The sequence below is a fragment of the Paraburkholderia sabiae genome (genome assembly GCF_030412785.1).
In the GTDB taxonomy this organism is placed as follows: domain Bacteria; phylum Pseudomonadota; class Gammaproteobacteria; order Burkholderiales; family Burkholderiaceae; genus Paraburkholderia; species Paraburkholderia sabiae.
In genome coordinates this window covers 5454545-5915917 of the sequence record NZ_CP125295.1, presented here as the reverse complement: position 1 = coordinate 5915917, position 461373 = coordinate 5454545, and the positions used below count along the sequence as shown (strand labels likewise).

The window sequence follows — 461373 nt, the reverse complement described above, 5'->3', positions numbered from 1 at the left end:
CCCGTCGGCGTCGCGACGATCAGCCCGTCCGAACGCTGGTTGTACATGAAGCGCCCGTCCACGGACACGCGCAGTTCCGCCATGCCCGAAAAGCCCGAACGGTTCACGACGACGTCGTTGAACGCGAGCGCGTGGTAAATGGGCTGGCCGTCACGCATGATCCGCGATTCGAGCAGCGTGCGTTCTTCCAGTTCGAAGCTGCCCGACAACATCTGCGGAATGATCTCGCGCATGTCGGAGAACGGGATGTCGGTGATGAAGCCAAGCCGCCCGTGGTTGATGCCGATCAGCGGCGTCTTGTACGGCGCCAGCTGGCGGCCGATGCCGAGCATCGTGCCGTCGCCGCCGAGCACGATCGCCACGTCCGCGCGCGCGCCGATTTCCGCCGGCCGCAGCGCGGGCCATTGCGTCACGCCGATTTCCTGCGCCGTTTCCGCCTCGAACGCGATCTCGTAGCCGTGCTTTTCGAGGCACGTGGCGAGCGCCGTCAGCGGCTCCCCGATGCCCGGCGTATTGCTGCGCCCGACGAGCGCAACGGTCTTGAACTGGCTGTTAGCTTGCATGCCGGCATTACACCATAGGTGCGACCTGAAAAGAACCGTCGACGGCGGCGGCGCGCCGGCCGGGGCGGAAGCCCGCGCGCCGCGTGACGCCGGACAGCCATCGTCCGATTATCGTTAGAATGGTGAAGTCCTCATGACAGACGTGACGACTGCATAGACCCAAGCGATGCGGTTCATGCGCGCAGCGGGTGTCACGGCGGGCGGGTCGGGCGGCAAAGCCGCTGCGCCGCATGCCGCCGGGCGCTCGCCGCGATGCGGTGGTTACGCTAAAATTTTTCGCCATGCTAGATCCTCGCGCACAAACCCTCCTTAAAACGCTGATCGAGCGGTATATCGCCGAAGGTCAGCCGGTCGGCTCGCGCACGTTGTCGCGGTACTCCGGGCTCGAACTCAGCCCGGCGACGATCCGCAACGTGATGTCCGATCTGGAGGAGCTGGGGCTCGTTATCAGTCCGCATACGTCGGCAGGGCGGATTCCCACGCCGCGCGGCTACCGGCTGTTCGTCGACACGATGCTGACCGTCGAGCCTTCCGCCGACGAGGACGCCGTGATGCGCGCGGTCAAGACCACGCTGCAGCCGGGCGAGCCGCAGAAGGTGGTGGCGGCCGCCGCGAGCGTGCTGTCCAATCTGTCGCAGTTCGCCGGCGTGATCCTGACGCCCCGCCGCAGCCACGTGTTCAAGCAGATCGAGTTCCTGCGCCTGTCCGACAAGCGCATCCTGCTGATCATCGTGACGCCGGAAGGCGACGTGCAAAACCGGATCATGGCGACGCAGCGCGACTTCACGCCGTCGCAACTGGTCGAGGCATCCAACTACATCAACGCGCACTTCGCGGGCCTGTCGTTCGACGAGGTGCGCCGGCGTCTGCGCGAGGAAATCGACGAATTGCGCGGCGATATGACGACGCTGATGCACGCGGCAGTCACGGCGAGCACGGACGTCACGGACACGGGCGAAACCGTGCTGATTTCCGGCGAGCGCAATCTGCTCGAAGTGGCCGACCTTTCGTCGGACATGGCGCGCCTGCGCAAGCTTTTCGATGTATTCGATCAAAAGACCAGCCTCCTACAGTTGCTCGACGTGTCGAGTCACGCGCAAGGCGTGCAGATATTCATTGGCGGCGAGTCGAACCTCGTTCCCATCGAGGAAATGAGCGTGGTGACGGCGCCGTACGAAGTCAACGGCAAGATCGTCGGCACGCTCGGCGTGATCGGACCGACGCGCATGGCATACAACCGCGTGATTCCTATCGTCGACATCACCGCGCGCCTGCTTTCCATGACCCTCAGCCAGCAGTAGTCAGTAAGGCCGCGCCAGCGCCGCAATGACGTTCATCATGCGCGGCGTTTTTCGCCGTGCCAATTGGCCGAACGGCCAGGTATCGCCGTCGGACCGCGCCGCTATAATGAGCTTTCAGTCCATTACGTGCCGCGCGCCCGCGCGGCTCTTGTCTCTTGCCTATGCGCTTCGACCTCGAGCGGCCCTTGCAGTCTGCCACGGCACATCGCGTCGCCGTGTTGCTGATCAACCTCGGCACGCCCGATGCGCCGACGCCTCGCGCCGTGCGCCGCTATCTCGCGCAGTTCCTGTCGGATCCGCGCGTGGTCGAGATTCCGGCGCTGCTGTGGCAAATCATCCTGCGCCTTTTCATCCTTCCGTCGCGCGGCGTGGCGTCGGCGAAGAAGTACGCGTCGGTGTGGATGCCGGAAGGTTCACCGTTGCGCGTGCATACGCAAAAGCAGGTCGAAGGGCTGCGGCATCTGCTGCATCTGAACGACTACACGGTGATCGTCGACTACGCGATGCGCTACGGCACGCCCGACATCCCCGCCATGCTGAACCAGCTGAAGCTCGCGGGCGCCGATCGCATCTTGCTGATGCCGATGTACCCGCAGTATTCGTCGTCGACCACGGCAACCGCGTTCGACGACGCGTTCGCGGCGCTCAAGCGGATGCGCAATCAACCGGAAATCCGCACGGTGCGGCAGTACGCGGATCATCCCGCGTATATCGCGGCGCTCGCGGCGCAGGTGAACCACTATTGGCACGCGCACGGCCGTCCTGACTTCGCGGCGGGCGACAAGCTCGTGCTGAGTTTCCACGGTGTGCCGAAGCGCACGCTCGATCTCGGCGATCCGTATCACGATCAATGTCAACAGACGGCGTCGCTGTTGATGCATGCGCTCGGGCTCACGTCCGTCGAATGCCGCGTCACGTTCCAGTCGCGCTTCGGCAAGGCCGAATGGCTTCAGCCCTATACGGCGCCGACGTTGAAGGAGCTGGGCGCGGCGGGCGTGCATCGCGCGGACGTGTTCTGTCCGGGCTTCACGGCAGATTGCCTGGAGACGATCGAGGAAATCGGCATGGAAGTGCGCGACGAGTTCGTTCACGCCGGCGGGAAAGTTTTTCACGCCATTCCGTGCCTGAACGCGTCGCCCGCATGGATTGCGGCGCTCGGCGAGATCGTCGCGCAGCATCTGCAGGGCTGGCCGGTTCAGGCGACTACGCCGCAAAGCGCGTCGGTGGCTTGAATTTGTGCATCCGGCATGCAATCTGCAACCGTCTGAAGGCTCTTGCCGTCTCAAATGGCATGAAGAAGGACTGATGAACTACAAGATTTCTACCGAACCGGGCGCTCGTTTGCGCATCGACAAATGGCTCTGGGCGGCGCGCTTCTTCAAGACGCGCTCGCTGGCGGCGGATGCCGTCGAGAAGGGTCGGGTGCGGATCGGCGGCGCGACTGTGAAGCCGGCCAAGGAAGTGCGGATCGGCGATCTCGTCGAGATCGACATCGAGCGGATCGTGTGGCAGGTCGAGGTGCTCGGCGTGTGCGACGTGCGCGGGCCGGCGAGCGTCGCGCAGACGCTTTACGCGGAAACGGAAGAAGGCAGACAGAAGCGCCTGCAGGAGAATGAGCGGCGCAGGACCTATCGCGAACCGGCCGCCAACATGCATGGACGGCCGACCAAGCGCGACAGGCGCGTCATCGACAAAATTTCCAGTGGGGGTTGAACAGCTGCTCGATGGTCGCGTGAACGCCGCCGTATTCGGTCGTGTGTTCGTTGACTACGCCGGACATGCAGATGGTCGTGGTGCCTGCAATGAGTACCAATGCGACCACCGATATTGCGAAGGTCAGTTTCACGGTACTCCCTCTGGAGAATGCAAGCGGAAACGGGCGAGCAAGCTGGTGGTAAGGCAGGCGTCAGGTTAGGGTTAACGTGCCTTTTCGGACGCTCAAGTTGAGTTTAGGACACTCGCGCGGCGCGCTCAATCTCAATATGATGTCGCGCGCGAAATGCTTGTTACGCCAGATTTCCGGGCCCCTGCGAGGTGCAAAAAGCATCGGCGGAAGCCTTGAAATACGGCGTGTGCATCCTTACTTGCACCGTTAGTGCGCGGCCGGCATGTTGTATCGGCACCACGCCCATCGGGCGAGTCCCAGTAAACTGCCGCCGTTTCTTGGCCTTCATTTTTTGAAATTCAGCGACATGGAAAACACGCAAGAGAATCCGACGAGCCAGAACCCCACGCCCGCCGACGACGCCGCGCGCCAGGCCGCGGAGGCCGCATCGGGCGAGGCGCAGGCTCAGCAGCCGGCAGCGGCTGCTGGCGAACAGCCGGCGCAAGCTCAACCGCAGGGTCAACCGTCAGGCGCGGAAGCCGCACTGGCAGAAGCTCAGGCCAAGGTGGCCGAGCTGCAGGAGAGCTTCCTGCGCGCCAAGGCTGAGACGGAAAACGTCCGCCGCCGCGGTCAGGAAGACGTCGCGAAGGCGCACAAGTTCGCGATCGAAAGTTTTGCCGAACATCTGCTGCCCGTTGTCGACAGCCTCGAAGCGGCTGTCACGCACTCCTCCGACGACCTCGCCAAGGTTCGCGAAGGCGTCGAGCTCACGCTGCGCCAGCTGACGGGCGCGCTGGAGAAGGGCAAGGTGGTCGCACTGAATCCGGTCGGCGAAAAGTTCGATCCGCACCGCCATCAGGCCATTTCGATGGTCCCGGCGGATCAGGAGCCGAACACCGTCGTCTCCGTGCTGCAAAAGGGCTATGTGATCGCCGACCGCGTTTTGCGTCCGGCGCTCGTCACGGTCGCGGCGCCGAAGTAAGCAGCGCCTCACGGTCATGGCCGGCATCCCCGTCGACAGTACCGCGTTCGCGGCCTTCGACATGCAGGAACTCACCGCCGATACCTTCGACGCCGGCATCCAGTCGGCGGCCGACGATCTGGCCGTGGTGTTTTTCTGGGGACTCGACTGCTTCAACTGTGAGATCGCGAAGAAGGCGATGCTCGCGCAGCCGGACGCGATCCGTGCGCTCGGCCTGCGCTGGTTTCACAGCAACGTCTACGAACATCGCGATCTCGGCCGGCGGTTCATGCTGCACGGCGTACCGACGTGGTTCTTCTTCTACCGGGGCAAGCGCCTCGGGCGGGCGACGGGCTGGCACGGACTGGCGCAATTCGAGGCGGCCGTGTCTGCGGCTCGTGAGAAAATCCGTGCGCCCGGCTTAGGGGCGGCCGGTTCAGGGGCGCCCGGCTCAGGAACGGCTGGATCGGGCGGCGAAAGTTCGGGCGACGGCAAAACCGATTGAAAAAATTTAATGACCGCATCGCATAAGGGGTCTTGAAAACGATGCGGCTGCACTCATGTTGGGTGCAGGATGAAATTCAGGGGCGGGGCGCCCGGCGGCCGGAAGGGCCAGCCAGCGATGCCCGCAGCGATCAAAGTCAGGAGATTAGTAAAAATGGGCAAAATCATCGGCATCGACCTCGGCACCACCAACTCGTGCGTGGCGCTGATGGAAGGCAACCAGGTCAAGGTGATCGAGAACTCGGAAGGTGCTCGCACCACGCCGTCGATCATCGCCTACATGGACGACAACGAAGTCCTCGTCGGCGCGCCCGCGAAGCGTCAGTCGGTCACGAACCCGAAGAACACGCTGTACGCGGTCAAGCGCCTGATCGGCCGCCGCTTCGAAGAAAAGGAAGTGCAGAAGGACATCGGCCTGATGCCGTACAAGATCGTCAAGCACGATAACGGCGACGCATGGGTCGAAGCGCATGGCAACAAGCTCGCGCCGTCGCAGGTGTCGGCGGAAGTGCTGCGCAAGATGAAGAAGACGGCTGAAGACTATCTCGGCGAACCGGTCACGGAAGCTGTGATCACGGTGCCGGCGTACTTCAACGACAGCCAGCGTCAGGCTACGAAGGACGCAGGCCGCATCGCCGGTCTGGAAGTCAAGCGCATCATCAACGAACCGACGGCGGCAGCCCTCGCGTTCGGTCTGGACAAGGCTGAGAAGGGCGACCGCAAGATCGCGGTGTTCGACCTGGGCGGCGGCACGTTCGACATTTCGATCATCGAAATCGCGGACGTGGACGGCGAAATGCAGTTCGAAGTGCTGTCGACCAACGGCGACACGTTCCTCGGCGGTGAAGACTTCGACCAGCGCATCATCGACTACATCATCGGCGAGTTCAAGAAAGAGCAGGGCGTCGATCTGTCGAAGGACGTGCTTGCGCTGCAACGCCTGAAGGAAGCGGCTGAGAAGGCGAAGATCGAACTGTCGTCGGGCCAGCAGACGGAAATCAACCTGCCGTACATCACGGCTGACGCATCGGGCCCGAAACACTTGAACCTGAAGATCACGCGCGCCAAGCTGGAAGCGCTGGTCGAAGACCTGATCGAGCGCACTATCGAGCCGTGCCGCGTCGCGATCAAGGATGCAGGCGTGAAGGTCGGTGAAATCGACGACGTGATTCTCGTCGGCGGCCAGACGCGTATGCCGAAGGTGCAGGAAAAGGTGAAGGAGTTCTTCGGCAAGGATCCGCGCCGTGACGTGAACCCGGACGAAGCCGTTGCTGTCGGCGCGGCCATTCAGGGCCAGGTGCTGTCGGGTGACCGCAAGGACGTGCTGCTGCTGGACGTGACGCCGCTGTCGCTGGGCATCGAAACGCTCGGCGGCGTGATGACGAAGATGATCAACAAGAACACCACGATCCCGACGAAGCACGCTCAGGTGTATTCGACGGCGGACGACAACCAGGGCGCCGTGACGATCAAGGTGTTCCAGGGTGAGCGCGAAATGGCAGCGGGCAACAAGCTGCTGGGCGAGTTCAACCTGGAAGGCATTCCGCCCGCACCGCGCGGCGTGCCGCAGATCGAAGTGAGCTTCGACATCGACGCGAACGGCATTCTGCACGTCGGCGCGAAGGACAAGGCGACGGGCAAGGAAAACCGCATCACGATCAAGGCGAACTCAGGTCTGTCGGAAGCCGAAATCGAGAAGATGGTGAAGGACGCCGAAGCGAACGCGGAAGAAGATCACAAGCTGCGTGAACTGGCCGATGCCCGCAATCAGGGCGACGCGCTGGTCCACAGCACGAAGAAGGCGCTCACCGAATACGGCGACAAGCTGGACGCGGGCGAGAAGGAAAAGATCGAAGCTGCGTTGAAGGATCTCGAAGAAACGCTGAAGAGCGGCTCGAGCGACAAGGCTGCCATCGAAGCGAAGATCGAGACGGTTGCAACGGCGTCGCAGAAGCTCGGCGAAAAGATGTACGCCGACATGCAGGCGCAAGGTGCAGCGGGCGCGGCTGGCGCAGCGGGTGCAGCAGGCGCCGAAGCAGCTGGCGCGAGCCAGCAGGCCGACGACGTCGTCGACGCCGAGTTCAAGGAAGTGAAGAAGGACTAAGCCGGGTTCTGTTCGACCGCAAGGCTGCGCATGTATGTGCGCAGCCCGGCTGAAAAGGTTGGCGCCTGAAATCCTCGGGCGATTGAACCGATCACGCGCCTGGCGAGCCTTTTTGGCTCTCCGGGCACATTTGTTTTATGGAGGGCAGGGCTTTTGACCCGTAATTGCGGGCGAGGTCCGGGCCTTACGAGTCGCGAGACTCCAGCATTCAAGAGGAGCCGCCGCGCCGCATCGCGCGGATGGCGTTGAACCGATATGGCGAAACGGGATTACTACGAGGTTCTGGGCGTCGCGAAGAACGCGAGCGACGACGAAATCAAGAAGGCTTATCGCAAGCTCGCGATGAAGCATCACCCCGACCGCAATCCGGGCAACAAGGATGCGGAAGAGCATTTCAAAGAGGGGAAAGAAGCCTACGAAATGCTCTCGGACTCGCAAAAGCGCGCGGCGTACGACCAGTACGGTCACGCGGGCGTTGATCCGAACATGGCGGGCGCGGGCGCGCAGGGTTTCGGCGGTTTTGCCGACGCATTCGGCGATATCTTCGGCGACATCTTCGGCCAGGCGGCTGCAGGTGGACGCGGCGGCCGCGGTGGTCCGCAGGTCTATCGCGGCGCCGATCTGCGCTACAGCATGGAAATCACGCTCGAGCAGGCCGCACATGGCTACGACACGCAGATCCGCGTGCCGAGCTGGGTCTCGTGCGAAATCTGTCACGGCTCGGGTGCGAAGCCGGGCACGAAGCCGGAAACCTGCCCGACCTGTAACGGTTCGGGTGCCGTGCGCATGTCGCAAGGCTTCTTCAGCATCCAGCAGACGTGTCCGAAGTGCCACGGCACGGGCACCTACATTCCCGAGCCTTGCACGCACTGCCACGGCGCAGGCAAGACCAAGGAAACCAAGACGCTGGAAGTGAAGATTCCGGCAGGTATCGACGACGGCATGCGCATCCGTTCGGCTGGCAACGGCGAACCGGGCATCAACGGCGGTCCGTCGGGCGACCTGTACGTCGAGATTCACATCAAGGCGCACGCCGTGTTCGAGCGGGACGGCGACGATCTGCATTGCCAGATGCCCATTCCGTTCACGAAGGCGGCGCTCGGCGGCGAGATCGAAGTGCCGACGCTGGCGGGTCGCGCGAGCTTCACCGTGCCGGAAGGCACGCAGTCGGGCAAGACGTTCCGTCTGCGCGGCAAGGGCATCAAGGGGCTGCGTTCGAGCATCGCCGGCGATCTGTACGTGCATGTGCAGGTGGAAACGCCCGTCAAGCTCACGGATGCGCAACGTGATCTGCTGCAGCAATTCGAAAAGTCGCTGGTCGAAGGCGGCGCGCGTCATAGCCCGCAGAGCAAGAGCTGGTTCGACCGCGTCAAGAGCTTTTTCGACTAACGCGTTCTGAAGTTGGCGGTATGCATGGCGGCTCAAGCAACAGGCACCGTGTTCGCGTTGCTGGACGACTGCGACTCGACCGCGAGTCGCCGGTCGAGCCGGCTCTATACGGGCTTTCGGCACGAGCACGTCTGTACTGATCGCGCGCAGCTCGATGCCGTCTGCGACGCGGCTTCGGCCGATGTCGACGGCGGTCTCTTCGCGGTCGTGCTCGCCGATTACGAGTTTGGACAGGCTTTGCAGCAGAAGACGCAGCGCGCCACGGGCACGCTGCGTTTTTTATTGTTCGAACGGTGCCAGAAAATGTCGCGCGACGAGGTCGACACGTGGCTCGCGCTTTATGACAGCGCGGCGGTCGAGCCTTCCGTGGCGGGCATCGGCGGCGTTCACGCTAGCGTCGACGAAAGGGCGTTCACACAGGCCATCGACGCCGTCCACGAAGCCTTGCGCGCGGGTGACTCGTATCAGATCAACTACACCTATCGGCTGTACTTCGACGTGTTCGGCACGCCGGCCGCGCTTTTCAGGCGGCTGCGCGCGCGGCAGTCGGTTCATTACGGCGCGCTGATCGCGTTGCCTGGCGACCGCTGGGTCGTGTCGTGCTCACCGGAACTGTTCGTCGAGAAGAAGGGCGCCGCATTGCGCACGCGGCCGATGAAGGGCACGGCGCCACGTTCGTCGAACGCCGAACAGGACCGCGCGGCGGCCGAATTCCTCTCTCACGATCCGAAGAATCGCGCGGAAAACGTGATGATCGTCGATCTTCTGCGCAATGACCTGTCGCGGATCGCCGAAACGGGCACGGTGAAAACGCCGGCGCTTTTTTCCGTCGAACCGTATCAGTCGGTGTGGCAGATGACGTCGACGGTAACGGCGACGTTGCGTCCGCGCACCTCGTTCGCAGATATTTTGCGCGCGCTCTTTCCCTGCGGTTCGATCACGGGCGCGCCCAAGCACAAGACGATGCAGCTGATCGAGCAGCTCGAATCGACGCCACGCGGTCTGTACACGGGCGCGATCGGCTGGTTCGACGCGAAGACCGATCTCGGTGAAGCCGCCGGAAAACAGTGCGGCGATTTCTGTCTGTCGGTGGCGATCCGTACGCTGTCGCTCGGCGCCGCGACGTCGTTCGGTCCGCGGCGCGGCGAAATGGGCATCGGCGCGGGCATCGTGCTCGACAGCGTCGCGCAGGACGAATATGCGGAGTGCAAATTGAAAGCACGTTTCCTGACGGAAGCCGATCCGGGTTTTCAGCTGTTTGAAACCATCTACGCGACGCGCGAAGGCGGCGTGCGGCATCTAGAACGCCATCTCGCGCGGCTTGGCAACAGCGCGCGCTGGCTGGGTTTCGGCTTCGATGAAAACAGCGTGCGCGCGCAACTCGTCGCGCAATGCGCGGCGCTACGCAACGACACGCCGCACCGGATGCGGCTTACGCTTGACAAGGCCGGTGCAACGGAAATCACGTTCGCGCCGCTCGTGCCGCTGACGGACGAAGTGGTCGGTGTGTTGCTGGGCCCGGATCACGGATTCGCGACGACGCAGGCCGCCGATCCGCTGCTGCTGCACAAGACGACGCGTCGCGCGAATTACGATCGCGGGTGGCGCGAAGCCGAGTCGCACGATGCGTTCGATACGTTGTTCTTCAACGAGCGCGGCGAGTTGACCGAGGGCGGTCGGTCGAACGTTTTCGTGAAGCTGGAGGGGCGCTGGTGGACGCCACCGTTGGAGTCGGGCGTGTTGCCGGGCGTGATGCGTGGTGTGCTGCTCGACGATCCCGACATGCAGGCGGGCGAACGGGTGTTGACGCGGGAAGAGGTAATGAACGCAGAAGCGCTGATGCTGTGCAATGCGCTGCGTGGCGCGTTGCCGGCGCGAATTATTGCTTGAATGCCTAGGCCGGCAGCGCGGAAGAGACTGGCATCAAGCGTGATGCCGATGCAGCAGGCGCCCGATCCACGCGCTAAGTCGCGCATGCCAGGTAACGTCGTATTCGTGGGCGTGGTGGGCATGGTCACGAATGCTCGTGACGTCGATCAGACAAAAGGGGCTCATGGTCGGTTCTCCGTCGATGCGCGGCTCGCGCGCTGAAAAGAGAACGAAGATAGTTGAGACCGATTGCAGACCGAATCGGACCCGTCTTAAAGATATGTGACCGACCGAACGAAGCCTGAGGCTCGATAGACACAATGAAAAGCGGCGCCCGAAAGCGCCGCCTGGCTTGGATCAGAACGTATGCTCCGGCCCGGGGAAAGTACCGTCCTTGACGGCGCGCACATACGCCTCGACAGCAGCAAGAATGCTCGGCTGTCCCTGCATGAAATCCTTCACGAAGCGCGGACGCTTGCCAGGGAAAATGCCCAGCATGTCGTGCAGTACCAGCACCTGACCCGAGCAGTCGACACCCGCACCGATGCCGATCGTCGGAATGCGCAGTTGCTTCGTGACTTCGGCGGCGAGCAGCGTCGGCATCGCTTCCATCACCAGCAGTTGCGCGCCCGCGTCCTGCATCGCGAGCGAATCGCGCAGCAGTTGGGCCGCGCCCGATTCCGTCTTTCCTTGCACCTTGAAGCCGCCGAACGCGTGCACCGATTGCGGCGTCAGCCCGACGTGCGCACAAACGGGCACCGAGCGCTCGACCAGAAAGCGCACCGTATCCGCCAGCCATTCGCCGCCTTCGAGCTTGATCATCTGCGCGCCCGCCTGCATCAGCTTGACGGCGTTCGAGTACGCATCGGCGGGCGTGCCGTAGGTGCCGAACGGCATGTCGGACACGATCAGCGCCGACGGCTTCGCGCGCGCCACACAGGCCGTGTGATAGGCGATTTCGTCGAGCGTGACGGGCAGCGTGGTGCTCTGTCCTTGCAGCACGTTGCCGAGCGAATCGCCGATCAGCAGCGAATCGACGCCCGCGCGATCGAGCAGCGCCGCGAAGCTCGCGTCGTAGCACGTGAGCATCGCGATCTTTTCGCCGGCTTCGCGCATCGCGAGCAGCTTCGGGACGGTGACGGCGCTGCGGCTCGTCTCCTGCAAATAGGTCATGGGGAGTCCGTTGGTGAAGCGGCTACACGCTGCAGCCGGAGGCTATAGCGTGCCGCCTTTGACAAAGAATTCCTTGCGCCCGCGCATCGTTTCGATGCGTTCGACAAGCAAAGCAAGGTCCGCGTCGGATTCGAGCGGGTTCAGGTGTTCGGCGCTGACCGTGAGCACGGACGCGCCGTCGTAGTGATAGAAGAAGTCGTTGTACGCGTCGCACAGCGAGCGCAGGTACGCATCCGAAATCTGCAATTCCATCGGCACCGCGCGCTTCTGGATGCGCGAGAACAGCACTTCGGGGCTCGCCTGCAGATAGATGATCAGATCGGGCGCGGGACCGGGCGTATCGAGTTTCGTAGCGAGCGCGCGATACAGCTGGTACTCGTCGTCCTGCAGCGTCAGACGCGCAAAGATGTCGTTCTTCTGCGTCATGAAATCGGTGATGAGCGGCGTGCCCGCCGTGCGCAGCGCGGCGATGTCCTGCGTCTGCTGCGCGCGTTGCAATGCGAAGCTCAGTTGCGCCTGCAACGCATAGCGCGACGTGTCGCGATAGAAGCGTTCGAGAAACGGATTGTCCTGCGGACGTTCGAGCAACTCGTGCATCGACCAGCGCTGCGCGAGCCGGCGCGCGAGCGACGTCTTGCCGACGCCGATCGGCCCTTCGATCGTCAGATAGCCGTGCGGCGGACGCAGGTCGGGCGCCGTCACGGTGAGCGGCGGAGCGGTCATCGGCAGGGAATTCATCGGCAGCCGCCTTTCGGTTCGGTGTTTGCGGCGCTGACGCCGTCAGACACACCGGGCGCGAGACATTGACACGCAGACTTCATCTTCTCGATACGCTGATCGGCGACGGCTGCGAGAAACGCATCGGCGCGGCCGCGTTGCGGAATGATCAGAGTGGGTTCGATTTCGAGGAGCGGCACGAGCACGAACGCGCGCTCCGTCATGCGCGGATGCGGCACGATCAGATCGGGTTCGTCGATGGCGTGTTCGCCGTACAGCAGAATGTCGAGATCGAGCGTGCGCGGCGCGTTGCGAAAGGGACGCTCCCGGCCGAAGTGATGCTCGATCGTGTGACACAGCGCGAGCAGATGCCGCACGGGCATCGAGGTGTCGAGCTTGACGACGAGATTCAGATAGTCGTCGCCGCCCGCGTCGATCGGGGCAGTTCGATAAAGGCTCGATTTCGCGAGCACGGTGATGGTGTGCTGTTGTGCGAGACACACCACCGCGTCTTTCAGGGTCTGGCGCGCGTCCCCGAGATTCGCGCCGAGGCCGAGATAGGCAACCGTCATGGCATAACTTCCTGCAACTTGCGTTCGACGGCGCGCGCCGGAAATGCGTCAGTCCTCATGCGGGCCGTCTTGGCTCGCATCGTCTGCTGCTTGGTTTCCTGAAGCCGTGCCGCCCTCCATTCCGTCGCCCTGTTTGCTGCGGTTTCGGCCGCTGCTGCGCCGCCGTCGTTTTCTGGGCGTCCGGTCCTTCCCGCCTTGCGAAAGCAATGCTTCGCGCGCGGCGGCGTCTCCTTCGATGAACTCCGTCCACCACGAACCGACCGCTTCATCCAGTTCGCCCGATTCGCAGCGCAACAGGAGGAAATCATACCCCGCTCTAAATCTTTGGTGTTCCAGCAGCTTCAGCGCGCTGCGGCCCGAGCGTTTTTCGAGGCGATGTTGCAGGCCCCAGATCTCGCGCATGTCCGACGAGAAGCGCTTGTGGATCGCGAGCTTCTCGGTCTGCATGTCGAGCACGTCGTCCATCGCGCGATGCAGTGCGGGCACGGGATATTCGCCGTTCGCCTCGTACTGCTGCCAGCGCTGCTGCATGTCGTGCCACAGCAGCGTGGCGAACAGGAAGCCCGGCGACACCGGCTTGCCCGCGCGCACGCGCGCGTCGGTGTTGTTCAGCGCGAGCGTGATGAATTTCTCGCCGTGCGGCTGTTCGAGCACGACGTCGAGCAGCGGCAGCAGCCCGTGATGCAGCCCTTCCTTGCGCAGACGCTGCAGGCACGCGAGCGCGTGGCCCGACAGCAGCAGCTTGAGCATCTCGTCGAACAGACGCGCGGCGGGCACGTTGTTGATCAGATCGGCGAGTTCGGTGATGGGCGCGCGGGTCGCTTCGTCGATTTCGAAGTCGAGCTTCGCCGCGAAGCGCACGACGCGCAGCATCCGCACGGGGTCTTCACGATAGCGCGTGGCGGGATCGCCGATCATGCGCAACAGACGCGCGCGCACATCGGCCATCCCGTTGTGATAGTCGAGCACCGTCTGCGTCGCGGGATCGTAGTACATCGCGTTGACGGTGAAGTCGCGGCGCGTGGCGTCCTCGTGCTGTTCGCCCCAGACGTTGTCGCGCAGCACTCGGCCGCTCGCATCGACAGCATGCGTGCGCCGGTCCAGTTCGTCGCGCTTCAGGCGGCGCGGCGGCGGGGAATCGGCGGGCGGCGCGTCCACGAGTGCGCGGAACGTCGACGTTTCGATGATTTCCTGGCCGAACTGCACGTGCACGATCTGGAAGCGCCGTCCGATGATGCGCGCGCGGCGGAACAGCTTCTGCACCTGTTCGGGCGTGGCGTCGGTGGCAACGTCGAAGTCTTTCGGCGCGATGCCGAGCAGCAGATCGCGCACCGCGCCGCCGACGATGAACGCGCGGAAGCCCGCCTGCTGCAAACCTTCCGTCACGCGAATGGCGTTGCGCGAAATCAGCGACGGGTCGATGCCGTGAATATCGGACGAGATGATGACGGGCGCGTCGGGCTCCGACGCAGCGACTGCGGCAGCGGCCTTGCGGCGCGAGCCGCCTTTCGATGACGACCGCGGCGTGCGGGCGTTGCGTGCGGGCTCGTCGAAAGACGAGTCGTCGGATTCTGCGGACGGCACGGCTTCGTCAGCGGGCTCCTCGTCCTGTCCGAACAGCTTGCGAATGAGTTTCTTGATCACGTGGGTTGAAAGAGTTCGAGGATGCGCCAGCCTTGCTTTTCCGCGTGAGCGCGCAGCGTGTCGTCGGGGTTGGTCGCGATCGGGTCGGTGACCTTTTCGAGCAGCGGAATGTCGTTATGCGAATCGCTGTAGAAATAGCTGCGCTCGAAATCCGACCAGGTTTTGCCCAGCGAAGCGAGCCATTCTTCCGTGCGCACGATCTTGCCTTCACGGTAGCTCGGCGTGCCCTTCGGGAAACCGGTGTAGTCCGACGCCGGATGGCCGTCGACCGTTTCGACTTCACACGCGATCAGCTTCTCGATGCCGAACACTTCGGCGATGGGCGCGGTGATGAACTCGTTGGTCGCGGTGACCATGCAGCACAGGTCGCCTGCGTCGAGGTGTTTTTGCACGAGTTCCATCGCGGCGGGCACGATGGCCGGCTTGATGACTTCGTGCATGTACTGGTCATGCCACGTCTTCAGCTGCGTGCGCGGATATTTCGCGAGCGGCGTCAGCATCGCGACGAGATACGCATGAATGTCGAGCTTGCCGGCCTTGTAGTCGGCAAAGAAGCGATCGTTTTCACGCGCGAAACTTTCGGCTTCGACAATGCCGAGTTTCACCATGAAGCGGCCCCATTCGTGGTCGCTGTCGGTGGGGATGAGCGTGTGATCGAGGTCGAAGAGAGCGAGGTTAGCCATGGGGGACTATTTTACTTGAAGCGGATGACGAGGCTTGCAGCGCCGCGCGCCGCGGACTGTCGGCGCTGCCGCCAGCATTATCGGGCGAAGCGAGCATCGTGCGCAGCAACGGGAGCGTGACGGCGCGTTTCTGTTCGAGCGAGAAGCGGTCGAGCGCGTCGAGCAGCGCCATCAGGCTCGGCATGTCGCGGCGGAAATGCGTGAGCAGATAGGCGGGCACGTCGTCGGCGAGATTGATTCCGCGTTCGCGTGCGGCGCGCTTGAGCACGGCCGCCTTGCCTTCGTCGGCGAGCGGCGCGACATGGAACACGAGACCCCAGCCCATGCGCGTGCGCAGGTCTTCGCGCACTTCCAGGCCCATCGGCGAGGCGTTGCCCGTGACGACGAGCGCGCTGGTCGGATGTGCGCGCACTTCGTTGACGAGATTGAATAGCGCGATCTGCTGCGCGCCGTTCAGGCGCTCGCAATCGTCGATTGCATACAGCGCGACGGCGGGATCGAACGTGAACGCCGCGAGACTGCTCTGCGGGCCGGCGTAGCGCGCGTGGCCCGGCGGCGCGTCGTGTACGAGCGCTTCCAGCAGATGCGTGCGGCCGCTGCCCGTTTCGCCCCAGACGTAGAACGTTCGGTCCGCGACCGGGCCGGCCGCGAGCGCCGCGTCCAGCTCGCGCAGACGCGTGACCAGCTCGGCGTTGGCGCCGGCGAAGAAGTTGTCGAATGTCGATGGCGGCGGGGTGCCGAGATCGAGCGTCAGTTGGCGCGACACGATAGATAAGCCGTAAGTAAGCCCTAATGACCCGTTAAGTAATCCGCCTGGCGATCAGTTCTTGTAAAGCGAACTCGACAGATAGCTCTGCCGCAGCTCGCGAAACGCGACCGAGAGTATCGCGCTGACGGGCAGCGCGATCAGCACGCCGAAAAAGCCGAACAGCTGGCCGAACGCAAGCAGGGCAAAGATCACTGCCAGCGGATGCAGGCCGATCCGTTCGCCGACGAGCCGCGGCGTCAGGAAGAAGCTTTCGAGTATCTGTCCGACCCCGTAGATGATCGCGACGGCGCCGAAGCCGTACCAGTTGCCGAACTGGAGCAGCGCGGCGACGAGCGCGAGCCCGAGGCCCGTCGCGAAGCCGATATACGGGATGAACACCGCAAGCCCCGTAAAGATGCCCACGGGCAGCGCGATTTCAAATCCGGCGATATACAGCGCGACCGCATAGAAGACGGCTAGCACGCCCATCACGAGCAGCTGGCCGCGCAGGTATTGCGAGAGCATGTGATCCATGTCGCGCGCCAGATGGATCGTCTTCGCGAACCAGCGGCGCGGGATGAAGCCGCGCACGCGCGCGAGCATCGCGTTCCAGTCGTAGAGCAGATAGAACAGCACGAGCGGCACCATCACCACGTTGCCGATCAGCGTGATCATCACGTTCGAACTGGTGCGGATCGACGTCCACGCGTACAGCGCGACCGTCTGCGCGCTGCCTTCGAGCTGGCCCATCACCATGTCGCGGATACTGGCGAAGTCGAGGGCGTCGTTCACGCCCAGTATGGCGAGCTTCGGCGTGAGCCAGCCATGCAGATGCGAGAAGAACACGGGCACCTGCTGCTTGAGCTGCGGCACTTCCTTCTGGATGACGCCCAGCACCAGCAGCACGAGCAGCGTGACGATCGCGACGAAGAACAGGATCATCAGCATGGCGGCGAGGCCGCGCGGCACGCGGCGGCGCGTCATCCACGCGACGCCCGGCTGCAGGATATAGGCGAGGATTGCGCCGAGCAGGAAAGGCGTGAGCACGGGGCTCAATAGCCAGAGCAGAATGCCCACGGCAAGCGCAATGGCAAGCCAGATAAAGGCGCGGCGCTGGTACGGCGTGAGGATCGGACTGTTTTGCTGCAAAGCGGGTTTCCCAGGTGTCGTGTCGGCGTCTCAAATTCCAGCTACGCGGCCGGCATCGGGTAAAATCGCATTTTACCGACCTTCGAGCGCTCGCCCCATGAATCAACCGAAATCCGCCCCGAATTCCCCTGATTCGGCCCAAGGTTTGTCGTATCGCGACGCAGGCGTGGACATCGACGCCGGCGACGCCCTCGTCGACGCGATCAAGCCCTTTGCCAAGAAAACGTTGCGCGACGGCGTGCTGGGCGGCATCGGCGGTTTTGGCGCGCTGTTCGAGGTGCCGAAGAAGTACAAGGAGCCGGTTCTGGTGTCCGGCACGGACGGCGTCGGCACGAAGCTGAGGCTCGCGTTCCAGCTTAACCGACACGACACCGTCGGCCAGGATCTCGTCGCGATGAGCGTCAACGACATTCTGGTGCAGGGCGCCGAGCCGCTGTTCTTCCTCGACTATTTCGCGTGCGGCAAGCTGGACGTCCGCACGGCGGCGACGGTCGTGAAGGGCATCGCGCAGGGTTGCGAGCTGGCCGGCTGCGCGCTGATCGGCGGCGAAACGGCCGAAATGCCGGGCATGTATCCGGACGGCGAATACGATCTGGCGGGTTTTGCGGTCGGCGCGGTCGAGAAGAGCAAGATCATCGATGGCAGCAAGATCATGCCGGGCGACGTCGTGCTGGGTCTTGCGTCGAGCGGGATTCATTCGAATGGTTTCTCGCTGGTGCGCAAGATCATCGAGCGTGCGCAGCCTGATCTCGACGCCGACTTCGACGGCCGCTCGCTGGCCGAAGCGCTGATGGCGCCGACGCATATTTACGTGAAGCCTCTCCTGGCGCTGATGCAGCAGCTTGAAGTGAAGGGCATGGCGCATATCACGGGCGGCGGTCTCGTCGAGAATATTCCGCGCGTTCTGCGCGAGGGTCTGACGGCTGAACTCGATCATCGTGCGTGGCCGCTGCCGCCGCTGTTCGCATGGCTGCAGAAGCATGGCGGTGTTGCCGATGCTGAGATGCATCGGGTGTTCAATTGCGGTATTGGGATGGCCGTTATTGTTTCTGCTGCTGACGCGGAAGCCGCGACTGGGCTTTTGTCTGCTGCTGGTGAGCAGGTCTGGAAGATCGGTACTGTTCGTCAAAGCAAGGAAGGTGAGGCGCAGACTGTTGTGGTCTGATTTTGCCTGCGGCGGCTTTTTTGGTCCGCCGATTTGAATTGCCTGCGGCGGCCTTTTTGGTCGCCGTTTTTGTTTTTGTTTTTTGCTTTTTGGCTGGCATTTGCGTTCGCTGGCATCCGCGAATTCGTATCGGTTTGCTAGCGTTGCCCCTGTGCGGGGCGGCAGTTACTTTCTTTGCCGCCGCAAAGAAAGTAACCAAAGAAAGCGGCTTCTAACCTCCGGTGCCGGCCAGGATACCGCTACGGCACAGGTTCCTTGAGCTGTCGCGCAGCGACGCAAACACTCCGTAGAAAGCCCACAATCAAGAGCGCGCAGCGCGAAAGATGACATCCATGGGGCACATTCGGTCGGCTTGTTTTTGCGCGTTTGCCGTCGGTTTGATTGCGGCGGTAGGTGCTAGAGACTGTGTGTGGGGTTTTCGCGCCGTGCACGCCTGACTGCGGGCTTTCTACAGAGTGCGGACGTCGCTGCGCGACAGCTCAACTGTGGCATGCCGCAGTGCTATCCTGGCAGGCACCGTAGGTTCAAAAGCGGCTTTCTTTTGCCTACTTTTCTTTGCCACCGCTGCAAAGAAAAGTAGGTGCCGCCCCGCACAGGGGCAACGCATCAAGCACCGCTACGAAACCGCGGATGCCAGCGAAAAAAAACCTACCCAACCAAGACCTTTTCAATAGCCCGAACGGCCAACCCACTAACATCGCCTGCGCAGCAATCAACCACAACACGCTCGGGCATAGCCCGCAACCAGGTGAGTTGACGTTTGCAAAGCTGCCGCGTCGCAAAGACGCCTTTATCCCGCATGGTGTCGTAGTCCACAAAACCGTCGAGATACTCCCAGGCCTGCCGATACCCGACGCACCGCATGGACGGCAGCCCAGGATGCAAATCGCCGCGAGCGCGCAGCCGCCGCACTTCATCGATAAACCCGTTAGCAAGCATGGCATCGAAGCGCCGCTCGATACGCGCATGCAGCACACTCCGGTCGGAAGGCTCCAGCGCAACAGGAACGAAGCGATACAAGGCCGCCGCATCATCGCGAACCGCCGGCGCGGCCAGTAAGGCAGACATCGGCTGCCCCGTCAGCATAAACACCTCGAGCGCCCGCTGAATCCGCTGCGAATCGTTCGGCGCGAGGCGCGCAGCCGTAACAGGATCAACAACGGCAAGCCGCGCATGCAACGCGGGCCAGCCTTCGCGCGTAGCGTCGGCATCGAGCGTCGCGCGCACGTCGGCATCGGCGGCGGGAAGATCGTTCAAACCTTGCGTCAACGCCCTGTAGTACAACATCGTGCCGCCCACCAGCAACGGCACATTGCCACGCGCCGTGATCTCGCTGACGAGCCGCAGCGTGTCGGCGCGGAAATCGGCAGCGGAGTAGGCATCGACGGGATCGACGATGTCGATCAGATGATGAGGCGCGATCGCGCGTTCTTCCGCCGACGGCTTCGCGGTGCCGATGTCCATCTCGCGATAAACGAGCGCCGAATCGACGCTGACGATCTCGACGGGCGCGCGCTCGGCGAACGCAAGAGCGGCCGCTGTCTTGCCAGAAGCGGTCGGGCCCAACAGACAGGCGATATTTTGTGGTGCGTGCTGCGTCATGAGAAGCGTGAGCGGAAAGGAAGGACCGAAAAGCTCACTGGCCGCGCATGAACAGCCGGTCGAGATCGGCGAGCGTCAGCTGATACCACGTCGGGCGCCCGTGATTGCATTGATCGGCGCGCTCCGTGGCTTCCATCTGGCGCAACAGCGCGTTCATTTCATCGAGCGTCAGACGCCGGTTCGCGCGCACCGCGTGATGGCACGCGAGCGTGCCGAGCAGTTCGTGCTGGCGCTCGGTCAGCACGCGCGAGCCGCCGTATGCCTGCAGATCGGACAACACCGCGCGCGCCAGCGCCTGCAAGTCGGCGTCCTTCAGCAGCGCGGGCACGGCGCGGATCGCGATGCTCGTCGGCGACAGCACGGCGAGATCGAAACCGAGCGCATCGAGCGTCTCGCGCTCTTCCTCGACGACACCAATCTCGACGGCATCGGCGGTCATCGAGACAGGGATCAGCAGCGGCTGCACGGCAATCGCGCGATCGGCGAGCGCGTTCTTGAACTGCTCGTACAGGATGCGCTCGTGCGCCGCATGCATATCGACGATCACGAGGCCGCGCGCGTTCTGCGCGAGCACGTAGATGCCGTGAATCTGGCCGAGCGCGAAGCCGAGCGGCTGTTCGTCGTTCGGATTCAAGCTTTGCGGCGCGATGGAGCCGAACGAAGAAGGCGCGTAGCTCGCGAAAGGCGAGGGCGCAACGGCGCCGTCGGCCGTGTCCGCGGCATCGCGCAGTTCCAGCGAAGTCGTGCCCTGCGACGTGCCCGCGCCCGTGTCCTTGCGGCCGAACAGCGCGTCGTACAGTGCGAGCGGCTGCGCGACGGGCAGCGTGCCTTGCGTCATACGCGCCTGGCGCATCCACGTGTTGCCCGGCTGCGAACTGCCGCCGTCGCTGACCCGGAAGCCGCCGCCGAGCGGCGTCGAGCCGAACGATGCCGGCGTGCCGGGAGAAGCAAATGAGCCCGCAGAAGCGGAAGGCATCGGTTCGATACGCGCGGCGTGTCCGCCCGACGTCGTTTCCGGCGACGCGCCCGCGTGTCTCGCCAGCGCACGCTGCACGGCATGGAACACGAACTGGTGAATCGAGCGCGAATCTCGGAAACGCACTTCGATTTTCGACGGATGCACGTTCACGTCGACGGCCTCGGGCGGCAGATCGAGGAACAGCACATACGACGGATAGCGGTCGCCATGCAGCACGTCTTCATACGCGGCGCGCACGGCATGCGTGAGCAGCTTGTCGCGCACGAAGCGGCCGTTGACGAAGAAATACTGCTGGTCGGCACGTCCACGGCTCGCGGTCGGCAGGCCGGCGCAACCGTACACGGCGAGCGGTCCCGCCGATTCGTCGAGGGGCAGATGCGCGGTGGCGAACGTCTCGCCGAGAATTTTCGCCACGCGCGTCGCGGGATCGCTCGCGTTCCAGTGCTCGACGGCGCGCCCGTTGTGCAGCACCGAAATCGCGACATCGGGCCGCGCGAGCGCCGCGCGGCGGATCATCTCGAGGCAATGGCCGAGTTCCGTCTGCTCGCTCTTCAGGAATTTGCGGCGCGCGGGCGTGTTGAAGTACAGCTCGCGCACTTCGATCGTCGTGCCGCGTGTACCTGCCGCGGGCGACAATGCACCGGTTTGTGCATCGATTCGCGTTGCGTGCGAAACGTTCTCAGTGCGGCTCGTGATGTGCATCTCCGACACCGACGCGATCGACGCCAGCGCTTCGCCGCGAAACCCGAGCGTCGCGACGGCTTCGAGTTCGGCGAGCGAGCGGATCTTGCTCGTCGCGTGACGCATCAGCGCGAGCGCGAGTTCGCTTTCGGGAATGCCGCAGCCGTCGTCGGTGATCGAGATGCGCTTGACGCCGCCTTCGTCGAGCAGGATGCGGAGCGTTTTGGCACCCGCGTCGAGCGCATTCTCCAGCAGTTCTTTCACGACGGACGCCGGCCGTTCGACTACTTCGCCCGCCGCAATCTGGCTGATCAGCTGGTCGGGCAGTGGCTGAATGGCGCGCAACGGACGCGGCGAGAGGGCGCCTTCTGCTGCGGCGCTCGCATCCGGCGAGGCGGCAGGCGCATCAGCGCGCGGTTCGGAAGATTCGGGGATCGCGGACATGGCGAAATTATAGCGATTCGTCGCAAGCCGTCTGAACGAGCAGATAGCGCACGACTTTTTTTCAAGACGTCATGGCACTTTCGGTATCATGGCGCGGTCAATTTTCTGCCGGGACGCGATTCGTAGCGTCATATCAAGCGCCAACAGCGCGGCGGGTCACGATGCCCGTCACGTCAGCTATCTGCTCATAAAGGACGACCTTTGGACACGCTGCTGCAATTCGTCAATCTTGTCCTTCATATCGACAAGTTTCTCGGAGTCTTCATTCACCAGTACGGCGCGTGGGTCTACGCGGTGCTGTTTCTGATCGTTTTCTGCGAGACGGGTTTGGTGGTGCTGCCGTTCCTGCCTGGCGATTCGCTGCTGTTCATCGGCGGCGCGTTTTGCGCGACGGGCGAAATGAACATCGAACTGCTGATCGTGCTGCTGCTCGCGGCCGCTGTGCTCGGCAACACGGTCAACTACATGATCGGTCGCGCGATCGGACCGAGAGTCTTCAATTCGCACATCCCGTTGCTCGAAAAGTTTCTCGATCGCGAAGCGCTGCGCAAGACGCACGATTTCTACGAGCGTCACGGCGGCAAGACGATCGTGCTCGCGCGTTTCATTCCTGTCGTCCGGACCTTTGCGCCGTTCGTGGCGGGCGCGTCGGAGATGACCGTCAAGCGCTTTCAGCTGTTCAATATCGCGGGTGCGCTGTTCTGGGTGCTGCTGCTCACGCTGCTCGGTTTCTTCTTCGGCAATATCCCGTTCATCCGCCAGTACCTGAATGTGATCGTGCTGGTCGGTATCGGCGCGGCCATCGTGCCCGTGGTGCTCGGCGCGCTGTGGAAAATGTTTCGCAGCAAGCGTCAGCCGTCCGGCTCGGCCAGCAATCGCACGGGACATTGACGGACGCGAGCCGCAGGCATCCGTTCATGCGGACGCCTGCATAACCCAGCTCGCGTTAGAAACTCTAGGTAGCCGCGCGCCGTACGACGGGCGTTTCCGGCGTCGGATATCCCGCTTCTCGGAAGGTATCGATGATCGCGCGGTTCGTATCGAAGTACACCTGCCAGTAGTTGTCGTTATGCGTATAGGGCCGCACGCACAGCAGCGGTCCTTCCGGCGTGAACGACAACACCTCGATATCCGGCGGCGGATTCTCAGAAACATTCGGAATCTTCGTGACGGCGGCACGTAGCCGATTCGCCGCATCGAGGGGATCCACGCCGTTCGCAACCTTCGCCGTCAGTTCGACGCGCCGCACCGGTTGCGCGCTGTAGTTCGAAATCACACCCGAAAAAATCGTGTTGTTGCCGATGATGGTCAGCACGTTGTCGGGCGTGATGATCGTCGTGCCGAACAGACCGAGTTCCTGGACCGTGCCTGTCACGCCGCCCGCCGTGACGAAATCCCCCACTTTGAACGGCCGAAGCACCTGCATGAAGATGCCCGCCGCGAAGTGCGCGAGCAGGCCGCCCCAGGCTGTACCGATCGCGAGACCGACGCCCGCGAGCAACGCCGCGAACGACGTCGTCTGCACGCCGAACACCTGCAGGATCGCGAGGACCAGCAGCAGGTTCAGGATGCCGGCGAGAATCGAGCCGAGATAGTGCGCGAGGGTCGGGTCGACCTTGCTGTTGCGCGCGAGTACCTTGCGCAACAGGCCGATGATGAGCCCGATCACCCATCGCCCGATGATCCACAGAACGATTGCACCGAGTACCTTGGTCCCGAAGTCGATGCCCCGGGTCATCAGAAAGACGCGTACGGATTCGATATCCACGATTCCCTCGCTTGAGTCGGTTGCGTATGACTGACTCGTGCATGCGACGACGCGGCGGACGGGAAGCGGAGCAGCAGGGCGGACGCCGCGTCCATCGCGTGTGGTGCACGATGTTGTTTTCCGGTACGGCGTACGGCTTGAACGGGCTGGGTTGCCCGGGATGCGAGAAACGGCGGCGCAGTTGCCGCCGCCTGCAATCATCGAGAGTTATAGGCGATGGCGCGGCCGTGAGCAAGCCGTATTCCCGCCCGATCAGGGTCGGCGTTCGCCATGCGTCAGGCCGACGTGCCGACGACGGCACGCGCTCCGGTGCGTTCGGCGGCTTTGCGGCTGCGTATGCGCGACAGGCCGACGGCGATTCCGCATGCCGTCAGATAGGCGGCGAGACGCGCCACGAACGCGTCCGTCGTGCTGAACTTGCCGTAGCGCGCCTGCGAATCGGCGAAGACGAGAAAGGTCAACACCGCATCGAACAGCAGCGCGACCCCGGCGAAGACGACGAACATCAGGTAGCCGTTCGCACAGGCATCGGGCCTCATGCGGTTGACGATGCAACATCCGGCGAGCAGCACGGCCAGAATGGCCAGGTTCGAAATCAGATCGAGCAGGAAATTGATCATGACGTTGAGATGAAAGCGATCGTTGACGATGCCGCTCGCGCTGTTAGATCGATGCGTGAAAGCCGACCCGGCGAGTAGCCGCGGGATCATTGCACGCCTTTTCATCTCGATAAATGCAAATATAGGGACTCCGGAATAACGCGTTGGAAGGGTGCGACACGACGCGATGGTTTGTGACGCTTGCGTCGTTGGCGTGGCGGCCGAATGTTAAAAAGGGTCTCCGGTTGCCCGGAGACCCTTTTCGATTTCATGACATCGACGAAGCCGCGTTACGGTTTGACAGTCGCGTCGGGGGCGAAGTCTTCCGCATCGACGTCGTAGCCCGACGGCTCCCAGCGGATCGCCAGCAGCGCGACGAGGCCGCACAGCGGCGCGACCGCGATGATCCAGAACACGCGCGTATGCAGCGCGGCGGCGAGCACAGGGAAGAGGAACAGCGAGACCGTCGAACTCGCGCGCATCAGCGTCTGGTTGAAGCCGACGCCGACGCCGCGCAGCGAGGTCGGGTAGCTCAGCGACGCGAACGTCATGCTGTGCGAGCCCGGACCGAAGCCTTGGCCGAACAGGAACAGCGCGAGCATCGCGATCGCAATCGCCACTTGTGCGCCGCCCGCCGGTTTGCCGACGACGGCGAGGCCGACTAGCGCCACGAGTTGGCACGCGTAGCCGAGCACGGTCAGCTTCCACGCGCCGACCTTCGGCACCGTGCGCACCGCGATGATCCCGCCGACGAATGCAAACGCGAGATTGAGCACGAGCGACGCGAGGATCGTCGTGAGCATCGACTGCGCGAGGAAGCTCGAGATGATGACGGGCAAGCCGAACGCGACCGCGTTATACGCAAACGACGACGCGATCGCGATGACCGTCGTGAGCACCGTGCGCTTCAAATAGACGCCTTTGAGCAGCGTGCCGTAGTTCTTCCACGATGCCTGGCGGACATGGCTGCGCTTTGCGGTGGCAGCGGCATCGGGCGCAACGTCGGCGTCGATCCCATACGAGCGCTTGAGAATCTGCGCAGCGCCTTTAAGATCACCCTGATTCGCGGCCCAAACAGGCGATTCGCTGATATAGCGGCTGCGGATCGCGATGATGACGATGGCGGGCACGGCGCCAAAGCCGAGAATCAGACGCCATAGCAGAGGCTGGTGGCTCTCCGGCAGCGTGGAGTAAAACGCGAGCACGAGCAGATACGACACGCTGATGGCCGCGTACCAGACGGGGCACCACATCGCGACGCGCGCGGCCTTGTTGCCCTTGCCTTGCAAACGCGAGAACTCGGCGAGAAACGCCATCGCGACGGGCAGGTCGATGCCGACGCCGAGTCCCATCACGAAGCGCGCGCCGCCGAGCACCCACGCGTTCGGCGCGAACGCACAGGCGAGCGCGGCGATCACGAAGAAGAACATGTCGGCCATGAACACGCGATATCGGCCGATGCGGTCCGTCAGAAAGCCGCCTAGAAACGCGCCGACGATCGCGCCGAACGTGATCGCGGAAGCGACGAAGCCGGTGCCTGCCGGCGTCAGCGAAAATTCGCGCGCGACGTCCTTGAGACCGAACGCGAGCGCGCCGAGATCGTAGGCATCGAGAAATACGCCGCCAAGTGCGATTGCGACGACGATCCGCGCGTCGGCGCCGACGGCGGCGCCCTGGTTGACGAGTGCCGACACGTCGGCGGCGGAGCGGATGACAGGCTTGTTATCGGCGCGGGACGTTGCCTGCGCGACGCCTGCTTCGGGCGCGAGAAGAGTGGACATGCGGCGAGTGCGCGCAACGACGCGCAAAAGAGCGAATCGTACTGGCGCTCATTTGCCGCCACCAACGTTATTTTTGTTATTAGCTCATGCCGGCCGTCATGCAGGACGCATGACGGCGCGGCGAGGGCGAGTTGCGCGCGATCAGTTCTTCGTGATGCTGTGCCGATGCGCCGCGCGGTAGTCGGTAGGCGAAATCGACAGGCGCTTGCGGAAGATCTTCGCGAGTCCGTCGCCGCTGCGCACACCACAACGCCGCGCGATGCCGTCGATCGACATGTCGGTTTCCGCCAGCAGCAGGCAACTCGCATCGAGCCGCGCGCGCAGCAGATATTCCGACGGCGTCAGCCCGACTTGCGCCTTGAAGCGCCGCAGGAAGTTGCGTTCGCTCATCTTGGCGACTTCGGCCGCTTCCGCCACCGAGATATGCCGCGTGTAGTTCTCGCGGATCCAGTGCGCGGCCGTCGTGATCTTGCGGCTGATGCCCTTTTTTTCGTCGTCGTCGAGAATCGCGTCGAGGCGTCGCGAGGCGCCCGAGAGCGCGCGCTCCGACACGATCCGCGCGATCGGCGTGCCGTGATCGCGTTTGATGACGGTGAGCGCGGCGGCAATCGAACGCACGGGCGCGTCGACGTCGATCGAAGCGCCTGCCTCGATCTGCCATTGAGTTTCGTTGGCGACGGGCGCGACGGGTTTGCCCATGGCGTCGGTTGCGCCCGGCATGCTGCGCCAGCCGCGCCGCTCGAAGGCGATATCGGCGGCGGCGAGGACGCCGAGCCCTTCGTCGAGCGCCTTGACGACGCGGATCTTCGGCGCGATCGCGCGTAGCCGCCGGATCAGCCGCTCGTTCGCTTTCGCGCGGGACGCGCCCGGACCGCCGACGATGAACAGCGTGTCGAAGCCGTTCAGCAGCGGTCCATTGAGGCTCTCCGTCCACACGCGCAGCGCGCAGCTGCTCACGACGCTGCCGCCCATCTCGGACAGCATGACGATCGAATAGGAGGGTTCGACACCCGAACCCTCGTCGCCGGATTGATCGGCCTGTGCTTCGTTGGCGAGTCGGAATGCGTCAGCGAGCAGACAAACGTCGCTTAGCGGAAATCGTTCAAAAACGAGAATGCCGATACGTTTGACCATGTGCCCGACATTGACGACTGCGCTCGACGTGGGTGAATCCATCCAACGACTCACCGCGTGCTCATATCGCATCGTCTGTCTCCAGTGCCGAGGACGGCGAAAGAATAAAGGTCTGCGTGCCTTGGCTCCATCATAGGCCTACGTTTTTGCGCGCTGATCGTTTGAGTCGGAAAAAAACGAGAAGTTGGCAGATCGGCTCGATATTCGCGGAATACGCTGGCGTATCGATGCTTATCAATCAACTCAACCAGGAGGCGCGAGCATGCTCAGCATACGCAAGGCGGTCTTCCCCGTGGCCGGTCTCGGCACCCGATTCCTTCCCGCGACGAAGGCCAGCCCCAAGGAAATGCTGCCGGTGGTGGACAAGCCGCTCATTCAATATGCGGTCGAAGAGGCGATCGCCGCGGGCATCACCGAGATGATCTTCGTCACGGGGCGCAGCAAGCGCGCGATCGAAGACCATTTCGACAAGTCGTATGAAGTCGAATGCGAACTGCTCGCACGCGGAAAGCTCGCGCTGCTCGAACTGGTGCAGAACATCAAGCCGAGCCACGTCGAATGCTGTTACGTTCGCCAGCCGGAGCCGCTCGGGCTCGGCCACGCGGTGCTGTGCGCGGAAAAGCTGGTCGGCGACGAACCGTTCGCGGTGATCCTCGCCGACGATCTGCTCGACGGCGAACCGCCCGTGCTGTCCCAGATGGTGAGCCTCTTCAATCACTATCACTGCTCGATCGTCGGCGTCGAGGAGATCGCGAAGCACGAATCGCGTTCGTATGGCGTGATCGACGGCAAGCGTTGGGACGATCGGCTCTTCAAGATGTCCGGCATCGTCGAGAAGCCCGCGCCGGAAGAAGCGCCGTCGAATCTCGGCGTAGTGGGCCGCTATGTGCTGATGCCCGCGATCTTCGACCGTCTGCGCCGTCAGCAGGCGGGCACGGGCGGCGAGATCCAGTTGACGGATGCCATCCAGGCGCTGCTCGGCAGCGAACAGGCGCTCGCTTATCAATATCAGGGCCGGCGTTTCGACTGCGGCAGCAAGCTCGGCTATCTGAAGGCGACCGTCGAGTTCGCGCTGCGTCATCCTGAAGTCAAGGACGCGTTCGATACGTTTCTGCGCGAGCGCATGCAAAGCGGCCACGCCGTTGATGGCGAAGTCGCGAAGGAAGAACTGGCCGAACTGCTGAGCCGGGTCTGAGCGCGCGGTAGATTAGAAAAAGCGCGGCGGCGAAGGCCGCCGCGCTTTTTTTGTCTGACGCTGCCGCGTGCGGAGGGAGGCTCAGCGGAAATATGCCTTCGTATTCTCGTGCACGTCGTCACGCGCGAGGAGCGCTTCGGGTGGCAGCCAGATATAGCGACTATGCTGGTCGAAGCGGCCCACGGACGCCGTATTCTCCAGCGTCAGGAAATAGGCAAGCACGACGTAGTGCGTCGAAATTGCGTCCGCGCCGGCGAAGTTGTCGTCGTAAAGGTGTTCGAACAAACCGCCAAAGCGCGCAGCCGAGCGCTCCATGCCCGCAATACCGAGTTCCGCATCGACGATACGCGTGAACGCGGCATCGAGCCGCTCGTTCTTGCAAATACGTCCGCCCGGCACGAACCACGTTCCCAGCGCAGGCCGGTTGCGTCGGTGTCCGACGAGCACACGGCCTGCGTAGTCGGACACGATCAGGTCGATCGACACGAGCGGCGTCATCCGCACGACCTGAAGAAAATCATCTGCTTCGAGAAAATCCGCGCAAGTAGCGGCCATGTTTCTGTCTCGCCATGTTGTCTTGTTTAATGGGTGCAGCACAGTGCCGCTTCATGCGCCCCTTCACAGGCCCCTACGCAGCCGGGCGCACGCGAATCGGATACGCAACCGGCATGCCCCGTCTATTGATCGCGATCGTGGGTGAACAGACGCGACGAGGTGCCGAACAGGAAAGCGATGACGACGGCGATCCCCACGCAAAGGAACAGCGCGGAGGCCAGTATTGCGACCAAAATCACCATGATCCAGCCCAAACCGGTCATCCCGACTGCTCCGTCGTCGTGGCCTCGCGTGCTCGCGCTATCTGCGCATGTCGCGAGGCTTGCGGCATTGCAGAGAGTCTAGTCGTAGCAATAAATGGCGGTTCTGTCGTCTGACGCCTAAATCCCGTCTCGTATGGCCAATTCGTGAGAGCCGCGTGCACCGCTTCAACACGGCTTCGTCATGGCGCGACATAGCCCGCAGGTGTCGTCACGTTGGCCTTCATCACGGCCACATTCGACGACACCACATAGACGGGCGTCTCCGTCAGCGCGAGCGTCACGTGGCCGTCTTCGTAGGGCACGCTCGATGGATTGCCCATCATGTCGAACACCGTCACCTTGCCCGACGTGCCCGGCGCATCCACCTGCAGACGCCATGTCACGCCGGCTGTCGGATCGAAGCGGGTCGACTTGTTCCATCTGGCGTTGTCGTGCGTCCAGGCGGCGGTGATCACCTTGCCGTTGTTCAGGCGCTGGAACGCATACGCGTAGACGCCTGCGGGCGTGCGCTTGACGGGGCCGAGCGTCGCCGTGCCGTCGATCAGCCGCGTCATCGCGACGATCGCCGATGCAGCGGGCTTCGGGCTCACCGTATTCGGACCGTACGCGCCCTTCGGATGATCGAGATCGAAGAACACGCCATAGCCCGGCGTCGCGGCGGGCGAATCGTTCGAATAGAAGATGTAGGTCATGTCCGCGCCTTCGCCGAGCAGAATCAGATGCGTGCGCGCGACGACGGCGCCTTGCGCGTACAGCACATCGTTGGGCGGATAGTGCGGACCGTATTGCTCGCCGACGTCATAGCTGATGCCCGTTTCCGTCGCGAACAGCTTGGCGCCGGGCTTGTACTGTTCGGCCATCACACGGCGCAGTGCGCGCATCGCGGTCGGCAGCGCGTATTGCGCCTGTTGCGGATCGCTCGCGTTCATCAGACGTTCGGGCGGATGCGACGGACTGTTGCCGCCCGGATCGTAGTAGCCATGGATCGCAATCCCGTCGACGTACTTCGGCAGTCCGAGCGGCGCGAGGCGCTTGAGCCATTCGACATTGCCGACCACCGAGCCATAAGTCGGTCCCATCACGACAGCATTCGGATCGGTCGCATGAATGCCCTCGTGCACGGCCTTGTACAGCTCGACGAAATTCGCGTCGGTATCGCGCCAGGGCAGACCGCCTGCGGCATCCGGTTCCCACGTGACCTGGTAGTAGTTGCTCTGCTGCGTCGGAAAGATCGCGCTGCGTACGCGACTCGATTCAGTGCCGACACGCTGCATGTATTCGCGCAGCGCGCTCGTCGATTTCGGCAGATAGCTGTGCGTCTGCTTGCCCGTGGGACTGGCCCAGCCAGGAATGCCGTCGAGTTGAATGAGCCGCAGCAGGTCGCCTTTGCGGAACCACGAAGCGAGCTGCTGCGAGGCGGGATTGAAGGTGTCCGCGCGATCGGGTTCTTCCTTGTACCAGTTGCGGTTGTCGTTGACCCACGTCAGACCGAGTTGCGTATAGAGCGGCCGATAGCCGTCGCCGTCGCAGCAATGCTCGCCCGGTGCGACGAACGCGCCGCCCTGGCCGCCGAAGCGATGCAGGTCCGCATGCGCGAAATGCACGGGCGGCACGCTCGCGGATACATCGGGCAGCACGCCGAACGTCGCGATGCCTTGCGGACGCGTGCCGCGCGTGGGCAACTGCGCATGCGCTTCTTCGAGCGACGCCGACAACGCGAAGTAGCCCGCTAACGAGGACTCGCAAGTCAGCTTCACCTGACGCGCGCCTTGCGTGACGCCATACGTGCCGCTTGCCTGCACGGTGCCCCACGCATCGCGGATCTTCCAGGCGAGCTTGTCGTCGCGCGTCGTGTGCGTCGTGATGACAATCTGGAACGAACGGTCGCGCGGAAAGAGGCGCGTGCCGTCGCTGCCTGGCGTGTCGGCTTCGATGGGATCGCCTTGCTGGTTCGCTGCTGCCGTCTCTACCGATTTGTTACAACGGAGTCCTTGTGAATCGTTCGCACGTGGCGGCGCTTTGGTCGGCCAGTCGTCGTCGGAAGACGTGCTCGTGGCCTTGGCGGCCGTCGTAGTCGTGACCTTGGCAGAAGCCGAAGGGGTGCTGCCGCTCGCGCCGGCAATCCAGCACTGCTTCAATTCACCCGGCGCGGGATCGCCGAAGATGCCGTTGTCGCAGGGCGTGCCGTTCGTCAGCGATTTGACCGTGTTGTGCGACTCGCTGCCGTAACGCACGTCGCGCGTACCGCTGAAGCTGCACGTGCCGCGTTCGTCTGCACATTTCGTCCAGCTATCGATCTGCTTCGCGGTCTGTTCGTTATCGGCCGAGGCGTTGTCACAGCCGCTCGCTATCAGGATGCAAAGCGCGACGCATGGCGCGAGCATCGCAGCTCGCAAGTTGAGCGAAGCATTACGCGAAAGATGTAACCGTACGCGATATGCGCATGTCTTACCGAGACCACTGTCGCCATCAGTCATTCTTTCTCCCGTACGGTATGGATGACCGGGTTAGCGCATTTCGCGCGTCCAAGATTACACCGTCGAGTTAGCAGGAATTCGACGTTTCCTAGTGCTTGCCCGCAACTTCGCTGGCGGATCGATACGAATGTTGCGTCGTCGCGACGCTGGTTCGTGGCGAATAGAGGCTAATGCATGAGAAGCGCTTCGTGTAACGCTTCGCGACCGTACGACAAGGCGTTTGAATGTATGAAGAGGACCGATTGGTACCCGCCAGGGACGCTTCGACTGCACCTCGATAGCGCCGCTACGCCTCGCGACAGGGCCCGATGTTTCGCGTTTGAAACATTAATTGATTTATTTATGGCGACATTAAAAAAGCGAGAGAAGAAAATATTCTGGATGGCTATTCCGTTCTTATAATTCTAATTCGTGCTTTTGTGCGCACGATTTCCTCATATCAATAAGTCTTTCATTTCATATTATCAAACCGGCATTTTGATCGGGAATTGGGATAAGAGGAATGCGATTGGGTAAGTATTGCGGACCCCAAATTCCAATCCGAAAAATTTGCAGTGTCTTTGGTGTGAGGAAAAGTGAATTGCAACAATTTGTAAGCCTTTGTGTCAAGCCTGGCGCGGTGTTTGGCGAGTCGGTTTCTTCGTCTTATGAAATGGCGAATTAGTACGAAATCGGGCTGTGTTAATCGTCTTTATGAGACTGTTAAATACGGGCTGAAAGCCGGTTATCATCCACCGGACCGAATACGCCAATACATCGTCAGTTTCAGTCAGTAGCCGCCGGGATTGTTTTTTTAATGCGTATGATGCACTGCACATCGCATGCATTTATCTAGTTCTTTCCACGCCGGAATGGTCAAGGGGGAAGAGTCATGGCGTATGCAAGTCTGGAATCTCCAATGGTTGGCTGGGTACGAGCGCCTGAGCGCAGCGCGCACTACGCAGCCGCCACTCGCCACATTGCAATTCTGTTGTTCGACGGTTGCTCGCTCCTTGGCGCGGGCATCGTCGCCGAAGTTTTTCATGCTGCTAACGAACTGTCCTCATCCGCCAGTCACAGCTGGACATACGACGTGAGCTTCCTGTCGGCAGCGGGCGGCAACATCACGTGCTCGTCGTCGATCCGCGTCTGGACCGACGGACTCGATGCCCGTCATTACATGGGTTTCGATGCACTGTTCGTCGCGGGCGGTAAAGGCGCGCATTCGGCGGCCCGCGACGAACGGCTCATCGCCTGGCTGCGTCGCGTGCATGCGAACACGAGCACCGTGCGTCCTATCGGCGAAGGACGCTCGCTGCTCGAAGCGGCCTGCATCAACGGCATCCAGCAGCAACGCGACTTCGGCAGCTACACGGTGCGCGAAGAGCGCGACGAACGCAGCACGGGCGAAGCGAACGATCGCCTCGAATCGATGAAGAGCGCGCTGATGCTGATCAAGCGCGATCTCGGCATCGACGTCGCGCGCAACGTGGCCGAACGCCTGATGCCCGACGCCGGCGACAGCCTGATGTCGCTGCTCGGCGACAGCACAGGCAAGAGTCCCGCAGACAAGGTGCGCGCCGCGGCGCGCTGGTTACAGGAAAACTGCCAGCGGTCGATCTCGATCGCGGATGCGGCCCAGGTGGCCGCAATGAGCGAACGCAACTTTCTGCGTCGCTTCAAGATGGAAGTCGGCGTCACTCCTTCCGACTACCTGCTGCACGCACGGCTCGCGATTACCTGCAGCCTGCTGACCGATTCCGAGCTGCCCGTCGACAAGATCGCGCGGCGCACGGGAATGGGCAACGGCGATCGTCTCGCCAAGATCTTCCGCAAGCGGATGAAAGTCTCGCCGACGGAATACCGGATGAAAACCCGGCGCGAAGCCGGCATCTAGCCGGCCTTCACGATCTGCAGTGGGTTTCGGACCTTCATGCCAGGGGTTCAGTGGCGGACATTAAGGAGTGCGTAAATGCTGATCGACCAGAACAATCCGACGAATGCGGGAGAGCCGGCCGGCGCGTTGCCTGCCTGCACGCATATCGTGCCCGTGATTCTGGCTGGCGGATCGGGCACGCGTCTGTGGCCGATGTCGCGCGAAAACTTTCCGAAGCAGCTGATCGGCGTAGTCGGTTCGGAATCGCTGTTGCAGGACACCGTGCACCGGATGGAAGGCTTTCCGGCGGAATGGGACGTATCGAAGGCGCCCATCATCGTATGCGGTGAAGAACATCGCTTCGTGATCGCCGAGCAGCTGACGGGCAATGGCTGCACGCCGCGTCTCGTGGTCGAACCCGCGCGGCGCGACACGGCGCCTGCGCTGACGCTGGCCGCCGCGCTCGCCTGCGCAAACGGCGACGACGCGATTCTCGTCGTGATGCCGTCCGATCACGCCATCGCCGATGTGCCTGCCTTGCAGCGCGCAATCGAAGTCGCCGCGCGCCACGCGCAGCGCGGCTCGATCGCCACGCTCGGCGTGCCGCCGAGCGCGCCGGAAACGGGCTTCGGCTATATCCGCATCGGCAGGAAGCTCGACGACGAAGCGCGCGAGATCGACGGTTTCGTCGAAAAGCCGGCCGCCGAACTCGCGAAGCAGTACCTCGCGCAAGGCACGTACTGGTGGAACAGCGGCATCTTCATCGTGCGTGCAAGCGTGTGGCTCGCGACGCTGCAATCGCTGCAGCCCGACATGCACGCGGCCTGTCTCGCGTCGTTCGTGCAGGGACAGTCGGACGGCACCACGCTGCGGCCCGCGGCCGACGCGTTCACGCGTTCGCCCGCCGATTCGATCGACTACGCAGTGATGGAGCGGCTGAATGCATCGGCTGGCTGGACGTCGGCGGGCGTGGTCGTGCCGCTCGACGCAGGCTGGTCCGATCTCGGTTCGTGGGATGCAGTATGGGCCGCACAGCCGAAGGACGAAAACGGCAACGTCGCGCGTGGCCGCGTGATGTTCGAAGGCGCGGTGTCGAGCTACGCGCATTCGGAAGGGCGCCTCGTCGCCTGTGTCGGCACGACGAACGTCGTCGTCGTCGAAACGGCGGATGCCGTGCTCGTCGCCGACCGCTCGCGTGTGCAGGACGTGAAGGGGCTGGTCGCGCGCATCAAGGCGCAGAAGGCGCCCGAGGCCGACGCGCATCGCAAGGTGCGCCGCCCGTGGGGCTTCTACGACTCGATCGATCAGGGCGACCGCTTCCAGGTGAAGCGCATCGTCGTGACGCCGGGCGCGAAGCTGTCGCTGCAACTGCATCACCATCGCGCGGAGCACTGGATCGTCGTGCGCGGCACGGCGATGGTTACACGCGGCGACGAGCAGTTCCTGCTGAGCGAAAACGAATCGACGTATATCCCGCTCGGCGTGCGGCATCGGCTGGAGAACCCGGGCAAGGTGCCGCTCGAAATCATCGAGGTGCAGTCGGGCTCGTATCTCGGCGAAGACGACATCGTGCGCTTCGACGACACCTACGGACGCTGCGGGCCGACGAACTAGCAAGCGCGGCGGCGAAATACGCACCACCCGTAGAGGCAGGTAACGAACGACGAATGGCAGGGTGAACGACATGCGGGACATACAGGACTTTTTCGCGCGGGTCGCAGACGTGGCGCTGATACTGCTTGGCGCCGTCGTCGCCTCGCAGATCCGCTTCGACGAATTTTCGCAGCGCGGTTTCTATGACGCGTTCGTGCTCTTTTCCGCGGCTTTTGCGCTGGCGATGTTCCCGGCGTTCGGCGTCTATGTATCGTGGCGCGGCCGCTCGAAGCTCGCGCTCGCCGGACAGGTCGCGCTTGCCTGGCTCGTCGTGCAGGGCTGCGCGCTCGCGCTGATGTATTCGCTGCACCGCATCGATATTGTGTCGCGCCTGTGGTTCGCGTACTGGACGGCGATGGCGGGCGGCCTGCTGATCGCGTGGCGGCTGATTGCGCATGCCGCGCTGGCGCGTGCGCGCCGCGCCGGCTGGAATTTGCATCAGGTGGCGATCGTCGGAAGCGGCGGACATTGCGACCAGATCCTGCGTCGCATCGAACTGCAGCCGGCCACGGGCTTTCGCGCAACGGCTGTGTTGAACACGCATCCGGAAGATTCGCCGCTGACCAACCAGCGCGTGAACTGCTTCGATTCGCTGCAGGCGTTTGCCGACTACGTGCGGACCAACGACGTGCATGAACTGTGGCTCGCGCTGTCGCTCACCGACGAGCGCACGATCTTTCGTCTCGTCACCGAATTCCGCAACGACCTCGTGAACATCCGCTTCATGCCGGACGTGCGCAGTCTCGCGTTGTTCGATACCAGTAGCGTGATCGAGCTGCTGGGCGTGCCCGCGATCAATCTCGTTGCGTCGCCGCTGTCGTCGCGTGCGCTGTTCAAGAAGGATCTGTTCGACCGCGTGTTCGCCGCGGCCGCGATCATGGGCCTTGCGCCGCTGCTGATCGCGATCTCGATTGCCGTGAAGCTGTCGTCGCCCGGTCCGGTGCTGTTCCGTCAGAAGCGCAAGGGCGCCGACGGCCGCGTCTTCACGATCTACAAGTTCCGCTCGATGCGCGTGCATACCGAGGAAGCCGGCAAGGTCAGCCAGGCGACCAAGGGCGATCCGCGCATCACGAGAGTCGGCGCATTTCTGCGCCGCACGAGTCTCGACGAGTTGCCGCAGTTCTTCAATGTGCTGCGCGGCGACATGTCCGTGGTCGGGCCACGCCCCCACGCACTCGAACACGACGATCTGTATCAGAAAGTCGTGGCCGGCTATATCCATCGCTACAGGATTAAGCCGGGCATCACAGGCTGGGCGCAAATCAACGGTTTTCGCGGCGAAACCGATCGCATCGAAAAGATGGAACGACGCGTCGCGCACGATCTGTATTACCTGGGGCACTGGACGTTCTGGCTCGACATGCGAATCATCGGCGCCACGATCGTCAAGGGCTTCATCCATACCAACGCGTATTAAGACGGGAAGCAAGCCAGTGAACAAGGACCAAGCTCCCCTGTTAGGAGGAACTGCCATGAAGCAGCGATTTGGATTGGGTGTAGGTGCACCGCTACTGTTGTCGATCTCGGTGCTGCTCTCCGCATGCAGCATCGTACCTGGACAACGGATGGTGTCACCGCCCACGCTGCCCGAAACGGGCGGCGAGTACAGCAGTGATCCTGAGCAGAATGTTCAGATCCCTGTTACCGACATCAATCTGAAGCTGGTGCGCGACATGAAGGGCCAGACGACGGAACTGAACCAGCAGATCGCGGGCCTCTTCAGCACGAAGCCGCCGGCCTACAAGCTCGGGCCGGGCGACGTGCTGCAGATTACCGTGTGGGATCACCCTGAACTCGCCGCGGCGCTCGGTCAGCCGGCGCAGAACGTGAACAAGGGCGACCCTGGTCTCGGCTTCCTCGTGGATGCGGACGGCAATATCCAGTTTCCGTATGCGGGCACGGTCCACGTGGGCGGCAAGGATGCGACGACGGTGCAGAAAGAGCTGTATCGCAAGCTGAGCAACGTCTATTCGAAGCCCGAAGTGACGGTGCGCGTCTCGTCGTTCCGTTCGTCGCAGGTGTATGTGGACGGCGAAGTGCGTGCGCCCGGACCCGCACAGGTCAACGACATTCCGATGTCGCTGACGGAGGCGATCAACCGCACGGGCGGCTTCACGCCGAACGCCGATCAGAGCCACGTCGAACTCACGCGCGACGGTCGCACGTACAACATCAACGTGCCTGACCTGATCCGTCGCGGCAAGGCGCCGACGTCGATCTACCTGCAGCCGGGCGACCTGCTGCGCGTCGGCGGCCGGGACGAATACGGCGTCTATCTGATGGGCGAAGTCAACCGTCCGGCGACGATCCTGCCGATGCGCGACGGCCGTCTCTCGCTGGCCGAAGCGCTGTCGCAGGCGGGCAGCGTGAATCCGAACACGGCTTACGCGAAGCAGCTCTTCGTCATCCGCAACTCGATGGGCGACAAGCCGGAGATTTATCACCTCGATGCCACGTCGCCGACTTCGATGCTCCTCGCGAACCAGTTCAACCTGGAGCCGAAGGATGTCGTCTACGTCGACAACAACGGTCTCGTGAAATTCAACCGCGTGCTGTCCCTGCTGTTGCCGGCGATCAACGCTGGCGTGACGGCAGCCCTGCTCGCGAAGTAAGCCGGAGGCATGCGTTGCGCGCACCGCGGCTACGGGGTCCGGACGCGCAACGCTTTCGAATGTGTCGGTCTTTGATGGATCACGCAAATGGCTATCAACTTTGACAATCGTTATTCGGACGTCAGTTCGGACGAGATGCACCTGACGGATTATCTGCAGGCCATCATCGCGAACTGGCGGTCCATTCTGCTGATCACGCTGGCCGTCACGGCACTGGGCGCGGCGTACGCCTTCGTGGCGACGCCTGTCTACCGCGCGGATGTGCTGTTCCACGTGGTCGACAAGTCCGAGAACAACAACAAGCAGGACGGTCTTCAGCCGCTGACGGGCATGTTCGACACGAAGCCGTCGACGGCCGCCGAAATCGAGTTGATGAAGTCACGCCTCGTGACGGAAGAGACGGTCAAGCAGCTGCACCTCGACATCGCCGCGCGGGCGCACACGCTGCCTTTCGTCGGCGGGCTGCTCGCGCCGCTGATGAACGGCAAGTGGGGCATCAAGCTGCCGCCGTCGCTGCAACTGCCGAGCTATGCGTGGGGCGACGAAACCATCAAGGTGTCGCGCTTCGACACGGCGAAGGACATGTATGACAAGGACTTCACGCTGATCGCTGGCCAGAACGGCGACTTCGTGCTGAACAACCCGGACGGCGTCGCGATTCTCGAAGGCAAGGTCGGCGAAAACGTCGTGCGCGAAACGCCGGCGGGTCCGATCTCGCTGCGCGTCGATGAAATCGTCGGCGCGCCCGGCACGCGCTACGACCTGACGCGCGCGTCCACGCTGACGACCGTCGAGCGTCTGCAGAAGTCGATGGATATCGGCGAATCGACGCTGCAGTCGGGCGTGATCCGCGCGAGTCTCGAAGGCCAGAATCCGAAGCTCACGGCCGACATCATGAACAGCATGGCGCGCGAGTTCATCCGCCAGGACGTCGAAAGCCGTTCGTCGGAAGCCGAGCACATGCTGGCGTTCCTCGACCAGCAGTTGCCGCAGCTGCGCAAGGAACTCGACGCCGCCGAGCAGCGCTACAACACGTTCCGCAACCAGCACGGCACCGTCGATCTGAGCGAAGAAAGCCGTCTGCTGCTGCAACAGATCGTCGACAACAAGACCAAGCTCGTCGACCTGCAGACGCAGCGCGCCGAGATGTCGCAGCGCTTCACCGCGAATCACCCGGCCGTGGCCGCGCTCGATGCGCAGATCGCTTCGCTGCAGGGCAATCTTGGGAAGATGGGCAAGAGCGTGCAGACGCTGCCCGACACCGAGCAGACGGCGCTGCGCCTGCTGCGCGACGTGCACGTCGACACCGAGCTGTACACGAACCTGCTCAACAGCGCGCAGCAGTTGCGCATTGCGAAGGCGGGCCAGGTGGGCGACGTGCGGATCGTCGACTTCGCAGAAGCCGCCGACGACCCCGTGCGTCCGAAACGCCTCGTCGTGATCCTGATCAGCTTCGGCGCGGGTCTGTTCATCGGCATCGTGTTCGCCTTCGTGCGCAAGACGCTGTATGGCGGCGTCGAACGTCCGGACGAACTGGAAGCCGCACTCGGCGTGCCGGTCTTCGCCGTGGTGCCGCGTAGCGAACAGCAGATCCGTCTGCAGCAGGACGTGATGATGCGCCGGCGCGGCCTGCACGTGCTCGCCGAACAGGCGCCGCAGGACATCGCCGTGGAAGGCGTGCGCAACCTGCGCACCTCGCTGCAGCTGAGCGTCGACGACAAGCAGAACAACGTCGTGATGCTGACGGGCTCGCGTCCGGATGCGGGCAAGTCGTTCCTGTCGGTGAACCTGTCCGCGCTCGTCGCATCGACGGCCAAGCGCACGCTGGTGATCGACGGCGACATGCGGCGCGGCGACGTCCACTCGCACTTCGGCCTGCAGCATCAGCCGGGTCTGTCCGACGTACTGCGCGGCGGCGATCTGCAATCGTCGATCCAGCGCGAAGTACTGCCGGGCCTCGACGTGCTCACCAAGGGCTCGCTGCCCTCGCATCCTTCGGAGCTGCTGATGAGCAAGCGCTTCGAAACGATGCTCGAAGAACTCAAGAACCAGTACGACCTGATCATCATCGATACGCCGCCCGTGCTCGCCGTCACCGATTCGACCGTGATCGGCAAGCACGTGGGGACGACGTTGCTTGTGATCCGGCACGGTCGCCATCCTGTGAGCGAGCTCGCGGAAACCGCGAAGCGTCTGCGCAATGGCGGCGTGAATTTGCAAGGGGTGTTGTTGACCGACGTACCGCAGGCGGGCGCGTTCATCGGCTCGGGTTATCGAGGCGGCTACTACGGCTACGAGAGTATCGCAGGCTAAGGAGCAGCGCATGTCCGTCCGGGTGGCAAGGGTGGGCCGGCGGACATCTGAACAAACTGGTGCAAGGGACGGGGCAGCGCACAGGCGACAACCCGGCCGCCACAGGAGAATACGATGACTCAGAAGGTTGCCTTGATTACCGGGATCACCGGTCAGGACGGCTCATACCTGGCCGAGCTGTTGATCGAAAAAGGGTACGAGGTGCACGGCATCAAGCGTCGTTCGTCGTTGTTCAACACCGACCGGATCGATCATCTTTACCGCGATGTACACGACCCGGACCAGCGTCTGCAATTGCATCACGGCGATCTGACGGACGCGACGAGCCTGCTGCGAATCATGCAGCGCGTCGAGCCGGACGAAGTCTATAACCTCGCGGCGCAAAGCCATGTCGCCGTGTCGTTCGAGGAACCGGAATATACGGCCAACGCCGACGGACTCGGCACGCTGCGGCTGCTCGAAGCGATCCGTATCTGCGGCTTCGAGAAGAAGACGCGCTTTTATCAGGCCTCGACTTCCGAACTCTACGGTCTCGTGCAGGAAGTGCCTCAGCGCGAAACCACGCCGTTCTATCCGCGCAGCCCGTACGCCGTCGCGAAGCTGTTCGCGTACTGGACGACCGTCAATTACCGCGAAGCGTACGGCATCTACGCGTGCAACGGCATTCTGTTCAATCACGAATCGCCTGTGCGCGGCGAGACGTTCGTCACGCGCAAGATCACGCGCGCGATCGCGCGCATCGCGGTCGGCCTGCAAGACCAGCTCTATCTGGGCAACATGTCCGCGCTGCGCGACTGGGGCCATGCGCGCGACTACGTCGACATGCAATGGATGATGCTGCAGCAGGAACAGCCCGAAGACTTCGTGATCGCGACGGGTGTGCAGTACAGCGTGCGCGAATTCGTGCAGCGCGCGGCCGCCGAACTGGGCATCACGGTGCGCTTCGAAGGCAGCGGCGTGCATGAAGTGGGCATCGTCGAACATGTCGAGCGTCGCCAGCGCGCCGAAATGCGCGTGCAACCCGGCGACGTGATCGTGCGCGTCGATCCGCGCTACTTCCGCCCGACGGAAGTGGAAACGCTGCTCGGCGACCCGTCGAAAGCACAGCAGAAGCTCGGCTGGACGCCGACGACGTCGTTCGAATCGCTCGTCAAGGAAATGGTGCTGTCGGACTACCAGATCGCGCGGCGCGATGCGCTCGTCACGCTGGCAGGCTTCAAGGCGCTGGAACATCACGAGTGACGCCATGGACAAGAACGCACGCATTTTTGTCGCGGGGCATCGGGGGATGGTCGGCTCGGCGCTCGTGCGCAAGCTCGAGACGAACGGCTATCGCAATCTCGTCACGCGCACGCATGCCGAACTCGATCTGACCGATCAGGCCGCGGTGAACGCTTTCTTCGAACGCGAACGCATCGACGTCGTGCTGCTGGCAGCGGCGCGCGTCGGCGGCATTCTCGCGAACGCGACGCAGCCGGGCGAGTTTCTCTACGAGAACCTCGTGATCGAAACCAACGTGATTCACGCGGCGTATCGCGCGAACGTCGACCGGCTGGTGTTTTTCGGCTCGTCGTGCATCTATCCGAAGCTGTGTCCGCAGCCGATCCGCGAATCGTACCTGCTGACTTCGGAACTCGAGCCGACCAACGACGCCTACGCGATTGCGAAGATTGCCGGGCTGAAGCTCTGCGACGCGTACAACCGCGAGTACGGCACGCGTTACGTCGCGCTGATGCCGACCAACCTGTACGGCCCGAACGACAACTATGACCTGAAGAGCAGCCACGTGCTGCCCGCGCTGATCCGCAAGGCGCACGAGGCGCGTCTGCACGGCGATCCGACCTTGACCGTGTGGGGCAGCGGCACACCGCGCCGCGAATTCCTGCATGTCGACGATCTCGCCGCGGCCACGCTCTTCGTGCTCGAGCACGACATCAACACGGGCGTCTTCAACGTCGGCGTCGGCGAAGACCTGAGCATCCGCGAACTCGCCGAAACGATCTGCGACGTCGTGGGCTACGAAGGCGAGCTGCAGTTCGATGCGAGCAAACCGGACGGCACGCCGCGCAAGCTGCTCGACGTGTCGCGCCTCGCGGAGATGGGCTGGCGCGCGAGCATCGGGCTGGAACAGGGGGTCGCGGACACCTATCGCGAGTTCGCCGCGACGTACGACGCGAAGTTCGGGGACAAGCTCGTCGAAGCGCACACGGGACGGCATGGGGAGAACCGCACGCCGTCGTTCGCGATGGCTGCGCGGGCCTGAATGAACCGCTCCTGGTGACGGACGTTGCCCGGGACCGGGATAGGGCGACGTCCGTTCTTTTTGCTGGGGCAATCGACAGATTCGACAGAATGAGGACTGTAAGAACATGAGCGCGTCAGTCACGATCTTCCACAACGTAGTGTGGTCACGGCACAAGGGCGCCGTGTTCTCTGCGCTGCACAACATCTCGGCATCGGGGGCGATCAGCTACTCGATGGTGCAGATCGCGGACACGGAACATGATCGTATCGGTTTCTCGGACGTCGACTATTCGTTTCATCGCTATCCGATGCACAAGCTGTTCGACGGCTGCTACGAGGACGTGCCGCGCGGGCGTCTGACGATGCGCCTCGTGTGGGAAGTCCTCAAGGCGAAGTCGGATCTGATCGTGCTGCCCGGCTATCACCGACCCGAGTACTGGGCGATGCTCGCCGCGTGCATCGTGACGGGCAAGCGCCGCGCCGTGTTCTGCGATTCGACGGCGCGCGACCGGCCGAAGCGTCTCATCACGTCGATTCCCAAGCGCGTGTTCTTCTCGCTGTGCGACGGCTACTTCGGTTTCGGCGAGCGCAGCCGCGACTATCTGGTGTCGCTCGGCGCGAAGCGCGAGAAGATTTTCATTCCTTGTCAGGCGGCCGCGCTGCCCGTCACGTTCTCGCCCGAGCGCGCGCTCGCCGAGCGCATGCACTATCGCGCGGGCAATCCGACCGTGTTTCTGTACGTCGGGCGGCTGTCGGAAGAGAAGGGCATCACGACGCTGATCGACGCGTTCGCCGGCATTGCGAAGCGGCTGCCCGATCCGCAGCTGCGTATCGTCGGCACGGGGCCGCTCGAAGGCGAGTTGCGCAAGCGCGTGAAGGAGCTGGGGCTCGACGGGGCGATCACCTTCGTCGGCAGTCTGCAGGACGAGCCGCTCTCGCGCGAATACTACGGTGCGACCTGCATGGTGCTGCCGAGCCGCAGCGAACCGTGGGGCCTCGTCGTCAACGAATCGCTCGCGCATGGCTGTCCTGTCATCGTCAGCGAGAGCTGCGGCTGCGTGCCCGAACTCGTGCACGAAGGCGAGAGCGGCTATGCATTCACTGCGGGCGACGTGGCCGGCCTGCAGCGCACGCTGCTGAAGGCCACGGAAGCATTCGCCGATGCCGAAGCGTCGGCGCATCGTTGCATGGACGTGATACGGCGTTTCGATCCGCCGTCAGCGGCGGCCAACATCGCGCGCGGCTGCGCGCTGATGCTGGGCGCGTGAGATCGAAGGCAGGCACGCGCGGCTCCGCGTCAGGCGGGGAGCCGTGTCGGTACGGGGAAGGCGTAGCGCTGTCCGCTGCCGCATGACGGACACACGTCGTGGAAATCGACTATGAAGATCCTGATCTATGGCCTCAACTACGCGCCCGAGTTGTCGGGCGCGGGTAAATATACGGCTGAGATGGCACAGATGCTGACGGAGTGCGGTCATGAGGTGCGGGTCGTTTGCGCGCCGCCGTACTACCCGGACTGGAAAGTCGCGGACGGCTACTCGATGTGGCGCTATCGGCGCGACGTCATGCACGGGGTGCAGATCTGGCGCGCACCATTGTGGGTGCCACCGCGTCCGGGCGGCCTCAAGCGCATGATGCACCTCGCGTCTTTCGCGCTGGCGTCGTTACCGTTGCTCGCGAGACAGGCCGCATGGCGGCCGGGCGCCGTGATGCTGATCGCGCCGACGATGGCCTGCGCGCCGGGCGCGCTGGCACTCGCGCGCGTGACGGGCGCGAAGGCGTGGCTGCATATCCAGGACTACGAAGTCGACGCCGCCTTCGATCTGGGCCTGCTAAAAAGCGCGCGTGCCGCGCGCATCGCCTACTGGATAGAGCGGCTCGTGCTGAAGCGCTTCGACGTGGTCTCGTCGATCTCGAACCAGATGGTGCAGCGCGCCGTCGGCAAGGGCGTCGATGCCGGGAAAACCGAGTTCCTCCCGAACTGGGTCGACACTCGCGACATCTTTCCGCTTGGTCGCGTGAGCGAGTATCGCGAAACGCTCGGCATTCCGGCGGGCAATACAGTCGTGCTGTACTCGGGCAACATCGGCGCGAAGCAGGGCATCGAAACGCTCGCCGAGGCGGCGGCTGCCATGGTCGCGCGCGAGGACATCAGCTTCGTTTTTTGCGGCAACGGCGCGGCGCGGGACGATCTCGTCAAGCGTTGCGAGGGCTTGTCCAACTGTCGCTTCCTGCCGTTGCAGCCGGCGTCGTCGCTGAACGAACTGCTGAATGTTGCGGATATTCACGTGCTGCCGCAGCGTAGTGACGCGGCCGACCTCGTGATGCCGTCGAAGCTGACGGGCATGCTGGCGAGCGGAGGCGCGGTCATCGCGATGGCGCGGCCCGGCACCGGCCTCCACGAGGCCGTCGTGAACAATGGCGTGGCGGTGCCGCCCGAGGACACAAAGGCGCTCGTCGACGCCATCGTGGCACTGGCTGCCGATCACGAGCAGCGCGCCGCGATGGGTGCGGCCGGGCGGCGCTATGCCGAGACGATGCTGTCGCCGCTCTCGACGCTGCTCACGCTCGATACGCGGCTCGCCATGCTGATCGACGGCGATGCGTCGGGGGCGAAGCAGGCCGCGGCGCCGCTGGCGAACGCGCCGATCATGCCGGCGCGCGTCGAGGAATCGGAAGTGGAGTGATGGAGCGCCGTCCGCGCGGCGCGCGGACAGCGGAAAGAGAGAAGGCCGCAGACGAACCGCAATCGGGCGGTTTGCATGCGGCCTTCGGTTTTTGTGCTTCGCTTTCGCGTTCGACGGTGCTGCTTACCAGGGCGACTTGAAGATTTCGCGTCCCGCGCGCTGGCTATACGGACTGCCGTACACGCCGTTTGCGCCGCCCACATCGGCGGCATTCACCGCGCCGCCGCGCTGTGCAGCGCCACCTGCGCCACCCGCTCCCGCTGCGCCGCCGCCGTTCGCTGCCGCGCCACCGCGAGCGGGCCGCCGCATCGCCGCGCCGGCAGGCGCTGCCGCCGGGCCGTCGCCGCCTGCTGCCAGCGGGCCGCCTCCCGCCTGCGTATTCGGCTTCGCGGCGCGCATGCGTTCGTTGTTGAGCAGCGAATCGCGCTGCGAGTCGGGCGTCGCGCCTTGCATGTCGTAGCCGCCGAGCGCCATCGACGGTCCGCCGAGCAAGCGCTGCGCGTCGTCCTGCGTGCGCTGCGCGGCCGTCTTGCGCGCCGGCGCGTTGTTGCCGGCGTTGCCATTTCCATTGGCGTTGCCGCCGTTGTTATTGGCGGCGTTCTGTCCGTTACCCTGCGCGGCGTTGTTCTGCGCATGCGCGTGCGGCATCAGCGCGAGCGCCGACACGAGTGCCGCGCTCAACAGCAGTACGCGCGAACGCAGCCCGCCACGCCGGAGCAGAGCGGGCGACGCGCGCTGCCGCGAGCGAAGATGAGCAGCCATTGTCCTCTTCCTCCTGCAAACGTCATGAAGCCGGTGCTGTCATGTTGATACGGACACTCTGCATCGATCCGCCAAAGTTCCGCACGAGGCGGACAGCCGTCGTCCATAGTCTCGCGCGGGCCAGATAATCAAACGACAGGGCGCGCGGGTTCCGGCGATGGCCAACCAGTCGGACGACAGTCAGATGCGCTTCCATCGAATGGAGAAGACTATGGATAACACGTTCGGTCCGACCCTCGGTCGGGCAGCGGACGGCCAGGACGCGCGGATGAAAGACCAGCATGCCGCGCGCGCATCCGAGGCCGCAGCGCCCCCTGACCCTCCACCCTACGTTGCAGGTGCGACGCAGCCGCCTGGCCGCGTGATCGATCTGAGCAAAGCGGGCAAGGGCAACTATGTCGCGTCGCGTGGGTTTCTGACCGAGCTGGCCTGGTTCTTCGTCGAAGCGTGCGTGATCAATAACAAGCTGCTGCCTGTGTCGTCGGTGCGCGTCGCGTTGCTGAGGCTGTTCGGCGCGAAGATCGGCGCGAACTGCCGCTTCGTGCATCCCGTGCGCGTGAAGGCGCCGTGGAACCTGACGGTCGGCGACAACTGCTGGTTCGGCGTCGACGTGTGGCTCTACAACCAGGCGCCCATCCAAATCGGCTCGAATGTCTGCATCTCGCAGGGCAGTTTTCTGAGCGCGGGCTCGCATGACATGCGAACAAACATGGATCTGCGCGTGGCGCCCATCGTCATCGAGGACGGCGCGTGGATCTCGTCGAAGTGCGTCGTGCAGATGGGCGTGACGATCGGGCGGTCGGCTGTCGTGACGCCGCTGTCGGTCGTGCACCGCTCGCTCGAGGCGGAAGGCGTCTACGGGGGCAATCCATGTCGCTTCATCCGCAAGCGTTTCGATGCGGAGGTGCCCCGTCCCTCATAACGGTCACGCGATGCACGCTTCTGTCTGCCGGAAGCGCGAAGTTGGCGGATACGCTGCCTTACGCAGAGCCATCATCCTACGTAAGCACTGGCTGGCGCAGGAATACAGTATGCGTGCGCCGCCGTTCCGCTCGTGCAGACCCACAGGGCGTTGCCGCATGCCGAGCCCGGCTCGCATGCGCGGCGGGGGGCCAGAACGGACGATGCTTCACGCGGCCGTACAAGGTTCGAACAGAACACAAGCTGGGAGCAGGGGATGTTGATCGATACCCGCAGTGTCGAACAGGGCGTCGCTGTGTCGACGACGGTATGCATCATCGGGGCAGGCGTCGCGGGTATCACGCTCGCGATGGAGCTGGATCGCGCGGGCATCGATTGCTGCCTGCTCGAAAGCGGCGGCTACAAGGCCGACGACGAAACGCGCGATCTCTATCGTGGCGAGAACGTCGGCATCCCGTATACCTTCGCTGACGGCTGCAGGAGCCGCTATCTCGGCGGCAGCAGCAATTGCTGGGGCGGCTGGTGCCGGCCCCTCGACCCGTGGGACTTCGACAAGAAGGACTGGGTCGCGCACAGCGGCTGGCCGTTCGGCCTGGAAGAACTCGCGCCGTACTATCTGCGCACGCATGCGCTGCTCAAGCTCGGCCCGCACAATTTCGATCCCGCGTGGTGGGAGCAGCAGATCAACCGGCACGATGTGCGCCGCTATCCGCTGAGTTCGGGCAACGTGCGCGACACCGTTTCGCAGTTCAGTCCGCCCGTGCGTTTCGGCAAGGTGTATCGCGAGGTGTTGCGGCGCTCGGATCGCGTGCGGGTGTTCCTGTACGCGAACGTCGTCAATATCGACACCGATGCGCAAGCGACGGAAGTGACGGGCGTCGAGGTCGCGACGCTCACGGGCAAGCGCTTTCGCGTGAACGCGAAGGTCTTCGTGCTCGCTACAGGCGGCATCGAAAACGCGCGGCTGCTGCTGGCGTCGAACAAGGTGCAGGCAGCGGGCCTCGGCAACGGCAACGATCTGGTGGGCCGCTTCTTCATGGATCACCCGCGTCTGATGACGGGTACGGTGAAGTTCACGAAGGCGTGGTCGCGCAACAAGCTATACGACATCAAGTATCACTACCAGAACCCGGTGGTGGCCGCGCACGGCACGCATATTTCGTCGCAGTTCGCGCTGACGCACGATGTGATCAAGCGCGAGAAGCTGCTCAACTCGCGCGTCTGGTTCTTCTCGCGTTTCTTCGGCGAGGGCAGCGCGGGATCGGAGGCGCTGATCCGTTGCCGCGAGGCGCTGCATCGCAAGGAACAGCCGGGCCGGCGCGCGCGCGACGACTATCTGACGATGGCCGCGCATCCCGTCGATACCGTCGGCTTCGGGCTCACGCGTCTGTTGCAACTGCGTGCGCTGATTTCGGACGTGAAGCTGCAAGCGATCGTCGAAGCGGAGCCGAATCGCGACAGCCGCGTGATGCTGTCGGATCGCAAGGACAGTCTCGGCCTGCCGCGCGTGAAAGTGGACTGGCGGCTCACGGAACTCGTGCAGCGCACGTTCGACCGCACGTTCCAGCTGCTCGCGGAAGAACTGAAAATGATGGGCGTCGCCGATGTCGAACTCGACGCACCGCTCGAGGGCCGCGCGTGGCCGGCGAAACTCGAAGGCACGTGGCATCACATGGGCACGACCCGGATGCACGATTCGCCGCGCGAAGGTGTCGTCGATCGCGACTGCAAGATGCATGGCATGAGCAATCTGTATGTCGCGGGCAGTTCGGTGTTCCCGACCGTCGGCGCGAACTTCCCGACGATCACGATTTCGGCGCTCGCGCTGCGGCTGGGGGAGCATATCGCGCAGCGGCTCGGCAAGCCCGATACGGCGACCATCGTGCCGATCGGCGAGGCGGCGGGGATGCGCTACGGCGGCTCGGGCGCGGAACTCGGCAAGCTGCCGATCGCCGCGCAATCGCTGGTCAGGGCCGGAGGGAATGAGGCGATGTGATTCACGTTTGCCCGGGCACCGGCTGCTGATAAAAAATCCCGCGATAGATGTCGCGGGATTTTTTTATCGCAGAGGCAGGCGCGCGAAAAAATAACGGCCAGGACCGCGTCGCGAATCCTGGCCGCTGGAACGACATTCGCAAAGGATCAATTCACCGACGGCTCCCTCTGCGCGGGCGCCTTCGCCACCTTCGACACCATAGCGGCACCGCCGCCCGGCGTATTCTGCGGCGTCTGCTGATCGCCAGCGCGCGCTGCGGCCGCAGTCGCTGTCACGGGCGCAGCAGCCCCGGCAACCTGTGGCTGCAAAAGTGCCGTCAGCGAGTCCACCATGCTCGCAATCCCGAAGCGCGCATCGAACGTCCTGCGCGCCTGCTCGCGCATGTTCGCCTTCGCGACGGCGTCGAGCGAATGCCAGTTCAGCAGATTGCGCTGCGTGCCGTTGATGGTATCGCTGGAAACGAAGCCCGCATGATCGTTTTCGACTTCACGCCACACGCCGACCTTGTCCGACAGCAGCACGGGCAGTCCGCACGCCAGCGCTTCAGCGACGGCCACGCCGAAATTCTCCTGATGCGACGGCAGCGCGAACACATCGCTTGCATAGAAGGCGCCCCATTTCATATCGCCTTGTAACATGCCCGGCCACGTAAGCCGCTCTTCGATTCCGCACGAGCGCGCGAGCGCCTGCAACGGACGCTGCCAGCCCGTCGCATCGGGTCCGGCGATCACGAGATGCGCGTCGAGATCGCGCTGCGCGTGATCGGCGAATGCGTGAATCAGCAGATCGCAGCCCTTCTTCTCGTGAATGCGCCCGAGAAACAGCACGATCCGCTTGCCGCGCAGCTTCGGATGCGCGCTCAGGAACGCTTCACGCAGTGCCTGCGCATGCGGCGGCGGCGCGTTGGTGCCGAACGGCACGACGCGCTCGTTCGCGCGATACAGCCAGAACGACTGCCGCGCGAGCAGGCGCTCTTCTTCCGTCGTGAAGATCACGGCAGCCGCGTCGCGCAGCACGCGATATTCGGCCCACGGCCAGTACGCCCATTTCTTCAGATGCTTGAGCGGATACGTGCGCTTGAAATACGGATCGAGCATGCCGTGCGTGTACACGTAATACGGCACCTTCGCCGCGCGCAGCGCGCGCCACGCGCCGAAGCCGTGGTACTGCCACAGGCCGTGCACGATCACGGCATCGAAACGCTGCGCTTCGCGCGCGAGCCACGGCACGTAGTCCGGTGTGAAGCCATAGACGTTGCGGCCCGGACCGAGCGCATGCACGGGCAGCGGAAAATCGCGCACATGCGGCGCATCGGCGGCATCGAGCGACGCGACCTCGATCTCGTGGCCCAGCGACGCCATCGCGACGCCGCTCTGTCGTACACCTTCAGTCGGCCCGCCTGCCTGCGGGTCGACTGTCGAAAGCAGATGAAGAATTTTCATTGGCGGATAACACGGCGTAATGCGAAAAGGACCGGCGCAGCCGGGCGATGAAGCGAGACCATCCGCGTGATGCGCGTCGTTTGCACCTTGGTGCCTTCACGCGGACGCCGGCATGCCTCGTTGATGCAGATCGCCCGCGCGGCCTGCATCGTAGGGTTCGGAGCCCGACGCGTCCTGCAGCGTGCCGCGCGTCGAAGCTGCGGCGAACGGGGCAGGGCGCGGCGGCTGCGCGGGCGGCTGAGGACGATGCCGCGCGACCGCGGCCGTCGCCGGCTGCGGCGCCACAGGCTCGACGCGCGAGCGTGCCTTCGAATCCAGTTGCCGATGCAGCCGGCAATACGTGGCGACCGTGAGGCCGAGCGCCACGCCAAATACGAGTCCCGAGAAACGCGGGCCGAGCGGATTGCCGCCGATCGACGTCGCGGGCAGCGCGGCCAGCAGCAGGATCGCACGACCGAATACGGGCAGGAGCGGCGCGCCGGGACTTTTGCCGCGCCAGCGACGGTACGCGATCGCGCAATGCCACAACGTCACCAGCACCGCGAGCGGCAACCCGATGCCGAACAGCAGGCCGCCCGCGAACAGCTGATAGATCCAGAAGTTATGACCCGCCGCCCATTCGTGGATCGCGTAGAAGTCCTTTTCGCTGATCGTGCCGGCGAGATCGGGCAGATACTGCGGCGAATAGCGATAGTAGTGACCGTAGCCTTCGCCGAGCAGCAGCGATTGCGTCGACGACGTGACCTGATCGAACTGGTCCTTGATTTCGGCGAGGCGCGTGATCGTCGTCGGATCCTTGCCGGTGCGCGTATTCTCCGCCACCGTGAAGCGCTGCATCCAGTGCTCGCTGACGGACGGCATGCTCCAGATCGCAGCTGCCGCCATCGCGCCGAGCACGATGCTCACGATGAAAACCCGGAACGCCGAGCGCAGCAGATAACGCAGCGACGGTGCGCTCATCCACGCGGCCATCAGGAACAGCAGCACGGTGCCGACCAGCAGACTGCGTGTCACGCTCAGCAGTTCGACGAGCACCGTGCCGAGAAACACGGCGAGCATGAACGGTGAAAAGCGCCGCGCGAGCACGAACTCGTGCAGCAGCACGCCTTGCAGTCCGAGTATCGTCACGGAAACGATGCGAAAGCGCACATCGGCGATTCCGCCCAGGCCGCCGCCCGTCGCGATGCCGAAAATGAAGGTGAAGACGAGGCAGATGAGGTTCGCCCAGAACAGCGCCTTTTCGATCTGTCCGATGCGGTTTTCGTGCCAGGGATGGCAGGCCAGTGCGTAGCCGAGCAGAAAAAGCAGAAACGGCAACACCACACGCAGATAGTTGCCGAAATCGTTGCCCTGCACGAATTGCGAAATCAGGCTGCCAGGGACGCTGAGCACGAGGCAGAGCGTCACGAAGCGGCGCAGCGGCGAGGCCTGGCGAAAGCGCGGCGCGATGAAGATCAGCGCAAGCGCGGCGGCGAGCGTCGGAGCGACGAGCAGTATCTGCGCGGCGTGGCCCGAATCGGCGTCCGGTGCCTTGTAGTCGAGCGCGAGTGGGCACAAGCACATCCAGATCCACAACGTAGCGTACTTGTTGCGCATCGACGATTCTCCCCTTCCCGGTGCGGTGCGTTCATCGTGTGTCAGCGGCGCGCGCCACTGTTCAGTCTGAATATAAATGGATGGCCTGGCGTCAAGTCCGGGGCAGGCGTAATACGCCTGGGTTCTGGCGGGGTCGCACGATGCGGGCAAAAGCCCGTAGTCAGACGGTTTACCGGGGTCCGCCACGCTGTCCGACAAGGACAGCAACTTGGCGCACGAGTACGCAATCAAGCAAGCAACATGGCTGAAATAGCGTGTCAAAAAAGTGCCATGCCGACGATGCCGCCCGCAGCGCGCAGCCGGTCGCGATCAGGCACCGGACCGGTACGCGCGCAGGTCAAAAGCAGGCACGAAATTGCAGTCGATCTCCGCATGGCGGCTCACAAAGGCGCACATACAAAGACCAGCAAACGACGTCGAAGGGGAACAGGCATGAAGCTATTCGGCAGCACGCAATCGATGATGCGGGGCAGGTCGGTCGAGCTCGACTTCGTGCGCGGCATCGCGATTCTCGCGGTGATGGGCTACCACTTTCATGTGAATCACACGGGCAGCGCGCTGATTTCTATCATCGAATATCCGCTGAAGAACTTCGGCCGTGAGGGCGTGAACCTGTTCTTCACGCTGAGCGGCTTTCTCGTCGGCGGGCTGCTGCTGCGTCAATACGCGGAAACGGGTCACGTCGACGCGCGCCGCTTCATCGTGCGGCGGATGTTCAAGATCTGGCCCGCGTATTACGTGCTGATTCTTTTTCATTCGCTCGTCGGCCGCCATCCGCTCGATTCGTTCCTCTGGCAGAACCTGACGCATTTGCAGAACTACTTCGGCTCGTCGATTTCGCAGACGTGGAGTCTCGCCGTCGAAGAACATTTCTATCTGTTCCTGCCCGCCGTGCTGCTGCTGTTCGCGCGCTGGAAAATGCGCGCGGGTTCGATCATCGGTGTGCTCGGCGGCATCTGCGTGGTTGTGCTGATCGCGCGCTGCCTCGAAGTGGCGGGCGGCGACCTGCAGGCCGCGTTCTTCTACACGCAGTACCGGATCGACAGCCTGCTGTACGGCGTGATTCTCGCGGCGATCTACTGGATGAAGCCCGACGTGTATCAGGGCATCGCGAAGCGCACGGGCTTGCTGCTCGTCGTCGTGGCCGTGCTGGTCGCGTGGCTGGTGCTCGCCACCAAGCACGAACCGCTCGACGAAAGCATCGGCTACACGATTCAGGCGCTCGGCTTTTGCGCGTTCATCGTGCTGATGCTGGAGCACTCGGGCAAGGTGCGCGATTCGTTCGCGTATCGCGCGGTCGCGTGGCTCGGCGTGTACTCGTACGGTATCTATCTGTGGCACTCGCTCGCGCTCGCACCCGGCGACATCGTGATCCGCAAGACGACGGCGCTCGGTCTGCCGCCCGTGGCGATCTGGTTCGTCGCGCTGGCCGCGCAGTTCGCCGTCGCGATCATTGCTGGCTACGTGATGACGCGTGCTGTCGAGTACCCGTTCCTGCGGTTGCGCAATGCGCTGTTCCCGGCAAAACGCAATGCATCGGTGCGCGAGGAAATGCCCGTCGGCGGGCAGCTGTCCTGATTCGAACAAAACCAATGCTGCACAGTGCCGCACGCAACGCGTGCGCGCAGGCGGGCGAATAATGGGCCCGCAAGGGGAGAACTTGCGTGAGCTCCACAGGAACGCTGACGTGGCTTGACCGTATCGGCAGCCGCTGCGTGCTGCGCGCGAGCGCAAGCGCGTCGGGCGCCCCGGTCGCGAAACTGGCGGCACACGACGACGCGCGCGTCGCCGCACTCGATGCCGGCCGCGCACTCGCGATCGTCGGCGTGATTCTCGTGCACCTCGCGCTCTTCATGCCCGCGTTGCCTGCGTGGTTGCAGGCGTTCGCGGACATGGGGCAATACGGCGTGCAGCTGTTCTTCGTGATCAGCGCCGTGACGATCATGCTCACGCTCGAAGAAGAAACGAAGCGCTTCGGCGACGACCGCTCGCTGATTTCGCGGCGCTTCTACGTCAAGCGCTTCTTTCGGATCGCGCCGCTGTATTACGTTGCGATTGCCGTCTATTCGCTCGGCAATCTGCTCGCCGCTCATTTCAACACGCAGATCACGGCGCCGCACGACACGGCCGATGTGCTCGCGAACCTCATCTTCATTCATGCGTGGGTGCCGAGCGCCGTCAATACGGTGGTGCCGGGCGGCTGGTCGATCGGTGTGGAGGTGTGCTTCTATCTGTTCGCACCGCTCATCTTCATCGCGACGCGCACGCGCCGCGGGTTGTGGCGCACGTCGCTGGCGCTGCTGGTGTCCAGCGCGTTCGTGCTGGTGGCAGGCGCGTGCGCCGGCGACGTCTGCATCGTCGAGAACAATTCGTTCCTCTACTACTGGCCGCCGACGCAACTGCCGTGCTTCGTCGTGGGCTTCATCCTCGCGCGATACGGCAAGCGGCTGCTGCTGCGCGACGGCATGAAGCTGTCGAGGTTCGGCATTGCGTGTGCGCTGGCCGCGTGCGCCGGATGTCTCGTGCTGCTGTACGCGACGGGTTCCGGACTCGGCCTCGCGCACTGGCTCGCGCCGACGCTCGCCGCGTGCGCGGCGGCTGCGCTGTTGCTGCTGCTCGCACAGTTGCCGCGTCGCTATCCGGGCGCGCGGATGGTCGCCGCGTTCGGGCAGAACAGCTATGGGCTGTACATCTGGAGCTTCGTGATGATCTTGATGGTGCGCGTCGCGCTGAAGACGCCGCTCGATGCGCTCGATCATCGTGTGCCTGTGCTCGGGTTTGCGATTGCCGCGCTGTTCGCGTGCTGCGCGAGCTACGTGGCCGCGCGGATCAGCGCGACGCGCATCGAGCGGCCTTGTGCGCAATGGGCGCGGCAAGTGCTGCTGCCGCGCGCGGCGCCTGCAAAGCGGATCGAAGTGAGTGGGGAAACGCCGGAATGAGCGGTCAGGCTGTACGCTGACGACGCGCCAAACAGGCGCCGTGCGCCGTGAATCACGTCAGACGCGCGTGCCGATGGCAGCCGTAATCGCCTGGCGCAGCGTTTCCTTGAATTGACCGAGCGTGTTGCGCGCGAGCAGATGATCGAGCGGACGTTGATGCTTTTCGCCGCGTCGCCATTGGTCGGCGATTTCATCGAGCGCGCGCGTGATCGACGCCGCCGACAGATCGTCGAGACACGGCCCGAGCTGGCCGCCGCGGCAGAACCAGCCGATCAACCCATCGCTCGTCGCGACGACGGGCTTGTCGAAGCGATACGCCTGCACCAGCACGCCGCTCATTCCATAGTGGCCCTTGTAGCCGAGCCAGACGACGTCGCACGCGGAGAACAGGTCGCGCTCCATCTCGTTCGAAATGAAGCGGTCGAGTATCACGGGCGCGGGCTTGAGAATCGGAATGAACGCGCGCATGAAGCCGCGAATCTCCTGGTCCTGTTCGCCCGCGAGCAGCAGCGTCGGCGCGTCCTTCATCCCGGCGAGCGCTTCGACGAGTTCGCAGATGCCCTTGCGCTCGCTGATCGAGCCGTAGACGAGCAGATAGCGGCCGGCGGGATCGAGATCGAGACGCTCGCGTGCGACGAAGGGATCTTCGGCCTTCGCATCGGGAAACGGATCAGCGACATATTCGACCGATGCGCCGTGCTTCGGCTTCGTGCGGCCGATCCATTCGGACAGCGTCGGGTCGATCGACAGCAGCGTGCGCAGTCCTTTCGTATGCACGGCGCGACGGAACAGCAGCGACTTCACCAGATTGACGAGCGGCCGTCCCGGCGTGCGCACGCCGACCTTGCGATGATGAAACGTCGCGCGCATCGTGATCGCGATCCACGGCGCGCGGCCGAACGGCGTGCCGAGCAGCGGCAGCGCATGGAAGAAGTAATCGACGTACGGCACGACCACGAGACGCACGCGTTCGACGTGTTTGATCGAGTCGTAAGCGAGCTTGAAATACGCGTGAAAGCGCGCGTAGCTGATGCGCCTGAGTCCGCGGCTCTGGCGCTGGCTTTCCGAATCGACGAAGGCGATCTGCAGGTCTTCGCGCCGCGCGGCCATGATTTCGCGCGCGAGCCGGTGATCTTCGTTCGAGTTCTCGGTCACGACGAGAACGGGATAGCCTGCTTCGAGGCAGGTCTGCGCGATCCATTCGACATAGCGCCACCGATGCCCGGTGAAGTTCGGCTCGATGATGACGACGTAGCCGAGTCTCGCGGCATCGGCGATGGGTGCTTCAGCGGGCACTAGATGGGTTGCGCGTTCCATAGGGATCGTAGGGAGCAGCCTTGGGTCCACCTTAGCATCTGGCCTACGGCGCGAACCGACAATTTCGCCAGTTCTTTGGCGAGAACAGACAGCCACCAGGGTGCCGTTGCCGAATCTGACTGACTGATGGCGTCCGTGCGCGTGTGCGTCGGGGTACCTTGAGGGACGGCTTGCGTGAGCCGGCGGAGGGGCTGTGTCCGCCACGGAAGCAGGCGCTCGGGCGCATGCTCCGATCGACAGCATGGGACAGGAGAAAAAGATTGCGGACGATGAGGCTACCGGCGTTTTCGTTCAGGGCAGGCCTGGGTTCGAGCGCAGCGACATGGGTGCTGTTGCAGCAGGTGTTGATGCGCGGGCTCGTGGCCATCAAGTTTCTCGCGATCGGCCGCATTCTCGGGCCGGAGGCGATCGGCAGCGTGAGCGTCGCACTGCTCGCCGTCGCGATTGCGGAAGCGCTGTCGGACACGGGGTTATCGCAGGCGGTGATCCAGGGGCAGGCTGCGCCGACGCGCGATGAACTGGGCGCCGTCTGGACCACGCTCGCGACGCGCGGCGTGGTGATCGGCGCCGCGCTCGTCGCGATTGCGCCGTTGATGAACAACCAGTTTCATCTGGGCGGCGCGCTGCTGCTGCTGCAGCTCGCGGCGCTGTTGCCGCTGCTGCGCGGCGTCGCGTCGCCGGCCTATTACGTCGTACAACGCGAGCGGCGCTTCCAGCATGTCGCGCTCGTCGAGGTATCGGCGGCGTTCGTCGACTGCTGCTTTGGGCTCGCGCTGGCGCTCGCAGGGGCGGGCGCGTACTCGGTGCTGATCGGGATGATCGTCGGTGAATCGCTGAAGACGGCGCTCACGTGGATCACGATGAATCCGCGTCCGCCCATCCGCCTGCGCTGGTCGGGCATCGGTCATTACATCGGTTTCAGCCGGTGGATCTGGGCGGGCAGCGTCGTCAATCTCGTGCTCAACCAGTTCGACAAGGTCGTGGTCGGCAAGCTGCTCGGGCCGGCGCAACTGGGCGCGTACCAGATGTCCTCGCGGCTCGCGCAGATGCTGCTCGCCGATGCCGCGATCGCGATGTCTCAGTACCTGTTCCCGACGTTCGCTGCGCGTCATCGCACCGATCCTCACGCGGCCGCTCGGCTCTTCAAGCGTTATATCGGCGTGATCGCGCTGGGGCTGGTGGTCGTCGTGATCGTGCTGCGGCTCGCGGCGCAGCCGCTGTTCTCGCTGATTCTCGGACCTGCCTGGCTGCCCGCCGTGCCGCTCTTCAAGATCTTCGTGATCAACATGGCGATCGGCGCGCTGATCGCGGTGCTGGTGTCGTATCTGCGGGCTGTCGGCGATGCGAAAGCGACGACGCAGGCTTCCGTCATCCAGGTGCTCGTGCTGCTCGCGTGCGTGCCGCCCGCGACGCACTACTGGGGCGTGACGGGTATTGCGTGGGCGATGACGGTCGGCCTGAGTTCGGCGGCTGCATGGATGACGTACCGGACCGCGAGGGTCATGTGATGCGGATACTTCATCTCGTGCTGGAGCCGCGTCTGTCGGGCGCGGAAGTGCTGGCGAAGGATCTCGCGATTCATCAGCAGCGCGACGGCAGCGTGGTCGGCGTGACGGCGCTGCTGCCCGAGAAGCCCGACTTCGCGCCGTTGACGCGCGAGCTGGAAAGCCACGGCGTCGAATGTGTGTTTCCGGCGAAGCGTTCGAACCTGCCCGGCAAGCTGATTCACCTGGCCGCCGTGCTGCGGCGCTTCAGGCCCGACGTGCTGTTCGCGCACGCGACGATCCCCGCGTTCTACGCGCGCGCATTGCCGACGCGCGTGCCCGTGGTCTACGTGATGCATTCCGCCGTCAACGATTTCGAGCGCAAGCTGTTTCGCAATGTCGAGCGTCTGCTGTCGTCGCGGGCGCGCGCGGTGATCGGCGTGTCTCCCGCGAACGTGCGGGACTACAACGACTGCGTCGGCTCGCATCCGCTCGTGACGTTGATTCCGAATGGCGTCGACACGTCGCGCTTCACATTCGACGATCGCCCGTGCTCGGGCGATGCGCCGCCGCAGATCGTGCAGATTGGCCGTTATACGTCGGTGAAGAACCAGTTGCAGACGGTGCACGCGTTTCGCGAAGTTGCCACGCAAGTGCCGGACGTGCGGCTGCAACTGTACGGCGTGGTCGAAGATCCGGCCTATCTCGCGGCCATCGAAGATCTCGTCAAGAAGCTCGGCCTCGAAGATCGCGTGAGGGTCGATGGTCCGCATTCGGACGTCAGCGGCGTGCTGCGCGCGTCGAATGTGTTCGCGATGCCTTCGCGTTCGGAAGGGCACAGCATCGCGTTTCTGGAGGCGCTGGCGTCGGGGATTCCTGTCGTCGCGAGCACGATTGTGCCGTTTCAGTTCGCGAAGACGCTGCCGGGCGTGCAACTCGTCGATACCGACGAAACGTCTGCATATGCCGCGGCGCTGCTTCACGCGCTTGCACAGCCCAAAGTGCCGCGGTCGCTGGCGGGTTTGACGTTGCAGGATACGGCGCAGCGATATCTGGCCGTGGCGCAGCAGGTGATCGGCGCGCGGGCTTGAACTCTATAGCGTTTGCGCGCGATGAGGCGATGGTGACGCGTGAGGTGACGCGTGGGATGAAACGCGCCCGTCAGGGCTTCAGCGATGCGCGGACGATCTCCGCCAGCTTTCTGCCGAGCGTCGGCGAATTCAGCTGCTGATACTTCGAGTGGGCCGCAGCGGCGGCGGCGCGCATCGTGTCGGGCGGCATCGTCCAGACGCGGCGCAACGTGTCCGCGAGCGCCTCGACGCCGCCTTCGCGTGGATAGAAGAAGCCCGTGCTGCCTTCTTCGACATAGCCGGGCTCCGGGCCCATGTGGCGCTGCATTTCGTCGTGGACGAGGGGCGGCAGGCTCAGGCCGAACATGTGCACGACGCTCAGACCCGCCGCGCCCGGATAGCAGCCGATACGGCATTGCCGGCTGATCGCCGCGATGCGGCTTTCGTCGAACACGGGACCGTACCAGACCACATAGTCGCGCTCGCCGTACAGCCGCTTGAGCTGCGCGCTGTGCTTGCCGCCGCCGACCAGATGCAGCGTGATCTGATGATCCTCGTTGCGCAGACGGCCGACGGCTTCGATCAGCGCGTCGACGTTCGAGTCGTCGCGTAGCCGTCCAAGGAACAGGATGCCCGTCTCCTTGCCCGTTTTCTCGGCGGGATCGACGGTATGTTCGACGGTCAGCGAGTTATCGGCCACGATCAGTTTCCCGGAAGGACAACCGACGCTCTCCAGCGAACGCTTGGACGCGTCGGTATAGCAGATGTACTGCGTCGACAGCGCGACGGCGATCCGGTAGCACAGCCCGCGGATCAGGCCGACGTCTTCTTCGTGCCGGTACAGCCCCTGTCCGTGGATCAGGACGGGAATTCGCATCGCGCGGCCGGCCATCAGCGCGAGCCACAGCGACAGATAGCGGATATCGGCGAACATCAGGACGGCGGCGGGGCGCTCGCGCACGATTCGCCCGACGACTTCGCGCTGCATGTTGATGCCTGGCGCAAACACGTGGCTGATCTGTGTTTCGACGAATTCGGCGCACGCGGGTTTCTCGCGCGAAAACCCGTTCGATTCCATGCCTGCGGAACTGGCGAAGAGCTTGACGGAAAAGAGCCGGTTCAGCGACTCGATGACCTCCATCCGGTAGTGGGCGATCAACGGCTGCACGTAGAAAACGGTCCGCTTGTTGTCGGCCGTCGTGCTTTTGCCCAACGATGCAGTACTCCAATCGGTAAGCAGTTTGTCGGTCACCGGATCGAGCCTTTACAGGTTAGTGCTGCGCTGTTGTTTGAAGGTCGCTTGAATTATGCAGTAGACAATTCCCTTACGTAGTTTGATTGGCTGAAATTGACTACGGCGAAGGGCTTATTGTCGGGAAAACACTATTTTTTCTGAAGGCGGAATGGAATTGGGCTTCGAAACGGCTTCCGTTTCAGACGATGCATGCGTCTGGTGCAAGCCAGGTAAGGGTTTGGACAATTATCGACAGTGTTGGGCGGCGTGCAACGTTTGCCCCGGAAAACCCATTCTTTGGTGCTGCCATTTCAATTTAATTGCGGCTTTTTAAAAGCGCCGATCGCGATTTTACAATTGAATAAGTCCAGTAATTTTGGCGTAGCGTAATTGAAAAAGAATGGGTGCGAGTAATTTTTTCGCCGACAGCGATAGTGCCTGAGATGGGGATTGGGCGGTCGATATGCGTTGTGCAGAAAGCGCGACGCGAAATAAAAAGGGCCCGGCTTTCGCCGGGCCCTTCGAATCTTTTGGTAGGCCGTACGGGATTCGAACCTGTGACCAACGGATTAAAAGTCCGCTGCTCTACCAGCTGAGCTAACGACCCAAAAGAGAAGCGAGATTATATCGGCGATACGCCTGGCTGTCAATAAACCGGCCAGCAATCGGCGTCTGCGCGCGTCCAAAAGAAAAGCCCGGAACGTTGGCGTTCCGGGCTTTCCGGCGAGAGGCGCGCGTATCGGTTCTTAAAGCGTCGACACTGCGCGTTTTACTGCATCACAACAAACGGGCGCGCGCACGAAGCGTACGCCACGAATCATTTGATCTGCGAAAGTTTGCTTTGTGCCGACTGCGCGACATCCGAACCGCCGTACTGCGCGACGATCTGTTCGAGCGTCTTCTTGGCGGCGGCCTTCTGGCCTTGTTCGAGCTGGTTGTTCGCGATAGCCAGCAGCGCCTCCGGCGCGCGCGGATGCTGCGGATACTTCTGCGCGACGTTTTGCCATACCGACGTCGAGCCCTTGTAGTCGCGCAGCGCATACAGCGCGTTGCCGAGCCAGTATTGCGCGGTAGGCTGATACGGGCTTTGCGGATACTTCGCGATGAAGCTGCGGAACGAGGTCGCCGCGTTCTTGAAGTCACCGCTGCGGAACTGCTGCGAAGCCGCGTTGAACGCCTCCGTTTCGCCTGGCTGCACGGTGCCCTCGACGCCATCGACCGTCTGTTGCTGCGGCTCGAACTTCTTCAGTCGACCGTCGAGGTCGGTGTAGTAGTCCTTTTGCTGCTTCTGCAACGTCGCGACCTGATTGGTGAGGTCCTCGTTCTGACCGCGCAGCGTCGCGACCTGCTGATTGAGCTGGTCGAGACGGTTCTGCTGGTCGAGGATCGTGCGTTGAGCCGCCGACAGCTGGCTCGACAGACTATCAGTCTTGGTGCGCAGATCGAGGATCGCCTGGCGAGCCTGATCGTCGTCGAACATGCCGGCGTGGGCGGGAAGGGCCATTACGGCCGTCCCCGCGACGCAGGCGGCTGCGGCCATGCGCAGCCAGGAAAAACGGTGCGTCATACGGCTTGTCACCTATTACTGTTGATAGACGAGGTCCGCGCGGCGGTTTTGCGCCCACGACGCTTCATCGTGACCCGTTGCCTGCGGCTTTTCCTTGCCGAGGCTCACGGCTTCCATTTCCGAATCCGGCACGCCCAGCAGCGACAGCGAACGGCGCACGGCTTCAGCACGCTTCTGGCCGAGTGCCAGGTTGTACTCGCTCGTGCCACGCTCGTCGGTGTTGCCCTGGATCAGGACGTGACGTTGCGGGTGGCTCTTCAGGTACTGAGCGTGTTGCTGCAGCAGCGGCTGGTAGTCGTCCTTGACCGAGTAGCTGTCGAAGTCGAAATAGATGCTGCGCTTTGCCAGCGGGCTGTTCGGATCGTTCAACGGATCGACGTTCACCGTGGCGACATCGTTCGGGTTCGGTTGCGCGCCAGTCGCGCCGCCCTTGCCGGCGTTTTCGTCGAGCTTAACGCCCGAATGACATGCAGCGAGCGTGCCGACCATTGCCACGGCAAGCGCGATACGAAGTTTGGACATCATGCTTCACTCTCCTTGTGTGTTATTGCATAAACGGGCCCCAGGAAGGCTCGCGTACGCTGCCCCCCTGAACGGACAGGACCTGCCGCGTCCGACCGTCGGTCGATACTGCGGCCAACACGCCACGGCCGTTCACCTGAGTGGCGTAAAGAATGTACTGACCATTCGCCGCGAAGCTCGGCGATTCGTCATGTGTTGTATCGGTGAGCGCCGTCGCGACGCCCGACTGCAGATCCTGGATATACAGCTTGAAGCCCCCGCCCGTACGCGAGATATATGCGAGCTGCTTGCCGTCCGGGCTCACGCGCGGACTCGTATTGTAGTTACCCGTGAACGTCACGCGCTGCGCGCCGCCCGATGACTCGCCGCTGGCGGACATCTTGTAGACCTGCGGCTGGCCGCCTCGATCGCTCGTGAAGTAGATCGACTGGCCATCCGGCGAATACGACGGCTCGGTATCGATCGAGCTGCCTTGCGTCAGGCGGCGCAGACCGCTGCCATCGGCGTTGACGGCGAAGATCTGCGTGTTGCCGGTGCGCGACAGCGCGACGGCGAGCGTGCGGCCGTCAGGCGACCAGGCGGGCGCGCTGTTGTTGCCCTTCTGGTCGGACACGACCACGCGGCGGCCCGTCGGCAGGTCATGGATGTAGACGATCGGCTTCTTCTTTTCGAACGAAACGTACGCGACCTTCGTGCCGTCCGGCGACCATGCCGGCGAGATGATCGGCTCCGGGCTGGACAGGGCGATGTGCGCGTCCTGGCCGTCCGAATCCGAAATCTGCAGCTGATAGCGGTTGCCCGTCTTGATCACGTACGACAGACGCGTCGCGAACACGCCGCGGCCGCCCATCAGCTTTGCGTAGATGTAGTCAGCCACCTTGTGCGCGCTCATGCGCAGCCCGCTTTCCGGGCTGACCAGCTCGAGGCCGCCGAGGCTTTGCTGGTTGACAGTGTCGTACAGCTTGAAGCGCACCTGATACTGGCCGTTCGGCAGTTTCGTGACGCTACCCGCGACGAACGCGTTCGCGCCCTTTGCCTTCCATGCGCCGAGATCGACGGAATCACCTTCCGAAACGGGCGCACTGCCTGCGTCGATGTTGGTGAATTTACCGCTACGTTGAAGATCCTGGCGGACGATCGTGCTGATCTGCTGGGGAGAATTTGCCTCGTTGGCAAAATTTGCCGTGGCAATCGGGAACTGCGTAGAACCGACGCCCGTCACGAGCACGTTGAGTTGTGCATGGGCGGCACCGCCCGCGGCGATCAGACACGACGCTACGAGTGCTCGCAGGCCTAGCTTGGTCATCAAACTCATTGTTTATAAATTCCCCATAAAACGAATTTCTAACACTCCACAACTGCAAACAGACCGGCTTGAGCAGAAATCGTTCCCGCTCCGCGCGCAACAGCGTGCGAATCGGAAACGACATGTCAGGCGGCCGGACGCAGTGTGATCTTGAAGCTTTCAGGCGTCTTGCCGTTGACGTCCTGTGGCATCGGATCCGAGCGCTGGACCGCACGCAGCGCGGCGGCGTCCCATGCGTCGTTCCCGCTGCTGCGCGTAACCGTCGCGCTCAGCAGCGTGCCCGTCGGCGAGCAACGCACGGAAACGACGGTCTCGAGACCCGACGTATCACCCGACCAGACGATGTTCGGCTGCACGCGGCGCTTGACCTTATCCGCGTAGCCGGGCGATGTCGCCGTGCCACCGGAACCCGTGCCCGTGCCGCTCTTCGCGAGACCGTTGCCCGTCGAACCTTCGCCGCCCGCCATACCCTGCAGCGCGGCGAGACGCTGACGGCGCTCCGCGTCGAGCTTCTTCGCGGCATCGGCCTGTGCCTGCGCCTGGGCTTTGGCCTTCGCGGCCTTCGCCGCGTCAGCCTTGGCCTGCGCTTCGGCTTGAGCCTGCTTCGCTTCCTGTTCCTTCTGCTCCTTCTGCTTTTGCTGCTCTTCCTGCTGCTTCTTCAGCTGATCCTGCTTCTGCTGGGCGAGTTGCTGCTGCTTGAGCTTTTCAGCCTGCTGTTGCTGTTGCTGCTGCTTGAGCTTCGCGGCGGCGGCAGCCGCGGCCTGGTCGGCCGCGAGTTGCTGCTGGCGTTTCGCCTCGGCTTCCTGCTGGGCCTGCAGCTTCTGCTGACGCTGCTGCTCGGCGAGTTCGGCCTGACGCTGCGCTTCCTGCTGCTGCTTGCGCTTCTTCTCCTGCAGCGCGATGTCGGCTTCTTCGTCGTTGACCTGCGGCGCCGGCTTGACGGGCGCAGGTGCGGGCGGCGGCGGAACGGGGCGGGGCGTCGGCACGTCGGGCACTTCCGTCCACAGTTCGGCTTCGGCGCCAGCCGGCGTGCTGTTCTGCCAGTGGATGCCGTGATACAGGAAGAACCCGAGCAACACGTGCATCACCACGGCCAGCGCGACGGCGCGGCCGGTACCGCGCTCGCGCGGCGGCTGTAACGGGTAGACGTTTTTCTCTCGGCGGGTCATTGCGATTTGACGAGCAATCCAACGCGCTTGACGCCGCGAGCCTTCAGGTCGGACATCACGTTCATCACGACTTCATACTTGACCGTCTTGTCGGCGGCGATCACGACGGGCTGATCGGGGTGCGAAGCCTGACGGTCAGTGACGAAGCTGCGCAGATCGGCCTGCGTCATCGTCTCCTGCTGGGTCGCGCCCGCGTCGTCCTTGTACTTCACATTCATGTTGCCGTCGGCCTTGATGTTGACGACGACGGGCGGCGTCTGCTGTTGCGGCGCGGCGCCGCCGACCGTCGGCAGATTCACGATGGACGGCGCCACGAGCGGCGCCGTCACCATGAAAATCACGAGCAGCACGAGCATCACGTCGATGTACGGCACGACGTTGATGTCGGCCATCGCGCGGCGCGAGCGGCTGCCGCGCATGCTGGAACGAACTGAACCGGCCATCGTGGACTCCTTAATGGGCCTGACGCTGCAGGATGTTCGAGAACTCTTCGATGAAGGTTTCGAAGCGGATCGCGAGGCGATCGATGTCGTGCGCGTAACGGTTATAGGCGACCACGGCGGGGATCGCGGCGAAGAGGCCGATGGCCGTTGCCGTCAGTGCCTCGGCGATGCCGGGCGCGACGTTCGCGAGCGTGGCCTGCTGGACGTTGGCGAGGCCGCGGAACGCATTCATGATGCCCCACACCGTGCCGAACAGACCGATATACGGGCTGACCGAACCAACGGAAGCGAGGAACGCGAGGTTGGCTTCGAGCACGTCCATTTCACGCTGGAACGCAGCGCGCATGGCGCGGCGTGCGCCGTCGAGAATCGCGCCCGGATCGTTGATCCGCTTTTCCTTGCCCTTCAGGAACTCGCGCATGCCCGACTCGAAAATACGTTCGAGCGCGCCGATCGTGTGACGGTTGTTCGCGGCGCTCTGGTACAGCGCCTGCAGGTCGCCGCCCGACCAGAAATCGCGTTCGAAACGCTCAGTCTGCGCCCGCGCACGGCGAATCGCAAACCACTTGCGGAAGATGAAAGTCCACGACATCAGCGACAGCAACAACAGCAGCGCCATCACTGCCTGCGCCAGCAGGCTCGCATTGAGAACGAGGGAAATGATCGACAGATCTTGTGTAGTGTTCATATAGGTTCGATGTAACGTCCCGGGTGGGGCGTCCGGCTGCAAGGTGGGTCGAAGCGTTCGGTTGGCATTCAGTTGGCAAACCGGAAGCTTCGGCGGGTCCTTCGCCGAACCATGCTTGGTCTTGTTGTGACCGTTACGAGTTCACTGTCCAGCCATTAACGGCGCTTATTAAGCAGCCGTTGACATGCTGGCGCCGTTTGAGTCCGGTTCGCGCTGCAAAGCGGCGTGAACCGGCGGAGGAATGGCTGCCGGTTTCATCGATTTCGAATCGACGCAACCGACGCGGATCGTGCCCGTCGCCAGCAGCGTGTCGCCGCGCCAGGCTTCCTGGGCGAAATCCACCGACGCGCGGCCAAGCTTCTCGATCCGGCTGACGATGCGCAGCATGTCGTCGAGCCGGGCGGGCGCGCGATAGTCGAGGGCAGTGCTGCGCACGACGAAGAGCGCTCCCGTTTCATCCGCGAGCTTGCGTTGATCGACGCCGCACGCGCGCAGCCATTCGGTGCGCGCGCGCTCGAAAAATTTCAGGTAGTTCGCGTAAAACACGATGCCGCCGGCGTCGGTGTCTTCGTAATACACGCGAATCGGCCAGATAAAGCCGCCGACTTCCGCGCCGGACTGACTGTCAGACATATTCATGGCGCGCATTTTACCGGAACGCAAAAGGGCGCCGCATTTTTGGGCACTTCTGTAGCGGAATGTGTTTTACCGGCGCGACAGGCGCTGCATCGACGCCGCTGCATGTGACTGATACATGCGGCCCGACGCAGCGCCTTCGTGACCTCAGCCGCGATGAATGTTCAGACCAGCGAACGACTGCGCGACGGGCATCAGTTCGATCGTATTGATGTTGACGTGCGCGGGGCGCGTCGCGATCCAGTAGATCGAATCGGCGATGTCTTCGGCCGTGAGCGGCTGGACGTTCTGATAGACGTTCGCAGCCTTCTCGTCGTCGCCGCGGAAACGCACGTTCGAAAACTCGGTGCCGCCGCACAGCCCCGGCTCGATGTCCGTCACGCGGATGGGCGTGCCGTGCAGATCCGCGCGCAGATTCAGACTGAACTGGCGCACGAACGCCTTGGTCGCGCCGTACACGTTGCCGCCCGGATACGGCCACGAGGCCGCTACCGAGCCCAGATTGAACACATGCCCGCGATTGCGCTCGATCATGCCCGGCAGAAACGCGCGCGTGACCTGCACGAGACCCGTACAGTTGGTCTCGATCATCGTGGTCCAGTCATCGAGCACGGCACGCTGCGCGGGCTCGAGCCCGAGCGCGAGGCCGGCGTTGTTGACGAGCACGTCGACGGCGGCAAAGTCGGCGGGCAGCGCGGTGGGGACGGCTTCGACGGCGGCGCGGTCGCGCACGTCGAGCTCGAACGGCAGCAGGTTGTCGCCGAGTTCGTCGGCGAGCGCCTGCAGACGATCCTTGCGGCGCGCGGTGGCGACGACGCGATGGCCGCCTTTGACGAAAGCCCGGGCGATAGCGGCGCCGAACCCTGCGGACGCGCCGGTGACGAACACGATCATTGCTGTTCCCTGGTCGGTGAAGAAAGGCCACAAGCCTACTTCCAATGGGGCGATGCGGCAAGAATGACCCCGCCGCGCGAAGGCACGTTCGAGCGGGCCTCCCGGTGGCCTCTGCAACGGCACGACGGGGCTTCGGACGGCCTACGCGGGGCGCTTGCCGGCTTGGTTGCCTATTCGACACGGTTCCAATAAACTAACGCGCTCATCCCTGCGTGACTGGCGATAGAACCCAACGCTGTCAAGCGTGACGGGTTCAAGGTGGAGCGTCCCACCGTGAAGCGCAGGGTGCCGTTTTGCCGTTCGCCTGGGCAGCCATGTTTCGCGCGCGCCGTCGTTTGCGCTGCCGGTGGTTGTCCTGACTCGCGTGTGCGGCACCTCCTTCATACGCCACGTCAAGGCTCCCACCATCAGCAGTGGCCAGCAGTGCTGCGTACCTACTACGCTCTCGGCACACGACCTGCGCACGATCCGGTCAACCTGAACACACTTAACGGAACCAGCATGTTTGACAGAGCCCAAAGCACCATCGCCAACGTCGATCCGGAAATCTGGAACGCCATCCAGGACGAAAACCGCCGTCAGGAAGAGCACATCGAACTGATCGCGTCGGAAAACTACACGAGCCCGGCCGTGATGGCCGCACAGGGCTCGCAGCTCACCAACAAGTACGCCGAAGGCTATCCCGGCAAGCGCTACTACGGCGGCTGCGAATACGTTGACGTCGTCGAGCAGCTCGCGATCGACCGCGTGAAGCAGCTGTTCGGCGCCGAAGCTGCGAACGTCCAGCCGAACTCGGGTTCGCAGGCCAACCAGGGCGTGTTCTTCGCGATGCTCAAGCCGGGCGACACGATCATGGGCATGAGCCTCGCGCACGGCGGCCACCTGACGCACGGCTCGCCCGTCAACATGTCGGGCAAGTGGTTCAACGTGATCAGCTACGGCCTGAACGAAGCCGAAGACATCGACTACGACGCGGCTGAAAAGCTCGCGCAGGAACACAAGCCGAAGATCATCGTCGCGGGCGCATCGGCGTTCGCGCTGCGCATCGACTTCGAACGTCTGTCGAAGATCGCGAAGTCGGTCGGCGCGTATCTGATGGTCGACATGGCGCACTACGCCGGCCTGATCGCCGCGGGCGTCTATCCGAACCCGGTGCCGTTCGCCGACTTCGTCACGACGACCACGCACAAGAGCCTGCGCGGCCCGCGCGGCGGCGTGATCCTGATGAAGGCCGAATTCGAGAAGCAGATCAACTCGGCGATTTTCCCGGGCATCCAGGGCGGTCCGCTGATGCACGTGATCGCCGGCAAGGCTGTCGCGTTCAAGGAAGCGCTGGCGCCCGAGTTCAAGGAATATCAGCAGCGCGTGGTCGAGAACGCACGCGTGCTGGCTGAGACGCTCGTCAAGCGCGGTCTGCGCATCGTGTCGGGCCGCACGGAAAGCCACGTGATGTTGGTCGACCTGCGCGCGAAGAAGATCACGGGCAAGGCTGCGGAAGCGGCGCTCGGCGCGGCGCACATCACCGTCAACAAGAACGCGATTCCGAACGATCCGGAAAAGCCGTTCGTGACGAGCGGTGTCCGTCTGGGCTCGCCTGCAATGACGACGCGCGGTTTCGGCACGAAGGAAGCCGAGCAGGTCGGCAACCTGATCGCTGACGTGCTGGACAACCCGGAAGACACGGCGACGATCGAGCGCGTTCGCGCGCAGGTCGCCGAGCTGACGAAGCGTTTTCCGGTTTACCGCTAAGCCACCATGCGCTGCCCCTTCTGCCGGCATGAGGACACACAGGTCGTCGACTCGCGTGTGTCGGAAGACGGCGCCGCGATCCGGCGCCGCCGCCGTTGCCCGGCCTGCGACAAGCGTTTCACGACGTACGAGCGGGTCGAGCTGGCGTTGCCCTCGGTCGTGAAGAAGGACGGCAGCCGCACGGAATTCGATCGCCGCAAGATCGTCGCGAGCATGCAACTGGCGCTGCGCAAGCGTCCAGTTGCTGCCGACGCCGTCGATGCCGCCGCATCGCGCATCGAGTATCAACTGCTCGGCAGCGGCGAGCGCGAAGTGCGCAGCGAGCGTCTTGGCGAACTCGTGATGAACGAACTGCGTGCGCTCGACACCATCGCGTACGTGCGCTTCGCTTCCGTGTACCGGCGTTTCGAAGATGTCTCCGAATTCGAAGACGTCATTGAAGAGTTTCGCCGGATGAACGCTCCGGCCGCGCCCGCGAAGCCTTCGCGCAAGCGCTGATTTCTCGCGTATCCGCATTTTCTCTCCCTGAAGTTCTTCCACGAATTCACCTGATGCACGGACATTCTCGTGCAGGGATTCGTGCGTCCGCCACCTGGCCATCCGGCTAATTGTGGGCGTTCCTACGTGCCGATAGAGTCATCGCGTTCTTGGCGAAATCAAGGAATGCTGATGAAACAGGATGCTCAAATCCGGCGCGCGCGCCGTGGGTTCACGCTGTTCGAAACACTCGTAGTGATCGCGCTGCTGGCGATCCTCGCAACGTTGACGGTGCCTTCGTTCGTTGCATGGCATGCGCGAGATCAGGTCGACGCACGCGCACGCGCGCTGTTGTCCACACTCAGTTATGCGCGCGGCGAGGCATTACGTCGTGGTGCCCGGGTCACCGTGTGCCGCGTCGATGCCGCGCGCCACTGTCTCACGGCGGCACAGCCGTACAAGACGGGTGTGGTCGACTGGTCGTGTGGATGGGCCGTGATGATCGAGCGTGCGAGCGGCTTCTATCCGTTGCGCGTGCAGCCTGACGTTGCGTCAGTGAGCATCGTGGGAGCGCTCACCAATCTGACGTTCACGCCGCCCGCGGGCCAGGTCAATGGCAGCTTCCGAAGCTTCGATATCGGGCCGCGCGCCGATTCGAAGGCGACACAAGGCAAGGACTGGCGGCGCTGCATTCGCATCGCGGCGGGCGGACGCGCCCGCATCGCCGACGGTGCTTGCGGAGCGGCAGCATGATGCACGCACATGTCTCGTCGCAACGCGGTCAGACGCTGATGGAAGTGCTGGTCGCCGTGGCTGTAACGGCTGTGACCGTACTTGGCCTGATCGCCGTGCAGCTCGCGATTGCCCGCGATGCGCGTGGGATGTCTTATCGCGTGCAGGCCGCACTTGTCGCCGATGCAATCGCAGAGGCGGCGCGTGCGCCGAACGCTAACGTGGCGGCAGCCAATCAATGGAAGACACGCGCGGCGAGCCTGCTGCCGAAAGGCGATGCCGGCATTGTCGGCGGGAGCGATCCTGCATACGCACGCGCGACATGGGCGTGGCAGGCAAGTTTGTCGTACGACATCATCGACGCGCCCGTATCGTGCGGCGATGGCGATGTGCCGCAAGGCATGCAGTGTGTCGCGATTGCGTTTTCACGATGAAAGCGCTCGTCTCTTCTACGCGTGCATGTGGTAAGCCGCGGCGTTACGTTCATACATACGGTCACACGCTTCTCGAAATGACGATAGCGTTGGCGCTTGGACTGATCGTGACAGCGGGCGCGGTCTCGCTGTACCGCTCGCAGCGAATTGCATTTGCGCAGGCGGCCGATGCAGCGCAGATCCACGACGCGGCGATAACCGCGTTGACGCTGATCGGCGAGCAGTTGCAGATGGCAGGATTCGTTTCCGCCGACATGCCGCGCACGTTCGCCGCGCGGCCCGCGCTGTTCGGCTGTACAGGCGGACGGCCGGTTGGCACGGATGACAATCCGACCTGCGAGACGCTCGCCACGCATTCGGACGGGGTGGCGGTGCGCTATGTCGCTGACGCTGTTTCGACGTGGCCGTCCACGGCGGGTCTCGCGACCGACTGCCTCGGCCAGGGTGTCGCGAAGACGGATGCCGACGCGCCGGGCGTGCCCATCGTCAACCGCTTCTATGCAAAGACGAGTAGTTCGACGGGGGAGCCTGAGCTGTATTGCGAAGGAACGGGAGGCAACTCTTCGCAGCCGCTTGTCGAAGGCGTCGAGCGCGTGCGCTTGCGGTATTGGCTCGCGGGCGCATCGTCGGCGATGGACGCGGCGGCGTTGACACCCGCGCAATGGACCAATGTCGTCGCCGTCGATCTCTGCGTGCTCGTTCGAGGCACGCCGCAGGTCGCGCGGACGAGTTATGTCGATTGCGACGGTATATCGGCCGTCGGTTCGGATCTGCGTGTGAGGCGTGCATTCTGGCGGCGCGTCGCGATTCGAAACAACGAGGGAGCTATTACATGATCCCTCCACGAAGCAGGTCGCAGCGACGGCGCGCGCGAAGCCGGGGCATTGCGCTACCCGTCGTGCTGCTGATTGCCGCGATGATGCTGACGACTTCGGCCGCGTGGTTCGAGCAAACAGTGGCGGCTGCGCGAAACGCGTCAGCCATCTACGACCATCTGATCGCGATGCATGCCGCGGATTCGGCGTTGACCGCATGCGCGCGCAATCTCCTCAACGGATCGCTTTCGGGCGTACCGGGCGCCAGCGGCGAGCCCGCCGGCTGGAAGTCGCAGGCAATGTTCGAATCCAATTCGATCGCGCCATTCGCCTCATGGCCTATATCGCTGTCGTTTCGCGCTCCGCAATGCCTGGCCGAAACGTGGCGATTGACGAATCGCGCAAACGCGCAGGCTTATCTCCTCACCGCGAGAGGCTATGGACGCAATCAGGATTCGCAGGCGTGGCTGCAATTGCAATTGGTGATCGACGGCGGCGCAGTCGAAAAACATTGGCGCCGTATCGCTGCGCGCCCCTTCTGAGTGCACACCTTATGAACGTCGACATGAAGTCGAATACGCAGGCATTCTCACTACTCGAACTGGTGATAGCGCTGGCAATTGCAGCAACGCTCGCCGCGTTTGCCATACCGTCCTATCGCGACCACATCGCGAAGGCGCACCGGACGGATGCGGCGTCCGCGCTCTTTCGCGCGGCGCAGTTCGCCGAATCGGCCGTGCATGTGGATGGTGCGCCGTTGCCGTCCGGTCTCGACCACGCGCCGCAAGGTGGAAGGGCGATCTACCGGTTGCGCATCCTGCCCGCCGACGATACGAACGGCGGCTATGCGCTCGAAGCGCAGCCGCTAGACAACGGCCCGATGGCCGACGACATGTGCGGCGTTCATACTCGACGCAACGGGCCTGAAGACCAACCGGGGCACAGCAGGCGCATCCCCCGACGACTGCTGGAGCGCGCGTTAGATGTCAAAGGATTCGACACGCGCCCGTTCAGGGCGGGTTCATATCGGCGTCAGTCGCAGCGGCGGACGTAGCCGTTTTGCGCGACTCGCGCTTCACCTGCTGATAGATGCGGAACGCTTCCCACGCGGCAAGGCCGACGCTGCCCCACTTGAGGGCAGGCTTTGCCGCGCCCAGCACGCTGTTGCGAATGGGCTTCGCGAGCACCAGCGAAACGATCGAGCTGATCAGCGGATATTCCTTCAGCAGCGCACCGATCCCGCCCGCTGCGCCACCGCGCCGGCGGCTCCACGGCATACCGCCCATCGCGCTGAAGCCCGGCACGATGAACTTGAGCCAGCTGAAGTGCGTGACGGCGTGACGCAGTTCAAGGGTTGCCTGCGCGAGTTCCATGCGCTCGACGTCCGCACGCACGATCAGCAGTTCCTTGCGCAGCGCGCGCAGATGCGGTGCGCTCAGGTCTTTGGCGGTCGGTCGGCGGCTGCGAAATGCGTTATCGGAGTGGACCTGGCTCATGGGCTTGATCGATGGCGATGGACAGAAAAGAGAATGACGCGAAGTTCAGCGTTTGCGGAAAATGTCGCGGTCTTTTTCGAACTCGTGGAGCGTGGCTTCGAAGATCATCGGGGCATTGTGCAAGCCGCTGCGAGCCCGCAATGCGCACGCGATCGCCGCCACCGCATAGACGATCGTGATGCCCGCGAGCGCCTGCCACCGGTAGGTGTCCCAGAACGCGATCGCGATCAGCGCGGTCAGCGCGATCAATGCCATCGTCGCGAGCATCATGGCCGCGAGGCCCATGAACAGGACCATCAGCAGCCGGTCTTTTTCTTCGGCCAGTTCGATGCCGATCAGTTCGAGCCGTGTCTGCAGGATCGAAAAGAACGAACTGAGAATGCGCCGCAATGGCCCGCGGTCCCCGCTCTGCGATTGTGTATCGATCATGGCGTCAGCGTATTGCGCGCGAGGATGCGCGAAGAGTATGCGGACAGGGCGCGCGCGCCCGTCCGCCTGTCAGCGAAGCATCCCGACCGCGGAGTGCGCGGCCGGGATGCTTCACGCGCGTTACTTGCGATTGATCAGCAGGCCAACCACCACGCCGACACCGGCTGCAATGCCGATCGACGCCCACGGATGCTCGTGGACATAGTCGTCCGTGGCGCGAGCGGCTTTCTTGCCTTTCTCGACGACCACGACCTGCACGTCGGCTGCCTTTTCCTTCGCCTGCTTGAGACGCGAGAGCGCCGTCTCGCGCAGTTCAGAAGCGCGTTCGCCAGTGGCGCTCGCGGCCTGCTTCAGCAGATCTTCCGCGTCTGCGAGTACGGTTTTGATATCCGACATCAATCTCTCCTTGTTGACTTCCGACATTGACTGCTCCCTTCGTGCACGCTACGCGTGAATCGTAACCAAAGAAACGGCCGCTGGCGAGCCAGCGGACCGTGCGCATGGGTTACGCGCAAATCGCGCGCAATTTCCCGAACGCGGTCGCATGAAGCGTTCCCGAACGTCACGCGCGTTTCTTACCGCGCGCTTCGAACGTTGCGCTCATGACCGTGCAGAGCACACCATCGCTTGATGGAGTTGATCTGTCCCGTTAAGTTTCGTACATCGGCGAGAAAATTACAAAAACTGATAAGCGTTTTAGCGAATGTTCGTTAGAAGTGCATGGTCCCGTCCCGTATGCTCTAATTTGTACCCTTCGTCCGGACCAGTCCCGGCGGAACATTCGAACACTTCATTGATTTCATCAAGGAGCTGCACTATGAGTCTACGTCTTGGCGACGTCGCACCCGATTTCGAGCAGGAGTCGAGCATTGGCCGCATCAGTTTCCATGAATGGCTGGGTGACAGCTGGGGCGTTCTGTTTTCGCATCCGGCCGACTTCACGCCTGTCTGCACGACGGAACTCGGCCTGACCGCGAAGCTCGCCAGCGAATTCGAGAAGCGTAACGTGAAGACGATCGCGCTGTCCGTCGACAACGCGGAATCGCATAAGGAGTGGATCAAGGACATCAACGAGACGCAAGCCGCCAGCGTTGGCTTCCCGATCCTCGCTGACGGCGATCGCAAGGTCTCGCAGCTGTACGACATGATTCATCCGAACGCGAACGAAACGCTGACGGTGCGCTCGCTGTTCGTCATCGACCCGAAGAAGAAGGTGCGCCTGATCATCACGTACCCGGCCAGCACGGGCCGCAACTTCGACGAAGTGCTGCGCGTGATCGACTCGCTGCAGCTCACGGACAACTATCAGGTCGCGACGCCCGGCAACTGGAAGCATGGCGACGACGTCGTGATCGTGCCGTCGCTGAAGGACGAGGAAGAGATCAAGCGCAAGTTCCCGAAGGGCTACAAGGCGCTGCGTCCGTATCTGCGGATGACGCCGCAGCCGAACAAGTAAGCATCGGCTTCTTACGCCGACGTAAAAAAGCCCGCGTTCTTTAAGAACCCGGGCTTTTTGTTTCAGTGCTTTCTCAGGTAACCGGCAGCGTCAGAAGAACGCCTGAATGCCCGTCTGTGCGCGTCCGAGAATCAGCGCGTGGATATCGTGCGTGCCTTCGTACGTGTTCACCACTTCCAGATTCACCAGATGCCGTGCCACGCCGAATTCGTCCGAAATGCCGTTGCCGCCGAGCATGTCACGCGCCATGCGCGCGATGTCGAGCGACTTGCCGCATGAATTGCGCTTCATGATCGACGTGATTTCGACGGCCGCCGTGCCTTCGTCCTTCATCCGTCCGAGGCGCAGCACGCCTTGCAGACCGAGCGTGATTTCGGTTTGCATGTCGGCGAGCTTCTTCTGGATCAGCTGGTTCGCGGCGAGCGGACGACCGAACTGCTTGCGGTCGAGCGTGTACTGACGCGCCGTGTGCCAGCACGATTCCGCCGCGCCGAGTGCGCCCCACGCGATGCCATAACGCGCCGAGTTCAGACACGTGAACGGTCCGCGCAGGCCTTTCACGCCCGGCATCAGATTTTCTTCCGGCACGAAGACTTCATCGAGAACGATCTCACCCGTGATCGACGCACGCAGACCGACCTTGCCGTGAACTGCCGGCGCGCTCAAACCCTTCCAGCCTTTCTCAAGAATGAAGCCGCGAATCTCGTCCTTGCCGTCGGTTTCGAGCTGCGCCCAGACGACGAACACGTCCGCGATCGGCGAATTGGTGATCCACATCTTCGAACCGGACAGCGAATAGCCGCCGTCGACCTTCTTCGCGCGCGTGACCATGCTGCCCGGATCGGAGCCGTGATTCGGCTCGGTCAGCCCGAAGCAGCCGATCCATTCGCCCGAAGCGAGCTTCGGCAGGTATTTGTCTTTCTGCGCGTCGGAGCCGAATTCGAAGATGGGGACCATCACCAGCGACGACTGCACTGACATCATCGAGCGATAGCCCGAATCCACGCGCTCGACCTCACGCGCGATCAGTCCGTAGCTCACGTAGTTCAGGCCCGGGCCGCCGTACTGCTCGGGAATGGTCGGGCCGAGCAGGCCGAGTTCGCCCATTTCGCGGAAGATCGCGACGTCCGTCTTCTCGTGGCGGAACGCTTCGAGCACGCGCGGCGCGAGCTTGTCCTGCGCATAAGCGTACGCGGCGTCGCGCACCATGCGTTCTTCTTCCGTGAGCTGCTGGTTCAGGAGCAGCGGGTCTTCCCAATTGAACTGCGCGGCGGCTGCCATGACGTATCTCCTTGTCGACGGAAGCGGGCCGCGTGGCGCCTTTCTTCCATCCGAATGCTTGACTTGAGTTCCGCTCTGCGAAACAATGTTTTGCAAAACGACGATTGAGTGTAGCACCCGATGTCAAAATCTGCATCCACAACATCCCCAACGTCGGCCATGTCCGTGTCGGCACGCATGTCCGATCCCGTCGACGAGCGCAAGTTCGTCGTCGCGCTCGCGCGCGGGCTCGATCTGCTGCGCGCGTTCAGGCCGGGCGAAACGCTGCTCGGCAATCGCGACTTCGTCGAGCGCACGGGCTTGCCGAAGGCGACGGTGAACCGGCTCGCGTACACGCTGACGGTGCTCGGCTATCTGCGCTTCGACGAGGCGCTCGGCAAGTACGCGCTCGACGCCGGCGTGCTGTCGCTCGGTTTCGCGCTGCTGTCGGGCACCGACACGCTCGAACTGGCGCGCCCGCATATGCGCAATTTCGCGCGCGAGGTCGGCGCGGCGGTGTCGCTCGGCTGTCGCGACGGCCTCGATATGACGTATCTGGAGACGATCCGCAGCGAGACGGCGCTGACGCTCGGCCTCGCATCGGGCTCGAAACTGTCGATGCTGACGAGTTCGATGGGCCGCGCGTATCTCGCCGTTCAGCCCGCCGACGCGCGCGCTGCGCTGCTCGCGGAGCTGCAACGAGGAGCAGGCGACGAAGGCGCGGCATTGGTCGAGCAGGCGCAAAAGGAAATCGACGCGTACGCGCGCGAGGGCTGCTGCTATTCGTTCCGCGACTGGCACGACGACGTGAACGCGGTGGCCGTGCCGTTCAGCGATCCACGCGACGGCCGGCTGCTCGTGCTGAGTTGCAGCGGACCGGCGTCGTCGATGGGGGAGAGCGTGTTCCGGGAGATGGTCGCGCCGCGTCTCAAAGCGCTCGCGCGACGTCTGGGCGACAGCCCTTGAACAATCTCAAGCTGTCTTGTTCTCATGCACAACGAATAGCGGTCCCTGCACGAACCGCACGTCATACTGCTGCAGAAGATCGAACTGCGTTTCCGTTGCCACGCGATTGAAGATCAACGGAATTTTCAGCCGGTTCGCATAGCTGACCAGCGGCTTCACCATCGAATCGCGCAACGCCGCCGCAGCGTCCATTTTCACGAAATCCAGTCTCGCCATGTCCGACACGGACAGGATCTGCCCTGCGTTCGGCAGATTGCCGGCCACCTTGAATCCGTAGTGCTGATAGCTCTTGGTCAGATAACCAAGAAACGTCCGATGCGCGACCGCAGCGGGCGGCAATTCGATCACCACTCTCGACGGATTCAACCCAAACGACATCAGCACCGTCGAGAAATGTCGGCCGTGGTCGTAGCGCACACTTTTCAACAGCCGTTCATGCACGCGCAGAAATAGCAGCCCGTGCCGCTGAGGACCGAAGAAGTTGATCGCATGCATCGCGCGCGACATGCGGTCGAGCGCGACGAGCTGCTGGTCGTCAGGAACGTGATCGAACGGATCGAAGGCGTCGAGCGGCGTGCCGTCAGCGAGTTGCGTGACCGCCTGGACGCCGAGTTCGTCGCCGAAACGGTCCGCGCTATCCGGCGACGACGACAGCGATTGCGCGAGCGCATGCACGCTGATGTCGAAGATCGGCTCGTAGCTGCTGCCAATTTCAACGTCGCCGTAAGTCGCGATGGCCTCGCCGCTGCGCGGGGCGGCGCCCATTCGCAGGTGCTCGCCGAGAAACGGATGAGTGGAGGCGCGGTCGACGAGTTCGGGGATGGTCAGCGGAATCATTGAATACGTGGGGAGCGGACGGGTATCGCGGCAAAAGCCGCATGTTTCGATGGTAGCAGCGCCAGCCGCTCTGTCATGCACCAAATACTGATATGGATTTCGCCGTTCGTGTGGGGCTCGCGGCTCAACCGAGGGTTTACGTTAATTTCACTAATCATAATCTGTTTTACTATTCGTAAATTCATGAAGTAGCCGATCATTCGTCACCGCAGGAAGCCAAGATGAGCGACACCTCCCGTTCTGCCCATATCGTCGAAGTCGAGCAGGCGCTGGCCGCTGCGCACCGGCCGGCGTTTCAGCTGATGCTGCTCGTGCTGTGCGCGCTGTGCCTTGTGATCGACGGCTTCGACGCGCAGGCGATGGGCTACGTTGCGCCGAGCGTGATCGGCGAATGGCATGTGTCGAAGGCAGCGCTCGGCCCGGTGTTCAGCGCGAGCCTGTTCGGCATGCTGCTGGGCGCGCTCGGCCTGTCGGTGCTGGCGGACCGGATCGGGCGGCGTCCCGTGCTGATCGGCGCGACGTTCTTCTTCGCGCTGGCGATGCTGGCCACGCCCTTCGTTTCGGACATTCCCGCGCTGATTGCGCTGCGCTTCATCACCGGGCTCGGCCTCGGCTGCATCATGCCGAACGCGATGGCGCTGGTCGGCGAGTTCTCGACGCCGGAACACCGAGTCAAGCGCATGATGCTGGTGTCGTGCGGCTTCACGCTGGGCGCGGCGATCGGCGGCTTCATCAGCGCGGCGCTGATTCCCGCGTATGGCTGGCGCGCGGTATTCTGGGTCGGCGGCGCGGTGCCGCTCGTGCTCGGCGTCGCGATGCTCGCCGCACTGCCCGAATCGCTGCAATTCCTCGTGCTCAAAGGTCGCGACGACCGCGCGCGGCAGTGGCTGGCGAAGTTCGATCCGTCGCTGAACGTCGGTCCCGACACGCGTCTCGTCGTGCGCGAGAAAGCCGATGGCGGCGCACCCGTCGCCGAACTGTTCCGGGCAGGGCGCGCGCCCGTCACGCTGATCCTGTGGGGCATCAGCTTCATGAACCTGATCGATCTGTACTTCCTGTCGAACTGGCTGCCGACCGTGATGCGCGACGCCGGCTATTCGCCGTCGACGGCCGTGATCGTCGGCACCGTGCTGCAGACGGGCGGCGTGATCGGCACGCTGCTGCTCGGCTGGTTCATCGAACGCTTTGGCTTCGTGCGCGTGCTGTTCGCCTGCTTCGCGCTGGGCGCGGTCAGCGTCGGCGCGATCGGCGCGGTATCGCATGCGCTCGCGTGGCTGCTGGTTGTCGTGTTTGCGGGCGGCTTCTGCATCGTCGGCGGACAGCCGGCCGTGAACGCGCTCGCCGGACACTTCTATCCCACCACATTGCGCTCGACGGGCATCGGCTGGAGCCTCGGCATTGGCCGGATCGGCTCGGTGATCGGACCGCTCGTCGGCGGACAACTGATTGCGCTGAACTGGAGCAACGCGCAGCTGTTCCACGCTGCCGCCTTGCCCGTACTGTGCTCGGCCGCGCTGGTGCTGACGCTCGCCGTCGCACGTCGCCGCGGCGGCCCGGCCAAAGCGCAGACCGTTTGAGATTTATCGGAGACTTTGCATGGAATCATCCACACGACGCGAAATCCAGCCGGGCTACCAGTCCGGTTTCGCCAACGAATTCGCCACGGAGGCGTTGCCCGGCGCGCTGCCTCATGGCCGCAACTCGCCGCAGCGCGCGCCGTACGGGCTGTATGCGGAGCAGCTGTCGGGCACCGCGTTCACGGCGCCGCGCGGCCATAACCGGCGCTCGTGGCTGTACCGCATCCGCCCGGCGGCCGTGCATCAGCCGTTCACGGCACTGCCGTCACATCGTCTGGTCGCGAACTTCGCCGAAGTGCCGCCGACGCCGCCCAACCAGCTTCGCTGGGATCCGCTGCCGATGCCCGCCGAGCCGACCGATTTCATCGACGGCTGGGTGACGATGGCGGGCAACGGGTCGGCGGAATCGATGAACGGCTGCGCGATCCACGTGTACGCGGCCAATCAGTCGATGCAGGACCGCTTCTTCTACAACGCCGACGGCGAACTGCTGATCGTCCCGCAGGCCGGGCGTCTGTCGATCTTCACGGAACTGGGCAAGCTCGAGGTCGAACCGTTCGAAATCGCGGTGATTCCGCGCGGCGTGCGGTTTTCGGTGGCGCTGCCGGACGGCCGCGCGAGCGGCTATATCTGCGAGAACTTCGGCGCGCAGCTGCGTCTGCCGGATCTCGGGCCGATCGGCTCGAACGGCCTTGCGAATCCGCGCGACTTCCTCACGCCGCAGGCCGCCTATGAAGACCGCGAAGGCGATTTCGAACTCGTCGCGAAGATGAACGGTCATCTGTGGCGCGCGGATATCGGCCATTCGCCGCTCGACGTGGTCGCGTGGCACGGCAACTACGCGCCGTACAAATACGATCTGCGCCACTTCAACACGATCGGCTCGATCAGCTACGACCATCCGGACCCGTCGATCTTCCTCGTGCTGCAATCGCAGAGCGACACGCCGGGCGTCGATACGATCGACTTCGTGATCTTCCCACCGCGCTGGCTCGCCGCCGAAGATACGTTCCGCCCGCCCTGGTTCCATCGCAACGTCGCAAGCGAGTTCATGGGTCTCGTGCACGGCGCATACGACGCGAAGGCGGAAGGCTTCGTGCCGGGCGGCGCGAGCCTGCACAACTGCATGTCGGGCCACGGCCCGGACGCGGACACGTTCGAGAAAGCGTCGAGCAGCGATACGTCGAAGCCGAACAAGGTCGACAACACGATGGCCTTCATGTTCGAAACGCGCACGCTGATCAAGCCGACGCGTTTCGCGCTCGAAACGGCGCAGCTTCAGGCGCATTACTTCGAATGCTGGCAAGGTCTCAAGAAACACTTCAATCCGGAGCAACAATGAACGCATTGAGCGATCTTCAGGCGACGCTCGACGCGTCGCGCAAGAGTTGGGTCGAATCGGCGAACGAGCCGTCCTGTGATTTTTCGATCCAGAATCTGCCGTTCGGCATTTTCACCAACGGGCTGAACGCGACGCGCCGCGCGGGCGTCGCGATTGGCGATGACATTGTCGATCTGGCCGTGCTCGAAAGCGCGGGGCTGCTGACGGTGCCGTCGTCGAGCAAGGGCGACAGCGTGTTCGTGCGCGATTCGCTGAACGACTTCATCGCGCTGGGCCGCGATACGTGGCGCAGCGTGCGTATTCAGTTGAGCAAGCTGCTGTCGCGCGATAACGCGACGCTGCGCGACGACGCCGAGTTGCGTAACCGTGCGCTGATCCGCCAGGCCGACGCCACACTGCATCTTCCCGTGCAGATCCCCGGCTACACGGACTTCTACTCATCAAAGGAGCACGCGACGAACGTCGGCTCGATGTTCCGCGATCCGAAGAATGCGCTGCTGCCGAACTGGTCGGAGATTCCGATCGGGTACAACGGACGGGCCTCGTCGGTGGTGGTGAGCGGCACGCCCGTGCGTCGTCCGAACGGGCAGTTGAAGTTGCCCGATCAGGAGCGGCCCATTTTCGGCGCGTGCCGCAAGCTGGATATCGAACTGGAGACGGGTTTTATCGTCGGACACGGCAACAAGCTCGGTGAACCGATTGCCTGTGACGAAGCAGAAGATCACATCTTCGGCATGGTGCTGCTGAACGACTGGAGCGCGCGCGATATCCAGCAATGGGAATACGTGCCGCTGGGACCGTTCAACTCGAAAGGATTCGCGACGACGATTTCGCCGTGGATCGTCACGCTCGATGCGCTCGAACCGTTCCGCGTTGCGCAGCCGGTTCAGGATCCGCAGCCGCTCGAGTATCTGCGGCACGCGGGCGAGCATGGCTTCGACATCTCGCTCGAAGTGCTGCTGAAGCCGCAAGGCGCAAGTGAACCGACCACGATCTCGCGCACGAACTTCCGACACATGTACTGGACGATGGCGCAGCAGCTCGCGCATCACACGGTGTCGGGCTGCAATACGCGCGTCGGCGACATGATGGGTTCGGGCACGATCAGCGGACCGACGCCCGATTCGTTCGGCAGCCTGCTCGAACTGACGTGGAACGGCAAGAATCCGCTGCAACTGAAGGACGGCGGCACGCGCGCGTTCATCGAAGACGGCGACGAACTCACGCTCGCCGGATGGTGCCAGGGCGACGGCTATCGCGTCGGCTTCGGCACGTGCGTCGGCGAGATTGTGCCGGCGCATAAGTGATTCGACAGCGTTAAGAAATCCGCGCGTGGCGACGAGCCCGCGCGGATTTTTTTTGCCTCGTCAGGACGCGGCGTTCACCACGCTGCGCCGCTTTTCCCACAGCGCGGCGGCCAGAAACGCGAGCGCGCTGACCAGCACCACGCCGATCATCGAATCGTTGCCGACGCTCTTCATCAGCGCACCCGCAATCAGCGGACCGCCGAAACTCGCGATGCTCCACGATGCGCCGACGAGCGAACTCGCCGACACCAGCGCCACGCCACGAAAGCGTTCGCCGCACGCAACCAGCGACAGCGTATAGATTGCACCCGCCGCCGCGCCGAGCACGTAAAGCAGCGGCCAGCACAGCCACGGCGATTGCACGGCCCACGGCAAAAGCGGCAGCAACAGAACAACCAGCACCGCGCAGCCGATATGCACGCGCTCGCGCCCGAGCCGGTCCGCGAGCCAGCCGATCGGGAACTGCATCGTCGTATCGCCGAGCAGCAGCGCCGACGCGAACAGCACGGCCACTTCGCTGGCGACGCCATGCGCCATCGCAAAGAGCGGCATCAGCGACAGCGCGATCGTATCGAACAGCGCGAAAAAGCCTGTGCCGATCACGAGCGCAGGCATCTGCGGCAAGACGTGGCGCCAGCTGCCGTGCGGCTCGTGTTCGTCGGATGCGTGGGGCGCGGAACGGATCACCGACAGTACCGGCAGCGCGATCAGAAAAATTGCGCCGCAGATCAGAAAGCGCCAATGATCGAACTGCGCGATCTGACTGACGAGCACGGGCCCCGCCATCTGGAACAGCGTGAAGTTGGTCGCATAGATGGCGACGACGCGGCCGCGCGAGGCATCGTCGGCGAGCTGGTTGACCCATGCTTCGCCGATCGTGAAGAGCAGCATCAGTGCCGCGCCGCACATCACGCGCAGCACGGCCCAGGCGAACGGATTCGACGTGAGCTGCATCAGCGCGGTGGCGATCGCGACGATCAGCACCGCGCCGATGATCGCGTGACGCCCGCCGCAGCGCGCGGCGATCCGGCCGGCGATGGGCACGACGAGCAGGCCGCCGCCCGCCTGCGCGGCCGTCAGCAGGCCGACGACGTCGGTGCCGTAGCCCGCTTGCGTCAGCGCGAGGGCAGTGAGGGGAAGCGTTGCGCCGCTGCCGAGGCCGACGACGGCCACGCTCAGGATCAGCGCAAGGAAATCACGGGAGAAGACGACTTTCATCGGGCGAGATGCTACACCGCCCGTGTGTCGGTTGCATCGTGTGATGGCGGGTATGTCGCGCGAAGATTCAGCTCGGGGCGCGCTAGCCCGCGACGGCTCAGCCCGCGACAGGCAAGCGCCGGTCGAGCGATACCGACCACCACGTCAGCGCCACCGCGCCCACCGCCGTCGCCACGCCGACCCACGGCAGCGACGTGAGCGGCGCGCCCGCGCCGATCGCCATGCCGCCGAGCCACGCGCCCGTCGCGTTGCCGAGGTTGAAAGCGCCCTGGTTGAGGGTCGATGCCAGATTCGGCGCGCTGCTCGCACGGTCGACGATCAGCATCTGCAGCGGCGGTACGATCGCGAACGCGAGCACGCCCCACAGGAAGATCGTGATCATCGCGGGAATCTCGCTGTGCATCGTCATCGCGAAGATCGAGAGGATGGCGACGATGGCGAGCAGGAACGACATCAGCGACTGCACCGGGCGCCAGTCCGCGAGCTTGCCGCCGAGCGTGCTGCCCACCGTCAGACCGAGGCCGAACAGCAGCAGCACCATCGTCACCGCGTGCGGCGTGAAGCCCGTCACGTCTTCGAGAATCGGCGTGATGTAGGTGAAGGTCGAGAACAGGCTCGCCGACGCGAGCACGCTCGTGCCGAGCACCATCAGCACCTGCGGGTTCTTCAGCACCGTGAATTCGTGGACGAGGCTCGCCTTCTGCATCTCGATCTTCGACGGCAGACACAGCGCCAGCGCAACGGCCGCGATCACGCCGATGCCCGTCACCGCCCAAAAAGTTGCGCGCCAGCCGACGGCCTGGCCGAGCGCCGTGCCGAGCGGCACGCCGAGCACGTTGGCCAGCGTGAGGCCCGTGAACATCAGCGCGATGGCCTGCGCGCGGCGGTTCGGCGCGACGAGCCCGGCAGCGACGACTGAACCGATGCCAAAGAACGCGCCGTGACAGAAGGCCGTCACGATGCGCGCGGCCATCAGCACCGCATAACCCGGCGCGATCGCGCACAGCAGATTGCCGAGAATGAAGATGCCGATCAGGCTCATCAGCGCTTTCTTGCGCGGCATGTTCGCGACCGCGATCGCCACGATCGGCGCACCGATCGTCACGCCGAGCGCATACGCCGACACGAGCATGCCCGCTGCCGGAATCGACACGCTCAGGTCGCGCGCGACATCGGGCAGCAGCCCCATGATGACGAACTCGGTGGTACCGATTCCAAATGCGGCGACGGCAAGAGCAAGCAGGGGCAAAGGCATGATGGGACTTTCACGGGAGGGTCGCGGCGGCGGACGGAAGCGCCGTGCGCGTTGCCGTCGCGCGCGTTCGGGACGAGTGCGCAGACGTCGGCAGGGGTAAATCAGTAGGGGATTGTACCTAAGCCAATTCGGCTGTGCCGTCTGCTTCGCGCACTGTTGTATTTCGTCGATCCCGACACGATTGCGCAGCAAAAAGCCCTTCTTTCAAGGGACTTTTTTGTCGATCGCGCCGCCGTGACGGCCCGCGCCCGAGGCGAACTCGGCCGCGCCCGCCAGCCCTTGCGCGAACACCGCTGCGTAGCCGCCCGCACCCTCGCGGCGCAGCGCTTCGGGCAGATCGTCGAGCGGCGAATTCTCGTAGACGGAGCGGCGGTCCGCGAGCAGCGCTGCTTGAGGAAACGCTGCCAGTTCGGCGGCCAACTGTTCGGCGGCGGCGCGTGCGTGACCCTTCGGCACGACGCGATTCGCGAGACCGATCGCGAGCGCTTCGTCGGCGGTGACGGCGCGGCCGGTCAGAATCAGATCGAGCGCACGTGACTGGCCGATCAGCCGAGGCAGCCGGATCGTCCCGCCATCGATCAGCGGAATGCCGACGCGCCGGCAGAACACGCCCAGCACGGCATCTTCCTCGACCACACGCAGGTCACACATCGCGGCCAGTTCCAGACCGCCCGCTACCGCATGACCCGCAATCGCCGCGATCACGGGCTTCGTGAACATCATGCGCGTCGGTCCCATCGGTCCGGGACCGCTGCCGTCGGCGTGCAATTCATTGCGCCGCGCGTCGTCTTGCAGAGCAGTGAGGTCTGCGCCCGCGCAGAACGTGCCGCCCGCGCCCGTCAGCACTGCCACGCGCCACGCGTCATTCGCTTCGAAGTGTTGGAACGCGGCAAACAGTGCTTCCGCCGTCGGGCGGTCGATAGCATTGCGGCGCGCCGGCCGGTCAATGACGATGGTTGCGACGGCATCGAGCGGGCCCGCAACTTGCTGTTTCTGTGCAGTTGGGTTTTTTTGTGCAGTTTCGATTCGCACGTGGTCGCCGAACTGTTCGCCAGGCATCGTTCGCTCCGTTGAGAAGCTTTCGCAAAGACCTACACTGAATGAAAAGCACCATTTAAATGCGGTTGCACGCGCGCGGGCACCCTAAAGAAGCGCGCAAAACAACCGCTAAACGGAAAAGCAAAGCTCGAGCAGCGATGCGTAACGGACGGCCGGCGATGCAGCGCGAATCGCTTGTCCGCACGTCACGCGGTTTTAACAATCGACTCGTAGCTTAGGCGAATTTTGAACAGCCAGGGCGCGCGCACGCACCGGCGCAAGGAGTACGCCCGATGTCCACCTTGATGGAATTACCGACTACGTCACCTGCGGCTCCGCCGTCGCCCGGCAGCGAACCCGTCTGGATCGTTCCGTTGCACGAACACCCGCCGTACGGACATGTGCGCCTGAAACGCGTCTTCACGACGGACGGCACGCGGCATCAGGTCGTGCTCGTCGATGCACGCAAGCTGATCGCGTGCGCCGATCGCGACGACACCGATTACGTGCTGCGTCCCGTACAGGAATGGCATGGAGGGAAACTGCGCGGCATCCGCGAATTTCTCGATCCTTCGAATACGCGCATTCCGCAGATGCCCTACGTGACGATCAGCACGCGTCGCGCGCCGGGCCTGCTCGGCATGCTCAGGCTGGAGCACGAAGGCGTGGTCGCGTTTCGCAACGGGCAGCATCGCGCGCGCTACATGATGGCGGCGGGCGCCGTGTGGTTCCCCGTCGAAGTGCACGAGCGCGAGGCCGCGCTGCTGCGTCAGTACTGCGGCGCGTCCGACGATGCACGCACGGCGTTGCGGCCCACTTCAGCCGAAGCGAGCGCCGGGTCGCGCCCGAAGCCTTGAACCATTGATAGGAATGCGCCGCCCCGACGCTTCAACCTGCACGTCAACCGTTAGCGGGCGGCGCCTCGACGACATTGCGTGGCGTGCCATCGCGCCACGCCTCGACATTGCCGAGCGTCGTCTGTGCGATCTCCGTCATCGCCTCGCGCGTGAAAAACGCCTGGTGCGCGGTGACGATCACATTGGGAAACATCAGCAGACGCGCGAGCACGTCGTCCTGCAGCGGCAGATTCGAGTGATCCTCGAAGAAGATGCCGCCTTCCTCCTCGTACACGTCCAGTCCCAGATGCCCTAGCTGGCCGCTCTTGAGCGCGCCGACCAGCGCATTGCTTTCGACCAGCCCGCCGCGTCCCGTGTTGATCAGCATCGCGCCGCGCTTCATCTTCGCGAGCGCGTGGCGGTCGATCAGGTGATAGGTGGACGGCAGCAGCGGGCAATGCAGGCTGACGATGTCCGAGTCCGCGAGCAGCGTGTCGAGCGGCACGTAGCGTCCGCCGAGCGCGAGCAGTTCGGTGGCGGGCGGGCCGGGATCGTGCGCGAGCACCTGCATGCCGAAGCCCGCCATGATGCGCGCGAAGCATCGGCCGATGATGCCCGTGCCGATCACGCCGACCGTCTTGCCGTGCAGGTCGAAACCGAGCAGTCCGTTCAGCGAGAAGTCGCCTTCGCGCGTGCGGGCGACGGCGCGCGCGAGCTTGCGGTTCAACGCGAGGATCATCCCGACCGCGTGCTCGGCGACTGCGTAGGGCGAATACGCGGGCACCCGTACGACGCCGATGCCAAGGCGCTGTGCGGCCGCCAGATCGACGTGATTGAAGCCCGCCGAGCGCAGCGCGATGAGCCGCGTGCCGCCCGCGTGCAGGCGTTCGAGCGTCGCGGCGTCGACGCTGTCGTTGACGAATGGACACACGACCTCATAGCCCTCCGCGAGAATCGCCGTGTCCGCTTCGAGATGCGACTCCTGGAAGTGCAACTCGTAGCGGAACGCGGCATTCGCGTCGGTGAACGTGTCGATGTCGTACTGGCGGCTGCTGAACAGAATCATGCGCATGTCACGGATCTCCTCATGGTCCTCCTGTACGGAGTCGTCGGGCCGGGGAAGGCGCTGCGCGGCTCACGACGCGTGCCGCGCGAGATGCAGGTCGTGCGCCACGATGGCATGCGCGACGGCGGGCAGGACGGCTGCCGGACTGCCCGCATGCTCGATCGTGTAATCGACGAACGCGCGCGTCTTCGCGGGCAAATGACGGCGGCGCGGATACACGAGCGACACCCTAGCCTGCGATTCGTCGACGGTATAACCCTGCATGATGCGCTTCAACGTGCCCGTTGCGAAGTCGTCGGCGACCAGCGACTCGGGCAGCACGGCGATGCCCATGCCGGCGATCGCCGCGAGCCGCACCAGCAGCGGACTGTTGACCGTGTACGACGGATCGAGCGTGACGGGTTGCGGGTCGCCGTCACTGTCGATGAAATGCCAGACGGCCGGGCCGCGCTGCTCCGAGGGCGTCGCGATGCACGAATGCAGCGCCAGATGCTCGGGGTGATGCGGTTCCTCGCGCGCCGCCAGGTAGGACGGCGCCGCGCACGCCACGAGGCGCTGCGTCGCGAACGCCAGTTCGATGCTGTCGATCTCGGCGGCTGCGCCCGCTGTGATCAGCGGTCCCGCGACGAAGAGGCCGACGTCGTAGCCGTCTTCGATCAGGTGCGGCATGCGCTCGGCGAGCGTGAGCCGGATGCGCACCTTCGGATAATGCCGCCGGTAGCCGTCGAGCAGTTGAGTGAGCGCCTGTGGCGACAGCGCGCCCGTCGCGACGACGCGCAGCGTGCCGCCCGGTTCGCGCTCGGTGCCCGCGACGGAACCTTCCAGATGATCGAGTTCTTCCAGCAGCCCGCGACAGCCTTCCAGATAGTGCGTGCCCGCTTCCGTCAGCGACAGGTTGCGCGTGGTGCGGTTGATGAGGCGCGCGTGAAGATGCGCCTCGAGTGTGGCGATCGAGCGCGTGACCAGCGCGTTCGACACTTTCAGTTGCTGGGCCGCGCGCCTGAAGCTCTGTGTTTCGGCGACCCGGACAAAGACCCGCATTGCGTAGATCTGATTCATGGTGGCGCCCTCGAAAAGCGCGAAACTGCCGCGCGTTGTTGACCCGGTGGGTGGCGTGCGGCAGGCATGTCTGCGTCGGCCTTTGGCGGGTGTCATACGGGCATATTGCATGCAATTTGCCCGTACAGGATTTTGGAGATCCGGCTTAAAAATAATATTGACAGTCGCTGGGGATTACAATATTTATAAAAACGATGAAGCTATTTCGCAATTGTAAAAGGATAGTTTCCTGTCATTTTTGCCATTTTCGCGGAAAACGGTCTATACGATTTCCGCAGGCTTCAAATGCCGACATAAAAAAGGCCGCCTGGCCCCACAACGATGTTCCGGTTGTTCGACAACTTTGCGAGGGAACAATGCCTGTCAATGGAAGCAACACAAGCTGATCGCGGCTTGTAGTCAACGCGCCTTCACGTTCCGACGCCAATCACGCCGGGGTGGCGCATTGCATTTACGCTTCGAAAAATCCGGTTAATTCCGGCGAATACTCGTGCGCATTTTCATTAACCGCGACTTAAATGTCGCGTGGATTATCGCGCCCGCAATTTTTAAAAAGATTCATACAACGATCCGCTTTGCCGGGAAATCCGAACATGGTCGCCGAATTGCTTAAGTCTCAGCCGGAGATAGCGCTGTTCGCGAGTCTTGCACTCGGATATCTGATTGGTTCGTTCAGATTTGGCCCGATTCAGTTAGGAGGCGTCTGCGGCACGCTGATCGTGTCGCTGCTGCTCGGACAGACGGGCGCGCGCCTCTCGCCCGATCTTAAGAACATCGCGTTCGCGCTGTTCATCTTCGCGCTCGGTTTCACGGGCGGTCCGCAATTCTTCGCCAATGTCGGGCGCGGCTGGCGCTACGGGCTGCTGTCCGTCATCGAGATCGTCTCCGTGCTCGCGCTCGTGATGCTCGCCGTCGCGCTGCTGCATCTCGATCCGGGCACGGCGGCCGGTCTGCTGGCGGGCGCGGCGACGGAATCGGCGGTGATCGGCACGGCGTCGGAGGCCGTCGCGAAGCTCGGTTTGTCCGACGCCGGCACGCTGCACCTGCAGGCGAACATCGTCACCGCGTACAGCGTCAGCTACCTGTTCGGGCTTATCACGATCGTGCTGTTCACCAGCCAGTTCGCCGCGCTGCTGTTGCGCGTGAATCTGCGCGAGGAAGCGGAACGCCTGTGGCGGAAACTCGGCGGCGGCGATTCGCTCGGCGATGGCGAGCGGCTCGCCGCGCCCGCGCTGGTCGGGCGCGCGTTCCGGATCGGCCCGGCGGCGGGCGTCGCCGTCGGCGCGTTCGAAGCCCAATACGGCCACAACCTGACCATCGAGCAGATCGAGCGCCGCGGCGCACGCATGGCCGTCGCGCCCGATGTCGCGCTCGCTCCCGACGACCTCGTGCTGGTCAACGGCCGGCGCGAGGCGCTCGTGGCCGCCGCGCCGACGCTCGGCGACGAAATCGCGGCAGGCCACCATTTTTCGACGGCGCTCGCCGACACCGTCGATGTCGTGCTCACGCGCAAGGACGCGCACGGCGCGACGATCCGACAACTGCGCGAACGTGCCGACCCGACGCAGGGCCGCGGCATCTACATCGCGGCCGTGACGCGGCTGGAGACGCGCATTCCCGCGCTGCCCGGCACCGAACTGAATCGCGGCGACGTGCTGACGCTGGTCGGCATGAAGCAGGACGTGATACGCGGCGCGCAGCGGCTCGGCTACATGCTGCCCGCGACGCTCAAGACCGACTTCGTTTATCTCGGCCTCGGCGTGCTGATCGGCATGGCGATCGGGCGGCTGTCGGGCACCTTCGGCGGCGTCACGCTCGCGCTCGGTACGGGCGGCGGCTGTCTGCTGTCGGGGCTGCTGTTCGGCTGGATCCGCTCGCGGCATCCCCACGTCGGCTCGCTGCCGCCCGCTGCTGCGCAGATTCTCAAGGACTTCGGACTCGCCACTTTCATTGCCGCCGTCGGACTGTCGGCCGGACCGGATGCCATCAAGCTCGTGCGCGAATACGGGCTCGCGCTGCCCGTCGCGGGAATTCTGATGGTGCTGGTGCCGGGGCTGCTGTCGCTGTGGATCGGCCGGATGTTCCTCAAGCTCGACGCGCCGATGCTGCTCGGCGCGATTGCCGGCCAGCAGTGCAGCACGCCCGCGATCAGCGCGCTCGTCGGCGTGACGGGCAATTCGACGCCTGTCATCGGCTACACGATCACCTACGCGCTTTCGAACATCCTGCTGCCGCTGATGGGGCCCGTCGTCGTCGGGCTCGCGGCGCAGTTCGGCCACTGACGCGCCGATGACGGTCAAGCAAACAACTTCGAAGTCCGCGCAGCCGAAACAGGTCGCGCGGGCAGGGGCAACGGACGGGAGTGCCACGTCGTCCGCTGCATTACGTTGCGGGTCGCGGAAGACGCGCCCGTCTTTTCACTGAGAGGGCACGATGGACTGGATACACAACATCTTTCACAAATCACCGGAGATAGCGCTGTTCCTGTCGCTGGCCGTGGGCTACTACATCGGCCAGATCAACTTCGGCAAATTCCAGCTGGGCGGCGTCGGCGGCTCGCTGCTGGCGGCCGTCGTGATCAGTCAGGCGGGCGTGTCGATCGACAACGGCGTGAAGGCGGTGATGTTCGCCGTTTTCATCTACGCGGTCGGCTACGACTCGGGACCGGGCTTCTTCAACTCGCTCAACCGGCGGACGCTGCGCGAGATCGCGATGGCGCTGTTTCTCGCCGTGTCGGCGCTGATCACGGTCATCATCTGCGCGAAGATTTTCCACCTGAACAAGGGGCTCGCCGCCGGGCTCGCGGGCGGTGCGCTGACGCAGTCGGCCATCATCGGCACGGCGGGCGATGCGATCGCGCGTCTCGGCCTGCCGCCCGAAGAGGTGAAGTCGCTGCAGTCGGACGTCGCGATTGCGTACGCGGTGACCTACGTGTTCGGCTCGCTCGGCGCGATCATCGTGTGCGTCAACATCCTGCCGAAGTTCATGGGTCGCGACCTGCGCTCGGCCGCGCTCGACGCCGAAGCGAAACTCGCGGGCGGCACGCCGTCGCGCGCGCCCGGGCAATTGCCCGCGCTGCCGGAGCTGGTGGGCCGCGCGTTCAAGGTCGGGCCGGCGGCGGGACGCCAGGTGTCCGACATCGAGAAAGCGGGGCAGGACTTCATTTCGATCGAGAAGATCAGGCGCGGCGGCAAGGAAGTCGAGCCTGCGCCGAACGTCGTGCTCAATGCCGACGACATCGTCCTGCTCGTCGGACGGCGCGAGGGCATGGTGCCCGTCGCGCCGATGATCGGCCCCGAGGTGTCGGACGTGACCGACGTCAGCGCCGTCATGCAGACGCGCCAGGCCGTGTTCACCGCGAAAGGCCTGAATCACACGACGATCCGCGCGGTGCGCGAAACCGTCGATCGCGATCTGCGCCACGGCGTGTACCTCGAAAGCATCACGCGCGTCGGCCAGCCTGTGCCGATCCTGCCCGAGACGCAACTCGAACACGGCGACGTGCTCACGTACTTCGGCTCCGCCAAGGACACGAAGCGCGCGGTGCAGGCGACGGGCTACGAGTTGCCGTATTCGATCAAGACCGACTTCATCTATATGGGGATCGGCCTCGTGATCGGCCTGTTGATCGGGCTGATCGTGGTCAATGTCGGCGGCGTGCCGCTCACGCTCGGCTCGGGCGGCGGCTGTCTGCTCGCGGGTCTCGTGTTCGGCTGGATGCGCGGCAAGCATCCGATGTACGGCGTAATGCCGCCCGCTGCATCGCGACTGCTGCAGGACTTCGGCCTTGCCGCGTTCGTCGCCGTGGTCGGGCTGAATTCGGGCCTGCAGGCCGTCACGACGGTCAAGCAGCTCGGCGTCACGATCTTCCTGCTCGGCGTACTCGTCACGCTGCTGCCGCTGCTTCTCACGATGCTGTTCGGCCGCTATGTGCTGCGCTACGACAACGCGGCGATTCTCGCGGGCGCGCTGTCCGGCTCGCGCAGCGCGAACCCCGCGTTCGGCGGCGTGCTGGACAAGGCCGAAAGCGCCGTGCCGACCGTGCCGTTCGCCATCACCTACGCGATTGCGAATGTGCTGCTGACGTTGCTTGGACCGCTCGTCGTCGGGCTGGTGTGAATACCGGGGCCGACGAGACGTGCGCGCCGTCGGCTCTCTCGCTTATCAGGACAGTAGCCGGTGCAGGGAGCGGGCCGATGCCCGCATGCGCGCCGGCGCATTTCCTCTTTCACTGGAGAACGCATCATGGCAAAGGACAAGGGCAACGATAAAGCTGCGCTGCAAGCACTCAGTCCGTTCGAACTGAAGGACGAGCTGATCAAGGCGGCCGGCGGCGGCGCCGTCGAGCGCCCGGCCAATCTCTCGATGCTCAACGCGGGCCGCGGCAATCCGAACTTTCTCGCGACCGTTCCGCGCTACGGCTTCTGGCAACTCGGCCTCTTCGCGATGCGCGAGTCGGAGCGTTCGTTCGCGTATCTGCCCGAGGGCGTCGGCGGCTTTCCGAAACGCGAAGGGCTCGCCGAGCGATTCGAACTTTTCCTGCGCGAGAACAAGGGGTCGCCGGGCATTTCGTTTCTCGCGGGCTGCGTGTCATACGTGCGCGATCAGCTGGGTCTGTCGGGCACCGACTTCCTCTATGAGATGTGCGAAGGCATTCTCGCGTCGAATTACCCGGTGCCCGACCGCATGCTGAAGCTGTCGGAAGTGATCGTCGGGCAATATTTGCGGCGCGAGATGATCGGCAAGTATCCGTTCGTCGGCGAGTTCGACATCTTCGCCGTCGAAGGCGGCACGGCCGCGATGACGTACATCTTCAACACGATGAAGCAGAACCATCTGATCAAGGCTGGCGACACGATCGCGCTTGGCCGGCCGATCTTCACGCCGTACATCGAGATTCCGACGCTCAACGACTACGAACTGAACGTCGTCAATCTGGATGCCGACGTCGAGAATAACTGGCAGTACTCGAATGCGGAACTCGACAAACTGCGCGATCCTAAAGTGAAGGCGTTCTTCCTCGTGAATCCGAGCAATCCGCCGTCGGTGCGGATTAGCGACGAGAGCCTCGAATACATCGCGCAGATCGTCAAGGAGCGCCCGGACCTGATCCTGCTGACGGACGACGTGTACGGCACCTTCGCCGACGACTTCGTGTCGCTGTTCGCGCTCGCGCCGAAGAACACGATTCTTGTGTACTCGTATTCGAAGTATTTCGGCGCGACGGGCTGGCGTCTCGGCACGATCGCGACGCACAAGGACAACATTCTCGACAAGCTGATTTCCGAGCTGCCGAAGGACACGAAGAAGATCCTGCACAAGCGCTACGAGTCGATCACGACGGAGCCGGACAAGCTCAAGTTCATCGACCGGCTGGTTGCCGACAGCCGCACCGTCGCGCTGAATCACACGGCGGGGCTGTCGACGCCGCAGCAGGTGCAGATGGTGCTGTTCTCGCTGTTTTCTCTGATGGACACGCCGGACGCCTACAAGAATGCGCTCAAGCGCCTGATCCGCAGCCGCAAGCGCGCGCTCTACGAAGAGATCGGCATTGCCTTCGACGAGAAGGACGCGAACCAGGTCGACTACTACACGATCCTCGACATGGAGTACTTCGGCGAGCGCGCATATGGCCGCGAGTTCGTCGACTGGCTGCTGAAGAACACCGAGGCGTCGGAGATGCTGTTCCGTCTCGCGACCGAGGCGCGCGTCGTGCTGCTGCCGGGCATGGGCTTTGGGACGAAGCATCCGTCGGGACGCGTGTCGCTGGCGAATCTCAACGAATCCGACTATCGCAAGATCGGGCGCGCGATACGCAAGCTGACGGATGATTATGTCGAACGCTATCGCAAGGAGACGGGCAAGAACCTCGTGCGCAAAGAGGTTAAATGAGAGGTCAAGTGCGAGGTCAAGTGACAATCCGGCGCGCAAAGACCGGGATGCGTCTCTTGCGCAAACGGACAGATGGGTGAATGATCGAACGATGGCCCGCCGCCCGCAGGTGCTGCTGCGCGCGGCGGGCCATTTTTCCTGCAACGTTCACTTCCGTTTCATGCGCACCGATCATGACCATTACAACGTCCAACGTCGTTCCTTGTCCTGAAGTCGAATCGCTCGATGCGATTCTTCCCGAAGAACCGCTCCTGATGATGGGTGCCGGCCCCGTGCCGATTCCCGCCGCCGTCGCGAAGGCGAATGCGATCGTCATCAACCATCTGGGCAACACGATGGCCAAGGTGGTCGGACAGGTGAAGACGATGGCCCGCTACGTGTTCCAGACGAACTCGAAGTGGGTGTTGGGCGTCGCCGGCCCGGGCTCGGCGGCGATGGAAATGGCGATCTCCAATCTCGCGTGGACGGGCACGCGCGTGCTGAGCATCAAGAACGGCTTCTTCAGCGCGCGGATGGCGGAGATGGGACGACGCGTTGGCGCGGACGTGTCGCTGCTCGAAGTCGGCGACCGCGCGGTCGCGACGCTAGAGGAGGTAGAAGAAGCGATCCGCCGCACGCGTCCCGAGATCGTGACGATCGTGCAGGGCGAGACGTCGAACACCGTCTGGAACTATCACCTGAAGGACATTGCTGCGCTGGCGAAGAAGGCGGGCGCGCTGGTCGTCGTGGATGCCGTGTGCACGCTGTCGACGATGCCGCTCGACATGGACGCGTGGGGCATCGATGCCGTGATCACGGGCGGGCAGAAGGGATTGTCGTCGATTCCGGGCGTGTCGCTGATTGCGTTTTCGGATGCGGCTTGGGAGCGCGTGAAGGGGCGCAAGGATGCGAGTCCGCACTGGTGCCTGGATGCGTCACTTGCCGAGAACTTCTGGCACAACGCGGGGTATCACTACACGGCGCCCGTGTCGGGCGTGCTCGCGTTGCACGAGGCGCTGCGGCTCGTGTGCGCGGAGACGCTGGAGAAGCGCTTCGCGCGGCATCTGAAGTGCTCGCTTGCGTTGCAGGCTGGGATCAGTGCGATGGGGTTGCAGTTGTATGCGCCTGAGGCGTGTCGGTTGAATTCCGTTGTGGGGATCGAGGTGCCTACGGGATCTGGTTCTGCGCTGACGCCTGCGGATATCTGCGGGCATATCTCGCGGTATCACCAGGTCGAGATTTCAGGATCGTTCGGGCTGCCGATCGTGCGTATCGGGCAGATGGGCGAGCAGGCTCGCGCTCATAATCTTTTTCGTACGCTGCATGCGTTTGGGCGGACTATGTCTGAGCTTGGGGTAGGGGTGGATTTGCCAGCTGGCGTGGCGGCTTTGGAGCGGGCTTTGGCCGCTGGTAGAGAGTAGGTTTTTTGTTTGTCTGCGACGCTTGTCGCGGGTTTTCGTTTTTGCTTTTTGCTGCGGTGGCATCCGCGAATTCGTATCGGTGCTTCATGCGTTGCCCCTGTGCGGGGTGGCACCTACTTTTCTTTGCAGCGGCAAAGAAAAGTAGGCAAAAGAAAGCCGCTTCAAACCTCCGGTGCCGGCAAGGATGACGCTGCGGCACGGGTTCTTTGAGCTGTCGCGCAGCGACGCAAACACTCCGTAGAAAGCCCGTAGTCAGGCGCGCGCGGCGCGAAAGGTGACATCCACTTGGGGCACATTCGGTTGGCTTGGTCTTGTCCGTTTGCCGTCGGCCCAATTGCGACGTTATGTGCTTCAGACTGTGTGTGGGGTTTTCGCGCCGTGCGCGGTTGACTGCGGGCTTTCTACAGAGTGCCAACGTTGCTGCGCGATAGCTCAACTGCGGCATGCCGAAGCGTTATCGTGGCCGACACCGGAGGTTCAAAAGCGGCTTTCTTTGGTTACTTTCTTTGCCGCGGCAAAGAAAGTAACTGCCGCCCCGCACAGGGGCAACGCGTGAAGCACGGATACGAAATCGCGGATGCCAGCTACGAAATCATGAAGGGGGCCAAGCGCAGCAAATAACCTTAAGCCGCCGCAGGCGCATTAGGCGTCCGCGCATTGCGCAAATAAAGCATGGTCGACAGAGCAACAGCAGCGGCAGCAGCAACAGCGGCAAACAGGAACACCGACCCGTAACCAAACTCACCGGCAATATAACCGGCCAGCGGCCCGGTAATCCCGAGCGACAGATCGAGAAAAACGGAATAGGCGGACAAAGCCGCGCCACGGCTAGCAGGCGGCACAAGCCCAACAGCCTCAACGCCAAGTGCAGGAAACACCAAAGCAAACCCAAACCCGGTCAACGCAGCGCCAGCAAGCGCAACATGAGGCTCAGGCGCAAGCCACAACAACAGCAACCCGAAACATTCGAAAGAGAACGAAGCAATCGCGACGCGAAACCCACCATACGTCTTGATCGTGTTAGCAAACAGCAGCCGCGCACCGATAAACAGCGTACCGAACACCGTCAACGACAACGCCGCATTGGGCCAATGCCGCGCCGCATAAAACAGCGTGATGAACGTCGCGATCGAGCCGAAGCCCGCCGAGCCGAGCGCCAGCCCGATGCCATGCGGCAACACGCGCGTGAACACGCTGCGATACGACATCCGCTCACCGTGCACGACAGGCACTGCTCCGATCCGCTGAGCAAGCGTGTAACCGAGAGCCGCCAGCGCAATCACAACAACCCCAAGCGCGAAAAAACCAACGCTATGCGAAATCCATACACCGACAGGCGCGCCGATCGCAAGCGCGCCATACGTCGCGATGCCGTTCCACGAGATCACCCGCGCATTGTTCGATGTGCCGACGCGCCCGATGCCCCACAGGATCGCCCCCGTGCCGCACAGGCTTTCGCCGAAGCCGAGCACGAGACGGCTCACCACCAGCAGACTCAGACTCAACGTCGCCCAGCGGCCAAGCAACACGGCCAGCAGCAACAGCACGCCACTCACGCCGCAGCCGATGAGGCCAATCGTCACTGTCTTCTTCGGCCCGAGCGTGTCCGCTGAACGGCCCGCGAGCGGGCGCGATGCCAGCGTCGCGAAATACTGGACGCTGATCGCGAGACCCGCGATCACGGCGCTGTAGCCCAGGTCGTCGTGGACGTAACCCGGCAGCACGGCAAGCGGAATGCCGATCGTCAGGTAACAAAGAAACGTGAAGAAAACGACCGGAATGATCTGCAAAGTGGTCGCAAATTCGCTGCGCGGCGTAGCGGAGTCGGCGGACATGGGGAAAACGAGACTTGAATTTGGCGGGGACCCATGATTTTCACATGGAACCGATTCCCTTGCAGCCTTCGCTTAATAATTTTCTTACCCAAATATCGGGCTTTTCAGCCGATCTGACGGGTTTCCATCAATTTCCCCGATGTTCGCGTCCCGTCTTTTCGTGGCGTCGAGTCAATCTTCATGTCTGATTCACGTCAAAATCAATGAAGAAAGCTCATAAGCGACATGAGCGGTATAAGCCTGGGCATGCGCGGCTGTCTCAATTTATCGCTCCAGCTGTATGTCCCCCATGCGATCGGGCCTATGGGTTGTGAATATTGATGATGCTACTTTTCGAACCATCAGCCGCACCGTCCGCATTCCCCACGCGGACGCGAACAACCGAAACGAGCACGAGACATGAGCCAGCCGATCCGCTTCTACCATCGCAACGCGATCCGTGAAATCACCGACGCGCCCGTCACCCGCACCGTTCTCCAATACCTGCGCGAAGACGCGCGCTGCACAGGCACCAAGGAAGGCTGCGCTGAAGGCGACTGCGGCGCGTGCACGGTCGTGGTCGGCGAGCGCAACGACAATGGCGGCGTCAGCTTCAAGGCGGTCAACGCGTGCATCCAGTTTCTGCCGACGCTCGACGGCAAGGCGCTCTTCACCGTCGAAGACCTGCGCCAGCCGGACGGCAGCCTCCATCCCGTGCAGGAAGCGATGGTCGAGTGCCACGGCTCGCAATGCGGCTTCTGCACGCCGGGCTTCGTGATGTCGATGTGGTCGATGTACGAGAAGCACGGCCACGAGCATGCGTGCGCGAACAAGACTGTGCCGAACCGCGCCGACATCGCCAACGCGCTGACGGGCAATCTGTGCCGCTGCACGGGCTATCGGCCGATCATCGAGGCGGCCGAGCGCATGTTCCAGCTGCCCGCGCCGAAAGCGCCCGTCGACGTGAAGGCGCTCGCGCAGAAACTCGCGACGCTCGAACGCGGCGACACCTTCCACTACGAACACAACGGCCAGCAGTTCGACGCGCCGCGCACCGTCGCCGCGCTCGCGCAGATCAAGGCCGCGGCGCCGAACACGCGGATTCTCGCGGGCAGCACCGACATCGGCCTGTGGGTCACGAAGATGATGCGCGACCTCGGTCATATCGTGTACGTCGGCCAGATCGCCGAGATGCAGAAGATCGACGTCACGGAAGACTGGATCTCGATTGGCGCGGGCGTGACCGTCGAGCGCGCGTACGCCGAACTGGCGAAGCAATATCCCGAACTGACCGAGATGTGGCAGCGCTTCGCATCGCTGCCGATCCGCAACGCAGGCACGCTCGGCGGCAATGTCGCGAACGGCTCGCCGATCGGCGATTCGATGCCGGGCCTGATCGCGCTTGGCGCACGCGTCGTGTTGCGCGGCAAGGACGTCGAACGCGAGCTGCCGCTCGAAGACCTGTACCTCGCGTATCAGAAGAAGGACATGGCCGAGCACGAGTTCGTCGTCGGCCTGAAGGTGCCCGCGCGCAACGCAGCGCGCAAGAACTTCCAGTTCCGCACATACAAGATTTCGAAGCGCTTCGACTCGGATATTTCGGCCGTGTGCGCCGCGTTCTCGTTCATCGCCGATGGCGAAGCGATCCGCGAGCCGCGCATCGCGTTCGGCGGGATGGCCGCGACGCCGAAGCGCGCGACGCATGCCGAAGCCGCGCTCGCCGACAACGACTGGCACGAAGCCACCGCGCAGATCGCGATGCTCGCGCTCGCGAAGGACTATCAGCCGCTGTCCGACATGCGCGCCACCAGCGACTACCGCCTCGAAACCGCGAAGAACACGCTGTATCGCTTCTGGCTCGAAACGCGCCCGAACAATCCGCTGCAAAAGGGCGCGCTCGATGTGCGCGCCGTGCTGGCAGCGGGCGCGGAAGCGTCGGAAGCCTGATCGCGAACGGATCGAATACGGAGAACCAGCAGAATGAACCAGCAAGCCGAACCGTTCCTCAAAGACGCGAAGGAACTCGCCGACTTCACGCAAGTGCACGTGTCGCGTCCGCACGAATCCGCGCATCTGCATGTGAGCGGCCGCGCCACTTACACCGACGACATCCCCGAACTCGCGGGCACGCTGCACGCGGCGCTCGGCCTGTCGCCGAAAGCGCACGCAAAGATCGTGTCGATGTCGTTCGACAAGGTGCGCGCGACGCCCGGCGTCGTCGCCGTCTTCACCGCGGACGACATTCCCGGCCACAACGACTGCGCGCCCATCGTCAAAGGCGACGATCCGATTCTCGCCGACGGCATCGTCCAGTATGTCGGCCAGCCGATGTTCATCGTCGTCGCGACGTCGCACGATGCAGCGCGTCTCGGCGCGCGTCGCGCGGACATCGAATTCGAGGAACTGCCTGCCGTGCTGACGGCGCAGCAGGCGCGTGCCGCGAACCAGAGCGTCATCCCGCCGATGAAGCTCGCGCGCGGCGATGCCGCGTCGAAACTGCAGCACGCGGCGCATCGCGAAGCGGGCGAAATGCTGCTTGGCGGCCAGGAGCAGTTCTATCTGGAAGGACAGATTTCGTACGCGGTGCCGAAGGACGACGACGGCATGCACGTCTGGTGCTCGACGCAGCACCCGACTGAAATGCAGCATCTCGTTTCGCACATGCTGGGCGTGCATTCGCACAACGTGCTGGTCGAATGCCGGCGGATGGGCGGCGGCTTCGGCGGCAAAGAATCGCAATCGGGCCTGTTCGCATGCTGCGCGTCGCTGGCCGCGTGGAAGCTGCTGTGTCCCGTGAAGCTGCGCCCGGACCGCGACGACGACATGATGGTCACCGGCAAGCGCCACGATTTCCACTACACGTACGACGTCGGCTACGACGACGAAGGTTTGATCGAAGGCGTGTCCGTCGACATGACCTCGCGCTGCGGCTTTTCCGCCGACCTGTCCGGTCCCGTGTTGACGCGCGCCGTGTGCCACTTCGATAACGCGTACTTCCTGTCGGACGTGGCGATCGACGGCTTCTGCGGCAAGACGAATACGCAGTCGAACACGGCGTTTCGCGGTTTCGGCGGCCCGCAAGGCGCGTTCGCGATCGAGTACATCATGGACGACGTCGCGCGTTCGCTCGGCAAGGATTCGCTCGACGTGCGCCGCCGCAACCTGTACGGCAAGACGGAACGCAACCAGACGCCGTATGGTCAGGTCGTCGAAGACAACGTGATTCACGAACTGATCGACGAACTCGAAGCGACGAGCGATTACCGCAAGCGCCGCGCCGAAGTGCTCGAATTCAACCGCAACAACCAGGTGCTGAAAAAGGGTCTCGCGCTCACGCCCGTCAAGTTCGGCATCGCGTTCAACGTCACGCACTTCAATCAGGCAGGCGCGCTCGTTCATATCTATACCGATGGCTCAGTGCTCGTGAATCACGGCGGCACGGAAATGGGCCAGGGCTTGAACACGAAGGTCGCGCAGGTCGTTGCGCATGAACTCGGCGTGAGCTTCAGCCGCGTACGCGTGACGGCGACGGATACGTCGAAGGTCGCGAATACGTCGGCGACGGCGGCATCGACGGGTTCGGACCTGAACGGCAAGGCCGCGCAGGACGCCGCGCGTCAGTTGCGCGAGCGCCTCGCCGCGTTCGCCGCCGACAAGTTCGGCGCAGGTGAAGTCGCGCCGACACAGGTGCGCTTCGCGGGCGACTGCGTGCTGGTCGGCGATGCCATCGTGCCGTTCGAGGAAGTGATCGCGAAGGCGTATCTCGCGCGCGTGCAGTTGTGGTCCGATGGTTTTTACGCGACGCCGAAGCTCTACTGGGATCAGGCGAAGCTGCAGGGCCGGCCGTTCTTCTACTACTCGTACGGCGCGGCTGTGTCGGAAGTCGTGATCGATACGTTGACGGGCGAAATGCGCGTGCTGCGCGCGGATGCGCTGCATGACGTGGGCGCGTCGCTGAATCCTGCCATTGACGTCGGTCAGGTCGAAGGCGGTTTCATTCAGGGCATGGGCTGGCTGACGACGGAAGAGCTGTGGTGGAACGCGGGCGGCAAGCTGATGACGCACGCGCCGTCCACCTACAAGATTCCGACCGTCAACGACACGCCGCCCGATTTCCGCGTGCGCCTGTTCAAGAACCGCAACGCGGAAGACAGCATCCATCGCTCGAAGGCGACGGGCGAGCCGCCGCTGTTGCTGCCGTTCTCGGTGTTCTTCGCGATCCGCGACGCAGTAGCTGCCGTCGGCGATTACAAGGTGAATCCGCCGCTGAACGCGCCCGCGACGGGCGAAGAAATTCTCAAGGCGATTCGCGCGGTGCGCGCCGCCGCCTGAACGTTGTATGAGCGCGTGGACCTTCTTTACGAAAGGACGCTTGACATGATGCACGTTCCGACTTTCGCCGACATGCCCGTTCAGGTCGGGCGACGCAGTGGTCACGCGACGAAGCTGCCGCCGCCGATGCACGTCGTCCTGTTTGGCGCGGGCCATGTTGGCCATGCGCTGGTTTCGCTGCTCGGCCGCTTGCCGTGCGTGGTGCAATGGGTCGACGAGCGCGACGAGCTGTTTCCCGACGAAGTGCCCGCGAACGTGCAGGTCGAGGCCACCGATACGCCCGATGCGATCGTCGACGAAGCGCCAGCCGGCACCTACTTTCTCGTGATGACGCACAACCACGCGCTCGATTTCGCGCTTGCCGAGCGCATCATGCGGCGGCGCGATTTCACGTACTTCGGGATGATCGGCTCGAAGACGAAACGGGTGAAGTTCGAGCGTCGTCTGATCGATCGCGGTGTGGATCCGCAGCGTCTGTTCGAGATGACGTGTCCGATTGGCGTGCCGGGTATCGTCGACAAGGCGCCGCCGTCGATTGCCGTCGCCGTGTGCGCCGAACTGCTGCAAGTGCGTTCGCAGCAGATTTCGCTCGCCGATTTTGCGTCTGCTCAGGAGGCGGACTGCGTCGACGTTTGATCTACTGACCGATTTCTCCAACGGGCGCAGCGGGCAGACTCGCGGCGCCTGTTTTTTTCTGCGCGCCTGCTTCCTTCGCCGCGCCCCGCGCGCGCTTCGGCTTCTTCGCCACCAGCATCTCCGACACCTGCGCCATCAAGCCGCGCAGCCACGCGATATCGCTTGGCCGGTCCGGCTGCGGATGCCACATCTGATAGCACTTGATACGCGGAAACGGAATCGGCACATCGACGACGGCAAGCGGCAACATCTCCGCATAGTGCAGCGCGAAGCGGCGCGTCGTCGTGAAGATCAGGTCCGATTGCAGCAGCACTTGCGGCACGAGGCCGAAGTACGGCAGCGTCGCGACGATCCGGCGCGCCGCGTGTGCGCGCGCAAAGCCCGTGTCGATGGCGCCGCCGCGCGCGCCGCTGTAGTGCGCGGGCGCAAGATGCGGCGCGGCGAGATACGCGTCGCGCGTGAGCGGCGCCTTCGCCAGCGGATGATCGGCGCGCATCATGCACACGACGGTATCGGAGAACAGATCGCTGCGCTCGAAGCGCACATCGGGCTTCGGCCAGTTGCCGATCACGAGATCGAGTTCGCCCGTATCGAGTGCCGACGTGTGATCGAACAGCGGTCCAAGCGACTCGATTTCGAGCCGCGCATGCGGCGCCGCCTCGCGAAACTGCGCGATCACGGTCGGCATGAAAAAGTCGTTCAGATAATCCGGCGCGGCGATGCGGAACGTGCGGCGCGAGCGCGCCGGATCGAAATCGCCATGCGGCGTCGCGACGAAATCGACATCGCGCAGTACCTTTTGCGCGGCCGCAAGCAGCGATTCGCCGTATTCCGTCGGCACCATGCCCGACTTGCCGCGTACAAGAATCGGATCGTTCAGCGTTTCGCGCAGCTTGCGCAGCGCAGTGCTGATGGCGGGCTGCGTCTGGTTCAGCCGCAGCGCCGTCTGCGTGACGCTGCGCTCGACGAGCAGCGTGCGCAGCACGCGCACGAGCCAGATATCGAGTGAAGCGGCGGTGTCGTCGTCCATGAATCGGCGGGGCGGGGGAGGCCCGTTGAAGGCTTTCGGATACTTGTATCAGGCGATGCTCGCGTGGGCGGCGGCGTCTTCGGCGGACGCCGCGCCGCACGCGCGTACGAAGCTATAACCTTATGCCCGTTTGCCCTGCTCGGGCCATAGTGCGTGCCCTATGCCGGGCATCAGGGCCGCTGGTCCGACAACATCATTGAGTTGAGCAGCCGTTTGCCGAAGCCGGTTCAGGCCTGCGCCAGACCTTTCGGCAGCGACGTAATCCGCTTCACTTCCTTCGATTCGAGCCAGTTCGGCGTGCGCGCGCAATAGAGCACCATCGGCAGCGCGTCTTCGCCCCAGAACAGCTGCTTGTTCAGCCAGAACGTCGGCACGCCGAACACACCGATCGCAATTGCGTCGGCGCTGTTGCGCATCATCTGCGCGCGCGTCGCTTCGCGTTCGATCAGTTCCTGTCCGTTGGGCACATGCAGCCGTTCGCACAGTGCCGCGAAGCCCTCGGGAGTCGACGGATCGCGGCCGTCGCGCCAGATGAAGCGGAAAATCTCGCGCACTGTTTGCAGGTCGGAGCCGAGCGCGACGGACAGCAGCATCGGCTTCAGTGAATCGAACGGATGCGACGGAGGCATGCGGAACGGTATGCCCAGCTGCTCCGCGCGAAACAGCGCGTACCGGTACGTGAAAATGCGTTTCGCGGGCACGTCGTAGGCGACCCGCTGGCCCCAGTGGCGATACAGCTCGTTCAGGAACACGGGCGTCAGCACGAACGGCAGTTCAGGCCATTTGTCGTGCTGTTCCAGCAGCAGATACGAGAACGGTGAGACAAAGTCGTAAAACCACAGTGGCTGCGTGGCGTCGATGCCATCGGTCATGATGTCTCCCGGTTGCCGGAATTGGCGGGCTGTCGGCGATGCCGCGCGTCAGCCCGTTCTGGTTGTTTCGATCTTACGCGGAGCAAGCCCCGTGCGCATCATTTGACGAAATGCCGTTGCGGCAGCGTCTCTCCGTCGTTTGTCCGTGTGCGCGGACGATGCGCCGCTAGCGGTTCTCGCCGCCTTCGCGGCCTTCGTCGTCGCGGCCGATGGGCGCGGCGTGGCCTTCGTGCATGGCCGCGCGCGCTTCGGCGCGGCTCACACCGCCTGCGTCGGACGAATCCGCCGATTCCGCCGCACCCGCTGCGCCGCCCGCGTCGCGCGCCGCGGCCGCTTCCGAATCGCGCGTGAGGCGCGCCCGCACGAAGCCGATATGCTCGCGCAACACGTAGAACTGATCGGCATACGCGAGCGGCATCTTCAGCCCGTTGACCGATTCCTCGATCTTGTCGAGCCTCACGATCAGCGCCTCGCGCTCGGCCGCCGACGTGTCGCTGAGCGCTTCGCGCTCGATCGCGATCAGCGCGCCGTACCAGCGGTAGATGCGCGATTTCACACGCCACGCATACAGCGACGGCACGAGCCGCAGGCCCGGAATCAGCACGACGATGATCGGAACCAGCACCACCAGCAGCCGGTCCGCGAGACTCGCGAGCCAGAACGGCAGCATCCGGTAGAGAAAGCCCTTGCCCGACTTGTAGTAGCGCGCGGCGTCGTCGCTGATCGGGAAATCATGCGCGAGCGGGGCGGGGAATTCGCCCGCCTTCTGGAGCGCCGTCGCCTTGCCGTGCACCTCGCGCGCGGCTTCGATCAGCAGATCCGACAACGCGGGATGCAGCGAGTCGCGCGCGACCAGTTCGGCCGTCGGCGCGATCATGTGCAGCGTGGTCGACGGCAGGTTCTTGCCGAGATCGAACGAGCCCATCGGCATGTCGAGCGTCGTCAGATACGGAAAGCGCTTCGCATACGCGTTCGCCTGCGTGAAGTCGTAGAACTGCACGCCCGCCGTGCGATACAGCTTGCCCATCACGGGCGGCTGCGCGGAATCGCCCGTCAGGATCGCCGCGTCGATCTTGCCTTCCGTCAACGCGCGGGCGGCATCGTCGCCGGAGAGCGGCAGCAGTTTCGTCGGGCCGTCGGGCGTGATGCCGTTCGCCTTCAGCAACTGCAGGGCGAGTTCGCGGGTACCACTGCCTTCGACGCCGATCGCGATGCGCTTGCCCTTGAACTCGGACAGCAGCGTGACCATCGGCCCGCGATAGAAGATCGCGACGGGCACGTACGCGACGCTGCCGAGCGACATCAGATCGTCGGTCGATTTGGACGGCGCGATGCCGTCCTGCACGAAGCCGACATCGACGTTCGCGTGCGAGTCGGTCAGACGCCGGTAGTTGTCGAGCGAGCCTTCCGTCTCCAGCACGTTGAGCGTGATCCGGTTGCGCGCGAGGACTTCCTTGTACTTCTGCGCGGCGACCCAGAAGGTGCTGCCTTTCGGGCCGGCCGCCATCGTCAGCGTATCCGGCGGCGCAGGCTGGATCAGGCGCACGGCGACATAGATCGCGATGGCGCTGATGATCAGGATCGGGCCGAACGAGACGGCGAGATCGCGCCACGAAATCGCCACGAAACGGGCGACGAGCTTGGGCGGCTTGCGTTCGGCGGTGCGTTCCGGGCGACGTCCGTCGGAAGGCTTCATGGGAATGCTGGGCGGTCGGGTGGATGATTTCGCGCCGATGGTACATGAGATTGACGGCGCGGCGGCGCGTCGGGCGGGCTGGGCGGGCTGTAAACGCGTAACAAAAAGTGACCTGCGAGTGACCTGCGAGTGACCTGCGAGTGACCCGCCTTGCGATCCGGAAAGCTGCGACAGCTTGCAGACTGTGGGAATCAGGTGCCGAGCGCTGCTCACGAAATCCGCATAAGTGTCAACAGAAACCGTGCGTCACGCGCGATATCCTTTGCAGAACTTGCGCGGCTAGATTACATTGGCATCGCTGCCGCGAATCGACGTTGGCGCAGCGCGACCCGGCCGACTCAAGAGACCAGGGCACGCTGCCAACCGCGCGGCGCACGGCGGGTGTCATGCATCGTCGCGCAAGATGGATCGCGCCAGCCGTCACCACTTCCAATGCCTCTCGCAGACCGTGACAACGCTCCAGGCTCGCCATTGCCTCGTTGCGCCTTCGTGCGCGCGCGCAAGCGGGCCGTCCGTAGTCGTAACCAAGCCGCAACTGAAACGCGGTCCAAACCAAGCAAAAGGAGAAGTTATGAAATCGGTCGATTTTCTGAAGGCAGTGGGTGGTGTTGTCGCAATGGTCGTCGCATGCCACACGTATGCCCAGGCAAGCGACTCCACGGCAACGGGCACGACGGCGACTGCACCCGCCGCGAACTCGAAGGCCGTCAAGAAGCAGGACCGCGCGCTCGGCAAGAAGGTCCGTTCGGCTCTCGCCAAGACGCAAGGCCTCGACGTGTCGGCGATCAACGTTCGCGCCCGTAGCGGCGCAGTCACGCTGACGGGCACGGCGCCCGACAACGACCAGATCCAGAAGGCCGGCGACGTCGCGAAGGGCGTGGCAGGCGTGACGTCGGTGTCGAACAAGATCAACGTCCAGCAGCAGTAAGCGGCGCGGGCCGCGCCAGCGCGCGGCAGATTGCGGCGTGCTTACCGGTCAGAATGACAAGCGGGCTCCCGTTCGAAACGGGAGCCCGTTTTGTTTTGTACGGCGTCGCTCGTCGTCGTGCCGCACGTGCTCTACGAAACGGGACGCGCTCCAACGCCGTCTCTTCGCATGGACGTCGCCTGCCTCGGACGGCAAAGCCGCGCGCAGCGGGCATCGGCAGTCGATTGCGGGTTGCGCCGCGCGCTTTGCTGACTATTGTTTGTCTCCAGATCGGGACGCCGCCTGCGGACCCGGCGCGCGTCTGCATGTCGGTAAATCCGCGCCGCGAAAGGCCAGAAAGGGCGTCGCCGCGAAGTGCGACAAATCGGCCCAAAACTTGCATTGGAGCAGCCGCCGCAACCGCGCCCCGGACGCCAGTTGGATGAAGTCGCAACTAATTGGTAATCGCTGAAGGGCGCGACGCGGCGTCGACAACAAGACACAAGACAATGGAGACGACTATGACAGGGAAACTGTTGTTCGGACGTACTGCCACTGCCCTTTGCATCGCCACGACCTCGATCCTGCTCGCCGCGTGTGGCCACGGCGACGATCACAACAACCCCACGACCAACGCGCTGCCAGCGTTCATCGTATCGGGCAGCGTCACCACGACGAGCTACGACGGCAACAGCGACGACCTGCTGACGGGCGGCCTCGGCAAGTCAGGCATCGGTTCCGCGACGGCGCCCGCGTTCGCCAACGCCGCGAGTCCGACACCCGCCGAACTGCGGCGGCTTGCGATCTGGTCGAACTATCGGGCGCTGGTCGACATGTCGGCGAATGGCGGATACGGGCGCTTCTGGGGGCCCAACGTCGATCTGAACGGCAACGACACGCTCGGCGAAGGCAAGATCGCGGGCACCGAGTATCTCGCCTACGCCGACAACGGCAGCGGCAAGCAGAACGTGACCTTGATGGTCCAGGTGCCCAACACGTTCGATCCGAACAATCCGTGCATCGTCACGGCGACATCGTCCGGTTCGCGCGGCGTGTACGGCGCGATTTCGGCTGCGGGCGAGTGGGGCCTCAAGCGCGGCTGCGCCGTCGCCTACACCGACAAGGGCAGCGGCAACGGCGCCGAAGAGATGGAGACGGGCCTCGTCACGCTGATGAACGGCACGCTGTCGGCGGCTGCGGGCGCGGGCAGCAAAAGTCTCTTCACGGCGGACGTGACATCGAGCGCACTGGCGTCGTTCAACACCGGCTTTCCGAACCGCTACGCGTTCAAGCACGCGCACTCGCAGCAGAACCCGGAGCAGGACTGGGGCCGCGACACGCTCGAAGCAATCCAGTTCGCGTACTGGGCGATCAACCAGCAGTTCGCGCCGACGATCAACAACAACGCGCAGCAGCATGGCGTGCGCTACAGCGCGGGCAGCATCACGACGATCGCGGCGTCCGTCAGCAACGGCGGCGGCGCGTCGCTCGCCGCTGCCGAGCAGGACACGCAAGGCTGGATCACGGCCGTCGTGGTCGGCGAGCCGCAGATCAATCTGAACATGGCGTCGTCGGCGAAGGTGTTCGAAGGCGGCGTGGCGATTCCCGCAGCGGGCGCGCCGCTCGCCGACTACATGACTTACGCGAATCTGCTGCAGCCGTGCGCGGCGGACGCGACGGCAGCGACAGGCGCACCGTATCTGACCGCGTTGCCGCTCGCGACCACGCAGGCGATCCGCTCGGCGCGCTGCGCATCGCTGGCGGCGAGTGGCGTCGTCAGCGGCGCGGACGTGACGAGCCAGGCCAACGACGCCCTCGCGAAGCTGCACGCCGCCGGCTACGAAGCCGACTCGGACGTGCTACATGCGCCAATGTGGGATTCGCAGGCCGTGCCCGCCGTCGCCGTCACGTATGCGAACGCGTACACGAAGTCGAGCGTGACCGACAACCTGTGCGACTTCAGCTTCGGCACGACGAACGCGACGACGGGCGCAGCGGGTGCCACGCCCGCCGCGTCGCCGATGCTCGCCGTGTTCGGTCTCGGCAACGGCGTGCCGCCCACCAACGGCATCAACCTCGTCTACAACGTTTCGCCCGCGGGCGGCGCGGATCACCGCCTCGCGACAGCCGACGCCGCCTTCACGGGCGCCGCGTGTCTGCGCGCGTTGTGGACATCGGGCGACACCCGCATGCAGCAGAACGTCAATGCGATCCGCGTGAACGCGAACCTGCATGGCAAGCCCGCCATCATCGTCCAGGGACGCAGCGATGCGCTCGTGCCCGTGAACCACGCATCGCGCGCGTATCTGGCGATGAACAACATCACGGAAGGTTCAAAGAGCCAGCTGTCGTTCTATGAGGTGATGAACGGCCAGCACTTCGATGCTTTCCTGAGCGTGGCCGGCTTCGATACGCGCTTCATCCCCGTGCACTACTACAACGTGCAGGCGTTGAACCTGATGTGGAATCACCTGAAGAGCGGTGCGGCGCTGCCGCCTTCGCAGGTGATCCGCACGGTGCCGCGCGGCGGCACGGCGGGTTCCGCGCCCGCGCTCACGACGGCCAATCTGCCGGCGATTTCGATGAGCCCGGGAGCGAATGCGATTCAGGTGGCAGCGGGCGCAGTGAACGTGCCCAAGTGATTCGCGCCGGCCTGTGAGTGCCCGGCGCAGCGTCGCGCGGACCGCCGTTTGTTGCAGCAGGAGACGGCGGTGCGTGTGACGCGCGCATGACACCCGCGCGGACGGAATGCGCCATGAGGGGCGCGTCTCGTCCATAGGCGACGGACCTTCGGTTTTGTGCGCCGTGACACACTTTTTACCCGTCGGGTACGGTACTGTGAAGCTATCGATGTTTGCCCGAGACGGCTATGAACACGACCCGCTTCATATACACCGATCTTCCCATCGGCGAACGCGCGGCGTTCGAATTGGTGTGTGCGCGTCACGGTTTCGCACCCACCCATTTCGACATCAGCGCAAGCGACGATCCCGACGACAGATCACATCACTCGCGTCTTCTGACGATACGGCGCGGCGGCTGGGCGCAGTCGTATCACGAGGATACGGCAGGGCACTGGGTGCGCCAGTTCGAGACCGACCTGAACTGCCGCTTCTTCAAATGATCCGCCGCACGCGGCCGGCGTAAGCGCTGGCCGTCTTCAGGCAATCACGAGCCTCACGCCGACGAGCGTCAGCGTGGCGGCGAGCAGATTGCGCAGCAGTTTTTCGGGCGCCTTCGACGACAGGTAGCTTCCGATCACGATGCCCGGCAGCGAGCCGACCAGAAGCGACAGCAGCATCGACCAGTCGATCGAACCGAGCAGCCAGTGGCCTGCGCCCGCCAGCAGCGTGAGCGGCACGGCATGCGCGATATCGGAGCCGACGATGCGCGTGGTCGGCAGCATCGGATAGAGCAGCAGGAGCACCGTGACGCCGATCGCGCCTGCGCCGACCGACGTCAGCGACACCAGCACACCGAGCACGGCGCCCGTCAGCATCGTCAGCCCGAGCGTGCTGCCCTGGCCCGTCGCGCGCTTGCGCGCAGCCGCGAATGCCGTCAACTGCGGACGGAACACCAGCGCGACGGCCGTGATGAGCAGCGCCACGCCGAGCACGACCGAAATCAGATGGCCACCGCGCGCCGAACCCATCCCGTAGCGATGCAGCAGGATCAGCGTGATCGTGGCGGCGGGGACGCTGCCCGCGGCAAGACGCAAGGTCACCTGCCAGTCGATCGAACCCTTCACCCCATGCACGAGCGTGCCCGTCGCCTTGGTAGCGGCGGCGTACAGCAGATCCGTGCCGACGGCCGTCGCGGGATGGACGTTGAAGAGCAGCACGAGGATCGGCGTCATCAGCGAGCCGCCGCCGACGCCCGTCAGCCCGACCAGAAAGCCGACAAAGAGGCCGGATGCGGAAAACAGGAGATCGATGTGGGGAAGTGCCATTGCGCGGACCGCGGACGGTCGTAAAAGGTTGCGGGCAAGCTTGCCGGTACTGTCGCCAGAGCGCCGCGCCTCGGGGCTCCGTTCGTCAGTCGAGTCGGTTGGAGTCGGTCGAAACGACGGTCGGCGGCGCGGCGAAAGTCCGCTATTGTCGCAAAACCGGCGCCGCCGCGTACGATTGCGAGCCGATGCCCGATATCAGGGTTGTCCCGACAGTCGGCTTACAATAACCGTTTCGAGCGCCAGGGTGTGCCGCGCGGTGCGCCCGCTGCCCGTCCGTCGCGCGCGCTTTCTCGCGTTTTTCCATCCGCAGACCGATAAAAATGAATCCCGGCGTCGCCTACGCATTGCTCGCGTTCACTCTGTGGGGACTGTTTCCCGTCTACTTCAAGTCGCTGCATCAGATTTCGCCGGTGGAGATGCTCGCCCACCGGATGGTGTGGTCGATGCTGTTCCTCTTTATCGTCCTCACCGTGCGCCAGCAGTGGCGGTGGCTCGCGCCTGTGCTGCGCGATCACCGGCTGCTCGGGCGCTTCGCCGCGAGTGCGCTGTTGCTGTCGACGAACTGGGGCATCTATATCTGGGCCGTCAACGCGGGGCATATCGTCGAGGCGAGCCTTGGGTATTTCATCAATCCGCTGATCAACGTGCTGTTCGGCCTCGCGTTTCTCGGCGAGCGGCTGCGGCGCGTGCAGTGGTTTTCCGTGGCGATCGCAGCGTGCGGCGTGCTGTACCTCACGTGGCAGAACGGCCATCCGCCGTGGATCAGCCTTGCGCTGGCATTCAGCTTCGCGGGCTATGGGCTGTTGCGCAAGACGGCGCAACTGGGCGCGCTCGAAGGACTGACGCTCGAAACGGTGCTGCTGTTTCCCGTTGCTGTGCTGTATCTGTTCTTCGCGTCGTCGCATGGGGAGAGCGGGTTCGGCGCGGCGACCGTCGGCGTGAAGGTGTTGCTGGCGCTCGCCGGACCGATCACGGCTGTGCCGCTGCTGCTGTTCGCGGCGGGCGCGCGGCGCATCCCGCTGTCGATGCTCGGCCTGATCCAGTACGTGACGCCGTCGCTGCAACTGCTGATTGGCGTGCTGATTTATCGCGAGCCGTTCGGGCAGACTCAGCTGATCGGCTATGGCGCGATCTGGGTTGCGCTGGCGCTGTATTCGCTCGAAGGATTGTGGCGCGCGCGGTTTGCGCGCGCCTGATGGATGGCGTCAGATGGATGGCGTCAGATCGCGCGTTTGATTTCGACGACGCCGAATGCGGCGAGCGCGAGGCCCGCGATGCGGTCGATGATCACACGCAGCTTGTGACCGATCGCATGCCGCGCGAGCGACACGGCCGTCACGAGGAAGCACCACCACGCGATCGATCCGCAGAACACGCCGAACACCGTCGTGAGCGCGACGCTCGATGAAAACGGTCCGCGCGGCGCGAGCGTCGTGAAGAGGGCGGCGAACATGATGACCGTTTGCGGATTGGTGAGGGTGAGCAGCAATGCGCTGGCGAAGGCTTTTAATGCGCCTGCGTGGCCGATGTTGGCGAGTTTGCCGTTCTCGTTGTTCTTGCTGCTGTCCTCGGGGACTTTTTGCAGCATCGTGCGGACGCCGAGGTAGAGCAGGAAGAGTCCTGCAATGATGTGCAGCGGTTTGTCGTAGGCCAGCATGAAGTGCGATACCGACACGAGCCCTAGCGCTGCGATCAGGCCGTAGAAGGCGTCGCCGGATGCTATGCCGAAGCCGATTGCCAGGCCCGCGCGGGGGCCGTCCGTTAGCGTCCGGCGGATGCAGAGCATGCCCATCGGGCCGACTGGGGCGGCTACTGCCAGGCCGACTCCGGCGGCGGTTAGAAATAGTGCTGTGCTGAACATGTTTGTGCTCCGTTTGGTTTTTTTGTCTGCGACGCTTTGGCGGTATTTTGCCTCTTTACGATGGCATCCGCTTTATGTCTTTGGTTCGCTAGCGTTGCCCCTGTGCGGGGCGGCAGTTACTTTCTTTGCCGCGGCAAAGAAAGTAACCAAAGAAAGCCGCTTTTGAACCTCCGGTGCCTGCCAGGATAGCGCTGCGGCACACCGCAGCTGAGCTGTCGCGTAGCGACGCAAACACTCCGTAGAACGCCCGTAGTCAACTGCGCGCGGCGCGAAAGATGACATCCACCTGGGGCACATTCGGTCGGCTTGTTTTTGTGTGTTGCCGTCGGTTTGATTGCGGCGGTATGTGCTCCAGACGGTGTGTGGGGTTTTCGCGCCGTGCGCAGTTGACTACGGGCGTTCTACAGAGTGCGGCCATCGCTGCGCAATTGCTCAACTGCGGCATGCCGAAGCGCCATCCTGGCTGGCACCGGAGGTTTGAAGCGGCTTTCTTTTGCCTACTTTTCTTTGCCGCTGCAAAGAAAAGTAGGTGCCGCCCCGCACAGGGGCAACGCATGAAGCACCGATACGAATTCGCGGATGCCAACGCCAGGCAAATCAAACCGCAACCGAACCGGAACCCTCTCGATCCCGATGATGATCCGCAGCCAAAAACATATACATAGCGGGCACAACAAAAAGAGTGAAAAGAGTCCCAATAGAAAGCCCAGAAAAAATCACAAGTCCCATGGCATTCCGCCCGGCCGCGCCGGCCCCAGAGGCGATAACGAGAGGCAAAACCCCGAGCACCATAGCCGCAGTAGTCATCAAAATAGGCCGCAACCGCACAGCGGCAGCTTCCTCGAGAGCCTCGCGCTTAGCGCGCCCAGCCCGCTGCAACTCATTGGCAAACTGCACGATCAAAATGCCATGCTTGCTAACAAGCCCCATCAAGGTAACAAGCCCGACCTGCGTATAAATATTGAGCGTCGAAATCCCGACGTTAATAAAAATCAGCGCACCGAACAAAGCCATAGGCACAGACACAAGAATCACAACAGGATCACGAAAGCTCTCGAACTGCGCGGCAAGCGCGAGAAACACGATGATCGTTGCGAACATCAACGTGATGACGAAGCCGCCCGACTCCTGCACGAACTGCCGCGACAACCCCGAATAATCCGCGCTATAACCGGTCGGCGCCGCATCCGTCGTAGCCTTGCGCAGAAAATCGAGCACCTCGCCCTGCGAAATCCCCGGCGCAATCACGCCGGAAATCGTCGCCGAGTTCAACTGCTGAAAGTGATTGATCGATTCAGGCACAACGTTCTGCTTCAGATGCGTAACCGTCGATGCAGGAATCACGCTGCCATCCGGCGTGCGCAAATAATAGTCGAGCACCTGCGACGGATTCAGCCGGTCCGTTTGCAACACCTGCGGAATCACCTTGTACGAGCGCCCCGCAATCGAAAAGTAGTTCACATAGTTGCCGCCAAGCGCCGCGCCCAGTGTCTGCCCGACATCGCTCTGTGTAAGCCCGAGCGACGCCACCTTGTCGCGATCCACCACCAGCACGCTCTCCGGCTTGTCGATCTTCAGATCGCTATCGACGAAGAAGAACATGCCGCTTTCGCGCGCTTTTTGCAGCACCGTCTGCGAGACTTCGTTGAGGTTTTCGAACGGTTCCGTCGTGCTGATCACGAACTGCACGGGCAAGCCCTGCGCACCCGGCAACGGCGGAAACTGGAACGCCGCGACGCGCGCGCCCGCAATGCCGTTCCACTTCTGCTGCAATTCCTGCTGCAGTTGCGTCGCGTTTTTCTTGCGCTTGTCCCACGTCTTGAACAGCACGCCGCCGATACCCTGATTCAACGTCGGTGCGCCCGTCAGCTGAAACATCTGCGAATACTCGGGCAAGCCCTTCGAGATATCGAACACCTGGTCCGCGTATGTCTGCATCTGCTGGATCGTCGCGTTCGGCGGACCCTGTATCTGCGAGAGCACGATGCCCTGATCCTCCTGTGGCGCGAGTTCCGATTGCGACGTCATGAACAGATAGACCGTGCCGCACAACAGCAGCGCGCCCATTACGATGAACACGGGCCACGTGTCGAGCATCGAATGCAACAGACGCGCATAGCCGTGATGCACACGCTCGAATTGCCGGTCGACGAAACGCGCGAAGCGTCCTGACTCCTGATCCATGCGGAAAAAGCGCGAGCACATCATCGGTGAGAGACTCAGCGCAATCACGCCTGAAACCGCAACGGCACCCGCCAGCGTGAACGCGAATTCGGTGAAGAGCGCGCCCGTCAATCCGCCCTGAAAACCAATGGGCAGATACACGGCGATCAGCACGACCGTCATCGCGAGAATCGGTCCGCCGAGTTCGCGCGCGGCGATCAACGCGGCTTCGAATGGCTGCTTGCCTTCCTCCTTCATATGCCGGTCGACGTTCTCGACCACGATGATCGCATCGTCGACGACGAGCCCGATCGCGAGCACGAGCGCAAGCAGCGTCAGCAGATTGATCGAGTAGCCGAGCAGTTGCATCACGAAGAACGTGCCGATCAGCGACAGCGGCATCGCGATCACCGGCACGATCACTGCGCGGAAGCTGCCGAGGAACAGGAAGATCACGACTGTCACGATCAGCAGCGCTTCGACGAGCGTCTTCACCACTTCTTCGATGGCCGTGTTGATGAAGTCCGTCGCGTCGTAGACGATGTCGCCCGTCATGCCCGTCGGAAACTGCTTCTGCAGATCGGGAAAGATCGTCTTCACGCGCTTCGCGACATCGAGCACGTTCGCGTCCGGCGCGACCTTGATGCCGATGAACACCGAGCGCTTGCCGCTGAACGCGACGTTGAAGTCGTAGCTGTCCGCGCCGAGCACGACGTTGCCGACATCTTCGAGTCGCACGATCGCGCCGTTTTTCTGTTTGACGACGAGCTTCCTGAAGTCTTCGACGGAATGCAGATCGGTGCCCGCATTCAGATCGACGCTGATCATCTGGCCTTTGGTCGTGCCGAGTGTCGCCAGATAGTTGTTGCTGCCGAGCGCTGTGAAAACATCCGAAGCGGTGACGTTGTGCGCGGCGAGCTTTGCCGAATCGAGCCACGCGCGCAACGCGAACTGACGGCCGCCGAGAATTTCCGCGGTCTGTACGCCCTGAATCGAATCGAGCTTCGGCTTCACGACGCGCAGCAGATAGTCGGTGACGTTGTTGCTCGGCAGCACGTCGCTGTAGAAGCCCATGTACATCGCGTCCGTGGTCTGCCCGGTTTGCACGGTCAGCACGGGCTGTTGCGCCTGCGGCGGCAGCTGGTTGCGCACCGATGCGATCTGCGTGTTGATCTCCGTCAGCGCGCGGTTCGAGTCGTAGTTCAGGCGCAGCGTTGCCGTGATCGTCGACACACCCGTCGTGCTCGTCGACGACATGTAGTCGATGCCCTGCGCCTGCGCAATCGCCGATTCGAGCGGCTGCGTGATGAAGCCCGCCATCGTGTCCGCGCTCGCGCCGTAGTACGAGGTCATGATCGTGACGACGCCGTTTTCCGTCTGCGGATACTCGCTGACCTTGAGCGTCGACAGCGCGCGCAAGCCGAGCACGAGAATCAGCAGGCTCACAACCGATGCAAGTACGGGACGTTCGATAAAGATATCGGTGAATTTCATCGGCGGCCCCTTATTGTTCCTGAGGCGTCGGATTCGGACTGTCCGCGGGCTGCACGCGATTGTCGATCACAAGCGGCGTCCCGTTCTTCAGTTTCAGCTGGCCGCTCGTGACCACCTGCGTGCCTTCCGCGATGCCCTTGAGAATCGCGACCTGATCGCCGCGCGTGGGCCCCGGCGTGACGAACACCTGTTGTGCGATGGGCATGACCTTGCCTTGCGCGTCCTTGTGCTCGCCCGGCTTGACGACGAACACGGTCGCGCCGTACGGGTTGTACGTGATGGCCGTTTGCGGCAGCGTCAGATATCGCTCGACGTTGCCCGCGTCGATCTTCACGTTCGCGTACATGCCGGGCAGCAGCTTGCGCTCGCGATTGTCGACGGTCGCTTCGATCTGCACGTTGCGCGTCGTGTTGTCGACGCGCGGATTGATCGAACGGATCTTGCCGTCGAAAGTACGGCTGCTATACGCATTCGTATCCACGACGATGCTTTGTCCCACCTGCAATTGCCCAAGCTGCTGTTGCGGCAGATAGAAATCGGCGTAGATGGGATCGATGGCCTGCAGCGTGACGATGGCATCGCCGGGATTGATGTACTGACCGGGATTCACCGTCGTGATGCCGACGCGTCCCGCGAACGGCGCGCGGATCGTTTTCTTGTCGACCAGCGCGGCCTGCTGATCGACCTGTGCGCGCTTGCTTTTGAGGTCGGCGGCATCGGCGTCGAGTTGCGCCTTTGCGATCGCCTGAATGTCGAACTGCGCCTTGTCGCGCTTGTAGACGGTTTGCGCGAGTTCCGCCGACGCTTGCAGCGACGCGAGTTGCGCACGGTCCGAATCGTCGTTCAGGCGCACGAGCACCTGTCCCGCCTTCACTTCCTGTCCCGAGTTGAATGGAATCTCGCGCACGAGTCCTGCGACTTCCGTCGTCACGTCGACGCCGCGCACCGCGCGCAGGCTGCCCACCGCCGACAGCTGCGGCTGCCATTGCTGATAACTCGCGACGGCGGACGTGACGGTGGCGGAGGGCACCGCGTTGCTCGCCATGAACTTCTTGATCATGTGCGCCTTGAACAGATTGAAGCCGATCAGTCCGCCGAGCAGCACGCCCACGCAGATCAGCATGATGATCATCCGTTTTGTCATCCGTCTTTTCGTCGTCATCGTCATGTCCTTGCACGGCAAACTGATGCACAAACCTGTCCGGCTGCGCTGCGTTTCATCGCAGGCGCTATGCAGTTACTGCGCGGTTACTGCGTGAAGAATCACTGCGGCGTCGCGACGGGCGCGGCCTGGCTCGTCGTCGTGTCGTTCCACCAGCCGCCACCGAGCGCCTGGAACAGCGCAGCCGTGTCCGCGTAGCGCGCGGCCTGCGCCTGCGCGAGATTCACGACGGTCTGCTGGTATTGGCGCTGCGCATCGAGCAGCGCCAGATAGCTGACGCCGCCGACACGAAACTGGCCGCGCGTCAGATCGAGCGAATCGCTGGCCGAGTGCCATGCGTCCGTTTGCGCGGCGAGACCTGTCGCATCGTGTTCGAGCGCGCGCAACGTATCGGCGACGTTCTGGAACGCGAGCAATACGGTTTGCCGATACTGCGCGTTGGCCTGATCGAAGGCGGCTTCGGCTGCGCGCTTTTGCGCGCTCAATTGACCGCCGTGAAAGATCGGCTGCGTGATACCCGCGCCGATACTCCAGATCATGTCCGCATACTTGAGCAGACCGGCGGGCGTCAGCGCTTGCGGGCCGTAACTCGCGGACAGCGTGATCTGCGGATACATGTTCGCCGTCGCCACGCCGACCTGGGCGCTTGCCTGATGCAGCGTGGCGTCGGCGGCGAGTATGTCGGGGCGCTGCCGCACGAGCGAAGAAGGCAAACTCACCGGCAAGCTTTGCGGCAGCGTGAACATCGACAGCCTGAATTCAGGCACGCCCGTATCGCTCGGCGGCTTGCCCGCGAGCACAGCAAGCTGATGCCGCGTCTGATCGAGCGATTGACGCAGCGGCGGCAGCGTCGCGCGTGTTTGCGCGAGCAAGGTCTCCTGCGAGAGCACTGACGTGCGGCTCACGCCGCCCAGATCGAATTGCTTGCGCAACACCTCGAGTTGCGACGACTGGTCGGAGGCGATGCGTTCGGTGGCGTCGATCTGCTCGCGCAGCGACGCTTCCTTGACGGCGGCAGTGACGATGTTCGCCGACAGCGCGAGATACGCAGCCTGCAACTGATAGCCCTGGTAATCGATCTGCGAGCGTAGCGATTCGAGTTCGCGACGCGAGCCGCCGAACACGTCGAGGTTGTACGAGACATTCACCGACGCGTTATACAGATTCAACTCTTCTGTCAGCCCAGGCTGGCCGAACGTGACGCCGTTGAACTTCTCGCGCGTCGCATTGAGCTTTGCATCGACGGACGGATAGAGCGCGCTGCCTACTTCCGCGCGGTAGTTCTCGCCGGCTTGTCGCAACGCGGCCTGCGCCGCCGCGACGTTCGGACTGTTGGCGAGCGCTTCGCGGATCAGCGCGTCGAGCGGCTCGCAATGAAAGAGCGTCCACCATTGCGCGGGAATATCCTGCCCGGCGACGAACTGCTGGGTCACGCCCGATGCGCCCGGCGACGATGCCGTCTGATCGGGTAACGGTGTGGGCGTATAGGTTTCGGTGGCGGGCGGGGCAGGCGTGCGGTAATCGGGGCCGACCATGCAGCCGGACAGCGACATCAACGCCGCGCCCAGAATGGCGACAGAAGAGGTGATCGAAAGGGAATGGGCGCCGGACTCGCGAACGGAAGAACGGCGTAACGCCAGGCATGAAAGTCTGTGCGAACGACTGCGACTGAAACTGCCATTGACGTCATCGATCATCTATCCACCCTATGTTGCCTGCGCGGACTACGAACGAAACAGCGGATGCAGAATTCAACAGCTTGATGCCGCGCATAGCCTAGCATGGGTAGTTGCAAACGCGATCATGCTTGCAGAAGCTTTAGGGGAATAGACGTGCGTCGCTATCGGTAAACGTTAAATGCCGCGTGCGTGCTGAATGTCAAAAGCGCCGCATGCATCACGTTCTGATACACGCGACGCTTGTGGAAGCAGAGATAGATGAACGATTCGGTGAGCGATCGAATATGGTCGCGGTGGATGATTTGACAATTGAGCGCGGCACCTGGGTGTGCGATCGCGCCCTTACAGCATGACTTCGCTAATGCCCTAATGCGCTGCGCCGCGCTCGCCGGAAGTCGCCACTGTGCCTGGCTTGCGCAGCATCTTGTCGACTTCGCCCGCATGCATTTCTTCCGTGGCGATCATCTGCCGCGCATATTCTTCGAGCGCGACCGAGCGGTCCTTCACCAGCGCGAGCAGATCGCGATAGAGACCGAGCGCGACCTCTTCCGCCGTCAGCGATTCGCGCAGGATCGACGCGATATCCGTCGTATGCGAATCGAGCAGCGGCCCGATGCCCAGCGACGGATACTCACCGAGCGTCGTGATCCATTCGCCTGCCAGATGCGCATGCGTGAGCGATTCGTCAGCCTGCTGACGCAGCCACGACACGATGGGAATACGGCCAAAGCCGAACACGAGAAAAGAGTAGTGCGTATAGCGAACCACGCCTGCCAGCTCGGATTCGAGAATCTGGTTCAGCACGGCGATGACCTTGTCTTTTTCGATCTCCGGCATATGGCCCTCCGTGATGCGAGTCGAAAGTCGGTGAATGTTGCGACGACAGAGGTTTTATTGTTGGACGCACCTCTGCAAAGATCAAGTGAATCGCCGCATGAATGGCTTCACGTTCTTATCGCGTGATGACGACGGGAGCGACTGCGACCGGTTGCGCATACACGACGTTCCTTGGCGGCACGACGGCCCAGGCGGGCGCCGCGACGATGGGCACGGCGACCGTCGCATAGGGCAATGGCTTCGCGGGCGCGGGTGGCGGCACCACGGCGACATACGGCACGACAGGCGCGGCGGGTACGACGGGCACCACGTAATGCGGTTGTGGCGGCACGTAATAGAGCGTGCGCGCCGGCACATAGAGCGCGGCGGGCACATAGGCGGCATGAACGAAGACGGTGCCGGCGAAGGCGCTGGTCGAGCAGGCGATCCCCATTGCGGCGATCGCGGACGTATAAGCAGAGCGAATGTTCACATGAAACTCCTGAAGCGGACATCGGCGGATGCGGGTGAAGTCCATAACGTTGCCGCCGACGTGCAAACGATACGCATCGCATCCTTCGAAGGGCAGCGATAACTTGTTTCATTCGATGTCGGAAAAAGCACGCTCATATGTGTAGCGGATGCTGCAGAACGCACAATGCATCGTCAGTGAACATGCGGCGAATGACGCTCAACGGGATGACATATCGCGACATAACTTTGAAATTGCCTTCTCCGGGTCCGGCAACCAGAATTCGCTTCGCCAACGACGAATCGCAACACCACGTAGCGAAGAAGTTGAATGAAACGATGGAGATGGGAAATGAAAAAGCTGATCGCTATTCTTGCTTTGTGCATTGCATCGACGGGCGCGATGGCCCAGACGGCGCCGCAACCGATGTCCAGCTCGCCGCGTATGGAACGCATGATGTCGCAGCTGCAGGAACGCTTTTCGGCTGCCAACACGACGCACGACGGCAAGCTGACGCTGGCCCAGGCGCAGACGGGCATGCCACGCGTCGCGCAGTACTTCGCCGAGATCGACACGCAGAAGCAGGGCTATGTAACGCTCGCGCAGATCGAGGAATTCATGGCGCAGCGAGCGGGTTCGCATTGACATAAAAACGGGTCGGCATGAAGCTACACTGTTTGCAGTATGGCCAGTCGCATGAGCGACGAAGGAGTCTTGCATGGACCGACCCGCCCGCATCATCGTGCTCGACGACGAAGCGGAACTCCGCAACATGCTGCAGCGCTTTCTGAGCGGCCATGGCTTCGAAGTCCGTGCCGTCGAGAACAGCAAGCGGCTCGAACGCTATCTGCAGCGCGAGCCCTACGATCTGCTCGTGCTCGATCTGATGATCGGCGAAGAAGACGGCCTGCAGATCTGCGCGAAACTGCGGGCGGAAGGGCACACGCTGCCCATTCTGATGCTCACGGCCAAGGGCGATCCGCTCGATCGCGTGATCGGACTCGAAACTGGCGCCGACGATTACCTCGCGAAACCCTTCCTGCCGCGTGAACTCGTCGCGCGTATCAATTCGCTGCTGCGCCGCCAGAAAATCGCATCGAACGATCCGACCGTCACGACACAATCGCTGCGCTTCGGCGACTTCCGGCTCGATGTCGGCAAGCAGTGTCTGTATCGTCAGGAAGACCTCATGGAACTGCATTCGGCGCAGATGTTGCTGCTTACCGCGCTTGCTGCATCGCCGAATCGTGCGGTGAGCCGCGACAACCTGATCGCGCGTGCGCGCGGGCGCGATCACGATGCGCTCGATCGCAGTATCGACGTGCAGATTTTGCGGCTGCGGCAGGCGATCGAACACGATCCGTCGAAGCCGCGTTTCATCAAGACCGTGTGGGGCGTCGGCTATATGCTCGTCGCCGACGTCGAAGTATGAGCGCGCGCGCATTGCGGTATGTGCTGCCCCGCAGCGTGCTGGGACGCAACATCGCGCTGCTGATCGTGCTGGTGGCGTTCAGCCAGGTTTGCGCGCTGACCGTGCTGATTCACTATGTGCAGAAGCCGCGCGTCGAACGTGCGGCTGCCGTGTTCGGCACATACATCAAGACATTGGACAACGCGCTGACGGCTTCGCCTGAAAATGCGCGCGAAACGCTCGTCGCGCGTCTCGATGCACGCAGCGAACCGCCCGCCGAAGCCGTTTCCGAGCCGCATGTTCGCGTGCTGGCGTTCTACCGCACGTATCAGCTGGTGACCTTTCTGGAGACGCTGCATCGCTATCTGCCGCCGGGCACGGAAGTGCGCTGGCAAGGCGCGCCGCATCCGCGCATGTGGATACGCATGCACGTGGCCGCTACGCCATACTGGATCGGCTTGCAGGTGCCCGAGGAAGCGCAGGGCGGCGGCATGCTGACGGCGGTGCTGCTGTCGATCGGACTCGGCATGCTCGCCGCGCTGACGGGTTTTGCATTGCAGGCTTATCTGAACCGGCCGCTGCGCGAACTGGCGCATGCGGCGCGGCGCGTGAGCGCGGGCGAGACGCCGCCGCCGCTGCCCGTCGACGGACCGACGGAAATCGCGCAGGTGAGCGGCGCATTCAACCAGATGACGCAGGCGCTTCAGCAGGCGGAAGCGACGCGCGCGCTGATGCTTGCGGGCATTTCGCACGATATCCGCACGCCGTTGACGAAGCTGCGTCTCGCGATGGCGATGGCCAACGACACCAATGGCGACGAAACATTCGTCGTCGCAGCGGAGTCGTATCTCGACACGATCGATACGATCCTGCAGCAGTTCATGGACTATGCGGGCAGCGGCGAACGCGAGACGCCGCAGCGGGGCGATTTGAACGGCTTGATCAGCCAGCTGGCCGCGGACTTCGCGGGGCTCGGGCATGAATTCGATTTGCAACTGGGCGAGTTGCCCGAGCACGCGTTCAGGCCGATCACGATGATGCGGCTCGTGATGAACCTGATGCAGAACGCCGTCGTCTATGGGCAGACGGGACTCTCGGTCAGAACGTGGGCGGATGCGAACGCGATTGTTGTGGCTGTCGGCGATCGCGGTAAAGGGCTGAGCGCGGAAGAACTCGAACGGCTGAAGGCGCCGTTTCAGCGCGGCAAGAACGCGCATGGAAAAACGGGCGGCACGGGGCTGGGGCTGGCGATCGTCGAGCGCATTGCGCGTTTGCATGGCGGCACGCTGGAGTTTCATGCGCGCGAAGGTGGAGGCCTTGAGGTGTGGGCCGTGCTGCCGATCCGGCTCGATACGCATGCAGCGGGTACGGCCCCCGCTTCAGGCGAGACATCGACGGCGCAGCCTGCCCTCTGAACGGTTTTGGCGCGCAAGACAATTCACGTGCGAGCCGCTAATCTGTCGGCTGTCCTGATTCCGGCCGCCGGCGCACGGCGGCACCAGCGATGACACGCGTCGACTCTCCCTTTGATATCGAACGTCTGGAAGACGAGTGGCTCGAAGCCGATGGCTTTGGCGGCTTCGCGTCGGGCACCGTCGGCATGCTGCGCACGCGCCGCTATCACGCACTGCTGCTGACGGCGACGCGGCCTCCGTCGGGACGCGTGGTGCTCGTCAACGGCATCGAGGCGTGGCTCGAAGCGAACGGGGCGCGCTATCCATTGACGATGCAGCGCTATGCGCCCGATATCGTCTATCCCGACATCGCCGCGAGTCTGATCTCATTCGATACGACGCCGTGGCCGACATGGCGTTTCCGTATCGATGATGAAACCCGCGTGATCGCCGAGACGTTCGTCGCGAAGGAAACATGCGAAACGGTGCTGCGCTGGCACGTCGAATTCGCTGGCGATGCGCATCGCGTTGCCGCTTTCACGTTACATGTCCGTCCGTTGCTGTCGGGCCGCGACTATCACGCGCTGCATCACGAGAACGGTGCATTTGATTTTTCTGCTGCGATCGATGGCGCATACGTGCAGTGGCAGCCGTATCACGATTTGCCTGTCGTTCGCTTCTTGACCAACGGCATATACGAACACGCGCCCGACTGGTATCGCAACTTCTGTTATGTGCGCGAACGTGAGCGCGGCCTCGACTTTACGGAAGACCTCGCAACGCCAGGTGTTTTCACATTCGATCTGCGTGCCGAAGACGCGGTGGTGATATTGAGCGCCGGTGTATCGAACGATGTTGTACAACACGCGCTTGATCGTGCGAACGCGCTGGCAGAGACTGAAGCAAAGCGCAGAGCGAGCTTCGCCTCACGTTTGCATCGTTCCGCCGATGCATATGTCGTCGCGCGCTCGACGGGCCGTACGATCGTCGCGGGCTTTCCGTGGTTCACCGATTGGGGCCGCGATACGTTCATCGCAATGCGCGGCCTGCTGATCGCGACGGGGCGGCACGCGGAAGCCGAAGCGATTCTGCTCGCATGGGCAAGCACGATTTCGCAGGGCATGTGCCCGAACCGCTTTCCCGACTACGGCGACGAGCCGGAGTACAACTCGGTCGATGCGTCGCTCTGGTTCGTGATCGCCGTGCACGACTATCTGGCGACGGGACATGCGTCGAACGCGACGGTAGAACGTCTGCATGAAGCCGTTGAGACGATTCTGTCCGGCTATACGCAGGGCACGCGCTACGGCATTCGCGCCGACGCCGACGGCCTGCTGCGCGCGGGCGTACCCGGCGTGCAGCTGACGTGGATGGACGCGAAGGTCGGCGACTGGGTCGTGACGCCGCGTATCGGCAAGCCTGTCGAAGTGCAGGCGTTGTGGTTCAACGCATTGCGAATTGCATCGCAATGGAACGCGCGCTGGAAAGAAGCTGCTGAGCGCACGGCGGCATCCTTCGCGCAGCGCTTCGTCGATCCGCAATCAGGCGCACTGTTCGACAACGTCGATGTCGATCATGTGCAAGGTGCCGTCGATCGTTCGATCCGGCCCAATCAGATTTTTGCGGTGGGCGGGTTGCCGTACGCGCTGCTCGAAGGCGAAACGGCGCGCGCCGTCGTTGCACAAGTCGAAGCACATCTGCTGACGCCGCTCGGGTTGCGCACGTTGTCGCCAGAAGATCCTGCGTATCGCGGGCGTTATGGAGGCGCGCCGCTGGAGCGCGATGGCGCGTATCACCAGGGGACGGTGTGGCCGTGGCTGCTCGGGCCGTTCGTCGAAGCATGGCTGCGCGTGCAACCTCGCGACGATGCCGCGCGCAGTGCGGCGCGCACGCGCTTTCTCGCGCCGCTCGATGCGCATCTGGATCGGGCGGGCCTCGATCATCTGTCGGAAGTCGCGGACGGTGATGCGCCGCATGCGCCGGGCGGGACGCCGTTTCAGGCGTGGTCGCTGGGGGAGCGGTTGCGGATGGCGGCGTTGCTGGGCGAAGTGCACCAGGAAGGCCAGCCACCTTCCCGACCCGACTAACCCATTCCGCGCTACGATGTGACTCCCACCGTCACCCGAGAGACGAGGACGCTGCCATGCCTCCGCTGCGCGCTGGAAATCTGCTTGCCACGGTCGAAGGGAGCCGCCTGCATTCCGGCGAATGCTCGCGATGGCAGCGTTGGGGCCCGTATCTGAGCGAGCGTCAGTGGGGCACGGTGCGCGAAGATTACAGTCCCGACGGCACCGCGTGGGACTACTTCCCGCACGATCACGCACGCAGCCGCGCTTATCGCTGGGGCGAGGACGGCATCGCGGGATTCGGCGACGACACGTTGAACTGGTGCGTGTCGATCGCGATGTGGAATCGCGCCGATCCCATCCTCAAGGAACGTCTGTTCGGTCTCACGAACCAGGAAGGCAACCACGGCGAAGACGTCAAGGAACTGTACTTCTATCTCGACGGCACGCCAACGCATTCGTATATGCGGATGCTCTACAAGTACCCGCATGCCGCGTATCCCTATCAGGATCTCGTCGAAGAGAACGGGCGTCGCGGCGCGGACCTGCCCGAATACGAAGTGCTCGATACGGGCGTGTTCGACGACCTCTGTTATTTCGACGTCACGGTCGAGTACGCGAAGAACACGCCCGAAGACATCGTGATGCGCGTCACCGTCGAGAATCGCGCGGACGAATCGGCGTCGCTCGATCTGCTGCCGCAAATCTGGGCGCGCAACAAGTGGTCGTGGAAAGAGACGCCCGAGCGTCCCAGGCTCACGAAGGAAACCGTGCATGACGTCACGCGTCTGCTCGGCACGCATCCGGGTCATGAGCCGATCATCGTGACGGCATGGTCGCCCGATACGACCGTGCTCGAATGGCTCTTCTGCGAGAACGATACGAACGTCAGGCGCCATTTCAACATGGATGCCGAAGGCCCCTTCAAGGACGGCTTCAACGATTACCTCGTGCACGGCGATGCCGATGCGATCCGGCGCGACGGCGGCACGAAAGCAGCCGCACATGTGCCGCTGAATCTGCCGCCGCACGGCACGGCCGTCGTCTATCTGCGCTGGCGGCCCGAGTTCGCCGTCGACGAAACGCCGTTTTGCGCAGACGATCTGTTCGCGCAACGCATCGCCGAAGCGGACGCGTTCTATGCGGCGTTGCAACACGATATCGAAGGCGCCGACGAGCGGCTCGTGCAACGTCAGGCGCTGGCGGGCATGCTGTGGTCAAAGCAGTACTATCAGTTCGACGTGCAGCGCTGGATGGACGGCGATCCCTTGCAGCCGACACCGCCCGCGTCGCGCAAGAACGGACGCAATCGCGATTGGCGGCATCTGTGCAATGCGGACATCGTGTCGATGCCCGACAAGTGGGAGTACCCGTGGTACGCGTCGTGGGACCTTGCGTTTCATGCGGCGGCGTTCGCATTGATCGATCCTGCGTTTGCGAAGCGTCAGTTGCTGCTGCTGGTCAAGGATCGCTACATGCATCCGAACGGACAGATTCCCGCATACGAATGGGCCTTCAGCGACGCGAATCCGCCCGTGCATGCGTGGGCCGCGTGGCGTGTGTATGAGATCGATCGCGCGTTGATGGGCAAGGGCGATCGCGACTTTCTCGAACTCGTTTTTCACAAGCTGCTGCTCAACTTCGCGTGGTGGGTGAATCGCAAGGATGCGGACGGCCGCAACATTTTCCAGGGCGGTTTTCTCGGGCTCGATAACGTCGGCATTTTCGACCGCTCGTCGCCGCTGCCGACAGGCGGTCATATCGATCAGGCCGACGGTACTGCATGGATGGCGGCGTATGCGCTGGATCTCATGCGTATCGCGCTGGAACTCGCGTTTGCGAATCATGTATTCGTCGATATCGGCGTGAAGTTCTTCGAGCACTTTCTGTACATCGCACAGGCGGTGAGTTGCGAAGACGGCTGCGAAACGGGCCTGTGGGACACGGAAGACGAGTTCTTCTATGACAAGCTGCGCCTGCCCGACGGCACCAATGTGCCGATGCGCGTGCGCTCGATTGTCGGTCTGATTCCGCTGCTCGCCGTCCATGTGCTCGAAGAGCGTCTGCATGGCTCGCTGCCCGGTTTGCGCGATCGGCTGGTCTGGTTCCTGCGCAACCGTCCCGATCTCGCGAGCCTCGTGTCGCGATGGAACGAGCCGGGGCGCGGCAATGCGCTGCTGCTTTCGCTTCTGCGTGGGCATCGGATGAAAGCGCTGCTCAAGCGCGCGCTCGACGAAGCCGAATTTCTGTCCGATCACGGCGTGCGCGCACTGTCGCGCGTGCATCGCGATCAGCCATATGTGTATCAGCACAATGGACAGAGCTTCTGCGTGAAGTATCTGCCCGCTGAATCGGATTCACGCGTATTCGGCGGCAATTCGAACTGGCGCGGGCCCGTATGGATGCCCGTGAACTATCTGCTGATCGAATCGCTGTACGAGTTTCATCGCTATTACGGCGACGATTTTCGTGTCGAGTATCCGACAGGTTCGGGCAACAAGTTGTCTTTGTCCGAAATCGCCGATGCGCTCGCAAAGCGCACCACGACGCTGTTCCTGAAGGACAAGAATAACGAGCGCCCTGTGATGGCCGCGTATCCGTTGTTGCAGGCAGATCCGCGTTCGCAGGATCTCGTGCTCTTTCATGAATACTTTCACGGCGATAACGGGCGCGGTGTGGGTGCGTCGCATCAGACGGGATGGACGGGCCTCGTCGCGTTGCTGCTGCAACCGCGCGAACGCACGAGTTCGGGAATTTTGCCCGCGACGGGCGAGGTGCCGGAATCCGAACAGGTGACGGCTTCTGCAAAGTAGAACGCACTGCATGCTAACGACGCTGCCGTCAGATTGAACCACGCGGCGTCGTGGCTGGTCTTTCAGATATCGCCATTCGTGGCTCATCGACGGAAAGCGTGCCATGTCCAACGACGCGAAACACACCGACGCTTCATCTACCCAGCTCGCCAGCTGCAAGATCGGCGCGGGGCCGCATGCGGCTGCGGCCAGTCCCGCAGGCAAGCGGCCTGCGCCGCCATGCACGCTCGTCATTTTCGGTGCGGGCGGCGATCTCACCAAACGGCTCCTGACGCCGTCGCTCTATAACCTCACCGTCGACGGCCTGCTCGACGACGGCATGAATATCATCGGCGTCAATCACGGCGAGCGCGAAACGAAGGCGTGGGTCGACGATCTCGGCCAGTCGTTGCAGCAGTTCGCCGCGGACAAGGCCAGCGAGTCTCACACCGGCAAGGTCGACGAGAAAGCATGGAAGTGGCTGTCGTCGCGCATGGAGTACATGGCGGGCGAATTCGAAGCCGACGACGTGTTCGAAACGCTCAAGCAACGCATCGAGAAAACGTCGCATGGCAACGCGATTTTCTACCTCGCGGTCGGCGCGCGCTTTTTCAGGCCGATCGTCGAGCGGCTCGGCAAGCATGGCCTGCTCAAGGAAGACGAGAAAAGCGATGGCCGCTTCCGGCGTCTCGTGATCGAGAAGCCGTTCGGCACGGACCTCGCTTCCGCACGCGATCTGAACGCGCACATTCTGCAATTCGCGAGCGAATCGCAGGTGTATCGCATCGATCACTTTCTCGGCAAGGACACGGTGCAAAGCATTCTCGCCGTGCGCTTCGCGAATGCGATGTTCGAGCCGGTGTGGCGGCGCGAGTATATCGACAGCGTGCAGATCACGGCGGCCGAAACGCTCGGCGTGGAAGGGCGCGGCAAGTTCTACGAGCAGACGGGCGCGTTCCGCGACATGGTGCCGAACCATCTGTTCCAGCTGCTCGCGATGGTCGCGCTGGAGCCGCCCAATTCGTTCGATGCCGAAGCCGTGCGCGACAAGAAGGCCGAACTGTTCGATGCGATCGAGCCGCTCACGCCGAAGGACGTCGTGTTCGGCCAGTACGAGAAAGGCGGAGCGGGCGTGGGCTATCGCGACGAACCGGATGTCGCGCGAGACAGCACGACGGAGACCTACGCAGCCGCGCGCGTATTCATCGACAACTGGCGCTGGGCAGGCGTGCCGTTCTATCTGCGCACGGGCAAACGCATGGCTGCGCGCCGCACGGAGATCGCCGTGCAACTGAAGCGCGTGCCGTTCCTGATGTTCCGCGACACACCCGTCGAATCGTTGACGCCGAATGTTTTCACCCTGCGCATCGATCCCGCGCACGGTACGCGCTTCGACTTCAATGTGAAGATCCCCGGACCGACGATGCAGATGGGCGCGGTGCGTTCCGCGTTCAACTACAACGACTTCTTCGACGAACGCGCGAACGTCGGCTATGAGACGCTGCTGTACGACTGCATGCTCGGCGACGAGACGCTGTTTCAGCGCGCCGACAGTATCGAGTCGAGCTGGTGTTCAGTAGACCGCGTGCTGCATCCCGAAGGCGGCGCGATGCAAGTGCATGGCTATCCTGCGGGCGGCAACGGGCCGGCGCAGGCCGACGAACTGCTTGCGCGCGACGGCCGCGCATGGCGGCCGCTGCAAGGCGCGGAGTAGACATCGCAGTAGACCTGTCAACACGAAAACGAATGGAGGCGACGACTTGGCCAACGGTAAAGAAGCGAAGCAACGCAAAGCTGCCAGCACTGAAGAACGCATCCTCGCGATCGACGTCGGCGGTACGGGATTGAAGGCCGCTGTGATCGACGCGGGTGGCGAGATGAAAAGCGAGCGCGTGCGCGTGGCGACACCGCATCCGTGCAAGCCGGAACAACTCGTCGATACGCTCGCGACGCTCGTGCAGCCGCTCGTCGATGCACATCATCCGACGCTGATGTCGATCGGATTCCCCGGCGTCGTGCGCGACAACTGTGTCATCACCGCGCCCAATATCGGCGATGCGAGCTGGCGTGGCTTTCCGCTCGCGGATCAGCTTGCGGCGCGCGTGGGCGGCTTGCCCGTGCGCATGATCAACGATGCCGAAATGCAGGGTTTCGCCGCGATCGAAGGACACGGCATCGAATTCGTACTGACGCTGGGGACGGGCGCGGGCACGGCGCTCTTTCGTGACGGCGAGCTGATGCCGCATCTCGAACTCGCGCATCATCCCGTCAGCAAGGGACGCACGTATGACGAGTACATCGGCAACGCAGCGCGCGAAAAGGCCGGTACGAAGCGCTGGAACAAGCGCGTCGAAAAGGTGATCGCGATTCTGGCTACGCTTGTCAATTACGACAAGCTGTGGATCGGCGGTGGCAATGCGGAGCGCCTGACATTCGAGCTGCCGCATGATGCAGCCATCGTGTCGAATGCGGCTGGTATCGAAGGCGGTGCGAAGTTGTGGCATCCGAAGTCGGTGCGCGAAACGCGGCAGTTGCCGGAAGCGAATCAGAAGGCGGGTGCATTCCGCTAAGGGCAGGTGCGGAATAAAACGGTATGCCCGTTCGTTTCGTCCAGCGCGGCCCTGCGCGGCTGCTTACCTTTCGACGGAGCCCGCCATGAAAACTTTTCCGCACTACGTCCGGCTCGCGGCATTTGCCCTATCGATCGCGTGCTCGACGGGCTTCACGCATGCTGCTGTCGCGGCGGACGCTTTCGAGGTCACGTCGCCGGGTACGGCCGATGGCGGCACGATCGATTCGAGCCACGCCGCAAGCGCGAACAATTGCGGCGGCGGCAATCAGTCGCCTGCCGTGCAGTGGCGCAATGCCCCTTCGGGCACGCGCAGCTTCGCGGTGACGCTCTTCGATCCAGACGGTGCGAAGGGCATCGGCGTGATTCATTGGGTGTTGTACGGCATACCCGCGTCGATGAATGCGATGGCGCACGGCGCGTCGGCGCCTGAGGGCAGTGAGAGCGGGGTCAATCGAACGGGCAAGCCAGGGTACTACGGACCGTGCCCGCCCGTAGGCGATGTGCCGCATCACTACGTGTTGCAGGTCTATGCGCTCGATCTCGCGCCCGATGCGCTCCCAGCCAACCTCAATCACGACGCGTTTCTCGCGGCCGTCACGAATCACGTGCTGGCCGCGAGCAGTACGGTGCTGCGCTATGGGCGTTAGCGCGGCGCATCGCCCCAGCGATACTCGACGGTCGCTTCGTCGAGCTGCTTCCTGACCTCGGGATCGAGTGCATAGTCGACGGCGGCAAGCGAGTCGTCCAATTGTTCGACGCGGCTCGCACCGATGATCGCCGACGTGATGGTCGGATTCGCGAGCACCCAGGCGATCGCCGTCTTCGTCATCGGCTCGCCCGTTTTCGCGTTGATGTCGCGCAGCGTGTCGATGGTCTTGAACTCGCGCTCGTGCCAGTAGCGCTCCGAGTACATCGCGCCTGCCTTGCCGACCGTTTCGGTGAAGCGTCCGTCCGTCGGCTTTGCGTCGTGACGATGTTTGCCCGTCAGCAGTCCGCCCGCGAGCGGGTTGTACGGAATCACCGCGAGGCCTTCTTCGTCGGCGAGCGGCAGCAGTTCGCGTTCGATCTGCCGGAACAGCAGGTTGTAGCGCGGCTGCACCGATACGAAGCGCGCGGCACGCAACACGTCTGCGCGCCCCAGCATGCGCGCGAGCCGATAGGCCAGATAGTTCGACACACCGATATAACGCGCCTTGCCCGAACGCACGATCACGTCGAGTGCTTCGAGCGTTTCGTCGAGCGGCGTGTCGCGGTCGTCTGAATGCAGTTGATACAGGTCGACGTAATCGGTATTCAGGCGGCGCAGCGAATCGTCGATGGCGTCGAGCAGATGCTTGCGCGATGCGCCCTGATTCCACGGATGCGGGCCGACCTTGCCGACCGCTTTCGTCGCGAGTATGAAGCGCTCGCGCTTACCTTTGAGCCAGCGTCCGATGATCTCCTCGGTGCGCCCCGCGAGATCTTCGCTGCCACCGAGCGGATAGACATCGGCGGTATCGATGAAATTGACGCCGGCGTCCGCAGCCTTGTCGAGAATGCCACGCGACACGTCTTCTTCGGTTTGCAAACCGAACGTCATCGTTCCGAGACACAAACGCGAGACAGTCAGGCCCGTACGGCCGAATTTGCGGTATTGCATGATCGACTCCGCGAGAAGGTTGAGTGCAGCATTGAATTGGAGAAGAGAGAGCATAGCGGCTATTGCGAGCCGGTGCCGCGGCGCTGCCATGACGCATACATTGTGCTGACAGCACATCGGGTCGCGCAGCGAAAACTTTTTAAGTGCGTAAGGTCTAAACGGTTTTGTCGCCCGTCGAGGTCTATCTCCGATGAGTGTCGAAAGAAGTGCAAGTGAGCAACGGGAACACAGCGCGTCGCGTGGGCGCGCATTACTTGTGGGCGCGGCTGTCGTCGCTGCTGGAGTGCTGGTCGCGTGCGCCGTCGTCATCAAAAGAAAACGCGGCATTGCGCGTGTGCCCGAGCCTGCAAAGCGCGTCGATCTGAATCGCTACCTGGGGCGCTGGTACGAATTCGCGCGCTACGACAACCGCTTCGAACGCGGCCGCGATTTCGTCACGGCCGACTACGCGATGCGCGACGACGGTGTGATCAGCGTGATCAACAGCGGTCGCGAAGGTAGCGCAGATGGACCGCGCCGGATCGCGCGCGGCAAGGCGCGCGTGTCGCCCGATTCGAACAACGCAAAGCTGAAGGTGTCGTTCTTCGGGCCGTTCTATGTCGGCGACTACTGGGTGCTGGATCATGACGACGACTATGGATGGTCGATCGTCGGCGAACCGGGCGGAACGTATCTGTGGATACTCACGCGTGACGCGAAACCGTCGCTCGAATTGCAACGTGCGCTGCTGGAACGCGTGCGTTCGTTGGGCTATGACGTGTCGATGTTGCGGCGTACGCAGCAGTGACGCGCGTGAGAAGAGTCTGATTGAAAATATTGCTATCGCTCTTTCCTTTTGCGTAATTGGGCACTGACGATCCTTCAATTGCAGCCAGGCGCTGCACTTCAACGCGGTAACTCTTCCCTTTGTTTTTCGCGTTTTCGCGCAATTACTTCCGCTTTCCTGCGTCGGCATGGATTTCGCATTGAAGCACGTATTGCACGTATCGCAGGTATTGCGACTCCGCATCGGTCTGCGCAGATCGGTGCGGCATTCCCAACCGGAGTGTGACATGCCCACGTAAAGCGTCGAGTGAAGGAACCGTGGCTTGTCGCACCACACTGCGTCAAAGGCCATGGATACGAACCCTACAGTCACGACCATCCGGAGCGGCGCGCATCGAATCAGCGATCATCGGGACGATATCTTCTTCGCCGCCGTATCGACGACATGCATGCCGATGATCGTCACCGATCCCAATCTGCCCGACAACCCCGTGATCTTCGCGAACCACGCGTTCCTGCGCATGACGGGTTACGAGTTGCCGGAGATCATCGGCAGCAACTGCCGCTTTCTGCAAGGGCCGGAAACGGATCGCGCGACCATCGACGAAGTGCGCGACGCAGTCGCGGATCGCCGCGAACTCGCGACGGAAATACTCAACTATCGCAAGGATGGTTCGACGTTCTGGAACGCGCTGTTCATTTCGCCCGTGTTCAACGAGCGGGGCGAACTCGTGTACTTCTTCGGTTCGCAGCTGGACGTCAGCCGCCGTCGCGACGCGGAAGATGCGCTGCATCAGGCGCAAAAGATGGAGGCGCTCGGCCAGTTGACGGGCGGCATTGCGCACGACTTCAACAATCTGCTGCAGGTGATGGCGGGTTATGTCGATGTGCTGCAAATGGGCATCGAAGACAATGCGCAAAGCGCGATGATGCTGCAAAGCCTCGATCGCATACGCGGCGCGGTCGCCAGAGCGACGACGCTGACCCAGCAACTGCTCGCATTCGCGCGCAAGCAGAAGCTCGTGGGACGCACCGTCAATCTGAACACGCTGGCCGACAGCATGGTCGAACTCGCGCGGCGCACGCTCGGTGGAAACATTTCGCTGAAGACGGAATATGAGCAAGGGCTCGGCAATTGCCGCGTCGACTCCACCCAGCTCGAAGTCGCGTTGCTCAACGTGCTGCTGAATGCGCGCGATGCGCTCACGTCGCGGCGCGATGGCGTGGTGACGGTACGCACCGAGACCGTCGAACTGGAACAGCAGGAGATGGTCGGATTCGCCGACCTGCGCCCGGGTTGCTATGTGACCATCGCGATTTCGGACAACGGATGCGGTATTCCGCCTGAAATACTCGACCGCGTGATGGATCCGTTCTTCACGACGAAGGACGAAGGCAAGGGCACAGGGCTCGGGCTGTCGATGGTCTATGGCTTCGCAAAGCAGTCGGGCGGCGCGGTGAATCTGTATTCGGAGCCCGACGTCGGCACGACGCTGCGGCTCTATTTCCCCGCTGTCGGAGGCAATGCTCAGCGTCGGCCATCTGCTCCGAAAGCGATCGAAAAGGCAGGCAACGAAACGATCCTGATCGTCGACGATCGCGTGGAAGTGGCAGAGGTTGCGCAGGCGATGCTCGAACAGATCGGCTATCGCACACGCGTCGTGCTGAACACGAAAGAGGCGATGGACATCCTGGAGGACGGCGCCACCGTCGACCTGCTGTTCACCGATCTCATCATGCCCGGCAACATGAACGGCGTGATGCTCGCGCGCGAGGCGCGGCGGCTGCATCCGAAGATCAAGGTGCTGCTGACGACAGGTTATGCCGATGCATCGCTCGAACGGACGGACGCGAACGGCAGTGAGTTCGACATCATTCACAAGCCCTACAGGCGTGCCGAACTGGCGCGCAAGGTGAGGATCGTTCTCAACGGGCCGACGGGCGTCGGATAAGTTTCATAAAGCAGCAGGGTCGGTGTGGATATCGAAAGAACGCATGGTCGTTCTTTCCATTTGATGCCACTCCTGGATAAAATTTATATTCGGCTCCGTTCAACCTGCGGCGACTTGCGTGGTGCTAAAGGAGTACTGCGCATTCTCGTTTTAACCGGACCTCGAATGTTACGACCTCCGACACCAGAAAACGAAAGCGAACGCGTGGAGACCTTGCGCTCGCTCCATATACTCGATACACCGCCCGAAGAAAGGTTCGACCGTCTGACCCGCCTCGCGCGTCGCCTGTTCGGCGTGCCCATTGCGGCCGTCACGCTGGTCGACAGTCATCGCCAGTGGTTCAAGTCCCATCCGGGCCTCGACGCTTCCGAAACGCCGCGCGACGTCTCGTTCTGCGGCCATGCCATTCTCGACGATGATCTGTTTCTCGTGAACGACGCGTCGGTCGATGTGCGCTTCGCGGACAACCCGCTCGTCACGGGCGACCCGAACATCCGCTTCTATGCGGGCTATCCGCTGACGGTCGACAACGGCAGCCGGCTCGGCACACTGTGCCTGATCGATTCGAAGCCGCGTGCGCTCGACGACGAAGAGCGCGTGCTGTTGCGCGATCTCGCGCGCATGGCCGAGCAGGAAATCGCCGCCGTGCAGCTTGCGACCACCGACGAGCTAACGGGCCTGTCGAATCGCCGCGGCTTCGAAGCACTCGCGCAGCATGCGATCAAACTCTGCAAGCGCGCGCAAACGCCGGCCTCATTGCTGTTCTTCGATCTGAACGGTTTCAAGCAGATCAACGACGTGTACGGTCACGCAGAAGGCGACCGCGCGTTGATTGCCTTTGCGACGGTGTTGCGTACGGCGCTGCGCGACAGCGATGTGATTGGCCGGCTAGGCGGTGACGAGTTCGTCGTGCTGCTGACCGATTCGGACGAGGACGGCACGCTGCAAACCATCGAGCGGCTCAGGCATCAGCTGGAGCTTCAGAACCAGACGGCGCGTACGCCTTATCAGTTGCATTGCAGCGTGGGCACAGCGACATACACGCCCGACAGTCCGCAGTCCATCGACGACCTGCTGGCGCAAGCCGACGTCGCGATGTACGCGAACAAGCGCGCACAACGCTAAAACGTGAGCGACTGCGCAAACGTTTAGCGCAGTCGCTCAACTATGCCGCAAGCGCTCAGCGGTTCTCTAACGCCCATCGTTCTTCACGCTCGAGCCTGAGTAACGCATGCTCGAACATCGCGCGCGCACGGCCCGAGATGTTCGCCAGATACACGTGCAGTAACGCATCAGCGGGCGTGCGCGAAGCGCAACTCACGCTGTACTGCTCGAACGCACTCAGCTGCATGATGATGTTCGCCAGATGCTTCGGGCACTCGCATGCGATCGTCGTGGACGCATGCGCCATCGCCATCAATGCTTCATCGGTGTAGTGACGTTGCGGCGCGGGCTCGCGCATGTCAGGCTGTGCCGCGACCGTTCCCGACTTGCGCTGGAAGTCGCCCAGCATCTGAGAGATCGACGGCTGGTCGAGCGGTTCGCGTATCGTGCGCACGCCGACGCGTTCCAGCAGATTGATCGTGTTCGCAGCCGCGAACGAATACACGACGACAATGTTTTCCGCGTGCGTCGACGCGCTCAACGCGAGCACGCGTTCGACGTCGTCCGTGTGCAGCGACGGCAGATGAATGATCAGCACGTCGGCCGGCTGATTCATGCGTTCGGTGAACGCGGCCGTCATGTTCTCGAAGACCTTCGGCTCGCTGGCGAGTTCGGCCTGCATCGCGTGCAGATGCTGGCGGATCGTGTTGGCGAGCGCCGTGCCGACGATGCGTAATCGCAAGCCCGGCCTTCCCTCTGTGAGCGGCGACACGGGCGTCTTGTCGACATGCATGAACGCGAGGCGTTCGAGTTCGCCCGTCTGCAACGTGGCGATCGAGCCGATCGAATAGCCGCGATCGACGAGCCCCTTGATCATCGCCACGCGCCGCACGTCGGCTTCGCTATAGAGACGATGACCGGACTGCGTGGTAGGCGGCGCGACGACGCCATAGCGGCGCTCCCAGATGCGCAACGTGCCCACGGGCAGATTCGCCATGCGCGCGACGGCTCCGATGCGATAGCGCGGAACGACTTCCGGATCATCCACTGTGTTGTTCATGAATCGAAAACCCCTGGAGAAGTCGATTCGAGTCTAACAAGCGCGACGATGTTTTGAAGCGGATTTTTTTGTTCAATGACGGCGCAAACGCGCGTATTCAAACGCTGTGCGGGGCGCGACCCTTTGAATCGCAAGCGTTTTGAGGGTTCTTGCACGCATTCTGTTCAGCGTCGGACGTTTGCGACCCGAACAGACGCTTGTACCGGTTTTGACCAGGATTGATCGAGGCGATATAGGGAAAGCCCTCGCATCGAACGCATCTAGCGCGGGTGTCTGCGCGTCGAGCCGCGCACGATCAGCTTCGGCTCCGACGTCACGCAGATGCGCGGCGCTTTCTGATGCGAGCCATGCGCGCGCGTCGGACGTTCGATCAGTTCGCGCAGCAGCGACACCGCGAGTTCGGCGGCTTCGACAGTCGGGACCGCGACAGTCGTGAGCGGCGGACGCGATTGCTGCGCAAGCTGAATGTCGGTGATGCCGATCACGGAGAGATCGTTCGGCACATCGCGGCCGAGATCGGCTGCTGCGTGAATCGCGCCGAGCGCGGGCAGGTCGTTGGACGCGAAGATCGCCGTTATCTTCGCGTCGCGCTCCAGCAGATCGCGTGCCGCCGAATAGCCGCCCTCCATCGTATCGGGCGCATAACGCACGTTTTTCGCAGGCACTTTCAGGCCTGCCTCGCGGATCGCATCGACGAAGCCTTCGTAGCGCGATGCATGAATGCCCGACTGCTTGCTGCCGACCACTGCGCCGATCCGCGTGTGCCCCAGTTCGATCAGATGCTGCGCGGCGAGCCGTCCCGCGAGCCTGAAGTCGACGGCAACGCACGGCAAGCCGGGCGGATCGTCGGGACGTTCCCACATGCACAGCACCACGGGCGTACCGCGCGCTTCGGCTTTGCGCAGATCGTCGAAGTCGAGATTGGCGTTCATCACGAGCACGCCTTCGGAGAGCGAGCCGGCGAGCTGATCGAGATACGTGCGGCCCGCATGCGGATCTTCGTTCGTGTTGCAGATGATGACGAAGTGGCCGCTCGTACGTGCAGCGCGTTCGGCAGCGAGCGCGAACTCCGGATAGAACGGGTTCGCGATACTCGACACCATCAATGCAATGGTCGGCGCGCGGCCTTCGGCGAGTGCGCGCGCGGCAAGATGCGGTCGATAGTTGAGCGCCTCGACGGCTTCGAGTACGCGTTGGCGCGTCTGCTCGCCGACGCGTCCGCGATTGCGCAGCACGTTCGAAACAGTCGCCGACGTGACGCCGGCGCGTCGCGCGACTTCGCTCAATGTGGACATGATCTGCAACGTCTATTCAATATGTGGGACATGCGTTCATCATTTGCATTGGCTACGAAGGCGGGGCACCATGCGCAAAACGACAGAACGATTATCGGAGACAAGCCTTGCTGCCTTGCAGAAGGCATTCAGAAAGACCAGCGATCGCTTAGCGGTCGTTTTTTCGGTCATTCAGATTAAGCGCTTAATCTCCGCTTCGGGCTGATTAAATCACGGAGTCGAAGCGATGGCGAGCATTTCGTTGAAGGGCGTGCAAAAAGCGTATGGAGACAACGCGCCCGTGATCCGCAACGTCGATCTGGAGATCGGCGAAAACGAGTTTTGCGTATTCCTTGGTCCGTCGGGCTGCGGCAAGTCCACGCTGCTGCGCATGATCGCGGGGCTGGAGGACGTGACGGATGGCGATCTGTCGATCGGCGGTCGCATCGTCAATGACGTGCCCGCGGCCGAGCGCGGCGTCGCGATGGTGTTCCAGAGCTACGCGCTCTTTCCGCACATGAGCGTGTACGAGAACATGGCCTTCGGTCTCAAGCTCGCGAAGAAACCCAAAGCGGAAATCGACCGCAAGGTGCAGGAAGCCGCGCGCATCCTGCAGCTTGAAGCGCTGCTCGATCGCAAGCCGCGTGCGTTGTCGGGCGGGCAGCGGCAGCGCGTCGCGATTGGCCGCGCGATCGTGCGCGAGCCCGGCGTGTTTCTGTTCGACGAACCCTTGTCCAATCTCGACGCAACGCTGCGCGGCCAGACGCGTATCGAGATCGCGCGTCTGCACAAGCAGTTCGCGACTGCGAGCGTCGTCTATGTGACGCACGATCAGACGGAAGCGATGACGCTCGCTGACAAGATCGTGCTGCTGCATTCGGGCAAGGACACGGAACGCTACGGCAGCATCGCGCAGATCGGCGCGCCGCTCGAGTTGTATCACCGGCCCGCTAGCCGGTTCGTCGCGGGTTTCATCGGCTCGCCGCGCATGAATTTTCTGCCGGGCAGAGTGACGGCGCTCGACGCGCAAGGCGTCGACGTCATGCTCGATCAGACGAACGAAACGATGCGCGTCGCCGTCGACGGGAGCACGCTGCAAGGCGGACAACCCGTCACGCTCGGCGTGCGTCCCGAACATCTCGAACTCGTGACAGGCGATATGTCACGAGATGATGCAACGCTCACGCGCACCATTTCACTGATCGAACATCTCGGCGAGCACAGCTACGTGCATCTCGACCAGCCGGGCGGCGGCGTGCTGATCGCCAAAGTGCCCGGCAATGCGCGCATCGAACAGGGCGAGCGTGCGGTATTCGCGGCACCCGTTCGTGCCTGCCATCTTTTCACCGAAGACGGATTCGCCGTGCCGGCGCTCAATACCGTCGACTACTACATTTAAGGGACACGCGCATGCGCCTAGGAGTCTGTTATTACCCGGAGCACTGGCCGGAATCGATGTGGGAAGACGACGCGCGCCGCATGAAGGCGCTCGGCATCGAGCAGGTGCGAATCGCGGAATTCGCGTGGAGCCGCATGGAGCCCACGCCCGGCGAATACGACTGGGGTTGGCTCGATCGTTCGATCGACGTGCTCGGCAAAGCGGGCCTGCAAGTGGTGATGTGCACGCCGACGGCGACGCCGCCGAAGTGGCTGATCGACCGTCATCCCGACATTCTGCCCGTGGGTGCCGATGGACGTCCGCGCGCGTTCGGCTCGCGTCGTCATTACGATTTTTCGTCACCGTCGTATTTCGAAGCGTCGCGCAAGATCTGCACGGCAGTGGCCGAGCGCTACGGCAAGCATCCTGCCGTGGCGTACTGGCAGACGGATAACGAGTTCGGTTGCCACAACACGGTGGTCAGCTATTCGCCCGCGGCTGTTGCGCGTTTTCGCGTGTGGCTGAAGGAGCGTTATCAAACCATCGACGCGTTGAATCGCGCATGGGGCACCGTGTTCTGGAGCATGGAATATCGCAGCTTCGACGAGATCGATGCGCCCGTTGCGACCGTGACGGAAGCGCATCCTTCGCATCGGCTCGACTATCGTCGCTTTGCTTCCGATGAAGTCGCGCGCTACAACCGCATGCAGGTCGAGATCATCCGCGCGCATTCGCCGGGCCGTCCTGTCGCGCACAACTTCATGCAGCTCTTCACCGAGTTCGATCACTACAAGGTCGCGCGCGATCTCGACGTGGCGACGTGGGACAGCTATCCGCTCGGCGCGCTCGAAGAGCAGTGGTATGCGCCCGAGATCAAGGCAAAGTTCTTGCGTACGGGGCATCCCGATTTCGCGTCGTTCAATCACGACGTGTATCGCGGCATGTCGAAGCTGCCGTTCTGGGTGATGGAGCAGCAGCCGGGTCCCGTGAACTGGGCGCACTGGAATCCGTCGCCGCTGCCGGGCATGGTGCGTCTGTGGAGCTGGGAAGCGTTCGCGCACGGCGCGGGCTGCGTGTCGTATTTCCGGTGGCGTCAGGCGCCGTTCGCGCAGGAGCAGATGCACGCGGGCCTGAACACGCCCGACAATCGCCTCGATATCGGCGGCAGCGAAGCGGAGCACGTTGCGCGTGAAATCGCACAGGTGTCGTCCGCGAATGCCGATGCGGATGCGAATATCCGCAGCAAGATCGCGCTGATCTACGACTACGAAGCGAAGTGGCTCTTCGAAATTCATCCGCAAGGCGCGGACTTCCACTATCCGCGTTTCGCGTTCGAGTACTACTCGGCGTTGCGTGCGCTTGGCTTCGACGTCGACGTGATTTCCGCCGATGCGCCGCTCGATGGTTACAAGATGATCGTCGTGCCGCCGCTGCCCGTCGTGCCTGGCGATTTCGCCGTGCGGCTCGCGGCATCGGGCGCGCAGATCGTGCTCGGTCCGCGTACGGGTTCGAAAACATCCGATCTGCAAATCCCCGCGAATCTGCCGCCCGGCGCGCTCGCGTCGCTGCTGCCGATCCGCGTATGGCGCGTCGAATCGATGCGGCCGAACGTGACGGAAGCCGTGCACATCAACGGCTCGGGCGACGGACTGCGCGAAGGCCAGGCGCGTCACTGGCGCGATCTGATCGACGCCGCCGACGAACGCAGCTTCGGCGTGCGCGCGCGTTTCGCCGACGGCCATCCGGCGTATGTGCAGCACGGCTCCGTGCACTACTTCGCGAGCCTGTTCGACGATGCACTCACGCAGTCGCTGTTCGCGCGCATCGCAACGGAAGCCGGTCTCACGCCGACGCCGCTCGGCGACAGCTTGCGTATCAGCCGGCGCGGCAAGCTCACGTACGTGTTCAACTACGCGAACGCGCGGCATGTGATCGAAGGTGTCGATGCGTCGCGCTTCGTGATCGGCACGCGTGAAGTGGAACCACAAGGCGTGTCGGCGTATCGGACGGAGTAGTGATTCACGCAGTTATTCACGCAGTGATTCAACAACGCAGCAGTGATCCAGCATGTAAGAACCAGGACGCAAAGGAGACAGGAGAATGACAGCACGACAATTCAACGCGCGTACCGTGATTGCAGCGGCAGCGCTTGCAGTGGCCGCCGCCGTTGCGCCGTTCGCGGCGAGCACGGCGGAAGCGGGCACGCTGACGATGAACATCGCGTTCAAGGGCGCAAGCCAGCGCGCGGTGTGGCAATCGGTGATCGACGACTTCAAGAAAGCGCATCCCGACATCGACGTGAAGGCATCGTTTATCGATGAAGAAGCGTACAAGGTGCAGTTGCCGGGCTGGCTGTCGACGGTCCCGCCCGATGTGCTCAACTGGCACAACGGCGAGCGCATGGCGTACTACGCGCGTCGCGGCCTGTTCGAAGACCTGAGCGGCGACTGGAAGAAGAACGGCTGGGACAACATGTATGCATCGACGAAGGAATCGTCGACGTACAACGGCAAGCAGTACGCGGCGCCGACCGTGTATTACTCGTGGGGCCTGTTCTATCGCAAGGATCTGTTCCAGAAGGCAGGCATCACGTCGGAGCCGAAGACGTGGGACCAGCTGATGGACGCGTGCAAGAAGCTGAAGGCAGCGGGCATTACGCCGTTCGCCGTCGGTGGCCGCGATGCATGGACGCTGGCGGGCTGGTTCGATTATCTCGACCTGCGCATCAACGGCAACGCGTTCCACCAGAAGCTGATGGCAGGCGAAGTGCCGTACACCGATCCGCGCGTGAAGAAGGTCTACACGACGTGGAAGCAGTTGCTCGACGACAAGGATTTCATCGACAACTCGCTCTCGTACGATCTCGACGCGGCGCAGCCGTTCCTGTTCCAGGGCAAGGCGGCGATGATGCTGATGGGCACGTTCATCACGGGCGGCTTCCCGCCGAACGTGAAGCCGAACATGAGCTACTTCCAGTTCCCGATCATCGATTCGAACGTGCCGACGGCGGAAGACGGTCCCGTCGAATCGCTTCACATCCCCGCGAAGGCGAAGAACAAGGCTGACGCGCACACGTTCCTCGCGTTCGTCGAAACGCCGGAGCAGGGCGCGAAGCTCGCAACGGGTCTCGGCTCGCTGTCGGCGAACAGCAAGTCGCCGGAACCGGAAGATCCCATTTCGAAGATCGGTTTCCAGATCCTGTCGAACACGAAGGGCGGCATTGCGCAGTTCTACGATCGCGACATGACGAAGGAAATGGCCGACGAAGGGATGAAGGGCATGCAGCAGTTCGTCTCCGATCCGACGAAGCTCGATGCGATCCTCGCGCAACTCGAGCAGACGCGTAAGCGCATCTACAAGAAGTAATGTTGTGAAGTAACGGCGCCGGGCCGTTTCGATGATGGTCCGGCGCAGCACAACTTGGAGAATCGTCGTGTCGCACTCCGTCACACGTCAGGACATTAACGGCACGCCGCCGTCGCAGCCGCAGGCGTCGCCTTCGCCGCGCGCAGCGGGCCAGAAGCGCGGGCCGTCGCCTACCGCGCGCCGGCAACGCAAGGCCGCGCTGCTGTTTCTCGCGCCCGCGTGCTTCATGGTCGCGGTGTATGTGGTCTGGCCAATCCTCTCGTCGATCTGGCTGAGCTTCTACAGCTGGGACGGCATGACCGACAAGGTCTTCGTTGGCCTCACGAACTACATCGAACTGTTTCAGGCGCCGACCTTCTATACCGCGCTGAAGAACAACCTCATCTGGCTCGTGCTGTTCCTGCTCGCACCGCCGATGGGCCTCGCCGTCGCGCTCTATCTGAACCAGGCGGTAGCGGGCATTCGCGTGGTGAAGTCACTGTTCTTTGCGCCGTTCGTGCTGTCGGGTGTCGTCGTCGGTCTGATCTTCTCGTGGTTCTACGATCCGACCTTCGGCCTGTTCGCCGTGATACTCGGGCATGGCGTGCCCGTACTCGGCGATGCGCACTATGCGACCTTCGGCATTATTTTCGCCGCGCTCTGGCCGCAGACTGCGTACTGCATGATTCTTTATCTGACAGGTCTGACATCGCTCAACAGCGAACAGCTCGAAGCCGCGCGCATGGAAGGCGCGAAGGGCTGGTCGATGCTGTGGCATGTCGTGCTGCCGCAGTTGCGGCCCGTCACGTTCATGGCGATCGTCGTGACGGTGATTGGCGCGCTGCGCAGTTTCGATCTGATTTCGGTGATGACGGGCGGCGGTCCGTTCGAAAGCTCGACGGTGCTCGCGTATTACATGTACGACCAGGCGATCAAGTACTACCGCATCGGCTATTCGGCGTCGATTGCCGTCGTGCTGTTCGCGATCATGCTCGTGTACATCGTCTATCACCTGCGGCGCATGCTGCGTCACGAACAGTAAGGAGCAGACGATCATGTATCCGATGCCTGTTGCCAAATGGAAGCCGATCAACCGGCGGCTCTACAAACTGACGTTGCCCGTCGCATTGCTGATCTGGCTGCTGCCGATGATCGCCGTGCTCGTCACATCGGTGCGCTCGACGGAAGAGTTGAGTGAAGGCAATTATTGGGGCTGGCCGAAGCACATCGCGTTCATCGACAACTACCGCGAAGCGCTCACCACGTCGCCGATGCTGCATTACTTCTGGAACAGCGTGCTGATCACGGTGCCGTCCGTGATCGGTTCGATTGCGCTCGCGGCGATGGCGGGCTTCGCACTCGCGATCTACAAGTTTCGCGGCAACACGACGCTGTTCGCGACGTTCGTCGCGGGCAACTTCGTGCCGATCCAGATCCTGATGATTCCCGTGCGCGATCTGTCGCTGAGCCTTGGCATCTTCAATACGCTCAGCGCGCTGATTCTCTTTCACGTGTCGTTTCAGACGGGCTTTTGCGCGCTCTTTCTGCGCAACTTCATCAAGCAGCTGCCGTATGAACTCGTCGAAGCCGCGCGTATCGAAGGGGCGGGCGAGTGGACGGTGTTCTTCAAGATCGTGTTGCCGCTGATTCGCCCGGCGCTTGCCGCGCTCGCCATTCTCGTTTTCACGTTCGTGTGGAATGACTATTTCTGGGCGCTGTGTCTGACACAAGGCGACGAGGCCGCGCCGATCACGGTCGGTGTCGCGGCACTCAAGGGGCAATGGACGACGGCGTGGAATCTCGTGTCGGCGGGATCAATTCTCGCTGCGCTGCCTTCCGTCGCGATGTTCTTCGCGATGCAAAAGCACTTCGTCGCAGGGCTTACGTTCGGCGCGACGAAAGGCTGATTACGTTTTATCGATGTCTCCTCGTAGAAGGTTGCCCGCGCAAGCGGGCTTTTTTCTTTGTGCGATTCGTCATTGACCCGGTGGCACAGCGCTATGCACACCCGCGAGCGGCGACCCATATCCGCCCGACTGCGCGTTGTTCGGCGTGCCATTGACGAGCTGCGCACGCGGATCGGTCGGATTCAGATTGAGTTCGCCCGCCTGCTGGTTGCCGTGCGTCGGATATTCGCTGCCGCGCGGCGCATTGGGCATCAGGCGCGTGCTGTTGACGGGCGCGTGGACGTCGTCATAGGTGGACAGCCCTTGTGCATGGGATAGCGCCGCGCTCATCGACAGCGCGAGGGCAGCAGTGAGTTGAAGAGAAACGATGGTCTTGCGCACGATGCACTCCTTGCTCGAAGAAATGGTGCGCCCTTCGCGAGTCGGTGGAAGGCGCACGCCGCTCTAACGCTTCAACTATTGGCCATCGCTTTCGCGAGTTCAAGGCGCAGCGCGTGCGATTGAGCGGTGCGCGCCGGGTGCGTCGAGCTTTTGTTGCAGTTCTTCGTTAAACCGGCTCAGCGCCCGGCTTATTCCCCGCGCTCATTCCCCCGCTATTTCGCCGACCGTGCGACGCACCGCGCGCAGGATGTCGTTCGCGAGTTCCGGCTGCGCTTTGAGCACCGCGCGCGACGCGGCGATCGCGCCGATCAGCGCGACGGCTATCGCCATCGCCTTTTCGCGCTGGTTGCCTTTCACCTTGTGCGCGTGCAGGTGCTTCTCGAACACGGCCGCCATCTTCTCCAGGCCGTCGCTGTAGCGCGCGCTGATCGTCTCGTCCAGTCGGCCGATATCGCTTGCCGAAGCCGCCAGCGCGCAGCCGTTCGCGATGTCGTCGCGTTTTTCTTCCGACAAATAGCTGTCGAGCAGTTCGGTGAGGGTCGGCAAACGGCCCTCGTGCGCCGCCGTCATCCGCGCGTGGCTGATCTGCAGCCCGTGTTCGAGCGCTTCGGCAGCGAGCGCTTCTTTCGACGGGAAATGCGCGTACAGCGCGCCATGCGTGAGGCCCGCCGCCTTGCCGATCTCGGCCACGCCGACGCCGTCGATGCCGCGCTCCCGGAAAAGGCGCGCGGCCGTTTCGACGAGGGCCGCGCGGTTTTGCGCCGCCTTTTCCTTGCTGACTTTCATCGCTGATCCACCTTGTCCGACTTTTGCCAATGAAGCGAACGCGAAAAAACGCTTGACACGCATTGATTGCGATCACTATCATTAATTTAAGATTGCAGTTGCAATTATAAAGCAGCTGCCGGCGGATGTCCGCCTCTTACCCTCAACTTTTGGAGAAGTGATCATGTCATTCGCAAACAAGACGGCCCTCATCACGGGCGGCAACGGCGGCATCGGCTTCGCGGCGGCGCGCATCCTGATCTCGCAGGGCGCGCGGGTTGCCATCACGGGCCGCGACCAGAAGAAGCTCGACGAAGCGGTGGCCGAACTCGGCCCGAACGCGCTCGCGATTCGCGCGGACATCAACGATCCCGCCGCCATCGACGACGTGATGAAAGTGATCGCCGACAAGTTCGGCAAGCTCGACGTCGTTTTCGCGAACGCGGGCGTGAGCGGCGCGACGCCCGTCGGCGAGACGACGGCGGAGAAGTTCGAATCGATCATGCGGACCAACGTGACGTCCGTGTTCCTGACCGTGCAGGCGGCCGTGCCGCTGATGGGCGAGGGCGGCGCGATCGTGCTGAACGGCTCGGTGATGCGTCAGTTGGGCGCGCCGGGTTCGTCGGCGTATTCGGCGTCGAAGGCGGCGATTTCCGGCATGGCGCGTGTTCTGGCGTCGGAACTGGTGACGCGCGGTATCCGCGTGAACACGGTGATTCCGGGCGGCACGCGCACGTCGATCTGGACGCGCGGCGACCGCGAAGGCGCGACGCTCGACGCGACGGAAACGGCACTCAAGCCAATGATCCCGATGAACCGTTTCGCACTGGCTGAGGAAGTCGCGCAGGCAGCCGTGTTCCTCGCGTCGGATGCGGCGTCGGGCATGACGGCGGCTGAGATTGTCGTCGACGGCGGCAACACGGGTGCGCCGATGGGTGCGCCGGCTTTCCGCCGCTAAGCGTTACGCGCAAGACGTGCAATGAAAAAGGGCGAAGCGCGGTGGCGCATCGCCCTTTGGTACTTTTCAGAAGCGGCGTCAGGCCATGCCCGCAACGATCGCGGCAACGATCGACCCAAGCACCAGCACCGCGCCGATCGTCCGACGCTTGTTCAGCTGCGTCCACAGCAGCACGCCCGTCAGCGACAGCAGGATCACGCCACCCGCGAACGTGTCGATCAGCAGCACCCAGCCGACGCTCAGTCCCACGCCCTTGTGCAGATTCGTCAGCGCCGCGAGGAAGGTGTTGGCGCTGCGCTTGACGGTCACATAGTCATTGCCGACCCAGTATTCCGCCTGCGTGTTCTCGTTCGGCGTCGCGAACGAGACCTGCCAGTGTTCCGGTTGCACAGCCGTGCGGTCGCCCCACGCGACGGCATGCGATGGCTCCTTCTGCATGCGTCCCGGCTTCCCCTGCACCTTGAGTTCCTGCTTCAGCCATCTGGCGAGATCGCGCGGCGATTCGGGCGCGGGCTGCGGCAGCTTCACCTGCAGCGACTCGACTTGCGGCTCACCCGTCGAAACGCGCAGCGGCCCGCCGCGATGATTCAGCAGAAAGCCGCTCGTGCCCATCAGCAGACCGAGCGCGGCGCCCCACAGGCCGATCCAGCTATGCACCTTGCGCAGCCATCGGATGAACGTGATACGGCGCGAGCCGGCGGGCGGTGCGCTATTGCCGGTATTGCCGGCGCTTTTGTTCTTGACGTCGACGCGCGAGGTGCGATCGACGGCAACGGTTTCGGGTGTGTTCACAGGTCGCTCCAGGTTGCACTGACCTCAACCGTCGACGAATGGCGTGCACGCGCGTCGAGTCGCAGAGACTTGCGACGCGTGTGATGCTTCGAGACGGAATGACCATCGGCCGGGGGATGCGATGGCGTTGGCTGGCTGGCCGCGTTGCCCGTGAATGGGGCGCGCAGTGGGCTGGCTTTGCGATCAGATAAGGCTGCCTATGATTTCACGGTGTAGTGAATGCCGCAATCGCCGGGCGCGATTTACAACAACGGCAATGTTTCGACAGATTACGTAAGGGCTATGCAAGCTCAGCGCACGCCGAGCCGGTAGACGGTGGTATGGCGATAGCGCTCGCCGGGCCGCAGCACGACGTCTTCTGCGTCGGGCATGTTGACCTGATCCGGAAACGCGCCTGTTTCGAGGCACAGCGCCGCGTGCTTGCCGTACGTCTTGCCGTTGCGTCCGTTGACGCCCGCGAGAAAGTTGCCCGTGTAGAACTGCATGCCTTTCGCGTCCGTCGATACCGTCAGTTCGCGTCCGCTCGCGGGATCGTAGAGCGCGGCGGCCTTGCGTATCGCCGTGGTGCCATTGCGCAGCACGTAGCAATGATCGAAGCCGCCCGCGCGCGCGAGTTGCGCATCCGGCCAGTCGAGACGCGCGCCGATAGGTGCGCCCGCGCGAAAGTCGAACACGCTGCCCGCGACATCTTTCCGTTCGATGGGAATCATCGTTTCGTCGACGGCGAAAAACGCGTCGGCATCGATCGAAATCACATGACCGCGAATTTCAGGCGCATCGGCGAGTGCGTCGCCGGAGAGGTTGAAATACGCGTGATTCGTCAGGCTGATTGGCGTGGGTGCGTCGGCCGTGGCGTCGTAGTCGATTGTCAGCGCGCCGTTGTCGTCGAGCGCATAGCGCACCGTGGCCGTCACCGCGCCGGGAAAGCCAGCGTCGCCTTCGGGCGATTCATGCGACAGCACGAGCGCGCCGTCGACTTCGCGCGCCTGCCACAACGCTTTATGAAAACCGCTCGAACCGCCGTGCAGCAGATTGTCGCCGTCATTGCGATCGAGTTGATACGTGACGCCGTCGAGCGTGAAGCGCGCCTGCGCGATGCGGTTCGCCCAGCGGCCGATCGTCGAGCCGAAGTACCAGCGGCTCGCGAGGTAGTCGGCGGGCGTGTCGTGGCCGAGCAGCACATCGGCGACGCGTCCTGCGCGGTCGGGTGCATGCCACGAGACGAGCGTCGCACCGAGATCGCTGATGCTCGCGCGCATGCCGTGCGCGTTACGCAGCGTGAACAGACGAATGTCGCCGAGCCCCGGCAACGTGCCCCAACGTTCGACCTGGATGCTGGATGAGAAAGAAGTGTCGGTGCTGTGCATGTCGGCGAAATTCATGTCGGTCGCGGATCGAACCAGATTAAGGCATTTAGGCGGATGGCGCATCAGGTGCCGGATTTAACTGTGTTGCCTGCATGCGCTCCTGATACTCGCGCGGCGTGCAATCGAGTTCGCGCCGGAACACGGCATACATGTACTGCAGCGAAGTGAAGCCGCAGCGTATTGCGACCTCGGCACTCGACATGTCCTGCTGCGCGAGCAGCTGCTTCGCGACATCGAGTTTGTGCTTGAGGATTTCCTGATGCACGGTGCAGCCGAGTTCGCGCCGGAAATAATCTTCGAGCGACGACCGCGACACGCCCACGTAATCGGCGACCTGTTCCGTCTTGATGCCCTGACACGCGTACTGGCGAATGTAGTGACGCGCGCGCATCACATACGGACTCGCGAGCGGCTCATGTTTAGTCGATTCGCAGACGTTGATGCCGACGGGCGGCACGAGAATGCGGCGGCCCGCAAAACGCGCACCGCCGAGCATCTGATGCAGCAGGTGCGCCGCCGTGCGGCCCATTTCCTCCGTGCCCTGAATCACCGACGAAAGCGGAATGCGCGTGAGCGAACGCGTCAACGGATCGTTGTCGATGCCGATGATGGCGACTTGCTCGGGCACGGGAATACCGCTGATCAGACACGCCTGCAGCACCTGACGCGCACGCGCGTCCGTCACCGCGATGATGCCGACGGGCTTCGGCAGGCTTTGCAGCCATTCGGTCAGTTGCACGCTCGCCTGGTGCCATACAGGCGCGCTGGTCGGAAGCCCGCGATGCACGTCGCCTTCGAGTCCATCCGCCTTCAGCAGCGAATTAAATGCGAGTTCGCGTTCCTGTGCCCAGCGGTTGGTCGGCGATTCGGGCAGGCTGTACAGCGCAAAGCGTTGCAGCCCCGCGCCGATCAGGTGCTTGTACGCGAGCGACACGAGCTGCATGTTGTCCGTCGCGATGTACGGCAGATTCGGCGGATACGCGGACGCGTCTTCATACGAGCCGCCCACGGCGACGACAGGCAAAGGCGAATCGGCGAGCGCTTCGCACACGGCGGGATCGTCGAAATCGGCGATAAAGCCATCGCCTTCGAAACGCGCGATACCGTTGAGTCGCGCGCGGAAATCTTCTTCGAGAAACAGATCCCACGCGACGCGCGTCGACAGCAGGTAATTGCCGATACCCGTGATGATCTCGCGGTCGTACACCTTGTTCGCATTAAAGAGCAGTGCGATCCGATGCGTGCGTTGAGCAGTGTGCTGCCGTGTCATCGACTCTCCCGGCGCAGCGCGCTGGCGCCGCGTTGTCTCCGTATTGTCCCCAGGTGCTGCGTCGCCATGCAGCCGCACATTTAAGTGTTCTGCTTATTCTAGGCGTCACTCGACCTTGCCCGCCAATGGATTTTTCCGGGTAACAAGAATCAACAGGCGCGCTGGCGGATTTCGCAATTGCCGCGCAAACCCGCAAGCGGCAGCATGGCGTCACATCATGAACGGATCGATGCGCGTGCATCGGCCGACACTACCAGGAGACGCGCATGTCTTACTTCGAACATTTGCCCGCTGTGCGCTATGAAGGCCCGCAGACGGACAACCCGTTCGCTTATCGCCATTACGACAAGGACAAGCTGGTGCTCGGCAAACGCATGGAAGATCATCTGCGCGTTGCTGTGTGCTACTGGCACACGTTCGTATGGCCGGGTGCGGACATGTTCGGCGGAGGTACGTTCGAGCGTCCGTGGCATCGTTCCGGCGATGCGCTTGAAATGGCGCATGCAAAGGCCGATCACGCGTTCGAACTGTTCTCGAAGCTCGGCACGCCGTTCTACACGTTCCACGACACCGACGTCGCGCCCGAAGGCGACAGCATCAAGAGCTACGTGAACAACTTCAAGGCGATGACGGACGTGCTCGCGCGCAAGCAGGAGCAGACGGGTATCAAGCTGCTGTGGGGCACGGCGAATCTGTTCTCGCATTCGCGCTACGCGGCGGGCGCGGCGACCAATCCGAATCCCGACGTGTTCGCTTATGCCGCCACACAGGTTTTCAATGCACTCGAAGCGACGCATCGCCTTGGCGGCGCGAACTACGTGCTATGGGGCGGACGTGAAGGCTACGACACGCTGCTCAACACCGACCTGAAGCGCGAACGCGAGCAGCTTGGCCGCTTCCTGAGCATGGTCGTCGAACACAAGCACAAGACAGGGTTTAAGGGCGCACTGCTGATCGAGCCGAAGCCGCAGGAGCCGACGAAGCATCAATACGATTACGACGTCGCGACGGTTCACGGCTTTCTGACGCAATTCGACTTGCAGGACGATATTCGCGTGAATATCGAAGCGAATCACGCGACGCTTGCCGGTCACTCGTTCCACCATGAAATCGCGAATGCGTTTGCACTCGGCATCTTCGGCAGCGTCGATGCGAATCGCGGCGATGCGCAAAACGGCTGGGATACGGACCAGTTCCCAAATAGTGTGGAAGAGCTGACGCTCGCGTTCTACGAGATCTTGCGCAATGGCGGCTTCACGACGGGCGGCATGAACTTCGATGCGAAGGTGCGGCGTCAGAGCATCGACGCCGAAGACATCGTGCATGGCCATATCGGTGCGATCGATGTACTCGCCGTTGCGCTGGAGCGCGCCGCGCATCTGATCGAAAACGATCGTCTGGCCGAATTCAAGCAGCAGCGCTACGCAGGCTGGGACAGCGACTTCGGACGCAAGGTGCTGGCGGGCGGCTATACGCTCGAGTCGCTGGCGAGCGATGCCGTGCAACGGAACATCGCGCCGCGCCATGTGAGCGGACAGCAGGAGCGTCTTGAGAACATCGTCAACCAGGCGATCTACTCATCCGCGAAATAGCGCACTCAAGCAACACACCACAGCAGCACGAAAAATCGTTAGCAGCGCCGGTAGATTTCGCAATTGCTCCGCCGGCGCGCACGGCACACGCTGTCGTGCGAATAAAAATGGGGCAGCTTTCGACAATCGACGCTCGCGAACAGGTATTCGCGGCGCATCCTGAGGTTAAGACGGCGGTTCGACTTCTCGCATTCGAAACTGCACGCAACCCTAAATGGAGTGAGACATGAAATCTGCAATGCGTCGTTCCGTATTGAGTTCCCTCGTTTGCGCCGCGATGGCCGCCGGCCTGACGATGGTTGCGCCGCTCGCGCATGCGAGCAAGGACAAGCCGGAAATCGGCTTCTGCATCGACGATCTGCGCGTCGAGCGCTGGTCGCGCGATCGCGACTATTTCGTTGCCGCAGCGACGAAGCTCGGTGCGAAAGTGTCCGTGCAATCCGCCGATGCCAGCGAAGCCCGTCAGATCTCGCAGATCGAGAATCTGATTTCGCGCGGGGTCGATGTGATCGTGATCGTGCCGTTCAATTCGAAGACGCTCGGCAACGTCGTCGCCGAAGCGCACAAGGCGGGCATCAAGGTCGTGTCGTATGACCGGCTGATTCTCGATGCCGATGTCGACGCGTATATCTCGTTCGACAACGAGAAGGTGGGCGAACTGCAGGCACAAGGCGTCTTCAATGCGCAACCGAAGGGCAACTACTTCCTGCTGGGCGGCGCACCGACGGACAACAACGCAAAGATGCTGCGCGAAGGGCAGATGAAGGTGCTCAAGCCCGCGATCGATCGCGGCGACGTGAAGATCGTCGGCCAGCAGTGGGTGCCTGAGTGGAGCGCGGCAACGGCGCTGCGCATCACGGAAGATGCGCTGACGGCGAACAACAACAAGATCGATGCGATCGTCGCGTCGAACGACGGCACGGCAGGCGGCGCGATCCAGGCGCTAGCCGCACAGAAGATGGCGGGCAAGGTGCCCGTGTCCGGCCAGGACGCGGACCTTGCCGCCGTCAAACGCGTGATCGCGGGCACGCAGACGATGACCGTCTACAAGCCGCTGAAGCTGATCGCAGGCGAAGCGGCCAAGCTCGCCGTCGATCTCGCGAAGGGCGACAAGCCCGCGTTCAACGCGAAATACGACAACGGCAAGAAGCAGGTCGATACCGTGCTGCTGCAACCGACGCTGCTCACGAAAAGCAATGTCGATGTCGTGATCAAGGACGGCTTCTACACGCAGTCGCAACTGGCTGGCAACTGATAGCGGGCGCGGGCGCTTTGTCGTCTTGATGGCAGACGTCAGGACGGCAAGCGCCCGCGCATCTTTCATCCATCCAGGACACCTCGCAGGACACTACGCATGGCACAAGCGCTTCTGGAGTTGCGCGGCATCGCCAAATCGTTTGCCGGGGTGAAGGCGCTCGACGGTATCGATCTCGTCGTCGCGCCCGGCGAATGCGTCGGACTGTGCGGCGAAAACGGCGCAGGCAAATCGACGCTGATGAAGATCGTCTCCGGCGTCTATCCGCACGGCGACTGGTCGGGCGAAATCATGTGGGACGGCAAGCCGCTCGTCGCACAGAACATCCGCGATACCGAACGCGCGGGTATCGTCATCATTCACCAGGAACTGATGCTGGTGCCGCAGCTGTCGGTGGCTGAGAACATTTTTCTCGGCAATGAAATCACGTTGCCCGGCGGCCGCATGAATTATGCGGCGATGTATCAGCGCGCCGACGAACTGCTGCGCGAATTGAACATCACGGGCATCAACGTCGCGCAGCCGGTGATGAACTATGGCGGCGGGCATCAGCAACTGATCGAAATTGCGAAGGCGCTGAACAAGCAGGCCAGGCTGCTGATACTCGACGAGCCTTCCTCGTCGCTGACGGCAGCGGAAACGAAAATCCTGCTCGATATCGTGCGCGATCTGAAGAAGCGCGGCGTCGCGTGCGTGTACATCTCGCACAAACTCGATGAAGTGGAAGCCGTGTGCGACACGATCACCGTGATACGCGACGGAAAGCATGTCGGCACGCAGCCGATGAAGCAGCTCACCACCGATCGCATCATCGCGATGATGGTCGGCCGCGAGATCGCGAATCTCTTTCCGCGTGAGCAGCATGACATCGGCGACGTCGTGTTCGAAGCACGCAACGTGACGTGCTACGACGTGACGAACACGAACCGCAAGCGCGTCGACAACGTGTCGTTCGTGTTGCGCAAGGGCGAGATACTCGGCGTTGCGGGTCTGGTCGGCGCGGGCCGTACGGAACTGATGCAGGCGATCTTCGGCGCGTATCCGGGCATGAGCGAAGCCGAAGTGTGGATGGACGGCAGGCGCCTGAAAATCCGCGCACCCGCCGATGCAATTTCAGCGGGCATTGCGATGGTGCCCGAAGATCGCAAGCGTCACGGCATCGTGCCGCAACTCGGCGTGGGTCACAACATCACGCTCGCGGTGCTGCAACGCTTCGCGAAAGGCGGGCGCATCGACACGGCTTCCGAACTCGACACGATCAACTCGGAGATGAAGCGCCTGTCGGTGCGCGCAGCGTCGCCGATGCTGTCGATCGCGAGTCTGTCGGGCGGCAACCAGCAGAAGGCGGTGCTCACGCGCATGCTGCTCACCGATCCGTCCGTGCTGATACTCGACGAGCCGACGCGCGGCGTCGATGTCGGCGCGAAGTACGAAATCTACAAGCTGATGTTCGCGCTCGCGAAGCGCGGCGTGTCGATCATCATGGTGTCGTCGGAGTTGCCGGAAGTGCTCGGTGTGAGCGATCGCGTGCTCGTGATCGGCGAAGGCGAATTGCGCGGCGATTTCGTCAACGATGGGCTCACGCAGGAACACATCCTCACGGCTGCCATCACGGCGAACGCTGCAACCGGCATTCACGGCACGGACACGAAAGGCCCCACTCAACTGGCGAGCGTCGCATGACTCCTGATCTCACTTCTTCCGATAGCCAAGGCAAGCACGGCACCTCGCTAGCATCCGGGCAACGCATCAAGCTGCTGTTCGCACGCTACAAGCTGCTCGCGTTGCTGCTGGCCGTCGCCGTCATCTGGGTGTTCTTTTCGTTCCTCACGGAAGGCGCCTTCGTCACGCCGCGCAATCTGTCGAACCTGCTGCGGCAGATGTCGATTACGGGCATGCTCGCGTGCGGGATGGTGTTCGTCATCATCTCGGGCGAGATCGATCTGTCCGTCGGTTCGCTGCTCGGTTTGCTCGGCGGCGTTGCGGCGATACTCGATGTGACGTTTCACTGGCCGCTCGCTGCGACGCTGCCTGTGGTGATGCTGCTCGGCGTGATCGTCGGTCTTTTCAACGGCTGGTGGTCGACGTATCTGCGTGTGCCGTCGTTCATCGTCGGGCTGGGCGGCATGCTCGCGTATCGCGGCGTGCTGCTCGGCATCACAGGCGGTTCGACGATCGCACCCGTGTCCGACAACCTCGTTTTTATCGGCCAGGGCTACTTGCCGCGCATCGCGGGCGACACGCTCGCCGTCGTGCTGTTCGTATTGCTCGCGGCGCTGACCGTGCGGCAACGTCAGAAGCGTCAGCACTACAACCTGAGCGTCGTGCCGATGTGGCAAGACGCGGTGAAGATCGTCGCGTCCGGGCTGATCCTGCTCGCGTTCGTCGCGACGCTCAACCGTTACGGCGGCATTCCCGTGCCCGTGTTGCTGCTGCTCGCGCTGCTCGGCATCTTCACGTACATCGCGACGCAGACCGTGTTCGGACGACGCATCTATGCAGTCGGCTCGAATCTCGAAGCGACGCGTCTGTCGGGTGTCAACACGAACCGCGTGAAGCTCGCGATCTTCGCGCTGATGGGGCTGATGTGCGCGTTCGGTGGTCTGATCAACACGGCGCGGCTGGCGGCCGGTTCGCCGTCGGCGGGATCGATGGGCGAACTCGATGCGATCGCGGCGTGCTTTATCGGCGGCACGTCGATGCGCGGCGGCTCGGGCACCGTCTACGGCGCGCTGATCGGCGCGCTCGTGATGGCGAGCCTCGACAACGGCATGTCGATGCTCGACGTCGACTCGTACTGGCAGATGATCGTGAAGGGCGGCATTCTCGTGCTGGCTGTGTGGATCGACGTGATCTCGGGGTCCGAGCGGCGCTAGCGAAGAGCGCACGGACGTGGTGCGCTGCACCACGTCACAGCATCCGCGCGCTTCGTTGAGGCGCGCGGAGTAGGTCTCAAGCGCCCTGAAAAGGGCGCTTTTTGTTGGTTGATCACGTAGCTGGAACGTAGCGCGTCAAAAAAATAGTAGAGCCGCGCGAGTCCTGTCCATCAAGCGATTGCGCGGTTTTCACGCGCGCGATCAACGCGCTTTCGACACGCATCCAGCGGCGCAAAACAGGCCGATGGCATACCTATTGCGTTAATCCGCTGCGAAGCCAACGGCGGCTTCGACGTATCGACAATTTTTCAGGCGCGCTCGCGATGCGGGCGCACCGATGGGGCAACGGCGTCCCGAAACGCAACGCGCGACGAGCGTTCGATCCATGAGATCGGGCGACGCGCGAGCGTTTCGGGACGCTTTTTTTTGCGCAACCGAAACCCGCGCACCGACGCGATCCAGCGCTATGAACGAGCAGATCACCACGCAACGCATCGAAGTCTCCGGCCAGACGATCGGCGAACTGATCAATCTGTCCGGCCGTCAGCGGATGCTGTCGCAACGCATCGTGCTGCATGTGGTGCTCGCATCGCACGGCGATGCAGCGGCGCTTGCCGTCGTGCGCGAATGTCTCGTGACGTTCGCGTCGACGCATCGCGTGCTCGTGCACGGCGACGATCATCTGCCCGGCGTGTTTTCCGAAGCATTGCAACAGCTCTATTTCGGCACGCGCAAGGCAGACGAGCGCGTGCAGCGCTTCGTCGCGATGACGGACGAAACGGTTGCCCGTGTCGAGGCGCGTGACGACGCAGCCAGCACGCACGTCGATGCGCTCGTCGCACAGGCAACACCGCTGCTCGAACTGTTGCAGGAGATCACGCTCGCGTACCAGCACGAAATGCGAGGCATCGAAGCGGCGACGCAGCGCCGTCAGGCCGCGATTGCGGAACAGCTGTCGGGCATTTCGATGCAGGCGAACATCGTCGCGCTGAATGCGCGCATTTCTGCGGCGCGTGCAGGTTCTTTCGGCCGTGAGTTCGCCGTCATCACGCAAGTGCTCGCCGACATCATCAAGGAGATGGACGCGCTGATTTATAGCGTCGTTGATCGCGACGCGGATGCGCCTTCTTCTGGGAAGGATTTATCGCGGAAGCGGCCGCGTCGCGTAGTGCAGCTGTCCGCTAGTCCTCGCGTCACGCAGTAACACCTTTACTCAATGAGAGAGACCCTTGACATCCCCTGGCTGAAAGAAAGGGGTTCCCACTTCATAGAACGCAACCCAACATCATCTCAAAGAGATATGGGACTTACGCTTTCTCCATGGGCTGACACCGCCAGCCCGGCGGCCAAAACATTACGCGCGGCGTTGACGTCGCGATCGTGGACTGCCCTGCACTCTAGGCACGTCCATTCGCGGATATTCAGCGGCATCCTGACGCGGGTATGGCCGCACTCACTGCACCGCTTGCTAGACGGATACCAGCGTTCGATATCGATCAGTGTTCGCCCATACCACTTCGCTTTGTACTCCAGTTGCCGTGTGAACTCGTGCCAGCCTGCATCGCTGATGGACTTCGACAGAAAACGGTTCTTCAGCATGTTCTTGACAGACAGACTTTCGATGGCGATCACTTGGTTTTCGTTTATCAGCCGGGTTGAAAGTTTATGCAGGAAATCACAACGTGAGTTTGCCACCTTGGCATGCATGCGTGCGACCTTCAGCCTCGCTTTCCTCCGATTGGCCGAGTCCTTTTGCTTCTTAGCCAGACGACGCGACAATTTTGCGAGTTTCGCCTCGTACTTGCGAAACGCATTCGGCGCGGCAATCTTTTCGCCTGTAGAAAGGACGGCGAAATGGGCAAGTCCTAGATCGACTCCGATCTTTCCTTCAGCGAGCGGACGCTTGGTTACCACGTCGTCGCATAGGATTGAAATGTGGTATCGGGCCGCAGTGTCTCGAGACACGGTAACCGTCGTTACCTTTGCGCCCTTAGGGATTGTGCGAGACCAGCGAATCGCTAGCGGCTCGTCCATCTTTGCCAATTTGAGCGTCGTGCCGTCCCACCTGAAAGCGCTGGCGGTGTATTCGGCTGACTGCGGACCATCCTTTCGCCTGAAAGTCGGGTGCTTCGCGCGCGCCGCGAAAAAATTAGCGAACGCTGTCTGCAAATGTCGGAGCGCCTGCTGCACCGGAACTGCGCTTACCTCTTTTAGCCAGCTGTGCTCCTCAGACTTTTTTAGCTTTGTCAACGCGGCGGAGGTTTCGTGGTAGCCCATGCGCTCTTGCCGCTCGGTCCACGCCTCCATCCGTTCTCGGAGCATGTGGTTATAGATGAAGCGTGCGCATCCGAACGTCCGTGCAAGAGTCGCTTCCTGCTCGGGTGTGGGGTAGAACCGGAATCGGTAAGCACGCTTAACGTTCATAGCTCACACAATACCATCGATCCGTGTGAGGTCACTAGCTGGAGTACGGGTGCAACATCAGAACCGTCTCCTTTGTCCCCGCGCCAAAACGCTGAAGTCCTTCGGAGAAACTGATGAAAAACCTGTTGAATTCGCTTGCGAGCGGTAACTGGCGCCCGCTGCTCGCGTGCTTCCTCTACTTCGATACCGGCTTCACGGTCTGGGTCATGTTCGGGCCGCTCGCGCCGTTCATCAACAAGAGCATCGCGATGTCGCCCGCGGAACTGGGCTTTCTCGTCGCGGTGCCCGTGCTCGGTGCGGCGATTTTGCGCGTGACGCTCGGCAATCTCTATCAGGCTTGCGACGGACGGCGCGTGGCGTTGATGGGCGTCGCGCTGTCGGCGATTCCGTCGATCGTGCTGCTGCTGATGCCCGGCACGCCGTCGTACACGCTGCTGCTGATTCTCGGCGTTTTCCTCGGTGTCGGCGGCGCGAGCTTCGCCGTTGCGCTGCCGATGGCAGGTAGCAACTATCCGCCGAAAGTGCAGGGTCTCGTGCTCGGGCTCGCGGCTGCCGGCAACATCGGCGCGGTGCTGGACGGCTTCATGTTTCCGGCGCTCGCCGATCATTTCGGCTGGGCGAAAGCGGCGGGCGCCGCGCTGCCGTTGCTGGGTCTCGCCGCCGTCGGGCTGTTCTTCTGGGCGAAGGATCTCGGACAAAAGACGGGCAGCGGCGCGCAGGCGCTGCGCAGCTTCATCGTAACGCTCGTGGGTCTCGTCGCGCTCGTCGTCGCCGTGCATGCTGGCGTGTTCGGCGCGGGCAAGACGGGCGTGCTGCTGCTGCCCGTGCTCGGTGCGCTGCTCGCGATTGCCGTGCTGCCGAAGCACTATCGCAGCGTGCTCGTCGAGGGCGATACGTGGGTCGTGATGCTCGTCTATAGCATCACGTTCGGCGGCTTTGTCGGCATGTCGTCGTATGTGACGACGCTGCTGATTTCGCTGTATCAGATGCCGCGTCTCGAAGCGGGTCTCTTCATGTCGCTGCTGGCGTGTATCGGTGCGCTGGTGCGGCCTGTGGGCGGGCTGGTCGCGGATCGTATTTCGGGCGTGCGCGCGCTGGTGATTCTGCTCGCGGCGATCTCGCTGTGCGACTTCCTGTTCGCCGCGTGGATGCCGCCGGTGTCGGCGGGTATCGCGTTGCTGATTGCGATGTATGTGTGCTTCGGTCTGGGCAACGGCGCAACGTTCCAGCTCGTGCCGCAACGCTGGAAGGGCAAGACGGGTCTGATGTCGGGCATCGTCGGCGCGGCGGGGGGTATCGGCGGCTTCTATCTGCCTGTGATCATGGGCATCGCGAAGGAAGGCACGGGCAGCTATCAGATGGGCTTCGCGACGTTCGGCGTGCTGTCGGCGCTCGCGTTCGGCCTGGTGGTGCTGCATCGCGCGCGGTGGCTCGAATGGGCGCTGCCGAAGGAAAGCGCTGTCATCGTCGAGCCGATCCGTGCGGGCGTGAGGGTCGACAGCGGGGCTTGATGTCTTTCGGTCGTGCGATTGTCGATCATCGCCAGTACCTTGCGTGCTGGCGATTTTTTTGAGGGGCTGAAGGAAAGTTGCAGATCGTGCTGTCCAGCACACCGTGATGTGTCACGCCGATGCCCGGCATCGTCGTTTTTCCGGCGCAATCGCGATACATGTGTGCGACAGGCAACACACGTGTATACGGGTGGCGTGCGAAAAATCCTATATTGCACTCACTGCGGCCCACGACGAAAGGACTGGGCGAACCGCTTGCCAGCGGGTTTGGATCGCGAGTTCCGCCAACTCGATCGTTTGCATCAACTTCGATCCTGAGCATGTGGATGGCATTACACCCAACAGCTTGGGGTTCTGGCATGTCTGCTGAAATGAGATCCGTCCAACGGTTCCCGACACCGTGTACCCGTTGCGGTGGTGTTTTATACCACCACGTAGCGTTCTGTCCGTATTGCGGCGTGAACCAGCCGATCGGCAGCGATCAGCGCAAGCGTGCCGAGGCCCCGTTACGGGCGGTCGCGAAGCAAGCCCCGCATCCGGCCGTTGCTGCCAACGACGCAGACGAATCGCCTTCGCCCGAAATCATCTGGTCGAGCTTCGCCGCCGTGCCGGCCGCTCCGGGGAAACGCTTCTTTCAATGGCCGTTGCCGCGAGTGGTAACGGGCAGTGCGATCGCGATGGCGCTGATGCTTGCACTGGGCGGTGCCGCCTATCTGCGCCTCAATGCGCTTCACCGCAACGCCAACGTCATTGAGCCGACTGCAACAGCGATGAAGCGCGCGGACGTCTTGTCGTCGTCCAGCGTGCCGCCTGGCGCAAACGCTCAGCCTTCGAACGCTGGCGCAAACGCGCCTGGCACCAGCACGCCCCTTGCCGCGAGCGCGGTCCCTGTGTCTGCGCAGTACGGTAAGGGCGTTCCTGCTGCACTGAACGACGCGCATGCAAGTCTCGCCCAAAAGAATCTGACGGCGGCAAAGGCGGCAATTTCAGAAGTCCTGTTGGTTGCTCCTCGAAATGACGAAGCGTTGCGTCTGCAAGGCGATATCGCGGAACGCGAGAGCGAGCGCGACGTGGCGTTGCGAGTGGCAGCGACCTGCGCGAACGACGGACTGTGGAGTTGCGTGGTTAAACAGGCGAATCAGGCGTTGGCCATCGATTCGAGCAGCAAGGATGCGCAGATTCTGCTGGAGCGCGCGATCGTGTCGACGGGCTGGCGGCCGCTTTCAACCCGTGCAACAGCCGCTGCACCCAAGCCTGCGAGGCGCGATCCGCCACGGCCAGTCGCGAAGAGCGTGCCGCCCATACCGACACTCCCGACACTCTCGCCGCCGCTGCCGCCTGGCATACCGGCGGACAACGCGACACCCGGAAACGGGTGATGCGTTCGACGCGAGTGGCCTTCCTTCTCCCAGTGTTCTTGCAAGCGGAGACACACGGAACGGAGAAACACGCCGGTCAGATATCCCAATCCCACTGCTGTTTGCGTTGCTGCTCCGCGGACAGGCGCCGGCTTGCTTCCTGTGAAATGACCACATGGCTCGATGGCTCGATCGGCATCAGAACAGCTTTCTCGATACGCGGGTTCGGACGAGATTTGCACTGTTCTTCTTTCACGTAGTCCGGGAAAGATTGAAACTGGCGGACGGCATGGATGGCGTTGGTCATGGCGCAAATCCGGAATCGGCATGGTAGACATATCGTCGCGATCCGACGATGTTGTGGGCAGTCTATTTGCGCGATGGCCGTCGGGCTGTACGCCTTCGCACAGAACGCAACGAAGCGTGTGATGACATTGAAGAGAGGGATGACGAAGGGCGAGATACGCTGCCGCTATCTCTACAGCTCGCTCGACACTTCGTAGTCGCGGGGAAACGATTCGTCGATCGCGTAGGGAAGTACTCCGCTGTCGTGCGTGCTATTGATCTCAGCGCGGTGGTGACGTGAATTCTTATGTTTGCGCACGCTATTACTCAGTTCGGAAATGATCTCCGACGCTGCGTGAATGATCTGATTGAAGTTGAACCCGGCATTGGTCATCTCACGATAAAACGACTTCGCGAGGATTCTGGCAATCTGATTCGTGTTCTGGGCTGACCCTGCAATGATCTCTTTGACGGTCCGTTCCGAAGAGCGCGTGAGCGCCGCCTGCGTGAAGCGTGATTTCATCAGGTGCTGGATCTGGTTCGCGTGAATCGCCTTGACAATCAGAGGGGCGAGATTGTCGAGCAGCCTGAGATCTTCCTTTTCGAAGTACGGCTTTTCCAGCGGGTGATGCGCATGGACGATACCCATCGTCTTTCCTTGCAGCACCAACGCCGAGGACATGCTGCTCCTGACGTGGACCTCCGGGTCTGCCTCCCTTGGACTTGCCACGACGAGCGCGCCGACGCCTTCGGAACCCATGGTGTAGAGGTCGCGCGTTTCGCACCGGCGCATGCTTACCATGTCATAGCGGGAAATGGCGGGGCCGCCGAATTCAGCCCGCTGACGGGGCCCGATTTCAGCGACCTGTCGTTCGCTGAGCAGATGAATCGTGCAACGGCTCGCGTTGAGTACTTTCGCAACCATCGAAGACAGTTCGGAAAGCAGTTCTTCCGGGCTGCGCGTGTACTCGATGTCGCTGGCGCAAACGCCGATTTTCCCCTTTTCTGCTCGATGCATCGCTCTTCTCCAGGGTTCCAATCGGAGCGCCACGGGCGAAAGCCGAAACATGGAAAGCGCCTTCGCGCTCCTCCATTTGATTGCGGTTCTCAGTGACTCGAGATCGATGCTATCCGCTGCGATTCGATGTGCGTGTTCGTCATCGCACAGTATCGGATACGCGAAAAAGCCGCCGTAGTCCGACGCCCGGTTTTTCGTCCGTCGCGGTGCTCGAACGCGTGAGTTCGGGAATTCCCTGGATACGGGAAGGGTATCGGGAAGCGCCGTGGGACAGCGCCGTCATGATATGTTCGATTCCTTGCCTGCCCGGCTAAATCCTTGATTCGTAAGGGTGAGCGGCCGAGCGGACTGCCTTTCCCCCGATTTTTCACGTCCGCGCAGCGGTTCGTGCCCCTCTCTTCTTGAATTTGTAATTCCCCGTCCATATAATTAGCACTCACCGCACGAGAGTGCTAACAACATCGCCGGTTGGCTCGCCAGCCGGTATACCTCAGCGTTCTTCAGTCCCAATCAAGAGAGGATCTATCCATGAACCTTCGTCCTTTGCATGATCGCGTGATCGTCAAGCGTCTGGATCAGGAAACCAAGACCGCATCGGGCATCGTGATCCCCGACGCAGCCGCAGAAAAGCCGGATCAAGGCGAAGTGCTGGCTATCGGCCCGGGCAAGCGTGACGACAAGGGCGCTCCCATTGCGCTCGACGTGAAGGTCGGCGACCGCGTCCTGTTCGGCAAGTACGCTGGTCAGACCGTCAAGGTCGACGGCAACGAACTGCTGGTGATGCGCGAAGAAGACATCATGGCCGTTGTCAACAAGTAAGCACTTGTCCCGGTTCATTCTCAAGAATTCAAGGAGTTAGAAGATGGCAGCTAAAGACGTCGTGTTCGGCGATTCCGCCCGTGCCAAGATGGTTGAAGGCGTGAACATTCTCGCCAATGCAGTGAAGGTCACGCTGGGTCCGAAGGGCCGCAACGTCGTCCTCGAGCGCTCGTTCGGCGGCCCGACGGTCACCAAGGACGGTGTCTCGGTCGCGAAGGAAATCGAGCTGAAGGACAAGCTCCAGAACATGGGCGCGCAAATGGTCAAGGAAGTCGCTTCCAAGACCAGCGACAACGCCGGCGACGGCACGACGACGGCAACGGTTCTGGCCCAGTCGATCGTTCGCGAAGGCATGAAGTACGTCGCATCGGGCATGAACCCGATGGACCTGAAGCGCGGTATCGACCGTGCCGTTGCAGCAGCAATCGAAGAGCTGCGCAAGATCAGCAAGCCCTGCACGACCAACAAGGAAATCGCACAGGTTGGCGCGATCTCGGCGAACAGCGACACGTCGATCGGCGATCGCATCGCTGAAGCCATGGACAAGGTCGGCAAGGAAGGCGTCATCACCGTCGAAGACGGCAAGTCGCTGCAAGACGAGCTGGACGTCGTCGAAGGTATGCAATTCGACCGCGGCTACCTGTCGCCGTACTTCATCAACAACCCGGACAAGCAAGTCGCCGTTCTGGACAACCCGTTCGTGCTGCTGCACGACAAGAAGGTGTCGAACATCCGTGATCTGCTGCCGGTTCTGGAACAAGTCGCAAAGGCTGGCCGTCCGCTGCTGATCATCGCTGAAGACGTCGAAGGCGAAGCGCTGGCTACGCTGGTCGTCAACAACATCCGCGGCATCCTGAAGACGGTTGCTGTCAAGGCTCCGGGCTTCGGCGACCGCCGCAAGGCAATGCTCGAAGACATCGCTATCCTGACGGGTGGCCAGGTCATCGCCGAAGAAACCGGCCTGACGCTGGAAAAGGCGACGCTGCAAGAGCTGGGTCAAGCGAAGCGTATCGAAGTGGGCAAGGAAAACACGACGATCATCGACGGCGCTGGCGAAGCAGCAAGCATCGAAGCGCGCGTCAAGCAAGTGCGCACGCAGATCGAAGAAGCGACGTCGGACTACGACCGTGAAAAGCTGCAAGAGCGCGTGGCCAAGCTGGCTGGCGGCGTTGCAGTGATCAAGGTCGGTGCTGCGACCGAAGTCGAAATGAAGGAAAAGAAGGCACGTGTCGAAGACGCACTGCACGCAACGCGCGCAGCTGTGGAAGAAGGCATCGTGGCTGGCGGCGGCGTCGCGCTGATCCGCGCACGCAGCGCGATCGCTGGCGTGAAGGGCGACAACGCTGACCAGGACGCAGGTATCAAGATCGTTCTGCGCGCAATGGAAGAGCCGCTGCGCCAGATCGTCACGAACGGCGGCGAAGAAGCCAGCGTCGTGGTGGCAGCAGTTGCCGGCGGCACGGGCAACTACGGCTACAACGCAGCGACGGGCGAGTACGGTGACCTGGTGGAAGCCGGTGTCGTCGACCCGACGAAGGTGACGCGTACGGCACTGCAGAACGCAGCTTCGGTTGCTGGTCTGCTGCTGACGACGGACGCCGCTGTCTGCGAACTGCCGAAGGAAGATGCACCGATGCCTGGCGGCATGCCCGGCGGCATGGGCGGCATGGGCATGGACATGTAATTTCCGGGCAACTGGAATGCATGTGGGAGGCGCGCTGAGAGGCGTGCTTCTCTTGCCAAAAGAAAAACCCGCAGCGATGCGGGTTTTTCTTTTGGTGCTCCGGTTTCACTCGGGTATGAAGTTCGCGCCTGGCGACCTCAGCGTTGCAGCACGAGGAAGCGCTCGCGCAAATGATCGAGCACGCACGATACGCTTGACTCTTCCGTCAGCGCCGCCGTATCGACGAGCAGTTCGGGATTCGTTGGCGCTTCATACGGCGCTGACACGCCCGTGAACGACTTGATCACACCGGTTTGCGCCTTCGCATAGAGCCCTTTGGGGTCACGCCTCGCGCAATCGTTTGCTGAAGCGGACACATAAGTCTCGACAAAATTGCCGTTTCCGACGATGGCGCGCGCCATGTCCCGGTCTTCGCGCATCGGCGAAATCAGGGCGGCGATGACGATCAGGCCGGCGTCGTTCATCAGTCGTGCGACGTGGGCGACCCGGCGGATGTTTTCCCGGCGGTCTTCCTTTGAAAAGCCAAGGTCGCTCGTCAGGCCATGACGGATGTTGTCGCCATCGAGCACATAGCACGCGTGTCCCATCGACATCAGTTCGCGCTCCAGATGAAACGCGATGGTCGATTTGCCCGCTCCGGATAAGCCGGTGAGCCAGACGGTGACGGGCTTGTGGCCGAGCAGCACAGCGCGGTCGCGGCCCGTGATCGTGCCGTTGAAGCGTTGGACATTAGGCTGAATGCGCTCGACGGGCGCGCGGCCTTCGGGCTCTTCACGTGCCACGCGACTGTTCGGTGCGCTGCTCTGGTTGCAGCGTGCGCGCGGCTCGGGAACGGCGGCGGCAGCCGCAGCGGCAGCGGCAGCGCTGGGGCGAAGTTCTTCCAATTCGGTTTTCCGTTCGTTCTCCGCCGTAGAAACCGGCGGTCTGCCGTTGGCTGGCTTGGCCTAAATTGTGGCGCGCGTCGCGTTGGTCATACGCACGCCGCAGGCGTCAAACGAGGTGTCAACCGGACAGCAGGGCGGGGAATATTACAGTTCGTAATTGTACTATCTAAGCGGTCGCCCTGCTGTAACAGATAATTACCGCTGTAATGCATGGCTTGCGAATTGACACTTGACTGGAGCCATTCTCATCGTTCCATCGGGAGCTGGCCCAGCCGCGACAACTCAATGGCGCGCCTCACCCGGCGACGCATCCGTCCCGCCTGCGAGCGGCACTTCATCATCGCTGCTCCGTGCCCAGAAGAAACGATCGGGAAGATAAGCGCCCATGCCCGGCCGGAAGGCCGCCTGGGTCGCCTGAAACAGATACTCCTGCGCTTCGCGCACGGCCTCGGCCGGTTCCTGGCCATTCGCCAGCAGCGCGGCGATCGCGGCGCCGAGCGTATCGGTGACGCCCATGATCCGCTGCTGCGTGCGATCCCACATGTCCTGCCTCAGCTGGCCATCTTCGCTGAACAGCGTATTGACGAGCCGATGCGTGCCCGTTTCCGTCGACAGGATGTATTCGCAACCTTGCGACAGCAAATGTGAGATCGCGGCATCGAGTGTCGGTGCTTCGGCGTCGCCGTCCGGTTGCGCCAGCGCGAGCAGAGCCGCTGTATCTGCGACCAGCAAGGTGGTTTGAGGGGCGAGCAGATCGGCCATTGCTTCGCGCAGTTCGTCGGCGGCGAGCACGTGTTCGTCGTCGAGCGTGAAATCAGGCGCGAGAATCAACGGGATATCGTCGTAATCGGCGACCACTTCTGCAATCGCGCTGACCACTTCCGCGCGCGTCGCTGCGCCGACCTTGAAGGCGGCGATCGGCATGTCTTCCAGCAGCATCCGCGCTTGCGTCGCGACGACTTCCGGGTCGAGCCCGGTCACTTCGTCGCAACTCGCCGAATCGCGCACCGTGTAGCCCGTCAGCACGGAAACGCCGTGGCAGCCCATGCTGGCAAGCGTCATCAGGTCGGCTTGCAGCCCGCCGCCGCCTGTCGGGTCGGACAGGCCGAAGGTGAGAACGATCGGAGGGGTGTCGCTGGCCATGAAATTGTGGTGGGGTCGTTGAGCGGAACACTGGCAGGCCGGAGAGAGCGCACGCGCGCCCGTGCGGCCCGCACGGACAGCTCAATTATGCGGCCTTATACGTTCCCAGGGCATTTTTTCGCATCTGTCGGCGTGCCGCGTCACACATAACGTCGCAAAATGTCGCGTCGGATCGCTCGGACCCCGCATCCGCTAGGCATGGGGGCGGCAACACGGTACCATCATGGCTCCCGTTTCCACGGACTTTTCGACGCGACTCAAGAATGGAATATAAGAGCTGGATGTGCCTGATCTGCGGCTGGATCTATGACGAAGAAGCCGGTCTGCCAGAGGAAGGAATCGCGCCGGGCACGCGCTGGGAAGATGTTCCCATCAATTGGACCTGTCCCGAGTGCGGCGCGCGCAAGGAAGACTTCGAGATGGTGCAGATCTGATCGATCCGCCGTGACGGTGGCGGGGCGTTTTTTGCCTGCCATGCAAGGTTGACCGATCCGGAATGAATCGATTTCGCGCGGGATGGAACATCCGCGCGCACGCGATGTCGCAAGATAACTCGTCACTGAGCTTTCCTTGCGGTTGATCGCGTTTTAGTCCAGCAGGTGCCGTTTCGTAAGCGTGGCGCGTTTGTCGCGCCGATGTCGCCGTGAGCGGCCGCTCTCAGCCATGTTGCCGTCGGGCGAGTTTCGTCTGCGCGGCAGTCTGAGCCGGCGGCGCTGCTTCGGAGCCATGCAGTCGGTGGCCCGGCAATTGCATTACTTTCGCCATACCGGCAGTTCCGGTGGCGCAGTATCGATGCCGCCTGACAGTGCCGGCGTTCATGCAGCCTGCTCATGACTCTTCGATCCGCATCGCCCGATACGCTCGACGCTCTACCCAATCGCCGCGGCGGCACCGTCCGCACGGCGGAGCAGGCCATTGCCGACGCGCTCGACGCGTTCGAGCAGCGTCGCGACATGAATGCGCAATTGCTCGTCGCGGGCCGCGCGCTGCGCGAGGCGGGCTGGATTGCCGCTCAACGTTTCACCGACGCGCTGCTTCTCGTTTCGCCGATGGCCGCAAGCGGCCTGGCCGACGAGGCCGCCGCGCGCGCCACCTTCGGCGCGGCGCTGCGCGCGTTCCGTACGGCGCTTGAGCGGCGCAATCTGCGTGAACTCGGTTGCTCGGCGGCGCTTTTCGAGCACTATCGCGCGCTCAGCACGCATATCGCCCAGCACACGCCGGGTTACAGCGTGACTTTCGAAGACGTCGCGCTGACCGGGCGGCCCATTCCCCCTGTTTCGCTGCGTTCGCAATCGGCGGCGCGGCTCGCGCAGCTGCGTGCGCGCTACGAGCGGGCGCTGCTGCCCGTGCTGCGCTCGAAAGGGCATGTAAGCACGAGCGCGGTGGCGGGCGTCGTGAATGCCGCGCTCGACGATCTCGACGCCTGTCTCGTCGAACTGGCCGGTCCCGATCCCTATGACTTCTGGCGGTTGGCGCTGGCGTGCACGCGAGCGATGCGCGCGAACGGCCACACGGTAGAAGACATCGACACGCGGCGTTTCTATGCCCGTTGCAACATGGCGCTCGCCGACGAGCAGCGCGGCATACCGCTCGCGCCGCGCTCGCTGGTTCGCGCGACGCTCGCGCTGCTCTGGCGCGACTACGCGCTGTTCGGCGCGGCCGCCGAAGACACCGAGAACGTCGAACTGCTGCGTGACTACGGCTTGACGGTCGACTGGCATATCGCGGGCACGCAGGCATCGGAAGCACTGTGGGAAGCTGGCGCGCATCAGGCCGAGACGCTCGCGGCGCACGTCGGCATGTCGCGCGAACTCGGCGTGCTGACCGTCAACGCGAACGCGTACGAAGACTTTTTGCAAACCGCCGATGCCGCGATTTCCGCGCTGACGGATCACGCGCGTGCCGCCGACAATCCGCAGAAGGCGGACCCCAGCGCCGCGTTGCAGGCCGGCGACGCGGCTTACCGTCTGGGCGCGGCGGCGTCGGCGCTCGGCCTCGGCCACGTGGCGCTGCTGGCCGACGCGCTGGGTCTCGCGTGGCGACGCCGTGCGCATGCGGGCGTATCGACGCCGGCCGTGCGCGCGCATGTCGTCGTCGATGCGCCCGACGCACGTTCGCTCGAAGCCGCGGCGGAAGCATTGCGCGCGATGCTGCACAAGGTCGCCGCGGGCGTCGCGCCGCAGTCGGCGGCGAACGTGCTGGCTGCGCTGACGCGAGCGATCGAGCAGGGCGGCGCATAAGATAACTAGCAAGACCGGTCGAAAACAGGCGCTGCATCCACAGGATGCGGACAGTCGTTCGTCCTATGCCATCCGCCGCGCGATAGCGCACGCGAGTCGTTCCCGGCAAGGTAGAGGCGCGTGATAGAGTGCAGTTTCATGGACTGCGATTTTCCGTGCGGCGCCATTGCAAACTGCCTGCCAGCACGGCTGGCCAGCCGCCCGTTGCACGATTCTGGCGCACGGCGCCGGCCCCGCAGTCGCGCATCGTCTTTGCTAAACTTCGACCTATGCCCAAGAGTAACGATCGCATCAATCTGACCAACCAGTTCCTGATCGCCATGCCGAACATGGCGGACCCTACGTTTTCAGGAACGGTGGTCTACCTTTGCGATCACAGCGAGCGCGGCGCACTCGGCCTCGTCATCAACCGGCCGACGGATATCGACCTTCAGGCGCTCTTCAATCGCATCGATCTCAAGCTCGAGATCGAACCGCTGCTGCATGTCCCCGTGTACTTTGGCGGCCCGGTGCAAACCGAGCGCGGCTTCGTGCTGCACGACGCATCGGAAAGCTCGTATACGTCGTCGATGCAGGTGCCCGGCGGCCTCGAAATGACCACGTCGAAAGACGTGCTCGAAGCCGTCGCGAGCGGCAAGGGCCCGGAGCGTTTTCTGCTGACGCTCGGCCACGCCGGTTGGGGCGCGGGTCAGCTTGAGGACGAGATTTCGAAGAACGGCTGGCTTACGGTCCAGGCCGACCCGAAGATCGTTTTCGACGTTCCCGCCGAAGACCGCTTCGAAGCGGCGCTCGCGCTGCTCGGCATCTCGTCTTCGATGCTTTCGGGCGAAGCAGGTCACGCATGAGCGGTGCGGCCGGACGTGAAGCGACGCTGCTTGCGTTCGACTACGGCGAAAAACGTATCGGCGTCGCCGTCGGCAATTCGCTCACTCGCAGCGCTCGGCCGCTCGTCGTTCTGCAGAACCGCAATCGCGAATATCGCTTCGAAGCCGTCGGCAAGCTGATCGACGAATGGAAGCCCGACATGCTCGTTGTCGGTCTGCCCATGCATCCCGACGGCACCCCGCACGAAAGAACCCAACTCGCCAAACGCTTCGGCAACCAGCTGAACGGACGCTTCAATCTGCCCGTCTCGTGGGTCGACGAACGTTATACGTCGGTGGAAGCAGAGGCGGGCATCCGCAGCGGATCGCGGCAGGCGGGCATGCTCGACGCCGAAGCCGCGAGCATCATTCTTCAGCAATATCTGGACGGACTAAGTCTGGATGGACCAAGCGACGATCATGAGTTCCATTGACGCCGAAGCGCTTTATCGCGCCGTGCTCGAACAGATTCGCGACGCATACGGCGACGCGCTGGGTGGCGCCGATGGCGCGGTGCTCGCCGGCATCTACAGCGGCGGCGCGTGGCTCGCCGAGCGTCTCGCGAAAGACCTGAACGTGTCGACGTTCGGCGTCGTTAACGTCGCGCTGCATCGCGACGACTACGCGAAGAAAGGCTTGCACACGCAGGCCAGTCCCACGTCATTGCCGTTCGCAGTCGAAGGCCGCCGCATCGTGCTCGTCGACGACGTGCTGTACACGGGCCGCACCGTGCGCGCCGCACTGAACGAACTCTATGACTACGGGCGTCCCGCATCGGTCGAACTCGCAGTGCTGGCCGATCGCGGCGGGCGCGAGTTGCCGGTGGCGGCGCGCTTCGTCGGTGGCACGATCGACGTGCCGGCCGATGCGACGCTCGTGCTGTCGCGCGACGGCGAGCGCTTCGCGTTTCACACCGAGCCGCGCGCGGATTGAGCGCGGCGCGTCGGCATCGAAAGCAATACGGGCAACACACGTAGTCCCCAGTCTGATTCAGGAACACCATGAATACGCCCAACCCGGTTTCCCAAGGTTCCAGCCAACCGAACGACGGTGCTGCTTCAGCGGACCGTTTTCGCTACGGTTTCCTGAAGGGCAATCCGCAGCTCACGAAGAACGGCGAGCTGAAGCATCTGCTGACCATCGAAGGCCTGCCGCGCGCGATCGTCACGCATATTCTCGATACGGCCGAACAGTTCGTCAGCGTGACGGACCGCGAAGTGAAGAAGGTGCCGCTGCTGCGCGGCAAATCGGTGTTCAACCTGTTTTTCGAGAACTCGACGCGCACGCGCACCACGTTCGAAATCGCGGCAAAGCGGCTGTCGGCGGACGTGATCAACCTGAACATCAACGCGTCGTCGACGAGCAAGGGCGAGTCGCTGCTCGACACGATCAATAATCTGTCGGCGATGCATGCCGACATGTTCGTCGTGCGCCACGCGTCGAGCGGCGCGCCGTATCTGATCGCCGAGCACTGCGCGCCGCACGTCCATGTGATCAATGCCGGCGACGGCCGTCATGCGCATCCGACGCAGGGTCTGCTCGACATGTACACGATCCGCCATTACAAGCGCGATTTCACGAATCTGCGTGTGGCGATTGTCGGCGACATTCTGCATTCGCGCGTCGCGCGCTCCGACATTCACGCGCTCACCACGCTCGGCGTGCCGGAAGTGCGCGCGATCGGTCCGCGCACGCTGCTGCCGGGCGGCCTCGAGCAAATGGGCGTGCGCGTGTTCCACAACCTCGACGAAGGGCTGAAGGACGTCGACGTGATCATCATGCTGCGTCTTCAGAACGAGCGGATGAGCGGTGCGTTGCTGCCGTCAGCGCAGGAATACTTCAAGAGCTGGGGATTGACGCCGGAGCGCCTCGCTCTCGCGAAGCCCGACGCGATCGTGATGCATCCGGGGCCGATGAACCGCGGCGTCGAGATCGATTCGCAAGTCGCGGACGGTCCGCAATCGGTGATTCTCAATCAGGTGACGTTCGGCATCGCGGTGCGTATGGCGGTGATGGGCATCGTCGCGGGCAATAACGACTGACCCGCGTATCCGTCACAGAATCCGTCTTAGATAGAGCAGGCAAAAAGGCAGCGCATGAAGATTCATATCGCAGGCGGTACGCTGATCAATCCGGCAGCCGGCACCGAACAGCAGCAGGATGTTTTCATCGCGGACGGAAAAATCGTCGCGCTCGGCAACGCGCCCGCCGAGTTCAACGCGGAACGAACCATCGACGCGCAGGGCCTGTTCGTGGCGCCGGGCTTCGTCGATCTGTCTGCGCGGTTGCGCGAACCCGGCTACGAGCACAAGGCGACGCTCGAATCGGAAATGGCGGCGGCGCTCGCGGGCGGCGTGACGAGTCTCGTGTGCCCGCCCGACACCGACCCCGTGCTCGACGAGCCGGGTCTCATCGAAATGCTCAAATTCCGTGCGCGCAATCTGAACCGCGCGCATGTGTATCCGCTCGGCGCGCTGACCGTTGGCCTCAAGGGGCAGGTCATTACCGAAATGGTCGCGTTGACGGAGTCGGGCTGCATCGGTTTTTCACAAGCCGATACGCCGATCGTCGATACACAGGTGTTGCTGCGCGCACTGCAATACGCGAACACATACGGCTATACCGTGTGGCTGCGTCCGCAGGATGCGTATCTCGCAAAGGGCGGCGTCGCGGCGAGCGGTCCGCTTGCATCGCGGCTGGGTCTGTCGGGCGTGCCCGTTTCGGCGGAAACGATCGCGCTGCATACGATCTTCGAACTCGTGCGCGTGACGGGTGCGCGCGTGCATCTGTCGCATGTGTCGTCGGCGGCGGGCGTCGAACTGATGCGCGCCGCGAAGGCGGAAGGCCTGCCCGTTTCGTGCGACGTGACGATCAACCACGTGCATCTGATCGACATCGACATCGGCTACTTCGATGCGCAGTTCCGGCTCGATCCGCCGCTGCGTTCGCAGCGCGATCGCGAGGCGATTCGCGCGGGGCTGCTGGACGGTACGATCGATGCGATCTGCTCGGACCACACGCCCGTCGACGACGACGAGAAGCTGCTGCCATTCGCCGAAGCGACGCCCGGGGCGACGGGGCTGGAGCTGCTGCTGTCGCTCACGGTGAAATGGGCCGACGAGGCGAACGTCCCGCTCGCGAAAGCGCTGAACCGCATCACGGCCGCGCCTGCTAACGTGTTGAAGTTGCCGGCAGGCCGCGTCGAAGCGGGCGCTACGGCCGACCTGTGCGTCTTCGACCGCAACGGCCACTGGCGCATCGAACCGCGCGCGTTGAAGAGCCAGGGGCACAACACGCCGTTCCTCGGCTACGAACTGCCGGCGCGCGTGCGCGCGACAGTCGTGTCGGGGCAGATCGCGTTCGAGCAGCGCTGAGCGCATCGCGCATCGGCAGAGATTGGAAAGATAAGCGGAAGACTCGCAACATGAAGCTCGCGTTTCGCAAGGTTCGATTGGTCGTGCATCTGGTGTACGGCATGTGGCAGCTCTGGACGCGTTTTCCGCGCGCGAGCGCGCAACAGCATCTGGAACTGAACCGCGCCTGGTCGCTGCGCATGCTGCAGCTGTGCGGCATGCGCCTCGTCGTGCACAACGACGGCGCGCGGCTCGACGAAGGCGTGCTTGTTGTCGCGAACCACATTTCGTGGATCGACATTTACGTGATCAACGCCTGGCGTCCGACGCCGTTTCTGTCGAAAGCCGAGATCCGCAAGTGGCCGGTGGTCGGCTGGTGCGCCGAACAGCTCGGCACGGTGTTCATCCAGCGCGAGAAGCGCAGCGACGCGAAGCGCATCATGCATGACCTTGCCGAGCGGCTGAACGCTGGCGAGCGGATGTGCGTGTTCCCGGAAGGCACGACGTCGGATGGCGTTCAACTGCTGCCGTTTCACGCGAACATGTTTCAGGCGGCCGTGTCCGCATCGCGGCCGGTTCAACCGGTGTGCATGATGTACGAGGATGCGCAGGGGCGGCAGTCGACGGCGCCTGCCTATATCGGTGACCTGACGCTAGGCCAGTCGCTCGATGCGTTGTTGCGCGGCGGGCCGCTGACGGCGCATGTGTATGTCGGCGCGCCGATTGCGCCGGGTGCCGACCGGCGTTTGCTGGCGGCTGAGGCGGAGGCTTCTGTTGGTGCGGCGCTTGCCGAACTGCAGAATCGGCACGCGCCGCGCAGCGCGATAGAAACCGTCGAGGAGCCCAAGAGTGAAGGCCTTATCGGCGATATGACGCCGGACATGCCCCGACCAGCCGATTAAGGCTGAAGCACGTCAGTCAGTCGACGACCGCGCGGCATCCCTCGCATTCGACCTGTACGACGGTGCGCTCGGAAGCTTTTTTCGCCAGCCGTACGGCCGACAGCTGCTCGCCCCAGACGCAGCCGGAGTCAAGTCCGATCAGGTTGTCGCGCATCGTCAGGCCGAGCGCCGCCCAGTGTCCGAAGACAACGGTGATGTCTTCCGTCTTCCGCGACGGCACGTCGAACCAGGGCATGCAGCCTTTGGGCGCGGTGTCCAGTCCGCCGCTCGTCGAAAAGTCCATCGTGCCGTCCGCGCTGCAAAAGCGCATGCGGGTGAGCGCCGTGCAGGTCACGCGCAACCGGTCGATCCCTTTCAGGTTCTTCGTCCAGCGGTCGGGCTTGTTCCCATAGAGACCGGCGAGCGTCTCCTTCCAGTCCGGCGCGATGAGCGCGCGATGCAGTCCATCGGCGAGTTCCATCGTCAGCGTCGCATCCCACTGGGGCAACACGCCAGCATGCACCAGAAGCATGTCGTTTTCGAAATGCGCGAGCGGGCGATGACGCACCCAGTCGACCAGATCGTCCGCGTCCGGCGCGGCCAGGATGTCCTCGATCGTGTCGCCCTTTTTGCATTTGCGGATGCCCGCGTGGACCGCGAGCAGATGCAGGTCGTGATTGCCCAGCACGGGAACCGCGCGCTCGCCCATGCTGATGATGTCGCGCAGCGTCGCGAGCGACTCTGCGCCGCGGTTGATCAGATCGCCAGCGAACCACAACGGTGTGTCAGCGGGCGGCGCGGCCTTCGCGAGCAGCTGCTGGAACTGGGTGCGGCAACCTTGAAGATCGCCGAACGCGAGGGGGGCGGGAGCGGTGGAAGCTGTCATCGGCAAGAAATGGTGGTCCGAAGGGGCGTGGTCGCGCATCGTTCGCAGGGTCGCGATTCATCCGGCATGGAATTCAACACACGGGCAGCCAGGCTGCATTGCGCAACGCGACATGATAGCGCGCGTGCCCCGTGGCGTCCGGCGACGAAACCCGGTCTCTCCGACGGCTGCGCCGTATCGCCGCCGCCCGTACGCAAGCACGGAATTATTTTGATTTTTTTCCGATTTTTGGAGGATTTTCTAGCGGCCAGACTAACCTCCCGCGCCCTTTGTGCATAAAAGCGATCGATTCATTCGTCCGATATGATAGGCGCGCTTCGCATCCGGGCACATCCAGATCAGGGAGGAAATGATTTGCGGCATCCGTCTACACCAGTCGTCCATCGCGTTCTCATCACGGGAGCGAGCGGTTTCACTGGTGCCTACGTGCGCGAGGAACTCGCCGACGCGGGCTACGAGGTCATCGGTACGACGGCAGGCGAGCCGCAGGCCGGTGAACGGACGCTCGATATCACGTCGCTGTCGGACTGCCGCCGCCTGATCGGCGAACTGAAGCCGGCGTTCATCGTGCATCTGGCCGCCATCAGCTTCGTCGCGCACGACGATCCGTTGGAAATGTACAACGTCAACGTGATTGGGACGACGAATTTGCTGCAGGCGTGTGTCGACGTCGGACACGAGCCGCGCAAGATCCTGATTGCGAGCAGCGCGAACATCTACGGGAACGCGGAAGGTGTCGTCGACGAGGACACGCCTGCTGCGCCCGTCAATCACTACGCGGCGAGCAAGCTGGCGATGGAGCATCTGGCGCGGACATGGTTCGACCGGCTGCCGATCGTTGTCACGCGGCCGTTCAATTACACGGGGCGCGGGCAATCCGAGCGTTTCCTGGTTCCGAAAATCGTTTCCCATTTCGTCCGCCGACGGCCGTTTATCGAATTGGGAAATATCAATGTCGCGCGCGATTTTTCTGACGTGCGGATGGTTTCTCGCGCTTATCGCGCATTACTGGAATCGCCTGTCGCGGGAGAGACGCTCAATGTCTGCAGCGGCAGCCCGCGCACGCTGACCGATATCATCGACCTCGTCCGCGAGGCGTCCGGCCATGATCTCGAAATTCGCGTAAATCCCGCCTTCGTTCGCGAAAATGAAGTCAAAGTGCTGGTTGGATCGGCCGAACGGCTGAATCGCGTTGTGCCCGACATGCCCGCTATCGGGCTCGAAGACACCATCGACTGGATGCTTGCCTTGGCCTGATTTGCAAACTGCATCAGTTTGTTAGTGCGCTGGTGTTTCTCTTCGACACCTTTATAATGGCCGGTTACGTACCCACGTGCGCTCGTGTGACGTCCGGTCATTTTTGCCGGCGGTATCGACCAGTCAGGTAAAATTGCCGGACGACTGCCGCCCCCGGTGCCCGGATCACTCGGCCAAGAAAATCTCAAGAAGGAATCCCATGATCCTGGTAACGGGCGGTGCCGGCTTTATCGGCGCCAATTTCGTGCTTGAATGGTTGAACGCCTCGGAAGAGCCGGTCCTGAATCTGGACAAGCTCACCTATGCCGGCAATCTGGGCACGTTGAAATCGCAACAGGACAACCCCCGTCACGTGTTTGTGCGCGCCGACATCTGCGACCGCGAGACACTCGACAAACTCTTCGCCGAACACAAGCCGCGCGCGGTGCTGCACTTCGCTGCTGAAAGCCACGTCGATCGTTCGATCCACGGTCCCGCCGACTTCGTGCAGACCAACGTGGTCGGCACCTTCACGCTGCTCGAAGCAGCCCGATCGTACTGGAACACGCTGGATACTGCAGACAAGACAGCCTTCCGCTTTCTGCACGTGTCGACTGACGAAGTGTTCGGCTCGCTGTCCGCGACCGATCCGCAATTCTCCGAAACGACGCCGTACGCACCGAACAGTCCTTATTCGGCCACCAAGGCGGGCTCCGACCATCTTGTGCGTGCGTATCACCACACGTACGGGCTGCCCGTGCTGACGACCAACTGCTCGAACAACTACGGTCCGTATCAGTTCCCCGAAAAGCTCATCCCGCTGATGATCGCGAACGCGCTCGGCGGCAAGCCGCTGCCTGTCTATGGCGACGGTCAGAATGTGCGCGACTGGCTGTACGTCGGCGACCATTGCAGCGCGATCCGCGAAGTGCTCGCACGCGGCGTGCCGGGCGAGACGTACAACGTCGGCGGCTGGAACGAGAAAAAGAATCTCGAAGTCGTGCATACGCTGTGCGATCTGCTGGACCAGAAGCGTCCGAAGGCACAAGGCTCGTATCGCGATCAGATCACGTATGTGACGGATCGTCCCGGCCACGACCGTCGCTATGCGATCGATGCGCGCAAGCTCGAGCGCGAGCTTGGCTGGACGCCGGCGGAAACGTTTGAAACGGGTCTCGCGAAGACGGTGCAGTGGTATCTCGACAACCAGGAATGGGCGGACGAAGTGGCTTCGGGCGAGTACCGCAAGTGGGTCGAAACGAACTACGCGCAACGCGCGTAAGGGCGGAACGATGGCGCGCAAGGGCATTATTCTGGCGGGCGGCTCGGGCACCCGGCTGTATCCTATAACGCATGTCGTTTCGAAGCAGCTGCTTCCCGTCTACGACAAGCCGATGATCTACTACCCGCTGTCGACGCTGATGATTGCGGGCATCCGCGATGTGCTGATCATCTCGACGCCGCAAGATACGCCGCGATTCGAAGCGATGCTCGGCGACGGCAGTCAGTGGGGGATGAACATTCAGTACGCGGTGCAGCCGTCGCCGGATGGCCTCGCGCAGGCGTTCATCATAGGCAAGGAATTCGTCGGCAACGATCCGTCGGCGCTGATTCTCGGCGACAACATTTTCTATGGTCACGATCTCGCCAAGCAACTCGAGCGCGCGAATGCGCGTGCGGATGGCGCGACGGTGTTCGCGTATCACGTGCACGATCCGGAGCGTTACGGCGTGGTCGAGTTCGACAAGGACTTCCGCGCGCTGTCGATCGAAGAAAAGCCCGCGAAGCCGCGTTCGAACTACGCCGTCACGGGCCTGTACTTCTACGACAATCAAGTTTGCGATATTGCTGCCGATATCAAGCCTTCGGCTCTTGGCGAGCTTGAGATCACCGACGTGAACTCGCGCTACCTCTCGCAGAAGAAGCTCGACGTCGAGATTATGGGCCGCGGCTATGCGTGGCTCGATACGGGTACGCACGATTCGCTGATCGAAGCGGCGACGTTCATCGCGACGCTGCAGAAGCGGCAGGGGCTTGTGGTTGCATGCCCTGAAGAGATTGCGTATCGGCGCAAGTGGATCAATGCCGAGCAATTGCTTGCGCTCGCCGGGCCGCTGTCAAAGAACGCGTACGGGCAGTATCTGCAGAACCTTCTTACGGACCAAGTCGCATGGCCATCAGCGTAACTGCAACGGCGCTTCCTGAAGTCAAGATCATCGAGCCGAAGGTATTCGGTGATGCGCGCGGGTTTTTCCTGGAAAGCTTTAACGCGCGGGAATTTGCAGAGAAGGTCGAAGCGGGCGTCGAGTTCGTGCAGGACAACCATTCGCGTTCTGCGAAGGGCGTGCTACGCGGGCTGCACTATCAAATCGAGCGTGCGCAAGGAAAACTCGTGCGCGTGGTCGAAGGTGAAGTGTTCGACGTCGCAGTCGACATCCGCAAAAGCTCGCCGAATTTCGGCAAGTGGGAAGGCGTGCTGCTGTCGGGCGACAACCACAGGCAGCTTTGGATTCCACCCGGGTTCGCGCATGGTTTCGTCGTGTTGTCGGAGGTGGCGCAATTTCTCTACAAGACGACCGAATACTGGTTTCCGGAGCACGAGCGCAGCATCGTCTGGAGCGATCCCGAGATCGGCATCGAATGGCCCATCGATTTCGAGCCGGTGCTGGCCGCCAAAGACGCAGCCGGAAAGCGCCTGAGCGAAGCCGAATGCTTTGCGTGAGGGTTATATGAAGGCGTCTGTGCAACGGACCATCCTGCTGACTGGTGTCAATGGCCAGGTTGGATTCGAACTGGCTCGCAGCCTTCAGGGGCTCGGCACCGTCGTCGCGCCGCGCCGCAGCGAACTCGATCTTTCCGACCTCGAGCGGGTTCGCCGTGTCGTGCGCGAAGTGAAGCCCGCGCTTATCGTGAACCCTGCGGCTTACACGGCTGTCGACAAGGCGGAAACAGACGTCGACGCTGCGATGCGGATCAACGCCGAAGCGCCCGCCGTGCTCGCGGAAGAGGCGAAGCGCCTTGGCGCGGCCCTCGTCCACTATTCGACGGACTACGTTTTCGACGGCACGAACGACGGTGCGTATGTCGAAAGCGATGCAGTCAATCCCATCAATGTCTACGGGCGCAGCAAGCTCGCCGGCGAGCAGGCCATCGCCGCCGTCGGCGGTGCGCACCTGATCTTCCGCACCAGCTGGGTGTACGGCACGCGTGGCAAGAACTTTCTTCTGACTATGTTGCGCGTTGGCGCAGAGCGCGAGGAACTGAGCGTCGTGTCCAATCAGTTCGGCGCGCCGACGTGGTCGAACACGATTGCGACGTCGACGGCACACGTGCTGGCCCAGGCCGCTGCCGCCGATGGCGAGCAGTGGTGGCGCGAGTATTCGGGCGTCTACCATCTGACGGCCGGCGGCGTCACGTCGTGGCATGGCTTCGCCGAGGCGATCTTCGAGTTATCGAGCCTGCAGAAAAAACCGGCCGTGAAGCCCATTCCCGCCTCCGCGTATCCGACACCGGCAAGCCGACCGACCAACTCGTCGATGTCGAACGACAAGCTGGCCGCTGCATTCGGTGTGCGTGCTCCCGACTGGCGTGAAGCATTGCAGCTATGCATGGCGGCACCTTGACGCAGACATCGGCTGCGCCCCGTGCCGGTGCGGTGGTCGTTTTCTTCAACCCGGACGCAGCGTGTGTCGAACGAGCCAACCGGCTCGCGTCGACGATGCCCTGCGTCGTGGTCGACAACACGCCAGCCATTCGCCCAGCCGCCAGTCTTGGCCTGTCGGAGGCGGTCGAGTATCTTCCGAACGGCGAGAACGTGGGTATTGCGACCGCGCTCAATCAGGGCATCGAAGTGCTCAGGTGCAATGGCATCGAGATGGCGCTGTTGTTCGACCAGGACAGCGATCCCCCCGCTGCGCTCCTATCGGATCTTCCGGCCGAAGTCGCCCGGTCGAACGAAGCAGGTGAACGGGTTGCGCTCGTCGGCCCCGCCTATGACGATCCGCGTCTTGGCGGCGTCGCGCCGTTCGTGCGGTTTCGTCACTGGAAACTCGAACGGCTGGTGCCGGAGGGGAATGAGCCCATCGACGTCGACTTTCTGATTACATCCGGTTCCTGCATCAATCTGCGCTACTGGTCCGAAGTGGGACCGATGGACGACGCGCTGTTTATCGATTTCGTCGATCTGGAGTGGTGTGTGCGGGCGAAGCAGAAGGGCTATCGTATTCTGGGGCTGCCCTGGATCCGGATGAGCCACGAACTCGGCGCCGAGCCCGTGCGAATCTTTGGCCGCCCCTACCCGATGCACGGGCCGTTGCGCCATTATTATCAGTTCCGGAACGTCATCGCTTTGCTCAAGCGCCCGTACATGCCGTGGAGCTGGAAGACCACGGAGCTGGTCAAGCTGCCCGTCCGTCTCGTGGTCTATTCGTTTTTCCCCGACCAGCGCTCGCAGCACATCATGATGGCCCTGCGGGGTCTGCGAGACGGCTGGGCTGGCCGCCTGGGGCGCCACTGAGGCGACGGCGCCCGGCCATTCGATTGCGACGTGGCTTGCGAGCGGTGGGCTGCGCGACTTTATGACTACGTGAGTGTGAGTGTAATTGGGCGGTGCAGGCAAAGCGGCCGCGCTACCCGCGATCACGGATTGAAGGAGCTTATTTTGGAGTGTTACGCATGAACGTACCGACCCGGGCGTTCGACCCGCACGCGGCGACGCCTTGCGGCCCTGTTTCCCTGGTGGCGGGGTTGTGGCGCAACCGCCAGCTGATCGCACAGATGACGCGGCGCGAGGTGCTCGGCCGCTATAAGGGTTCCGCGATGGGACTCGCGTGGTCTTTTGTCCAGCCGCTGTTCATGCTGACCGTCTACACCTTCGTGTTTTCCGAGGTGTTCAAGGCGCGCTGGGGCGGTGCGGGCGCCGTGCAAAGCAAGACCGAGTTCGCCGTGCTGCTGTTCGTCGGGCTGATCGTGCTGAACCTGTTTTCGGAAGTAATCAATCGCTCGCCCACGCTGGTGATCTCGAACGTCAATTTCGTGAAGAAAGTCGTGTTTCCGATCGAAGTGCTGCCCGTTTCCACGATGGGTGCGGCGTTGTTCCACGGTTGCGTTAGTGTGGCCGTGCTGTTGTGCGCGATCCTCGTTTTCAACGGTAGTCTGCCCTGGACGGTGGTGTTCTTCCCACTCGTGCTGCTGCCGCTCGTCATCGTCACGCTGGGGCTGGCGTGGATTTTCGCTTCGCTCGGCGTTTTCCTGCGCGATGTGGGGCAAACCATCTCGCTGTTGACCACCGTGCTGATGTTCGTCTCGCCTGTGTTTTATCCCGTGGACGCCGTGCCGCCGCGTTTTCAGCCGATCATCATGGCCAACCCGCTGACCTTCATCATTGAGCAGGCGCGCGACGTGCTGGTTTGGGGAAAACAGCCCAACTGGCTGGGGCTGGCCGTATACCTGATCGCGGCGTGTGTCGTCGCGTGGGCCGGGTATGCGTGGTTCCAGAAGACAAGAAAGGGGTTCGCCGATGTCCTCTGACGATATCGCTATCGGCGTACACCAGCTCGCCAAACGCTACCAGATCTACGAAACGCCGCGCGACCGGCTGAAGCAGTTCGTGCTGCCGCGCGTTCAGCGGTTGGTTGGCGGGCAGCCGAAGCACTACTTCAGCGAGTTCTGGGCGCTCAACGACGTGTCCTTCGAGGTGAGGAAGGGAGAGACGGTCGGTATCATCGGTCGCAACGGGAGTGGCAAGTCCACGTTGCTGCAGATGATCTGCGGCACTTTGAGCCCGACGCAGGGCCATGTCGAGGTGAACGGCCGCGTGGCTGCGTTGCTCGAACTGGGCGCGGGCTTCAACCCGGAATTCACCGGGCGCGAGAACATTTTCATGAACGGGACGCTGCTTGGTCTCAGCAAGCAGGAAATCGAAGCGCGCTACGACGATATCGTCGCGTTCGCCGACGTCGGCATGTTCATCGATCAGCCCGTCAAAATGTATTCGTCGGGGATGTATGTCCGCGTGGCGTTTGCGATTGCCGCGAGCATGGATCCGAGCATTCTGATCGTCGACGAAGCGTTGGCTGTTGGCGATCTCGCGTTCCAGGCAAAGTGCATGGTCCGGCTTCGCGAACTGATGGACCGCGGCACGACAGTGCTGTTCGTGAGCCACGATATGAGCAGCGTGCGCAATATCTGCAGCAAGGTGCTCTGGCTGAAGCAGGGACGCGCAGTCGCGTATGGCGATCCGAAGCAGGTGGTGGGGTCTTACGTCAGCGAGATGAACCTCGACATCAACCGGATTACGACAAAGAAAGTGTCCGAAGCCGAGCCGCCGCAGCCGTTGCCGGATCCGGTCGAGCAAGTCGTCCCGCATGAGCCGGTGGCGTTCCTCGACGGTCACAGTCGCTACGGTGACGGCCGCGCGACCATTCTGGACGTCACGCTGATGGATCAGCAAGGACATGGAACGGAATTGCTCGAGTTGCACGAGCCGTACAAGCTGAGAGTGATCGTCAGGGCGAACACCGACGTCGAGAACCCGGCCATTGGATATTCGCTGCGGGACTTCAAGGGGAACCAGATCGTTGGGGCGATGAACTCCAACTTCCCCCAGGTCAACATGCCGTCGTTCGAAGCGGGTAAGACTTATTGTGTCGATATCACCGGGGTCAACATGCTGGCTCAAGGCGGATATACCGTGAATGTCGGCGTCGAGAACATCGTTCAGCAGAACAAGGTGCATCAATATCTGGACGTGCTCGAAAACGCGCGGGTATTCCAGAGCACCTTCGGCTCGCAGGCCGAGAACATTTTCCCGGCGATGGTCTGGCAGGACGTCGAGTTCCAGATCAGGGAAATCAGTGCGGGCGTTGCGGCGTAAAGAGAATGTGTTGGTGGAGGAATGAGCATGGCGTCACCCAACCGGTTTGAACATATCGGCTTCGACGATTTCCGGCGCTTCGCGCAGGACGAGTCGATGTCCAAATACGAGCGTATCGGGTTTCCCGACTCGTACCGTCAGGGCCACGAAGCGGCTATCTTCGCGGACATCTGCGCCAAGCTGACCAACCTGAACAAGGACGGCCGCAAGGTCGTCGATATCGGCCCGGGCTGCAGCGACTTGCCCAAGATGTTGGTCGATCTTTGCGCGTCGAAAGGTCATCCGTTGACGCTGATTGACAGCCAGGAAATGCTGAATCTACTCGACGATGCGCCTTTCATCGAAAAGGTCGATGCGATGTACCCGCAATGCCCGGACTGGATTGCCGGGCAGGCTGGCAAGGTCGATGTGATCCTGTGCTACAGCGTGCTGCACTACGTGTTCGTCGACGTGAGCTTCTTCCGTTTTCTCGACGCGTCGCTGTCGTTGCTGGCGCCGGGAGGTCAGATGCTGATCGGTGACATACCCAACATCTCGAAGCGCAAGCGCTTCTTCGCCAGCGAGACGGGCGTGCGCTTCCACAAGGATTACATGAAGACGGACGACGCGCCCGTCGTCGAATTCAACAAGGTCGAGTTCGACCAGATCGACGATGCCGTCTTGATGTCGCTCGTCCAACGGGCGCGCGCGCAGGGGTTCGACGCTTACGTGGTGCCCCAGGATCCGGCGCTTCCAATGGCCAACCGGCGCGAGGACATCCTCATCGTCAGACCTTGAGGGCACGATATGACAAAGACGAAAAAGCTGGTCATTCTCGGCGACAGCGCCTTCGCGGAAGTCGCGTACGAGTGCTTCACGCACGACTCGGAATATGAGGTCGTCGGTTTCTCCGTCGACTCGGCCTTCCTTGGTCGCGATCAGTTGTTTGGCTTGCCCGTCGTGCCGTTCGAGGAGATCGAGCGTTTTTTCGATCCCGCCGAGGTCGAATTCTATGCCGCGCTCGTCTATTCCCAACTCAACCGGCTGAGGACGCGCTTTTACGATCTAGCCAAAGGCAGGGGCTATCGGGCCGCCAGTTACGTCAGCAGCCGGGCGTTCGTATGGCCCAATGCCGTGATCGGCGAACACTGCTTTATCTTCGAAGACAACACCATCCAGCCTTTCGTGAAGATCGGCAACAACGTGGTGTTGTGGAGCGGCAATCACGTCGGCCATCATTCGACGATCGAGGACAACTGCTTCATCTCGTCTCACGCCGTGATCTCCGGGTTTTGCACGGTCGGAGCGAACACGTTCATCGGCGTCAATTCGGCGATCGCCAATAACGTCGTCATTGGCGCGGACAACTGGCTGGGCGTGGGCGTCAACATCCTCGGCAATACCGAGCCGGATTGCATTTTCAAGGGCGAGCAGCCTCAGGCCGCGAAGGTGTCGGCGCGCCGGTTTTTCAAGGTAAAGGCATAGAAGTGACCGTCGACGTCATTCCTTTTCAACCGGCATCGATGGACGCGTGGGACACCTTCTGCGCGGACGCGGTCAACAGTACGTTCCTTCATACGCGCCGTTTTCTCGGTTACCACGGTGACCGGTTTAAGGACATCTCGGCCCTGCTCATGCAGGGTGGCGTCATCGTTGGCGTATTTGCTGCGGCGGAGGCGCCCGCCGATCGCGCGATGGTCGTCAGCCATCCGGGCATTACTTATGGCGGTATCGTCCATGACGGCGCCTTGTCCGGAGGCAAAATGATCGAGGCGATGGAGCAGTTGCGCGCGCATTATCGGGCGATGGGATATGAACGTCTGAGGTACAAGGCAGTTCCTCACGTGTATCAGGCCAGGCCGTCGCAGGACGACCTGTATGCGTTGTTCCGGATCGGTGCGCGTCGAACTCGCTGTGACCTGTCATGCGCAATCGATCTGTACGATCGCGCCAAGCCTTCCGAGCGGCGTCGGCGCGGGCTCAAAAAGGCGCTCAAATCGGTGACGGTGCAGGCAGGTAGGGCGCAACTGCGGCCGCTGTGGGGCGTGCTAATGGACAACCTGGCTCGCAAGCACGACGCTGCTCCCGTCCATAGCGCGCAGGAGATGGAACAATTAGCCGGGCTATTCCCCGAAGCGATTGAGTTTTTTTGCGCCACGATGGATGGGCGGGTCGAGGCAGGTGTCGTGGTGTTCAAGACGCGTACTGTGTGGCACGCGCAGTATATTGCTGCAAGCGAGGCGGCCTATTCGGTTTCCGCGCTCGATGCCGTATTCGACCATGCAATTGCCGGGGCTAAAGCCGCCGGAGTCAGGTATTTCGACTTCGGTACGAGCAACGAGAGTGAGGGCACGGTTCTGAATGAAAGCCTCTACCAGTACAAGCATGAGTACGGAGGTGGAGGCGCCGTGCACGAGTTTTACGACGTCGATTTATTAGGTGCTCAGAATGCCGGTGTCTGATTGCAAGATTATTGAATTCCCCAAGATCGCAGACCCGAGGGGAAACCTGACCTTTCTCGAAGGTAGCCGCCATGTGCCCTTCGATATCAAGCGAATCTTCTACCTGTACGATATTCCGACGGGAGCGGCTCGCGGCGCGCATGCGCACAAGCAATTGCATCAGTTGTTGATCTGCCTGTCCGGCAGCTTCGATGTTGCGCTCGACGATGGGTCGGAAAAGAAGATGGTTCACCTGAATCGTCCGTGGCAAGGACTGCATATCCCACCCATGATCTGGGCGGCCGAATTGAATTTCGATCCGGGTTCGGTTTGCCTGGTTTTGGCGTCGATGGAATTCAACGAGTCTGACTATTATCGCGACTACGACGACTATCTGGCTGCGGTCCGTTCACGTTGAACTGTCTTGCGAGAGGAGTGAGCGACGTCTGTTGCCAAGACGTTGCTGTCGGAATGAGTCTATTCGAGAGTAAGGAACACAATTGTGAAAGTGCCATTCCTTGATGTCCGCAGCGCCTATATTGAACTCAAGTCCGAGATCGATGAGGCCGTTTCTCGAGCGCTAGATTCCGGCTGGTATATCTTCGGGGAAGAGGTCGCGCGATTTGAAAGGTCGTTTGCCGACTACACCGGTACCCGCTTTGCGATCGGCGTAGGCAACGGCCTCGATGCGCTGCGTATCGCCCTGATGGCGATGGGTGTGTCGGAAGGAGATGAAGTCATCGTTCCTTCCAACACCTATATCGCGACGTGGCTGGCCGTTACGCAGTGCGGTGCACATCCGGTACCTGTCGAGCCCGACGCAAACACGCTCAATATCGATCCGCAGCGCATCGAGCAGGCCATGACCAGCAAGACCAAGGTCATTCTGCCCGTGCATCTGTACGGACTGCCAGCTCAAATGGGTCCGATCCTCGAACTGGCGCGTCGCAAGGGTGTTCGCGTCCTCGAAGATGGAGCGCAGGCACACGGTGCTCGCTACCGTGGAGAACTCATTGGCGGCCACGGCGATGCCGTCACCTGGAGTTTCTATCCCGGCAAGAATCTCGGTGCATTCGGCGACGCGGGCGGTGTGACGACCAACGACGCAGAACTCGCTGAGCAAATCCGGACCATTGCGAACTACGGCTCGAAGGTGAAATACGTCAACGAGGTGTGCGGTGTGAATAGCCGGCTCGATCCGCTTCACGCCGCAGCACTGAGTGTCAAGCTGCCGCATCTGGAGGAGTGGAACACGCGTCGCGTGCAAATCGCGGAGTACTACCAGCGTCACTTGCAAAACACGAGCGTGCGGGTGCCTGTTTCGCCTCCAGATTGCGTGTCGTCATGGCATCTGTTTCCCGTCTTTTCGCGGCGACGCGATGCGTTGCAGGCGAGGCTGAAAGAGGCTGGAATCGAGACGCTGATTCACTACCCGATTCCGCCTCATCTGCAACAGGCGTACCGGTTCCTCGGGTACGAAAAGGGCGCCTTTCCCATTGCCGAAGCGATGGCCGAGACAGAGCTGAGTCTGCCCATCGGCCCTCATATGACGCTCGAGCAAGCAGCTTATGTTTGTGAAATTATCGCGGGTTTCGAGTAATGCAAGATTTTGATCTCGACCGATTGCATGAATCGGTCGTGAAATGTATTTCCCTGTCGCACTACGACGATGCGATGGTGCGCATCAAATCGTTCGTGGAGCAGATCATCAACGATCCGGAGTCTATTGCTGTAGTTTTCGCGAGCCGTGAGCTCGATGACTTGTGCCGTACGCTGGCCGACGCCTATTACGGCGATCAGCATGTAACCGAAGGGCGGGGCACTGTCATTCTGGCATCCGAACTGGTCAGGGCAGGTGGGCATGTCGAACTGATCAAGGACTATCTCGCCCTTGGGCTGTTCGAAAGCCCAGTGCGCGTGGCTCTGACGGACCTGTTCAATCGGATCGATCACGATACCATCCGGGACTGGGAGAGCGTGCTCGGATGCGAGGTGTTCGTTGCGATGGAAACCGGCTTGGAGGACAAGTTAGACGCACTGTCTGCAAAGCTTGGCGAATGGAATCCGTCGACCATTTTGACGCTGGGTCACAACCAGGACGTTGTATCCATCGTGGCGGCGCACTTTCCTGGCGCAACGAACAGGTACTACATCCACCACGGCGACCACCATCTTTCCCTCGGTGTGACGTGCGAAGCTTTTCAGCATGTCGACTTGCACAACATGTCGTATGAACTGTGCAGACACGAGATCGGCGTGTCGCAACAACGCTACTGGCCGCTCAGTGCTGTCAGGCCGTCGGAGCGCAAGACCAGCTTCCTGAATAGAGGCGTCTTGACGAGTGGTTCATGCGGGCGAGAATCCAAGTTCGAGTCGGGATCGTATGCGCTATGCTATGAGCGCGCTGTCGCCTGTATCCTGAAAGCTTCGCGTGGTTATCACGTGCACATCGGCGAGTTGTCCGACGCTTTTTTGCAAAGGATTTACGCGGAACTCGACGCTGGAGAGGTTAGCCGTAATCGCTTCATTCACATTGAGTGGGTGCCTTCGCTGTCGAAGGCGCTGATCGAGCATTCGGTGGACGTGTATGTCGGTTCGTTCCCGCTGGGTGGGGGAAAAGCGCTGATTGAGGCGATGTCTGTCGGCGTGCCTGTTGTCACGCATGAGTCGTATCGCTCCCGCTATCATGGGGGATGTGAACTTACCTATCCTGACAGTAAGATCTGGCGCGGATACGACGAGCTTTCCCGCATTTTCGAGCAATGGAATCAGGCGTTGCTGGAGCAGCACGGCGAATTGGCCCTACAGCACTTCGAGCGTTACTACTCGAAGGAAGCCTTTTTGAGTGCCTTCGCACGCGATCCGAACAGCACTCCAGATGTTCCGCCATTGCGCGCCTATCGTGGGAACCCGCTGCAAAGCTACCTCGATACGAGGCGGCAGCGGGAGGCGCTGCGGTTGCGAAACGAAACAGAAAGGAACAGGATATTCGGCGAATGGGAAAAACTTCGCAATGCGTATGAAGAGCACACTAAAACGATCCTGAATCAACAGGTGCTCATCGAGCGGCTGACGGAGCGAAAGCATCAGTTGGAGATGTCGCTGGTCGAACAGGAAGTGATCTCGCAGCAACTTGAAGATGATCGCGTTCGACGATCATGGAAATGGAAGACCAGAAAGTTGATCGACGTGATGCTGAACAAGCAAGGCTAAATCCGATCACGGTATCCTAAACTTCGTTACCTATTGCTTTGGTGTGAATCAGTGAAAACCTTTAAGAATCTATTTCAGAAGAGTAGTAAGAAGATTGGGCAGCGAATAGAAGACTTTAAGGATTTCGACCCTGAAGCCTACTTGAAGCTGAATCCCGACGTTCGCGAAGCGGGTGTCGATCCGTTGCTGCACTATATCAATCACGGCCGGTCCGAGAAAAGAACGTTTCGTTTCCCGCCGTTCGAATGTTTCGAGAACAAGGCTTTCGATCCGGCGCGCGACACCGTGTTGCTCGTCACTCACGAGTGTTCGTTGACGGGTGCCCCCGTACTTGTCTACAACATAGCCGAGGTATTGTCCCGCAGCAGGAACGTAGTCGTTCTGTCACTGGGGCCGGGCATGCTCGAGCCGTTGTTCAAGGAACTCGATATTGCGTATGTGCCTGCACACCATGCGCGTTTTAGCAGCGTGCATACTGAGTACGTCGTCGAGAAGATCGCGAAGCGCTTCAAGGTTGATTTTGCGATTGTGAATAGCATCGAATCGCAACTGGTCGTCGAGCCATTGAAGCGGACCGGTATTCCCTCGGTGAGTCTGATTCACGAGTTCGCGTCGTGCTACCCCGATCCTCCGGCGCGTTTCAAGGCCATGATGACAGTGCCGCAGCAGGTCGTCTTTTCCTCGGAGATCACGTACAAGGACGCAGTTCGCTTTGTCGACGAATTCGAGCCGGAAAAGATACACATCTTGCCTCAGGGACGTTCCAGCATACCTGGCAAACGTGTCAAGGACGAATCGACGGAAAAGGAACAACAACGGTTGCGGTCGATCTTGCGGCCTGATACCGAGGGCGCGAGAAAGTATGTGGTCCTCGGCGCCGGGTCAGTCAATTTTCGCAAGGGTGTCGACCTTTTCTTGCAGTGCGCCCGTCAGATCTTGTCTAAGGTGGGCGAGGATCAATGCCGGTTCGTCTGGATTGGCCAAGGGTATGAGCCGAGAAAGGATGCTGCGTATTCGGTGTATCTCGAAGACCAGATCATGCGCGCTGGTTTAACGGAAGCCGTCGAAATCATTGATGAGACGACGGAGATCGAGACCGCATACGAGCTGTCGGATCTTTTCCTGTTGAGTTCGAGACTTGACCCGTTGCCGAATGTCGCGATCGACGCGATGTCCTTTAGCAAGCCGCTGCTTTGCTTCGACAAGACGACAGGTATCGTGTCGTTCCTAGAGGGAGCCGGCTTGAAAGAGCTCTGTATTGCGGCTTATCTCGATGTCGAGGATATGGCTGACAAGGCGAGCCGCCTGCTTCTTTCGGCCGACCTGCGGGCGCAGGTGGCGTCCCAGCTTTCCGCACACGTTGCCGATAGTTTCGACATGGAGCGATACGTCGACGAGATCGTCGCGCTGGTCAAACCCGTTGCGCAGATGAACTGATGCGGCTTAGCCGTCCGGTAGCCGGCTAGCACACAGGTCACCGCCATTTGCAGGCGTGAAGAACGTCGACTCCGATATTGCTTCTGGCCCACATTTCCGGGCAGAAGCAATATGTCATTCTCGTAATTGATCACTTAAGAGACTACGCTATGAGCCACGATGTTGACGCGTATGCGGCCCTCCAACACTACGTGTCGCCAGACGATCATTCGCGTCTTGTCATCCAGGCAGACGGCCTCGCTGGCGCGGGCCGTACCTATCGTTATCTTGCGGGCCTGGACGCAAACGTCCGGATTCCCGATTTCCGTGATATCGGGGCTCTTGAAGAAGGGGGACAGACGTCCCTTGCGATGTACGATTTCGAAGGGGCCCGGCAGGTGTACAGGAACTTTCTCTCGTGGATGTTTCGCACGTTCCGTGTGGACGAGACTGAGTTTCGAAACGATCTGATTCGTCGTCTGCGCGTCTTGGATGGCGCACGTGTGCTCATCACTGGCTGTGGAAACGGCGACGACGTATTGGCGGCACTAAAGGTGGTCGGGCCCACCGGGCGCGTCTACGCGTCTGATCTCGCGCCCGAAATGGTCGTTGCGACCCATGCCGCACTTGCGGAGAAGGGCCCCGATGCACTTGCGCGCACGAGTCTCTCGGTTTGCAATGCAAGTAGTTTGCCCTTCGAAACGGGTTTCTTCGATGCTGCTTTCCACTTCGGCGGAATCAATCTGTTCGATGATGTGAAAGGCGCCATTCACGAAATGACGCGGGTGACCAAAGAAGCTGGGCGCGTCGTGTTCGGCGACGAAGGGGTTGCGCCGTGGTTGGCAAACACCGAATACGGCCGCATGGTGATTGCAAACAACTATCTTTGGGCGCATCGGGCGCCGATCGACTTGCTTCCTCACGAGGCAGTCGATCCAAGCCTGAGCTGGGTACTCGGAAACTGCTTCTATCTGATCGACTTCGAGAAGCGCTCCTCAGGGCCGTTCATCGATCCTGACGTGCCTCATGTGGGTCGGCGCGGTGGCACGATGCGTTCGCGCTACTACGGGCAATTGGAGGGTGTGGCGCCTGAGCTTAAAGAGGCCGTGCTCGCGATCGCATCCGAACAGAAAACGAGTGTGGCGGAGTGGCTCGAGCGCGCAATTCGCGAAGCGATCGACCGTAGCCCAAACTGAGCGGGGCATGTCCGCGCTAACCAGGCCGCATTGCGCGGCCTGGAATCTCGCCCGAGGGCGGACGCATCGCGATCGAAGTTATCGCGAGGGCATGCGGCGTTCCCGCCAGTCCCTGGCGTTCGCCGCCGGTGACCAGCGGAAGCCCAGATACTTTCGCACGTTTGGATCGGTGGGTGCCGACATGCCCGTGCTTTCGAATGCGGTTTCGAAATTCACTTGTTGCGCGAGAAACGGCAGGCCAATGAGGTGATTGACGGCCCGACGAACGTCGTTCGATACATTAATTCCACCCCGGTGATACAGCATCGCGTCCAGCACAATGAACGATCCAGCTGGCGCCGCAATTTGTCTTTCATGCTGGCGCACGAACTGGTCGGTGGGGAATGCCTCGATATGATGTGTTGCAGGCAGAACGAAGGACGCGCCGTTCTCGAGGGTAAACTCATCTACGCATAACAACGCGTTGAACGCGATTGTTTTCGAACTCGTCCAGTGTTGATAGCTGAGGTCACGATGCCACTTCACCTGATAGTTCTGGCGGTCAGGTCGGTTGATGATGCCATTCTGTTGCATCAACACGAATTCTGTTCCCAGCAGCCTGGTCGCAAGCTTCATCAGATTTGGAGCCGTTGCGACGCTTAGAAAGTCGGCGTCATAAGTCAGAACACAACGAGCGATGTCCGTGTCGCTGATGCTCGCGAGTGCCTGCTCATCGCCAAGCTCGCGAATCTGAGTCTGATAAATCCGGTCGATTCCCGATTTGAGTTTTTCAATCAACTCGGCAGGTAGGCCACTGTCTATTACCGTATATCCGTTGATACGGAGTTCAGCAACCGCCTCGTCGATGACATCTTCGCACGCGAGTCGTTGCGATACTCCGTGCGTCAGTACTGCCGTTTCAGAGTCTTTCATGTCGGAGGTTTGCGAGCGCAATCTAAGGGGCAATGAGTTCTGCAACCGCGAATCCATCGCGACCGAACCCGTTACCGTTGTAGAAACAGTAAGTCTTGTCGCCAGCGCTGATCAACGCTGTGTACGACATCCCATCGGAGTCGAACGACCCGGGAGAAACGTCTAATCCGAGTTGATTGTCCATCCGACTCCAGTCGAGACCATTGTCGGACTCGGCGTAACCGAGACGATATGCAGCGAGCGAAATACGGCGGACGGAGTAGTAGAGCTGGTATTTGCCCTCTGCCGACTTCGTGATCCACGGACGGCCAATGCCATGTTCATCGGGTCCAAAGCGCATGCAGGGAACACCTTCACTTCCCCAGTCGATTCCGTCGGTCGATTCTAGGTATTTCAGCGAGTAGCGCGGGACTTCTTTGCCGCTGACGATTTCCCAGCTTGACCCGGCGGTGTACCACATTTGATAGCCGCGTTCGGTCGCTATGACGAACGGTGCGCAGCGAAACATCGATTCCGCCTCGGTGGGCCCGAGGATGGGTGCATCATATACACGTATGAAGTTCTCGCCGTTATCGACGCTTTTTGCGAGGCCCATGAATATCTTGTATCGGACGGAGTCGGACCGTTCAAAACCGGAGTAGTACATCATCAAGGCGCCATCCGGATTTCGGAGCACTTGCGCACAGACGATGCCCCGCTCGTCGAATGCTCCTGGAGCACCCGTTTGCATCAGAGGGCCGGTCGATTTCCCAACGATTTTCGTGGGATCGGACGCGTCGACGTCGACGAAATACGGTCGTCCGACATTGTCCGCATCGCAAACGGTGAGGAAAATGCGGATGGTGCGATCGTCGACGAGCAAAGGGGTCGGAACCATGGCGCGCACGGTCCCAGCTGGAGCATCCTGATCGGTGCGATAGACAAGCCCGCGTTTAAGCCATTGCATATTCAGGAAATTCCCCGAACTGAAACTGCCATTATAGCGACCGGGTGTTGGGTTTAATACGGGGCTCGGGATTACGAAAAACAGCTTACCCGGCCTTACCGCCGAACCAAACCGGCTTTGCTGCGCCTATACAAGGGCGGTCAGACGGGGTCTAATACGGGTTTGCCAGCACACGTTGGCTGCGAAGTTGTCGGCGTCCAGTGTCTGTCGGCTGTCATTCCCACTTCCAGCGCGTACTCAACCGCGCGTACACGATGGTGAGTGCTTTCCGTGTCACGGATCTCGTGGTGTCGCGGTTGGCGTCGAGGTTATGTGGACGAAAGCGAAGGACACCGATGCGAGCAATGAGTCCGGCGACTAATGCAATATCAGGAAAAGCGAAATGATTAACGATTTGTTCGACCTCGGCGCCGAGGCATTTATTCTTCGTAGTCTCGATGACAGAGAAGAGCAAGCGAAGCCGATCATTTTTCTCCATGTCGCCAAAACTGCGGGTTCGTCTTTCCGCGAAGAACTCGCGGAAAGATTTCAGCCGTCCGAGAATGTGTTTGTCGATTTTTCAAAAATCGAATTGCCCATCGATTTAAAAAAGTATGCGGCAATAATGGATGGCAATCTTCTGGAAGTGAATGGACGCCGTATGACTCGTTGCCGGATGGTGTCCGGGCATTTTACATATGGTCAGATTTCTGGAAAGAAAAATCTGGTTCAGGGCAGGTTGGTGACTTTCATCAGACACCCCATTTCTAGACTCGTCTCTTTTTATAAGTATCATTGCTCGAGTGCGCATCCGGATAATGCTTCGTTCAAAAGGGATTATCCGACATTTCGTGATTTTGTTCGGGCTCCAGAAAACATCAATGCAATCTGTCGCCAGCTGACACCAGATTTGGTCAGCAATGGTGCCGACGCGGCAGAGTGGATCAAGCGAAATTACTATTGGGTGGGGATCCAGGAGAATTATGTCGCCTCCGTCAAGTTGCTGTTCGCAATGACCGGTATGAGATTTTCCCCGCGCCACAATATCAGGATCTCGGATTCGAGCTATGCCGATGTCGATCCCGAAGATATCCGGCTGGCGGAACAATTGAATGCTGTCGATATGCAAATGTATGCTGTTCTGGCTGAGAGTTTTTCACCGCGATGGGCAGAGATCTATTACCAGACTGATTACGATCGGGTTTTCAGGACTTATCTTGAACATCAAGATTAGCCGCGAGAATGTGTCGCCAGATTCTCGATTCGAATTAAGCTGGAGCGAGTCGTGAGAAGCCAGCTGCAACCCAGGAATTTGCGGCTGACGCGACAGCCGTGTTTAAGACTTCAACGCTGGATGTGGTAATGACGAAACATAAAATTCTTAATTCTCGTCGCACTGACGCAGTTATATACATTCTGTTCGCCGCGCTGCTGGCATTGTTCATTTATCAGTCGGTGCACTGGCTAATCGAATATCGGTTCGGTCAATCACTGGATATCGACGAGTCTGGATATCTGGCGCTCTCGGTCGCTTTTGCAAAGGCGAAAATATACGGTGGTTGGACCGGCTGGTTGCGAGCGCTTTCTGCGCCGCTTGGATTCGCACCGATGGCGCCTATAGTGGCATCATTGGCGATGATTGGCTTTGGCGTTAACGAGAACTATGGATTTCTTTGCAACGTGGGGTTTGCTGTTGGCACGTTGGTATTGATGTTTGTCGTACTCAGACGCTCGTCTTTGCTGCATGCATTGCTGGCATGTATTCTCCTCGCTTCGCTGTCGGATTTCGTGGTGTTCAGCCGCGGCTTTCAATTTGTCACACCTACAACGTTTTTCTTCTTTGCCAGCTTCGCCTGTTTCGTTCTTTCTGATGGCTTCCGGCTTAGCTCCTATTCCGCGCTGGTAGGTGCGGCTCTCGGATGCATGATCTTGTCGAGGACAATGGCTGTTGCCTTCCTACCAGCATTTGCTTTTTCGTTTCTTCTTTACCTTTACTTGGCACGCGGTTTTTCGCGAGAAACACTGAAAAATATTTTGCTGTCGGTAATCGTGTTTCTCATAGTCGCACTCCCTTGGTATATAAGGAATTTTGCGAGCGTCTTCGGCTATCTGTTTTCGTTTGGCTATGGCGCGCACGCGGCAGAATATGGGCACTCACAGGGAATATTTACTTGGGCGAATTTGAGCTTGCGCTTTCGCTGGATTTTTGTCCAGATGCGTTTGCCGCATTTCTTTTTTGTCGTGCCGATCTTCCTGATCGGGCTGTTATCTGTGCTAATCGGTAGAAAGAGGGGTGTCACAGGGAATTTGATTATCGCAGGCTCCGCGCTTTGTCTTGCATGTTTTGGCATTCTTTGGACGAGTCAAAATATGGGGACAGGATTTGATGCGCCTATTTATACCGTCATGATTTATTGCGTGGCGGCGTGGCTTGGAACAATTGGCTTGCGATGGCTTCAGGCAGCATATTTCACATTATTCATCGGATTCTTCGCGCTATCCGCTTATGCTCACCAGGATCTCTATCGCTGTGTGGCAATGTCCAAGCCTTTTTCCCAAGGTTTTGGTGGCGATGATGCCTGGACTGGCCCCTTGCTGGACTGCGGTACCCTTGTGCATATGTCTCTGCAACAAAACGACTTCCCGCCGCTCGAAAATAAGCAGAATTTTATTCTGGATCGGGATGAGGCCATCGCCTGGCGCAATCTGAACAGGTCGGTTTCAACTTATCTGGCTACGGAAGATTTCAACAAAAGTCCTGTTCTACTCCTGTCTCGTCACATGATATTGAATGTCAATTCAATCGGATTGGAAATGATCAAACAGTCTGGCTTCATGTTGCCGATGGTTCAAGTCGATCCTGCTCTTCTCGAGCCAAAATTGGATTCGTATACGAGTTGGCTCGCTCGGCCTCCTCAAGATGCCGCGTGTTTCGCGATGATGCTTAATGATCAACATGGAGAGTTCTCACCGAGAGCCGATCTGGCCTCGATGACAATTGCTTTGAAATCCTTAGGCTTCGAGCACGTGAGAGATTTTCCAACACCGCGACCTGGGCAGCATCTTGCTGTATGGAAAAGAAATGTGGCGAGTTGCAACGCGGGCGTTGCGGTGAAATGAGGCGGCTATTTACAATTCAGCTCGGATAGGCGCCCCGCGCGGGTGCCCGTATTCGGACAATCAGGCCGGCGCGAATGCCTGGTGCGATCCCGTTAGCCGAGCTGCGCAGCGAAGTTCACGAAGTACGGGATCGACGAAACGTGCGACGACCTGACCGCGCCGCTGCGGGATCGTCGACGATGTATCTCCGCACGGGTCGGATATTGGTCCGTCGCGCCGGTTGTCGCCGGTGGCACTACTTCACCGGGAGCAACAGGTGCAATCCGCAACGTCCCGCCGCTCTGGAGCGACGATGCCGGCGATGTCCACGTGATCGGCTACAAACGGCGCCATTGTAGAACGATGCAGATGTGCTCGAGCCCAAGGCAGATTCTGATCTCCTTACGCCATTTTGCGGCTCGAGTATACTCGTGGGTTAAGCATCGATAGCGGGGTGTTTGGCCGGATCCCCGCTTCGTGGATTTGGGATCCCTCCCCACGAAACAGACCACGCGAATCAAACGGAGCCCCCGTCAAAAAGTTCCTATGCGAGTCGATCAAAAAACCTATAGCCTTTCAATCGTCGTGCCAGTCTACCGCAGCGCAGAAATCTTGCCGTTGCTCGTGCGAACAGTCGGCGAGGAAATGCATTCGGCTGGACTTGATGGACGCTTCGAGTTAGTGCTCGTGAACGATTCGAGCCCGGACAACTCGTGGGAAGTGATTCGCACCCTCGCAAGGGAATTCCCATTCGTTAAGGGAATATCGCTACGACGCAATTTCGGCCAGCATAACGCCACCATGGCTGGCCTTAACCATGCGACCGGCGAGTTCGTCGTCATCATGGACGACGACCTTCAGCACCCTCCATCGGCGATTGGAACGATGGTCGCAACCCTTCTTGAAGGTTACGACGTTTGCTACACAAACTATCTGAACCGCCAGCATGCCGCATGGAAGAAGTTTGGTAGCAAGTTCAATGATTGGGTAGCCACCCGCTTGCTTGACAAGCCAAAAGGACTTTACCTTTCCTCGTTCAAGGCCCTACGAAAGGAAGTCGTAGATGAAGTCATTAAATACGATGGCCCTTATGCATATCTGGACGGATTGATTCTCGACGTCACTAGGTCCATCAAGACTGTAGACATCCATCACCAAGCACGCCAAGACGGAAAGGGAAACTACAATCTGTCCCGCTCGCTTTCCCTTTGGTTGAAGATGGCTACTAGCTTTTCAGTCCTGCCGCTCAGAATCGCCTCAATAGCCGGGTTCTCGCTCGCTTCATTGAGCATGGTGTTTATTGCGATCGTGATCATCGAGAAGCTTCGTCACCCTGAGATTCAGGCCGGATGGTCCTCGCTAATTGCGACAATTTTGTTTATTGGCGGTATTCAGACGCTCTGCATCGGGATGGTCGGCGAGTATCTCGGCCGGACATATCTGAAGCTAAATCGCAAGCCACAATATGTTGTCGCTCATCGAACTTGGGAAGGTTGAACAATGGCCAAATCCGAATTCGACAAGTTTGCGCAAGACTATGATCGTGTTCTCGGCGAGTCAATCCCGGATGGACTAAACGAAGACGGTTATTTTGCTGAGTACAAGATCGCGTTGATGGCCAAGCGTCTCAAAGATCGTCAACCACGACGAATCTTAGACTTCGGTTGCGGCGCTGGACGCAGCCTACCTCATCTGGCGCAATATTTCCCTGATGCAGAACTTTGGGGGTTTGACGTCTCCCAAGACTCGTTAAATTTCGCGCATGAACGAACGCCTTCGGCGCACCTGTTCTCTGATTGGTCAATTGCAGAATACGTTAGCTTCGACGCGATCGTCGCAGCCAATGTGTTTCACCATATTCCTCCAGATCAAAGGCCGCTAGCGCTCGATCGCTGCAATCGAGCGTTAGCTCCTAATGGAATCATGTTCCTCTTCGAACACAATCCGCTGAATCCGGCGACGCGTTGGATATTTGAGCGTTGTCCATTTGACGTCGACGCGGAGATGCTGAGTCTCAGAACTGCATTGGATCTAACGAAAGCCGCCGGATTTTCAACCGAGCAACACGGCTACACATTGTTCTTCCCTCGTCCGCTGGCTGCTCTCCGCGGCTTCGAACCGTACCTCAAACGATTGCCTCTCGGTGCGCAATACTATGTCCAGATGGAAAAGTGAGTCAGCGCTTCTGTCCCGCTACGCGGGCAGCGGCGTCCTGAACACGATTGCAGGGTTTAGCGCGATTTTCGTGCTCATGAAATGCGGGACATCACCGGTCGTAGCCAATATTGGCGGCTATGCTATCGGGCTTGCGCTTAGCTTTTTTGTCTCCAAAAAGCTTGTTTTTCGCAGCAATGGCAGATTCGTCGAGGAAGGACTTCGGTATCTGGTCGCCTTTTTCGCGTGCTTCGCGGTGAACCTTGCCACGCTTTACATTGCCATCAATGAGTTTCACCTCAATGCGAACTTGGCGCAGCTACTCGCTACCGTGACGTACACAGCCCTTATGTATGCTGTTACCCGATGGTTCGTCTTTAGATCGGCGTCGCCTTTGCTCAAGCATGAGCGCTAAATAATAGGGCTGCAGCCTAGAGTTTATCGGGCTGCGGAACCAAGACTAACAAAAACTCTGATTCAAGAGAAATCAATGAAATCTGCGGGCCAGTGGCTATCTTTTCAGAATGCAGACGGTAGCCACAGACTGATGACGTGCTTCGTGCTCGTTTTGGGGCTATTCAACTTTTTCTTCGGCGAAATCGTCCCCGCTGGCGGAGGGTTTGGTTGGGATGGAGTCACCTATGCTGACATGGTCCGCAACCTGGGATCTCTGATCAGTGATGGCAAACTCAGTCATTACTACGCTCAGCGCATCCTTCCTTCCGCAGTTGTGAGAACAATGCTCTTGATGTGGCGTGCGCCATTTACCAACATCAACATCATTCACGCATTCTCCATATATAACCTCACCCTTTTGCTATGTGCAACCATTGCATGGAAACGCATCGCAAACCATCTTTCGCTGTCAGTCACCGGACGCTGGCTAGGATTTTCCGGAATATTCGTAAATTTTATTGTTTCGAAGCAGGTTATGTACTACCCCGTGTCAACAGATGTCACGGCTGTACTAATTAGCCTTCTTCTACTTCTTTTTTATTTAAAGCGCAGCCCCATCCCGCTGTTTACCATCACTGTCGTTGGATCTTTCGTTTGGCAGATAACCAGCATATACGGTGCAATGCTGATGCTATCCTTATGTATGACCATGAATGATGAGAGCGCGAATCCCCCCCGCTCCACCTTCAACTCTAAGAAATTCTTCTTCGTATTCAAGGCGTCTTTTTTGGTCATACTTGCGCTCTCGATCACAGCGTATTGCATCATCGCTTTCGTACTTCGATTCGCGCCTCAAAACTCGGAGCGCGTTCATGTCTTTGAGCGCTTCTTTGCCGGCGCTCCCTCGTTGTTGGCGGTGATCGTCGCGATGCTTATGGTTCTAGGATCCCTGCAAAATCTGTCCGCAATAGTCGCGCAACGCAGAACGGTCAAGATCCATCTTTGGATTTTGGCCGCAGCAGGTCTGCTTATCCCTGCTTGCATCGTGCGACTCATCTCAAACCCAGCTCTCCCAGACCCGAACGGCTTCCTTCAAGTGCTCGAGTGGGCGGTATTTCCTCTCAATGGAGAGGGAAAATTCCTGTTGCCTCTGCTAACACTCACACTCACTTGGGGTCCCGCGATTTTATTGTCGGTGATCTACTGGCCGGATGTATGCGTTGAGGTTCGCAAATTAGGACCCGGCGTCATGGGTGTAGTCGCTATGACCCTGCCGCTTGGACTCGTGACCGAGCCTCGCTACGTGCTCGGCGCATGGCCATTCGTGGTTGTGGCGCTTGTTCTGGTCCTCGCGAAAAGCAAGTTGAGCAGGCCGTTCACAATTGCGTTTTTCGCGCTTGCTATCTTATATGCGCAGTTCTGGCTAAAGCTGAACCTGGCGCCGTGGACAGGGGGCGACGGCGATGGGTTACTCGACTTCCCCAAGCAGATGTTGTTTATGCATTATGGGCCTTGGATGAGTTGGCCATCGTATCTCATCCAGTTGCCGATTGTCGTTCTCAGTGGGATTTTGCTCCGCCGACTACTCCGAAGCAGTAATGAGTGAAGTGACCCAGCCTCTTGCCGCCGTCCGATTAACCGACGGAAAGACAAGCAGCTTTAGTAGCGCCTATAGCATCGCGCCCCTTGCGCTCGGCAGCGTCGAAATTTGCCCGGCAGCAGCGGACTTGCACCCATAGACGAAATCCCGAACTGCAGCTGCAAAGATCGAGAAAACCGTTTCACTGAACGTGTGCAACACACCGCCGACGGTCGGGTAGCCTTACGTCGGCGCGCCTCCTAGAAATCCTTTGCCCGCGTTCAAGCTGGTTTCTATCGCGACGATGTCAGCGTGGCTTAGCGGAGCGCAGGCGTAAGTCATCGCTGGCGCGCTCGAACTGGTAATCTCGTTGCCAGCAGAAAGTTCGGCTTGCGCTGGCGTCGCCATCGGAGTCGTGTCTGGGTTGTGCGCGCGGCGTGGAGATACATCCTTCGGCTAGCTCCACCCGTCAAGTCGGGTTTGCCGAGCGCTTACGCTGGACCGGCGTATAGGTGTTGCCGACCGTGCCCACGGCTGCCTTGCTAATGTCGGTTGAATGCTGAATGTACCGACGCGCCAGCTTTCCCGCTGTTGATTCTGGTATTTGCGCTCGGTAACGGGCTATTCTCAAAGCTGATCTCGGTTCGCCCGCTCGTCGTTTTGGGAGAGCCCAGGCTTTGCCCAATTTTTATCTCATCTGCTGCTGTTGAGGGTGGTTGACCGCTATCGAGGTAACTTAGGGGCTCAGATTCCACTCTCTGCATCGCATATTAGATAGCTGCGGTAACGATTGCACCTTTGCTTTGGACGTTCATCGAAACGCCGGCGCGTACGCAAATCAGGAGGATTGGTTCCAAAGAGAAGTCAGTCGCGGCCGGCTCCATTTAGCAAAGGCTCGTAAGGCGGCTGCCGACCGGTGCGCTCAGTGCGGGCGGAACCGGGCGCGGGGCGTATGCACGGTGGAAGCACTGATGCGTGCCGTCTGCGTACTACCCGACTAAGTCTTCGTGCGAGCTATGGAGTTGGCTATGAGCACCGACTTTAACGTCAATGTGGCACCTTTAAAGCCTAGTATGGCTGGAGCTCACGTACGATGCGTTAAGAACGCTCGTTGTCGGTAAGCACGACAGTCGGCATGTCAACATTCTTCATGGACGTACGCGCTTTCGGATGGGAGCTTGCGTAAAGCATTTTCCGACGTCTCACACCTCAACCCCTTCCGTTGAGCTAAACGGCGAATACTGCAAGTAAGCCAGCAACCTCACCTCTCTACGCCCGCGGCTGACGGTGTCCAGAATCATCCCCGTCATCACGCTCAACGACGCGAGTATCACGAGGCTCATCGACAGAATGGCCGTCGGCAGGCGCGGCACCAGACCCGTCTCCACGTAGTGTGCGAAAACCGGCTCGATCAGCACCAACGCGATCAACGTCAGCAGCGTGCCGAAGCAGGTGAAAAAGAACATCGGCCGTTCGTGACGAATCAGCTTCATGATCAACATCAGGATCCTGTAACCGTCACGATAGGTGTTCAACTTGCTTTCCGATCCCTCGGGCCGGCCCCGATACGGACCCTCGACGTGTGAAATCGGCATCGACAGTTCGAGCGCGTGGATCGTCAGTTCAGTCTCGATGTCGAAGCCCGCCGACAACGCAGGAAAGGACTTCACGAAGCGTCGCGAAAACACCTTGTAGCCCGATAGCATGTCCTTGACACGGTTGCCGAAGATCTTGCGCACGACGCCCGTCAGCATCCGGTTGCCGAAGCGATGGCCGCCCCGATAGGCCGCGTCCTCGGTTTCCTTGCGGATGTAATTGACCAGGTCGTACGGACCGGACATGGCCGTGCGCAACATGTCGGGCGCGAGGCTGGCTTCGTACGTATCGTCGCCGTCGGCCATGATGTAGTAATCGGCGTCGATGTCGCGGAACATCCGGCGCACGACGTGGCCCTTACCCTGCTGCGTTTCTTTCCGCACGACGGCACCCGCCTGCGCGGCAACGCTAGCCGTGTTGTCGCGAGAGTTGTTGTCGTAGACATAGACCGTCGCGTCGGGGAGCGCTTCCCTGAAGTTACGGACCACCTTGCCAATGGCAACTTCCTCGTTGTAACAGGGAATCAGAACTGCGATCTTGCACGGCCTCATTGTTGTTTCCTTTATTGCGATTTCTTTTTCATGGCAGGCATGAGCAACATGCCGAACGCGACGAGCATGGCGAGCCACGCCCAGATCATATGCGGTGGCTCGTAGCCGAAGACGACGCTGCTTTTGCCTGCGGGCAAAGCGATGGCCTGGAACAGGTCTCTGTGTTCCGCAATCGATGTTGGCGAACCGTTGACCTTCGCCGTCCAGCCAGGGAAAAATAATTCGCGCCGCAGCAGGGTGGAGGGGGCCGCGCAGTCGGCCGTCACGTGTTCGCGGTCGTGCGCTGTGATGCGGCACGCCTCATCGGCCGCTTCGAAGTACGGCTTCGGCTGGTCGAGTTCGAAAATGTTCATGACCTGGTCGGCATACACCTGCCTGGCCAGCGAAGGCTTGTCGTCCTGGATCGGCAGTTTGATCTGTAAGCCGTGCGCGGTCTGTACACCCGCCGGTCCCGTCAGTTGCTGATCGTCGGCACGCTCGCGAACGGGGGCCATCCACAGCACGAGGGGCTTGGTGCCGCCGCTGCGCGCAAACCGGTAGCGAACGATAGCGCGTGCGTCAACCGACAGCGCCCGGGACAACGGGATATAGAACGTCAAATTGTCGTTCGACTCCTTCAAATCCCGCTGTCCACCGGAGCAAACGGAGTCGACGCAGACTTCCGCCGTGAGCATGCCGTCCGACGTGTTGCCATAGTTGCCGACGGACACGCCGATCTGATCGATCGTGACGGATTTATCCGTCATGCCGGCAGGCAACGTCCCTGACACAGCTTCGCTGGGCATCATCGGCAGCGGAGATTGCTTCGCGGTGTTCGTCTTGCTGGTGAGCGTCGGGACGAATGGGTTGTCGCCGGCACGGGCGATCACGTATTTGACGCCGATCCATTCGTAGTTCTCGAGGTTGCGGATCAGCTCCTCACTTGACGTCGGCACCGTGGAACCGGGAGCTCGATAGTTGCCGATGAAGGAGATGGGATCCGCATAGGCGTCGAGATTCCCACGAATCCAGTCAACCCAGCGCCGGTTGATGGGCAAGTAGTTGTGGTTGATTGCGGCGAGGCCGAAGTAGGCACCGTAGTTGGCCTGGATCGGACCAAGCGAATAGATCCGCTGCAGTCCGATGTTTTTTTGCAGGAAGCCGATTGCTTCCATGTCCACCTCGCCTGAGCGTGGATTGCTCAGCGTTGGCACGGAGAACATCAGTACGCTGTCGACGACGAGAAACACCGCAATCGCCGTGGCACCCCGCGCCGGACGGCAGCGCCACAGGATCGCGCCGAGCGCGGCCACGGAAATCACGCCCCACAGGACGGACGCGATAGCGGCATTTCGGACGGGCACGAAGCCGCGAAGATGAGGCCACAGGGACGCCACGTAGACGACGCCCCCAATCAGCAGCAGCGCGGACAGGGTCGCGATGTGGCGTCGATGCGTGGCATGCTCCTGCTGTTGTGCACGAAGATCGTCGACAGCCTGCGCCGCCAGAATGATGAACGCGAGTTCCCACGTCGGCACCGCATAGCGGTAGAACGCGGCCTGCGAAACCCCGGGGATGAGATTCCACAGTGCGCTCACGACGGGGACGCCGAACGATTTGCCCAGCACCATGAACAGCCAGGCCAGCAGCAGCCACGTGAGCGGCGTGCGTCGCAACATCGCGCCGTACAACCCGACGACAACCACGATCAAGCTGAGATAGCCGCCTATGCTGCCCCAGATTCCGCCGAGACGGTCCCACGCAAACCCGCCTGCGGCAATGGGACCGAACACATACGGGAACAGCAGGCTAGGCAAGAGGCCTGCCGGATCGAGCGCGGCATTGGCGAAGCCGCCGTCATGGCCGCCGAGCCATGCGTGCGGCAGGAACTCGAAGAAGGCGAGGACTTGCGGGGCACAAAGCGCCAGTCCGACCACGCCGCCGATCGCGAGACGGACGATAAACGCCAGCCTGAAACCCGGCGCCTGCCACAAGCGCAAGAGCGACCACGCGAGCGCGAGCAGGCCATTGAGATACGCGGTTTCGGGAAAACCGGCGACGACGCTCATCCACAACGCGACGGCAAACAGGCGCCAGCCGCGCGGCGTCCCGAGCCGAGCCTTGGCGAACGCGCGCTCCACGCCCCACAGCATCCACGGCAGGAAGGGCACAGGCAGCGCCGGTGCGTGATCGAACCACGCGAGCGCGCCGTTGAACGCGAAGAGCGCGCCGCCCGTCGCGGCGGCAAAGCGGCTCAGTCCCAACTGCCGCAACAGGCCGTACGTGCCCCAGCCCGCGATGATTTGCAGCAGGATGTGCTGCAGCAGCATCCCGTTGGGCAACAGCAGCATCAAGGTCGGCGGGAAGAATGCGGCGGGCTGATATTCGGCAGCGAGCGGCAAGCCGACGCCCGAGAAATAATTCCACCAGGGAACAGTGCCGTTGAGCCAGTCCAGCGCCGCGCGATAGCCAAGCGCTTGAGCGGTAAAGGCGTTGTTGGGATCGACGTACGGAATGCCTTGCGTCAGGCCTGGCTTGTAGTGCTGCGCCACCATGCCCAGATACAGCATCGGGTTCGCGTGGTAAAGGCCTGCGAGTCCGGGCAGCGCCGCGATGACAGGCAGCAAAAAAAGCAACAGCAACGGAACTGCGTCCGTTCGCCGAATACGCCAGATTGTCGTCGACAAAGGTTATCCCCGAGTGAATCCGAACGCGCCCGGCCGCGTGGGGCGGGGCGCTGTCATGCTCCTGAATCCGGGTCGCGGCAAGGCATGCCGGTCCGGGAGCGGCCGCATGCCTTTTCTCATCGGGCCGGTACCACGTGCGCAGCGCCCGTTACGCTGATGCGTGCGCGAGGCGGCCCGTCCCCGCGTAGGCTCCAGACGTTATTCGTGGATCTGAGAGCGCAGCCATGCGGCTGTCATTTTAATTCCAGCGTCCAACGCAACCTTCGGTTCCCAGCCGAGTTCTCTTTTCGCGAGCGTGTTATCGAGCACGCTCGCGGGAACGTCGAACGGACGTCCCGCACGATATGTCCGCTCCACAGGATGCTCGAGTATCGCTTCGATCTTGCCGATGATTTCGTTCAGGCTCGTGCCGTAGCCCGAGCTGATATTGAACACGGACTCGCTGCCATCGTATTGAACAGCGCGGGCAAAGGCCTCGGCGACGTCGCTGATGTACAGGTAATCGCGTGTGACGGTGCCGTCGCCCCAGATCTCGAATGGCTGCTTCCTGAGCGCCTTGTCGAGAAAGACGGCGATGGCGCCTTGCGCTGTCTCCACACGCTGCCGCTCCCCGTAAGGATTGGCGACTCGCAGGATGTTCGCCTTGATCCCGTGCTGATACTGGTAGAGCAGCAGGTACTTCTCGATCGCCAGTTTGGTGATGCCGTACGACACCTTCGGATTGGTCGGATGCTTTTCGTCGATGGGCAGATAGACCGGGTCGCCATACACGGTCCCGCCTGACGAAATGAACACGATCTTCTTCACGTTCTTCGCGACCATCGCGTTCAGCAACTGCAGCGTGGCGACGAGATTGCTCTGGACGTCGTAGATGGGATCGTCGTTCGAGCTTTTCGGCAGCGTCGTCGACACCAGATGCACGACGATGTCGGAGCCGTCGATGGCTTCCGTGACGTCGTGCATGCTGGTGAGATCACCTGTCATCCAGTTTACTTTTTCGCTGTCGTTGAACGGGCGATAAGGACCGACACGCGGCCGCTCGAACACGCAGATCTCGTGGTTGTCGCGCAGCAGGCGATCGACGATCGTCGATCCGATGAACCCGCCGCCACCGAAGACGGTAATTCTCATGCCATTTCCTTATTGTCGAGCGGCGCGGCATGGCGCGGCAGCGGTTCGATCCGGGGCGGCCAGGCGAGGGAGAAGTCGGTACGGTCCAACGCCAGGTTCGGACTGTAGGCTGGGTCGTAGTTCAACGTATATCCCCAGCGCGTCTGCATATACTCGACTTCGCGGCCGAAACGCGCCACCTTCTCCGGATTGTCTTCCGTGCCGCGCGTTGCGGACTCGTGATGATACAGCTCCGCAAAAGGCGTCCAGACGTTGCGATAGCCGGTCTCTCTGACGCGCAGGCAGAAGTCGACATCGTTGAACGCGACGGTCAGATCGGCCTCGTTCAAGCCGCCCACCTCTTCGTAGATGGACTTGCGGATAATCAGGCAGGCGGCCGTTACCGCGGAGAACGAGCTGACCAGCGCGTTGCGCGAAAAATAGCCGAAGCTGTCGCGCGGGAAAAGGCGGTGCGCATGACCTGCTACGCCGCCGAGGCCCGTAACGACTCCCGCGTGCTGTACTGTCCCATCCGGATAGAGCAGTTTCGCGCCGACGGCACCGACGCCGGGCTGGAGGGCCAACGACACCATCTCCTCGAGCCACGTGTCGGTGATCACCTCGATGTCGTTGTTGATGAGGCCGACGAGTTCGCCGTTCGCGCTCGCGATTGCCATGTTGTTGAGCGCCGAGTAATTGAACGGGCGGTTATCGCGAATCACGCGGATGTTGTCGGCGGACTTCAGGCTCTCCAGATAGTCGAGCGTGGCCTGCTCGTCAGAGCCGTTGTCGACGACGATGATTTCGTACGGCGCGTATGTCGTCTTCTTCTGGATGCTGTCGATACACTGACTGAGCAAACCGACGCCATTGCGCGTCGGAATGATCAGACTGACGAGCGGCAGACGCTTGGGCAGGTGATAGCGCACGCGATAGCCGAACGGCAGACCTTCGGCACTGGCGTCGACCCCTTGCCGAGCGAAATGCTCGTTCAGCGCGCGCTCGCCGGCGATGACGGCATAGGGCTTGGCATCGCCCGATGCCGCCGTGCTCGAAGGATGAACCCGCCAGTGATACAGCACACGCGGGATGTGGACGATCGATTGGGCGCCAATACGCTCCAGGCAACGCAGCGCGAGGTCGTGGTCCTGCGAGCCTTCGAGTCCGGTGCGAAAGCCGCCGATTTCATCGAGCAGACGCTTCTGATACACGCCGAAGTGCGAAATCATGTTCTGCGAATAGAACAGGTCGATGTTCATATCGCATTTGAAGTACGGATCGTGACGCCGGCCCTTTACATCGATCTTGTCTTCGTCGGAATAGAAGAGGCGGGCGTCGGGGTGGCGGACGACTTCCTTCGCCACGCAGTAGAGCGCATGCGGCGCGAGCAGGTCGTCGTGATCGAGCAGGCCGACCCAGTCGGACGTCACCAGTTCGAGCGCGCTATTCGATGCGGCGGAAATGTGCCCGTTCTTGTCACGGAACACGACGCGGATGCGCGAATCTTCCTGCATGTAGCGCTCGAGCAGCGGACGCACATTCTGGTTCGTCGATGCATCGTCTGCAATGCAGAGTTCCCAGTGCGGATAGACCTGATTGCGGACGGAGTCGATGGCTTCCGCCAGCCACACGGGATCCGCGTTATACGTCGGCATGACCAGCGAGATGCGCGGCGCCGCGACCATCGCCGCGACCTCCGCCTTCAGCGCGGCGATGACCTTTGCGTCGAGCTTGTCGAACTTCTCGATCCACTCGGCGTAGTCGGCGCCGGGAATCGGCCGACTGCCGATACGCCTTTTCAGCCCGGTCAACCCTTCGCGCCTGAATACGTCCACGCCTTTCTTCAACAACGGATAGCCGCCGTCCCGTCGGACGAGGCCAATGAACCGCTGGGCGAGGTTGACATATCTCTTCATGTTGAACTGGGGCAGATGCTATAGGTGGTCCGGGCTCGCGCGCTTACTTGTGCCACGTGAGAACAGACGACGCCGCATAGTTGAAGACAGCACCGAGGATCGCACCGGCGAGGCCCGCAAGAATCTGGTTAGGCTCGAACTGGACGAGCCAGCTGGCCGCCCCGACATTCGCAAAGGTGCCGAGGCTGCACACCAGATAGAACGTCGCCATGCCAATCACGAATTTTATGCCCTTCAGCCGTCGATCGCGGTAGGTGAGCTGGTTGTTCAGCACGAAGTTCCAGGCCATCGCGACCAGCGTAGCCGTCAACTGGGCGGACGGGAAGGGCAGTCCGAACGCGTGCAGGGCGACCTGCAGCACGGCGAGGTGCACCGCGATCCCCGTGGCGCCGACGATCAGGAACATCAGGAAGCGGATCGGCAGGAACCCGCCCGACAGCTTGGAGAATAGCAGCCCCAGATATTCGGCGGTCACCAGCGTGTCGAGCTTGGACTCGCCCGCAACGCGCTGCCGGAAGTGATAGGGGACTTCGACCGTCTTCAGATGCGTCGGCGTGGACGCGATGATGTCGAGCAGGATCTTGAAGCCTTCGTCGGACAGTTTGCCGGCGATGGCGTCGACGCGAGCGCGTGGAATCATGAAGAAGCCGCTCATCGGGTCGCTCACGTCGATGCGCAGGAATTTGCGCGCCAGATTGGTAGCCTGGTTGGAGCCCCATTGCCTGATTGGCGAAAGGCCCTGGCTGGATGCTTCTTCGCCCGCATAGCGGGTGCCGATCACGAGATCTGCACCGTCCCTGATCGCCTGGTACATCTTCGGCAGGATCGACTCGTCGTGCTGCAGGTCGGCATCCATCACGGCGACCGTTGGCGCCGCGCTCGACAGAATGCCCTCGATACAGGCGCCCGACAAACCTCGGCGTCCGATGCGGTGAATGCAGCGAACCCGTGCGTCGCCGTGGGCGAGCTGCTTGACCGTTTCGAACGTCTTGTCCGGGCTGTTGTCGTCGACAAAGATGACTTCCCAGCGGATATCTGCGAGAACGCGGTCTAACCGGCGAACGAGTTCACCGACATTGGCCTTTTCGTTATAGGTCGGGACGATGATCGACAGCTCGGGTGCGATTGAAGCGTTGACCGGCGCGATCGATTGTTGCGGATGCGTGGAATGCATGAAGGGCGATTCCTTGAACACTATCATTAAATTTCGTAAAAGGAGCGATTGAAGTGCTGGCGGTCGGCTGTCCCGCGGGGTGTTCCTGTTCTCGATTCAGCGCCGGCGTATGGCCGGATTCGCAGGATACGGGTCACGCAAGCCTTGGCAGCTGGCTCCAGTTTTTAATAAATGGCGAGTCATTCTTCTGAATGAATACGCAAAGCCGCTCCAGGTGGCAATGCGCATGACGGCGCGACCGCACGCGTGCACGGCAGCGCAGTCGTAATTTAGCGAAGAGTCGACGCGGTGGCCAAATGACGGCCGGCCGACTTCTGGCGATCAACCAATTTCGGCATGAAGCGGCACATCGGCGGTCTCGACCGACCGGTCCCGGTGTTTGAACAGGATCATGCGAGAGCTCATGAGGTTGACGAACATGCCGGCGATACTGCCTACGGCGACGCCGATGATCGGATGTGACGCCGCAACGGGGTATTTCGATACAACGAAATAGTAGGCCGAATAATTGACGGCGCCCCCCATCAGCATGAGAAGGAAATAAACTGCGAATTCGGATTTCGCGTCGAGCGACGAACGCTTGTTCTTGAAAGTCCACGCCCGGTTGATGAGCCAGGTCGTGAATGCAGCGCAGACGAAAGAGGTCGCCCGGCCGTAGAAGAGGCCGAAATGGCCTTTCGTCAGATAAAGGACACTGGTGTCGACGACAAAGCCGATTGTACCGACGACACCGAATGCAAAAATTTCCCTAATAAAGGCGATCGAAAAGAAGCGGGTCATATGCTGGTTGCCTAAGTGGGATATCGACGGCCCACACCGTTTGCGCGAGGAGTGCTGTCCTTTCGGTCGCAAGACTGCCAAGTGCCGTATGGTACATGAACGGGCACCCGGCGACGAGCGCGGTGAGGCGCACGCGCCGGGGGCTTGACCTTTAATTCCTTTCGTGTCTACCGTAGCGGTCGTCGAAGCGCACGATGTCGTCTTCGCCGAGATAAGCGCCGGATTGGACCTCGATCAATTCCAGTGGGATTTTTCCTGGATTTTCCAGCGCATGGACGTTCCCCACCGGAATATAAACCGACTCGTTTTCGGTCAGCAGCGTTTCGTGCTCGCCGTTCTGAACACGGGCGGTGCCCGAAACAACCACCCAATGCTCTGCCCTATGATGGTGCATCTGCACGGAGAGCTTGGCGCCGGGGTTCACGGTGATGCGTTTGACCTGATAGCGCGCGCCTTTGTCGATCGAATCGTAGCTTCCCCACGGACGGTAGACCAGGCGGTGCTGAACGGCTTCCGATCGCTGTTCGGCCTTCAGTTTCTCGACGATTTTCTTGACGTGCTGGACGTCCTTTTTGTTCGCAATCAGAACCGCGTCGTCCGTGTCGACAACGATCAGATCCTCCAGTCCGACAGCTGCCACCAGGCGGCCGCCCGACGATTGCAGGAAGCAGTTTTCATTGCCGAAGCCAATCACGTCGCCCTTGGTCACGTTGCCTTCGCCATCCTTCTCGGCCACGTCCCACAGCGCAGACCACGAACCGACATCGCTCCAGCCCGCATCGAGCGAGACGATCATTGCTTTGTCGGTTTTCTCCATGACGGCGTAGTCGACAGAGTCTTCCGGCGACCGGGCGAACGCTTCCTTGTCCAGGCGCACGAAGTCCAGGTCGTCCTTGGCGGCGTCGAGCGAAGCGCGGCAGGCCGCCAGCATGTCCGGGGCGAACTTCTCGAGTTCTTCGAGATAAACCGATGCCCGAAACAGGAACATGCCGCTATTCCAGAAATACTCGCCGGACGCCAGGTAGGCGCGTGCGGTATCCAGATCGGGTTTTTCGACGAACGTCGCAAGTCGCATCACCTGGCCTTGCTCTCCGGGCACCGCGCGCAGGTAGCCGTAGCCCGTTTCCGGCGCGACGGGTTTGATGCCGAACGTCGCCATCGCGCCCGTTTCGGCGACCTGGGCGGCCGCCGCGACGGCTCGATGGAACACCCCGACATCGCGGATCACGTGGTCGGCGGCGAGAACCAGCAGAAGCGGGTCGGTATCGTTGCGCAGCGCCCGGAGCGCCGAGACGGCGATGGCGGGGGCGGTGTTGCGGCTAATGGGCTCGAGGATAATGGTTGCATCGAGCGAATGGTGCTGGCGCAGCTGCTCGGCCACGATGAACCGATGGTCGTCGTGACACACGACCAGTGGGCTGCACAGGCCCTCGATACCTTCCAGCCGGTTCAGCGTTTCCTGCAGCATGGTGCGTTCGCCCGTGAGCGGCAGGAACTGCTTCGGGAATAGCGCTCGGGAAAGGGGCCACAACCGGGTTCCGGAGCCGCCAGCGAGGATGACGGGCACGATGGGTAGGTTCGCCATGAGAAGCCTTAAAGCAATAGTGTTCTGGACCGCGCTCGATGCAGCACGGGAAACGCCGTCCCGACGCGGATTCGTGGGCGCGGCGAGCGCATTCCGTCGATCGACATCTCGCGCTCCAAGCCCGCCATATCGTGCTGCGAGGGGCGCGATGAGCGGGATAATATTTTCCAACTCTCCGCGCTCGAGGGGGAAACGTCTCCAAGGCCGCTCATGCAGCGTGTAATCGCATCATATGCCGCAATATTGAGAGTCGCCCGCCCATTACAGGCCGGATTCGTGCCCATGCTGCCGGTGCGCTCGCCGTCCGCCGATGCGCGTCTACAAAATGCACGCGACTTTACTTCGTCGTTCCTTATTCAGCAAGCGAAAGCGTCTGGTGGAAAGAATGCGGAAATATTGATACGCCTTCGATTCGCCTTGTCTCGTTAATTACTGTTCCTTTACGGTAACAAAGCGAAAATCGGGTTGCCGAATCCACGCATTTTCCGCAAACTTGCGACTCCGATTTGCCCCTACCAAAAATACAGTGTCGCCCACCAGACACGCCGCTTTAACCACATGAACACTACGCGTGAGTCGGGCAATGAGAACGAGGGTCTCTCCGTGTCCCTGGTCGTATATCGTACGGACCCGCAGCAGCTCGCACAGACACTGAGAAGTCTCGCTGCCGCATACGATGAACTAAAAGAGGCCCATCCGGCCTTCAAACTGCACGTCAGTCTTGTCGATAACGGCGGATCGCCCGATACGACGGCGTCCGTCGACGATCTGCGCGCGCGCGGCGCGACGTGCTCGATCATTGCGGGACACGGCAACGTAGGCTATGGCCGCGGCCATAATCTGGCCATCGAGGGCGCCACCTATTACTATCACCTCGTTCTCAACCCGGACATCGATCTTGACCGGAACGCCTTGGTGCGCGCGGTCGATTTCTTCGAAAGCCATCCGGACGTCGGCCTGCTGACGCCGCGCATCGGCGACGAAGACGGCAGCATTCAGTATCTGTGCCGCCGCTACCCGACGCTGCTCGACCTGTTCGTCCGCGGCTTCCTGCCTGCACGCGTGCGCCGCTTCTTCACGCGGCGCCTCGCGCGCTACGAAATGCGCGACGTCATCAACGACCGCGACATCGTATGGGATCCGCCCATCGTCAGCGGCTGCTTCATGCTGTATCGAACGAACGTGCTGAAGCAGCTCGCGGGCTTCGACCCTCGCTATTTCCTTTATTTCGAGGATTACGACCTGAGCCTGCGCACGCATGAAGTCGCCCGGATCGCCTATCTGCCCGCGATGCGCGTGCTTCATCACGGCGGCGGCGCGGCGCGGAAGGGCTCCGCACACATCCGGATGTTCGTCGCGTCGGCGTTCCGGTTCTTCAACCGTTTCGGCTGGAAGTGGCTATGAGTCATGTAGTCGTGAGCGGAGCGAACGGGTTCGTCGGACGCGCGTTGTGTCGCGCGCTGCTCGACGCAGGTCATCGCGTGACGGGACTCGTGCGGCGTTCGGGCGGATGCGTCGACGGCGTGACGGAGTGGATCGACTCGAGCACGGACTACAACGGCATCGCCGAAACCTGGCCCGCCGGCCTGGCAGCCGACTGCATCGTGCATCTGGCTGCGCGCGTGCATGTGATGCACGACACGGCCGCAGACCCGGATGCCGCGTTCCGCGCGACCAATGTGGACGGCACGTTGCGGCTCGCCGCAGTCGCGCAGCAGCATGGGGTGCCGCGTTTCCTGTTCGTCAGCAGCATCAAGGCGGTCGCGGAAACCGACAATGGCAGGCCCTTGCGGGAATACGATGCGCCGCGCATCGACGACGCGTATGGTCGCTCGAAGCGTGCCGCCGAAGAAGGCCTCATCCGGCTCGGCGACGCGACGGGACTGGAGATCGTCATTGCGCGCCCGCCGCTCGTCTACGGACCGCAAGTGCGCGCTAACTTCCTGCGACTGATGGACGCCGTCTGGCGCGGTGTGCCGCTGCCGCTTGGTGGCGCCGATGCGCGGCGCAGCATGATCTACGTCGGCAACCTGGCCGACGCGCTGGCGCATTGCGCGACCGATCCGCGCGCGGTCCGCCAGTGCTTTCACGTCGCGGACAGTACCGCACCGACCGTCGCGGAACTGGTGCGCGCGCTCGCGCGGCATCTCGGCAAGCCGGCGCGGCTGCTGCCCGTGCCGGCCAGCTGGCTGCGCGCGGCGGGGCGATTGACGGGCCGCTCCGCGCAGGTCGATCGTCTGATCGGCGGTCTGCAGGTCGATACATCGCATATTCGCGACATGCTCGGCTGGCAACCGCCGTATTCAACCGACGAAGGCCTGTCGGCAACCGCCGACTGGTATCGTTCGACTCACTGACCCGTTCATGCAGATGCAAGATTCACTGATGTCTCCGTGGACTCTTCCCCTCGTCGCCGGCGTGGCCGTCTGCGCCTGCGCAGCGATCCAGTACCTGTTGCTCAAGACGGGTCTCGCATGGCGCCTCGCGACCGACATCCCCAATGACCGCTCGCTCCACGTGCGGCCGACGCCGCGCGTCGGCGGCTGGGGCATCGTGCCCGTCACTGTCGTGGCAATGCTGCTCGTCGCGCCGTCGCTGTGGTTCGTCGCGCTGGCGACGGCGTTCCTCGCCGCTGTCTCGCAGATCGACGATCGCCGTGGCTTGCCCGCGCGCGTGCGCTTCGCTGCGCATCTGATCGCCGTGATCGCGTTCGTCGCGATGTTTCCCGCCGCCGCGCAGTGGTGGGTGCTGGTGGCACTGGCATTTTTGATGGTCTGGCTGGTCAATCTCTACAATTTCATGGATGGCGCTGACGGTCTCGCTGGGGGCATGGCGCTGTTCGGCTTTGGGGGCTACGCGGCGGCAGCGCTGCTTTCCGGGCATCCCATGCCGGAACTGGCGCTGGCGTCGCTGGCGATAGCGGCCGCCGCGCTCGGCTTCCTGTTCTTCAATTTCCACCCGGCACGGATTTTTCTTGGCGACGCGGGCTCGATTTCTCTCGGCTATCTCGCGGGTGCCCTCGGCTACTGGGGCTGGCGCGGCGGCGCGTGGCCCGTGTGGTTCCCGGCACTCGTGTTCGCGCCGTTCATCGGCGATGCGTCGGTGACGCTCGCACGTCGGCTCGCGCGCGGCGAAAAATTTTGGCAAGCGCACCGTGAGCACTACTATCAACGCATGGTGCGTTCCGGCGTCGGCCATGCAGGCACCGCATGGGCGTGGTATGCGATGATGATCATCGGCATAGCCCTTGCTTTATTCGCACTCGGCCGTTCTGCCGCGACTCAGTGGGGCATCGTCGTGGGATGGGCTGGCGTTCTGGTTGTCGTCGGAAGCATCGTCGATCTGCGTTGGCGCCGTTTCCAATCCACACTGTCCAGACAATCTAAGGTATGACGCTGATGCTCAGATCCAAAGCCAGCTGGCTATCCTTCAGCGCTTTCCTTTTCGACCTGGCCGCCGTCGCGGGCACGTGGCTCGTCGCCTACGTGATCCGCTTTAACGGCGCCGTGCCTGTCGATTTCCGCGACGGCGCGCTACACGCGCTCATCTGGGTGCTCCCCGTCTACGGTGTGATGTTCCGCATCTTCGGCCTGTACCGCGGCATGTGGGTGTTCGCAAGCCTGCCGGACCTGATGCGTATCTCGAAAGCGGTCGCGACGGGCGCGTTGCTGTCGATGATTCTCGCCGTGATGATCCAGCCCGTGCCGATAGTTCCGCGTTCCGTGCTGCTCGTTTCGCCGCTGCTACTGTTCCTCGCGATGGGCGGCTCGCGCGCGCTGTACCGCGCGGCGAAAGAGTTCTATCTGTACGGCGGCCTCGTTGCGCAGGGCAAGCCTGTCGTCGTAATCGGCGCGGGCACGGCGGGCGCCATGCTCGCGCGCGAGTTGTCGCGTTCGAGCGAATGGCGCCTGATCGGCCTGCTCGACGACGATGTCTCGAAGCAAGGCCGGGAGATTTACGGCTACAAGGTGCTCGGTCCGATCGGCAAGCTGCCCGAGATTGCCGAGGCGATGAAGACCGAATACGCGATCATCGCGATACCGTCCGCACCCGTCGAACAGCAGCGCCGCGCGGCGACGCTGTGCTTGCGCGCGGGCGTGCGCGCGATGGTTTTGCCTGCGCTCGCGGATATGACGGAAGGCCAGGCCTCGCTGTCCCGCGTGCGCCATATCGACCTCGAAGATCTGCTTGGTCGTGAGCCCGTGCATATCGACACGCCGCACGTCGAGGCGCTGCTGCACGCGCGCGTTGTCATGGTGACCGGGGCGGGTGGCTCGATCGGTTCGGAACTGTGCCGTCAGATTCTGCGCTTCCAGCCGGCGCAATTGATCGCCTTCGATATCTCCGAATACGCGATGTATCGGCTCGTCGAAGAACTGCACGAACGCTTCCCCGGCCTGTCGATCATCCCTGTAATCGGTGACGCGAAAGACTCGCTGCTTCTCGACCAGGTGATGGCACGCTTCACGCCTCACATCGTCTATCATGCGGCCGCCTACAAGCATGTGCCGCTGATGGAAGAGCAGAACGCGTGGCAGGCCGTGCGCAACAACGTGCTCGGCACCTATCGCGTGGCGCGCGCGGCAATTCGCCACGACGTGAAGCGCTTCGTGCTGATTTCGACCGACAAGGCCGTCAACCCGACCAACGTGATGGGCGCAAGCAAGCGCCTCGCGGAAATGGCCTGTCAGGCGCTGCAGCAGGCCAGCAAGCGCACGCAGTTTGAGACGGTGCGCTTCGGCAACGTGCTTGGCAGTGCGGGCAGCGTGATCCCCAAGTTCCAGCAGCAGATCGCGAAGGGCGGCCCCGTCACCGTCACCCATCCGGAAATTACGCGCTTCTTCATGACGATACCTGAGGCCTCGCAACTCGTGCTGCAGGCGTCGAGCATGGGTCACGGCGGCGAGATCTTCATCCTCGACATGGGCGAGCCGATGAAAATTGTCGATCTCGCACGCGACCTGATCCGCCTGTACGGCTTTACGGAAGAGCAGATCCGCATCGAATTCACGGGGCTGCGGCCTGGCGAGAAACTGTACGAAGAACTGCTCGCCGATGAGGAAACGACGACGCGCACGCCGCATCCGAAGCTGCGGACGGCGCAGGCACGCGGCGTGCCGGACAATCTGCTCGACGAACTGTTGCCATGGCTGATGCAGCATCGCGTGCTGACGGACGACGAAGTGCGCCGCGATCTGCGCCGCTGGGTCGCCGAATATCAGCCGATGCTGACTTCTCCGCCGCTTCGCAGCGTGTCGCCGTCTCCGGACAAGCGGGCCTCGATGTGAAGAAAAGGGCGCCGAGGCGCCTTTCTCATGTTCGTTGTTCGTGGTGCTTTGCCCTGGATTTGCAACGACGCGTCACGAACAATCAGGCGCCACGATATGCGTGCGATAAAATGGCCACGCTCTGCGTGCGCGGCTGTCACCCGCGCCGACAACCATACTATTCTCTTCCCCGTCGCCGATGTCCTTTCCCGAGTCACTTCGTCTAGCTGTCCTGATTCCTTGCTACAACGAAGCCGCAACCGTGCGCTCGGTCGTGCGTGATTTCCGGGCGGTACTGCCAAACGCCCGCATCTATGTGTTCGACAACAACTCGACCGATAACACAAGCGAGGTAGCGCGCGCAGCCGGCGCCGTGGTCCGTCAGGTCGCGTATCAGGGCAAGGGCAACGTGATCCGGCGGATGTTTGCAGATATCGACGCGGACGCGTACGTGCTCGTCGATGGCGACGACACGTACGATGCAAACGCCGCTCCGCAGATGATCGAGCGTCTCATCGAAGACGCGCTCGATATGGTCGTGGCGACCCGTCATACGGACGAGCAGGAAGCGTATCGTCTCGGCCATCGCTTCGGCAACGTGATCCTCACGCGGTTCGTCGCGTCGATCTTCGGCCGTACGTTCACCGACATGCTGTCGGGCTATCGTGTGTTCTCGCGCCGCTATGTAAAGTCGTTTCCCGCGCATTCGAAAGGCTTCGAAACGGAGACCGAATTGACGGTCCATGCGCTCGAACTGCGTATGCCCGTTGCCGAACTCGCGACGCGGTACAAATCGCGGCCCGAAGGCTCTGTCAGCAAGCTCAACACGTATCGCGACGGCTTTCGCATTCTCGGCATGATCGTGAAGCTGTTCCGTGCCGAGCGGCCGCTCACGTTTTTCTCGATCGGCACGGTGGTCAGTGCGCTAGCGTCGATCGTGCTCGCCGTGCCCCTGGTCGAAACATACTTTGAAACAGGCCTCGTGCCACGTCTTCCAACGGCGGTGCTGTGCGCCGCGCTGATGATCTTCGCGGCGCTGTTCCTAGTGTGCGGTGTGATACTCGATACCGTCACCCACGGCCGCGCCGAAGTGAAGCGTCTCGCTTACCTTTCTGTGCCCGCACTGGATGTTGAACTCGAGCGCGCAGTAGTGGAAGCGAAGGCCGTGAAATGAGACGCGAACTGCTGCGCTTCGCAATCGCTGGCGTGATCGGCTTCATCGTCGATGCAGGTGTGCTGTACGGGATGCTCGCGCTCGGCGCGGGCTATTTCGTCGGTCGCGCCGTGTCGTTCGTCGCGGCTGTCTGGTCGACGTGGCAGTTCAACCGCCGCTTCACGTTCGTCCAGGGTAGCAACAAGTCGGCATGGACCGAGTGGTGGCATTACCTGTTCGCGATGCTAGGCGGCGGCGGCGTCAACTACGCGGCGTATAGCGCCGCGATCCTGCTGCTGACGAAGAACTCACTGCTACCACTGATCGCCGTGGCAATCGGCTCGCTCGCGGGCATGACAGTCAACTTTGTCAGCGCGAAGCTGTGGGTCTTCAAGGCCCGGTCGAAATCGTGAGGCCGGATATGCAAGCTCAAGCTACGTCGCCGGTCGTGCGCTCGCGCCTCATCGATCTGCGCTCGCGCCGCGCAATGATCGTCGCGTGCGTGGCCGTACCACTCCTGTTCGGGCTGTATTCGCTGCTGCTTGGTGCTGACGCGAACTGGGATCTGTACAACTATCACCTGTACAACGCGTTCGCGTGGCTGCACGGCAAGCAGCAGACCGACTTCGCGCCTGCGGGCATGCAGACGTATTTCAATCCGCTGCTCGACACGGCTCTGTATCTGTTGAACACGCATCTGCCGTCGCGCGTCGTCGGTTTTCTGCTGGGCACGTTGCATGGGTTGACGTTCGTGCTGATCGTCGTGATCGCGCGCCGTGTGTGGCCATCGGAATCCAGCGATACCGCTTACCGCCTGCCCGTTCTGATCGCGGCAGCGGGCTGCCTCACGGCAAACTTCCTGTCGGGACTCGGCAATTCGATGGGCGACGACACGACGGCGCTCATCGTGCTTTGCGGCCTGCTGGTGGCGCTATCGAACTGGCGGCGCCTTGGCGAGCGCACGGTCAGCGCGTTCGGCGTGGCGATGGCGAGCGGCCTGCTGATCGGTTTCGCGACGGGCCTCAAGTTGACCAACGCCGTGTTTGCACTCGCACTTTGCCTGAGTCTGCTGAGCTATCCGGCCACGCTGTCCGTCCGAGTACGCATTGCTTTCCTGTTCGGCGTCGGCGTCCTGTTCGGCATGGCCGCGACCACGGGCTACTGGATGCTGCATCTGTGGCAGCAGTACGGCAACCCGCTGTATCCGCAGTTCGGCCGCTTCTTTCCGAACCCATTGACGACAGCAGCCGCGCAAGGCGACGTGCGCTGGCTGCCGCGCAATCTCGTCGAAACGCTGCTGTGGCCGTTCATCATCACAGCGGACTCAAAGCGTGTCGGGGAAACACCGATCCGTCAGGTGATCTGGCCGATCCTCTATCTGGTCGTCGTGTGGTGGGCTTTTGCGCGCGTCGCAGGGCGTTTCGCGGGCAAGTCACGCGTCGCATTAGAACCGAAGCAACGGCTCGTGCTGTTGTTCGTGGCGCTCAGTTTTGTCTTGTGGATGAAGCTGTTTAGCATCTACCGCTACATCGTGCCGATTGAGGTGCTGGCCCCGCTGGTGCTCGTGATGCTGCTCGACCGGCTGCTGCCTGCGCACATCGCGCGGCGCGCGTCGGCGTGGCTGCTGATTGCTGCGACGGCCATCGTCGTGACGGGCGGCGCTCGCACATGGGGGCACGAAGGCTGGGCCGATCCGCTCTATCACGCGAAGCTTCCGCCTCTCGTGCAGCCGGAGCGTACGACGGTCGTGATCAAGAGCACGACGACCGGCTGGGCCTGGATCGCGAGCCTCTTTCCCGACACAGTGGCGTTCACCCAGATCGACAGCAGCTTTCCGGCGACCGATACGTTTCGCGCGAAAATCGTCGCGCTCGCGCGCGAACGCGGTGGTCCATCGTTCGCGCTGATCGACGGCGCGCACAACTGGCGCGAAGACAACGTCAACGATGTGAACAACCTTGTTGCTGCCGTCGGTTTCACGCGTTCGGAGCGCGGCTGCAATGCATTGCGCTGGGCGGTGTCGAAACTGCATCTGCACGCGGCGGTTGCCGATCCGCGCGACGCTTCGGAAGCATGTCACCTCGGCTTGCGTGCAGACGATCAGTTCGATCTCGCCGCGCGTAATCGTCAGCTTGCCGCCGACGCCGCTGCTGCGTTCGAACGCTCCGGATTCACCTTCGACGCGAACTCGTGCACGCCGTATGAGGCAGGGATTGGGAAGGGCGTGCTCGCCTGGCAGTGGTGCCGCATCAGCCCGCGTTAAAGCTCACGCCGGTAGGCGGATCGCTCAGGAGTGGCGTTTTCTACGGACCACCAGCCACCTTGGCACCTTGAACCGCACGATGCTCACATAGAGCCACACATACGTCGCCGCGAACACGATCACGAAGCAGAACAGATGCAGCGTGTGCCGCCAGAACAGCGTCGCCGGCACGACAGCAATCAGACACAACAGCCACAAATACGGCGACGTCAGCGAATTGCGCCGGGTCAACTCCCGCGCCGTACGCGCGCCAACAGCCCAGCGCATCAGCCGCTTGTAGACGAGCATGTGCAGATGCACGCCATCGGGAATGCCAGGCGAGATGCCGCGGATGAACTTCTTCCGGTAGATCGAGAAGCAGGTCTCGAAGATCGGGTACATGAACAGCAGCACGGGATACCACGCCGACACGTCGCGATTGCCCATCACGAGCATGATCGATAGTTCGCCGAGCATGAAGCCGATGAAGTAGGCGCCGCCGTCGCCGAGAAAGATCAGGCCCGCCGGGAAATTCCAGATGAAGAAGCCCATCACCGCGCCCATCATGATGAAGGACGCCGACATCACGATCGGGTCGTGCACCTGGAATGCGACGTAGGCGAGCGACGCGAACATCATGAGCGCGACCATCGATGCCAGCCCGTTGAAACCATCGATGATATTGATCGCATTGGCAAGCGCCGCGACTGCGAGCACCGTCACCGCGCAGGAAATGGCCGCATAGGACAGCAGGAAATCGAGCGGCGGCACGCTGATACGCGTGACTGCGATGCCCAGCACGAAATAGGCGAGGGCGGCGGCGACCATCGTGCAGATAAGGCGCGCGAGCGGCGACACTTTTTTCGTGAGGTCTTCGATCAGACCCGACGCGAACGCCGGAATCCCGCATGCGACGACGCCAAGAATACCCGCAGACACAGCAGGATAAGCGCCGTACAACTGGACCGCTGATACCACGAGCCCAATCAGAATCCCCGTCCCGCCAATGCGCGGCACAGGCCGCGCATGGAATTTCTGCACGCCGGCGAGATCAGTGTCCGCAAACGTTTCATGCAGATGCGCGTACCGCACGATCACCAGTGTGACCAGTAGTGAAACGATGAAGCCGAGCGCGAAACTGAGCATGAAGGTCGGGGCCGGAAAGCAAACGGTGGATTATACAAATGAAACGCAGCGTGCCCGGACGGGTTGACATGCGCGTCTGCGGCACCCCCTGCCGTTAGCGTCCATAATGCGCTGCATCATCCATCCGTTGTTCGAACATGAAAACATCACTTGTTGTCCATCTGGGCGCGGCGGTATTCGCCCTGCCTCTGTCGTCGATTGCGGCCGAACCCAGCGCACCGTTTTCGATGGCAGGCGTCTCCGACCGCGGCGAGACCGTTGAATTGCGCTTCGATGCGCCGAGCGCGCGGACCGCCAGGCTTCTGATCAAGGGAGACAGGACGGGGGCGACAGCAAAGACGGTGCCGTGTTCTTACGAAATCGAGCCTGTGCAGAAGAGCGGGACGCTCGACAATCCCGTCATCCAGATCCGGTTCGCCGACAACCAGAAACTGACCATCGCCTGCGATCCTTTATCCGACAATTGCCACGCGGATGGTTACCCGACCGTGAGCGGCACGACCTTCTCCCTGCTCTGGCGGATCCAGCGAGCCGACCCGCAGTCCGTCCACGCGAAGGGTCTCGCCCGCAAATAACGGGCACGATCGACGCGATCCCCGCACCATCCCACATGCTGCATCATGGATTCTCCCTATTCGGAGTCCGCAACGCGTTGCCGTTAGCCATCGATGGGGCAGCCATCCCGGCTGGCCGATTGCACGTGACGGACACACATGCTCAACAACATCACTATCCGGCAAGGACTGACGCTCGTCATCGGCATTTTTGCGACATTTCTTCTGATCGTGATCGGCGTCGGCTGGGGGGCGCTGAAATTCACCAACGACGGTCTGGAGAACGTGCAGCAGTCGTCGGCGGCGATGAACGCGCTGACGTCGAGTTCCGAGAAGCTCCTGCAGGTGCGGCTGTCGCTTGGCAGCTACGAGACGCTCTTCAGCGTCGGCAAGGAGACGGAAGGACTGCTCGCGGCCGCGCACAAGGTGCTCGAATCGTCGAACGAGGATTTCCGCACGTACATGGCCGGCCCGTTCGGCAGCGACGACGAGCGCAAGCTCGCGCAGACCGTAGCCGACGCGCGCACGGCGCTCGTCAATCAGGCGATCGAACCCGAACACAAGGCGCTCGTCGATAACGACTTCAACACGTTCCGCACGATTCAGGGCGAAACGGCCGACCGCTTCTACGGCGTCTACGCGAAAGCGATCGCCGCGCTTCAGCACGCCCAGGCCGAGAACCAGCAGCATGCCGCGGCGCAACTGAGCCGGCGCTTCATGATTTCGACGGCGCTGTTCATCGCGATCGGCGCGGCTGCCGTCGTGGTCGGCGTGTTGGCGCGCGCGGGGCTGTCGTCGGCTGTGGTGAAGCCGGTGAACCAGACGATCCGCCATTTCCGCAGTATGGCCGACGGCGATCTGACGACGGCCGTCAAGGTGCGTTCGCGCAACGAGATGGGTCAGCTGTTGCAGGCGCTGTCGCAGATGCGCGACGGGCTCGTCGACACGGTGTCGAAAGTACGCGGCAGCACGCAGTCGATCACGATCGGCGCGAACGAGATCGCGGCCGGCAACGCGGACCTGTCGAGCCGCACCGAGCAGCAGGCGGCCGCGCTGCAGGAGACGGCGGCGAGCATGGAAGAGCTGTCGGCGACCGTCAAGCAGAACACCGACAACGCGAAACTCGCGAGCCGTCTCGCGCAGGGCGCGCTGGAAACAGTGGTGCGCGGCAGCGAGGTGGTGACGCGCGTGACCGAGACGATGGACGGCATCACCGCGTCGTCGCGCAAAGTCGGCGAGATCATCGGCATCATCGAAGGCATTGCGTTTCAGACCAACATCCTGGCGCTGAACGCAGCCGTCGAGGCGGCGCGCGCGGGCGAGCAGGGGCGCGGCTTTGCAGTCGTGGCATCGGAAGTGCGCGCGCTCGCGCAGCGCTCGGGCGCAGCAGCGAAGGAGATCCGAGAGCTGATCGGCGATTCCACGGCACAGGTGGCGCAAGGCGCGTCGCTTGTCGCCGATGCGCGCAAGACGATGGAAGAAGCGATGAACTCGGTGCAGCGCGTGACGGGCATCATGGGCGAGATCGAAGGCGCCGCGCATGAGCAGAGCGACGGCATCGAGCAGATCAACAAGGCGATCGGCCAGATCGATGAGGTGACGCAGCAGAACGCGGCGCTCGTCGAACAGGCTGCGGCTGCGGCAAAGACGCTCGAAGCACAGGCGGTCGTGTTGCGCGAGGCGGTGGCGGTGTTCCGGGTCGACGCATAGGATCGGATCTGAATGCAGCGGCGCTTCGAGGTGAACGAAAATGTACCGCTCTCTCGCTAGCGAAACCGACCCTTCCGCTGCGTGATACGACCAGTGACTCTCGAATTGTCGATTTGCTAGATTCCGCCTCGTTCGAACCGTTGACGTAGCGCGTCCAATCTCTATCAAACCTGCGAATACTTTTTCGTCGAACGTATTCCTCCACAGCCCGCTGAACGACGTTCTTTGCGGTTATCCTGCGCTCGGGAACAACTCGAATCTGGCACGCTCTTCGAACAAGGTCGGAAGTGCGGCATCAGACGGTATCAATCCAGTATTACAAAAAAGTACCGAGAACCAAAACAATTCAACGGCACGGGCGTCGAAGAACCGGTTTCGAGCTGATCGCACTCACGCGGATAATTCGGCCGCATCGAACGGTATCGGGCGCTTTCACTGCGTAGAAGCAGCGTGCTCCAATTGCTCGCGTAACCGACATGTCATAGCCGAACGCTGCGCATGCCCATTCGGTGCAAGTTCCTTACGTGCATCGTTAGCCTGCGCCACTGCGGCGCAGTAAATTCTGTACACGTCGACATCCTTTTGCCGGTAGGCGGAAGGCTTATCCGTCAGTGTATGCACAACTGAGTCACTCATCGGAAACCTCGCCAGTCGAAGAGAAGTGCGGAAACTTCGAGAAACCTGCCATTGAACTGTTCGCAATATGGCTTGCAAGAGTAATCAACTCGTCACGCTCATCCGCGTAGTTGAGGACCCGACCTTCGCAGACGCGCATTATGGTCAACGGATTTGAGCGTGGTCGGCATCCAGTCATTGACCGAATTCGAACACCACGGTGGGTCGGTTGAGGTAGATCTGTGGCAACCGGCCTATTTCGTTTTTTGACGCGTCCGGATCGTATGTACAACTACGCGTTGATTTCGAAATATAACAAAACGATCATTGCGTGCTGGAAAACTTGCGAGCTTTCTCTCAAAGACAATCGACCCGGTGGCGATCCCATCGAAGTTCATGGCGCGGCAGTATGCCGGGAGCCGCGGCTAAAGAGGGCGGCAGCGATCGAGACGGGCCTGAAGATTCTCGCTGACGCGAAAAGGTGACCAGAATTCTCGCAGCCGATCGGATCGAACAGCTTGAGTCAGCATGCAACATCTAGTCAACAGGACGACATTTCCGACGGACTGGCGGCGGATCGGCGGCTTGCATGTGCGGCGTTCCATGCGAAGCTTGAATCCGGGAGTCCGTAGTGAACGTACGTCAGGCGGTATTGCCTTGTGATGCTGTATATGGCGGCTCCCAATACTTACTCACTAAAGGATGCAAATGAAAATCCGTCGATTCGTCTTTGGCGCCAACCAGAGGGAAGTCGTGAGCCTGAGCAAAGGACGAGCGGAGCTCGTGGTTCCGGCCGATGTTCCATTCGCGGTGCTTGAGAAGTTCAGGCGCCGCATACGTGACCGCATCGCTCGGCCGCTCGCATGGAAGCGCCTCGAAGCACGTCTGGCTATTCGGGAAGAGGTGAGACGCAGACATGGGCGCGTGCACATACGGCGTCACGAGCCTGTGCGCGAGCCGCGGGTCCGACGCGGGGCAGTCCGGCGAAGTGTCTGCTTTCGCTAGGTTGCTTCGGGAAATCGGCAACACGCGCGACGCATGGTCTGGGGCTGCGAGCCATGGTGCGTTTCGCGGGGGGCAGTTGACGACTCTCTCGCAGCGCCGGCAAGGGGGGGCGGTGTCCGCGGGCATGCGTCGCAACATGCATTCTCTGCTCCCAAACATTCAGATCGCATCGTGCGGCGGTGGGCGACCACCACTCGATTGGATTTTGTCCCATCGCTCTGACACGCAGACATCCTGTTGGTACAGCTGCGTGCGATTGTGGATCTTCGCTTGATCTCGCGTAGCCAGGCCAACGCGCGTTCGGCGATGCCTTCTGCCAATAGCACTCAGGACCGGTAAAAGCGCCAGGGACTTGCGTACACGACAGTGCGATCGACAATCGGAATGAGGATTCCGGGCGCTCGGCTAAGCGTAGATCGGTATCCGAAACAAAAGTTGGAGAGAGGATATGCTCGAATTCGTCGTATTTTCGTTAAGATCTTTTTGCCTGGGTCTGCCGCTCTACTGGGGGGTGATGCTGCTTGCCTCCTTGTCCGGGCACTATCGTCTGGTCGGCGCGCACGGCTTCAAATTCATGATCTGTACTGTTGCCGCAGCGTGCGGCATTGTCTGGGTGAACGCAAGGCGGCGGATCTGGACGCGGGTCGCCTTTGGGGTGCTGAGCGTTGGCATGTTACGCCTGCTTCTTGCATTCAACGTGTACAGCTTATACGCCGTTGTCATCTGGTACACGGGGTTGCTGCTGATGGAGTTTGAGCGTAAGCGTCAGACCCGGCTGCCCGGGCAGATGCAAACGCACCCTGCGCGGACCGACTTACAGCAACCGCACGCTCCTGCAGATTCTTCGCAGCCGGACTATGACTACAGTCACCTGGTAAGCCGTGCGAGGTACGGATTCGCCGACATCGTTGGGATGACTGACACGAAGAATCGCGTGCTCGCTGCAGCAAAGGAAATCCTCTCGCTTCAGGATCAGCCCGACAGGAAGGTATCGGGACAGTCGAGGCGCCCGCCCCGCAATGGAATACTGTTCTTTGGCGACCCCGGCAACGGAAAAACATTGTTTGCCGAAGCGCTCGCGGGAGAGCTTGGCCTCAGATACATTTCGATTGCCTATGGGGATATCGCATCGCGCTGGATAAACGATACGCCCCAGAGAGTTAAAGCTGTGTTTGATCTGGCACGTTGTGAGTCTCCGATTCTGCTTTTTATTGATGAGTTGGACTCGTTCGTGAAAGACCGGAGTTCTGGGCGCTCACACTCGATGGACCACGATCTTGCCAACGTGATGCTGACCGAGATAGTCGCGTTGCGTGGAACGTCGGTCGTACTGGTCGCGGCGAGCAATTTCATTGATGACAGCCTCGACAGGGCCGCAATCCGTGAAGGGCGTTTCGATTACAAGATTGAGGTGCCGCCTCCCGATTTTGCCGCGCGCAAAGCACTCCTTGCCCGGAGCATCTGCCGTGAGCTTGGTCAAGACTACATTGACGCCGAGACGCTCACGACCCTTGCGCAGCGTTGGGAGGGATTCAATGCGAGCCGCCTGGATGCGCTGGGCGCGCAGCTCAGAGATATGCGCGCCAACGGATCATTGGCCCGAGGGCGGATCACGTACGACGCAGCGATGAAGGCCATGCGCCTCCTGCAAGGACGTAAAGGCAAACTGCCGGAGGATGTCAAACCGATCGACGAGATCATTATGCCCGGGCGTTCGCGCGATATGCTGCGCGATCTCGCCTTCCGGATGAAGAACGTGCACAGCCTCGAGAGGATTGGTGGCCGTGTTCCGACGGGCCTCGTGTTTGCGGGACCGCCAGGCACTGGCAAGACCCAGGCAGCGATGTCACTGGCCAGGGAAAGCGGCTACGCATTCCTGTCAACGACAGGCGAACAGATCATCGCAAGACCTGAGTCGTGGGACGCGCTGGTGCGCCAGGCCCGCGAGATCAGACCGACGATCGCGCTCGTTGATGAGGGGGACGTAATCCTGCGTTCCCGGACGCATTCTAACGTCTCTGCGCTGACCAACAAGATCCTGACGACACTGGACGGCGCAGAAGGGCGGGTGCGAGACATTGTGTACATCCTTACGACCAACTACCTGAACGACATTGATCCGGCTGCCCTGAGGGGTGGCCGCTTTGAGGAAACGATCATGTTTGATGTCCCGGATGAGAACGAGATGGTGCAGTACGCCAGTGCGCAGCTCAAGAGGCTGGCGGGTGGTACCTATGTGATCATGCCAGGAACCCGGATGCGTCTTAGTGAGCTCCTCGTCGGAAAGTCGATTGCCGACGCCAACGCCGTTCTGCAAAAAACGGTTGATGCGGCTGCCGTACGTGCGCTTCGCGAGAGTGTCAACGAAATCCGTGCATCGGACGTCGAGTCGGCGGCTGCAAGCGTTTTCACCGCCAGAACTTTTCAGCAGTAGGCGCATTGGGCAGCGTATGCACCGACCGCGCCCCCGATATCAGGCGCACACCAGACACATGTACTTCCTGATCCTTAAGGCGATTCCTAATGCTGCCTTCGCGTGATAACGACGACATCAACTGCATCATGCGCTTTGTGCGCGCCATCGCTCTGGTTCTGCTTGCGCTTGCCACGTTCATCGTCACGTTAGCGATGTTCTGGCGGGATGCGGGAATCGATTCGATTCTTGAATCCTGGTTTGGTCAGTGGTCCGACACGAAGTTGACGGTTGTGGCGGGCTTCATGATCGTCGCCTCGCTTTCCGCGTTGCGGGCCGTACAGCAATCGGATAGCAGGTACAAGCGGCGACCCCCGGACGCCCGGTGATTTCCATTGCATCAATTCCGTGTCTTAAGCGGGCGGCCACCCTCGAACGGGCGAGGTGCAAAGGTGCTGGCAACATGAACAGGATTCCGCTGCATGACACACGCATTGTGTTGTCACCTTGCATCCGTTCTTGCACACGATCGTCACCGCCGCCTGATCACGATAGGTAGAGCCGCCTGTCCCCCGGGCTCACCGAGGGACGTGGATCAGATTTGTATGTGCGGCCGTTGGCGGCCATCTGGGTAAATTGGCTGGATGTGTCGTGATCCGATAGCGGCGTGCAGTCCCTCTGTCCAGCCGGCCAGCGTCCTTACCAAGCCTTCTGGCCGCGATCCGGCGCCAGCTTGCTCATCCGTTACTCGCAGCTCCCGTCCCCTCATACAGACCCGTTCGGTTTTCACTTGCAGGTCCAGGCGTCCGGAATCCAGCGCCTTGCGTCAGCGAAGTTGGGCCTGACACTGTCTTTGCGGTCATCACAAGGTGGCGCGAATAATTAGTTAAACCAAGGATAATGTTATGAAATCGGAAGCTGGAAAGTGGTCGAGGCGTTTTCTGTCGGTTGACCTGATTTGCTCTCAGGTTTTGGGCGCCATGCTATTTGTCGACTGGGTGCAGAGATTCGTGTTCGATGTCATGGCGGGGAGGGTTTTGACTTCGAGCGAAAGGGGCGTCTTTCTTCTGCTCGGAGCAACGGTCGCGCTATTGCTACGAAGCGCCTTTCGTCGCTGGGGATTGTGCCGCTGGGTCGGTCGGGCGTCGCTAGCTATTGCTGTCGTGCACACGATACTGCCATTCGATGGGCTGTCTCTGGCGTCTATTTTCGTTCTGATCTCGGCGGTGGTAATGGAGATCGCCATGAAGCGTTCAGGCTCCTGTGTGCAGATTGCGCGGTCCGGATTGGTCCACCGGTATGGCGGATGTGAGGAGGATTCGTCGCCACGCGTCGAATTGTCGGAAACTACGAGTCAAACTCCAATAATCCCGGGAGATGAAAGGGAGCCGGCAGGAGATACCGTCCCGGTTACGTATGCTCCGAATTCTACGGCCGTACTGGAAAAGCCTGTCGTCGCCCTGGAAGTCAAAGCACGGACGTTGGATATTGCAGCCATCACCCACATGACGTTCCCGCTCGCGCGCCATGGTGATGCCGCGAATGATCCCGCACAGGTGTTACCCGCCGGAATGGCGCTATCCGATCCTGACAGCCTCGGTTCTTATATACGCGTACAACTGCGGGTGATGGCTGGATCAAACGCATTGTGTGTTTCGCGTTACCTGATCCAGTATGCAGTGACGGCAATTCAGGGAGAGTGTCTCAGCACCATTGCGGAAGTCGACGCGGTACTGCAGCGAATCATTGATGCGGCAGCGCGTCGCGAACGGTCCGATGGAAGTGCGACCATTTGTCTCGAAGACGTTCGCGAGGCACTTCGCGGAACCTGAGGCCAGACTCTAGCTTGCTGCGCATCGCTTTTCTGCTTGCCCCCGGATGTCCGTACACAAGCTGCGACGCGCAGCCATAGCTTACGCGGATGTCACGCGCGACCTGAGGCCTGCTTAAATGGGCTTGCGTTAATCAGGTCGAACGTGCAGCCGCAAAAGCGTGTTCCCGCGGAAGTCCACTAACCAGCGCCCTGTACGCCAACCGGGCAAAGTGCTCGCGATGTTCCACTTCCGATTCGCCGCTGATCAGTCGGTAATGCTTATGGTGGGGTCCTGCCGACGTTGACGTCATGGTGTCCATCGCGTCACCGAGGTAGCACAAATCGAACATGAACGTTTCTGGCAAACGGCAATCGTGCGTCTGTTGACCAAGCGCGGGCGTTTCGTTCAGGAACTGCGTCATCAACGGGAACAGCTTTGATCGATCGGCGTCACGCTTAAGCGCGGCAATGCGGCCGCAATCCTCGTCGAGGAGATGATTGAACACGAAGCGGATGATCTGTGGATTTACTTGCTGACGAAGGAGCCATGTCGCCGTGTCGATCGCTGAGCGCTCGTAGTGGTATTGCGGTTTGACGGGGATCACGACAAGGTCAAACCGGGAAAGGACGCCGGGGTTGCGACTAATGAAGTCGATAAAGACCACGACGCTACACGTGCTGACGTCGACGAGAAGATGACCAGGATCCTGTTGGAGTGTGACAGCAAGCGACGCCAGCATGTCCGGACTCACATGCACCGCTGGTACGCCAAAAGCGCCCGTGCCACGATTGACGATTGGATCATGTACTGAATATATCGTGCCCGGGCAGAACTGATGGAGCACCATCGAAGCAACAGCGCTTTTTCCGGAGCCAGAGTCGAAGCGTACCAAGAGTGATCGGGTGCCATCTGGAGCATCGGATGAACGGGTCTGTTTCAAATCCGGCAGGCTTTGGTGCTTGTTTTCTGTAACTGCACGTGTTTCGATTTTCATTAGTCTGTCCTTTGCTGGCATGGGCCCCGGAGATTTGGGTACGTGTGTCTGCTAGAAGCGGCTTCAACCATCATGCGTTGCGCGCGAAAGCGCATCACATCGTCTGATGACGTGCGTCCACAGATAGGCACGGATAGCCCGTCTGAAGAAGCGACCGGCGCCGAAACTGTCTTTCATCTGCGCGACAACCCTCCCGCCCGCATTAGCTCTCGGAGGTGCGGCGGGCGAGACGCTCGCTACTGGGCAGGCATCAGCGCGGGCTAGTCGAAAGCGCATGACGGTGGGCGTTCAGGGATTATCGGCAGGTAGTTAAGATGCACTCGCGTCTACGATGCGCTTCGTGCGCGGCAGTCCGAGTGCGTCGTAGACGCGCTCAAACTCACGTGCAGCGGCAACGACAGCGCGTGCTGCCATCAGACGGCGCCCGAGATTCTGAAGTTTTTTTTCCCCTGCGCCTTTTTCACGTGCCGCACGAAATTCGCCTTCGATGTCGGTGGCATTGACGAGCGCGCTGACCGAAAGCTTGTGAACCTGTGCTTCTTCGAAGGCGCGCGATGCGGGCATCACAGCGGGAACGATCAGTCCGTCGAGCGGTTTGTCGCGCAGGTACGCGTGAATCTCGCCGAACGCAGACTCGGGGGGCATATTGCGCGGGCAGTCGACAAGAAGCAGGCTGCACTGGCCGGGCTCCAGGCTGAACGGCACGATTGCGTCCAGCAGCGCGATGGCGCGACCCTGTGCCTCTCCGTCCGGCGAAACAATCACGACGAGGGAGGCGAGTTCGAGAAGCGTGTCCTTACGTTCTTCGAGGAACGTCGTCAGATCCGGGTGCCTGTCCGGCGAAACATCCAGCAGTCCCCCATTCGGACTGGCCATGAGAGCGCAATAGGACTCCCCCGTCTCGTCCTGCGAGCGGGCAAGCGTATCCATTTCGCCAGACTGATCGTGCACACCCGCTTCGAGACGCCTGAAACTTGCGGCACGATAGCCATGCATCATCTCCGCGATGCCAGTTTGAGTGAGGGAGTTCGAGGTGCGGGCAAGTATAGTAATCGAATGCATTTGTAGTCCTTATCGTGAACTTGAGTGGTTAAGAAAACGCAAGCATTGGTTATGTCGGAAGGGGATGGCAGGCTACTGCACAGCGGCCCGGGAGCCGTTGCGGATGCAGTAGCCCGTGACGATCACGTCAGAACACTTCCGCGTCTGCCTGCGACGTGCCGGGACTGCTGGCCGCCGCTTTCGCACACGCCGGGTCGTCCGGGCGCGTGATCTCGTGACGATACGTTTTGCCTTTGTTTCTTACACGCTTTCGGCGGCGCGGGGCGCTCAATGCTGCGAGCACCTCCGTGTCGTAGCCGCTACGCAGCAGGACAAGGCGGACGGCGGCGAGCATGAGGGGAGCTTCCGCGAAGGGGACCCCACCGTCGAGGTCGCAGTGCCGGGAGAAAGCAGTGAGCGTTTCCGCTCGGATGTCGCTCAAGGATCCCGGTATTTCTCCGTACGTCAGGACGTAGGAGGTAAAGAATTGCCATTTCGGAATGAGAATGCGCTGTGCGGTCTCATCCCATCCTTCAGCTTCGGCTACCTCGCGTGCCCTGTCTTGAAGCCAGTCGTTGGCGACAGCAGCATGGATTTCGGTCATTTCAATCTCCTGATTAAAATAGCTGGCAAGTGGGGTTTCATTGGGTGGCCCTGGCGGGCGCGAGCTATTAGCGGGTCCGCCAGGAGTGTTTGCTTTAAGCCTTCTTGAACTTGAGCCGCCGATTCGAACGGATCATCCTTTGCGGCCCAGGCAGATGGCGGCCGCGAACACTGCCGCCTGGGTTGCGCGAGGGACGCCGGGGGATCACGACGGTTGCAAAACGGTCCCGGATCTCCTGCAGGTAGGTGTTGAGGATCATCTGTGCGCGCGCGCCATGTCCAAGCGCAGCGGAAACACGGTCGAGCGTTTCCTCTTCGCTGACTCCGCCATCGAGAAGCCCAAGCGCGAGGTTGACCGAATAGGAGTAGCGCAAGGAATGAGACGAGAGCTGTCCGCAAATTCGGGCCGCCTTGAGCAGGTAGCGGAGCCGGTCGCGCGACGTCCGCAGATCAGCATCCACACCGGTGATCAGATTGCCGTTGTGTGTCTCGCAATACGCCAATGCTGCTTCAATGATCCGGACAGTTTCCTCCCCCGCGCCCGGGATGATCTCGATCTGACGCAGGCGGTTTGTCTTTGCACCGTATTGAAACGGCAAGCGGTCCGCACCTGCGCGAAGCAATCCAAGCCAGCCTGCGAGTTCGTGTGCGCTGCGCAGCGCCTCGACAGAGCGCAGTCCGAGGATGTACATCAGGCTCAGGTGGTGGGCGAGTCCCTCATCGACAGCCTGTGCGCGGATAATGGTCTGCTCGAATTCCGCGCGCGTCTGCGCGCGATGGGCCCCTTTACGATCTCGGCGCGGCACCCCAAGGGCATCGTTGGAGCACGTGGTGTTGACCATTGAGCAGCCCGCTTCGTCCAGAATGACCCGAATAGCCGACGTCATGTTGCGTGCATGCCCTGGCCGGATACCCTCACACAGCCGGGTTTGCACAAAAAGCATGATCAACCACAGGGGCGTATCACGGATGTGATTGAGCTTGATGCCGAGCAACGCGATAAAGGCCCACAACGCTTCAATCAGTCGCAGACGATTCTGCATCGTTTGTGCGGCGCCGCCTCTGAAGTGCGTGTAGTTGCGCGATGCGTGGGAAAGGCGCGATTTTTGACCCATGATTTCTACTCCTAAAAACGTTTAGGTAATCAGAGCGTGTCTCTGAGACGAGTGCACCGGCCGCTAGGAGGCGCGACGCGGTGCCAGTTCGGATATCAGGTGCGTCGATGCAAGGAGCCGCCAGGGCGTGCAGATTTGTACTCCTAAAAAGATTTAGTTAGTCAGAGAAGCGTCTCTGAGACGGGTGCGCCGGCCCCTAGGCGGCGCGATGCGATGCCAGTGCGGATGTCAGGTGCGTCGATGCAACGAGCCGCCCAGGGGCAGGGCGGTGTGCGCGCGACGCTTGCGGATTCATGGGCGGAAACCGTTAAGATGGGGTCCCTCGGGGAGGGAATTGTTGCAGTCACGCCAATTGGGAGTGGAGCCCGCAGATTTTCGCCTCGCGGAATGCGAGGACGCGCTCAATGGCTTGAGGCGCGCCCGTTCAGGCGATCTCTAACGCATAGCTGCGTCGAGGGGCTTGCAGAATGCCGCGATGCGAAGCATCGCAGCATGAGAAGAGAAGAGGCTGCTCCGCGTCGCGGAAACAACCGTTCACTTGATGTACTGATTGATGAGGGGTCTTCGGAGGGCGCCAGCAGGCGCATGGCGGACTGCATTGCTCAAATCCCGTGAGACTCATGGCTGAGGTCGTCACGTACTGTGCATTAATGCATTCCAACGGTGGTAATAGCTGCCACCGAACCTTAAGGCTTCATGCTGCAATTCATAACGTACCAAAACTCAAGGTACATCATTTTTCATTGGAGTTGTGCGTAAAGCACGGTGCTACTCCCGTAACCTCGGGCCAGGGGAAAGCTTAATACTTCAGACGGATGAATCATAAACATGATCGTGGTCGCGAGTCAAGCGGCAATGTGCGACACCTCCAAAAATTTTTATCGCTTTGTGCAAATCGGGCGCAAGTCGCTACGTCCGGTGCGTTGGGCTGGCCGAGACCCGTCGGGTGCGGGGGCGACGGTAATACCGTTGTTGAAAGGGCGACATACCTGCCAAGAGTCAGCCAACGTGGCAGTCTTCTGCGTTGGCAGGCATCTTCGAGCAGCCGATGCTCAGGCTCGCATCAGAACGGCCATCCGGCCGGCTGCAGACTACGGACGCCAACGCTTCCGAAGGCAGTGGCGTCGGCACAAACGGTTTTGACTCGCGAGTAAATGAGGGGTTGCTTCACCGCCAATCGGTCTCGATTTCAATGCAAACGCCCGCTATCAAACGGCACGTAGAACGGAGATGATGCGGCTAAACCTTGAGAGAGAGGCCTTTGGCTTTTTGAGCAGCACGTGCGGCGACGGATTTCGCAATACCGGGTCGCTGTTGAGAGAAAAACTAGATAGCGCTTTGCGTAGTTGCTTTTGCGAGGCAAGCCGACGGCAACTATATGGGCAGTCCATGGAAAGGCGCTCGATCGACTACGGCATCCCGCGCATTTGCGTCTCACAAAAAATTGTCAAATCTCGATTTCACCATTTTTTAATATTCGAGTTGCATTTACGTAAAACTCCCATTACGCATCGTTTCACATTGTCTTTAAAATGCAATTGCGATTTACGTCTTTAATTCTGTATTATCGCGCGGTAGCGCGTGGGCACAATCGGATTAAAAAGAGGCGGTATGAGGGCGCAGGACATAATCGGGGCGATGACGGGCGGATTGACGCAGACCGACCGGCTACTCAAGCTGGACACGCCGCTGGGCGCCAATGTCCTGCTACCGCAGCGCGCGCTAGGACGTGCGGCGTTAGGCCGCGACAGCGCCTTTACCGTCGACGTCGTATCGTCGCGCGACGGTATCGAACTCAAATCGCTGATTGCGCAGCCCGTTACGTTGTGGATCCAGCAATTCGACCGCACTTATCGGCCGCATCACGGTTATGTGCATACCGCGCGGCGTCTCGGTTCCGACAGCGCGATCACCGGCTATCAGATCGGTTTTACGTCGTGGCTGCATTTCCTGCGCTTCAGAAAGGACGCGCGCATCTGGCAGGATAAAACTGCCGACGCGATTCTCACCGACGTATTCAACGCACATCCGCACGCGCAGGGCGCATTCCGCTTTGCATTGAACCAACCGCTCGCCCAGCGCTCGTTCTGCGTGCAATACGAAAGCGACTGGAATTTCTGTCATCGGCTGATGGAAGCCGAGGGGCTCTTTAGCTATATCGAGCAGGCCGACGACGGCAAATCGCATACGCTCGTCATCACCGACGATATCGGTGCGCTCAAACCGATGAATCCGCAGACGGTGGACTTCTACCGCGCGGGAACGAACAGCGAGATGGATGCGTTCGTGCAATGGAGCGGCACACGCACGCTGCAAAGCACGACGCTGACCACGCGCACCTTCGACTACAAGTCACCCGCAAGTGTGGCCAATCCAAAGGGCACTTCGGTGCCGACGATGACCACGCAAGGCGATTTGCCCGCACAGGCCGAAGTGTACGAGTACACGGGCGCTTACACATATGGCGCACAGGACCGCGGCGATCATCTGTCGAAAGTGCGCATGGAAGAGTGGGAATCGCGCGCGCGGCGTTTCGACGGCGTGGGCTCGGTGCGCGGCGTCGACGCGGGCCGCTGGTTCGAACTCGCGAATCATCCGGAGCACAACGCGGGTGGCGCGCAGGAGCGGCAATTTGCGGTGATCGCCGTCGAATGGGTGATCGGGAACAACCTGCCCGTTTCGGCGGGCACGACGGATTTCCCGCATAGCCTGAACGGCGTCGTTGCGGGGGCGCGCGCAGAGCACGGCGTGCAATCGGAGGCAGTGAACGGCAGCAGCGACGGCAGCGAAGGATTCTTCCTGGTGCGCGTCGAGGCGCAGCGCAAGATGATTCCGTATCGCAGCCCGTTCGAGCATCGCAAGCCGGAGATGCATTTGCAGACGGCCACCGTCGTCGGACCTGCAAACGAAGAGGTCTATACCGACGAACTCAATCGCATCAAGGTGCGCTTCCATTGGGATCGGCTGAATCAGGGCGACGAGAATGCGTCGTGCTGGGTGCGCGTGGCGATGTCCGATACGGGCGGCGGCTACGGCAGCGTGCACGTACCGCGTGTCGGCGAGGAAGTGATCGTCAACTGGCTCGACGGCGATTGCGACCGGCCCGTCGTGACAGGGCGCGCATACAACGGCGCGAAGACGCCGCAATGGCACTCGAATGGCATTCTCTCGGGCTACCGCTCGAAAGAGTACCAGGGCAGCGGCTACAACCAGATGGTGATGGACGATGCGACGGGTCAGAACCGTGTGCAGCTTTATAGCAGCAACGCGAACTCGTTCCTGCATCTGGGCTATCTGGTTGCGCAGAACGGCAACTCGCGTGGCGCGTATCTGGGCAGCGGCTTCGATCTGAATTCGGATGCGTATGGCGCGGTGCGCGCGTCGCAAGGGCTGTATATATCGACCCATCCTGCGAACGGCGCGGCAAGCCAGCCGCTCGATGTGAGCGCGGCACGCACGCAACTCGAGAATTCGCATAGTGTGATTGACGCGATGTCGACGGCAAGCGGGACGCATCAGGCTGAGCCGTTGACAGACGGCACGGATGCGCTCAAGGCGTTCAGCGACGCGACGCAGAACAGCGTAACGGGTGCAAGCGGCAGCGGCGGTAACACGGCAGGCGGTGGGACGGGCAACGCGAACGCGTTCAAGGAACCTATCATGCTGTTCGCGACGCCTGCGGGACTCGCGATCTCGACGCAGCAGTCGGCGCATCTCGCATCGACACAACACACCAATCTGGTGAGCGGACAGAGCACACATATCGCTGCGGGCAAATCGCTGATTGCAAGCGTGGGCGAGAAGATCAGCCTGTTCGTGCAGAACGCGGGCATGAAGCTGTTTGCGGCGAAGGGCAAGGTGGAAGTGCAGGCGCAGTCGGATAACCTCGAAGTCACTGCGCAGAAGACCCTGAAGCTGATCTCAGCCACGGACCGGATCGAGGCTGCCGCGAAACAGGATGTGCTGCTGACTTCGGGCGGCGCGTATATACGCATTTGCGACGGCAACATCGAGATGCATGCGCCCGGCAAGATCGACTTCAAGGGTGCGCGGCATTCGTTCGCGGGCCCCACAGAACAACAGTACCCACTCCCGACGTTCAAGCCAGGCTATCGTGCGCAATACGTCTTGCAGAGTGAAGTCGATGGTACGCCTCTCATCAGGCATCCGTATCAACTGACCACTGCATCTGGGCTCCAGCTACCGGGATTCACAAACGGTCGAGGCGAGACACTACCTGTCTTTACGCGAAACGCCGAAGACGTCCACCTGCAGGCCCTGAAGGCGACAAAACGGGCGACGCAACCCTGGCAGCTCGCCGGTGGGGGCAGCGGGTCGATCCCTGCTGATTTCATCGACGACGAACCAGCTGCAACCTGATCAAAAAGCGAGAGTTTATTCATGGGCGCCACGCTTGAGCCAGCCGGTTCCACATGCACGATCCTTGAGGAACGGCCGGAATACGCCAGATTGCCTCCGAATTCCGAGGGCTATCTCGCGGAAAAGGTGAGATATGCGTTGAAGGCGCCGCGAATCGTGACGATTCGTCTGCCAGACGGATCGACGACAACCAATCTGCTCAAGCAGGTGGTCGTGTCGATGGTCATTCGCCGGGATGAATACGCGGCAGATTTCCTCTGGATGTATAAGGCTGAAGTCAGTTTTGATATGACGCCCTCGATTGCTACCCGGGGTCTAGACGCGCCCATTCCTATTCTGGCCAGCGACAAATCGCAGGGCCCGGGTCGCAGACACAGTCTGAATCCATTTCCCCGTGGGGTGAAGGCGGGGTTCCTGCGACGACCCGATGTCATCATTGCGAAGAACCCCGGAGATCGCTGGCCAGGCCGTGGACCGGTGGATCTTGACGGTGCTCCACACACCGACAATCTCCTGCGTCTCGTCGAAATCAAGTTTCCTGGCGACAGTTGGGGCATGGGACAGGAGAATGCCTACCAGCAGATAGCGGGTAGCAGGCAACGGATGTGCGTGCTCGACGTTTCCGATTGCGACGGAGATCTCGAGACGGCACGGCAACGTGCACTCGCTGGCTCACCTGCATCACAACCGGCCCAATCCGCATCTGCTCAACGGCTTCGCGCTCCCGTACGCACGCAGCAACCGATCGCGCAACCTGCATGGTACGAAGACTGGATTCCCGATGCCAGCACAGTGCGTGATGTCGAGAGTGCCGTAGCGGCGATGTGGGATAGCGCCAAGCAAGGTGCGAGCGCGTTGTGCGAGGAGACGAAAGCATGGTTGCACAAGGAAGCGCCGTGGATGTTTGCTGCCGGCCGATGGATCGCAGATCAGGCTGGTGCGGTCTGGACGTGGGTCGACGAGCAGGGCAACGCCATTGCCCGTTATACGGCGCAGCAACTGAAAACCGGCTGGCAGGAGCTTGTACGCAGGACTGACATGACCTGGGAAATGCTCAGGCAGATCGACTGGGGACAAGTGGGTATCACGCTTGCCAAAGGCGTTGCTGTCGTAGTCGTGATAGTCGCCGCAGTGGCAATAGCGTTCGTGTTAGCTGAGGCACTTGTCGCGATCCTGGCGGCGCTCGTGGCGATCGTGTCGACTGCAAGTGCGGCTGGAGCCGCGGCGCTCGCTTTGGCAGTTGGCGCGGCTGCCGTTGCGACACAGGGTTGAATCTGGGACGATCCTCGATGATCGCGTTGAAACGAATTTGCACGTTTGACCATGACCTCTTCGACTTCAAAGGCCATTTTGACTCCCGCACAGGCGCTGGCACGTTACCGGGATGCACTTAACCTCCGCTTATCGGACGATCGCACGGTGGTATTGCCGGGTCTGATCGCGACGGTTTTTTTCGAGCGCGGATCGACACCTGCCGTTCGCAGTGGCATCCTCGCGTGTTTCGATCGATTCGAACATCTCTTTGGCGAGCATTTGAAAGGCGGCAAAGACTCGGACCTTGGCAAATTCAACAAGCGTACAGCCAAAGGCGTCGAGTCAATCCGCCGGGCAATCACCGAAACGCCACCGTGGCAGGAAGTAAGCGTCGTGCGCTCAAGCGCAACCGATCAGGACACTGCGGCCGAATATGCAATTGCCACGTTAACCGCGACTGCGTTGCCCGAGGACTATGTTTCTCCCACTGGCATGCGCATAGCCAAGGGGCAGGAATCCGGGCTGTCGTATCTCAAGTTCCATGTGCCAATGGATCTGGTTGCGGCAGCGCACGGGCTGGCGCAATACGAAGAGATGCTGCGCTTCGTGTGCGCACAATTGCCTGTGCGCGGCGGCTACGGCGGCTTGTCGCCGATTCTTCCGTTCAGTTTCCATCAGTATTTGCCTCAGGAATGGACCCTTGCCCAGCGTTTTAGCGGTCTTGAGATCGACAGTTACGCCTTTTCACAAAGCCAGGAATACGATCCGGTTTCATATGAAGGCGAGTCGATGTCCAAAATGGATGCCTTCTATGATTATCTGAAGCCTGGTGCAAAAGTTGGCCGATATGGCTATATCAAAGGCGTGAACTGGTACACCCTCCTTGGAGAGCTTTTCATTGACCGGATGGGAGGAGAGCGTATCTTGAGGACGTTATTGGCGCGTTCGGATATTGCCGTCGAACGGATCGGACAATGCCTGCTGATCCGTGCAGGTGAATTTCCACGACTCGGCGCGCCTGAGGAAGGCTTGCCCGAACCGTATGTGTTCGTGAATAGCGTCATACGGGTTCTTCGCAACCCGGCCCCGGATGCGCTGCATACTTACGTACCCGACCTACCAAGCGCCAACGCTAAAGCGACGCGCGTCTGGGAGGCGCGCTTTGATCTTCCGGACGCAGCGCCACTTTCCTCTGCGCCGGCCGTCGTACCCGCGGTTGCCGCATCGAGCGACGGCACCCGGAGCATCATGGGTGGAGAACCGTGTCCTGAAGCCGGCTGGTGGCATACACCAGCCAAGGCCGGGAGTCGCAGATACTTCTCGGCAGGAGAAACCATGCCAGTCATTGAAGGCAGCCAGTGGGGCGTGACATTCTGGCAGAAGTCGACGGATGACACTGCCTGAACATTGCTTGAGCCAATCGTGCGTATATGCGATGAAAGCGGCATCCATCATTCGGATATCACGCCGATCGAGGCGCAGGACGCAAGTTGAGCAATGCAATGCTACTGTACGAGATGAATGATGACGAGACCGGGCGTCGAGTGTTCTGGCTACTCAAGCGGCTGACCAGCCATAGCTTGTGGCAGAAAAAGCGCGATGCTTGGGAAGGCTTTGCGCACGCATATGAGAATGCGGTCAAGACATGGCCTCGAAGCCAGCGGGAACAGATGGAGGCCGACAAGCTTCCACGCATTTTTGACATCTTGAGCCGCTACAACAAGGGGCTGGAGGATCTCGCAAAGGGCTATCGGTTCGTATGGCGTATCGGACAGCCGCTCTACGATGCGAAGCGGGAAAGCGGGGTGATCCTCACGAACTTCTATCGCGACCCTGACTACTGGGAGCGTGGAATGCAGCTAGCACCTTACCCTTCGAAAGTCGAAGCGCTCAATCAGCTGATGCTTGCGTCCCGATTTCATGGCGACCAGACACCACTGGAGATCGACTTTAGCGCGGTACATCTGGGAGCTTACTGGTCTAACGCAGGCGCGCTTTTGAGTCCGGACGCCTACAGGTACGGCTTCTATGAACTGCCATACCCGGTCTTTCCAGCCACATTGCCGCCCGTTCCGGGGCCGCAGGATGTAATGATTCAAACGGGTGAGAGCGTGCCCGTCGATGGCATCTGGGAACCGGTCACCGTGCGACGGGATCGTCTGCTCGGCCTCTGTCACTGACCGGCATATTCGAGCCATTCCGGGATCGGCGTAATCGAGCCACCGGATGATCGCCGCAATCGAGCCAGTGCATGATCGGCGCAATCGGGCCACTCGATGATCGGCGTATTAGAGCCACCGCAGGATCGGCGTAATCGAGCCACGTAGCGGGCTCAGTGTTCTGTCGGGCGGCAGCCCGAAACGCATTTCGAATTTCCACAACCCGGTACCTTCAGGCTTTTTGCCCGGAGGGCCGATGAGTCGAAGGAGGTTCGAAGTGTTTGAGTATCGACAGGTTCTGGCGCGCATGCGTCAGGGCGATTCCGACCGTGACATTGCCAGCGCACGCCTGATGGGGCGTGGGAAGCTGAAGACCGTCAGGCAGGTCGCGCTCGCTCGGGGCTGGCTCGATCCCGGTCGGCCCTTGCCGGACGACGCCGAACTGGCAGCGATCTTCGGACGCAATCCGAAGCTGCCGCGTAGCTGCGTCTCCACGATTGAACCGTTTCGCGATCTGGTGCGCGGCTGGTATGACGCCGACGTGCAGGGCACGACGATCTTCAACGCGCTTCAGCGCAACCACGGCTATACGGGCAGCTATTCGGCAGTGCGGCGCTTCCTGCTGCACCTGAAGGCCGAGCGCGGCGCGAGAGCGACGACGATCCTGGAGTTCGCACCGGCCGAGGCCGCACAGGTCGACTTCGGCGCCGGTCCGGTGCTCACGCATGAGTCCGGGGTTCTGCTCAAGACATGGTTCTTCGTGATGACGCTGTGCTGGTCGCGTCATCAATACGCCGAGGTCGTGCTGGATCAGACGGTCGAGACGTGGCTGGCCTGTCACCGGCGCGCCTTCGAATGGTTCGGTGGCCGCGTCGAACGCGTGATCATCGACAACGCCAAGTGCGCGATCACAAAGGCGTGCATGTACGACCCCGAGGTACAGCGCTCGTACGCCGCGCTGGCCGAGGGGTACGGCTTCCGGATCGATGCATGCCCTCCACACGATCCTGCGAAGAAGGGCGTCGTTGAGGCCGGAGTCAAATACATCAAACGATCCTTCGTGCCGCTGCGCGAATTCCGCGATCTCGCCGACGCCAACCGTCAATTGCGCGACTGGGTGATGCAGCAGGCCGGCACGCGCGAGCACGGCACGACGCGCGAGCAGCCGCTTGCACGTTTCGCCATCGAGAAGCCACTGCTCGCCAGACTGCCCGATGTGCCGCCAGTGCTGGCCGTATGGTGCGAGGTCAAGGTCCATACCGACGGGCACGTCGTCTACAAGAAGGCACTGTATTCGGTGCCGTTCACGCTCGTTGGCAAGCAGCTGTGGCTGAAGGCGACCGACACGGTCGTGCAGGTGTTCCACCGCCATGAGCTCGTCGCGACCCATCCGCGCCTGCGCAAGCCCGGCGATCGCCACACGGTGCGTGACCACCAGCCGCCTGAAGCGCAAGCGTGGCTCGAGCACGATCCACAGTGGTGCCTGGCGCGGGCAAAGGATATCGGGCCAGCCTGCCACGCGCTCGTTCTCGCGATGTTCAACGACAAGGTGCTCGTCAACCTGCGCGGCGCGCAGGGCGTCTTGAGGCTTCGCGAGAAGGTCGGCGATCAACGGCTGGAGGCTGCGTGCGAGCGTGCGCTCGTGTTCGCCAGCCCCAAGTACCGCACTGTCAAGGCGATCCTCGACAAGGGGCTGGACAGCCAGCCCACCGCAGCACCAGCGCCGACGCCGGCGCCTGCCGACACCTATCTGAACGGCGGCCGCTTCGGCCGTGACCTCCATTCCCTTCTGATCCATTGAACGCCTATGCATCCCAGTCCAGAACTGAACACGATCCTCAAGCAGTTGCGCCTCTCGGGCATCCTCGACTCGCTCGAGCAACGCAACCGTCAAGCCATCGACGGGCAACTTGCCTACACGGAGTTCCTCGCCACGCTTCTGCACGACGAGGTCGCGCGGCGAGAGCAGAAGAAGCTCGGCGTGCGGCTCGCCCGCGCTGGCTTCTCCCTAGGCAAGACGCTCGAGAACTTCGACTTCGACCGCGTGCCCAAACTCAACCGCGCTCACATCTATGATCTCGCCGCCGGCCGCTATATCGACGAGAAGGTCTGCGTGCTGATGGTCGGCCAAACCGGCGTCGGCAAGTCGCATCTCGCGCAGGCCCTGGGCCACTGCGCCGCACGCCAGGGCCGCGATGTCCTGTTCATCACGCAAACCGAATTGCTCAAGAAGCTGCATGCAGCACGGGCGACTGAGCTCTATGAACGCAAGTTGCAGCAGTTCGTGCGCGTTCCGGTGCTGATCGTCGATGACTTTGCACTCAAACCCCTGCGTGCGCCCCACGACGAAGACTTCCACGACCTGATCGCCGCCAGGTATGAGCGCGCGGCAACTATCCTGACGTCGAATCTCGACTTCAGCGAATGGGGCGACGCATTCCCCGACAACCGCATCCTCGGTGCTGCCACGCTCGATCGGCTACGGCACGGCGCCTACCGTGTCGTCATTGAGGGTGAGAGCTTCCGCAAGCCGAAACCGATGCCCGAAAACGGCGAAAACGTGGTTGCAAAATCAGGCAAAAAAACGCATTCTTGAGTCCCTTCGAAATCGCGTTTCGGGGCCATTCCAGGTGGCCTCATTACGCCGATCATCCCCGGCTCGATTACGCCGATCCGTGACAGCCTCATTCCCACGGGTGAGAAAGCGGTGGGAAACAATGGTTGTTTCAATTATCTTGTGAGGGAAACCAGAGCTCCCAGGATCACGGGGCCCTATAACGAAGCAACTTCCCGCGCAGAGCGAGTCAGCACATACTGGCAACTGTTGTGGGAGGATACCCGTTATAGAGATGGCAACGTACCTGACGAATCAGGGTACTTCCTTGTGCCTGAGCCTTCCCCACAAGCTGCTGTGATGGCCGATCCCGGCGAAGTGAGAACCGGTGACCGTTGTCCCCTGTCCGGACTCTGGGCCGCAAAGGGCTACGATGCCGAACCGGTTAGCGTTGCTGCGGGCACCGTCATGCCAGATCTGTTGGTCCGGAATAATCTCGGAGAAAAGAGGGTGCACTGGGTAACGTGGCAACTCATCAGGCAAAGCTAGGTTTTTGCGGCTGCATTGCGTGTCCCACTGCAATGAATCAAGAGGGCAAGGTGCGGCTAATCGCCATGGTCAATGACCGGGGCCCGGTGGTTGAGAAAAAGCGAGCCGGGTCAGATGGAACTGGTAAAAGGTTGACTGGCTGAGGCGTCGTGCGGGTTAATGCATGACGCCGTGCGGAGAGGGGGTAAGCGTTCTGGCCGGCCCGTTGCGCGCGCGAGCAGGCCGACGCGGACGTGGCGGAACATAGTCAGTATGCGTGGTGTGCGTCTTCGCCTTCGCCCAGGGCACCGTGCTGGCTTTAACGAACTACCCGAAATGACGTTGCTCGAGCGTGCTCTGAGCTGTACCGGTGAGGCGTCCCGATGACGCGGCGCACTCTCACAGAAGAGGTCGCGCCCTAACACCGGCCCGGGCGTTTATCGGATGTATTACGCCGTCCCGTGCAATACCTCGTTCGCGAGGTTTTCCTCAATGACATGGCGAGAATCCTTGCGATCTGATTCGTATTCCATGACGTATCCGCAATGGTCTCGCGTACAGTCGTTTCCGACGACCGCGTCAACGCTTTTTGCATGAAGCGTGATTTCATCAGCTGCTGTATCAGGTTCGCCCGAGTCTCCTCGACGATCGGCAGCGCGAGGTTGTCCAGCGGCTCCAGATTTCCGCGCCAAAGCAGTATTTCTGCAACGGCTCATGTGCGGACACGAAGCCAATTCCGGGCGGCTCGTGTACGGTAGCCGATTTGGTCGATGACGAGAAGCCTCGGCCCGACGACCGCCCGATTGAAGAGCTCTCGCAATCGATTCTGCTGGTTCGCCATCGCCAGTTGCATCATCAGGTCTGCCGCTGTGATGAATCGCGTCTTGATACCGTCCTGTGTTGCCCGATAGGCCAGTGCACTCGCGAGGTCTGTCTTGCCAACGCCCGACACCGACACATTGTGCCCTCAGCACTGCGAACGTGGATCTGAGCCTTCAGACGATATGCCATGTTGGCAGCGCGGTACAGCAACTTAATCGCGACGTCACGGTGGATCAGGCCGACACCCGGGAAAAGCACCGACAGTCTTTTTTCGAGTGCTTGGTCAAGCTAAAGAAGATAGCCGATCGTGCCGATATCGCATGTGCGACCGTCCACGCTTCATTGTCGCTACACCAAAAACAAGCTTTTGGCCAAGGGGCAGGGGAACTGGTGATGGCGGAGGACGACAATAAACAATAGTTCTGAGAGGTTGACATGAAAGTACGTGCTATCACCGCTTCGATCATCGGCACTGTGTTGCTCGCTGCATGCGCCGGCAGCCCGACGATGACGCAACTCCCGCCCGAGCGCGGCCACGAAGTAACTGTCGCGCTCGCCAAGGGCGTAAGTGACCTTCAGATTGATCCGGGATCTTTCGAGATCTCAGATGAAGCCAAGAAGGAACTACTGGGTGCATTCCGCACGGAAATGACGAAGATTTGTATCCCGGTCACACCGGCCGGCGCGCCAGTCACCCTTCGTGTCAGTGAGTTCAAAACACGACCCGTTGCGGCGCGTATCCTCCTTGGTGTCCTTTCCGGTAGCGACCACATTGCTGGGACTGTTTCTGTTGCGGGCACCGGTTTCGATGTTGCCGATACAGGTATCTCGGTTGTGGGCGGTTTGGGGGTGGTTGCGCGGAATGTCGGCACTCAAACTGCCGACGGCATTGGTCAACTGGCCGGTGTAACCGTCAAGTAGGACGGGAGTCGACCTTCTCCTTTTGCACGAACCTATTGCTTATACGTTTTTCGGCGCTGAAGCCTTGAAAGTTCGCTGAAGGTTGTTTTAAGTTGAACTCAACCTGCTCCTGGTCGGAGCACCTCCAACTGCACAACGGTATGGCGCAAAGAGAAGATCAATCATCGCGCTACCGCTGACACTTTATAAGCACCATGCGTCCTCGTTACTTCATTTCTGTTTGCGCAGTTCTATCCTTGTCCGGCTGTGTGAGCGTGCACGATTCCCGCACTGCCGAACAGCAAAGATCCGATCTAAATGCCGCGACAGACGCATTAATCGGCACATACGAAGTGGTCGATGGCCGTCGCAACGATCATCACTTTACGAGCGTGATTGTTCGGCGGAAATCCGCCGAAGTCTCCGGTCCGGACGTGACAATGACGGGCGCGACGTCCGGTTCTACCGTCTTGCGAGGCAACAAAAAGTGTCGCGGCTACTTCGTGAAGAATGGCAAGTACGCATCTGTGATGTGCGACGCGCCAGCTTATGGAATCAATTTCTACAATCTCGGCTCGGTAACGGATTTGGACCGAACGGTCAAAGATGGTGGAGTGATTAAGGGGTTCCCGGACATGCAGGTACCAGTTGGCGATTTCCTTCTGGAATATACCGAAGACACTAACGGTCGGACGCATTACCTCGTGTTGGCAAAGAAGACGGCACCCTGAGGAAATCTTATACGGCTCTTTTTGACTGGTTGAGCTTTCGGAAAAAAGGCCGATTGGTCGATGAGCCGATGTGTTCTGCACAGCGTCGGTACAGCGAACGGCCGTTTTAAACTACCGACGATGAACGTTCGCCGCTATCAGCCGATACTACCGAGGTCCCTTTCAGACGGAGCCGTGGTGAAGTTCAACGTACCTATTCTGTTGGCGCTGCTACTCGCCCTACCGGACGTACGCGCCGCTGCTGGCGTTCCTGTCAATCTCGGTTTGCAGAGTGTGCAGTACCGGCATAATCTGATTGCACAAACTATCTTCGGCTCGGAAAATGCGGACAATCCGGCGTTGCAGTCTGATGTCCGCGCTTCGCTTTATTTTTTACTCGGGCTGGGGCACGAAAGGCACGCGCAGCACATAGCCGCAATTAACGACTTCTCGCGCTCGCTCCAGTTCAAACCGAACGCGGCGGCACTCATCAAGCGTGGGGACGTGCGTAGAGAAGTTAATGACTTCGCGGGTTCTGCAGACGACCTCGAGGAAGCTCTTCGACTGCACCCTGACGATCCCGTTGCGTGGAACAGCTTCGGATATACAGACTATGCTCGTGGCAATGACGGCGCTGCACTCATTGATTTCAATCGTGCGATTGGCCTCGGATTCCGTCAGCCCGGTGTCTATACGGGGCGAGGCTTGGTCTACAACCGTCAGCATCGCTATGAGGAGGCGCTGATCGACTTCGATGCAGCAATGGCTGCCTCTCCTGCATTTCCGCTAGCTCACATCGGAAGAGGTGAAGCCCTCAATCGGCTCAAAAGATTCGATGAAGCGATCGTGGAGTTTGACATTGCGCTGAAATCGTCGCCAAACAATTTTTATGCGGTGCTCGACCGAGGTGTTGCCTGGGATGGAAAGAAAGATTTTGTGAAGGCGAAGCGTGATTTCACTGAGGCGGCAAGACTGAGTCCAAACGACGACGCACCGCATACACGACTTGGATTCGTTTACTTTGATACAAACAAATACTGGCAAGCGAGCGAAGAGTTTTCGATAGCAATAAAGCTGGCCCCAACGAACGTCATCGCATACCGCATGCGGGCGGCCAGTTTCGAAGCGAGAGGTCGGGATGACGCGGCGGTAGAGGATTATTCGCAGGCGATAAACATCCAGCCACGCAATGTGGAAAATTACTTGAGGCGTTCGGACGTCTTAAGGCGAAGTGGCAATCTGGAACGAGCAAAGGCCGATCTCGAGGTAGCGCGCCAGATCGAGCCCGACAATCCCCAGATCTACTGGCTTCGCATACGGCTTTTCGAAGAGGCAGATGCGTACACATCGGCAATTGACGACTACACGACAATTCTTCGGATCGACCCAAAGTCGACGCTTGCCCGAATTTACCGCGCCGACGATTTTGCCGCGCTTGGTCGCCACGACGCTGCCCAAAGGGACTATGAAATTGCAGGTCGCACAGACCCGAACAATCTACATCTTCTCCAGCATCGAGGCATACTTGCCTTCTATCGTGCCCGATATAGGGAGGCACAAAGCGATTTCAACCAATGGTTGCGAGTTTCCAAATCGAGTCGCGCCAATGAAAACGGTGACCAGCTTCCGTATGTCATGTTATGGCTTCATCTCTGTGCTATGAAGCTGAATATAGACGATCGTCATGAATTGGCCGTTTATGCCTCCACAATGGACCACACGAAGTGGCCCTATCCCGTGTTCGCTTTCTATCTCGGTTCGATGGGGGAGGACCAGCTCATGAAGGCTGCCAACACTGGCGCGACGACAGCCACACAGGGACAGCTTTGTGAAGCGGCCGCATATGTTGGCGAACAGAAATTCGTCCGGTCATTGACCGATGATGCCCGACATGCATTTCAGGCAGCAATCGACAGATGTCCGGCTGATTTCATAGAGAAAGATTTGGCGCGGCATGAGCTCGGCGCGATTGAGGCGCTGGGATATCGGTTTTCTACTCCCGAATGATCTGTTGCGACCAGGTTTGTCGGTTACAGAAGAAACTCACGTAAACCGATGCGGCGAGGGTGGGACTTCCGGACCGACGACGGATGCGCTGATCCGGTCGCGGAAGTATGGAAAACGCGCTGGCAGGAAAGGCTTCTCGAATGTCGCCTTCTCGGGCCGCGACGTGTCGCTTTAGTGGCGACTTGGGAAGGGGCTGCGACGCTCGAAAACCGGATGCTTTCGCGTTTTCACGCAGCCGCGGACCATTGGAGCCATTCAAGTCGTCAAGGAAGCTACGTCCGTTTTCAAAGTTCCAACGGACCGGGGTCTGTCTTTCACGACGGCGCTTCTGAGTCATTGGAGAATCGAAAAAAGCGATTCTCGTCTCCATTATCCGGTGTACTCGACCTTGTCAGCCGCTTCAGAGGATGTCGCGCTATCTGAATGGTGCATTGCTCGTCCTGTGCGACGAGGCGCGCCGCTCCGCTCCGCAAAAAAGCGGAGCGAGAGGAGTGAGGTTGCTACGAGTGCGATGCTTCATAGCGTGCCTTGCGGTTTTTGCAGAGTTCAGATGTACCTCTGATTCGATCGTTTAAGGTGACATCCGTCGATTTCACCGACGCGTTGGACGGCTTGCGTTTGCAGCACCGGATAGCTGCGCGTCAGGTTCCCGTGCGCCCGTACTGATCGTCAAAGCGCACGATGTCATCCTCGCCGAGATACCCACCCGATTGCACCTCGATAATTTCAAGCGGCGTCTTCCCCGGATTCTCCAGCCGGTGCAACGTGCCGAGCGGAATGTAGGTCGACTGGTTCTCGGTGAGCAGGAACGTCTCGTCGCCGCGCGTCACGCGCGCGGTGCCACGCACGACGACCCAGTGTTCCGCGCGATGATGATGCATCTGCAGCGAAAGCCGGCCGCCCGGCTTCACGACGATGCGCTTCACCTGAAAACGCTCGCCGTGATCGATCGAGTCGTAGCAACCCCACGGCCGCTCCACTTTCCGATGCACCTTCGCTTCCGTGTGCTTCGCCGCGTTCAGCCGGTTCACGATCGCCTTGACGTCCTGCACGCGATCCTTCGCGGCGACGAGCACGGCATCGGCCGTCTCGACCACCACCACGCCCGACACCCCGACGCACGCGACGAGCCGTCCTTCCGAGTGTGCGTAGGTATCGCTCGCGCCTTCGAGCAGCACGCGCCCGCGCGCCACATTGCCCGCGTCATCTTTCGCGCTGACGTCCCACACGGCGTCCCACGCGCCCACGTCGGACCAGCCGGCCGTCAGCGGCACGATGACGCCTGCGAGCTTCGGATCGTTGCCGATGCGCTCCATGACCGCGTAATCGATAGAGTCGCTGGGGCAGGCCGCGAACGCGGCACGGTCAATATGCACCGTGCCGTCGCCATCGACCGTGGCCTGTTCGTACGACACCCGACATGCCGCGGCAATATCCGGCCGGCATGCAGCGATTGCCGCGAGCCAGACGGATGCGCGCATCACGAAGATGCCACTGTTCCACCAGTACTCGCCCGACGCGAGATACTGTTCCGCCAGCTCCTGCGCGGGTTTTTCGACGAAGCGGTCGATGCTCCGTGCACCGTGTCCGTCGGCGGCGGCACCTGTCCTGATGTAGCCGTAGCCCGTTTCCGCGCGCTCCGGCGGCACGCCGAGCGCGACGATCGCATCGGCCAGCGCGTGCTGGATGGCCTGCTGCAAGGTGGCGACGAAGGCATTCGTATCGGCGATCAGGTGATCGGCGGGCATCACGACCAGCACGGGATCTTCACCCTTTGGCGCTGCCGCGATCGCCGCGAGCGCGGCAACCGTCAGCGCGGGGGCCGTGTTGCGTGGCGCCGGTTCCAGCACGACGCGCGAATCGCTCGTGCAGCGTTCGAGCCGCTCTTTCGTGGGCAGGCGCAGTTCCTCGCTGCACACGACGAGCGTCGGCTGCGTCTTGACGGCGTGCGGCGCGGGACGGTCCGGCGTGGGCGCGCGCAGCCCCTGCGTTCTGCGTAACGTCGCTTCGAGCAGCGATTCCTCGCTCGTCAGGCCGATCAGCTGTTTCGGGCATTGTTCGCGCGACAGCGGCCACAGGCGCGTGCCTGAGCCGCCTGCCAGGACGACGGGTTGCACGACGCAGGCAAGCTGCGTGTCGTGCGCGAGCGCATCCGGTGAGACTGCTTCTGCAATGACGTTCATTTTTCCTCCGGAGACGCCGCGGTCAGGGTGAATGACGCGGCGCCGTTACGTCTGGCCATTGGACCAATCGTCGCGCAGGATTTCTGTGCGTCCGGGCACAGAAAGCCGGGAAGGAGCGATCAGATGCCGCCCTTATTGGACCAAGGTCCAATACAGGTCGCTTTCCTTCCGGCCTATTCTGAGCGTGTTGATTTCTCCGGAGCGTTTCCGTGACAACGTCAACGGCCCGCCAGGACTACTTCTTGTCCGTCACAGATGACGACGCGGCAGTGAGGAGGACCTGCGCGGCCAACGGACGCGCCCAGGCGCTGACGATGCGCTTGCGTACCCGCCCGTCTCGACGATCTGTCGCCCGCAGCGTGGCAGTGGAGAAATCACATGCTCAGAAGACGTCAGTTTCTCGGCAGCCTGACGGCACTTGGCGGCACTTATGTGCTTGGCGGTTGCGGCGGCGGCTCGGGCGCGGGCGCGGGTGCCAACGATCCTCACGTCGTCACGGCTGCCAGCGCGGGCACGTTCTACGGTATCAACGGACACTACGACTACCGGTACACAGCTGCGCAGGTCGTCACGATCATCAAGCGCATGGGCTGCTCGACGTATCGTCTCGGGTGTACGGACGACCCGGCGCAGCTGAAGGCCGTCGTTAAACTCGCGCAGGCATTGCAGGCGGCAGGGCTGACGCTGTTCGTGCTCATCGATCTCAGCATCTACGACGCCAGCCGCGTCATGTACGCGAGCGAATCAATCGCCTACGAACGGGGACGATCGTGCGCGGCGACCGTCGCGACAGCGCTCGCGCCGTACGGCGTGACGATGTACGAGTGCGGCAATGAACTGACACGGGAAGGGGACATCGTCCTTGACCCCACCACGGCCGGCACGAAGGCCGCGGATTTCAACAACACGAACTGGCCCGTCATGCGCGGCGTCATTCGCGGAATGATCGACGGTGTGAAGTCCGCGCAACCGGCGGCGAAGTGCGGCGTCAATTTCACCGTGGCCGATATCGGTGCCTCCGACGCCCTCTGGGACGGCGTGCAGCCCGATGGTTCCAGCGGTCATCCGGTCGTACGGTGGGACATGACGACATGGCACAACTTCGAAGTCTATGGCGACATCCTCAACATCGGCTCAGACGGATCGGGTCGCCGGTTCGATCTGCCTGCCTATTGCCAGGCGCGCTATGGTGTGCCGTTCCTGCTCACCGAGTGGAACACGGGGCCCGAAAAGGGAGCGGCCTATCGGGCAAGCTACATCAGTACACAGCTTGCCAGCTACTTCGCGGCCCGAAGGACAAAAAACATCCAGTCGGTGATGTACTACGAACTCGATAGCGGAGACGAGACCTTCGGGCTGATGATCGACGGCACCATATTAAGTCAGCCGTATGACGCCTTCACTAACTTCATTGCGGCACATCCGGAGACCGCCTGAAAGCTCGCGCGAGCCGGTTCAAGCGCTTCGCGAGGTCGTGGCGGGTCGGTGTCGGCGGGCCGCTTGACGACACCGGCCCTCGCCAGGTCGATCGGCCGGTCAGGGACTAACCACCTCTATGCAGCGCCGATCTGATCGCTCGCTGGGCGGATTGTGCCGTCGAATACGCCATGGCCTTGGCTCGATCCCTCACCGCGCTTCGTCCAGGCGGACAGGGGTTGAGTCCAAGCTTTCTGAGGTAATAGTTGGCGCGATAAACATCCTTTCGCATCGAGTCGACGAACTGGAAGTTGACGCTTAGCGTTACCGAAATATTGTTATCGTTCTTCAACCAGTGCGGGCAGTTGACAGGAACATGCACGCCATTCCCCGGAGCCAGCCTGTACAACTGTGCCCGGTCCTGCAGCTCCGGCCGATAGTTTGGCGCGTTATTGTCCTTCGTCCAGAATCGCTCGATTTCCACCTCCGGAAGAACCTGCCGGTCTTCCCGATCAAACAGATACAAATCCTTTTCTCCGTGAATCTGAAGAATGAAATTGCATTCGCGATCGATGTGATAGGCCGTCACCCGCTTGGGCGACGTGATGAAAATAATGATCTCTTCGTTCCTGATCTTCGATTCGATGTCGCCGCCAATCATATCCTTGACCTCGGCGATCGCATGCCGGTACAGCTCGGTGTAGGCCGGATCTTTTTGCGCGTCCCGGAGAATGAACCAGGCGTTTGAATCTTCCAGCTGACTCAATGCATCCATCGGCGAGAACGCATGATTCGTATCTTTCCATTTTTGCCCTGGTACGACGTCACCCATGTCGTAATAGAGATCAGAAGGGCGCGTCCTCAAGGTTCGCTCCGTCAGTTCCATCAGATGATCGAGCTGGAAGCGCGGATGAGATGCCATGTGGTGGGCGACCTCGAAGCTCTTCCGCTCGAAACACGCTCGAAACACCGAAGCATCGGCGTCGATCCATTTGTCGGGTAATGCCGCTTCATGGACGAGGGAATCCAGGGAGATGTCCATGCGATCGCTCCTTGCAGTCAGGTAGCCGTGGGGAATACGAGATCCGATAGCGCCAGAATCGAGCGCCACCCTATGGGCGGAATTTGCAGAAATCGTACACCTGAGGCAAAGCCGATCACACTTCGGATCTCACGCGTTCGGTGCGCTAGCGCACCCTCTGGCGGGGTGCAGTCAACCGCATGGGCGCGATGAAGGCGATCCGCTCCCGCGGCAAGGGCATATCGTGGCGTTCACAGTGCGTCCCGTATCGAACACACATTCGATACGACGACACGGGATGTCGCAAAGGCTGAGCCTGTCGCGGCTGTCATCGCATGCATGAAACGGTAGCGCCATGTGGCGACGAATCATCGTTGACGCTCTGCGCGTCGATGTTGAGCGTTCACCATGACAGCAACGGACGGGCGACGACTTCGCGCATGACGGAAGCAAGCGGGCATCAGCCCGCGCTCACAGCGTGCTCATCTTTCTTACCGCACAGGCGCTTCGTTATTCGTGGGCGCATTGACGAGACGCTTGACGTTGATCAGACGACGCAGTGCGCGCTGCAACGGCTTGTCAACGTAGCGATAGACGGCGCAACCGAACGTGGAGGCCACCACGATCGCAAGCGTTACTCCCGCTGGCGAGCGTACATCGAAACCATGCGCGACTTTGGGAACGAGCTTGCGCATCCCCTCGACGACGAACGGGTGGCTGAGATAGATCGCGTAGCTCGCGTCGCCGAGATACAGCAGGCCGCGCGTGAGCGCACTGTCCACCACGAGGCCTTCGAGACTCAACGTGCTCATCAGCAGCAGGCAGGTGGGCAGGCCATTTCCCAGAAGCGGGGAGATGTCCGGCCATGCCCGTTCGAGCCAGGTCATCAGCAGATACATGCCAACGGCGCCGGGCGCCGCCAGCGCGACGGGAATACGCACCCCTTTCTTCCAGACGTACCATACGGCGAAGCCTAACGGGAATTCGAGCATCCGGTCGTAAGCGAGGACCGCGACGACCGCGTTGTCTGAGTGCGCGAGATTCGCGACGAAGAACAGCCCGGCGAGCAGCAGCGTGATCGCCGCGAGTACGAGTGACAGGCGCCGCCGGAACCGCCACAGCGCAAGCGCGGAAGCCGCGTAGAACAGCATCTCGTAGTTCAGCGTCCAGCCGACGAACAGCATCGGGAACACGTGGCCGCTCGGTTTCCTGTACGGAATGAAAAAGAGTGATTTCAGCAGTCCGGGGATGCTGGCGATCGTCGAATTGAAAAGATCGGGCCGCAGCAGGGCGCCAAAAAACACCAGCAGCGTCGCGAGCCAATAGAGCGGCACGATCCGCACGACGCGGCTCACGATGAAGTCGCGTACGCTGATCGTGCTGGCTTCGAGCGCGAGTGCGATCACGAATCCGCTTAGTACGAAGAATACGTCGACGCGAAATTGGCCGAACACCTGACCGTCCTGTATGAGGACGTGGTGCACGACGACAGTCGTCGCTGTCACCGCGCGAAGGATCCGTATCGAGTTCAGCCGGCGCATCGCTCACCTGTTGATCAGTCAATCACACCTGACGCTCTGTGCCGAGCGTGATGAGGCACGCGATACCGTCGCAGCAGTCAAAAAACGCTGAGGGTATCGTGCCTATTACGTTCTACTTACGGAGTCGTGCGTCGCTGCTTCCGCATCGCTCCGTCACCGGGGCGTCGGATTCTGTCCTGGGATCGTGGTACTGAAAGATACGGACGTGGAGCGTCCCGAAGTCGAATCAGCGCCTGTTTCCGGACAGCAAATGGGTAAAACAGCACGCGAATGACCATCCGCGACGGTCCGCTTGCGGATGGTAGTATTTACGTGAAAGTGCTACCGTTCGGTGCCGTACAGACGCCCGACCGGCAAATTCGCCCGGCACGGGTGGTAGCGCCCCGAAGACCGATAGCTGCTTACGCAACCAACGAGATAGACGGGCGTCTTTCGCTGCAAAGCGCGTTGGGTGCGCCATGTACGTCGAGCCACGTCGCGTGTGAATTGCCGGCGAATCGCTTACCCGATTGCGTCTGCGTCTGACAGATCGGCGCCACGCGCATTCGGATCGGCGGGCAACATTCCGTTGCTACGCAGCGCCGAAATCACTTCTTCGACCGTTGCGTCATCAAGCAGACGGCGGCCCTCGGCCTTGCGCCGCAAGTTGGTGGCATCGATACCGCCTTGCAGGGCGGCAGTCTGGGCGGCGATGTAGACAGCCATCCCGTACCCGTAGCTACGGGCGAGATCGCCTTTAAAAAAATTCTTCATGGGTGTGATCTTCGGCGTCCACAAGGCAATATTTACCGCGCCGGGGGCGCCACGGTCGCGGGAAGCGCACATTTTACAAGATTTGTGTCGCCCGACCTCGGCGATGCAAGTCTTGTCCGGCTTCTCGGCAATTGCGCGAAGAACTTGAGGGTGGAGCAGCGGACGTGGTATCCGCTGATTGCGTGGATGCACCGGACGCCGGCCGGCAAACGTGCCGTAGCGTGCTCACGAAGGTCGTGCGCGGGATCGAGTGTGAATGGGAAGGCTGTTTCGGTTGTGCAGCGGGCGCACAGGCGAAAACGAAAGAAGCGCGCCGCGATCGCGGCGCGATAGTGCATGCAGGTATTGATGTCAGCGCCCGGCCCGAGACACCGTCGCAGTGCGACAGCATTCCGGGCGTCGAGCGGAAAGCCTTATTCGAATCCCCGCGGATTCTGCGCCTGCCAGCGCCAGTGATCCGCGCACATCCGCTCGATACCGTACTGCGCTTGCCATCCGATCACATCGAGCGCCTTCGCGGGATTGGCAAAGCACTGCGCCACATCGCCCGGACGGCGCGCGACGATCTCGTACGGCACGGCCTTGCCCGATGCCTTCTCGAACGCCTTCACGACGTCGAGCACGCTATAGCCCTGGCCCGTGCCGAGATTGACGACAAAGCTTGCATCGCGCTTCACGAGCGCATCGAGTGCCGCGATATGTCCGCGCGCCAGATCGACGACGTGAATGTAGTCGCGCACGCCCGTGCCGTCCGACGTATCGTAATCGCCGCCGAACACACGCAGCCTTTCGAGCTTGCCCACAGCGACCTGCGCGACATACGGCATCAGGTTGTTCGGCACGCCGCCCGGATCTTCTCCGATCAAACCGCTTTCATGCGCGCCGACGGGGTTGAAGTAGCGCAGCGTCGCGATGCGCCACGACGCATCGGAGATTTCCAGATCGCGCAGGATCTGCTCGGCGATCAGCTTGCTCTGGCCATACGGGTTGGTCGCCGACAGCGGGAAGGTTTCGTCGATAGGCGAGCTTTTCGGTACGCCATACACGGTCGCCGACGAGCTGAACACGAACTGCTTCACATTGCGTGCGCGCATCACGTCGAGCAGCACGAGCAGGCCGTCCATATTGTTCCGGTAGTACTCGAGCGGCTTCGCGACCGATTCGCCCACTGCCTTCAGCGCCGCGAAGTGGATCGCGCCCGTGATCGGATGCGTGTCGAAGATCGTGTTGAGCACGGCTTCGTCGCGCACGTCCGCTTCGTAAAACGCGACCTTCTTGCCCGTGATCTTCTCGACGCGAGCGATCGACTCGCGCTTGCTGTTCACGAGATTGTCGATCACGACCACGTCGTAATCGCTATTGAGCAGTTCCACGCACGTGTGCGAACCGATAAAGCCCGCACCGCCCGTTACCAGAATCGTGCCCTTCGTGGTCATGCTGTGCTCCCTTAGAGTGATATGCCCGTCAACTGCTGAATCAGGCTCTTGTACCGTTCAACGACTACGCGTTCGTCAAATTCCTGCGCGACTTTCTCCCGGCCGCGCCCGGCCATCGCGCGGCGCTCGTCGTCGCTCATATCGAGCATCTGCGCGAGCGTCGCGGCGAGGCTGTCTACATTACGCGCCTCGCATAACAGGCCGTTGACACCGTCCGCGACGACTTCGCGGCAGCCCGGCACATCGGTCGCGACAATCGGCCGTCCCATCGCCGACGCTTCCATCAGCGTGCGCGGCACGCCTTCGCGATACGACGGCAGCACGACGCAATCGGCGGCGGCGATCAGCGGGCGCACATCATGCGCTTCACCCAGATAGTCGATCACGCCTTCACGCACCCATGCATCGACTTCGGCCTGCGAAATCGCGCTCGGATTATCGACGCCGACGGGCCCGAGCAACTGGAAGCGCGCATGAGGATACGTCGCGCGCAGTCGCCTTGCCGCTTCGACATATTCGCCCACGCCTTTATCCCATAACAGGCGGCCAATTAATACAAAAGAAAATGCCCGCTGATTATTTTCAGGCCCATTTTGATGATCCGGCATGGGCGTGAAAGCAAACTGGTCGAGATCCACGCCTTCGCCGTGCAGCAGGCGCGCGCGCTCAGGATGCGCAAGCAGTTTCTGCGCGCGAAAGGCGGTTTCATCGTCCTGATTCAAGAACCATATTTCGCGCGGAAAACGGAATGCAAAACGATACAAAAGTTTGGCAACCTGCGCGGCGCGGCTCTTCTGGATAAAAACATAGCCGAGGCCCGTCGTGACGGCAACGGAATCGACGCCCGCCAGTTTCGCGGCAATCGTGCCATAGATATTCGGCTTGATTGTGTAGTGAAACACGACATGCGGACGGAGCGACCGGTACAGCCGGTAGAGCGACAGCATCGTGCGCAGATCGTCGCGCGGATTCGTGCCTTTCGATGCGACATGCAACTCGACGAAGCGGCAGCCCATCTGTTCGAGCAGCGCCGTGGTGCGGTCGCGCGGCGCGATCACCGTCACTTCGACGCCGCGCGCGACGAGCTCGCGTATCAGCCCTTGCCGGTACTGGTAGATCGCGAAAGAGGTGTTGCAGACGAGCGCGATGCGCAGCGCGCCGGCGGATTCGATTGATTGCTTCATGCTTGCGAGACGATGTGGATTGAGCGCATGTCAGAGGCTCGCGCGCGGCGCATAGAGCCGCTTCTTCATGCGTTGAAGCGTCCTGTAAGGCGTCACGAAGTGCAGCAGATTCTTCGCGAGCCCGAGCCAGTCGCAAACGTTAAGCACATTGAAATAGCGCAGCTGCAAACGCAGTGTCGACACGATCTGCCGCCGACGCTTCGTCGCGCTGATGCCGCCTTCGTTCAGTTCGTAGTACAGGCCGAGTTCGGGCAGGTTCGCGCAGTCGTAGCGTTGCATCAGGCGCAGGAAGAGGTCGAGGTCTTCGGCCGCCTTGTAGGCCTCGCGATAGTTGCCGACGGCCAGCACGGCATCGACACGCAGCATCATCGACGGATGCACGAAGCACGCGCGCAGAAAGCGCACGCGGCGGATCGCGTGCGGCTCGACGGGCGGCGTCAGCATGAAGAGCGGGGCGCCGTCGCGTGACACCACTTGCGTCCACATGCCCAGACCCGCGACCTGCGGATGCGCTTCGAGATACGCGCGCTGTTTCGCGAGACGTCCCGGTGCGGCCAGATCGCCGGCATCGATGCGCGCGGCGTAGCGAAAGCCGCGCGCCGCGAGCGCTTCGATACCCGCCTGCAACGCGCGCTCGATGCCGCCGTTCTGCGGCATGCGCAGCACTTCGATCGACATGTTCGGCAGCGTCGGCGCGACGATGGGCGGCGTGCTGCCGTCGTCGACGATCAGCACGTGAATGCGCGCGTCTTCGCTGAACGACGCCAGCGTGCGGTCGACGTCGGCCTGGCCGTTGTACGCGGGCATCAGCACGGCGACGTCGTCGAGCGAGGCGGGCTTCATGGGCGTCAAGGGCGGCGTGAATGAAGAAGACGTCATGGACGCAGCTTGTAACGGATGTAATAAAAATTGACGGAAGCAGCGGCCAGATAGCCGAACGCCAGTCCGATGAGCGCGCCATACGCGCCGAAGCGCGGAATCGCCAACAGATTGACGATGACGGCAACGGCGAGCGCGAGCAGCCATTTCGACAGCAGGACGAACTTCGCCTGGTACTTCAGGACGATCAGATTGCCGATTGCCTCGATGCCTGCGGGCACAGACAGCCATACGGCCCAGCGGAAAATATCGATGGCCTCTTCGAAGTTCGGCCCGAACACGCGGCGGATGATGAAACCCGCCAGCAGATCCAGCACGAACGCGCCCGCGATCATCAGGACTGCCGTCATCGCCGTGAGCCGCCACATGTTGCGGCGCAGTTGCGCGGCGTCCTGCACGCGGTAGACGAAGGCGGGCGCAAGCGTTTGCGCCAGCATCAGCGCCAGCGTGATCCAGTTTTCGTTCAGCTGTTGCGCGGCCGAATAGCGGCCGAGATCGGCGAACGAAATCGCGCGCTCCAGCATCAGCCGGTCGAGTTTCAGGAACAGATACATGCAGATCAGGCCGAGCCAGAACACCGTGCCCGCCGTCGCGAAATGACGGAAGAGCGAGCGCTCGACGTGCCAGCCGAGCTTGCCATCGTGCCGCTTCATGAAATAGACGACCAGCACCGCGCCGATCACGGCCGATTCGAGCGCCCACAGCCAGCCGAAGCGCGACGGCGCGGCGGCGGCGCGCACCAGCAGCCAGACGAGTAGCGCCTTCGCGATGGCCGTCGTCATGCTGGTGAGCAACTGCGGCTTGCTGTAAGTCATGCTTTGCAGCCACGCGTTGATCACGCCGACGAAGGGCTCGCGGAAGAGCATCGTCACAGCCAGCCCGGCGAGCATCGCGCCGACGACGGGATCCGTCAGACCCGCGCCGATGCCGATCCACGTCAGCACCAGCGCCACGGCCGACACCGAGAGCCGCAGCGCGAACGCGCTGCCGAGCACGGTGCCGAGCTGCCCGGGCGGACGATGGACGATGGTCGGCACGAGAATCTCCGCGCCGCAGACCCATGTAATCGGCGACAGGACGAGCAAAAGCGTATTGGCGTATTGCCATTTGCCGAACACGTCGGGGCCGAAATAACGCGCCAGCACGCCGCTGATCGCGATCGCCACGCCGATCTGCGTCAGGCGCTCGAGCCCAAGCCAGACAAGGTTTGCGACAGCGCGCGTGACGTCGGGATTCGCGAAACGCTTAAGCGCCGGCATCCGCATGGTGTCCAGACGCGCGTTGCGGGCACGGGAGGTGCATGGAGTCTTGAAATTGGCGTGCCCAGCCGATCTTGCGATGCGGCAACTTTGTGAGCGCGGGGCGTCTAAGCATTAGAATGGCGCCAGTAAGGCGTCGCTGAAAAGCGCAATTATAAGTTGTATCCGGACCGCTTCCGGCAAGGCACAGTGCCATGACCACGCTGTGTCAACCCCATTTTTCAATTGCACGTAAGTGAGCCAATCCATGATCTCGCAATCCATATTCAAGGCATATGACATCCGCGGAGTGATCGGCAAGACGCTCGACGCCGAGACTGCGCGTTCGATCGGTCGCGCCTTCGGCAGCGAAGTGCGCGCACAGGGCGGCGATGCCGTCGTCGTGGCGCGCGACGGCCGTCTCTCCGGCCCGGAACTGATCCAGGCGCTGTCCGACGGCCTGCGCGCGGCGGGTGTCGACGTGGTCAACGTCGGCATGGTGCCGACGCCCGTCGGTTATTTCGCGGCCAGCGTGCCGCTCAAGCTCGAAGGCGGCGAACGCCGGGTCGACTCGTGCATCGTCGTGACGGGCAGCCACAATCCGCCCGACTACAACGGCTTCAAGATGGTGCTGCGCGGCGCGGCCATCTACGGCGAGCAGATTCAAGGCCTGTACAAGCGCATCACCGAAAACCGCTTCGAGAGCGGCAGCGGCTCGTATCAGGATTACGACATCGCCGATGCGTACCTCGATCGCATCACGAGCGACATCAAGCTCGCGCGTCCGCTGAAGCTGGTGGTCGACACGGGCAATGGCGTCGCGGGCGGCCTCGCGCCGCGCCTGTTCAAGGCGCTCGGTTGCGAGCTGGTCGAGCTGTTCACGGAAATCGACGGCAACTTCCCGAATCACCATCCGGACCCGGCGCATCCTGAGAATCTGCAGGACGTGATTCGCGCGCTGAAGGAAACGGACGCCGAGATCGGCTTCGCGTTCGATGGCGACGGCGACCGTCTGGGCGTCGTCACGAAGGACGGCGAGATCATTTATCCCGATCGTCAGCTGATGCTGTTCGCCGAAGAAGTGCTGTCGCGCAACAAGGGCGCGCAGATCATTTACGACGTGAAGTGCACGCGCAATCTCGCGAAGTGGGTGAAGGAGAAGGGCGGCGAGCCGCTGATGTGGAAGACGGGGCACTCGCTCGTGAAGGCGAAGCTGCGTGAGACGGGTGCGCCGTTGGCGGGCGAAATGAGCGGCCACGTATTCTTTAAGGACCGCTGGTATGGGTTCGACGACGGTCTCTACACGGGCGCGCGTCTGCTGGAAATTCTCGCGCGTGTGCAGGATCCGAGCGCGCTGCTAAACAGCTTGCCGAATTCGCATTCGACGCCCGAGTTGCAGCTGAAGCTGCAGGAAGGTGAGAACTTCGACCTGATCGCGCGTCTGCAGAAGAGTGCTACTTTTCCTGATGCGGATCAGGTTGTGACGATTGATGGCTTGCGCGTTGAGTATCCTGACGGCTTCGGTCTTGCTCGTTCGTCGAATACCACGCCTGTCGTTGTTATGCGGTTCGAGGCCGACAATGATGCGGCCTTGAAGCGGATTCAAGAGGACTTCCGGCGCGTTATTCTCGCTGAGAAGGCGGACGCCAAGTTGCCGTTCTGATTTTGCGTTTTTTGGTTTGGTTGTTGTCTGCGACGCTCTGGGGGTTCTTTGCCCTCGGGGCGTTGTTGTTTTGGTTTCTCGGTTTTTGCTGCGGTGGCATCCGCGAATTCGTATCGGTCTATTAGCGTTGCCCCTGTGCGGGGCGGCAGTTACTTTCTTTGCCGCGGCAAAGAAAGTAACCAAAGAAAGCCGCTTTTGAACCTTCGGTGCCGGTCAGGATAGCGCTCCGGCATGCCGCAGTTGAGCTATCGCGCAGCGCGTCCGCACTCTGTAGAAAGCCCGTCGTTCACCGCGCACGGCGCGAAAAGCCCACACACAGTCTGGAGCACGTACCGCCGCAATTAGTCGAATGCAAAAGAACGTGCGGACCGAATGTGCTCCAGGTGGATGTCATCTTTCGCGCTGCACGCGCCTGACTGCGGGCTTTCTACGGAGTGTTTGCGCGCTGCGCGACAGCTCAAAGAACATGTGTTGTAGCGTTATCCTCGCCGGCACCGGGGGGTTGAAGCGGCTTTCTTTTGCCTACTTTTCTTTGCCGCTGCAAAGAAAAGTAGGTGCCGCCCCGCACAGGGGCAACGCGTGCAATAGGAAAACACATCGCGGACGCCAGCGCAGCAAAAAAAGCCAAACAGCGACTGCGTCGCAGACAAAAAACCAGGAACCCGCGCGGGCGCAAAGACCGCGCTAAAATCGCGATTCTCCAAAAGCATCCCAAACGCCGAACAAACCGGCGTACCCATCCTTGAGTGCGCAAAAAATCCTGATCGTGAGAGTGTCGTCGCTGGGCGACGTCGTTCACAACATGCCGGCCATCGCCGATATTCGCCGCCGTCATCCCGATGCGCAGATCGACTGGCTCGTCGAAGAGAGTTTCGTCAAGCTCGTCGAACTGGTTCACGGCGTCCGGCGCGCGATTCCCGTGTCGTTGCGGCGCTGGCGCAAGCGCATTCTTTCCGCCGATAACTGGCGCGAAATCGGCGCGTTCCGCCGCGCGCTCGCGGCCGAAAACTACGATCTCGTGATCGACTGTCAGGGGCTCATCAAGACCGCGTGGGTGGCGAAGATGGCGCGCGGGCCGGTGGTCGGGCTCGGCAATCGCACGGACGGCGCGGGCTACGAATGGCCCGTGCGCTTCTTCTACGACCGCCGCGTTTCCATCGAGCCGCGCACGCACGTCGTCGAACGTACGCGGCAACTGGTGGCGGCAGCGCTGAACGACCCCGCGCCGAAACCCACCGACGACATCGACTTCGGTCTCGACACCAGCCGCGCAGCGCTCGCGCTGTCCGAAGCGCAACTGAATCTTCCCGTGCCTTACGTGGTGTTCGTCCACGCGACGTCCCGCGCCGACAAGCAATGGCCCGACGCGGCCTGGATCGAACTGGGCCAAATGCTCGTGCGGCGGGGCGCGTCGATCGTTCTGCCGTGGGGCAGCGAGGCCGAACGCACGACGAGCGAGCGTCTCGCGAAGGAGTTCGGCGCGGCCGCCATCGTCCCGCCGAAACTGTCGCTGCCCGCCGTGGTCGGACTGATCGAGGGCGCGGCGGCCACGGTTGGGGTTGATACAGGTCTGGTTCATATCGCAGCCGCGCTGAAGCGCCCGACGGTCGAGTTGTACAATTTCGCCACTTCATGGCGCACGGGCGGCTACTGGTCGCCGAACGTCGTGAATCTCGGCACGGCGGGCCAGCCGCCGACGCTTGCGCAGGTGAAGTCCGCGCTGACCGGCTTTGGCCTGCTGTGACGCGGCTTTATCCGCTCTGAAAAGGCGATCATGAACGAATCCCAGATCATCGAAGTAGCAAGCGCCGACTGGCACGGCCAGGGTTTGTCGATGCCGCGCGAGACGCTGCTCGCCGGCGTCGAACGCGGCAAGGTGCTGTATTTTCCGAACCTCGCGTTTGCGATCGAAGGCGGCGAACGCGCGCTGCTCGATCCCGCGCTGGCCGATCCGAAGCGCAAGAACATCAGCCTCGCGCCGAACGGCGGCGCGCTGAATGGCGTGCTCGGCGATGCCGTCATGCAGTCGGCCGTGCGGGCGCTGATCGCGCGTTATCAGGCGAATGCGCGCTCGCTCGTCGACGGGCTGTTTCCCGAGTACAAGGGCAAGCTGCGCGTTGCACCGACCAGTTTGCGTCTGCATCAGGTGGAAACGCGCCAGACGTCGTGGCGCAAGGACGATAGCCGTCTGCACGTCGACGCGTTCCCGTCGCGGCCCAACTACGGCGAGCGCATCCTGCGCGTGTTCACGAACATCAATCCGAACGGCGCACCGCGCGTGTGGCGCGTCGGCGAACCGTTCGAGGACATGGCGAAGCGTTTCCTGCCGCGCATCAAGCCTCAGATGCCGGGCTCGGCGTGGCTGCTGAATCTGCTGCACGTGACGAAATCGACGCGCAGCGAATACGACCATCTGATGCTGAACCTGCACGACGGCATGAAGGCCGATCTCGACTATCAGAAGGCGTCGCCGCAAGTGACGATGCCGTTTCCGCCGGGCAGCGTGTGGGTGTGTTTCTCCGATCAGACCTCGCATGCCGTGATGTCCGGCCAGTTCATGATGGAGCAGACGTTCTTCCTGCCGGTGAAGTCGATGGCGCAGCCCGAGTGCGCGCCGCTCGGCATTCTTGAACGCCTGAAGGGCAGGGCGCTGGTTTGAACGGCGCGCTGCTTGTTCCTGTGAACGCATCGCGCGATTCCGCTGCGGTCTATCTGATGTCTCGTGTGACGCCGCGCACGGAGGCCCGATGCTGAGGGCCGTCTATAACGCGTTGTGGTGGCTGGTCGCGCCGCTCGCGGTGCTGCGTCTTCTGATCCGTTCGCGCAAGGAGCGTGGTTATCGCGAGCATATCGGCGAGCGTTTCGGTTTCGTGCGCGGCCGCGTGCCCGAGGACGACACGCCGCTGATCTGGGTGCACGCCGTATCGGTGGGTGAGACGCGCGCGGCGCAGCCGCTCGTCGAAGCGCTGATCAAGGCGCGACCCGACGCGCGCATTCTTCTGACGCACATGACGCCGAGCGGCCGCGCGACAGGCGAGCAGATCTTCGGCGATCGCGTGCTGCGTTGCTATCTGCCGTACGACATGCCGCGCGCGGTGCGACGTTTTCTGAAGGCGTGGCGCCCGACCGCCGGTCTCGTGATGGAAACGGAAGTGTGGCCGACGCTGATCGACGAATGCCGGCGCGCCGATGTGCCGCTCGTGCTGACGAACGCGCGCATGTCGGAGCGCTCGTACCGGCGCGCAGCGAAGTTTGGCAACGCGACGCGCGGCGTGTTCGGCGGATTCGCGCGCGTGCTGGCGCAGAGTCCTTCGGATGCCGCGCGGCTCTCATCGCTGGGCGCGCGCAACGTGGCCGTGCTCGGCAATCTGAAGTTCGACATGAGCACGCCACCCGAACTCGCGGCGCGCGGGCATGCGTGGCGCGCGGCGATCGGCATGCGTCCTGTGTGGGTCGCGGCGAGCACGCGCGAGGGCGAAGAGGAACTCGTGTTGCAGGCGTTTGCGGCGCTCGGTATCGACGATGCGCTGTTGATTCTTGTGCCGCGTCATCCGCAGCGTTTCAATGAAGTGGCAGCGCTGCTTGATAAAAAGGGTTTGCGTTGCGTGCGGCGTTCTGTGTGGGCGCCGACTGGGCCCGCTGCTTCCGGTGAAAGTGTTGTGTCTGACTTGCCGCGCGATGTGAAGGTGCTGCTTGGGGACTCGATGGGTGAGCTGGGTGCTTACTATGCTGCGTCGGATGTGGCGTTTATCGGCGGTAGCCTGTTGCCGTTGGGCGGGCAGAATCTGATCGAGGCATGCGGTGTCGGGGTGCCTGTGCTCATCGGGCCGCATGTGTTTAATTTCACTCAGGCGACTGCCGATGCTGTTGCTGCAGGCGCTTGTGTGCAGGTGAAAGATCCTGCGGATCTGGCGCGCGTTCTGAGAGAGTTGTTCGAGGATAAGCCTCGACGTATTGCTATGGGTGGGGCGGCTTCTGCGTTTGCCGCCGGGCATCGAGGGGCTACTGCGCGGACTGTTAATGTGCTGACTACGCTGTTGCCCAGTTGATTTTTTTGCTGCGCTGGCATCCGCGATTTCGTATCTGTTCTTCATGCGTTGCCCCTGTGCGGGGCGGCACCTACTTTTCTTTGCAGCGGCAAAGAAAAGTAGGCAAAAGAAAGCCGCTTTTGAACCTCCGGTGCCTGCCAGGATGACGCTTCGGCATGCCGCAGTCGAGCTGTCGCGCAGCAACGTTCGCACGCTGTAGAAAGCCCGCAGTCGACCGCGCACGGCGCGAAAACCCCACACGGTCTCGAGCACATACCGCCGCAATCAAACCGACGGCAAACGCGCAAAAACAAGCCGACCGAATGTGCCCCAAGTGGGTTTAATTTTTCACGGCGCGCGTGCCTGACTGCGGGCTTTCTACGGAGTGTTTGCGTCGCTGCGCGACAGCTCAAGGAACGTATGCCGCAGCGCGAACCAGGCCGGCACCGGAGGTTTGAAGCGGCTTTCTTTTGCCTACTTTTCTTTGCCGCTGCAAAGAAAAGTAGGTGCCGCCCCGCACAGGGGCGACGCATGAAGTACAGATACGAAATCGCGGATGCCAGCGCAGCAGCAAAAAGCAAAAAGCAAAAACCAAAACCAGCGACTAGCGTCGCAGACAAAAAAAACCTCAACCCACGAGCAACCCTTTGCGCTCAATAAACGAAATAACATCGGCGAGCCCATCAAGCGCCTTGAGATTGCACATAACAAAAGGCCGCGCCCCGCGCATCTTGGCTGCATCAGATGCCATTACAGAAAGATCAGCCCCAACCATAGGCGCCAGATCAGTCTTATTAATCACAAGCAAATCCGATTTAGTAATCCCAGGCCCGCCCTTGCGAGGAATCTTCTCCCCACCCGCGACATCGATCACATAAATCGTCAGATCGGAAAGTTCAGGGCTAAACGTAGCAGCAAGATTATCCCCACCCGATTCGATAAACACGATATCGGCATCAGGAAACCGCGTAAGCATCCGGTCGACGGCTTCGAGATTGATCGACGCATCCTCGCGAATCGCCGTATGCGGACAGCCGCCCGTCTCCACGCCCATGATGCGCTCGGCAGGCAGCGCGCCCGCCACCGTCAAGAGGCGCTGATCTTCCTTCGTATAGATGTCGTTGGTGATCGCAACGAGGTCGTACTTGTCGCGCATCGCCTTGCAAAGCATTTCGAGGAGCGTCGTCTTGCCAGAGCCGACAGGGCCACCGACGCCCACGCGCAGCGGCGGCAGTTTCTTCGTGCGATGCATCGTATGAGGTGCGTTCATGATTCGATCGAAAAGAAAGTCTATGAGCGAAAGAGCCGCGAATACTGCGACTCGTGTCGCGCCGACAAAACACCGAGTTGCGGCGCGAACGTGTTGATGTCATCGGGCGATGTGGCGAGCGCCTGCTTGACGGCAGCATCGATCGGCTCGCGCAACGCGACGATGACGCGCTGTCCCGCAAGCTGTCCGAGCGGCACGGCCTTCAACGCGGCGGCCGCCTGGTTTTCGACCCAGCTGAATGCGTAGGCGGCGAGGGCGGCATCCGTCGCTGCGTCGTGCGCGAAGGCGGCGAATGCGAAGGCCGTGGGCTGCGCGATCGGCGTCATCGATGCGAGCGTCTGACGGCGCGCGTCGTCGCCCCATTCGAGCGATGTACACAACTGCCGCAACGACCAGCCCATCTGCTCGGTCTCGCGCCGCAGTTCCGCCGATTCACGGCTTGCAAGAAACTCGCGATTGCCCTCCATCAACGCGGCAGCGTCGTGCGCGCGCCAGCGTTCAATCTGATGCGCGAGAAACGGCAATTCCCCATGCGCGAGCACGTTCGACAGGCCGCTCATGATCCACGCGCATGCAGAATCGGCATCGGTGACGAGCTGTGCTTCGATGGCCGTTTCGAGCCCTTGCGAATAGCTGAACGCACCGATCGGCAGCGCCGGCGATGCGAGATGCAATAGCGCAGTGAGTTCAGCGATGCGCATGCTGATGATCGTGGCCACAGTCGTGGTCGTGGTCGTGCGAGTGCGCATGCCCATGATGCTCGCCATACACCTGCTGCGCGATCGCATAGTCTTCGGCAAACGTCTCATCGTGACCATGCCGATGTCCGCCGCCGTACGCGCCCGTTTCCGGCTGGAACGGCATCTCGACCTGATCGACGGAAGCACCGAGCCGCTTGAGCATATCGGCGAGCACGGGATCGTATTCGAGCTTCAGATAGTCCACGCCGACTTCGACGGGCGTGTGCCGGTTGCCGAGGTGATACGCGGCGCGCGTCAATGTCAGCACATCGGGCGCGCGAACGTACAACACCGATTCCGGCGCGGCCACGACGCGCACGAGTCCGCCATCGTCGGCGACGAGCACATCGCCGTCGCGCAACACGGTGCCGCGCGGCAGCACCAGCGCGACTTCCTCGCCGCTATCGAGCGTCGCGGCGAGCCGGCTCTTGCAGCGCGCATCGAACGCAAGCGTCAGCGTCGGCGCGCGTTTCACCAGAACAGGTGCGAGTCTGATATGTGCAGCAAGCAGTTTGTCGATCGTTCGCATGTGAATCGGATGTCAGAACAGGAAATAGCGTTGCGCCATCGGCAGGACTTTTGCGGGCTCGCAGGTCAGCAACTGTCCATCGGCGATCACCTGATACGTCTCGGGATCGACGCTGATCGACGGCCGCCACGCGTTGTGGATCATGTGCGCCTTCGTGACGCTGCGGCAGTTCTTCACGGCAACGATACGCTTGCTCAAGCCATAACGCCCCGCGACGTCGGCATCGAGCGCCATCTGCGATACGAAGGTCAGCGACGTGCGCCCCAATGCGCCGCCGCGCGTGGCGAACATCTCGCGATAATGCACGGGCTGCGGCGTCGGAATCGACGCATTCGGATCGCCCATCTGCGCCATCGCGATCATGCCGCCTTTCAGGATCAACGCGGGCTTGACGCCGAAAAACGCCGGTTCCCAGAACACGATATCGGCCCATTTGCCCGGTTCGATCGAGCCGACTTCATGCGCGATGCCATGCGTGAGTGCCGGGTTGATCGTGTACTTCGCGACGTAACGCTTCGCGCGGAAGTTGTCGTTGCGCGCGTTGTCTTCGGGCAATGCGCCGCGCTGCACTTTCATCTTGTGCGCCGTTTGCCACGTGCGGATGATCACTTCGCCGACGCGGCCCATCGCCTGTGAATCGGACGAGATCATCGACAGCGCGCCGAGATCGTGAAGAATGTCTTCGGCTGCAATTGTCTCGCGTCGAATGCGCGACTCGGCGAACGCGATGTCTTCCGCAATCGACGGATCGAGGTGGTGACACACCATCAGCATGTCGAGATGTTCGTCGAGCGTGTTGACGGTGTACGGGCGCGTCGGATTCGTCGACGATGGCAGCACGTTCGCTTCGCCGCATACCTTGATGATGTCGGGCGCGTGGCCGCCGCCCGCGCCTTCCGTGTGATACGTGTGGATCGTGCGGCCCTTGAACGCGGCCACCGTTGCTTCGACGAAGCCCGCTTCGTTCAATGTGTCCGTGTGGATCGCGACCTGCGTGTCGGTGTCGTCGGCGACGGAGAGGCAGTTGTCGATTGCTGCGGGCGTCGTGCCCCAGTCCTCGTGCAGCTTCAGGCCGATCGCGCCCGCCGCGATCTGTTCGAGCGCCGGCTGCGGCTGGCTCACGTTGCCCTTGCCGAGAAAGCCGAGATTCATCGGATAGCCGTCGGCGGCCTGCAGCATGCGCTCCATGTGCCACGGCCCAGGCGTGCAGGTCGTCGCGTTGGTACCCGTCGCCGGACCCGTTCCGCCGCCGAGCATCGTCGTCACGCCGCTCGCGAGCGCTTCGTCGATCTGCTGCGGGCTGATGAAGTGAATGTGCGTATCGATGCCGCCTGCCGTCACGATCATGCCTTCGCCCGCGATCACTTCCGTCGCCGCGCCGATCGCGATCGTCACGCCGGGCTGGATGTCAGGATTGCCCGCTTTGCCGATGGCTGCGATGCGCCCATTCTTGATGCCGATGTCGGCCTTGACGATGCCCCAGTGATCGAGAATCAGCGCGTTCGTGACGACGGTGTCGACCACGTCCGCCGCGACGCGCTGCGACTGGCCCATGCCGTCGCGTATCACCTTGCCGCCGCCGAATTTCACTTCTTCGCCGTAGATCGTGTAGTCGCGCTCGACTTCGATCAGCAGGTCCGTATCCGCGAGACGCACGCGGTCGCCTGTCGTCGGGCCGAACATTTCCGCGTACGCGCGGCGGCCAATGCGTAATGTCATGTCGTGAGATTCCCGATTGTTCCCGATTGTTTGCGCCGCGCGCATCAGAGCTTGCCCATCACCTTGCCGTTGAAGCCATAGACGACGCGGTCGCCCGCCAGCGCGACGAGTTCGACCGTGCGTTCCTGGCCCGGCTCGAAGCGCACGGCAGTGCCCGCCGCGATGTTCAAACGGAAGCCGCGAGCCGCTTCTCGCTCGAACGAGAGCGCGGCATTGACTTCGTAGAAGTGATAGTGCGAGCCGACCTGCACAGGCCGATCGCCCGTATTCGACACCGTGACCGCGACGGTCGCGCGGCCTGCGTTGAGTTCGAGTTCGCCGTCGTCGGTAATCAGTTCGCCTGGGATCATGCGCGCCTCGTCACGGAATCGGATGATGGACGGTCACGAGCTTCGTGCCGTCGGGGAAAGTGGCTTCCACCTGGATGTCGGGAATCATCTCGGGCACGCCTTCCATTACGTCGTCGCGCGTGAGGAGCGTCGTGCCGTAGTGCATCACTTCGGCGACCGTCCTGCCGTCGCGCGCGGCTTCCATCAGCGCCGCCGTGATGAACGCGACGGCTTCCGGATAGTTGAGCTTGAGACCGCGTGCGCGGCGTCGTTCGGCGAGCAGCGCGGCCGTGAAGATCAGGAGTTTGTCTCTTTCGCGTGGAGTGAGCTTCATCGCTTTCGTTGTGTAGCGCCCGCGTTTTGGACGGGCGCGTGAGTCGTTCTATGGATGCATGCGCGGCGCATTGACACTGCATCTGGCGCCGCTTCACGATGCCAGCGGCAACCGACGCACCGTTTACAGATCGGCAGGCAGTCCCGTGCCGAACCACTTCTTCGACATCGCGTTGAGCGTGCCGTCGCGCTTCGCCTGTGCGATCGCGGCATCGACCTTCTGCTGCAGACGCGGCTCGTTCTTGTTGAGCCCGACGAAGCACGGCGAGTTCTTGATCACGAACTTGGGTTCAGGACGACGCGGCGGGTTCTTCGCGAGAATGGCCGCGGCCACGATGTTGCCCGCCGCGATCAACTGCACCTGGCCCGACAGGAACGCGGAGATGGTCGCGTTGTTGTCCTCGAAACGCTTGATCGTCGCGTTGGGCGCCATCTGCGTGAGCGCGATTTCTTCGAGCGCGCCGCGCGTCGCGCCGACCGTCTTGCCCGTCAGATCGGCGGGACTGCTGACCTTCACGTCGGCGGGACCGAACACGCCTTGGTAGTACGGCGCGTAGGCCGTCGAAAAGTCGATGACCTTCTCGCGCTCAGCAGTCTTGCCGAGCGACGAGATCACGAGATCGACCTTGCTGGTTTGCAGATACGGAATCCGGTTCGCGCTGTTGACGGGCACGAGTTCGAGCTTCACGTTCATTGACTTCGCGAGCAGCGCGGCCGTGTCGATGTCGTAGCCTTGCGGCTTCAGATCCGGGCCGACCGCGCCGAACGGCGGATAGTCTTCGGGCACGGCGACCTTGAGGACGCCGGACTTCGTGATGTTGTCGAGCGCGTCGGCGTGCGCGAAGGGCGCGGCGAGCGTGAAGAGCGGCGCGAGCAGCAGCGTGGCGAGCCACGCGCGGCGCGGGCGATGTGCGGATGTGCGGGTCATGTCGGCGATGGCTTCGGCGTGTGGATTTTAGCGGACCTCGCGACGCGCCTGTCGACGTCTATCGATGCGGCGCTCGCGAGGCGCCATTAGCAGCAAGGGCTATGCCATGCATGATGCACAAGGCTTTGCCAGGGGCTGCATGCGCTGCTGCACCAGATAGGCGCGTCGATGTGCGCGAAGATGGTGCGTAGTGGCAGTGGCTGTCGGCTCAGGTTGTCCAGAGACGCAGCGGCTTTGCATCGACGCCATGCACGAGAGGCCGTAGATGCAGCCAGCATTGCGTCATCGCCTGCTGGAGCGTTTCCATTGAACGCGCGATGCCTCGCACGATCAGCACGCCGGGACAGACGCACGAGGCACCGGCGCGAATCGTATCGTCGAAGGGGAGTTGAGCGGTGAGCGTTTCTGCGAGCGCGTCGTCGCATTGCGGGCTGACGGCCCACAGCGTGCCGAATGCGGGAAAGCCTGCGAGTCCTTGCGGCGCATTGCGCAATGGATCGCTGGCGGAGAGCCTGGCGCGCTCGAACCACAGTGGCTGACCATCGGCGCCAACGATCCGCGACACCGCGCGCAATTGACCTGCCGACCACGTTTCGCCTGCCGCCTGTCTGCCGAGTTGAGTCGCGTCCCAGCCGAGTGCTGTTGCGCCTTCGTCGAGCGTCAATGAGAAGTCGAGCGAAGCATTCGCGTGATCGAAGACGATGTTGTTCTGCGGCAGCCAGTCGAGTTTCGCGTTAGCGCCGACATGAATCGCGATGTGCTGTTGCGCCTTGCGTCCATTGGACTTGTACCACTTGGTCGCGCCGGGCGTCGTGAGCAGGGCATGTGTGTTCGCGTCGAGGCGAATGTCGATATCGAGCCGATCGCCGCCCGCGACGCCGCCGGGCGGATGCACGATGACGGCGTGACAGATCGACGGGCCTTCGGGATAGAGCGGCCGTTGCAGCCGCAATGGCCCTTCGTGCAGCCGATGCGAAAGGGTAGTGCGTTCGCCATGTTTCGCGAAGCCGAGTTCGAGCCGCGCGCGCCATTGGGCGTGCGATGGGTCGTCAATGGTGGCGAGCGTGGCGTGATGTTCGTGTAGCGACATGCGGCGAGAATAGCAGGTGAGGGTGTTCCTTTGCGTCACACGGCGATCAGATGGCGCACGCCGTCGTCGTCCATATTCGCGCCTTCGCCGCCTGCGACGATCTCACCGCGGCTCATTAACCAATAGCGGTCGGCGATGGCTTTGGCGAAGTCGTAGTATTGCTCGACGAGCAGCACGGTGAGGCCCATTTCTTCGACGAGTTGCCGGAGGGTTCTGCCGATGTCCTGGATGATCGACGGTTGAATGCCTTCCGTGGGTTCATCGAGGATCAGCAGTTGCGGATCGCTCATTAATGCGCGGCCGATGGCCAGTTGTTGTTGCTGACCGCCCGACAGGTCGCCGCCGCGGCGGGCTTTCATGTCCTTGAGGACTGGGAACAGTTCGTAGATTTTGTCCGGGATTTTTTTGGGGGCTTTTTTGCTGGCGGCGCCGATTAGCAGGTTTTCTTCTACCGTTAGGCGCGGGAAGATGTCCCTGCCTTGCGGGACGTAGGCGAGTCCTGCCGCTACTCGCGCGTGCGGGGCGAGTTTTGTTATCGGCGTGGTGCGCCATTTGATTTCGCCTGTCTTTATTGGCGTGACGCCCATCAGGGTTCTTAATAGCGTCGTCTTGCCTACGCCGTTTCGGCCCAGCAGTACGGTTAGCTTGCCGTCCGGAACTTCCAGCTTCACGTTTCGCAGGATGTGGCTGCCGCCGTAGTACTGGTTCAGGTTTTCTACTTCAAGCATGGGTCTGTGTCCTTGGTTTTGCCTTCTGGTGGCAGGTTTTTGCTGCGCTGGCATCCGCGTTGACGTATCGGTTTGTTAGCGTTGCCCCTGTGCGGGGCGGCACCTACTTTTCTTTGCAGCGGCAAAGAAAAGTAGGCAAAAGAAAGCCGCTTTAACCCTCCGGTGCCAGCCACGATAGCGCTACGGCACACTGTCCTTGAGTTGTCGCGCAGCGACCCTCGCACTCCGTAGAAAGCCCGCAGTTAACCGCGCACGGCGCGAAAACCCACACACAGTCTGGAGCACATACCGCCGCAATCAGAGCGACGGCAAACGCAAAAAAACAAGCCGACCGAATGTGCCCCGAGTGGATGTCATCTTGCGCGCCGCGCGCGCCTGACTGCGGGCTTTCTACGGAGTGTTTGCGTCGTTGCGCGACAACTCAAGGACAGTGTGCCGTAGCGCTATCGTGGCTGGCACCGGAGGTTTGAAGCGGCTTTCTTTTGCCTACTTTTCTTTGCCGCTGCAAAGAAAAGTAGGTGCCGCCCCGCACAGGGGCAACGCTAATAGACCGATACGAAAACGCGGATGCCAACGCAGCAAAAACCTCACTACTACCGCCCGAGATAACTCTCAACAACAGCCGAATCGCGTTTCACATGATCAAGAGTGCCTTCGGCAAGAACACGGCCCTCAGCCATAACAGTAACCTTGCCGGTGTCACCGGCCAGAGCAGCCACAAACTCCATATCATGCTCAACGACCATCATGGAACAGGTCCCACGCAAGTGGTTCAGGAGAGCGGCCAATTCCATAGTCTCATCGTCGGTCATACCAGCCGCAGGCTCATCGAGCAGCAACAAAGCAGGTTGCTGCATAAGCAACATTCCAATCTCGAGACGCTGTTTCTGCCCATGCGACAACTCGCCAGCAGGCCGTAAAGCCTCGCCTTCAAGCCGAATCAAAGACAAAGTCTCCTCAATCCGCGCCTGCGCAGAACGATCCAACCGCGCGCGCAGCGAAGCAACCCACCCCTTATCCATCTTCATCGCAAGTTCGAGGTTCTCCCACACGGGATGCTGCTCGAACACAGTCGGCTTCTGAAACTTGCGGCCAATGCCCGCGCGCGCAATCGAAGGCTCGTTCATGCGCGTGAGGTCGATCGTCTGCCCCAGAAACACCTTGCCCGTATCGGGCGATGTCTTGCCCGTAATCACGTCCATCATCGTCGTCTTGCCCGCGCCGTTCGGGCCGATGATGCAACGCAGTTCGCCCACGTCGATCGACAGCGACAACGCATTCAACGCGCGAAAGCCATCGAATGAAACGGTCACGTCTTCCAGATACAGAATCGCGCCGTGCGATACGTCGATCTCGCCAGGCACCACCGCGCGCCCCAACGAAGCGACCCCCGACAATGCATGCTCTTCAGGCAGCGCGAGATCGGGAACCATCGGGTTTTCGTTCATCAACGGTTCCTCCTGCGTGCAATGAGTTCAAACAGTCCCATGATCCCGTTCGGCAGCAGCAACGGCACCAGCACGAAAATCAGTCCCAGGAAGAACAGCCAGTACTCGGCGAAATAGGCCGTGAAAAAGCTCTTCGCGCCATTCACCGCAAACGCGCCGATGATCGGTCCGATCAACGTGCCGCGTCCGCCGACTGCGACCCAGATCGCCATTTCGATCGAGTTGCCCGGCGACATCTCGCCCGGATTGATGATGCCGACCTGCGGCACATACAGCGCGCCCGCGATGCCGCACAACACGGCCGACACCGTCCACACGAAGAGCTTGTACGCGAGCGGGCTGTAGCCGAGAAACATCAAACGCGTTTCGCCGTCGCGCACGGCTGTCACGACGCGTCCGAGCTTCGACGTCACGATCGCGCGCGCGCCGATGAACGAAAGCACCAGCACGCCGAACGTCATCAGGAAGAGCACCGTGCGCGTGCCCGGATGCGTGATCGGAAAGCCCGCGATGCGCTTGAAATCGGTGAAGCCGTTGTTGCCGCCGAAGCCCGTCTCGTTGCGATAGAACAGCAGCATCGCGGCGAACGTCATCGCCTGCGTGATGATCGACAGATACACGCCCTTCACGCGTGAGCGGAACGTGAAGAAGCCGAACACCCACGCGATCACGGCGGGCACCAGCACAACCAGCAACAGCGCATACGCGAGATGCTGCGTGCCTTCCCAGTACCACGGCAATTGATGCCAGTCGAGAAACACCATGAAGTCGGGCAGATCGCTGCCGTACTTGCCGTCGTGACCGATCGCGCGCATCAGGTACATGCCGATCGCGTAACCGCCGAGCGCGAAGAACAGGCCGTGCCCGAGGCTCAGGATGCCGCAGTAACCCCACACGAGATCGAGCGCGAGCGCGGCGATCGCGTAGCACATCAGCTTGCCCGCAAGCGTCATCGCATACGCGGACAGATGGAACGTGCTGGTCTCCGGCAGCACGAGCGCGGTGAACGGCACGCCGAGTCCGATCACGACGATCAGCGCAATCAGGAACTGCCACGCGCGCCTCGACAACAGGGCAGGGCGCGGCGGCAAGCCGAGCGCGAAGCCTTCGAGACGTTCGCGCTCGTTGGCAGCCGCAACGCCGCGTGCATTCAAAGCAGCCGAAGCGGAAGCATGAGAAGTCGCCGATGTCATGTCACGCCTCCGCGCTGCGGCCCTTGAGGGCGAACATGCCCTGCGGACGCTTCTGGATGAACAGCACGATCAGCACGAGCACCGCGATCTTCGCGAGCACGGCGCCCCAGAACGGCTCGACGGCCTTGCTGACGAGACCCAGCCCGAAGCCGCCGATCACCGTCCCCGCCAGCTGGCCGACGCCGCCCAGCACGACGGCCATGAACGAATCGATGATGTAGCTCTGCCCGAGGTCCGGCCCGACATTGCCGATCTGCGACAGCGCGCAGCCGCCGAGTCCTGCGATGCCCGCACCGAACGCGAACGCATACGAATCGACGTACGCGGTCTTCACGCCGACGCATGCGGCCATCCGGCGATTCTGCGTGACGGCGCGCACGAAGAGACCGAGGCGCGTCTTCGTCAGCACGGCCCACGCGATCGCGACGACGATCAGCGAGAACGCGAGGATCGCGAGCCGGTTGTATGGCAGGATCAGGTTCTGCATCACCGTGACGCCGCCGCTCATCCACGAAGGATTCACGACCTGCACGTTCTGCGCGCCGAACAGCATGCGCGTCGCCTGGATCAGGATCAGGCTGACGCCGAACGTGGTCAGCAGCGTTTCGAGCGGACGTCCGTACAGGTGCTTCAAAACGAGCCGTTCGAGCACGATGCCGACGAGCGCGGCCACCACGAACGAAGCGGGCACGGCGAGCAGCGGATACCAGTCGAACGCGCCCGGCATGTAGCGCTGCACGAGGTTCTGCACGACATAAGTCGCATAGGCACCGATCATCAGGAACTCGCCGTGCGCCATGTTGATCACGCCGATCAGGCCATACGTGATCGCAAGACCGAGCGCCGCGAGCAGCAGCACGCTGCCGAGCGACAGACCCGCGAACAGCGTCCCCACGATCTCGCTGCGGCGCTGGATCGAATCGAGCGCATCGATGCCTTGCTGCGCCGTCTCGCGCACCAGCGGATCGCTTTCGACGAACGTGCCGTTCGGCTTCTTCGCAACGAGCGGGCGCAGCAGTTCGTACATCTCGAGATCGTGACGTGCGGCGACGAGCTTCACGGCTTCGAGGCGCTTCGCGGCATCGCTGTCGTGCAGCGCCGTCATCGCCCAGAGCGTGTCGAGACGCTTCTTCAGCGTCGGATCGGTTTCCTTCGCGCGCGCGGCGTCGATCTGCGGCTTCATCGAAGGATCGGGGTTCTTTAGCAGCGCAGCGATCGCGGCGGCGCGTTTTTCAGCGTCGGGCGATTCGAGTTGCAGGCCCGACAATGCGCCCGCGACTTTCGAGCGCAACAGGTTGTTCAGTGTGACCGGCTGCGCGTCGCCGGCGGCGACTGTTTTTCCGGTTAAAGCGTCGTGTGAAGTGTCGCCGTCCTGTATCAGGACTTCGCCGCTATCGGTGGCAAGCGCGCTGTCTTCGGAGAGCGCCTTCAGCAGCGCAAGCGAGGGCGCATCGTGATTCGCGATCAGCTTGTCGATGGCTGCCGACTTCGCGTCGAAATCGTCACCGGCGAGCGGCGCGACTTCGTCGGTCGTCAGTGCGTGGGCGCTCGCCGGCAAAAGAACAGCCAGCGCTGCGATGAGCAGGCCGCGAGCCGCGAGCGTGGAAAGTGAGTACGCCATGTTGTGCTTGAATGAGAGGCCAGCAGGCGGGTGAGGTGCGCCGTCCGTAGAGGGCGCACCGTCGTTTGCATTACGTCACGCGAGCATCAGGTCACGCGACGCGCGAACGTCGCCGCAAAAACTCGGGAATCGAGGTGACCACATCCGGCTTGCCCTGATTGCCTGCGATATACGGACTCCAAGGCTGCGCACGGATCGCGGTCTTCGTCTTCCACACGACGTTGAACTGGCCGTCCGCGCGCACTTCGCCGATCATCACCGGCTTGTGCAGATGGTGATTGCCGTCCATCTCGAGCGTGAAGCCCGACGGCGCCGCGAACTTCTGGCCGACCATCGCGACGCGCACCTTGTCGACGTCGGTGCTCTTCGCTTTTTCGACGGCCTGCTTCCACATGTGAATGCCGACGTAGGTCGCTTCCATCGGGTCGTTGGTCACGCGCTTCGTGCCGCCCGGCAGATTCTGCGACTTGACCCACGCGGCCCACTGTTCCTTGAACTTCGTGTTGCCCGGACCCTTCACCGACATGAAGTAGTTCCACGCGGCGAGGTTGCCGACCAGCGGCTTCGTGTCGATGCCGCGCAGCTCTTCTTCGCCGACCGAGAACGCGACGACGGGCACGTCGGTCGCCTTCAGCCCCTGGTTGCCGAGTTCCTTGTAGAAAGGCACGTTCGAGTCGCCGTTCACCGTCGAGATCACGCAGGTCTTGCCGCCCTGCGAGAAGGTCTTGATGCTCGCGACGATCGTCTGATAGTCGCTGTGGCCGAACGGCGTGTAGACCTCCTGGATGTCGGTTTCCTGGACGCCTTTCGACTTGAGGAAGGCGCGCAGAATCTTGTTGGTCGTGCGGGGGTACACATAGTCGGTTCCGAGCAGGAAGAAGCGCTTGGCGCCGCCGCCTTCCGCGCTCATCAGATATTCGGTGGCGGGGATCGCCTGCTGGTTCGGCGCTGCGCCCGTGTAGAACACGTTGCGCGACATCTCTTCGCCTTCGTATTGCACCGGGTAGAAGAGCAGGCCGTTCAGTTCCTCGAACACGGGCAGTACCGACTTGCGCGACACGGACGTCCAGCACCCGAACACGCACGCGACCTTGTCCTGCGTCAGAAGCTGGCGGGCTTTCTCGGCGAAGAGCGGCCAGTTCGATGCGGGATCGACGACGACGGGTTCGAGCTTGCGGCCCATCACGCCGCCGCTCGCGTTGATTTCGGCGATCGTCATCAGCGCCGTGTCTTTCAGCGACGTCTCCGAGATCGCCATCGTGCCCGACAGGGAATGCAGGATGCCGACCTTGATCGGGCCGCTGCCCGTATCGGCATGCGCGAAAGGAACCTTGCCCGCGAGCGCGAGCGCGCCCGACATGGAGCCGAGCTTCAGCAGACTGCGACGTTTCATGTGCTTCCCCTTGCCATAGGATGGTGACGAGTGGCGGACGGACTGCGCGTGTCCTTGCTTGTCTGGTTATGTGTGTGGACTGTTGCCGGGCCGGATACTGCAAGGCATATGCCAACTTTGCGTCGGGCGCGCCGATGCGCGCCGCGCTTGCTGCAAAGCGGCTCGCTGGCGGTGCGGTCGCACGAGACGTTATGCGCGCTGGGCGCGAAAGCGGTGCAGCGCAAGGGGCCGCGCCTCGTTCAGGTGCGCGCCGCGCTGCAACGGAGCGTGCGGCGCGATTCTTCAGATTCGCGGGCGCGACGTCGGTGCATCGTCGCTGCCCGGTTGTGCACGGTTGGGCGCGTGCTTACCGTGGTACCGTGGGCAATAAAAAAACGGCGGATGGGTTGCAGGCCCATCCGCCGTTTTGCTTGAGTGTGCCGCGATCAGAAGGCGACGTAAGGTCCCTTCTGGGAGCCTGCATACGCGTCGCTCAGCACCGTATAGACGCTGCGTCCGTAGAAGAACGGCAAGCCCCACATGAACATGCTGTTGAGCGGTGCGCCGAGATTGTCGTGCGCGGCGTAGCCCAGCGCGAACAGGTTCGACGAATTGGCGATGGCGAACGGGACCGTCGAGCGGACGTCGCCCGTTTTCGAGATCATTGACGCGCTCAGGTTCTGGGTGGTAGCGGGTATATACCAGCCGTTGCTCGGCGCAGAAACGGGCAGCGTCGAATCCTGGAAGAACAGCCCGTTCGATCCGCTATCGACGACGCTCGACATCGTGCTTCCGCCATAGGTCGTGTTGAACAGTCCGCGATCCGACACGTTGAGTCGCGTGGCGTTGGCAGGCAGCGCATTGTTGTCGCGCGTGCCGATGCCGAACAGCAGTTCACCCGTTACGGTCGCCCGGCCCGTTGCCGGCAGTGCGGGCAGGCGGATGATCGTGCCGTTGTTGTCGGTCGCGAAGGCGGAAACGGGGTTGGCCGTCTGACTCGCGAGCGGTACGCTCGCGGCGGCACACGACCACGACGTCTGACAGTAGTAGTACGTGGCCGCGAGCGTCGCTTGCGCCGCTTCCGGAAAGTCACGCGCCAGATGGCCGATGCCGACGATGCCGTTCGCGCCCAGATCCTGCACGGTGTTCATGCTGTGTACGCCGCGCCTGATGCAGTCGGAGGGTATCAACGTGAAGCCGCTGTCGCCGATCAACTGGATCGGGAGGTCGCTCGCCGTCTCGCCGCCGATCTTCACGTCGGCGCGGCGTATCGGACCCCACGTGTAGCCGGAAGCGAAGAGCGCGCACTGTGCGAGCGGCGCCTTGCCCGTCGAATCATTCGACGCCCCTGTCTGCACGGGCAATTTGCCGGCGAGCGCCGCGCCGAGAGCTGACGACATCACGCGTACGCCAACCGAGCCTGTGTCGAGCAGCATGTGATCCAGCGTTAGGCACTGAGATGCGCTCTGCGCGCCCGGCACGCAGAGTGTCACGCTGACATACGGCGTGTTGACGATCGTTGGGTCGAGCGTGTTGTCGATTGTGATGGGGACGCTGTTGACGACGACGGGCGGCGGATCGTTGGTGTTGGTGTTGGTGTTGTTGCCGGTCTGGTTAGTGTCGTTGTTCGCCGTGCTCGTTCCGCTTGCGGGCGTTGCTGCCGAAGGCGTACTCGCACCCGTCGGCGAACTGGCTGCCGCAGGCGTGCTGGCCGAGCCCGCCGGTCTCTTCGGTGCGGTATTGGTTACCGCTGGGCCGGAACTGTTATCGCTGCCGCCACCGCCGCCACATGCGCTCAGCGTGATGCTGGCCGCGAGTAGCACGGCGACTAAGGGGCGGGTCGAAGCGCGACGCGAGAAGTAGGTTTTCATTGCAGCGCATCCACATTGACGTTGGCGGGCACAAGCCGCGGCACGTAGGCCCGGCCAGCAAAAGCTCCCTGATGTCCAACCGATTCGACCTGCAACTCGCCATCCCGCGCGATCAGCGGGCCCGTGCCGCGTGCCGCGCGGCGTCCAGCGGCAATGAGGTTAGGAAAGTAGCTGCCGAGCAGCGCCTGCATGTCGGGTCGCGTCGGCCCTTGCCAGGTCACCGCAAAAACAACATTCGCCGCCGACGCATATTCGCGGACCGTGACGCCGTCGGCGGTTCGCGTTTCGTGAGTGGTGTACGGCGCGGAGGAAGCGGCCGCTGTCAGCGCGGCTCGCGAGCTAGCGGACGTTGCCGGAACGCTTGCCGATGGCAACGGCGCGGCGCCAAGCGTCGCATGGCCTGCGACGGGCGACAGCAACGCCAACGCCGCAGCAATCCTGATCGATTTCATACAGTTACGCTCCTGAAAGGAAGCGTTGTATGTTGATCGATCGATTTTTAGGATGGCGTAATAAACTTCCTGTTCGTCGTGGGAAAGTTCCGAAATTTCAAGGCGCGTCGCCGGACCCGGACGTGACGCTCAAAACCAAACGCCAAAACAAAAGCGCCGGCATAAAGCCGGCGCCCGATATGAAGCGTTGAAACGCAGCAGCGCTCAATAAGTCGGCACGGAAGCATCCACCTGACGCGACCACGCGTCGATACCGCCGTACAGATTGAACACGTCCTTGTAGCCGCGCGATTCGAGGAACATCGCGACCTGCGCGCTGCGCGCGCCGTGATGACAGATGCAGACGATCTGCACGTCATCGTCGAGTTCTTCGCTGCGCGCGGGAATCTCGCGCATCGGAATCGACACGCTGCCGGCGATCTTCGCCGTTTCGATTTCCCACGGCTCGCGCACGTCGAGGAGCACGGGCGTGGGACGCGATTTGTCGGCGAGCCATTCGGCCAGAGCGGGAGCGGTCAGGTTTTGCATCGTCAGCCTCGCGATTGAATCAGGGTCTTGCTCAGAACTTGAAGCGCGGCGCGTGCACGGCGTTCTGCAGCGGTTCGACAAAGGTTTCGAACACGTCGGCGATACGGAACTGCTTCTCGTCGACGCGCGTGATGATCTGCGCCTTCATCACGGGAGCGGTGCCGACGAATGCCGCCAGACGGCCACCGACCTTCAGTTGCTCGAGAATTTCCTGCGGCAGCACGGGCAGGCCGCCCGACACGCAGATGATGTCGTACGGCGCGGCAGCGGCCCAGCCGCGGGCGCCGTCGCCCGTCGCGACTTCGGCGTTCAGCACGCCGTTCGCGGCGAGGTTCGCCTTCGCGAGTTCGGCCAGTTCCGGCTCGATATCCACCGTCAGCACGTGCTGTGCACGATGCGCGAGAAGCGATGCCATGTAGCCCGAACCCGCGCCGATTTCCAGCACCGTTTCGTGCTTCTTCACCGCCAGTTCTTGCAACACGCGTGCCTCGACGCGCGGTGCGAGCATGTGCTGGCCGGCGGGCAGCGGAATTTCGAAATCGACGAACGCCAGCTCGCGGTATGCGGCGGGCACGAAATTCTCACGCTTGACGATCGACAGCAGATTCAGCACGTCCTGGTCGAGTACTTCCCACGGACGGATTTGCTGTTCAATCATGTTGAAACGCGCTTGTTCGATGTTCATGATCAATTCGGCGGTGTGGTTGGACGCGGGAGTGGGCAAGCGGGTGTATTGAGGAGACCACTTTTCCCGTTGTTCCCGATGTTCGTTAACTGTGAAATTGTACCAAACCGCGCGGGGCCGCCGCCCGCTCGCGGGCACATCGTCTGCTCGCGGCCGGGTCGACCTTGCATGGCGTGCCTCGGTGAAAGTCCCTACGCGATAGGACTTGCGATTAACGCTCCCGTCGACCAAAAATGTAATCGATTACATTTTGCGAGCGAAATCCGGTGGACAAACCGTCCGAGCGCACCTTTCAACATGCCGCCCAGCGTGACCCGCAAGGCCCGGCCGATGGCGGCTCGCGCGGCGCCGGGGAAGGGCTGTCGATCGCCGGCGTCGCCGAGCAGGCGGGCGTGTCCGTGGCGACGGTGTCGCGCGTGCTGAACGGCCATTCGAACGTCCGCCCGGCAACGCGCGACAAGGTGCTGGCCGCCGTCGCGACGAGCGGGTATCGCGTGAACGAACTCGCGCGCAATCTGCGCACGGCCGAAAGCCGCCTGTTGTTGACAATGGTGCCCGACGTCGGCAATCCGTTCTACGCGGAAGTGATCCGCGGCATCGATGTCGTTGCGCGTCAGCACGGCTACTTCATGCTGTTGTGCGACACGGGCGCCGATCCCGGCCGCGAGCGCAGCTATTTCGACCTGCTGCGGCGACGCCGTGCGGACGGCGCGATCTGCCTCGATCCCGCCACCGTGCAGCAGGCGCTCGCCGAGGAATCGAACGCGCTGCCGTGGGTCGCGTGCTGCGAGTTCGATTCATCGGTGGGCGTGCCGTATGTGGGCATCGACAATTACCGCGCGGCGGGCGACGCTGTGCGCCATCTGCTCGCGCGCGGCCACCGGCGCATCGCGCTGATCAACTCCGACGATCACTACCTGTACGCGCAACAGCGCCAGCGAGGCTATCTGGACGCGCTGCGCGAGGCCGGCATCGAGCCTGACGAACGCTGGCGCATCAACGTGAACAGCCTCGACTACGAAGCGGGCGCCTCGGCGGCGGCGCTGCTGATGACGCTGGCCGACGCGCCGACGGCCGTGTTCGCCGTCTCCGACACGCTCGCGATCGGCGTGATCAGCGGCCTGCGCAGCGTCGGCAAGCGCGTGCCGGACGATGTGGCCGTCGCCGGTTTCGACGACATCTCGCTCGCCGCGCAGATCGACCCGCCGCTCACGACGATCGCGCAGCCGATGCGCGAACTCGGCGAAACAGCCGCGCGTCTGTTGCTGCAGCGGCTCGCGAATCCACTCGAGAACGTGCCGGGCGTGCTGCTGCCGCATCGGCTCGTCGTCCGAAAGAGCGCCTGAGGGAAGCCGCGATGAGCCTCGCCGTCCGTTTCGACGATATCCGCAAAGATTTCGGCCCCGTGCGCGTGCTGCACGGCGTGAGCTTCGATCTCGCGCCCGGACGCATCTACGGTCTGCTCGGCGAGAACGGCGCGGGCAAGTCGACGTTGATGAAGATTCTCGCGGGCTACGAAACGGCGACGGAAGGCACGGTGCTGATCGACGGCCACGCGCAGCAGTTCGACGGCTCGCGCGATGCGGAAGCAGCGGGAATCGTGCTGATTCACCAGGAGTTCAATCTCGCCGAGCATCTGACGATCGCGCAGAACATGTATCTCGGCCACGAGAAGCGCAAGGGTTTCTTCGTCGACGACACGGCGATGCGCAGCGAGGCGAAGCGGTATCTGGAGCAGGTCGGTCTGCACAAGCATCCCGATACGAAGGTGCGCGATCTGATCGTCGCGGAAAAGCAGATGGTGGAGATCGCGAAGGCGCTGTCGCGGCGCGCGCGGCTCCTGATCATGGACGAGCCGACGGCGACGCTCACGCCCTCCGAAACGGAGCGCCTCTTCGCGCTGATGAGCAAGCTCAAGGCCGACGGCGTGACGATCGTCTACATCTCGCACAAGCTCGATGAAGTCGAGCACATCACCGACGAAGTGATCGTGATGCGCGACGGCCGCTTCGTTGCGCGCAGCGAGACGGCACTGCTCGCGCGGCAGCAGATGGCGAACCTGATGGTCGGGCGCGAACTGTCCGACATGTTCCCCGACAAGACGCCGCCCGCCGCCGATGCACCCGTCGCGCTGAACGTGCGCAACCTGAGCGTGCCCGAGTGGGTCGACGATCTGAGCTTCGAGGTGCGCGCGGGCGAAGTGTTCGGCTTTGCGGGACTGGTCGGTGCGGGCCGCACGGAAGCGTTCGAGGCGATCATCGGTTTGCGCAAGCGCACGGCGGGGACGATCGAAATCGCGGGACGCAAGGCCGATCTGCACACCCCGCGCGATGCGATGCGACGCGGGCTCACGTACTTGAGCGAAGACCGCAAGGGCAAGGGTCTGCATGTGAACCTGAGCCTGCAGGACAACCTGACGCTGATGACGCTCGACCGCTACGCGCATCCGTTGCTCGACATGAAGGCAGGACGCGAAGCGTTGACGCGTGCCGTGCGCGAGTTCGGCATTCGCACGGGCGACCTGGGAAGCCGTGCGCGCATGCTGTCGGGCGGCAATCAGCAGAAGCTCGCGCTCGCCAAGTTTCTGCAACCGGATCCGAACGTGATCGTGCTCGACGAACCGACGCGCGGCGTCGACATCGGTGCGAAACGCGACATCTATTTTCTGATTCACCGGCTGGCTGCCGAAGGGCGTGCCGTCGTCGTCATTTCATCGGAACTGATCGAGCTGATCGGGCTATGCCATCGCGTCGCGGTGATGCGCGCGGGCCGGCTGCAGGCGACGCTCGGTGCCGGCCATCTGACCGAAGAGGAGTTGATCGCTCATGCAACGGGCACACACTGACGCCGCGCCGGCGGGACGCGCGATGCGGATTGCGCATCGCCTGCACGGGCTGGGGCCGCTGGCCGGTCTGATCGTGCTGTGCATTGCGGGCACGCTGCTCAATCGCGATTTCGCCACCGTCGACAACATGATGAATGTGCTCACGCGCACGTCGTTCATCGGGATCATTGCTGTCGGCATGACCTTCGTGATTATTTCTGGCGGGATCGATCTTTCTGTTGGGTCGATGGCTGCGTTGATTGCGGGCAGCATGATCTGGTTGATGAATGCGCTGGCTGCGTCACCAGGCGGTCATGCGTTTGCGCCTTTGACGATTGTGTTGATCGGGATTGGGAGTGCTTTTGTGCTCGGCGGCGCGTTTGGGTGCGCTCACGGGTTGCTCATTACCAAAGGGCGTATCGAGCCTTTTATCGTCACGCTTGGGACGTTGGGGATTTTTCGTGCTGTGCTGACGTGGCTTGCTGACGGTGGCGCGTTGACTTTGGATAACAATCTTTCCGATCTCTATGGGCCTGTTTATTACGCGAGTCTGTTTGGTGTGCCTGTGCCTATCTGGGTGTTTCTTGTTGTTGCCGCTGGCGGTGCATTGATTCTGAATCGCACGGCGTTTGGGCGGCATGTGCAGGCTATCGGCTCCAATGAACAGGTCGCTCGTTATGCCGCTATTCGTGTCGATACCGTCAAGATCGTGACTTATGTTTTGCTAGGGATTTGTGTTGGGGTTGCTACTGTGCTTTATGTGCCTCGGCTTGGGTCTGCGACGCCTACTACGGGTTTGCTTTGGGAACTTGAAGCTATCGCTGCTGTTGTGGTTGGTGGCACCGCGCTTAAGGGCGGTGAAGGGCGTGTTGTTGGTACTGTTATTGGGGCTGTGCTGCTCTCTGTCATCGCTAATATTCTTAATCTCACTAGCGTCATTAGCGTTTATTTGAATGCTGCTGTGCAGGGTGTTGTCATTATTGTTGTCGCTTTCTTGCAGCGAGGGCGGCGGTGATTCTTTTGGTGGCATCCGCTCTATGTTTTCGGTCTATTAGCGTTGCCCCTGTGCGGGGCGGCACCTACTTTTCTTTGCAGCGGCAAAGAAAAGTAGGCAAAAGAAAGCCGCTTTTGAACCTCCAGTGCCGGCCAGGATAACGCCACGGCACACGTTCTTTGAGCTGTCGCGCAGTGACGCCAACACTCCGTAGAACGCCCGCAGTCAGGGGCGCGCGGCGCGAAAGATGACATCCACCTGGAGCACGTTCGGTCGGCTTGTTTTTGTGTGCTTGTTTTTGTGTGTTTGCCGTCGGTCTGATTGCGGCGTTATGTGCTCCAGACCGTGTGCGGGTTTTCGCGCTATGCGCGGTTGACTGCGGGCTTTCTACGGAGTGTTGGCGTCGCTGCGCGATAGCTCAACTGCGGCATGGCGCAGCGCGAACCTGGCAGGCACCGGAGGTTTGAAGCGGCTTTCTTTTGCCTACTTTTCTTTGCCGCTGCAAAGAAAAGTAGGTGCCGCCCCGCACAGGGGCGACGCATGAAGTACGGATACGAAATCGCGGATGCAAGCGAAAGACCCGAAAGAGCAGTTCCATTGACGAAGACAAACAGGAGACAGAAGCCATGAAGCAGATGATCCGAGCACTAAGCGCGGGTGCGCTGGCGTTAGGCGCCATGTTGACCCTGACAACACCTCAAGCGTACGCAGACGAAAAAGTAACCTTGGGCGTAGCCATTCCAACTGCCGATCACGGCTTCACAGGCGGCATCGTCTGGTGGGCGAACAAGGCAAAAGCGGATCTGGAGAAAGCGCATCCAGACCTGAAAGTAATAGTAAAAACAGCAGCCAACGCACCGGAACAGGCGAACCAGCTGCAAGACCTGGTAACGGTGAACAAGATCAACGCGCTGGTGATCTTCCCGTACGAATCGGCGTCGCTAACACAGCCCGTCGCGCAGGTGAAAAAGAAAGGCGTCTACGTGACAGTAGTCGACCGCGGCCTGACAGACACCACGGCACAAGACGCCTACGTCGCAGGCGACAACACCGCCTTCGGCAAGATCCCGGCCGAATACCTGGCGAAAGCACTCGACGGCAAAGGCGACATCGTCGCGCTGCGCGGCATCCCGACGACACTCGACAACGAACGCTGGAACGCCTTCACAGGCGTGCTGAAGGGCTATCCGAACATCAAGATCCTCGACGCCAAATACGCGAACTGGAATCGCGATGACGCCTTCAAGGTGATGCAGGACTACCTGACGCGCTTCAAGCACATCGACGCCGTCTGGGCCGCCGACGACGACATGGCCGTCGGCGTGATGAAGGCAATCGATCAGGCCAAGCGCAGCGACATCAAGATCGTGTTCGGCGGCGCGGGCTCGAAGGGCATGGTGAAGAACGTGATGGACGGTGCGCCGCTCATCAAAGCCGATGTGTCGTATTCGCCGAAGTTCATCTACGACGCGATCAAGCTGACGGCCGAAGCGCGCCTCAAAGGCGACAAGCTCCCGCCGACGACGATCATTCCTTCCGTGCTGATCACGAAGGAAAACGCGAAGGACTTCTATTTCCCCGATTCGCCGTTCTGATCGCGAGTGTCGTGCTTCGCAGGGAAACGCGCGAAGCACGACGCCTTCTCCGCAGCAGCTAATCCATCGCAGGGAGCAGCACGATGAAAACGATCAAAGGGCCGGCGATCTTTCTCGCGCAGTTCATGGGCGACGATGCGCCGTTCGATAACCTCGCGCATCTCGCGCAATGGGCCGCAGGTCTCGGCTACAAAGGCATCCAGGTTCCCGCCGATCCGCGCCTCGTCGATCTCGAACAGGCGGCGGCAAGCCAGACGTATTGCGACGATCTGCTCGGCGTCGTCGCAAATGCGGGCGTCGAAATCACCGAACTGTCGACCCATCTGCAAGGGCAACTCGTCGCCGTGCATCCCGCGTATGACGTGCTGTTCGATGGGTTCGCCGCGCCTCATGTGCGCGGCAATCCCGCCGCGCGTACCGAATGGGCCGTGCAGCAACTGAAGTGGGCTGCGAAGGCATCGGAGCGTCTTGGCCTCAACTCGCATGTGACGTTTTCGGGTGCGCTCGCGTGGCCGTACGTCTATCCGTGGCCGCAGCGTCCCGCCGGTCTCGTCGAAGCCGCATTCGACGAACTCGCGCGTCGCTGGACGCCCATTCTCGATGCGTTCGATGCTGCCGGCGTCGACGTTTGCTACGAGCTGCATCCCGGCGAAGATCTGCACGACGGCGTCACGTTCGAGCGGTTTCTCTCGGCTGTGAAGGATCACAAGCGCGCGAACATCCTGTTCGATCCGAGCCACTTCGTGTTGCAGCAACTCGACTACCTCGCGTTCATCGATATCTATCACGAACGCATCAAGGCTTTTCACGTGAAGGACGCGGAGTTTCGTCCGAATGGACGACAGGGCGTGTACGGCGGATACAGCGGCTGGGTCGAACGCGCGGGACGTTTCCGCTCGCTCGGCGATGGGCAGATCGACTTCGGCGCGATCTTCTCGAAGATGGCGCAATACGATTTTCCGGGCTGGGCGGTGCTCGAATGGGAGTGCGCGTTGAAGCATCCCGAAGACGGCGCGCGCGAAGGCGCAGACTTCATCCGGCGGCACCTCATCCGCGTGGGCGAACATGCATTCGACGACTTCGCGGGCAGTGGCGCGGATGCCGCGCAGTTGAAGCGCGTGCTCGGACTCTGACGCGGACGATGCACGACAGGAGCAGATCGCGATGACACGAAGACTCAGACTGGGGATGGTCGGCGGCGGGCAGGGCGCTTTTATCGGCGCAGTGCATCGGATCGCGGCTCGCATCGACGATCGCTTCGAACTGGTAGCGGCTGCGCTGTCGTCGGACCCTCAACGCGCGAAGGCAAGTGCCGACGAAATCGGCGTCGCGCGCAGCTACGCGAGCTGGGACGAGATGGCGCGTGCAGAAGCCGCGCGCGACGACGGCATCGACGCTGTGTCGATCGTCACGCCCAATCACCTGCATGCGCCCGTCGCGACGGCATTCCTCAATGCCGGTATCCACGTGATCTGCGACAAGCCGCTCGCGATGTCGCTCGAAGAGGGCGAAGCGCTCGCGCAACTCGCGCGCGACAAGAACCGGCTCTTCGCATTGACGCACACGTACTCCGGCTATCCGATGGCGCGCCATGCGCGCGAACTCGTCGATGCGGGCGAGATCGGCGAGATTCGCGTCGTGCAGGTCGAATACGCGCAAGACTGGCTCGCCACGCCGATCGAGTTGACGGGCGACAACCGTCAGGCGGCGTGGCGCACCGATCCGAAGCAGGCGGGCCGCGCGGGCTGCCTCGGCGATATCGGTACACACGCGTATCACCTTGCCGCGTTCGCGACGGGCATGCTGCCGACGGAAATCGCTGCGGAATTGCATACGTTCGTGAAAGGCCGTCAGGTCGACGATCACATTCAGGCGATGCTGCGCTACGAGAACGGCGCGCGCGGCATGTTGTGGGCGAGCCAGGTGGCGAGCGGCGCGGAAAACGCGCTGCGTCTGCGCGTGTATGGAACGAAGGCGGGTATCGCGTTCGATCAGGAGAACCCGAACGAACTCCAGTTCACGCCGCTGGGCGGCGCGATGCAGAAGCTCACGCGCGGGCGCGTCGACAGCGCCATTGCGCGGCATGCGACGCGTGTGCCCGCCGGGCATCCCGAAGGTTATCTGGAAGCGTTCGCGCAGTTGTACAAGGATGCCGCGCTGCAGATCGAAGCGATCGACGCGGGTTTGCCCGTGCCGCCCGAAAGTCGTTTGCTAACGACCGTGGACGATGGCGTCGCGGGCCTGCGCTTCATCGACGCCGTGTTCAAAAGCCACACGAAGCTCGCGTACTCACGCGTGAAAAACGCCTGACATCGAGTCACCCATCTAGCCCTTGCTGCGCTTGATCTGTTCTTCGAACGCGGCGTCGAGCTTGCTGATCTTGCGCGGCTTCTTTGGGCCGTAGGCATCGACGAATTTGACGAAATCGTCGAGCGGCAGCGGATCGGACACCTTCTGGTCGGTGCCGCTCGATTTGTCGACGAGATAGAACAGTCCGCCCGACAAGCTGATCGCTGCAAAGCGAGGATTGCCGCTGCGGGTCTTCAGCCGTTCGACGGCGTGGATGGCTCGGGTCGTGCGCATGATGAGGTGTTGCCGTGCAGTGCTTGAGTTTTTGAGATTGCTGCACGATTCTACGACGTATACTCGCCCGCCGTTCATCGGCCGCACCTCCTCCTATCATGCTCGCGTCGCCTGTCGGCGTGACGCAGAACCTCGAAACGATACCCGCCATGCCCTCAGTCCCGGAAGCTCTCGATGCGCTTGCTCATGCACCCGACGACATCGAGAAGTTGCGCGCCGTCTGTCTCGCGCTGCTCGAAGACATGCGCGACGACGAAGTGCTGCCGTACACCGAGCGCGCGCTCGCGATCGAGCCGCGCGATCTTCATTTCGTCAACTGGCGCGCACATGCGCTGACGCTGCTGGGCCGTCATTTCGATGCCGTCGCGACGTGGCGCAACCATGCCGCGCTGCCGTGGCGGCCCGCTTACTACGCGATGAGCCTCGGCCAGAGTCTCGTGATGTCGGGCGATACCGAGCGCGGCATTCCGATGCTGCGCGACGCGTGGCAGCAGGCCGCCGCCGAAGGCGAGTGGTTCGTGCGCAAGGCCGAACATCTGTACGGCGAAGCCTTGCTGCGCAGCGCGCGTCCTTCGGGGTTCGAGCCGTGGCTCGCGCGCAATCAGGGCGACACGGGCAGCTATCGCCCGGCCGATATTCCGTTGTGGCAGGGCGAACGGGATCTGTGTGGCAAGCGCGTATTGATCACGCATCAGCTGGGTTTCGGCGATCAGTTCCTGCTGTTTGCTTGCGTGCAGCAGTGGCGCGCGGCGGGCGCCGAGCTGATGATCACCTGCGATGCTCAATTGCATCCGCTGCTGCAGGCGTCGCTGCCCGATTGCCGCGTCGTGAGCGCGGCGCGACCGTTGCGGCGCGACGAGCCGTTGCCGGAGGCGGTGATGAGCGAAGTGCATGCGTTCGCGCCCGATCTGTACGCGACCCTGTTGCATCTGCCGTTGCTGGCCGCGCAGCAGACGCCGCTGCCGTCGCCGTTCTTTCCGGCCTGGCTGCGCGCGCCTGAGACGGAGCGTGAAACGGCGGCCGCATGGGCGCGCGATCTGCGTGAGGCGCAGTCGGGCAAATCGCTGATCGGCATTTTCTGGGACTGCAACCAGCGGCACGCGCACGAAGTCGGCGCGGTGATGCGTTGTTCGGCGATCCGGCGCAGCTTGCCGCTGACGGAAGTCGATCACCTGGTGACGCAGCCGTCCGTGGCGGCGAAGCGGCATTTCGTGAGCCTGCATCATCCCGCCGTGCAGAGCTTCGCGGGGATGCCGTCGGGCAATATCAGTGTGTATGTACCGGGGATCCGGTCGTTTGCGGAAACGGCCGCGTGCATCGAGCAGCTGGATGCTGTCTTCGCCGTCGATTCAGGCGTCGCGAACCTGAGCGCGATGCTCGGCAAGCTGACCTTCGTGCCGCTCAATCTGGCGAGCGAATGGCGTTGGGGCGTAGAGGGCGATCGCTCGCCGTGGATGGCGAATCTCAAGCCGCTGCGTCAGACGCTGATGGGCGACTGGCGCAGCGTGATCGACGAGGCGATTGCGTTGCTGTCGTAGCGATCCGATCCGATTCGAGTCGTTACGCCCGGGGAATCGCTTACTGACTCAGATAGGTAAACTTCCCGCCCTTGATGATCCCCATCACGCTCGCCCGTTGATCAAGACCGACGTGATCCTTGGCGCTCGTATTCACGACGCCGTTCGGCACCACCAGTTCATGCGCATGTTCGAGTTCCGTGCGCAGCGCTGCGCGAAACTCCGGCGTGCCCGGTTGCGCCGTCTTCAACGCACGCGCGACGGCATCCTGCAAACGCGGATAGACACCCGCCGCATCGCCCGCAAACTGCGTCACCGTGTTGGGCCCATATTGCTTTTCATACGCATCGACGAAAGCGAGCGCGGCCTTCTTCGCGGGATGATCGGCGGGCAGCGTGCGCGCGACGACGACCGGCTGTGTCGGGAACAGCGTACCTTCGACATCCTTGCCGCCGAGCTTGATGAACTCCGGCGTCGCGATGCCGTGCGTCTGATAGATCGCGCCCTTGTAGCCGCGCTCGACGAGCGTACGCTGCGGCAGCACGGTCGGCGTGCCCGCGCCCGCGATCAGCACGGCATCCGGCTTCGCGGCCATCAGCTTCAGAATCTGGCCCGTGACGCTCGCGTCCGTGCGGTTGAAGCGCTCTGTGGCGACCACCTGAATGTGGCGCAGCGCCGCGAACTTCGTGAACTCGTTGAGCCAGCTGTCGCCATAGCTGTCCGCGAAACCGATGAAGCCGACCGTCTTCACGTTGTGGTTCGACATGTAGCGCGTCATCACGTCGGCCATCGCGCTGTCCGTCTGCGCCATCTTGAACGCCCAGATCTTCTTGCCTTCCTGCGGCTCGACCACACTTGCCGAGCCGATCAGCGTAATCATCGGCGTCTGGCTTTCGGCGACGGGATCGAGCGCCGCCAGCGCGGCCGGCGTGATATTCGGCCCGACGATGACGTCGACGTGGTCCTCGTTGATCAGCTTGCGGATGTTGCGCACGGCCGCGCCCGGATCGGAGCCGTCGTCGAGCACGATGTATTGCGCGGGCTGCCCGGCGATCGTCTTCGGCCACATCAGCATCGCGTTCTTGCTCGTGATGCCGATAGCGGCGGCGGGCCCCGTGCTCGACAGGTCGATGCCGACCTTGATGTCCGCGTGCGCGGCGGCGGCGACGAACAGCGCGCCGATCGCGGCGGCGCGCGTCAGATGGCGCAAGGTGGTTTTCAGCTTGTTCTTGTTGTGCGACGACATGCGAAAGATCTCCTGACAGATGACGTTGTAGCTAACGTGGCTGTTGTGCGGCTGTAGTTATAGCGAATCGAAAAGCTCAAAGCTCGTACGTTTCGTGCTCGCCCTTGAGCGCCTGCTCGATCAGCCGGCGGTTCAGGTTCGGCGACAGCAGTTCGACGAGCGTATACACATAGCTGCGCAGATACGCGCCGTGCTTGAGGGCGACGCGCGTCACGTTGCTGCCGAACAGGTGCCCGACGGGCATCGCGCGCAGATGGCGGTCACGTTCGGCGTTGAACGCGATGTCGGCCATGATGCCGACGCCCAGTCCCAGTTCGACGTAGGTCTTGATCACGTCGGCGTCGATTGCTTCGAGCACGATGTCGGGATGCAGGCCGCGCAGCCGGAACGCGTCGTTGATCTTGGTGCGGCCGGCGAACGCGTTGTCGTAGGTGATCAGCGGATATTGGGTCAGATCGTCGAGCGACAGCAGCTTGCGCTCCAGCAGCGGGTGATCGGCGGGCATCACGGCGAGATGATGCCAGGTGAAGCAGGGCAGCGACACCAGTTCCTTATAGGTGGAGATCGCTTCCGTCGCGATCGCCACGTCGGCCTGATCGTGCAGCACCAGTTCGGCGACCTGCGTCGGGCTGCCTTGCAGGATCGACAGATGCACCTTCGGGAAGCGCTTCTTGAACTCGGCGATCGCGGCGGGCAGCGAGTAGCGCGCCTGCGTGTGCGTCGCGGCGATCACGAGATTGCCCTGATCCTGCGCCGCGTAATCTTTACCGACCCGCTTCAGACTTTCCACCTCCTGCAAGATCCGCTCGACTGACGCCAGGATGATCCGCCCCGGCTCCGTCAGCGAGCGCACGCGCTTGCCGTGCCGCGTGAAGATTTCGACGCCCAGCTCGTCTTCCAGCTCGATGATCGCCTTGGAGACGCCAGGCTGGCTTGTATACAGCGCCTTGGCGGCTTCCGTCAGGTTGAAATTCTGGCGGACGGCCTCGCGCACGAAGCGGAACTGATGCAGGTTCATATATAACCTCGCCGCATATCAAAAGAATTTTTTAGTCGTTTGAAATATAAGGCGAGTTTATTACGATTTGTCCAGTTTTTCCAATATGGATATCTGTTTTTGTCATTAGCAAATGAGAGATGCGTCTAAACGGCCTGCCGCCGTCGCGCTCAAAGCTGACTGGCAATGACGAATCCGAGGCGCGGCGTAACCGGAACGCCGTGTCGTGTGAGACGAACACAAACCCTGGGGTCCCCGAATGTACCAATACGATCAGTACGACCAGACCATCGTCGATGAACGCGTCGCGCAGTACGCCGACCAGGTTCGTCGCCGTCTGTCGGGCGAATTGAGCGAAGAAGAGTTCCGTCCGCTGCGCCTGCAAAACGGTCTGTACTACCAGCGGCATGCGTACATGCACCGCATCGCGATTCCGTACGGCAACCTGCGCAGCGACCAGCTTCGCATGCTCGGCACGATCGCGCGCGAACACGACCGCGGCTACGGCCATTTCTCGACGCGTTCGAACATCCAGTACAACTGGATCAAGCTCGAGGAAACGCCGGAAATCCTGCGCAAGCTCGCGTCCGTCCAGATGCACGGCATCCAGACGTCGGGCAACTGCATCCGCAACATCACGGCCGATCAGTTCGCGGGCGTCGCACCCGACGAAATCGTCGATCCGCGTCCGTGGGCGGAAGTTCTGCGCCAGTGGTCGACGTTCCACCCCGAATTCGCGTGGCTGCCGCGCAAGTTCAAGATCGCCGTGTCGGGCACGAAGGAAGACCGTGCAGCCGTGCAGATCCACGATCTGGGCGTCTATCTGAAGAAGAACGCCGAAGGCGAAGTCGTCGCGAGCATTCTGGCGGGCGGCGGTCTCGGCCGTACGCCGATCATCGGCGCGATCATCAAGCAGGACCTGCCCTGGCAGCATCTGCTGACGTACTGCGAAGCCGTACTGCGTGTGTACAACCGCTACGGCCGCCGCGACAACATGTACAAGGCGCGTATCAAGATTCTCGTGAAGGCGCTGTCGCCCGAGAAGTTCGCACAGCAGGTCGAAGAAGAATGGCAACACCTGAAGGACGGTCCGTCGACGCTGACGGAAGCGGAAGTCGCGCGCGTGTCGCAGTACTTCCAGCCGCCCGTGTATGAAAAGCTGCCGGACACGGATACGTCGTTCGAAAAGCATCTGCTCGACAGCAAGGCGTTCGCGCGCTGGGTCGAACGCAATGTGCGTCCGCACCGCGTGTCGGGCTATGCGTCGGTGACGATTTCGCTGAAACCGACGGGCATCGCCCCCGGCGACGCGACGGACAAGCAGATGGAAGCCGTCGCCGATTGGGCCGACGAGTACTCGTTCGGTGAGATCCGCGTGTCGCACGAGCAGAACCTGATTCTCGCGAACGTGAAGAAGCGCGATCTGTACGCGCTGTGGGAAAAGGCCAAGGCGCAAGGTTTCGCGACGGCGAACATTGGTCTCCTGACCGACATCATCGCGTGCCCGGGCGGCGACTTCTGCTCGCTCGCGAATGCGAAGTCGATTCCGATTGCGCAGTCCATCCAGGAGCGTTTCGACAACGCCGACTTCGTGTACGACCTCGGCGACCTGTCGCTGAACATCTCGGGCTGCATGAACTCGTGCGGTCACCATCACGTCGGCAACATCGGCGTGCTGGGCGTCGACAAGGACGGCTCCGAGTGGTACCAGGTGTCGCTCGGCGGCGAGCAGGGCACGGGCGCGGACGGCGCGAAGCTCGGCCGCGTGATCGGCCCGTCGTTCTCGGCGGAAGAAATGCCGGACGTGGTGTCGAAGGTGATCGACACGTTCGTCGAAAACCGCATCGACGGCGAACGCTTCATCGACACGTACAACCGCATCGGCATCGCACCGTTCAAGGAACGCGTGTACGCATCGCGTCAACCGGCTCACGCGTAACGGGAAGGGACAAAACAGATGGCATCGATTATCAAGGACCGCGCAATCGTCAACGACGACTTCACGGTTGTCCGCGCAGCCGAAGACGGCGCGCTGCCCGACGTGAGCGCCTTGCCCGCTGGCAAGATCATTGTTCCGTTCGCGCTGTGGCAAGCGTCGCGCGACGAACTGACGGCCTCGCGTGCCGCAGGTGATATCGGCGTGTGGCTCGAGCCGGACAGCGAACCCGCCGACATCGTCGCGGACTTCGACAAGCTCGCGCTGATCGCAGTCGATTTCCCGGTGTTCCGCGACGGCCGCGGTTACAGCATCGCGCGGCTGTTGCGCGAGCGCTATGGCTACAAGGGCGAAATCCGCGCGATTGGCGACGTGCTGCGCGACCAGTTGCGCTTCTACGAGCGCTGCGGCTTCGACGCGTATGCGCTGCGTGCCGACAAGGACATCAACGACGCGCTGAAGGCGTTCACCGAATTCACGGTGCAATACCAGGGCGCATTCGACGATCCGTCGCCGCTGTTCCGTCGACGCGAAGCCGCCGCTGCCGCACAAAAGGCCGCCGTATGACGGACGCTGTCACTGTGTCGCCGGAGCTTCAGGCGAAGATCGAACGTCTCGACGCGCTGCTCGATTCGATCGGTCAGCGTCACGAGCAGGTGAAGTTCGCGAGCAGCCTCGCGGCGGAAGACATGCTGCTGACCCACGCGATCCTGTCGCGTGGCGTGAAGATCGGCATCTTCTCGCTGAACACGGGCCGTTTGCATGCGGAAACGCTCGGCATGATCGACCGTGTACGCGAGCGCTATGGTTATGAGATCGAGCAGTTTCATCCGCAAGCCGCTGCCGTCGACGAATACGTCGCGCAGCATGGCCTGAATGCGTTCTACGAAAGCATCGATCTTCGCAAGCGCTGCTGCGAAATCCGCAAGGTCGAACCGCTGAATCGCGCGCTGTCGAATGTCAGCGCGTGGGTCACGGGCCAGCGTCGCGAGCAGTCGGTGACGCGTGCGGAACTGCATGAGGAAGAGCAGGATCACGCTCGCAACATCGCGAAGTACAACCCGCTCGCTGACTGGACGGAAGCCGATGTCTGGGCTTACCTGAAGGCCTTCGACGTGCCCGTGAATCCGCTGCATGCGCGCGGTTATCCGAGCATCGGCTGCGAGCCGTGTACGCGCGCGGTGCGCCCCGGCGAAGACAGCCGGGCAGGGCGCTGGTGGTGGGAGTCGCGCGATACGAAGGAATGCGGCTTGCACATCACGACGATCCCTGTTTCGGTGATCGGCCAGAATGCATCGGCCTGACGCTCGAATGGCACAGCAGGCAGCGCAGATTTCGATTGAATCTTTACGTGCCGCACGCATCTGGTGAGAACCCGATCATGCGACACGAACCAAGGAAGGATCCAAACATGAGCACGACGCTCGATTCCCATGTCAACGCACCGCTGTCCGTGACGGCGAACCGGATGGATCACCTCGACTGGCTCGAGGCCGAATCGATTCATATCCTGCGCGAACTCGTTGCCGAATGCAGCAAGCCTGCGCTGCTGTTTTCGGGCGGCAAGGATTCCGTCGTCGTGCTGGCGCTCGCGTTGAAGGCATTCGGCCTCGGCGCGAACCGCAAGACGCAGCTGCCGTTCCCGCTCGTGCACATCGACACGGGTCACAACTACGACGAAGTGATCGACTTCCGCGATCGCCGCGCGCAAGAGATCGGCGCGGAACTCGTGGTCGGTCACGTCGAAGATTCGATCAGGAAGGGCACCGTGCGTCTGCGCCGTGAGACGGATTCGCGCAACGCCGCGCAAGCCGTCACGCTGCTCGAAACGATCGAGCAATACGGCTACACGGCGATGATCGGCGGCGCGCGCCGCGACGAAGAAAAGGCGCGTGCGAAAGAGCGCATCTTCTCGTTCCGCGACGAGTTCGGTCAGTGGGATCCGAAGGCGCAGCGCCCGGAACTGTGGAGCCTGTATAACGCGCGGCTTCATCAGGGCGAGCACCTGCGTGTGTTCCCGATCTCGAACTGGACGGAACTCGACGTGTGGCAGTACATCGCTCGCGAGAACCTCGAACTGCCGTCCATCTACTACGCGCACAAGCGTGAAATCGTGCGCCGCAACGGCCTGCTCGTGCCGGTGACACCGCTCACGCCGATCCGCGAAGGCGAGTCGAGCGAAGAAGCGCTGGTGCGCTTCCGCACGGTCGGCGACATCAGCTGCACGTGCCCCGTCGAAAGCGATGCGGACGATGTGGAAAAGATCATCGCCGAAACGGCCGTGACGGAAATCACGGAACGCGGCGCGACGCGGATGGACGACCAGACGTCGGAAGCGGCGATGGAACAGCGCAAGAAGCAAGGTTATTTCTAAGAGCACGCAGAGGAAGAGTGAATATGAGCACCACGCATCAACCTGAAGACCTCGGCGTGCTTCGTTTCATCACGGCAGGCAGCGTCGACGACGGCAAGAGCACGCTGATCGGCCGCCTGCTGTACGACAGCAAGGCTGTGCTGTCGGATCAGCTGTCCGCGCTGTCGCGCGCGAAGAACAAGCGCACGGTCGGCGACGAAATCGACCTGTCGCTGCTGACGGACGGCCTCGAAGCCGAGCGCGAGCAGGGCATCACGATCGACGTCGCGTACCGCTACTTCGCCACCGCGAAGCGCAAGTTCATCATCGCCGACACGCCGGGCCACGAGCAGTACACGCGCAACATGGTGACGGGCGCATCGACGGCGCACGCGGCCATCATTCTCGTCGACGCGACGCGCGTCACGTTCGAGAACAACGAAACGCAACTGCTGCCGCAAACCAAGCGTCACAGCGCGATCGTCAAGCTGCTCGGCTTGCAGCACGTGATCGTCGCGATCAACAAGATGGACCTCGTCGAGTACAGCGAAGCGCGCTTCAACGAGATTCGCGATGCGTACGTCGCGCTCGCGCGCCAGCTCGGTCTGAACGACGTGCGCTTCGTGCCGGTGTCGGCGCTGAAGGGCGACAACATCGTGACGGCGAGCGAGCGCATGCCGTGGTACGCAGGCGAGCCGCTGCTCGACGTGCTCGAAGCGCTGCCCGTCGATTCGGCTTCGCATGAAGCGCTGCGTTTTCCGGTGCAATGGGTGGCGCGCCAGGACGGCAGCCAGGCCGACGATTTCCGCGGCTACATGGGCCGTGTCGAGTCCGGCGAAGTGAAGCTCGGCGATTCGATCGTCGTGCTGCCGGCGAACCGCGCGGCGACCGTCGCTGAAATCATCGCGCCCGTGCCGGGCGGCACGGCGCAGGTGGACCGCGCGTTCGCGGGCCAGACGGTGACGATCCGTCTCACGGAAGACGTCGACGTGTCGCGCGGCGATACGTTCGTGCACGCATCGGCGCCTGTGCAGCCGGCGAAGAAGCTCGAAGCGGACCTGTGCTGGTTCGACGAGTCGCCGCTGTCGACGGCTCGCAAGTATCTGCTGAAGCAGACCACGAACACGGTGTTCGCGCGTGTCGGCGGCATCCAGCAGGTGCTCGACGTGCATACGCTGTCGCATGCGACGGACCGCCACGAACTGAAGATGAACGATATCGGCCGCGTGTCGCTGACGCTGCAAAAGCCGATCGTCGCCGACGAGTACGATGCGCATCCGGGCACGGGCGCGTTCGTGCTGATCGACGAAGCGACGCATCACACGGTCGCGGCCGGCATGATTCGTTCGGTTTCCGCCTGAAGTCACGAAGCGGAACGGAGCCAGGCAAATGGGTAAGGTGTATCTGATTGGCGCGGGGCCGGGTGCGGCGGACCTGATCACGGTTCGCGGCGCGCGGCTGCTGGAGCGCGCCGATGTCGTGCTGCACGATGCGCTCGTCGAGCCGGCTATGCTCGACTACGCGCCGCACGCGCGCAAGATCGCGGTGGGCAAGCGCTGCGGCAAGCGCTCGACGGCGCAGCACTTTATCAACAAGCAGATCGTCGATGCCGCGAAAGAGCACGGCCTGGTCGTGCGTCTGAAGGGCGGCGATCCGATGCTGTTCGGTCGCGCCGACGAGGAAATGCGCGCGCTCGAAGCGGCGGGCATCGAGTATGAAGTCGTGCCGGGCATCACGGCGGCGCTGGCGAGCGCGGCGTCGCTGCGTCGTTCGCTGACGCTGCGTGGCGTATCGCGCAGCGTGGCGCTTGCGACGCACAGCCGCGCGCCCGATTCCGCCGAGATTCGCGAGCAGGTGAATGCCGATTCCCTGGTGTTCTACATGGGCCGCGACAGCGCGCCCGAGATCGCGCAGCAACTGATCGACGCGGGCCGCGCCGGCTCGACGCCGGTGGCAATCGTGGAAGCATGCTCGACGCCGCGCGAGCGGATGCTGACGCTGACGCTCGACGGCCTTGCTGCCGGCGATGCGCAGTTGTGGCTCGACGCGTCGCAGCCTTCGCTGCTGATGATCGGCGATGCGTTCGCCGAGCGCGTGTCGAGCGGGCAGTCGGACGCCGATGCTGAACACGACGAGGCGGCGTTGCGCGTCGCTTGAGTCTTTGCGTTCTCTTTCCGATCGGCCGCATTCGCGTGAGTGAATGCGGCCGATTGCTTTCCGGGTGGCATGCGCGTTGCAACGAGCGATAAGATTTCCTTTCGCCAGGCATTCAACGCACATCACATGACCCATTCTCCGATTCGCCGTTCCCTGCTGATTGCACTTGCTGCCGCGCCTGTTGTTGGCGTGCGCGCGCAGCCTGCGTCGTCCGTCGCACTCAATCTGGCCGCGCATGAGCGGTTTGCGCAGCTCGAAGCATCGAGCGGCGGGCGGCTTGGCGTGGCGGCCATGAGGACGTCGGATGGCGCGTACGTGAGCTATCGCGAGTCGGAGCGGTTTCCGCTGTGCAGCACGTTCAAGCTGATGGCGGTTGCATTGATCCTGAAGCGCAGCATGGCCGAAAAAGGCTTGCTCGAAGAGCGCGTGCGCTACGGCGACGCGGATCTCGTCGCCAATTCGCCCGTGACGAAAGGGGGCGCGGGCGAGGGCATGACGATCGGCGAGTTGTGTGCCGCGGCGCTTCAGCATAGCGACAACACGGCGGCCAATCTGTTGCTGACGGCGCTTGGCGGGCCCGAGGTGTTGAACGAGTTCGCGCGTTCGATCGGCGATACGTGGTTCGATCTCGCGCGTCGTGAGCCGGAACTGAATGCATCGGTGCCCGGCGACATGCGCGATACGACGGCGCCGCGCGCGATGATGCAGGACGTGCAGAAGCTGCTGTTATCGGATGATGTGCTGGAGACGCCGCAGCGCGAGAAGTTGAAGGCTTGGATGCTGGGCAATACCACGGGCGCTAGCCGGATTCGCGCTGCTGTACGTTCGACGGGGTGGGCTGTTGCCGACAAGACGGGCAGTGGTGACTATGGCACCGCGAATGATGTGGCCGTGGTGTATGGGCCAAGTGTGGCCTACGCCCTGGCCATCTACTTCACTGGCGTGACGCCTAAAGAAACGCCGCCGCAAGATGCTATCGTCGATGAGGCTGCGCGGATTGTGTTCGATGTGCTTCGGTGAGCGGGCATGGGCCGCTCTTTTTTTCGCTGGCGTCCGCGGTTTCGTATCGGTTTGCTAGCGTTGCCCCTGTGCGGGGCGGCACCTACTTTTCTTTGCAGCGGCAAAGAAAAGTAGGCAAAAGAAAGCCGCTTCAAACCTCCGGTGCCCGCCAGGATAACGCCACAACACATGTTCTTTGAGCTGTCGCGCAGCGACGCGAACACTCCGTAGAAAGCCCGCAGTCAGGCGCGCGCAGCGCGAAATATGACATCCACCTGGGGCACATTCGGTCAGCTTGTTCTCGTGTCTTTGCTATCGGTTTGATTGCGGCGGTATGTGCTCCAGACTGTGTGGGGCGCGCGCCGTGCGCGGTTGACTGCGGGCTTTCTACGGAGTGCGGGGGTCGCTGCGCGACAGCTCAGAGAACCTGTGCCGTAGCGTTATTCTGGCCGGCACCGGAGGTACAAAAGCGGCTTTCTTTTGCCTACTTTTCTTTGCCGCTGCAAAGAAAAGTAGGTGCCGCCCCGCACAGGGGCAACGCTAGCAGACCGATACGAATTCGCGGATGCCAGCGAAAAACAACCAAAAGCAAAAAACAAAAAATCAAACAGCTTGCCGCAGGCAATACCCAGCAATCGCCTCGATGACATCGGCATCCTCACCGACGGCGGTGGAACAGCGAATCTCGACAGAGGGATGCGCCGCCCGGCACTGATCAAGGATCAAAGGCAGGTCTCGCCGAATATGCCCACCTTGCCCGAAGAAAACAGGCACGACGGTAACAACAGAAGCCCCATCGGCGACTTGCTGGGCAACAGCAGCAGGCAGATCAGGCGTCATGAGTTCGAGAAACGCCAAAGAAACGGGGCCCGCGGACACCCCGCGCAAATCCTTCAACCGCGCGGACAACCGTTGAAAAGGCTCAGCCCATCGAGCATCTCGAGCGCCGTGCGCAAACAGCACAATCCCATGAGATCCCATAACGAGCCGCCTCGCAGAGCAGAGAAAGCAGAGAAAGCAGACAAAAAAACCTAATGCCGATCAACCCACTTCAGCCCGACCAACCCAAGCACCAGATAAACCAGCGCGGGCGTCGCAGCCGTCAACGGCGCAGGCCAGGTATTCAGATTCCCGATATGCGAGAACAGCGTATTGAACAGCTGAAAGCTCATCCCCAGCATGATCCCGCCGAACACCTTCACGCCGACCACGCCCGCACGCGTATGCAGATACGCAAACGGCAGCGACAGCACCAGCATCACGAACACAGCAAACGGATACAGCAGCTTGCGCCACAGCGCGATCTCGTAGCGTTGCGTGTCCTGATGATTCTCGGTCAAGTGCTGGATATAGCGGAACAGGTTGAACATCGACATCCGTTCCGGCGCGACCAGCAGCACCGACAGAATCTGCGGCGTCAGTTCCGAGCGCAGCGAATACTCGGGCAACGTCACCTGCTTCGCGCGATACACCGGGTTTAACGCATCCGCGGGCTTGCCGGCGTCAGGCGCGACATCGATCAGCTGCGTGTCCGTGACGTCCGTCAACAGCCAGTGGCCGGGCGGCTGAAATTTGCCCGTCTTCGCGATCCGCACGTTCGACAGCCGGAACTTCGAATCAAATTCGTAGATCCGCACGTTCGAAATCGTCGCGTCGGGCTGCAACTGTCCGACGTTGACGAAGCGCGTCACCTGCTCGCCGTCGGCGCGCGCCGTCAGCGTGTCCTTCACCCAGACGCCCGACTCGAAGTTGCTCGACACCGACGAACCGAGCGCTTCGAGACGCACGCGCTCCGACAACTGGTCCGTGTACGGCCCGACCACTTCGCCGATCAGGTATGTGAGGAACACGAGCGGAATGCCGATCTTCAGCAGCGAACGCAGCGCGCGGTTCGTCGCGAGACCGGACACGCGGAAGATCGTGTACTCGGAATTCGCCGCCATCTGCGCGAACACGTAGATCGCGCTGATCAGCGCGGCCACGGGGATGATTTCGTAGAAGCGCGACGGCGTTTGCAGCGCGACGCGCAGCACTGCGTACTGGAACTTGTAGTTGCCGTGGCCGACCGAGTTCAGTTCGTTGATCAGGTCGAAGAAGAAGAAGAGACCCGAAAACGCGAACAGAATGAAGATGAACGTGAGGTAGATCTGACGCGCGAAATACCTTTCATAGATGCGCATCGGTTACGCCCCCTGCGTCGAGCGGCCAGCCGAGCGGCTGAACATGGCTCGTGTGAAGAGCGGCCGGTTGCGCACGCGCAGCCAGAATATGAACACGACGATCAGCGCAACGAGGATGTGCAGCCCGACGAGCCCCACGCCGAACGACATCTTGCCCTGCTCGATCCACGACTGCACGACGTTCAGCAGGTTCGAATACGTCAGATAGATCAGCACGGCCATCACGAGGTTGATCGTGCGGCTGCGGCGCGGATTCTGATGCGCGAGGGGAATGGCGAGCAGCATCAGGTTGATCGCGATCAGCGGCAAGCCCGCGCGCCACGCGAATTCGGCGAGATTCTGGCGGGTCGGGTCGCGGAACAGGTCGAGCGTCGGCGTGCCTGTCGTGGTCGGCGTGTTGACTACGGGCTGGCTCTGGATCTTCACGCCGTAGCGCTCGAACTCCATGATGCGAAAGTCGGGGTGGCCCGGTTCGCCGTCGTAGCGCCGGCCGTTTTCGAGCACGACGAAGCGGTCGCCGTTCTTGTGCGTTTCCGTGTGGCCGTTCTTCGACACGACCACGTTCACCTTGCCGTTCTCCGTGCTCGTGACGAACACGTTTTCGACGTGACCCTGATCGGGCGACATCTTCTCGATGAAGAACACGCGATGGCTCGTAGCCGATTCGCGGAACTGGCCGGGCGCGAGCAGCGAGACCTCGTCGCGCTGCTGGAAGCGCGCGCGGATCAGCTTGCTCTGCTGGTTGGACCACGGCCAGCCGACGAACACGAAGAATGCAATCAGGATGATGATGGGCGTCGCGAACAGACCGATCGGCTTGATGAAGCGCGCGAGGCTCACGCCCGAGGCGAGCCACACGACCATTTCGGAATCCTTGTACCAGCGCGTGAGCACGAACAGGATCGACACGAACAATGTGGCGACCAGCATGATCGCGAGATAGCCGATGACGGTCAGGCCGATCAGCACGAGCACGTCGCGCGGGTCGATTTCACCGGACGCCGCGAAGCCGACGATGCGGATCATCATCGTCGTCAGAACCAGCGTGAGCAGGACCATGAACACGGCACCAGCCGTATACGCCAGTTCGCGCTGGAGAGAGCGTTCAAAAATCATGGTTGATGATGAGAGGGCGCGCTCCGGTAGACGGCGGGGTTCAGCCCCATCACGCCTCGGTGCAGCCGCCGCGGGAAAAATAGCGGATAATTGCGGCTTTCATCCTAAGCCCAGATTTTATCCGAGGACAAGCGCGATGGACTTTAGCATAAAAGCCTGTGATTGGAGCAAAGGCTCGACCAACGGGTTCCTTACCGGAAAATCGGATTGCATCGTGATCGGCGTCTTCGAGTCGCAGACGCTGTCGGGCGCAGCGCTGGAAATCGACGCCGCGACCAAGGGCCTGCTGACCCGCATCGTCAAGGCGGGCGACATGGACGGCAAGATCGGCAGCACGGTGTTCCTGCATGAAGTGCAGGGCATCGGCGCGTCGCGCGTGCTGCTCGTCGGCCTCGGCAAGCAGGATGCGTTCACGCAGAAGGTCTACGGCGACGCCGTACGCACCGCGTGGCGCGCGATCCTCGGCACGAAGGTCGCTCAGGTCACGTTTACGCTGGCGCAGGCGCCCGTCAAGGAGCGCTCGTCGGACTGGGCAGTGCGCGCCGCGATCCTCGCGCTGCGCGAGCTGACGTACAGGTTCACGCAGATGAAGAGCAAGCCCGACACGAGCACGCGCGCGCTGAAGCGCATCGTGTTCAGCGTCGACGCGGCGGACGAGAAGCTCGCGAAGGTCGCCGCCAAGCAGGGCGTCGCGCTCGCGAACGGCATGGACCTGACGAAGGATCTCGGCAACCTGCCGGGCAACGTCTGCACGCCGACCTATCTGGGCAACACCGCCAAGAAGCTCGCGAAGGACTGGAAGCTGAAGGTCGAGGTGCTCGGCCAGAAGCAGATCGAAGCGCTGAAGATGGGCTCGTTCCTCGCGGTCACACAGGGTTCCGTCGAGCCGCCGCAGTTCATCGTTCTGCAATATCAGGGCGGCGGCGCGAAGGCTGCGCCCGTCGTGCTGGTCGGCAAGGGCATCACGTTCGACACGGGCGGCATTTCGCTGAAACCCGGCGACAGCATGGACGAGATGAAGTACGACATGTGCGGCGCGGGCTCAGTGCTCGGCACGCTGCGCGCGGTCGCCGAAATGGGCCTGAAGCTGAACGTGGTCGGCATCATTCCGACCTGCGAGAACATGCCCGCCGGCAACGCGACCAAGCCGGGCGACATCGTCACCAGCATGAAGGGCCTGACGATCGAAGTGCTGAACACGGACGCGGAAGGGCGCCTCATCCTGTGCGACGCGCTGACGTACGCCGAGCGCTTCAAGCCGGCTGCAGTGATCGACATCGCGACGCTGACGGGCGCCTGCATCATCGCGCTCGGTCATCACAACAGCGGCCTGTTCTCGAAGGACGACGCGCTCGCGGGCGAACTGCTCGACGCCTCGAAGGAAGCGTCTGACCCGGCATGGCGTCTGCCCCTCGACGACGAGTATCAGGATCAGCTCAAGTCGAATTTCGCGGACATCGCGAACATCGGCGGACGTCCGGCGGGCAGCGTGACGGCGGCGTGCTTCCTGTCGCGTTTCACGGAAGCGTATCCGTGGGCGCACCTCGACATCGCGGGCACCGCGTGGAAGAGCGGTGCGGCTAAGGGCGCGACGGGTCGTCCCGTGCCGCTGCTCGCGCAGTTCCTGATCGATCGCGCTGCACAATGACGTATAGCAGTTGGATCACGCGCAACGCAGTGAAGCAGGATCGCCGATGACCCGAATCGACTTTCATTCGAACGTCGGCGATTCGCTGCTGTACGCGTGCCGTCTCGTGCGCAAGGCGTATCAGGCCGGCCAGCCGCTCATCGTGCTGGCCGAGCCGCCCCGTCTGCGCGCGTTCGACGAGCAGTTGTGGACCTTCTCCGCACTCGATTTCATCCCGCACTGCCTCGCGGCGAGCCCGATCGCGGCGCAAACGCCCGTCGTGCTGACGTCGTCGCTCGACGACGTGCCGCATCATCAGATACTGTTAAATCTGGGCGCGACCGTGCCGGCGCAGTTCGCGCGCTTTGAGCGTCTGCTGGAAATCGTCGGCAACGCACCCGACGAACTGGCTGCGGGGCGCGACCGCTATCGCTTCTATCGCGATCGCGGCTATGCTTTGAACAACTACAAGCAGGACGCCTGACCGGTTTCTGTCCGCTCGATGCGCGGTCTTGTCCCGCGGTCGCGTGCGATAGGCGCAGAATTGGCGCGTCCGATCTAAAAAGGGAGTGTTTTCGTGTCCCATTCTTCCGACTCTTCCGATCAAGACATCCCCCTTCTGACCGACGTGATGGAGACGGGTCACGACCCGCATGCGAAGAGCAGGCGCGGCAAGCGTGGCGGTTCGCATGAGCATGACGGTTCGCATGCACGCAAGCATCGGTCGGCGCATGGGGGCGAGCATGAAGTGGAACATGCCTCGGAACATGAAGCACGTCACGACGAGCACGAGGCCGCACCACAGCCATCGGCGCAAGCCGAACCGGCAGCGCCTCACGCCGACGATGACGACGTGCCGCTGCTCGATTCCATCTACGAATCGCCGGACGATCTGAGCCAGCACGCGCTTCAGCCTGAGGAATCCGCCGCGCAGCACGCGCCCGAAGCGTCGCATGCACCCGCACGCGAACCCGCGCAATTCGTGCCGGGTGAAGCGGAGTTCACCTCGGGCTCGACGGCAGAGCGCTATGTCGCGCCGCCCGATCTGAGTTCGACTTCGACGCAGCCGGAGCACGCGGGCGCGCCCGCCGTCAATTCCGACTACGATGCCGACGTCCTGGCCGAGCGTCTGCGCGGCCGTTTTGCGACGTATCTGAAAGGGGATGGGCGGAATCTGATCGAGGCGCGCTGCCGCGACGCGTTCCAGGATCACACGACCTGGCTCGTCAATCAGATCACCCGGGAAGTGGCGCTCGCGCTGGAAACGGAGATGCTCAGCTGGGTGCGCGAGGCGATCCGCGAAGAACTCGGCAACTCGACGACAAAGAAGTAGGCCGGGCGTCGCGGGAGATTATTTGAGCGTGAGGATCCAGCTTGCCAGCGAGGTGGCTTCGTCGGGTGTGAGCTGGGTGTTCGCGGGCATCGGTACGGTGCCCCAGACGCCCGCGCTGCCATCGAGGATCTTGCGCGTGAGGTAGTGGACGGCGTCGCTGCGGGACGCGTATTTCGCGGCGACATCGTGCAGCGACGGTCCCATGAATTGCCGCGTCACCGAATGGCAGCTCATGCAGTTCTGTTTCTGTGCGAGCGCAAGCCCTTGAGCCGGTTCCGCGCTCGCTGCGCCGGTGAATGCCAAAGTGCCTGCCAGCAGGAATGCCGCATACGACTTCGATTTCATTATGGTCTCCGCCGGTGACTGTGCCCGGCTCGTGGTGGACGCATTATAAGAGCAAAGGGGCACACGGCGATCCGTGTGCCCCTTTGTCGATCGAAGCGTTGCCTGCAGCATGACGATGCTGCGCCGCGTCAGTCGCGGCGCGCACCGAACGCAGCAGGATCAACCCGTGACGGCGCCCTTGTTGGCCGGTTTCGCGAGCGCCGCGAACTTGGCCAGCACGCCCCGCGTGTAGCGCGGCGCAGGTTGCTTCCACGCGCCGCGTCGGCGCTGCAGTTCGCCGTCGTCGACGTTCAGTTGCAAGAGCAGCTTGTGCGCGTCGATGGTGATCGAGTCGCCTTCCTGAACGAGCGCGATCGTGCCGCCGACGAACGCTTCCGGCGCAACGTGTCCCACGACCATGCCCCACGTGCCGCCCGAGAAGCGGCCATCGGTGATGAGGCCGACGGATTCCCCCAATCCCTTGCCGATGATCGCCGACGTCGGCGCGAGCATTTCCGGCATCCCCGGACCGCCTTGCGGGCCGAGATAGCGCAACACGACGACGTCGCCCGCCTTGATCTTGTCGGCGAGAATCGCTTCCATCGCGCTTTGTTCGTCGTCGAACACGCGCGCCGGGCCGGTGATGACCGGGTTCTTCAGGCCGGTGATCTTCGCGACCGCGCCGTCTTCCGCGAGGTTGCCCTTGAGGATCGCGAGATGGCCTTCGCTGTAGAGCGCCTTGTCGATCGGATAGATGACCTTCTGGTCCGCGCGCGGTTTGCTGGGCACGTCCTTCAGTTCCTCGGCGATCGTCTTGCCCGTGATCGTCATGCAGTCGCCATGCAGCATGCCCGCGTCGAGCAGCAGCTTGAGCACCTGCGGGATGCCGCCTGCCTTGTGCAAATCGGTCGCAACGTACTTGCCCGAGGGCTTCAGATCGCAGATGACGGGCACTTTCTTGCGCATGCGCTCGAAGTCCTCGATCGTCCATGCGACTTCCGCCGCATGCGCGATCGCCAGATAGTGGAGCACGGCATTCGTCGAGCCGCCCGTCGCCATGATCAGCGCGACGGCGTTTTCGATCGACTTCTTCGTGATGATGTCGCGCGGCTTGAGATCTATCTTGACAGCCTCGACCAGCACGCGCGCAGACTCGGCGGCCGAATCCACTTTCTCCTGGTCGGGGTTCGCCATCGTCGACGAATACATCAGCGACATGCCGAGCGCCTCGAACGAAGAACTCATCGTGTTGGCCGTGTACATGCCGCCGCACGAGCCCGTGGTCGGGCAGGCGTTCTGTTCGACACCTTCGAAGTCTTCCTGCGACATGCGGCCCGCTGTGAATTCGCCCACCGCTTCGAACGACGACACGATGGTCAGGTCGATGCCTTTCCAGTTGCCCGGCCTGATCGTCCCTCCATAAATGTAGATGCCGGGGACATTCATGCGCGCGAGGCCGATCATGCCGCCCGGCATGTTCTTGTCGCAGCCGCCGATCACGACGACGCCGTCCATCCACTGGCCCTGCACGCAGGTCTCGATACAGTCGGCGATCACTTCGCGCGACACGAGCGAGTACTTCATGCCTTCCGTGCCCATTGACATGCCGTCCGAAATGGTCGGCGTACCGAAGGTCTGCGGATTCGCGTCGCTGCGCTTGACGGCTTCGACGGCGGCGTCGGCGAGGCGTTGCAGGCCCGCGTTGCACGGCGTGATGGTCGAGTGGCCGTTGGCGATGCCGATCATAGGCTTGTCGAAGTCTGCCTTCTGATAGCCGAGCGCGTAATACATCGAGCGGTTCGGCGAACGCGCGACGCCTTGCGTGATGTTCTTCGAACGACGGTTGTACGGCATGGGGAGCTCCATCAGTTGTTTTGGTATGCGCCGCCTTGCTCGTGGCTTCCGGCGCAGTTCTTTAGTCTAGGTCGGGCGGCGCGTGGGACAAGAATGGAGTTTGTGCAAACGAATGTCCAATATATTATTCATGGCCTATTAGGTCGTAAAATGTATCAATGAGTCTGCCTTCGATACCCGATCTGCGCCAGCTGCGCTACTTCGTGACCGTCGCCGAAGAGAAGCACTTCGGACGCGCGGCGGCGCGGCTGTCGATGACGCAGCCGCCGCTGTCGCAGGCCATTCGCGCGCTCGAAGACACGCTCGGCGTCGAACTGTTCGCGCGCACGAAGCGCTCGGTCGAGCTGACGCCCGTCGGCGCAGACCTGCTGCCGGAGGTTCGCAGATTGCTCGCGAGCGCGGAAGGGCTGCGGCCGCTGGCGCAGAGTCTCGCGCGGGGCGAGGCGGGCGTGCTGTCGCTGGCATTCGTGTCGACGGCTGATTACGGTCTCTTGCCGCCGCTGTTGCGCGAGTTCGGCACGCGGCATGCGCGCGTGCGGCTCGAACTGCTCGAAGCGACGAGCGACGTGCAGATCGACGAACTGGTGGCGGGGCGCATCGACGCGGGCCTCGTGATCGGACCGCCGCCGCCGCGTTACGCATCGCAGCTGTCGTGGCTGCCGCTCGCGCGCGAGCCGCTGGTGATTGCGATGTCGACGGAAATGGCGGCGCGGATCGAAAGCCGCGAGCAGGCTGCCGCCGAATGGCGCGATGAGCCCTTGAGCCTCGCGCAAGCGGGCGATGCACCGCTGGTCGTTTTTCCAAGGCGTCTGGCGCCAGGCTTTTATGACATCATTATGGATTGCTACGGCGCAGCGGGACTCACGCCGCGCATCGGCCAGGAAGCGATCCAGATGCAGACGATCGTAAGCCTCGTGTCGGCGGGCATGGGCGTCGCACTCGTGCCGCAATCGCTGCGTAACCTGCGGCGCACGGGCGTGGTGTATCGTCCGTTGCGCGAGGCGGTGCCTGCTGTCGTCACGGGGCTCGTGTGGCGCACGGCTGAGGTGAGTCCCGTGCTGGCCGGTTTCATCGACATCGTGCGCGCGCACGCCGATATGCTTGCCGGCTAGCGAACGCTTTGCCGTTACGCGCGTCCAATGCGCTTGAGCTTCAGAATCCCCGAACCCCTATAACGATACGATGCACATCCACCCGAATTTCGATCCCGTCGCCATCCATCTGGGGCCGCTCGCCGTCCGCTGGTACGGCCTGATGTATCTGGTCGCCTTCGTCATGGCGATCGTCGTGGGCCGACTGCGGCTGCGTCTGCCGCATGTCGCCGCGCAAGGCTGGACCCCGAAGGACATCGACGACATGCTGTTCTACGGCGTGCTCGGCACGATCCTCGGCGGTCGTCTTGGCTACGTGCTGTTCTACAAGGCGAGCTGGTACTTCGCGCATCCTCTCGATGTCTTCAAGGTCTGGGAAGGCGGCATGTCGTTCCACGGCGGCTTTCTCGGCGTGACGCTCGCGATGATCCTGTTCGCGTGGCAGCGCAAGCGTACGTGGCTGCAGGTGACGGACTTCGTCGCGCCGATGGTGCCGACGGGTCTCGCGGCGGGGCGGCTTGGGAACTTCATCAATGGCGAGTTGTGGGGGCGCGTGACGTCGCCCGATGCGCCTTGGGCGATGCTGTTCCCGGGTGCCGCGAACGAAGACGCGGGTTGGCTTGCTGCGCATCCGGCGCAGGCTGCGCAATGGCATCTCGCCGATGTGTTCGCGCAATATCACATGCTGCCGCGGCATCCGTCGCAGTTGTATGAGATTGCTCTCGAAGGTGTCGTGCTGTTTCTCGTGCTTTGGTTCTTTTCGCGGAAGCCGCGGCCTGTTGGGGCTGCTTCTGCTGTGTTTCTCATTGGCTACGGCCTGGCGCGGTTTACCGTCGAGTTTGCTCGCGAGCCGGATGATTTTCTTGGGCTGCTCGCGCTTGGGTTGTCCATGGGGCAGTGGTTGTCGTTGCCTATGATCATCGCTGGTGTTGTTATGTTGTTGTGGGCTTATCGGCGGAATGGGCGTGAGGCGGCTCGTACTGTGGGCGCGAGTTAATCCGCTTTTTTTTGTCTGCGACGCTAGTCGCTATTCTGGTTTTTGCTTTTCGCTTTTCTTCTTCGCTGGCATCCGCGGTTTCGTAGCGGTTTGCTAGCGTTGCCCCTGTGCGGGGCGGCACCTACTTTTCTTTGCAGCGGCAAAGAAAAGTAGGCAAAAGAAAGCCGCTCACACCGCCAATTCTTGTGTTTGCCCAGGGGCTCTCAACGTCCCCGTCCTTCGTGCGGCAACACACTTTTTCGTGCCCGTTGCCAGCGTGCTAACTGCACGCATCACCCGCTTCGCACGCCCGCGCCACTTACCGCGTTACCAGGCAGTCCACGGCCGCCCAGGTGGCAAACTGTGTGCAGGCGGTCGCGCCGCAAGTGCACCACTCCGGACTGAAAAGCGGGATCGGTGTCGTAGAAGCGCCAACGCATCAGGCGCGGCAACCTACACACAGTTTGCCACCTGGGCGGCGCGGACGAGTCGCTGCCACTGGCTGCGCAACGGGTGATTGAAGTGGGTGATGCGCCTGTTCAAGGCGCTGGCAACACGCGTGGAAAGATGCGATGCCGTGTGGAGTACGGGACCCTTCGGGGGCCCGCAGGCAAACACCAGAATTAGCGGTGTGAGCGGCTTTCTTTTGCCTACTTTTCTTTGCCGCTGCAAAGAAAAGTAGGTGCCGCCCCGCACAGGGGCGACGCTAGCAAACCGCTACGAAACCGCGGATGCCAGCGCAGCAAAAAGCAAAAAGCAAAAAGCAAAAAGCAAAAAACCAGAATGGCGACTGCGTCGCAGACAAAAAAATCACTTCATCTGCACAGACCCAGAAACGTTAACGGTCACAGTAGAAGTGCCACCTTCAACAGGCACAGGCGCAGCCGCCTTGGCACTAACATCCGACCGCATGCTCATCATCATCACAGGCCGCGGCGAAACGCCGCCACTATGCCCGACATTCACTTCGCGGATCGTATATCCGCTGTACCCAAAAGCCTGTGAAGAAGCACTAGCCTGCTGCTTGAAGGAAGCAATCGCCTGCCCCGTCAGCTTCTGTTCGGCGGCACGCTGAGCTTCCGGCGACAGCGAAAACTGCACATTCCCAACCTGCATGATCGACGACAGTTGTCCCGCGAGCTTCGACGCCGCCGCGAAGTCATGCGACTCCAGCACGATCTCCGTGCGGCCGCGCCATGCGGAGATGCGTCCATCACGATCCGTCGACGGATAGATCGAGAACGAACCCGTGCGCGCCGTCACGCCGCTGACACCCTTGGCCTTTTGCAGCGCCTGGTCGGCATGCTGGTTCAACGTGCCCGTCAACGACGACGGATCGTTCGCTTCCTGCTCGTAGAACAGCGTGATATCGACGACATCCTGCGGTACCTCGGCGCTCGCCTGCGCGTTCAGCGACAGCACGCCAGCCGGTTGATACTGCTGCACAACGGTTTGCGCATTGGCCGCGGTGGACATGAACGCGAGAGCGAGCGGCGCCGCGAGCGCCCACACGAGCGCGGATTTCTTCATCATTGTTCGACTCCTTCGTTGAGCAGGTTGTGCATGCATGCATCATCGGCGCACGCGTGGCCGCATCCAATTGAGCGGCGCGCGTGGCATGACGCTTGCGAGGCGGTTAGGCGCCTGAAAGGGTCGTCTGGTTCCCCGAGTTTCTCTTCGAATGTCGTTTCAAACGAATCGGCACGCACACGCGCGACGCGATGCCGCATGAACGTATGCGTTCTTCAGGTGCTCAGGCCGCGCGCTTCGCAAGCTGCTTCGTGATGAAAGCCCACTCGGCTTCCGTGACGGGCGTGATCGACAGACGGTTGCCCTTCGCGAGCACACGCATGTCGGCGAGTTCGGGATGCTCGCGCAACTCGGCCAGCGGAATCAGCTTGATCTTCTTCTTGAACACGACGTCGACGAGCGTCCAGCGCGGCGTCTCCTGCGACGACTTCTCATCGTAGTACGGGCTCTTCGAATCGAACTGCGTCGGGTCGGGGTAGGGCGTCGACGATACCTCGGCGATGCCCGCAATGCCTGGCTCCGGGCAACTGGAGTGATAGAACAGCACGCCGTCGCCGATCTTCATGATGTCGCGCATGAAGTTGCGCGCCTGATAGTTGCGCACGCCTGTCCATGGCAGCGTGTGCTGCGGCGCTTTCGCGAGGTCGTCGATGCTTGCTTCGTCCGGTTCGGACTTCATCAGCCAGTAGCGCATGAGTCGGATTGAGCGTGAATGAACTTGAAGGGGAGAAGTGTTCGTCGAACGCACAAAGAAAAACGGCATCGGACAAAGTCCGATGCCGTTCGTATGGGTCCCCGCCTTAGCCGCTAGGCCGGCATCCTGAACCTGAGGTTCAGAATTGGTCGCAGTTAGCAGCACTTCGGGTACATCAGACTGAGTGACGCGCACGCCCGTGCTACAAATTTCCGCAACCGTGCATATAGCATTGGTTCAAGGAATATATGACCTTGGCGAACCAGGCAGGGAAGCTTAAAAACGTTTGCTCTACAACATGGGCCTGATCGAACAACAATCAAGCCCATCGAATTCTTTTTACTGCACGCTGTACTGTTGAATCACAGTGCCCAGCTGCTCGTTCATTTGATGCATTGTACGCCGGATTTCTTCGGCGGGAAATGATTCTCCGTGTCGCACGCTGGCTTGCAGCCTAAGCAGTTCCGATGCCAGCGACAAGGCCGCCATCACCGCGATACGGTCCTGGCCGCGCACGTTGCTGTTCGAGCGGATCCGGTTCATCTCGGCGTCGACACGCGCCACCGCTTCGAGCAGCGCCGCTTCCGTTTCCGGCGAGCAGGCGAGACGATAGGGCTGGCCAAGGATCGACACTTCGATCTGCTTCGTGGTCATACGTTTTCTCCGTGGCGGGTCGCGTCGTTGTTCGCGTCGTGATTGGCCTGCGCCTGCTGTTCGGGCGCGAGGAGATCGAGCTGGTTGTCGGCTTCCTGACCGCGAGCGCGCGGCAGTTTCTCGAGGATCGCGTTGAGGCGGACCTGAGCGTCGTCGATTTTCGCGGACAACGCATCGCGTTCCGCCTGCAACGCATTGCGTTCTTCGCGGGTCTGTTCGAGTTCGACGCGGGTGGCTTCGCATTCGGCGCGCGCCTGGGCGAGCTGTTCTTCGAGTGCGATCCGGGCTTCGTTATAGCGCTGGCTGATCTCGATCAGCCGGCCGATGTTCTGTGACAGTGTTTCGAGTTCGGTGAGCATGTGCTGCGTCCTCTAAAGACATGGCATTCTAGCGCGGAATGTCGCACGCTCGGACATTTGTCTCGTTTCGAGACGTAACAGTAGCGCTTTAGCGCGGCATTATCCAGTGTGTTGCGCCGATGCGCGACCACGAATCACGCATTTTTACCCTTTAAAAAGGGGCTTTTTTAACAGTCGTCCCGCCGGAGTGCGGACGTCGGTCCTCGTTTCTTGACGCGTCTGTTCGTCACTTCTACACTGGCGGCACTTTGGTGCCCGCGCACGGTATCGCACCGCGCGCAGTTAAACGGGAAGCAGGGAGCGAAGTCCGCCCGGACGAGCCAACCTGCGCTGTCCTCGCAACGGTACAACGACTGCAGTTCCTGCAAGCCGATCCATGCACACATCGAGCCGACTCTATCGGCCGATGCCGTGCGAAACGCCACTGCGCGCGATGCGTGGGAAGGCGGGTCGGCCAGTCGTCAGCCCGGATACCGGCCAGAGCCAGGAGGCAAGGTGCTTCCTGAACAGGCATCGGCCCACGAGGAGCGGGCCGCGCACAGGCCCACAGGACTCATTCGATGCTGACCCCGCTGTTTGTCCATCCGGCGTTTTCGCGTCCGGTTTTTTCGCGCCCGCATGCGCCGCTCGCTGCACTTGCCGTCATGGCCTTCGCCTGCGTCCCGCTCGCGGCGCATGCACAGACGGACGACACCACGAACCCATCCGCCACATCCACGGATCCATCCGACAGCGCTGCGAATCGTCCGCAGAAGGAAGCGACGCTGTCGCCCATCGTCGTGACGGCGGACCGCAGCGCGCAGCGTCTCGCGGACGCGATCCCGCAGACCACGCTGTTCGATGCGCAGGACATCGCCGACACGACAGCACGCGACCTGCCCGGTCTGCTGCAGTTCGCACCGGGCGCACAGATTGTTCGCAACGGTGGCCCGGGTTCGACGTCGAGTCTCTTTCTGCGAGGCGCGTCGTCGACGCAATCGCTGGTGCTGATCGACGGCGTGCGTGTCGATTCAGTGAGTCAGGGCAATGCGCAGCTCGAACAGATTCCGCTCGATCAGATCGATCACGTCGAAGTGGTGAACGGCAATGTGTCGGCGTTATACGGGTCGGGTGCCATTGGCGGCGTGGTGCAGGTGTTCACGAAGGACGGTGGCAATCATCCGCCGCGTTTTCATTTCGACGTCGAATACGGCAGCTATCACACGCAGCGACAGGCGGCGGGCGTCGATGGCGCGCTCGACAAGGACGGCCGCACGACCTTCAGCTTCGAGGTCGCGCGCGCGAAGACGGATGGTTTCTCGTCGATCGATCCCGCGCTCGCGCCCGTCAATCCGAACGCGAACGGCTACTTCAACGAGAGCGTGAGCGCGTCGCTGCGTCACAAGCTCAACGACCGATGGGACATCGGCCTGCGCTATTTCCAGTCGAACGGCAACGACAGCTTCGACAATCCGTTCGGCCTGCCCACCGATCTCAACAACCTGCACAGCAAGGTTCAAACCGCGTCGGCGTTCGCGAACGGCAAGGTGACCGACTGGTGGACCACGCGCTTCGTCGTCGCGACGGGCAACGATCGCAGCAACACGTCGCTCAATGGCGACTATCTGTACCGCTACGATTCGGACAACCGGCAGTACACGTGGCAGAACGATTTCACATTCGCGAAGGACCAGAAGCTGCAACTCGGCTACGAGCATCTCGACCAGACGCTCGATTCGAACCAGTACAGCGCGCCCGACCGTCACGTGAATTCGGTGTTCGCGGGCTACACGGGGCGCTTCGGCAACAACCAGATTCAGGCGAATCTGCGGCGCGACCAGTACTCGGATTTCGGCGGAGCCAACAGTTACTATCTGGGCTATGGCTACGATCTGACCGAGCACTGGAAGGTGACAGCAAGCTGGTCCGATGCGTTTCGCGCACCGAGCTTCAACGATCTGTACTACCCGTATAGCGGCAATCCGCTGATCCAGCCGGAGCACAGCCATTCGATCGAAGCCGCGTTGCAGTACGCATCGGATGCGCTCGGTCTGCTGAAGCTCACCGCGTTCCAGACGCGCTATACGAACCTGATCGACTATGTGCAGACCACGCCGGGCATCTATGTCGCGGAGAACGTCGGGCATGCGAAAGTGCAGGGCATCGAGGGATCGTGGCAAGGTCATGTCGGCAGGACGGACGTGCGCGCGGCCGTGACGTTCCAGAATCCCGTCGATGAAGACACGCATACCGATCTGAACCGTCGCGCGCGTCATTTTGCGTCGTTCGCGGCGAACCGCAATATCGGCGGCTGGCGCGTGGGCGGCGAGTGGCTCGTGAGCGGCGAGCGCGACGACAGCGGCACGGCGCTCGGCGGTTATGGCATCGTGAATCTGTCCGCGCGCTACAACATCACGAAGGCGTGGTACGTGGCCGCGCAAATCCAGAATCTCTTCGACAAGGACCATGAACTCGCCTACACGTACAACACGCCGCGACGCGGTGCGTACCTCACGCTCGGCTGGCAGCAGCAATAACGGCCGATGAACGGCGTCGTGCAACGTCAGCCAATGCGGCTCGCGCGCGGCATGAGCCCGAAGCGCGCGTTCGCGATCTGGGCTGCGCTCGCGCTGGCCGCGCTCGTCGTGTTCATCGCGTCTCTGGCGTTGGGCAGCGTGAGTGTCGCGCCGCTCCATGTGCTCGATGCGCTGCTCCCGTCGCACGAGGCATCGTCCGATCTCGCCGTGCAGATCGTCCGCACGCTGCGTCTGCCGCGCGCGCTCGCGGGCTTCGGATGCGGCGCGCTGCTCGCACTCGCGGGCGCGCTGTTGCAGGTGTTGCTGCGCAATCCGCTGGCCGAGCCGTATGTGCTCGGCGTATCGGGCGGCGCGGCGAGCTTCGCGCTCGTCGCGATGATCGCGGGCTGCGCGTGGTGGATCGTCGATGCTTCGGCGTTCGCCGGCGCGTTCGTGTCGATCCTGCTGGTGCTCGGTCTCGCGCGCGGTGCGTTGTGGCGCGGCGAGCCGCAGGATGCATCGCCGCGTCTGCTGCTGACAGGCGCCGTGATCGCGGCGGGTTGGGGCGCCATCATCACGTTGCTGCTGACCGTCGCGCCCGAGAGCCGCTTGCGCGGCATGCTGTTCTGGCTGACGGGCGATCTGAACGGCGGCGGCATGCCGTGGCTCGCGCTCGGCGCGTTGTGCGTGGCGTTGATCGGGATCGTGCCCATCGCGCCGCAACTCAACGTGCTGCTGCGTGGCGATGCCGCGGCGCAGGCGCTCGGCGTGCACGTGACGCGCATGCGTCTGCGCGTCTATCTCGTCGCGTCGCTCGCAGCGGCTGCTGCCGTGACGACGGGCGGCACGATCGGCTTCGTCGGACTCGTGGTGCCGCACATGTTGCGACTCGCGTTCGGCAACGATCAGCGGATGCTGCTGCCCGCGTCGGCGCTCGGCGGCGGCGTCGCCGTGATGGGCGCCGATCTGATCGCGCGGACTGTGATCGCGCCCGCGCAGTTGCCTGTCGGCGTGATCACGGCGCTGATCGGCGTGCCCGTGTTTCTGTGGATGCTGCTGCGAAGGAGGCACGCATGAACGCCCGCGCTTCCACCGATGCCGCGCTGCATGCCAACCAACTCACATTGCGCGCCGGTTCGCGCACGTTGCTCGACAACTTCACGCACACGTTCTATCCGGGCGAAGTCTGGTGCATCGCAGGACCGAACGGCGCGGGCAAGACGACGCTCATTTCGACGCTAGCGGGTCTGTTGCGTCCTGCGCATGGACATATCGAACTCGACGGCAAGCGCGTGAGCGAATGGCCGCTCGCGCGCCTCGCGCAACGTCGCGCATTGATGCCCCAAGCGTCGCACGACGCATTCAGCGCGAGCGTGCTCGATATCGTGCTGCTGAACCGCTTTCCGCATCTGGCCGGCTGGGGTTGGGAGCGTGACGAAGACCGCACGGCTGCGTATGCCGCGCTCGACACGCTTGGACTCGCGGACTTCGCGGCTCGCGACGTGCTGTCGCTGTCGGGCGGCGAACGGCAGCGTGTCGCGCTCGCGGCGGCGCTGTGTCAGGACGCACCGCTGCTGTTGCTCGACGAGCCGCTCGCGCATCTGGATCTGCATCACCAGATCGATTGCCTGGAAGCGTTGATTCGCTGGACGCGCGACGCCGGGCGTACAGTGATGTTCTCGTGTCACGATCTGAATCTCGCGCGACGTTTCGCGACGCATGCGCTGCTGCTCGAAGGCAACGGCATTGCGCATGCGGGACGCGCGCGCGACGTGCTGACGCCGGAACTCGCGAGCCGCGCATTCGGCTATCCGCTCGTGCTGATCCGCGACGGCGACGAGGAAGCGCTGATTCCCGCGTTGCGCGTGCCCACTCGCACCTGAACTCGCATGAACCGAATCCATCACGCCAATACAAATATGATCACTTCGCATTCACTGCCTCACGTCGAACCGCTCGAACAGTCGATGCGCGCCGACCTGCAACGTATCATCGATCTGAAGACGAAACCGCCCGGCAGCCTCGGCCAGCTCGAAACGCTCGCGCGTCAGATGGGCATGATCCAGCGCACGACGCAGCCGTCCATCACGCGTCCCGCGATGATCGTCTTCGCCGCCGATCACGGCATCGCGAACGCGGGCGTGAGTCCTTATCCGCAAGCGGTGACGGCGCAGATGGTGCTCAACTTTCTTGCGGGCGGCGCGGCGATCAATGCGTTCAGCCGCGTCGCGGGCCTCGAACTCGAAGTGGTGAATGCGGGCGTCGCGCACGCGTTCGAATCGCATGAAAGGCTCGTCGATATTCCGCTCGGCAAGGGCACGCGCAACTTCGCGCAAGAGCCCGCGATGACGCGCGACGAAGCGCTCGCCGCGATGCGCGCGGGCGCTGAGCGCGTGCGACATCACGCGGCGCTCGGCACCAACGTGATCGGCTTCGGCGAGATGGGCATTGCGAACACGTCGTCGGCTGCGTGCCTGATGAGCCGTCTGTGCGGCGTGCCCATTGACGATTGCGTCGGACGCGGCACGGGTCTCGACAACGCGGGCCTCGTGAAGAAGCGCAACGTGCTGGCTGCTGCGCTCGCGCATCATCCCGTATCGAACGATCCGCTCGATGTACTTGCAACCTTCGGCGGCTTCGAAATCGCGATGATGACGGGCGCGTATCTCGCGGCGGCGGAAGCGCGCATGACGATCGTCGTCGACGGATTCATCGCGACGTCCGCGCTGCTGGTTGCCGATGCGTTCGCGCCCGCCGTGCGCGACTACTGCGTGTTCGCGCATGCATCGAACGAGACGGGGCACCGGCGCATGCTCGATCACTTCGGCGCAGTGCCGCTGCTCGCGCTCGATCTGCGGCTCGGCGAAGGTACGGGCGCGGCGCTTGCTATGCCGCTGCTGCGCGCGGCCGTCGCGTTCGTCAACGAGATGGCGAGCTTCGAGTCGGCGGGCGTCGCGCAACGCGATGCATGATCCTTCGATGATGCTTCCGGCATGCATCAAAACAGGCGTTTGACCGTGGTAGAACAGCGCAGACAAGATGCGGTGAATGAACAGCGATGAATGAACTGCGTTATTTCTTCACGGCGCTCGGCTACTTCACGCGTGTGCCCGTGCCGCGCTGGGTCGGCTACGAGCCGCATTATCTGAATGCGGCGGCGCGTTACTTCCCATTGGTCGGCGCATTGGTCGGCGCGGCGGGCGCGATCGTATATATGGCCGCGTTGCGCATCTTTCCGGCGGGCGTTGCCGTGCTGCTGTCGATGGCGACGACGCTGCTCATCACAGGCGCATTCCACGAAGACGGTCTCGCCGATTGCGTCGATGCGTTCGGCGGCGCCTATACGCGCGAGGACACGCTGCGCATCATGCATGACTCGCGCATCGGCGCATTCGGCGCGATTGCGCTGATGATCGCACTCGCGCTGAAGTGGCAGACGCTCGCCGCGTTGCCGCCGATGCGCGCCGCATGGCTGATGATCGCCGCGCACGCGGCGAGCCGCACCTGCGCGATCAGTTACCTCGTCACGCTCGATTACGTGCGCGCCGAAGGCAAGGCGAAGCCCGTCGCGCAGCGCATGTCACGCAATGCGTTCGGCTGCGCTATCGTTCTGGGTATGCCGTGGCTCTTCTGGCCACAGTGGCGCGCTGCTTGCATCACGCTGGTCGTGCTGATCGCGTTGCGCTACATGCTGGGCCGCTATTTCGTCAGACGCATCGGCGGATATACGGGTGACTGTCTCGGTTTTGCACAGCAGATTTTCGAACTGGCCATCTATCTGGTGGGGCTCGCATGGATATCGTTCTGATCCGTCATCCGGCTGTGTCCGTCGATGAAGGCGTGTGCTACGGGCAAAGCGACGTGGCGCTCGCCGATGCGCCCGAAACCTCGGCGGCTGCGCTTGCCGTGCGTCTCGCCACGTTGCAGGTGCCCGCGCCGCGCGTGCTGCTGTCGAGTCCGCTCACACGCTGCGCCAGCGTTGCGGGCGCACTGGCGGCGAACTTCGGTTGCGCCTATAGCACCGACGACAGCCTGAAGGAAATGGACTTCGGCACGTGGGAACTGCAACGCTGGGACGGTATCGATCGCGCGTTGATCGATGCATGGGCCGAAGATTTCGAGGGCGCACGTGCGCATGGCGGCGAAAGCGTCGAGCAGTTCGTGGCCCGCGTGCGCGCGTGGTTCGACGTATTCCAGCAGACGCGCGAACTCACACCCGCGTATGTCGTCACGCATGCGGGCGTGATACGCGTGATCGCTGCGACGGTGCTCGGCCTGCCTGTCGAGCGCTGTCTGAAATGGTCGGTCGATATGGCGGGTTGCGTCTGGTTGCGACGCGACGACACGAGCCAGGAATGGTCGATCGTGCGCTGGAACGCTTGATGTCCTGGTGGACGTTCAATGGCCCGCGCGATGTGAGCGCGCGATATCGAGGTCTTCGCACAGTTGCGCCGCGCCTTGCGCGATACGCGGCGCAGGACGATTGATCAGATCGCCGTCGATCGCGAACAGGTTGTTGTGCGCCACGGCTGTCATGCCGGGCCACGCCTTCCATTTATCGAGCGATGGCAGCGGTCGGTCCGGTTGCGTGGCGCCGGGCGCGGCAGTCACGATGGCGTCGGGGTTCGCCGCCAGCACCGCTTCCGTCGATATCGTCGGCACCAGCGGTTCGAGCTTCGCAAACACATTGCGTCCGCCGCACAGCGCGATCACGTCGCTGATCATGTGCTCGCCGTTGAGCGTCATCAGCGGCTCGTCCCATACCTGATAGAACACGCTGACCACGGGTTGCTTCGCGTATCGTTCGCGCAGCGCGGCAATCTGCTGGCGATAACTGCGCGCCGCTGCATCGGCGGAAGTCGACGTGCCGAGCAATGTGCCGAGCTTCGTCAGCGACACAGCGATATCGTCGAGACGATGCGGCTCGCTGAAGTACAACGGTATGTGCAGTTCGCGCAGGCGATCGGTCTGCCGCTGCGCATTGCCATGCCGCCACACGACGATCAGATCGGGCTTCAACGCGACGATGCGTTCGAGATCGAGCGCCTTGTTATCGCCGACGCGCGGCAGCTGTTTTGCTTCGGGCGGATAGTCGCTGTACGTCACCGCGCCGACGAGCTTCGCGCCGCCGCCCGCCGCGTAGATCATTTCCGTCACGTGCGGCGCGAGGCTGATCACGCGTTGCGCGGGTTGCGCGAGCGTGACTTGCGCGCCGGTGTCGTCGGTGACGGTGATTGCCGCGTGAGCGTGCGACGTGAACGCGAGTGCGCATGACGTGGCCAGTGCGCGAAATGATCGGCGGAGTCGCATCGTTTTTAGAGCGTTGTCATTGCGTGATGCAGCGCGGCTTCGAGGCGCGTCCATTCGCTTTCCGTTGCAGGCAGACCGAAACGCACGCTCGCGGGGGCGGCGAAGAAGCGTGTCCATACGCCTTGTGCCGCGAGCGCGTGATGCAGTTGAGCGGCGCGCGTGTCGGCGATCCATGCGAACAGCGGCGTCGAATGAACGGTGAAGCGATGCGCGTTCAACAGCGCGACGAGACGCGAGCTTTCGTGTTCGAGTTGCGCGCGCATGTTCTCTTGCCAGGCTGTATCGGCGAAGGCTGCGCTGACGGCATGACGCGCAGGACCGCTGACGGTCCACGCGCCGAGCGTTTCATCGAGCGCTTCGAGCAGCCGCGGACACGCCAGCACGAAGCCCGCACGCACGCCCGCGAGTCCGAAAAACTTGCCCGGAGAACGCAGCACGACGACCCCTTCGCGATGCGTGTGCGCAGCGATCGATTGAGACGGCAGCGCATCGGCGAACGCTTCGTCGACGATCAGCGTGCCGCCGCGTTCATTCAATGCAGCGTGCCATTGCAGCAGCGTCGACGCGTTTAGATGCTCGGCCGTCGGGTTGTTCGGATTGACGACGACAACATGCTTGAGGTTATCGGGCAGCGCAGCGCGCGTGACATCGAGCGTCATCACACGATGCCCGGCACGCGCGAACGCAGGCGCATATTCGCCATACGTCAACCGCGCAATGCCTACCGTGCCGCGTTCGAGCAACATCGGCAGCGCCCGTATCGCCGCCTGGCTCCCCGCGACGGGCAACACATGCGATGCATCCGGCGCGCCGTAATAGCGCGCCGCGCGTTCCGCGAAACCGTCGCCGCTGTCGGGCAGACGACGCCAGGCATCGGCGGGAACGGGCGGCACGGGATAGCCATGCGGATTGATGCCCGTCGACAGATCGAGCCACGCGTCGTACGGAATGCCGTAGCGTTGCGCCGCTTCGTGCAGATTGCCGCCGTGCTGAATGGTCTGTGTCATCGGTTAGCTCTGGAACGGCACGCTCAGCAGCGCGAGCGCAATGAACGCGGCGAGCCACAGAATCACCGTTCGTTCGACGAGTATCAGCGCCGACTCGACATGCCGCGCGCTGGCCGTGTGACCGGCGCCGAGCACGGGACGCTGTTCTATCACGCCGTGATACACAGCCGCGCCGCCGAGCAGCACGTTGAGGCTGCCCGCACCCGAGGCCATCACGGGCCCCGCGTTCGGGCTGTCCCAGCGCGGCGCCTGTTCGCGCCAGCATTGCAGGGCGGTGCGCGTGTCGCCGAGCAGCGCGTAGCTCAGCGCCGTCAAACGCGCGGGCACGTAGTTGAACGCGTCGTCAAAACGCGCGGCCGCCCAGCCGAAGCGCAGATAGCGCGGCGTGCGATAACCCCACATCGCATCGAGCGTATTCGCGAGACGAAAGGCGAGCGCGCCCGGCCCGCCGAAAATCACGAACCAGAACAGCGCGCCGAAGATCGCATCGTTGCCGTTTTCCAATGCGGATTCCACCGCGGCGCGCGACAGCGCGCCTTCATCGGCATCCGACGTTTCGCGCGATACGATGCGCGCCGTCAGCACGCGCGCCTGCGCGAGATCGCGCTTTGCGAGCGCGCGGCCGATCGGTTCGATGTGATCGTGCAGACTGCGCGCGCCGAGCGCGAAGTAGAGCAACGCGACATGCACCACGCACGCCCAGATGAACGGCAGCGCGAGCACGAGCCATGTCGCGATCAGCACGGGCGGCGCGACGGCGAGCAGCCACGCGAGTATGCCCAGCAGCCGTCCGCGTCGCCCCGTGTTCAGCGCGGCTTCGATTTTCGCCGCGAGCTTGCCGAAACCGACGAGAGGATGCGTGCGCTCCGGTTCGCCGAACCATCGGTCGACCGCGACGGAGGCCGTGGCGAGCGTCGCGACGAGCGGCAACGACAGCAGCATCATGCGCGGCCCGCTTGCTTGAGCGACAGCGGCAAACCCGCGACCATCATCGTGGCCTGCGTGCTGATGGCCGCGATGCGCTGATTCAGCCGTCCGAGTTCGTCGACGTAAAGACGCGTCGCTGCGCCGAGCGGGATCACGCCAAGACCGATCTCGTTGCTGACGACGATGATCTTCGAATGCGCCTGCGCGAGCGCCGTTTCGAGCGCGGCGAATCGGTCGAGATAATTGGCGAGCGGAGGAGAACCATCGGCGGGGCAGAGCAGATTCGCGAGCCACAGCGTCAGGCAGTCGATCAGGATGCAGTGGTCTGCCTTGTCGATGGACGCGATGGCTTGCGGCAAATCGAGCGGCGCTTCGAGCAGCGCCCAATGCGCGGGCCGCCGCTCGCGATGACGTGCGACGCGTGCAGCGAATTCCTCGTCGCCGATGCGCGCGGTCGCGACATAGGTGACAGGCCATGTGCTCGCGCTCGCGAGTTGTTCGGCATGCAGGCTCTTGCCCGAGCGTGCGCCGCCGAGAACGAAGGTGAGGTCGCGGGAAATCATCGCGTGATTGTACCGACTGTGCCGGTGGGATAATGCGGGCTTCCCTTTTGCTGCTTCGCGCACGTGGCCACAGTGTCCGCTCAACTCGACCTCTCTCCCGATTCGCAGGACGTGCCGCGCGGCACGCTGATGATTCAAGGCACGACTTCCGATGCCGGCAAGAGCACGCTCGTCGCCGGTCTGTGCCGGCTCGCGCGGCGCGCGGGCGTGCGGGTCGCGCCGTTCAAGCCGCAGAACATGGCGCTCAACAGCGCAGTGACCGTCGACGGCGGCGAGATCGGCCGCGCGCAGGCGTTGCAGGCGGTTGCGGCGGGCATCGACGCGCACACCGATCTGAACCCCGTGCTGCTCAAGCCGACCAGCGATCGCGGCGCGCAGGTGATCATCCACGGCAAGGCGCGCATGAACCTCGATGCGCGCGCGTATCACGACTACAAGCCCGTCGCGTTCGAAGCGGTGCTGGAATCGTATGCGCGGCTGAAGGCGTCTTACGACGCGATCTTCGTCGAAGGCGCGGGCAGTCCCGCCGAAATCAATCTGCGCGAGCGCGACATCGCGAACATGGGTTTTGCTGAAGCCGTCGATTGTCCCGTCGTGCTCGTCGCCGACATCGATCGCGGCGGCGTGTTCGCGCATCTGACGGGCACGCTCGCGTGTTTGTCGGAAAGCGAGCAGGCGCGCGTGCGCGGCTTCGTGATCAACCGTTTTCGCGGCGACGTGAGCTTGCTGCAACCGGGGCTCGACTGGCTCGAAGCGAAGACGGGCAAGCCCGTGCTCGGCGTCGTGCCGTATCTGCATGGCCTCACGCTCGATGCCGAAGACATGCTGCCGCGCGAGCTGCGCGCCGCGCAGGCGAGTGCGGAGGCGTTGCGCGTCGTCGTGCCCGCGTTGCCGCATATCAGCAATCACACGGATTTCGACGCACTGCGTGCGCATCCTCAGGTCGACTTTCACTACGTGCGTTCGGGCACCACGCCGCCGCCCGCTGACCTGATCATTCTGCCGGGTTCGAAGAACGTGCAGGGCGATCTCGCGTTTTTGCGCGCGCAAGGCTGGGACGCCGTGTTGCAAAAGCATCTGCGTTACGGCGGACGCGTGATCGGCATTTGCGGCGGCATGCAGATGCTCGGTCGCGAGGTGGCGGATCCGTATGGCGTGGAAGGGCCGCCCGCGACGGTCGCCGGGCTCGGCTGGCTCGATTTCTCGACGACGCTCACGCGCGAGAAGACACTGAAGAACGTAACGGGTCGGCTCGCGACGAGCACCGCCGATGTCGCGGGCTACGAGATCCACATGGGCGAGACGCAAGGGCCCGCACTCGATGCGCCCGCACTGCTGCTCGCCGACGAAGCGGGCGGTGTGCGTCCCGATGGCGCGCGTTCCGCCGACAACCAGATTCTCGCGACCTACGTGCACGGTCTGTTCGACACGCCCGCCGCCTGCGCGTCGCTGCTCGAATGGGCCGGGCTGAAAAATGCCGATGCAATCGACTATCCGGCATTGCGCGAAGCTTCGCTGGAACGGCTCGCCGACACGCTCGCCGGGCATCTCGATCTGAAACGTCTGTGGGCGGCGGTCGGCTGATTCCTTCTCATCAGGAATTAATCTAAGCCGCCAAGGTGATTTTTCCCGCCCAGCGGTTCGAATAAAGTCCGTTCCATCGACGGCGCAGTCCGCGCCGTCAAACCCGATCCCGAGGAACCGACATGAACCCGACCGCAAGCAACAAAGCCGATCTGGCCGCCACGATCCTGCGCGTCGCGCTGGGCGTGATGTATCTGGCGCACAGCCTGCAGAAAATCTTCGTCTTCACGCTGCCGGGCACGGCGCAATTCTTCCAGTCGATCGGCTATCCGGGCTGGCTCGGCTATCTGACCGCGTTCGTCGAACTGTTCGGCGGGATTGCGCTGCTGCTCGGCGTGCAGGTCCGCTGGGTCGCGCTGGTGCTGGTGCCGTTCATGCTCGGCGCGCTGTCCGTGCATCTGCCGAACGGCTGGGGCTTTGCGTCGCCGCACGGCGGCTGGGAATATCCGGCGTTCTGGGCGGTGACGCTCGTCGTGCAGTCGCTGCTCGGCAATGGGCTGTTTGCTGTCGGCGGCGTGAAGGCGGCGTCGGTCGGGCAGGTGCGCAACGCGGCCTGAACTTGATGTGAGACGGGCATGCCGGCATGCCCGTCTGGTCATTTTTCCAGATGCCGGAGCGCATCCGCCATGCGTTCGGCGACTTCCCGCCAGTCGTCCGCAGCCGACTGCCTGAACAGGCGCATCACGCCCGGATACCACGGCGTATCGTCGCGTTCGAGCAGCCAGCGCCAGTCGGTCCAGTCGTGCGGCAGCATCAGCCAGCACGGTTTGCCGAGCGCGCCCGCCACATGCGCGGCCGCCGTATCGACGGCGATCAGCAAATCCAGTTGCGCGATGATCGCGGCCGTATCCGCGAAATCCTCGATACCCGAGCCAAGACTCACGATGGGCTGCCCGTCAGGCGGCGCGGCCGCTTCGTCCTCGCCCTGGCCTTTTTGCAGGCTGAAAAACGTCACGCCTGCCACGGTCCACAGCGGCGCGAGCGGCGTGAGATCGGGAAGCGAGCGCGTCGCGTCGTGCTGGTTGCCGGCGAAGCCCTTCCAGACGAGCCCGATTTTTAGCCCCGGCGCCTTCGACAGATGGACACGCCATCGCTCGACGCGCTCCGGCAATGCACGCAGATAAGGCAGCGCGGCGGGAATGGTGTCGAGCGTCGTGCCGAACCGCAATGGCAGGCTCAGCGGATACGCCCAGAAGTCGTGCTGCCCGATCTGGCCGCTGTGCGTCGTGACGGCGTCGATGCTGTCGAGCGTTTCCATCAACGGTTTGAGCGGCGCCGGGCACATCAGCGTCAAGTGCCGCACGCCGAGTGCCTTCAGAAGCGGCGCGTAGCGCGCGAACTGCACGCAGTCGCCGTAGCCTTGCTCGTGCCACAGCACGAGCGTCTTTCCGTCGAGTGACTCGCCTTGCCACTGCGGCGTCCCGGCGGGCGGCGGAATGTCCTTCGGCGCGCGCTGCGGCGCGTAACGGGCCTCAGCGTGCGGCCAGCCTTCCGCCAGACGGCCCTGAGTGAGCAGCAGCACGGCGAGGTTCCAGTGAGCGTCGGCGAAATCCGGCGCTAGCGCGAGGGTCTGCCGGTAGACGGCTTCCGCTTCGTCGTATCGGCCCGTGAGCTTGAGCGCCGTGCCAAGGTTGTGCAGCGCGTCGCGATGATCGGGCTGAACGGCGAGCGCCCGCCGGAACGCCATCTCGGCCTCGGCGGGACGCACGCTGCGCAAGAGCGCCATGCCGAGGTTGTACAGCGCGTGGATATACGTGCCGTCGATGTCGAGCGCCTCGCCAAACGTGGCGATGGCGTCGTCGAAGCGGTTCTCGTGCAGCAGCAGGTTGCCGAGATTGTTGCGGACAGCGAGCATCTTCGGCTCGAGTTCGATTGACCTGCGATACGCCGCTTCGGCTTCGCGCGGACGCGCCGTTCGCGTCAGTGTTTCGGCAAGGTAGAAATGGGCGAGCCCGCAGCGCGGATCGACGTCGATGGCTCGACGGCCGCTTGCTTCGGCCTCTTGCAGTCGCCCACGGCGCAGCAGCAGTTCGGCGAGATTGGCGTGGAAATGCGCGTCGTCGCGCAACGCGATCGCGCGGTGCAGCAGCGCTTCGCCTTCGATCCATACGCCGCGCGCCGACAGTACGACGCCGAGCAGATGCAGCGCGTCGGCGTGATGCGGGTCGTGTTCGAGCACGGCGCGATAGCCGCGTTCGGCTTCGTCGAGCCGGCCGGCGAGATGGGCTTCGAAGGCGGCCTGGAAGTTCGCTGGTTCAGGAGGCATGGTGCGGGCGCAGCAGGGACGCTGCGGGGACGGCAATGATGCTCCCGATCATAATCGCCCGATGTTCCGGAGTGCTCGCGAGATTTGTCGTAAATCGTCACTTTTCGCGAGCGCCGTCGCCGCCCGCGTGAACTCAGTACAGCACGATCTGCGTGCAGCGGAACAGGGCCATCGTCTTGCCGTTGGCATCGGTGACGGTCGCGTCCCACACCTGCGTGCTGCGTCCCAGATGCACGGCTTTGGCGACGGCGCGGATCGTTCCGTCCCGCGACGTGCCGAGGAAGTTGCTCTTTAGCTCGATGGTCGTGAAATTGGTTGCGTTGTCGGGCAGGTGCGCGAGGCACGCATAGCCGCATGCCGTATCGGCGAGCGCCACGACGGTTGCCGCGTGAAGGTAGCCGTTCGGCGCGAGAAGGTCGCTGCGCACGGTCAGTTCGGCCGTCAGCGTGCCTTCGTCGAGCGCGAGGACGCGCACGCCCAGCAGGCCGGGCAGCGAGCCCTTCTGGCGTTCGTGAAGACGGTCGATCGTGTAGTCGCTGCGCAGTTTGCTCATGGTCATGATTCTCGGAAAAAGGGGCTGGAAGCGTCCCTCAGGTGCGTAGGGACTTCGGCCGGACGGGTTTTGCCGATATTATCAACGCCTGGAACGAATGGGCCACGCCGCGTGCACGGGCGCTCGCAAGCAGGATCAGCCGTCACTGCGAGCCGCCGCGCGCGGGCGGGCCGGAAGTCGAGCGGCAAACCGGCTGGCCAGCGCCAGCCTTCTTCCCGGGAGAATTCATGACGGTGATCGTGATAGCGAATCCAAAGGGCGGCGTGGGCAAGAGCACGCTGTCGACCAATCTGGCTGGCTACTTTGCGGCGGAAGGCCAATGGGTCGCGCTCGCCGATCTCGACCGGCAGCAGTCCGCGCACGCGTGGCTCGATCTGCGTCCGGAAACCTTGCCGGCCATCGAAACATGGCAGGTCGATCCCGACTCGCCCGTGAAGCCGCCCAAGGGCCTCGAGCAGGCCGTGATCGATACGCCCGCCGGGCTGCACGGCAACCGGCTGAACGTCGCGCTGTCGCTGGCCGACAAGGTGATCGTGCCGCTCCAGCCGTCCATCTTCGATATCCTCGCGACCAAGGAATTTCTCGAACGCCTCGCGAAGGAAAAGGCCGTCCGCAAAGGCGCGATCGAGATCGGCGTGGTCGGCATGCGGGTGGATGCGCGCACGAAGTCGGCGGACCAGTTGCATCGCTTCGTCGAAGGGCTCGATCTGCCCGTGCTCGGCTATCTGCGCGACACACAGAATTACGTGCAGCTGGCGGCGCACGGCCTGACGCTGTGGGACGTCGCGAAGAGCCGTGTCGAGAAGGATCTGGAGCAGTGGGAGTCGATCACCGCGTGGGTCGACGGGAAAGGCCACGGCATTAAAGCCGAGAGCGCCAAGGCTGAGAACGGCAAGCCCGCGAACGGGAAGGGCGGCAACAAAAAGGGCTGAAGGCGCGCGGTTCTCGCGCAGCTTCAGCCCTTTTTCTGTTCCGGCGGCCAGACAGCCGCGGCGTTCAGGTCCAGCTTTGCGTCGGCACGTGGTCGCGGCTGCCCTTGATCGCGTTGTTCTCGTCGACGAACACCAGATCCGGCTTCCAGCCTGCCTTGAGTTCTTCCTCGTCGACGTTCGCGAACGCCGCGATGATCACCAGATCGCCCAGTTGCGCGCGCCGCGCCGCCGAGCCGTTCAGCGAAATCATGCCGCTGCCGCGCTCGCCCTTGATCGCGTACGTCGAAAAGCGCTCGCCGTTGTTGATGTTCCAGATGTCGATGCGCTCGTTCTCGACGATATTCGCCGCTTCGAGCAGGTTTTCGTCGATCGCGCACGATCCTTCGTAGTGCAGTTCACAGTGCGTCACCACCGCGCGGTGGATCTTCGACTTCAGCATATTGCGTTGCATGGCTAGTCCTTCCGGCCGTCAGATTTCGAGGTTGTCGATCAGGCGCGTCGCGCCGAGCTTCGCCGCCGCCACCACGACGAGCGGCGCATCCAGTTCGTCCGCGGCGGGCGCGATCAGGTTCGCGCGCTTGCGAATCGCGATGTAGTCCGGCTTCCAGCCGCGCGCGGCGAGCGACGCCATCGCTTCCTGTTCGAGCTTCGCGAAGTCGCGGTTGCCCGACAGCACGGCCTGACGCATGCCTTGCAGCGTGGCCGCGAGCATCGGCGCTTCGGCGCGCTCGGCTTCTGAAAGAAAGCGATTGCGCGAACTCAGCGCGAGGCCGTCGTTATCGCGGATGGTTTCGGCAGCGATGATGTCGGTCGGCAGCGCGAACTGCTCGGTCATCGCGCGCACGATCATCAATTGCTGGTAATCCTTCTTGCCGAACACGGCGACGCGCGGCTGCACGCACGACATCAGCTTCATCACGACCGTGCACACGCCCGTGAAGAAGCCGGGGCGGAACTCGCCTTCCAGGATGTCGCCGAGGTTATGCGGCGGATGCACGCGGTATTCCTGCGGCTGCGGATACATGTCGCGCTCCGTCGGCGCGAACAGCACGTAGACGTTTTCTTTCTGCAGCTTCTCGATGTCGTCCTGAAGCGTGCGCGGGTATTTGTCGAAGTCCTCGTTCGGGCCGAACTGCAGCCGGTTCACGAAGATGCTCGCCACGACCGGGTCGCCGTGCTGGCGCGCGAGGCGCATCAGCGACAGATGGCCCTCATGCAGGTTGCCCATCGTCGGCACGAAGGCGGTGCGGTTCTGGCCGCGCAACTGGTCGCGCAATTCCTGGATCGAACTGATGACTTTCATGATCGGGCGATGTTGGGAGTCACGCGGAGCGCCGACGGGCGGCAGCGTGGCTCGCGGTTGTCTCGTTCACGCGACGATGCGCGCGGTTGCGGGAAAGTCCACACGAGGCCGGGAGAGGCCAGCCGCTGGACGGGCCGTCCGGGGACGGCTTCAAAGCGCCGGATTGTAGTGGATTTATTGTCGCGCTGCACCGATTCCGGGCAGCCGGGTAAACGCCTGGAATCCTGGATAGTGGGGCGAATTGCCGGTGCGTCAGGGCGCGGCCATGGCGTCGTGCAACGGTTCGCCCGCACGCCCGGCAGCCTGTCAGGCGGGCAGATAGGCGAGCCGCACGTAAATCGGCGCGAACGGCTCGGCCTGCGTGATCTCGATCAACGATTCACGCGACAGTTCGAGCATCGCGATGAAGTTCACGACCACGACGGGCACGCCGCGCGTCGTGTCGAACAGCTCGGAGAACTCCATGAAGCGCGCGTTCTGCAGGCGGCGCAGGATCACGCTCATGTGTTCGCGCACGGACAGTTCCTCGCGCGAAATCTTGTGATGCTGGACGAGCTTCGCGCGCTTGATCACGTCGGCCCACGCGGAACGCAGGTCGTCCGTGTCGACGTCGGGAAAGCGCGGCGAGATGCTCTGCTCGATGTACACGTCGGCGCGCAGGAAGTCGCGCCCGAGCTGCGGCAGGTGGTCGAGGCGCTGCGCGGCGAGCTTCATCTGCTCGTATTCGAGCAGGCGGCGCACCAGCTCGGCGCGCGGGTCTTCCGCTTCCTCGCCCGTATCCGCCTTCTTCACGGGCAGCAGCATGCGCGATTTGATCTCGATGAGCATGGCCGCCATCAGCAGATATTCGGCGGCGAGTTCGAGATTGGTCTTGCGCAGCTGTTCGACATAGCCGAGATACTGGGCCGTCACATCGGCCATCGGAATGTCGAGCACGTTGAAGTTCTGCTTGCGGATCAGGTACAGCAACAGGTCCAGCGGGCCTTCGAAAGTCTCGAGAAAGACTTCGAGCGCGTCGGGCGGGATGTACAGATCCTGCGGCAGCTTGAAGAGCGGCTCGCCGTACAGGCGAGCGAAAGCGATGCCGTCGACGGTGTTGGTCGTCGAATCGGTGGCGGGCGTGGCGAGCGCTGCGTCGGATTGTTCCGATGCGGCGCGGGCCTCGTCGGCAGTGGTCACTTAAAAGTTCTGGTAGTAGACGTACGAGGTCTGCTGCACGCGTGCAGCCTGATTGGACGCGCGTTCGTCGAGGTCGATCGGCTGCTTGTCCCACAGCAGGGCGCGGCCGCGGCGCTGCTCGTCTTCGAGAGTGGGCTTTTGCTGCTTCAGTTGATTCAGGAACTGCGTGATATCCGATTGATACATGGCTCGACGTCCGTGAATGGAGATGACGGCGCCCGGAATGTGCGTCTGGAGCGGGGCCGTTGGTGCAGAACAGGATTTTACCGCAAGCCCGTGCCAGTCAAGTGAAAAGTCGGCGGAACCGCGTCCGGCGGGCGGCGTCAAAGGCGGGCGCGCGTTTTGCCTTGCTGGCGGGCACGGCGCGGCGCGTGCCTGTCGGGTGCGCGTCGCCGCCGATGTGTTCAAATAGCGCTCGTTCCCCCGCGCCACGTCTGTCCTGGCGGCGCCGGGTGTCGGCATTCTTCAACCAGGCGTCAAAAGAGCCGGAGGTCTTGTTTGGCGGGGTGGGCCATCGAGCGGTCGTTCAGGCGCCGCAGCGAAAGCACAGTGACGGACGGACGCGCGATGCGGCGCGCATCGTTTGGCGCGACGCTGCTGCGCGCCTGTCTGTCGTGCGGATTCTGCGCGCTGCTGCTCGTGACGACGCACGCCTGGGCCGCGCGCGTGAAGCCGACGTACAAGGTCGATGTCGAGGCCGAGCCGCGCGCGCTGCGCAAGCTGCTCGAAGAGCACCTGGACATTTCCCGTTTCGCGAAACGCGAGGACATCAGCCCCGAGCAGTTCGATTTCCTCGTGACGGCGACGCCGCAGCAGGTGCGCGATCTCGCGTCGACGGAAGGCTATTTCACACCCGTCGTGCGAACCGACGTGCGCACCATCGACGATAAAAAGGTCGTGCGCGTATCCGTCGATCCCGGCCCGCGCACGACCATTTCTTCGATTTCGCTGTCGTTTCGCGGCCCCGTGCTGACGGAAGATCCCGAGCAGGAGAACAAGACCCGCTTCGCGTTCTCGCTGCACGAAGGCGATCCGTTCACGCAGGGCGACTGGGACGATGCGAAGGACGCGGCGCTCAAGGCGCTGCAATCTCGCCGCTATCTGGGCGCGAAGATCTACCGTTCGGAAGCGCGGATCGATCCGCGCACGCACGACGCGAAGCTGTCCGTCACCTTCGACAGCGGTCCGACTTTCACGATGGGCGGGCTCGATGTATCGGGTCCGCGGCGCTACCCGGAGCGCATCATCGAAAACGTGAATCCGATCTCGCCGGGCGAAGTCTACGACGTGCAGCGCGTGACCGAACTGCAGCGCCAGTTGCAGAACACGCCGTACTACGCGAGCGTCGCGATCGACGTCGGCAACGACACCGAAAAGCCGCTCGAAACGCCCGTCCACGTGAAGGTCAGCGAGTATCCGTACAACAGCATCCGCGGCGGCGTCGGCTATTCGACGGACACGGGCGCGCATGTGCAGGGCTCGTATTCGTATCTCGACACGTTCGGCGCGGCGTGGCCGTTCACCGTCGCGGGCCGGCTCGACCAGATCCAGCAGTACGGCCAGGTGACGCTCGCGATGCCGCCCGGCCAGCGCGGCTGGACCAACAGCGCGCTGGTGTCGTACACCAGCACGAACGTGTCCGATACGCGTATCTACAGCTTGCGCGCGGGCTTGCAGCGAACCCGGACCTCGCAGTACATCGACTACGCGTATTCGATCCTGTACTACCAGGACAGGCTGGACCAGAACACCCAGGCGCCGACCACGAGCCGCGCGCTCGTGCCCGCGTGGTCGTGGACGCGCCGCAATACCGACGATCCGCTGTTCCCGCGCTCGGGCAACCTGATTCACGTCGAGGCAGGCTTTGCCGTGAAGGGTGCGCTCACCGACCAGACTTTCATCCGCGGCTATGCGCGCGGCCAGCAGTACCTGCCCGTCGGCGCGCGCGACCTCGTCCTGTTTCGAGCGGAGCTGGGCGGCGTGTTCACGAGCGGGCCGTCGAGTGGCGTCCCTGCCTCGCTGCTGTTTCGTGCGGGCGGGTCGAATTCGGTGCGCGGTTACGGCTATCAGAGTATCGGTAACAACGTCGGCGGTTCGATTCTGCCGACCAAGTACCTCGTGACGGCCACTTCCGAATATCAGCACTGGTTCAACCGCGACTGGGGCGCGGCCGCGTTCTTCGACATCGGCACGGCCACCGACGCATGGGGCGAAAAGGTCTTCTATCCGGGCGTCGGCGTGGGCGCGCGCTGGCGCAGCCCGGTCGGCCCGGTGAATATCGACATCGCGTACGGCACGCGCAACCGCAGCGTGCGGCCGTATCTGACGCTCGGCATCGCGTTCTGACATCACAACTTTGAGCATGACGACGGACCCATCCGCGAATTCATCCGAAAACCCGTCCGGTATGCCGCCCGGCGAGCCGCCGCGCGGGCCGGAGGGTTCGGACGCGCCGCCGCCTCCGCGCAAGCCGCGGCGCAGGCTGTGGAAGGTGATCGCGTGGGCGATCTTCGCGCCGTTGATGATCGTCGCGATCGTCGGCGGCTTGCTGTATGGCGTCGTCGTGACCGAGCGCGGCACCGCGTACGCGTGGCAGGCGGCCGTGAAGCTGCTGCACGGACAGCTCGAAGGCAAGCTCGACGGCGGCTCGATTGCGACGGGGCTGCACATGCGCGATGTGCGCTGGCGCAGTCTCGACGGCAGCGGCACGGATATCCGCATCGATCGTATCGACGGACGCTGGGCGCTCGACGACAAGCCCTGGCGTTTCATCGTCGATTATCTGCACATCGGCACCGTCGACGCGCGCATCGCGCCGTCCACGTCGAAGTCCGAGCCGATGAGCCTGCCGAAGGATCTGCGCCTGCCGCTGCAACTGGCCGTGCGCGATCTGAGCGTCGGGAAACTCGTGCTGCACGAGGGCGCGTCGACGTCCGAATATGGGCGTCTGCTGTTCCACGGACGCAGCGACGGCCGTCATCACGAGGCTTCCGTCGACCGCCTCGATACGCCGTTCGGCGCGGTGACGGCGGCGGCGAAGCTCGACGGCATGCACCCGTTTCCGCTGACGGGCGACGCCGGATATTCCGGCAAGGTCAACGACGAGGCGGTGCAGGTGCGCGCGCATCTGTCGGGCTCGCTCGAAACGCTGATCGCCGAACTCGACGCGACGGGGATGAAGCTGACGGGCCACGCGCGCGTCGAAGCGACGCCGTTCGCGGAGGTGCCGCTGCAGCGCGCGACGCTGACGTTCGACCACGTCAATCCGCAGGCATTCGCGCCGGGCGCGCCGCTGGCGGATCTCGCCGTGCGCGCGGAGTTGCAGCCGGTGCAGGGGGAGGATGCAGCAAGTATTGCGAGCGCGGCGGTTGCCGCCAGTTCGGCAAGTTCGGCGGCGAGCGCGGCGAGTGGTGTGAAACCGGCGCGTTCAGCCAGTTCAGCGAAGTCAGCAAGCGCAGCAAGCGGCGCCATCCTCGCCAGCGCTTCAACGCTCGCCAGCGCGCCCGCTGCCGCATCGCAAGCAGAAGCCAACGCCGAACACCGCCCGCAGGGTTTTGCGGTACGCGGTCAGGTATCGATCGTGAACGCGAAGCCCGGCTCGATCGACCAGCATCTGCTGCCGCTGATCGACGCGCACGCCGACGTGCAACTCGACGCGAAAGCGCAGCGCATTTCGAATCTCAACGTTCGACTCGTCAAGGAAGCGACGATTACGGGCGGCGGCGCGCTGATGGGCAAGCGCGGCCAGTTCGATCTGAACGTCGCGAAGCTCGATCTGAACGCGCTGCAGTCGAGTGTGCGGCCGACGCAGTTCGCCGGTCCCGTCTCGATTCGTCTGAACGACGACGTGCAGAGCGTCACGCTCGATCTGAACGATCCGAAGGCGTCGCTGCGTGCGCAGGGCAAGATCACGCTCGACCGCGCGCGCACGAGCTTCAACGACGTGCGTGTGAGCGCCGGCAAGGGACGCATCGATCTCAGCGGCGCAATCAAGCGCGACGCCAGCTCGACGTACAACCTGAAGGCGACGTTGAAGGACTTCGATCCGTTGTTGCTGACGACACAGACGCCTTCGCATACCGCAGCGCCTTCCAGCGCCGGCGCGGCAAAAGGCAAAGGCAAGCGCACGCAGACAAACGCGCCGAAAACATCACCGAAAGTAAAAACGGCAGCGAAAGCGCCCGCTTCGCGCAAGATCGAAGCGCGCGTGAACGGCACGCTGACGGCAACCGGCCTGCTCGCGCCGACCTTCACGACGAAGGCTGAATTCAAGCTCGGCGAAAGCGTCTACGACGGCCTGCCGATGACGGGCAGCGGCACCATCCAGCTGGCCGGCTCGCGCATTCTGCCGAGCCGCGCGAACCTGTCGGTGGCGGGCAATCAGGTCGATCTGCAAGGCAGCTTCGGCGCGCGCGGCGATCGTCTGCGTTTTCATGTCGACGCGCCGGAACTGGAGCGGCTCGGCTTCGGCCTCGCCGGCCTCGTCGCGGCGCAGGGCGACGTGACGGGCACGTTCGAACATCCGAACGTCGCGCTCGACTACAAGGCGGACAGCGTCGTCTTCGGCTCGAACAAGGTCGGTCATGCGGAAGGACACGCCGAGTTGCGCGACGGCGCCAACGGCGCGATGAACTTCACGACGGACGCGCGCAACGTCAGCGCGGCGGGCGTCGAACTGAACGCGCTCACCGCGCGCCTGAACGGCACGCGCGCGAAGCACACGCTCGATGCCGCCGCGACGGGCACGCTGCAGGGCCGGCCGCTCGACCTGGCCGTGGCCGCGAACGGCAAGCTCACCGACGCCCGCGACGGCACGCACTGGGACGGCACGGTCACGCGCCTGTCGAACAAGGGTACGCCCGCGCTGAACATGGAGTCGCCGCTTACGGTCAGCGCTGGCGGCGGCCGCGTCACGCTCGGGGCGACGCGCTTCACGCTCGAAGGCGCCGTGCTCGATCTGAAGTCGTTCGCGCTCGATCGTGGGCGCATCCGTTCGGCGGGCACGCTGACGGGCGTATCGGTGGCGCGCATGCTCGAACTGCGCCAGGAGTTCACGGGCGTGCCGTCGACGCTCAAGACCGACCTCGTGTTCGACGGCAACTGGGACTTCGCGCTCGCCGACACGGCGACGGGCCATATCGAGCTGAAACGGCGCGGCGGCGACATCACGATCGAAGTGGGGCGCGGCTTCGCGCCGCTCGGCATCACCGACATCGCCGCGCGCGCGGATTTCAGCGGCGGCAACCAGCTGAACGCGACCGTGCACGCGCAGGCGAGCCGCATCGGCGTGATCGATGCGTCGGCACACACGACGCTCGTGCCGCGCGATGGCGTGCTGACCGTCAACGAGGAAGGTCCGCTGACGGGCTCGATCAACGCGAACGTGCCGTCGCTGAAAACGACGGGCGGCCTGTTCGGGCCGAGTTATCTGCTCGACGGGCATCTCGCGCTCAAGCTCGCGCTCGGCGGCACGGTCGCGAAACCGAATCTGTCGGGATCGCTGGTCGGCGACGGCATTTCCGCGACCCTCGTCGATCTTGGCGTGCAGCTGAAGGACGGCATCGTGCGGATTGCGCTGTCCGAAAACCTCGTCGATTTCCAGCAGGTCGAGTTCCACGGCGCGACGGGCACGCTGCGCGCGTCGGGCCGCGTGCGGCTCGATAACGCCGAGCCTGATCTGACGGCGAGCATCGTCGCCGACAAGCTCGAACTGTTCGCGTCGCCTGACCGGCAACTGACGATGTCGGGCAGCGCGAGCGTCGCGAACGCGGGCACGCAGGGCGGTCTCGCGATCAATGGCAAGTTCGTGATCGATCACGCGCTCTTCGATATGCCCGACAAATCCGAGCCGCGTCTGGGCGACGATATCGTGGTGGTGCGCCCGGATGGATCGGTGGCGAGCGGCAAGCCGCAGGAAGTCGGCAATTCGAACAAGCCGGTTGGGCCGTTCGCGCCGCGCGCCAATATCGATATCGATCTCGGCCAGAAATTCCGTTTCCGCGGGCAGGGCGCGGATGTCGGCCTGCGCGGCACGATTACCGCGCTGAGCGCGCCGAATATGCCGCTGCGTGCGGTCGGCAACGTGCGCGTGACGGAAGGCTCGACCTATACGGCGTTTGGCCGGAAGCTCGGCATCGAGAACGGCTTCTTCACGTTCAACGGGCCGGTCGCGAATCCGGGCATCAATATTCTCGCGATGCGGCGCAACCAGCAGGTCGAAGCGGGCGTGCAGGTGACGGGCACGATCCAGTCGCCCGTCGCGAAGCTGGTGTCGGAGCCGAACGTGCCGGACAACGAAAAGCTGTCATGGCTGCTGTTCGGTCACGGCACCGATCAGGGCAACAACGTCGGTCAGCAAAGTACGATGACGACGGCGCTGGCGCTGCTCGGCAGTGCGAGCGGCAAGCGGATCGCGCAGGAATTCGGACTCGACGAATTCTCGATCGGGCGCAGCGAAGTGGGTCTGACCGACCCGCAGGTGGTGATGGTGTCGAAGGCGATCAGCGAGTGGCTCGTGATCGGCTACGAACAGGGCTTGCAGTCGGCGAGCAACGCGGTCAAGGCGACCGTGAACCTGACGCGCTACTGGTCGGTGGCCGCGTACGGCGGGACGTTCCAGGGGATGGACCTGCAATACACGCGGCGTTTCGACCGGCTGCGGTGGTGACGTGAGCTTGACTTAGAACTGACGTAAAAAAACCGGCGGGCGCGAGCGCCTGGCCGGTTTTTTCTTTGGCGGATACGAGAGCGTGTTACTTGCGCTTCGTCTTCGATTTGCCGCTGGTCTGCGACTTCACATGGTTCTGTGCTTGCGCATTAACCAGCGCGAGCACATTCCGGCCGAATGCTTCCGGACGTCCTTCGAAAATCCGCTCGACGGCTTTCTTCTCGATCATCTGACGGCGCAACGCCTCGCGTTCGTCATGCTGCGTGGCGAGGCGCACGGCGGCGCGCACGTATTCGTCGATCGAATGCGCCGTCAGCCACGCGGGCATGCCGGCGCGTTCGAACAGACCGCTGTCGATGTGCTCGAATACCTCGCGGCCGCACAGGTTCACGCCGGGCAAGCCGAGCGTGAATGCATCGACGATGCCATTCGTGTTGCCGAACGGGAACGGGCTCACGAACATGTCCATCACGTTGATGACCTTCAGATACGTGCTATACGACAGTCCGCCGTACACGAGCACGTTGCTGCGCGGCAGCGCGGACTCCACCAGCTTGCGCACATACGCGATGTCGAGACCTTCGGCCCACGACGTCATGAAGTGGAAGCACACAGGAACGCCGGCCGTTTCGATGATCTGCCGGCACGCGTCGAGAAAGCGCGGATTGAGCTTCATCGCGCTCGCGGTCACGGCGATGTTCACGTACATGCCGCGCTCGGGAACGCTCGGCGTGATGTCGGTCAGCAGCTTCGACGGCACGTAGGGCTGGCCGTCCTTCGGCAGACGCATCAGCTTTTCGCTGAAGCACATCGGATCGCCGACAAAATCTTCTTCGACGCTCACGTAGTCGATGCACTCGGCATGCATCGTCGCGGGATGGCCGAGCGCGGCGATCTGCAGCGGCGCGACGCGCACGTTGGTCATGAAAATGGTATGCGGGAACATGCCGACGCTCGGCATGTAGAGCACGGCAGGCCGGTTCTCGCGCGCGAAGTCCTCGACCTGACGCACGATCTCGCCGACATACTCGGGATGTTCGAACGGAATGAAGCGGTCGAACACCTCGCGTCCCGCGGCATCCACGTGCTGCTCTTCGCCGAACGCGACGACTTCGAAGCGTTCGCGCGCCGCGAGCATCGTGCGCGAATGCGTGCGATAGATCGAATGGCCGCCGTTGAACCATTCGAGCACGACGATCATCAGCGGCTTGTGGTTTTCGCGCTTTCCCCGCGCTTCCAGCGCGACGGCGCGACCAGGTTCTGCCTCATGTGCGAGCAAGCCGAGCGAGTCGAGCTTTCTGCGCACGAGCTGGCTGATGCCGCGCTTCATCGCGTGCCGGTTCGGCAGGTCCGAGTAGCTGCAATGCATGTAGGCGCCGCAGACGGCGGAGCCCGGCAGTTCGTCGAGATCTTCGATGGATTCGAGCGCGCGCGGCAGCCATTCGATCATGCGCTCACGTTTCGCATGCGCGGCCGGCGAGATCACCACGGCGGAACCGACAACCGACATGCCGAGGCTCGTCGCCAGCACGGGCTCGCTTTGGGCGAGATCGGCGAGGTCGATGTCGTATTCGGATTCGACGGTGTACAACACGATCTGTTTGCGGATCAGCGCCTTCGCTTCTTCGGGATCGTTCGATTGGGCGGAGTGCGCGAGCAGTGCGCGCAGGATGTGATCCATGCTGCCGTACGAGGACGCGACGAACAGCATGTTGAGCCAGTGACGGGCAGAGAAAAGCTGATTGAACTGCACGTCCGTCAACCGGAAGTGCGGATCGGCGAGGAGAACCGTGATCGCGTCGGCGATGCGCTGGAGCGTCAACGCAGCTTCTTCACTCGCGGGCCGGGTGGGATCGGCGAAGGCCAGATCGACGCCCGGCAGACGGCTGCGATTCGAAATGAACGTGTTGATCAGCACGACGAGCGCCTCGTGCGCGGCGTCGTAATCGCGCGAGGCGACGAGGGTTTCGAACTGATCGAGGGAAAATTCAGTGCTCATGTCATTCATCGAGTGAACGCGGCTCGAGTCTCGTCGAGCGCGTCGTGTGAACAGGGGAAGTGGGCGGATCGCCGCGCGAGACCTGGCGGCGTGTGGGCGCCGCCGAACCATCCGCCGTGATGCGCGTGTCGTCGGCGGACTGGGTCGCTGACGTGCGTGTCACAAACTGGTCTCAATTTTCGAAGAATTACCGATGAATGAATCTAGGAGCAGTCTTATTTTGAGAAAGGCGCCGGCCGCGTCAGCAGGCGAACAGGCGAAAAAAAAGCACGTCCGAAGACGTAATGCCGTTCAGTTAAGCGACTGAACGGCATTTTTATTGGTAGCTCGAATTGGTTGTAAACGCGGCGTGGCGATGTTAACTTTCATCGCCATGCTGGTCGATGATTTGCGCCTCCTTGTTGAATCACAGCCGCCGCTCGATTGGGACCGGCTGGGCCAGCATCTGCCGTACAAATGGATCGAGTATGCGGTGCAGGCCAGTGGCAGTGCCAGCGTGCGTCGGCGTCGGCTACCCGCACAGCAGGTCGTGTGGCTAGTGATTGCGCTGGCGTTGTATCGGCACCAGTCGATCAGCGAGGTCGTCGATGAACTGGACCTTGCGCTACCCGCACCCGATGCGTCATTTGTCAGCAAGAGCGCCATCGCCCAGGCGCGGCAGCGTATCGGCGCCGCCCCCCTGGCGTGGCTGTTTCATGAATCGGCCCGGAACTGGATCGCGCAGGATCAGGCGAAGTACCTGTTCAAGGGATTCTCGCTATTCGCGATGGATGGCACGACGCTGCGAACCACCGACAGTGTCGCCAACCGCAGGCATTTCGGCGCCTCGGCTGCCGCTCACGGTCGGGTGGGCAGCTATCCCCAACTGCGCGCGGTCACGCTCACCGCCCTGGCGACGCATCTGGTGTGTGATGCCGGGTTCGGCCCTTACGATATCAATGAGATGATCTGGGCGCGTGAGCTCATCCCTCGTGTGCCAGACAACTCCATTACCGTTTTTGATAAGGGGTTCCTGTCGGCCCAGATCCTGTGCAATCTGGCTTCAGGCGGCGAGAACCGGCATTTCATCATCCCGGCCAGATCGAACCTGCGCTGGGAGGTCGTGAGCGGGTGCGACGGTGACCAGATCGTGCGCATGCGTGTGTCGCCGCAGGCCCGCACGAAATGCCCCGAGCTGCCCGAATTCTGGCAGGCGCGCGCCGTGCTGGCCGTCGATGCACGTGGCCGGCAACGGACATTGCTCACGTCCCTGACTGATCGAAGGCGTTTCAAGGCGGCTGACATTGTGTCGTGCTACGAGCGTCGCTGGCAGATCGAGACCAGCTACCATGAACTGAAGCAGTCGATGCTGGGCATGGAACTGACCCTTCGCAGCCAGACCGTACAAGGTGTCTATCAGGAGTTCTGGGGGGCTCTGATCGCCTATAACCTGAGTCGCCTGGAGATGGCCAGGGCGGCACTCGACGCCCGGCACGCACCCGACGAGCTGAGCTTCATCCGCGCGTTTCACACCATTCAGTACGAAATGACGTGGGCGGCCGTGACGCGCTCGTACGGCAAACTGCCAGCGCTGCTCAGGCGCCTGCGCGAGCGGCTCAAGCAACTTCCCAACGACAAACGGCCCGGGCGCAGTTGCGCTCGGGCCGTCAAATCCAGACCGTTTCGCTATACCGTTCGGTTCCTCAAAAGAGACCTTAACTGAACGGCATTACGTCCGAAGACGTGCTTTTCTGGTTGGCGCGACGAGGGTGCCAGGGGAGCCGTGAGCCTGCGTTACTTCACGCGCATGCCCGGCTTCGCGCCGCTGTCCGGTTCGAGCACATAGATGCCCGGTTCGGCTTTCTCATCCGCAGCCGATGCCGCGAGCACCATGCCTTCCGACAAGCCGAACTTCATCTTGCGCGGCGCGAGGTTCGCGACCATCACGGTCAGCTTGCCGACCAGCTGCTCCGGCTGATACGCCGACTTGATGCCCGAGAACACGTTGCGCGTCTTCTCTTCGCCGACGTCGAGCGTCAGTTGCAGCAGCTTGTCCGAGCCTTCGACCGCTTTGCAATCGACGATCTTCGCGATGCGCAGATCGATCTTCGCGAAGTCGTCGATCGTGATGATGCCGCTGTCGTCGGCCTTCGCGGGCGCGTCGCCGTGCGCGTGGGCCGTCGCTTTCGCGTGCGCCTTGGCTTTCGCCTTGGCGTCGGCCGTTTGCGTTTCGGCGCCAGCTGCCGGCTGCAGCGAGCCGCGGTTCGCGGTCAGCAGCGCTTCGATCTGCTTCGGATCGACGCGCGTCATCAGATGCTTGTACGCGTTGATCGCGCGCGTCGACGTCAGCGGCGTGTCGGCGTCTGTCCACTTGAGCGGCTGGATGCCGAGGAACGACTCGGCGGCTTCGATGACCTTCGGCAGCACCGGCTTGAGCGCCAGCGACAACAGACGGAACGCTTCCAGCGACACGCTGCACGTTTCATGCAGCGCAACCGAGTTCGCGGGATCCTTCGCCTGATCCCACGGCTTGGCCGTGTCGACGTAAGCGTTGACGGAGTCCGCGAGTTCCATCGTCAGACGCAGCGCGCGGCCGTAGTCGCGTGCCTCGTAGTGCGCGGCGATCTGCGGAATCGCGTTGCGCAGCGACGCGAGCAGCGGATGCTGCATCGCGCTGTCCTGCACGCGGCCGTCGAAGCGCTTGATCAGGAAACCCGCCGCGCGGCTCGCGATGTTCACGTACTTGCCGACGAGGTCGCTGTTCACGCGCGCCTGGAAGTCTTCCAGGTTCAGGTCGATGTCTTCCATCGTGCTGTTCAGCTTGGCCGCGAAGTAGTAGCGCAGCCATTCCGGGTTCATGCCCGTTTCGATCACGCTGTTCGCCGTGATGAAGGTGCCGCGCGACTTCGACATCTTCGCGCCGTCGACGGTCAGGAAGCCGTGCGCGAACACGTTGGTCGGCGTGCGATGACCCGAGAACTCGAGCATCGCCGGCCAGAACAGCGTGTGGAAGTACAGGATGTCCTTGCCGATGAAGTGATACTGCTCGGTCGTCGCGCCTTTTTTCGTCCACGCGTCGAAATCGAGGCCGCGCTTTTCCGCAAGACTCCTGAAGCTCGCGTAGTAGCCGACGGGCGCGTCCAGCCACACGTAGAAGTACTTGCCCGGCGCACCCGGAATTTCGAAGCCGAAATAGGGCGCGTCGCGCGAGATGTCCCAGTCGGCGAGCTTGGCTTCGCCGGCGTCGCCGAGCCACTCGCGCATCTTGTTGGTCGCTTCCTGCTGCGCGAGACCGCCGACCCAGCCGCGCAGAAAATTCTCGCAGCGCGGATCGGACAGCTTGAAGAAGTAGTGCGTCGATGTCTTCTTGATGGGCGTCGCGCCCGACACGACGGAGTACGGATTGATCAGCTCAGTCGGCTGATAGGTCGAGCCGCACACTTCGCAGTTGTCGCCGTACTGGTCCTTCGCGTGGCACTTCGGGCACTCGCCCTTGATGAAGCGGTCCGGCAGGAACATTTCCTTGACGGGGTCGTACGCCTGCTCGATGTCGCGCGCTTCGATCAGTCCGGCCGCCTGCAGCGACGTGTAGATCGATTCGGACAGCACGCGGTTTTCTTCGGAATCGGTCGAGTAGTAGTTGTCGAACGAAATGCCGAACGCGTCGAAGTCGCGCTTGTGCTCCTGCCACACGCGGTCGATCAGCTGCTTGGGCGTGATGCCTTCCTGCTCCGCCTTCAGCATGATCGGGGTGCCGTGCGTGTCGTCGGCGCCGACGTAGTAGACCTCGTGCCCGTGCATTCGCAGCGCGCGGACCCAGATGTCCGTCTGGATATATTCGACCAGATGGCCGATATGGATTTGCCCGTTCGCGTACGGCAGGGCAGACGTGACGAGGATCTGGCGGCGGCCCTGCGGCGCGCCGGCGGCGGTGAGGTCCGCGGATTGAACCGCGGTGGCGTCGGTTGCTGACATGTGGGTTCTATGGACTGGCGGAAGTACGGGCGGCCGTCTCGACGTTCGACGTCGGTGGACGGCGCTGCGCCCAGGACCGCACGGGCGGGTTGCGCTCATGCAGCTCGGGTTATCGAACGCGGCGGCGCGGACTTTCGTCGCGGGAAACCGGCCCGAACCGTCGATTTTACCAGCGTGATCCCGCGAAGGCAGCGCGTATGCGATGCGTGTGACGGCGCGACGCGTGTCACGTTGCGTTCACAGTTGTCGTACGGTAGAAGCGGAAGGGGATTCGCTGCTTGGGAAAGATGCGCTGCGAGCCCTGGAAACACGCCAGAACAGCAGGCAAAAAAAACCGGGGCTATGGGCCCCGGAGCAACAACGACAAGAGGAGAATGGTGACGCGGCGGCATCGCCGCACACGTACCGTAGAGACAGACCGCGGATTTTCACGAGAGTTCGAAAATTTTTTCGATTGGCTTGTGATGTTCGCCACGCGGCAGTTTGCAAGGCACCGCATCTGTCAGACGCAACCTCGCGAGCAGACCGCGAAGCTGCGTCCTTCCCCGAAAAACTTACTGCGCGTGCTGCGCCATTGCGCGCAGGTAGATCTCGACGCGACGGTTCTGCGCGCGGCCCGTTTCCGTGTTGTTGTCGGCGATCGGCTGGGTCGCACCCATGCCCGTAGCCGACAGGCGTTGCGCCGCGACGCCGTCCGTGGCGAGTTGCTGCGCCACGCTCTGCGCGCGGTTGACGGAAAGCGTCTGGTTGTACGCCGGCTGACCGGTGCTATCCGTGTGGCCCACGACTTGCGCGACCACTTCCGGGTTCTGGTTCAGCGTTTGCGCAACCTGCGTCAGCACCGGCGCGAACGACGGCTTGATCGCGTAGCTGTTGGTGTCGAACGTGACCGAGCTGGGGATGTTCAGCTTGAGCGAGCCGTCCGGCTGCTCGGTGATCTGCGTGCCCGTGCCCTTGGTCGCGCCGCCGAGCTTGTTCTTGATGTTCTGCCAGTTGTAGCCGGTCACGCCGCCGACTGCCGCGCCGACGCCCGCACCGATGGCCGCGCCCTTGCCGCCACCGAAGATCGCGCCGAGTGCGGCGCCCGTGCCCGCGCCGACGCCCGTGCCGACAGCCGTGTTCGTGCCTTGCTGGGTCGCGCAGCCGCCGAGCAGTGCTCCGACGACAGCCAGTGCCGACAGGCGGGTCATGATTTTTGCATTCATATGGATCCTCTCTTGAATAAACGGTCGACGGATGCAAGGGCTCGCGAAGCGCGCCGACAGCCGGAAAGGGTCTTCCGGCAGGCCCCGGCATCAGCCACTACAATGACGACTGGGCAGGCGGCGATTCGGCCCTATTGCAAAACTTGCGCGGCAAAGCGTGCCAATGAGACAGGTTTTAGGCAATGCCGGCTAACAATTTCTTTCAATATTTCACGCGCGTGGCGCAGACTTCGATCGCGCACCGCGTCAAGCGTTCCCACGGAGACTCAATGAGCATCGATCGGGCTTTGGTCGACGCGGCCCTCGCGGCTGTGACCGACCCCAACACCCAACGGCCCTTCGCAGCAGCGAAGAACTTCAGGAACGTGAATGTCGATGGTGCCACGGTCGGCGTCGACGTGGTACTCGGCTATCCGGCCAAGCGTCAGTTCGACGCAATCCGCGCGCTTGTCGAGAATGCGCTGCGCGCGGTGCCCGGTGTCGCCGATACCCGCGTGCAGGTCTCGCAGGACATTGCTGCGCACACGGTGCAGCGCGGCGTCAAACTGTTGCCGAACGTGAAGAACATCGTTGCCGTCGCGTCGGGCAAGGGCGGCGTCGGCAAGAGCACGACGGCCGTGAACCTGGCGCTCGCGCTCGCGAGCGAAGGCGCGTCGGTGGGCATTCTCGACGCGGACATCTACGGTCCGTCGCTGCCGATGATGCTCGGCATCGAAGGCCGCCCCGAGTCGCCCGACGGGCAGTCGATGAACCCGATGGCGGGTCACGGCGTGCAGGCGAACTCGATCGGCTTTCTGGTCGAGCAGGACAATCCGATGGTGTGGCGCGGTCCGATGGCAACGTCGGCGCTCGAACAGTTGCTGCGCCAGACCAACTGGAAAGACCTCGACTATCTGATCGTCGACATGCCGCCGGGCACGGGCGACATCCAGCTCACGCTGTCGCAGCGCGTGCCCGTGACGGGCGCGGTGATCGTCACGACGCCGCAGGACATCGCGCTGCTCGACGCGAAGAAGGGCTTGAAGATGTTCGAGAAGGTCGGCATTCCGATCCTCGGCATCGTCGAAAACATGGGTCTGCATATCTGCTCGAACTGCGGCCACGAGGAGCACATCTTCGGTACGGGCGGGGCGGAGCGCATGTCGAAGGAATATGGCGTCGACGTGCTGGGCAGTCTGCCGCTCGATATCGCGATCCGTGAACAGGCCGACTCGGGCCATCCAACGGTCGCCGCGGACCCGGACGGCCGCGTCGCGGAGATCTATCGGACGATTGCGCGCAAGGTCGCGATTCATATCGCCGAGCGCTCGCGCGACATGAGCTCGAAGTTCCCGACCATCGTCGTGCAGAACACGTAACGCGCGTCATCCGGCGACGCTGTGCGGACCTCGAAGCGTCCGCGCAGCGCCGCTTGCGGTAACCGAACAAGTCTTCAGGGGGCGGGTAGAAAGGGGTCTGAATGCGGCCCTGCTCGCGGTATCATGTCGGCTTCATCAGGTCCGGCAACGCGGTCGCGGGGACGGCCGGCGCTCGACAAGAGGATCGCATGAGAAAACGAATCGGCGGCGAGGCGATCAAGACCATCGTCGTCCTGGCTGCGACCAGCGCCCTGCTGTCAGGGTGCATGGGCTTCCTGAAGCCACAGGAGAAACGCGCGGATGCGCAACTGCTGCCGACGCTGGGCAACCAGACGCGCGGCATGGTCACGTTCATCGAGCGCGCGGACGGCGTTCAGGTCACCTACAACCTCACGGGCCTTCCGCCGAACAGCGATCACGCGCTGCAGGTTCACGAGCGCGGCGACTGCAATTCCGCCGATGGTTCGGGTGCGGGCGCCGTGTTCGCGCCGGCTGCGGAGCGGTTGAAGTCGGGTACGCGCGTCGAAGGCGACCTCGGCAATATTCACGCTGACGCAGCGGGTGTCGCGGCGGGCTTCATCGTCGCGCCGGACGTGTCGCTCGACGGCGTGCGCTCGGTGCTGCAGCGCGCCGTGCTGCTGCATCGCGAAGCCTCCGATCCCTACGCGTATCCGCAACATGGCGCCGGTCCTGCGCTCGCTTGCGGGTTGATCCGTCAATAAGCGCGTCCGCTCGCGCTCTGCGGCTTCTCTGCAGCTCAACTCCGTCTTGCCAATCGTTTGCGCGCCGCGCAAAAGTCAGTTTTTCCACCTGTTTCCGCTTCCAGATCCGTGCTCATTCGCTTTGCATCATCGAGCGTTGCTTCCGCGTTTCCAGGACTCGTGCGGCGTATCAGCGAACACGATTCAGCTCGCATCGGGCACGGCCGCCGTGTTCGCGTAAAATAAGCGCCTTTCGTCCGGCGGCACGTGCTGCGAAAGCGGCGCGCAAGCGTCAGCCGGCCTGATTTCACCTCCCGTCAGCAGCGTTCACCTATGAGCATCAAATCCGACAAGTGGATCCGGCGCATGGCCGCAGAGCACAAGATGATCGAGCCGTTCGCGCCGAATCAGGTGCGCGCGACGGAAGACGGTCGCAAGATCGTCAGCTACGGCACGTCGAGCTACGGCTACGACATCCGCTGTGCCGACGAATTCAAGATCTTCACGAACATCAACTCGACGATCGTCGATCCGAAGAACTTTGACGAGAAATCGTTTGTCGATTTCAAGGGCGACGTCTGCATCATCCCGCCGAACTCGTTCGCGCTCGCGCGCACGGTCGAATATTTCCGCATTCCGCGCAGCGTGCTGACGGTGTGCCTCGGCAAGTCGACGTATGCGCGTTGCGGCATCATCGTCAACGTGACGCCGTTCGAGCCGGAATGGGAAGGGCACGTTACGCTCGAATTCTCAAATACGACACCTTTGCCTGCGAAAATCTACGCGAACGAAGGCGTCGCGCAAGTGCTGTTCTTCGAAAGCGACGAGATCTGCGATGTGTCCTATGCGGATCGCGGCGGCAAGTATCAAGGTCAGCACGGCGTGACGTTGCCGAAGACCTGACAAACAACGCGCATTGAATCACCAGTTCCGGGTGACCGCTGCGCTTCACTGAGCAGCGGTCGTTCTTTTTGGAGAATCGCCCATGAAGTTCCGTTTCCCCGTCGTCATCATCGACGAAGATTTCCGCTCCGAGAACATCTCGGGTTCAGGCATCCGGGCGCTTGCCGAGGCCATCGAAAAAGAAGGCGCGGAAGTGCTGGGTCTCACGAGCTATGGCGATCTGACGTCGTTCGCGCAGCAGTCGAGCCGCGCGTCGTGCTTCATCCTGTCGATCGACGACGATGAACTGCTGCCCTACGTCGAGAACAACGACGGCGAAGCGCCCGACATCGCGCCCGCGATCATCGATCTGCGCGCATTCGTCGAAGCGGTGCGCAAGCGCAACGCGGACATCCCGATCTTCCTGTACGGCGAAACGCGCACGTCGCGCCACCTGCCGAACGACATCCTGCGCGAGCTGCACGGCTTCATCCACATGTTCGAGGACACGCCGGAGTTCGTCGCGCGCCACATCATCCGCGAGGCGAAGGTGTATCTGGATTCGCTTGCGCCGCCGTTCTTCAAGGAACTGGTGCAGTACGCGGACGAAGGCTCGTACTCGTGGCACTGCCCGGGCCACTCGGGCGGCGTCGCGTTCCTGAAGAACCCGCTCGGCCAGATGTTCCACCAGTTCTTCGGCGAGAACATGCTGCGCGCGGACGTCTGCAATGCCGTCGACGAACTCGGCCAGCTGCTCGATCACACGGGCCCGGTTGCCGCGTCGGAGCGCAACGCGGCGCGCATCTTCAGCGCGGATCACCTGTTCTTCGTGACGAACGGCACGTCGACTTCGAACAAGATCGTCTGGCACGCCACCGTTGCGCCGGGTGACATCGTGCTGGTCGACCGCAACTGCCACAAGTCGATCCTGCACGCGATCACGATGACGCACGCAATTCCCGTGTTCCTCACGCCGACGCGCAATCACTTCGGCATCATCGGGCCGATTCCGCGCGACGAGTTCAAGCCGGAAAACATCCGCAAGAAGATCGAGGCGAATCCGTTCGCGCGCGAGGCGCTGGCGAAGAATCCGAAGGTCAAGCCGCGTATTCTGACGATCACGCAGAGCACGTACGACGGCGTGATCTACAACGTCGAAATGATCAAGGATCTGCTCGGCGATCTGCTCGATACGCTGCACTTCGACGAAGCGTGGCTGCCGCACGCCGAGTTCCACGAGTTCTATCAGGACATGCACGCGATCGGCGCGGGCCGTCCGCGTACGGGCGCGCTGGTGTTCGCGACGCACTCCACGCACAAGCTGCTGGCGGGCATTTCGCAGGCGTCGCAGATCGTCGTGCAGGACTCGGAGAACAGCACGTTCGACAAACACCGCTTCAACGAGGCGTATCTGATGCACACGTCGACGTCGCCGCAATACGCGATCATCGCGTCGTGCGACGTGGCGGCCGCAATGATGGAGCCGCCGGGCGGCACGGCGCTGGTCGAGGAATCGATCGCCGAAGCGCTGGATTTCCGCCGCGCGATGCGCAAGGTCGACGCCGAATACGGCGACGACTGGTTCTTCAAGGTCTGGGGCCCGGAAGAGCTGGCGGAAGAAGGCATCGGCTCGCGCGAAGACTGGATGCTGCGTCCGAACGACCGCTGGCACGGCTTCGGCCCGCTCGCGGACGGCTTCAACATGCTCGACCCGATCAAGGCGACGATCATCACGCCGGGCCTCGACGTGGACGGCGAATTCGGCGAAACGGGCATTCCCGCTGCGATCGTCACGAAGTATCTGGCCGAGCACGGCATCATCGTCGAGAAGACGGGTCTGTACTCGTTCTTCATCATGTTCACGATCGGCATCACGAAGGGCCGCTGGAACTCGATGGTCACGGAACTCCAGCAGTTCAAGGACGACTACGACAACAACCAGCCGCTGTGGCGCGTGCTGCCCGAGTTCGTCGCGCAGCATCCGGCGTACGAGCGCATCGGCCTGCGCGATCTGTGCGAGCAGATCCACAGCGTCTACCGCGCGAACGACATCGCGCGTCTGACGACGGAGATGTACCTGTCGAGCATGGAACCGGCGATGAAGCCGTCCGACGCGTTCGCGAAGCTCGCGCACCGCGAGATCGACCGCGTGCCTATCGACGAACTCGAAGGCCGTGTCACGTCGATCCTGCTGACGCCGTATCCGCCGGGCATTCCGCTGCTGATTCCGGGCGAGCGCTTCAACCGGACCATCGTGAACTACCTGAAGTTCGCGCGTGAATTCAACGAGCGCTTCCCGGGTTTCCATACGGATATCCACGGGCTCGTCGGCGAAACGATCAACGGACGCATCGAGTACTTCGTCGATTGCGTGCGCGATTCGTGATGATGCGCACGGCGTTGCACACGCTCGCGTCGGGGTTGACGCTGTCGATTGCGCTGCTGGCCGCGCCCGTCGCAGCGCATGCCGAAGTCGCCGCCGCCGATCCCATCGACGCATCGATGCGCACGTGCCTCGCGCGCGCGGACATGTCGTCGACGGTCGGCCAGGTGCAGTGCATGGACACGGCGCGGCTCGCGTGGCAGACGTCGATGGATCAGTCCTTCCAGCAGCTGCAGTCGAATGTGACCGACGCCCAGCGCAAGAAGTGGGACGAGAGCCAGAAGCGCTGGAAGGCCTGGCGCGAAGCCGACGGCAAGCTGCTTGCCGCCGTGCTCGCGACGACGCACGGCACGTCCTATCAGCTGGCCGGTGCCGACCTGCAGCTGCAGCCGGTGCGCGACCGAGCGCTCGCGCTGCGTGCCGCGGCGGCGCAGGCGGGCAATCAGGATCCGAAGAAGCGCCCGCGCGCGTGTTCGTTCGACGCGCAATGCGAGCACGCGATGTTCGATCTGAACCGCTACTACCGTCGATTGCACGCGAAACTGCCTGCGCATTCGCGTCCTGTGCTCTCGCGCGCGGAACGTGCGTGGACCGCTTACCGCGATGCGACCGTGCCCTTGATGGATGCGCACTCGCAAGTCGATATCGTCGGTGCGCGCGTCGCGCAACTCAAACGCATGGGCGACACGGCCGGCAACGACTGAGCCGTGCGTTCTTCAATCCCGTTCGAACCTTCAGAGCCGCACGGCCATCTCATGCGCGCAGCATAATGTCGTGCTTCGCGTGACAGTTTTTTAAAGTCGCGTCGATATGTGCCGTTATCTTACGTTCCGTTACCGGAACGCCGGATGGATGCGCGCACATAGCACGCCCGATTCAAAAGGCTTCCGGGACATGGGCCAATCTTTGAACGGGATGAACAATCTTGAGAGCAAAATCACCTTGCGTACTGCTCGTCGCCGCGGCCGTTGCTGCGGCACTGAGCGGGTGCGCGACGGAAGCGTCGCGCGCGCTGCCGACGCCTGTAGTCAGTAGCGCATCTGTGCCGTATGCCGGCAAACCTGTCCCCGTCGCCGTCGGCAAGTTCGACAACCGTTCGAGCTATATGCGCGGCATCTTCTCTGACGGCATCGACCGCGTCGGCAGCCAGGCGAAGACCATCCTCGTCACCACGCTGCAGCAGAGCCGTCGCTTCTCCGTGCTCGAACGCGACAATCTCGGCGAGATCAAACAGGAAGCTGCGATCGCCAACAAGACGCAAAAGCTGAAGGGTGCGAACTACGTGATCACGGGCGACGTGACCGAGTTCGGCCGCAAGGAAGTCGGCGACCAGCAGCTGTTCGGCATTCTGGGCCGCGGCAAGAGCCAGGTCGCGTACGCGAAGGTCAGCCTGAACATCGTCGATACGACGACGTCCGAAGTGATCGCGTCGAGCCAGGGCGCGGGCGAATACAGCCTGTCGAACCGCGAGATCATCGGCTTCGGCGGCACTGCTTCGTACGACTCCACGCTCAACGGCAAGGTGCTCGACCTCGCCATCAAGGAAGCCGTCAACCATCTCGTCGAACAGGTCGACGCGGGTGCGTTGCAGGCGGCGAACTAAGAACCAAGAACGACAACACTTCGAAACCACGAGACCATGTCGAATATCAAGAACAGGCTGACGGGCCTCGCGCTGCCCGTCGCGGCAGTGTGCGCGCTGCTGTCGGGATGCGCGAACACCAAGACGGCTTCGCTGTATCAATGGGACGGCTATCAGCCGCAGGTCTACGAATACTTCAAGGGGCAAAAGAGTCCGCTCGAACAGATCGACGCGCTCGAAAAGGCTCGCCAGCAGATGCTCGCGAAGAATGCCTCGGCGCCGCCGGGATTCCATGCGCATCTCGGCATGCTGTACGCGAGCGTCGGCAAGGACCAGGAAGCGAAGCAGGAACTGCTCGCAGAAAAGCAGTCGTTTCCTGAATCGTCGACCTACATGGACTTTCTCCTGAGCAAATTCCAATGACCATCACCCGCTTTTTCTCATTGAAACTGATCGCCGCGTTATCCGTTCTCGTGTCGTTGACGGCGTGCGTGGCGCACGCACCGCGTCAGGCCGACTACACCGCGTTCCGCAACAGCAAGCCCAAATCGATTCTCGTCCTGCCGCCCGTCAACAACACGGCGGACGTGAACGCGACGTACGGCATGCTGTCGCAAATGACGCTGCCGCTCGCCGAAGGCGGCTACTACGTTGTGCCCGTCGTCGAGATGGAAGAGACGTTCAAGCACAACGGCCTGACCACGCCGACCGACATCCAGAATGTGTCGCCCGAGAAACTGCGCAGCATCTTCGGCGCGGACGCCGCCGTGTACACGAAGATCTCGCAGTACGGTTCGAAGTACATGATCGTCGACAGCACGACGGTGGTGTCGGCGAATGCGAAGCTCGTCGATCTGAGTTCAGGCGATACGCTGTGGTCCGGTTCCGCGAGCGCGACGGGCAAGGAGCTGGGCACCAATGTCAACGTCGGCGGCGGGCTGATCGGCGCGCTCGTGCAGGCGGCCGTGAAGCAGGTCGCGCATACGCTGAGCGACGAGTCGCACGACGTAGCGGGACTGACGAGCAACAGGCTGCTGTCGAGCGGCGGCCCGAACGGTCTGATGTACGGTCCGCGTTCGCCGAAGTACGGCACGGACTGATGCTCTGACGACGCGCGCGCCGGTTGGATCGGCGGCGCGCGTCGTGCCTCATGCTCACTCTAGCTGAGCAGATAGCCGTCCTTCGGCGCGATCTTCGTGAGGCACGGCTGTGCGAGCAGATCGCGCGCCGCATCTTCGATGAACGCGGACAGCGCGTCGAGCGCGAGGTCGTTGTCGTCGGTGCCGAACGGCTCTTCGATCTGCGACGCGATCGCGTCGAGCGCCATAAAGGTGTACGCGACGAACACCGAAAACAGCGGCGTGAACGCCCCGACGCTTTCCACGAGTCCGAACGGCAACGCCGCGCAGAAGAAATACACAGTGCGGTGAATCATCACCGAATACGCGAACGGCAGCGGCGTCGATACGATCCGCTCGCAACCGCCGAGCACATCCGATAGTCCGTTCAGATTGCGGTCGATGGCCTGCACGGTCCATGCGTCGAGCTTGCCGGCGCGCGCCTGCCGCTGCGTCCATTCGCCGAGCCAGAGCATGATCGTCGCGGGCCGGTAGCGCGATGCCATCACGCGCTCGAAGAGCGGCTTGTCGAGCCGCGTCGACAGATCGTGCGCCGGATCCGTGCCGCGCAACTGATGCCGCAGCGCATGCGCGAATGCGCCCAACGCGTGCACGAAGGCTTGCGTATCGCTGGCGGGAATGTCTCCCGTCGGCATCGTCAGCACCTGACGCGTCAGCGAGCGCGTTTCATTCAGCAGCCGTCCCCACAGCTTGCGCGCTTCCCAGTAGCGGTCGTACGACGCGCTGTTGCGAAAGCCGAGGAAGATAGCAAGCGCAATGCCGATCAGCGAGAACGGCGTCGTACTGACGTTGACCGTGATCCGGAGCACGTGAAGGTGCACGCCGAGCGCGACCAGTGAGATCGCGAAGATCAGGCAAAGTCGCGGCAGCAGTTCGGGCAGCACGGAACCGCGCCACGCGAGCAGCATGCGGAACCAGTGGAGTTGTGGGCGGATGATCATGACCGTGATTCGTAAAGCCGAGGGTTGCCGTGATGTTAGCCGACGAGGCGCAAAGCAAGGGAAAGACGGGAGCGACCGATTGTCTCTGCGTCTTCGCGGCGCAAACATGGCACAAACAAAAAAGGCGGGCTCTCGCAAGAGAGTCCGCCTTTCAGCATTCGAACGAAAGCGTTATCAGCCGAGCGTAGCCCGCACAGCAGCAATCGCAGCACGCACCTGATCCGGCGCAGTGCCGCCCGGATGGTTCCGGCTCGCCACCGAGCCTTCGAGCGTCAGATAGCCGAACACATCGTCGCCGAGCAGCGCGGCGACGTTCGGCAACTCGGCCTTCATCTCGTCGAGCGTCAGATCGGCCAGGTCGCATCCACGGTCGTCGCAAACCTTCACGGCATGCGCGACGGCTTCGTGCGCGTCGCGGAAGGGCAGGCCGCGCTTGACGAGGTAATCGGCGAGATCGGTTGCCGTCGAGAAGCCTTGCAGCGCGGCCGAGCGCATCGCGTCCGGCTTGACCGTGATGCCCGCGACCATTTCCGCGAAGATGCGCAGCGTGTCGGCGACGGTATCGACGGTATCGAACAGCGGTTCCTTGTCTTCCTGATTGTCCTTGTTGTACGCGAGCGGCTGGCCCTTCATCAGCGTGAGCAGCGCCATCAGGTGGCCGTTCACACGGCCCGTCTTGCCGCGCGCCAGTTCGGGCACGTCGGGGTTCTTCTTCTGCGGCATGATCGACGAGCCAGTGCAGAAGCGGTCGGCGATATCGATGAAGCCGACGCGCGGGCTCATCCACAGCACGAGTTCTTCCGAGAAGCGCGACACGTGTGTCATCACGAGCGCCGACGCGGCCGTGAATTCGATCGCGAAGTCGCGGTCGGAGACGGCATCCAGCGAGTTCGCGCAGATGCCGTCGAAGCTGAGCGTCTTCGCGACGGCATGACGGTCGATCGGATAGCTGGTGCCCGCGAGCGCCGCTGCGCCGAGCGGCAGACGGTTCACGCGCTTGCGGGTGTCGAGCATGCGCTCGGCGTCGCGCGAGAACATTTCGACGTAGGCGAGCAGATGATGGCCGAACGTCACAGGTTGCGCGACCTGCAGGTGCGTGAAGCCCGGCATGATCGTGTCGGCGTTCTTTTCCGCGAGGTCCAGCAGCGCGACGCGCAGATCCTTCAGCAGATCGCCGATCCGGTCGATCTCGCCGCGCAGCCACAGGCGGATATCGGTCGCGACCTGGTCGTTGCGCGAGCGGCCCGTGTGCAGGCGCTTGCCGGCATCGCCGATCAGCGCGGTCAGGCGCGCTTCGATGTTCAGGTGCACGTCTTCGAGGTCGAGTTGCCATTCGAACTCGCCGCGCTCGATTTCACCCTTGATCTGCGCCATGCCGCGCTGGATCGCCGCGAGGTCGTCGGCGCCGATGATCTTTTGCGCGGCCAGCATCGACGCGTGCGCGAGCGAGCCTTCGATGTCGACGAACGCGAGACGCTTGTCGAAGAAAACCGACGACGTGTAGCGCTTGACGAGTTCCGACATCGGCTCGGAGAAGCGAGCCGACCAGGCTTCGCCTTTTTTATGCAGTTGGGACGTCATGGTGATGGGCAGTGTGCGAGGTGAAGACGCGAACGGCGCGGCATGCGTGCTGCCTGCTGCGTCGCCTTGAAGGAGACAACGATTTTAACACCCGCGGCGCGGGCGGCTTTTCCGCCGACGGACGCGATCATTCGGCCAGCAGCACGACGAGCTTCAGGTCTTCGCGGTGCGCGGGCTTGAAGGTGATCTGGTTGTAGACGACGAGGCCGTCGCGCGGATGATTGAACTGGCGCTGGCCGCCTTCGCGCTCGTTGACGTCCTGCGACGCCCAGAAGCGCGAGAAGGCGTCGCTGGCGGCGGCGAGCGAATCGATCAGCGAGCGCGTGGGCGCGTCGTTCTGGTGACGGATCGAATCCGCGCGATATTCGGCGGCGAGGCGCCGCGCGCGGATTTCCCAGTCGACGATCAGCGTGCGGGCTGCCGGCGACAGAAACGTGTAGCGCAGCAGGTTGCGGTCGTGATCGTCGTCCAGCCAGCCGACGAACAGATCCGACGCCGGCGCGTTCCACGCGAGCGCGGTGAACTGACGGTCGAGCACGTACGCAGGCGCGTTCACGAGCTGGACGGTCTTGAGCAGCATCGTGGGGGCATCGGCGGCGGCGGGGTCCGGCTCGGCGGGATCGCGCTGCGCGGCCAGTTCGAACAGATACGCGCGTTCCGCGCGCGACAACTGCAGCGCGACGGCGATACGCGCGAGGGCATCGGCGGAAGCGGACACGGGCCGACCCTGTTCGATCCACGTGTACCAGGTCGGACTCACGCCGCACAACTGCGCGACTTCCTCGCGACGCAGACCGGGCGTGCGGCGGCGCGGACCGGGCGGCAGCCCGACGGCTTGCGGCGACAGACGCTCGCGATGCGCGCGGATGAATTCGCCGAGCGCGCGGGCGGGCGACGCATCGAGCGGCGGGACGGAATCGGCAGGAGACGGCGTGGTCATGGGGCGACTGCGATGGCTGGTAATCTCGATACCAGAATAATTGGTTGACTTGTACCGGTACAGGGCGGGCTCTATTGTAGCGACTGGAACGGCCGGTGCGAACAGGCGGGCCGCTTCCGAAGTTCGACACGACCTCACAAACGGGAGCACACGATGAAGCATCACGATCAGGTGGCCGATGCGTTCGGCTCGACGGCGGCCGCATATTTGACGAGCCAGGTTCACGCGACGGGGGCGGACTTGCAGACGCTGGCGGCATCCGTGGCCGCGACGCCGGGCGCGGCGGTGCTCGATATGGGTTGCGGCGCGGGGCATGCGAGTTTTGCGGTGGCGGCGCATGCTGGATCTGTCGTTGCGTACGACATCGCGCCGCAGATGCTCGCTACCGTTGCTTCTGCCGCCGCCGAGCGCGGGTTCAGTAATATCCGCACGCAGCAGGGCGCGGCCGAGAAGTTGCCGTTCGCGGATGCATCGTTCGACTGGGTCGTCAGCCGGATGAGTGCGCATCACTGGCACGACGTGCCGTTGGCGCTTGCCGAGGTGCGGCGAGTGTTGAAGCCGGGCGGGCGCGTGCTGTTCATCGATATTGCCGGGAGCGAGCATCCGTTGCTCGATACGCATTTGCAGGCCGTCGAGGTGTTGCGCGATGGCTCGCATATTCGTGACTATCGCGCGGATGAGTGGGTTTCGTTTTTTGCTGCCGCCGGTTTTGAAGTTGATGTTCGCCAACGGTGGCGGCTTGATATTGAGTTTGGGTCGTGGGTCGCCAGGATGAGGACGCCTGAGGCGCGGGTTCTTGCTATTCGGGCTTTGTGGGGGTCTGCGCCGGATGAAGTCCGCGATTACTTTGATGTTAAAGATGATGGGTCTTTTAAGCTCGATGCTCTGATGATCGAGGCCTGGTGATTTTTTTGTCTGCGGCACCAGTCGCCATTCTTTGTTTTTTGCTGCGGTGGCATCCGCGTTTTCGTATTGGTCTATTAGCGTTGCCCTTGTGCGGGGCGGCAGTTACTTTCTTTGCCGCGGCAAAGAAAGTAACCAAAGAAAGCCGCTTTTAAACCTCCGGTGCCTGCCAGGTTCGCACTACGGTATGCCGCAGTTGAGCCGTCGCGCAGCGACGCAAACACTCCGTAGAAAGCCCGCAGTCCGGTATGCGCAGCGTGAAGGGTTACGCCCAGTTAGGGCAAATTCGGCCGGAGTGTTTTTTGTGCCGTCGGTTTGATTGCGGCTGTATGTGCTCCAGACTATGCGCGGGGCTATCGCGCCGCGCGCGATTGACTGTGGGCTTTCTACGGAGTGCGGATGTCGCTGCGCGACGGCTCAACTACGGCATGCCGCAGCGCGAACCTGGCGGGCACCGGAGGTTCAAAAGCGGCTTTCTTTGGTTACTTTCTTTGCCGCGGCAAAGAAAGTAACTGCCGCCCCGCACAGGGGCAACGCTAATAGACCGATATGAAACCGCGGATGCCAGCGAAGAAAAAAAACAAAACGGGCGACAAGCGCCAAAAAAAGCACAAGCCGCCCGCAGGGCAAAAAAATCAACCAGTATTCCTCAACCCAGCAGCAATCCCATTAATAGTGAGATGAATCCCGCGCCGCACGCGCACATTCGTATCCCCACCGCGATGCCGCTTCAAGAGTTCAACCTGCAGGTGATTCAAAGGATCGAGATACGGAAACCGATTCTTGATCGACCGCGCGAGCAACGGATTATCGGAAAGCCGCTCCTTGCGGCCAGTGATTTCGGAAAGCACATTGGAAGTGCGTTCCCACTCAGCCACGATCCGCTCAAACACATGCTTGCGCAGCTTCTTGTCAGTGACGAGCGCGGCATAACGCGACGCCACCGCGAGATCGGTCTTCGCCAGCACCATGTCCATGTTGGAGAGCAGATTCGAAAAGAACGGCCACACCTTGTGCATCTTGCGCAGCTGATTCAGACGACGCTCACGCTCGACATTCGTATCCGCCGCATCGAGCCAGCCGGCCACGGCGCTGCCGAACCCATACCAGCCCGTCAGCAGCAACCGGCATTGCCCCCATGAGAAACCCCAAGGAATCGCGCGCAAGTCTTCGATCTTGCGTTGCTTCGGATCCTGCAGCTTGCGCGAAGCCGGACGGCTGCCGATGTTCAGCTCGGCGATCTCCGCAATCGGCGTCGACGAGAAGAAGTAGTCGGTGAAGCCGGGCGTTTCGTAGACCAACGCACGATACGACGCCATCGCCGCATCCGACAGCGTCTGCATCACGTCCTCGAACTCGGGCAACTGCGCGGGCGAATTGCCGTGCGGCAGCAGCGAAGCTTCGAGCGTCGCGGCGACGACCGTCTCCAGATTGCGTCGGCCGATTTCCGGATTGCCGAACTTGCTCGCAATCACTTCGCCCTGTTCCGTCAAACGGATCTGACCGTCGACGGTGCCCGGCGGCTGCGACAGGATCGCCTGATACGTCGGGCCGCCGCCGCGTCCGACGGTGCCGCCGCGTCCATGGAACAGACGCATCGTGATGCCGCGCTCGTTGAAGAGCGACACCAGCGCCAGTTCCGCGCGATACAGCTCCCAGTTCGACGTCAGGAAGCCGCCGTCCTTGTTGCTGTCCGAATAGCCGAGCATCACTTCCTGCTCGTTGCCCTGGTTCTCGATGATGGCATCGATGCCCGGCAGCGCGAGCAGATCGCGCATGATGTGCGGCGCGTTGCGCAAGTCGGGAATCGTCTCGAAGAGGGGAATCACCATCACGCCCGCGCGCGCCGCTTCGACGGGATGGCCGAGCGTGCCTTGCAGCAGGCCCGTTTCCTTTTGCAGCAGCATCACTTCGACGAGATCGCTGACCGTCTCCGTGTGCGAAATGATGTAGTTGCGCACCGCGCGCGCGCCGAACTTCTCGCGCGTCACGCGCGCCTGTTCGAGCACGCCGAGTTCGCTCTTCACGAGGTTCGAGTACTCGACATACGGCGAGCGCAGCAGACGCGGCTGCGCGAGTTCCGCCAGCAGCACGCGCAGCTTTTCCGCTTCCGTGAGCGCCGCGTAGTCGCTTTCGACGCCCGCGCAGCGCAGCAGCTCGGCGATCACTGCTTCGTGAATGTCGGAGCTTTGACGCAGATCGATGCTCGCCAGATGGAAGCCGAACACTTCGGCGGCGCGCGTCAACGGCGACAGACGCGGCGTCGCGAGCGACGCGCCATGATGCTCGGCGAGCGAATCGATCAGCACGTGCAGATCGCGCACGAACTCGGACGAATCGTCGTAGGGCACGGCACGGATCGGCGGGATGCCGGGGCCAGCGCTGCGCACGGGCACGACGCCTTCGCCGAGACGCACGCGTGCGCTCGCGGCGAGGCGCGTGTACATGTGGATCAGCGCGCGGCGATAGGGCTCGTCGGTGCGGTGCGGCGAGTGATCGGGCGATGCTTGGGCAAGCGCCTTCAGCTCGTCGCTCGCGCCCGCCAGCAGGTTCGACACCGACAGTTCCGCGCCGAGCTTGTGCACCTGCTCCAGGTAGTGTTCGAAAATCACTGCCGCCTGGCGCGTGATCGCGTTTTCGAGCGTTTCGCCCGTCACGTTCGGATTGCCGTCGCGGTCGCCGCCGATCCAGCTGCCCATCTGGAAGAAGGGCGGCAGACGCGCATCGAGACCGTGCTCGACGAGCGCTTCTTCGATATCGGCGTAAAGCTGCGGAATTTCTTCGAGGAACGTTGCGCGGTAGTACGACAGCGCGTTCTCGATTTCATCGGCGACCGTCAGACGCGAATCGCGCAGCATGCGCGTCTGCCACAGCGACGTCACGCGCGCGCGCAGCAGCGAGTCGTTCTGCAGATGCTCGCGCGCCGTCAGCGGCTGGTCGCGTTCGGCAAGCAGACGCGCGATGTCGTGCTGCGCGTCGAGAATGCTCTTGCGCTGCACTTCCGTCGGGTGCGCCGTCAGCACGGGGACGATCAGCGCGTCGTTGAAGAACTGCTGCAGCACGGGCGTGGCGGCGGCATTCGCTTCGACGAGCCGGTCGAGCGCATGCGCGATCGTGCCCGGTTGCGACGTCGAGCCGGCCAGATCGTGAATGCGGTGGCGACGGTTGCGATGGCGATCTTCCGCGATGTTCGCCAGATGCGAGAAGTAGCTGAACGCACGCACGACGCTCACCGTCTGTTCGGGCGAAAGCGCGCGCAGCTTCTTGTCGAGCGCCTGCGCGGCGACGCTGTCGTCCTCGCGACGAAAACGCACAGCCGTCTGACGAATCGTTTCGACGACGTCGAACACTTCGTCGCCTTCCTGCTCGCGCACCACGTCGCCGAGCAGCCGCCCCAGATAGCGGATGTCTTCGAAGAGCGGCTGGTCCTTGTCTTCACGCGTGCGGGCGTTGTCCTTCAGGGCGGGCGCCCCGCCGTTCTTGCCCGCTTTGGGCTTGCGCGCGGCTGCCTGCTTGCCGTCCGCCTTGATGCGTTTCGATGTGCCGTTGACGGGCGCCTTGGCCGTCACAGCCTTGGTCTTCGTGGATTTGCCGGTTTTGCCGGAGTCGAGGGCTTGCGTTGCTTTCAGGGCCTTGGCGGCCTTGGAAGCCTTGGCAGCGGAAGCGGCCGATGCGGGGGCGGCATCGGGCGAGGCAGTAGTGCGGCGGGCAGGGCGCGCCGATCCGGAAGACGTCACGATGTTTCCTCAGGAAAGCCAGGGTCTAAAGAATGGTGAACTGCAACTGCGATTACTGCGGGGAACTGCGTTCAAAGCCTGTCAACGATGGCGCGCGCGGCGGAGGAAAGGCCGGTGGCGCGTGCTGTGCCGCATCAAATCATCGCGCATGCGGCGCATCGACGCGCGCACGACCGTGCTGGGGCTTCTGGCGGCCACGCAAGTCACGATCGATGCGGCTGGTGGACGGGCTCGCGCGCAGGGAAGCGGCAGGCCTGTCTCCTCCGTCTAACTTGCTTCGGCATGGCCGTGCGGCCAGCGAGAGGTTGCCGAAGCGCGTGCTAACATTGTTTGTTATTACATCCCGTCGTTCAATGACTCAAACAATGAATTCCGAGACGCTTGCGCCCACGCCGCCCGCCACGCTTGTGATCGCGTCGCGTGAGAGCCGGCTTGCAATGTGGCAGGCCGAGCATGTGCGGTGTGCGCTGCACAAATTATATCCATCTTGTGACGTAAAAATCCTCGGAATGACGACACGCGGCGATCAGATTCTCGATCGTACGCTGTCGAAGGTCGGCGGCAAGGGGCTGTTCGTGAAGGAACTGGAGAACGCGCTCGCCGACGGCCGCGCCGATCTCGCCGTTCATTCGCTGAAAGACGTGCCGATGGAACTGCCCGAGGGCTTCGCGCTGTCGACCATCATGGAGCGCGAAGATCCGCGCGACGCGTTCGTCTCGAATCAATACGACTCGCTCGCCGCGCTGCCGCCCGGCAGCGTGGTCGGCACGTCGAGCCTGCGCCGCGAAGCGATGCTGCGCGCGCGTTATCCCGAACTGGTCGTGAAGCCGCTGCGCGGCAATCTCGACACGCGGCTCGGCAAGCTCGATCGCGGCGATTACGCGGCCATCATTCTCGCTGCGGCCGGTTTGAAGCGCCTGGGCCTCGGCGACCGCATCCGTTCGCTGCTCGATCCCGCGGATAGTCTCCCTGCCGCAGGCCAGGGCGCGCTCGGCATCGAGATTCGCGCGGACCGCGCCGATCTTGCCGCATGGCTCGCGCCGCTGCATCACGAGCACACGGCGGCTGCCGTCGAGGCGGAGCGCATGGTGTCGCGCGCGCTGGGCGGCAGCTGCGAAGTGCCGCTCGCGGCGTACGCGACGTGGCATGACGGCGCGCTGCATCTGCGTGGCGTCGTCGCGACGCCGGACGGCCAGCGCGTGTTGAGCGCGCAGGCATCGTCGCCTGCACCGACCACGGGTGCCGCGCTCGAACTGGGCCGCGACGTCGCGAGCCAGCTCGAAGCGCAAGGCGCACTCGAGATCGTCCGCGCGCTGTCCACCGCGAGCGGCCCGGCCGCTTCCGCGTGATGGCGGCCGGCTCGAATCCGACACCCGACGCATTCCCGTCCAAGGACGGCGCAGGCTCGTCGCATCCGCCGGGCTCGCGCCTGACGGTCGTGCTGACGCGCCCGGCGGGGCAGTCCGAGGCGTTGGCCCGGACACTGCACGATGCCGGTGTCGCAACCGTCGAATTTCCTCTCATCGACATCGCCGCCACGGACGACCCAGCGCCGCTGCGCGCGGCGCTCGCGTCGCTGGAAAAATACGCGCTCGTCGTGTTCGTGTCGCCGAACGCCGTCGACCATGCGTTCGCGAATCACGACGCGATCTGGCCGCATGCGCTGCCCGTCGGCGTCGTCGGTCCGGGCAGCGTCGCCGCGCTCGCGAAGCACGGCGTCGAGGCGCCCGCGTACCAGGTGATCAGCCCCGGCCATGCCGCCGACGACAACGGCGACGGCGCGCGCTTCGATTCCGAGGCGTTGTATTCCGCGCTCGAAGCGTCGCTCGGCGAGAACGCGTTCGAAGGCAGGCGCGTGCTGATCGTGCGCGGCGACGGCGGGCGCGAGTGGCTCGCCGACCGTCTGCGCGAAGCGGGCGCCGAAGTCGAGACCGTCGCCGCCTACCGGCGCCTCGTGCCCGAGCCGTCGATCGGCGCGTGGTCGCGCATTCACGCGCTGCTGTCGGACGAATCGACGGCGCCGCACGCGTGGCTCATCACGAGTTCCGAAGGCGTGCGCAATCTCGCCGAACTCGCGCAAGACCACCTGACGGCCAGCGAGCAGACGCATCTGAAGCGCGCGACGTTCGTCGCGCCCCATCCGCGCATCGCGGAAACCGCGCGGGCATTGGGTTTTGATAGCATTACGGTGTCCGGTGCAGGCGATGAACGCATTGCCCGCACGCTGTTGTCTCTCGCGGCACCGTCCGAAGTTCCACCGGTCCAGTCCAACCCGGCACAAGAACGCATGTCTGATACCAACGCATCCACGACTCCCACGCCTAACCCCGCGCCGCGGCCCGCCAACACGCTGCCGCCGAATCAACCCTTTACGCCTTACGAAATGCAGCAGCCCAAACCCAAGGGCAATGGGCTGCTGTGGGTTGTCATTGCGCTGGTGTTGTTCGCGGCGGTGGCGGGCGGCATTGCGCTGAACCGCCGAATCATCAAGCTCGATCAGCAGTTGTCGCATCGCCAGCAGACCAATGACGCCCAGACGGCCGAGTTGCGCGTGAAGACGGATCAGGCCGTCGCGACCGTGCGCCAGGCCGACGCGCAGATCGCGCAACTCGAAGGCAAGCTCGCCGATGCGCAGAATTCGCAGCAGGCGTTGCAGCAGCAATACGCCGACCTCGCGCGCAACCGCGACGACTGGACGATGGCCGAAGTTGGCCAGATGCTGTCGGCGGCGAGCGAGCAATTGCAGCTGACGGGCAACACGCAACTCGCGCTCTTCGCGCTGCAAAGCGCCGACACGCGTCTCGCCGCATCGGATGGCGCGCAGGTGCTGGCCGTACGCAAGGCGATCGCCGAGGACATCGACAAGCTGAAGTCCGCGCCGTCCACCGACCTGACGGGCCTTGCGATCAAGCTCGATAACGCGATCGAGCAGATCGACCAGCTGCCGCTGTCGGGCGAGGCGCCGATTGCGCACGCCACGCCGCATGCATCGACGCCGAAGGACGTCGACCGCGTCGCCGCGGCGACGGGCGAGCCGAAGTGGAAGGTGTGGTGGAACCAGTTCGTCGCGGGCATCGGCGAGCAGCTGACCAGCCTCGTGCAGGTGCGCCGCATCGATCACGCCGACGCGATGCTCGTCGCGCCGGATCAGGGCTATTTCGTGCGTGAGAATCTGAAGCTGCGTCTGCTGTCCGCGCGGCTTGCGCTGCTCGCGCGCAACCAGACGACGCTGAAGTCCGATCTTCATTCCGCCGACAGCACGCTTGGGCGCTATTTCGACGCGTCGTCGAGGAACGTGCAGACGGTGCGCGACCTCATCAAGCAGGTCGACGAGGGCTCGGGCGCCGTCGATGTGCCGAACCTGAATACGAGCCTGCAGGCCGTGCATCAATACCGGAACCGGGGTTAATCATGGCGCTGCGTGGACTCCTCTGGCTCGCATTCCTGTTCGCGATTGCCGTCGTACTCGCGATCGTTGGACGCTTCGATACCGGACAGGTGCTGCTCGTCTATCCGCCGTACCGCGTCGACATTTCGCTGAACCTGTTCATCGTCGGCATCATCGTTGCGTTCATCGTGATGTATATGGTGCTGCGTATCGTGCGCAACATCTGGCGTATGCCGCAGCGGGTCGCCGCGTATCGCGCGCGTCAGCGTGTCGCGAAGGCGCATGCGGCGTTGCGCGATGCAATCGGCAATCTGTATGCAGGCCGTTTCTCGCGCGCCGAGAAGGCTGCGCGCGATTCGCTGATCAATCCCGACAACAAGGGCGCGGCGGGGCTGATCGCCGCGAACGCCGCGCACCGGATGCACGAGTACGCGCGCCGCGACGAGTATCTCGCGCAGATCGATTCGTCCGACTGGCAGGACGCGCGTCTGATGGCGACGGCCGACATGCGCGCCGATGGCCGCGATGCCGACGGTGCGCTGCTCGCGCTGACGGAGATGCAATCGCAGGGCGGCCGACGCATTCACGCGCAGCAGATTGCGTTGCGGGCGCAGCAGCAGTTGAAGAACTGGGGCGAAGTGCTGAAGCTCGTGAAGACGCTGGAGAAGCGCGAGGCGATTCATCCCGCGGTGGCTGTGCGCCTGCGACAACTGGCGGCTGAGAACCTGCTGCGCGACCGTCGTCACAATGCTGATGCGCTGCTCGAACTGTGGCATTCACTGACGCCGACCGAGCGGCATTCGCCGCGTCTCGCGGATCTCGCGGCCGAGTTGCTCGTCGCGCTGAACCGTCCGCATGAGGCGCGCAAGATCGTCGAGGAAGCGCTCGCGCAGAACTGGGATGCGAGGTTGTTGCGGCGGTATCCCGATACCACGGGCGGCGATGCGTTGCCGCTCATTCAGAAGGCGGAAGCTTGGAGGAAGGAACGTCCCGAAGACGCCGATCTGATGTTCGCGCTGGGGCGTTTGTGTCTGCATCAGCAGTTGTGGGGGAAGGCGCAGTCTTTCCTTGAGCAGGCTCTTAAGCTCGCTGATAACGAGACGTTGAAGATTCGGTCTCATCGGGCACTTGCCCGGTTGCATGAGCAACTCGGGGATGCTGATAAGGCTGGCGCGCATTATCGGGAGAGTGCGCTGGCGATGAATATCGTTTAAGTTTTTTTGTCTGCGACGCTAGTCGCCATTCTGGTTTTTGCTTTTTGTTTTTCGTTCTTTGGGTGCGCTGGCATCCGCGGTTTCGTATCGGTCTATTAGCGTCGCCCCTGTGCGGGGCGGCAGTTACTTTCTTTGCCGCGGCAAAGAAAGTAACCAAAGAAAGCCGCTTCAAACCTCCGGTGCCCGCCAGGACACCGCCGCGGCATGCCGCAGTTGAGCTGTCGCGCAGCGACCTCCCCACTCCGTATAAAGCCCGCAGTCAACCGCGCACGGCGCGAAAATCCCACACAGTTTGGAACACATGCCGCCGCAAATCGACGGCAAACGCAAAAAAACAAGCCGACCGGATGTGCCCCAAGCGGGTGTCATCTTTCGCACCGCGCGCGCCTGACTGCGGGCTTTCTACGGAGTATTGCGTCGCTGTGCGACGGCTCAAGGAACGTGGGTCGCAGCGTTATCCTGGCAGGCACTGGAGGTTAGAAGCCGCTTTCTTTGGTTACTTTCTTTGCGGCGGCAAAGAAAGTAACTGCCGCCCCGCACAGGGGCGACGCTAATAGACCGATACGAAAACGCGGATGCCAGCGCAGAAGCCAGAAGCCAGAACCAGAATCCAGAAACCGCCGCTATCGATTAACTAACCGCGCCGGCACGCAAAGAGCCAACAACCCGCCAAGAATCATAAACGCGGCAAGCATATACATGCCGGCGGCATTAGCCGAAGTAGCCTGCTTAAGCCAGCCCACGGCATAGGGGCTGAGAAACCCAGCCAGATTCCCGATGGAATTAATCAAGGCGATCCCAGCGGCAGCGCCCGTACCGGCAAGAAATGACGTAGGCAAACTCCAGAACAACGGCAGCGTGGTCAGGATGCCCATAGTAGCCAGCGTGAGAGCAGCCATAGCCAGCGTCGTGTCCTTAGCCCAGACAACAGAAAGCACCAGCCCCAGCGCCCCAGCGAAACCAGGCACAGCAACGTGCCACCGCCGCTCACGCGTCCGATCGGCGCTGCGCGCAACAAACACCATCGCAATCACGGCAGCCGCGAACGGAATCGCCGACAGCAACCCGATCATGAACGCATCGGTGACACCCGTCGATTTGATGATCGTCGGCAGCCAGAAGCTCACACCGTACAGACCCATCACGAACGAGAAGTAGATCAGGCTCATCATCAGCACACGCGGGCTCAGCATCACCTTGCCGATCGCATGATCTTCCTTCGTTGCGTCTTCAGCGGCTATGTTGCGTTCGAGCAGTTCGCGCTCTTCCTTCGTGAGCCACGTCGCCTTCGAAATGCGGTCGTCGAGCACGATGAACACCAGAATGCCGACGATGATGGACGGCACGCCTTCGAGCAGGAACAGCCACTGCCAGCCGTGCCAGCCATTCGTACCATCGAACGACTTCAGGATGTAGCCCGAAATCGGCCCGCCGACCACGCCCGAAATCGCGATCGCCGTCATGAACCACGTCGTCATGCGGCCGCGCCGCTGCGCCGGATACCAGTACGTCAGGTACAGGATGATGCCAGGGAAGAAGCCCGCTTCGGCAAGACCGAGCAGGAAGCGCATCACGTAGAACATCGTCGGCGTGGTGACGAACATCGTCAGCATCGAGACGATGCCCCACGTCACCATGATCCGCGCGATCCAGACCCGCGCACCGACCCGATGCAGAATGATGTTGCTCGGCACCTCGAAGATGAAATAGCCGATGAAGAAAATCCCCGCGCCGAAGCCATAGACGGCATCGGACAGACCCAGGTCCGTACTCATGCCGAGCTTCGCGAAGCCGACATTGACGCGGTCCAGATATGCAACGACATAGCTGAGCATCAGAAGTGGCGTCAGACGCCAGGCGACTTTTCTGTACGTCGCCTCTTCGAAGGTGGAAGGCGGCGCCCCTGCGCCGGGATGGTGGAGCGGATTCGCAGGACTGGACACGCTTGTCTCCTATTGACCAGCGTCGGCGCGCTAGCGCTTTTAGGCTGGTCCTATGTGAATCTCGTTTTTGTGGAAATGTCGTACCGCCGTTCGCGATTCTAAACTTTCAACGCGCGCTGAAAAGCCACGCGGCGTCAGTGAAAACACTGATATTTCAACGATTAAGGCGACTTTTGCCATGCGGCGCGCGCGGAATGGCAAGGCGCGCCGCATGCTCCAGATCGTGCGCGGCTACACGCAGCGTCCCCCATCCACTTCGAGACACACGCCCGTGATGAACTCCGCTTCGTCGGACGCGAGATAGAGCGCGGCGTTCGCGATGTCCTGCGGCGTCGAGAAGCGGCCGAGCGGAATGCCCGCCAGAAACTTCTTGCGGTTCTCCGGCGTGTCCTCGACGCCCATGAACTCGGTCAACAACCCCGTTTCGCCGATCACGGGATTCACGCAGTTCACGCGGATGCGGTCCGGTCCGAGTTCGACGGCGAGCGCCTTGCTCGCGACGATCACCGCACCCTTGCTGCCGTTGTACCAGACGAGGCCAGGCCGCGGCCGCACGCCTGCCGTCGATGCGATATTGACGAATACACCGCCGCCTTGCTCGCGGAAGTACGGCACGAACTCGTGCACGCTCCAGTAGATGCTCTTCACATTGACGGCGTACACGCGGTCGAATTCGTCTTCCGTCACGTCGAGCACGGGCTTGTTGCGATGCGTGGTGCCCGCGTTGTTGACCACGATCTGCACGCTGCCGAAGTCCTCGATCGCGGCGGCGCGCAGTGAGCGCCAGTCGCCTGCACTGGTCACGTCGCCCGCGACCGCGATCGCCTTGCCGCCCGCCAGCGCGATCTCGCTCGCGACGCGTTCGGCCGCTGCGCCGTTCAGATCGTTGACCACGACGTTCGCGCCTTCGCGCGCATAAGTCTTCGCGATGCCTTCGCCGAAGCCCGAGCCGCCGCCCGTGACGATGGCCGTTTTGCCCGTCAACCGCATGATGTCTCCTTGTCGTTAGAGTGAGCGCCGCTGTGTGCGCCAGAACGCTTCGAGTTCTCGTGCGTCAGCCGTGCCGGATCGCGACGGTTTTCAGCACCGTGAAGCCGTACAGCGCTTCGAAGCCTTTCTCGCGGCCGTGGCCGGAATGCTTGACGCCGCCAAACGGCAATTCGACGCCGCCGCCCGCACCATAGTTGTTGACGAAAACCTGGCCCGAACGCACGCGACGAGCAATGCGCATCTGGCGGCCGCCGTCGCGCGTCCAGACGCCTGCGACGAGTCCGTAGGCCGTGCCGTTGGCAAGCGCGAGCGCCTCGTCTTCGTCGGCGAATGGCAACGCGGCGAGCACGGGGCCGAACACTTCTTCCTGTGCCAGACGGTGTGTGGGCGGCACGTCGCGCAGCAATGTGGGCGCCTGATAGAAGCCGGATTCCGGCGCTTCCGCGATCACTTCGCCATGGGCCGCCATCGCGATGCCGTCGTGTTGCGCGTCGGAGAGAAAATCCCACACGCGGCGCTGCTGCTTCGCGCTGATCAGCGGCCCGCAATCGAGATCGGCATGTGCCGGTCCGACGCGCAGCGCATTGAACGCGCCGGCGAGGCGATCGAGCAGCGGCTCGTAGATGCTGCGCTCGATCAGCACGCGGCTGCCCGCCGAACAGGTCTGCCCGGCGTTCTGCACGATTGCGTTCACGAGCGTGGGCAGCGCGGCGTCGAGATCGGCGTCGGCGAAGACGATTTGCGGCGACTTGCCGCCGAGTTCGAGCGTGACGGGCACGTGGTTTTCGGAGGCCATCTGCGTGACGAGCTTGCCCGTTTCAGGCGAACCGGTGAACGAGATGTGATCGATGCCCGCGTGGCGCGCGAGCGCCGCGCCCGCTTCGTGTCCGTAGCCGGTGACGATGTTAAGCGCGCCTGCTGGCAGACCCGCTTCGGCAGCGAGTTCGGCGACGCGCAAGACGGACAGACACGCGTCTTCTGCGGGTTTCACGACGCACGCGTTGCCCGTGGCAAGCGCCGCGCCGACGCTGCGACCGAAGATCTGCATCGGGTAGTTCCACGGCACGATGTGTCCTGTGACGCCATGCGGCTCGCGGATCGTGAAGACGGTGTAGCCGTTCTGGTAGGGCAGCGTTTCGCCGTGGAGTTTATCGGCGGCGCCTGCATAGAACTCGAAATAGCGGGCGAGGGCGGCGGCGTCGCCGCGCGCCTGCTTGAGCGGCTTGCCCGTGTCGCGCGCTTCGAGTTGTGCCAGTTCTTCGTGACACGCAGTGACCAGCATCGACAGGCGGTACAGCAGGCGCCCGCGTTCGGCGGCGCTGACGGCGCCCCATGCGCCTTCGTAGGCGCGGCGCGCGCACTGGACGGCGTGATCGATGTCGGCGGCCGTTCCGCGTGCTAGCGTGGTGAACGGCTGGCCGTCGGAAGGATCGACCACGGGGATCGTGTCCCCGCCCGACGACGCGGTCCATTCACCGCCGATGAAATGTTTCGCATCTTCCACACATGCTCCTTGCCTTGTTGGGCGTTAGACCGGCAACAAACCAGACAACGAAAAGGACAGGCGACGGCGGCGGGCGGCGCGAAGCAGCGAGCCGCATGAAACGATTATCGCGCCGATCGCCACGCGGGTGTCATCGGCCGATTGGCTATAATGGCGCATTCCGCAGTCTTCGCGCAGGTTCGCGCGGTGTCTGGCCGCAGTATCCGGCCGCGGTGTCGGAGATCCGGCGCCGCGTCCCGTATCGGTGGCGCAGCGCGCGCCGCGCGCCATGTTCCCATTTCATCCTGATCAGAGAGCGCCATGAGCTTCAATCACGTTCCCGCTGGTAAAGACCTTCCGCAAGACTTCAACGTCATCATCGAGATCCCGGCGCAAAGCGACCCCGTGAAGTACGAGGCCGACAAGGATCTGGGCCTGCTCGTCGTCGATCGCTTCATCGGCACGGGCATGCGCTATCCCGCCAACTACGGCTTCATTCCGCAGACGCTGTCGGGCGACGGCGACCCCGTCGACGTGCTCGTGATCACGCCGTTCCCGCTGCTGGCTGGTTCCGTGGTCCGCGCACGCGCGCTGGGCATGCTGCAGATGACGGATGAATCGGGCGTCGACGCAAAGCTGATCGCCGTGCCGCACGACAAGATCTGCCCGATGACGGCGGACCTGAAGTCGGTCGACGACGTGCCGCAATACCTGAAGGACCAGATCAAGCACTTCTTCGAGCAATACAAGGCGCTCGAAAAGGGCAAGTGGGTGAAGGTCGAAGGCTGGGCGGGCATCGACGCCGCGCACAAGGAAATCACGGACGGCGTCGCGAACTTCAAGAAGTAATCGCACGCTCAGGCCGGATTGCTGACAGGACGCTCCTTCGGGAGCGTCTTTGCTTTTGGGGCTAGCTGTTCGTCGCGCTCGCGTGTAGCTGAACGCTGTAGCCGTGTCGGATCGTGTCGACGATCGAGGGCGGGGTGAGCAGGTTGACGGTCATTAGAAGGTCGTCGGGAACGCGCTTGTTGCCATAGCCTGTGTTCGACCACGGGCGCAACGCCGTGCCGTCCCACAGGCTCGCGACGTCATTCGACAACACGATCACGCCTGCGGGCAACCCGGCTAGCGGCTGCCGCCATGCATCCGATGCGCCGCGATGAGTCCGCTCTTCATGCAGCCTGCCGTCGAGTTCGTCAGCGAGCATGTTCGTTTCGAACCCGTTAGCCGTGAGCCATTGCGACTTGAACGCGAGGTAATCCGATCGTCGGCACATCGCGCATGCGCGGTGGCCGGCGCTCAGCGCGGTCGCTTCGTCGAGAAAGAAAAGCTCGGTGTATCGGCCGGGCTTCATCAGCGGCTGGCGGCTCCAGCCCTTGTAGGACAGGCGGCAGGTGATCCACGCCTTGAGCCGCCACGCACGCACGATGTGCGCGTCGCTGTCATGCAGCAAACCTCGATTGCCCATCCATCCCGCCGACGGACACACGGGATGAATCACACCCGCAGGATCGACTCCATTGGGAAGCGGCATCGGGTCGTCACAAATTTACTGCGCAGGCACCGTTGCCAGCCGCGTGCCGGCGAACGGATCGTTGCGCCAGTCGACACCGCCGCGTTCTTCTTTCGCCGCTTTCACTGCCTTCGCCGGCTTGCCCGTTGCGAAGTGTTCCATCGATTGTCCGGCGCTCACGGCGTTGCTCAGCCATTGCGGCATCGCGCCCTTGCCGTCCCACGTTTCGCCGAATGCGCTACGGAAGCGCACGGCTTTTTTCGCGCGTCGTTCGTCGGCGAGTGCGGTGGCCAGATCGGTCACCTTGATGCCGACTTGAGCCATGCGGCGGCGCAGATACGCAATCATGCTGTCGCGCTTTCGTTCGTCCATTTTGCTTCCCCTTGAGACGCTTGCCGTTGAAAGTTGCGGGTGTTGCGTTGATGTGGGGGAAGTATCCGATTGCGCCGGAAGCGCGTCGAGAGGCGATTCGTGAAAACACTGTTGCTGCCAGTGTGAACGATGCCGATGATGCAGCGCAACGCATCAGGCGTCGGCAATATCCTTTTCTGGCGCTTCTTCAACGAATTCAACCACGGGCAGCACCGATTCCAGCGTTCGAACACCCGACGCCAGCTCCCATTTCTGCGCCGGCGTCAGCTGCTTGACCCGATACTCGGCGCGCGACGCGCTCGACCGGTCGGCGAGTTCGAACGACGCCAGCAGACGCACCGGCTTGCGCGAGCGCGTATAACGCGCGCCCGTGCCGCTCGTATGCTTGTCGTAGCGGGCTTGCACGTCGGTGGCGATGCCCGTGTAGACGCTGCCGTCCGAGCATTCGATCAGATACAGAAACCACGGCATGGCACGCGCTTTTCCCTGTTATTCCTTGAACGGATTGTGTTCGCGCAGTTCGTCGACGTACGAGTGAATGTGATTCTTCTCGTTGTCGAGAAAATGCGCAACGGCGTCCGAAAAAGCAGGATGCGCGAGCCAGTGCGTCGAGCGCGTGACGGTCGGCATGAAGCCGCGCGCCATCTTGTGCTCGCCCTGCGCACCGCCTTCGAAGACGCCGAGCTTCTGTTCGATGCAGAACTCGAGCGGCTGATAGTACGCGGTCTCGAAGTGCAGGCAGGGCACGTGTTCGAGCGCGCCCCAGTAGCGGCCGTAGAGCGTGCCGCCCGCGTTCGCCCCGTCGCGCTGATAGACGACGAGCGAACTGGCGATCGGTTTGCCCTCGTATTCGGCGATGACCATCATCAGATTCTCGGGCATCGATTCGCCGATCATCCGGAAGAAGTCGAGGTTCAGATACGGACTCGAAAAGTGCTCACGGTACGTCTGCCGATAGCACTTGCTGAAGAACCGCCAGTCGGCGTCGCTGATGTCTTCGCCGAGCATGCGGCGGAACGTGACGCCCGCATCGCGCACCTTGCGGCGCTCGGCGCGGATGTTCTTGCGCTTCTTCTGTTCGAGCGTCGACAGGAACTCGTCGAAGTCGCGATAGCCGTCGTTGAGCCAGTGAAACTGCACGCCTTCTCGCTGCATCATGCCGAGATCGGTTAGCGTCTGTGCTTCCTGTTCGGTGGGAAACAGCACGTGCAGCGACGACACGTCGGCCTGTTCGGCAAAGGCAACGAGCGTGGCGGCGAGATGGCGCAGCGCGTGACCGTCGGCGGCGAGCAGGCGCGTGCCCTGAACGGGCGTGAAAGGCACCGCGCACAAGAGCTTCGGATAGTAGGGCAGGCCGTTGCGCTTGTAGGCATCGGCCCAGGCCCAATCGAACACATACTCGCCGTACGAGTGCCCTTTCGCATACACGGGCGCGGCGGCCGCCAGCTTGTCCGTGCGCGGGTCCGTCAGCGTGACGAATTGCGGCCCCCAGCCCGTGTCGGCGACGGCGCAGCGCGTCGCATGCAGCGCGCTCAGGAATTCATGGCGCAAGAACGGCGTGGGTTGCGCCTGGCGGCTCAACAACGCGTTCCATTCGGCGGCATCGACTTCGAGCGGCGAAGCGAGGATGCCCGCGCGGTAATCAAAACGTTCCTGGTTCAATCTGTTCGACCGTTGGCGATTCTTGATGCCGTGCGCTCGCGTTGGCTCGCATTGCGGCGGGATCGGGTGAAGCGGGCTGGCGGCTTGCGCGCCTGCCGGCTGGCTCGCGCCCGGCTGCAAGGCAACCCGGGCGTCAGGCTGGCCGCGGCGCGGCGAACGGCCATGTTAAAGCAAATGCGCGCGCGAGGCGCGCGGCATGGCGTGCAGGCGCAGATGATCGAGACCTTGAATGCGCTTACGGCTTATCATTTACGCTGTTCGATAGCCGCCGTTTCGCGCGTGACCGTCGCCCGGTGCGCGCCTTAGGAATCTCTGACATGAAAGGCAACTTCTTCAACCTGTATTCGCACCGCTTTGCGCGCGTCGCGGTCGGCGTGCCGCGCTGCCGCGTCGCGGACCCGTCGTTCAACGCCGACGAGACGCTCAAGCTCGCGCATGAAGCCGCCGCAAAAGGCGCGGCGCTCGTCGCGTTTCCCGAGCTCGGCTTGCCGGCCTACACCTGCGACGACCTCTTTCATCAGCGCGCGCTGCTCGATGCATGCAAGACAGCGCTGGCAAAGATCGTCGATGCGTCGAAGACGTTGCCCGTCGCGATGATCGTCGGCATGCCGCTGCAGGTGGATCACAGCCTGTACAACTGCGCGATCGTCGTCGCGCGCGGCGCCGTGCTGGGCGCGGTGCCGAAAACCTATCTGCCGAACTACGGCGAGTTCTACGAGGCTCGCCAGTACACGCCCGCCGATTGCGCCGTCGCGCGCGACATCGAACTGCTCGGCCAGCAGGTGCCGTTCGGTGCTTCGCTGCTCTTCGAACTGACGGACGTGCCCGATTTCCGTTTTCACGTCGAGATTTGCGAGGACGTGTGGGTGCCGATTCCGCCGTCGTCGTTCGCGGCGCTCGCGGGCGCGAACGTGCTCGTCAATCTGTCGGCGTCGAATGTCGTGGTCGGCAAGTCGGGTTACCGGCATCAACTGGTCGGCCAGCAGTCGGCGCGCTGTCTCGCCGCGTATCTGTACACGTCGGCGGGGCGCGGCGAGTCGTCGACGGACATGGCCTGGGACGGCCAGGCGCTGATCTACGAAAACGGCGAGATGCTCGCCGAGTCCGAGCGTTTTCTCGACGACTCGCACATGATCTTCGCCGACGTCGATCTCGAACGTTTGTCGCACGAACGCATGCGGCAGACGACGTTCGGCATGTCGGTGCAGCGTCACAAGGACGAAGCCGCGAAGTTCCAGATCGTGCGCTTCGAGATCGGGCATGATGCTTCGCATGCGCTGCCGCTCGCGCGCAAGGTCGAGCGCTTCCCGTACGTGCCCGCCGACACACGCCGTCGTGACGAGCGTTGCAACGAGGTCTACAACATTCAGGTGCAGGCGCTGGTGCAGCGGCTGTCGGCGTCGAATATCCAGAAGGTCGTGATCGGCGTGTCGGGCGGACTCGATTCGACGCACGCGCTGCTCGTCTGCGCGAAGGCGATGGACCGGCTCGCGCTGCCGCGCACGAACATCATCGGCGTGACGATGCCGGGCTTCGCGACCAGCGACCGCACGCTCAAGCAGGCGCGCGAATTGATGAGCGTGGTCGGTTGTACGTCGATGGAAATCGATATCCGGCCGAGCTGCGAACAGATGCTGAAAGATCTTGGTCATCCATATTCGGCGGGCGAGGCGAAGTACGACATCACGTTCGAAAACGTGCAGGCCGGCGAGCGCACGAATCATCTGTTCCGTCTCGCCAATTTCCACAACGGCATCGTGATCGGCACAGGCGATCTGAGCGAACTCGCACTCGGCTGGTGCACGTATGGCGTCGGCGATCACATGTCGCATTACAGCGTGAACGCGAGCGTGCCGAAGACGCTGATCACGCATCTGGTGCGCTGGGTCGCAGAGACGGGCACGGTCGGCAAGAGCGGCTCGGACACGCTGCTCAACATCCTTTCCACCGAGATCAGCCCGGAACTGGTGCCGGGCAAATCGGCGGGTGCGATCGAACAGAAGACGGAATCGTTCATCGGCCCGTACGAATTGCAGGACTTCAATCTGTTCTACATCCTGCGCTATGGCTTCGCGCCGTCGAAGGTCGCGTTCCTCGCGCTGCACGCATGGCGCGACAAGGAGCAGGGCGGCTGGCCGGAAGGCGCGCACGTCGCGCGCAACGAATACGATCTCGCGGCGATCAAGCGCAATCTCGGCATCTTCCTGTGGCGCTTCTTCAAGACGAGCCAGTTCAAGCGCACCTGCGTGCCGAATTCACCGAAGGTCGGCTCGGGCGGCTCACTGTCGCCGCGCGGCGACTGGCGCGCGCCGAGCGATTCGGAAGCCGTCGTCTGGACCGATGATCTTGCAACGGTTCCGGACAAAGCCGCCTGAAACCAGTCTTTATCTGCCGTTGCACGCGTGTCGCCGCACGCGTTGTCATGCCCGAGGCTGGCAACGTGTGCAGTGCGGCGTAGAATCGACGCATCCGTACTTTCCTTTTTAGAACCGAGACGAGGCCTGCCATGAAACGCATCACCGCCATCATCAAACCGTTCAAGCTCGACGAAGTGCGCGAAGCGCTCGCCGAAGTCGGCCTGACGGGGCTGACGGTTACCGAGGTCAAAGGCTTCGGCCGCCAGAAAGGACATACCGAGCTGTATCGCGGCGCCGAATACGTCGTCGATTTTCTGCCGAAGGTGAAGATCGAAGTCGTTGTGTCGAACGATCAGTGCGACCAGGTGATCGATGCCATCATCGGCGCGGCGCGCACGGGCAAGATCGGCGACGGCAAGATTTTCGTCGCGGAGGTGGAGCGCGTGATCCGCATTCGTACGGGTGAGGAGAACGAAGCGGCTGTTTGAGTTGTGCCGCTTATGCCGCGCGCTGTCGCGGCTCGATGTTGACGTGACGTGAAGTGAAAAAGCGCCGGCGTTGCACCGCGCCGGTGCGTTGCTCGTGTGAAGAGAGCTTCGCCGCGCGCGGAAATAAAAAAAGGTGCGACACCCTTTCGGACATCGCACCGATACGCGCCTCTCGCAGCAGCGTGAAAACCGTTTCTGTTACATCTGTTCTGTTAGCACCGTCCGATTAGAACGAGTGCTGGATACCTGCGTACACGCCCGTCTGGCTGTGGCCCGGCAGCGGGTTGTCCGTGCCGACCGTCGTGCCTGCCGCGTTTGCGTTCAGACCGTAGTTAGCCGTCTTGCTGTTCTGGACCGTTGCGACTTGCAGGTCGAGCAGCGTGCGCTTGGACAGGTTGTACGAGCCGCCGACCGTGTAGATCGTCGCGTTGCCTGCACCGTTGTTGCCGTTCACGTGGTAGACGGCTGCGATCAGAGCAGCTGCCGGCGTTGCTTGCCACGTGACACCGCCCCATTCGTGATCGAGCGTCGTCGGCGTGCCAACTGCAGCAGCCGTGATACCCGACGTGCGAACTGCCTGGTACGCGCCCTGGATCTTGAACTGACCGAGGAACACGTTCACGAGAGCCGAGTACTCACGCGAGTAGTTGTACGAGTTCGTCAGCTGGCCCGTCGACGGGTTGCGGATTTCGTCATAGATACCGCGAACCTGGAACAGCGACGACGTGTAGGTGACCTGTGCACCTGCCTCGCGGCCCTGGCCCGTCGGGTTGCCGTTGGCGTCGAGCGGGTTGTTACCGTTCCAGTTCGTCGTGTTCGACAGAGCGTACTGGCCGTAGAAGTCAAAGCCAGCGATCTTCGGCGACTGGTAAGCAACGTTGTTGCTCGATTGCGGCCAGTTGCGGCCACGAACCAGCGATGCCGACGACCAGTTCGACTGACCGAACGGATCGAAGTCCCACACGCCGTTCGAGATGAACAGCATGCGGCCCATCGTGAACGTACCGTATTGATCGCTTGCGAAACCGACCGTCGCCCAGCGATTGAAGAGGCCGCCGCCGCCCGGGCCTGCGCCCGTCATCGTGTTGAACGAGCCTTCCAACTGGAACACAGCCTTGTAGCCGCCACCCAGGTCTTCAGCACCCTTCAAGCCCCACAGGCTGGTACCCCAGTCGCCGGACTCTGCGCGGAAGCGGTGCGTGCTACCCGTCGCCGTGCCGCTACCCGTTGCGCTCGTCGGCACACCCGTCATGTACTCCAGACCAGCGTCCAGGCGCCCATACAGCGTCACGCTGCTCTGTGCATGTGCTGCAACGCCGAAAGTCAGCAGCGCTGCGGCAGCTAAAGCTTTCTTCATCTTCTCCTCCATACCCTGTCAAAAAAGTAAAGCCAGTACTGCGAGTGGTGCCCGGACGCCAGCAGCGCCGAGCAGGAATCTTTCTTCAGGGAGTGGCGCGGTGATCGGTGGTGTTGTCGACGCGCAGCCTTGCTGGCTGTCTGATCGTCTTTCCGATCCCTCGCGACCGGTATCTCCTGTTCGTTCGTTTTGAAGTGAAACTACTTTTCTTGAACTTTGTTTTGCTACTTTCGTTACTAATTTAGCAAAATACCCCCCGGTTGGCGAATAAATTAGTGATGCTCGGTAAAGATGTCTCTAAATTGCAATACCAATATGAGACAAGTGGGGTCCAGAGGGCCGCAGAACGGGCTTCTGGCCTTGTCAGGTAAAGGACACACCGTTGTTAATGACTTGGGTCAAGGATTGCCACTATTGACGAGGAAAAAAGTCGGGAGTAGGCGGGTTTTGAACTGTCGTTCGCGCAGATGTTGGGACGCCGAAGCTTTTGGGCCCGCAGGAGAGGAAGAGCGAGGCCGCGCGGAAATAAAAAAGGGCGCCGGTAAGCGCCCTGTAATACTACATAAACTACATTTCAGCGTTATTTCAGGCTGCCCGAGAGGAACTGCTTCAGACGCTCACTCTTCGTGTTCCTGAACACTTCGTCCGGATGACCTTCTTCCTCGACGCGTCCCTGATGCAGGAACATCACGTGATTCGACACGTTACGGGCGAACGCCATTTCGTGCGTGACGACGATCATCGTGCGGCCTTCTTCAGCCAGCGTCTGCATCACCTTCAGCACTTCGCCGACCAGTTCGGGATCGAGTGCCGAAGTCGGTTCGTCGAACAGCATCACGTCGGGGTTCATCGTCAGCGCGCGGGCGATGGCCACGCGTTGCTGCTGGCCGCCCGACAGATGCGACGGATACTGCTTCTCGAGGCGCGGCGCGAGACCCACTTTCTCGAGATAGGTACGCGCGCGCTCTTCGGCTTCCTTGCGCGGAATGCCGAGCACATGTAGCGGCGCTTCGATGATGTTCTCGAGCACCGTCATGTGCGTCCACAGATTGAAGTGCTGGAACACCATCGACAGCTTGGTGCGCATCTTCTGCAGCTGCTTTGCGTCCGACACGCGCAGCGCGCCGTGCTTGTCCTTCTGCGTGCGGATCTCCTGTCCTTCGACGAAGATGCGTCCGGCGTTCGGCTGCTCGAGAAAGTTGATGCAGCGAAGCATCGTGCTCTTGCCCGAACCGGACGAGCCGATCACGCTGATCACGTCGCCGCGGTTCGCGCGCAGCGTGACGCCCTTGAGAACTTCATTGTCGCCGTACTGCTTGTGCAGGTTGTCGACGAAAAGCATTTGCGGTGTTGCTGGAGTGTTCATCGGGTTCCTTGACTTGCTTGTACGCCGTCGTTACTTGCCTTGCGGGCGCAGATAAGCGAGCCAGCGGCGCTCGGCGCGGCGGAACAGCCAGACGAGCGCAAAAGAGATGATCAGATAGAGCAGGGCGGCGATACCGAACGCATCGAACGAACGGTAGGTGGCCGAATTGACGTCGCGCGCGATCTTCAGGATGTCCGGCACCGTCGCAGTGAAGGCGACCGTGGTGGCGTGCAGCATGAGGATCACTTCGTTGCTGTAGTACGGCAGCGCGCGGCGCAGCGCCGACGGCAGGATCACGCGGCGATACAGCGTGAACTGCGACATGCCGTACGCACGCGCCGCTTCGATCTCGCCGTACGGCGTCGCCTTGATCGCGCCGGCGAAAATTTCCGTCGTGTACGCGCAGGTGTTCAGCGTGAAGGCGAGCAGCGTGCAGTGCATGCCGTCGCGGAAGAACGCATTGGTCAGCGCGTTCGAGCGGATGATTTCCAGGCTGTACAAACCGGTGTAGCAGAGCAGCAGTTGCACGTACAACGGCGTGCCACGGAAGATATACGTATACAGCCACACCAGGGTCGACAGCCACTTCTTCTTCGACACGCGCGCGACCGCGAGCGGCACGGAGAGACAGAAGCCGAGGCCGATCGAGATGACCAGCAGCCACAGCGTGATGGCGACGCCCGTGAAGCGGTAGCCGTCCGTATACAGATAGTTGCGCCAGTATTCCTGGATCAGCTCGATCATAGTTCCGCCTTGCGCACGCCAGTCGAGTAGCGTTTTTCGAGGTACATCAGCACGAAGTTCGACGCCGTCGTGATGAGCAGATAGATGGCGCCTGCCATCAGCGTGAAGAAGAAGAATCGCAGCGTGCCTTTGCCGGCATCCTGCGAAGCCTTGACGACATCGGCGAGACCGATGATCGAGACAAGCGCCGTCGCCTTGACCATCACCTGCCAGTTATTGCCGATGCCGGGCAGCGCGAAACGCATCATCTGCGGGAACATGATCCGGGCGAACACCTGCCAGCCCGTCATGCCGTACGCGGCGCCCGCTTCGAGCTGGCCGCGCGGCACGGCGAGGAAGGCGCCGCGGAAGGTTTCCGTGAAGTACGCGCCGTAGATGAAGCCGAGCACGGCGACGCCGGCGACGAACGGATCGATGTCGATCTGATCCCAGCCGAGCATGTCGGTCAGGTTGTTCAGCCAGATCTGGATGCTGTAGAAGAGCAGCAGCATCAGCACGAGATCGGGGACGCCGCGAATCAGCGTCGTGTAGATCGTGCCGATGCTGTACGTCACCCGGTTCTTCGACAGCTTCGCTGCCGCGCCCAGCAGGCCGAGCAGGAATGCGAGCGCGAGCGACAGGATAGCCAGCTTGACGGTCTGCACCGTGCCGGCAAAGATGATCGGGCCGTAGCCTTGAAAGAACATAGCGAGTCCTTGACGACGCTCCCGCGCGCCGCGAAAGACGCGGCAATGCGTACGCTGCGGCGGTTCGTGCGAAGGCGGATGCCGCTTGCCTTCGATGTCTCCCGTGCGGCGCACAGCATGCCGCTGTGCGAATCTGACTGCCTGGCCTGTGAAGCTTGGGCGGCCGGCAGCGCGTATTTTGCTTCCGTTGTTGTTGCGTTTGTTGCCTGATCTACTGCTGGGTCCGACTGTATTACGAAGCTCATGGGCGGGCCCATCCGGGCCAGCCCCGAGCTTTTGTTAGCGCCGCTGGTGATTCGTTTAGCGGCTCTGATAGATGTCGACGTCGAAATACTGCTTCTCGAGCTTCGTGAACGTGCCGTCCTGGTGAACTTCGGCGAGCGCCTTGTTCAGCATCGCCTTCAGATCGCCGTCTTCCTTGCGCACGCCGATGGCCGTACCTTCGCCGATCGTCTTCGCGTCCTTCACTTCCGGGCCGGCCCACGCGAACGCCTTGCCGCGCGGCGTTTTCAGGAAGCCGGAATCGGCCTGCAACTCGTCCTGCAACGCGGCGTCGAGACGCCCCGTCGTCAGATCCGCGTACACCTGATCCTGGTTCTGGTAAGGCACGATCGTCACGCCCTTGGGTTCCCAGTACGCCTTCGCGTACGCTTCCTGCGTCGTGCCCTGTTCGACGCCGACCTGCTTGCCCTTCAGCGATTGCGCCGTCGGCAGCAGCGGCGAGCCCTTCTTCGCGATCATGCGCGCGGGCGCGTCGAACAGCTTGTCGGAGAAGTCGATCTGCTCGCGGCGCTTGTCGGTGACGGTCAGCGACGACACGATGATGTCGTACTTCTTGCCCTTGAGCGCCGGGATGATGCCGTCGAAATCCTGCGGAATCCACACGCACTTCACGTTCATCTTCGCGCACAGCGCCTTGGTCAGATCGACGTCGAAACCGACCATCTGGCCGCTCGGCGCCATCGATTCGAACGGCGGATAACTGGCGTCGACCCCGATGCGCACGGTTTTCCATTCTTTTGCCATGACTCCCGAAGCCATGACGGCGAGCGCCACGCACAGTGCGTACTTCTTCATGTTTCTCCTGACTTCCATCGCCGCGGCGCCTGCGCGGCGACGACAGCCGCTTGCGGCCGGCCGTCGCCATTCTAGGCGGACAAAAATGCGCTGCCCGAACTGGCGGCGGATTGTTTCGATGCTGTTCTGGTCTGAGGCCGTCCGCAGGCGTCCGTTCCCCGGGGCGCGCCGACCCATTCCAAAAAGCGCGGTATTTTACCCGAACCGGCGAGCGGTGCCAGTAATCTCAATAGGGAAAAAGCCCTTTGCCGCCAGAGACATGCGTGTGCGTCACGTCGCAGCGGCACGCTGCCGCCCGTTCCCACGGCGGCGGGACGGCCGATGCGCGGCGCGTCGCGCGGCCTCGCGCCATTGCCGTGATTTCTGAAACGATCCGGTGCGGTGGCGCGGATTGTTTCGCGTGCGCGCAGCCCATACATTTCCGTCATCGCCAATTTTCACGAGAGAGTCAGATGATCAGGATCCGCCGTTCCGACGAGCGTGGCCACGCCAACCACGGCTGGCTGAACGCGAAGCACAGCTTCTCGTTTGCCGACTACCACGATCCCGAGCACATGCACTTCGGTCCGCTGCGCGTGATCAACGAGGACCGGATCGCCGCGGGGCAGGGCTTCGGTACGCACGGGCATCGGGACATGGAAATCGTCACCTATGTGCTCGACGGCGCGTTGTCGCACCGCGACAGTCTCGGCAACGGCTCGACAATCCGTCCGGGCGACGTGCAACGTATGAGCGCGGGCACGGGCGTGATGCACAGCGAGTTCAATGGCTCGCAAGACGACCCGCTGCACCTGCTGCAGATCTGGATCATTCCGAAGCGCGCGGGCGATCAGCCGGGCTACGAGGAAAAGCGCTTCGAAGACGCGGACAAGCGCGGGCGCCTGCGCGTGGTGGCGTCGCCGGAAGGGCGCGACGGCTCGGTGACGATTCACGCCGATGCGTCGATCCACGCGGGTCTCTTCGATGGTGCGGAGCGCGCCGAATACGCGCTCGCGGCGGGGCGTCAGGCGTATGTGCATGTCGCGCGCGGCGCGGTGACGGTCAACGGCGAAGCGCTGAAGGCCGGCGATGCCGCGATGGTCACGGACGCCACCAGCATCACCGTCGAGAACGGCGAAGGCGCGGAAGTGCTGCTGTTCGATCTGGGACAGTTGCGCTAAGCACAGACGTTCGAGCGGGTCATAAAAAACGCCACGGAAGTTGCCTTCCGTGGCGTTTTCTATTGTGCGATCGGGTTTGCCGCTTACGGCTTCACAGCGGAAGCCGCCGCGTCGCCGCCGCGATGCTTTTCCCAACGCTCGCGCATCTTTTGATGACGCTGCTCCATCTTCGCGAAGTGCTGCTTGAGCGCGGTGCTGACGGTGGTCTTTTGCTGGTCGTTCAGACCGTTGTAGAAGTTGAGCCATGCCGTCGACGTCTGTTCGCGCAGTTGCGCATCCTTCTGCTCGATCTGCTGATGCGCGGCGTGCATCGCGTTCAGATCGAGAATGGGCTGCTGCTGCATCTGCTTGAACTGCTGGCGCATCTGCTCGTGATTCGCGCGTTCGGCGTCATGGCTTTGCTTCATCGTGTCGAGCGCGGCCTGCCACGACTTTTCCTGGTCCGCGTTCAGCTTCAGTTGCCCGTGCAACTGGTTCAGTTCCTTCATGAAGCCGCCATGATGCCAGCCCGGACCGCCGTGGCCCATGCCCGGGCCGCCGGGGCCGTCCGACGGCTGCGCGGCGAAGGCGGACCCGAGACTCAGTGCGAGCGATGCAGCGGCAACGGCGAGAAAGCGTGATGTTTTTTTGGACATTACTGTGCTCCTTGATCAACTAGCCGACGATGCCGCCCGTCTCGAAGGTGAACTGGCGTGCATTCGGTAAGGCACAGCGTAGAGGCATCGAACGAGGGCCGTGTTACGCGTATCCTTGCGGAAGTTACGCGACATTACGTGCGCCTTTCGCGGTAACACCCGGTAACCCTTTGGCGGGTCGGATGGGTCGGAAACGCATCGGGGCGCGCGTTACACTTCAAACCATGGCTACTCAAATTCTTGTCGTCGACGACGACGTCGAACTGCGCGACCTGCTGCGCGACTACCTGGCCCGTCAAGGCATCGAGGTTTCGGTGCTGCACGACGCCAGTTCCCTGGAACGCCGTATCGAGCGCGAACGGCCCGACCTGATCGTGCTCGATCTGATGATGCCGGGTGTCGACGGCCTCACGGCGCTGCGCAAGCTGCGCGCCTCGGGCGACGACATTCCCGTCATCATGCTCACGGCACGCGCGGACGACGTGGACCGCATCGTCGGGCTGGAACTCGGTGCGGACGACTACCTCGGCAAGCCGTTCAATCCGCGCGAACTGCTGGCGCGCGTGCAGGCGGTATTGCGCCGCCGCAAGACGCTGCCGTCGGCGGCCGCGCCCGAACAGCGCGAGCCGTTCTCCTTCGGCCGTTTCACGCTCGACTTCCAGTCGCGCACGCTGCATCAGGAAGGCAAGCCGCTCACGTTGTCGGGCAGCGAATTCGCGCTCCTGAAGATTTTCGTCAATCACCCGATGCGCACGCTCACGCGCGAGCGCCTGCTCGAACTGCTGCACGGTCCCGAATACGACGGCACCGACCGCGGCATCGACGTGCAGGTGTGGCGCCTGCGCCGCATTCTCGAAACCGATCCGTCCGTGCCGCGCTTCATTCAGACAGTGCGCGGACGCGGATACGTGTTCGTCCCCGACGGCGAGCAACATGCGGCGTCCAATTGATTCGCTGTTCGGGCGGCTGGCGCTGCTCGTGGTGTGCGTGTTGCTGGTGTCGCATTTCGCGTGGTACCTGCTGGTTCGCTTCGAGCGCAACCAGTCGCAGACGCGTTATGCCGTCGAAGAGGCCGTGTTCCTCGTCGACGCCGTGCGCGATCACGTAAGACGCGAGCCGGATCAGCCGCTGCCGTCGCGCGTGCGCCTCGTCGATCCCGCGAGCGCGGACGTGCCCGCCGAAGTACCCAATCTGCCGCCGCCGCTCGACCGTTTCGTCGACGACGTGCGCGACCGTCTGCCTACTTCGACGCAGGTGCGCGTCGGCACGCCCGGCAAGCCGCCCACGCTGTGGGTGCGCGCAGCCAGCGACGCCAGCTGGATCGTCGTGCCCGTGCAGCCGCTGCGGCCGCCGCGCTCGCTCGACCGGATGGTGCTGTGGCTCGGCATCATCTTCTCGGCGGGCGTGATGGCGGCGCTGTTCGCCGCGTGGCAGCTACAGCAGCCGCTGCGCTCGCTCGCGCAGGCCGTGACGCGTTTCGGGCGCGGGCTGCCCGTGCCGCCTGTGCGCGAACGCGGTCCGCGCGAGTTGCGGCAACTGACGCACGGCTTCAACCAGATGGTGCAGGAAGTGGCGCGCACCGAGAATGATCGCGCGGTGATGCTGGCAGGCGTCGCGCATGACCTGAAGACGCCGCTCGCGCGTCTGCGGCTGCGTGCCGAGATGATGGAAGAAGCGAAGATGCGCGACGGTGTCGTGCGCGATGTGGATTCGATGACGCACATCGTCGAGCAGTTTCTCGTGTTTGCGCACGACGGCGCGGATCGTAGCGAACCCGTAGATGTCGACGGCCAGTGCGAGCGCGTGGTGCGCAGCTACCGTGCCGTCTCGGGCGGTGCGCCGACCGTGCAGACCGATCTGCGCGCGGGCCCCGGCTTCAAGCTGCCTGCCGCGACGCTCGATCGCATCCTGTCCAATCTGCTCGACAACGCGCATGCGTACGGTGCGCCGCCCGTCGTCGTGGCGACGGCGCGCACGCCGCAAGGCTTCACGCTGACGGTCACCGACAACGGCAACGGCATTGCCGCGCAGGATCTGATCAACGCGAGCCGTCCGTTCGTGCGGCTCGATCCGGCGCGCGGCGGCAACGGCCACAGCGGTCTCGGCCTTGCGATCGTCGAGCGGCTCGTGCGGCGTGCGGGCGGCGAATGGCAGATCGGCAACAACGACGCGGCGAGCGGTGGGCGCGGCTTGCGCGTGCTGATGACGTTCCCGCTTGAGATGGTGTCGCGCACGGCAACCGCGTCGGAAAGCGTCTGGGGATGAGTGCGATGCGCCGCGCGGATTGACTGCGCGGCGTTTCAAGATTCGAGAAGGGCGGGGCGTGTAACGCGAGAGGCCCCGCGAAACCCCGCGCAGAGATTGATGCGCTTTACTCGGTGAAGAGCGTGTTGAGCGCGGCGGCGGCTTCGCTGTCCACCGTGTTCCACGTCACCGTGTCGGCCTCGAAGATGTAGTGCGTCGTGTACTTGCCAAGACGCGCGAGGATCTCGTCCTGTATCACTTCGGGTGCCACGTCCAGCTTCAGATACCACGTGGTCGACGACAGGCGCGTCTGAAACGCGCCGTATTCTGCGAGCAGATGATCGAAAGCGTCAGCGTCCTGATCGCGGCAGACGATGACCAGATTTCCCTTCATGCGAACCTCCGGGGGAGCGTAAAGCGGTGATCACAACTTTCGTATGAAAGTCGATGATACCTGCTTGTGCTCCGCTTGCCCGTCGGCTTCGACACGCGCGATGCAGTGTGCATCGCTGGCCAGTCTTCGACTCCCGCTGGGAATGACAATTACCAGGCGTTGACGGGCGCGCGCGTGGGCGGCGCGGTGTCGTCGGGCGGCACGGCTTCGCTGCGGTCGCGGCCGCCCTGTTTGGCGGCGTAGAGCGCCTGGTCCGCGCGGCTGATGATGCGCTCGGGCAGGTCTTCCGCCGACAGTTCCGTAATGCCGATGCTCACGCTCAAGCCCACCGACTGCGGCAGCTTCGACGACGGCGTCGCCTTCAGCCGCACGCGCAGCCGTTCGACGACTTCGAGCCCGGTGCCGAGCGGCGTAGTGGGCAGCAGAATGCCGAACTCTTCGCCGCCCAGCCGTCCGATCGCATCGCTGCCGCGCAGCTCGGTGCGGCAGGTATCGACGAAATGCTCGAGCGCCCGGTCGCCGGCTGCGTGCCCGAAGCGGTCGTTGATCTGCTTGAAGTGATCGAGGTCGGCGATCGCCATGCACAGCGGCTCGCCCGTCGCGCGAGCCCGGTCTATTTCATGGCGCAGCAGGTCGAGGAAATAGCGGCGCGACAGCGCGCCTGTCAGCGCGTCGTGACGGGCTTCCGCCGACAGCAGCGTGTTCGCCGACTGCAACTGCTCGGCGAGCACGCGCGTCGCGCGGTGATGGCGCCGCTCGCGCAGATAGGACACGGTGATCACCCACGCGAGCGCCACCGTGCCCGCGAGCGTCAGGAACACGAGCAGATGATCGCGCTTGTGATTGCGCATCAGTTCGGGCCACGCGACGAGCGGATCGACGAGATGCGCGGACAGCCCGGAGTTCAGGCCGCTGCGCGACTGATAGAGCGTCGGGATCGGCTGGCCGGGCATGTCGAACAGCTGATCGGCGATCTCGGTGGGCACCCACGGCGCATCGCCGCGCACCTGGCTCTTCACGGGCCGGATCTGGACGGCGGGGAAGCGGTCGCGATGATAGGTGCTCATGCGCTCGGTCGCGCTCATCTGCGTGACGCGCGAGGCCGGCATCGCCTGGCCTTCGAGCGTCGCGTTGTGCGCCATGATGATCACGCCGTTGTCGTCGGTGACGAAGGTGCCCGCGTGCGCCACCCAGTGACGCAGCCGCGCGATGCCGACCTTGGCGACGATCGCGCCGACCAGCAGCCCGTCGTCGTAGACGGGCGCCGAAATGAAGATGCCCGGCTCGCCACTCATGCGGCCGACGCCGTATGCTTCGCCGAATGCGCCGAGCAGCGCGTTGGTGAGGTAGCTGCGCGAGCGCATGTCGAGGCCGACGAACGAATGCGTGTTCTGTGCGTTGCTCGCCGCGACGCACAGTCCGTTGGCGTTGACGAGCCAGATGATGTCGAGGCCCGAGAAGCCCTGGGCGTCGCGCAAAAAGCCGTCGATGCCCGCCAGTTCCGGCGATTTCAACAGCTCTTCGCGGTGCGCGGGTTCCAGGTCGACGCCTGAAGCGGCATAATTCTGCGAATGCGTCAGGGCCTGCTGGATCACGCCGAGCTCGGCCATGGTGGCGGGTATGGCACGCGACATCGCCAGGTCGCTCGCGATCACTTCGGCCATGTTGTAGACGATCGAGGCGGACATCTGCCGCTGCTGGCGCAGTGCGGTATCCAGTTCTTGCTGTACCATCCGGTCCGCGACCAGGCCGGATGCGAACCAGCATGCGAGCACGACCAGTACGAAACTGGCCGGTCCCAATGCCTGGCGCAAGGTTGTCCTTTTCATCGACCCTCTGATCCGTCTGACTGATTCATGCAACAACGTGTCTCGTTGCAACGCGCCGGCGCTGGGCCGCTCCTGTCGATTCTTGCCGCGCACCGCACGGAGCCAGGATAATGCGCCGCGCCGCCGTCCTCGTCGCCGGCGGCCAGCAGGTGTTCGCCGCTTCCCGATTTTAACCGCCGCGCGGCCCAACGCCAGTCGGGATTTGCGCGCGAGAAAGTCCCGTGTGGGGTATTAACGGCCTCTGGCGTGACTTTCTGAATAGCGGCGCGGCCAATCGGATGTGGCTCGGGATGTGGCTCGCACGCGACGGTTCGCTGCAAGCGGGTGGCAAGCCTGTCGCCTTGCGCCACGCGGCCTGCTGCTTACAGAAGCCTTTGTGGAACCATTCAGCGTGACATTTGAATGTCAACGGTTGTTTCTGTCACACAGGTTGTAGTAGTGTCGTGCCGTCCAAAATGAGGAAAGCTCGCCGGCCTGCTGGCGGCGGCCCGCGCAACACGATTGCGCCGGCCGTGAGTGCAGGCCCGCACGGGGCGCCGCGCAACGTATTCGTCGCCGGCCAATGCGTATTCAACGCCAACGATTTACCGCGCATTTGCGTTTTGCCATGCCTGAATTCAGCTTTCCGGATCGATCCTCGGACCGTCGCGCGGCCGCCATTCATGACGGCGCGAGCGTGACCATCATGGCTTGCGGCATGGGCGCGTCCCGCCGCGACGGGAGGGCCGCCTGATGGATTTCTTCAGCTTCACCCTGAACCGGACCGCCAATGCGTCGGCGTGGCGGGTGCTGCCCAACCGTTGGGACTTCATCGCGTTCCCGCTGATCATCTGCCTGATCGCGATGGCCGTCGTCGGCTTCCACGAGACGATGGCGCCCATCTCGACGTTGCAGAGCGCGCCCATTTCGCTCGACCCCGCGAACCTGCCCGAGTACGCGCTACGTACCACGCTGCGCATGCTGGCCGCGATGGTGGCGTCGCTGGTGTTCACGCTGGTCTACGGCACGCTCGCCGCGAAGAGCCGTCGCGCGGGGCAGGTGCTCGTGCCGATTCTCGACATCCTGCAGTCCGTGCCCGTGCTCGGCTACATCTCGTTCACGGTGACGTTCTTCCTCGCGCTGTTTCCGTCGCGCGTGCTGGGCGCCGAACTGGCCGCGATCTTCGCGATCTTCACGAGCCAGGCGTGGAACATGACCTTCAGCTTCTACCAGTCGCTGCGCACGGTGCCGCGCGATCTGGACGAAGTGTCGAAGGGTTTCCACCTCACATCGTGGCAGCGTTTCTGGAAGCTCGAAGTGCCGTTCTCGATGCCCGGCCTCATCTGGAACATGATGATGTCGATGTCGGGCGGCTGGTTCTTCGTGGTGGCGTCGGAAGCAATCACGGTCGGCAATCACACGATCACGCTGCCGGGCGTCGGCGCGTATCTGGCTCAGGCGATCGCCGACAAGAACCTGCACGCGATCGGCTGGGTGATCCTGACGATGACCGTCGTGATCCTCGCGTACGACCAGTTCCTGTTCCGTCCGCTCGTCGCGTGGACGGACAAGTTCCGCATGGAGAACACGAGTTCCGGCGACGCGCCCGAGTCGTGGCTGCTCGACCTGATCCGCCGCACGCGCCTGATTCACCGTCTGCTCGTGCCCATCGGCTGGATGTTCGCGAAGGCTGCGCGCGTGCCCATCCGCTGGCCGAGCATGAGCGCGGTGAAGTTCGCGAAGCCCGTCGACCACAAGCCGTCGAAGACGGGCGACATCGTGTGGGCTGTGATCGTCGTGCTGGTGACGGCGTTCGTCGTGTATCGCGTGATCGCCTATGTGCGCACGGGCGTCACGCTCGATGAAGTCGGTCACGTGTTCGTGCTGGGTCTCTTCACGCTGCTGCGCGTGACGCTGCTGATCGCGCTGGCATCGGTGGTGTGGCTGCCTGTCGGCGTGCTGATCGGCTTGCGGCCGTCGCTGGCCGAGAAGGTTCAGCCCGTCGCGCAGTTCCTCGCCGCGTTCCCGGCGAACCTGCTGTTCCCGGTCTTCGTGATCGTGATCGTCAAGTTCGATCTGAACCCGGACGTCTGGCTCTCGCCGCTGATCGTGCTCGGGACGCAGTGGTATATCCTGTTCAACGTGATTGCGGGCGCGAGCGCCTATCCGAACGACTACAAGGAAGCCGCGAAGAATTTCCGTATCCGCGGCTGGCAATGGTGGCGTCAGGCGATGCTGCCGGGCGTGTTCCCGTACTACGTGACGGGCGCAATCACGGCTTCGGGCGGCGCGTGGAACGCGAGCATCGTCGCGGAGGCCGTGCAGTGGGGCAACACGAAGCTCGCCGCGCACGGACTCGGCGCGTATATCGCCGAGTACACGGCCGCGGGCGACTATCCGAAGATCATTCTGGGCATCGCGGTGATGTCCCTGTTCGTGTCCCTCTTCAATCGCGTGTTGTGGCGTCCGCTGTACGCCTACGCCGAAAGCCGTCTGCGGCTCGATTGAGATTCATTGAAGGCATAACGCGATGCAAAATCCGAAAACCGTAACGGCGGCCACGCCCGTCCAGACACCGCCGATGCCGCCGCGCCTCGGCGAAGAAATCCTGCGCGTCAAGGACGTGTGCCGCGGGTTCAACAAGACGCAGGGCGAACTGCTCGTTCTCGACGATGCCAATCTGTCGCTGCGCGAAGGCGAGATCGTCGGTCTGCTGGGCCGTTCGGGCTCGGGCAAGTCGACGCTGTTGCGCATCATCGCCGGGCTGATCGAACCGACGGATGGCGAAGTGACCTACATGGGCAAGCCGCTCAAAGGTCCCGCCGAAGGCGTCGCGATGGTGTTCCAGACCTTCGCGCTGTTTCCGTGGCTGACCGTGCTGCAGAACGTGGAAGCGGGTCTCGAAGCGCTCGGCGTGGGCGCGCGCGAGCGCCGCGAACGCGCGCTCGCTGCGATCGACCTGATCGGTCTCGACGGCTTCGAGAACGCGTATCCGCGCGAGCTGTCGGGCGGCATGCGCCAGCGTGTGGGCTTTGCGCGCGCACTCGTTGTCGATCCGACGCTGCTGCTGATGGACGAGCCGTTCTCCGCGCTCGACGTACTCACGGCCGAAACGCTGCGTACCGACCTGCTCGATCTGTGGACGCAAGGCCGCATGCCGATCAAGTCGGTGCTGATCGTCACGCACAACATCGAGGAAGCCGTGTTCATGTGCGACCGGATTCTCGTGCTGTCGTCGAATCCGGGCCGCGTGATCGCCGAGATCAAGGTGCCGTTCAAGCATCCGCGCAACCGTCTGGACCCGGCGTTCCGGCGTCTCGTCGACGACATCTACGCGAAGATGACGGCGCGTCAGACGGACGAAAAGACCAAGAAGGGCCTGGAGCTGCATAGCTGGCTGCCGCATGTGTCGACCAACCTGATGGCGGGTCTGATCGAAACGCTCGCTGCCGCGCCGTATCACGGCCGCGCGGACATGCCGGAAATCGCGCGCTCGCTGCATCTGGAAGTGGACGATCTGTTCCCTATCGCCGAAGTGCTGCAGCACCTGGGTTTCGCCGACGTCCGCGAGGGCGACATTTTCCTGACGCCGCCCGCGCGCGTGTTCGCCGAGTTCGGTACGCAGGAGCGAAAGCTGATGTTCGCGGATCACCTGCTGAAGCACGTGCCGCTCGCGGCGCGGATCAAGAAGGTGCTGAACGAGCGCCCGGGGCATCGCGCGCCGCGCGTGCGCTTCGAGCAGGAGCTGGAAGACTTCCTGTCGGACAGCGCCGCCGAAGAGACGCTCGACGCCGTCATCAACTGGGGCCGTTACGCGGAAATTTTCTCGTATAACGACCAGACGGAAATCTTCAGTCTCGAGGACGTCGAGTCCTGATTGCCTGGTTGCCTGATTGCCTGGTTTCCAGCAGGGTAGTGCTATGAAAAAGGGGAGCCGCGGCTCTAATGCCGTTCAGTTAAGCGACTGAACGGCATTTTTATTGGTAGCTCGAATTGGTTGTAAACGCGGCGTGGCGATGTTAACTTTCATCGCCATGCTGGTCGATGATTTGCGCCTCCTTGTTGAATCACAGCCGCCGCTCGATTGGGACCGGCTGGGCCAGCATCTGCCGTACAAATGGATCGAGTATGCGGTGCAGGCCAGTGGCAGTGCCAGCGTGCGTCGGCGTCGGCTACCCGCACAGCAGGTCGTGTGGCTAGTGATTGCGCTGGCGTTGTATCGGCACCAGTCGATCAGCGAGGTCGTCGATGAACTGGACCTTGCGCTACCCGCACCCGATGCGTCATTTGTCAGCAAGAGCGCCATCGCCCAGGCGCGGCAGCGTATCGGCGCCGCCCCCCTGGCGTGGCTGTTTCATGAATCGGCCCGGAACTGGATCGCGCAGGATCAGGCGAAGTACCTGTTCAAGGGATTCTCGCTATTCGCGATGGATGGCACGACGCTGCGAACCACCGACAGTGTCGCCAACCGCAGGCATTTCGGCGCCTCGGCTGCCGCTCACGGTCGGGTGGGCAGCTATCCCCAACTGCGCGCGGTCACGCTCACCGCCCTGGCGACGCATCTGGTGTGTGATGCCGGGTTCGGCCCTTACGATATCAATGAGATGATCTGGGCGCGTGAGCTCATCCCTCGTGTGCCAGACAACTCCATTACCGTTTTTGATAAGGGGTTCCTGTCGGCCCAGATCCTGTGCAATCTGGCTTCAGGCGGCGAGAACCGGCATTTCATCATCCCGGCCAGATCGAACCTGCGCTGGGAGGTCGTGAGCGGGTGCGACGGTGACCAGATCGTGCGCATGCGTGTGTCGCCGCAGGCCCGCACGAAATGCCCCGAGCTGCCCGAATTCTGGCAGGCGCGCGCCGTGCTGGCCGTCGATGCACGTGGCCGGCAACGGACATTGCTCACGTCCCTGACTGATCGAAGGCGTTTCAAGGCGGCTGACATTGTGTCGTGCTACGAGCGTCGCTGGCAGATCGAGACCAGCTACCATGAACTGAAGCAGTCGATGCTGGGCATGGAACTGACCCTTCGCAGCCAGACCGTACAAGGTGTCTATCAGGAGTTCTGGGGGGCTCTGATCGCCTATAACCTGATTCGCCTGGAGATGGCCAGGGCGGCACTCGACGCCCGGCACGCACCCGACGAGCTGAGCTTCATCCGCGCGTTTCACACCATTCAGTACGAAATGACGTGGGCGGCCGTGACGCGCTCGTACGGCAAACTGCCAGCGCTGCTCAGGCGCCTGCGCGAGCGGCTCAAGCAACTTCCCAACGACAAACGGCCCGGGCGCAGTTGCGCTCGGGCCGTCAAATCCAGACCGTTTCGCTATACCGTTCGGTTCCTCAAAAGAGACCTTAACTGAACGGCATTAGAGCCGCGGCTCCCCTTTTTTCTGGCGATTCGAATGGTGTGATTCGAAGGCGTTACTGCAGATTGCCCCAGCGGTCGACCGCCGGTTCCGCCGATGCCCACTTCCAGTAGCCCTTGTTGTCGCCCTGGCAGGCGCTCGCCGTGTACCAGTAGACCTTCGAGTCGGGCTTGTCGCCGTCGACGACCGAGAACACGAACTCCTTGCAGATCGCCAGCGACGACGCGAAGGCACGCGTCACGCGCACCTGGCCGTGACCGTTTTCGATGGGCAGCGTGTGCTTGACGCTCCAGTCGCGCGTTTCGCCGACGGGCATCGCGCCCGCAAGCGCGGCGATCACGTCCTGTTGATCCGTGTGCATCACGCGCAGATAGTGCGCGACGGCTTCGTCGGTGGCCGCCTGGACGGCGATGCCGACGCCAATGCCGACAGCGGGATTGGCCGTGACGATGCCCGTCGCCGCGCCCGCGCCAGCACCTGCCGCCGCGCCGACGGAAGCCGAACTGCAGCCGCTGACGATCGCCCCTGCGCCAATGCACAGCGCGCCGACCAGCGCGAGCCGCGCGGCTGTTGCGCCGCTCACGCGTCCGATTGCGAGTGCGTCGCGCGCGTTCATTGCAGCGAGCCCCAGCGCTCGGTCGCGGGTTCGGCCGACGCCCACTTCCACGCGCTGCCGTCACGGCAGATCGACGCCACATAGAACGCGCTCGACGCCTGCACGTTCTTGGTCGCGGACTTGTCGACGGAGAACACGATCTCCTTGCAGTCGAGTTCGCCCGCGCTGATCGTGCGGCTGACGGTCACGCGGCCATGCTCGTCTTCTTCGAGCGGTACCGAATGCGTGATGCTCCACGGCGCGATTGCGCCCACCGCAAGCGGCCCCGCCGCCACGGCGATGCTGTCCTGAGTGTTGCGATGGATCACGCGTTCCGAGTACTGCACGCCCGCGCGTGCCGCTGCGACTGCGCCAAGGCCGATACCCGTCGCGACGGCGGCATTGTTGGTCACCTTCGCGGCGATGGCCGCGCCCGCGATACCTGCGCCTGCCGTCGCGCCTTCCGAGTAGAGCGAGCCGCAACCGCTCAATGCCGCGGAGAGGGCGACAGCCAGTGCTGCAATCGGCAGGACGCTCGGAAATTTTGCGCGCCGCAAGAGTGTGGGCTGCGCGAAGTGCTTGTCGCGGTGCGTGGCTTTTTGCATTTGTTCGTCATTGCTCCTGCTCGTGCCTTCGGCGCCTGGAGCGCGCCTGCGCGAAGGCAGCTACGTCTGATCTTTTCGCTGCGGCATTGTGCAGGATGCGTTTTGTAATTGGCATAGGAAAATGCAAGCAATTGCAAAACATGCTGCGAGGCCGTGGTCTTTCTGGTTGGGCAATGAGCAGTTCGCATGCCTGAACGAAGCGTGCGAGGGGCGTGCGCGGGGGTGCGTTTCGACGGGAGAGGGGAAGCGGCTTCACGGGAAGCCGCGCAGGGAATCGAGAAAAAACGGCGCGAGAAAGTCAGCGCAAAACCGGCGCGCACGACAATGCCGCGCGTGCCGATGCACGTCAGTTGTCGTCGGGATTCGACTCTTCGTCGCCGTACGCGCTGAGCCGGTTGTACAGCGTCTTGAGGCTCACGCCGAGCGCTTTGGCCGCACGCCGCTTGTCGCCGCCGCAATACTTCAACGTGCCGAGGATGATCTGCTTCTGCGCATCGGCGAGCGGCGTGCCGATCCACACGCTCATCGAATCGCCGACCGTGACGGGCTTCTTCACGCGCGACATCAGATGCGGATGCGGCAGCTCGACCGCCTTCTCCGCGAGAATGAACGCGCGATACACCGCGTTCTTCAGTTCGCGCACGTTGCCGGGCCACGACCACGTCCGCAGCGTTTCCATCGAGCGCTTGCTGAAGACCTTGTTCGTGCCTTCCTGACGATTGAGTTCGTCGAGAAAATGCAGCGCGAGCAGTTCGCGGTCGCCTTCGCGTTCGCGCAGCGGCGGCGCGCGCAGCGGGAACACGGCGAGCCGGTACATCAGGTCTTCGCGCAGGCCGTTTTCCTTCACGGCGACGGCCGGGTCGCGATTGGTCGCGGCGATCACGCGCACGTCGCCGCGAATCAGCTCGGTGCCGCCGACGCGATAGAACGTGCCCGTCTCCAGCGCGCGCAGGAGTTTGACCTGACGCACGGGCGCCATTTCGGTGACTTCGTCGAGAAACAGCGTGCCGCCGTTCGCGTGCTCGAAATAGCCGACGCGGCCCTGGACCGCGCCCGTGAAGCTGCCTTTTTCATGGCCGAACAGTTCGGCCTCGATCAGTTCGTCGGGAATCGCGCCGCAATTGACGGCGACGAACGCGCCGTCCTTGCGCGCGCTGTGTTCGTGAATCGTGCGGGCGATCAGTTCCTTGCCCGTGCCCGATTCGCCGATGATGAGCGCGGTCGCGTCCGTCGCGGCCACGCGGTCGATCTGTTCATAAAGATCCAGCATGACGGGCGACGAGCCGAACAGCGTGCCGTAAGACTTCAGTCCCGGGACGTTGTCGACCGCGCGTTGCCTCGTCTGCGACGCACCGCCGCCATCGGCTTCGGTGGCGGGCGAGTCCAGATCGGTTGACGACATAGCGAAGGGTGTCCTGTGCAATTTCGGGTGGGTGTCGTGAATGGCGCAGGCCAGTATCGAGTGCGTGGATTGCCTTGTAGAGTGGTCCACTATCTCACAAAAGGCAATTTAACCACTGGCGCGCCATTTCCGGCAAGACGCATGCAGGTTTGGCGTTCGCTGGTAGTTCGCAAATGTTCGCGTACGATCGGCACGCGATGCCGGCAAAACTTGCACGAGTCATAAGGGTGTCGGCAAGTTTGCCCGCACGTTGCGTGCCTGGACGCTTCGCAATGAGCGCGGTATGGCGCGGAACTCGGCCGGCGCGCATCGATCGCATAAGGATGCCGGGAACGACCGTTGCAAGGCACGTTTGAGGTACGAGGGATGCCGCACGACGCCGGAACCGTCCGCCGTCGGAACAGGACAAATCCCGTCCCCGCGCCAGAAAAGGAGATTGCGATGACGGAAACCACTGAACAGCTCGCCCTTGGCCGACAAAAGATCGTCCAGGATCTGAGCGTGCTGTTGACCGATTCGGAAGAAATGCTGCGGCTTGCGGCGGCCGTGCCGGGCGAAGGTCTCGAGGCGCTGCGCGAGCGGCTGCGCACGCATGTCGATTCGGTGCAGCACGCGCTCGCCGACGCACAGACGTCGGCACAGCGCCGTTACCGCAGCGCGACCGTCCAGACTGAGCGCTACGTGCGCCAGAATCCGTGGCAATCGCTGGGTATCGCGGCTGGCATCGGTTTCGCGCTTGGCTTGCTCGCCGCGCGCTGAACGACACCGATGTGGTGCCGATATGGCGCCGCGACAACATTTCGACCGTTCATCCCCATTCACGACAAGGAGTTCAAGATGGCACGACCCAGAATCGGCATATTCGGCGCTCTGTTCGCTGTGGGCAGCTTGCTGGCATGGCGCTGGGTGCAGAACCAGCGCGCCGCACAACAACCGCTCGCCCGCGATCTGACGCGCTGGGAAGGCGAGGGCGGCTCCGTGACGGATCCCGCGCAACCCGCGCCAGGCGCACAGATGGCACCCGCGACGCACCTCCGCAACGGCAACGGCGCCGATCATAGCGACGCCTGGCCGTTTCCCCGCAGCTGAAGCAGCGGGCGTCGCGCGGCGGCAGGACGTTCCCGCGCCGTGCCGTATGCGGACTTGATGTTTTTTCGAGACGAGGCCGTATAATGAGCAAAAACCACAACAATACGCGCCCGTACTAGCAAAATTTACGGCAATTGTTGCGTGGATGCGTTTATTCGGAAAGTGTTTCCGATCGAGGCGTTCGGCGGCGCGAGGCAGGCGTATGCTTGAATTCGCGGCGCGTGGGCGCTTTCGTCGTTGGCGGCTTTCCGGCGGAACGCATGCTGCGCGTATTCATTATCAGCACTTACGAGCTTTCCATACGCGATGCCACATGTATTGATTGTCGATGACGATCCGAGTACCCGCGAAGCGCTTGCGGCGATCATCGCGGAAGACGGGCTGACGACGGCGACGGCAGGCGATCTGCGCGAAGCCCGCATCCAGCTCGTGCGGCAGATGCCGGACGTCGTGTTTACCGATCTGAAGCTGCCAGACGGCACGGGTGTCGACCTGTTCGAAGATCTCGATCCGCGCTCGGGCGTCGAGTTTGTCGTGATCACCGGTCACGCGACGGTCGAATCGGCCGTGAGCGCGCTCAAGATGGGCGCCGCCGACTACCTCGTGAAGCCCATCAACATGCAGCGCGTGAAGTCGATCCTCGCGCGTCTGCCGCGTGCGGGCGACCTGAAGGCCGAAATCGGCACGCTGCGCGGCGAACTGCGGCGCATGGGCCGCTTCGGGCTGATGCTCGGCAACTCGGGCGTGATGCAGCAGGTGTACGACCAGATCAGCCGCGTCGCGCCGACGGCCGCGTCGGTGATGCTGGTCGGCGAATCGGGCACGGGCAAGGAAGTCGCCGCGCAGACGCTGCATCAGCTGAGCCTGCGTCGCAAGCACGCGTTCCTCGCCGTCAATTGCGGCGCGATCTCGCCGAACCTGATCGAATCCGAGATGTTCGGCCACGAGCGCGGCGCGTTCACGGGCGCGGACCGTCAGCACAAGGGCTATTTCGAACGCGCGAACGGCGGCACGCTGTTCCTCGACGAAATCACCGAAATGCCGATCGAGTTGCAGGTGAAACTGCTGCGCGTGCTGGAGACGGGCATGTTCATGCGCGTCGGCACGACGAAGGAAATCGAAACCGACGTCCGCCTGATCGCCGCGACCAACCGCGATCCCGAACAGGCTGTGCTCGAAGGCAAGCTGCGCCTCGACCTGTATCACCGGCTCAACGTGTTTCCGATCAGCCTGCCGCCGCTGCGCGAACGGGGCAAGGACGTCGAACTGCTCGCGCAGTCGTTCCTCGACGAACTGAACGAGCAGCACGCCACGAAGAAGCACTTCCCGCCCGCCGTCCGCGAGATGCTGCTGTCGTACCCGTGGCCCGGCAACGTTCGCGAGCTGAAGAACTACGTGCAGCGCGCGCACATCATGTCGGGTACGGATTCGGACAGCACGGCCACGGTGCCGCTGCAGATCTCGCTGTCGAAGCCGACGGCGGGTACGGCGATCACGATTCCGTTCGGCACGTCGCTCGCCGAGGCCGATCGTCAGCTGATTCTCGCGACGCTCGAGCAATGCGGCGGCGTCAAGACGCGCGCCGCGGAGATTCTCGGCATCAGTCTGAAGACGCTGTACAACCGGCTCGTCGAGTACGGCAACGACACGGGCCGAGACGGCGACGACGTCAGCGACGAGCCGCAGGCGCTCGGCAAAGCGGACGCCTGAGCGCGCTATTAAACCCGTGGCAACGACGCCGTCCGTCCTGCGGACGGCGTCAGAACGGCACAGGCCTTGCTGAATTCAGTTCATGCAGTCGAAAGCGCAAGCGACGACCACATCGAACGAAAACAGGGAGCCCATCATGCCGGACCACGACGCCGTCTTCGATATCCACGCGCACAGTCCCGAACCCGTCACGCCTGAAACACCGCCCGAGCCTAGCCAGCCGGCTCAGCCTGATCAGCCCGACACCGTGCCCGATCCGACGCGCGAACCCGTCGAACCCGACACGCCGTCCATCGGCGATCCGCCGCAGCAACCTTCGCAGACACCTCATACGAATGGCCGCATGACGCTGCTGCCGGAGCTTTGACGCGCCGTTTTCGGGCGTAGCGGCGGCCAGTGCAAATGGCGCGCCTGTGTCCTGTACCCGTTACAAAACCGCCGAACTTTTTACCGGCAAATTACGTTCATCGGCCTAGACTTATGTGATGCGGCCCGGGCAAACCCCGTCCGGGCACTGGCCTTCCCCTGGAGGCGTCCATCATGAGACATCCCGCATTGCGGCGCTCCGCGCGCCATTCGAAGCGCGACCAGCGCCCAGCCGGCGACACGGGCAATTCGCCAGCCGCGCCGGACCCGGCGCACGAGAACCGCGCCGCGCCCGACGCCCCGCCAGACGGGGATCACAACCAGGGCGGCACGCGCCAGGAAGGGCTGGATTACCAGCGCGACCTGGGCTCCGAACAGGACGCCTGACTCCACTTTTCCGGCCGATTCCGACCGGATCGTCGAGCGAAAAATCTGCTGCGCGCATGCCCGCGGACAGCGGGTTTCTGCTCGTCCGTCACATTTACATACATTTTTATTCTGTGGCTTTCGACAAAACGGCATAGGACTTGCGTGCCGTAAGGAAAGTATCACCGCATGTACAGTCAACTGAATGAGGTGGAGCCGCAATGAGCAGATTGATCGTCGTTTCAAACCGCGTCGCGCCGACTCAGGAAGGACGCCCCGCAGCGGGCGGTCTCGCAATCGGAGTGCTGGACGCCCTGAAGGAAACGGGAGGTGTGTGGTTCGGGTGGAGCGGCGAGATCGCCACCGAGCCGTCGACGCCCGTCATCGAGAAGCAGGGCAACGTGACCTACGCGACCGTAGGACTGACCAAGCGCGACTACGACCAGTACTACCGCGGTTTCTCGAATGCGACGCTGTGGCCGACCTTCCACTATCGCAACGACCTGTCGCGCTACGACCGGCAGGAATACGCGGGCTATCTGCGGGTGAACGTGACACTCGCCAGGCAGCTCAAGGAAATGCTCAAGCCCGACGACATCATCTGGGTCCACGACTATCACCTGCTGCCGTTCGCGCGCTGCCTGCGCGATCTCGGCGTGAAGAATCCGATCGGCTTTTTCCTGCATATTCCGTTTCCCGTGCCGGAAGTGATGCGCACGGTGCCGCCGCACGAAGAACTCGTGAAGTGCATGTGCAGCTATGACGTCGTCGGTTTTCAGACGGATGCGGACCGGCAGTCGTTCGTCGATTACATCGAGCGCGGCGGCCACGGCACGCTCAGCGACGAGAACATGATTCACGCGTATGGCCGCTTCCTGAAGGTCGCCGCGTACCCGATCGGCATCTATCCGGACGCGATCGCGAAAGCCGCCGAGCAGTTCACCGACCGCAAGCAGGTCAAGAGCCTGCGCGACGCAATGCGCGGTCGCAAGCTGATCATGAGCGTCGACCGGCTGGATTATTCGAAGGGACTCGTCGAGCGTTTCCAGGCGTTCGAGCGACTATTGCAGAACGCGCCCGGCTGGCATGGCCGCGTGTCGCTCGTGCAGATCGCGCCGCCGACGCGCTCCGACGTCCAGACGTATCAGCGCATCCGTCAGAATCTCGAAGGCGAGGCGGGACGAATCAATGGCCGCTTCGCGCAGCTCGACTGGACGCCGATCCAGTATCTGAACCGCAAATACGAGCGCAATCTGCTGATGGCGCTGTTCCGTCAGTCGCAGGTCGGTTATGTGACGCCGCTGCGCGACGGGATGAACCTCGTCGCGAAGGAATACGTCGCGTCGCAGGATCCCGCCGATCCCGGCGTGCTGGTGCTGTCGCAGTTCGCGGGCGCCGCCGAGCAATTGCCCGGTGCGCTGGTCGTGAATCCGTTCGATCTGTCGCAGATGGCCGAGGCGCTGGAGCGCGCGCTGTCGATGCCGCTCGCCGAGCGCCAGGCGCGTCATGCGGACATGATGGCGCCGCTGCGCGAGAACAATCTGTCGGTGTGGCGCGATACGTTCCTCGCGGACTTGCGCCATGTCGCGACGGCTTCGTCGGTGACGGAGAAGGCCGTCAAGCGTGCGGACGTGACGGCTTGAGATAACGCGCCTTCCAGAGCGCGCGCATTTCCAGACGGCAGCCTGTGAAGGCTGCCGTTTTCATTTCCCGCTCAGCCACAAGCGCGATGCTTCAGGCCTGCTGCTGGTTCAGTTCGCCGAGCGGCACGGGCGTCTGACGCGGATCGAAATCCGCCCACTTGCCGCGCTGCCAGTGGCCCGTCGCGCGCTCGATGTCGGCGCCGCCCGCTTCGCGCAGCAGCCGCGCCGCTTCGATCTGGTTCTCGGGACTCACGTGCACGGCGACCAGCACACCCGAGTTGCGCATCTCGCGATGCACGACGTCGTGATGTTCGTGCGGCTGGTTGCGCGTGTGCGTCATCTTGCCGACGAGCAAACCCAGATACGCGCCGACACCCGCAGCGATCACCACGGCGGGCACCGACGCCGCGAACGCCGCAAACACCGCGACGCCGATCACGGCGCCCGCGACGGCGCCGATCGTCACCGCGTGGTGATGACGGCGCATCGCCGGCGTCGGCGCGGGCGAAATCGTGGGTGTGGCTGCGTGTTCGTCGAGCGGATGGCGCGCGTGCTGACCGCGCGGATTGACGAAAAACAGCGTGACGTCTTCCCCGAGGAAACCGTGATCGAAGAGCGTTTGCGCGGCGTCTTCGGCGGCAGGGAAGGTGGTGAAACGTCCAGCGACGATGAGTGACATGGCGCCCCCTGGCGTGCAAAACAGAGGATCAAAGGCCGGAATGAAACCTTCGCCGGGCGACGCGACAGACGACGGACGTCGAAGGCTTCGTCTACAAGAATAGGCGGAAAGCGCGCGGACGGAAGCCGCGCGTCACGCGCCCACTGGCGGGCTGTGTGCGACGCGCAGCATGCTGACGAAAGCGCCTGCGGCAGCGAAGCACGCCGCCACGTACAGCGTGATCACGGGACCATGCTGCGGCGCGATGCCGAAGATCAGCGCGACGAGCGCCGAGCCGAGCGTCTGGCCCGTCAGGCGCGCGGTGCCGAGCATGCCGCTCGCGCCGCCGCTGCGATGACGCGGCGCTGCTGAGAGCATCGTCCGGTTGTTCGGCGACTGGAAGATGCCGAAGCCCAGCCCGCACAGCGCCATGCGCCACACGATGTCGAACGCCGTGGGGTGCGCGCCGAGTGTGGCGAGCAGCAGCAGACCGACGGCCAGCGTCGCGAGTCCGAGGCCGCCGAGCCAGCCCGCCGAAAGCCGGTCCGACAGCACGCCCGACAGCGGCGCCGCACCGACGATCACGAGCGGCCACGGCGTCATCAGCAGCCCCGTCTCGACCTGCGACATGCCGAGATGGATCTGCAGCAGGAACGGCAGCGACACGAACGCGAGCATCTGCGCGCTGAACGAACAGATCGACGTGCCCACCGACAGCGCGAAGACGGGAATACGCAGCAGATCGACGGGCAATAGCGGCGCGGACTGCGTGAGCTGACGTCGCACGAAGAAATAGCCGATCACGACCGCGCAGATCAGCTCGACGGCGACGAAGCCGTAGCGCTCGCCGTGACCGAGGCCGTCGACGGCGAAGATCAGCAGGCCGAACACGAACGCGTTCATCACGGCGCTCGGATAGTCGTACGGCGACGGATGGGGTTCGTTGCGCGGCAGCGCGCGCAGACCGACGGCGACGGCCGCGACGCCGATCGGCACGTTGATCGCGAACAGCCACGGCCACTGCGCGACGGCGAGGACACCCGACGCGACCGTCGGTCCGACGGCCGATGACACCGCCACGACCATCGCGTTGATCGCGATGCCGCGTCCGAGACGCGACTTCGGATAGATCATGCGCACGAGCGCCGTGTTCACGCTCATGATGCCCGCCGCGCCGAAGCCCTGGATCACGCGGGCGAGCGCGAGCGTCGGCAGCGATGTGGCGAGCGCGCAGCCGAGCGACGCGACCGTGAACAGCACGAGGCCGCTCAGATACACGCGCCGGTAGCCGATCCGGTCGCCCAGCGACGACAGCGGCAGCAGCGAGATCGTCACTGACAGCTGGTAGGCATTGACGATCCAGATCGAACTCGCGGCGCTCGCATTCAGATTGCGCGCGATGGTCGGCAGCGCGACGTTGGCGATCGCGCTATCGAGGACGGCGAGCGTGATGCCGAGCGCAACGACGAGAATCGCCCAGTAGCGCTGCGGGATGGGAAGTCCCGGTTCGGCGTCCGGTGAAGACGCGGGAGAAGCGGTTGCGGAGGAAGAAGCGCGATTGTCCGTCGACGAAGAGGCTTGCATTGTGTTGTTGTGATGAGCGGCGGGGCGTCGCGTCCGGTCGGCAGCCTTGTCGTGAAGACGGGCGATCGTGTCGGCCAGGCAGGCGGCGCGTTGCGCGCGAGCCCGGCCATGCATATGGAGCGATGAAGCGTCGCCGTTACTTGAGTTCGTACAGTCCCGTGTACGTCGCCGAATCGATCTCGTTCAGATGCGTCATATAGCGGGCGACGGCGTTCGTCGCATCGGCGGTGAGCGGGAGGTTCGCCACCTTCAGCGCGTGAATGCGGAAGATGAAGCGATGCGGCTTGTCGCCGCGCGTCGGCGCCGCGCCGCCGAAGCCCACCGTGCCGTAGTCGTTGCGAAACTGCAGCGCGCCGGGCGGCAGCAGGCTGCCGTCCGCTTTGCCCGCGTTGAGCGGCAGAGAGCGGGCATCGGCGGGAATGTTGACGACGACCCAGTGCCAGAAGCCGCTGCCCGTCGGCGCATCGGGATCGAAGACGGTGAGCGCGAGACTTTCCGTGTCGGCGGGCGGCGCGTCCCATTGCAGTGCGGGCGAAACGTTCTCGCCGTCGCCGGCGACACCGAACGATTTGTCGTTCATCTCCTGCGCCTTCGACATGAAGCCGTTAGCAGGGAAGTCGTCGGACCAGATTCGGAAATCAGCCATCATGTGCCTCCTTCGGTGGGTGGTTCCAGATGGACGGGAGCCGCTGAGAGACCGCAGATATGAGACCGCCAGAAGACTGCGTTCGAAGCTCCAGTGAGCCAATCGAGTGTAGCACCGGCGCCTTGCAAAGTTCGTTGCGCGGAAGAGTGTCGATAGTGCTCGCTTTCAGTCCGCATTTGCCCAGCGCGATGTCAGGCGCGTTCTTCGTGCAGCGGCGCGTCGCCGTGCAGCCAGTCGACCAGCCGTTGCAACACGCCGTCGATATCTCTGTTCGCACCGCGCAAGGCGCATTCCCACACCGTCGCGACGCGCCAGCCGCCGTCGACGAGCGCGGCCTGCGCGCGGGCGTCGTTCGCGCGATTGCGGCCGATCTTGTCGCGCCAGAACTCGGGCCGCGTCTGAGGCCATTTGAAGAGATGACAGTCGTGACCATGCCAGAAGCAGCCGTGCACGAAGATGACAGCGCGATAGCGCGGCAACACGATGTCGGGACGGCCGGGCAGATCGCGTGCATCGAGCCGGAAGCGGAAGCCGCGCCGATGCAGCAGGCTGCGGATCAGGATTTCGGGCTTCGTGTTGCGTCCGCGAATGCCGGACATCATCCGGCTGCGCGTGGCCGCGTCGACGATGTCGACCATCAGGCCGCCAGCATGGCGCTTTCTTGATGCGCCGCGCGGGTGAGCGCGAGCACGTGCGGCAGCATGATGCGCGCGACTTCGCGCATCACAGGCACGACGACGCTGTTGCCGAACTGGCGATACGCCTGGGTATCGCTGACGGGAATGCGGTATGTGTCAGGAAAGCCCATCAGCCGTGCGCATTCGCGCGGCGTCAGGCGGCGCGGGCGCTGCTTCTCTCCCTGATACACGAGGATCTCGCTGCCGTCCTTGTGATAACGCGCCGACAGCGTGCGCGTCACGCTCTGCGGATACGCCATGCCATAGCCGAAGCCGTTGCCCGCCGCGCGATGCTTGTCCGCGTAGTTCTGCAGATAGGTCCAGAGCTTGGGCGTTAGCGTGTATTTCGGTTGCACGTGGCGCGCGGCGTGATCGAAGAAACGGTCGCCGTCCCACGGCAGCACGGGTTCGCTGCCGTCCGTCCGATGCAGGATCGACACGAGCCGCGGGCCGTTTTCGGGCAGACGCAGGTCGTCCCACGAAAACGACGTCTTGCCGCGAAAGCCGACGATGATGATCCGCTCGCGATGCTGCGGCGTGAAATGCGCGCCGTCGATCACCCGGTAATGCACCTCGTAGCCGAGTTCGTCGCGCAGGGTCTGGAGGATCACGTCGAACGTGCGCCCTTTGTCGTGCGACAGCAGGTTCTTCACGTTTTCGAGCAGAAATGCAGCGGGACGGCGCGTGGCGATGATGCGCGCCACATCGAAGAAGAGCGTGCCTTGCGTCGTGCATTCGAAACCGTGCGGACGGCCGAGCGCGTTCTTCTTGCTGACGCCCGCGATCGAAAACGGCTGGCACGGAAAGCCGCCGAGCAGGATGTCGTGTTCGGGAACGGCATCGGCGGGAAACGTGACGATGTCGCCGATCAGCGTGTGCTGTTGCGCGCCGTCGCGAAAGCTTTCGCCGAAATTCTCGCCGAAGTTTTCCCGATACGTTTTCTGCGAGAAATCGTTCCACTCGCTGGTGAACACGCATTGGCCGCCGTGCGCCTCGAAGCCCATGCGGATGCCGCCGATGCCCGCGAACAGATCGATGAAATTCACGCGCGAACCGTTGCCCGCGCGCTGATTGCCGTTGCGCGCCGTCGACGCCTGCAGCAACGCGTGCAGCGCCGGTTCGAGCATGGCGGGGCACGGCGTTTCGCCCTTTTCCCAGCGGCGCACCGTCTTGATGTCTTTGCCGACATGCGCGGCGATTTCTTTTTGTGTGAAGCGGGTGCGCGCCTGCTTCAGCAGTTCAAGCGGTGAAGCCTGGGTCACAGGAATCCTTGCTGGGTATTTTTGCGGACATTATGACCTATGAATGTCCCCAATTTGCGATCGTCAGGTGTTCTGAGGGCAAATTTTCCTGCAAGGATGGGCGGACGAGAATACGCGGCGGATGAGGAGAGGGAAGGCAGCCCCGGCGACGCGCCAGATGAGACTGTCGCTGTGTCGCCGGGTGTTCGCGCTGCTGGCAGCAGCTTCGTGGATGGACGCGCGTCGGGTCAATGAATGTTAAATGCACACGGCGCGGCGAACCTGCGGCGGAGTGGTCCACCGCTGTCGCGTCAGGCTCGGCTTTCAGCGCTTGCGGCCTACGCGATGGCGATTCGCGTCGCGCGACGCTGCGGGCCGCGCGGTCGGCACGGGCAGCGGCGCCAGTTCCTTCGTGCACAGGTCGTCGAGCTGCAGCAGCAGGTCGTCGAGTGCGCAGAGCTGGGAATTGGTCAGATGCTCGGCTTCGAGCAGTTCGAAGAGGCGCCGGCGCCAGTAATCGGCGGGGAGAATCGCCCCACCCAGGTCGCCATGCAACGAAGGCCGCATGACGCGGGCAATGTGCGCGATGTCCTGATCGATCAGAGTCGATTTGAACGATCCCGCCGACGAAGTGAGGTAAGTGTCCATGCCCGCACTACGGCAGGCCCGGAGAAAACTTTAGGGTCGGTCCGAAAATATTTTTGCGCGGCTTGCGCTTTATCCGGCGAATATCGCGCGGCGGCGGCCGCGATGACGGCTCAATTCACGTCAGCGCGAGGGCGATGCTGCAGGTCAGCACGACGATCATCAGGCCGGCGGCGACTGCGAGGTTGTACGGGTAGGGCATCGGTCGACCTGACGTATCCAGGGAGTGACGCAATGATAAGAGGATGCCGGCTGCCCGTCCTCAGACAAATGCCGCAGTAGGTGGGAGAGCGCACACTGGCTCGCGGCGCTCACGCGGAAGTCTTGTGCGGAGGACGTCCGGCGCGTGGCGGGATGTCCTCATGTGTGGCTTTTTAGCAGCGTGGCGGCGGCACGCGCCGCTTCACGCCGGCTGATCGGGATTCGCGCTGGTCGGCTGCGCGGCACCTTCGAGAAAGCGGCGCGTCGCTTCGAACGATTGCAGCATCTGGTCGGGCCACGGCGTCTGCAGCATGACGGCCTGGTGGTTTTCGAACGCGGAGGTCAGCAGCTTCGACAGTTCCGGCGAGTTGATGTGACGCAGCAGTACGCTGACGGCGATGGCCGTCGCCTGGCTGGCGCCTGCCGTTTGCAGTTCGGAAGTGGTGAGGGCGGCGAGTTGCTTGTTGATATCCATGAGATGTCCTTCGATGTACTGGCTGGTGGGACGCGAAATGCGTGATTTTGTCACGGGCGGGCGGCTTCGATGCGACGCGGCCGACGCGCGAATCTGCCGTCGAGCGGCGTCAGGCGGGCCCGTTCGGCTTTGACTATCAAAAAAGGGAACTGTGTTTTGGCAATTCCGATAGTTTTCTTTGCGGAGCGAGCCGGTAGACTTGTTACAAATGTTTCGCTCTGGAGTCGATCATGCTCGCTACCTTCTTTGTGCTTTGGCCGTTTGCCGCCGCGTCGCTGTTCGCGCTCGCCCGATTCTTCGATCAGCAGGACCAGCGACTGGCCAGGGTTCAGGTGGTGCGCCGGCGTTGATCGGCTGTCGAGTCGGGATGACGCTGTAGCAAGCTGTAGCAAACAAAAAACCCGCAAAGCGCGAGCTGTTGCGGGTTTTTCATTTGGCGTCGTCCGTCGCCGATGTGGTCCCCCCGACAGGAATCGAACCTGTATCTAGCGCTTAGGAGGCACTCGTTCTATCCATTGAACTACGGGGAGGGGCCGCCGACGAGCGCAGAGTATAGCAAATCGACCGCTCGCCAAAGGGGCTTTCGGCGCGCCCAGGCATGACGGCAAGCACATCGTGGCGTGTCGTGTGTGACGCGGCTACCATCGCCGGCATGACCGATTCACATTACTCCGATCCGCGCCTCGTCGCCCTTTACGACGCGCTCAATCCGTTCGCCGACGACACCCGCTTCTACCTCGATCTTGCCGCGCGCACGCAAGCGTCGCGCGTCGTCGATATCGGCTGCGGCACGGGCCTGCTCGCGTGTGAACTGGCCCTGCGAGGCCACGCCGTGACGGGTGTCGATCCGTCGCGCGCGATGCTCGATGTCGCGCGCCGAAGGCCGGGCGCCGGGCAGGTGGAATGGATCGAAGGCGACGCCGTGCAGCTCGGCGCGATGAACGCCGATCTCGCGATGATGACAGGGCACGTCGCCCAGATTTTTCTCGACGACGCCAGTTTCGACGCCACGCTGGCCGCTGCGCACGCAGCGCTGCGTCCCGGCGGGAGGCTCGCGTTCGAGAGCCGCAATCCTCTGGTTTCGCCGTGGCTGGCGTGGACGCCGGATCAGTCGCGCCGGGTGACCGATGACACGCGGCTCGGCACCGTCGAAATCTGGCAGCAACTCATCGACGTGCAGTCGGGCCGCGTCCGGTTCGAGACCTGGTTTCGGTTCATCGGCAGAGACGAGACGGTCGTCTCGGTCAGCGAACTACGGTTCCGCACGCAGGCCGAACTCAGCGACGCGCTGCGCAAAGCAGGTTTCGGCGCGATGGAATGGTTCGGCGACTGGGCTAGGTCGCCAGTCGATGATGCGAGCCGCGAACTGATCGTCGTCGCGACGCGAGTCTGATCCCGGCGCGCGCGCCGCCAAAGGGCTCGCCGCCAAAAGCAAAGCGGTCCGTAGGCAGATGACCCACGGACCGCTCGATAACACCAGGGCGCTTCTGGAAGCGCGCCGTCGATCAGAACTCGACGACAGCAAATTCCGCCTTGCCCACGTCGCACAGCGGGCAGCGCCAGTCTTCCGGGATGTCGGCGAAACGCGTTCCCGCCGCAATGCCTTCCTCGGGCAAACCTTCCTCTTCGTTGTAGATCCAGCCGCAAATCAGGCAGACCCAGCTCTTGTATTCGATCACTTCACTCACGACACACGCTCTTCATTGATTCGATGCAAAATCCGCCAATCTGCCCCTTTATTGTGCATGCCGGCGGCGACCCGCAATATTACCGGAATTCACCGGAAGCCCAGCGCTTTCCGTTCCGTTTACCGTTTCAGATCAATGCGAAGCGGCGTCGGGCGGGACGATCCGTGCGTCGGCGGGCGCAGGTCGAGCGTGTATCCTTTCAATGCGGTTGTGGCCGTGCGCGAATGCGCTGATGCGCGCCGCGCCCGTCGAGCCGCTCTAGCCAAGGAGAAAACGATGCTGAACAAGAAATGGTGGGCCGGCGCAGCGTGCGCGGGCATGCTGGTCATGTCGGGCGTGGCGCAGGCCGCGGGCGTCTCCTTCGTCGAGCCGAAGGATGGCGCGACGGTGAGCAACCCCATCCATGTGAAATTTGCCGTCGAAGGCATGAAGATCGCCCCTGCCGGGACGATGACGGAAGGCACGGGGCACCATCATCTGATCGTCGACGGACAGCCGCTGCCGAAGGGCGAAGTGATTCCAGCCAACGACAAGTCGCTGCATTTCGGCAAAGGGCAGACGGAAACCGAGCTGACGCTGCCGCCCGGCGATCACACGCTGACGCTCGATTTCGGCGACGGCGCGCACCGCTCGTACGGTCCCGACATGAGCAAGACGATCACGATTCACGTCAAGTGAGTCGAGGCGCTTTCTGGCGCGACGTTGCGCGCCGGAAAGCTGCCGCCATCGCGCACGGGTGATCAGCGGGCGTTCGCGTTTTCAGACTGACGACGCATTCGCGTCATTCGTCCTATGCCATCTGCCGACGCGTCACCCGTCAGCGTCCGCAGCGCCGACCGGTACAATGAGCGCTTCCGACTCATCGCTGGTTTCCTCACTTTCCCATGTCGCTTTACACCATTACGGGCGCGCAACTGGCGTTCGGCCACGTCGCGCTGCTCGATCACGCGGATTTCTCTCTCGAAGCCGGCGAGCGCGTCGGGTTGATCGGCCGCAACGGCGCGGGCAAGTCGTCGCTGCTGAAGATCGTCGCCGAGCTCGCGAAACCGGACGACGGCCTGATCACGCGCCAGCAGGAGCTCGTCACCGTATATGTGCCGCAGGAACCCGAGTTCGACGGCGACGTGTCGGTGTTCGATACGGTCGCGGCGGGTCTCACGCGGGCAAGCGCGTTGCTCGACGAATACAACACGGTCGCGCACGAGCTGGCGGAAACGCCGGAAGGCGCGCAGCACGACGCGTTGCTCGCGCGCATGAACGTGCTGCAATCGTCGCTTGATGCAACGGACGCCTGGAACTGGCGCACGCGCGTCGCCACGACGCTCGCGCAGATCGGTCTCGACGGCGATGCGCGCGTCGGTTCGCTGTCGGGCGGCATGCAGAAGCGCGTGGCGTTGGCGCGCGCGCTCGTCGTGCAGCCGGACGTGCTGCTGCTCGACGAACCGACCAACCATCTGGACTTCGACGGCATCCGCTGGCTCGAAGAATTGCTGGTTTCGCAGCGCGCCGGCCTGCTGTTCATCACGCACGACCGCGCGTTTCTCGATCGCGTCGCGACTCGCATCGTCGAACTAGATCGCGGGCGTCTGCTGTCGTATCCGGGCAATTTCTCGGCTTACCAGACGCGCAAGGCGCAGCAGCTCGAAGTGGAACGCGTCGAAAACGAGAAGTTCGACAAGCTGCTCGCGCAGGAAGAAGTGTGGATTCGCAAGGGCGTCGAGGCGCGGCGTACGCGCAGCGTCGGGCGGATCGCGCGGCTCGTGCAGATGCGCAACGAACGCGCGGAACGCCGCAACGTGCAGGGCAATGTGAAACTCGACGTCGGGCAGGGCGAAAAATCCGGCAAGATCGTCGCCGAGCTCACGGACGTGACGAAGCGCTATGGCGAGCGCACGGTCGTCGACCGCTTCACGGCCACGGTCATGCGCGGCGACAAGATCGGTTTCATCGGTCCGAACGGCGCGGGCAAGACGACGCTGCTCAAGCTGATTCTCGGCGAACTGCAGCCGGACGAAGGCAACGTGCGCGTCGGCACTAACCTGCAGGTCGCCTACTTCGACCAGATGCGCGCGCAGCTCGATCTGGAAAAGAGTCTCGCCGACACGATCAGCCCGGGCAGCGACTGGGTCGAGATCAATGGCCAGAAGAAGCACGTGATGAGCTATCTCGGCGACTTCCTGTTCGCGCCGGAGCGTGCGCGGTCGCCCGTCAAATCGCTGTCGGGCGGCGAACGCAACCGGCTGCTGCTGGCGCGTCTCTTTGCGCGGCCGGCGAACGTGCTGGTGCTCGACGAACCGACCAACGACCTCGACATCCCGACGCTCGAACTGCTCGAAGAACTGCTCACGGACTACGACGGCACGGTGCTGCTGGTGAGCCACGACCGCGCGTTCCTCGACAACGTGGTGACGTCGGTGATCGCTTCGGAAGGCGGGGGCAAGTGGCGCGAATATGTCGGCGGCTTTACGGACTGGCAGATCCAGCGCGACCGTTCGGAGCAGATCGCGCAACAGGACGCGCCCAAAGAGCAGCCGAAGGAAGCCGCGCCCAAGGACAGCGCGGCCGGTCGCAACGCCCAGCGAACCGTGAAGCTTTCATTCAAGGAACAGCGCGAGCTGGAGGCACTGCCAGGACAGATCGCGGCGCTCGAAGCGGAGCAGAAGGCGATCGGCGCGCAGATCGAAGAAGGTTCGATCTTCGTCAAGGACGCGCAGGAGGGCGCGCGGCTGACCGAGCGCTATGCGGCCATCGACGACGAGCTGCTCGTGGCGATCGAGCGGTGGGATGAACTGGAGAGCAAGAAGAAGTAAGTGGCGGCACGTGGGCAGGCGTTAAGGCGTCTGCTCGCGAATCCTTGCAATTTGCTCTTTCAGCACAGGCAGATCACGCACGATGGTTTGCCAGACCACGGCTGGATCCACCGAAAAGTAACCGTGCGAGATCCGATTGCGCATCAGGTACATGTCTTCCCAAGGTACATCTGCATGCCTCGCCGCGAAGTTCGCGTGATGGCGTTCCACGTTGCGCGCGGCTTCGCCAATGATCTCCAGATTGCGGATTGGGGCGTCCTGCACGAGTGACTCGGCGGCAAAGGCGTCTGACGTCATGCCGCGCGTGTAACGTTCAATTCTGCCGATCGCTTCGAGCATGTGATCGAGGTAGTCGGCGATACGCAAATCGTTTTTCTTCACACCGGCACCGCCTCGCTGACAACTTGCGTACGGAACGATTCGGGCAAGGCCAACGGCGTTAGAACGTCGACCGAAACGCCGAGCAAGGCTTCGAGCCGCCGCTGGATGCGCGCGATATCAAGCAAACTCGTCTCCGGCGTCGGATCGACGAGCAGATCGAGGTCGCTGTCTTCGCTATCTTCGCCAGTGGCGGCCGAGCCGAACACGCGCGCATTGCAGGCATGATGGTCGGCGACGATGCTTCGGATTTCAGCGCGATGCCCGCGCATGGCCTCGGAAGGTTTCACCTCGACACTCCGAAAAGGTAACTGGTTGGCACGAATATACCGAATATCGATGTCACTGTGCCCGATGCAACAGATTCCCCCTCAATCGCCCTACACCCCTCATCTAAATTGCCCCGCGCATCGAAATCAGTAAAATACCCGCGGACCTGCTTCCCACGGTCGTTCCAGCGTATCGTCCGAAACCGGGCTGGCCGGAAAACCGCGGAAAGCAGATCGGGCAAACCGAAAACCGCTGCACGCAAGTCGCGCAGCACACACACTCCGTTGTTTCGTTTCGCTTTTTTTGAAAACTCAACGCATTGTCCACGCACCTGTCCACAGGACATGTGGACAACGATGAACCGACGGACCTGAGTAAGCCATGTCAACGAAAAAGCCAAACGCCGCATATAGCGAAGCATCGATCAAGGTGCTCAAAGGCCTGGAGCCGGTCAAGCAGCGGCCCGGCATGTACACGCGCACCGAAAATCCGCTGCACATCATTCAGGAAGTCATCGACAACGCGTCCGACGAAGCGCTCGGCGGCTACGGCCGTCAGATCACTGTCACGCTGCACGCCGATCATTCCGTTTCCGTCGACGACGACGGCCGCGGCATCCCATTCGGCATGCACCCGGAAGAAGGTGTCCCCGTCGTCGAAATCGTCTTCACGCGCCTGCACGCAGGCGGCAAGTTCGACAAGGCGGCCGGCGGCGCGTACACGTTCTCGGGCGGCCTGCACGGCGTCGGCGTGTCGGTGACGAACGCGCTGTCCACGCGCCTCGACGTGACCGTCTGGCGCGACGGCAAGGTCGCCGAACTGAGCTTCTCGCACGGCGACGTCGTCAAGCCGCTGCAGGTGCGCACCGCGACGAAGGCCGACAAGAAGTCGGGCACGCGCGTCACCGCGTGGGCCGATCCGAAATACTTCGATTCGCCGAATCTGCCGCTCGGCGAACTGCAACGCCTGCTGCGCTCGAAAGCCGTGTTGCTGCCGGGCGTCGAGGTCGTCCTCGTCAACGAAAAGACGGGCGAGCGCCAAAGCTGGAAATACGAAGACGGCCTGCGCGGCTATCTGATGGAAGGCATGGCGGGCAGCGATCTGCTGATCCCGCTGTTCGAAGGCGAGCGCTACGCGGAAAGCTCGCGCTCGAACGAAGAAACCTTCGCGGAAGGCGAAGGCGCGGCGTGGGTCGTCGCGTGGAGCGAAGAAGGGCCGCTCACGCGCGAATCCTACGTCAACCTCATTCCGACGCCGGCGGGCGGCACGCATGAAGCCGGCCTGCGCGACGGTCTTTTCCAGGCTGTAAAGAGCTTCGTCGAACTGCACAACCTGCAGCCGAAAGGCGTCAAGCTGCTCGCGGAAGACGTGTTCGCGCGCGTGTCGTTCGTTCTGTCCGCGAAGGTGCTCGACCCGCAGTTCCAGGGGCAAATCAAGGAACGTCTGAATAGCCGTGATGCCGTGAAGCTCGTGTCGTCGTTCGCGCGGCCCGCGCTCGAACTGTGGCTCAACCAGCACGTCGAGCACGGCAAGAAGCTCGCCGATCTCGTCATCAAGCAGGCGCAGGCCCGCACGCGCGCCGGCCAGAAGGTCGAGAAGCGCAAGAGTTCGGGCGTCGCCGTGCTGCCGGGCAAGCTGACGGATTGCGAATCGACGGAAATCGGCCGCAACGAACTGTTCCTCGTCGAGGGCGATTCGGCGGGCGGTTCGGCGAAGATGGGCCGCGACAAGGAATATCAGGCCATCCTGCCGTTGCGCGGCAAGGTGCTGAACACCTGGGAAACCGAACGTGACCGTCTGTTCGCCAACAACGAAGTGCACGACATTTCCGTGGCGATCGGCGTCGATCCGCACAACCCCGACGACACCGTCGATCTGTCCAATCTGCGCTACGGCAAGATCTGTATCTTGTCCGATGCAGACGTCGACGGTTCTCACATTCAGGTGCTGTTGCTGACGCTGTTCTTCAAGCACTTCCCGCAACTGATCGAGCGCGGTCACGTGCATGTCGCGCGTCCGCCGCTGTTCCGCGTCGATGCGCCCGCGCGCGGCAAGAAGCCGGCGCAGAAGCTGTACGCGCTCGACGAAGGCGAACTCGAAGCGATTCTCGACAAGCTGCGCAAGGACGGCGTGCGCGAATCGCAGTGGTCGATCAGCCGCTTCAAGGGTCTCGGCGAAATGAGCGCCGAGCAGCTATGGGACACGACGATGAACCCGGACACACGGCGCCTGTCGCCCGTTGCACTCGGCGAACTCGACTTCGACGCGACCGTCGCGCGCATGACGATGCTGATGGGCAAGGGCGAAGCGGCGTCGCGCCGTAGCTGGCTCGAAGAGAAGGGCAACCAGGTCGAAGCGGATATCTGAGCGCAGGCGTGCATCTAGAAAAACGATGCACGCGCGCCAACAAGGACACGGAATCTAGATGGACGACAACACTCCCGATCTGTTTACCGAGCCGGCCGCGCCCGAAGGCGACGTGCTGACGCTCGGCAACTACGCGGAACGCGCGTACCTCGACTACGCGGTGAGCGTGGTGAAGGGCCGCGCGCTGCCCGACGTCTGCGACGGCCAGAAGCCCGTGCAGCGCCGCATCCTGTACGCGATGAACGAGATGGGTCTCGGCGACAACGCGAAGCCGGTGAAGTCGGCGCGCGTGGTCGGCGACGTGCTGGGTAAATATCACCCGCACGGCGACCAGTCGGCGTACGACGCGCTCGTGCGTCTCGCGCAAGACTTCTCGATGCGCTATCCGCTGATCGACGGCCAGGGCAACTTCGGCTCGCGCGACGGCGACGGCGCGGCGGCGATGCGATACACGGAAGCGCGCCTCACGCCGATCGCGAAGCTGCTGCTCGACGAAATCGATCAGGGCACCGTCGATTTCATGCCGAACTACGACGGCTCGTTCGAAGAACCGAAGCTGTTGCCCGCGCGTCTGCCGTTCGTGTTGCTGAACGGCGCATCGGGCATCGCGGTCGGTCTCGCGACGGAAATCCCGTCGCACAATCTGCGCGAAGTCGCGGCGGCCGCCGTCGCGATGATCCGCAATCCGAAGATGACGCACGCGGATCTGATGCAGCACGTTCCGGGGCCGGACTTTCCGGGTGGCGGCCAGATCATTTCGAGCGAAGCGGAAATCTCGCAGGCGTATGAGACGGGCCGTGGCAGTCTCAAGGTGCGCGCGCGCTGGAAAATCGAAGATCTTGCGCGCGGTCAGTGGCAACTCGTTATCACCGAATTGCCGCCGAATACGTCTGGTCAGAAGGTGCTCGAAGAGATCGAGGAGCAGACGAATCCGAAGATCAAGCTCGGCAAGAAGTCGCTGACACCGGAACAGTTGCAGACGAAACAGACGCTTCTCGGTCTGCTCGACGCGGTGCGCGACGAGTCGGGCAAGGACGCGCCCGTGCGTCTGGTGTTCGAGCCGAAGTCGAGCCGTATCGATCAGACCGAGTTCGTCACTACGCTGCTCGCGCATACGAGCCTCGAATCGAACGCGACGCTGAACCTCGTGATGGTTGGCGCGGATGGCCGTCCGCGTCAGAAGGGCATCGGCGAGATATTGCATGAGTGGATCGGCTTCCGCTTCGTGACGGTCACGCGCCGTACGCAACATCGTCTGAACAAGGTCAACGACCGGATTCACATCCTCGAAGGCCGGATGATCGTCTTTTTGAATATCGACGAAGTCATCCGCATCATTCGCGAATCGGACGAGCCGAAGGCCGCGCTGATCGACGCATTCAAGCTGTCCGATCGCCAGGCCGAAGACATTCTCGAAATCCGGCTGCGTCAATTGGCGCGTCTCGAAGCGATCAAGATCGAGAAGGAACTGGCCGAACTGCGCGACGAAAAAGCGAAGCTCGAAGAACTGCTCGGCAGCGAGCCGGCGATGAAGCGGCTGCTCATCAAGGAAATCGAAGCCGACGCGAAGCAATACGGCGACGACCGCCGCACGCTGATCCAGCAGGAAAAGCGCGCGACCTTCGAAGCGCGTGTGGTCGATGAACCCGTTACCGTGGTTGTCTCGCAGAAGGGCTGGGTGCGCGCGCTGAAGGGCCACGGGCTCGACCCGGCGGGCTTCACGTTCAAGGCGGGCGACGGTCTCTACGCGGCGTTCCAGTGCCGCACGCCCGACATGTTGATCGCGTGGGGCAGCAAGGGGCGCGTGTATTCCGTCGCGGTGGCGCAGTTGCCGGGCGGACGTGGTGACGGTGTACCCGTCACGTCGCTGATCGAGCTCGAATCGGGCACGCATCTGATGCACTATTACGCGGCGTCGGCGGATCAGGCGTTGCTGCTGGCGTCGTCGAATGGCTTCGGCTTTATCGCGAAGGTCGGCGACATGGTGAGCCGCGTGAAGGCCGGCAAGGCGTTCATGACGATCGACGACGGCGCGACGCCGCTCGCGCCGATGCCGATGCTGCCCGACGCGACGCAGGTCGCGTGTCTGTCGGGCGGCGGGCGTCTGCTGGTGTTCGGCCTCGACGAGATGAAGACGCTGTCGGGCGGCGGACGCGGCGTGATCCTGATGGCGCTCGATCCGAACGAAGCGCTCACGCAGGCGCTGGCGATCAGCAAGGCGGGCGTCGTGCTGCAAGGCGTGTATCGCAACAAGCCGACGGAAGAAGAGCTGTCCGGCAAGGCGCTCGAACCGAACGTCGGCAAGCGCGCGCGCAAGGGCCGTTCGCCGGATACGAAGCTGAAAGAGGTGACGTCGCTGCGTCCGGTGCTGCCGGGCTAAAGCGGCAAGCGAAGTCAAGCGCTGTGAGCGGGGTCTCTCACGGCGCAACACCCTACGACAAAAGAAAACAGCGCAGCGAATGAACTGCGCATAATGTCGCTGGTCGAACGCGGTCATTGGTGCATGTCAATGACCGCGTTTTTCGACGGGACATCACGGCAGCGCGCTACATCGGGAATGGAAAACAACTATGAACAAGGCGATTGAAGTCGCGCTCTTTCTGCATCTGCTGGGTGTCGCCGTGTGGATCGGCGGCATGATATTCGCGCATTTCTGCCTGCGTCCGGCACTCGAAGACCTCTCGCCGCAATTGCGTCTTCCGCTGTGGGAATCGGTGTTCGGCCGCTTCTTCAACTGGGTCGGCGTGTCCGTGCTCGTCATTCTGCTGACGGGCGGTTTCCTGCTGATGCAATTCGGCGGCGGCCATGCAACCTGGCAGCTTCACGCGATGGCGGGCATCGGCATCGTGATGATGCTGATCTTCGGGCATATCCGCTTCGCCGTCTTTCCGCGTATCCGTCGCGCAGTGCAGGCGCAGAAGTGGCCCGATGGCGCGCGTGCCGTGGGAACGGTCCGACGTCTGGTCGTCGTGAATCTGGTGCTGGGCATCGTGACGATCGGCGTTGCGGTGATGTCGCGCGGGTTCTGATCGCTGCCGCAACGCACGCCGCGTTTCAAACGAAAAGCGCCGCATATGCGGCGCTTTTTCATTGGCGGTCGCCAAACGACACTACGTCATCCCACGTGCCCGAAGTACAGCCACACACCGCACGCAACGGCGACCGATCCATATACCGCATACACAGGCAGCTTCAGCTTGGCGAAGCACACGCCCGAAAACAGCGCCGTCACGAGATAGGCCGGCTCGAACGGTACGTTACGCACGATCCGCAACACGGCGACGGCGAGAAAGGCCGTCGTCACTGCGCGCAGCACGCGCATGCCGTGCTCGAAACGCGGGTTCATCTTCAGTTGATGCAGGTGGCGCTGCGCGAGCACGACAAGGCAGCCCGACGGCACGAACAGCGCGATCGTCGCGATGATCGCGCCGCGCCATCCTTCGACCAGATAGCCGAAGAACGGCACCACGTTGAGCAGCGGTCCCGGCGACAGGGGCGACAGCGAAAAGGCCAGCGTGAACTCGTTATCGGTGACGCCGACAGTTGGCGTGACGAAGAGCGTCTTCAACACGGGCAGTGCGGAGAAACCGCCGCCGAACAGCGTCAGTCCCGCGCCTGCAAGTCTTGGCCACAGCAGCGCGACGTCATAGCGATGCGGCAACGGCAGCGCGAAAATCAGCAGCAGCACGCACAGGCCGATCAGCAACCGCCAGTCGCCGGCGCTGAGCGTGGTCGACAGACGCGCGCCGCGCGCGTCGCTGCGTACCCAGCCCGACATGAACGCCGCGCCGAGTATGCCGATGTACGCGGCAGGCGTATGCGCGCCAATCAACGCGATGCTGCCGAGTATGGCCGCTGCCCATTCGAGCCGGCCACGCACGAGCGAGCGCGTCTGCTTGTACCAGGTGACGCCGATCAGCGTCGCGAGCACGACGCTGAAATGGTTGAGCAAGGTTTGCGAGGCGACCTCGCGGACGATCGGCGTCTGGTAGAAGATCGCGAACGCCGTCATCAGCATGAAGAAGGGGAGCACGCTCGCAAGCCCGGCGACCCAGGCGCCCGCGCGTCCGCGCAGCACATGACCGAGCTGCACCGCGACGTTGCAGCCCACTGGCCCCGGCACCATCCACGCGAGTGCGACGATGTCGGAGAAAGCGAGGCGCGTGAGGCGCTCCTCGCGTTCGACGTAGTGGTTCTCCAGTTGCGCCATCAGCGCGAGTCCGCCCCACGAGAGCGCGGACAATCCAAACACGACGCGAAACAGCGTCCAGAGCGGCTCGCGCTCGTTGCATCGCGTTGTTTCGTCTCCTGCGGGCGCGTGTAGCGCCGTCATTTGCCGGGCTGGCCGCATGCGAACACCTGTTGGGCTGATTTCTTATGCGGCGCGCGCCGTCGATGGCCGCGACAGCGCGCGCTGAGGTCATGCGCGGTCGAGCAAAGTCGCCCGAATTGCGTTGCTACCGTTCATCCTTCTGGCCGACGCATCGCCTGTTGCGTCGAATGATGCGCGCTCAGGCCGATTCGTTGCTCGTGCTGGTGTTCGCGGCATCGCTGGTGCTGTCCGTGTCGCTGCCGTGCGCACGATGCGCACCGTGCATGCCACAGACGCCGAAGCGTTCGAGCAGCGCCGGAATAGCGTCGGCGGGCACGGGCCGCGAAAACAGGAAACCTTGCGCCTCGATATGCCCAAGCGCCGCGAGCCACGCGATCTGTTCTTCCGTCTCCGTGCCTTCCACCACGACCGTCAGCCCCAGCGAGCGCGCGAGGTTGACGATGGCCGTGACCATCACGCAGACGCTGCGGTCGCCGGGAATGGCCTGCACGAACGAGCGGTCGACTTTCAGCGTATCGACCGAGAAGCGGTTCAGATAGGACAGCGACGAATAACCGGTGCCGAAGTCATCGAGTGCGATGCGCACGCCGAGCCGCTTCAACGCGAAGATCTTTTCGGAGACGAGATCGGGGTACTCCATCATCGCCGTCTCGGTGATTTCGAGTTCGAGGCGGCGCGCAGCGATGCCCGTTTCCTCGATGGCTTGCGAGATCGTTTCGTACAGGTCGCCGCGCCAGAACTGTACCGCCGAAATATTCACGGCAAGTGACAGCGTGTCGTAACCCTGTTGCTGCCACTGCGCGAGCTGCCGGCACGCGGTGCGGATCACGAAATCGCCGATGGGCACGATCAGGCCCGTCGATTCCGCGACGGGGATGAATTCGTTCGCGGGAATCAGGCCGTGCTGCGGATGGTTCCAGCGCACGAGCGCCTCGAAGCCGGTGATGCAGCGGCGCGCGAGGTCGATCTTCGGCTGATAGGCGAGGAACAGCTGCTGGTCGGCGAGCGCGACGCGTAGCTGCTGCTCCCACTTCATCAGATGGTCCGCGCGATGCGACAGATGCGGCGAGTAGAACTGATAGCAGTTCTTGCCCGCGTCCTTCGCGCTGTACATCGCGAGGTCGGCTTTTTTCAGCAGGTCGATTTCGCTTTCGTTCGCGACCGAGTAAAGCGCGATGCCGATGCTCGCATGCAGTACGAACGAACTGCCGCGTACTTCGAACGGCTTCGCGAAGACTTCGATGATCGCTTCCGCGAGCGTGACCGAGCGCTTCTCGACATCGTCTCCCTTGATCACGACGACGAACTCGTCGCCACCGATGCGCGACAGCGCGCCCGAGTCGGCGACGGCATCGGCGAGGCGCGCGGCCGTCATTTGCAGCACGATGTCGCCGGCGTTGTGGCCGAGCGTGTCGTTGACGGTCTTGAAGTTGTCGAGGTCGATGAAGAGGATGGCAAGACGCCCGACGTTGGCCGGCTGCGCGACTTCGTGACGCAGGCTCTGCAAGGTCGAGTAGCGGTTGCGCAGCCCTGTGAGCAGATCGAATTCGACGAGATGCGTCATCTCGCGCTCGCGTCCGAGCAGCTTGCCGATCAGACCCGTGGCGACGGCGAAGAAGCCGAGCATCGCGAGCGAGATAAAGCTCGCCATCAGCAGATAGACGTTGCGCGTGTGGTTGTAGTCAGCGAATTCTTCGGCCTGTGACAGTCCGACGAGCACGCCGAGCGGATAGCCGTCGATATGCCGGTACGACACGATGCGCGTCACGTTGTCGATCGAATCGACATAGGTGCCCGACACGTGTTCCGACGTGGGATAGACACCCGTCGCCGTGAACACGCCTTGCGCATGCTCCGAGTTGCCCGTGCGGCGCGCGAGCACCGAGCCGCTGTCCGAGATCACGGCGATCACGCCGTCGCGACCGATGGCCGCGTTGTTGTAGAAGTCGCTCGTGAAGTAGCTCGGGTCTTCGGAGACCACCACGACGCCCGCGAACGAACCGTCGGGATGATTCAGGCGACGCGTCATCTGCAAGGTCCAGTGGCCGGATACGCGGCCGAGCACGGGCTTGCTGATGAACAGCTGGTCGTCGTTCTCGTGTTCGTGGACCTTGAAGTGCTCGCGATCGGACAGGTCGATCGGTTTCGGATTCGTCTCTGCCGTATTCGCGATCAGCTTGCCATGCTCGTCGATCAGCGACACCTGCACGAGCGTTTCGCTTTGCACGACGCCTTTTTCGACTGTGCTCGCGAGATCGAAACGGCCAGGCGTTTTCTCGAATTCGAACTTGACGAAGCGCGTGATCTGGTCGACCTGGTGAATCGCCTTCACCGTATGCTGTTCGAGCGCCGCCGAGAGAATCGCGGCCGACGCCATGGCCTCGCGATACGTGGTTTCCTTCTCAACCGACAGTCGCGCGAAGATCACCGTCCATAGCAGCACGAGCACCAGCACGCCGAGCGCGGGAATCGCGAGCAGCGCGCGTCGGCGGGTTCCCGCGGGATCGAGGCGATGCCTGACGTCGCGCGCGGAAGAGAGGCGGAACTGATTCATCGGCTGGACCGTGACCCTGTGCCTTGCGGCTATGCTTGTGTTGCGGTGTGTGCGTTTCAGTTGACTGCGCGAATGTTAAAGCAACCGGCTGTTTCGACGGATTGATACGCCGCAACTGCCGGGTGGAAGCAGGGGCGTGGTGGCGAGCCGGACCACCCGTTGGTCATCGGTAATGATTTGATATTACTGAATGGGCAATAATTAAGGAAGGGCTCGCGCATCGGGTATACGCTCGTCCGGGCGGGCATGCGTGTCATGCTTGCGCGAACGCCGCGCGCTGCCCGGACAGGCGCGCCAGCCGTGCGTTTGAAAGGAGTCGTCGAAAACCCGCAGGCGAACAGCGTCGACGGAATGGAAGTTCGACAGCCATCATGACAACGCGGCCATTCATGCAGTCTGCATGAATGGCCGCGTTGGCGTTGAATTGGATCGTTCTATGTGTGCGCATCGGATCGACTTTTAGAACATCCAGGTGACGCGCGAATGTCAGCATGCGCTCCCGCCGGTCACGGCAGACGAAACGTGCCGTCGACGATCGTCACGGAAGCGCCGCCGATCCATATCTTGTTCGCTGCGTCGTCATAGCGGACGTAGACGTTGCCGGCGCGGCCGAGCGCTGTGCCCTGACGTACCGTGTATTGCATGCCGGGCCGCGTGTTCTGCGCGGTCAGCAGTCCGGCGAGCGCGGCGTTCGCGCTACCCGTCACAGGGTCTTCCCCGATGCCGAGGCCGCCGCCCATCATCAGACAGCGCAACTCGAAGGTGGCCGGGCCGTTAGCCTCATGCGGACCGTACACCGCGAGGCCGCGCGCGCCTACGGTCAGCGCGACACGCCCGAGCGCCGCCACATCGGGATCGAGCGCGAGACATGCCGCCGCCGAATTCATACGGACGACGAGCCATTGCGGACCGTTGTCGACGGCACATGGCTGAGCGGTGAAATCGATTGCATCGCTGCGCAGCGCTTCTGCGAGCGCAGCGTACTCGCTGTCGGCGAGCGGCGTGACGCGCGCTGGCGGCGCGGCGAATGCCCACACGCCGTCGCGGCTATTGTCCTGCGTCAGTTCGATCAACCCTGCCGCGCATTGCTGCACCATACGGCCGGGCTGCTTCGGCTGGTTGCCCGCTTCGCGCCATGCGTGCGCCGAGCCGAGCGTCGGATGACCCGCGAAGGGCAACTCGCCGTGCGTCGTGAAGATGCGCACGCGATAATCGGCCGACGGGTCGGTCGGCTGTAGCAGAAACGTTGTTTCCGACAGATTCGTCCAGTGTGCGATGGCCTGCATCTGTTCGGTGTCGAGACCGTCCGCGTCGAAAATCACCGCGAGGGGATTGCCCTTGAACGGCACCGACGTGAACACGTCGACCTGTTTGAAGCGAACGGTTTGCTCTTGCATCGTCTGTTTCCTGTTTGATGACACGCACACACATGAAAAACGCCGCCGATGATGTGTTCACATCATCGACGGCGTGTTCGTATCAGTGTTCGATCCCGACGCGTAGTGTTCGCGCCGAACACTTTGCGACGATCGCTGACGCTTACTGAACTTCAGCGATCAGTTCGATTTCGACGCACGCGCCGAGCGGAATCTGCGCGACGCCGAATGCCGAGCGCGCATGCTTGCCTTGCTCGCCGAACACGTCGGCGATCAGTTCCGATGCGCCGTTCGTCACGATGTGCTGTTCCGTGAAATCGAGCGTCGAGTTCACGAGGCTCATCAGCTTGACGACGCGCGTCACGCGGTTCAGGTCGCCGACATGTGCGTGCAGCGTCGCGAGCAGATCGATCGCGATCGAGCGCGCAGCAGCTTTGCCTTCTTCCGTGCTCAGGTTGTCGCCGAGCTTGCCGACCCACACCTTGCCGTCTTTCTTCGCGATGTGGCCGGACAGGTAGACCGTGTTGCCGCTTTGCGCGCTCATCACGTAAGCAGCAGCGGGCGCGCCCGCGACGGGCAGTTCGATGCCCAGTTCCTTCAGCTTGTCATATACGTTAGCCATGACGTGTCCTCGTCGATGAATGGAAAGAGTCGTTCAGCGTGCGCGCAGCCGACGGTGAACAGGTGTCGGCTACGCGCAGCATGAGCGATGCGCTTTGCGCATCCTACGGTATGTCTCAAACGCGCGCGCGGATGAGTTCCGCGAGGCGCGCGACGCCTTCGTCGATCTTCGCGGGAGGCACGGTGACGAACGACAGACGCAGCGTGTTGTGCTGCGCTTCGTTCGCGAAGAACGGGCCGCCCGGCACGAACGCGACATTCTGCGCGACGGCTTCTTCGAGCAGCTTCATCGTATCGATGTGCTTCGGCAGCGACACCCAGATGAACATGCCGCCTTCGGGACGATTCCACGTCACGCCTTCCGGCATGTAGCGTTCGAGCGAGCCGAGCATCGCTTCGCACTGGTCGCGATACAGCGCGCGGATCTTCGGCACGTGCGTATCGAGGAAGCCGTCTTTCACGACTTCGTGCACGATGCGCTGCGTGAAGCTCGGCGTGTGAAGGTCGGTTGCCTGCTTGGCCTGCACGAGCTTGAAGTGCAACTCTTCGGGCGCAATGATGTAGCCGATGCGCAGGCCCGGCGCGAGCACCTTCGAGAACGAACCGAGATGCACGATGTGATCGGGCGCCATCGACAGCATGGTCGGCAGCGGCTCGCCCTTGTAGTCGAGCGCGCCGTACGGATCGTCTTCGATGACCGGGAAGGGCGCCGTTTTCGCGAATTCGGCGAGCGCGCGGCGGCGCTCGATAGGCAGACGGCGGCCCGTCGGATTCTGGAAGTTCGGCTGCGCGTACAGCAGGCGCGCGCCCTTCGTCAGTTCGGGCGTGAGGCCTTCGGGGATCAGGCCGTTATCGTCGGTCGGCACCTGCACGTAGTGCGGCTCGTACATCGAGAACGACTGCAGCGCGCCGAGATACGTCGGCGTTTCGACGAGCACCGGGCTTTCCGGGCAGACCAGCACCTTGCCGAGCAGATCGAGCGCCTGTTGCGAGCCCGTCGTGATCAGCACCTGCGAAGCGCGGATTTGCGCGCCGTTCACCGAATAACGCTGCGCAACCCATTCGCGCAGCGGCAGATAGCCTTCCGTCGCGCTGTACTGGAGCGCGGCGGCGGGCGAATCGCGCAGGATGCGGTCGCTGGCGGCGCGCATTTCCTCGGCCGGGAAGGTGGCCGGCGACGGCAGACCGCCCGCGAACGAAATGACCTCGGGCCGCTCGGTGACCTTCAGGATTTCGCGGATCGCCGAGCTGGTCAGCTTGCGAGCGCGTTCGGACAGTTGCCAGGTCGGGGCATTGAGGTCGCTTTGATTCATGGTCTCCTCGTCGGTGTAGCAGGAACAGGTGGTCGGTCAAAAGAGGGATTATCGCGCGAACTGGTCAGGCCGCGCGAACTGGCCGGACGGCCGTATGCACGGCGGCCTTGCGGCCCAGCATCACGGTGGCGATTACGGCGGCCGCGAAAATCCATGTGATGGGCGTGACGTTCTCGCCGAAAAAGAGCGCCGAGAACGCCATCGTGAAGAAAATCTGCAGCAGTTGCACCTGGCCGACGCGAGCGGTGCCGCCCATCGCCAGGCCCGCGTACCACGCGAAAAAGCCGACGAACTGCGAGAAAAGCGTCACGTAGCCGAACGCGAGCCAGGTTTTCAGCGCGACGGGGCCGGGATGCGTGACGTGCTGTTCCCAGCCGAGCCACGCGACGGGCACGAGCAGGAACGGCGCGGACACGACGAGCGCCCAGCAGATCACCTGCCAGCCGCCGATCTGCCGCGCGAGCCGCGCGCCTTCCGCGTAACCGAGCGCGCCGATGCCGACGGCGACGAGCATCAGCAGATCGCCCGCCTGGAACGCGCCGCCGCCCGCCTGCAACGCGAACGCGACGACAATTGCGCTGCCCGCGATGGCGCTCGCCCAGAACCCCTTCGACGGCCGCTCGTGCGACAGCCACGCGGCATAGATGGCGACGCACAGCGGCTGCAAGCCGTTGACGACGGCGCCGTGCGACGCCGGCACGCTCTTCATCGCCCACGCGGAAAACACCGGAAACGCGACGATCACGCCGAGCGACACGACGGCGAGGCTCTTGATCTGCGGCCACGTGGGCAGTTTTTCGCGGCGCACGGCGAGCAGTACGGCAGCGGGAACGGAAGCGGCGAGCGCGCGGCCCAGGCCGTTCAGCAGCGGGCTGAATTCGGCGACGACGATGCGGGTCATCGGCAGCGTCAGGCTGAAGATCATCACGCCGATCAGTCCGAGCAGCATGCCTTGGGTTTCGCGCTTCATTGCTTCTGTGTCTCCGTGGGTTATGTCAGGTTACTTGAGCGTTCGCAGCCCGTCCGGGGTTTCGATGTCGGCGGCGAGGGCGGGTGCGCCGTCCGTGCTTTCCAGCGCGATCAGCTGCGCCGCGCCGAGCCAGTGCAGCTGCTGCGCGATGGTTTCCGCCTGCGGATGCCAGCCCTTCAGCGCTTTCAGCGCGAGGCCCGTTTCCGGCAGCACATCGGACGGATGGCGCGGCGTGTCCCATTGAATCAGCGACGGCACGACGCCGTCGCCCGCGCCTTGCCACGACGGGAACGCGCCGTTGTCGGCGACCGTCAGGCTCCAGGTGAAATCGCCGCGCGTCATCGGCACGACGGTCGAAATGCGCTCGGGATACTGCTGTTGCCACAGTGCCAGATTCTTCGGCCGATCGACGCGCGCGACCCAGTGCGACAGATACGGCCCGTTTTCGAGGCGCGCGTGCGTCGCGGGATCGTCGAGCGCGAAGAGGCGGGCCCGGGCGTTCGCGGGCTCGTCGGCGTCGGGATCGATCGCGATCACTTCCAGATACGCGCCGCCCCACAGGTTCAGCAGCCGGTTATGGGTGCGCATCGACGGATGCGCGCCGCCGCCCGACGGCGCAACGCCGAGCGTATCGGCGACGTATTGCGTGCCTTCGTCGAGCGTTCGGGCGGTGATAACGAGGTGATCGATTCGAAGCGTGTGTGCTGTCATGGCGGCAAGTGGGCGGTCGTTCTGCTGGCGGACGCGGTGGCTGGCGACCAAGTCTGTCGCGAGCGGGGCAGCCCGGGGTCAATCCGTAAGAATAACCGTTCGGCTTGCGGCCCGGCCATGCGCAGTGCGGCAAGGCCGGTATCAGCGGGTTTTGCGCCGCGGCGGGTGGAGCGGGCAAAAAGGGGTTAAACGGCGGCGGGTCTACAACACGAAACGGCGGAACGTCGATTCAAATGTACCGACAGTGACCGGCACAGTAACGGTACAATCCCAGCGATACTGTTCGGTACAGTTGTCTGTCCGTCTGATGGACTTCTGTCCGCGCATCGGATATGCGGGGTACGGCCGGTTCTTCCAGTTATCCGGCTGCCCGCCAAGTCTCGACGTTGCCCTTGCAGCACCCGCTGGAGTTCGCCATGTCCGTCCCGCTCGACCTGATTCCCGCACCACACGACGCCTCGGCGCTGACGCTCGTCGATCAGCTCGTGCAGTGGGCGCGCCGCCGCATCGAGGAGCGCGTGTTCCGTCCCGGCATGCGCATGCCGTCGATCCGCAAGCTCGCGCTCGACAAAGGCGTGTCGCGCTTCACGGTCGTCGAGGCGTACGAGCGGCTGGTCGCGCAGGGCTACCTGGATTCGCGGCGCGGCTCGGGCTTCTACGTGCGCGAGCGGCTGGCGGGCGGCCCACTGCCCGTCGAACGCCGTCTTTCGTCCAATGAAGTGTCCGACGCCGCGCCCGCGCCCAGCACGATCGATGTCGTCTGGCTGCTGCGCAACATGCTGCACACGTCGACGCGTCCCGAACGCGGCCCCGGCCTCGGCTATCTGCCGTCGCGCTGGCTCGACGGCGAGCTGATCACGGGCGCGCTGCGCACGCTCGGACGCCAAAGCGGCGCGCAGATGCTCGGCTTCGGCACGCCGCAAGGCTTTCTGCCGCTGCGCCAGCAGTTGCAGACGCGGCTCGAAGAACTGGAGATCGGCGCGTCGCCGGAGCAGATCGTGCTCGTGTCGGGCATTACGCAGGCCATCGACCTGATCGCGCGGCTCTACGTGCAGCCGGGCGACTCGGTGATCGTCGGCGATCCGGCGTGGTTCCAGATGTTCGGGCGCTTCGCGTCGCAGGGCGCGCGGCTGGTCGGCATGCCATACACGCCGGACGGTCCCGATCTCGACGCGCTCGAAACGCTCGTGCAGACGTGGCGCCCGAAAATGCTCGTCATCAACTCGGTGTTGCAAAACCCGACGGGCACGTCGCTGACGGCGGCGCAGGCGTTCCGCATCTTGCGGCTCGCGGAGGAATACGACTTCATCGTCGTCGAAGACGATATTTACGGCGATCTCTGCCCGCCGGGCTTTCCCGCGACGCGGCTCGCGAGCCTCGATCAGCTCAAGCGCGTGATCTATCTCGGCAGTTTCTCGAAGACGCTCGCGGCGAATCTGCGGGTCGGTTTCATGGCGTCGTCGCCGGATGTGGCGAAGGCCGTCACGGACCAGAAAATGCTGGTCGGCATGACGACGCCCGAACTGAACGAGCGCGTGCTCTACAAGATCCTGACGGAAGGGCACTATCGCCGGCATGTGGAGCGGCTGCGCGCGCGGCTCGACACGGTGCGCGACAAATCCGTACGGATGCTCGAAAAAACCGGTTTGCGGATGTTCCAGACCCCCGCCGCCGGCATGTTCGTGTGGGCCGATACGGGCGTCGATGCCGATGCGCTCGCAGCGGCCGGGCACGAGGAAGGGTTTCTACTGACGCCGGGAAGCCTGTTCTCGCCGCAGCAGTCGCCGACCACGTGGATGCGCTTCAACGTCGCAAATTGCGGCGATCCCGCGCTGCCAGCGTTCCTGTGCCGTTATCTGGACGGCGTCGCGCGACGGGCGTCATAGACTTGCCGCCGGCCTCTTGAATCCGCGGCGCGCGCCCCCATTTGTGCGGGCAACGTCTGTAGCGCGCGCCGCTCGTACAGATGCATTCAGCTTCGAATCCCCGAATCAACCTGCAATAGAAGAGGAAAACTGACCATGGCACAAGAAACCATGAGCTTTCAGGCAGAAGTGAAACAGCTTCTGCACCTGATGATCCATTCGCTGTACAGCAACAAGGAAATCTTCCTGCGCGAACTGATTTCGAACGCATCGGACGCGGCGGACAAACTCCGCTTCGAAGCCATCGAAAACAGCGCGCTGTATGAGAACGATCCGAATCTGCGCATCCGCGTGTCGTTCGACAAGAACGCCCGCACCATCAGCATCGACGACAACGGCATCGGTATGAACCGCGACGAAGCCGTCGCGAACCTCGGCACGATCGCGCGCTCGGGCACGAAGGAATTCTTCGGCAAGCTCTCCGGCGACCAGCAGAAGGACGCGGCGCTGATCGGCCAGTTCGGCGTCGGCTTCTATTCGGGCTTCATCGTCGCGGACAAGATCACGGTCGAAACGCGCCGTGCGGGCGTGCCCGCAGCGGAAGGCGTGCGCTGGGTCAGCGCGGGCGAAGGCGATTTCTCGGTCGAGACGATCGAGCGCGCGCAACGCGGCACGACCATCACGCTGCATCTGCGCGCCGACGAAGACGAGCTGCTGTCCACCTACAAGCTCAAGTCGATCATCCAGAAGTATTCGGATCACGTCGCGCTGCCCATCCTGATGCAGAAGGAAGAGTGGGACGCCGAAAAGAGCGAGATGGTCGCGAAGGACGAAGACGAGACCGTCAACCAGGCGAGCGCGCTGTGGACGCGCGCGAAGAGCGACATCACGGAAGAGCAGTACAAGCAGTTCTACCAGCATCTGTCGCACGATCATCAGGATCCGCTGACGTGGACGCACAACCGCGTGGAAGGCCGCAGCGAGTACACGCAACTGCTGTACGTGCCGTCGCACGCACCGTTCGACATGTGGAACCGCGATCATCGCGGCGGCCTGAAGCTGTACGTGAAGCGCGTTTTCATCATGGACGACGCCGAGCAGTTGCTGCCCACGTATCTGCGTTTCGTGAAGGGCGTGGTCGATTCCGCCGATCTGCCGCTGAACGTGTCGCGCGAACTGCTGCAGGAAAGCCGCGACGTGAAGGCGATCCGCGAAGGCGTGACCAAGCGCGCGCTGTCGATGCTCGAAGAACTGGCGAACTCGGAAGAAGCCGCCGAGAAGGAAAAGTACACGACGTTCTGGAAAGAATTCGGCCAGGTGCTGAAGGAAGGCATCGGCGAAGACTTCTCGAACAAGGAGCGCATCGCGAAGCTCGCGCGTTTCGCGTCGACGCATAACGACTCGTCGGAGCAGAACGTGTCGCTGACGGATTACGTCGCGCGCATGAAGCCCGAGCAGTCGAAGATCTATTACGTCACGGCGGATACGTACCAGGCCGCGAAGAACAGCCCGCATCTCGAAGTGTTCCGCAAGAAGGGCGTCGAAGTGCTGCTGCTGACGGATCGCGTCGATGAATGGATGCTGTCGTTCCTCACTGAATTCGACGGCAAGCCGCTGCAAAGCGTCGCGCGCGGCGACCTCGATCTCGGTCAGCTGAACGACGAGGAAAAGCAGGCGCAGGAGAAGGTCAGCGAAGAGCTGAAGCCTTTGGTCGAGCGCATGAAAGAAGCGTTGAAGGACAAGGCGAAGGATGTGCGTCTGACGTTCCGTTTGACGGATTCGCCGTCGTGTCTCGTTGCCGACGAAGGCGATATGAGCGGCTACCTGCAGCGCATGCTGAAGGCGGCCGGCCAGAATGCACCGACGTTCAATCCGATTCTCGAAGTGAATCCCGAACACGCGCTGGTGAAAAACCTGCATACGGATAACGCGAACTTCGACGACTGGTGTCATCTGCTGTTCGATCAGGCGTTGCTCGCGGAAGGCGGCTCGCTGGAAGATCCGGCGAGCTTCGTGAAGCGGACGAATGCATTGCTGCTCGCCCGTTGATTTGAGCTTTATCCGTTGTTGTTGAAAAAATGCGCTGCTTCGGCAGCGCATTTTGTTTGTGCGCGACAGCCCGTGCGCGTGCTATTTGAACTCAGCGCGCCAGCGAAGCCCCTTCATGCTGCCGCACCTGCGCGAGCACCGAACCCGCCAGTTCCTTCGCTTCGGCACACGCGTGATGATCGGCGAGCACATGTGAAGCGAGCTCGCCGATCGCCGCGCTCGTATGTTTGCTCGTGTGATGCTGCGCGAGCGCGGAGCCCGCGAGTTCCTTTTCGGTTTTGGACGCGCTGTCGCGTCGTAGAACGATGGCGGCGAGATGCGCGATGCGGTCCGAAGTGGATTTGTCGTTGGCGTTCAATGGATGCTCCCTGACGAATGGATGAAGTATCGAGCGTCATGCGCTCGCTATTCATCTTCACGTTGGGCGTGTATCGCCGGATGCGGACATGGCTGAAACACATGGTCGTCGATTCCGCAAAAGTTCGCGACATGTCTGCCTGAAAGGCCCGCGTTTTCCGCGCCCCCTATAATGCGGACCATGCCTATCCGTTTCGATGCTGCCGACGCGCATTGGCGCGTCGCGCCCCTTCCGGGTTTCTCGCCTGATCAAAAAGACTGGCTCACGCGCGGCGGTTCGCTGACGGCACACTTGCGCACGCTCGGCGCGGTCGCCGTGCGCGTGACGCGCGAGGCCGTCGATTTGCCGTTCGACGACGAATACGCCGCGCTCGCGATCGCGCCGCGCACGCCTGTCTGGGTGCGTGAAGTGGTGTTGTCGGTGGATGGCACGCCGTACGTCGCCGCGCACAGCATCGTGCCGCTCGCGGCGAGCACGGGCGTCTGGCAAGCGATGCGGCGTCTGCGCACGCGGCCGCTCGCCGAACTGCTCTATAGCGATAGCAGCGTGTCGCGGTCGTCGCTGGTGAGCCGTCGTGTGACGGCACGGCATCCGTTGCATCGGCTGGCATTGCGTGAGATTGGCGACGCGCGGCGACATGCATTGTTCGCGCGACGATCGGTGTTCGAACGATACGGCGAACCGTTGATGGTGACGGAGGTGATGCTGCCCGCATTGTGGTCGCATCTCGCGTCGCGCGATGCAGAGCGCGTGCATGTTCAACAACCTGTGCCGCGCGATCACGGCCAGGCGCTCGATCACACCGCATCGCGTGCCGATGCCAACGCGCGACGCGACGCGAAGGGCGCGGGCAAACACGGAGACGCACGCTGATGCTGCGCGGCTTTCCACCCGTCGTCGCCGAAAGCACGCATACGCTGATACTCGGCAGCTTTCCCGGCGAAGCATCATTGCAAGCGACGCAGTATTACGCGCATCCGCGAAACCAGTTCTGGCGTTTGCTCGGCGCAGTGATCGACGAGCCGCTCCCTGAACTCGATTACCCGACGCGCCTCGAACGTGTGTTGAAGCATGGCATCGGCGTTTGGGATGTGCTGGCTGCCTGCACGCGCGAGGGCAGTCTCGATGCGGCAATCCGCAATGCATCGCCGAACGACTTCGCTTCGTTCCGCGAGTACGCGCCCGCGTTGAAGAAGGTGTGCTTCAACGGCAAGACGGCGGGGCGCTTTGCGCCTGTGATCGCTGCAGCCGGCTACGAGACGCTGGTCCTGCCGTCCTCCAGTCCCGCCAATGCTATGCTCTCGTTCGACCAAAAATTGCGCCTGTGGCGCGACATCCTTACATGACGAAACTGATCAAACGCGCTTCGGCCGAGGCGCGTGCTTTCCGTAACAAGCAGTCCGCCGCACCGAAGCAGACCATCTCGCGCGCGAAAACGCGTGCGTCGCGTGACGACGAAGACTTCGGCGACATCGCCAAAGCATCGGTGATCGAAGCGCCGCGCAAGCCGCGCTTTGCGCCCGTCACGTTCTCGGAAGAGGGCGGCGTGCGCTATCTGCACTTCGGCACGGAATGGGTGCAAGGCGCGATGCGTCTGTCGAAGCCCGATCACATCGAACTCGAATACGCGCAGCAGATGATGGCGTGGCTGCTGTTTCTCGAAACACCGAAGCGCATCGTGCAGCTCGGCCTCGGTACGGGCTCGCTGACGAAGTTCGCGCATCGCCACCTGACGCGCGCGCACGTCGAAGCCGTCGAACTGAATCCCGCCGTCGTGATCGCCGCGCGCACGATGTTCGGCTTGCCCGCCGACGACGCGCGCCTCACCGTGCGCGAAACCGACGCGTGGGAATTCGTCAACGACCGCGCGAATCACGGCACGGTCGGCGCGTTGCAGATCGATCTGTACGACGCGACGGCGCGCGGCCCGGTGCTCGACAGCGTCGCGTTCTATCGTGCGGCGCGTGCGTGCCTGACGCAAGCGGGCATCGTCACGGTCAATCTGTTCGGCGATCATCCGAGCTTCGTGCGCAACATGAAGCGCCTGAACGAAGCGTTCGACGGACGCGTCGTCGCGCTGCCCGAAGTGCATGACGGCAACCGTATCGCGATTGCGTTCTCGGGCCCGGCCATCGACGTGTCGTTCCAGCAGTTGACCGAGCGCGCCAAGCTGATCGAGACGCAACTCAAGCTGCCCGCGCGCAAGTGGATCAAGGGCTTGCAGGAATCGACGGGCCAGAACGGCACGTTCGCGATCTGACACGCATCGCATCGTTCCAACGATCCCATTGAGCCCCGCGCTGGTGCAACGCCAGCGCGGCTAACGGCCTCCACTCAGCTTCCCATTCAGCCGGCATTGCGCCGCGCATCACAACGAAGCGGCACAAATTTCTGCTTTCGTACCCGATCTCACACTCTGCGACTTTTCGCCTATTGACAACACCGTTGCGTCTAGGGTCAGCCCTGCTTGACCGGTCGTTCGCCACTCCGATACTCTTTCGATGCTTTCGGGGCACCCGCGCTGCTATCCGTAGCCGGGTCCATCTTCCCGCCAGCCGCGGGACACAATTCAATAAAAGGAAAGAGGAGACGTCATGGCTCACGACGCCGCCGCCAACAAGGCCAGCAAGCACTGGCTATGGCTGTTGCTGTTACCCTGGATCGCGATGATCTGGGTGCCGTCCTACAACAAGATCGAACCCCAACTGTTCGACTTCCCGTTCTTCTACTGGTATCAGCTCCTGTGGGTGCTGATCAGTGCCGTGATCACGGCGCTCGTGTACTTCAAGACGAAGACGCGCAAGAACGGAGGTGCACGATGAACGCCATCGCAACCTTCGTCTTCGTTCTGTTCTTCATCGGCGTCACGATTCTCGGCTTCATCGCCGCGAACTGGCGCAAAGGCGATCTCGCGCATCTGGAAGAGTGGGGCCTCGGCGGCCGGCGTTTCGGCACGGTCGTCACGTGGTTCCTGCTGGGCGGGGATCTGTACACCGCGTACACCTTCGTCGCCGTTCCCGCGCTCGTGTTCGGTGCGGGCGCAACGGGTTTCTTCGCGCTGCCCTATACGATCCTGATCTATCCGTTCGCGTTCGTTGTGTTCCCGAAGCTGTGGAGTATCGCGAAGCGCCAGGGTTACGTGACGTCCGCCGACTTCGTCAGCGCGCGCTACGGCAGCCGCATGCTCGCGCTCGCCATCGCCGTGACGGGTATCGTCGCGACGATGCCGTACATCGCGCTGCAGCTGGTCGGTATCGAAGTGGTGATCGGCGCGCTCGGCTTCGATACGAAGGGCTTCGTCGGCGATCTGCCGCTGATCATCGCGTTCGCGATTCTCGCCGCGTACACGTACACGTCGGGCCTGCGTGCGCCGGCGATGATCGCGGTCGTCAAGGACGTGCTGATCTACATCACGATCGCCGCCGCGATCATCGTGATTCCGCCGCAACTGGGTGGCTTCGGCCACATCTTCAGCGCCGTGCCGCCGGCCAAGCTGCTGCTGAAGGCACCGGACGTCGCGAGTCTGAACGGCTATAGCGCGTACGCGACACTCGCGGTGGGATCGGCGCTCGCGCTGTTCCTGTACCCGCACTCGGTGACGGCGATTCTGTCGTCGTCGTCGGGCAACACGATTCGCCGCAACATGGCGATGCTGCCCGCGTACTCGCTGGTGCTCGGTCTGCTCGCGCTGCTCGGCTTCATGGCGCTCGCAGCGGGCGTGAAGGACATGCCGGAGTTCGCGCCGTACTTCAAGGCCTTCGGTCCGAACTTCGCGGTGCCCGCGCTGTTCCTGCACTTCTTCCCGTCGTGGTTCGTCGGCGTCGCGTTCGCGGCGATCGGCATCGGCGCGCTGGTGCCTGCCGCGATCATGTCGATTGCAGCCGCCAACCTGTACACGCGCAACATCCACAAGGAGTTCGTGAACCGCAACATGTCGCACGAGCAGGAGACGAACATCGCCAAGCTCGTGTCGCTGATCGTGAAGGTCGGCGCTGTCGCGTTCATTCTCGGCCTGCCGCTGACGTATGCGATCCAGCTGCAATTGCTCGGCGGTATCTGGATCATCCAGACGCTGCCCGCGATCGTGCTCGGCCTGTACACGCGCGTGCTCGACTACCGTGGTCTGCTGCTCGGCTGGGCCGTGGGCATCGCCGTCGGCACGTGGATGGCGATCTCGCTGAAGCTGGCGGGCTCGATCTATACGATCCACATCGGCGGTCTGGCGATTCCGGGTTATGCGGCTGTCTGGTCGCTGATCGTCAACCTCGTGGTGTCGGTCGTCGCGAGCCTGCTGGTGCGCGCATTCGGCATGAAGCACGCCGAAGACCGCACGCGTCCGGAAGATTATCTGGATGTGCATGAGGCCTGATCACCGCCTGATGTACCTGTAACACACGAAGCCCGCAGCCGATGCTGCGGGCTTTTTCGTTTATGCTCGTGGGATGGCCGTCTCTGCATGCTCGCTCGCGCTGATGCGCCGAATCTACGTGACATAACCGATGGCTCTCAGCGATCCGCAATCCGATCCTCCACGCAAGCCGCACGCGGGTACGCCGCCGGGCACGAAGGATGCCGTCGCCGCGCGTCTCGCGCCGCGCCGCACGCGCATCGGCCGTCTCGTGCGTGCCGTTACGTCGCCGTACTACCGCTATCGCCACGCGAAGTTCTTTCACAGCCTGCGCGTCGGCCTCGCGATGATCGTGTCGATTCTCGCGACGACGGGCATCGACATTCCGCACGGCATCTGGGCATCGGTCACGCTGCTGGTGGTGATCGGCGGCTTGCAGCATCACGGCAACATCCGCAAGAAGGCGGCCGAGCGCGCGGCGGGCACGCTGCTCGGCGCCGCGCTCGGGCTCTCGTTGATCCTGCAGCAGAACCTGTTCGATTCGCTGACGCTCACTTACGTGCTGATGTCCGTGATCGCGGCGATCTGCGCGTGGTTCGCGATCGGCAGCGCGGGCTATGTCGCGCTGCTGACGGCCATCACCATGTGCATCGTCGCGGGACACGGCGACAACATGATCGACACGGGCCTGTGGCGCACGCTGAACGTGCTGGTCGGCATCGTGATCGCGCTCGCGTTTTCGTTCGCGCTGCCGCTGCACGCGACGTATTCGTGGCGTTATCTGCTCGCCGACAATCTGCGCGAATGCGCGCGCATCTACACGCGGATGATGACGGGCGTGCCGTTCGGCTCCGACGAGCAGGTCGCCGCATTCATTCGCATGGGCAAACGGCTTGTGCAACTGCGCTCGCTGATGCCGTCGGTCGCGAAAGAAATCGATCTGCCCATCGCGAAGCTCGACCAGATTCAGGGCTTGCATCGTTCGATGCTTAGCGCGCTCGAAATGCTGTCGACGGGTACGCTCGCGCATCCGGAAATGTGCGACGCGTTCGCACAACAATGCGGCGAACAGGCGAATGCGGTGCGCATGACGTTGCTGGGCGCCGCACGCGCGCTACGCTTTGCGGGCACGACGCATTTCCGTATGCCGGATGCGTCGTCGTTGTTCGAGCCTGTGACGCCCGAAAAAGAAACGGCCCCTGATTTACAGGGGCCGTTGTGGCTAGCGCAGCGTTTCGCGGAGCAGGTCGAGCGCATGCGCTCGCTGCTGGCGGCCACGGAAGCGAACTGGAACATCGAAGGCGGCGGCGCGCCAGCCGCGAACCGGTAGCGTCAGCTCGGATGCTTCTCGCCGTCGTGCGGATTGGTGATCATCCACATCACGCCGAACCTGTCGACGACCATGCCGAAGCCCGTGCTCCAGAACGTGGCCTGCCACGGCATCATGACGTTGCCGCCTTCCGCCATCGCGTTGAACGTTTTTTCGCCTTGCGATGGGTCGTCGACGGTGATCGACAGGCCGTAGCCGGTGTGCGTGCCCGGCGTTTCGTCACAGTTGCCGTCGGACGCCATCAGTTCCGTCGATCCGATCCGGATCGTCGAATGCATGATCTTGTTTTCGGTGCCGGGACGGATGGGTTGCTGCGGATTCGGCGGCGCGTCCTTGAAACGCATCTGGAAGATCACTTCTGCGCCGAGCTTCTCGCCGTAAAACTTCAGCGCTTCCTCGCAACGGCCATTGAAGAACAGATAGGGTTGAACTTGCATCGATGTCTCCTTCGATAGGCGCGCCGTTCGATGCGAACCCGAACGCACGCGTGCCAACGATTGTAGTCGTCGCTGCAGCGTCGATTGTGAATCTGTGTTGACGGGTGAACGGGGAAGGGCGGGCCAAACAAAAAGCGCGCGCAGCCTTGCGGGCCGCGCGCGCTTTATCCAGCGAATTCAGCGAAAGATGCGAAGCGGCTTAGCGCAGCCCTTCGATCACCTTTTCGAGCTTGATCGCGTCCGCAGCGAACGTGCGGATACCTTCGGCGAGCTTTTCGGTCGCCATCGCGTCGTCGTTGACGAGGAAGCGGAACGATGCTTCGTCCGTCGGCACGCGCTCGATGTCGGCGTTCTTGCTCGCTTCCGGGGACAGCTTGCGCTCGATCTTGTCCGTGCTGTCATGCAGCTTTTGCAGCAGATCGGGGCTGATCGTCAGCAGATCGCAGCCGGCGAGTTCGAGAATCTGGCTCGTCGTACGGAAGCTCGCGCCCATCACTTCCGTCTTGAAGCCGTGCTTCTTGTAGTACGCGTAAATGCGGCGCACCGACTGCACGCCCGGATCGTTCGCGCCGCCGTCGCGCGCTTCGTCCCAGTTGCTGCCCGCGCTCTTCTTGTACCAGTCGTAGATGCGGCCGACGAACGGCGAGATCAGCTGCGCGCCCGCTTCGGCGGCGGCGACGGCCTGCGCCAGCGAGAACAGCAGCGTCATGTTGCACTTGATGCCGTCCTTCTGCAGCACTTCGGCGGCGCGGATGCCTTCCCACGTCGACGCGAGCTTGATCAGCACGCGCTCGCGGCCGATGCCCTGCGCTTCGTACATCTTGATCAGTTCATGACCCTTGGCGATCGACGCTTTCGTGTCGAACGACAGGCGTGCATCGACTTCCGTCGACACGCGGCCCGGGACGATCTTGAGGATTTCGGTGCCGAAGGCGATCAGCAGATTGTCGATGATCGCGCCGACGGGCTTCGATGCGTGATCGCGCACGGTCTTTTCGAGCAGCGGCTTGTAGTCGTCCTTCTGCACGGCCTTCAGGACCAGCGACGGATTCGTCGTCGCGTCCTGCGGCTTGTACTGCGCGAGTTGCTGGAAGTCGCCGGTGTCCGCGACGACCGTGGTGTATTGCTTGAGTTGATCGAGTGCAGTAGTCATGTCGAGCCTTCGCTTCGAGGCGCACGCGCGCCGAGGTCCAGGGAATGATGACGCGGCGCCGGGCCGCTCTGGCCGCAGGCACGCGTCATCTGCGGTGTCCACGTTGCAGCAGGAAATCTTACCGTGGAACGCCGCCCGATACTTCTATTCTATGGCGGATCGGGTGATGCTGGTTTGACAGGGGCGGTTTAGGCTGGGGCCGCTCACGGCAGATTGGACAGCTTCGCCCAGCCTTACGTTCGCGTGAATATCATGCACGCCGCGCATTCAGCACGGCATGCGTGACCAGTCCGGCGACGAGGCCCCAGAACGCCGAGCCGATGGACAGCAACGTAAGACCCGACGCCGTCACCATGAACGTGACGAGCGCGGCTTCGCGCTGCCGTGCGTCGTGCATCGCGTTGGTGAGGCCGCTCATGATCGAGCCGAACAGCGCGAGCGCCGCCACCGAGACCACCAGCGCCTTCGGCAGCGAGCCGAACAGCGCGGCGATCGTCGCGCCAAAAATGCCCGCGATCAGGTAGAACATGCCGCACCAGACGGCGGCCATGTAGCGCTTTGAGTGATCTTCGTGCGCCTCGCGACCGGTGCAGATGGCGGCCGTGATCGCCGCGAGATTCACGCCGTGCGAGCCGAACGGCGCGAGCAGCAGGGACGCGGCGCCCGTCGTCGAGATCAGCGGCGCGGACGGCGTCTGGTAGCCGTCGGCGCGCAGCACGGCGATGCCGGGCACGTTCTGCGACGCCATTGCCACCACGAACAGCGGAATGCCGATGCTGATCACCGCCGACAGCGAAAACGCGGGCACCGTCAGCACGGGCACGGCGAAGGCCACGTGAAAGCGGCTGAAATCGAGCAGACCGAGCGCGCCCGCAACGACCGTGCCGACGACGAGCGTCGCGACGATCGCATAGCGCGATGCAAGGCGCTTGATGAAGAGATACGTGAAGAACATCGCCAGCACGAGCGCCGTCTGGAATTGCGCAGCGCGGAAAATCTCGATGCCGATTTCGAACAGGATCCCCGCCAGCAGCGCCGCTGCGATGCCCGCGGGGATCCGCTTCATCAGCGTGTCGAACCAGCCGGTCAGGCCGACCAGCGTCAGCAGCAGCGCGCACACCACAAACGCGCCGACGGCCTCCGGATACGCGACATGCGGCAGCGACGAGACTAGCAGCGCCGCGCCCGGCGTCGACCACGCGACGACGATCGGCGCGCGAAAGCGCAGTGACAGACCGATCGTGCAGAGCGCCATGCCCATCGACAGCGCCCAGATCCACGACGAAATCTGCGCATCGGTGAGATGCGCGGCGCGGCCCGCCTGGAACATCAGCACGAGCGAACTGGTGTAGCCCGTCATCATTGCGACGAAGCCGGCGACGATGGCGGACAGCGAGGTATCGCCGAACGGGCGCAGCGGCGCGCGCGTGGCGCTCGAAAAATCGGGGGAGGAAGAGGTCATCCTGCGTGTCTCTGTGTTGCTGTAGGTGTAGTTGAGATATGCCGGCTACGCGAGCGGCGCAGCGTCGGGCGGCCGCGGGCGGCGCGCCGCGGCTCGATGCGATGGGCGAAAAGCCGGAGAGTTTACTTGCTTAGCATGCGCATCGCCGTTTCGAGGCCGGCGAGCGTGAGCGGATACATCCGGTGGCCGAGCACTTCACGTATAACCGACACCGACTGCCGATATTCCCACAAGCCTTCCGGCTCGGGGTTCAGCCACACGTGATGCGGGAAATGATCGGCGATACGGCGCAGCCACACGGCGCCCGCCTCGGCGTTGTTGTATTCGACCGAGCCGCCCGGCTGCAGCACTTCGTACGGGCTCATCGTCGCGTCGCCGACGAAGATCAGCTTGTAGTCGGGCGTGAACTTGTGAAGCATGTCCCACGTCGCGAGGCGCTCGACGTGCCGGCGGCGGTTGTTCTTCCACAGGAAGTCGTAGACGCAGTTGTGGAAATAGTAGAACTCGAGGTGCTTGAACTCCGCCTTCGCCGCCGAGAACAGCTCTTCCGTGCGCCGGATGTGATCGTCCATCGATCCGCCGACGTCGAGCAGCATCAGCACCTTCACGTTGTTGTGCCGCTCCGGGACCATCTTGATGTCGAGCCAGCCGGCGTTCGCGGCCGTGCTGCGGATCGTGTCGGGCAGATCGAGTTCTTCGGCGGCGCCTTCGCGTGCGAAACGGCGCAGACGCCGCAGCGCAACCTTGATGTTGCGCGTGCCGATCTCGACCTGATCGTCGTAATCGCGATACGCGCGCTGATCCCACACCTTCACGGCCGTGCGGCCACCCGTCGATTCGCCGCCGATGCGGATGCCTTCCGGGTTGTAGCCGCCATTGCCGAACGGCGACGTGCCGCCCGTGCCGATCCACTTGCTGCCGCCTTCGTGACGCTCTTTCTGTTCGTCGAAGAGTTCTTTCAGGCGCTCCATCAGCTTGTCGAGGCCGCCCATCTTTTCGATCTGCGCTTTTTCTTCCGCGCTCAGATCGCGCTGCAGCTTCTTCTTGAGCCAGTCGAGCGGCACGTCGAGCGCGAGGTCGGTCTTCAGCGCGACGCCGTTGAAATACGCGCCGAACGCCTGATCGAACTTGTCGAAATACTGCTCGTCCTTCACGAGCGTCATGCGCGCGAGGTAGTAGAAGTCGTCGAGCGACGGCTGGATCACGCTTTCCTTCAGCGCTTCGAGCAGCGTCAGATACTCCTTCACGGAGACGGGCAGCTTCGCGGCGCGCAGCGTGTAGAAAAAGTCGATCAGCATGCCGTGTCTCCTCGGTCTGCGCGCTTCAGCGGTTGTTGCGGTTCATGAAAACCAGCCGCTCGAACAGGCTCACGTCCTGTTCGTTCTTCAGCAGCGCGCCGTGCAGCGGCGGCACGATCTGCTTCTGGTCCTTCGAGCGCAGCGCTTCGGGTGGAATGTCTTCGGCGAGCAGCAGCTTGAGCCAGTCGAGCAGTTCGGACGTGGACGGCTTTTTCTTCAGGCCCGACACGTTGCGCAACTCGAAGAAGCTTTCCATCGCGGCGCGCAGCAGATCCTGCTTGATGCCGGGGTAGTGGACTTCGACGATCTGCGTCATCGTCGACGGATCGGGGAACTTGATGTAGTGGAAGAAGCAGCGGCGCAGGAACGCGTCGGGCAGTTCCTTCTCGTTGTTCGACGTGATGATGACGAGCGGACGATGTTTCGCCTTCACGAGCTCGCGCGTCTCGTACACGTAGAACTCCATCCGGTCGAGTTCGCGCAGCAGGTCGTTCGGAAATTCGATGTCGGCCTTGTCGATTTCGTCGATCAGCAGCACCGACTGCTGCTCCGACTCGAACGCCTGCCACAGCACGCCCTTGACGATGTAGTTGCGAATGTCTTTCACGCGCTCGTCGCCGAGCTGCGAATCGCGCAGGCGCGAGACCGCGTCGTATTCGTACAGACCCTGCTGCGCCTTCGTGGTGGACTTGATGTGCCACTGCAACAGCGGCATGTCGAGGGCAGCCGCGACTTCCTCCGCGAGCATCGTCTTGCCCGTGCCCGGCTCGCCCTTGATGAGCAGCGGCCGCTTCAGCGTCATTGCGGCGTTGACCGCGAGCTTGAGGTCGTCGGTGGCGACGTATTGCGATGAGCCTTCGAAACGCATGACTGGACGCCCGTTCGGGAAAAATTCCAGTATAAGTCAGAAGCCCTGTTGTGCTCTGGCGGGCTCGCGTAAGGTGTCAGCCGCGTCGGATGGTGCGCGCGGCGCGTGCAAGGGACGGATTTCCGCATGCGGCAATCCGCCGCGCCAGGCCTGGCGGCGGATGTGGCGGCCGCGCGCCGGCGTGCGTGCCGCGCCTTGTGGCGCGGCGCTTTGCCGGCAAAGGACTCGGGCTGCCTCCGGTGGACGCCCGGCGCGGCGTCGCGGTACAATTGGGCCGATTTTTTTGGCCTGCGTGGCAACCCCGACAAGTACAACGGAGCAGGCCGTTGCCTTTTTGGGCGCCCGTTCCCCCTCAAGCCAGGTTAAAAGAGCTATGAACAGATTCGTCGGCAAACATGTCGTGATTGCAGCGATGTCGGTGTTCGCGGGTTTTGCGGCAACTTCGGCGGCAACCGTGCAGGCAGCGGATATCGTGGGCAATGCCAAGGCGGGCCAGGGCAAGGTCGCGATGTGTATCGGCTGTCACGGTATTCCAGACTATCGGACGGCTTACCCCGAGGTGTATCGGGTGCCGATGCTGGGCGGCCAGAATCAGACCTACATCGAAAACGCGTTGCACGCCTACAAGAAGGGCGACCGCCATTTCGACACGATGCACGCGGTCGCCTCGTCGCTGTCCGATCAGGACATCGCTGACATCGCCGCGTACTACTCGGCGCAGACAGCCTCTTCGAAGAACAATCCCGACAAGTGATCGACGTCGCATGACAAGCGTCATGTGCCGATCCACTTCGCGGCCGCAACCAGTTTGCATGGGACGGCGGTAAGCGCCAAAGCGCTGGCTCCCGTCGACAAGGAGAATCCATGAAGAAGCATCCCCACGCACTTCATACGGTGGTCAAGGCTGCATGCGCGACGCTCGCGCTGGCCGGTTTTGTCGTCGCATCGAACGCGCACGCGGCGGATGCCGGCAACGGCAAGGTGCTTTCCGAGAGCCACAACTGCGCGGCCTGCCACGGCCCGAACCTGAACAAGCCCGTGAGCCCCGAATATCCGAAGCTCGCCGGGCAACATTCCGACTATATCTACTGGGCGCTGCGCCAGTACCAGATGGGCACGGGCAACCCGCATCTGGGCCGCAACAACGCGATCATGCAGGCGCAGGTGCAAAGCCTGTCGCAGAGCGACATGAAGGATCTGGCCGCGTATATCGAATCGCTGAACGGCGATCTGGTGCAGAAGAAGTAAGCCGCGCCGGCTGATGGCTCAAGACAAACACCCCGCAACTGCGGGGTGTTTGTTTTTGGGCGACGGATTGTGCGCGCGGCGGACGTTCGGGCCGTTCAGTTGCGCGTCGCGCGCCGCTCGATGCGCTGCAGATACGCATCCGTGTCGGGCGGCGTGTTCGTGCGCTGTGCTTCCCAGATCGTTTCGCCGAGACACTCCATGATCGCGTGCTGCGCGTCGTGCGTCGAACCGAGGCGCGCGGCGAGGCGCTCGTGCGCGGCGCGGATGCCGGGCGGCTGATCGATCGACAACTGCTCGCTGATGGCAAGGTGCATCGACAGATGCAAGAACGGGTTGGTCTGGCCGCGTTCGGGCGAGTAGTCCTGCGCCGAGGCGGCGTCGGGATCGGCGAGTTCGGCGTGATACTCGGGATGCTCGACGATCCAGTCGGCGGCGATCGCTTCGAGCGGCGTCAGGATTTCACCTGCGCGCTGCTTGCGCCAGGTGTCGGTGAAAAAACGTCGGACTTCGTCGCGGCTGGGATTGAACATCTTCGGACAGTAAAAGGCGAGTGGGGGCGCTGCTTGTGGCGCTGTGCGCGCAGCATGATCGATTCATTTTACGCCGCGGCCCCCGCACACGCAGACGGATGGTGCGGCTGCGGGTTCAGAGCGAGTTTAGAGATCAGGCGGCGGCGTCTTCGGCCTGAACTCGCACAGCGGCTCGATCACGCAATGCCAGCATTCCGGCCGTCGCGCCTTGCACACGTAGCGTCCGTGCAGGATCAGCCAGTGATGCGCGTCGTGCAGGAACTCCTTGGGCGTGAATTTCTCCAGCGCGACTTCGACGGCGCGCACGTCCTTGCCGGGCGCGAGGCCCGTTCGGTTGGCAACCCGAAAGATGTGCGTATCGACGGCAATGGTCGGCTGGCCGAACGCAATGTTCAGCACGACGTTCGCCGTCTTGCGCCCGACACCCGGCAGGCTTTCGAGCGCCTCGCGATCGGCAGGCACTTCGCCCGCATACTGGTCGAGCAGGATGCGGCACGTCGCGATCACGTTCTTCGCTTTCGTGCGATACAACCCGATCGTCTTGATGTAATCGGCGACGCCTTCCTCGCCGAGCGCGAACACCTTCTGCGGCGTGTTCGCGACGGGGAACATCCGGCGCATCGCCTTGTTCACGGAGACGTCCGTCGCTTGCGCCGACAACATCACGGCGATCAGCAACTCGAACGGCGTCGAGTATTCCAGTTCCGTCTCAGGATGCGGGTTCAGGCTTTGGAGCGTCTCGAAGATTGCACGTCGTTTGGTCGCGTTCATGCGGCGAAGTCAGGACTTGTCGGGTTGATCGTTGTTCTGCTTGGGCGTTGATTCGGAATCGTCGTTGGCAATGCCTAGCCGGCGACGGCGCGCTTCGACTTCGTCGATCTTGGCTTGCGTGTCTGCACTGACGTTTGTCGTGTTCTTCGGACCCAGGCCTTGCGCGGTGTTGTCCGCTTTCTTCTGGCGTGCGCGTTCGAGCGCAGCCTGAATGATCGCGCGTTTTTTCGCTTCGGCGTCGTTGGCGGGCGTGGGCGCGACGGGCGCTGCCTGTTCCGTCGGCGACGAGGCTGCGACGGGTGCCTCCGAAGCCGCCGAACTGCCCGTCGCTGCTGCCGCCGCGCGCCGTGCGGCCGCGCGCGCTTCCGCCGCCTCGCGCTCCGCTGCGAGCCGCGTGCGGCGCGCGTCGTGGCGCTCGCGTGCGTCGTTCGCCTGCTGTTCGCTCCACGCGTCCCAGCCCGTCTTGTCGCCCGTCACGGGGATCATCGCGATGCAGTCGACGGGGCAGGGCGGCACGCAGAGGTCACAGCCGGTGCAGAGTTCGGCGACCATCGTGTGCATCTGTTTCGGCGCGCCGACGATGGCGTCGACGGGACAGGCCTGCATGCACAGCGTGCAGCCGATGCACAGGTTCTCATCGATGAACGCGACGGGCCTCGGACGCTCGACGCCATTGTCCGGATTGAGCGGGATGACGGGCTTGCCGAGCAGTTTCGCGAGACGCGCGACGCCCTCGGCGCCGCCGGGCGGGCACTGGTTGTAGCTGGCCTCGTTCTCGGCGATGGCTTCGGCGTAAGCACGGCAGTCGGGGTAGCCGCACTTCGTGCATTGCGTCTGGGGCAGCAGATCTTCGATGAGATCCGCGAATGTTTTGGACTCTGTCACGATCAGGACGTGGGGGACGTGCGGTCGCCGCTTATCGGCGCGGCGAATGTTTTGCGTTCAATGGATGCGGTTTCAACTGCGCCATTGGCGTTGCGCGAGGCGCGCTCGACGCGCCCGGAGACAGCGTGCAAAGCACATCGGGGCGCCGTGCTGCGAGGCCGTTGCCGAAGCAGTTGCCAGCGCGGCAGAGCAGACGCCTTCACAATCGGTCAAATGCGCGGCCAATTGCGTATTATCGCCGATTTCCCCAGTTGTTATTACCGAAGCATGTGCCATAATCGAAGCGCTTTTTTGTAAGACCGCAGGAAGGTGTTCCCACCAACCAGCCCGCGCAGCGCCGCCGTTGCAAGGCCATGCAATTGGACAGCGAGCGATCCGGATAACGCGGCTCACGAAGCACATGCCACCATGAATCAGCCGAAAATCAAAAGAGATCCTGAAGGCACCCGTCGCCGCATTCTGCTTGCGGCAGCCGAAGAGTTTGCGAATGGTGGGTTGTTCGGCGCACGCGTCGACCAGATTGCCCGCCGCGCGGAGACCAATGAACGCATGCTCTATTACTACTTCGGTAGCAAGGAGCAGCTCTTCACGGCAGTCCTCGAACATGCGTTCAGCGCGCTCACGGAAGCCGAGCGCACGCTCGACCTTGCAGGCGTTGCGCCTGTCGAGGCCGTCACGCGGCTTGCGCATTTCGTGTGGGACTACTATCGCGATCATCCCGAACTGCTGAGACTCGTGAACAACGAGAATCTGCACGAGGCGCGTTATATGCAGAAGTCGACGCGCATCCGGGAAATGATCTCGCCGATCGTTGCCACGCTGGGCTCGATACTCGAACGCGGCCAACGCGCCGGACTGTTCCGCTCGAATGTCGATCCGCTGCGCTTTTACGTGACGCTCTCGGGGATGGGCTACTACATCGTATCGAACCGCTTCACGCTCGAAGCGACGCTTGGTCGCGATTTCAGCGCGGCTGCGGAGCGCAGCGAAGTGATTCAGATGAATACGGAAATCCTGCTCGCGTATCTGATGCGGCGTTAAGCGACATAAGATCCGGTGCAATAAAAAACGGCCTCAAGAGAGGCCGTTTTTTATTCATCCGACTTCACGTCGACGGATACCGCTGGTGGATGCAGGCGCAACATTTCGCGGCGCCTGCGGCACGCGGCTTGCGCCGCGTTCCACCCTGTCTCCGCTTTACGCTTCGACGCGTTCTTCTGCCTTGCGCGTCGCCTTCGGCGTGTGCTCGAGGATGAAGTCGCGCAGTTGCGGATAGATGATCGTGCGCCAGCGGCGGCCCGAGAAGATACCGTAGTGCCCGCACTTTTCCGCAGTGAAATGGCGTCGGTCTTTCTCCGGAATGCCCGTGCACAGTTCGTGCGCGGCGCGCGTCTGACCGCTGCCGGAGATATCGTCGAGTTCGCCTTCGATCGTGAAGAGGGCAGTCTTCTTGATGTCCTGCGGGCGCACGGGTTCGCCCGCGACTTCCCACGTGCCTTCAGCGAGACTGAATTCCTGGAACACGACGCGGATCGTCTGCAGATAGTACTCGGCGGCCATGTCGAGCACTGCGTTGTATTCGTCGTAGAAACGGCGATGCGCTTCCGCATCTTCCTCGTCGCCGCGCAGCATGCTTTGATAGAAGTCCCAGTGCGACGCCGCGTGACGTTCCGGATTCATCGCGACAAAGCCCGTGTGCTGCAGGAAGCCCGGATACACCTTGCGGCCGAAGCCCGGATAGTTCGAAGGCACGTTGTAGATCACGTTGTTTTCGAACCATTCGATCGAGTGCTGCGTCGCGAGCGAGTTGACGGCCGTCGGGCTCTTACGCGCGTCGATCGGGCCGCCCATCATCGTCATCGTGCGCGGCGTGTCTTCGCCGCGGCTCGCCATCAGCGAAATGGCGGCGAGCACGGGCACCGTCGGCTGACACACCGAAATCACGTGCAGGTTCTTCGCGCCGATGTGACGGATGAATTCCTGGATGTAAGCGATGTAATCGTCGAGGTCGAACGGGCCGTCTTCGAGCGGCACCATGCGCGCGTCGATCCAGTCGGTGATGTACACCTTGTGATCCTGCAGCAGCGTGCGGACGGTGTCGCGCAGCAGCGTGGAGTGGTGGCCGGACAGCGGCGCGCACACCAGCACGATGGGTTCTTCTTTCAGTTGGGTAACAGCGTCGCTGTCATCCGAATAGCGCTTGAAGCGCAGCAGGCGGCAGAACGGCTTTTCGACGATCGTCTGCTCGACGATGGGGATGTTGCGGCCGTCCTTGACGATCTGGTGCAGGTTGAACTCGGGTTTCTCGTAGTCCTTGCCGAGACGGTAGAGCAGTTCGTAGCCGGCGGAGAGACGTGTGGCGCCCGGAACATAGGCGAGCGGGCTGGCCGGATTCGCAAACGATTTCGAGGCGGCCTGAGCCCAGGCGGTGAGCGGGCTCAAAAGTGCCCGCTGGAATTCGTGGAATTGATAGAGCATGGGTGCTCCAGCGTTAGCGGTTCGCGCAGGGCAGCGTTTTTGATGCGCGGCGACGAGGCTGGCCGTTTTCTGGTTACGTGTGGAAGGGTTGGCGACGAGATTATCGGCCGTCTGGTTCGGTTGATGATATAGAAGCCATACGATTTGTGCAATGCAACAACAGTGCGATGCCGCACGCATCGGATGTCATATCCACGTCATCGTCAATTCGCCCGTTTTCTTTAGATCACAGGCGATGATTGAATGTCAGCATCTGACATGCCAGCGGGCGGCTGACCGCCTTCGCCGTTGTGAGGCGGCTGGCCGGCGGCGCGCGCCATTTCCTGCTCGTGCTTCATCAGATTGAGACCCGTGTGAACCAGGGCCACATGGGAAAACCCCTGTGGAAAATTCCCGACAAGTCGGCCGTCCGCGGGATCGTATTCCTCGGCGAGCAGGCCGACGTCGTTCGCCAGCGACAGCAGCCGCTCGTACATCTCGCGCGCCTCGTCGACGCGGCCTTGCAGCGCGAGGTTGTCGACCATCCAGAAGCTGCAGGCGAGGAACGTCCCTTCGCCGGGCGGCAGGCCGTCGTCGAATTCCGTCGTGTGGTAGCGCAGCACGAAGCCGTCGTGCATCAGGTGCTTTTCGATTGCGTTGACGGTGCCGACGATGCGCGGGTCCGACGGCGGCAGGAAGCCGAGCAACGGCATCAGCAGCACGCTCGCGTCGAGTTCGTCGGCGCCGTACGACTGCGTGAACGCGTTGAGCCGATCGTTCCAGCTTTTCTGGCAGACGTCCGCGTGAATCTGCGCGCGAACTTCGTACCAGTGATCGAGCGGCGCGGGCAGATCGAACGATTCCGCCGACCTGATCGCGCGATCGAACGCGACCCACGCCATTACCTTCGAGAACGTGAAGTGCTGACGGCCGCCGCGCGTTTCCCAGATGCCTTCGTCGCGTTCCTGCCAGATCGTTTCGAGGTGCCGGAGCATCGCGCACTGCACGTTCCACGCGGTCTCGTCGGCCTGCAAGCCGCCGACGCGCGCGAGATGCAGCGCGTTCATCACTTCGCCATACACGTCGAGCTGCAACTGGCCGACAGCGTTGTTGCCGACCCGCACGGGCTTCGAGTTTTCGTAGCCGGGCAGCCAGTCGAGTTCGAACTCGGGCAAACGACGCTCGCCCGCGAGCCCGTACATGATCTGCAACTGCTCGGGCGAACCCGCCATCACGCGACCCAGCCACGAACGCCACGCGCGCGCTTCGTCGTAGTAGCCGCCGCGCATCATCGCGAGCAGCGTGATCGTCGCGTCACGCAGCCACACGTAGCGGTAGTCCCAGTTGCGCGTGCCGCCGAGTTTCTCGGGCAGCGACGTGGTCGGCGCGGCGACGATGCCGCCTGTCGGCTCGTAGGCGAGCGCTTTCAGGGTCAGCAGCGAGCGGCGGATCGCGGGCGCGTATTTGCCCTCGACGGTGCCGCGCGCCGCCCATTCGAGCCAGTGGTTCTCCGTGCGTGCGAGCGCCGTGTGCGGATCGCGGACGGGCGGAATGCGCAGATGCGATGCCGAATACGTGAGCGAGAAGGGCACGCGTTCGCCTTCCGACACGGTGAATTCGGCGACCGTCTTCATGTTCTCGCCGTGCAAATCGACGGGCGTGCGCAGCGCGACGGTGTCAGGGCCCGCGATCGCCTTGATGCCGCTCTCGTGCGCGAGGCGGCTTACCCACGGAATCGAGAAGCCGTAGTCGAAGCGCAGCACCAGTTCCATGCGCATCTTCACGGTGCCGCGCTTGCCGACGACGATGCGGATCATTTCCGACCAGCCGTTGCCGGGCGGCATGAAATCGATCAGCGTGACGGCACCGTCGGGCGTTTCGAAGTCGGTCTCGAGGATCAGCGTTTCGCCGCGATAGCGGCGGCGCGTCGCGCGGGCGTAGCCGGGTTTGATCTTCGGCTTGCCGTCTCCCTGGGCGTCGGCTTTTGCGTCGGATGACGGCGCGCCTTCGCGTCGTGCTGCGCGCGAAACGGGCGGCGGCGCGTCCGCCTTGCGCGGCACCGGTTTGTCGGTCGATTTCGGACGTCCGTCGTCTTTCTTGTCGACGTTGTCACGCTCGTCGCGCTGTCGGGTGCGGTCGTGATTGAATTCGTCGGGCGGAGGTTCGCCGTCGATGTCGTCGCATTCGACGTCGTCGGCGGGCGCGATCAGCCAGCGGCCATTGTCTTCCGTGCCGAGCAGCGCGGCGAAGCACGCTCCCGAGTCGAAACGCGGCCAGCACAGCCAGTCGACGGAACCATCGCGCGAGACCAGCGCGGCCGTGTGGCCGTCGCCGATGAGTGCATAGTCTTCGATCAATGCGGGCATGGTAAGGCGGTCGGTCAACGTGTAATTAGTGCGCTTTCAGCGCGGTCCAAAACGGTGCGCGAGCGTCGTTGTTACCGGGCTCGTGCGCTGTGCTACAAAGCCGCACGCTAACGAGCGATCTGGGTATTGGCAATCCCGTTTATGGATGCTTACAATCGGTTGGAACATGACTTCTGACGAATCGCAGCCCACCGGCGCCCGGAGTTGCACCTCGCAATCACGGCGTCGTTTTCGAGGATAAGCCATGCTGAACCCGTCGAAATCTGACTGCATCACGATTCTCTCCGCCGCGAGTCAATTACCTGACGACTCGCTTCTCCCACTCGACTTCCGCACGCTCGGCCTCTCGCGCAACGGGATGGAAACGGCTGCAGCATTTCTGATCGAACGCGCCTGCTTCAAGCGGTACAGCGAAGCTGGTGGTCATTATGCCGTCGGTGGCCTGTCCTTGCAGGGGCGCTGGCGCCTCGAGCAACTCTCGAACGGCTGACCCGGCGGGCTTCACTCGCATCAGGATTCGCGGGCACGTCGCAGCGACTACACGCATGACCTTCGCGGACCGCGACAAGCGGCCCGCGCGGTTGCGCGCGTCTGTGTGACGCGGTTCGTCGATACGCGATGAGCGCACCTTCGTTTCGCTTCGAGGCGGAACGAGGGCGCTTTCGCGCGTCCGTCGGGCGTCAGGCACGTACGTCAAAAATGCGCCGTGCCGCCGATGCCGAACAGCCCGATCAATCCGATGATGATCAGATACAGCGCGACGATGTAGTTGAGCAGGCGCGGCATGATCAGAATGAGGATGCCGGCGATCAGCGCGACGAGCGGGCCGAGCGTGAGATGAATGTTCATGGCGACTCCTTTTGTTCGAATTGTCTGGATGCTTCGATGGGTTCCGACCAGCGGCTGTCCGGCACAACCTGTCGGATAGCCTGCGTTCGCCCGGACGACTGGGCGAATCGCGGACAACGCTCTTATACTTGCCCCACATTTACGACATCGACGATCAGCGGCGACGATCGGACACGAGGGCGCGCAGCGCACCGGCCATCGCTGACATGCATCCGTCACGACCACGGCACGCTTCGCTCGAGCCGCGCGGCAGACCAGCGACATACAAGCGACATACACGATCCGAACAACCCGCGAATTTCGCGTCTCGCCAGGAGGTCGTCATGCAGCGTCGTACACGAGCCTTAGCGTGTGCCGTGCCACAGTCTTTCAATTCCCGTCCGGGCCACTCCCTACGCTGGATCATAAGAGGTTTGACACTCATGGTATCGATTGCCGCTACGCAGGCCTTCGCGCAAGGCACGGCTGCCGCGCCCGCCGACGGCGTCTACGATCTGGTCGTCGGCACGTACACGGGGCCGAAGAGCGAAGGCATCTACGTGTACCGCTTCGACACGAAATCGGGCGACGCGACGCAGGTGTCGTCGGCGAAAACGGATAACCCGTCGTACGTGATCGCATCGCGCGATGGCCGCTACGTGTACTCCGTCAACGAGCAGCCCGGCGACAACGGTCCCGCCGAGCAGCGCGGCGGCATCAGCGCGTTCAGCTTCGATGCGAAGAGCGGGCAATTAACGTTCCTGAACCGCGTATCGTCGGACGGCAACGATCCGTGCTATCTGAGCATTTCGCCGGACGGCAAATATCTGACGACGGCCAATTATTCGGTCGCCGCAAACCCCGGCGGCAGCTTCGCGGTGTTTCCGTTGCAGCCGGATGGCCACGTCGGTCCGTCCGTGCTGACCGTGCATCACGACGGCGGCGGTCCCGTCAAAGGACGCCAGGACAACGCGCACGTGCATTCGACGGTGTTCTCGCCGGACGGCAAGTATCTGTTCGCGCAGGATCTCGGCACCGACAAGCTCTATTCGTACCGCTATACGCCCGACGGAAGCCGCGGCCTGTTCGGCCCGACTGAGAAGCGCTACACCGACGTGAAGGCCGGCTCGGGCCCGCGACATCTCGTGTTCGGCGCGGACGGCAAGTACGCTTATCTGACGAGCGAGCTGAGCGCGACCGTCACCGTGTTCGCCTACGACGACGGCAAGCTCACGCAGTTGCAGGTCGTGCCGATGTCGAAGCCCGGATTCAAGGGGAAGGTGGGCGCGGCCGCGATCCATCTGTCGCCCGACGGCCGCTTCCTGTACGCGAGCAATCGCGGCGACGCGAACGAAATCGTCATCTATGCCGTCGATCCGACCAATGGCCATATCCGCGAAGTCGGGCGTCAGTCGAGTCTTGGGAAATCGCCGCGCGAATTCTCGATCGATCCGACGGGGCACTGGCTGATCGTCGGCAATCAGCTGAGCGATACGGCGTACGTGTTCCGCCGCGATCCGCAGAGCGGCTTGCTGGAGGCGAATCCGAAGCGCATCGATATCGGGTCGCCTGTCGACTTCAAGTGGGTGTCGCCGTCGTGATATGACGGTTATTGCGTGAACGAGGCGGGCGAGTTGCCCGCCTTGCGTCTTGCGCGCGTTCTCGCGTTCTGATCGGGCCGCTGGTTTTTTTATCGTTCTCGCAGCGGCCCTCGGCTTATTCCGCCGGTCCCGGCGCCAGCACTTCGCGGCTGCCGTTGATGCCCATCGCCGACACGAGGCCCGCCGTCTCCATCTGTTCGACGAGGCGCGCCGCGCGGTTATAGCCGATGCGCAACTGGCGCTGCACGGCCGAAATCGACGCGCGCCGTGTGCGCACGACGAACGCAACGGCTTCGTCGTACAGCGGATCGGCTTCCGCATCGGGCGTTTCGCCGAACAGATCCTGCGTGGCGCCGCCGTCCGTCGCGGGACCGTCGAGAATGCCTTCCACGTACTCCGGCTCGCCGAACTGCTTCAGGTGCTCGACGATCCGGTGCACTTCCTCGTCGGCGACGAACGCGCCGTGCACGCGCTGCGGATAGCCCGTGCCGGGCGGCAGGAACAGCATGTCGCCCTGACCGAGCAGCGACTCGGCGCCCATCTGGTCGAGAATCGTGCGCGAGTCGATCTTCGACGACACCTGGAACGCGACACGCGTCGGAATGTTCGCCTTGATGAGACCCGTGATCACGTCGACGGAAGGGCGCTGCGTCGCGAGAATCAGATGGATGCCCGCCGCGCGCGCCTTTTGCGCGAGCCGCGCGATCAGCTCTTCGATCTTCTTGCCCGCGACCATCATCAGGTCGGCCAGCTCGTCGATCACGACGACGATCAGCGGCAGCGGCGACAGCGGCTCGGGCGCGTCGGGCGTCAGCGAGAACGGATTGCCGATCTTCTTTTCTTTCGCGGCGGCGTCGCGAATTTTCTGGTTGAAGCCTTGCAGGTTACGCACGCCGACGGCCGACATCAGCCGGTAGCGCTTCTCCATTTCGCCGACGCACCAGTTGAGCGCGTTCGCCGCGAGCTTCATGTCCGTGACGACGGGCGCGAGCAGATGCGGAATGCCTTCGTACACGGAAAGCTCCAGCATCTTCGGATCGATCATGATCATGCGCACTTCTTCGGGCGTCGCCTTGTACAGCAGCGAGACGATCATCGCGTTGATCGCCACCGACTTGCCCGAACCCGTCGTGCCCGCGACGAGCATGTGCGGCGCCTTCGCGAGATCGGTGACGACGGGGTGGCCGGTGATGTCCTTGCCCATCGCGAGCGTTAGATTCGACTTCGAGTGCTGATAGACGTCGGCCTGGAGAATCTCGGAAAGGCGGATGGTCTGACGCTTCGCATTCGGCAGTTCGAGACCCATGCAGGTCTTGCCAGGAATCGTCTCAACCACGCGGATCGAAGTAAGACCGAGGCCACGCGACAGATCCTTCATCAGCCCGACGATCTGGCTGCCGCGCACGCCGAGCGCGGGCTCGACTTCGAAGCGCGTGATCACCGGGCCCGCCGATGCGCCGACGACGGTCACGGGCACCTTGAATTCCTGCAGGCGCTGCTCGATCAGCGCGCTGGTTTCGGCGAGCCTCTCTTCGCTGACGGGCTCGGCATCCGACGATGCGGGCGCGAGAAGATCGAGCGTCGGCAGTTCGATGTGCGAGGCCGAAGGCGCGTGGAATTCGAAAGCAGGTCCGCTATGGCCGCGTACGGCAGGGCGGGGTGCGGCGGGCGGCGTGGTGTCTTGTTGTGCGTCCGGTACGTCCTGCTCGTCCGGTTGCGGAACTGGCTCTTGTGCGTCGTTTTGCTCGTGGACGGCAGGGCTGTCCGCGAGGTTCTCCTCGGACGCCGGTGCAACGGGTGCCGCTGCGAACGGGAAACGCACGATGTTCGTAGGCGCTTCGGGTTCGTTGTCCGTCGATGTTTCCTCGGCGTCGGACGACTCGTCGTCAGTGTGAAGCGGAACGACGCTGTACGCAGGCGCGTTCGATACCGGCGCCTGATTCGGCTGCATGACGGGAGCGCTGGCCGAAGCGGCGCGCAACTGCGTCACGGATTGCGTGATCGCATCCCACGGTGCGACTGGCGCGGGTTCGTCTGCTGTCGACGCCGTCGTTTCATCGGCGATGACAGCAGCGAGCGAATCCGGTTGGCTGGCTGCGTCTTCGTCGGGCTGCTGCGTTGTTGCGGCTTGCGATTCGGTCGCGGTTGAACCGGCCGGTGCGAATTCGACCGAGGGTGTCTCGGCTTGCGCTGTACTCGTCGATGTTTGCGGTTCCGTCGGCGCAGCTATCGAAGGCGCGACGACAGCTGCCGGAATGACATCAGTGACGTCGGACTCTGTGCTCTCGGCGTCGTGATCCGGGGCAGTGGTTTGCGCTTGCACCTCGACGTGGGCCGTCACTTCTTCGGCTTGCGTTTCGGATGTATTCGCGACGACCGGCGCTTCCGGCTCGTCTACGAGCGCGACATCCGTGTCATTGTCTTCATGGGCTGGCTCGACAGCCATCACAGTGGACGCGAGCGCGGCTGCTTCCGCGATCGGCGTCACGTTCGAGGGCAGTAGCGCTGCAACCGGCTCGGGATCGGCCAACGCAACGGTCGCAACAGGCGTTTGCAGCGGCGCATCCGAAGCAGGCGTCGCCGCTGCTTCATGCGCGCCAGCGATAGCCGCTTCGAGCGCCGATACGGCCTGATCGACGGCGGCAACGGCTGCTGCGCCCGCAACCGCAGGCGCGCCCGACACACCAGCGACGCTCGCCGAAGCCGCCACAACCGGTGCATCGCCCATCGCAGCCATATCCGATACCGACTCGTTACGCACCCCGGCGACCTTCGCCGGATCGCTGGCCGTGCGGCGGGCGAGGCTCGCGCCCGCCAGCGTCGTCCAGCGCGCCGCGTTTTCCTCGATGCTGCGCAAGGTCTCCTGCACGCTCGCCGCCGGCGCGGCAGGCTGTGCGGGCTGATTGGCTCGCGTGTAAGCGGGCACCTTGAGATTCGGCGTGTTCGGACGCATCGCCGGCGATCCCGACGATGCCGTGCCGAGGCGCGTCTGCGCGGTGTGCGCGGTGTGCATCGTGGAACCGGACGACATCGCCTGACGGCTCTGCGAGAGTCCCGCCGAGCGTAACGACGCCGAGCGGGCCGACGTCACGGCAGGATTCACCGACACGCTGCGGGCCGCGGCTTGGGCTGCCGCCGCTTTCGACGATTGCAGCGCGGCCGTGCTGCCGAACACGGTCGGTGGCGTGGACGCGACACGCGCGGCTTCCATCGTGACGGGAGCGCTTTCGCGTGAATGCGCGCGCGCCGCATCGGGCGCGAGCCAGCCGACAGGCGCGACAGGCTCGGAGGGTGTCCAGGAGGTAGGGCGGCTCGTGCTGCGATTCGACGTCTGGCTACCCGCAACGCCCGACGGTGCGCCGGCCGCAGCATGGCGTGTCACGCCTGCGCTGCCCGACATTCCCATCGCTTCGCCTGCCATGCCCACTGCGCCCGCGGCAGCCGCACCGCGCGTTGCCGTCGTCGAAGGCGGCCGCCAGACGGTCGGCCGCGCATAGCGCCCGTTAGTTTTCGGCGCCATCGTGTTGATGGGCGCGCTGCTGTGTGAAGGCGTCGACTCGACGGCGGCGGCGCGTGCGTGGCTGCGCGGCTCCTCGTCGCGACTGCGGCGCGCGAAGCCGAGGCCGAACGCGTCGTTGGCCCAGCCGACGAACGACGTCCACCGAAATCCGATCAGCCACGGCAGCGAAATCAGGAACAGGCCGAGCATCACGAGCGGCGTCGCGACGCGGCCCAGCAGATGCGTGAATCCCGTCGACAGCGCATGCCCCAATCCGTCGACGCCCTGCACGTTGACGAGCGACGCCTCCAGCGTGCAGCTCGCGATCAGCACGCAGAGAAAGCCGAGCCACAGCCGGATCGTGCCGGGGCCGCGCAGGCCCGCACCGCCCGGCAGCGCGGATTTCACGAGACGCCACAACAAGGGAAGAAACCAGACGGCGGAAGCGCCGAACCAGCCGAAAACTACCGTTTGCATGCTAGACATCAACGAATGACGGATGCGCAAACGCGCGAGCCGTCGAGTTTAACCGGGCGAAGCATTCCGCTTCGCAGGCGTGCGCCGAGGCTGCCGATGCTCGCCGGACACGCACTCATTGGCCGCGCCGCGCGAACACCAGCGTGTCGCCGTTACCGAGAATCAGTTCAAGCTGCTGCGGCTTGCGCATGTCGACGCCCGAGTGTTCGATATGCGCGAGTGCGTCGAGATACGCGCCTTCGATCTTGCCGCCCGGCGTCGCGCACGCCATGCGCGTGCCCGCCAGCGGGCCGAAGCTCAGCTTGCCGTCGTGGAGCACGTAAGTGCCCGTGTAGCGGTTGCAGCCCGAAAAGCCGCTGGCCCGCCGCTGGCCCGTTTCCGTCGATAGCACGAGCGTGACCGGCTCGCCGTCCGCGTTGCCCGGCACGTCGCGCGTGCCGCCCGCCGCGAGCTTCCAGCCCGTCAGCTGCCAGTCGGTGTTGTCGAGCAGTTGGGTGGCCGCAGGGTTGAACGGGTCGGGCGGCGGCGCTTCCGAATCGAGGTGCTTCGGCATCGAGCAGGCGGCGAGTGCGGCGATCGACACGACGGCCAGCGCCGCGCCTGCGCGCCGGCGCAGCGACGCCCGGACGGCAGCGTCAGGTGCATTCGACGATGCATCGGGTGTGGCGCTCGAACGCGCGTCGCGTTGCGTGGCAGACGTGGGCTGCATATCGTCGTTCCTCTCTAAACTGGCGAAGGCGTAAGGGTATCGCACTACGCTTGCCGCATGCGAGCGCAAACGCGGGTGACGAAAGGCATAGGCAAATGTGCATCGGTGCCGCGACAGCCGCCTCGAAGCGCAGCCGGTCACAATGGTCGACAACAAACGTCCATCACGGGTTATCGGCACGCGGCAGGCGTAGCCGCAGGGGCCGCGCATGTTAACATCGCCGCAGTCATTCATTCCACCCGCATTTGTCACAAATTCTCTGGAGCTTCCATGCAGATCGGCCAACGCATCGGCACACCGCTTTCGACCTCGGCT

Annotated in this window: 398 protein-coding genes, 2 tRNA genes, 1 other RNA gene, 5 pseudogenes and 2 riboswitches (2 of these 408 only partly in view); of the genes and pseudogenes, 215 read left to right on the top strand and 191 right to left on the bottom strand. The window is 62.6% G+C overall.

Features of this window, described 5'->3' with window-relative positions:
- Positions 1 to 563, bottom strand: partial view of an NAD kinase gene (locus QEN71_RS26530; protein WP_201650848.1) — the 5' portion only. The gene continues 340 nt to the left of window position 1, outside the view; the window shows 563 of its 903 coding nt (coding positions 1–563); its start codon is at positions 561 to 563; the stop codon falls past the left edge of the window.
- Positions 564 to 844: 281 nt separating this feature from the next.
- Between QEN71_RS26530 and hrcA the strand changes: the two genes are divergently transcribed.
- From hrcA to QEN71_RS26515, 3 genes are all read left to right on the top strand, one after another.
- A complete protein-coding gene (hrcA, locus tag QEN71_RS26525; protein WP_028371903.1) occupies positions 845 to 1864 on the top strand; it encodes a heat-inducible transcriptional repressor HrcA in 1020 nt (339 codons plus the stop codon).
- Positions 1865 to 2025: 161 nt separating this feature from the next.
- Positions 2026 to 3096: a ferrochelatase gene (gene hemH, locus QEN71_RS26520; protein WP_201650849.1), complete on the top strand. Its 1071-nt coding sequence runs from the start codon at positions 2026 to 2028 to the stop codon at positions 3094 to 3096.
- A 73-nt stretch (positions 3097 to 3169) separates the two neighbouring features.
- Positions 3170 to 3577 (top strand): RNA-binding S4 domain-containing protein, encoded by a 408-nt coding sequence (locus tag QEN71_RS26515; RefSeq protein ID WP_201650850.1) that lies wholly within the window; start codon positions 3170 to 3172, stop codon positions 3575 to 3577.
- Here QEN71_RS26515 and QEN71_RS26510 read toward each other — a convergent pair.
- Positions 3549 to 3710, bottom strand: a complete 162-nt coding sequence (locus QEN71_RS26510; RefSeq protein WP_201650851.1) for a hypothetical protein — start codon at positions 3708 to 3710, stop codon at positions 3549 to 3551. The genes QEN71_RS26515 and QEN71_RS26510 overlap by 29 nt on opposite strands.
- Before the next feature lie 346 nt (positions 3711 to 4056).
- Between QEN71_RS26510 and grpE the strand changes: the two genes are divergently transcribed.
- The 5 genes from grpE (at position 4057) to pabB (ending at position 10537) form a co-directional block, all read left to right on the top strand.
- The gene (gene grpE / locus QEN71_RS26505) at positions 4057 to 4671 is read left to right on the top strand and encodes a nucleotide exchange factor GrpE (protein WP_201650852.1); all 615 of its coding nucleotides are present in this window, start codon (positions 4057 to 4059) and stop codon (positions 4669 to 4671) included.
- Positions 4672 to 4687: 16 nt separating this feature from the next.
- On the top strand, positions 4688 to 5155 hold the full coding sequence (locus QEN71_RS26500; protein WP_201650853.1) for a thioredoxin family protein: 468 nt from the start codon (positions 4688 to 4690) through the stop codon (positions 5153 to 5155).
- A 153-nt stretch (positions 5156 to 5308) separates the two neighbouring features.
- On the top strand, positions 5309 to 7258 hold the full coding sequence (gene dnaK / locus QEN71_RS26495; protein ID WP_201650854.1) for a molecular chaperone DnaK: 1950 nt from the start codon (positions 5309 to 5311) through the stop codon (positions 7256 to 7258).
- A gap of 255 nt (positions 7259 to 7513) precedes the next feature.
- Positions 7514 to 8647, top strand: coding sequence for a molecular chaperone DnaJ (gene dnaJ, locus QEN71_RS26490; RefSeq protein ID WP_201650855.1), 1134 nt, complete (start codon positions 7514 to 7516; stop codon positions 8645 to 8647).
- 24 nt (positions 8648 to 8671) lie between these two features.
- The gene (gene pabB / locus QEN71_RS26485) at positions 8672 to 10537 is read left to right on the top strand and encodes an aminodeoxychorismate synthase component I (protein WP_201650856.1); all 1866 of its coding nucleotides are present in this window, start codon (positions 8672 to 8674) and stop codon (positions 10535 to 10537) included.
- A gap of 336 nt (positions 10538 to 10873) precedes the next feature.
- Here the strand turns inward: pabB and panB are convergent, their stop codons facing one another.
- Genes panB through QEN71_RS26450 form a run of 7 tightly spaced genes read right to left on the bottom strand, consistent with a single transcriptional unit; the run spans position 10874 to position 17202 of the window.
- Positions 10874 to 11689, bottom strand: coding sequence for a 3-methyl-2-oxobutanoate hydroxymethyltransferase (panB, locus tag QEN71_RS26480; protein ID WP_201650857.1), 816 nt, complete (start codon positions 11687 to 11689; stop codon positions 10874 to 10876).
- 42 nt (positions 11690 to 11731) lie between these two features.
- Positions 11732 to 12412, bottom strand: a complete 681-nt coding sequence (locus QEN71_RS26475) for a deoxynucleoside kinase (RefSeq protein ID WP_201651036.1) — start codon at positions 12410 to 12412, stop codon at positions 11732 to 11734.
- Positions 12413 to 12423: 11 nt separating this feature from the next.
- Positions 12424 to 12978, bottom strand: a complete 555-nt coding sequence (gene folK / locus QEN71_RS26470) for a 2-amino-4-hydroxy-6-hydroxymethyldihydropteridine diphosphokinase (protein ID WP_201650858.1) — start codon at positions 12976 to 12978, stop codon at positions 12424 to 12426.
- 48 nt (positions 12979 to 13026) lie between these two features.
- Positions 13027 to 14622: a polynucleotide adenylyltransferase PcnB gene (pcnB, locus tag QEN71_RS26465; RefSeq protein WP_201650859.1), complete on the bottom strand. Its 1596-nt coding sequence runs from the start codon at positions 14620 to 14622 to the stop codon at positions 13027 to 13029.
- A complete protein-coding gene (locus tag QEN71_RS26460) occupies positions 14619 to 15305 on the bottom strand; it encodes a histidinol-phosphatase (protein ID WP_201650860.1) in 687 nt (228 codons plus the stop codon). The genes pcnB and QEN71_RS26460 overlap by 4 nt, the downstream gene beginning before the upstream one ends.
- Positions 15298 to 16071 (bottom strand): DnaA regulatory inactivator Hda, encoded by a 774-nt coding sequence (gene hda / locus QEN71_RS26455; protein WP_201650861.1) that lies wholly within the window; start codon positions 16069 to 16071, stop codon positions 15298 to 15300. The genes QEN71_RS26460 and hda overlap by 8 nt, the downstream gene beginning before the upstream one ends.
- Before the next feature lie 54 nt (positions 16072 to 16125).
- Entirely contained in the window at positions 16126 to 17202 is a 1077-nt protein-coding gene (locus QEN71_RS26450; protein ID WP_201650862.1) for an AI-2E family transporter, read from the bottom strand.
- Positions 17203 to 17299: 97 nt separating this feature from the next.
- Between QEN71_RS26450 and purM the strand changes: the two genes are divergently transcribed.
- Positions 17300 to 18367, top strand: coding sequence for a phosphoribosylformylglycinamidine cyclo-ligase (gene purM, locus QEN71_RS26445; RefSeq protein ID WP_201650863.1), 1068 nt, complete (start codon positions 17300 to 17302; stop codon positions 18365 to 18367).
- Between the two features lie 648 nt (positions 18368 to 19015).
- Here the strand turns inward: purM and miaA are convergent.
- Positions 19016 to 19969 (bottom strand): tRNA (adenosine(37)-N6)-dimethylallyltransferase MiaA, encoded by a 954-nt coding sequence (miaA, locus tag QEN71_RS26440; RefSeq protein WP_201650864.1) that lies wholly within the window; start codon positions 19967 to 19969, stop codon positions 19016 to 19018.
- Between the two features lie 34 nt (positions 19970 to 20003).
- The gene (mutL, locus tag QEN71_RS26435) at positions 20004 to 22073 is read right to left on the bottom strand and encodes a DNA mismatch repair endonuclease MutL (protein WP_201650865.1); all 2070 of its coding nucleotides are present in this window, start codon (positions 22071 to 22073) and stop codon (positions 20004 to 20006) included.
- Positions 22074 to 22274: 201 nt separating this feature from the next.
- Between mutL and QEN71_RS26430 the strand changes: the two genes are divergently transcribed.
- Entirely contained in the window at positions 22275 to 22964 is a 690-nt protein-coding gene (locus tag QEN71_RS26430; protein ID WP_201650866.1) for a DedA family protein, read from the top strand.
- Positions 22965 to 23028: 64 nt separating this feature from the next.
- On the opposite strand, the gene QEN71_RS26425 is transcribed toward QEN71_RS26430, so the two are convergent.
- From QEN71_RS26425 to QEN71_RS26410, 4 genes are all read right to left on the bottom strand, one after another.
- Positions 23029 to 23841, bottom strand: coding sequence for a mechanosensitive ion channel family protein (locus tag QEN71_RS26425; RefSeq protein WP_201650867.1), 813 nt, complete (start codon positions 23839 to 23841; stop codon positions 23029 to 23031).
- 275 nt (positions 23842 to 24116) lie between these two features.
- Positions 24117 to 24551, bottom strand: coding sequence for a hypothetical protein (locus QEN71_RS26420; RefSeq protein WP_233471813.1), 435 nt, complete (start codon positions 24549 to 24551; stop codon positions 24117 to 24119).
- Positions 24552 to 24730: 179 nt separating this feature from the next.
- On the bottom strand, positions 24731 to 26221 hold the full coding sequence (locus QEN71_RS26415; protein ID WP_201650869.1) for an MFS transporter: 1491 nt from the start codon (positions 26219 to 26221) through the stop codon (positions 24731 to 24733).
- Between the two features lie 141 nt (positions 26222 to 26362).
- Entirely contained in the window at positions 26363 to 27397 is a 1035-nt protein-coding gene (locus tag QEN71_RS26410) for a GlxA family transcriptional regulator (RefSeq protein ID WP_223959295.1), read from the bottom strand.
- 220 nt (positions 27398 to 27617) lie between these two features.
- Between QEN71_RS26410 and galU the strand changes: the two genes are divergently transcribed.
- Positions 27618 to 28550 (top strand): UTP--glucose-1-phosphate uridylyltransferase GalU, encoded by a 933-nt coding sequence (galU, locus tag QEN71_RS26405; protein ID WP_201650871.1) that lies wholly within the window; start codon positions 27618 to 27620, stop codon positions 28548 to 28550.
- 81 nt (positions 28551 to 28631) lie between these two features.
- On the opposite strand, the gene QEN71_RS26400 is transcribed toward galU, so the two are convergent.
- From QEN71_RS26400 to QEN71_RS26390, 3 genes are all read right to left on the bottom strand, one after another.
- Positions 28632 to 29105, bottom strand: coding sequence for a GDP-mannose mannosyl hydrolase (locus QEN71_RS26400; protein WP_201650872.1), 474 nt, complete (start codon positions 29103 to 29105; stop codon positions 28632 to 28634).
- Positions 29106 to 29227: 122 nt separating this feature from the next.
- Complete coding sequence (locus tag QEN71_RS26395) at positions 29228 to 29368, bottom strand: hypothetical protein (RefSeq protein ID WP_167528654.1); 141 nt, start codon at positions 29366 to 29368, stop codon at positions 29228 to 29230.
- A 179-nt stretch (positions 29369 to 29547) separates the two neighbouring features.
- The gene (locus tag QEN71_RS26390; RefSeq protein WP_201650873.1) at positions 29548 to 31752 is read right to left on the bottom strand and encodes a glycoside hydrolase family protein; all 2205 of its coding nucleotides are present in this window, start codon (positions 31750 to 31752) and stop codon (positions 29548 to 29550) included.
- 964 nt (positions 31753 to 32716) lie between these two features.
- Between QEN71_RS26390 and QEN71_RS26385 the strand changes: the two genes are divergently transcribed.
- The 9 genes from QEN71_RS26385 to QEN71_RS26345 all read left to right on the top strand — a co-directional run bounded on the left by QEN71_RS26385 (position 32717) and on the right by QEN71_RS26345 (position 45209).
- Positions 32717 to 33721: a GlxA family transcriptional regulator gene (locus tag QEN71_RS26385; protein ID WP_201650874.1), complete on the top strand. Its 1005-nt coding sequence runs from the start codon at positions 32717 to 32719 to the stop codon at positions 33719 to 33721.
- Positions 33722 to 33796: 75 nt separating this feature from the next.
- Positions 33797 to 35314, top strand: coding sequence for a mannose-1-phosphate guanylyltransferase/mannose-6-phosphate isomerase (locus QEN71_RS26380; protein WP_223959298.1), 1518 nt, complete (start codon positions 33797 to 33799; stop codon positions 35312 to 35314).
- Positions 35315 to 35384: 70 nt separating this feature from the next.
- Positions 35385 to 36770 (top strand): undecaprenyl-phosphate glucose phosphotransferase, encoded by a 1386-nt coding sequence (locus QEN71_RS26375; RefSeq protein ID WP_201650875.1) that lies wholly within the window; start codon positions 35385 to 35387, stop codon positions 36768 to 36770.
- A 55-nt stretch (positions 36771 to 36825) separates the two neighbouring features.
- The gene (locus QEN71_RS26370) at positions 36826 to 37965 is read left to right on the top strand and encodes a polysaccharide biosynthesis/export family protein (protein WP_201650876.1); all 1140 of its coding nucleotides are present in this window, start codon (positions 36826 to 36828) and stop codon (positions 37963 to 37965) included.
- A gap of 87 nt (positions 37966 to 38052) precedes the next feature.
- Entirely contained in the window at positions 38053 to 40278 is a 2226-nt protein-coding gene (locus QEN71_RS26365; RefSeq protein WP_201650877.1) for a polysaccharide biosynthesis tyrosine autokinase, read from the top strand.
- Positions 40279 to 40392: 114 nt separating this feature from the next.
- Positions 40393 to 41520, top strand: a complete 1128-nt coding sequence (gene gmd, locus QEN71_RS26360) for a GDP-mannose 4,6-dehydratase (protein WP_201650878.1) — start codon at positions 40393 to 40395, stop codon at positions 41518 to 41520.
- Between the two features lie 4 nt (positions 41521 to 41524).
- On the top strand, positions 41525 to 42541 hold the full coding sequence (locus QEN71_RS26355; protein ID WP_201650879.1) for a GDP-L-fucose synthase family protein: 1017 nt from the start codon (positions 41525 to 41527) through the stop codon (positions 42539 to 42541).
- Between the two features lie 106 nt (positions 42542 to 42647).
- Positions 42648 to 43790, top strand: a complete 1143-nt coding sequence (locus QEN71_RS26350) for a glycosyltransferase family 4 protein (RefSeq protein ID WP_201650880.1) — start codon at positions 42648 to 42650, stop codon at positions 43788 to 43790.
- A gap of 111 nt (positions 43791 to 43901) precedes the next feature.
- Positions 43902 to 45209, top strand: coding sequence for a glycosyltransferase WbuB (locus QEN71_RS26345; RefSeq protein WP_201650881.1), 1308 nt, complete (start codon positions 43902 to 43904; stop codon positions 45207 to 45209).
- Positions 45210 to 45332: 123 nt separating this feature from the next.
- Here the strand turns inward: QEN71_RS26345 and QEN71_RS26340 are convergent, their stop codons facing one another.
- A complete protein-coding gene (locus tag QEN71_RS26340; protein WP_201650882.1) occupies positions 45333 to 45971 on the bottom strand; it encodes a hypothetical protein in 639 nt (212 codons plus the stop codon).
- Positions 45972 to 46182: 211 nt separating this feature from the next.
- On the opposite strand from QEN71_RS26340, the gene QEN71_RS26335 reads away from it, so the two are divergent.
- Together QEN71_RS26335 and QEN71_RS26330 are read left to right on the top strand one after the other, a co-directional pair.
- A complete protein-coding gene (locus QEN71_RS26335) occupies positions 46183 to 46893 on the top strand; it encodes a DapH/DapD/GlmU-related protein (protein WP_201650883.1) in 711 nt (236 codons plus the stop codon).
- 255 nt (positions 46894 to 47148) lie between these two features.
- Positions 47149 to 48888 carry an FAD-dependent oxidoreductase gene (locus QEN71_RS26330; RefSeq protein ID WP_201650884.1) on the top strand — a complete coding sequence of 580 codons (1740 nt, stop codon included), beginning with the start codon at positions 47149 to 47151 and terminating at the stop codon, positions 48886 to 48888.
- 146 nt (positions 48889 to 49034) lie between these two features.
- Here QEN71_RS26330 and QEN71_RS26325 read toward each other — a convergent pair whose 3' ends face one another.
- Positions 49035 to 50330: a glycosyltransferase gene (locus QEN71_RS26325; protein ID WP_223959305.1), complete on the bottom strand. Its 1296-nt coding sequence runs from the start codon at positions 50328 to 50330 to the stop codon at positions 49035 to 49037.
- Between the two features lie 96 nt (positions 50331 to 50426).
- A complete protein-coding gene (locus tag QEN71_RS26320) occupies positions 50427 to 51926 on the bottom strand; it encodes a hypothetical protein (protein WP_201650885.1) in 1500 nt (499 codons plus the stop codon).
- Positions 51927 to 52358: 432 nt separating this feature from the next.
- Here QEN71_RS26320 and QEN71_RS26315 point away from each other — a divergent pair, with 432 nt between their 5' ends.
- Together QEN71_RS26315 and QEN71_RS26310 are read left to right on the top strand one after the other, a co-directional pair.
- On the top strand, positions 52359 to 53504 hold the full coding sequence (locus QEN71_RS26315; protein WP_201650886.1) for an acyltransferase family protein: 1146 nt from the start codon (positions 52359 to 52361) through the stop codon (positions 53502 to 53504).
- Positions 53505 to 53590: 86 nt separating this feature from the next.
- A complete protein-coding gene (locus QEN71_RS26310) occupies positions 53591 to 54865 on the top strand; it encodes an acyltransferase family protein (protein ID WP_201650887.1) in 1275 nt (424 codons plus the stop codon).
- 57 nt (positions 54866 to 54922) lie between these two features.
- On the opposite strand, the gene QEN71_RS26305 is transcribed toward QEN71_RS26310, so the two are convergent.
- Complete coding sequence (locus tag QEN71_RS26305; RefSeq protein WP_201650888.1) at positions 54923 to 56182, bottom strand: glycosyltransferase; 1260 nt, start codon at positions 56180 to 56182, stop codon at positions 54923 to 54925.
- Positions 56183 to 56442: 260 nt separating this feature from the next.
- On the opposite strand from QEN71_RS26305, the gene QEN71_RS26300 reads away from it, so the two are divergent.
- Positions 56443 to 57690 carry an oligosaccharide flippase family protein gene (locus tag QEN71_RS26300; RefSeq protein WP_201650889.1) on the top strand — a complete coding sequence of 416 codons (1248 nt, stop codon included), beginning with the start codon at positions 56443 to 56445 and terminating at the stop codon, positions 57688 to 57690.
- Positions 57690 to 58757, top strand: coding sequence for a glycosyltransferase (locus QEN71_RS26295; RefSeq protein WP_201651039.1), 1068 nt, complete (start codon positions 57690 to 57692; stop codon positions 58755 to 58757). The genes QEN71_RS26300 and QEN71_RS26295 overlap by 1 nt, the downstream gene beginning before the upstream one ends.
- 70 nt (positions 58758 to 58827) lie before the next feature.
- On the opposite strand, the gene QEN71_RS26290 is transcribed toward QEN71_RS26295, so the two are convergent.
- Positions 58828 to 59988, bottom strand: coding sequence for a glycosyltransferase (locus QEN71_RS26290; RefSeq protein ID WP_201650890.1), 1161 nt, complete (start codon positions 59986 to 59988; stop codon positions 58828 to 58830).
- 86 nt (positions 59989 to 60074) lie between these two features.
- Between QEN71_RS26290 and QEN71_RS26285 the strand changes: the two genes are divergently transcribed.
- A complete protein-coding gene (locus tag QEN71_RS26285; RefSeq protein WP_201650891.1) occupies positions 60075 to 60290 on the top strand; it encodes a hypothetical protein in 216 nt (71 codons plus the stop codon).
- Positions 60291 to 60501: 211 nt separating this feature from the next.
- On the opposite strand, the gene QEN71_RS26280 is transcribed toward QEN71_RS26285, so the two are convergent.
- The 9 genes from QEN71_RS26280 to ydfG all read right to left on the bottom strand — a co-directional run bounded on the left by QEN71_RS26280 (position 60502) and on the right by ydfG (position 67195).
- Positions 60502 to 60577 (bottom strand) — tRNA-Lys (locus QEN71_RS26280).
- Positions 60578 to 60787: 210 nt separating this feature from the next.
- Positions 60788 to 61537 carry a tol-pal system protein YbgF gene (ybgF, locus tag QEN71_RS26275; protein ID WP_201650892.1) on the bottom strand — a complete coding sequence of 250 codons (750 nt, stop codon included), beginning with the start codon at positions 61535 to 61537 and terminating at the stop codon, positions 60788 to 60790.
- Between the two features lie 15 nt (positions 61538 to 61552).
- Positions 61553 to 62062, bottom strand: a complete 510-nt coding sequence (gene pal / locus QEN71_RS26270) for a peptidoglycan-associated lipoprotein Pal (RefSeq protein WP_012401833.1) — start codon at positions 62060 to 62062, stop codon at positions 61553 to 61555.
- A gap of 19 nt (positions 62063 to 62081) precedes the next feature.
- A complete protein-coding gene (gene tolB, locus QEN71_RS26265; RefSeq protein ID WP_201650893.1) occupies positions 62082 to 63374 on the bottom strand; it encodes a Tol-Pal system beta propeller repeat protein TolB in 1293 nt (430 codons plus the stop codon).
- A 116-nt stretch (positions 63375 to 63490) separates the two neighbouring features.
- Positions 63491 to 64534, bottom strand: a complete 1044-nt coding sequence (gene tolA, locus QEN71_RS26260; RefSeq protein WP_201650894.1) for a cell envelope integrity protein TolA — start codon at positions 64532 to 64534, stop codon at positions 63491 to 63493.
- Complete coding sequence (tolR, locus tag QEN71_RS26255) at positions 64531 to 64977, bottom strand: protein TolR (protein WP_036002958.1); 447 nt, start codon at positions 64975 to 64977, stop codon at positions 64531 to 64533. The genes tolA and tolR overlap by 4 nt, the downstream gene beginning before the upstream one ends.
- 10 nt (positions 64978 to 64987) lie before the next feature.
- Positions 64988 to 65665, bottom strand: a complete 678-nt coding sequence (tolQ, locus tag QEN71_RS26250; protein ID WP_012401829.1) for a protein TolQ — start codon at positions 65663 to 65665, stop codon at positions 64988 to 64990.
- 168 nt (positions 65666 to 65833) lie between these two features.
- Positions 65834 to 66313 carry a tol-pal system-associated acyl-CoA thioesterase gene (ybgC, locus tag QEN71_RS26245; RefSeq protein ID WP_201650895.1) on the bottom strand — a complete coding sequence of 160 codons (480 nt, stop codon included), beginning with the start codon at positions 66311 to 66313 and terminating at the stop codon, positions 65834 to 65836.
- 135 nt (positions 66314 to 66448) lie between these two features.
- On the bottom strand, positions 66449 to 67195 hold the full coding sequence (gene ydfG, locus QEN71_RS26240) for a bifunctional NADP-dependent 3-hydroxy acid dehydrogenase/3-hydroxypropionate dehydrogenase YdfG (protein ID WP_201650896.1): 747 nt from the start codon (positions 67193 to 67195) through the stop codon (positions 66449 to 66451).
- 202 nt (positions 67196 to 67397) lie between these two features.
- Positions 67398 to 67512, top strand: a riboswitch (ZMP/ZTP riboswitch).
- 184 nt (positions 67513 to 67696) lie between these two features.
- Between ydfG and glyA the strand changes: the two genes are divergently transcribed.
- From glyA to QEN71_RS26205, 7 genes and pseudogenes are all read left to right on the top strand, one after another.
- The gene (glyA, locus tag QEN71_RS26235) at positions 67697 to 68944 is read left to right on the top strand and encodes a serine hydroxymethyltransferase (protein ID WP_201650897.1); all 1248 of its coding nucleotides are present in this window, start codon (positions 67697 to 67699) and stop codon (positions 68942 to 68944) included.
- Between the two features lie 6 nt (positions 68945 to 68950).
- Positions 68951 to 69442: a transcriptional regulator NrdR gene (gene nrdR, locus QEN71_RS26230; protein WP_201650898.1), complete on the top strand. Its 492-nt coding sequence runs from the start codon at positions 68951 to 68953 to the stop codon at positions 69440 to 69442.
- A 171-nt stretch (positions 69443 to 69613) separates the two neighbouring features.
- Positions 69614 to 70174, top strand: a complete 561-nt coding sequence (locus QEN71_RS26225; RefSeq protein ID WP_201650899.1) for a GspH/FimT family pseudopilin — start codon at positions 69614 to 69616, stop codon at positions 70172 to 70174.
- On the top strand, positions 70171 to 70587 hold the full coding sequence (locus QEN71_RS26220) for a prepilin-type N-terminal cleavage/methylation domain-containing protein (protein WP_201650900.1): 417 nt from the start codon (positions 70171 to 70173) through the stop codon (positions 70585 to 70587). The genes QEN71_RS26225 and QEN71_RS26220 overlap by 4 nt, the downstream gene beginning before the upstream one ends.
- A 77-nt stretch (positions 70588 to 70664) precedes the next feature.
- Positions 70665 to 71423, top strand: coding sequence for a PilW family protein (locus QEN71_RS26215; RefSeq protein ID WP_233471814.1), 759 nt, complete (start codon positions 70665 to 70667; stop codon positions 71421 to 71423).
- On the top strand, positions 71420 to 71944 hold the full coding sequence (locus tag QEN71_RS26210) for a pilus assembly PilX family protein (RefSeq protein ID WP_201650902.1): 525 nt from the start codon (positions 71420 to 71422) through the stop codon (positions 71942 to 71944). The genes QEN71_RS26215 and QEN71_RS26210 overlap by 4 nt, the downstream gene beginning before the upstream one ends.
- Before the next feature lie 23 nt (positions 71945 to 71967).
- Positions 71968 to 72385 (top strand): annotated as a pseudogene (locus QEN71_RS26205) (type IV pilin protein).
- 27 nt (positions 72386 to 72412) lie between these two features.
- On the opposite strand, the gene QEN71_RS26200 reads toward QEN71_RS26205, so the two are convergent.
- From QEN71_RS26200 to QEN71_RS26190, 3 genes are all read right to left on the bottom strand, one after another.
- Positions 72413 to 72898 (bottom strand): DUF3318 domain-containing protein, encoded by a 486-nt coding sequence (locus QEN71_RS26200; protein ID WP_201650903.1) that lies wholly within the window; start codon positions 72896 to 72898, stop codon positions 72413 to 72415.
- 45 nt (positions 72899 to 72943) lie between these two features.
- Positions 72944 to 73327, bottom strand: coding sequence for a phage holin family protein (locus tag QEN71_RS26195; protein ID WP_201650904.1), 384 nt, complete (start codon positions 73325 to 73327; stop codon positions 72944 to 72946).
- Positions 73328 to 73447: 120 nt separating this feature from the next.
- The gene (locus QEN71_RS26190; protein WP_117335984.1) at positions 73448 to 73750 is read right to left on the bottom strand and encodes a DUF883 family protein; all 303 of its coding nucleotides are present in this window, start codon (positions 73748 to 73750) and stop codon (positions 73448 to 73450) included.
- A gap of 394 nt (positions 73751 to 74144) precedes the next feature.
- Here QEN71_RS26190 and QEN71_RS26185 point away from each other — a divergent pair, with 394 nt between their 5' ends.
- Entirely contained in the window at positions 74145 to 74783 is a 639-nt protein-coding gene (locus tag QEN71_RS26185; RefSeq protein ID WP_201650905.1) for a peroxiredoxin, read from the top strand.
- 90 nt (positions 74784 to 74873) lie between these two features.
- On the opposite strand, the gene QEN71_RS26180 is transcribed toward QEN71_RS26185, so the two are convergent.
- Positions 74874 to 76064, bottom strand: coding sequence for an acyl-CoA dehydrogenase (locus tag QEN71_RS26180; protein ID WP_201650906.1), 1191 nt, complete (start codon positions 76062 to 76064; stop codon positions 74874 to 74876).
- A 159-nt stretch (positions 76065 to 76223) separates the two neighbouring features.
- Here QEN71_RS26180 and QEN71_RS26175 point away from each other — a divergent pair, with 159 nt between their 5' ends.
- On the top strand, positions 76224 to 77009 hold the full coding sequence (locus QEN71_RS26175) for an IclR family transcriptional regulator (protein ID WP_201650907.1): 786 nt from the start codon (positions 76224 to 76226) through the stop codon (positions 77007 to 77009).
- 6 nt (positions 77010 to 77015) lie between these two features.
- On the opposite strand, the gene QEN71_RS26170 is transcribed toward QEN71_RS26175, so the two are convergent.
- Positions 77016 to 77846 (bottom strand): EAL domain-containing protein, encoded by an 831-nt coding sequence (locus QEN71_RS26170; RefSeq protein ID WP_201650908.1) that lies wholly within the window; start codon positions 77844 to 77846, stop codon positions 77016 to 77018.
- A 221-nt stretch (positions 77847 to 78067) separates the two neighbouring features.
- Between QEN71_RS26170 and QEN71_RS26165 the strand changes: the two genes are divergently transcribed.
- From QEN71_RS26165 to fahA, 3 genes are read left to right on the top strand one after another with little or no spacing between them, the layout of a single operon-like run.
- Positions 78068 to 79423 (top strand): MFS transporter, encoded by a 1356-nt coding sequence (locus tag QEN71_RS26165; protein WP_201650909.1) that lies wholly within the window; start codon positions 78068 to 78070, stop codon positions 79421 to 79423.
- A 19-nt stretch (positions 79424 to 79442) separates the two neighbouring features.
- Positions 79443 to 80765: a homogentisate 1,2-dioxygenase gene (gene hmgA / locus QEN71_RS26160; RefSeq protein ID WP_201650910.1), complete on the top strand. Its 1323-nt coding sequence runs from the start codon at positions 79443 to 79445 to the stop codon at positions 80763 to 80765.
- A complete protein-coding gene (gene fahA / locus QEN71_RS26155; RefSeq protein WP_201650911.1) occupies positions 80762 to 82072 on the top strand; it encodes a fumarylacetoacetase in 1311 nt (436 codons plus the stop codon). The genes hmgA and fahA overlap by 4 nt, the downstream gene beginning before the upstream one ends.
- Positions 82073 to 82132: 60 nt before the next feature.
- Here fahA and QEN71_RS26150 read toward each other — a convergent pair whose 3' ends face one another.
- The 3 genes from QEN71_RS26150 to QEN71_RS26140 form a co-directional block, all read right to left on the bottom strand.
- Positions 82133 to 83290 (bottom strand): MFS transporter, encoded by a 1158-nt coding sequence (locus QEN71_RS26150; protein WP_201650912.1) that lies wholly within the window; start codon positions 83288 to 83290, stop codon positions 82133 to 82135.
- Positions 83291 to 83387: 97 nt separating this feature from the next.
- Positions 83388 to 84545, bottom strand: a complete 1158-nt coding sequence (locus QEN71_RS26145) for an MFS transporter (protein ID WP_201650913.1) — start codon at positions 84543 to 84545, stop codon at positions 83388 to 83390.
- A gap of 204 nt (positions 84546 to 84749) precedes the next feature.
- A complete protein-coding gene (locus QEN71_RS26140; protein ID WP_201650914.1) occupies positions 84750 to 85604 on the bottom strand; it encodes a crotonase/enoyl-CoA hydratase family protein in 855 nt (284 codons plus the stop codon).
- A 272-nt stretch (positions 85605 to 85876) separates the two neighbouring features.
- On the opposite strand from QEN71_RS26140, the gene QEN71_RS26135 reads away from it, so the two are divergent.
- Complete coding sequence (locus tag QEN71_RS26135; RefSeq protein WP_201650915.1) at positions 85877 to 86440, top strand: plasmid fertility inhibition factor family protein; 564 nt, start codon at positions 85877 to 85879, stop codon at positions 86438 to 86440.
- A 43-nt stretch (positions 86441 to 86483) separates the two neighbouring features.
- Here the strand turns inward: QEN71_RS26135 and QEN71_RS26130 are convergent, their stop codons facing one another.
- Together QEN71_RS26130 and QEN71_RS26125 are read right to left on the bottom strand one after the other, a co-directional pair.
- The gene (locus QEN71_RS26130; RefSeq protein WP_201650916.1) at positions 86484 to 87491 is read right to left on the bottom strand and encodes a 2-hydroxyacid dehydrogenase; all 1008 of its coding nucleotides are present in this window, start codon (positions 87489 to 87491) and stop codon (positions 86484 to 86486) included.
- Between the two features lie 63 nt (positions 87492 to 87554).
- A complete protein-coding gene (locus QEN71_RS26125) occupies positions 87555 to 88544 on the bottom strand; it encodes a LysR family transcriptional regulator (RefSeq protein ID WP_201650917.1) in 990 nt (329 codons plus the stop codon).
- A 593-nt stretch (positions 88545 to 89137) separates the two neighbouring features.
- Between QEN71_RS26125 and aspT (QEN71_RS26120) the strand changes: the two genes are divergently transcribed.
- The 3 genes from aspT (QEN71_RS26120) (at position 89138) to QEN71_RS26110 (ending at position 94436) form a co-directional block, all read left to right on the top strand.
- Entirely contained in the window at positions 89138 to 90826 is a 1689-nt protein-coding gene (aspT, locus tag QEN71_RS26120; RefSeq protein ID WP_201650918.1) for an aspartate-alanine antiporter, read from the top strand.
- Positions 90827 to 90977: 151 nt separating this feature from the next.
- Positions 90978 to 92663, top strand: coding sequence for an aspartate-alanine antiporter (gene aspT / locus QEN71_RS26115; protein WP_201650919.1), 1686 nt, complete (start codon positions 90978 to 90980; stop codon positions 92661 to 92663).
- A 126-nt stretch (positions 92664 to 92789) separates the two neighbouring features.
- Entirely contained in the window at positions 92790 to 94436 is a 1647-nt protein-coding gene (locus QEN71_RS26110) for a bifunctional aspartate transaminase/aspartate 4-decarboxylase (RefSeq protein WP_201650920.1), read from the top strand.
- Between the two features lie 16 nt (positions 94437 to 94452).
- On the opposite strand, the gene QEN71_RS26105 is transcribed toward QEN71_RS26110, so the two are convergent.
- The gene (locus QEN71_RS26105) at positions 94453 to 94617 is read right to left on the bottom strand and encodes a hypothetical protein (protein WP_201650921.1); all 165 of its coding nucleotides are present in this window, start codon (positions 94615 to 94617) and stop codon (positions 94453 to 94455) included.
- Between QEN71_RS26105 and QEN71_RS26100 the strand changes: the two genes are divergently transcribed.
- Together QEN71_RS26100 and QEN71_RS26095 are read left to right on the top strand one after the other, a co-directional pair.
- A complete protein-coding gene (locus tag QEN71_RS26100) occupies positions 94610 to 95836 on the top strand; it encodes a pyridoxal-phosphate-dependent aminotransferase family protein (RefSeq protein ID WP_201650922.1) in 1227 nt (408 codons plus the stop codon). The genes QEN71_RS26105 and QEN71_RS26100 overlap by 8 nt on opposite strands.
- Before the next feature lie 459 nt (positions 95837 to 96295).
- A complete protein-coding gene (locus tag QEN71_RS26095) occupies positions 96296 to 96457 on the top strand; it encodes a hypothetical protein (protein WP_201650923.1) in 162 nt (53 codons plus the stop codon).
- Between the two features lie 2 nt (positions 96458 to 96459).
- On the opposite strand, the gene QEN71_RS26090 is transcribed toward QEN71_RS26095, so the two are convergent.
- Positions 96460 to 97671, bottom strand: a complete 1212-nt coding sequence (locus QEN71_RS26090) for an MFS transporter (RefSeq protein ID WP_201650924.1) — start codon at positions 97669 to 97671, stop codon at positions 96460 to 96462.
- A 399-nt stretch (positions 97672 to 98070) separates the two neighbouring features.
- Between QEN71_RS26090 and xdhA the strand changes: the two genes are divergently transcribed.
- The 3 genes from xdhA to xdhC are packed head-to-tail and all read left to right on the top strand — an operon-like array spanning position 98071 to position 102618.
- The gene (xdhA, locus tag QEN71_RS26085) at positions 98071 to 99597 is read left to right on the top strand and encodes a xanthine dehydrogenase small subunit (protein ID WP_201650925.1); all 1527 of its coding nucleotides are present in this window, start codon (positions 98071 to 98073) and stop codon (positions 99595 to 99597) included.
- A 33-nt stretch (positions 99598 to 99630) separates the two neighbouring features.
- Entirely contained in the window at positions 99631 to 101982 is a 2352-nt protein-coding gene (xdhB, locus tag QEN71_RS26080) for a xanthine dehydrogenase molybdopterin binding subunit (RefSeq protein ID WP_201650926.1), read from the top strand.
- A gap of 45 nt (positions 101983 to 102027) precedes the next feature.
- On the top strand, positions 102028 to 102618 hold the full coding sequence (gene xdhC / locus QEN71_RS26075; protein ID WP_201650927.1) for a xanthine dehydrogenase accessory protein XdhC: 591 nt from the start codon (positions 102028 to 102030) through the stop codon (positions 102616 to 102618).
- A 1-nt stretch (position 102619) separates the two neighbouring features.
- Here the strand turns inward: xdhC and QEN71_RS26070 are convergent, their stop codons facing one another.
- The 3 genes from QEN71_RS26070 to QEN71_RS26060 all read right to left on the bottom strand — a co-directional run bounded on the left by QEN71_RS26070 (position 102620) and on the right by QEN71_RS26060 (position 106216).
- Positions 102620 to 103648: a LysR substrate-binding domain-containing protein gene (locus QEN71_RS26070; RefSeq protein ID WP_201650928.1), complete on the bottom strand. Its 1029-nt coding sequence runs from the start codon at positions 103646 to 103648 to the stop codon at positions 102620 to 102622.
- A gap of 227 nt (positions 103649 to 103875) precedes the next feature.
- Complete coding sequence (locus tag QEN71_RS26065; RefSeq protein ID WP_201650929.1) at positions 103876 to 104520, bottom strand: 2-hydroxychromene-2-carboxylate isomerase; 645 nt, start codon at positions 104518 to 104520, stop codon at positions 103876 to 103878.
- A 166-nt stretch (positions 104521 to 104686) separates the two neighbouring features.
- A complete protein-coding gene (locus QEN71_RS26060) occupies positions 104687 to 106216 on the bottom strand; it encodes a TAXI family TRAP transporter solute-binding subunit (protein WP_201650930.1) in 1530 nt (509 codons plus the stop codon).
- A gap of 571 nt (positions 106217 to 106787) precedes the next feature.
- On the opposite strand from QEN71_RS26060, the gene QEN71_RS26055 reads away from it, so the two are divergent.
- The 3 genes from QEN71_RS26055 (at position 106788) to QEN71_RS26045 (ending at position 110247) form a co-directional block, all read left to right on the top strand.
- Positions 106788 to 107144: a BON domain-containing protein gene (locus QEN71_RS26055; RefSeq protein WP_201650931.1), complete on the top strand. Its 357-nt coding sequence runs from the start codon at positions 106788 to 106790 to the stop codon at positions 107142 to 107144.
- A gap of 500 nt (positions 107145 to 107644) precedes the next feature.
- Positions 107645 to 109765: a D-(-)-3-hydroxybutyrate oligomer hydrolase gene (locus QEN71_RS26050; RefSeq protein ID WP_201650932.1), complete on the top strand. Its 2121-nt coding sequence runs from the start codon at positions 107645 to 107647 to the stop codon at positions 109763 to 109765.
- Between the two features lie 227 nt (positions 109766 to 109992).
- On the top strand, positions 109993 to 110247 hold the full coding sequence (locus QEN71_RS26045; protein WP_201650933.1) for a hypothetical protein: 255 nt from the start codon (positions 109993 to 109995) through the stop codon (positions 110245 to 110247).
- A 36-nt stretch (positions 110248 to 110283) separates the two neighbouring features.
- On the opposite strand, the gene QEN71_RS26040 is transcribed toward QEN71_RS26045, so the two are convergent.
- Positions 110284 to 111072 carry a sulfite exporter TauE/SafE family protein gene (locus tag QEN71_RS26040; protein ID WP_201650934.1) on the bottom strand — a complete coding sequence of 263 codons (789 nt, stop codon included), beginning with the start codon at positions 111070 to 111072 and terminating at the stop codon, positions 110284 to 110286.
- Positions 111073 to 111392: 320 nt separating this feature from the next.
- On the opposite strand from QEN71_RS26040, the gene rarD reads away from it, so the two are divergent.
- Complete coding sequence (rarD, locus tag QEN71_RS26035; protein WP_201650935.1) at positions 111393 to 112268, top strand: EamA family transporter RarD; 876 nt, start codon at positions 111393 to 111395, stop codon at positions 112266 to 112268.
- A 23-nt stretch (positions 112269 to 112291) separates the two neighbouring features.
- Here the strand turns inward: rarD and QEN71_RS26030 are convergent, their stop codons facing one another.
- The 6 genes from QEN71_RS26030 to QEN71_RS26005 all read right to left on the bottom strand — a co-directional run bounded on the left by QEN71_RS26030 (position 112292) and on the right by QEN71_RS26005 (position 120740).
- Entirely contained in the window at positions 112292 to 112933 is a 642-nt protein-coding gene (locus QEN71_RS26030) for a LysE family translocator (RefSeq protein ID WP_201650936.1), read from the bottom strand.
- Between the two features lie 597 nt (positions 112934 to 113530).
- Entirely contained in the window at positions 113531 to 116590 is a 3060-nt protein-coding gene (locus QEN71_RS26025) for an efflux RND transporter permease subunit (RefSeq protein WP_201650937.1), read from the bottom strand.
- Positions 116591 to 116600: 10 nt separating this feature from the next.
- Positions 116601 to 117752: an efflux RND transporter periplasmic adaptor subunit gene (locus QEN71_RS26020; protein ID WP_201650938.1), complete on the bottom strand. Its 1152-nt coding sequence runs from the start codon at positions 117750 to 117752 to the stop codon at positions 116601 to 116603.
- A gap of 101 nt (positions 117753 to 117853) precedes the next feature.
- On the bottom strand, positions 117854 to 119305 hold the full coding sequence (locus QEN71_RS26015; RefSeq protein ID WP_233471815.1) for an efflux transporter outer membrane subunit: 1452 nt from the start codon (positions 119303 to 119305) through the stop codon (positions 117854 to 117856).
- 492 nt (positions 119306 to 119797) lie between these two features.
- Positions 119798 to 120268, bottom strand: coding sequence for a ferritin-like domain-containing protein (locus QEN71_RS26010; RefSeq protein WP_201650940.1), 471 nt, complete (start codon positions 120266 to 120268; stop codon positions 119798 to 119800).
- 115 nt (positions 120269 to 120383) lie between these two features.
- Positions 120384 to 120740 carry a hypothetical protein gene (locus QEN71_RS26005; protein ID WP_201650941.1) on the bottom strand — a complete coding sequence of 119 codons (357 nt, stop codon included), beginning with the start codon at positions 120738 to 120740 and terminating at the stop codon, positions 120384 to 120386.
- A 330-nt stretch (positions 120741 to 121070) separates the two neighbouring features.
- Here QEN71_RS26005 and QEN71_RS26000 point away from each other — a divergent pair, with 330 nt between their 5' ends.
- The 8 genes from QEN71_RS26000 to QEN71_RS25965 all read left to right on the top strand — a co-directional run bounded on the left by QEN71_RS26000 (position 121071) and on the right by QEN71_RS25965 (position 131601).
- A complete protein-coding gene (locus QEN71_RS26000) occupies positions 121071 to 121364 on the top strand; it encodes a CREC-EF hand family protein (RefSeq protein ID WP_201650942.1) in 294 nt (97 codons plus the stop codon).
- A 73-nt stretch (positions 121365 to 121437) separates the two neighbouring features.
- Positions 121438 to 122151, top strand: coding sequence for a response regulator (locus QEN71_RS25995; RefSeq protein WP_201650943.1), 714 nt, complete (start codon positions 121438 to 121440; stop codon positions 122149 to 122151).
- Entirely contained in the window at positions 122148 to 123545 is a 1398-nt protein-coding gene (locus tag QEN71_RS25990) for an ATP-binding protein (protein ID WP_201650944.1), read from the top strand. Before QEN71_RS25995 ends, QEN71_RS25990 begins: the two co-directional genes overlap by 4 nt.
- 89 nt (positions 123546 to 123634) lie before the next feature.
- Positions 123635 to 125611: an amylo-alpha-1,6-glucosidase gene (locus QEN71_RS25985; RefSeq protein WP_201650945.1), complete on the top strand. Its 1977-nt coding sequence runs from the start codon at positions 123635 to 123637 to the stop codon at positions 125609 to 125611.
- 56 nt (positions 125612 to 125667) lie between these two features.
- Positions 125668 to 128403 carry an MGH1-like glycoside hydrolase domain-containing protein gene (locus tag QEN71_RS25980; protein WP_201650946.1) on the top strand — a complete coding sequence of 912 codons (2736 nt, stop codon included), beginning with the start codon at positions 125668 to 125670 and terminating at the stop codon, positions 128401 to 128403.
- Between the two features lie 103 nt (positions 128404 to 128506).
- Complete coding sequence (gene zwf / locus QEN71_RS25975) at positions 128507 to 130096, top strand: glucose-6-phosphate dehydrogenase (protein WP_201650947.1); 1590 nt, start codon at positions 128507 to 128509, stop codon at positions 130094 to 130096.
- A gap of 46 nt (positions 130097 to 130142) precedes the next feature.
- Entirely contained in the window at positions 130143 to 130952 is an 810-nt protein-coding gene (locus QEN71_RS25970) for an ROK family protein (RefSeq protein WP_201650948.1), read from the top strand.
- A gap of 85 nt (positions 130953 to 131037) precedes the next feature.
- Positions 131038 to 131601: a YbhB/YbcL family Raf kinase inhibitor-like protein gene (locus tag QEN71_RS25965; RefSeq protein WP_201650949.1), complete on the top strand. Its 564-nt coding sequence runs from the start codon at positions 131038 to 131040 to the stop codon at positions 131599 to 131601.
- Here QEN71_RS25965 and QEN71_RS25960 read toward each other — a convergent pair.
- Positions 131598 to 132593, bottom strand: coding sequence for an aldo/keto reductase (locus QEN71_RS25960; RefSeq protein WP_201650950.1), 996 nt, complete (start codon positions 132591 to 132593; stop codon positions 131598 to 131600). The genes QEN71_RS25965 and QEN71_RS25960 overlap by 4 nt on opposite strands.
- A gap of 190 nt (positions 132594 to 132783) precedes the next feature.
- On the opposite strand from QEN71_RS25960, the gene QEN71_RS25955 reads away from it, so the two are divergent.
- The 3 genes from QEN71_RS25955 (at position 132784) to QEN71_RS25945 (ending at position 136435) form a co-directional block, all read left to right on the top strand.
- Entirely contained in the window at positions 132784 to 133380 is a 597-nt protein-coding gene (locus QEN71_RS25955; protein WP_201650951.1) for a lipocalin family protein, read from the top strand.
- Between the two features lie 328 nt (positions 133381 to 133708).
- Entirely contained in the window at positions 133709 to 135310 is a 1602-nt protein-coding gene (locus tag QEN71_RS25950; RefSeq protein WP_201650952.1) for a hybrid sensor histidine kinase/response regulator, read from the top strand.
- A 165-nt stretch (positions 135311 to 135475) separates the two neighbouring features.
- Positions 135476 to 136435, top strand: a complete 960-nt coding sequence (locus QEN71_RS25945) for a sensor domain-containing diguanylate cyclase (protein ID WP_201650953.1) — start codon at positions 135476 to 135478, stop codon at positions 136433 to 136435.
- Between the two features lie 55 nt (positions 136436 to 136490).
- Here QEN71_RS25945 and QEN71_RS25940 read toward each other — a convergent pair whose 3' ends face one another.
- Both QEN71_RS25940 and QEN71_RS25935 read right to left on the bottom strand, forming a co-directional pair.
- Positions 136491 to 137474, bottom strand: coding sequence for a MerR family transcriptional regulator (locus QEN71_RS25940; protein WP_201650954.1), 984 nt, complete (start codon positions 137472 to 137474; stop codon positions 136491 to 136493).
- Positions 137475 to 137734: 260 nt separating this feature from the next.
- The gene (locus tag QEN71_RS25935; protein ID WP_201650955.1) at positions 137735 to 138769 is read right to left on the bottom strand and encodes a LacI family DNA-binding transcriptional regulator; all 1035 of its coding nucleotides are present in this window, start codon (positions 138767 to 138769) and stop codon (positions 137735 to 137737) included.
- Positions 138770 to 138995: 226 nt separating this feature from the next.
- On the opposite strand from QEN71_RS25935, the gene QEN71_RS25930 reads away from it, so the two are divergent.
- From QEN71_RS25930 to QEN71_RS25910, 5 genes are all read left to right on the top strand, one after another.
- Entirely contained in the window at positions 138996 to 140147 is a 1152-nt protein-coding gene (locus tag QEN71_RS25930) for an ABC transporter ATP-binding protein (protein WP_201650956.1), read from the top strand.
- A gap of 11 nt (positions 140148 to 140158) precedes the next feature.
- A complete protein-coding gene (locus QEN71_RS25925; protein WP_201650957.1) occupies positions 140159 to 142141 on the top strand; it encodes a beta-galactosidase in 1983 nt (660 codons plus the stop codon).
- An 85-nt stretch (positions 142142 to 142226) separates the two neighbouring features.
- A complete protein-coding gene (locus QEN71_RS25920) occupies positions 142227 to 143492 on the top strand; it encodes an ABC transporter substrate-binding protein (RefSeq protein ID WP_201650958.1) in 1266 nt (421 codons plus the stop codon).
- A gap of 67 nt (positions 143493 to 143559) precedes the next feature.
- The gene (locus QEN71_RS25915) at positions 143560 to 144513 is read left to right on the top strand and encodes a carbohydrate ABC transporter permease (protein WP_201650959.1); all 954 of its coding nucleotides are present in this window, start codon (positions 143560 to 143562) and stop codon (positions 144511 to 144513) included.
- 13 nt (positions 144514 to 144526) lie between these two features.
- On the top strand, positions 144527 to 145378 hold the full coding sequence (locus tag QEN71_RS25910; RefSeq protein WP_201650960.1) for a carbohydrate ABC transporter permease: 852 nt from the start codon (positions 144527 to 144529) through the stop codon (positions 145376 to 145378).
- Between the two features lie 69 nt (positions 145379 to 145447).
- Here QEN71_RS25910 and QEN71_RS25905 read toward each other — a convergent pair whose 3' ends face one another.
- Both QEN71_RS25905 and QEN71_RS25900 read right to left on the bottom strand, forming a co-directional pair.
- Entirely contained in the window at positions 145448 to 145708 is a 261-nt protein-coding gene (locus QEN71_RS25905) for a hypothetical protein (protein WP_223959516.1), read from the bottom strand.
- Between the two features lie 252 nt (positions 145709 to 145960).
- Entirely contained in the window at positions 145961 to 146545 is a 585-nt protein-coding gene (locus QEN71_RS25900) for a TetR/AcrR family transcriptional regulator (protein WP_201650962.1), read from the bottom strand.
- 163 nt (positions 146546 to 146708) lie between these two features.
- Here QEN71_RS25900 and QEN71_RS25895 point away from each other — a divergent pair, with 163 nt between their 5' ends.
- Positions 146709 to 147482, top strand: a complete 774-nt coding sequence (locus QEN71_RS25895) for an SDR family oxidoreductase (protein WP_201650963.1) — start codon at positions 146709 to 146711, stop codon at positions 147480 to 147482.
- 78 nt (positions 147483 to 147560) lie between these two features.
- On the opposite strand, the gene QEN71_RS25890 is transcribed toward QEN71_RS25895, so the two are convergent.
- The 3 genes from QEN71_RS25890 to QEN71_RS25880 form a co-directional block, all read right to left on the bottom strand.
- Positions 147561 to 148274 carry a PepSY-associated TM helix domain-containing protein gene (locus QEN71_RS25890; RefSeq protein WP_201650964.1) on the bottom strand — a complete coding sequence of 238 codons (714 nt, stop codon included), beginning with the start codon at positions 148272 to 148274 and terminating at the stop codon, positions 147561 to 147563.
- A 290-nt stretch (positions 148275 to 148564) separates the two neighbouring features.
- Positions 148565 to 149656: an aldose epimerase family protein gene (locus tag QEN71_RS25885; protein WP_201650965.1), complete on the bottom strand. Its 1092-nt coding sequence runs from the start codon at positions 149654 to 149656 to the stop codon at positions 148565 to 148567.
- A 31-nt stretch (positions 149657 to 149687) separates the two neighbouring features.
- The gene (locus QEN71_RS25880; protein ID WP_201650966.1) at positions 149688 to 150911 is read right to left on the bottom strand and encodes a XylR family transcriptional regulator; all 1224 of its coding nucleotides are present in this window, start codon (positions 150909 to 150911) and stop codon (positions 149688 to 149690) included.
- Between the two features lie 266 nt (positions 150912 to 151177).
- Here QEN71_RS25880 and xylA point away from each other — a divergent pair, with 266 nt between their 5' ends.
- From xylA to QEN71_RS25855, 5 genes are all read left to right on the top strand, one after another.
- Entirely contained in the window at positions 151178 to 152503 is a 1326-nt protein-coding gene (gene xylA, locus QEN71_RS25875) for a xylose isomerase (RefSeq protein WP_201650967.1), read from the top strand.
- 226 nt (positions 152504 to 152729) lie between these two features.
- Positions 152730 to 153758 (top strand): D-xylose ABC transporter substrate-binding protein, encoded by a 1029-nt coding sequence (gene xylF, locus QEN71_RS25870; RefSeq protein ID WP_201650968.1) that lies wholly within the window; start codon positions 152730 to 152732, stop codon positions 153756 to 153758.
- 99 nt (positions 153759 to 153857) lie between these two features.
- Positions 153858 to 155441 (top strand): D-xylose ABC transporter ATP-binding protein, encoded by a 1584-nt coding sequence (gene xylG, locus QEN71_RS25865; RefSeq protein ID WP_201650969.1) that lies wholly within the window; start codon positions 153858 to 153860, stop codon positions 155439 to 155441.
- A complete protein-coding gene (locus QEN71_RS25860) occupies positions 155438 to 156634 on the top strand; it encodes a sugar ABC transporter permease (protein WP_201650970.1) in 1197 nt (398 codons plus the stop codon). The genes xylG and QEN71_RS25860 overlap by 4 nt, the downstream gene beginning before the upstream one ends.
- A 466-nt stretch (positions 156635 to 157100) precedes the next feature.
- Positions 157101 to 157838: a methyl-accepting chemotaxis protein gene (locus tag QEN71_RS25855; protein WP_201650971.1), complete on the top strand. Its 738-nt coding sequence runs from the start codon at positions 157101 to 157103 to the stop codon at positions 157836 to 157838.
- An 86-nt stretch (positions 157839 to 157924) separates the two neighbouring features.
- Here the strand turns inward: QEN71_RS25855 and QEN71_RS25850 are convergent, their stop codons facing one another.
- Positions 157925 to 159058 (bottom strand): RNA-guided endonuclease InsQ/TnpB family protein, encoded by a 1134-nt coding sequence (locus QEN71_RS25850; RefSeq protein ID WP_201650972.1) that lies wholly within the window; start codon positions 159056 to 159058, stop codon positions 157925 to 157927.
- Positions 159059 to 159171: 113 nt separating this feature from the next.
- Between QEN71_RS25850 and QEN71_RS25845 the strand changes: the two genes are divergently transcribed.
- Both QEN71_RS25845 and QEN71_RS25840 read left to right on the top strand, forming a co-directional pair.
- A complete protein-coding gene (locus QEN71_RS25845; protein WP_201650973.1) occupies positions 159172 to 160569 on the top strand; it encodes an MFS transporter in 1398 nt (465 codons plus the stop codon).
- A gap of 458 nt (positions 160570 to 161027) precedes the next feature.
- On the top strand, positions 161028 to 161948 hold the full coding sequence (locus QEN71_RS25840; protein WP_201650974.1) for a zinc ribbon domain-containing protein: 921 nt from the start codon (positions 161028 to 161030) through the stop codon (positions 161946 to 161948).
- Between the two features lie 76 nt (positions 161949 to 162024).
- Here QEN71_RS25840 and QEN71_RS25835 read toward each other — a convergent pair whose 3' ends face one another.
- Both QEN71_RS25835 and QEN71_RS25830 read right to left on the bottom strand, forming a co-directional pair.
- Complete coding sequence (locus tag QEN71_RS25835) at positions 162025 to 162234, bottom strand: hypothetical protein (protein ID WP_201650975.1); 210 nt, start codon at positions 162232 to 162234, stop codon at positions 162025 to 162027.
- Positions 162235 to 162405: 171 nt separating this feature from the next.
- Positions 162406 to 163230 carry a GAF domain-containing protein gene (locus QEN71_RS25830; protein ID WP_201650976.1) on the bottom strand — a complete coding sequence of 275 codons (825 nt, stop codon included), beginning with the start codon at positions 163228 to 163230 and terminating at the stop codon, positions 162406 to 162408.
- Positions 163231 to 163758: 528 nt separating this feature from the next.
- Here QEN71_RS25830 and QEN71_RS25825 point away from each other — a divergent pair.
- Entirely contained in the window at positions 163759 to 164049 is a 291-nt protein-coding gene (locus QEN71_RS25825; RefSeq protein ID WP_028372031.1) for a co-chaperone GroES, read from the top strand.
- Positions 164050 to 164092: 43 nt separating this feature from the next.
- Positions 164093 to 165733 (top strand): chaperonin GroEL, encoded by a 1641-nt coding sequence (gene groL / locus QEN71_RS25820; protein WP_201650977.1) that lies wholly within the window; start codon positions 164093 to 164095, stop codon positions 165731 to 165733.
- A 137-nt stretch (positions 165734 to 165870) separates the two neighbouring features.
- On the opposite strand, the gene cysC is transcribed toward groL, so the two are convergent.
- Both cysC and QEN71_RS25810 read right to left on the bottom strand, forming a co-directional pair.
- On the bottom strand, positions 165871 to 166473 hold the full coding sequence (gene cysC / locus QEN71_RS25815; RefSeq protein ID WP_201651040.1) for an adenylyl-sulfate kinase: 603 nt from the start codon (positions 166471 to 166473) through the stop codon (positions 165871 to 165873).
- Between the two features lie 426 nt (positions 166474 to 166899).
- Positions 166900 to 167760, bottom strand: coding sequence for a hydroxymethylpyrimidine/phosphomethylpyrimidine kinase (locus QEN71_RS25810; RefSeq protein WP_201650978.1), 861 nt, complete (start codon positions 167758 to 167760; stop codon positions 166900 to 166902).
- Positions 167761 to 168023: 263 nt separating this feature from the next.
- Here QEN71_RS25810 and QEN71_RS25805 point away from each other — a divergent pair, with 263 nt between their 5' ends.
- The 8 genes from QEN71_RS25805 to QEN71_RS25770 all read left to right on the top strand — a co-directional run bounded on the left by QEN71_RS25805 (position 168024) and on the right by QEN71_RS25770 (position 175118).
- Positions 168024 to 168194 (top strand): rubredoxin, encoded by a 171-nt coding sequence (locus QEN71_RS25805; protein WP_004186709.1) that lies wholly within the window; start codon positions 168024 to 168026, stop codon positions 168192 to 168194.
- 396 nt (positions 168195 to 168590) lie between these two features.
- The gene (locus tag QEN71_RS25800; protein WP_201650979.1) at positions 168591 to 170000 is read left to right on the top strand and encodes a hypothetical protein; all 1410 of its coding nucleotides are present in this window, start codon (positions 168591 to 168593) and stop codon (positions 169998 to 170000) included.
- A 269-nt stretch (positions 170001 to 170269) separates the two neighbouring features.
- On the top strand, positions 170270 to 170845 hold the full coding sequence (locus QEN71_RS25795; RefSeq protein ID WP_147234566.1) for a YqgE/AlgH family protein: 576 nt from the start codon (positions 170270 to 170272) through the stop codon (positions 170843 to 170845).
- Positions 170842 to 171297 (top strand): Holliday junction resolvase RuvX, encoded by a 456-nt coding sequence (gene ruvX, locus QEN71_RS25790; RefSeq protein ID WP_201650980.1) that lies wholly within the window; start codon positions 170842 to 170844, stop codon positions 171295 to 171297. The genes QEN71_RS25795 and ruvX overlap by 4 nt, the downstream gene beginning before the upstream one ends.
- Positions 171284 to 171796 (top strand): bifunctional pyr operon transcriptional regulator/uracil phosphoribosyltransferase PyrR, encoded by a 513-nt coding sequence (gene pyrR, locus QEN71_RS25785; protein WP_201650981.1) that lies wholly within the window; start codon positions 171284 to 171286, stop codon positions 171794 to 171796. Before ruvX ends, pyrR begins: the two co-directional genes overlap by 14 nt.
- Positions 171797 to 171864: 68 nt before the next feature.
- Positions 171865 to 172905, top strand: a complete 1041-nt coding sequence (locus QEN71_RS25780) for an aspartate carbamoyltransferase catalytic subunit (RefSeq protein WP_201650982.1) — start codon at positions 171865 to 171867, stop codon at positions 172903 to 172905.
- Positions 172906 to 172959: 54 nt separating this feature from the next.
- Positions 172960 to 174237, top strand: coding sequence for a dihydroorotase (locus QEN71_RS25775; protein WP_201650983.1), 1278 nt, complete (start codon positions 172960 to 172962; stop codon positions 174235 to 174237).
- A 50-nt stretch (positions 174238 to 174287) separates the two neighbouring features.
- Positions 174288 to 175118, top strand: a complete 831-nt coding sequence (locus tag QEN71_RS25770; protein WP_233471816.1) for a lysophospholipid acyltransferase family protein — start codon at positions 174288 to 174290, stop codon at positions 175116 to 175118.
- Between the two features lie 16 nt (positions 175119 to 175134).
- On the opposite strand, the gene QEN71_RS25765 is transcribed toward QEN71_RS25770, so the two are convergent.
- Entirely contained in the window at positions 175135 to 175983 is an 849-nt protein-coding gene (locus QEN71_RS25765) for a symmetrical bis(5'-nucleosyl)-tetraphosphatase (RefSeq protein ID WP_201650984.1), read from the bottom strand.
- 354 nt (positions 175984 to 176337) lie between these two features.
- Here QEN71_RS25765 and QEN71_RS25760 point away from each other — a divergent pair, with 354 nt between their 5' ends.
- The 16 genes from QEN71_RS25760 (at position 176338) to QEN71_RS25685 (ending at position 192338) form a co-directional block, all read left to right on the top strand.
- On the top strand, positions 176338 to 177240 hold the full coding sequence (locus QEN71_RS25760) for an NAD-dependent epimerase/dehydratase family protein (RefSeq protein WP_201650985.1): 903 nt from the start codon (positions 176338 to 176340) through the stop codon (positions 177238 to 177240).
- Positions 177241 to 177439: 199 nt separating this feature from the next.
- Complete coding sequence (rfbB, locus tag QEN71_RS25755) at positions 177440 to 178501, top strand: dTDP-glucose 4,6-dehydratase (protein ID WP_201650986.1); 1062 nt, start codon at positions 177440 to 177442, stop codon at positions 178499 to 178501.
- A 10-nt stretch (positions 178502 to 178511) separates the two neighbouring features.
- Complete coding sequence (gene rfbA, locus QEN71_RS25750; protein WP_201650987.1) at positions 178512 to 179405, top strand: glucose-1-phosphate thymidylyltransferase RfbA; 894 nt, start codon at positions 178512 to 178514, stop codon at positions 179403 to 179405.
- Entirely contained in the window at positions 179390 to 179941 is a 552-nt protein-coding gene (rfbC, locus tag QEN71_RS25745; protein ID WP_201650988.1) for a dTDP-4-dehydrorhamnose 3,5-epimerase, read from the top strand. The genes rfbA and rfbC overlap by 16 nt, the downstream gene beginning before the upstream one ends.
- A gap of 7 nt (positions 179942 to 179948) precedes the next feature.
- Positions 179949 to 180842, top strand: a complete 894-nt coding sequence (gene rfbD, locus QEN71_RS25740) for a dTDP-4-dehydrorhamnose reductase (protein WP_201650989.1) — start codon at positions 179949 to 179951, stop codon at positions 180840 to 180842.
- A complete protein-coding gene (locus QEN71_RS25735) occupies positions 180824 to 181735 on the top strand; it encodes a glycosyltransferase family 2 protein (protein WP_201650990.1) in 912 nt (303 codons plus the stop codon). Before rfbD ends, QEN71_RS25735 begins: the two co-directional genes overlap by 19 nt.
- Before the next feature lie 158 nt (positions 181736 to 181893).
- On the top strand, positions 181894 to 182748 hold the full coding sequence (locus QEN71_RS25730) for an ABC transporter permease (RefSeq protein ID WP_201650991.1): 855 nt from the start codon (positions 181894 to 181896) through the stop codon (positions 182746 to 182748).
- On the top strand, positions 182738 to 184093 hold the full coding sequence (locus QEN71_RS25725) for an ABC transporter ATP-binding protein (RefSeq protein ID WP_201650992.1): 1356 nt from the start codon (positions 182738 to 182740) through the stop codon (positions 184091 to 184093). Before QEN71_RS25730 ends, QEN71_RS25725 begins: the two co-directional genes overlap by 11 nt.
- Positions 184094 to 184120: 27 nt before the next feature.
- Positions 184121 to 184870, top strand: a complete 750-nt coding sequence (locus QEN71_RS25720) for a methyltransferase domain-containing protein (protein ID WP_201650993.1) — start codon at positions 184121 to 184123, stop codon at positions 184868 to 184870.
- A 9-nt stretch (positions 184871 to 184879) separates the two neighbouring features.
- A complete protein-coding gene (locus QEN71_RS25715; RefSeq protein ID WP_201650994.1) occupies positions 184880 to 185557 on the top strand; it encodes an acetyltransferase in 678 nt (225 codons plus the stop codon).
- A gap of 2 nt (positions 185558 to 185559) precedes the next feature.
- Positions 185560 to 186534 (top strand): GNAT family N-acetyltransferase, encoded by a 975-nt coding sequence (locus QEN71_RS25710; RefSeq protein WP_201650995.1) that lies wholly within the window; start codon positions 185560 to 185562, stop codon positions 186532 to 186534.
- Positions 186521 to 186931 (top strand): sugar 3,4-ketoisomerase, encoded by a 411-nt coding sequence (locus QEN71_RS25705; protein WP_201650996.1) that lies wholly within the window; start codon positions 186521 to 186523, stop codon positions 186929 to 186931. The genes QEN71_RS25710 and QEN71_RS25705 overlap by 14 nt, the downstream gene beginning before the upstream one ends.
- An 84-nt stretch (positions 186932 to 187015) precedes the next feature.
- A complete protein-coding gene (locus QEN71_RS25700; protein ID WP_201650997.1) occupies positions 187016 to 188113 on the top strand; it encodes a DegT/DnrJ/EryC1/StrS family aminotransferase in 1098 nt (365 codons plus the stop codon).
- Complete coding sequence (locus QEN71_RS25695) at positions 188113 to 189726, top strand: glycosyltransferase family 4 protein (RefSeq protein WP_201650998.1); 1614 nt, start codon at positions 188113 to 188115, stop codon at positions 189724 to 189726. The genes QEN71_RS25700 and QEN71_RS25695 overlap by 1 nt, the downstream gene beginning before the upstream one ends.
- Before the next feature lie 51 nt (positions 189727 to 189777).
- Positions 189778 to 191163, top strand: a complete 1386-nt coding sequence (locus QEN71_RS25690; RefSeq protein ID WP_201650999.1) for a glycosyltransferase family 4 protein — start codon at positions 189778 to 189780, stop codon at positions 191161 to 191163.
- A gap of 149 nt (positions 191164 to 191312) precedes the next feature.
- Positions 191313 to 192338, top strand: coding sequence for a class I SAM-dependent methyltransferase (locus tag QEN71_RS25685; protein ID WP_201651000.1), 1026 nt, complete (start codon positions 191313 to 191315; stop codon positions 192336 to 192338).
- Positions 192339 to 192416: 78 nt separating this feature from the next.
- On the opposite strand, the gene QEN71_RS25680 is transcribed toward QEN71_RS25685, so the two are convergent.
- Positions 192417 to 193250: a phytanoyl-CoA dioxygenase family protein gene (locus tag QEN71_RS25680; protein ID WP_201651001.1), complete on the bottom strand. Its 834-nt coding sequence runs from the start codon at positions 193248 to 193250 to the stop codon at positions 192417 to 192419.
- Between the two features lie 22 nt (positions 193251 to 193272).
- Positions 193273 to 194196, bottom strand: a complete 924-nt coding sequence (locus QEN71_RS25675; RefSeq protein ID WP_201651002.1) for a glycoside hydrolase family protein — start codon at positions 194194 to 194196, stop codon at positions 193273 to 193275.
- Between the two features lie 382 nt (positions 194197 to 194578).
- Here QEN71_RS25675 and QEN71_RS25670 point away from each other — a divergent pair, with 382 nt between their 5' ends.
- The 6 genes from QEN71_RS25670 (at position 194579) to QEN71_RS25645 (ending at position 201430) form a co-directional block, all read left to right on the top strand.
- Positions 194579 to 195409: a sulfotransferase family 2 domain-containing protein gene (locus QEN71_RS25670; protein ID WP_201651003.1), complete on the top strand. Its 831-nt coding sequence runs from the start codon at positions 194579 to 194581 to the stop codon at positions 195407 to 195409.
- Positions 195410 to 195537: 128 nt separating this feature from the next.
- Positions 195538 to 197295, top strand: coding sequence for an ArnT family glycosyltransferase (locus tag QEN71_RS25665; RefSeq protein ID WP_201651004.1), 1758 nt, complete (start codon positions 195538 to 195540; stop codon positions 197293 to 197295).
- A 525-nt stretch (positions 197296 to 197820) separates the two neighbouring features.
- A complete protein-coding gene (locus tag QEN71_RS25660) occupies positions 197821 to 198771 on the top strand; it encodes a glycosyltransferase family 2 protein (RefSeq protein ID WP_201651005.1) in 951 nt (316 codons plus the stop codon).
- Between the two features lie 3 nt (positions 198772 to 198774).
- Positions 198775 to 199449, top strand: a complete 675-nt coding sequence (locus QEN71_RS25655) for a class I SAM-dependent methyltransferase (protein ID WP_201651006.1) — start codon at positions 198775 to 198777, stop codon at positions 199447 to 199449.
- Entirely contained in the window at positions 199430 to 199843 is a 414-nt protein-coding gene (locus tag QEN71_RS44815) for a GtrA family protein (protein WP_201651007.1), read from the top strand. The genes QEN71_RS25655 and QEN71_RS44815 overlap by 20 nt, the downstream gene beginning before the upstream one ends.
- A 75-nt stretch (positions 199844 to 199918) precedes the next feature.
- Positions 199919 to 201430, top strand: coding sequence for a hypothetical protein (locus QEN71_RS25645; RefSeq protein ID WP_201651008.1), 1512 nt, complete (start codon positions 199919 to 199921; stop codon positions 201428 to 201430).
- A 1175-nt stretch (positions 201431 to 202605) separates the two neighbouring features.
- Here the strand turns inward: QEN71_RS25645 and QEN71_RS25640 are convergent.
- From QEN71_RS25640 to QEN71_RS25610, 7 genes are all read right to left on the bottom strand, one after another.
- Positions 202606 to 203550, bottom strand: coding sequence for a glycosyltransferase family 2 protein (locus tag QEN71_RS25640; protein ID WP_201651009.1), 945 nt, complete (start codon positions 203548 to 203550; stop codon positions 202606 to 202608).
- An 11-nt stretch (positions 203551 to 203561) separates the two neighbouring features.
- Positions 203562 to 206171 (bottom strand): glycosyltransferase family protein, encoded by a 2610-nt coding sequence (locus tag QEN71_RS25635; protein WP_201651010.1) that lies wholly within the window; start codon positions 206169 to 206171, stop codon positions 203562 to 203564.
- 243 nt (positions 206172 to 206414) lie between these two features.
- Positions 206415 to 207347, bottom strand: coding sequence for an NAD-dependent epimerase/dehydratase family protein (locus QEN71_RS25630; protein WP_201651011.1), 933 nt, complete (start codon positions 207345 to 207347; stop codon positions 206415 to 206417).
- Positions 207344 to 209242, bottom strand: coding sequence for a glycosyltransferase family 2 protein (locus QEN71_RS25625; RefSeq protein ID WP_201651012.1), 1899 nt, complete (start codon positions 209240 to 209242; stop codon positions 207344 to 207346). The genes QEN71_RS25630 and QEN71_RS25625 overlap by 4 nt, the downstream gene beginning before the upstream one ends.
- 43 nt (positions 209243 to 209285) lie before the next feature.
- Positions 209286 to 210437, bottom strand: coding sequence for a glycosyltransferase family 2 protein (locus QEN71_RS25620; protein WP_233471818.1), 1152 nt, complete (start codon positions 210435 to 210437; stop codon positions 209286 to 209288).
- A gap of 300 nt (positions 210438 to 210737) precedes the next feature.
- Positions 210738 to 211196, bottom strand: coding sequence for a GtrA family protein (locus QEN71_RS25615; protein WP_201651013.1), 459 nt, complete (start codon positions 211194 to 211196; stop codon positions 210738 to 210740).
- 151 nt (positions 211197 to 211347) lie between these two features.
- The gene (locus tag QEN71_RS25610; RefSeq protein WP_201651014.1) at positions 211348 to 212781 is read right to left on the bottom strand and encodes a mannose-1-phosphate guanylyltransferase/mannose-6-phosphate isomerase; all 1434 of its coding nucleotides are present in this window, start codon (positions 212779 to 212781) and stop codon (positions 211348 to 211350) included.
- 558 nt (positions 212782 to 213339) lie between these two features.
- On the opposite strand from QEN71_RS25610, the gene QEN71_RS25605 reads away from it, so the two are divergent.
- The 7 genes from QEN71_RS25605 (at position 213340) to QEN71_RS25575 (ending at position 221464) form a co-directional block, all read left to right on the top strand.
- On the top strand, positions 213340 to 214185 hold the full coding sequence (locus tag QEN71_RS25605; protein WP_201651015.1) for a glycosyltransferase family 2 protein: 846 nt from the start codon (positions 213340 to 213342) through the stop codon (positions 214183 to 214185).
- A complete protein-coding gene (locus tag QEN71_RS25600) occupies positions 214182 to 215138 on the top strand; it encodes a UDP-glucose 4-epimerase family protein (RefSeq protein ID WP_201651016.1) in 957 nt (318 codons plus the stop codon). The genes QEN71_RS25605 and QEN71_RS25600 overlap by 4 nt, the downstream gene beginning before the upstream one ends.
- Positions 215139 to 215145: 7 nt before the next feature.
- Positions 215146 to 216174 carry an MraY family glycosyltransferase gene (locus QEN71_RS25595; protein ID WP_201651017.1) on the top strand — a complete coding sequence of 343 codons (1029 nt, stop codon included), beginning with the start codon at positions 215146 to 215148 and terminating at the stop codon, positions 216172 to 216174.
- Positions 216175 to 216179: 5 nt separating this feature from the next.
- Positions 216180 to 218069, top strand: coding sequence for a polysaccharide biosynthesis protein (locus QEN71_RS25590; protein ID WP_201651018.1), 1890 nt, complete (start codon positions 216180 to 216182; stop codon positions 218067 to 218069).
- A 178-nt stretch (positions 218070 to 218247) separates the two neighbouring features.
- On the top strand, positions 218248 to 219222 hold the full coding sequence (locus QEN71_RS25585; RefSeq protein ID WP_201651019.1) for a glycosyltransferase family 2 protein: 975 nt from the start codon (positions 218248 to 218250) through the stop codon (positions 219220 to 219222).
- Positions 219219 to 219614, top strand: coding sequence for a GtrA family protein (locus tag QEN71_RS25580; RefSeq protein ID WP_201651020.1), 396 nt, complete (start codon positions 219219 to 219221; stop codon positions 219612 to 219614). Before QEN71_RS25585 ends, QEN71_RS25580 begins: the two co-directional genes overlap by 4 nt.
- 8 nt (positions 219615 to 219622) lie before the next feature.
- On the top strand, positions 219623 to 221464 hold the full coding sequence (locus QEN71_RS25575) for a glycosyltransferase 87 family protein (protein WP_201651021.1): 1842 nt from the start codon (positions 219623 to 219625) through the stop codon (positions 221462 to 221464).
- A gap of 24 nt (positions 221465 to 221488) precedes the next feature.
- Here QEN71_RS25575 and QEN71_RS25570 read toward each other — a convergent pair whose 3' ends face one another.
- Positions 221489 to 222589, bottom strand: a complete 1101-nt coding sequence (locus QEN71_RS25570) for an MraY family glycosyltransferase (RefSeq protein ID WP_201651022.1) — start codon at positions 222587 to 222589, stop codon at positions 221489 to 221491.
- A gap of 137 nt (positions 222590 to 222726) precedes the next feature.
- Here QEN71_RS25570 and QEN71_RS25565 point away from each other — a divergent pair, with 137 nt between their 5' ends.
- The 5 genes from QEN71_RS25565 (at position 222727) to QEN71_RS25545 (ending at position 230718) form a co-directional block, all read left to right on the top strand.
- Positions 222727 to 223164 (top strand): hypothetical protein, encoded by a 438-nt coding sequence (locus QEN71_RS25565; RefSeq protein WP_201651023.1) that lies wholly within the window; start codon positions 222727 to 222729, stop codon positions 223162 to 223164.
- Between the two features lie 138 nt (positions 223165 to 223302).
- The gene (locus QEN71_RS25560) at positions 223303 to 224853 is read left to right on the top strand and encodes a methyl-accepting chemotaxis protein (RefSeq protein WP_201651024.1); all 1551 of its coding nucleotides are present in this window, start codon (positions 223303 to 223305) and stop codon (positions 224851 to 224853) included.
- 2068 nt (positions 224854 to 226921) lie between these two features.
- Positions 226922 to 228907, top strand: a complete 1986-nt coding sequence (locus QEN71_RS25555; protein WP_201651025.1) for an AAA family ATPase — start codon at positions 226922 to 226924, stop codon at positions 228905 to 228907.
- An 89-nt stretch (positions 228908 to 228996) separates the two neighbouring features.
- The gene (locus tag QEN71_RS25550) at positions 228997 to 229275 is read left to right on the top strand and encodes a hypothetical protein (RefSeq protein ID WP_201651026.1); all 279 of its coding nucleotides are present in this window, start codon (positions 228997 to 228999) and stop codon (positions 229273 to 229275) included.
- A gap of 516 nt (positions 229276 to 229791) precedes the next feature.
- Positions 229792 to 230718, top strand: a complete 927-nt coding sequence (locus QEN71_RS25545) for a hypothetical protein (RefSeq protein ID WP_201651027.1) — start codon at positions 229792 to 229794, stop codon at positions 230716 to 230718.
- 133 nt (positions 230719 to 230851) lie between these two features.
- Here the strand turns inward: QEN71_RS25545 and QEN71_RS25540 are convergent, their stop codons facing one another.
- The 4 genes from QEN71_RS25540 to QEN71_RS25525 form a co-directional block, all read right to left on the bottom strand.
- Positions 230852 to 231694 carry a hypothetical protein gene (locus QEN71_RS25540; RefSeq protein ID WP_201651028.1) on the bottom strand — a complete coding sequence of 281 codons (843 nt, stop codon included), beginning with the start codon at positions 231692 to 231694 and terminating at the stop codon, positions 230852 to 230854.
- Between the two features lie 309 nt (positions 231695 to 232003).
- Positions 232004 to 232756: a hypothetical protein gene (locus tag QEN71_RS25535; RefSeq protein WP_290468224.1), complete on the bottom strand. Its 753-nt coding sequence runs from the start codon at positions 232754 to 232756 to the stop codon at positions 232004 to 232006.
- A 127-nt stretch (positions 232757 to 232883) separates the two neighbouring features.
- Complete coding sequence (locus tag QEN71_RS25530) at positions 232884 to 233339, bottom strand: hypothetical protein (RefSeq protein WP_201651030.1); 456 nt, start codon at positions 233337 to 233339, stop codon at positions 232884 to 232886.
- 94 nt (positions 233340 to 233433) lie between these two features.
- Positions 233434 to 234453 (bottom strand): integrase domain-containing protein, encoded by a 1020-nt coding sequence (locus QEN71_RS25525; RefSeq protein ID WP_201651031.1) that lies wholly within the window; start codon positions 234451 to 234453, stop codon positions 233434 to 233436.
- Positions 234454 to 236064: 1611 nt separating this feature from the next.
- Here QEN71_RS25525 and QEN71_RS25520 point away from each other — a divergent pair.
- The 7 genes from QEN71_RS25520 to QEN71_RS25490 all read left to right on the top strand — a co-directional run bounded on the left by QEN71_RS25520 (position 236065) and on the right by QEN71_RS25490 (position 245349).
- The gene (locus QEN71_RS25520; RefSeq protein ID WP_201651032.1) at positions 236065 to 238833 is read left to right on the top strand and encodes a type VI secretion system Vgr family protein; all 2769 of its coding nucleotides are present in this window, start codon (positions 236065 to 236067) and stop codon (positions 238831 to 238833) included.
- A 21-nt stretch (positions 238834 to 238854) separates the two neighbouring features.
- A complete protein-coding gene (locus QEN71_RS25515; RefSeq protein ID WP_201651033.1) occupies positions 238855 to 240105 on the top strand; it encodes a VRR-NUC domain-containing protein in 1251 nt (416 codons plus the stop codon).
- A 51-nt stretch (positions 240106 to 240156) separates the two neighbouring features.
- A complete protein-coding gene (locus QEN71_RS25510) occupies positions 240157 to 241491 on the top strand; it encodes a type VI immunity family protein (RefSeq protein ID WP_201651034.1) in 1335 nt (444 codons plus the stop codon).
- A 98-nt stretch (positions 241492 to 241589) separates the two neighbouring features.
- Complete coding sequence (locus QEN71_RS25505; protein WP_201651035.1) at positions 241590 to 242267, top strand: Imm71 family immunity protein; 678 nt, start codon at positions 241590 to 241592, stop codon at positions 242265 to 242267.
- Between the two features lie 256 nt (positions 242268 to 242523).
- Entirely contained in the window at positions 242524 to 244047 is a 1524-nt protein-coding gene (gene istA, locus QEN71_RS25500; RefSeq protein WP_201662938.1) for an IS21 family transposase, read from the top strand.
- Positions 244048 to 244053: 6 nt separating this feature from the next.
- A complete protein-coding gene (gene istB, locus QEN71_RS25495; protein ID WP_201662941.1) occupies positions 244054 to 244842 on the top strand; it encodes an IS21-like element helper ATPase IstB in 789 nt (262 codons plus the stop codon).
- Between the two features lie 111 nt (positions 244843 to 244953).
- Positions 244954 to 245349 carry an Imm72 family immunity protein gene (locus tag QEN71_RS25490; protein WP_201658996.1) on the top strand — a complete coding sequence of 132 codons (396 nt, stop codon included), beginning with the start codon at positions 244954 to 244956 and terminating at the stop codon, positions 245347 to 245349.
- A gap of 733 nt (positions 245350 to 246082) precedes the next feature.
- On the opposite strand, the pseudogene QEN71_RS25485 reads toward QEN71_RS25490, so the two are convergent.
- Positions 246083 to 246277: pseudogene (locus QEN71_RS25485) on the bottom strand (ATP-binding protein); the annotation flags it as partial.
- Positions 246278 to 246309: 32 nt separating this feature from the next.
- Here QEN71_RS25485 and QEN71_RS25480 point away from each other — a divergent pair.
- The 4 genes from QEN71_RS25480 to QEN71_RS25465 all read left to right on the top strand — a co-directional run bounded on the left by QEN71_RS25480 (position 246310) and on the right by QEN71_RS25465 (position 249767).
- Entirely contained in the window at positions 246310 to 246570 is a 261-nt protein-coding gene (locus QEN71_RS25480; RefSeq protein ID WP_201658999.1) for a hypothetical protein, read from the top strand.
- 15 nt (positions 246571 to 246585) lie between these two features.
- Positions 246586 to 247071: a hypothetical protein gene (locus QEN71_RS25475; protein WP_201659002.1), complete on the top strand. Its 486-nt coding sequence runs from the start codon at positions 246586 to 246588 to the stop codon at positions 247069 to 247071.
- A 254-nt stretch (positions 247072 to 247325) separates the two neighbouring features.
- Positions 247326 to 247781, top strand: coding sequence for a hypothetical protein (locus QEN71_RS25470; protein WP_201659005.1), 456 nt, complete (start codon positions 247326 to 247328; stop codon positions 247779 to 247781).
- 177 nt (positions 247782 to 247958) lie between these two features.
- Positions 247959 to 249767, top strand: a complete 1809-nt coding sequence (locus QEN71_RS25465; RefSeq protein ID WP_201659008.1) for a tetratricopeptide repeat protein — start codon at positions 247959 to 247961, stop codon at positions 249765 to 249767.
- A gap of 641 nt (positions 249768 to 250408) precedes the next feature.
- On the opposite strand, the gene QEN71_RS25460 is transcribed toward QEN71_RS25465, so the two are convergent.
- Positions 250409 to 251950 (bottom strand): mannose-1-phosphate guanylyltransferase/mannose-6-phosphate isomerase, encoded by a 1542-nt coding sequence (locus QEN71_RS25460; RefSeq protein WP_201659011.1) that lies wholly within the window; start codon positions 251948 to 251950, stop codon positions 250409 to 250411.
- Positions 251951 to 252430: 480 nt separating this feature from the next.
- On the opposite strand from QEN71_RS25460, the pseudogene QEN71_RS25455 reads away from it, so the two are divergent.
- Positions 252431 to 253387 (top strand): annotated as a pseudogene (locus tag QEN71_RS25455) (hypothetical protein); the annotation flags it as partial.
- Positions 253388 to 253493: 106 nt separating this feature from the next.
- On the opposite strand, the gene QEN71_RS25450 reads toward QEN71_RS25455, so the two are convergent.
- The 7 genes from QEN71_RS25450 to QEN71_RS25420 all read right to left on the bottom strand — a co-directional run bounded on the left by QEN71_RS25450 (position 253494) and on the right by QEN71_RS25420 (position 261439).
- The gene (locus tag QEN71_RS25450; RefSeq protein ID WP_201659016.1) at positions 253494 to 254408 is read right to left on the bottom strand and encodes a transcriptional regulator; all 915 of its coding nucleotides are present in this window, start codon (positions 254406 to 254408) and stop codon (positions 253494 to 253496) included.
- 470 nt (positions 254409 to 254878) lie between these two features.
- Entirely contained in the window at positions 254879 to 255892 is a 1014-nt protein-coding gene (locus tag QEN71_RS25445) for an acyltransferase family protein (RefSeq protein ID WP_233472092.1), read from the bottom strand.
- Between the two features lie 537 nt (positions 255893 to 256429).
- Positions 256430 to 256873, bottom strand: a complete 444-nt coding sequence (locus QEN71_RS25440) for a hypothetical protein (protein ID WP_233472093.1) — start codon at positions 256871 to 256873, stop codon at positions 256430 to 256432.
- Positions 256874 to 257094: 221 nt separating this feature from the next.
- Positions 257095 to 258117 (bottom strand): UDP-glucose 4-epimerase GalE, encoded by a 1023-nt coding sequence (galE, locus tag QEN71_RS25435; protein WP_201659020.1) that lies wholly within the window; start codon positions 258115 to 258117, stop codon positions 257095 to 257097.
- 11 nt (positions 258118 to 258128) lie between these two features.
- Positions 258129 to 259301, bottom strand: coding sequence for a glycosyltransferase family 4 protein (locus QEN71_RS25430; RefSeq protein WP_201659022.1), 1173 nt, complete (start codon positions 259299 to 259301; stop codon positions 258129 to 258131).
- Positions 259302 to 259331: 30 nt separating this feature from the next.
- Positions 259332 to 260180 carry a glycosyltransferase gene (locus QEN71_RS25425; RefSeq protein ID WP_201659024.1) on the bottom strand — a complete coding sequence of 283 codons (849 nt, stop codon included), beginning with the start codon at positions 260178 to 260180 and terminating at the stop codon, positions 259332 to 259334.
- Complete coding sequence (locus QEN71_RS25420; protein WP_201659026.1) at positions 260177 to 261439, bottom strand: oligosaccharide flippase family protein; 1263 nt, start codon at positions 261437 to 261439, stop codon at positions 260177 to 260179. The genes QEN71_RS25425 and QEN71_RS25420 overlap by 4 nt, the downstream gene beginning before the upstream one ends.
- A gap of 247 nt (positions 261440 to 261686) precedes the next feature.
- Here QEN71_RS25420 and QEN71_RS25415 point away from each other — a divergent pair, with 247 nt between their 5' ends.
- The 4 genes from QEN71_RS25415 (at position 261687) to waaA (ending at position 267130) form a co-directional block, all read left to right on the top strand.
- Positions 261687 to 263081 carry a phosphomannomutase/phosphoglucomutase gene (locus QEN71_RS25415; RefSeq protein ID WP_201659028.1) on the top strand — a complete coding sequence of 465 codons (1395 nt, stop codon included), beginning with the start codon at positions 261687 to 261689 and terminating at the stop codon, positions 263079 to 263081.
- A gap of 802 nt (positions 263082 to 263883) precedes the next feature.
- Positions 263884 to 264825, top strand: a complete 942-nt coding sequence (gene waaC, locus QEN71_RS25410) for a lipopolysaccharide heptosyltransferase I (RefSeq protein WP_233472094.1) — start codon at positions 263884 to 263886, stop codon at positions 264823 to 264825.
- A 30-nt stretch (positions 264826 to 264855) separates the two neighbouring features.
- Entirely contained in the window at positions 264856 to 265740 is an 885-nt protein-coding gene (locus tag QEN71_RS25405) for a Kdo hydroxylase family protein (RefSeq protein WP_201659034.1), read from the top strand.
- An 88-nt stretch (positions 265741 to 265828) separates the two neighbouring features.
- The gene (gene waaA, locus QEN71_RS25400) at positions 265829 to 267130 is read left to right on the top strand and encodes a lipid IV(A) 3-deoxy-D-manno-octulosonic acid transferase (protein ID WP_201659037.1); all 1302 of its coding nucleotides are present in this window, start codon (positions 265829 to 265831) and stop codon (positions 267128 to 267130) included.
- 607 nt (positions 267131 to 267737) lie between these two features.
- On the opposite strand, the gene ureG is transcribed toward waaA, so the two are convergent.
- The 15 genes from ureG to QEN71_RS25325 all read right to left on the bottom strand — a co-directional run bounded on the left by ureG (position 267738) and on the right by QEN71_RS25325 (position 282732).
- Complete coding sequence (gene ureG, locus QEN71_RS25395) at positions 267738 to 268379, bottom strand: urease accessory protein UreG (protein WP_201659040.1); 642 nt, start codon at positions 268377 to 268379, stop codon at positions 267738 to 267740.
- Positions 268380 to 268399: 20 nt separating this feature from the next.
- Positions 268400 to 269080, bottom strand: coding sequence for an urease accessory protein UreF (locus tag QEN71_RS25390; protein ID WP_201659226.1), 681 nt, complete (start codon positions 269078 to 269080; stop codon positions 268400 to 268402).
- Complete coding sequence (ureE, locus tag QEN71_RS25385) at positions 269067 to 269648, bottom strand: urease accessory protein UreE (protein WP_201659043.1); 582 nt, start codon at positions 269646 to 269648, stop codon at positions 269067 to 269069. The genes QEN71_RS25390 and ureE overlap by 14 nt, the downstream gene beginning before the upstream one ends.
- A gap of 12 nt (positions 269649 to 269660) precedes the next feature.
- The gene (ureC, locus tag QEN71_RS25380) at positions 269661 to 271367 is read right to left on the bottom strand and encodes an urease subunit alpha (RefSeq protein WP_201659046.1); all 1707 of its coding nucleotides are present in this window, start codon (positions 271365 to 271367) and stop codon (positions 269661 to 269663) included.
- Positions 271368 to 271411: 44 nt separating this feature from the next.
- On the bottom strand, positions 271412 to 271717 hold the full coding sequence (locus tag QEN71_RS25375; RefSeq protein ID WP_201659048.1) for an urease subunit beta: 306 nt from the start codon (positions 271715 to 271717) through the stop codon (positions 271412 to 271414).
- Positions 271718 to 271727: 10 nt separating this feature from the next.
- On the bottom strand, positions 271728 to 272030 hold the full coding sequence (ureA, locus tag QEN71_RS25370; RefSeq protein WP_175227989.1) for an urease subunit gamma: 303 nt from the start codon (positions 272028 to 272030) through the stop codon (positions 271728 to 271730).
- 123 nt (positions 272031 to 272153) lie between these two features.
- A complete protein-coding gene (locus tag QEN71_RS25365) occupies positions 272154 to 272957 on the bottom strand; it encodes a transporter substrate-binding domain-containing protein (protein WP_201659051.1) in 804 nt (267 codons plus the stop codon).
- Positions 272958 to 273165: 208 nt separating this feature from the next.
- The gene (locus tag QEN71_RS25360) at positions 273166 to 274047 is read right to left on the bottom strand and encodes an urease accessory protein UreD (protein ID WP_201659054.1); all 882 of its coding nucleotides are present in this window, start codon (positions 274045 to 274047) and stop codon (positions 273166 to 273168) included.
- 35 nt (positions 274048 to 274082) lie between these two features.
- Positions 274083 to 274775: an urea ABC transporter ATP-binding subunit UrtE gene (gene urtE / locus QEN71_RS25355; protein ID WP_201659057.1), complete on the bottom strand. Its 693-nt coding sequence runs from the start codon at positions 274773 to 274775 to the stop codon at positions 274083 to 274085.
- Positions 274776 to 275368: 593 nt separating this feature from the next.
- Positions 275369 to 276223, bottom strand: coding sequence for an urea ABC transporter ATP-binding protein UrtD (gene urtD, locus QEN71_RS25350; RefSeq protein WP_201659060.1), 855 nt, complete (start codon positions 276221 to 276223; stop codon positions 275369 to 275371).
- Entirely contained in the window at positions 276223 to 277416 is a 1194-nt protein-coding gene (gene urtC, locus QEN71_RS25345; protein ID WP_201659063.1) for an urea ABC transporter permease subunit UrtC, read from the bottom strand. The genes urtD and urtC overlap by 1 nt, the downstream gene beginning before the upstream one ends.
- 1 nt (position 277417) lies before the next feature.
- Positions 277418 to 279037 carry an urea ABC transporter permease subunit UrtB gene (urtB, locus tag QEN71_RS25340; RefSeq protein WP_201659066.1) on the bottom strand — a complete coding sequence of 540 codons (1620 nt, stop codon included), beginning with the start codon at positions 279035 to 279037 and terminating at the stop codon, positions 277418 to 277420.
- A gap of 91 nt (positions 279038 to 279128) precedes the next feature.
- Complete coding sequence (urtA, locus tag QEN71_RS25335) at positions 279129 to 280430, bottom strand: urea ABC transporter substrate-binding protein (RefSeq protein WP_201659069.1); 1302 nt, start codon at positions 280428 to 280430, stop codon at positions 279129 to 279131.
- Positions 280431 to 280855: 425 nt separating this feature from the next.
- On the bottom strand, positions 280856 to 282280 hold the full coding sequence (locus QEN71_RS25330) for a DUF3443 domain-containing protein (RefSeq protein WP_201659072.1): 1425 nt from the start codon (positions 282278 to 282280) through the stop codon (positions 280856 to 280858).
- Positions 282277 to 282732, bottom strand: a complete 456-nt coding sequence (locus tag QEN71_RS25325; protein WP_201659074.1) for a DUF2844 domain-containing protein — start codon at positions 282730 to 282732, stop codon at positions 282277 to 282279. Before QEN71_RS25325 ends, QEN71_RS25330 begins: the two co-directional genes overlap by 4 nt.
- Before the next feature lie 29 nt (positions 282733 to 282761).
- On the opposite strand from QEN71_RS25325, the gene QEN71_RS25320 reads away from it, so the two are divergent.
- Positions 282762 to 282923, top strand: coding sequence for a hypothetical protein (locus tag QEN71_RS25320; protein WP_201659077.1), 162 nt, complete (start codon positions 282762 to 282764; stop codon positions 282921 to 282923).
- A 13-nt stretch (positions 282924 to 282936) separates the two neighbouring features.
- Here QEN71_RS25320 and QEN71_RS25315 read toward each other — a convergent pair whose 3' ends face one another.
- Both QEN71_RS25315 and QEN71_RS25310 read right to left on the bottom strand, forming a co-directional pair.
- Complete coding sequence (locus QEN71_RS25315; protein WP_201659080.1) at positions 282937 to 283260, bottom strand: rhodanese-like domain-containing protein; 324 nt, start codon at positions 283258 to 283260, stop codon at positions 282937 to 282939.
- A gap of 31 nt (positions 283261 to 283291) precedes the next feature.
- Positions 283292 to 283945 (bottom strand): protein-L-isoaspartate O-methyltransferase family protein, encoded by a 654-nt coding sequence (locus QEN71_RS25310; RefSeq protein WP_201659083.1) that lies wholly within the window; start codon positions 283943 to 283945, stop codon positions 283292 to 283294.
- Between the two features lie 359 nt (positions 283946 to 284304).
- Between QEN71_RS25310 and QEN71_RS25305 the strand changes: the two genes are divergently transcribed.
- The 6 genes from QEN71_RS25305 to QEN71_RS25280 all read left to right on the top strand — a co-directional run bounded on the left by QEN71_RS25305 (position 284305) and on the right by QEN71_RS25280 (position 291668).
- On the top strand, positions 284305 to 285291 hold the full coding sequence (locus QEN71_RS25305; protein WP_201659228.1) for a LacI family DNA-binding transcriptional regulator: 987 nt from the start codon (positions 284305 to 284307) through the stop codon (positions 285289 to 285291).
- Between the two features lie 11 nt (positions 285292 to 285302).
- Complete coding sequence (locus QEN71_RS25300; RefSeq protein WP_201659086.1) at positions 285303 to 286790, top strand: sugar ABC transporter ATP-binding protein; 1488 nt, start codon at positions 285303 to 285305, stop codon at positions 286788 to 286790.
- Positions 286771 to 287784: an ABC transporter permease gene (locus QEN71_RS25295; protein ID WP_201659089.1), complete on the top strand. Its 1014-nt coding sequence runs from the start codon at positions 286771 to 286773 to the stop codon at positions 287782 to 287784. Before QEN71_RS25300 ends, QEN71_RS25295 begins: the two co-directional genes overlap by 20 nt.
- A gap of 605 nt (positions 287785 to 288389) precedes the next feature.
- Positions 288390 to 289358, top strand: coding sequence for a substrate-binding domain-containing protein (locus QEN71_RS25290; RefSeq protein WP_201659092.1), 969 nt, complete (start codon positions 288390 to 288392; stop codon positions 289356 to 289358).
- Between the two features lie 83 nt (positions 289359 to 289441).
- On the top strand, positions 289442 to 290491 hold the full coding sequence (locus QEN71_RS25285) for a sugar phosphate isomerase/epimerase family protein (RefSeq protein WP_201659095.1): 1050 nt from the start codon (positions 289442 to 289444) through the stop codon (positions 290489 to 290491).
- A gap of 31 nt (positions 290492 to 290522) precedes the next feature.
- The gene (locus QEN71_RS25280) at positions 290523 to 291668 is read left to right on the top strand and encodes a Gfo/Idh/MocA family protein (RefSeq protein WP_201659098.1); all 1146 of its coding nucleotides are present in this window, start codon (positions 290523 to 290525) and stop codon (positions 291666 to 291668) included.
- A gap of 15 nt (positions 291669 to 291683) precedes the next feature.
- Here the strand turns inward: QEN71_RS25280 and QEN71_RS25275 are convergent, their stop codons facing one another.
- Positions 291684 to 291941 carry a hypothetical protein gene (locus QEN71_RS25275; protein ID WP_201659101.1) on the bottom strand — a complete coding sequence of 86 codons (258 nt, stop codon included), beginning with the start codon at positions 291939 to 291941 and terminating at the stop codon, positions 291684 to 291686.
- A 149-nt stretch (positions 291942 to 292090) separates the two neighbouring features.
- Between QEN71_RS25275 and QEN71_RS25270 the strand changes: the two genes are divergently transcribed.
- Positions 292091 to 293479, top strand: coding sequence for a hypothetical protein (locus tag QEN71_RS25270; RefSeq protein ID WP_201659104.1), 1389 nt, complete (start codon positions 292091 to 292093; stop codon positions 293477 to 293479).
- A 40-nt stretch (positions 293480 to 293519) separates the two neighbouring features.
- Here the strand turns inward: QEN71_RS25270 and QEN71_RS25265 are convergent, their stop codons facing one another.
- Positions 293520 to 294704: an ABC transporter substrate-binding protein gene (locus QEN71_RS25265; protein WP_028370207.1), complete on the bottom strand. Its 1185-nt coding sequence runs from the start codon at positions 294702 to 294704 to the stop codon at positions 293520 to 293522.
- A 76-nt stretch (positions 294705 to 294780) separates the two neighbouring features.
- On the bottom strand, positions 294781 to 295722 hold the full coding sequence (locus QEN71_RS25260; protein WP_028370208.1) for a CysB family HTH-type transcriptional regulator: 942 nt from the start codon (positions 295720 to 295722) through the stop codon (positions 294781 to 294783).
- Positions 295723 to 295960: 238 nt separating this feature from the next.
- Here QEN71_RS25260 and QEN71_RS25255 point away from each other — a divergent pair, with 238 nt between their 5' ends.
- From QEN71_RS25255 to bla, 7 genes are all read left to right on the top strand, one after another.
- Positions 295961 to 297640, top strand: coding sequence for a nitrite/sulfite reductase (locus tag QEN71_RS25255; protein WP_201659107.1), 1680 nt, complete (start codon positions 295961 to 295963; stop codon positions 297638 to 297640).
- Positions 297641 to 297658: 18 nt separating this feature from the next.
- Positions 297659 to 298204 carry a DUF934 domain-containing protein gene (locus QEN71_RS25250; protein WP_201659110.1) on the top strand — a complete coding sequence of 182 codons (546 nt, stop codon included), beginning with the start codon at positions 297659 to 297661 and terminating at the stop codon, positions 298202 to 298204.
- A complete protein-coding gene (locus tag QEN71_RS25245; protein WP_201659113.1) occupies positions 298201 to 298941 on the top strand; it encodes a phosphoadenylyl-sulfate reductase in 741 nt (246 codons plus the stop codon). The genes QEN71_RS25250 and QEN71_RS25245 overlap by 4 nt, the downstream gene beginning before the upstream one ends.
- A gap of 107 nt (positions 298942 to 299048) precedes the next feature.
- Positions 299049 to 300011, top strand: coding sequence for a sulfate adenylyltransferase subunit CysD (gene cysD, locus QEN71_RS25240; protein ID WP_201659116.1), 963 nt, complete (start codon positions 299049 to 299051; stop codon positions 300009 to 300011).
- A 23-nt stretch (positions 300012 to 300034) separates the two neighbouring features.
- A complete protein-coding gene (locus QEN71_RS25235) occupies positions 300035 to 301351 on the top strand; it encodes a sulfate adenylyltransferase subunit 1 (RefSeq protein WP_201659118.1) in 1317 nt (438 codons plus the stop codon).
- Positions 301352 to 301379: 28 nt separating this feature from the next.
- A complete protein-coding gene (gene cobA, locus QEN71_RS25230) occupies positions 301380 to 302147 on the top strand; it encodes a uroporphyrinogen-III C-methyltransferase (RefSeq protein WP_201659121.1) in 768 nt (255 codons plus the stop codon).
- A 126-nt stretch (positions 302148 to 302273) separates the two neighbouring features.
- Positions 302274 to 303167, top strand: coding sequence for a class A beta-lactamase (gene bla, locus QEN71_RS25225; protein WP_201659124.1), 894 nt, complete (start codon positions 302274 to 302276; stop codon positions 303165 to 303167).
- Between the two features lie 582 nt (positions 303168 to 303749).
- Here bla and QEN71_RS25220 read toward each other — a convergent pair.
- The 3 genes from QEN71_RS25220 to lptF are packed head-to-tail and all read right to left on the bottom strand — an operon-like array spanning position 303750 to position 306442.
- The gene (locus QEN71_RS25220) at positions 303750 to 304127 is read right to left on the bottom strand and encodes a sirohydrochlorin chelatase (RefSeq protein ID WP_201659127.1); all 378 of its coding nucleotides are present in this window, start codon (positions 304125 to 304127) and stop codon (positions 303750 to 303752) included.
- A 50-nt stretch (positions 304128 to 304177) separates the two neighbouring features.
- Positions 304178 to 305326, bottom strand: coding sequence for an LPS export ABC transporter permease LptG (gene lptG, locus QEN71_RS25215; protein ID WP_201659130.1), 1149 nt, complete (start codon positions 305324 to 305326; stop codon positions 304178 to 304180).
- 3 nt (positions 305327 to 305329) lie between these two features.
- A complete protein-coding gene (lptF, locus tag QEN71_RS25210; protein ID WP_201659132.1) occupies positions 305330 to 306442 on the bottom strand; it encodes an LPS export ABC transporter permease LptF in 1113 nt (370 codons plus the stop codon).
- A gap of 136 nt (positions 306443 to 306578) precedes the next feature.
- On the opposite strand from lptF, the gene QEN71_RS25205 reads away from it, so the two are divergent.
- The 3 genes from QEN71_RS25205 (at position 306579) to QEN71_RS25195 (ending at position 309402) form a co-directional block, all read left to right on the top strand.
- Entirely contained in the window at positions 306579 to 308090 is a 1512-nt protein-coding gene (locus QEN71_RS25205; protein WP_201659134.1) for a leucyl aminopeptidase, read from the top strand.
- A 46-nt stretch (positions 308091 to 308136) separates the two neighbouring features.
- The gene (locus QEN71_RS25200; protein WP_201659136.1) at positions 308137 to 308553 is read left to right on the top strand and encodes a DNA polymerase III subunit chi; all 417 of its coding nucleotides are present in this window, start codon (positions 308137 to 308139) and stop codon (positions 308551 to 308553) included.
- Positions 308554 to 308646: 93 nt separating this feature from the next.
- Positions 308647 to 309402 carry a DUF2486 family protein gene (locus QEN71_RS25195; protein WP_201659138.1) on the top strand — a complete coding sequence of 252 codons (756 nt, stop codon included), beginning with the start codon at positions 308647 to 308649 and terminating at the stop codon, positions 309400 to 309402.
- Positions 309403 to 309420: 18 nt separating this feature from the next.
- Here the strand turns inward: QEN71_RS25195 and QEN71_RS25190 are convergent, their stop codons facing one another.
- Both QEN71_RS25190 and ilvD read right to left on the bottom strand, forming a co-directional pair.
- Entirely contained in the window at positions 309421 to 309747 is a 327-nt protein-coding gene (locus QEN71_RS25190) for a c-type cytochrome (RefSeq protein WP_201659140.1), read from the bottom strand.
- Positions 309748 to 309906: 159 nt separating this feature from the next.
- Positions 309907 to 311580, bottom strand: coding sequence for a dihydroxy-acid dehydratase (gene ilvD / locus QEN71_RS25185; RefSeq protein ID WP_201659142.1), 1674 nt, complete (start codon positions 311578 to 311580; stop codon positions 309907 to 309909).
- A gap of 158 nt (positions 311581 to 311738) precedes the next feature.
- Here ilvD and QEN71_RS25180 point away from each other — a divergent pair, with 158 nt between their 5' ends.
- Together QEN71_RS25180 and lgt are read left to right on the top strand one after the other, a co-directional pair.
- Positions 311739 to 312692 carry a LysR family transcriptional regulator gene (locus QEN71_RS25180; RefSeq protein WP_201659145.1) on the top strand — a complete coding sequence of 318 codons (954 nt, stop codon included), beginning with the start codon at positions 311739 to 311741 and terminating at the stop codon, positions 312690 to 312692.
- 70 nt (positions 312693 to 312762) lie between these two features.
- Positions 312763 to 313668, top strand: coding sequence for a prolipoprotein diacylglyceryl transferase (gene lgt, locus QEN71_RS25175; RefSeq protein WP_201659148.1), 906 nt, complete (start codon positions 312763 to 312765; stop codon positions 313666 to 313668).
- A 789-nt stretch (positions 313669 to 314457) separates the two neighbouring features.
- Here lgt and QEN71_RS25170 read toward each other — a convergent pair.
- The 5 genes from QEN71_RS25170 to QEN71_RS25150 form a co-directional block, all read right to left on the bottom strand.
- Positions 314458 to 315180 (bottom strand): SIMPL domain-containing protein, encoded by a 723-nt coding sequence (locus tag QEN71_RS25170; RefSeq protein WP_201659151.1) that lies wholly within the window; start codon positions 315178 to 315180, stop codon positions 314458 to 314460.
- 220 nt (positions 315181 to 315400) lie between these two features.
- Entirely contained in the window at positions 315401 to 315871 is a 471-nt protein-coding gene (locus tag QEN71_RS25165) for an EVE domain-containing protein (RefSeq protein WP_201659155.1), read from the bottom strand.
- A gap of 94 nt (positions 315872 to 315965) precedes the next feature.
- Positions 315966 to 316147, bottom strand: a non-coding RNA gene (gene ssrS, locus QEN71_RS25160) — 6S RNA.
- A gap of 63 nt (positions 316148 to 316210) precedes the next feature.
- Positions 316211 to 316525 carry a cell division protein ZapA gene (locus tag QEN71_RS25155; RefSeq protein ID WP_201659158.1) on the bottom strand — a complete coding sequence of 105 codons (315 nt, stop codon included), beginning with the start codon at positions 316523 to 316525 and terminating at the stop codon, positions 316211 to 316213.
- On the bottom strand, positions 316522 to 316884 hold the full coding sequence (locus tag QEN71_RS25150) for an ATPase (RefSeq protein WP_201659161.1): 363 nt from the start codon (positions 316882 to 316884) through the stop codon (positions 316522 to 316524). The genes QEN71_RS25155 and QEN71_RS25150 overlap by 4 nt, the downstream gene beginning before the upstream one ends.
- Positions 316885 to 317116: 232 nt before the next feature.
- Positions 317117 to 317380: riboswitch (cobalamin riboswitch) on the top strand.
- A 64-nt stretch (positions 317381 to 317444) separates the two neighbouring features.
- Between QEN71_RS25150 and QEN71_RS25145 the strand changes: the two genes are divergently transcribed.
- From QEN71_RS25145 to cobC, 6 genes are all read left to right on the top strand, one after another.
- Complete coding sequence (locus QEN71_RS25145; protein WP_201659164.1) at positions 317445 to 319400, top strand: TonB-dependent receptor domain-containing protein; 1956 nt, start codon at positions 317445 to 317447, stop codon at positions 319398 to 319400.
- A gap of 6 nt (positions 319401 to 319406) precedes the next feature.
- Positions 319407 to 320456, top strand: a complete 1050-nt coding sequence (locus QEN71_RS25140; protein ID WP_201659167.1) for a FecCD family ABC transporter permease — start codon at positions 319407 to 319409, stop codon at positions 320454 to 320456.
- Entirely contained in the window at positions 320453 to 321262 is an 810-nt protein-coding gene (locus QEN71_RS25135) for an ABC transporter ATP-binding protein (RefSeq protein ID WP_201659170.1), read from the top strand. The genes QEN71_RS25140 and QEN71_RS25135 overlap by 4 nt, the downstream gene beginning before the upstream one ends.
- A gap of 36 nt (positions 321263 to 321298) precedes the next feature.
- A complete protein-coding gene (cobT, locus tag QEN71_RS25130; protein ID WP_201659173.1) occupies positions 321299 to 322351 on the top strand; it encodes a nicotinate-nucleotide--dimethylbenzimidazole phosphoribosyltransferase in 1053 nt (350 codons plus the stop codon).
- A gap of 86 nt (positions 322352 to 322437) precedes the next feature.
- Positions 322438 to 323187 carry an adenosylcobinamide-GDP ribazoletransferase gene (locus QEN71_RS25125; RefSeq protein ID WP_201659176.1) on the top strand — a complete coding sequence of 250 codons (750 nt, stop codon included), beginning with the start codon at positions 322438 to 322440 and terminating at the stop codon, positions 323185 to 323187.
- Positions 323172 to 323762 carry an alpha-ribazole phosphatase gene (cobC, locus tag QEN71_RS25120; protein WP_201659180.1) on the top strand — a complete coding sequence of 197 codons (591 nt, stop codon included), beginning with the start codon at positions 323172 to 323174 and terminating at the stop codon, positions 323760 to 323762. Before QEN71_RS25125 ends, cobC begins: the two co-directional genes overlap by 16 nt.
- 15 nt (positions 323763 to 323777) lie before the next feature.
- Here the strand turns inward: cobC and QEN71_RS25115 are convergent, their stop codons facing one another.
- Genes QEN71_RS25115 through cobU form a run of 4 tightly spaced genes read right to left on the bottom strand, consistent with a single transcriptional unit; the run spans position 323778 to position 327186 of the window.
- A complete protein-coding gene (locus QEN71_RS25115) occupies positions 323778 to 324689 on the bottom strand; it encodes a cobalamin-binding protein (protein WP_201659182.1) in 912 nt (303 codons plus the stop codon).
- A gap of 5 nt (positions 324690 to 324694) precedes the next feature.
- Entirely contained in the window at positions 324695 to 325696 is a 1002-nt protein-coding gene (gene cobD / locus QEN71_RS25110) for a threonine-phosphate decarboxylase CobD (protein WP_201659185.1), read from the bottom strand.
- A 3-nt stretch (positions 325697 to 325699) separates the two neighbouring features.
- Positions 325700 to 326641, bottom strand: a complete 942-nt coding sequence (gene cbiB, locus QEN71_RS25105) for an adenosylcobinamide-phosphate synthase CbiB (RefSeq protein WP_201659188.1) — start codon at positions 326639 to 326641, stop codon at positions 325700 to 325702.
- Complete coding sequence (cobU, locus tag QEN71_RS25100; protein WP_201659190.1) at positions 326638 to 327186, bottom strand: bifunctional adenosylcobinamide kinase/adenosylcobinamide-phosphate guanylyltransferase; 549 nt, start codon at positions 327184 to 327186, stop codon at positions 326638 to 326640. Before cobU ends, cbiB begins: the two co-directional genes overlap by 4 nt.
- Positions 327187 to 327315: 129 nt before the next feature.
- Between cobU and QEN71_RS25095 the strand changes: the two genes are divergently transcribed.
- Both QEN71_RS25095 and QEN71_RS25090 read left to right on the top strand, forming a co-directional pair.
- Positions 327316 to 328770, top strand: coding sequence for a cobyric acid synthase (locus QEN71_RS25095; protein WP_201659230.1), 1455 nt, complete (start codon positions 327316 to 327318; stop codon positions 328768 to 328770).
- 122 nt (positions 328771 to 328892) lie between these two features.
- Positions 328893 to 329327: a DoxX family protein gene (locus QEN71_RS25090; RefSeq protein WP_201659193.1), complete on the top strand. Its 435-nt coding sequence runs from the start codon at positions 328893 to 328895 to the stop codon at positions 329325 to 329327.
- Between the two features lie 38 nt (positions 329328 to 329365).
- Here the strand turns inward: QEN71_RS25090 and QEN71_RS25085 are convergent, their stop codons facing one another.
- Complete coding sequence (locus QEN71_RS25085; protein ID WP_201659196.1) at positions 329366 to 331036, bottom strand: tetratricopeptide repeat protein; 1671 nt, start codon at positions 331034 to 331036, stop codon at positions 329366 to 329368.
- Between the two features lie 133 nt (positions 331037 to 331169).
- Positions 331170 to 331589 (bottom strand): PaaI family thioesterase, encoded by a 420-nt coding sequence (locus tag QEN71_RS25080; RefSeq protein ID WP_201659198.1) that lies wholly within the window; start codon positions 331587 to 331589, stop codon positions 331170 to 331172.
- Positions 331590 to 331816: 227 nt separating this feature from the next.
- On the opposite strand from QEN71_RS25080, the gene QEN71_RS25075 reads away from it, so the two are divergent.
- Positions 331817 to 332521, top strand: a complete 705-nt coding sequence (locus QEN71_RS25075; protein WP_201659200.1) for a ParA family protein — start codon at positions 331817 to 331819, stop codon at positions 332519 to 332521.
- Positions 332522 to 332585: 64 nt separating this feature from the next.
- On the opposite strand, the gene panD is transcribed toward QEN71_RS25075, so the two are convergent.
- From panD to QEN71_RS25055, 4 genes are all read right to left on the bottom strand, one after another.
- Positions 332586 to 332972, bottom strand: coding sequence for an aspartate 1-decarboxylase (gene panD, locus QEN71_RS25070; protein WP_201659202.1), 387 nt, complete (start codon positions 332970 to 332972; stop codon positions 332586 to 332588).
- An 18-nt stretch (positions 332973 to 332990) separates the two neighbouring features.
- Positions 332991 to 333824, bottom strand: a complete 834-nt coding sequence (gene panC, locus QEN71_RS25065; RefSeq protein WP_201659205.1) for a pantoate--beta-alanine ligase — start codon at positions 333822 to 333824, stop codon at positions 332991 to 332993.
- Positions 333825 to 334130: 306 nt separating this feature from the next.
- Positions 334131 to 335003, bottom strand: coding sequence for a segregation and condensation protein A (locus QEN71_RS25060; RefSeq protein WP_201659207.1), 873 nt, complete (start codon positions 335001 to 335003; stop codon positions 334131 to 334133).
- The gene (locus QEN71_RS25055; RefSeq protein ID WP_201659209.1) at positions 335004 to 335189 is read right to left on the bottom strand and encodes a DUF3460 family protein; all 186 of its coding nucleotides are present in this window, start codon (positions 335187 to 335189) and stop codon (positions 335004 to 335006) included.
- A 312-nt stretch (positions 335190 to 335501) separates the two neighbouring features.
- Between QEN71_RS25055 and QEN71_RS25050 the strand changes: the two genes are divergently transcribed.
- Together QEN71_RS25050 and QEN71_RS25045 are read left to right on the top strand one after the other, a co-directional pair.
- Positions 335502 to 337349 carry an autotransporter assembly complex protein TamA gene (locus QEN71_RS25050; RefSeq protein ID WP_201659211.1) on the top strand — a complete coding sequence of 616 codons (1848 nt, stop codon included), beginning with the start codon at positions 335502 to 335504 and terminating at the stop codon, positions 337347 to 337349.
- 16 nt (positions 337350 to 337365) lie between these two features.
- Positions 337366 to 341670 carry a translocation/assembly module TamB domain-containing protein gene (locus QEN71_RS25045; protein WP_201659214.1) on the top strand — a complete coding sequence of 1435 codons (4305 nt, stop codon included), beginning with the start codon at positions 337366 to 337368 and terminating at the stop codon, positions 341668 to 341670.
- An 85-nt stretch (positions 341671 to 341755) separates the two neighbouring features.
- Here the strand turns inward: QEN71_RS25045 and QEN71_RS25040 are convergent, their stop codons facing one another.
- Together QEN71_RS25040 and QEN71_RS25035 are read right to left on the bottom strand one after the other, a co-directional pair.
- Positions 341756 to 343669 (bottom strand): adhesin, encoded by a 1914-nt coding sequence (locus tag QEN71_RS25040; protein ID WP_201659217.1) that lies wholly within the window; start codon positions 343667 to 343669, stop codon positions 341756 to 341758.
- 1 nt (position 343670) lies between these two features.
- Entirely contained in the window at positions 343671 to 343832 is a 162-nt protein-coding gene (locus QEN71_RS25035) for a hypothetical protein (protein WP_201659220.1), read from the bottom strand.
- 210 nt (positions 343833 to 344042) lie between these two features.
- Between QEN71_RS25035 and QEN71_RS25030 the strand changes: the two genes are divergently transcribed.
- Positions 344043 to 345371, top strand: a complete 1329-nt coding sequence (locus tag QEN71_RS25030; RefSeq protein WP_456093887.1) for an IS4 family transposase — start codon at positions 344043 to 344045, stop codon at positions 345369 to 345371.
- 71 nt (positions 345372 to 345442) lie between these two features.
- On the opposite strand, the gene metG is transcribed toward QEN71_RS25030, so the two are convergent.
- Complete coding sequence (gene metG, locus QEN71_RS25025; RefSeq protein WP_201660965.1) at positions 345443 to 347623, bottom strand: methionine--tRNA ligase; 2181 nt, start codon at positions 347621 to 347623, stop codon at positions 345443 to 345445.
- A gap of 554 nt (positions 347624 to 348177) precedes the next feature.
- Complete coding sequence (locus QEN71_RS25020; RefSeq protein WP_201660962.1) at positions 348178 to 348828, bottom strand: OmpA family protein; 651 nt, start codon at positions 348826 to 348828, stop codon at positions 348178 to 348180.
- A gap of 269 nt (positions 348829 to 349097) precedes the next feature.
- Here QEN71_RS25020 and apbC point away from each other — a divergent pair, with 269 nt between their 5' ends.
- The 8 genes from apbC to QEN71_RS24980 all read left to right on the top strand — a co-directional run bounded on the left by apbC (position 349098) and on the right by QEN71_RS24980 (position 356834).
- On the top strand, positions 349098 to 350186 hold the full coding sequence (gene apbC / locus QEN71_RS25015; RefSeq protein ID WP_201660959.1) for an iron-sulfur cluster carrier protein ApbC: 1089 nt from the start codon (positions 349098 to 349100) through the stop codon (positions 350184 to 350186).
- A gap of 188 nt (positions 350187 to 350374) precedes the next feature.
- Positions 350375 to 350908, top strand: a complete 534-nt coding sequence (locus tag QEN71_RS25010) for a superoxide dismutase family protein (protein ID WP_201660956.1) — start codon at positions 350375 to 350377, stop codon at positions 350906 to 350908.
- Between the two features lie 312 nt (positions 350909 to 351220).
- Complete coding sequence (dcd, locus tag QEN71_RS25005; protein WP_028369318.1) at positions 351221 to 351790, top strand: dCTP deaminase; 570 nt, start codon at positions 351221 to 351223, stop codon at positions 351788 to 351790.
- Between the two features lie 82 nt (positions 351791 to 351872).
- Positions 351873 to 354155, top strand: coding sequence for an arginine/lysine/ornithine decarboxylase (locus QEN71_RS25000; protein ID WP_201660953.1), 2283 nt, complete (start codon positions 351873 to 351875; stop codon positions 354153 to 354155).
- Positions 354155 to 354856: a lysozyme inhibitor LprI family protein gene (locus tag QEN71_RS24995; protein ID WP_377791923.1), complete on the top strand. Its 702-nt coding sequence runs from the start codon at positions 354155 to 354157 to the stop codon at positions 354854 to 354856. The genes QEN71_RS25000 and QEN71_RS24995 overlap by 1 nt, the downstream gene beginning before the upstream one ends.
- A gap of 221 nt (positions 354857 to 355077) precedes the next feature.
- Entirely contained in the window at positions 355078 to 355755 is a 678-nt protein-coding gene (locus QEN71_RS24990) for a CsgG/HfaB family protein (protein ID WP_201660950.1), read from the top strand.
- A gap of 36 nt (positions 355756 to 355791) precedes the next feature.
- Complete coding sequence (locus tag QEN71_RS24985) at positions 355792 to 356157, top strand: DUF4810 domain-containing protein (RefSeq protein ID WP_201660947.1); 366 nt, start codon at positions 355792 to 355794, stop codon at positions 356155 to 356157.
- Positions 356154 to 356834: a DUF799 domain-containing protein gene (locus tag QEN71_RS24980; RefSeq protein WP_377791915.1), complete on the top strand. Its 681-nt coding sequence runs from the start codon at positions 356154 to 356156 to the stop codon at positions 356832 to 356834. Before QEN71_RS24985 ends, QEN71_RS24980 begins: the two co-directional genes overlap by 4 nt.
- A 59-nt stretch (positions 356835 to 356893) precedes the next feature.
- Here QEN71_RS24980 and QEN71_RS24975 read toward each other — a convergent pair whose 3' ends face one another.
- The 3 genes from QEN71_RS24975 to QEN71_RS24965 all read right to left on the bottom strand — a co-directional run bounded on the left by QEN71_RS24975 (position 356894) and on the right by QEN71_RS24965 (position 360335).
- The gene (locus QEN71_RS24975; protein WP_201660944.1) at positions 356894 to 357814 is read right to left on the bottom strand and encodes a bestrophin family protein; all 921 of its coding nucleotides are present in this window, start codon (positions 357812 to 357814) and stop codon (positions 356894 to 356896) included.
- Between the two features lie 174 nt (positions 357815 to 357988).
- Entirely contained in the window at positions 357989 to 359395 is a 1407-nt protein-coding gene (argH, locus tag QEN71_RS24970; protein WP_201660942.1) for an argininosuccinate lyase, read from the bottom strand.
- 127 nt (positions 359396 to 359522) lie between these two features.
- Positions 359523 to 360335: a helix-turn-helix transcriptional regulator gene (locus QEN71_RS24965; protein ID WP_201660940.1), complete on the bottom strand. Its 813-nt coding sequence runs from the start codon at positions 360333 to 360335 to the stop codon at positions 359523 to 359525.
- 153 nt (positions 360336 to 360488) lie between these two features.
- Here QEN71_RS24965 and QEN71_RS24960 point away from each other — a divergent pair, with 153 nt between their 5' ends.
- Positions 360489 to 361241 carry a class I SAM-dependent methyltransferase gene (locus QEN71_RS24960; protein ID WP_201660937.1) on the top strand — a complete coding sequence of 251 codons (753 nt, stop codon included), beginning with the start codon at positions 360489 to 360491 and terminating at the stop codon, positions 361239 to 361241.
- A 632-nt stretch (positions 361242 to 361873) separates the two neighbouring features.
- On the opposite strand, the gene ppc is transcribed toward QEN71_RS24960, so the two are convergent.
- On the bottom strand, positions 361874 to 364975 hold the full coding sequence (gene ppc, locus QEN71_RS24955) for a phosphoenolpyruvate carboxylase (RefSeq protein ID WP_201660934.1): 3102 nt from the start codon (positions 364973 to 364975) through the stop codon (positions 361874 to 361876).
- A gap of 365 nt (positions 364976 to 365340) precedes the next feature.
- Here ppc and hemC point away from each other — a divergent pair, with 365 nt between their 5' ends.
- From hemC to QEN71_RS24940, 3 genes are read left to right on the top strand one after another with little or no spacing between them, the layout of a single operon-like run.
- Positions 365341 to 366324 (top strand): hydroxymethylbilane synthase, encoded by a 984-nt coding sequence (gene hemC, locus QEN71_RS24950; protein ID WP_201660931.1) that lies wholly within the window; start codon positions 365341 to 365343, stop codon positions 366322 to 366324.
- On the top strand, positions 366324 to 368384 hold the full coding sequence (hemDX, locus tag QEN71_RS24945; protein ID WP_223960899.1) for a fused uroporphyrinogen-III synthase HemD/membrane protein HemX: 2061 nt from the start codon (positions 366324 to 366326) through the stop codon (positions 368382 to 368384). The genes hemC and hemDX overlap by 1 nt, the downstream gene beginning before the upstream one ends.
- Positions 368385 to 368386: 2 nt before the next feature.
- Positions 368387 to 369577: a heme biosynthesis protein HemY gene (locus QEN71_RS24940; protein WP_201660928.1), complete on the top strand. Its 1191-nt coding sequence runs from the start codon at positions 368387 to 368389 to the stop codon at positions 369575 to 369577.
- Positions 369578 to 370200: 623 nt separating this feature from the next.
- On the opposite strand, the gene QEN71_RS24935 is transcribed toward QEN71_RS24940, so the two are convergent.
- The 3 genes from QEN71_RS24935 to QEN71_RS24925 all read right to left on the bottom strand — a co-directional run bounded on the left by QEN71_RS24935 (position 370201) and on the right by QEN71_RS24925 (position 374014).
- On the bottom strand, positions 370201 to 371520 hold the full coding sequence (locus tag QEN71_RS24935) for an MFS transporter (protein ID WP_201660925.1): 1320 nt from the start codon (positions 371518 to 371520) through the stop codon (positions 370201 to 370203).
- A gap of 231 nt (positions 371521 to 371751) precedes the next feature.
- A complete protein-coding gene (locus QEN71_RS24930; RefSeq protein ID WP_201660922.1) occupies positions 371752 to 372510 on the bottom strand; it encodes an SDR family oxidoreductase in 759 nt (252 codons plus the stop codon).
- A 64-nt stretch (positions 372511 to 372574) separates the two neighbouring features.
- Complete coding sequence (locus tag QEN71_RS24925) at positions 372575 to 374014, bottom strand: aldehyde dehydrogenase family protein (RefSeq protein WP_201660919.1); 1440 nt, start codon at positions 374012 to 374014, stop codon at positions 372575 to 372577.
- Positions 374015 to 374314: 300 nt separating this feature from the next.
- Here QEN71_RS24925 and ppa point away from each other — a divergent pair, with 300 nt between their 5' ends.
- Complete coding sequence (gene ppa, locus QEN71_RS24920; protein WP_201660916.1) at positions 374315 to 374842, top strand: inorganic diphosphatase; 528 nt, start codon at positions 374315 to 374317, stop codon at positions 374840 to 374842.
- A gap of 61 nt (positions 374843 to 374903) precedes the next feature.
- On the opposite strand, the gene QEN71_RS24915 is transcribed toward ppa, so the two are convergent.
- The 4 genes from QEN71_RS24915 to QEN71_RS24900 form a co-directional block, all read right to left on the bottom strand.
- Positions 374904 to 375527, bottom strand: coding sequence for a hypothetical protein (locus QEN71_RS24915; RefSeq protein WP_201660913.1), 624 nt, complete (start codon positions 375525 to 375527; stop codon positions 374904 to 374906).
- A 15-nt stretch (positions 375528 to 375542) separates the two neighbouring features.
- Positions 375543 to 375878, bottom strand: coding sequence for an H-NS family nucleoid-associated regulatory protein (locus tag QEN71_RS24910; RefSeq protein WP_201660908.1), 336 nt, complete (start codon positions 375876 to 375878; stop codon positions 375543 to 375545).
- A gap of 153 nt (positions 375879 to 376031) precedes the next feature.
- Positions 376032 to 376349, bottom strand: coding sequence for a GIY-YIG nuclease family protein (locus tag QEN71_RS24905; RefSeq protein WP_201660905.1), 318 nt, complete (start codon positions 376347 to 376349; stop codon positions 376032 to 376034).
- Positions 376350 to 376367: 18 nt separating this feature from the next.
- The gene (locus tag QEN71_RS24900) at positions 376368 to 377540 is read right to left on the bottom strand and encodes a GNAT family N-acetyltransferase (protein WP_201660902.1); all 1173 of its coding nucleotides are present in this window, start codon (positions 377538 to 377540) and stop codon (positions 376368 to 376370) included.
- A gap of 317 nt (positions 377541 to 377857) precedes the next feature.
- On the opposite strand from QEN71_RS24900, the gene QEN71_RS24895 reads away from it, so the two are divergent.
- Positions 377858 to 379915, top strand: coding sequence for an NAD(+) synthase (locus QEN71_RS24895; protein ID WP_201660898.1), 2058 nt, complete (start codon positions 377858 to 377860; stop codon positions 379913 to 379915).
- A 131-nt stretch (positions 379916 to 380046) separates the two neighbouring features.
- Positions 380047 to 380385 (top strand): P-II family nitrogen regulator, encoded by a 339-nt coding sequence (gene glnK / locus QEN71_RS24890; protein WP_201660895.1) that lies wholly within the window; start codon positions 380047 to 380049, stop codon positions 380383 to 380385.
- A gap of 226 nt (positions 380386 to 380611) precedes the next feature.
- Here the strand turns inward: glnK and QEN71_RS24885 are convergent, their stop codons facing one another.
- The 5 genes from QEN71_RS24885 to QEN71_RS24865 form a co-directional block, all read right to left on the bottom strand.
- Complete coding sequence (locus tag QEN71_RS24885) at positions 380612 to 381742, bottom strand: porin (RefSeq protein WP_201660892.1); 1131 nt, start codon at positions 381740 to 381742, stop codon at positions 380612 to 380614.
- Positions 381743 to 382322: 580 nt separating this feature from the next.
- Positions 382323 to 383108 (bottom strand): ABC transporter ATP-binding protein, encoded by a 786-nt coding sequence (locus QEN71_RS24880; protein WP_290468222.1) that lies wholly within the window; start codon positions 383106 to 383108, stop codon positions 382323 to 382325.
- A gap of 30 nt (positions 383109 to 383138) precedes the next feature.
- Complete coding sequence (locus QEN71_RS24875) at positions 383139 to 383852, bottom strand: ABC transporter permease (protein ID WP_201660889.1); 714 nt, start codon at positions 383850 to 383852, stop codon at positions 383139 to 383141.
- Entirely contained in the window at positions 383849 to 384538 is a 690-nt protein-coding gene (locus QEN71_RS24870; RefSeq protein WP_201660886.1) for an ABC transporter permease, read from the bottom strand. Before QEN71_RS24870 ends, QEN71_RS24875 begins: the two co-directional genes overlap by 4 nt.
- 300 nt (positions 384539 to 384838) lie before the next feature.
- A complete protein-coding gene (locus QEN71_RS24865; protein ID WP_201660883.1) occupies positions 384839 to 385615 on the bottom strand; it encodes an ABC transporter substrate-binding protein in 777 nt (258 codons plus the stop codon).
- A gap of 452 nt (positions 385616 to 386067) precedes the next feature.
- On the opposite strand from QEN71_RS24865, the gene QEN71_RS24860 reads away from it, so the two are divergent.
- Positions 386068 to 386775 carry a pirin family protein gene (locus tag QEN71_RS24860; protein WP_201660881.1) on the top strand — a complete coding sequence of 236 codons (708 nt, stop codon included), beginning with the start codon at positions 386068 to 386070 and terminating at the stop codon, positions 386773 to 386775.
- A gap of 83 nt (positions 386776 to 386858) precedes the next feature.
- On the opposite strand, the gene QEN71_RS24855 is transcribed toward QEN71_RS24860, so the two are convergent.
- Positions 386859 to 387410, bottom strand: a complete 552-nt coding sequence (locus QEN71_RS24855; RefSeq protein WP_201660878.1) for a periplasmic heavy metal sensor — start codon at positions 387408 to 387410, stop codon at positions 386859 to 386861.
- Between the two features lie 224 nt (positions 387411 to 387634).
- Here QEN71_RS24855 and QEN71_RS24850 point away from each other — a divergent pair, with 224 nt between their 5' ends.
- Positions 387635 to 388360: a response regulator gene (locus QEN71_RS24850; RefSeq protein ID WP_007587938.1), complete on the top strand. Its 726-nt coding sequence runs from the start codon at positions 387635 to 387637 to the stop codon at positions 388358 to 388360.
- Positions 388344 to 389675: an ATP-binding protein gene (locus tag QEN71_RS24845; RefSeq protein WP_201660875.1), complete on the top strand. Its 1332-nt coding sequence runs from the start codon at positions 388344 to 388346 to the stop codon at positions 389673 to 389675. The genes QEN71_RS24850 and QEN71_RS24845 overlap by 17 nt, the downstream gene beginning before the upstream one ends.
- Before the next feature lie 106 nt (positions 389676 to 389781).
- Here QEN71_RS24845 and QEN71_RS24840 read toward each other — a convergent pair whose 3' ends face one another.
- Positions 389782 to 390048, bottom strand: coding sequence for a hypothetical protein (locus QEN71_RS24840; RefSeq protein WP_028365641.1), 267 nt, complete (start codon positions 390046 to 390048; stop codon positions 389782 to 389784).
- Between the two features lie 149 nt (positions 390049 to 390197).
- Positions 390198 to 391877: a sensor domain-containing diguanylate cyclase gene (locus QEN71_RS24835; RefSeq protein ID WP_201660871.1), complete on the bottom strand. Its 1680-nt coding sequence runs from the start codon at positions 391875 to 391877 to the stop codon at positions 390198 to 390200.
- Between the two features lie 732 nt (positions 391878 to 392609).
- Between QEN71_RS24835 and QEN71_RS24830 the strand changes: the two genes are divergently transcribed.
- From QEN71_RS24830 to QEN71_RS24820, 3 genes are all read left to right on the top strand, one after another.
- Positions 392610 to 394364 carry an ABC transporter permease gene (locus tag QEN71_RS24830; RefSeq protein ID WP_201660868.1) on the top strand — a complete coding sequence of 585 codons (1755 nt, stop codon included), beginning with the start codon at positions 392610 to 392612 and terminating at the stop codon, positions 394362 to 394364.
- Positions 394365 to 394386: 22 nt separating this feature from the next.
- A complete protein-coding gene (locus QEN71_RS24825; RefSeq protein WP_201660866.1) occupies positions 394387 to 395733 on the top strand; it encodes an ABC transporter ATP-binding protein in 1347 nt (448 codons plus the stop codon).
- Between the two features lie 157 nt (positions 395734 to 395890).
- Positions 395891 to 397219, top strand: a complete 1329-nt coding sequence (locus QEN71_RS24820; RefSeq protein ID WP_422662192.1) for an IS4 family transposase — start codon at positions 395891 to 395893, stop codon at positions 397217 to 397219.
- 61 nt (positions 397220 to 397280) lie between these two features.
- Here the strand turns inward: QEN71_RS24820 and QEN71_RS24815 are convergent, their stop codons facing one another.
- The 3 genes from QEN71_RS24815 to QEN71_RS24805 form a co-directional block, all read right to left on the bottom strand.
- Entirely contained in the window at positions 397281 to 397841 is a 561-nt protein-coding gene (locus tag QEN71_RS24815) for a hypothetical protein (protein ID WP_201653890.1), read from the bottom strand.
- Positions 397838 to 398425: a hypothetical protein gene (locus QEN71_RS24810; RefSeq protein WP_201653893.1), complete on the bottom strand. Its 588-nt coding sequence runs from the start codon at positions 398423 to 398425 to the stop codon at positions 397838 to 397840. The genes QEN71_RS24815 and QEN71_RS24810 overlap by 4 nt, the downstream gene beginning before the upstream one ends.
- Positions 398426 to 398771: 346 nt before the next feature.
- The gene (locus QEN71_RS24805; RefSeq protein ID WP_201653896.1) at positions 398772 to 399827 is read right to left on the bottom strand and encodes a sigma-54 interaction domain-containing protein; all 1056 of its coding nucleotides are present in this window, start codon (positions 399825 to 399827) and stop codon (positions 398772 to 398774) included.
- Between the two features lie 441 nt (positions 399828 to 400268).
- Here QEN71_RS24805 and QEN71_RS24800 point away from each other — a divergent pair, with 441 nt between their 5' ends.
- From QEN71_RS24800 to otsA, 6 genes are all read left to right on the top strand, one after another.
- The gene (locus QEN71_RS24800) at positions 400269 to 400586 is read left to right on the top strand and encodes a DUF883 family protein (RefSeq protein ID WP_201653899.1); all 318 of its coding nucleotides are present in this window, start codon (positions 400269 to 400271) and stop codon (positions 400584 to 400586) included.
- Between the two features lie 78 nt (positions 400587 to 400664).
- Positions 400665 to 400916, top strand: a complete 252-nt coding sequence (locus tag QEN71_RS24795) for a hypothetical protein (protein WP_201653902.1) — start codon at positions 400665 to 400667, stop codon at positions 400914 to 400916.
- A 306-nt stretch (positions 400917 to 401222) separates the two neighbouring features.
- Complete coding sequence (locus QEN71_RS24790; protein WP_201653905.1) at positions 401223 to 402626, top strand: sigma-54-dependent transcriptional regulator; 1404 nt, start codon at positions 401223 to 401225, stop codon at positions 402624 to 402626.
- A 136-nt stretch (positions 402627 to 402762) separates the two neighbouring features.
- Positions 402763 to 402993 (top strand): hypothetical protein, encoded by a 231-nt coding sequence (locus tag QEN71_RS24785; RefSeq protein WP_201653909.1) that lies wholly within the window; start codon positions 402763 to 402765, stop codon positions 402991 to 402993.
- A 173-nt stretch (positions 402994 to 403166) separates the two neighbouring features.
- Positions 403167 to 403379 carry a hypothetical protein gene (locus QEN71_RS24780; protein ID WP_201653912.1) on the top strand — a complete coding sequence of 71 codons (213 nt, stop codon included), beginning with the start codon at positions 403167 to 403169 and terminating at the stop codon, positions 403377 to 403379.
- 200 nt (positions 403380 to 403579) lie between these two features.
- On the top strand, positions 403580 to 405001 hold the full coding sequence (gene otsA, locus QEN71_RS24775; RefSeq protein WP_201653915.1) for an alpha,alpha-trehalose-phosphate synthase (UDP-forming): 1422 nt from the start codon (positions 403580 to 403582) through the stop codon (positions 404999 to 405001).
- A 91-nt stretch (positions 405002 to 405092) separates the two neighbouring features.
- Here otsA and QEN71_RS24770 read toward each other — a convergent pair whose 3' ends face one another.
- The 8 genes from QEN71_RS24770 to QEN71_RS24735 all read right to left on the bottom strand — a co-directional run bounded on the left by QEN71_RS24770 (position 405093) and on the right by QEN71_RS24735 (position 411658).
- The gene (locus QEN71_RS24770) at positions 405093 to 405680 is read right to left on the bottom strand and encodes a hypothetical protein (RefSeq protein WP_201653918.1); all 588 of its coding nucleotides are present in this window, start codon (positions 405678 to 405680) and stop codon (positions 405093 to 405095) included.
- Between the two features lie 132 nt (positions 405681 to 405812).
- Complete coding sequence (locus QEN71_RS24765; protein ID WP_201653921.1) at positions 405813 to 407243, bottom strand: MFS transporter; 1431 nt, start codon at positions 407241 to 407243, stop codon at positions 405813 to 405815.
- Positions 407244 to 407379: 136 nt separating this feature from the next.
- Positions 407380 to 407889 (bottom strand): YbhB/YbcL family Raf kinase inhibitor-like protein, encoded by a 510-nt coding sequence (locus QEN71_RS24760; RefSeq protein ID WP_201654321.1) that lies wholly within the window; start codon positions 407887 to 407889, stop codon positions 407380 to 407382.
- Between the two features lie 191 nt (positions 407890 to 408080).
- Positions 408081 to 408527: a very short patch repair endonuclease gene (locus QEN71_RS24755; protein WP_201653924.1), complete on the bottom strand. Its 447-nt coding sequence runs from the start codon at positions 408525 to 408527 to the stop codon at positions 408081 to 408083.
- Entirely contained in the window at positions 408527 to 409828 is a 1302-nt protein-coding gene (dcm, locus tag QEN71_RS24750) for a DNA (cytosine-5-)-methyltransferase (protein WP_201653927.1), read from the bottom strand. The genes QEN71_RS24755 and dcm overlap by 1 nt, the downstream gene beginning before the upstream one ends.
- 303 nt (positions 409829 to 410131) lie before the next feature.
- A complete protein-coding gene (locus QEN71_RS24745; protein WP_201653931.1) occupies positions 410132 to 410455 on the bottom strand; it encodes a hypothetical protein in 324 nt (107 codons plus the stop codon).
- Between the two features lie 400 nt (positions 410456 to 410855).
- Positions 410856 to 411128 (bottom strand): hypothetical protein, encoded by a 273-nt coding sequence (locus QEN71_RS24740; RefSeq protein WP_201653934.1) that lies wholly within the window; start codon positions 411126 to 411128, stop codon positions 410856 to 410858.
- 455 nt (positions 411129 to 411583) lie between these two features.
- Positions 411584 to 411658, bottom strand: a tRNA-Arg gene (locus QEN71_RS24735).
- Between the two features lie 122 nt (positions 411659 to 411780).
- On the opposite strand from QEN71_RS24735, the gene QEN71_RS24730 reads away from it, so the two are divergent.
- Positions 411781 to 412521 carry a class I SAM-dependent methyltransferase gene (locus tag QEN71_RS24730; RefSeq protein WP_201653937.1) on the top strand — a complete coding sequence of 247 codons (741 nt, stop codon included), beginning with the start codon at positions 411781 to 411783 and terminating at the stop codon, positions 412519 to 412521.
- Between the two features lie 112 nt (positions 412522 to 412633).
- On the opposite strand, the gene QEN71_RS24725 is transcribed toward QEN71_RS24730, so the two are convergent.
- Complete coding sequence (locus QEN71_RS24725; protein WP_028365620.1) at positions 412634 to 412816, bottom strand: rubredoxin; 183 nt, start codon at positions 412814 to 412816, stop codon at positions 412634 to 412636.
- A 276-nt stretch (positions 412817 to 413092) separates the two neighbouring features.
- On the opposite strand from QEN71_RS24725, the gene QEN71_RS24720 reads away from it, so the two are divergent.
- Together QEN71_RS24720 and QEN71_RS24715 are read left to right on the top strand one after the other, a co-directional pair.
- Positions 413093 to 413494, top strand: coding sequence for a DUF4399 domain-containing protein (locus QEN71_RS24720; protein ID WP_201653940.1), 402 nt, complete (start codon positions 413093 to 413095; stop codon positions 413492 to 413494).
- Between the two features lie 206 nt (positions 413495 to 413700).
- The gene (locus QEN71_RS24715) at positions 413701 to 415626 is read left to right on the top strand and encodes an ATP-binding cassette domain-containing protein (RefSeq protein ID WP_201653943.1); all 1926 of its coding nucleotides are present in this window, start codon (positions 413701 to 413703) and stop codon (positions 415624 to 415626) included.
- A 21-nt stretch (positions 415627 to 415647) separates the two neighbouring features.
- Here the strand turns inward: QEN71_RS24715 and QEN71_RS24710 are convergent, their stop codons facing one another.
- The gene (locus tag QEN71_RS24710) at positions 415648 to 416007 is read right to left on the bottom strand and encodes a HepT-like ribonuclease domain-containing protein (RefSeq protein ID WP_233471979.1); all 360 of its coding nucleotides are present in this window, start codon (positions 416005 to 416007) and stop codon (positions 415648 to 415650) included.
- Positions 416004 to 416294 carry a nucleotidyltransferase family protein gene (locus QEN71_RS24705; protein WP_201653946.1) on the bottom strand — a complete coding sequence of 97 codons (291 nt, stop codon included), beginning with the start codon at positions 416292 to 416294 and terminating at the stop codon, positions 416004 to 416006. Before QEN71_RS24705 ends, QEN71_RS24710 begins: the two co-directional genes overlap by 4 nt.
- Positions 416295 to 416655: 361 nt before the next feature.
- On the opposite strand from QEN71_RS24705, the gene QEN71_RS24700 reads away from it, so the two are divergent.
- The 3 genes from QEN71_RS24700 to QEN71_RS24690 all read left to right on the top strand — a co-directional run bounded on the left by QEN71_RS24700 (position 416656) and on the right by QEN71_RS24690 (position 421670).
- Positions 416656 to 418641 (top strand): DNA topoisomerase IV subunit B, encoded by a 1986-nt coding sequence (locus tag QEN71_RS24700; protein WP_201653949.1) that lies wholly within the window; start codon positions 416656 to 416658, stop codon positions 418639 to 418641.
- A gap of 58 nt (positions 418642 to 418699) precedes the next feature.
- Positions 418700 to 421021 (top strand): DNA topoisomerase IV subunit A, encoded by a 2322-nt coding sequence (parC, locus tag QEN71_RS24695; RefSeq protein ID WP_201653952.1) that lies wholly within the window; start codon positions 418700 to 418702, stop codon positions 421019 to 421021.
- 190 nt (positions 421022 to 421211) lie between these two features.
- Complete coding sequence (locus tag QEN71_RS24690; protein ID WP_201653955.1) at positions 421212 to 421670, top strand: CopD family protein; 459 nt, start codon at positions 421212 to 421214, stop codon at positions 421668 to 421670.
- An 86-nt stretch (positions 421671 to 421756) separates the two neighbouring features.
- On the opposite strand, the gene QEN71_RS24685 is transcribed toward QEN71_RS24690, so the two are convergent.
- The 8 genes from QEN71_RS24685 to QEN71_RS24650 form a co-directional block, all read right to left on the bottom strand.
- Positions 421757 to 422974, bottom strand: coding sequence for a chromate transporter (locus tag QEN71_RS24685; protein ID WP_201653958.1), 1218 nt, complete (start codon positions 422972 to 422974; stop codon positions 421757 to 421759).
- Positions 422975 to 423152: 178 nt separating this feature from the next.
- Entirely contained in the window at positions 423153 to 425528 is a 2376-nt protein-coding gene (locus QEN71_RS24680; protein ID WP_201653961.1) for a bifunctional diguanylate cyclase/phosphodiesterase, read from the bottom strand.
- Between the two features lie 253 nt (positions 425529 to 425781).
- Positions 425782 to 426021, bottom strand: a complete 240-nt coding sequence (locus tag QEN71_RS24675; RefSeq protein WP_201653964.1) for a hypothetical protein — start codon at positions 426019 to 426021, stop codon at positions 425782 to 425784.
- Between the two features lie 13 nt (positions 426022 to 426034).
- Positions 426035 to 426925: a PhzF family phenazine biosynthesis protein gene (locus tag QEN71_RS24670; RefSeq protein WP_201653967.1), complete on the bottom strand. Its 891-nt coding sequence runs from the start codon at positions 426923 to 426925 to the stop codon at positions 426035 to 426037.
- A gap of 142 nt (positions 426926 to 427067) precedes the next feature.
- The gene (locus QEN71_RS24665) at positions 427068 to 427526 is read right to left on the bottom strand and encodes a RidA family protein (RefSeq protein ID WP_201653969.1); all 459 of its coding nucleotides are present in this window, start codon (positions 427524 to 427526) and stop codon (positions 427068 to 427070) included.
- A 115-nt stretch (positions 427527 to 427641) separates the two neighbouring features.
- Complete coding sequence (locus QEN71_RS24660) at positions 427642 to 428838, bottom strand: aminotransferase-like domain-containing protein (protein WP_201653972.1); 1197 nt, start codon at positions 428836 to 428838, stop codon at positions 427642 to 427644.
- 64 nt (positions 428839 to 428902) lie between these two features.
- A complete protein-coding gene (locus tag QEN71_RS24655) occupies positions 428903 to 429808 on the bottom strand; it encodes a DMT family transporter (RefSeq protein ID WP_201653975.1) in 906 nt (301 codons plus the stop codon).
- A gap of 30 nt (positions 429809 to 429838) precedes the next feature.
- Positions 429839 to 430519 (bottom strand): VOC family protein, encoded by a 681-nt coding sequence (locus QEN71_RS24650; protein WP_201653977.1) that lies wholly within the window; start codon positions 430517 to 430519, stop codon positions 429839 to 429841.
- Positions 430520 to 430935: 416 nt separating this feature from the next.
- Between QEN71_RS24650 and QEN71_RS24645 the strand changes: the two genes are divergently transcribed.
- Positions 430936 to 432405, top strand: coding sequence for an aminotransferase-like domain-containing protein (locus QEN71_RS24645; RefSeq protein ID WP_201653980.1), 1470 nt, complete (start codon positions 430936 to 430938; stop codon positions 432403 to 432405).
- A 135-nt stretch (positions 432406 to 432540) separates the two neighbouring features.
- Positions 432541 to 434433 carry a molecular chaperone HtpG gene (htpG, locus tag QEN71_RS24640; RefSeq protein ID WP_201653983.1) on the top strand — a complete coding sequence of 631 codons (1893 nt, stop codon included), beginning with the start codon at positions 432541 to 432543 and terminating at the stop codon, positions 434431 to 434433.
- A gap of 91 nt (positions 434434 to 434524) precedes the next feature.
- Here the strand turns inward: htpG and QEN71_RS24635 are convergent, their stop codons facing one another.
- A complete protein-coding gene (locus tag QEN71_RS24635; RefSeq protein ID WP_201653986.1) occupies positions 434525 to 434791 on the bottom strand; it encodes a hypothetical protein in 267 nt (88 codons plus the stop codon).
- A 180-nt stretch (positions 434792 to 434971) separates the two neighbouring features.
- Between QEN71_RS24635 and QEN71_RS24630 the strand changes: the two genes are divergently transcribed.
- The 6 genes from QEN71_RS24630 (at position 434972) to QEN71_RS24605 (ending at position 440469) form a co-directional block, all read left to right on the top strand.
- On the top strand, positions 434972 to 435664 hold the full coding sequence (locus QEN71_RS24630; RefSeq protein ID WP_201653989.1) for a chorismate--pyruvate lyase family protein: 693 nt from the start codon (positions 434972 to 434974) through the stop codon (positions 435662 to 435664).
- The gene (locus QEN71_RS24625; RefSeq protein ID WP_201653991.1) at positions 435664 to 436137 is read left to right on the top strand and encodes a DNA-deoxyinosine glycosylase; all 474 of its coding nucleotides are present in this window, start codon (positions 435664 to 435666) and stop codon (positions 436135 to 436137) included. The genes QEN71_RS24630 and QEN71_RS24625 overlap by 1 nt, the downstream gene beginning before the upstream one ends.
- Positions 436134 to 437051, top strand: a complete 918-nt coding sequence (locus QEN71_RS24620) for a class I SAM-dependent methyltransferase (protein ID WP_201653994.1) — start codon at positions 436134 to 436136, stop codon at positions 437049 to 437051. Before QEN71_RS24625 ends, QEN71_RS24620 begins: the two co-directional genes overlap by 4 nt.
- 334 nt (positions 437052 to 437385) lie before the next feature.
- Positions 437386 to 437613 (top strand): DUF3311 domain-containing protein, encoded by a 228-nt coding sequence (locus tag QEN71_RS24615; RefSeq protein WP_201653997.1) that lies wholly within the window; start codon positions 437386 to 437388, stop codon positions 437611 to 437613.
- Complete coding sequence (mctP, locus tag QEN71_RS24610) at positions 437610 to 439160, top strand: monocarboxylate uptake permease MctP (RefSeq protein WP_201654000.1); 1551 nt, start codon at positions 437610 to 437612, stop codon at positions 439158 to 439160. Before QEN71_RS24615 ends, mctP begins: the two co-directional genes overlap by 4 nt.
- 130 nt (positions 439161 to 439290) lie before the next feature.
- On the top strand, positions 439291 to 440469 hold the full coding sequence (locus QEN71_RS24605) for an FUSC family protein (protein ID WP_201654003.1): 1179 nt from the start codon (positions 439291 to 439293) through the stop codon (positions 440467 to 440469).
- 2 nt (positions 440470 to 440471) lie between these two features.
- On the opposite strand, the gene QEN71_RS24600 is transcribed toward QEN71_RS24605, so the two are convergent.
- The 5 genes from QEN71_RS24600 to QEN71_RS24580 form a co-directional block, all read right to left on the bottom strand.
- Positions 440472 to 440906 (bottom strand): VOC family protein, encoded by a 435-nt coding sequence (locus QEN71_RS24600; protein WP_201654005.1) that lies wholly within the window; start codon positions 440904 to 440906, stop codon positions 440472 to 440474.
- 199 nt (positions 440907 to 441105) lie between these two features.
- Complete coding sequence (tal, locus tag QEN71_RS24595; RefSeq protein WP_201654008.1) at positions 441106 to 442059, bottom strand: transaldolase; 954 nt, start codon at positions 442057 to 442059, stop codon at positions 441106 to 441108.
- A 250-nt stretch (positions 442060 to 442309) separates the two neighbouring features.
- Positions 442310 to 443521, bottom strand: coding sequence for a benzoate/H(+) symporter BenE family transporter (locus tag QEN71_RS24590; protein ID WP_201654011.1), 1212 nt, complete (start codon positions 443519 to 443521; stop codon positions 442310 to 442312).
- A 122-nt stretch (positions 443522 to 443643) separates the two neighbouring features.
- Complete coding sequence (locus QEN71_RS24585) at positions 443644 to 444819, bottom strand: vWA domain-containing protein (protein WP_201654014.1); 1176 nt, start codon at positions 444817 to 444819, stop codon at positions 443644 to 443646.
- 25 nt (positions 444820 to 444844) lie between these two features.
- The gene (locus QEN71_RS24580; protein ID WP_028365594.1) at positions 444845 to 445687 is read right to left on the bottom strand and encodes an AAA family ATPase; all 843 of its coding nucleotides are present in this window, start codon (positions 445685 to 445687) and stop codon (positions 444845 to 444847) included.
- A gap of 373 nt (positions 445688 to 446060) precedes the next feature.
- Here QEN71_RS24580 and QEN71_RS24575 point away from each other — a divergent pair, with 373 nt between their 5' ends.
- Both QEN71_RS24575 and QEN71_RS24570 read left to right on the top strand, forming a co-directional pair.
- Complete coding sequence (locus QEN71_RS24575; RefSeq protein WP_201654017.1) at positions 446061 to 446441, top strand: c-type cytochrome; 381 nt, start codon at positions 446061 to 446063, stop codon at positions 446439 to 446441.
- 110 nt (positions 446442 to 446551) lie between these two features.
- Positions 446552 to 446935, top strand: coding sequence for a c-type cytochrome (locus tag QEN71_RS24570; RefSeq protein ID WP_223960767.1), 384 nt, complete (start codon positions 446552 to 446554; stop codon positions 446933 to 446935).
- 95 nt (positions 446936 to 447030) lie between these two features.
- Here QEN71_RS24570 and QEN71_RS24565 read toward each other — a convergent pair whose 3' ends face one another.
- From QEN71_RS24565 to rsxB, 3 genes are all read right to left on the bottom strand, one after another.
- A complete protein-coding gene (locus tag QEN71_RS24565; protein ID WP_201654020.1) occupies positions 447031 to 447465 on the bottom strand; it encodes a DUF1841 family protein in 435 nt (144 codons plus the stop codon).
- Between the two features lie 126 nt (positions 447466 to 447591).
- Positions 447592 to 448236 carry an endonuclease III gene (nth, locus tag QEN71_RS24560; protein ID WP_201654023.1) on the bottom strand — a complete coding sequence of 215 codons (645 nt, stop codon included), beginning with the start codon at positions 448234 to 448236 and terminating at the stop codon, positions 447592 to 447594.
- Between the two features lie 9 nt (positions 448237 to 448245).
- Entirely contained in the window at positions 448246 to 449121 is an 876-nt protein-coding gene (gene rsxB, locus QEN71_RS24555; protein ID WP_201654026.1) for an electron transport complex subunit RsxB, read from the bottom strand.
- 408 nt (positions 449122 to 449529) lie between these two features.
- Here rsxB and QEN71_RS24550 point away from each other — a divergent pair, with 408 nt between their 5' ends.
- Positions 449530 to 450162 carry a TetR family transcriptional regulator gene (locus QEN71_RS24550; protein ID WP_201654029.1) on the top strand — a complete coding sequence of 211 codons (633 nt, stop codon included), beginning with the start codon at positions 449530 to 449532 and terminating at the stop codon, positions 450160 to 450162.
- Between the two features lie 156 nt (positions 450163 to 450318).
- On the opposite strand, the gene QEN71_RS24545 is transcribed toward QEN71_RS24550, so the two are convergent.
- The 3 genes and pseudogenes from QEN71_RS24545 to QEN71_RS44810 all read right to left on the bottom strand — a co-directional run.
- Complete coding sequence (locus tag QEN71_RS24545) at positions 450319 to 451599, bottom strand: polyhydroxyalkanoate depolymerase (protein ID WP_201654032.1); 1281 nt, start codon at positions 451597 to 451599, stop codon at positions 450319 to 450321.
- 221 nt (positions 451600 to 451820) lie between these two features.
- Positions 451821 to 453509, bottom strand: a pseudogene (locus QEN71_RS24540) (glycoside hydrolase family 15 protein); the annotation flags it as partial.
- A 252-nt stretch (positions 453510 to 453761) separates the two neighbouring features.
- Positions 453762 to 453944: pseudogene (locus QEN71_RS44810) on the bottom strand (trehalase-like domain-containing protein); the annotation flags it as partial.
- Between the two features lie 244 nt (positions 453945 to 454188).
- On the opposite strand from QEN71_RS44810, the gene QEN71_RS24535 reads away from it, so the two are divergent.
- Complete coding sequence (locus QEN71_RS24535; protein ID WP_201654038.1) at positions 454189 to 454434, top strand: hypothetical protein; 246 nt, start codon at positions 454189 to 454191, stop codon at positions 454432 to 454434.
- A 203-nt stretch (positions 454435 to 454637) separates the two neighbouring features.
- On the opposite strand, the gene QEN71_RS24530 is transcribed toward QEN71_RS24535, so the two are convergent.
- The gene (locus QEN71_RS24530) at positions 454638 to 454793 is read right to left on the bottom strand and encodes a DUF3096 domain-containing protein (protein ID WP_201654041.1); all 156 of its coding nucleotides are present in this window, start codon (positions 454791 to 454793) and stop codon (positions 454638 to 454640) included.
- Positions 454794 to 455116: 323 nt separating this feature from the next.
- Here QEN71_RS24530 and QEN71_RS24525 point away from each other — a divergent pair, with 323 nt between their 5' ends.
- Positions 455117 to 456373, top strand: a complete 1257-nt coding sequence (locus QEN71_RS24525) for a lactonase family protein (protein WP_377791676.1) — start codon at positions 455117 to 455119, stop codon at positions 456371 to 456373.
- Between the two features lie 115 nt (positions 456374 to 456488).
- On the opposite strand, the gene QEN71_RS44805 is transcribed toward QEN71_RS24525, so the two are convergent.
- The gene (locus QEN71_RS44805) at positions 456489 to 457961 is read right to left on the bottom strand and encodes a DNA translocase FtsK (RefSeq protein WP_377791686.1); all 1473 of its coding nucleotides are present in this window, start codon (positions 457959 to 457961) and stop codon (positions 456489 to 456491) included.
- A 2503-nt stretch (positions 457962 to 460464) separates the two neighbouring features.
- Positions 460465 to 461058 carry an META domain-containing protein gene (locus QEN71_RS24515; protein WP_201654047.1) on the bottom strand — a complete coding sequence of 198 codons (594 nt, stop codon included), beginning with the start codon at positions 461056 to 461058 and terminating at the stop codon, positions 460465 to 460467.
- 270 nt (positions 461059 to 461328) lie between these two features.
- On the opposite strand from QEN71_RS24515, the gene purT reads away from it, so the two are divergent.
- Positions 461329 to 461373, top strand: the 5' portion of a protein-coding gene (purT, locus tag QEN71_RS24510) for a formate-dependent phosphoribosylglycinamide formyltransferase (RefSeq protein ID WP_201654050.1). 1170 nt of this gene lie beyond the right edge of the window; only the first 45 of its 1215 coding nucleotides appear in the window; it begins with the start codon at positions 461329 to 461331; its stop codon lies off the right edge, out of view.

Coding starts and splice junctions, on each gene's coding strand:
- hrcA (WP_028371903.1), top strand. CDS start 845: ATGCTAGATCCTCGCGCACAAACCCTCCTTAAAACGCTGATCGAGCGG.
- hemH (WP_201650849.1), top strand. CDS start 2,026: ATGCGCTTCGACCTCGAGCGGCCCTTGCAGTCTGCCACGGCACATCGC.
- QEN71_RS26515 (WP_201650850.1), top strand. CDS start 3,170: ATGAACTACAAGATTTCTACCGAACCGGGCGCTCGTTTGCGCATCGAC.
- grpE (WP_201650852.1), top strand. CDS start 4,057: ATGGAAAACACGCAAGAGAATCCGACGAGCCAGAACCCCACGCCCGCC.
- QEN71_RS26500 (WP_201650853.1), top strand. CDS start 4,688: ATGGCCGGCATCCCCGTCGACAGTACCGCGTTCGCGGCCTTCGACATG.
- dnaK (WP_201650854.1), top strand. CDS start 5,309: ATGGGCAAAATCATCGGCATCGACCTCGGCACCACCAACTCGTGCGTG.
- dnaJ (WP_201650855.1), top strand. CDS start 7,514: ATGGCGAAACGGGATTACTACGAGGTTCTGGGCGTCGCGAAGAACGCG.
- pabB (WP_201650856.1), top strand. CDS start 8,672: ATGGCGGCTCAAGCAACAGGCACCGTGTTCGCGTTGCTGGACGACTGC.
- panB (WP_201650857.1), bottom strand. CDS start 11,689: ATGACCTATTTGCAGGAGACGAGCCGCAGCGCCGTCACCGTCCCGAAG.
- QEN71_RS26475 (WP_201651036.1), bottom strand. CDS start 12,412: ATGACCGCTCCGCCGCTCACCGTGACGGCGCCCGACCTGCGTCCGCCG.
- folK (WP_201650858.1), bottom strand. CDS start 12,978: ATGACGGTTGCCTATCTCGGCCTCGGCGCGAATCTCGGGGACGCGCGC.
- QEN71_RS26460 (WP_201650860.1), bottom strand. CDS start 15,305: ATGGCTAACCTCGCTCTCTTCGACCTCGATCACACGCTCATCCCCACC.
- purM (WP_201650863.1), top strand. CDS start 17,300: ATGAATCAACCGAAATCCGCCCCGAATTCCCCTGATTCGGCCCAAGGT.
- miaA (WP_201650864.1), bottom strand. CDS start 19,969: ATGACGCAGCACGCACCACAAAATATCGCCTGTCTGTTGGGCCCGACC.
- mutL (WP_201650865.1), bottom strand. CDS start 22,073: ATGTCCGCGATCCCCGAATCTTCCGAACCGCGCGCTGATGCGCCTGCC.
- QEN71_RS26420 (WP_233471813.1), bottom strand. CDS start 24,551: ATGATCCCGCGGCTACTCGCCGGGTCGGCTTTCACGCATCGATCTAAC.
- QEN71_RS26415 (WP_201650869.1), bottom strand. CDS start 26,221: ATGTCCACTCTTCTCGCGCCCGAAGCAGGCGTCGCGCAGGCAACGTCC.
- QEN71_RS26410 (WP_223959295.1), bottom strand. CDS start 27,397: ATGGATTCACCCACGTCGAGCGCAGTCGTCAATGTCGGGCACATGGTC.
- galU (WP_201650871.1), top strand. CDS start 27,618: ATGCTCAGCATACGCAAGGCGGTCTTCCCCGTGGCCGGTCTCGGCACC.
- QEN71_RS26400 (WP_201650872.1), bottom strand. CDS start 29,105: ATGGCCGCTACTTGCGCGGATTTTCTCGAAGCAGATGATTTTCTTCAG.
- QEN71_RS26395 (WP_167528654.1), bottom strand. CDS start 29,368: ATGACCGGTTTGGGCTGGATCATGGTGATTTTGGTCGCAATACTGGCC.
- QEN71_RS26390 (WP_201650873.1), bottom strand. CDS start 31,752: ATGCTCGCGCCATGCGTCGCGCTTTGCATCCTGATAGCGAGCGGCTGT.
- QEN71_RS26385 (WP_201650874.1), top strand. CDS start 32,717: ATGGCGTATGCAAGTCTGGAATCTCCAATGGTTGGCTGGGTACGAGCG.
- QEN71_RS26380 (WP_223959298.1), top strand. CDS start 33,797: ATGCTGATCGACCAGAACAATCCGACGAATGCGGGAGAGCCGGCCGGC.
- QEN71_RS26375 (WP_201650875.1), top strand. CDS start 35,385: ATGCGGGACATACAGGACTTTTTCGCGCGGGTCGCAGACGTGGCGCTG.
- QEN71_RS26370 (WP_201650876.1), top strand. CDS start 36,826: ATGAAGCAGCGATTTGGATTGGGTGTAGGTGCACCGCTACTGTTGTCG.
- QEN71_RS26365 (WP_201650877.1), top strand. CDS start 38,053: ATGGCTATCAACTTTGACAATCGTTATTCGGACGTCAGTTCGGACGAG.
- gmd (WP_201650878.1), top strand. CDS start 40,393: ATGACTCAGAAGGTTGCCTTGATTACCGGGATCACCGGTCAGGACGGC.
- QEN71_RS26355 (WP_201650879.1), top strand. CDS start 41,525: ATGGACAAGAACGCACGCATTTTTGTCGCGGGGCATCGGGGGATGGTC.
- QEN71_RS26350 (WP_201650880.1), top strand. CDS start 42,648: ATGAGCGCGTCAGTCACGATCTTCCACAACGTAGTGTGGTCACGGCAC.
- QEN71_RS26345 (WP_201650881.1), top strand. CDS start 43,902: ATGAAGATCCTGATCTATGGCCTCAACTACGCGCCCGAGTTGTCGGGC.
- QEN71_RS26340 (WP_201650882.1), bottom strand. CDS start 45,971: ATGGCTGCTCATCTTCGCTCGCGGCAGCGCGCGTCGCCCGCTCTGCTC.
- QEN71_RS26335 (WP_201650883.1), top strand. CDS start 46,183: ATGGATAACACGTTCGGTCCGACCCTCGGTCGGGCAGCGGACGGCCAG.
- QEN71_RS26330 (WP_201650884.1), top strand. CDS start 47,149: ATGTTGATCGATACCCGCAGTGTCGAACAGGGCGTCGCTGTGTCGACG.
- QEN71_RS26325 (WP_223959305.1), bottom strand. CDS start 50,330: ATGAAAATTCTTCATCTGCTTTCGACAGTCGACCCGCAGGCAGGCGGG.
- QEN71_RS26320 (WP_201650885.1), bottom strand. CDS start 51,926: ATGCGCAACAAGTACGCTACGTTGTGGATCTGGATGTGCTTGTGCCCA.
- QEN71_RS26315 (WP_201650886.1), top strand. CDS start 52,359: ATGAAGCTATTCGGCAGCACGCAATCGATGATGCGGGGCAGGTCGGTC.
- QEN71_RS26305 (WP_201650888.1), bottom strand. CDS start 56,182: ATGGAACGCGCAACCCATCTAGTGCCCGCTGAAGCACCCATCGCCGAT.
- QEN71_RS26295 (WP_201651039.1), top strand. CDS start 57,690: ATGCGGATACTTCATCTCGTGCTGGAGCCGCGTCTGTCGGGCGCGGAA.
- ybgF (WP_201650892.1), bottom strand. CDS start 61,537: ATGACGCACCGTTTTTCCTGGCTGCGCATGGCCGCAGCCGCCTGCGTC.
- pal (WP_012401833.1), bottom strand. CDS start 62,062: ATGATGTCCAAACTTCGTATCGCGCTTGCCGTGGCAATGGTCGGCACG.
- tolB (WP_201650893.1), bottom strand. CDS start 63,374: ATGAGTTTGATGACCAAGCTAGGCCTGCGAGCACTCGTAGCGTCGTGT.
- tolA (WP_201650894.1), bottom strand. CDS start 64,534: ATGACCCGCCGAGAGAAAAACGTCTACCCGTTACAGCCGCCGCGCGAG.
- tolR (WP_036002958.1), bottom strand. CDS start 64,977: ATGGCCGGTTCAGTTCGTTCCAGCATGCGCGGCAGCCGCTCGCGCCGC.
- tolQ (WP_012401829.1), bottom strand. CDS start 65,665: ATGAACACTACACAAGATCTGTCGATCATTTCCCTCGTTCTCAATGCG.
- ybgC (WP_201650895.1), bottom strand. CDS start 66,313: ATGCGCGCCATGAATATGTCTGACAGTCAGTCCGGCGCGGAAGTCGGC.
- ydfG (WP_201650896.1), bottom strand. CDS start 67,195: ATGATCGTGTTCGTCACCGGCGCGTCCGCAGGGTTCGGCGCCGCTATC.
- glyA (WP_201650897.1), top strand. CDS start 67,697: ATGTTTGACAGAGCCCAAAGCACCATCGCCAACGTCGATCCGGAAATC.
- nrdR (WP_201650898.1), top strand. CDS start 68,951: ATGCGCTGCCCCTTCTGCCGGCATGAGGACACACAGGTCGTCGACTCG.
- QEN71_RS26225 (WP_201650899.1), top strand. CDS start 69,614: ATGAAACAGGATGCTCAAATCCGGCGCGCGCGCCGTGGGTTCACGCTG.
- QEN71_RS26220 (WP_201650900.1), top strand. CDS start 70,171: ATGATGCACGCACATGTCTCGTCGCAACGCGGTCAGACGCTGATGGAA.
- QEN71_RS26215 (WP_233471814.1), top strand. CDS start 70,665: ATGACGATAGCGTTGGCGCTTGGACTGATCGTGACAGCGGGCGCGGTC.
- QEN71_RS26210 (WP_201650902.1), top strand. CDS start 71,420: ATGATCCCTCCACGAAGCAGGTCGCAGCGACGGCGCGCGCGAAGCCGG.
- QEN71_RS26200 (WP_201650903.1), bottom strand. CDS start 72,898: ATGAGCCAGGTCCACTCCGATAACGCATTTCGCAGCCGCCGACCGACC.
- QEN71_RS26195 (WP_201650904.1), bottom strand. CDS start 73,327: ATGATCGATACACAATCGCAGAGCGGGGACCGCGGGCCATTGCGGCGC.
- QEN71_RS26190 (WP_117335984.1), bottom strand. CDS start 73,750: ATGTCGGAAGTCAACAAGGAGAGATTGATGTCGGATATCAAAACCGTA.
- QEN71_RS26185 (WP_201650905.1), top strand. CDS start 74,145: ATGAGTCTACGTCTTGGCGACGTCGCACCCGATTTCGAGCAGGAGTCG.
- QEN71_RS26180 (WP_201650906.1), bottom strand. CDS start 76,064: ATGGCAGCCGCCGCGCAGTTCAATTGGGAAGACCCGCTGCTCCTGAAC.
- QEN71_RS26175 (WP_201650907.1), top strand. CDS start 76,224: ATGTCCGTGTCGGCACGCATGTCCGATCCCGTCGACGAGCGCAAGTTC.
- QEN71_RS26170 (WP_201650908.1), bottom strand. CDS start 77,846: ATGATTCCGCTGACCATCCCCGAACTCGTCGACCGCGCCTCCACTCAT.
- QEN71_RS26165 (WP_201650909.1), top strand. CDS start 78,068: ATGAGCGACACCTCCCGTTCTGCCCATATCGTCGAAGTCGAGCAGGCG.
- hmgA (WP_201650910.1), top strand. CDS start 79,443: ATGGAATCATCCACACGACGCGAAATCCAGCCGGGCTACCAGTCCGGT.
- fahA (WP_201650911.1), top strand. CDS start 80,762: ATGAACGCATTGAGCGATCTTCAGGCGACGCTCGACGCGTCGCGCAAG.
- QEN71_RS26150 (WP_201650912.1), bottom strand. CDS start 83,290: ATGAAAGTCGTCTTCTCCCGTGATTTCCTTGCGCTGATCCTGAGCGTG.
- QEN71_RS26145 (WP_201650913.1), bottom strand. CDS start 84,545: ATGCCTTTGCCCCTGCTTGCTCTTGCCGTCGCCGCATTTGGAATCGGT.
- QEN71_RS26140 (WP_201650914.1), bottom strand. CDS start 85,604: ATGCCTGGCGAACAGTTCGGCGACCACGTGCGAATCGAAACTGCACAA.
- QEN71_RS26135 (WP_201650915.1), top strand. CDS start 85,877: ATGTCCACCTTGATGGAATTACCGACTACGTCACCTGCGGCTCCGCCG.
- QEN71_RS26130 (WP_201650916.1), bottom strand. CDS start 87,491: ATGCGCATGATTCTGTTCAGCAGCCGCCAGTACGACATCGACACGTTC.
- QEN71_RS26125 (WP_201650917.1), bottom strand. CDS start 88,544: ATGAATCAGATCTACGCAATGCGGGTCTTTGTCCGGGTCGCCGAAACA.
- aspT (WP_201650918.1), top strand. CDS start 89,138: ATGGTCGCCGAATTGCTTAAGTCTCAGCCGGAGATAGCGCTGTTCGCG.
- aspT (WP_201650919.1), top strand. CDS start 90,978: ATGGACTGGATACACAACATCTTTCACAAATCACCGGAGATAGCGCTG.
- QEN71_RS26110 (WP_201650920.1), top strand. CDS start 92,790: ATGGCAAAGGACAAGGGCAACGATAAAGCTGCGCTGCAAGCACTCAGT.
- QEN71_RS26100 (WP_201650922.1), top strand. CDS start 94,610: ATGACCATTACAACGTCCAACGTCGTTCCTTGTCCTGAAGTCGAATCG.
- QEN71_RS26105 (WP_201650921.1), bottom strand. CDS start 94,617: ATGGTCATGATCGGTGCGCATGAAACGGAAGTGAACGTTGCAGGAAAA.
- QEN71_RS26090 (WP_201650924.1), bottom strand. CDS start 97,671: ATGTCCGCCGACTCCGCTACGCCGCGCAGCGAATTTGCGACCACTTTG.
- xdhA (WP_201650925.1), top strand. CDS start 98,071: ATGAGCCAGCCGATCCGCTTCTACCATCGCAACGCGATCCGTGAAATC.
- xdhB (WP_201650926.1), top strand. CDS start 99,631: ATGAACCAGCAAGCCGAACCGTTCCTCAAAGACGCGAAGGAACTCGCC.
- xdhC (WP_201650927.1), top strand. CDS start 102,028: ATGATGCACGTTCCGACTTTCGCCGACATGCCCGTTCAGGTCGGGCGA.
- QEN71_RS26070 (WP_201650928.1), bottom strand. CDS start 103,648: ATGGACGACGACACCGCCGCTTCACTCGATATCTGGCTCGTGCGCGTG.
- QEN71_RS26065 (WP_201650929.1), bottom strand. CDS start 104,520: ATGACCGATGGCATCGACGCCACGCAGCCACTGTGGTTTTACGACTTT.
- QEN71_RS26060 (WP_201650930.1), bottom strand. CDS start 106,216: ATGAAGCCTTCCGACGGACGTCGCCCGGAACGCACCGCCGAACGCAAG.
- QEN71_RS26055 (WP_201650931.1), top strand. CDS start 106,788: ATGAAATCGGTCGATTTTCTGAAGGCAGTGGGTGGTGTTGTCGCAATG.
- QEN71_RS26050 (WP_201650932.1), top strand. CDS start 107,645: ATGACAGGGAAACTGTTGTTCGGACGTACTGCCACTGCCCTTTGCATC.
- QEN71_RS26045 (WP_201650933.1), top strand. CDS start 109,993: ATGAACACGACCCGCTTCATATACACCGATCTTCCCATCGGCGAACGC.
- QEN71_RS26040 (WP_201650934.1), bottom strand. CDS start 111,072: ATGGCACTTCCCCACATCGATCTCCTGTTTTCCGCATCCGGCCTCTTT.
- rarD (WP_201650935.1), top strand. CDS start 111,393: ATGAATCCCGGCGTCGCCTACGCATTGCTCGCGTTCACTCTGTGGGGA.
- QEN71_RS26030 (WP_201650936.1), bottom strand. CDS start 112,933: ATGTTCAGCACAGCACTATTTCTAACCGCCGCCGGAGTCGGCCTGGCA.
- QEN71_RS26025 (WP_201650937.1), bottom strand. CDS start 116,590: ATGAAATTCACCGATATCTTTATCGAACGTCCCGTACTTGCATCGGTT.
- QEN71_RS26020 (WP_201650938.1), bottom strand. CDS start 117,752: ATGACGACGAAAAGACGGATGACAAAACGGATGATCATCATGCTGATC.
- QEN71_RS26015 (WP_233471815.1), bottom strand. CDS start 119,305: ATGTCGCTGTCCGGCTGCATGGTCGGCCCCGATTACCGCACGCCTGCC.
- QEN71_RS26010 (WP_201650940.1), bottom strand. CDS start 120,268: ATGCCGGAGATCGAAAAAGACAAGGTCATCGCCGTGCTGAACCAGATT.
- QEN71_RS26000 (WP_201650942.1), top strand. CDS start 121,071: ATGAAAAAGCTGATCGCTATTCTTGCTTTGTGCATTGCATCGACGGGC.
- QEN71_RS25995 (WP_201650943.1), top strand. CDS start 121,438: ATGGACCGACCCGCCCGCATCATCGTGCTCGACGACGAAGCGGAACTC.
- QEN71_RS25990 (WP_201650944.1), top strand. CDS start 122,148: ATGAGCGCGCGCGCATTGCGGTATGTGCTGCCCCGCAGCGTGCTGGGA.
- QEN71_RS25985 (WP_201650945.1), top strand. CDS start 123,635: ATGACACGCGTCGACTCTCCCTTTGATATCGAACGTCTGGAAGACGAG.
- QEN71_RS25980 (WP_201650946.1), top strand. CDS start 125,668: ATGCCTCCGCTGCGCGCTGGAAATCTGCTTGCCACGGTCGAAGGGAGC.
- zwf (WP_201650947.1), top strand. CDS start 128,507: ATGTCCAACGACGCGAAACACACCGACGCTTCATCTACCCAGCTCGCC.
- QEN71_RS25965 (WP_201650949.1), top strand. CDS start 131,038: ATGAAAACTTTTCCGCACTACGTCCGGCTCGCGGCATTTGCCCTATCG.
- QEN71_RS25960 (WP_201650950.1), bottom strand. CDS start 132,593: ATGCAATACCGCAAATTCGGCCGTACGGGCCTGACTGTCTCGCGTTTG.
- QEN71_RS25955 (WP_201650951.1), top strand. CDS start 132,784: ATGAGTGTCGAAAGAAGTGCAAGTGAGCAACGGGAACACAGCGCGTCG.
- QEN71_RS25950 (WP_201650952.1), top strand. CDS start 133,709: ATGGATACGAACCCTACAGTCACGACCATCCGGAGCGGCGCGCATCGA.
- QEN71_RS25945 (WP_201650953.1), top strand. CDS start 135,476: ATGTTACGACCTCCGACACCAGAAAACGAAAGCGAACGCGTGGAGACC.
- QEN71_RS25940 (WP_201650954.1), bottom strand. CDS start 137,474: ATGAACAACACAGTGGATGATCCGGAAGTCGTTCCGCGCTATCGCATC.
- QEN71_RS25935 (WP_201650955.1), bottom strand. CDS start 138,769: ATGTCCACATTGAGCGAAGTCGCGCGACGCGCCGGCGTCACGTCGGCG.
- QEN71_RS25930 (WP_201650956.1), top strand. CDS start 138,996: ATGGCGAGCATTTCGTTGAAGGGCGTGCAAAAAGCGTATGGAGACAAC.
- QEN71_RS25925 (WP_201650957.1), top strand. CDS start 140,159: ATGCGCCTAGGAGTCTGTTATTACCCGGAGCACTGGCCGGAATCGATG.
- QEN71_RS25920 (WP_201650958.1), top strand. CDS start 142,227: ATGACAGCACGACAATTCAACGCGCGTACCGTGATTGCAGCGGCAGCG.
- QEN71_RS25910 (WP_201650960.1), top strand. CDS start 144,527: ATGTATCCGATGCCTGTTGCCAAATGGAAGCCGATCAACCGGCGGCTC.
- QEN71_RS25905 (WP_223959516.1), bottom strand. CDS start 145,708: ATGAGCGCGGCGCTATCCCATGCACAAGGGCTGTCCACCTATGACGAC.
- QEN71_RS25900 (WP_201650962.1), bottom strand. CDS start 146,545: ATGAAAGTCAGCAAGGAAAAGGCGGCGCAAAACCGCGCGGCCCTCGTC.
- QEN71_RS25895 (WP_201650963.1), top strand. CDS start 146,709: ATGTCATTCGCAAACAAGACGGCCCTCATCACGGGCGGCAACGGCGGC.
- QEN71_RS25885 (WP_201650965.1), bottom strand. CDS start 149,656: ATGAATTTCGCCGACATGCACAGCACCGACACTTCTTTCTCATCCAGC.
- QEN71_RS25880 (WP_201650966.1), bottom strand. CDS start 150,911: ATGACACGGCAGCACACTGCTCAACGCACGCATCGGATCGCACTGCTC.
- xylA (WP_201650967.1), top strand. CDS start 151,178: ATGTCTTACTTCGAACATTTGCCCGCTGTGCGCTATGAAGGCCCGCAG.
- xylF (WP_201650968.1), top strand. CDS start 152,730: ATGAAATCTGCAATGCGTCGTTCCGTATTGAGTTCCCTCGTTTGCGCC.
- xylG (WP_201650969.1), top strand. CDS start 153,858: ATGGCACAAGCGCTTCTGGAGTTGCGCGGCATCGCCAAATCGTTTGCC.
- QEN71_RS25860 (WP_201650970.1), top strand. CDS start 155,438: ATGACTCCTGATCTCACTTCTTCCGATAGCCAAGGCAAGCACGGCACC.
- QEN71_RS25855 (WP_201650971.1), top strand. CDS start 157,101: ATGAACGAGCAGATCACCACGCAACGCATCGAAGTCTCCGGCCAGACG.
- QEN71_RS25850 (WP_201650972.1), bottom strand. CDS start 159,058: ATGAACGTTAAGCGTGCTTACCGATTCCGGTTCTACCCCACACCCGAG.
- QEN71_RS25845 (WP_201650973.1), top strand. CDS start 159,172: ATGAAAAACCTGTTGAATTCGCTTGCGAGCGGTAACTGGCGCCCGCTG.
- QEN71_RS25835 (WP_201650975.1), bottom strand. CDS start 162,234: ATGACCAACGCCATCCATGCCGTCCGCCAGTTTCAATCTTTCCCGGAC.
- QEN71_RS25830 (WP_201650976.1), bottom strand. CDS start 163,230: ATGCATCGAGCAGAAAAGGGGAAAATCGGCGTTTGCGCCAGCGACATC.
- QEN71_RS25825 (WP_028372031.1), top strand. CDS start 163,759: ATGAACCTTCGTCCTTTGCATGATCGCGTGATCGTCAAGCGTCTGGAT.
- groL (WP_201650977.1), top strand. CDS start 164,093: ATGGCAGCTAAAGACGTCGTGTTCGGCGATTCCGCCCGTGCCAAGATG.
- QEN71_RS25810 (WP_201650978.1), bottom strand. CDS start 167,760: ATGGCCAGCGACACCCCTCCGATCGTTCTCACCTTCGGCCTGTCCGAC.
- QEN71_RS25805 (WP_004186709.1), top strand. CDS start 168,024: ATGGAATATAAGAGCTGGATGTGCCTGATCTGCGGCTGGATCTATGAC.
- QEN71_RS25800 (WP_201650979.1), top strand. CDS start 168,591: ATGACTCTTCGATCCGCATCGCCCGATACGCTCGACGCTCTACCCAAT.
- QEN71_RS25795 (WP_147234566.1), top strand. CDS start 170,270: ATGCCCAAGAGTAACGATCGCATCAATCTGACCAACCAGTTCCTGATC.
- ruvX (WP_201650980.1), top strand. CDS start 170,842: ATGAGCGGTGCGGCCGGACGTGAAGCGACGCTGCTTGCGTTCGACTAC.
- pyrR (WP_201650981.1), top strand. CDS start 171,284: ATGAGTTCCATTGACGCCGAAGCGCTTTATCGCGCCGTGCTCGAACAG.
- QEN71_RS25780 (WP_201650982.1), top strand. CDS start 171,865: ATGAATACGCCCAACCCGGTTTCCCAAGGTTCCAGCCAACCGAACGAC.
- QEN71_RS25775 (WP_201650983.1), top strand. CDS start 172,960: ATGAAGATTCATATCGCAGGCGGTACGCTGATCAATCCGGCAGCCGGC.
- QEN71_RS25770 (WP_233471816.1), top strand. CDS start 174,288: ATGAAGCTCGCGTTTCGCAAGGTTCGATTGGTCGTGCATCTGGTGTAC.
- QEN71_RS25765 (WP_201650984.1), bottom strand. CDS start 175,983: ATGACAGCTTCCACCGCTCCCGCCCCCCTCGCGTTCGGCGATCTTCAA.
- rfbB (WP_201650986.1), top strand. CDS start 177,440: ATGATCCTGGTAACGGGCGGTGCCGGCTTTATCGGCGCCAATTTCGTG.
- rfbA (WP_201650987.1), top strand. CDS start 178,512: ATGGCGCGCAAGGGCATTATTCTGGCGGGCGGCTCGGGCACCCGGCTG.
- rfbC (WP_201650988.1), top strand. CDS start 179,390: ATGGCCATCAGCGTAACTGCAACGGCGCTTCCTGAAGTCAAGATCATC.
- rfbD (WP_201650989.1), top strand. CDS start 179,949: ATGAAGGCGTCTGTGCAACGGACCATCCTGCTGACTGGTGTCAATGGC.
- QEN71_RS25735 (WP_201650990.1), top strand. CDS start 180,824: ATGCATGGCGGCACCTTGACGCAGACATCGGCTGCGCCCCGTGCCGGT.
- QEN71_RS25730 (WP_201650991.1), top strand. CDS start 181,894: ATGAACGTACCGACCCGGGCGTTCGACCCGCACGCGGCGACGCCTTGC.
- QEN71_RS25725 (WP_201650992.1), top strand. CDS start 182,738: ATGTCCTCTGACGATATCGCTATCGGCGTACACCAGCTCGCCAAACGC.
- QEN71_RS25720 (WP_201650993.1), top strand. CDS start 184,121: ATGGCGTCACCCAACCGGTTTGAACATATCGGCTTCGACGATTTCCGG.
- QEN71_RS25715 (WP_201650994.1), top strand. CDS start 184,880: ATGACAAAGACGAAAAAGCTGGTCATTCTCGGCGACAGCGCCTTCGCG.
- QEN71_RS25705 (WP_201650996.1), top strand. CDS start 186,521: ATGCCGGTGTCTGATTGCAAGATTATTGAATTCCCCAAGATCGCAGAC.
- QEN71_RS25695 (WP_201650998.1), top strand. CDS start 188,113: ATGCAAGATTTTGATCTCGACCGATTGCATGAATCGGTCGTGAAATGT.
- QEN71_RS25685 (WP_201651000.1), top strand. CDS start 191,313: ATGAGCCACGATGTTGACGCGTATGCGGCCCTCCAACACTACGTGTCG.
- QEN71_RS25680 (WP_201651001.1), bottom strand. CDS start 193,250: ATGAAAGACTCTGAAACGGCAGTACTGACGCACGGAGTATCGCAACGA.
- QEN71_RS25675 (WP_201651002.1), bottom strand. CDS start 194,196: ATGCAATGGCTTAAACGCGGGCTTGTCTATCGCACCGATCAGGATGCT.
- QEN71_RS25670 (WP_201651003.1), top strand. CDS start 194,579: ATGATTAACGATTTGTTCGACCTCGGCGCCGAGGCATTTATTCTTCGT.
- QEN71_RS25665 (WP_201651004.1), top strand. CDS start 195,538: ATGACGAAACATAAAATTCTTAATTCTCGTCGCACTGACGCAGTTATA.
- QEN71_RS25660 (WP_201651005.1), top strand. CDS start 197,821: ATGCGAGTCGATCAAAAAACCTATAGCCTTTCAATCGTCGTGCCAGTC.
- QEN71_RS25655 (WP_201651006.1), top strand. CDS start 198,775: ATGGCCAAATCCGAATTCGACAAGTTTGCGCAAGACTATGATCGTGTT.
- QEN71_RS44815 (WP_201651007.1), top strand. CDS start 199,430: ATGTCCAGATGGAAAAGTGAGTCAGCGCTTCTGTCCCGCTACGCGGGC.
- QEN71_RS25645 (WP_201651008.1), top strand. CDS start 199,919: ATGAAATCTGCGGGCCAGTGGCTATCTTTTCAGAATGCAGACGGTAGC.
- QEN71_RS25640 (WP_201651009.1), bottom strand. CDS start 203,550: ATGAGGCCGTGCAAGATCGCAGTTCTGATTCCCTGTTACAACGAGGAA.
- QEN71_RS25630 (WP_201651011.1), bottom strand. CDS start 207,347: ATGAGAATTACCGTCTTCGGTGGCGGCGGGTTCATCGGATCGACGATC.
- QEN71_RS25625 (WP_201651012.1), bottom strand. CDS start 209,242: ATGAAGAGATATGTCAACCTCGCCCAGCGGTTCATTGGCCTCGTCCGA.
- QEN71_RS25615 (WP_201651013.1), bottom strand. CDS start 211,196: ATGACCCGCTTCTTTTCGATCGCCTTTATTAGGGAAATTTTTGCATTC.
- QEN71_RS25610 (WP_201651014.1), bottom strand. CDS start 212,781: ATGGCGAACCTACCCATCGTGCCCGTCATCCTCGCTGGCGGCTCCGGA.
- QEN71_RS25605 (WP_201651015.1), top strand. CDS start 213,340: ATGAACACTACGCGTGAGTCGGGCAATGAGAACGAGGGTCTCTCCGTG.
- QEN71_RS25600 (WP_201651016.1), top strand. CDS start 214,182: ATGAGTCATGTAGTCGTGAGCGGAGCGAACGGGTTCGTCGGACGCGCG.
- QEN71_RS25595 (WP_201651017.1), top strand. CDS start 215,146: ATGCAGATGCAAGATTCACTGATGTCTCCGTGGACTCTTCCCCTCGTC.
- QEN71_RS25590 (WP_201651018.1), top strand. CDS start 216,180: ATGCTCAGATCCAAAGCCAGCTGGCTATCCTTCAGCGCTTTCCTTTTC.
- QEN71_RS25585 (WP_201651019.1), top strand. CDS start 218,248: ATGTCCTTTCCCGAGTCACTTCGTCTAGCTGTCCTGATTCCTTGCTAC.
- QEN71_RS25580 (WP_201651020.1), top strand. CDS start 219,219: ATGAGACGCGAACTGCTGCGCTTCGCAATCGCTGGCGTGATCGGCTTC.
- QEN71_RS25575 (WP_201651021.1), top strand. CDS start 219,623: ATGCAAGCTCAAGCTACGTCGCCGGTCGTGCGCTCGCGCCTCATCGAT.
- QEN71_RS25570 (WP_201651022.1), bottom strand. CDS start 222,589: ATGCTCAGTTTCGCGCTCGGCTTCATCGTTTCACTACTGGTCACACTG.
- QEN71_RS25565 (WP_201651023.1), top strand. CDS start 222,727: ATGAAAACATCACTTGTTGTCCATCTGGGCGCGGCGGTATTCGCCCTG.
- QEN71_RS25560 (WP_201651024.1), top strand. CDS start 223,303: ATGCTCAACAACATCACTATCCGGCAAGGACTGACGCTCGTCATCGGC.
- QEN71_RS25555 (WP_201651025.1), top strand. CDS start 226,922: ATGCTCGAATTCGTCGTATTTTCGTTAAGATCTTTTTGCCTGGGTCTG.
- QEN71_RS25550 (WP_201651026.1), top strand. CDS start 228,997: ATGCTGCCTTCGCGTGATAACGACGACATCAACTGCATCATGCGCTTT.
- QEN71_RS25545 (WP_201651027.1), top strand. CDS start 229,792: ATGAAATCGGAAGCTGGAAAGTGGTCGAGGCGTTTTCTGTCGGTTGAC.
- QEN71_RS25540 (WP_201651028.1), bottom strand. CDS start 231,694: ATGAAAATCGAAACACGTGCAGTTACAGAAAACAAGCACCAAAGCCTG.
- QEN71_RS25535 (WP_290468224.1), bottom strand. CDS start 232,756: ATGCATTCGATTACTATACTTGCCCGCACCTCGAACTCCCTCACTCAA.
- QEN71_RS25530 (WP_201651030.1), bottom strand. CDS start 233,339: ATGACCGAAATCCATGCTGCTGTCGCCAACGACTGGCTTCAAGACAGG.
- QEN71_RS25525 (WP_201651031.1), bottom strand. CDS start 234,453: ATGGGTCAAAAATCGCGCCTTTCCCACGCATCGCGCAACTACACGCAC.
- QEN71_RS25520 (WP_201651032.1), top strand. CDS start 236,065: ATGAGGGCGCAGGACATAATCGGGGCGATGACGGGCGGATTGACGCAG.
- QEN71_RS25515 (WP_201651033.1), top strand. CDS start 238,855: ATGGGCGCCACGCTTGAGCCAGCCGGTTCCACATGCACGATCCTTGAG.
- QEN71_RS25510 (WP_201651034.1), top strand. CDS start 240,157: ATGACCTCTTCGACTTCAAAGGCCATTTTGACTCCCGCACAGGCGCTG.
- QEN71_RS25505 (WP_201651035.1), top strand. CDS start 241,590: ATGCTACTGTACGAGATGAATGATGACGAGACCGGGCGTCGAGTGTTC.
- istB (WP_201662941.1), top strand. CDS start 244,054: ATGCATCCCAGTCCAGAACTGAACACGATCCTCAAGCAGTTGCGCCTC.
- QEN71_RS25475 (WP_201659002.1), top strand. CDS start 246,586: ATGAAAGTACGTGCTATCACCGCTTCGATCATCGGCACTGTGTTGCTC.
- QEN71_RS25460 (WP_201659011.1), bottom strand. CDS start 251,950: ATGAACGTCATTGCAGAAGCAGTCTCACCGGATGCGCTCGCGCACGAC.
- QEN71_RS25450 (WP_201659016.1), bottom strand. CDS start 254,408: ATGGACATCTCCCTGGATTCCCTCGTCCATGAAGCGGCATTACCCGAC.
- galE (WP_201659020.1), bottom strand. CDS start 258,117: ATGACCACGAAGGGCACGATTCTGGTAACGGGCGGTGCGGGCTTTATC.
- QEN71_RS25430 (WP_201659022.1), bottom strand. CDS start 259,301: ATGAAGCAATCAATCGAATCCGCCGGCGCGCTGCGCATCGCGCTCGTC.
- QEN71_RS25425 (WP_201659024.1), bottom strand. CDS start 260,180: ATGACGTCTTCTTCATTCACGCCGCCCTTGACGCCCATGAAGCCCGCC.
- QEN71_RS25420 (WP_201659026.1), bottom strand. CDS start 261,439: ATGCCGGCGCTTAAGCGTTTCGCGAATCCCGACGTCACGCGCGCTGTC.
- QEN71_RS25415 (WP_201659028.1), top strand. CDS start 261,687: ATGATCTCGCAATCCATATTCAAGGCATATGACATCCGCGGAGTGATC.
- waaC (WP_233472094.1), top strand. CDS start 263,884: ATGCCGGCCATCGCCGATATTCGCCGCCGTCATCCCGATGCGCAGATC.
- QEN71_RS25405 (WP_201659034.1), top strand. CDS start 264,856: ATGAACGAATCCCAGATCATCGAAGTAGCAAGCGCCGACTGGCACGGC.
- waaA (WP_201659037.1), top strand. CDS start 265,829: ATGCTGAGGGCCGTCTATAACGCGTTGTGGTGGCTGGTCGCGCCGCTC.
- ureG (WP_201659040.1), bottom strand. CDS start 268,379: ATGAACGCACCTCATACGATGCATCGCACGAAGAAACTGCCGCCGCTG.
- QEN71_RS25390 (WP_201659226.1), bottom strand. CDS start 269,080: ATGCGCATCGCTGAACTCACTGCGCTATTGCATCTCGCATCGCCGGCG.
- ureE (WP_201659043.1), bottom strand. CDS start 269,648: ATGCGAACGATCGACAAACTGCTTGCTGCACATATCAGACTCGCACCT.
- ureC (WP_201659046.1), bottom strand. CDS start 271,367: ATGACATTACGCATTGGCCGCCGCGCGTACGCGGAAATGTTCGGCCCG.
- QEN71_RS25375 (WP_201659048.1), bottom strand. CDS start 271,717: ATGATCCCAGGCGAACTGATTACCGACGACGGCGAACTCGAACTCAAC.
- ureA (WP_175227989.1), bottom strand. CDS start 272,030: ATGAAGCTCACTCCACGCGAAAGAGACAAACTCCTGATCTTCACGGCC.
- QEN71_RS25365 (WP_201659051.1), bottom strand. CDS start 272,957: ATGACCCGCACATCCGCACATCGCCCGCGCCGCGCGTGGCTCGCCACG.
- QEN71_RS25360 (WP_201659054.1), bottom strand. CDS start 274,047: ATGTCGCTACACGAACATCACGCCACGCTCGCCACCATTGACGACCCA.
- urtE (WP_201659057.1), bottom strand. CDS start 274,775: ATGCTTGAAGTAGAAAACCTGAACCAGTACTACGGCGGCAGCCACATC.
- urtD (WP_201659060.1), bottom strand. CDS start 276,223: ATGAACGAAAACCCGATGGTTCCCGATCTCGCGCTGCCTGAAGAGCAT.
- urtC (WP_201659063.1), bottom strand. CDS start 277,416: ATGACATCGGCGACTTCTCATGCTTCCGCTTCGGCTGCTTTGAATGCA.
- urtB (WP_201659066.1), bottom strand. CDS start 279,037: ATGGCGTACTCACTTTCCACGCTCGCGGCTCGCGGCCTGCTCATCGCA.
- urtA (WP_201659069.1), bottom strand. CDS start 280,430: ATGAAACGTCGCAGTCTGCTGAAGCTCGGCTCCATGTCGGGCGCGCTC.
- QEN71_RS25330 (WP_201659072.1), bottom strand. CDS start 282,280: ATGAAAACCTACTTCTCGCGTCGCGCTTCGACCCGCCCCTTAGTCGCC.
- QEN71_RS25325 (WP_201659074.1), bottom strand. CDS start 282,732: ATGAAATCGATCAGGATTGCTGCGGCGTTGGCGTTGCTGTCGCCCGTC.
- QEN71_RS25320 (WP_201659077.1), top strand. CDS start 282,762: ATGTTGATCGATCGATTTTTAGGATGGCGTAATAAACTTCCTGTTCGT.
- QEN71_RS25315 (WP_201659080.1), bottom strand. CDS start 283,260: ATGCAAAACCTGACCGCTCCCGCTCTGGCCGAATGGCTCGCCGACAAA.
- QEN71_RS25310 (WP_201659083.1), bottom strand. CDS start 283,945: ATGAACATCGAACAAGCGCGTTTCAACATGATTGAACAGCAAATCCGT.
- QEN71_RS25300 (WP_201659086.1), top strand. CDS start 285,303: ATGAGCCTCGCCGTCCGTTTCGACGATATCCGCAAAGATTTCGGCCCC.
- QEN71_RS25295 (WP_201659089.1), top strand. CDS start 286,771: ATGCAACGGGCACACACTGACGCCGCGCCGGCGGGACGCGCGATGCGG.
- QEN71_RS25290 (WP_201659092.1), top strand. CDS start 288,390: ATGAAGCAGATGATCCGAGCACTAAGCGCGGGTGCGCTGGCGTTAGGC.
- QEN71_RS25285 (WP_201659095.1), top strand. CDS start 289,442: ATGAAAACGATCAAAGGGCCGGCGATCTTTCTCGCGCAGTTCATGGGC.
- QEN71_RS25280 (WP_201659098.1), top strand. CDS start 290,523: ATGACACGAAGACTCAGACTGGGGATGGTCGGCGGCGGGCAGGGCGCT.
- QEN71_RS25275 (WP_201659101.1), bottom strand. CDS start 291,941: ATGCGCACGACCCGAGCCATCCACGCCGTCGAACGGCTGAAGACCCGC.
- QEN71_RS25270 (WP_201659104.1), top strand. CDS start 292,091: ATGCCCTCAGTCCCGGAAGCTCTCGATGCGCTTGCTCATGCACCCGAC.
- QEN71_RS25265 (WP_028370207.1), bottom strand. CDS start 294,704: ATGTCGTCGCACAACAAGAACAAGCTGAAAACCACCTTGCGCCATCTG.
- QEN71_RS25260 (WP_028370208.1), bottom strand. CDS start 295,722: ATGAACCTGCATCAGTTCCGCTTCGTGCGCGAGGCCGTCCGCCAGAAT.
- QEN71_RS25255 (WP_201659107.1), top strand. CDS start 295,961: ATGTACCAATACGATCAGTACGACCAGACCATCGTCGATGAACGCGTC.
- QEN71_RS25250 (WP_201659110.1), top strand. CDS start 297,659: ATGGCATCGATTATCAAGGACCGCGCAATCGTCAACGACGACTTCACG.
- QEN71_RS25245 (WP_201659113.1), top strand. CDS start 298,201: ATGACGGACGCTGTCACTGTGTCGCCGGAGCTTCAGGCGAAGATCGAA.
- cysD (WP_201659116.1), top strand. CDS start 299,049: ATGAGCACGACGCTCGATTCCCATGTCAACGCACCGCTGTCCGTGACG.
- QEN71_RS25235 (WP_201659118.1), top strand. CDS start 300,035: ATGAGCACCACGCATCAACCTGAAGACCTCGGCGTGCTTCGTTTCATC.
- cobA (WP_201659121.1), top strand. CDS start 301,380: ATGGGTAAGGTGTATCTGATTGGCGCGGGGCCGGGTGCGGCGGACCTG.
- bla (WP_201659124.1), top strand. CDS start 302,274: ATGACCCATTCTCCGATTCGCCGTTCCCTGCTGATTGCACTTGCTGCC.
- QEN71_RS25220 (WP_201659127.1), bottom strand. CDS start 304,127: ATGGGATCTCATGGGATTGTGCTGTTTGCGCACGGCGCTCGAGATGCT.
- lptG (WP_201659130.1), bottom strand. CDS start 305,326: ATGCGCATCTATGAAAGGTATTTCGCGCGTCAGATCTACCTCACGTTC.
- lptF (WP_201659132.1), bottom strand. CDS start 306,442: ATGATTTTTGAACGCTCTCTCCAGCGCGAACTGGCGTATACGGCTGGT.
- QEN71_RS25205 (WP_201659134.1), top strand. CDS start 306,579: ATGGACTTTAGCATAAAAGCCTGTGATTGGAGCAAAGGCTCGACCAAC.
- QEN71_RS25200 (WP_201659136.1), top strand. CDS start 308,137: ATGACCCGAATCGACTTTCATTCGAACGTCGGCGATTCGCTGCTGTAC.
- QEN71_RS25190 (WP_201659140.1), bottom strand. CDS start 309,747: ATGAAATCGAAGTCGTATGCGGCATTCCTGCTGGCAGGCACTTTGGCA.
- ilvD (WP_201659142.1), bottom strand. CDS start 311,580: ATGCCGTACAACCGTCGTTCGAAGAACATCACGCAAGGCGTCGCGCGT.
- QEN71_RS25180 (WP_201659145.1), top strand. CDS start 311,739: ATGAGTCTGCCTTCGATACCCGATCTGCGCCAGCTGCGCTACTTCGTG.
- lgt (WP_201659148.1), top strand. CDS start 312,763: ATGCACATCCACCCGAATTTCGATCCCGTCGCCATCCATCTGGGGCCG.
- QEN71_RS25170 (WP_201659151.1), bottom strand. CDS start 315,180: ATGATGAAGAAATCCGCGCTCGTGTGGGCGCTCGCGGCGCCGCTCGCT.
- QEN71_RS25165 (WP_201659155.1), bottom strand. CDS start 315,871: ATGCGCTACTGGCTGATGAAGTCCGAACCGGACGAAGCAAGCATCGAC.
- QEN71_RS25155 (WP_201659158.1), bottom strand. CDS start 316,525: ATGACCACGAAGCAGATCGAAGTGTCGATCCTTGGCCAGCCCTATCGT.
- QEN71_RS25150 (WP_201659161.1), bottom strand. CDS start 316,884: ATGCTCACCGAACTCGAAACACTGTCACAGAACATCGGCCGGCTGATC.
- QEN71_RS25145 (WP_201659164.1), top strand. CDS start 317,445: ATGCTGACCCCGCTGTTTGTCCATCCGGCGTTTTCGCGTCCGGTTTTT.
- QEN71_RS25140 (WP_201659167.1), top strand. CDS start 319,407: ATGAACGGCGTCGTGCAACGTCAGCCAATGCGGCTCGCGCGCGGCATG.
- QEN71_RS25135 (WP_201659170.1), top strand. CDS start 320,453: ATGAACGCCCGCGCTTCCACCGATGCCGCGCTGCATGCCAACCAACTC.
- cobT (WP_201659173.1), top strand. CDS start 321,299: ATGATCACTTCGCATTCACTGCCTCACGTCGAACCGCTCGAACAGTCG.
- QEN71_RS25125 (WP_201659176.1), top strand. CDS start 322,438: ATGAATGAACTGCGTTATTTCTTCACGGCGCTCGGCTACTTCACGCGT.
- cobC (WP_201659180.1), top strand. CDS start 323,172: ATGGATATCGTTCTGATCCGTCATCCGGCTGTGTCCGTCGATGAAGGC.
- QEN71_RS25115 (WP_201659182.1), bottom strand. CDS start 324,689: ATGCGACTCCGCCGATCATTTCGCGCACTGGCCACGTCATGCGCACTC.
- cobD (WP_201659185.1), bottom strand. CDS start 325,696: ATGACACAGACCATTCAGCACGGCGGCAATCTGCACGAAGCGGCGCAA.
- cbiB (WP_201659188.1), bottom strand. CDS start 326,641: ATGATGCTGCTGTCGTTGCCGCTCGTCGCGACGCTCGCCACGGCCTCC.
- cobU (WP_201659190.1), bottom strand. CDS start 327,186: ATGATTTCCCGCGACCTCACCTTCGTTCTCGGCGGCGCACGCTCGGGC.
- QEN71_RS25095 (WP_201659230.1), top strand. CDS start 327,316: ATGATTCAAGGCACGACTTCCGATGCCGGCAAGAGCACGCTCGTCGCC.
- QEN71_RS25090 (WP_201659193.1), top strand. CDS start 328,893: ATGAACCCGACCGCAAGCAACAAAGCCGATCTGGCCGCCACGATCCTG.
- QEN71_RS25085 (WP_201659196.1), bottom strand. CDS start 331,036: ATGCCTCCTGAACCAGCGAACTTCCAGGCCGCCTTCGAAGCCCATCTC.
- QEN71_RS25080 (WP_201659198.1), bottom strand. CDS start 331,589: ATGAGCAAACTGCGCAGCGACTACACGATCGACCGTCTTCACGAACGC.
- QEN71_RS25075 (WP_201659200.1), top strand. CDS start 331,817: ATGACGGTGATCGTGATAGCGAATCCAAAGGGCGGCGTGGGCAAGAGC.
- panD (WP_201659202.1), bottom strand. CDS start 332,972: ATGCAACGCAATATGCTGAAGTCGAAGATCCACCGCGCGGTGGTGACG.
- panC (WP_201659205.1), bottom strand. CDS start 333,824: ATGAAAGTCATCAGTTCGATCCAGGAATTGCGCGACCAGTTGCGCGGC.
- QEN71_RS25055 (WP_201659209.1), bottom strand. CDS start 335,189: ATGTATCAATCGGATATCACGCAGTTCCTGAATCAACTGAAGCAGCAA.
- QEN71_RS25045 (WP_201659214.1), top strand. CDS start 337,366: ATGACGACGGACCCATCCGCGAATTCATCCGAAAACCCGTCCGGTATG.
- QEN71_RS25040 (WP_201659217.1), bottom strand. CDS start 343,669: ATGAGCACTGAATTTTCCCTCGATCAGTTCGAAACCCTCGTCGCCTCG.
- QEN71_RS25030 (WP_456093887.1), top strand. CDS start 344,043: ATGCTGGTCGATGATTTGCGCCTCCTTGTTGAATCACAGCCGCCGCTC.
- metG (WP_201660965.1), bottom strand. CDS start 347,623: ATGTCAGCAACCGACGCCACCGCGGTTCAATCCGCGGACCTCACCGCC.
- QEN71_RS25020 (WP_201660962.1), bottom strand. CDS start 348,828: ATGAATGCAAAAATCATGACCCGCCTGTCGGCACTGGCTGTCGTCGGA.
- apbC (WP_201660959.1), top strand. CDS start 349,098: ATGAGCATCGATCGGGCTTTGGTCGACGCGGCCCTCGCGGCTGTGACC.
- QEN71_RS25010 (WP_201660956.1), top strand. CDS start 350,375: ATGAGAAAACGAATCGGCGGCGAGGCGATCAAGACCATCGTCGTCCTG.
- dcd (WP_028369318.1), top strand. CDS start 351,221: ATGAGCATCAAATCCGACAAGTGGATCCGGCGCATGGCCGCAGAGCAC.
- QEN71_RS25000 (WP_201660953.1), top strand. CDS start 351,873: ATGAAGTTCCGTTTCCCCGTCGTCATCATCGACGAAGATTTCCGCTCC.
- QEN71_RS24995 (WP_377791923.1), top strand. CDS start 354,155: ATGATGCGCACGGCGTTGCACACGCTCGCGTCGGGGTTGACGCTGTCG.
- QEN71_RS24985 (WP_201660947.1), top strand. CDS start 355,792: ATGTCGAATATCAAGAACAGGCTGACGGGCCTCGCGCTGCCCGTCGCG.
- QEN71_RS24980 (WP_377791915.1), top strand. CDS start 356,154: ATGACCATCACCCGCTTTTTCTCATTGAAACTGATCGCCGCGTTATCC.
- QEN71_RS24975 (WP_201660944.1), bottom strand. CDS start 357,814: ATGATCATCCGCCCACAACTCCACTGGTTCCGCATGCTGCTCGCGTGG.
- argH (WP_201660942.1), bottom strand. CDS start 359,395: ATGACGTCCCAACTGCATAAAAAAGGCGAAGCCTGGTCGGCTCGCTTC.
- QEN71_RS24965 (WP_201660940.1), bottom strand. CDS start 360,335: ATGACCACGCCGTCTCCTGCCGATTCCGTCCCGCCGCTCGATGCGTCG.
- QEN71_RS24960 (WP_201660937.1), top strand. CDS start 360,489: ATGAAGCATCACGATCAGGTGGCCGATGCGTTCGGCTCGACGGCGGCC.
- hemC (WP_201660931.1), top strand. CDS start 365,341: ATGAATTCCGAGACGCTTGCGCCCACGCCGCCCGCCACGCTTGTGATC.
- hemDX (WP_223960899.1), top strand. CDS start 366,324: ATGGCGGCCGGCTCGAATCCGACACCCGACGCATTCCCGTCCAAGGAC.
- QEN71_RS24940 (WP_201660928.1), top strand. CDS start 368,387: ATGGCGCTGCGTGGACTCCTCTGGCTCGCATTCCTGTTCGCGATTGCC.
- QEN71_RS24930 (WP_201660922.1), bottom strand. CDS start 372,510: ATGCGGTTGACGGGCAAAACGGCCATCGTCACGGGCGGCGGCTCGGGC.
- ppa (WP_201660916.1), top strand. CDS start 374,315: ATGAGCTTCAATCACGTTCCCGCTGGTAAAGACCTTCCGCAAGACTTC.
- QEN71_RS24915 (WP_201660913.1), bottom strand. CDS start 375,527: ATGCCGCTTCCCAATGGAGTCGATCCTGCGGGTGTGATTCATCCCGTG.
- QEN71_RS24910 (WP_201660908.1), bottom strand. CDS start 375,878: ATGGACGAACGAAAGCGCGACAGCATGATTGCGTATCTGCGCCGCCGC.
- QEN71_RS24905 (WP_201660905.1), bottom strand. CDS start 376,349: ATGCCGTGGTTTCTGTATCTGATCGAATGCTCGGACGGCAGCGTCTAC.
- QEN71_RS24895 (WP_201660898.1), top strand. CDS start 377,858: ATGAAAGGCAACTTCTTCAACCTGTATTCGCACCGCTTTGCGCGCGTC.
- glnK (WP_201660895.1), top strand. CDS start 380,047: ATGAAACGCATCACCGCCATCATCAAACCGTTCAAGCTCGACGAAGTG.
- QEN71_RS24885 (WP_201660892.1), bottom strand. CDS start 381,742: ATGAAGAAAGCTTTAGCTGCCGCAGCGCTGCTGACTTTCGGCGTTGCA.
- QEN71_RS24880 (WP_290468222.1), bottom strand. CDS start 383,108: ATGAACACTCCAGCAACACCGCAAATGCTTTTCGTCGACAACCTGCAC.
- QEN71_RS24875 (WP_201660889.1), bottom strand. CDS start 383,852: ATGATCGAGCTGATCCAGGAATACTGGCGCAACTATCTGTATACGGAC.
- QEN71_RS24870 (WP_201660886.1), bottom strand. CDS start 384,538: ATGTTCTTTCAAGGCTACGGCCCGATCATCTTTGCCGGCACGGTGCAG.
- QEN71_RS24865 (WP_201660883.1), bottom strand. CDS start 385,615: ATGAAGAAGTACGCACTGTGCGTGGCGCTCGCCGTCATGGCTTCGGGA.
- QEN71_RS24860 (WP_201660881.1), top strand. CDS start 386,068: ATGATCAGGATCCGCCGTTCCGACGAGCGTGGCCACGCCAACCACGGC.
- QEN71_RS24855 (WP_201660878.1), bottom strand. CDS start 387,410: ATGTCCAAAAAAACATCACGCTTTCTCGCCGTTGCCGCTGCATCGCTC.
- QEN71_RS24850 (WP_007587938.1), top strand. CDS start 387,635: ATGGCTACTCAAATTCTTGTCGTCGACGACGACGTCGAACTGCGCGAC.
- QEN71_RS24845 (WP_201660875.1), top strand. CDS start 388,344: ATGCGGCGTCCAATTGATTCGCTGTTCGGGCGGCTGGCGCTGCTCGTG.
- QEN71_RS24840 (WP_028365641.1), bottom strand. CDS start 390,048: ATGAAGGGAAATCTGGTCATCGTCTGCCGCGATCAGGACGCTGACGCT.
- QEN71_RS24835 (WP_201660871.1), bottom strand. CDS start 391,877: ATGAAAAGGACAACCTTGCGCCAGGCATTGGGACCGGCCAGTTTCGTA.
- QEN71_RS24830 (WP_201660868.1), top strand. CDS start 392,610: ATGGATTTCTTCAGCTTCACCCTGAACCGGACCGCCAATGCGTCGGCG.
- QEN71_RS24825 (WP_201660866.1), top strand. CDS start 394,387: ATGCAAAATCCGAAAACCGTAACGGCGGCCACGCCCGTCCAGACACCG.
- QEN71_RS24820 (WP_422662192.1), top strand. CDS start 395,891: ATGCTGGTCGATGATTTGCGCCTCCTTGTTGAATCACAGCCGCCGCTC.
- QEN71_RS24815 (WP_201653890.1), bottom strand. CDS start 397,841: ATGAACGCGCGCGACGCACTCGCAATCGGACGCGTGAGCGGCGCAACA.
- QEN71_RS24810 (WP_201653893.1), bottom strand. CDS start 398,425: ATGCAAAAAGCCACGCACCGCGACAAGCACTTCGCGCAGCCCACACTC.
- QEN71_RS24805 (WP_201653896.1), bottom strand. CDS start 399,827: ATGTCGTCAACCGATCTGGACTCGCCCGCCACCGAAGCCGATGGCGGC.
- QEN71_RS24800 (WP_201653899.1), top strand. CDS start 400,269: ATGACGGAAACCACTGAACAGCTCGCCCTTGGCCGACAAAAGATCGTC.
- QEN71_RS24795 (WP_201653902.1), top strand. CDS start 400,665: ATGGCACGACCCAGAATCGGCATATTCGGCGCTCTGTTCGCTGTGGGC.
- QEN71_RS24790 (WP_201653905.1), top strand. CDS start 401,223: ATGCCACATGTATTGATTGTCGATGACGATCCGAGTACCCGCGAAGCG.
- QEN71_RS24785 (WP_201653909.1), top strand. CDS start 402,763: ATGCCGGACCACGACGCCGTCTTCGATATCCACGCGCACAGTCCCGAA.
- QEN71_RS24780 (WP_201653912.1), top strand. CDS start 403,167: ATGAGACATCCCGCATTGCGGCGCTCCGCGCGCCATTCGAAGCGCGAC.
- otsA (WP_201653915.1), top strand. CDS start 403,580: ATGAGCAGATTGATCGTCGTTTCAAACCGCGTCGCGCCGACTCAGGAA.
- QEN71_RS24770 (WP_201653918.1), bottom strand. CDS start 405,680: ATGTCACTCATCGTCGCTGGACGTTTCACCACCTTCCCTGCCGCCGAA.
- QEN71_RS24765 (WP_201653921.1), bottom strand. CDS start 407,243: ATGCAAGCCTCTTCGTCGACGGACAATCGCGCTTCTTCCTCCGCAACC.
- QEN71_RS24760 (WP_201654321.1), bottom strand. CDS start 407,889: ATGGCTGATTTCCGAATCTGGTCCGACGACTTCCCTGCTAACGGCTTC.
- QEN71_RS24755 (WP_201653924.1), bottom strand. CDS start 408,527: ATGGTCGACATCGTCGACGCGGCCACGCGCAGCCGGATGATGTCCGGC.
- QEN71_RS24745 (WP_201653931.1), bottom strand. CDS start 410,455: ATGGACACTTACCTCACTTCGTCGGCGGGATCGTTCAAATCGACTCTG.
- QEN71_RS24740 (WP_201653934.1), bottom strand. CDS start 411,128: ATGGATATCAACAAGCAACTCGCCGCCCTCACCACTTCCGAACTGCAA.
- QEN71_RS24730 (WP_201653937.1), top strand. CDS start 411,781: ATGACCGATTCACATTACTCCGATCCGCGCCTCGTCGCCCTTTACGAC.
- QEN71_RS24720 (WP_201653940.1), top strand. CDS start 413,093: ATGCTGAACAAGAAATGGTGGGCCGGCGCAGCGTGCGCGGGCATGCTG.
- QEN71_RS24715 (WP_201653943.1), top strand. CDS start 413,701: ATGTCGCTTTACACCATTACGGGCGCGCAACTGGCGTTCGGCCACGTC.
- QEN71_RS24700 (WP_201653949.1), top strand. CDS start 416,656: ATGTCAACGAAAAAGCCAAACGCCGCATATAGCGAAGCATCGATCAAG.
- parC (WP_201653952.1), top strand. CDS start 418,700: ATGGACGACAACACTCCCGATCTGTTTACCGAGCCGGCCGCGCCCGAA.
- QEN71_RS24690 (WP_201653955.1), top strand. CDS start 421,212: ATGAACAAGGCGATTGAAGTCGCGCTCTTTCTGCATCTGCTGGGTGTC.
- QEN71_RS24685 (WP_201653958.1), bottom strand. CDS start 422,974: ATGACGGCGCTACACGCGCCCGCAGGAGACGAAACAACGCGATGCAAC.
- QEN71_RS24680 (WP_201653961.1), bottom strand. CDS start 425,528: ATGAATCAGTTCCGCCTCTCTTCCGCGCGCGACGTCAGGCATCGCCTC.
- QEN71_RS24675 (WP_201653964.1), bottom strand. CDS start 426,021: ATGCTGACATTCGCGCGTCACCTGGATGTTCTAAAAGTCGATCCGATG.
- QEN71_RS24670 (WP_201653967.1), bottom strand. CDS start 426,925: ATGCAAGAGCAAACCGTTCGCTTCAAACAGGTCGACGTGTTCACGTCG.
- QEN71_RS24665 (WP_201653969.1), bottom strand. CDS start 427,526: ATGGCTAACGTATATGACAAGCTGAAGGAACTGGGCATCGAACTGCCC.
- QEN71_RS24660 (WP_201653972.1), bottom strand. CDS start 428,838: ATGAATCAAAGCGACCTCAATGCCCCGACCTGGCAACTGTCCGAACGC.
- QEN71_RS24655 (WP_201653975.1), bottom strand. CDS start 429,808: ATGAAGCGCGAAACCCAAGGCATGCTGCTCGGACTGATCGGCGTGATG.
- QEN71_RS24650 (WP_201653977.1), bottom strand. CDS start 430,519: ATGACAGCACACACGCTTCGAATCGATCACCTCGTTATCACCGCCCGA.
- QEN71_RS24645 (WP_201653980.1), top strand. CDS start 430,936: ATGTCCGTCCCGCTCGACCTGATTCCCGCACCACACGACGCCTCGGCG.
- htpG (WP_201653983.1), top strand. CDS start 432,541: ATGGCACAAGAAACCATGAGCTTTCAGGCAGAAGTGAAACAGCTTCTG.
- QEN71_RS24630 (WP_201653989.1), top strand. CDS start 434,972: ATGCCTATCCGTTTCGATGCTGCCGACGCGCATTGGCGCGTCGCGCCC.
- QEN71_RS24625 (WP_201653991.1), top strand. CDS start 435,664: ATGCTGCGCGGCTTTCCACCCGTCGTCGCCGAAAGCACGCATACGCTG.
- QEN71_RS24620 (WP_201653994.1), top strand. CDS start 436,134: ATGACGAAACTGATCAAACGCGCTTCGGCCGAGGCGCGTGCTTTCCGT.
- QEN71_RS24615 (WP_201653997.1), top strand. CDS start 437,386: ATGGCTCACGACGCCGCCGCCAACAAGGCCAGCAAGCACTGGCTATGG.
- mctP (WP_201654000.1), top strand. CDS start 437,610: ATGAACGCCATCGCAACCTTCGTCTTCGTTCTGTTCTTCATCGGCGTC.
- QEN71_RS24605 (WP_201654003.1), top strand. CDS start 439,291: ATGGCTCTCAGCGATCCGCAATCCGATCCTCCACGCAAGCCGCACGCG.
- QEN71_RS24600 (WP_201654005.1), bottom strand. CDS start 440,906: ATGCAAGTTCAACCCTATCTGTTCTTCAATGGCCGTTGCGAGGAAGCG.
- tal (WP_201654008.1), bottom strand. CDS start 442,059: ATGACTACTGCACTCGATCAACTCAAGCAATACACCACGGTCGTCGCG.
- QEN71_RS24590 (WP_201654011.1), bottom strand. CDS start 443,521: ATGACCTCTTCCTCCCCCGATTTTTCGAGCGCCACGCGCGCGCCGCTG.
- QEN71_RS24585 (WP_201654014.1), bottom strand. CDS start 444,819: ATGCTGATCGACTTTTTCTACACGCTGCGCGCCGCGAAGCTGCCCGTC.
- QEN71_RS24580 (WP_028365594.1), bottom strand. CDS start 445,687: ATGCGTTTCGAAGGCTCATCGCAATACGTCGCCACCGACGACCTCAAG.
- QEN71_RS24575 (WP_201654017.1), top strand. CDS start 446,061: ATGAACAGATTCGTCGGCAAACATGTCGTGATTGCAGCGATGTCGGTG.
- QEN71_RS24570 (WP_223960767.1), top strand. CDS start 446,552: ATGAAGAAGCATCCCCACGCACTTCATACGGTGGTCAAGGCTGCATGC.
- QEN71_RS24565 (WP_201654020.1), bottom strand. CDS start 447,465: ATGTTCAATCCCAGCCGCGACGAAGTCCGACGTTTTTTCACCGACACC.
- nth (WP_201654023.1), bottom strand. CDS start 448,236: ATGAACGCGACCAAACGACGTGCAATCTTCGAGACGCTCCAAAGCCTG.
- QEN71_RS24550 (WP_201654029.1), top strand. CDS start 449,530: ATGAATCAGCCGAAAATCAAAAGAGATCCTGAAGGCACCCGTCGCCGC.
- QEN71_RS24545 (WP_201654032.1), bottom strand. CDS start 451,599: ATGCTCTATCAATTCCACGAATTCCAGCGGGCACTTTTGAGCCCGCTC.
- QEN71_RS24535 (WP_201654038.1), top strand. CDS start 454,189: ATGCTGAACCCGTCGAAATCTGACTGCATCACGATTCTCTCCGCCGCG.
- QEN71_RS24530 (WP_201654041.1), bottom strand. CDS start 454,793: ATGAACATTCATCTCACGCTCGGCCCGCTCGTCGCGCTGATCGCCGGC.
- QEN71_RS24525 (WP_377791676.1), top strand. CDS start 455,117: ATGCAGCGTCGTACACGAGCCTTAGCGTGTGCCGTGCCACAGTCTTTC.
- QEN71_RS24515 (WP_201654047.1), bottom strand. CDS start 461,058: ATGCAGCCCACGTCTGCCACGCAACGCGACGCGCGTTCGAGCGCCACA.